Here is a 404,301-nt window from a genome sequence, read left to right on the forward strand (position 1 = left end):
CGGTTCGCCACGGTTTCACAGGCGCCGAAAGGCGTTCCGGCGCTGGAATTGAGTCTCTCCGGGTCGGGTTCGGCCACCGCGAGCCTGCGCCGGTTCGGCACCGACCGGCTGGTGCGGGAAGCGGTCGACGTCGCACGTGCCATTCCGGCCGCCGTCCGCCGGGACACCCGGACCGTCAAGGTCCGTTCCTACGACGACATCTCGCTGGAGTTGGGCGGCGGCCGCGTCGTCGAGTGGGGAAGCGCCGAGAGCGGCGCCGCCAAGGCGCGTACGCTCAGCGCACTCATGAAAGCAGCTTCCGGCGCCCGGCACTTCGACGTAAGCGTTCCCACCGCCCCTGCGTCATCGGCGAGTTGACGCACATCTGCCCAGGCCAGCACCCTGGTTGGGCACGGCTATGCCTGATCACATAGGGTGAAAAGAAAAACGGGAGGTTCGGCGTGTTCGTTGAACGCGCGCCACTTGTCGACTTAGTGTCCTGTTCAGAAGACTCCAGGGAACAGACACACTGGTAACCCTAAACTTCAACGTTAGGGTTCGGGTCGGCGCTACGGACCGTCCCAATCGGCATCTGCCGTCCCGCGCGAACACCGCACGTGGACGGCAACGTAATTCGAGGCGAGAGGCCTTCGACGTGGCAGCACCGCAGAACTACCTCGCAGTCATCAAGGTCATCGGTGTCGGCGGCGGTGGTGTCAATGCCATCAACCGGATGATCGAGGTCGGTCTCAAGGGCGTCGAGTTCATCGCCATCAACACCGACGCGCAGGCGCTGTTGATGAGCGACGCCGACGTCAAGCTCGACGTCGGCCGTGAACTCACCCGGGGACTCGGCGCCGGCGCCAACCCGGCCGTCGGCCGCAAGGCCGCCGAGGACCACCGTGAGGAGATCGAGGAGGTCCTCAAGGGGGCCGACATGGTCTTCGTGACGGCCGGCGAGGGCGGCGGCACCGGCACCGGCGGCGCGCCCGTCGTGGCCAACATCGCGCGCTCGCTGGGCGCCCTCACCATCGGCGTGGTCACCCGCCCCTTCACCTTCGAGGGCCGGCGCCGCGCCAACCAGGCCGAGGACGGCATCGCCGAACTCCGCGAAGAGGTCGACACCCTCATCGTCATCCCGAACGACCGGCTGCTGTCCATCTCGGACCGCCAGGTCTCGGTGCTCGACGCGTTCAAGTCGGCCGACCAGGTCCTGCTCTCCGGTGTCCAGGGCATCACCGACCTCATCACCACCCCCGGCCTGATCAACCTCGACTTCGCCGACGTCAAGTCGGTCATGTCCGAGGCCGGTTCGGCCCTCATGGGCATCGGCTCGGCCCGCGGCGACGACCGCGCGGTGGCCGCCGCCGAGATGGCGATCTCCTCGCCGCTCCTGGAGGCCTCCATCGACGGCGCCCGGGGCGTGCTGCTCTCCATCTCCGGCGGCTCCGACCTCGGCCTGTTCGAGATCAACGAGGCCGCCCAGCTGGTCAGCGAGGCCGCCCACCCCGAGGCCAACATCATCTTCGGTGCGGTCATCGACGACGCCCTCGGCGACGAGGTCCGCGTCACCGTCATCGCGGCCGGCTTCGACGGGGGCCAGCCCCCGGCCCGCCGGGACAACGTCCTCGGCTCGTCCTCGGCCTCCGCCCGCCGCGAGGAGCCCGCTCCGGCCCGGCGGGAGCCCGAGCGCCCCTCCTTCGGCTCGCTCGGCAGCGTGACCCCGAAGGAGGAGCCGGAGCCGGCGCCCGAGCCGGTCGCCGACATCCCGGTCGCCCCGCCGGTCCCGCCGTCCCGTTCCTACACGGACAGCGCGGCCGAGGAACTGGACGTACCGGACTTCCTCAAGTGATCCTTACGACGTGATAGGACAGCGCGACACCGTGAGCGGCGCGCACTTCGCCTTCACCGACAGGTGGGGCGGGGTGAGCGCCGCTCCGTACGAGGAGCTCAACCTGGGCGGGGCGGTCGGCGACGACCCCGACGTGGTACGGACCAACCGGGAACTCGCCGCCAAGTCGCTCGGCCTGGACCCCGGCCGGGTGGTCTGGATGAACCAGGTCCACGGCAACGACGTGGCCGAGGTCGAAGGCCCGTGGACCACCCGGCTCACGCCCGAGGTGGACGGGCTGGTGACCGCGGCCCGGGGGCTCGCCCTCGCCGTCCTCACCGCCGACTGCGTGCCGGTCCTGCTGGCCGACCCGGTGGCCGGGGTGGTCGCCGCCGCCCACGCCGGACGGCCGGGCATGGTGAAGGGGATCGTGCCCGCCGCGATCGACGCCATGCAGTCGCTCGGCGCCGACCCGGCCCGGATCGTCGCCCGCACCGGACCCGCCGTCTGCGGACGGTGCTACGAGGTGCCGGAGGCGATGCGTGCCGAGGTGGCCGCCGTGGAGCCGACGGCGCACGCGGAGACCAGCTGGGGTACTCCCGCGGTCGACGTGAGCGCCGGAGTGCACGCGCAGCTCGCGCGCGCCGGGGTGCTCGACCGGGCGCAGTCGCCGGTGTGCACGCTGGAGTCGGGCGATCACTTCTCGTACCGCCGGGACCGCACCACCGGGCGGCTCGCCGGCTATGTGTGGCTGGACTGATGGGACATGACGGACCGTAACGCCGAACTCGCTGTAAACCTGGCGAAAGTGGAGGAGCGTATCGCGGCCGCCTGTGCGGCGGCGGGGCGCAAGCGGGAGGAGGTGACGCTGATCGTGGTCACCAAGACCTATCCGGCGAGCGACGTGCGGATCCTCTCGGGGCTCGGGGTGCGCCATGTCGCCGAGAACCGGGACCAGGACGCGGCCCCCAAGGCCGCCGAATGTGCGGATCTTCCCCTTACTTGGCACTTTGTCGGGCAGTTGCAGACCAACAAAGTCCGATCAGTGGTCGCTTATGCGGATCTCGTGCAGTCCGTCGATCGTTCCAAGCTCGTGGACGCCCTGTCCAGGGAAGCGGTGCGGGCCGGGCGCGAGGTCGGCTGCCTCCTCCAGGTCGCACTCGACGCGGGCGCGAGTGAAAGAGGGGAGCGTGGTGGCGTGGCGCCGGGCGGAATCGAAGAGTTGGCCGCCCTCGTCGCCGGATCGCCGGGACTGCGGCTCGACGGCCTCATGACCGTCGCTCCGCTCACCGGGGAGTACGCGGGGCGCCGACGCGCGGCGTTCGAGCGGTTGATGGATTTGTCGACTGACCTGCGCCGAGCCCATCCTGCTGCGAACATGGTCTCCGCAGGGATGAGTGCGGACCTTGAGGAAGCCGTGGCCGCCGGGGCGACACATGTACGCGTCGGCACCGCGGTACTCGGAGTCCGCCCCAGGCTCGGGTAACGTCGCCAAGAAGTCGGACCACAGCAGAAAATATGGTCAATGCCGCCCAAGGTGGGCACAACGACCGTGTGGATCGCGGGACTTGGCAGTCGTCACCGATCCACCACAGAGCGGAGGACTCAGAGCATGGCCGGCGCGATGCGCAAGATGGCGGTCTACCTCGGCCTCGTGGAGGACGATGGGTACGACGGCCGCGGATTCGACCCCGATGACGACTTCGAGCCCGAACTGGACCCGGAGCCCGAGCGGGACCATCGACGGCACGAGCCGTCACACCAGTCCCACGGCGCACACCAGTCCCAAAGGGACGAATCGGTACGAGTGGTGCAACCGTCACCCCCGCGCGAACCGGTGTCGCATTCCGCTTCGCTCCCTGCGGAATCGGGACGCCCGGCGCGCATCGCCCCCGTGGCGTCCATCACACAAGAACGCGCAAGCCTGGAGAAGAACGCACCGGTGATCATGCCCAAGGTCGTGTCGGAACGAGAGCCTTACCGGATCACCACGCTTCACCCCCGGACCTACAACGAGGCCCGTACCATCGGGGAACACTTCCGTGAGGGCACCCCGGTGATCATGAATCTGACTGAGATGGATGACACAGACGCGAAGCGACTTGTCGACTTTGCGGCTGGTTTGGTGTTTGGTCTTCACGGCAGCATCGAGCGGGTGACGCAGAAGGTGTTCCTGTTGTCGCCTGCTAACGTCGATGTCACGGCGGAGGACAAGGCCCGCATCGCAGAGGGCGGGTTCTTCAACCAGAGCTGAGACGCACGACCGGTAGAAGGCACGTAACAGGGGAGAGGGAAAGCACGAACCATGAGCGTGTTCCTGGATGTGATCTACATCGCGCTGATGTGCTTCCTCATCGTGCTCATCTTCCGGTTGGTCATGGACTACGTGTTCCAGTTCGCCCGCTCATGGCAACCCGGCAAGGCGATGGTGGTCGTACTTGAGGCCACCTACACTGTCACCGATCCACCGCTCAAGCTTCTGCGGCGGTTCATCCCGCCGCTGCGTCTCGGGGGCGTGGCGCTCGACCTGTCCTTCTTCGTGCTGATGATCATCGTCTACATCCTGATTGCGATCGTTGGTCGGCTGTGATGAGCGATGTGACCTACCGTCTTGCCGAACGCCGACGACTACGTTGAGGTGAAGAGATGCCGTTGACCCCCGAGGACGTGCGGAACAAGCAGTTCACGACCGTCCGCCTCCGAGAAGGCTATGACGAGGACGAGGTCGATGCCTTCCTCGATGAGGTCGAAGCCGAACTGACGCGCCTGCTCCGCGAGAACGAGGACCTGCGCGCCAAACTGGCCGCGGCCACGCGCGCTGCTGCCCAGAACCAGCAGAACATGCGCAAGCCTCCGGAGCCGCAGGACCAGCAGGGCGGTATGCCTCAGGGTGGTATGCCTCAGCAGGGTGGTATGCCGCAGGGTATGCCGCAGCAGGGTGGTATGCCGCAGGGTATGCCGCAGCAGGGTGGTATGCCGCAGGGTATGCCTCAGCAGGGTGGTATGCCGCAGGGTATGCCGCAGCAGGGCATGCGAGGCCCCGGCGCTCCGGTGCCCGCCGGCATATCGGGCCCGCCGCAGCAGCAGATGGGTGGCCCCATGGGTGGTCCCCCGCAGCTGCCGAGCGGCGCCCCGCAGCTGCCGGCCGGTCCCAGTGGCCAGGGCGGTCCGCAGGGTCCCGGTCCGATGGGCCAGGGCCCGATGGGTCCCGGTCCGATGGGCCAGGGCATGGGGCAGGGCCCCGGTCCGATGGGCCAGGGCATGGGGCAGGGTCCCGGCCCGATGGGTCAGGGCATGGCCCCGATGGGCGGCCAGCCGCCCATGCCGCAGCAGATGGGTGGTCCGATGGGCGGCCCCATGGGCGGTCCGATGGGCGGCCCCGGTCAGGGCCCCGGTGGCGACAGCGCCGCCCGTGTCCTCTCGCTGGCCCAGCAGACCGCCGACCAGGCGATCGCCGAGGCCCGCTCCGAGGCCAACAAGATCGTCGGCGAGGCCCGCAGCCGCGCCGAGGGTCTGGAGCGTGACGCCCGTGCCAAGGCCGACGCGCTGGAGCGGGACGCGCAGGAGAAGCACCGCGTCGCCATGGGCTCCTTGGAGTCCGCGCGCGCCACGCTGGAGCGCAAGGTCGAGGACCTGCGCGGCTTCGAGCGCGAGTACCGCACGCGTCTGAAGTCGTACCTGGAGTCGCAGCTGCGTCAGCTGGAGACCCAGGCCGACGACTCCCTGGCGCCGCCGCGCACCCCGGCCGCGGCCTCCCTCCCGCCGTCCCCGGCGCCTTCCATGGCCCCGGCCGGCGCGAGTGTCCCGTCCTACGGCGGCAACCCGGCGATGGGCGGCGCCCCGTCCCCCGCTGCCCCGTCCTACGGCGGCCAGCAGCAGATGACGCCGGCGATGACCCAGCCGATGGCTCCGGTACGCCCGCAGGGCCCGTCCCCGATGGGCCAGGCGCCGTCCCCGATGCGTGGCTTCCTCATCGACGAGGACGACAACTGACGGCCGCCATGTAGTACGGCGTAGTCGTAGGCAGGCGTTCAAAAGGGCGGGCCCCGGATTCCGATCCGGGGCCCGCCCTTTTTACGCGGGTTGCGCAAGCCACTCCAGGGGGGCGCGGGGCTGTGTCCCTATGCGGCTGCCGCCGCGTGGGCGCACGGCTCGGTGCGCCGACCTGCAGCTGGGAGAAGGGGCTCGCACATCAGGGGCGCGGGGCTGTGTCCCCTATGCGGCTACCGCCGCGTGGGCGCACGGCACCTGCCCCGACCCGTACGTACCGGAAAGGGCCCGATCCCCACCACGGAGACCGGGCCCTTCTCGAACAGCGTCGGCGCTTACGCCTTGCGCAGGCGGAACGTCAGCGACAGCCCTTCGTCGGTGAAGGGATCGCCGTAACCGTCATCCCCCTCGCCTTGAGAGAAGTCGGTTGCCAGAACCTCGTCGGCGATCAAAGGAGCGTGCTCCGCCAGCGCCGCGATCACCGCCGGGTCGGTCGACACCCACCTGAGCGCGATCCGGTCGGCCACGTCCAGCCCGCTGTTCTTGCGCGCCTCCTGGATCAGCCGGATCGCGTCCCGGGCCAGGCCCGCCTGCCGCAGCTCCTCGGTGATCTCCAGGTCCAGCGCGACGGTCGCACCGGAGTCCGACGCCACCGACCAGCCCTCACGAGGCGTCTCCGTGATGATCACCTCGTCCGGCGCCAGCGTGACCGTCTCGCCGTCGACCTCCACGGACGCCGTGCCCTCACGCAGCGCCAGCGACAGTGCCGCCGCGTCCGCCGCGGCCACCGCCTTGGCCACGTCCTGCACCCGCTTGCCGAACCGCTTGCCCAGCGCCCGGAAGTTGGCCTTCGCGGTCGTGTCGACCAGGGAGCCGCCCACCTCGGAGAGGGACGCCAGCGAGGAGACGTTCAGCTCGTCGGTGATCTGCCCGTGCAGCTCCGGGGCGAGCGCGTCGAAGCCCACCGCCGCGACCAGCGCCCGGGACAGCGGCTGCCGCGTCTTGACGCCCGACTCCGCGCGCGTGGCCCGGCCCAGCTCCACGAGCCGTCGTACCAGGACCATCTGCTTCGACAGCTCAGGGTCGATGGCGCCCAGGTCGGCCTCCGGCCAGGCCGCCAGGTGCACCGACTCCGGCGCGCCGGGGGTCACCGGCGCCACCAGGTCCTGCCACACCCGCTCGGTGATGAACGGGGTCAGCGGGGCCATCAGCTTGGTGACCGTCTCCACGACCTCGTGCAGCGTGCGCAGCGCGGCCTTGTCGCCCTGCCAGAAGCGGCGCCGCGAGCGGCGGACGTACCAGTTGGACAGGTCGTCGACGAACGCCGACAGCAGCTTGCCGGCGCGCTGGGTGTCGTACGCCTCCAGCGCCTGCGTCACCTGGTCGGTGAGCGCGTGCAGTTCGGAGAGCAGCCAGCGGTCCAGGACCGGGCGGTCGGCCGGGGCCGGATCGGCCGCGGACGGCGCCCAGTTCGACGTACGGGCGTACAGCGCCTGGAAGGCGACCGTGTTCCAGTACGTCAGCAGCGTCTTGCGGACGACCTCCTGGATGGTGCCGTGGCCCACCCGGCGGGCCGCCCACGGCGAACCCCCGGCCGCCATGAACCAGCGCACCGCGTCCGCCCCGTGCCGGTCCATCAGCGGGATCGGCTCCAGGGTGTTGCCCAGGTGCTTGGACATCTTGCGGCCGTCCTCGGCGAGGATGTGACCGAGGCAGACCACGTTCTCGTACGACGACTTGTCGAAGACCAGCGTGCCGACGGCCATCAGGGTGTAGAACCACCCTCGCGTCTGGTCGATCGCCTCGGAGATGAACTGCGCCGGGTAGCGGCTCTCGAACAGCTCCTTGTTCTTGTGCGGGTAGCCCCACTGCGCGAACGGCATCGAACCCGAGTCGTACCAGGCGTCGATGACCTCCGGCACGCGCGTGGCCGTCAGTCCGCAGCCCTCGGCGGGGCAGGCGAAGGTGACGTCGTCGATGAACGGGCGGTGCGGGTCCAGGTCCGACTGGTCGGTGCCGGTGAGCTCGGTGAGCTCCGCGCGGGAGCCGGCCACGGTGAGGTGGTCGTCCTCGCAGCGCCAGATCGGCAGCGGGGTGCCCCAGTAGCGGTTGCGGGACAGCGCCCAGTCGATGTTGTTGTTCAGCCAGTCGCCGTACCGGCCGTGCTTGACCGTGTCCGGGAACCAGTTGGTGTTCTCGTTCTCCGCGAGGAGGCGGTCCTTGATCGCCGTCGTGCGGATGTACCAGGACGGCTGCGCGTAGTAGAGCAGCGCGGTGTGGCAGCGCCAGCAGTGCGGGTAGCTGTGTTCGTACGGAAGGTGCCTGAAGAGGAGGCCGCGCTGCTTGAGGTCCTCGGTGAGCCGTTCGTCGGCCTTCTTGAAGAAGACGCCGCCGACCAGCGGCACGTCCTCCTCGAAGGTGCCGTCCGGGCGGACCGGGTTCACCACCGGGAGGCCGTAGGCGCGGCAGACCTTGAGGTCGTCCTCACCGAAGGCGGGGGACTGGTGGACCAGACCCGTACCGTCCTCGGTCGTGACGTACTCCGCGTTCACGACGTAATGCGCCGGTTCCGGGCTGTGCCCATTGGTTCCCTCGCTGGCGCTCGGGAACTCCACGAGCTCGAACGGACGTTGATAGGTCCAGCGCTCCATTTCGGCGCCGGTGAAGGACTGGCCCGTGGTCTCCCAGCCTTCGCCGAGCGCCTTGGCGACGAGCGGCTCGGCGACGACGAGCTTCTCCTCACCGTCGGTCGCGACGACGTAGGTGACCTCGGGGTGCGCGGCGACCGCCGTGTTGGACACCAGGGTCCACGGGGTGGTCGTCCACACCAGGAGCGCGGCCTGGCCGGCGAGCGGACCGGAGGTGAGCGGGAAACGGACGTACACGGAGGGGTCGACGACCGTCTCGTAGCCCTGCGCCAGCTCGTGGTCGGACAGGCCGGTGCCGCAGCGCGGGCACCAGGGGGCGACGCGGTGGTCCTGGACCAGCAGACCCTTGTCGAAGATCGTCTTCAGCGACCACCAGACCGACTCGATGTACTCGGGGTCCATCGTGCGGTAGGCGTCGTCCAGGTCGGTCCAGTACCCCATGCGGGTCGTCAGCGCCTCGAAGGCGTCGGTGTGGCGGGTCACCGACTCGCGGCACTTGGCGTTGAACTCGGCGATGCCGTACTTCTCGATGTCCGGCTTGCCGCTGAAGCCCAGCTCCTTCTCGACCGCGAGCTCCACGGGCAGGCCGTGGCAGTCCCAGCCGGCCTTGCGGGCCACGTGGTAGCCGCGCATGGTGCGGAAGCGGGGGAAGACGTCCTTGAAGACGCGCGCCTCGATGTGGTGGGCGCCGGGCATGCCGTTGGCGGTGGGCGGGCCCTCGTAGAACACCCATTCGGGGCGGCCCTCGGACTGCTCCAGGGTCTTGGCGAAGATCTTCTGCTCGCGCCAGAAGTCGAGCACGGCGTGCTCGAGGGCGGGCAGGTCGACCTGTGCGGGCACCTGGCGGTACGTCGGCGCTGTCATCTGCGAGCTTCCTCCAACGGACTTGCTGCCTTCCGTCGGAGGGACGAGAGCCTTGCCTTGCGTACGCCGTGTGCGGCGCGCTCCCGCGGTACCACCCTCCTTGGCCCCCCGGTCGCCGTACGCGCCGGTGAGCCCCCTCATTGGGGTCGCGAAGCCGGTTCTACTCGCCCCCGCCTGACGGCTGAGGCTTTCCTCCGGCGGCTCCGGGGTGATCTTCACGTCGCGCTCGCCCCCGGGCTTCCACCGTCCCCGGGTCGCTCTGGGCTGCGTACGCCGCTACTCGTCCCCATCCACGCTTCTCGCTCCGCCCAGTGTACGGCGCCGCGCGGACAGCGGCCGCCCCGTTTTCCCGGTGCCGGTCCCGGCGCCGGCGGCGCCCGGCGGACGTCCGGCCGGGATGACCCGAATGGCGAGGTACGTGTGTTCGCATCCTGGGATGTCCGGCTCGGCGGATTACCGCGCGGGGAGCTGGGCACAACGCATGCATACCTGCTGCGTGGGGGGTCCGGGGCAGGCGGATCGGGCGGCGTGCCCCGTTGCCGCGGGACTCGAGTCGATTTATCGTCCCAGCACGATTCGCGTGCAAGATCACAATATGTGAAGGGGCCGCGGCCATGGTGGCGAAGAATCCCGCTGGGGGCGGCGGAAAACAGAGCACGCGCGCGACAGAGGCGGCTCCTTCCAAGAGAACGCCGGGTGAGAAGGGTTCCGTCGAGAACTCCGCCGTGAAGAAGGCACCGGTGGGCAGGACGGGCGTGAAGAAGGCCGCCGCGAAGAAGGCCGACGGGGTGAAGGCGGCCGGGAAGGCGGCCGCGGTGGTGAAGGACACCGCGGAACAGCCGGAGAAGAGCGCGTCCAGGGCCGCGGCGACGAAGACCGCGGCGGAGAAGGGCACGGCCAAGAAGAGCACGGCCAAGAAAGCGGGCGCGGCGCGGGCCGCGAAGCAGACGGGAGCCACGACGGTGGTTGCGAAGAAGACTCCTGGCACGGCCGCGGCGGCGGAGAGCGCCGTCCCCAAGGCGCGGGTCGCCACGGCGGCTCCGGGCGAACTCGCGGTACGTCCCGGCGAGGACCCGTGGACGCCGCAGGAGGTCGAGGAGGCGCGCACCGAGCTGACGACCGAGGCGACACGGCTGCGGGCCGAGATCGAGGCGTCCGACAGCGCCCTGGCCGGGCTGATGCGGGACTCCGGCGACGGCGCCGGTGACGACCAGGCCGACACCGGCACCAAGAACATCACCCGCGAGCACGAACTGGCACTGGCCGCCAACGCGCGCGAGATGCTCGAACAGACCGAGCGGGCCCTGCAGAAGCTGGACGCGGGCACCTACGGACTCTGCGAGAACTGCGGGAACCCCATCGGGAAGGCCAGGATGCAGGCCTTCCCGAGGGCCACCCTGTGCGTGGAATGCAAGCAGAAGCAGGAACGCCGCTACTGAGCATCGGGGTCCCCTGGGGCGTGCCGTAGTCTCGTCCCGAGGCAGGCACCTAGGTTGAGGGACTCACGTGGCAGAGGCGGAACGCATCATCGGTACGCCGGGTACCCCGGGCGACGACGGCGAGCGGACGGCGGAGCCCGGCGCGTCGGACGCGTCCGGTGCGGATCAGCAGTCCACCGCCGACCGGCGGCCCGGCCGCGCGCGCCGCATCGCCGTGCTGTTCGCGGTCGCCGCCTTCGCGTACGCCCTCGACCTGGTCAGCAAGATGATCGTGGTCGCGAAGCTGGAGCACCACGCGCCGATCGAGGTCGTCGGCGACTGGCTGGAGTTCCACGCGATCCGCAACCCGGGCGCGGCCTTCGGCTTCGGCGGTGCCTTCACGATCATCTTCACGGTGATCGCGGCGGCCGTGATCGTCGTGATCTTCCGGCTGGCACGCAAGCTGTACAGCTTCCCCTGGGCCGTCGCCCTCGGCCTGCTGCTCGGCGGCGCGCTCGGCAACCTCACCGACCGGATCTTCCGCTCGCCGGGGATCTTTGAGGGCCAGGTCGTCGACTTCATCGCGCCCAAGGGCTTCGCGGTGTTCAACCTGGCCGACTCGGCGATCGTCTGCGGCGGCATCCTGATCGTGCTGCTCTCCTTCCGCGGCCTGGACCCGGACGGGACCGTCCACAAGGACTGACCGGGGTCCACCAGGACTGCCGGGGTCCGCAGGGCCTGCAGGGGCTTGCGTACGGGGCTGTCGGCGCGGTCCGGCATACTCGACGGGTGAGCACGATTCCCGAGATCCGTACCCTGCCCGTGCCCGACGGCCTGGAGGGCGAGCGCGTCGACGCCGCCATCTCCCGCATGTTCGGCTTCTCCCGCACCAAGGCGGCCGAGCTTGCCGCGGCGGGCAAGGTCCAGGTGGACGGCTCGGTGGTCGGCAAGTCCGAGCGGGTGCACGGCGGGGCCTGGCTGGAGGTCGAGATGCCGGGCGCGCCCGCGCCCGTGCAGATCGTCGCGGAGCCCGTCGAGGGCATGGAGATCGTGCACGACGACGATGACGTGGTCGTGATCGTCAAGCCGGTCGGCGTCGCCGCGCACCCCAGCCCCGGCTGGACCGGCCCGACCGTGATCGGCGGTCTCGCCGCCGCCGGCTACCGGATCTCCACCTCCGGTGCCGCGGAGCGCCAGGGCATCGTGCACCGCCTCGACGTCGGCACCTCGGGCCTGATGGTGGTCGCCAAGTCGGAGCGGGCGTACACGTCGCTGAAGCGCCAGTTCAAGGAGCGCACGGTCGACAAGCGCTACCACACGCTCGTGCAGGGCCACCCCGACCCGACCAGCGGCACCATCGACGCCCCCATCGGCCGCCACCCCCAGCACGACTACAAGTGGGCGGTCACGGCTGACGGCAAGCCCTCCGTGACCCATTACGACCTCATCGAGGCGTTCCGCGCGGCCTCCCTGCTCGACGTGAAGCTGGAGACCGGCCGCACCCACCAGATCCGCGTCCACATGGCCGCCCACCGCCACCCCTGCGTCGGCGACCTGACCTACGGCGCCGACCCGACGCTCGCCAAGCGGCTGCGCCTCACCCGCCAGTGGCTGCACGCGGTCCGGCTCGGTTTCGAGCACCCCGGGGACGGCGAGTGGGTCGAGTTCGCGAGCGAGTACCCGGCCGACCTGGAGAAGGCGCTCGACCAGGTCCGCGAGGAGACGTACGGATGAGCACGCGCGCGTACGCGGTGCGGGTCGCCGAGGACCCCGCCGACCTGGAGGCGTGCTTCGCGGTGCGCAAGCAGGTCTTCGTGGTCGAGCAGGGCGTCCCCGAGGACCTGGAGTACGACGCGTACGACCCCGTGGCCGTGCATGTCCTGGCGATCCGCGAGGACGGCGTACCGCTCGGCACCGGCCGCCTGCTGTACGGCGAGCAGGCCGCGGCGAAGACCGACGGCGACCTGTCCCTCGGCTCGCTGGGCCGGCTCGCGGTCTCCCAGGAGGCCCGCGGCCTCGGCATCGGCGTCGCCCTGGTCCGCGCCATCGAGGAGGCCGCACGCGCGCGTGGCCTGGCCGCCGTGGACCTGCACGCGCAGACCCACGCGCTGGGCTTCTACGAGCGGCTGGGCTACGAGCCGTACGGCCCGGAGTACGAGGAGGCGGGCATCCCGCACCGGGGGATGCGGCGCGCGCTCTGACCGGGGTCGCATGGCACGCTTGAGGCCTGCTGTGTGATCGTCGACTCCCGGAGCGCTGGCCGTGGATCAGTTGGCCCTGTTGTTCGTGCTGCTGCTCGGGGCCCTGGTGAGCGTTCCGGTGGGGGACCGGTTCGGGCTGCCGGCGCCCGTGCTGATGACACTGTTCGGGATCGTCCTCGCGGTCGCCGACTTCGTGCCGAACGTGAACATCCCGCCCGAGCTGATCCTGCCCGGCCTGCTGCCGCCGCTGCTCTACGCCGCCGTACGCCGGACCTCCTGGCGGCAGTTCGCGGCCAACAAGCGGCCGATCTTCCTGCTCGCGGTGGCCCTGGTCTTCGTCACGACGGTGTGCGTGGCCGTCGTCGCCAACGCGATCGTGCCCGGACTGTCGATCGCCGCCGCGGTCGCGCTGGGCGCGCTGGTCGCCCCGCCCGACCCGGTCGCGGCGACCGCCGTCGCCGGACAGCTCGGGCTGCCGCGCCGGCTGGTGTCGATCCTGGAGGGCGAGGGCCTCTTCAACGACGTCACGGCCATCGTTCTCTACCACGTGGCCATCGCCGCCGTGGTCAGCGGCACGTTCTCGCCGTGGCGGGCCGGGCTGGACTTCCTGCTGTCCGCCGTGGTCGCGGTCGTCGTGGGGCTGGTGCTCGGCTGGGGCGCGAACAAGCTGATGGACATCCTCGGCGACGCGACCCTGCAGATCGGCCTGACCCTGATCGTCCCGTACGCCTCCTACGTCATCGCCGAGGAACTGCACGGCTCCGGGGTGCTCGCCGTGCTCACCACCGCGCTGTTCATCGCCGAGTACGCCACCGACGCCGACGACGTGATGACCCGGCTCGCCGGCTACACCTTCTGGGACATCGTCGACACGCTCGTCACCGGCGTCGCCTTCGGGCTGATCGGCCTGGAGCTGCACAACGCGATCCGCACGGCGTCCGGCCGCTGGGGCGAACTGCTCGGCTGGGCGGCCGCGATCGTGGGCGTGGTGGTCGTGGTACGGCTGGTGTGGCTGCTGCCCGCCACCTGGCTGACCAAGCGGCTGCACGCCCGGCGGGACTACGACGAGGAGATCCCGACCAGCTGGCGGGAGACCATCGTGATGTGGTGGTCCGGGATGCGCGGGGTGGCGTCGGTGGCGCTGGCCCTGGCCATCCCCCTGAGGACGGACGACGGGTCGGCGTTCCCGGACCGGGACGAGATCGTCTTCATCGCCTTCGGCGTGATCATGGCCACGCTGGTGCTCCAGGGGCTGACCCTGCCGTGGCTCGTGAAGCGGCTGGGGGTACGGGCCGACACCGACCGCGAGAAGGAGATCGAGAAGGAGCTGGCGGTACGGGCGGCGAAGGCGGCACGGCGGCGCCTGAAGGAGATCGAGCAGGTCGAGGAGTTGCCGGAGGACGTGACGGAGCAGATGCTGCGGCGGGCCTTCGAGATCGGGTTCCGGATCAGTCCCGACGTGGTGGAGGACGAGCGGCGGGAGGGCCACGAGAAGCGGATGCGGCGGCTGAAGCGGTTGCGGCGGATCCAGCAGGAGATGCTCAGCGCGGCGCGGCACGAGGTGCTGGCGGCGCGGAGCGAGCCGGGGGCGGATCCGGAGATCGTGGACCGGGTGCTGCGGCATCTGGACGTCCGTAGCCTTCGCTGATTCTGCCCACCCGCGCGCCGCCCGATCGGTTGCTCGAAGGGCGGGCGTCTCCCGTGGGGGCTGAGCACCGTCGGCGGCCGGTGGGTGCGTGTAGCGGCGGTCATACAAACATGTGGCGGCTGTGGACAGTCGCAGGCGCCGTGGGCAGCTCGCTCGTAGTCTCGGATCATGGCTCGGAACATTGTGATCAGTGGTGGAGGGACCGGGATCGGGCTCGCGGCGGCGCGGGTGTTCGCCGGGGACGGGGATCGGGTGCTGCTGCTCGGGCGGCGCAGAGAGGTGCTGGAGAAGGCGGGGGTGCCGGGGGCGGAGGTGTACGCCGCCGATCTGGCCGAACCGGAGCAGGTGCGCGGAGTCGCGCGGTTCGTCGCCGAGGAGTTCGGGACCGTCGATGTCCTCGTCCACAGCGCCGGAGGGAACGCGGCACGCGCGCCCGGCGCGGACGCCGGTGATCCGCTCGATGCAGCCGCGCGCGTCTGGACCGGCAACTTCCTGCAGAACACGCTGACCTCGGTCCTGCTCACGGAGGCGCTGAAGGACCGGCTCGCCGACCCCGGCGGGCGGGTGCTGTTCATCGGCTCCCTCGCCGCGTTCCGGGGCTCGGGGAGCGGGTCGTACGGCGCCTCCAAGGCCGCCCTGCATCCCTACGCCCACGACCTGGCGCGCCAGTTGGGGCCGCGTGGGGTCACCGTGAACGTCGTGGCGCCGGGGTACATCGAGGACACCGACTTCTTCGGCGGACCGGTGGAGGAGGCGCGGCGGGAGCAGCTCGTCGCCGAGACGTCGACCGGGCGGGCCGGCACCCCCGGCGACGTCGCCGCCACCCTGCACTGGCTGGCCTCCCCGGCCGCCGGGCACATCACCTCGCAGATCATCCAGGTCAACGGCGGCGCCGAGCGCGGCCACTGAGACGAGGCGTCAGCCGCGGCCGGTGCGGGGCGGTTCGTGCAGCCGCCGGTTGGCCGCGGCCGCCGCCCCGTCCTGGGCCCCGTCCTGGGAGGGGATGATCCCGCCGGGTGGCAGGACCGCGTCGGCCGTGTTGACCCGGGGCAGGGCGTACGGGTGCTCCGCGTTCAGCCAGGTGATCATCTGCTCGCGGACGGCCACCCGGACCTTCCAGACGTCGTCGGCGTCCTTGGCGGTGACCAGCGCGCGTACCTGGATGGTGTTCGGTGTGCTGTCGGTGACCACCAGGCCGTGGTCCCGTCCGTCCCAGGCCTGGCACTCCCGCAGGATGTCCCGGAGCTTCTCGCGCATCGGCCCGATCGGCGCCGAGTGGTCGAGGTGCCAGAAGACGGTCCCGGTCATCTGCGGGGTGCCCCGCGACCAGTTCTCGAAGGGTTTGGAGGTGAAGTACGACACCGGCATGGTGATCCGGCGCTCGTCCCAGGTCCGCACCGTCAGAAAGGTCAGGGTGATCTCTTCCACCGTGCCCCACTCGCCGTCGACCACGACCGTGTCACCCAGGCGCACCATGTCGCCGAAGGCGATCTGCAGACCGGCGAACATGTTCGCCAGCGTGGACTGGGCGGCCACACCGGCGACGATGCCGAGGATCCCGGCGGAGGCCAGCAGCGAGGCGCCGGCCGCGCGCATCGCCGGGAAGGTCAGCAGCATCGCGGCCACGGCCATCACGCCGACGATCGCTGTCACCACCCGCATGATCAGCGACACCTGGGTGCGCACCCGGCGGACCCGGGCCGCGTCGTGGTGGGCGCGGGCATAGCGGTCGTAGGTGGACTCCACGACGGCCGCCGTGATCCGCACCACCAGCCAGGCGGTCGACCCGATCAGCACCAGGGTCAGGACCTGGCCGACGGCGACCCGGTGCTCCCGGATCAGCTGGGTCTGGTCGTAGGACCCTCTGAGCAGGGCCGCGCACAGCACCAGCTGGTAGGGGACGCGGCCGCGGCGCAGCAGGCCCCACAGGGGCGTCTCGGTGTGCCGTGCGTCGGCCTTGCGCAGCAGCAGGTCGGTCGCCCAGCCGATCAGCAGGGTGAGGACGACGGCGCCGCCGACCACGATCAGCGGGCGGAGTACGTTCTCCATCTCCATGGAACCGAACGTAACCGGATCCGCGGGGTCCTGAACATGCCGTCCGGTGACAAGGGCGTCACGGTCGTGGCCGGGACCGCCGGTGCGCAGGCTGCGGCGGGCGTTGTCGGTGGTGGCTGGCACCATGGGCGCATGAACATCATGCTCTTTCACTCGACCTATGGCCTCAGGCCCGCGGTGCGCGAGGCCGCCGAGCGGCTGCGTGCCGCCGGGCACGAGGTGTGGACGCCGGACCTGTTCGAGGGCCGCACGTTCGGCACGGTCGAGGAGGGCATGGAGTTCAACGAGTCGATCGGCAAGGACGAGCTGCTGAAGCGGGCCGTGCTGGCGGCGGCGCCGTACTCGGAGCGCGGGCTGGTGTACGCGGGGTTCTCGCTGGGCGCCTCGATCGCACAGACGCTGGCGCTGGGCGACGAGCGGGCGCGGGGCCTGCTGCTTCTGCACGGCACCTCGGACATCGCTCCGAACGCCTCGGTGGACGGGCTGCCGGTGCAGCTGCACGTGGCCGAGCCGGACGCCTTCGAGACGGACGACTGGCTGAGCGCCTGGTATCTGCAGATGGGCCGGGTCGGCGCCGATGTGGAGATCTACCGGTACGCGGGGGCCGGTCACCTCTACACCGACCCCGGTCTGCCGGACTACGACGAGGAGGCCGCCGAGGCCACCTGGCGGGTGGCGCTCGGCTTCCTCGACACGCTGTAGGTGACGGTTACACCGGGTCGTAGGTGCGCTCGACCTTCTGGGTGCCGCTGCGGGTGCGGTACGACCGCTCCCAGGACGAGGTCGCGTCGGCCTTCGTCTTGTCGGAGAGGACGTAGTAGTCCATCTGCGCCCGGGCCGCGGTGATGTCCAGGATGCCGTAGCCGTGCCGGTCGGTGTCGACCCAGTGCACATGGCGGTTGGCCAGCTGGATGACCGGCGCGGCGAGCGCGGAGACGACGCCCGGGGAGACCTTGAGGATGTCGTCCAGGTTGTCGGAGGTCACCGAGGTGACCACGAACTCCGTGGCCGCGGAGGCGGAGAGCGGGTAGGTGCCGGCGTCCACCGGTACGTCGTTGGCCCAGGCCATGTGGATGTCGCCGGTCAGGAACACCGTGTTGCCGATCGCGTTGGAGCGCAGGTGGGCCAGCAGCTCGCGGCGGTCGTCGGTGTAGCCGTCCCACTGGTCGGTGTTGAGGGCGAGGCCGTCCTGCGGCAGCCCGAGCAGCTTGGCGAGCGGCTTGAACAGGTCGGCGGAGAGCGAGCCGATGGCGAACGGCGAGATCATCACCGAGTTGCCGACCAGCCGCCAGGTGGTGTCGGAGGCCTTCAGCCCGGCCTTCAGCCAGTCGAGCTGGGCCCGGCCGGTGATGGTGCGGTCCGGGTCGTCGACCGAGCCGCTGCCCGTGGACACCTGCTGGGAGCGGAAGGAGCGCAGGTCCAGCAGGGAGAGGTCGGCGAGCTTGCCGAAGCGCAGCCGGCGGTAGGTGGTGCCGGCGATGGCCGGACGGACCGGCATCCACTCGAAGTAGGCCTGCTTGGCGGCGGCCTGACGGGCCGTCCAGGTGCCTTCGGTGCCCTCGGTGTGGTTCTCGGCACCGCCGGACCACGAGTCGTTGGCGAACTCGTGGTCGTCCCAGATCGCGACGACCGGCGCCTTGGCGTGCAGGGCCTGCAGGTCGGTGTCGGTCTTGTACTTGCCGTGCCGTATGCGGTAGTCCGCGAGGGTGATGATCTCGTGGGTGGGCGCGTGCTGGCGGACGACGGTGTCGCGGGTGCCGTACTCGCCGGTGCCGTACTCGTAGATGTAGTCGCCCAGGTGCAGCCAGGCGTCCAGGTCGTTTCGGGCGGCCAGGTGACGGTAGGACGCGAAGTAGCCGGCCTCCCAGTTGGCACAGGACACCACGCCGAAGCGCAGGCCCGCGACGGTGGCGTCCGCCGCCGGCGCGGTGCGGGTACGCGCCACCGGGGAGTCCGTGGAGCCGGCCGAGAAGCGGAACCAGTAGTCGGTGGCCGGGGCCAGGCCGCGGATGTCGGCCTTGACGGTGTGGTCGGAGGCGGCGGTCGCGGTCGTGGAGCCGCGGGAGACGACGTTCGTCAGCGCCTTGTCGGTGGCGACGACCCAGCTGACCTCGGTGTCCGGGCCGACACCGGAACCGGGTGTCGCATCGGTGGTCGGCGTCACCCGGGTCCACAGCAGGATGCCGTCGGGCAGCGGGTCGCCGGAGGCGACGCCGTGCAGGAAGGCGGGTGCGTCCGAGGCGGCCCGGGCCGGCAGGGCGGCGGCGAGCGGGGCGGCCAGGACAGCGGTCGCCGCCGCGGCCTTGACGACCGTACGGCGGCGCGGGGAGAGGGAGTTCGCACCCTCGGAGGCCTGAGTTGATCGGTATCGACTGGTCACGTCCGATGAGGTTACTGACCAGTATGGACAAGAGCAGGCGAACAAAGAAAAGTTCGCCTGCTCTTCACGCGGAGGTGGTCCGGTCCCTGTGCACAGGGACCCGGGTCACGCCTTGAGCGCCGCGTCCACGACGGTGTTGAAGGCGTCGACCGTCATCGGCGGGTTGCCGCTGGAGTCGGCCGTCAGCATCTTGCCGTTCATGACGAAGCTCGGGGTGCCCGTCACGCCGTCCTTGTTGGTGTTGAAGAGGTTCGACATGGCCATCGCCCAGGCGTCGTAGGTGCCCTTCTTGACGGCGTCGTCGAACTTCGCGTTGTTCTTCAGTGCGGGGACCGTGTTCGCGACCTCGATGAGGTACGAGTCGTCCTTGAACTTGTCGGTGGTCTCGTCCGGGTGGTACTTCGTCGAGTACAGCGCGGTCTTGTACTCGAGGAACGCCTCGGAGCTGATGTTCAGCGCGGCGCCCATGGCGCTCAGCGCGTTCTTGGAGCCCTCGCCGTTGTCCTTGTCGTCGATGAACGTGCCACCGATGTACTCGATCTTGAACTTGCCGTCGTCGATGTCCTTCTTCACGGTCGAGCCGACGGTCTGCTCGAACTGGGCACAGATCGGGCAGCGCGGGTCCTCGTAGATCTTGAGGGTCTTCTTGGCGCTGTCCTTGCCGATGACGACCGTGGTGCCCTTGGTGCCGGTGGTGTTGGCCGGGGCGACCACCTTGGCGTCCTTGAGGCTGTTCCAGTAGCTGGGCTTGTTGGCCTGGACGACGGCGTAGCCTATGCCGCCCGCCGCGGCCAGCACGGCCACGACCGAGCCGGCCACGATGAGCTGCCGCCTGACCTTGGCGCGCTTGGCCTGCTTCTCGCGCTCGGCGCGCAGCCGCTCCCGGGCCGCGTTCTTGGCAGCTGCGCTGTTCCGCTTGCTCATGTTGGTGATCTCCATAGGGGACGCGCACATGTCGTACGCGGGATACGTGTGGGGGACTCGTCGTACTCGAAGTACTCGAAGTACTCCGAGTACTCGGACGAGGGACGTGCTCGGGTGGGAGGGGCGCTCAGGCGAAGGACGCGGCGAGCGCTCCGGAGCACGGCGGTCCGCGCCGTCCCAGGGAGTGCACGAGGAGCAGGCCGCGGCCGGCGGCCGGGCGGGGCGCCGGGCGCGGCAAGCGCCGTACCGGAGCGGGCCGGACCGTGCCCGCGGCGACCGCCAGCAGCAGCGGGCGGAAGGTGGTGGCGGCGACGGCGCGCAGCAGCTGGGTCAGGGCGCGCTCGCCGCGGCGCAGCCAGGCGGCGGCGAGCAGGCCGACGCAGACGTGGGCGGCGAGCAGCAGCCAGGCGGCGGCCGGGTCGGCGTGCGCGAGGGCCGTGGCGGCGCGGGAGCCGCCGGTCATCCGGGCCAGCGGGGTGCCGACCGTGCCGCCGTGGCACAGCACGTCGAGGCCGACCGCGCGCAGCGGGCCGGCGATGGGGCCGCCCGCCCTGCCGTAACAGGCGTGCTGGCCGGTGGTGAAGACCGTGTCGGCGGCCAGCTCCAGCGGGATCAGCAGGGCCGCGATCCGGCCGAAGCCGCGCTCGCGGCCCGCCAGCGCGTAGGCCGCGACGAACACCCCGGCGGCGACCGCGGCCACCGTCGTGAACGGCAGCGGGGCCCGGGACAGCAGCACGTGCGACGCGGTGCTGAGCGTCACGACGAAGGCCGTGAACAGCGCCGCGCGCACGGCTCTGAGCTGGGTCCCGGATATGTCCATAGCGGTGGAGAGTCTGTCACGTACTCATGTAAGGGACCCCTAAAAAGGCCCTGAGAATCGGCGAAGGTTACAGCCCTGGAATGCGGCCGTTGCGGAAGAGGTCGACGAAGATCTGGTGGTCGGCACGCGCACGTGCGCCGTAGCTGTGTGCGAAGTCGGTGAGCAGGCCCGCGAAGCCGTCCTCGTCGGCGGCGATCGCCGCGTCGATGGCCCGCTCGGTGGAGAACGGCACCAGGGACTCGCCGGACTGGTCGTCGGCCGCCGAGTGCATGGACGCCGTGGCCCGGCCGAGGTCGGCGACGACCGCCGCGATCTCCTCCGGGTCGTCGATGTCGCTCCAGTCCAGGTCCACCGCGTACGGCGACACCTCGGCGACCAGCTGTCCCGCGCCGTCCAGCTCGGTCCAGCCCAGCCACGGGTCTGCATGGGCCTGCAGGGCGCGCTGCGAGATCACCGTGCGGTGGCCCTCGTGCTGGAAGTAGTCCCGGATCGCCGGGTCCGTGACGTGCCGGGAGACGGCCGGGGTCTGGGCCTGCTTGATGTAGATCACCACGTCGTTCTCCAGGGCGTCCGTGGCGCCCTCCAGGAGGATGTTGTACGACGGCAGGCCGGCCGAGCCGATGCCGATCCCGCGGCGGCCCACCACGTCCTTCACGCGGTAGGAGTCCGGACGGGACAGGGACGACTCGGGGAGGGTCTCCAGGTAGCCGTCGAAGGCGGCCAGCACCTTGTAGCGGGTGGCGGCGTCCAGCTCGATGGAGCCGCCGCCGGAGGCGAAGCGGCGCTCCCAGTCACGGATCTCCGTCATCGAGTCCAGCAGCTCGAAACGGGTCAGCGAGCGGGCCGCGCGGAGCGCGCCGAGCAGCGGGCCCTCGGCGGTGTCCAGGGTGAACGGCGGCACCTCGTCGCTCTTCGCGCCCGTCGCCAGCGCGTGGATGCGCTCGCGGTAGGCCTCCGCGTACACCTCGACCAGCTCGGTGATCTGTTCGTCGCTGAACGCCTTCGCGTACCCGATCAGCGCCACGGAGGCGGCGAAGCGCTTCAGGTCCCAGGTGAACGGGCCCACGTAGGCCTCGTCGAAGTCGTTGACGTTGAAGACCAGGCGGCCGTTGGAGTCCATGTACGTGCCGAAGTTCTCCGCGTGCAGGTCGCCGTGGATCCACACGCGCGAGGTGCGCTCGTCCAGGTACGGGCCGGTGTATATCCGCCCGCCGCCGAGACCGGCGTGCTCCGCGTCCAGGTCGTGGTAGAAGAGCGCGGCCGTGCCCCGGTAGAAGGCGAAGGCCGAGGCCGCCATCTTCCGGAACTTCACGCGGAACGCGGCCGGGTCGGCGGCCAGGAGCTCGCCGAAGGCGGTGTCGAAGACGGCGAGGATCTCCTCGCCGCGCTGCTCGCCGTTGAGCTGGGGGACCGGCATCGCTGGGTGCCTCCTGGTACGGGTGGTGCCTGACATGTGGCGCGGATCTCTCCGTCCGGACCAACGTGCGAAGGTCCCCGGGAGTGCCCGCTTTCTCCGCACGAAGGTACGCGGGGGAGCCCGCCGGGTGTCAGTGCCGAGGCATAGGATTTCGCTGTCCCACCAGACTGTCCGCAGCCGGTCGGAAGATCGTCGACGCCTGTTTTCCTTTGGAGGCCGAACCCGTGTCAAAGCCGCCCTTCACGCACCTGCACGTCCACACCCAGTACTCGCTGCTGGACGGTGCCGCGCGGCTCAAGGACATGTTCAACGCCTGCAACGAGATGGGCATGACGCACATCGCCATGTCCGACCACGGCAACCTGCACGGGGCGTACGACTTCTTCCACACCGCGAAGAAGGCCGGGGTCACCCCGATCATCGGGATCGAGGCGTACGTCGCCCCCGAGTCCCGGCGCAACAAGCGCAAGATCCAGTGGGGCCAGCCGCACCAGAAGCGGGACGACGTCTCCGGTTCCGGCGGTTACACCCACAAGACGATGTGGGCCGTGAACAGCACGGGCCTGCACAACCTCTTCCGGCTCTCCTCGGACGCGTACGCCGAGGGCTGGCTGCAGAAGTGGCCGCGGATGGACAAGGAGACGATCTCCCAGTGGTCCGAGGGGATCGTGGCCTCCACCGGCTGCCCCTCCGGCGAGCTCCAGACCCGGCTGCGCCTCGGCCAGTACGACGAGGCACTGAAGGCGGCGGCCGAGTACCAGGACATCTTCGGCAAGGACCGCTACTTCCTGGAGCTGATGGACCACGGCATCGAGATCGAGCACCGGGTCCGCGACGGCCTGCTGGAGATCGGCAAGAAGCTCGGCATCCCGCCGCTGGTGACGAACGACTCGCACTACACGTACGCGCACGAGGCGACCGCGCACGACGCCCTGCTCTGCATCCAGACCGGCAAGAACCTCTCCGACCCGGACCGCTTCAAGTTCGACGGCACCGGCTACTACCTGAAGTCCACGGACGAGATGTACGCCGTCGACTCCTCGGACGCCTGGCAGGAGGGCTGCGCCAACACCCTCCTGGTCGCCGAGATGGTCGACACCACCGGCATGTTCGAGGCCAAGAACCTCATGCCGAAGTTCGACATCCCGGAGGGCTTCACCGAGGTCACCTGGTTCAAGGAGGAGGTCCGCCGGGGCATGGAGCGCCGCTTCCCCGGCGGCATCCCGGACGACCGCCAGAAGCAGGTCGAGTACGAGCTGGACGTCATCATCCAGATGGGGTTCCCGGGCTACTTCCTCGTGGTCGCCGACTTCATCATGTGGGCCAAGAACAACGGCATCGCGGTCGGCCCCGGCCGAGGCTCCGCGGCCGGCTCGATCGTCGCCTACGCCATGGGCATCACCGACCTCGACCCGATCCCGCACGGCCTGATCTTCGAGCGGTTCCTCAACCCCGAGCGCGTCTCCATGCCCGACGTCGACATCGACTTCGACGAGCGTCGGCGCGTCGAGGTGATCAGGTACGTGACCGAGAAGTACGGCGCCGACAAGGTCGCCATGATCGGCACCTACGGCAAGATCAAGGCGAAGAACGCCATCAAGGACTCCGCGCGCGTGCTGGGCTACCCGTACGCGATGGGCGACCGCCTCACCAAGGCGATGCCCGCCGACGTCCTCGGCAAGGGCATCGACCTCGACGGCATCACCAACCCCTCGCACCCGCGGTACAACGAGGCGGGCGAGATCCGGGGGATGTACGAGAACGAGCCGGACGTCAAGAAGGTCATCGACACCGCGAAGGGCGTCGAGGGCCTGGTCCGGCAGATGGGCGTGCACGCCGCCGGCGTGATCATGTCCAGCGAGCCCATCGTCGACCACGCCCCGATCTGGGTGCGGCACACGGACGGCGTGACCATCACGCAGTGGGACTACCCGCAGTGCGAGTCGCTCGGCCTGCTGAAGATGGACTTCCTCGGCCTGCGCAACCTGACGATCATGGACGACGCCGTCAAGATGGTGAAGTCCAACAAGGGCATCGACCTCGACCTGCTGGCCCTGCCGCTCGACGACCCGAAGACCTTCGAACTGCTCCAGCGCGGCGACACCCTGGGCGTCTTCCAGTTCGACGGCGGGCCCATGCGCTCGCTGCTGCGCCTGATGAAGCCCGACAACTTCGAAGACATCTCCGCCGTGTCCGCGCTGTACCGTCCGGGCCCGATGGGCATGGACTCGCACACCAACTACGCGCTGCGCAAGAACAAGCTCCAGGAGATCACCCCGATCCACAAGGAGCTGGAGGAGCCCCTGGAAGAGGTCCTGGCCGTCACCTACGGCCTGATCGTCTACCAGGAGCAGGTGCAGAAGGCCGCCCAGATCATCGCCGGCTACTCGCTCGGCGAGGCCGACATCCTGCGCCGCGTGATGGGCAAGAAGAAGCCCGACGAACTGGCCAAGAACTTCACCATCTTCCAGGCCGGCGCCAAGAAGAACGGCTACAGCGACGAGGCGATCCAGGCCCTGTGGGACGTGCTGGTCCCGTTCGCCGGCTACGCCTTCAACAAGGCGCACTCGGCCGCGTACGGTCTGGTCTCCTACTGGACCGCCTACCTCAAGGCGAACCACCCCGCCGAGTACATGGCCGGTCTGCTCACCTCGGTCAAGGACGACAAGGACAAGTCGGCCGTCTACCTGAACGAGTGCCGGCGCATGGGCATCAAGGTGCTGCCGCCGAACGTCAACGAGTCGGTGCACAACTTCGCCGCGCAGGGCGACGACGTGATCCTCTTCGGCCTCGAAGCCGTCCGCAACGTCGGCACGAACGTGGTGGATTCGATCATCAGGAGCCGCAAGGCCAAGGGCAAGTACGGCTCCTTCCCCGACTACCTCGACAAGGTCGAGGCGGTCGCGTGCAACAAGCGGACCACGGAGTCGCTGATCAAGGCGGGCGCCTTCGACGCCCTGGGACACACCCGCAAGGGCCTCACCGCGCACTTCGACTCGATGATCGACAACGTGGTCGCGGTCAAGCGCAAGGAGGCCGAGGGCCAGTTCGACCTCTTCGGCGGGATGGGCGAGGAGGACAGCAGCGAGCCCGGCTTCGGTCTGGACGTCGAGTTCACCACCGACGAGTGGGACAAGACCTATCTGCTCGCCCAGGAGCGGGAGATGCTCGGCCTGTACGTCTCCGACCACCCGCTCTTCGGCCTGGAGCACGTGCTCTCCGACAAGGCCGACGCGGGCATCGCCCAGCTCACCGGCGGCGAGCACGCGGACGGCGCGGTGGTCACCATCGGCGGCATCATCTCCGGTCTCCAGCGCAAGATGACCAAGCAGGGCAACGCCTGGGCGATCGCCACCGTCGAGGACCTCGCGGGTTCCATTGAGTGCATGTTCTTCCCGGCGAGCTACCAGCTGATCTCGACCCAACTCGTCGAGGACGCGGTGGTGTTCGTCAAGGGCCGCCTCGACAAGCGCGAGGACGTGCCGCGGCTGGTGGGGATGGAGCTGGCGGTCCCGGATCTCTCCAACGCCGGCACCAACGCGCCCGTGATCCTCACCATCCCGGCCACCAGGGTCACTCCGCCCATGGTCAGCCGCCTCGGCGAGATCCTCAGCCACCACAAGGGCGACAGCGAGGTCCGGATCAAGCTCCAGGGCCCGACCAAGACCACCGTGCTGCGCCTGGACCGGCACCGGGTGAAGCCGGACCCGGCGCTGTTCGGCGACCTCAAGGTGCTGCTCGGCCCGTCCTGCCTGGCCGGATAGGCCTCACCCCGTAGGGACGGTCGTACGCGCGCCGAAGGGGCGCACCCGCGACGGGTGCGCCCCTCCTGCGTGCCTGGGCTTCAACAGCCCGGTGGGACCTGGTCGGTCCGCTCAGTTGTGACCGAAGCTCTTCTGCTTCTTCTTCGCAACGTCCGCCGGACTGCCCTGGATGTGCGACACCGGCGAGTCCTGGGACTCCGTCGACGTACGCTGCGGGTGCTCGTGGGACTGCTCGCTCTGCGAGGTGCGGTTCTGGGAGCCACCCTTGCGGTTCTTGTTCTTGGCCATGGTGATCTGCCTCCTGTGGGGGATCTAGGGGCCGAATTCAGATTCACATAGGCTGACAACAGACGCATTTCGGATAATTACCGTGTGTGACAGGGCTTGTCGGAGAGCGAGGTCCCGAAACGCCACGCCGAAGATCGAGTTCGGGCCGTTAACCCCCGCGTGGTCGGGCAGACTCGAAGGAAGCCCCGGAAGCAAACCTCCCGGAAAGAGGGTGAGTCGCGTGGACCGCTGCATCGTCCTGGTGGACGCCGGGTATCTGCTGGGTGCCGCCGCCAGTCTCCTCGCCGGTGAGCCCTCCCGATCCCGGATCACCGTCGACCACGCCGCGCTGATCCAGGCGCTGCGCGACCGCGCGGAGTCCGACACCGAGCGTCCACTGCTGCGCATCTACTGGTTCGACGGCGCCCCCGACCGCGTCCCCCAGCCGGAGCACCGCCGGCTGCGCGTCATGCCCCGGGTGACCGTCCGGCTCGGCGCGCTGACCCGCAGCGACGGGCGCTGGGCGCAGAAGGGCGTGGACGCGGCCATGCACGCCGAGCTGACCGAGCTGGCCAGGAACCGCGCCTGCTCCGACGTCGTCCTGGTGACCGGCGACGGGGACCTGCTGCCGGGCATGATGGCCGCCAAGGAGCACGGGGTCGCCGTCCATCTGTGGGCCGTGCAGGCCGCCGACGGGGACTACAACCAGTCCGAGGACCTGGTCGCCGAGGCCGACGAGCGGCGGGTCCTGGACCGGGCGTGGATCACCCAGGCGGTACGGGCCAAGGAGCTGACCGCGGTCTGTGCGCCGCCGCCGGTGCCGCGGCCGGAGATCGCCGCGATCCTCTCGGCGCCGCTGCCCGAGTCGTCGCTGGCGGCAGCGGCGGAGGCGGTGCCCGAGGGCGCCGACCGGGCGCCCGCGGCGAGCGTGGCGGAGAACGGGGCGCCGGAGCGGATGCCGACGCCGAAGGGGGTGCCGACGCCCAAGGATCTCGCCGCGCTGCGGGCGCCGGGCGCCCAGCCGGTCCAGCATCCGGCGACGACGGCGACGCTGCGGTGGTCCTCGGACAAGGGGTGGGTGGACCGGCCGGGGGGTGCGGCGGAGTCGGCGGAGGCGGCCTCCATGCCGACGCTGGCGCAGCTGACCACCGCGGAGCAGCGGTGGGCCGACCGGGAGGAGGACATCACGACCGTCGGCGGGGATCCCTACGAGGTCGGGCAGGTGTTCGCCAAGCGGTGGATGTCGCGGCTCGGGGACCAGAGCCATCTGCACAAGCTGTCGGGGATGTATCCGCGGATTCCGCACCGGATCGACGGCGAGCTGCTGCGGTACGCGGCGCGGTTCGGGTTGCTGGCGCACAAGGACGACCAGATCGACGAGCACGACCGCTACGCCATTCGGGCGGGGTTCTGGAGGGAGTTCGATGTGCCGGCGGGGGCCGGGGAGCATGCGTCGGCGGAGTGAGTGAGAGGGCTGCGGGTCTGATTTCGGGTGCGGGGCGGTGGGGGCTGGTCGCGCAGTTCCCCGCGCCCCTTACGGGGCGCTGCACCTTGCGGGGTCGCAAGCTGAGGCGCCCCAAAGGCGAGTAAACGGGGGCGACCCCGTAGTCTCGTCCCTTGTGAGTACGGGCGTGGGTCGGGCACTTCGGCAGCAGAGTGACGTCGTGTGTGCCGTGCGTGGGCTGACGAAGACCTACGCCGCGGTCAGAGGGCGGCGTGGCGCCCCCGCCGTGCCCGAGGTGCGGGCCACCGACGGGGTGGAGCTCGATGTCCGGCGCGGGGAGATCTTCGGGCTGCTCGGGCCGAACGGGGCCGGCAAGTCGACGCTCGTACGGCAGCTGACCGGGTTGCTGCGGCCCGACGCGGGCTCCGTGGAGATCCTCGGGCACGACATCGTGCGGCACCCGGAGCGGGCCGCGCGGATCCTCGCCTACCTCGGGCAGGAGTCCAGCGCCCTCGACGAGCTGACCGTGTCCCTCGCCGCCGAGACCACCGGGCGGCTGCGCGGACTGGACGTACGGCAGGCCCGGAGCGAGCGCGACGCCGTGCTGGAGGAACTGGGCCTGACGCCCATCGCCGGGCGGGCGCTCAAGAAGCTCTCCGGAGGACAGCGGCGGCTGGCCTGTTTCGCCGCCGCGCTGGTCGGGGAGCGGCCCTTGCTGGTGCTCGACGAGCCGACGACCGGGATGGACCCCGTGGCCCGGCGGGCCGTGTGGGCCGCCGTGGACCGGCGGCGGGCCGAGCAGGGGGCCACCGTGGTGCTGGTCACCCACAACGTCATCGAGGCCGAGACGGTCCTCGACCGGGTCGCCGTCCTCGACCAGGGACGGGTCATCGCCTGCGACACCCCCGCCGGGCTCAAGGAACGCGTCGCCGGCGAGGTGCGGGTCGAGCTGGTGTGGCGGGAGCGGGCGCCGCTGGACGTGCCCGAGGTGGCCGTCCTGCGGGAGCGTGCCGTCGAGTCCGGCCGGCGCTGGACGCTGCGGCTCGCGCCCGAGGAGGCACGCGCCGTCGTCGCCACGGTGACCGGCGGGGCCGCCTTCGCCGCCCTCGACGACTTCACCCTCGCCACGCCCAGCCTGGAGGACGTATACCTGGCGCTGGGCGGCGCCGCACGGCAGGGGCTGGTGAAGGCGTGAGGACGAACGCGAGGGTGAACAGGACGGCGGCCATGCGCGTACGGAAAGGCGCGGCAGCGGTACGGGCCGCAGGTGCCGCACGGAAGGGGAGCAGCGCGACGTGAGTGTCGTACCCGCTGAGGTTCTGCCGGGCGGTGCCCTGGCCGTGGAGGAGACGGCGCCGGGTGCCCCGGTGGCCGAGCTGGGCCCGCGGGCGCGGCTGTGGCCGTCGCTGATGGCCGTCTACCGTGCGCAGCTGTCCCGGGCCCGGGTGGCGCGGATCCCGCTGCTGTTCGTCGCGACGTTCCAGTCCGTCGGCATCATGATCATGATGCGCGGGGTGGTGGACTCGCGGAGCGAGGCCCAGTCCGTGGTGGCGGGCTCCGCGGTGGTCGTGGTGGCCTACGTGGCGCTGAACCTGCTCGCGCAGTACTTCGGGCAGCTGCGGGCGAGCGGCGGCCTCGACCACTACGCCACGCTGCCCGTGCCGCCGGCCTCGGTGGTGCTCGGGGCGGCCGCGGCGTACGCCTCGTTCACCGTGCCGGGGACGCTGGTGACCGCCGTCTTCGGATGCGTGCTGTTCGGGCTGCCGCTCGCGAACCTGTGGATCCTCGTCGCCGTGATCCCGCTCGCCGGGGCCGCGCTGGCGGGGCTGGGCGCGGCCTGCGGGCTGCTTGCGCCCCGGCCCGAGATCGCCACGCTGCTCGGGCAGCTGGGCATGTCCGCCGCGCTGCTGCTCGGGGTGCTGCCGCCCGACCGGATGCCGGGGATCATCCAGTTCGCACGTGACCTGCTGCCTTCGACGTACGGCGTCGAGGCCTTCGCCCGGACCTTCGGGGCGCGGCCCGACTGGGCTGTCGTCCTCGCTGACCTGGGTGTGTGTGCCGGGGTGGGGGTCGTCTCGCTGGCCGTCGCCACCTGGGCGTACCGCAGGGCTGCCGTCCGGTGACGCACCCCACAGGCCGACCTGGCACGATGGCATCGTGACCGCACCGCTGACGCCGCCGCCTCCGCCGCACGACCAGTCCTCGCACCAGGCCTGGCAGGCGCCGCCGCCTGCCGGGGAGGCGGCGGGGGAGTACGGACAGTACGGACAGGACGGTCCCGGGATGAAGACCGAACTGCGGGAAGGTGCCGTGATCGCCGTCGCGGTGGCGGTGAGCGGTGTGCTGCTCGGGCTGCTGTGGCTGTGGCTGGCGCCGCACGTACCGCTGGTGGGGGACCAGTCCGGCAAGAGCTGGGCGGTCTACCTCAAGGACAGCGAGGGGGAGCAGGCGGCGGGAGTGGACGGAACGTTCACGCTGCTGGCGCTGGCTCTCGGGGTCGTGAGCGCGGTCGTGGTGTTCCTGTGGCGGCGGCGTGGGGGTGTGCCGCTGATCGTGGGGCTGGGGGTCGGGGGGCTGCTCGCGTCTTTCCTGGCCTGGCGGCTGGGGATGTGGCTGGGGCCGGAGCAGGACGTGATCGCTCACGCGAAGGCCGTGGGGAAGGGGGTGACGTTCTCGGCGCCGCTGAAGCTCGGGGCGAAGGGGGCGTTGCTGGCGTGGTCGTTGTCGGCGTTGGTGGTGCATCTGGGGTTGACGGCGCTGTTCGGTCCGCGGGACCCGGAGCCGCCGTACGAGGACGGCCCGTACGCCGCTCCGCCGGCGTAGTCTCCTTCGCCCCCGCCGCCCCTACCCGTCCCATCCTCCAGGGGGAGACCCCCCTTTGACCGCCCGCTCCAGGGGCTGCCGCCCCCGCACCCCCGCATCGGCCTGAACGGCCTCGTCCTCGAACGCCGGACGGGCTGGAGGGGGGCGGGTCGGTTCTCGTCCTCAGACGTCGGACGGGCTGGAGGGTGGGGGCACGGGGAGTCGTGCCCGCGCCCCGCGTACTGCTATGCCGGACGGCGACCGTGGTTCGAGCGGGCCCTCTTCAGGCGCCACTTCCTTTTCCGTGTCTTCTTCGACATGTCTTCCGTACTTAACCGAGCACGGAGACTTCGTCGAGGGGTCACGCACGTCCGATGGGGGCCAGGGTCGCGTTCGTGAGGGTGGCGAGGGTGGTCGGGGCCAGTTCGACCTCGAGGCCGCGACGGCCTGCCGAGACGCAGATCGTGGGGTGGGAGGAGGCCGAGACGTCCAGGACCGTGGGGAGTTTCCTGCGCTGGCCGAGCGGGGAGATGCCGCCGCGGACGTAGCCCGTCGTGCGCTCGGCGAGGGCCGGGTCCGCCATCGCCGCGCGCTTGCCGCCGACCGCCGTCGCCAGGGCCTTGAGGTCCAGGCTGCCGGCCACCGGGACGACGGCGACCGTGAGTGCGCCGTCCACGTCCGCGACCAGGGTCTTGAAGACACGGTCGGGGGACACGCCCATCGCCTCCGCCGCCTCCTCGCCGTAGGACGGGTGGGCGGGGTCGTGGTCGTAGGAGTGGACCGTGAAGTCCGCCCCCGCGGTGGTGAGGGCCACCGTGGCCGGGGTGCCGCCCCCGGACTGCTGTTGCTTCTTCGGCTTCTTCGGCATGTCAGGAAATCCCCGGCTCAGTTCAGACTCGTCGGCGCCCGCGTCAGCTCCGCCGCGGGCAGTGACGGCAGGTTACGGATGATCGCGGTCTCGGAGCGAAGGAGTTTCAGCTCGTCGCGGAGGCGGGAGGCGGTGTCGGGGGCCTGCAGCAGGCGCTGCTTGGTGGGGGTGTCGTGCATCATCGCCGCCGCGACCAGGTAGGAGACGACCGACGGTTCGTCGGGGAGGTCCACGCCGGACGACAGCGAGCGCTCACGCGCGCCCGCCAGACGCTTCTGGTACTGGCGGAAGGCCCGCAGGACCCCCTCGGCCAGCGCGCCCGCCTCGTCGCCCTGCTCCTCGGGCAGCTCCTCCAGCTCCGCCGTCAGGAACGGGCCCGACGTGTCGACGGAGAGCAGCCGCACCCGGCTCGTACCCGTGGCCAGCACCTCGAACGTGCCGTTCGCCCGCTCCCGGATCGTCGCCGCGTCCGCCACACAGCCCACCCGGTGGAAGGACTTGAGCGGGTCGGGTCCGAAGCCGGCCGCCGGGCCCTTCTCGGGCTGGGCCGTCGGGTCCGGCATGCCCGGCGCGGTCGCCGCCACTTCGTGGCCGTCGCGGATCGCCACGACGGCGAAGCGGCGCGGTTCCTCCTCGGGCGTCTTCAGCAGGTCGCGCATCATGGCGCGATAGCGCTCCTCGAAGACGTTCAGAGGAAGCACCAGCCCCGGGAACAGCACCGAGTTCAGCGGGAAGAGAGGGAGACGGACGGTGGTCACGGCGCCACAGCCTAGTGGTCATCGGCGGTGGCATGTCCGCCGTGCTCGGTCCGTGGGCGTCCCGCGGCCCTCGCCGAGGGGGTCGGGTCGGCCTCGGGAGGCGGTTCCGTACCGGCCAGCAGGTGGGCGCGCAGGCGCAGAAAATGGCCCAGCGGGTCGTCGGAGAGGCGGTCCCAGGGGAAGGACGTGACGTACGGGCCGATCAGGTGCAGCTGGGTGCGGGCCGCCTCCCAGCGTTCCAGGCGGACCAGCAGGTACATCAGCTGGTTGCGGACCTCGGCCGGCCAGGGGTCGGCCGCCGGGAACCGCGCGGAGAGGGCGATCGCCCGGTCGGCCGCCGCGTCCAGGCGGGCGCGCGGCACCTCGGGGCCGCAGCCGTCGGTGAGGTAGGTGAAGGCCGCGCGGGCCGGCAGGGCCTGGACCAGCGAGTCCGGCGGGGCGTCCTGCGCGGCCAGGTCGGCGAAGTCGAAGCACTCGTGGTGCGAGCCGTGCCAGTACGTGGCCAGATAGCGCAGCGCCGCCACATGGCAGCCGGAGTGGTGCGGGGCGCGGCGCACGGCCGCCTCCCACAGCTCCTCGAAGTACTTGTGGCCGGCGTTCGTCCCGCGGGCGTGGTCGAGCGCGATCCGCCACGGCACCGGGTCCCGGTCGTCGCCGCGCGCGGCCGCCGTGATCAGCGGGCTGAGCGGGCGCAGGAGCTCCGCGCGGGCGGGGGAGTCCCAGGCGTGGTCGACCGCGAGCTGGGCCTGGACCGGCAGCAGGTCCGGGTCCTGCGGGGCGGTCACGGCCCACTGGTCGAGCCACTCGGTGCGGGAGCGGGCGAAGAGGGCGAGCCGGCGCACGTACCGGTCGCGTTCCTCCCACTCGGCCGCGTCCCTGGTGCCGGCCAGCAGTTTCGCGGCGGGTCCGTACTCGCCCCGGCCGGCCGCGACCAGCGCGGGGGCGAGACGTTCGTCGGGCGCGTCGAGGAACACCTCGTCGTCGGACGTGAGCGGTCCGGCAGCGAGACGCGGAGCGGTGGGGGCCCTCCGTGCGGAACGGAAGAGCGCGCGCAGCGAAGCCATGGTGTCGACCATTGAAAGTCCGCAGGTCGGGGCAGCGCCAGACGGTGTGGCCAACTCCATGAAAGTTGTACGGCGGCTGGTCAAGGACGCGTAAAAGGTGACTGTTGCTCATCTGTTCGGTACCTGTCAGAGGCGGTGCCCGAGCAACAGCCTCGTCACCCCCGCCGCAGCAGCCTCGTCGCCCCCGCCGCCACCGTCGTCGCCAGGATCCAGCCCAGCATGATCATCACCGCCGCCGCCCACTGCCAGCCGCCGGTGAGCCGCCACTGGCCGACCTGGCCCAGGTCGATCACCGGCAGCAGCAGGTCCAGGACGAACAGGGCCGGGTCCCAGGCCGGGTGGCCGCCGGAGTTCATCGGCGGATGCGGGGCGTGCGCGAACGCGAGCGTGCCCGCCGCCCACAGCACCGCCATCCACACCGCCGCCCGGCCCGGCCGGTAGCCGTAGGCCACCGTCAGGTCCTGCGCGAACCCCCAGAGCTTGGCGGCCGGCGGCAGCGTCTCGCGCCGCCGCCGCTGCTTGGCGAGCAGCACCTCGCGCGCGTCCTCGTCCTCGCCGGCGGCCCGCAGCACGGTCGCGAGCCGCTCGTACGGCTCCGGGTTGTACTCGGCGGTCGCCGCCGCCACCCAGTCCAGCCGCCGGGTCAGCGGGAACGGGCCCTGCGGGACCAGGTTCTCGTAGACGAACCCGCCCATGTGCAGCCGCCCCGGGCCCGGCCAGCTGGTCGCCCGGTCGACCAGGTTGGTGGTCCGGGCACCCGACAGCAGCACCGCTCCGCGCTGCGGCTCCTCCCCGAGGAACCGCAGCTCCGGCGCCTGCACCCGGCGCAGCGACAGCTCCTGGTCGTCCGTGAAGCCCAGCCGCGCCCGCTCCAGGTCCACCGCGTCCCCGAACCGCCCGTCGTCCAGCCGGATCCCGCCCTGGCACTCGAACCGCTGGATCCGCGTCCCGCGCGCCGGGGTCGTCCCGCTCTGCCAGGGGCCGCCGACCCCGGCCGGGGTCAGGTACAGGGTCCGGCCGACGGTCAGCTGGGGCGCGTTCAGCGCGAACCGCCCGTCGGGGTTGCGCAGCCGCGCCCCGCGCAGGCTCAGCGAGACGCCCACCTTGGCGCTGCGCAGGCTCAGCTCCCCGTGCGACTCCAGGAGCTCCGCCTGCAGGTCCTGGCCGACGGTCATGCCGTCCGCCGCGATCGACCGCCCGCTGCGGTCCCGGTACACCACCGCCTGGTTCAGCAGCAGGTCGGTGCCGATGTGCGCGTCGGTCAGCCGGACCCCGCCGAGGAAACGGCAGCGTGGCAGGTGCAGGTCACCCTCCGTGTGCACCCGGGCGGCCTCCAGGCGCGGCGCCGCGCAGTCGACCAGCCGTACGGTCGTGAAATGCGCCTCCGGCAGCAGGATCTCGTCGTCGAACCGGCAGCCGCGCAGCTCCACGTACGGCGTGACCGTGCCGCCCGCCAGGTCCAGGGGGCCGGTGATCCGCACGCCGGCCAGCTTCAGCGAGGCCACCCGGCCCGCCAGCGGCGGCGGCCCGTCGAGCAGCAGCCAGCAGACGATCCGGGCCCGCACGGTCCGCTCGGGCCCCCACGGCTGGCCGCCGTGCGGATCGTCCACGTGCATGTCGCCGCTGCTCAGGTCGTACACACTGCCGTTGCGGAACGCCTGCCACATACCGGCCTCGGCCGCGGTCAGATCGTCCGGCAGGTCCCCGTCCCGGACGCCGTCCCCCTCGGTCACGGCTGTTCCTTCTTCCTCGGGCTGCTCGTGGGTCATGTTTCGGTACAACCGGTGATGCCCGCTGTGTGAGACCTCGAACACCGTAGGTGAAGGCGATCTTCCGGGTTCCGGCCAGGCTATGTACCGGCTGTTGCGCCACGTTCTGTATCAGCCATTGATACGCGCGGACGGGCCCCGAGTGCCGTCTGAGAGAATTGAGCCTGTGATCTCCCGAATCGATCTGCGCGGCGACGCCCTCCCCGAGGGACCCGCCCTGCGCGACCTGCTGCCCCGAGCCGACTTCGACGTCTCGGCCGCCCTGGAGAAGGTGCGTCCGATCTGCGAGGCCGTGCATCATCGGGGCGACGCGGCGCTGATCGACTTCGCGGAGAAGTTCGACGGGGTGCGGCTGGAGCAGGTGCGGGTGCCCGCCGAGGCGCTCGACAAGGCCCTGGTGGAGCTCGACCCGGCCGTGCGCGCGGCCCTGGAGGAGTCCATCCGGCGCGCCCGCCTCGTGCACCGCGCGCAGCGCCGTACGACCCACACGACCCAGGTCGTGCCGGGCGGCTCGGTGACCGAGAAGTGGGTGCCGGTGGAGCGCGTCGGGCTGTACGCGCCCGGTGGCCGGTCGGTCTACCCGTCCTCCGTGATCATGAACGCGGTGCCCGCGCAGGAGGCCGGCGTCGAGTCGATCGCGCTCGCCTCGCCGCCGCAGGCCGAGTTCGACGGCCTGCCGCACCCGACGATCCTCGCCGCCTGCGCCCTGCTCGGCGTCGACGAGGTGTACGCGGCCGGCGGCGCCACTGCCGTCGCGATGTTCGCCTACGGCACCGAGTCCTGCCCGCCCGCCGTCATGGTCACCGGCCCCGGCAACATCTGGGTGGCCGCCGCCAAGCGCTACTTCACCGGCCGGATCGGCATCGACGCCGAGGCGGGCCCGACCGAGATCGCCGTCCTCGCGGACTCGACCGCCGACCCGGTGCACGTGGCCGCCGACCTGATCAGCCAGGCCGAGCACGACCCGCTGGCCGCCGCCGTCCTGGTCACCGACTCGGTCGAGCTCGCGGACGCCGTGGAGAAGGAGCTGGAGCCGCAGGTCGCGGCCACCAAGCACGTCGACGACCGGATCGTCCCCGCCCTGCAGGGCCGGCAGTCCGCGATCGTCCTGGTCGACGGCGTCGAGGAGGGCCTCAGGGTCGTCGACGCGTACGGTGCCGAGCACCTGGAGATCCAGACCGCCGACGCCGCCGCGGTGGCCGACCGGGTCAGGAACGCGGGCGCGGTCTTCATCGGGCCCTGGGCGCCGGTCTCCCTCGGCGACTACGCCGCCGGGTCCAACCACGTGCTGCCCACCGGCGGCTGCGCCTGCCACTCCTCGGGGCTCTCCGTCCAGTCCTTCCTGCGCGGCATCCACATCGTCGACTACACGCGGGACGCGCTGGCCGAGGTCGCGCACCACGTGGTCACGCTGGCGGAGGCGGAGGACCTGCCCGCGCACGGCGCGGCGGTGAAGGCAAGGTTCGGGTGGAAGGTACCGGCGAGCAAGTGAACCTCGGAATCGACGATCTCCCCGTACGGGACGAGCTGCGCGGCAAGTCCCCCTACGGCGCGCCCCAGTTGGACGTCCCGGTACGGCTGAACACCAACGAGAACCCGTACCCGCTGCCCGAGCCGCTGGTCGAGCGGATCACGGAGCGGGTGCGGGAGGCCGCCCGCGACCTGAACCGCTACCCCGACCGGGACGCGGTCCAGCTCCGCACCGAACTCGCCAAGTACCTGACGAAGACCGGCAACCACCCGCTCACCGTCGAGAACGTGTGGGCGGCCAACGGCTCCAACGAGGTCATCCAGCAGCTGCTGCAGACCTTCGGCGGCCCCGGCCGCACGGCGATCGGCTTCGAGCCGTCGTACTCGATGCACTCGCTCATCTCGCGCGGCACCGGCACCCGCTGGATCTCCGGCCCCCGCAACGAGGACTTCACCCTCGACGTCGAGGCGGCCTCGGCGGCCATCGCCGAGCACAGGCCGGACGTCGTCTTCATCACCACCCCCAACAACCCCACCGGCAACGCGGTGCCGGCCGAGACGGTCCTCGCGCTCTACGAGGCCGCCCAGGCCGCCAAGCCCTCGATGGTCGTCGTGGACGAGGCCTACATCGAGTTCAGCCACGGCGCCTCGCTGCTGCCGCTGCTCGAAGGTCGGCCGAATCTCGTCGTCTCCCGGACCATGTCGAAGGCCTTCGGCGCGGCCGGCCTGCGCCTCGGCTATCTCGCCGCGCACCCCGCGGTGGTGGACGCCGTCCAGCTCGTCCGGCTGCCGTACCACCTGTCGGCGATCACCCAGGCGACCGCGCTGGCCGCCCTGGAGCACACCGACACGCTGCTGAAGTACGTCGAGCAGCTGAAGGCCGAGCGGGACCGGCTGGTGAGCGAGTTGCGCGCGGCGGGCCTGGAGGTCACCGAATCCGACGCCAACTTCGTGCAGTTCGGGCGGTTCGCGGACCCGCACGCGGTGTGGCAGCAGATCCTCGACCGGGGGGTCCTCGTCCGCGACAACGGCGTGCCCGGTTTCCTGCGGGTGTCCGCCGGAACCCCCGAAGAGAACGACGCGTTCCTCGACGCGGTCCGTGAAGTCAAGAAGGAGCTGGACGCATGACCCGCGTAGGGCGCGTGGAGCGCACCACCAAGGAGACCTCGGTCCTCGTCGAGATCGACCTCGACGGCACCGGCAAGACCGACATCAAGACCGGCGTCGGCTTCTACGACCACATGCTCGACCAGCTCGGCCGGCACGGCCTGTTCGACCTCACCGTGAAGACCGACGGCGACCTGCACATCGACTCGCACCACACCATCGAGGACACCGCCCTCGCCCTCGGCGCCGCCTTCAAGCAGGCCCTCGGCGACAAGGTGGGCATCTACCGCTTCGGCAACTGCACGGTCCCGCTGGACGAGTCGCTCGCCCAGGTCACGGTCGACCTCTCCGGCCGCCCGTACCTCGTGCACACCGAGCCGGAGAAGATGGCGCCGATGATCGGCGAGTACGACACCACCATGACCCGGCACATCCTGGAGTCCTTCGTGGCCCAGGCGCAGATCGCCCTGCACGTGCACGTGCCCTACGGGCGCAACGCGCACCACATCGTGGAGTGCCAGTTCAAGGCGCTGGCGAGGGCCCTGCGCTACGCCTCCGAGCGCGACCCGCGCGCGGCCGGCATCCTCCCGTCCACGAAGGGCGCGCTGTAAGCGATGAACAGCCTCTCGACCATACTGATCGTCGTCGGCCTCTTCCTGGTCGGCGGAATCATCTCCTTCGTCAAGCAGAAGATGCCCACCAGCCTGATCGTGCTGCTCTCGATCAGCGCCGCCCTGTGCCTGGTGGCGGGCGTCATGAGGCTGGAGGTGTGGAGTTGACCGCACCGTCGAAAAAGGTCGTCGTCTTCGACTACGGCTTCGGCAACGTCCGGTCCGCCGAGCGCGCCCTCGCCCGGACCGGGGCCGACGTCGAGATCACCCGTGACTTCGACAAGGCCATGAACGCGGACGGCCTGCTGGTGCCCGGCGTGGGCGCCTTCGCCGCCTGCATGGAGGGCCTGCGCGGGGCGCGCGGCGACTGGATCATCGACCGCCGGCTGTCCGGCGGGCGGCCGGTGATGGGCATCTGCGTCGGCATGCAGATCCTGTTCGCGCGCGGCATCGAGCACGGCGTGGAGACCGACGGCCTCGACGAGTGGCCCGGCTCCGTCGAGCCGCTCCAGGCCGAGATCGTCCCCCACATGGGCTGGAACACCGTGGCCGCACCGGCCGGCTCCCAGCTGTTCGCCGGCCTGGACGCGGACGCGCGCTTCTACTTCGTGCACTCCTACGCCGTCCACGACTGGTCGCTGGAGACGCACAACGCGGCGCTGCGGGCCCCGCTGGTGACCTGGTCGACGCACGGCAAGCCGTTCGTGGCCGCCGTGGAGAACGGCGCCCTGTGGGCCACCCAGTTCCACCCCGAGAAGTCCGGCGACGCCGGCGCCCAGCTCCTCACCAACTGGATCGGAACACTGTGAGCACGCTCGAACTCCTCCCCGCCGTCGACGTCCGCGACGGCCAGGCCGTCCGCCTCGTGCACGGCGAGTCCGGGACCGAGACCTCCTACGGCTCCCCCCTGGAGGCCGCGCTCGCCTGGCAGCGGTCGGGCGCCGAGTGGCTGCACCTGGTCGACCTGGACGCGGCGTTCGGCACCGGCGACAACCGCGCGCTGGTCGCCGAGGTCACCAAGGCGATGGACATCAAGGTCGAGCTGTCCGGCGGCATCCGCGACGACGCCACCCTCGCCGCGGCCCTCGCCACCGGCTGCACCCGGGTGAACCTGGGCACGGCCGCCCTGGAGACCCCGGAGTGGGTCGCCAAGGTCATCGCCGAGCACGGCGACCAGATCGCGGTCGGCCTGGACGTGCGCGGCACGACCCTCAGGGGCCGCGGCTGGACCCGCGACGGCGGCGACCTCTACGAGACGCTCGCCCGCCTCGACAAGGAGGGCTGCGCCCGCTACGTCGTCACCGACATCGCCAAGGACGGCACTCTGCAGGGCCCGAACCTGGAGCTCCTGAAGAACGTGTGCGCCGCGACGGACCGGCCGGTCGTGGCCTCCGGCGGCGTGTCGTCGCTGGACGACCTCCGTGCGCTGGCCGGCCTGGTACCCCTCGGTGTCGAGGGCGCCATCGTCGGGAAGGCGCTGTACGCCAAGGCGTTCACCTTGGAAGAAGCACTGGAGGCAGTGTCACCATGACGTCCGATGCCGTACGGCGCGTGCAGAGCGGAAGTCCCTGGGAGGAGACCTTCGGTTTCGCCCGCGCCGTCGCGGCGGGCGACCGTGTGGTGGTGGGCGGTACGACGTCCTTCAAGGGCACCGTGCTGTACGGGGAGGGCGACCCGTACGAGCAGGCCAGGGTGGCCTTCGGAACCGCTCTGGAGGCGATCGCCGAGTTCGGGCTCGGACCGGAGTCGGTGATCCGCACCCGCCTGTTCCTCGCGCACGCGCGCGACATGGACGCGGTGGGACGCGCCCACAAGGAGGTCTTCGACCAGGTGCGCCCGGTGACCACGTTCGTCGTGGTGACCGGCTTCGTCGACCCGCGCATCCTGGTGGAAGCAGAGCTAGAGGCATACAGAGGAGCCGTGGAGTCATGACCCTGGCGGTCCGAGTCATCCCCTGCCTGGACGTGGACAACGGCCGGGTCGTCAAGGGCGTCAACTTCCAGAACCTGCGCGACGCGGGCGACCCGGTCGAGATGGCCAAGGTGTACGACGCGGAGGGCGCCGACGAGCTGACCTTCCTGGACATCACCGCGTCCTCCGGCAACCGGGAGACCACCTACGACGTGGTGCGCCGCACCGCCGAGCAGGTGTTCATCCCCCTGACGGTCGGCGGCGGCGTCCGCACCGCCGAGGACGTCGACAAGCTGCTGCGCGCCGGCGCCGACAAGGTGGGCGTCAACACGGCGGCCATCGCCCGCCCGGACCTGATCCGCGAGATCGCGGAACGCTTCGGCCGCCAGGTCCTGGTCCTGTCGGTCGACGCCCGCCGCACGGAGTCGGGATCCTTCGAGGTCACCACGCACGGCGGCCGCCGCGGCACCGGCATCGACGCGGTCGAGTGGGCGCACCGGGCCGCCGAGCTGGGCGCCGGCGAGATCCTGCTCAACTCGATGGACGCGGACGGGACGAAGGACGGCTACGACCTGGAGATGATCGCGGCGGTGCGCAAGCACGTGACCGTGCCGGTCATCGCCTCCGGCGGCGCCGGCGCCCTCGCCCACTTCCCCCCGGCCGTCGGCGCGGGCGCCGACGCGGTCCTCGCGGCCTCCGTCTTCCACTTCGGCGACCTCAGGATCGGCCAGGTCAAGCAGACGCTCCGCGAGGCGGGACACCCGGTGCGGTGACGCCGCGCTGAGCCCGGCCCCGGCGACCTGGAGACAGGCGGCCGGGGCTTCTTGCTGTCCCGGGCCCTTCTCTTCGGCAGACGCGAATCTCTTCGGCAGATGCGAAAGAGAAGTTGCGCAAAATATATTGCGCAATTTTTCTTTCGCATCTAGCGTCGGTGGCATGACGGAGAAGGAGCGGGACCACCGGATCACCGATGTGGGCACCCTCAAGGCGCTCGCCCACCCGCTGCGCATGAAGCTCTACCGAGGCCTGTGCGTGGCCGACAAGGCGACGGCCTCGCAGCTCGCCGACCAGGTCGACGAGGCGGTCTCACTGGTCAGCTACCACCTGCGCAAGCTCGCCGAGCACGGTCTGATCGAGGAGGCCGAGCCACAGCGCGCGGACGGCCGGGAGCGCTGGTGGCAGCCCGCGTCGGACGGCATCAGCATCCGGGACCGGGACTTCCGTGACGCACCCGAGAAGGCCGCCGCCCACCTCGCCGCCACCCGGCTCTTCCACGAGCAGCGTGCCGACATGTACCGCCGCTACCTCGACGAGCGCGCCACCTGGAGCGCCGAGTGGAACGCCGCCGCGCCCGACAGCGAGTCCCTGCTCCGCCTGACCGCTGCCGAACTGGGCGAACTCCGCGAGGAACTGCTCGCGCTGGCCAGGAAGTACGACGCGAAAGGCCGGTCCGCCGAGGCCGACGGCGACACCGAAGGGCGCGAGCACGTGGCGCTGTACACGTACGGCTTCCCGTTCCGCATCTGAGAAGGGTTCACCTCCGTGACCGCCACCCTCACCGCCCACGCCTCCGCGACCGCCGCCCCGCGCCCCGCCCACCGCGACCCCAACGTCCTGCGCTGGCTCGGCGCCTACACCTCCTCCATGGTCGGCGACAGCGTCTACTACATCGCCCTCTCCTGGGCCGCCGTCCAGGGCGGCTCGCCCGCGCAGGCCGGCGCCGTGATGTCCGTGAGCGCGCTGCCCAGGGCCGTGCTCATGCTGTTCGGCGGGGTGATAGCCGACCGGCTGGGCCCCCGCCGGGTCGTCATCGGCAGCGACGCGGTGCGCTGCGCGGCCGTCCTCGCCGTGGCCGCGCTGCTCTTCCTGACCAGCCCCGGCCTGTGGCCGCTCGCCGCGCTCGCCCTGGTCTTCGGCATCGTCGACGCCGTGTTCATGCCCGCCGTGGGCGCCCTCCCCGCGCGCGTGACCAGCCGCGACCAGCTCGCGCGGGTGCAGGGCATGCGCGGTCTCGCCATCCGTTTCGCGAGCATCCTCGGCGCCCCGCTCGGCGGCCTCTGCGTGGCCGTCGGCGGCGCGGCGGCCGCCTTCGGCCTCGCCGGGCTGCTCATCGCCGTGTCGGTCCCCCTGCTGACGTCCCTGCGGGTCCGGGAACTCCCGGCCGACGACCGCGCCGCCGCCCCCACCCCCTGGCAGGACCTGCGGGCCGGGCTCGCCCACATCCGCCGGCACCGCGTCCTGGCCCCGCTGATGCTGGCCATCGCCCTCGGCGACCTGGGCTTCGTCAGCCCCCTCAACGTCGGACTGACCCTGCTCGCCGACCGGCGCGGCTGGGGTGCGGCCGGGGTGGGCTGGGTGCTCGCGGGGTTCGGCGTCGGCGCCGGCGCCGTCTCCCTGCTGCTGACCGTGCGGGGGCGGCTGCCGCGCGCGGGTCTGGTCGCCGGTGTCTCGATCCTCGCCGGGTCCGTCGCGATCGGTGCCCTCGCGTTCGTACCGGGCCTCGTCGGCGCCGTCGGCGTCGCGCTGCTGATCGGCCTGCTCGCCGGGCTCAGCGGCGCCATGTGCGGGGCGCTGCTGCAGACCCACGCCGACCCCGCGTACCTGGGCCGGGTCACCGCCGTCTCCGGCCTGATCAGCCTGGGCCTGACCCCGCTCAGCATGCCGTTCACGGCCACCGCGATCGGTGTCTTCGGACTCGGCCCGGTCTACGTCGCCAGCGCCACCGTCTGCGCGCTCGGCGGGGTCGTCGCCCTCGCCGTGCCCGCGCTGCGCCGCGCCGAACTGCCCCGCTGAGGCCGCTCAGCCCTTCGGCTGGGTCAGCTGGATCAGGTTGCCGACCGTGTCGTCCAGGACGGCGGCGACCACCGGGCCCTGGTCCTGCGGCTCGTGCGGGAAGCGGACGCCCAGGGCGCACAGGCGGTCGTACTCCGAGCGGATGTCGTCCACGGAGAAGACGATGGCCGGCAGGCCCGCCTCGTACACGGCCCTGCGGTACGGGTCCGCGACGGGGCCCTGGCCGGGCTCCAGCAGGAGCTGGAGGTCGGGCTGGGCGCCCTGCGGGGCGCCGACCGTGACGAACAGGGTGCCGCCGCCCAGGTCAAGGCGGGTGCGGGTCTCGAAACCGAGGACGTCCGTGTAGAACGCGTGCGCCTTCGGCACGTCGTCCACGTACACACTGGTCATCGCGACCCTGATCACCGGGAGCCCCTCAGATGCCCAGGGATCTGGACTCGCGCAGCTTGGCGATCGCGTTCTCGTCGCCCGCCACCTCGACCTTCGCCGTGCTCTGCCGGCCGAACGCGAACATCAGCAGCTCGGAGGGCTCGCCGGTCACCGTCACCACCGGGGCGCCGCGATGGGCGACCGCCGTCTGGCCGTCCGGGCGGCGCAGCACCAGGCCCGTCGGCACGCCCCGGCCCAGCAGCCGGGCGGTGCGCTCCAGGCGGGACCACAGGGCGTCCTGGAAGACCGGGTCCAGCTCCCGCGACGACCAGTCCGGCTGGGCCCGCCGGACGTCCTCGGTGTGCACGTAGAACTCGACCGTGTTGGCCGCCTCGTCCACCTGCTTGAGCTGGAACGGCGAGAACCGCGGCGGACCGGTGCGGATCAGCTGGATCAGCTCCTCGTAGGGCTTCGCCGCGAACTCGGCCGTCACCTTCTCGAGCCGCGGCGCCAGCTGCTTGATCATCGTGCCCCCGGCCGCGTCCGGCCGGCGCTCCCGCACCACCACGTGCGCGGCCAGATCACGGGTCACCCAGCCCTCGCAGAGGGTCGGCGCCTCGGGACCGGCGGTCTCCAAGAGGTCGGCGAGCAGAAGCCGTTCACGCTTGGCGAAGGTCGACATACCGCCAGCCTAAGGCCACACCCACCGTCCGGACAGTGGACACGGACCGTGACTGTCGGTGCCGCGCGGCACAATGGCACCCATGACCAGTACGACCGGAACGACGGGTACGCCCCCGTCCAGTGGCCTCGCCCCGGAGATCGCCGCCCGTCTCAAGCGCAGCGCCGACGGACTCCTCCCCGCCATCGCCCAGCAGTACGACACCGGTGAGGTGCTGATGCTCGGCTGGATGGACGACGAGGCGCTGCACCGGACCCTCACCACCGGCCGCTGCACCTACTGGTCGCGCAGCCGCCGGGAGTACTGGGTCAAGGGCGACACCTCCGGCCACTTCCAGTGGGTCAAGTCGGTCGCCCTCGACTGCGACGCCGACACCGTGCTGGTCAAGGTCGACCAGGTGGGCGCCGCCTGCCACACCGGCGACCGCACCTGCTTCGACGCCGACGTGCTCCTGAAGGACGCCGAGCACGGCCACGAAGGCGTCGAGCACGGCCACGAAGGCGCCGATTCCGGCGTACCCGCCTCGGATCAGTAAGGTCTGCCGCCATGGACCTCGAGACCTTCCGCAAGCTCGCGACCGACCGGCGCGTCATCCCGGTCACCCGCAAGCTCCTCGCCGACGGCGACACCCCGGTCGCGCTCTACCGCAAGCTCGCCGCCGAGCGCCCCGGCACCTTCCTGCTGGAGTCCGCCGAGAACGGCCGCTCATGGTCCCGGTACTCCTTCGTGGGCGTCCGCTCCGCCGCCACCCTCACCGCCCGCGACGGCCAGGCCCACTGGCTCGGCACCCCGCCCGTCGGCGTACCGGTCGACGGCGACCCGCTGGCCGCCCTGCGCGCCACCATCGAGGCCCTGCACACCCCGCACGACCAGGAGCTGCCCCCCTTCACCGGCGGCATGGTCGGCTACCTCGGCTACGACATCGTGCGCCGCCTGGAAAAGATCGGCCCGGGGGAGCGCGACGACCTCCGGCTTCCCGAGCTGACCATGCTCCTCACCAGCGACCTCGCCGTCATGGACCACTGGGAGGGCTCGGTCCTGCTGATCGCCAACGCGATCAACCACAACGACCTGGACACGGGCGTCGACGAGGCCCACGCGGACGCCGTGGCCCGCCTGGACGCCATGGAGGCCGACCTCTCCCGCCCGGTCGCCCAGCCGCCCGCCGTGCTGCCGCCCTCCGAGCTCCCCGAGTACACCGCCCTGTGGGGCGGCCCCGACTTCCAGGTCGCCGTCGAGGACATCAAGGAGCGCATCCGCGCGGGCGAGGCCTTCCAGGTCGTCCCCTCCCAGCGCTTCGAGACCCCGTGCACGGCGAGCGCGCTGGACGTCTACCGCGTCCTGAGGGCCACCAACCCGTCGCCGTACATGTACCTCTTCCGCTTCGACGGCTTCGACGTCGTGGGATCCAGTCCGGAGGCGCTCGTCAAGGTCGAGGACGGGCAGGCCATGGTGCACCCCATCGCCGGCACCCGGCCGCGCGGGGCCACCCCGCAGGAGGACCAGGCCCTCGCCGACGAGCTGATGGCCGACCCCAAGGAGCGCGCCGAGCACCTGATGCTCGTCGACCTCGGGCGCAACGACCTCGGGCGGGTCTGCGAGCCCGGCTCCGTCGAGGTCGTCGACTTCATGTCCGTCGAGCGGTACTCGCACGTCATGCACATCGTCTCCACGGTCACCGGAAAGGTCGCCGCGGGCCGCACCGCCTTCGACGTCCTCACCGCCTGCTTCCCGGCCGGCACCCTCTCCGGCGCCCCCAAGCCCCGGGCGATGCAGATCATCGACGAACTGGAGCCGTCGAGGCGGGGGTTGTACGGCGGCTGCGTCGGCTACCTCGACTTCGCCGGCGACTCCGACACGGCCATCGCCATCCGCACCGCCCTGCTGCGCGACGGCACGGCCTACGTCCAGGCCGGCGCCGGCATCGTCGCCGACTCCAATCCGGTCGCCGAGGACCAGGAGTGCCGCAACAAGGCGGCGGCGGTCCTGCGAGCGGTGCACACGGCCAACAGACTCGGCAAGTAGGCGCACGGACCGGGCAAGTGGGGTGCTTCTCACCCGACCCCGGGTGACCGTTCGCCCGGGGTTCAAGCGATAGTGGAGTACGTGACTGCTGTTCCTCACCCCCGTTCCGAAGCCGGCGAACCCACCGGGTCCGGCCGCCGCAGCCTCGCCGTCGCGCTGCTGTTCGGCGCGCTGGGCGCGGCCGTGGCCCTGCTGTCCAGCCGGCAGCGCTGGGCGGAAGGCACCGCCACGGTGGCCGGTGGCGACTTCCCGCTGACCGCCAGGGGCAGCGACGTCACGGGCGTCCCCGCGGCCCTCGCCATAGTGGGCCTCGCCGCGCTCGTCGCCGTCTTCGCCGTCCGCAAGGCCGGCCGTTTCCTGGTCTCCGGGCTGCTCGCGCTCTCCGGCGCCGGCATCGCCGCCGCGGCCCTGCTGGGCGCCTCCGACGGCTCCGCGCTCGACGAGAAGGCCGCCGAGGCCAGTGGCGACACGTCCGCCACGGTCGACGCCCTCAGCCACACCGGCTGGCCGTACGTCGCCGCGGCCGGCGGCGTGCTCATCCTGGTCGCCGGGCTGCTGGCGCTGCGCTACGGCCGGCTGTGGCCCGCCATGTCCGGCCGCTACGAACGCGGCACGGGGGCGGAGCGGCCGCGCCGGGCGCCGAAGCCGGTGGATCCCGACCGGCCCGAGGACATCTGGAAGGCGCTGGACCGGGGGGAGGACCCCACCGGAGCGTGACGCTTCGCCGGGGGCGCCGAAGAGGGGGGCGGTACGTGGTCGGTCGTCTGCGGCGCCGTCGTGGTTGCTCGCGCAGTTCCCCGCGCCCCTTACGGGCGCTGGAAGCTCGGGGCGATCAACAGTGATGTGGCGTATCAGACGCGTGTGATGGGCCACCCCCCGCCCCATGCACCCCGGTGCGTGCGGGACAATCGGGAGTGAGCGTCCGGAAGGACACGTACGAGCAACGAGGAGCAAGTCATGGCGGGCAACAGCCACGGTCACACCCCGGCCGCCTGGACCGGCGTCACCATCGCCTTCATCGGTTTCTGCGTCGCGGGCGCCTTCATGGTGATGGCACAGCCGCTGGGTTTCTGGGCCGGAATGGTGATCGTGGTCCTCGGTGGTGTGGTGGGCGGCATCATGCGCGCCATGGGCCTCGGCATGCCGAAGCAGGCCGCCCTGGTGACCTCCTCCCACAGCGCCCCGGTCGCCGCCCCCGAGCCGGTCGGCGCCGAGAGCTGACCGCCCGCGCTTCCCGAGGGGCGCCCCGGACCAGGTCCGGGGCGCCCCTCGCGCGCGTGTGCCGACCGTGACGGGGCACAATGCGAGGCGTGAACGCCGACAGCCGCAGCGCAGCCGTACCACCGGTGACGGCCTCCCTCCGGGGCCGGCTGACCGTGCCCGTCTCCGTGCTCGGCGCCGTCGTGGGGGCCTTCGCCTACGTCGGCACCGTCGACCCCAACCAGCCCGGCCACTACCCGGTCTGCCCGCTCTACCGGCTCACCGGCCTGTACTGCCCCGGCTGCGGGGGTCTGCGCAGCGCGCACGCGTTCGTCCACGGCGACCTCCTGGGCGCGCTGCGGGACAACGCGGCGGGCGTGATCGCCTATCTGGCCTTCGCCGTGGTGTGGACCGTCTGGGTGGTGCGCGCGGCACGCGGCCGACCTGCCCGGATCGAACTCAGGCCGGTGGCGATGTGGAGCCTCGGCGCGTTGCTGCTGGTCTTCACCGTTGTCCGGAACCTGCCCTTCGGTGGCTGGTTGCATCCTTGATCAACTGGCGAACGTCCAGGTAGTGGGACAGGGCGTCAACCGGATGCGAGGCCTGTGCCGTCCTGCGGATACCATCGATATGACCATGGGTTTTGACCCGACTGGAAGAACCGTCCGGAACCGGAAGGGGACCGCTCGCGTGAGTGTGCTCGACGAGATCATCGACGGAGTCCGTGCCGACCTCGCGGAGCGGCAGGCGCGCGTCAGCCTCGACGAGCTCAAGGAGCGCGCGGCGAAGGCACGGGCCGCCAAGGACGGCGTGGCCGCGCTGCGCGGTGAGGGCGTCAAGGTCATCTGCGAGGTCAAGCGCTCCAGCCCGTCCAAGGGCGCGCTGGCCGCGATCGCCGACCCGGCCGGGCTCGCCGCGGACTACGAGGCGGGCGGCGCGGCCGTCATCTCGGTCCTGACCGAGCAGCGCCGCTTCGGCGGCTCGCTGGCCGACCTGGAGGCGGTCCGGGCCCGGGTGGACATCCCGGTGCTGCGCAAGGACTTCATCGTCACGTCGTACCAGTTGTGGGAGGCCCGTGCGTACGGTGCCGACCTCGCGCTGCTGATCGTCGCCGCCCTCGACCAGCCGGCCCTTGAGTCGCTGATCGAGCGCGCCGAGTCCATCGGCCTCACCCCGCTCGTCGAGGTCCACGACGAGGACGAGGTCGAGCGCGCGGTCGACGCGGGCGCCAAGGTGATCGGCGTCAACGCGCGCAACCTGAAGACCCTGGAGGTCGACCGCTCCACCTTCGAGCGGGTCGCCCCGGAGATCCCCGACCACATCGTCAAGGTCGCCGAGTCCGGCGTCCGCGGCCCGCACGACCTGATCGCGTACGCCAACGCGGGCGCCGACGCGGTCCTGGTCGGCGAGTCCCTGGTGACGGGCCGTGACCCCAAGTCGGCGGTGGCCGACCTGGTGGCGGCGGGCGAACACCCCGCACTCCGCCACGGCAGGCCCTGATCACCCGGTAGGCTGATCCCGATGACTCTCACGGTGACGACAGCAGTGGACCGGTACGCCCGCCTGGCGCGCGGCTGCCGTCCCCGCGGTTGCCGCGCCCCGGCCCGCCGAATCCACGGCCGCCGCGTGCGTTACGTCATCGGCGACGAACCGGGACAGGTGAACGGCCGTCGATGGCAGCGCCCCGTTAGGGGCGCGGGGCTGTATCTGATTTTGCGACTCCGTCGCGCGAGCGCGAGCAACCACTGACGGCCCGCAGCCGACAGACAACCCCGACGTCCCACGGCGAATAGTGTCTTTTCACACGCACTCACCGTGAGGTTCTGGCATGCCCAGCGATTTCTTCTTCCCTGACCCCACCGGTCAGGTGCCCAGCGCCGAGGGCTACTTCGGCGCCTTCGGCGGCAAGTTCATCCCGGAGGCCCTCGTCGCCGCCGTGGACGAGGTCGCCGTCGAGTACGACAAGGCCAAGCACGACCCCGAGTTCGCCCGTGAACTCGACGACCTGCTCCTCAACTACACGGGCCGCCCGTCGGCGCTCACCGAGGTCCCCCGCTTCGCGGAACACGCGGGCGGCGCCCGGATGTTCCTCAAGCGCGAGGACCTGAACCACACCGGCTCGCACAAGATCAACAACGTGCTCGGCCAGGCCCTGCTCACCAAGCGCATGGGCAAGACCCGCGTGATCGCGGAGACCGGCGCCGGCCAGCACGGCGTGGCGACGGCCACCGCCTGCGCGCTGTTCGGCCTCGACTGCACCATCTACATGGGCGAGATCGACACCCGGCGCCAGGCCCTCAACGTGGCCCGGATGCGCATCCTCGGCGCCGAGGTCATCGCCGTGAAGTCCGGCAGCCGCACGCTCAAGGACGCCATCAACGAGGCGTTCCGCGACTGGGTGGCCAACGTCGACCACACCCACTACCTGTTCGGCACGGTCGCGGGACCGCACCCCTTCCCGGCGATGGTCCGCGACTTCCACCGCGTCATCGGCGTCGAGGCCCGCCGCCAGATCCTGGAGCGGGCCGGCCGGCTCCCCGACGCCGCGATCGCCTGCGTCGGCGGCGGCTCCAACGCCATCGGCCTCTTCCACGCCTTCATCCCCGACGAGGACGTCCGCCTGATCGGCTGCGAGCCCGCGGGGCACGGCATCGAGACCGGCGAGCACGCGGCCACCCTCACCGCCGGCGAGCCCGGCATCCTGCACGGCTCCCGGTCGTACGTCCTCCAGGACGACGAGGGCCAGATCACCGAGCCGTACTCGATCTCCGCCGGTCTGGACTACCCCGGCATCGGCCCGGAGCACTCCTACCTCAAGGACTCCGGCCGCGGCGAGTACCGCGCGGTCACCGACGACGCGGCCATGCAGGCCCTGCGCCTGCTCTCCCGCACCGAGGGCATCATCCCGGCCATCGAGAGCGCCCACGCCCTCGCGGGCGCTCTGGAGGTCGGCAGGGAACTCGGCGAGGACGGGCTGATCGTCGTCAACCTGTCGGGCCGCGGCGACAAGGACATGGACACCGCCGCGCGCTACTTCGGGCTGTACGACACCGACGCCGAGGTGGCTGCCGACGCCACCGCCACCGCCGAGATCGAGGGGGACGCCAAGTGAGCGGGGCTGCACTGAACAGCAAGAAGGGCCAGCTGCTGTCCGACACCCTCGAGGGTGCCAAGGCCGAGGGCCGCGCCGCGCTCATCGCCTACCTCCCGGCCGGGTTCCCGACCGTGGACGCCGGCATCGAGGCGATCAAGGCCGTGCTCGACGGCGGCGCGGACGTCGTCGAGGTCGGACTGCCGCACAGCGACCCGGTCCTCGACGGCCCGGTCATCCAGACCGCCGACGACATCGCCCTGCGCGGCGGCGTGCGGATCGCGGACGTCATGCGCACGGTCAAGGAGGCCTACGAGGCCACCGGCAGCCCGATCCTCGTCATGACGTACTGGAACCCCATCGACCGCTACGGCGTGGAGCGCTTCACCGCGGAGCTCGCCGAGGCGGGCGGCGCGGGCTGCATCCTGCCGGACCTGCCGGTGCAGGAGTCGGCGCTCTGGAGGGAGCACGCCGAGAAGCACGGCCTCGCGACGGTCTTCGTGGTGGCGCCCAGCAGCAAGGACGAGCGGCTCGCGCAGATCACCGCGGCGGGCAGCGGCTTCGTCTACGCGGCCTCGCTGATGGGTGTCACCGGTACACGTGAATCGGTCGGGGCACAGGCCCAGGACCTGGTCGAACGCACCCGGGCCACCGGCACCGACCTGCCCGTCTGCGTCGGCCTCGGCGTCTCGAACGCGGCCCAGGCCGCCGAGGTCGCCGGCTTCGCCGACGGCGTGATCGTCGGTTCGGCCTTCGTGAAGCGGATGCTGGACGCGCCGGACCACGCGGCCGGCGTGGCGGCCGTCCGTGAACTCGCCGGGGACCTGGCGAAGGGCGTGCGCGGACAGGCGTAGCCCCGCAGCGGGCAAGCCTTCCGGGGTACCGCCGGACACAACAGAACATTCGGTCACTCGAACGGGTGGACCTGGGACCGGGGAGGCGCGCTGCGCCTCCCTGGTTCGTTCTGGGGGTGTGAGCGAGAAGAATCGTGACGGAAAGCGGATGGCCCGTGAGCGGCTGGCGGCCGAGCGCGAGAAGCAGCGGGCCGCGGACAAGCGGCGGCGCACGCTGATCGTGGGCGCGAGCGTCGTCTGCGTCCTGGGCCTGGCGGCGGTGATCGGCGTGGTCGCCGCGAACGCGGGCAAGGACAAGGGCAGCGCGAGCTCGGGCCCGGTCGTGGCGCCCTCCGGCGCGCAGGGCAAGGACAGCCTCGCGATCCCGGTCGGCAAGGACGACGCCAAGGCGACGCTCACCGTCTGGGAGGACTTCCGCTGCCCGGCCTGCCAGGCCTTCGAGACGGCGTACCGCCCGACGCTCCACGAGCTGGTCGACGCCGGCAAGCTCAGGATCGACTACCACCTGGTCACGCTGATCGACGGCAACCTCGGCGGCAGCGGTTCCCGGAACGCGGCCAACGCGGCGGCCTGCGCCCAGGACGCCGGGAAGTTCCGCGACTTCCACGACGTGCTGTACGAGAACCAGCCGAAGGAGACCGACGACGCGTTCGCCGGCAACGACAAGCTGATCGAGCTGGCCGGCAAGGTCGAAGGGCTGAACACGCCGGCGTTCCAGAAGTGCGTCAAGGACGGCACGCACAACTCCTGGGTCGTGAAATCCAACCAGGCCTTCCAGGCGGGCAAGTTCAACGGCACCCCGACCGTCCTGCTCGGCGGCAAGAACATCTACGAGGACCAGACCATGACCCCGGACAAGCTGAAGCAGCTGGTCGAGGACGCGAACAAGCAGTAGGCGGGGGTAAGCGATTCTCACGTCCCCGTTATGGAGCCGTAGCCGGGCTGGTTGCCGTCGGCCCGGTCCGGCACGGTAGCGTCGACCCTGCCATGGAAGAACTTGCCTACATTCCCAGCCCGTCGCGCGGAGTGATCCACCTCGGACCCATCCCGCTGCGCGGCTACGCGTTCTGCATCATCATCGGTGTCTTCGTAGCCGTCTGGCTCGGCAACAAGCGCTGGATCGCCCGGGGCGGGCGGGCCGGCACCGTGGCCGACATCGCGGTCTGGGCCGTACCGTTCGGCCTTGTCGGCGGGCGCCTCTACCACGTGATCACGGACTACGAGCTGTACTTCAGCTCGGGCCGCGACTGGGTCGACGCGTTCAAGGTCTGGCAGGGTGGCCTCGGCATCTGGGGCGCGATCGCGCTCGGTGCGGTGGGCGCGTGGATCGGCTGCCGGCGCCGGGGCATCCCGCTGCCCGCCTATGCCGACGCCATCGCCCCCGGCATCGCCTTCGCCCAGGCGATCGGCCGCTGGGGCAACTGGTTCAACCAGGAGCTGTACGGCCGTGAGACCCACGTTCCGTGGGCCCTGCACATCACCTCCTCCGAGGGCGGCCGGATCCCGGGCTACTACCACCCGACCTTCCTCTACGAGTCGCTGTGGTGCATCGGCGTCGGCTTCCTGGTCATCTGGGCCGACCGCCGCTTCAAGCTCGGCCACGGCCGCGCCTTCGCCCTGTACGTCGCCGCGTACTGCGTGGGCCGCGGCTGGATCGAGTACATGCGCGTCGACGACGCCCACCACATCCTCGGTCTGCGGCTCAACGACTGGACCGCGATGATCGTGTTCCTGCTCGCGGTGCTGTACATGGTGCTCTCCGCGAAGAAGCGGCCGGGCCGGGAGACGGTGGTCGAGCCGGGCGGCTCCGACGGTGAGGGTGTCTCCGACGGTGCGGCCGACGGTGCCGGTGAGACCGACGAGGCGAGTGAGATCGCTGAGGCGGGTGAGATCGCTGAGGCGAAGGACGCCGAGGCCTCTGGCGACGAGGCCGAGGCCGAGGATGACGCCGCCGACGAAGTGAAGGACGAGGCCGGGTCGGGAAGCAAGAAGAGCTGAGCTGCTGACCTGCTGCTGTACGACGAAGAGGGCGCCCGGGATCGAACCGGGCGCCCTCTTCGTGTGCGGGCCAGGGGGTTGCGGCGGGTTCGGCACCGCCGGACAGCGCCGTGGAGGTACTCGCCGCTGCGGCAGAACGGAGTCGTCGGCGGGTGGAGCAGGTCAGCGGCGGTTCGTGAGGGACAGGGTTCTGCGGGCCGCGGCCACCACCGCCGCGTCGATGAAGCTGCCGTCGGGGAGGGCCTGGGCGCCCTGTTCCGTGGTGGCTGCCTTGACGACCGTCTCCGCCTGTTCCAGTTCGGCCTCCGTGGGGAGGTAGGCCCGCTCGATGATCGGGAGCTGGCGGGGGTGGATCGCGGCGCGGCCCAGGAAGCCCAGGGCGCGGCCGTGGGCGCAGGAGGCGGCGAGGCCGTTGAGGTCGCGGGTGTCGGGGTGGACCGACTGGGGCGGCGGGGCGAGGCCCGCCGCCCGTGCGGCGACCACGATCCGGGACCGGGACCAGTCGAGGCCGATGTCGTCCCGTACGCCCAGGTCGGCCCGTAGGTCCGCCTCGCCCAGGGAGATGCCCCGCAGGGCCGGGTGGGCGGCGGCGATCGCGTAGGCGTGTTCGATGCCGAGGGCCGATTCGAGCAGGGCGTAGAGGGGGAGGGCGGCGGTCCGGGCCGCGAGCCGGCGGATGTCCTCCGGGCCGGCGACCTTCGGGACGCGGAGTCCGGCCAGGCCGGGGAGCGAGAGGAGGGCCTTGACGTCGGTCCGGGCCCACGGCGTGTCCAGGGCGTTGATCCGGACGTGGACCGGGACCGGCTGGGGGTGGGCGAGGAGGTCGGCGGTGGCGTCGCGGGCGTAGTCCTTGCGGTCGGGGGCGACCGCGTCCTCCAGGTCGATCACCACCACGTCCGTTCCGGAGGCCAGCGCCTTGGCGACCACGTGCGGTCGGTCGCCGGGGACGTACAGCCAGGTCAGCGGGAACGGCAGGCCGGTCATACGGCGCCCTCCGCGCGCAGGTCCCGCACCTGGGCCGGGGTCAGGCCCAGCTCGGCCAGGACCTCCTCCGTGTCGGCGCCGTGCGGGCGGCCGGTCCAGCGGATCGCGCCGGGGGTGGCGGAGAGCCGGAAGAGAACGTTCTGCATGCGCAGCGGGCCCAGCTCGGGGTCGGGGACGGTGGTGATCGTGTTCAGCGCCTGGTACTGCGGGTCCTCCATCACGTCCCGTACGTCCTGGACGGGCGCCACCGCCGCCTCCGCCTTCTCGAACTCGGCCAGCACCTCGGCACGGGAGCGGGTGGCGACCCAGTTGCCGACGGCCGCGTCGAGGACGTCTGCGTGCGCGGCCCGGCCGGCACCGGTCGCGAACCACGGTTCGTCGATCAGCTCCGGGCGCCCGACCAGCCGCAGCACGCGTTCCGCGATCGACTGGGCCGAGGTGGACACCGCGACCCAGCTGCCGTCCGCCGTGCGGTAGGTGTTGCGCGGGGCGTTGTTGGCGGACCGGTTGCCGGTGCGTGCCTGGACGTAGCCGAGCTGGTCGTACCAGGTGGGCTGGGGGCCGAGGACGGCCAGGATCGGCTCGATGATCGCCATGTCGACGACCTGGCCCTCGCCGGTGCGGTCCCGGGCCGCGAGCGCGGTCATCACGGCGTACGCGGTGGCCAGCGCCGCGATGGAGTCGGCGAGCCCGAACGGGGGCAGCGTCGGCGGGGCGTCCGGCTCGCCGGTGATCGCCGCGAAGCCGCTCATCGCCTCGGCGAGGGTGCCGAAGCCGGGCCGGTGGGCGTAGGGGCCGAACTGGCCGAAGGCGGTGACCCGGGTCAGGACCAGCCGCGGGTTGGCGGCGGACAGCTCCTCCCACCCCAGGTCCCACTTCTCCAGGGTGCCGGGGCGGAAGTTCTCGATGATCACGTCGGCGGTGGCGGCGAGCCGGAGGAGGGTGGCCCGGCCGCCGGGCCTGGACAGGTCGAGGGTGAGGGTGCGCTTGTTGCGGCCGAGCAGCTTCCACCACAGGCCGACGCCGTGTTTGGCCGGGCCGTGGCCCCGGGAGGGGTCGGGTTTGGCGGGGTGCTCGACCTTGATGACCTCGGCGCCGAAGTCACCGAGCAGGGTGGCGGCGAGAGGACCGGCGAAGAGGGTGGCGAGATCGAGGACGCGCAGACCGGTGAGGGGCGGGAGCGGGGGCCCGGGGTGCGCCGCCGGGCCGTTGGGTGCCGTGGGCGTCGTGGCTGCTGTGGCTGCTGTGGGTGTCGTGGGTGTCGTACTCATGCGGTGTACTGGGCCTCGATCTCCGGGCGGTACGGCATCGACTCCGTCGCTCCCTCCCGTTGTACGGAGATCGCCGCCGCGGCGGCGGCCCAGGACAGGGCCTCGCGGATCGGTTTCTCCTCGGCCAGGGCGACCGCCAGGGCGCCGACGAAGGTGTCGCCGGCACCCGTCGAGTCGACGGCGGACACCCGGGGCGCGGGGACGACGAGCGGCGCCGCGTCGCGGGTGAGGTAGAGGCTGCCGGCCGCGCCGAGCGTGACGACGACCTGCGGTACCCGGTCGAGGAGCGCGGCCGCCGCGTCGCGCGGGTCGAAGCGGTCGGTGAGGGTGGCCGCCTCCCGCTCGTTCGGCACCAGCAGGTCGATGCTGTCGAGGAGTTCGGAGGGGAGCGGGCGGGCGGGGGACGGGGTGAGGATGGTCCGGACGCCGTGCCGGCGGGCGGCCTGGGCCCCCGCCACCACCGCCGCGAGGGGGATCTCCAGCTGGAGCAGGAGCGTGTCGGCGGAGGCGATGACGCCCTCGTCGCCGGGGGCGAGATGGTCGACGGTGCCGTTCGCGCCGGGCACCACGACGATCGCGTTGCCGCCCTCGTCGTCCACGACGATGTGCGCGGTGCCGGAGGGGCCCTCGATCGTGCGCAGCGAGTCCGTGTCCACGCCGGAGTGTTCGAGGGTCTCGCGCAGCCGGGCGCCGTAGGCGTCGTGGCCGACCGCGCCGATCATCGAGACGGTGGCGCCGGCGCGGGCGGCGGCGATCGCCTGGTTGGCGCCCTTGCCGCCGGGGATCGTACGGAACGCCCGTCCCGTCACGGTCTCTCCGAGCTGCGGGGCTCTCTCGGCGTACGCGACGAGGTCCATGTTCGTGCTGCCTAGTACGGCGATGTGGGTCATGAGCGGGTCGCCTCCAGGTGGGTGAGGTGGGCGAGGGTGTCGAAGCCGGTGCCGTCGAAGCCGGCGACGGAGGTGGCGAGTCGGTTCTTGAGCGGGGTCGTCCAGCGGTCGGGGAGCGCGTCGGGGTCCCCCGCGAGCAGACCGGCGACCGAGCCGGCGGTCGCTCCGTTGGAATCGGTGTCCCAACCGCCGCTCACCGCGCGGCAGACGGAGCCGGTGAAGTCGCCGTCGGCGTGGGTGAGGGCGGCGGCGATCAGGGCGGTGTTGGGAATGGCGTGCACCCAGTGGTGGGTGGGGGAGTGGGTGGCGTGGAGTTCGTCCACGACGGTGTCGAAGTCGTCGTGGCACTCGGCGAGCCGGATCGCGTGGTCGACGGCGTGGGCCAGCCGGGAGTGGGGCGGGACGACGGACCGGCCGGCGCGCAGGCAGGAGTGGACGTCGTGGGTGCCGGTGACGGCGGTGGCGATGACGGCCGCCGTGAACATCGCCGCGTAGACGCCGTTGGCCGTGTGGGTGAGGGTGGCGTCGCGGTGGGCCTGTTCGGCCGCGGCGGCCGGGTCGCCGGGGTTGGTCCAGCCGTGCACGTCGGCGCGGATGAGGGCGCCGATCCACTCGCGGAAGGGGTTGCGGTGGCGGGCGGTGTGCGGGGGCTCGATCCCGGTGAGGAGGTTGCGGTAGGCGACGCGTTCGGCGGTGAAGGTGCGGCCGGCGGGGAGTTCGTCGAGCCAGAGGGCGGCGACGTCGGTGGTGGTGAAGTCCCTGGTGCGGCGCTGGAGCAGGAGGAGGTTGAGGAGGGGGTAGTTGAGGTCGTCGTCCTCGGGCATGCCGTCGATGTTCTCGGCGAGGGAGGTGGGGGCCGAGCGGCGGTTCCAGGGGTGCGCGGAGAGGAGGTCGGCGGGGACGCCGCGGGCGGTGAAGTAGTGGTTCAGGGGCCAGTTGCCGGTGGCGCGGGCGAGTTCGCGGATGGCGTGCAGGGGGAGCTTCTCGACGGGTTTGCCGAGCAGACAGCCGACGGCTCGGCCCAGCCAGGCGGCGTGGTAGGTGCGGGGGTGTGGGGGCCGGGGGGTGGGGACGCTCACCGGCGCTGGCAGGGTGCCGCTGCGCCCACCCGTGCCGCCCCAGCGGCACGACTGCCCGCAGCTATGTTTTTCAGGGGCGCGGGGAACTGCGCGATCGGCCCCCACCGGGCCGCAGCCGCACGACGGTCCGCACGGACCTCCCCGGTGGGCGCTCGGCCACTGCGGGCACAGTGCCTTGATGGCGGCCAGATCCGTCGGCTCGTTCAACCTGCTCGGCAGGTCCGCGAGTTCGTCGAGCAGGTCCTCCGCCAGTTGACGCAGATAACGGGAGGCCCGTCCCTCCGACGCGCCCGCCCGGTCCGGCGCGTCCGCGCCCCCCGCCGCCCGCCAGCGCGCAGCGATCGCCGACGGCTCCCGGCCGTCCTGCCGGGCCTGGCGCAGCTCATGGCCCAGCAGATCCTCCGGCTGGACCCAGGTCAGGCGGAGCAACTCGGGCCTCCGAGGCGGGCGAAGGACTCCTCGTGGACGCGGCGGCGTTCCAGGTCGAGGGCGAAGACCTCGCGGGTCACGGCGGCCAGGACCCGGGGCGGTTCCCAGAGGTCGAGGCGGCTGGCCTCCGCGACCCGCTTCGACCAGTCCTCCGGAACCGGTGAGCCCAGCGCGCCGGCGATCGCGCCCGCCATCGTCGCGATGGAGTCGCAGTCCCGGCCGTAGTTGACGGAACCGAGCACGGCCTGCCGGTAGTCGCCGTCGGCCACCAGCAACATGCCCAGGGCGACGGGGAGTTCCTCGATGGCGTGCAGACGGGAGGGTCGGCGGGCGCCGAGCGAGGGGGACCGGTAGTCGGGGCCCACCGTGTCGTAGGGGGCGACCGCGTCGCGGAGCGGGACGAGCGCCGACTCGAAGTCGCAGTGGCGTGCCGCCGTTTCACAGACGCGTTCGATCGCCTCGCGGGTGCCGTCCTTCGCCAGGGACAGGCAGACGCCGACCACGGAGTCCGGTGTCGCGCCGGGCGCCGTCGCCGCCGCCACCGCCGCCGCGAAGACGCCCGCGGCCTCCCTGCCGTACGACGACTGGTGGGCGCCCGCCACGTCCAGCGCCTCGGCGTACGCGGCCCGCGGATGCGCCGCGTTGACCAGGCCGACCGGGGCCATGTACATCGCCGCACCGCAGTTGACGATGTTGCCGACGCCGGCTTCCCGGGGGTCGGCATGGCCGTAGTGGAGGCGGGTCGCCAGCCACTTCTCCGCGAGGAAGATCCGGTGGAGGGGGATGGTCTCCGCCTCCAGTTCCGGGATCCAGCGGGGGTTGGTCATCAGGTCGGGGACCAGGTGGTCGGCGATCGCGTACGCGTCGAGGTGGTCGCGGACCCGGTCGTACACCCGTACCAGCGCATGGGTCATCAAGGTGTCGTCGGTGACGTGCCCGTCGCCCTTGTGGTACGGCGCGATGGGGCGGGCGGTGCGCCAGTCGTCGCCGTTCCAGGGGCCGACGACGCCGTGCACGCGGCCGCCGTGGCGTTCGAGGATCTGGCCGGGGGAGTAGCCCTCGACCGGACCGCCGAGGGCGTCGCCGACGGCGGCCCCGACCAGTGCTCCGGTGATCCGGTCGTCGAGCGAAGCTCCGGCGCTTTCTTCTCCTTTGGGCGTCATGCACCGAATCATCCACCTGGACGGGCCGGTTGTGTGGCTTCCAGGAGTTCGGCGAGTTCCACGAGGTCCGTGCCGGTGAGCCGGGGGAGGGCACAGCCGGAGAGGGTGCGGCAGGCGTCCCGCCAGGACGGCGGGATCGCATCGGCGCCGCCGAGGGCACCGGTGAGCGCGCCGGCGAGGGCGGGGGCCGAGTCGGCGACCCGGGAGAGGCAGGCGGCGGCGGGTACGGCCTCGGCGATCCGGCCGCGCGCGGCGGTGGCGAGGGCGAGGGCGACCGGGACGGTCTCGGCGGCGGCGATGCCGTAGCTGTAGACGTGGTCGACGATTTGGTGTTCGAGGAGCGGGATGAGGGCGAACGCCGTGTCCGCGGCACCGGTGAGGGTCAGGGCGTGGCGGGCGTTGCGGCCGATCTCGGTGGACTCGGGGAGTTCGGTGAGGGCCGCGGCCACGCAGGTCTCGACCTCGGCGCCGACGAGGGCGAGCGCGAGGGCCGCGGCCATGGCACGGGCGCCGTGCACGCCGTCGCCGTCCTGGGTGTAGCGAGCGTCGAACTCGGCGAGGTCGGCGGCGCGTTGGGGGTCGCCGGGATGGGCGACGGCGAGGGCGCAGGCGCGGACGCAGGCGGCGTCGTCGAAGTAGTGCGGGTTGTCGTGGCCGGTGGCGGGCGGGCGGAGGCCGGCGGCGAGGTTGCCGAGACCGGCGCGGACGGAGATGCGGGCGCGCAGGGGGAGTACGGCCGACTCGACCTCCGGGGCGCGGTCGGCCGCGGCGGCGACCTCGGAGGCGACCGCGGTCCAGGTGAGGTCGATGGCGGCGCGGGTACGGAGCTCACGGCTGAGGTCGCCGAGGGCGGTGTCGTCGCCGGCGCGCAGGACGGCTTCCGCGGCGAAGGCCGCCCACTCGGCGTCGTCGGAGGGGCCGAGGCGGAGGGGCTCGGGGGGTTGGTTGAGGGCGATGGGGACGGGGAGGGTGGTGGTCGCGTTCTGTTCCGCGAAGGTGTCGAGTTCGCGGGTGAGGCGGCGGGTCCATTCCGGCATGCGGGAGGCGCGGTGCCGCGCGGAAGGCCAGCCGGCGGCGTCGCCCGCGGCGAGGCCGAGGAGGAGCCCCTCGATACGACGCCGGTTCACCGGACCCCCTCGCCGCAGCTCACGCCCAGGGGGCTCCGCCCCCTGGACCCCCGAGACCTCGCCCACCCACCACCCGACTCGGTTGGCAGAAAGGCTGGTGTGGAGGGGTGTGGCTCGGTGGGGAGGGGGGCTGGTGTGGAGGGGTGTGGCTCGGTGGGGAGGGGGGCTGGTGTGGAGGGGTGTGGCTCGGTGGGTGGGAAGGGTGGTGCAGAGCGTTGCGACTCGGACGGGATCAGGACGGGTGGCTCGGTCGCTGGATCGGCCGGCGTCCATGCGTGTGCCTCGGCCGGTAGAGGTGTCCGTGGCGACGGCCGCGGCTCGGTCCGTGTCGAAGCCGGCCCTGTCAGCAGTTCCGCCACCTCCAGCACATGCTGTCCCGCCATCGACGGCAGGCAGCTGCCTCGGGCCGGGCCGATCGCCGCCCCCCACTCCGGCGGGATCGACGCCTCGCCCCGCGTCGCGCCCGCCAGCGCGCCGGCCACCGCCGCAGTCGTGTCCGCGTCCCGGCCCATGTTGACCGCCGTCAGCACCGCGTCCCGGAAGTCGCCGTCCGCCGCCGCGTACGCGCCGAAGGCCAGGGCCACCGCCTCCGGGGCGAGGTCGGTCCAGGGGTAGCCGCCGATGACCACCGCGGAGCGGACCGCCCGTTCGCCGCGGTGGGCCACCGACACCGCGCGGCGCAGGGAGCGGGCCGTCCAGGAGTCGTCGGGGACCACGGCGAGCGCGGCCGCGACCACCGCCGTCGGCGGGGCCCCGGCCATCGCCGCCGCGACCCCCGCCGCCACCGCCTGGCCGCCGTAGATGCCCTCGCCCTCGTGGCTCACGGAGCCGTCGACGGCGACGAGCCGGGCCGCCTCGGCGGGGCGGCCCGCCGCGAAGACGCCGAAGGGGGCCGCCCGCATGGCCAGGCCGTCGCTCCAGGCGTGCCGGTGCTGGGCGGAGATGGGGGCGGCGAGGCCCCGGCGGAGGTTCTCCAGGGTGCCGCGTTCGCTGAAGCCCGCGCCCTTGAAGGGGCCCTCGGCGCGGTCGGCGATCCACTCGTGCCAGGCCGCCTCGACATGGGCCGGGGTGAGGGCCGAGCCGTGCCGGGCGAGGAGGAGACCGGAGAAGATCGCGTACTCGGTGTCGTCGGTGCCGGCGGGGTGGTCGGTCACGTAACCCGTGATGCGGCCCCAGCGGGCGCGGATCTCGGAGGGCTTCATGTTCTCCGCCGGCGCCCCGAGCGCGTCGCCCACGGCCAGGCCCAGCAGCGCGCCCCGGGCCCGGTCGCGCAGGTCGGGGGCGGGCTCCCCGGGAGCGGGGACCGGCGGGGTGCAGACGATCGATGACATGGGCGGGCCTCTCCGGGAGGGGCTTCGCGCGGGGGCGCGGAACCGTTTGCGGATGTGTCCCACCAACGGCGGTTGACCGCAGCCTGAAGGGCCTTCACATCACCCGGTCGACATCTGTGCAGGGTGTCGCACGTGTGAGCGGAAGAGGGTAAAGCTGCAGGTTAGCCCAGCCTTTCCTTGCTGGCGGCGAGGAATGCCCCGGCGTACTGTCGGCGTTGTCGAAAGATAGAACTTGTCCAAAGTTAGCTTTGCCTCAGCTTATCCGGGGCGCGCTGCGAGACCTTTTGGGGGACCCCTCATGGCCGTGATCGAGACCCAGGCGACCCTGCACGAAGCCCACCGTGACAACCACACCCACCGGGATGTGAACGGGGGCTGGCTGCGGCCCGCCGTCTTCGGGGCCATGGACGGGCTGGTCTCCAACCTCGCCCTGATGACCGGTGTGGCGGGCGGGGCCGTCGGCCACCAGACCATCGTCATCACCGGGCTCGCCGGGCTGGCCGCCGGCGCCTTCTCGATGGCCGCCGGCGAGTACACCTCCGTCGCCTCGCAGCGCGAGCTCGTCGAGGCCGAGCTGGACGTGGAGCGCGGGGAGCTGCGCAGGCACCCGCAGGACGAGGAGGCCGAGCTGGCCGCGCTGTACGAGGCGCGGGGTGTCGAGCCGGAGCTGGCCCGGGAGGTCGCCCGGCAGCTGTCCGCCGACCCCGAGCAGGCGCTGGAGATACACGCCCGCGAGGAGCTCGGGATCGACCCCGGCGATCTGCCCTCGCCGCTGGTCGCCGCCGTCTCGTCCTTCGGCTCGTTCGCGCTGGGCGCGCTGCTGCCCGTGCTGCCGTTCCTGCTCGGCGCGACCGCGCTCTGGCCCGCCCTGCTGCTGGCCCTCGCCGGACTGTTCGGGTGCGGTGCCGTGGTGGCCAAGGTGACCGCGCGGAGCTGGTGGTTCAGCGGTCTGCGGCAGCTCGCGCTGGGCGGCGCGGCGGCCGGTGTGACGTACGCCCTGGGCACCCTGATCGGGTCGGCCGTAGGATAAGGCGACTGGTAGCTATGCGTTGGGCCGCATAAGTACCCGTTACTCGCTGGTTTCGAATGCTTAACCACTGGGCATGAGCCGTAAGCGCCGCAGGCAATGAGGCCTGCCATGCACCTGTGGGGTGGCGCGACGCTCACCCCCGCCCCTGCGGACCGATGGACACGGATCTGTCCGGATCGGTCCCCCACCACCTTCACCGCTTGAGCGGTACCTCGCCGTAAACCCCTACGGCGTCCGCATGTTGGAACGGTGTATCCAGTTCCCGAGAATCGCTCCATCATGTAACCTGCGTGAAATTTCGCAACAAAAACGCAGAGGGCCAGCGTCGTCCCTCGGCACCTGCTATACGCCACTGACGACGACGGGAGAGCCGATGCGTACGCCGCGCCAGCCGTCCCAGCACTCCACGAACGGCCGAAACTGGTCGTTCATGGATGCTCGCCCTGCTGCGCAGGGTATGTACGACCCCCGCAACGAGCGCGACGCCTGTGGCGTCGGCTTCGTGGCCACCCTCACCGGCGAGGCGAGCCATGCGCTGGTCGAGCAGGCACTCACGGTTCTGCGCAACCTGGAGCACCGCGGCGCGACCGGCTCCGAGCCCGACTCCGGTGACGGCGCGGGCCTGCTCTCCCAGGTGCCCGACGCCTTCTTCCGTGAGGTGGCCGGATTCGAGCTGCCGACCGCCGGTTCCTACGCCGTCGGCATCGCCTTCCTCCCGGAGGACGGCACCCAGGACGCCGTCTCGCGGATCGAGACGATCGCGGACGAGGAGGGCCTCACCGTCCTCGGCTGGCGCGAGGTTCCGGTCGCCCCGCAGCTGCTCGGCGCCACCGCCCGCTCCACCATGCCGGTCTTCCGGCAGATCTTCGTCACCGACGGCGCCAGCGAGGGCATCGCGCTGGACCGCAAGGCGTTCGTGCTGCGCAAGCGCGCCGAGCGCGAGGTCGACGTCTACTTCCCGTCGCTGTCCGCGCGGACCATCGTCTACAAGGGCATGCTGACCACCGGCCAGCTGGAGCCCTTCTTCCCGGACCTGTCCGACCGCCGCTTCGCATCCGCGATCGCGCTCGTGCACTCCCGGTTCTCCACGAACACCTTCCCGTCGTGGCCCCTCGCGCACCCCTACCGCTTCGTCGCCCACAACGGTGAGATCAACACCGTCAAGGGCAACCGGAACTGGATGGTCGCCCGCGAGTCCCAGCTGGTCTCCGACCTGTTCGGGCCGCAGGAGAAGCTGGACCGCGTCTTCCCGATCTGTACGCCCGACGCCTCCGACTCGGCGTCCTTCGACGAGGTGCTGGAGCTCCTGCACCTGGGCGGGCGTTCGCTGCCGCACTCCGTGCTGATGATGATCCCGGAGGCGTGGGAGAACCACGACTCGATGGACCCGGCCCGCCGCGCCTTCTACGGCTTCCACTCCACGATGATGGAGCCCTGGGACGGCCCCGCCTGCGTCACCTTCACCGACGGCTCCCAGGTCGGCGCCGTTCTCGACCGCAACGGTCTGCGCCCCGGCCGCTACTGGGTCACCGACGAGGGCCTGGTCGTCCTCGGCTCAGAGGTCGGCGTCCTCGACATCGACCCCGCCAAGGTGGTCCGCAAGGGCCGGCTGCAGCCCGGCAGGATGTTCCTCGTCGACACCGTCGAGCACCGCATCATCGAGGACGACGAGATCAAGGCCGGCCTCGCCGCCGCGCAGCCCTACGCGGAGTGGCTGGAGGCCGGCGAGATCGAGCTGGGCGACCTGCCCGAGCGCGAGCACATCGTGCACACCCACGCCTCGGTCACCCGCCGCCAGCAGACCTTCGGCTACACCGAGGAAGAGCTGCGCGTCATCCTCGCGCCGATGGCCAAGGCCGCCGCCGAGCCGATCGGCTCCATGGGCACCGACTCGCCCATCGCCGCGCTGAGCGAGCGCCCGCGCCTGCTCTTCGACTACTTCACCCAGCTCTTCGCGCAGGTCACCAACCCGCCGCTGGACGCGATCCGCGAAGAGCTCGTCACGTCGTTGCGCAGCTCCCTCGGTCCCTCGGGCAACCTGCTCGACCCGACGGCCGCCTCCTGCCGCTCGGTCGTGCTGCCCTTCCCGGTGATCGACAACGACGAGCTGGCCAAGCTCATCCACATCAACGCCGACGGCGACATGCCCGGCTTCAAGGCCGCGACCCTGTCCGGCCTGTACCGGGTCTCCGGCGGCGGCGACTCCCTGGCCGCGCGGATCGAGGAGATCTGCGCCGAGGCCGACGCGGCCATCGAGAACGGCGCCCGCCTGATCGTCCTGTCGGACCGGCACTCGGACGCCGAGCACGCGCCGATCCCGTCGCTGCTGCTCACCGCGGCCGTCCACCACCACCTCATCCGCACCAAGCAGCGCACCCACGTGGGCCTGCTGGTCGAGGCCGGTGACGTCCGCGAGGTCCACCACGTCGCGCTGCTGATCGGCTTCGGCGCCGCCGCCGTCAACCCGTACCTGGCGATGGAGTCCGTCGAGGACCTGACCCGCGCGGGCACCTTCCTGCCGGGCATGGAGTCCGAGCAGGCCATCCGCAACCTGATCTACGCCCTCGGCAAGGGCGTCCTCAAGGTCATGTCCAAGATGGGCATCTCGACCGTCGCCTCCTACCGCGGCGCCCAGGTCTTCGAGGCCGTCGGTCTCGAAGCCGGCTTCGTCGACAAGTACTTCAACGGCACCGCCTCCAAGATCGGCGGCGTCGGCATCGACGTCATCGCCAAGGAGGTCGCCGCCCGCCACGCCAAGGCCTACCCGGCCTCCGGCATCGCCCCGGCGCACCGCGCCCTCGACATAGGCGGCGAGTACCAGTGGCGCCGCGAGGGCGAGCCGCACCTGTTCGACCCGGAGACGGTCTTCCGCCTCCAGCACTCGACCCGCGCGAACCGCTACGACATCTTCAAGAAGTACACGGACCGCGTGAACGAGCAGTCCGAGCGGCTGATGACGCTGCGCGGCCTCTTCGGCTTCAAGACGGGCCTTGAGGGGCGCGAGCCGATCTCCGTCGACGAGGTCGAGCCGGTCTCCGAGATCGTCAAGCGGTTCTCGACCGGTGCCATGTCCTACGGCTCCATCTCGCGCGAGGCCCACGAGACCCTCGCCATCGCCATGAACCAGCTGGGCGGCAAGTCCAACACCGGTGAGGGCGGCGAGGACCCGGACCGCCTGTACGACCCGGCGCGGCGCAGCGCCATCAAGCAGGTCGCCTCCGGCCGCTTCGGCGTGACCTCGGAGTACCTGGTCAACGCGGACGACATCCAGATCAAGATGGCCCAGGGCGCCAAGCCCGGCGAGGGCGGCCAGCTGCCCGGCCACAAGGTCTACCCGTGGGTCGCGAAGACCCGGCACTCCACCCCGGGTGTCGGCCTGATCTCCCCGCCGCCGCACCACGACATCTACTCCATCGAGGACCTGGCCCAGCTGATCCACGACCTGAAGAACGCGAACCCGCAGGCGCGGATTCACGTCAAGCTGGTCTCCGAGGTCGGCGTCGGCACGGTCGCGGCCGGTGTGTCCAAGGCCCACGCGGACGTCGTGCTCATCTCCGGCCACGACGGCGGTACGGGCGCCTCCCCGCTGACCTCGCTGAAGCACGCGGGCGGCCCCTGGGAGCTCGGCCTCGCCGAGACCCAGCAGACCCTGCTGCTCAACGGCCTGCGCGACCGCATCGTCGTGCAGACCGACGGCCAGCTGAAGACCGGCCGTGACGTCGTCATCGCCGCGTTGCTCGGCGCCGAGGAGTTCGGTTTCGCGACCGCGCCGCTCGTCGTCTCCGGCTGCATCATGATGCGCGTCTGCCACCTCGACACCTGCCCGGTCGGCGTCGCCACCCAGAACCCGGTGCTGCGCGACCGCTTCAACGGCAAGGCCGAGTACGTGGTGAACTTCTTCAAGTTCATCGCCGAGGAGGTCCGCGAGATCCTCGCCGAGCTGGGCTTCCGCTCCATCGAGGAGGCCGTCGGCCACGCGGAGACGCTCGACGTCACCCGCGCCGTCAACCACTGGAAGGCGCAGGGCCTGGACCTGGCCCCGCTCTTCCACGTGCCCGAACTGCCCGAGGGCGCGGCGCTGCACCAGACGGTCGCGCAGGACCACGGCCTGGAGAAGGCCCTGGACAACGAGCTGATCAAGCTCGCCTCGGACGCCCTGGCTGCCTCCAGCGCCACCGACGCCCAGCCGGTGCGCGCCCAGATCAAGGTCCGCAACATCAACCGCACGGTCGGCACCATGCTCGGCCACGAGGTGACGAAGAAGTTCGGCGGCGCGGGCCTGCCCGACGACACCATCGACATCACCTTCACCGGCTCGGCCGGCCAGTCCTTCGGCGCCTTCCTGCCGCGCGGTGTCACCCTCCGCCTGGAGGGCGACGCCAACGACTACGTCGGCAAGGGCCTCTCCGGCGGCCGTGTCATCGTCCGTCCGGACCGCGCGGCCGACCACCTCGCCGAGTACTCCACCATCGCGGGCAACACCATCGCCTACGGCGCGACCGGTGGCGAACTGTTCCTGCGCGGTCGTACGGGTGAACGATTCTGCGTCCGTAACTCCGGTGCACTGGTGGTCTCGGAGGGCGTGGGCGACCACGGCTGCGAGTACATGACCGGCGGCCAGGCGGTGGTCCTCGGCGAGACGGGCCGCAACTTCGCGGCCGGCATGTCCGGTGGCGTCGCGTACGTGATCGACCTGAACGTCGACAACGTCAACGTGGGCAACGTCAGCGCCGTCGAGGCCCTCGACGACAGTGACCGGCAGTGGCTGTACGACGTCGTGCGCCGCCATGCCGAGGAGACCGGCTCCACGGTCGCCGAGAAGCTGCTCGCCGACTGGGACGCGGCCGCGCAGCGCTTCAGCAAGATCATTCCTGGCACTTACAAGGCAGTGCTCGCCGCCAAGGACGCCGCCGAGCGAGCCGGTCTCTCCGAGACCGAGACCCACGAGAAGATGATGGAGGCGGCGATCAATGGCTGACCCGAAGGGCTTCCTGAACCACGGCCGTGAGGTCGCCAAGACCCGTCCCGTCACCGAGCGCGTCAAGGACTGGAACGAGGTCTACGTCCGGGGTTCGCTGCTGCCGATCATCAGCAAGCAGGCCAGCCGGTGCATGGACTGCGGCATCCCGTTCTGCCACAACGGCTGTCCGCTCGGGAACCTGATCCCCGAGTGGAACGACTTCGCCTACCGCGAGGACTGGACGGCCGCCTCCGAGCGGCTGCACGCGACCAACAACTTCCCGGAGTTCACCGGTCGCCTCTGCCCGGCCCCCTGCGAGTCGGCGTGCGTGCTCGGCATCAACCAGCCTGCCGTCACCATCAAGAACGTCGAGGTCTCCATCATCGACAAGGCGTGGGAGGTCGGGACCGTCGCGCCGCAGGCCCCCGAGCGCCTGTCCGGCAAGACCGTCGCCGTCATCGGCTCGGGCCCCGCGGGCCTGGCCGCCGCCCAGCAGCTGACCCGGGCCGGCCACACCGTCGCCGTCTACGAGCGCGCCGACCGCGTCGGCGGCCTGCTCCGCTACGGCATCCCCGAGTTCAAGATGGAGAAGCGGCACATCAACCGCCGCATCGAGCAGATGCGCGCGGAGGGCACCCGCTTCCGTACCGGCATCGAGATCGGCGTCGACCTCAAGGCGACCGACCTGAAGAAGCGGTACGACGCGGTCGTCATCGCCGCCGGTGCGACGACCGCCCGTGACCTCCCGGTCCCCGGCCGCGAGCTCAAGGGCGTCTACCAGGCGATGGAGTACCTGCCCCTGGCCAACAAGGTCCAGGAGGGCGACTACGTCGTGTCCCCCATCTCGGCCGAGGGCAAGCACGTGGTCGTGATCGGCGGCGGCGACACCGGCGCGGACTGCGTCGGCACCGCCCACCGCCAGGGCGCGGCCTCCGTCACACAGCTGGAGATCATGCCCCGTCCGGGCGAGGACCGCGCGCCGAACCAGCCGTGGCCGACCTTCCCGATGCTCTACAAGGTCACCTCGGCGCACGAGGAGGGCGGCGAGCGGGTCTACTCCGTCTCCACCACCCACTTCGAGGGCGACGAGGACGGCAACGTCCAGTGGCTGCACCTCACCGAGGTGGAGTTCGTCGAGGGCAGGCTGACCCCGAAGCCGGGCACCGAGCGGAAGATCCCGGCCCAGCTGGTCACCCTGGCCATGGGCTTCACCGGCACCGACCGGGTCAACGGCGTGGTCGAGCAGTTCGGTCTCGAACTCGACGAGCGCGGCAACGTCGCTCGCGACGCCGACTTCCAGACCAACGTCCCCGGCGTCTTCGTCGCCGGTGACGCGGGCCGCGGCCAGTCCCTGATCGTCTGGGCGATCGCCGAGGGCCGCTCGGCCGCCAAGGGCGTCGACCGCTTCCTCACCGGAGCGAGCGACCTCCCGGCCCCGATCCGCCCGACGGACCGCTCGCTGATGGTCTGACCCACCCCGAAGAACGTCCCGTACAAAGGCGTACGGAACACCAAGACGGCGCCTGCCCGCCAGTCCCCGACCGGACGACAGGGCAGGCGCCGCCGCCTTTTTCCGATCAAGTAACCTCGGCCTCCTGAACCACGGGTGAGGGGGAACAGGACATGGCCGCGATCAGTCTCAGCAAGGTGGAGCAGACCGCGCCCGCGCTGGTCGACTCGTACAAGTCGGCCGGTATCTCCCTCACCAAGCACGGCCTCGACGACCTCCGTGCCGCTGTCTACCTGGTCGTCGACTACTCCGGCTCGATGAAGCCGTACTACGCCGACGGCAGCGTGCAGGCCCTCGCCGACCGGGTTCTCGGCCTCTCCGCACACCTGGACGACGACGGCCGCGTCCCCGTCGTCTTCTTCAGTACCGACATCGACGCGGTCACCGACATCAAGTTGGCCGAACACACGGGCCGGATCGAGAAGATCGCGGCCGGGCTCGGGCACATGGGCAAGACCAGTTACCACCTGGCAATGGACGCCGTGATCGACCACTACCTGGACAGCGGGTCCACCGCGCCCGCCCTGGTCGTCTTCCAGACCGACGGCGGCCCGATCAACAAGCTCGCCGCGGAACGCTACCTGTGCAAGGCGGCCAGGCTGCCGCTGTTCTGGCAGTTCGTCGGCTTCGGCGACCCGCACAGCAAGCAGTTCGACTTCCTGCGCAAGCTCGACGAACTCGCGGTGCCGGGCAAGCGGGCGGTGGACAACGCGGGCTTCTTCCACGCCGGTTCGGACCCGGGGAAGGTGCCGGACGGCGAGCTGTACGACCGTCTCGTCGGCGAGTTCCCGCAGTGGCTGGCGGCGGCGCGGGCGGCGGGGATCGTCGGGGCGGGCTGACTTTACGTCGCACCGTTGGCTGTCGGGGGCCTGTCATGCCACCCTGAGGGGTGATCCGGCGGGGAGGCGACGCGACGTATGGACGACGCGGCACGAACGGTGAACGGTCAGGCACGGGTGGGGAGTTCGGCACAGCGAGCGGAGCCGCCCGGCAAGGGTGAGAAGCTCGCGGACTGGGCCGACGGCCGACTGGGGATCTACGGCCTGGCCAAGGCGAACATGCGCAAGGTGTTCCCGGACCACTGGTCCTTCATGCTGGGCGAGATCTGCCTCTACAGCTTCCTCATCCTGATCCTCACGGGCATCTACCTCACCCTGTTCTTCGAGCCCAGCGGCGCCGAGGTCGTCTACCACGGCACCTACCAGCCGTTGAACGGCATCATCATGACCAAGGCGTACGAGTCGACGCTGCACATCAGCTTCGACGTGCGCGGCGGCCTGCTGATCCGGCAGATCCACCACTGGGCGGCGCTGGTCTTCGTGGCCGGCATGCTCGTCCACATGATGCGGGTGTTCTTCACCGGCGCCTTCCGCAAGCCCCGCGAGGTCAACTGGCTGTTCGGCTGGCTCCTGCTGTTCCTCGCCATCCTCACCGGCCTGACCGGCTACTCGCTCCCCGACGACCTGCTCTCCGGCACCGGCGTCCGGTTCGCCGACGGTGCGATCCTGTCGATCCCGATCGTCGGGTCGTACCTCTCGATGTTCCTGTTCGGCGGGGAGTTCCCGGGCCACGACATCATCTCGCGGTTCTTCCCGATCCACGTGCTCCTGCTGCCCGGGATCATGCTGGGCCTGGTCGTCGCCCACCTGATCCTGGTCTTTTACCACAAGCACACCCAGTACCCGGCGCCCGGACGCGACCAGAAGAGCGTGGTCGGCATGCCCTTCCTGCCGGTCTACATGGCCAAGGCCGGCGGTTTCTTCTTCCTCGTCTTCGGCGTCCTCGCGATCATCGGCGGCATCGCCACCATCAACCCGGTGTGGGCCTTCGGTCCCTACCGCCCCGACCTGGTGACGACCGGTGCCCAGCCCGACTGGTACCTCGGCTTCTCCGAGGGCCTGATCCGCGTGATGCCCGGCTGGGAGATCAACGCCTGGGGCCACACCCTGGAGCTGGGCGTCCTCATCCCCTTCTCGGCCTTCCCGCTCTTCCTCCTGGCCATCGGGATCTACCCGTTCATCGAGGCATGGATCACCGGCGACAAACGCGAGCACCACATCCTCGACCGCCCGCGCAACGTCCCCGTCCGCACCGCCCTCGGCGTGGCCTGGCTCAGCGAGTACTTCGTGCTGCTGATCGGCGGCGGCAACGACGTCGTGGCCACCCATCTCCATCTCTCCATCAACTCCATCACCTGGTTCGTCCGGATCTCCGTCCTCGTCGTCCCCGTCCTCGCCTTCATCGCCACCAAACGGATCTGCCTCGGCCTGCAGCGCCGGGACCGCGACAAGGTCCTGCACGGCAGGGAGACCGGCCTGATCAAACTGCTCCCGCACGGCGAGTACGTCGAGGTCCACGAACCCCTCAGCCAGGCCCACCTGTTCACCCTCACCCAGCACGAACAGAACCCGCCCTACGAACTGGGCCCGCTGGAGGACGCCAACGGCGTACGGCGCAAGGTCACCGTCGCCCAGCGGGTACGGGCGAGCCTGGCGAAGGGGATGTTCGGCCCCGACACCCACATCCCGAAGCCGACGAAGGAGGAGTACCGGGAGCTCACGAGCGGGGATCACCACTGAACGCCGCGAGCTGAAGCGCCCCTTCAGGGGCGCGGGGAACTGCGCGACCAGCCCCCACCGGTCCGCACCCTAAGGACGACCGAGAACCACCCTCCGACACTCCTCCGGAGCTCCCCAAGCACCCCGCAGCGCACGTGCCTTGGTCACCCACAACGACAGGTCGTACTCCGCCGCATAGCCGATCGCCCCATGCAGTTGCAGCGCGGCCCGCGCTGCCGCATACGCCGCCTCGCATGCGCTGAGCTTCGCCGCGGCCACATCCGACGGAGTCATCGTCGCCGCGGCCCCGAACACCAGCGGCCGCGCGAACTCCAGCGCGATCTTCACGTCGGCCAGCCGATGCCGGACCGCCTGGAACGACCCGACGGGCACGCCGAACTGAGTCCGCTGCTTCACGTACGCCACCGTTCTGTCGAGCAGGGCCAGGCCCACCCCCAGCGCCTGCGCTGCCGTGGCCAGCCGGGCCCAGGTCAGCGCCTCGGCCCACGGCGGCTCCGTGCTGAGCAGCTCACCGACGGGAACGAGCGGTGCGAGCCTGCGGGCGGGGTCCAGGGACCGGCGTACCGCCCCGGCGCCGGGGGACAGCCGCAGGCCCTCCGGCGTGGCCGCGAGCCGCACATCGGCCGCGTCCGCGTCCAGCGCGAACCCGTACCCGTGCTGCTCGAGCGCCACCGTCGCCATCGTCTCTCCCGACGCGATCCCCGGCAGGAACCGCTTGGCGAGGCTCTCGCCGTCATCGAGCAGCACGGCCGCCGCCGCCGTCTCCGCCAACGGCCCCGGCACCGCGAACCGTCCCAACTCGACGAATGCGACGGCGAGTTCGACCGGCCGGCGGCCCATCCCGCCGTACTCCTCCGGCACCGCGAGCCCGAACACCCCCGCCCCGCCGATACGACCCCACAAGGCCCGCCCGGCCGCATGCTCGCCGCGGCTCCAGTCCCGTACCACCGCCGGTGTGTCCGCTGCCGTCAGCAGCCCCCGCAGGGCGTCGGCGAAGTCCCGCTGCTCGGTGTCGAGGAGGAAACGCATGTCAGCGGCGTCCCTTCGGCAGGCCGAGCAGCCGCTCGGCGATGATGTCGCGCTGGATCTCGTTGGTGCCCGCGTAGACCGGACCGGCGAGGGAGAAGACATAGCCCTCCGACCACGGCGTGTCCGCCAGTTCGCCCTCGGCGCCCAGCAGATCGAGGGCCGTCTCGTGCAGCGCCAGGTCCAGCTCCGACCAGAACACCTTGTTCAGGCTGGACTCGGGGCCGAGCGACTCGCCGTCCAGGAAGCGGGCCGCGGCCGCGTAGGTGAACAGCTGGTACGCGCGGGCGCCGACGACCGCGTCGGCCACCCGGGACGCGGCGGACTCCGGTTCGCCCCGCGCCTGCCAGAGGTCCCGCAACCGGTCGGCGGCGGCCAGGAACCGCCCTGGTGAGCGCAGGGTCAGCCCCCGTTCGTTGCCCGCCGTGGACATCGCGATCCGCCAGCCCTGGCCCGGCTCGCCGATCACGTCCTCGTCGGGCACGAACACCTCGTCCAGGAACAGCTCCGCGAACGCCGGCTTCCCGTCGAGACGGCCGATCGGGCGCACGGTCACCCCCGGGGCGCGCAGGTCGAACATCAGGTAGGTGAGCCCCTGATGCGGCTTGGGCGGATGCGGTTCGCTGCGGAAGAGGCCGAACGCGCGGTCGGCGAAGGCCGCCCGGGACGACCAGGTCTTCTGGCCGGTCAGCAGCCAGCCGCCGGCCGTCCGCACGGCCCTGGAGGTGAGGGCGGCCAGGTCGGAACCGGCCCCGGGCTCGGACCACGCCTGCGCCCAGACCACCTCCCCGGTGGCCATCGGCGGCAGCACCCGCGCCCGCTGCTCCGGCGTCCCGTGCTCGAACAGGGTCGGCGCGAGCAGCGAGACGCCGTTCTGACCGACCCGGCCCGGCGCGCCCGCCGCCCAGTACTCCTCCTCGAAGACCAGCCAGCGCAGCAGCCCCGCGGCCCGGCCCCCGTACTCCTCGGGCCAGGACACCACCGACCAGCGGTCCGCGGCCAGTTCGGCCTCCCAGGCGCGGTGCGCCGCGAAGCCCTCTGCCGTCTCCAGGGAGGGGAGCGGGCGGGGTGGCACATGCGCCCGGAGCCAGGCGCGGGCCTCGGCGCGGAACTCCTCGTCGGCCGGGCTGTGGGTCAGGTCCACGGTCGCCGTCACCGTCCTTCCCTAACAAGTGTTTGGTAGGTTAGCGTGGGTCCATGACAGGCGTCGAGAGTCCGGAGTACGTGCCCGGGCACGGGCTGCTCGCGGGGCGCACCGCGGTCATCACGGCCGCGGCCGGGGCGGGGATCGGCGGGGCGACCGCGCGCCGCTTCCTGGAGGAGGGCGCCCGCGTGCTGATCAGCGACGCGCACGCGCGGCGGCTGAAGGAGTACGAGGCCGACCTGGCCGGCGAGCATCCGGGCGCCGTGACCGCCTTCCCGTGCGACGTGACCGACGAGGCCCAGGTGCAGGGGCTCTTCGACACCGCCGTGCGGGCCCACGGACGGCTGGACATCGTCGTCAACAACGCCGGTCTCGGCGGGACCTCGGCGCTCGTGGACATGGGCGACGAACAGTGGTCGCGGGTCCTCGACGTCACCCTCAACGGCACCTTCCGGTGCGTGCGCGCCGCCCTGCGGCTCTTCCGCGAGGGCGGACACGGCGGGGTGATCGTCAACAACTCCTCCGTCGTCGGCTGGCGGGCCCAGGCCGGGCAGGCCCACTACGCCGCCGCCAAGGCCGGGGTGATGGCCCTGACCCGGTGCGCGGCGATCGAGGCCGCCGAGTACGGGGTGCGGGTCAACGCGGTGGCACCGAGCCTCGCCATGCACCCGCACCTGGTGAAGGTCACGTCGGCCGAGCTGCTGGCGGAGCTCACCGCCCGCGAGGCCTTCGGGCGGTACGCCGAGCCGTGGGAGGTGGCCAACGCCATCGTCTTCCTGGTGTCCGGCTACTCCTCCTACCTCACCGGAGAGGTCCTCTCCGTCAGCAGCCAGCATCCGTAGGACGAGAATGTGCCCGTGCCGACCAAGAAGAAGCCCCAGGTGACCGCCGCGCCCGCCCGGCGGCGCGAACTCCTCGAAACCGCCGCCGAGGTCTTCGCCGAACAGGGCTACAACGCCACCACCGTGCGCAAGATCGCGGACCACGCGGGCATGCTCGCGGGCAGCCTCTACTACCACTTCGACTCCAAGGAGTCGATGCTGGAGGAGATCCTGCGGACCTTCCTCGACGAGCTCTGGGACGGCTACGACACCGTCCTGGACGCCGGACTCGGTCCCCGCGAGACCCTCGAAGCCCTGGTCACCGAGTCCTTCCGGGAGATCGACCGGCACCGTGCCGCCGTCGCCATCTACCAGAAGGAGAGCAAGCAGCTGGTCGCGCAGGAGCGGTTCGGCTTCCTCGCCGAGTCGCAGCGCAGGTTCGAGAAGGCGTGGCTGTCCACGCTGGAGCGCGGGGTCGCCGCGCGCGTCTTCCGCGCCGACCTCGACGTCCGCCTCACCTACCGGTTCGTGCGGGACACGGTGTGGGTCGCCGCCTCCTGGTACCGGCCCGGCGGGCAGCACAGCCCGGAGGAGATCGCCCGGCAGTACCTGTCGATGGTGCTGGACGGGATCGCCGTCCGCGAGTAGCTCACCCATTCGTTGAAAGCCCCTTTCTGCCGAGGGAGTTGCTGACATGGCCGAGGCCTACATCGTCGAAGCGGTGCGCACGCCGGTCGGGCGGCGCAAGGGCGGTCTGAGCGGGGTCCACCCGGCCGACCTGGGCGCCCATGTGCTGACCGCCCTGATGCAGCGGTCGGGCGTGGACCCGGCCGCCGTCGAGGACGTCGTCTTCGGCTGCCTCGACGCGGTGGGGCCGCAGGCCGGTGACATCGCCCGGACCTGCTGGCTGGCCGCCGGGCTGCCCGAGGAGGTGCCGGGTGTCACCGTCGACCGCCAGTGCGGCTCCTCGCAGCAGGCCGTGCACTTCGCCGCCCAGGCCGTCCTCTCCGGCACCCAGGACCTGGTGGTCGCCGGCGGCGTCCAGAACATGTCCCAGATCCCCATCGCCTTCGCCTCCCGCCAGGCCGCCGAGCCGCTCGGCCTGACCGACGGCCCCTTCCTGGGCAGCACCGGCTGGCGGGCCCGGTATGGCACCCGGCCCGTCAACCAGTTCGCCGGCGCCGAGATGATCGCCGCCAAGTGGGGCATCAGCCGCCAGGACCAGGAGGAGTTCGCCCTGCGCTCCCACCGGCGGGCCCTCAGCGCCATCGACGAGGGCCGCTTCGAACGGGAGACGGTCGCCTACGGCCCGGTCGCGGTGGACGAGGGGCCGCGCCGGGACACCTCCCTGGAGAAGATGGCCGCCCTCAAGCCGGTCCTCGACGGCGGCACCATCACCGCCGCCTGCTCCTCCCAGGTCTCCGACGGCGCCGCCGCCATGCTCCTCGCCTCCGAACGGGCGGTCCGCGAACACGGGCTGCGCCCCCGCGCCCGCGTCCACCACCTCTCCGTCCGCGGCGAGGACCCCATCCGGATGCTCTCCGCCCCGATCCCGGCCACCGCCCACGCCCTGAAGAAGACCGGCCTCACCATCGACGCCGTCGACCTGGTCGAGATCAATGAGGCCTTCGCCCCGGTCGTCCTCGCCTGGCTCAAGGAGACCGGCGCCGACCCCGCCAGGATCAACGTCAACGGCGGCGCGATAGCCCTCGGCCACCCCCTCGGCGCGACCGGCGTCAAACTGATGACGACCCTCCTGCACGAACTGGAACGCACCGACGGCCGGTACGGCCTCCAGACCATGTGCGAGGGCGGTGGGCAGGCGAACGTGACGATCATCGAGCGGCTGTGAGGCCTCACTTCAGGGCCATGAGCCGGTCCCGGGTCTCCTCCGCCTCCGCCATGATCCGGTCCACCAGTTCGGCGCACGACGGCAGGTCGTCGATCACCCCGGCGACCTGCCCGGACGCCATCACCCCCAGGTCCGTACGGCCGTCCACCATCGCCGATCTGAGGAGCATCGGCGTGTTCGCGGCCAGCAGGACCTGACTCCAGGACAGTTCCTTGCCGTGCCGCAGGGCCAGGCCGTCCCGGACCAGCTGCCGCCAGGTGAGCCCGGACAGCTTCCGGAACCCCGCCGCGCGCCGGATCGCGTGCAGCAGACTCCGGGCCCGGCCCGAACGCTCCAGCGCGGCCACCAGATCGGTCCGCAGCATCCGGTGCGGCAGACCGTCCACCGCCCTGGTCACCGTGACGTCCCTGACCGTCGCCGCCAGGTACCTCGCCTTCACCGCGTCCGGCACCGTCGAGTCCGAGGTGAGCAGGAACCGCGTGCCCATCGCGACCCCCGCCGCCCCGTACGCCAGCGCCGCCACCAGCCCCCGGCCGTCGAAGAACCCCCCGGCGGCCACCACCGGTATCCGCACCGCGTCCACCACCTGCGGCAGCAGCACGCTGGTCGCCACCTCGCCGGTGTGCCCGCCGCCCTCGCCGCCCTGCACGATCACCGCGTCCGCGCCCCACGCCGCCACCTTCTCGGCGTGCCGCCGCGCCCCGACGGACGGGATCACCACCACACCCGCCTCCTTGAGCTCGGCGATCAGCTCGGGGGAGGGGGCGAGCGCGAAGGACGCCACCCGCACACCCCCGTCGATGATCAGCCGGACCCGGTCGCCGGCGTCGGCCGCGTCCGCCCGCAGGTTCACCCCGAAGGGGGCGTCCGTACGGCACCGCACCTCGGCTATCGCGGCCCGCAGCCGGTCCAGGGTCATGGTCGCGGACGCCAGGATGCCGAGGGCTCCCGCGTTGGCCGTGGCCGAGACCAGGCGGGGGCCCGCCACCCAGCCCATCCCCGTCTGCACGATCGGATGCCGGACCCCGACCAGCCGGGTCAGTGCGGTGTCCATCACCCGGCGACCTCCTTCGTCCGCGCGCCGGCCGGATCGAGCACCTCGCGGATCAGCCGCAGCTCCACCGCGCTCGGTTCGCGGGTGTACGGCACCTCCTCCGGGACGGCGAGCTCGAAGTCCGTCGCCTCCCGCACCTGGTCGACGCTCACCCCCGGATGCAGTGCGGCCAGCCGCATCGAGCGGTCGGGGGTCTCGAAGTCGAGGACACCGAGGTCGGTGACGACCCGGGGGATGCGGTGGAAGCGTTCCGTGCCCGGGTGCCGGGCCACCCGGTCGTACCCCACCCCGCACACCATGTCGACCTTCGCCACGAACACCCGCCGGGAGTGCTTCGGGACCCAGTAACTCGTCGGGTTGTTCAGGGTGTTGAGAGTCGCTCCGCGCACCCCCAGCAGCTGGCGGCGGGGCCGGGACCAGTCGCCGATGCAGGAGATGTTCTGGTTGCCGTAGCGGTCGAGCTGGCTCGCGCCCATCATCACGTGCCGCCGCCCGCCGGCCACCAGGGCGAGGTGCTGCCGGTAGGGCAGCCAGCCCTCGGGCGTCCCGTCCGGGCGGACCAGCAGGGCCTCCCCGTCGGTGAGCAGCAGGTCCGGTGCGAAGGTCAGCCGGGCCAGGCGTGCGCCCAGGGAGGGGATCAGGCCCATCGGGCTCGCCAGGATCTCGCCCGAGCCGCGCCAGGCCTCGGCGCAGGCGACCACGCAGTACTCGGAGCGCAGTACGTCCCTGGGCAGTACGTCCCCGCGCGGTGTGTCCGTCACCTCTGCCCCTCCTGCCAGTTCCGCACCGCCGACCGGTACGCCTGCTCGTCCCCGGCCAGGAACCGCCCGGAGAAATCCGCCCACGGCGTCGCCGCGTACAGCCGCTGGAACTCCTCGTCCCGCCCGTAGTCGGGCGCGCAGGACGTGAAGTGGGCCCCGCCCGGCGCCTCCACCACCCCTGTCACGTTCAGCCGTTTGACGAGCAGCGACTGCGGGGCCGCCTCCTTCGTCAGCTCGGCCGTGTCCACGATCCGTTCGCAGGAGACGTAGGCCGCGTCCGCCGCCTCGCAGAACAGGTCGTCGAAGTACGGGTCCGGGCCCAGGTACTGCCCGTTGCCCAGCCGGTCGGCACGGTTGACGTGGACCAGCGCCGCGTCCAGGTGCAGGGCGGGCATCGCCACGAACGTCTCCCCGTCGTCGTACGGCGAAGTGACCGTCCGAAGGCCGGGGTTGACCCGCATGACGTCCGAGCCGATCCCGGCCCGGACCGGCAGGAAGGGCAGGCGGTTCGCCGCCGCGTGCAGGCCCCACATGAACATGCCCTCGTCGACCTCCATCAGCTCGAACGCCCCGCGCTCGCGTGCCGCGCGGTAGTGCGGTTCGAGCGGGACGGAGTCGAGGGTGACGAAGGTCGTCACCAGTTTGCGCACCCGGCCGGCCGCGCACAGCATCCCGACGTCCGGACCGCCGTACGAGACCAGGGTGAGATCGTCGATACCGCTCCGGAGCACTGCTCTGACCAGGGACATCGGCTTGCGCCGGGAACCCCAGCCGCCGATGCCGAGGGTCATGCCGCTGGTCAGCCGGGCGACGGCCTCGTCGGCGGTCATCGTCTTGTCAGTCACTGCCGGCACCCTCCTTCCCGAAGGTGTCACGGACCCGGTCGGCCACCCCGCTGAGGGCGGCCTCGAAGGTGAAGCCCTGTTCGAAGCGGTAACTCCGCCGCACGTCGACGGGGTCGATGCCGTTGATGGCGGCCTTGGCGAGGCGCAGCAGCCGGCCGTCCTTGGCGGCTATCTCCCGCGCCAGCTCCAGTGCCGCGGAGCCGAGCTCCTCGCGGGGCACCACCCGCCACACCGAGCCGTGCGCGTGCAGCTCGGCGGCGGTCGCCGTGCGCGAGGTGTAGTACAGCGTCCGCATCAGATGCGGCGGGACCAGACGGGCCAGATGGGTGGCCGCGCCCAGGGCGCCACGGTCCAGCTCCGGCAGCCCGAAGGCGGCGTCCTCGCTCGCCACGATCGCGTCCGCGTTGCCCACCAGGCCTATCCCGCCGCCCAGACAGAAACCGTGTACCGCGGCCACCACCGGGGTCTCGCACTCGTACACCGCCGCGAAGGCCTCCGCACAGCCCCGGTTGGCGCCGAGCAGCGCCTCGTGCCCGTCCGCCTGTATCTCCTTGATGTCCACGCCCGCGTTGAAGCCCCGGCCTCGCGCGGTCAGCACGACGCACCGGGTCCCGGGGTCGCGGCCCGCCGCGCGCACCGCGTCCGCCAGGGCGAACCAGCCGTGCACCGGCAGTGCGTTCACCGGCGGGTGGTCGACCGTGACGAGCGCGATTCCCTTTTCCGGACACGAGGTGGAGACACCCATGGACGCATCAGCTACCTTCGCACTCAGCTACCTTTCCACCAAACATTTGTTAGGTGTGAGACTTCGAAGCTAGCAGTCGGCGCTGACAAGCGGGAGGCCCTGTGGACAACTCGCCGAGCGGCAGGACCGTGGTCGTCACCGGCGGTACCAGGGGGGTGGGCGCCGGGATCGCACGGGCCTTCGCCGAGGCCGGGGCCCATGTCGTGGCCTGTGCCCGTCGACCGCCCGAACACCACCTCGAAGGCGTCGAGTTCACCCCTCTCGACCTGCGAGACCCACTCGCCGTACGCGCCTTCTTCGACGCCCTGCCCCGCCTCGACGTGCTCGTCAACAACGCGGGCGGCACCCCCTACCGGCGGCTCGCCGACGCGGACCCCGAGCGGCACGCCCGGGTGATCGAGCTGAACCTCGTCACCCCGCTGACCGCCTCCCTCGCCGCGTACGAGCAGCTCCGGCGGGCCCGGGGAGCGGTGGTGATGATCGGCAGTGTCAGCGGCCGCCGCCCCTCCCCGGGCTCCGCCGCCTACGGCGCGGCCAAGGCGGGTCTGGAGAGCCTCGCCCGGTCCATGGCGGTGGAGTGGGCGCCGGAGGTGCGCGTCAACACCCTCGTGGTCGGCATGGTCCGCACCGAGCTGGCCCATCTCCACTACGGCGGCCCGGCAGGCGTCGACGCCGTCTCCCGGACCGTCCCGCTCGGCCGCCTCGCCGCCCCGTCCGACGTCGGCGCCGCCGCCGTCTTCCTCGCCTCCGACGCGGCCGCCTACATCAGCGGGGCGAGTCTGCTCGTGCACGGGGGCGGGGAGCGGCCGCCCTTCCTGGACGCGGCGACTGCCGGCGACCCGTTCGACAAGCCGTCCGAGATGCCGTCCGACAAGGCATCCGACAAGGAGGACTGAGATGAGCGGAATCTGCGCGGGCCGGGTCGTGGTCGTCACCGGCGCCGGGCGCGGGCTCGGCCGGGCCCACGCGCTGGCCTTCGCCGCCGAGGGCGCCCGGGTCGTCGTCAACGACCTCGGCGTCGGCCTCGACGGCGTGCCGGGTGCGGGTGGCCCGGACGGCCCGGACGGTCCCGCCAGTCCCGCCCAGGCCGTCGTGGCCGAGATCCGGGCGGCCGGCGGCGAGGCGGTGGCGCACGGCGGCGACATCGCGACGGACGCCGGTGCCGCGTCCCTGGTGGCGGCGGCCCTGGACGCGTACGGCCGGCTGGACACCCTCGTCAACAACGCCGGATTCCTGCGCGACCGCATGCTGGTCAACCTCGCCGAGGACGACTGGGACGCGGTCATGCGGGTCCATCTGAAGGGCCACTTCCTGCCGCTGCGGCACGCGGCCGCGCACTGGCGGGCCGAGACCAAGGCGGGCCGTCCCCCGGTCGCCCGCATCGTCAACACCAGCAGCGGCGCGGGCCTGCTGGGCTCGGTCGGGCAGGGCAACTACAGCGCGGCCAAGGCCGGCATCATCGGTCTCACCCTGGTCGCGGCGGCCGAACTCGCCCGCTACGGCGTCCAGGTCAACGCCATCGCCCCGGCCGCCCGCACCCGGATGACGGAGCGCGCCTTCGCCGGGACCATGGCCGTCCCCGACGCCGGCTTCGACGCCATGGCCCCCGAGAACGTCTCCCCGCTCGTCGTCTGGCTCGGCTCCGCCGCGAGCGCCGGCGTCACCGGGCGGGTGTTCGAGACGGAGGGCGGCAGGATCGCCGTCATGGAGGGGTGGCGGCCCGGTCCGACCGCCGACAAGGGCGCCCGGTGGACCCCGGCGGAGGCGGGGGAGACGGCACTGAAACTGCTGGCCGAGGCGACGGCTCCGGGGGCGGTGTACGGGGCGTGAGGCCGGGGGCAGGGGGAGGGCAGGGGCCAGGCCAGGGGCAGGGGCCGGGGTCTAGGTGTCGCACTCCAGTACCGTCCGGCACAGCGAGCACCGGGCCCGGACCCGGCCCCGTACCGGCACCCTGATCCGCTGGTGGCAGGTCGGGCACGGGAACGAGACCCGCAGCCGGCCCCCGCCGTCGGGGGTGAAGGCGTAGGGGGCGCCGGGCTGCGGGCGCGGCGTGGTGGGGGCGTGGCGGCGGTCGCGGGCGTAGCGGCGGCGGCCCGCCCAGCCGGCCGCGCTGAGCGGCGGCTGTTCCTCGTCCTGGCGGGCCCGGGTCATGCCCTTCTGGTACGCCGTGTAGGCCTGCGGGCTGGTGAACCACACCGAGGGGTCCTCGTGGAAGACGAGGGAGCGCTTGGCCAGCACGTAGCCGAACTCCTCCGGGGTGAGGTAGCCGAGCTTCTGGGACGCCTCGCCGTGCTCCCGGTAGGCGTCCAGGAGCAGCCAGCCGGCCCCCAGGTAGGTGGTCGCCGTGTCCGTCAGGATCTCGTTCTCCCGGATGCTCGGGAAGGACAGGTCCAGGCGGTGCAGGTACACGTGCATCACCTCGTGGGCGAGGGCCGCGCCGATGTCCCTGCGGTGGGTGCGGAAGCGGTCGTTCAGCTCGACGAAGTACTCGGGGCCCGCGGTCAGTTCGACGTTCGCCGCGTGCGTCATGTCCTTGAAGCCGACGATCATGCGGGCGTCGGGGAGGTGGAAGTGCCGGACGATCTCGCGGGCGACGCGCTGCGAGCCGAGGTGGAGGTCGTCGGTGTCGCAGAATGCGACGTCGGCGGGGAGGACGCTGGTGGCGAAGGTCTGGACGGTGTCGTACGACAGGCGCCGGTACAACGCCGTGATGGCGGCCCGCACGGTGTCCAGGTGCGGGTAGCCGTGTTCCACCGGGCCGCCGTTCGCCACGTCCCTTACCCCCACAGACGCCGCTGGAGCTGTCTTTCACAGTATGCGGGGGATGGGGAGAATCGGGGGGCGGAAGGTTGTTCGATGTCTGCGGGGCGGTGGGGGCTGATCGCGCAGTTCCTCCCCCAGCCTTCGGCCGGGGGTACCCCCAGCGCCCCTGAAGGGGCGCGTCAAACGGGGCGCATTCTTGCAACGCCTCCGTTCGTGCCCTGGAGCTCCAGGATCCAGACCTCGTTCTCGCCCTCCTGCAGGACCGGGCCCGGGACGTACAGCGACTCCTGTGGGCCCGTCGACCAGTACCGGCCCAGGTTGAAGCCGTTGATCCAGACGAAGCCCCGGGTCCAGCCGGGGAGTTCCAGACGGGCGTCGCCGGCCCCCTGAACCGTCACCGTGCCCTGGTACAGGCCCGTCGCGCCCTCCTCCGGAAGCGGGCCGAAAGGCACCGCGTCCACGCCCCCCTCGAACGCGTCCAGATCGAGCCCCCTCGCGCGTACCCCGTGCAGGAACTGGCGCTCGTGCAGGATGCCCCCGGTGATGCCCTTCGGCTCGCCGGAGCGGGGGCCGTAGTTGACGCGGCCCAGGGACTCCACCCAGAGCTCCACGCGCGCGGGGCCGGCGAGCGGCTTCTTGAGCTGGGGTTCCTCCTCGGTGAGGACCCCGGCCCGCTCGCCGTCGACGTAGACGACCGCGAGGTCGCGCAGGCCCCGCGCGGTGAGCGGGTACGGTCGGCGCGGGCCCGGTACGTCCACCTCGTAGCGGACCAGGCCCCGGGCGATGTCCAGCTCCTCGAAGGTGGGCGGGACCGGGTGGACCCGTTCGGGGGTGCCGAGCGCCTCCAGGACGGTGGGCAGCGGTGCCCAGGCGGTCAGCTCCACGTCCGTCGTCGACGCCAACGAGTCGGGTGCCGGGGGCGGTTCGGGCAGCGGGTCGGCGTTGTACGCGGCGAGGACCTCGCGGAAGCGCCAGAACTTCTCCGTGGGACGGCCGTACTCGTCGATCGGCGCGTCGTAGTCGTACGACGTCACGTCCGCCTCCAGCGGGCCCTCGTGCAGCTCGCCGCCGGGGCGGTTGGCGCCCGCCCAGCCGGCGAAGTTGGTGCCGCCGTGCGCCATGTACACGTTGACCGACGCCTCGCACTCCAGGATCTCCCGCAGCGCCGCCGCCGCGTCCCCGGCGTCCCGGACGACGTGCTCGCCGCCCCAGTGGTCGAACCAGCCGCACCAGAACTCCATGCACATCAGCGGGCCGTGCGGCTGGTGGCGGCGCAGGGTCTCGAAGGCCTCGCGCGCGTGCGAGCCGAAGTTGACCGTCGCGAGCAGCCCGGGGACCGAGCCGCCGGTGAGCATGTGGTCCTCGGGACCGTCCGAGGTGACCAGCGGCACCGTGACACCCTCGGTCCTGAGCAGGCCGGTGAGGTGGTCCAGGTAGGCGGCGTCGGAGCCGTAGCTGCCGTACTCGTTCTCGACCTGGACCATGATCACCGGGCCGCCCCGGTCCAGCTGCCGGGAGGTGACCTCGGGCAGCAGTCGGCGGAACCAGCGGTCCACGTACCCGAGGAAACGCTCGTCACGCGTGCGTGCCCGCGCGCCCAGCTCGCCCGTCACCCAGTGCGGCAGGCCGCCGTTCTCCCACTCCGCGCAGATGTACGGCCCCGGCCGCACGATCGCCCACAGGCCGGCCTCCCGGGCCGCGTCCAGGAACCGGCCGAGGGCCCCGACGTCCCGGAAGGCGCCGGGGTGCGGCTCGTGCAGGTTCCACGGGACGTACGTCTCCACGCAGTTCAGCCCCATGGCGCGCAGCATCGCCAGCCTGTGGCCCCACTGGTCCTCGTGCACCCGGAAGTAGTGCAGCGCGCCGGACAGCAGCCGCACCGGCCGCCCGTCCAGCAGGAAATCCGTTTCGCCCACCGTGAAGTCGCTCATACGCTCACCTTGGCCTGCTGGCGTGCGCCGACACCATGGACAAAGATCGGCAGCACTTGGACGGAAGAGACGCACGGAAGGGGCGCGCAGTGCCCGGAGGAGCGCCGATCTTCCGCACCTGGATGCGGTTCTTCACACCCGGCGCCGTCCACCACCGCCTCGGCCTGGTCTGTCTCGGTGTCGGCCTCCAGTACGGCGCGGTGCCCGCCGTCGGCCCGCGCGTGCTCGACGGGCACGTCGCCGTGGTGATCAGCTCGGGCCGGGGCTGGTACCGGACGCCCGACGGGCGCCGCACCAGCGTCACGGCCCCCGCGCTGGTGTGGCTCACGCCCGGCGTCCCGCACCACTACGGACCCGATCCGGACAGCGGCTGGGACGAGGCCTTCGTGACCTTCACCGGCCCCGACACCGCGACCTACACGGAACTCGGCTACATCGAGCCCGAGCGGCCCGTGGTGCCGCTGGCGGACGCCTCCGGCCCCCGGGACGTCATCGCCCGCATCGCCCGGGCCGCCCGCCACGGCAACCCCCTCCTGGAGGTCGAGACCGGCGCCGCCGTGCACGAGCTCCTCGTCGCCCTGCGTCGCGCGCGTGCCGACCTCGCTCCCGACGGCGACCCGGTGCTGCACGCGCTCGCCCGGGACGCCTGCACCGGGATGACCGTCGCCGACCACGCGGCCCGGCACGGCATGACCCCGGCCGAGCTGCGCACCGCGGTCCGCCGGGTCGCCGGGTGCAGCCCCAAGGACTATCTGATCGGCATCCGGCTCGGCCGCGCCCAGGAACTCCTCGCCACCACCGAACTGTCCGTCGCCGCCGTCGCCCGCCGCGTCGGCTACGACGATCCGGCCTACTTCTCGCGCCTGTTCACCCGCCGGGTCGGCGCCGCCCCCGTGCGCTTCCGGGCCCAGCAGAGCCGCGCGGTGCCCGACGACTGGAACGAGGGACTCCAGGAGGACGGCGAACCGGGTCCGCCGGTGGCCGAACCCGTCGACGGCCCTTAGGGATCGACAGGCAGCCCCCTTAGGGTTGACGCCCATGACCACCAGCAACACCGCCACCGGTTACGTCGACCCCGCCGTCCGCGAGGAGCTCGGCCGGCTGCGCGACAGCATCGACAACATCGACGCGGCCGTCGTCCACATGCTCGCCGAACGCTTCAAGGCCACCCAGCAGGTCGGGCGCCTGAAGGCGGTCCACCGGCTGCCCCCGGCCGACCCGGCCCGCGAGGCCCGGCAGATCGCCCGGCTGCGCGCCCTCGCCGAGAACGCCAAGCTCGACCCCGCCTTCGCCGAGAAGTTCCTGAACTTCATCATCGCCGAGGTGATCAGGCACCACGAGTCCATCGCCGAGGACGCCGTCAACAGCCGGCAGACGGACGGGCACTGACCCGGGCAACCCGCCGTACGCCTCGAAGAGCCTCCGGCACCGCCGGGCGACCCCCGTGCGGTGACGAGGCGCTCGAACCGGTGCTCCAGGCGCAGAGCGGCGCCCGCCAGGTCCGGCCCGGGTCCGCCTCGTGCGACCCCACGACCCCGGGACGGACATAAGCCGCATACCGCTCCCGCCCCTGTGCGATGTCAGTGTCATCGGGCAGCATGGCCCGCATGTCCGTACTGACTCGCGACGAAGCGCAGAGCCGCGCCGAGCTCCTCGACGTCCACCGCTACACGATCGACCTCGACCTGACCACCGGGGACGAGACCTTCGACTCCCGCACCGTGATCAGGTTCACGGCCCGATCCGACGGCGACACGTTCGTCGAGATGAAGCCCGTCGAACTGCGCGCCGTCACCCTCGACGGACAGCCCCTCGACCCCGGGACACTGGACCAGGACCGGCTGCCCCTGAAGAACCTCACCGCGGGCGAGCACGAGCTGCGCGTCGAGGCCACCATGCGCTACTCGCGCACCGGCGAGGGCATGCACCGCTTCACGGACCCCTCGGACGACGCGACGTACGTCTACACCCAGCTCTTCATGGACGACGTGCAGCGCGTCTTCGCCGCCTTCGACCAGCCCGACCTGAAGGCCGTCTTCGAGCTGTCCGTGACCGCCCCCGAGGGCTGGACGGTGCTCGCCAACGGCGTCACCGAGCACCTCGGCGAGGGCCGCTGGCGGGCCGCCGCCACCCCGCTGATCTCCACCTACCTGGTCGCCGTCGCCGCCGGACCCTGGCACTCCGTGCGCACCGAGCACCGCGGACTGCCCTTCGGCATCCACTGCCGCCGCTCCCTCGCACCCCACCTCGACGCCGACGCCGAGGAGATCCTCGACATCACGCGCGCGTGCTACGACCGCTACCACGAGAAGTTCGAGGAGCCCTACCCCTTCGACTCCTACGACCAGGCGTTCGTCCCCGAGTTCAACGCCGGCGCCATGGAGAACCCGGGGCTGGTCACCTTCCGCGACGAGTTCGTCTACCGCTCCGCCGTCACCGACACCGAGCGGCAGACCCGCGCCATGGTCATCGCCCACGAGATGGCCCACATGTGGTTCGGCGACCTCGTCACCCTCAGGTGGTGGGACGACATCTGGCTGAACGAGTCGTTCGCCGAGTACATGGGCTACCAGACCCTCACCGAGGCCACCCGCTTCACCGACACCTGGGTCGACTTCGGGGTGGCCCGCAAGGCCTGGGGCTACGACGCCGACCAGCGCCCCTCCACCCACCCAGTGGCCCCGGAGGCCGTCGACGACACCGCCGCCGCCCTGCTCAACTTCGACGGCATCTCCTACGCCAAGGGCGCCTCCGCGCTGCGCCAGCTGGTCGCCTGGATGGGCGAGAAGGACTTCCTGGCCGGCATCAACATCCACTTCCAGCGGCACCGGTTCGGCAACGCCACCCTCGCGGACTTCATCGACTCCCTCGCCTCCGCCACCGAACGCGACGTGCACGCCTGGGCCGACACCTGGCTGCGCACCACCGGCGTCGACACCCTCACCCCGGTCCTGGCCACCGCCGCCGACGGCACCCGCACCCTCACCGTCGAGCGCACCGGCAGCCGCCCGCACCGCATCTGCGTCGGCGTCTACGACCAGGACCTCGCCGACGAGGGCCGGCTCACCCTGCGCGAGCGCATCGACCTCGACATCCCGCAGACCGCCCCCCAGGCCCTGGGCAAGCGCCCCGCCCTGCTCGTGCTCAACGAGGGCGACCTGACCTACGCCAAGGTCCGCTTCGACGCCGGGTCCGCCGAGACCGTCCGGGCCCACCTGTCGGGCCTGCCCGACCCGCTGACCCGCGCGGTGGTGTGGAACGCCCTGCGGGACGCCGTCCGCGACGGGGAACTCCCGCCCGCCGCCTACCTGGAGGCCGCCCGCGCCCACCTCCCGCACGAGACCGACCTCGCCCTCGTCCAGGGCGTGCTGGGCTTCATCGCTGCCCACGTCGTCGACCGCTACCTCGGGCCCGAGGACCGCGCGGCCGCCCTCGCCACCGTCTCCGCCCTGTGCCGCGACCTCATCCGGCGCACCGAGGACGGCGACAACCCCGGGCTGCGCCTGATCGCCGTACGGCACTTCATCGCCGCCGCCGCCCATCCCGACACCATCGCCGCCTGGCTCGCCGAGGGCACCGTGCCCGGCGGCCCGGAGCTCGATCCCGAGCTGCGCTGGCGCGTCCTGGGCCGGCTCGCCGTCCTCGGCGCCGTCGACGAGGACCGGATCGCCGCCGAGCTGGCCCGCGACCCCAGCGCCAGCGGCCAGGAGGGCGCCGCCCGCTGCCGGGCCGCGCTGCCCGACCCCGAGGCCAAGCGCACCGCCTGGGAGGCGATGTTCAGCGGCGACGAGCTGTCCAACTACCTGTTCACGGCCACCGCCGAGGGCTTCTGGCATCCCGAACAGGCCGACCTGGTCCGCGACTACGTGCCGCGCTACTACCGGGACGCCGTCGCCGTCGCCGCCCGGCGCGGTCCCCGCATCGCCACGGTCACCGGTCGGCAGGCCTTCCCCGGCCACGCCGTCGACGCCGAGAACCTCGCCCTGGGCCGGGCCTGCCTGGACGAGGCCGAGCCGGTCACGGCCCTGCGCCGCCGCCTGATCGACGAACTGGACGACCTGGAAAGGGCGTTGCGAGTCCGCGAGGCATAGGGCCGCCGCGGACGCAGGACGACGCGGGCGCGGCTGGTTCCCGGCGACGAATGCGGGGGCCGGCCGCCGGCCGTGCCCTCGTCGCATGCCTTGGCACGCCTCGTCGCCGACGGACAGCCCGTGCGCGAGCCTGTGGGGCCCGTGCGGGAACCTGTGCGGGAACCCGTGCGCTCGCTCGTCCGCGCCCCGGAGACGGCCGGGCCGGCCCGGAGGGTTCGCCCGTGCCCGACCGGCCCCGTCAGCCCGCGGCCGGTCGCAGCTCGGCCCGGCGCAGCCCGCCCTCCCACGGCCCCGCGCGCCGGTTGCCCACCTCGGCCGTCCTGGGCGTCTGGGCGCCCAGCGTGAAGCCCAGGTGCTCCAGGAAGCACTCCCCGGAGCGCCAGCCCGGCGGCACCGACGCCGTCACCAGGGACACCCCCTCGGCATGCGCGAGCAGCGACTCGGCCAGCGCCCGCCCGAGGCCCCGGCCGCGTGCCCAGGGCGCCAGCAGGAACAGCCCCACCGCGACCGCGCCGGGCACCGGATGGTTCCGTACCGCGTCCACCAGGCCCGAGACGACCCCGTCCCGCTCCAGCACCAGCAGCACCTTGTCGTCGGGGTCGGCGCCCTCGGGCAGCCCGTAGAACAGGCTCTGCACGTCGCCCGGCCCGGACGGCAGCCCGGTCGCCGCCACGAACCAGTCCTCGCAGGCCTCGAAGAGGTCCAGCAGCGGCACCTCGTCCGCGGGCCGCGGCTCCCGCACCAGCACCCGCTCACCGGGCACGTCGATCATCCACGCGTCAACCACGCGACCGACGTTAACCCCGGTCAGCCACGGTCTCAACGCCCTTTCACCGCTTGCTCCGAAGCGCCCGGGGCGCACCGCCTCCGCACCGCCCCGACAGGTTTTCCCCGTACGGCAGTACCCACTTTCGGGTTCCGATCGTTGAGCTTTGGGGACGCGCAGACCCAATCCCGTACAAGCTGGAACTCCCCCTGCGGACAACCCCCTTCGAACACCCCTTTTCGGCCAGCGCCCCGAGGAGAGCCCATGAGCACGCCGCCTCTCGCATCCGGACCCCAGGGCCCCGACGCCCTGCGGCCCCTGCTGGACACCGTGCTCGACGCGCTGCGCGAGGGCGGCCGGGCGCGCGGCGGGCCGCTGCCCGCGGGCGGCCCGGAGACGGTGGCCGAGCGGATCGCGGACGCCGTGGGGGACGTACTCCCCGACGACGGCGACCCCGACGCCCTGCGCACCCTGGTGACCGCCCTCGCCGAGGGCGCCGCCGACCCCGCCGACCCGCTGTGCGCGGCGCATCTGCACTGCCCGCCGCTGGCCGTCGCCACCGCCGCCGACCTCGCCGCGAGCGCCCTCAACCCCTCCCTGGACTCCTGGGACCAGGCCCCGGCCGCCTCCGCCCTGGAAGCCCTGGTCACCCGCACCCTCGCGCACACCATCGGCCTCTCCGACGCGGTGGTCACCACCGGCGGCACCGAGTCCAACCAGCTGGCCCTGCTGCTGGCCCGGGAGGCCTCCGGCGGCGGCATCCGGCTGGTCTGCGGGGCCAACGCCCACCACTCGCTGCCCCGCGCCGCCTGGCTGCTCGGCCTGCCCGACCCCGTCGTGGTCCCCGCCCCGAACGGCACCCTCGACCCGGCCGCCCTCCACGACGCCCTCACCCGCCTGCCCCGGCCGCTGCTGGTCGCCGCCACCGCCGGCACCACCGACGCCGGGCTCGTCGACCCCCTCCCCGAGATCGCCGGGCTCTGCGCCGCCCACGGCGCCCGGCTGCACGTCGACGCCGCCTACGGGGGCGGCCTCGCCTTCAGCGACCGGCACCGGGACAAGCTCGCCGGCCTGGAGCGCGCCCACAGCGTCACCCTCGACCTGCACAAACTCGGCTGGCAGCCGGTCGCCGCCGGACTCCTCGCCGTCGCCCGCCCGGCCGAGCTCGGCGTGCTCCACCAGCACGCCGACTACCTCAACGCCGACGACGACACCGAGGCCGGCTACCCCGACCTGCTCGGCCGCTCCCTGCGCACCACCCGGCGCCCCGACGTCCTCAAGATCGCGGTCACCCTCAAGACCCTGGGCCGCACCGGACTCGGCGCGCTGGTCGACCAGGTGTGCGCACGGGCGCGGGAGTTCGCCGCCCTGGTCCGCGAGCATCCCGGCTTCGAGCTCTACGACCGGCCCAACATCAGCACGGTGCTGTTCCGCCCCACCGGAGCCACCGACGACGACGTCGCCGCCGTACGGCGCAGGCTGCTGCACGACGGCCGGGCGGTACTCGGCCGGGCCCGGCTCGACGGCCGGCTCTGGCTCAAGGCCACCCTCCTCAACCCCCACACGCGGCCGGACGAACTGGCCCTCCTCCTGAAACTCGTGGAAGGAACCACCCCCAGATGACCAACCCCCCACACCACGAGCCCGAAGCACCCCGCGACCTGGTCGGCATCGGCATCGGACCGTTCAACCTGTCCCTCGCCGCGCTCGCCCACCCGCTCGCCGAACTCGACGCCGTCTTCTACGAGCAGCGTCCGGGCTTCGACTGGCACCCGGGGCTGCTGATCGACGGCGCCACCATCCAGGTCCCGTTCCTCGCCGACCTGGTGACCCTCGCCGACCCCGCCAGCCCCTGGTCGTTCCTCAACTACCTCAAGGCGCGCGAGCGGCTCTTCCCCTTCTACTTCGCCGAGCGCTTCCACATCCAGCGCGCCGAGTACGACGCGTACTGCCGCTGGGTCGCCGAGAGCCTGCCCGGACTGCGCTTCTCCCACCAGGTCGACGCCGTCCGCTGGAACTCCGAACGCGACCTCTTCGAGGTCGACTTCACCCGGCTCGACGCGGAGGGCGAGGCCGAGTCCCTCGGCCGCACGTACACGAAGAACGTCGTGCTCGGGGTCGGGACCGTCCCGTACGTGCCCGATCCGCTCAAGCCCCTCGTGGAGTCCCCGATCGTCCCGGTCGTCCACGCGGCCGACTACCTCGACCACCGCGAGGCCTTCCTCGCCGCCGAGCACGTCACCGTCGTGGGCTCCGGGCAGTCCGGCGCCGAGGTCTTCCTCGACCTGCTGCGCCACCGGCCCGCCGGCCGCGAGAAGCTGCACTGGATCGGGCGGGGCGAGGCGTTCGCGCCCATGGAGTACTCCAAGCTCGGCCTGGAGCACTTCACCCCCGACTACACCCGCTTCTTCCACGCTCTCGCCGAGCCCGTCCGGGACCGGGTCGTCTCCGCCCAGTGGCAGCTGCACCGGGGCATCGACACCGACACCATCGCCGCCATCCACGACGAGCTGTACCGCCGTACGCTGCACGGCGGCTGGCCCGAGGCCGTCCTGACCCCCGGCGTCCAGGTCCGCACCGCCGGACGCGTCGCCACCACCAAGGTCGAGCTCCACCTCGAACACGTCCAGCAGGGCACCCGCTCCCGGCTCACCACCGACGCCGTCGTCCTGGCCACCGGCTACCGCGAACGGCCCCTCGGCCGCCTGCTCGCCGGACTCGACCCCTATCTGCGCCGGGACAGCGGCGAACGCCCGCGCGTGGACGAGCGGTTCCGGCTCGTCCTCGACCCGTCGGTGACCGGGGCGGCGTACGTCCAGAACGCCGAGCTCCACACCCATGGCGTCGGCACCCCGGACCTGGGCCTGGCCGCCTGGCGCAGCGCCAGCATCCTCAACACCCTGACCGGCAAGGACCCCTACCCGCTGCCCGCCCGCACCGCCTTCACCAGCTTCGGCCTGGAGCGGCCGGAGGAGCGGGTCCCGGCGCAGCAGCAGCCGAGGCAGCTCACCCCGCTCGTCGACTGAGCGCTTCGCCGACCGAGCGCTTCATCGACCGAACCCAGGGCGCCGGTCCCCGGCCCGGCGCCCTCCGGGACCGCTCAGAACACCGGCGTCCCTTCGCGGGTCAGCTCCCAGTCCGCCGACGCGAAGTCCTTCGGGTCCAGGACACCCTTGGCGGTCACCCACTCCGCGATCCGGGTGCGGATCTCCGTCGACTCCGACCACAGCTCCTTGGCCGAGGCGACGTACGGGAACGCGCCACCGCCGTTGGCGCGGTAGTTGTTCACCGCGAGGACGAACTGCTGCGAGTCGTCGAGGGCGGCGCCGTTGTAGGTCAGGTTCCTGATCCGCGCCCCGGCCGCCTGCGCGATGTCGATCTCGTACCGGAGGCCGGAGACGTAGTCGTAGTTGTAGTCCGGACGGTTGTTGGCGTTCGTCAGCTTCTCCACGTCGACGGTCGCGTCGGCGGCCGTCCGGACGAAGTACTCCGCCGAGTACTCCAGGTACGCCCGGATCTGCGCGCCCGTCATCAGCTTGGCGACCAGCGTGTTGTCGTACACGTAGAGGCTGGACAGGTCCCGGATGGTCACCTTGCCGGCCGGGATCTCGGAGGTCCGCGAGAACGGCGAGGCCTGTGCGATCACCGGCAGCGCGGCGTACTCCGTGCCGGCCAGGGCCGCCTTGACCACGTCCTCCTGGACCTTGGTGATCAGGTCGATGATCGGGGCGTCCTTGTAGCGGGCCTCGACCGTGGTCAGGGTCTCGGTCGCGGAGCCGACGACCTGGTTGACGTACGCGACGACCTTGGCGTGCTCGTCGGAGAGCAGCCTGGTGATCTTCGGGTCGTCGGCGACCGTGTTGGAGTTCAGCAGCGAGGCCGCGACCGACTCCACCTCCCAGCTGCCCTTGGCGAACACCAGCTCGATGTCGAAGAGGGTGAGGCGCTCGGCGTAGCAGAGCGGTTCGGAGAGGACGACGGTCTTTCCGGTGGCCTCGTTGACGACCTTCAGCTCCGGGATCTCCACGTGCGCGTGGCCGACCAGGATCGCGTCGATGCCCGGCACCTGCCGGGCGACGTTCGCGGCCGCGTTCTCGACGTACGGCACCTGGTCGCCGTAGGAGGAGGTGCCCGACGAGCCGGAGTGGGCCGAGACCACGACCACGTCGGCGCCCATCGCCTTCAGCTTCGGCACCCACTTCGCGGCCTGCTCCTCCAGGCCCGGGAAGGCCAGCTTGCCCTGGACGTAGGCCTTGTCCCAGATCGCGATGCCCGGGTTGGTCAGGCCGAGGACGGCGACCTTGACCGGCGGGGCGCCCGGGACGTGGAACTTCTTGATGAAGTAGGGCGGGAAGGCCGGCTTCAGGGTCTTCGCGTCGACCGCGTTGGCGCCGAGCAGGGGGAAGCGCAGCTGGTCCTCGAACTTGCGCAGGGTCTCGATGCCGTAGTTGAACTCGTGATTGCCGAGCGCCGCCGCGTCGTACCCGATCGCGTTCATGGCCTGGGCCATCGGGTGCACCGGGCCGCCCTTGGCGGTGATCGGGTCGACCTTGGCGTAGTAGTACGTCAGCGGGGTGCCCTGGATGGTGTCACCGGCGTCGAGGAGCAGGGTGTTGCACCGGCCCTTCGCGGCACGCACCTGGTTCACCAGGGTCGAGATGCGCGCCAGGCCCATCGCGTTGCCGGCCTTGTCGGAGTACTCCGCGTCCTTGAAGTAGTCCCAGTTGAAGACGTGCCCGTGCAGGTCGGTGGTGCCCATGACGGTGAGGGAGTACCGCTTGGGCTGCTTGGCGCGGGTCGCGGCAGCCGGTGCGGCCTGTGCCGGGGCCGCCGCCGCGCCGGCGATCGCCACTCCCGCTCCGGTGGCGGCGGACTTCTCCAGGAACTTCCGGCGGTTCAAGGGCATGTCTTGATCTCCTCGGGATTCGGTCAACGACGCGCGTAGATTCTGTCCTGGGCATGACTGACGGCAACAGGTCCGGGAGGTTTCGATCTGGTGACCCGCACGGTGAACTCCGGGGCGCACAAGCGGGGATGGCGTGACAGAGTGGGACGTATGACCTCACCCTCGTCCTCGCCCGGGGAGCGCCGGCCGGCCGGCACGCCCGACGCCCCGCTCCTCGTCGTGCACGGCGAGGCCGAGCTGGAGGTCGAGCCCGAACTGGCCCGGATCGCCGTCATGGTCAGCGCCCGGGGCCGGGACCGCCGTTCGACGCTGGACGACCTGACCCGCCGCAACGCCGCCGCCCTCGATCTGATCAAGTCGTACGGTGACGCGGTGGCCCGGTTGTCGACCGGGGTCTTCTCCGTCGCCCCCGAACTCGCCGAGCGCGGCCGGGGCGAGCGCGTCCGCAGCTACCAGGGGCGGGTCCAGCTCACCGCGGAGTTCACCGACTTCACCGTCCTCGGCGAACTCGTCACCCGGCTCGCGGACTTGGAGCTGACCCGGGTCGACGGCCCCTGGTGGTCGCTGCGCCCGGACTCGTCCGTGCACGGCGAGGCCCGGCGGCGCGCGGTCGCCGACGCGGTGCAGCGCGCCCGCGAGTACGCGAGCGCCCTCGGCACCTCCCTCGCCGCCCTGGTCGAGCTCGCCGACACCGGCACCGAGGGGGAGGAGCCGTACCGGGCGAAGTTCGACCGCGGGATCCGCCGGATGGCGGCCGCCGCCGACTTCGCGGAGGCCGCCGAACCCCTCGATCTGGAGCCTCCGCGACTGCGTGTCACCGCTCGGGTCGGTGCGCAATTCACGATGGCGCCGCCGCGGCTGTGACTCGCCGCGGCTGTGACTCTGGGAAAACGCGTTCGGAATATCGAATGGCGACAGTGATCACGCTGTATTCAACAAGTGCGAGATGCTCATAGGAGCGGAGTGCCGCACAATTCAACACTTGTCAATATGCCTTCACGCAAAGGTTGTTGGGTCGTCATGTGCGACCAATTCTCTACCCGCCGGTAAGGCCTAGGCTCGAAGCATGCGCCGAGCAAAGATCGTTTGTACTCTGGGGCCCGCCACCGACTCGTACGACCAGATCAAGGCCCTGGTCGAGGCCGGAATGGACGTCGCCCGACTCAACCTCAGCCACGGCACCCACGCCGAGCACGAGGAGCGTTACCAGCGTGTCCGCAAGGCCTCCGACGAGTCCGGCCGCAGCATCGGGATCCTCGCCGACCTTCAAGGCCCGAAGATCCGGCTCGGCCGCTTCACCGAAGGCCCCGTACTCCTCGAACGCGGTGACGCCTTCGTCATCACGGTGGAGGAGGGCGCCGAGGGCGACCGGCACCAGTGCGGTACGACGTACACGGGCCTGGCCGGTGACGTCACTCCCGGTGAGCGCGTCCTCGTCGACGACGGCAAGGTCTGCCTGGAGGTCACCCACGTCGACGGCCCCCGCGTGCACACCACGGTGGTCGAGGGCGGCATGGTCTCCGACCACAAGGGCCTCAACCTCCCCGGGGTCGCCGTCTCCGTCCCGGCCCTGTCCGACAAGGACGAGGCCGACCTGCGGTGGGCGCTGCGCACCGGCGTCGACGTGATCGCCCTGTCCTTCGTGCGCAGCGGCCGGGACATCGAGGACGTCCACCGCATCATGGCCGAGGAGGGCCGCCGCCTTCCCGTGATCGCCAAGGTCGAGAAGCCGCAGGCCGTCGAGAACATCGACGGGATCGTGGCCGCCTTCGACGGCATCATGGTCGCCCGCGGCGACCTGGGCGTGGAGATGCCGCTGGAGCAGGTGCCGATCGTCCAGAAGCGCGCGATCAAGCTCGCCAAGCGCAACGCCAAGCCGGTCATCGTCGCCACCCAGATGCTCGACTCGATGATCGAGAACTCCCGCCCCACCCGCGCCGAGGCCTCCGACGTCGCCAACGCGGTCATCGACGGCACGGACGCGGTGATGCTCTCCGGCGAGACCAGCGTCGGCAAGTACCCGATCGAGACCGTCCGCACCATGGCGAAGATCGTCGAGGCGGCCGAGGAGGACATCCTCGCCAAGGGCCTCCCGCCGCTGACCGAGAGCAACAAGCCCCGCACCCAGGGCGGCGCGGTGGCCCGGGCCGCCGCCGAGATGGGCGACTTCCTGAACGCGAAGTTCCTCGTCGCGTTCACCGAGTCGGGAGACACGGTCCGTCGGCTCTCCCGCTACCGCTCGCCGATCCCGCTGCTGGCCTTCACCCCGGAACCGGCCACCCGCTCCCAGCTCAACCTCACCTGGGGCGTCGAGACCCTCCTCGGCCCGCACGTCGACTCGACGGACAAGATGGTCGACCAGGTGGACGAGCTGCTGCTGAAGTACGGCCGCTGCCAGAAGGGCGACATCGTGGTCATCACGGCGGGTTCCCCGCCCGGTGTCTCCGGCTCCACCAACATGGTCCGGGTCCACCACATCGGTGAGGACGACAGCCCCAAGTGACGCGCGAAGGGCCCCTCCGTCCGGCGGAGAGGCCCTTCGGCCACGCAATGATCGCGACCTTGGAATCCAAGGAAAAGTGCCCCGGGTCGGACTCGAACCGACACTGTACGGGTTTTGAATCCGTTGCCTGCTGCCAATTGGGCTACCGGGGCTCGAAGAATCAAAGGTGATCCCCGACCCTCCGCGCGTCCACCATACCGTAGCTAGGTAGGCTCTTGTCAGCAGTACCCCTGCCCTGAACGAGGAGCCCCCGTGACCGCCGCCGAGTCGCCCCAGCCAGTCGACGCACCCGACGACAAGTCGCACGTGCCTCCGATGACGACCCGTGTCGTCATCGCCGAGGACGAGGCCCTGATCCGGCTCGACCTGAAAGAGATGCTGGAGGAGGAGGGGTACACGGTCGTCGGTGAGGCCGGTGACGGCGAGCAGGCCGTCGAGCTGGCCCGCGAGCACCGCCCCGACCTGGTCATCCTCGACGTCAAGATGCCCAAGCTGGACGGCATCTCGGCGGCCGAGAAGATCGCCGAGGAGTCCATCGCCCCGGTGCTGATGCTCACCGCCTTCTCGCAGCGCGACCTCGTCGAGCGGGCCCGGGACGCGGGCGCGATGGCGTACCTGGTCAAGCCGTTCAGCAAGAGCGACGTCGTCCCGGCGATCGAGATGGCCGTCTCCCGCTTCACCGAGCTGAAGCAGCTGGAGCAGGAGGTCGCCGACCTCACCCTGCGCCTGGAGACCCGCAAGCTGGTCGACCGCGCGAAGTCCATCCTCCAGACCGAGTACGGCCTGACCGAGCCGGCCGCGTTCCGCTGGATCCAGAAGACGTCGATGGACCGCCGCATGTCGATGCAGCAGGTCGCCGAGGCCGTCATCGCGGACAGCGACGAGAAGAAGTCCAGCAAGGGCTGACCCGCACAGACATACACGACAAGGCCCGTGCTTCGGAGAAGGAAGCACGGGCCTTTGTGATGTCGGCGCCCCGTGGGGGCGCGGGGAACTGCGCGACCGGCCCCCACCGGCCCCCACCGGCCCCCACCGGCCCGCAGCGACCCGACGACCTAGTCCTCGCCCAAATAGGCCTTACGAACCGACTCATCGGTCAGCAGATCCTGCCCGCTGCCCGACAGCACGATGTTGCCGACCTCCATCACATGCCCCTGGTCGGCCAGCGACAGCGCCGCCTGCGCGTTCTGCTCGACGAGCAGAATCGTTGTTCCCTGCGACTTCAGCTCCACGATCGTCGCCATGATCTTCTGCATCATGATCGGCGACAGACCCATGGACGGCTCGTCCAGCATCAGCAGCTTCGGCTGGGACATCAGCGCGCGCCCCATCGCCAGCATCTGCTGCTCACCGCCCGAGAGGGTGCCCGCGGCCTGCTTGCGCCGCTCGCCCAGGATCGGGAAGAGGTCGTAGGCCCGCTGGATGTCCCTCTCGATGCCCGCCTTGTCCTTGCGGAGGAAGGCACCGAGCTGCAGGTTCTCGGCGATGGTCAGGCGCGGGAAGATGTGCCGGCCCTCGGGGGAGTGGGCGAGCCCGAGCGCGACGATCTTGTGCGCCGGCACCCCGCTGAGCGGCTTGCCGTCGAACACGACCCTGCCCGAGGCCGGCTTGAGCAGCCCCGACAGGGTACGCAGGGTCGTGGTCTTGCCGGCGCCGTTGGTGCCGATGAGGGTCACGACCTGACCGGCCTCGACGCTGAACGAGATGCCCTTGACGGCCTCGATCTTGCCGTAGGCGACCCTGAGGTCCTCGACCTCCAGCAGTGCGGTCACTGGGCCTCTCCCTTGGTGGTGCTGTCCGCCTCGACACTGTCCGCGGCCTCCGCGGCCTCGACCTCGGCGGCCTCCGCCTGACCGGGGTCGCCCTCGAAGGGCTCGCCCAGATACGCGGCGACGACGCGCTCGTCCGCCTGGACGACGTCGGAGGTGCCCTCGACGAGCTTCTCGCCCTGGACGAGGACGGCGACCCGGTCGCACAGGTTGAAGATGAAGCGCATGTCGTGCTCGATGACGAGGACGGCGATGCCCTTGTCCCGGATGGCGAAGACCAGTTCCTCGGTGGCGCGGGTCTCCTGCGGGTTCATGCCGGCCGTCGGCTCGTCGAGCAGCAGCAGGCCCGGCTCGCTGGCCAGCGCCCGCGCGATCTCCAGCTTGCGCTGCTCGCCGTAGGGCAGGTTGCGCGCGAGGTGGTCCCGCTTGGCGGCGAGGCCGATGAACTCCAGGAGCTCCATGGCCTTCGCCTCGGACTCCTTCTCGGCCTTGCGGAAGCCGGGACCGCGCAGCAGCGCGGACCACAGGCCCTCCTTGGTCCGCGTGTGGCGGCCCACGAGGACGTTCTCCAGGACGGTCATGTTGGCGAAGAGCCGGATGTTCTGGAACGTCCGCGCGATGCCCGCCTGCGTCACCAGGTGCGGCTTGGGCGGCAGCACCTTGCCCTGGTACGAGACCGTGCCCTCGGTGGGGACGTACAGACCGGTGAGGCAGTTGAAGAAGGTGGTCTTGCCGGCACCGTTCGGGCCGATCAGACCGACGATCTCGCCGCTGTTGACCGTGAAGTCGACGGAGCGGACGGCGGTCAGACCACCGAAGCGCATCGTGACGTCACGGGCTTCGAGTACAGGTGTCGTCATGGTTCCTACGCCCCTGCCTTGGTGACGGCCGGATCGTCGCTCAGCGTCTCCTGCGCGGGTACGTCGAGCTGGCCGGTCTCGTGGAACTCCAGCTGGCGGCGGCGGTTGGCGATGATGCCCTCCGGCCGGAACCGCATCAGCACGATCAGCGCGATACCGAAGGCGAACAGCTCGTAGTTCTGGAGGAACTGGAGCTTCTCCGGGACCAGGTAGAGCACGCTCGCGCCGAGCAGCGGGCCGCTGACGGTGCCCATGCCGCCGAGGACGACGGCGGCCAGCAGGAAGGCCGAGTTGGGCGGGGCGGCGCCGGCGAACTGGTACGGCTGCGGGTTCACGCTGTAGTTGACGTGTGCCATCACCGTGCCGGCGAGGCCCGCGAGGGAGGCGCCGAGGGCGAAGGCGATCAGCTTGACGCGGAAGCCGTTGATGCCCATGGCGGTCGCGGCGGTCTCGTCCTCGCGGATGGCGATCCAGGAGCGGCCGATACGGGAGTCGGCGGCGCGGGTGAAGACGAGCACGACGATCGCCGTGACGATGAGCATCAGGAACAGGTAGTTGGCGAACCGGCCCAGGTTCTGCCCGAGGATGGTGTGCGACTCGCCCAGGTTGAACCCGAAGATGCTCAGGTCCGGGATCTGGGTGATGCCGTTGGGGCCGCGGGTGATGTTCGGTCCGGAGTCGCCGTCGAGGTTGTTGACGGTGATGCGGAAGATCTCACCGAAGCCGAGCGTCACGATGGCCAGGTAGTCGCCGCGCAGTCGCAGGGTCGGCGCGCCGATCAGCACACCGAAGATCAGCGAGGCGGCCATGCCGGTGAGGGCGGCGGCCCAGAACGGGAACTGCACTCCGGAGAACCGGGAGTACTCCGAGCCGGAGACCAGAGCGGCCGCGTAGGCGCCGACACCGAGGAACGCGACGTAACCGAGGTCGAGCAGACCGGTGAGGCCGACCACGATGTTCAGGCCGAGGGCGACGGTGGCGAAGATCAGGATGTTCACGCCGACGTTGGCGTTGTGGTCGTCGCTCTGGGTGAAGGGGAAGATCACGGCGGCGACGAAGGCGAGCGCCGAAGCGAACCCCTTGTGGTGCGCCGCGGTGGTCGCGAAGCGGTCGACGAGGCCGGTGTGCATGAGGCCCCAGGCGGCGAAGACGAGCAGCAGCAGATAGCCGATGAAGGTCTCGCTCGCGTCGTTGTCGATGCCGATGCCGTAGGTGAAGGACACCAGGGCGAGCGCGACGCCGACCGTGATGATGATGCGCTCGCCGAGCGGCGTCGTCTTGGCCGGAGCGGGCTGCTGAGGCTTGGTCAGGTAGCCGCGGAAGCCGGTGCCGGGGGCCGGGTGGGGCAGCGCGAGGGCGCCGACGACGGGCAGCGCGGAGGCCGCCATCGCCACGTAGGCGCCCGGGTCCAGGTTGACCAGGCCGTTGAGGTCGACGGCGATGGCGATGCCGGTGAACCAGCAGACGGCGAACGCCGACAGCGCCGTCAGGAAGACCGGGGAGGTGGCGCCCGCCGGGTTCAGCCAGCGCAACCCCTTGACGTCCCACAGGGTGAGCCCGAACAGCAGGGTCAGGGCGCCGCCCACGAGGGCGAGGATCTGCAGGCCGGCCGGGTAGCCGTAGACGGTCAGGTCGCCGGGGAACTCGGACGTCCAGGTCCAGCTCATGAACGTGCTGGCGATGGTGCCCACGGCGCCCACGACGACGAGCAGCCGGGCGACGGACAGCGGCAGCGGGACGGGCCCGTGCTCCGCCGCGGCCGGGGAGTTGGTGGTGTCGGTCATGCTGCTCACGCCCTGTCCGCGACGCGTTCGCCGAGCAGACCCTGTGGTCTGAAGAGGAGTACGAGGATCAGCAGGACGAAGGCCCACACGGAGGCCCAGCCGCCACCGCCGAGCTGCTGCATGCCGGGGACGTTGGCGATGTAGGCGGTGGCCATGGCCTCGGCGATACCGAGGACGAGGCCGCCGAGCATGGCGCCGTAGATGTTGCCGATGCCGCCGAGGACGGCCGCGGTGAACGCCTTCAGACCGGCGATGAAGCCCATGTCGTAGGAGACGGAACCGTACTTGAGGCCGTACGAGACACCGGCCACGGCCGCGAAGAAGCCGCCGATCGCGAAGGCGATGACGATGATGCGGTTGGTGTCGATGCCCATCAGCTGGGCGGTGTCCGGGTCCTGGGCGGTGGCCTGCATGGCGCGGCCGGTGCGGGAGAGCCGGACGAACAGGGCGAGGATCGCCATGCACAGCGGGGCGGCGATGATCAGGAAGATGTCACCGCTCTGCACCGTCACGGAGCCGATGTGCAGGGGGCCGAACGGCAGCTGCGGGAAGACCCGGGCGGTCTTCGCGTCGCCGTCGACGTGGTACCAGTTGAAGACCGCCTGCTGCAGCGCGAGGGACAGGCCGATCGCGGTGATCAGCGGGGCGAGGCGTGGTGCGCCGCGCAGCGGTCGGTAGGCGAAGCGTTCGGCGCCGACGGCGATGAGTACGGCGACCAGCGCGCCACCGATGAGCATCGCCGGCAGGGCTACCCACATGGATATGCCGTCCGGCAGGAGAAGGTAGACCGTGAGGGCGCCGAAGCCTCCGGTCATGAAGATCTCGCCATGGGCGAAGTTGATGAGCTGGACGATGCCGTACACCATCGTGTAGCCGATGGCGATCAGACCGTACATCGAGCCGAGGAACAGCCCGTTGGCCAGCTGCTGCGGCAGGGTGTTCACCGCGTGGCCTCCATGTGGTGGGGAGAGTCAGGGGGGCGGTAGAAGGCGGGCCGCGCGGTGACGGTTGGTCTGCGCCGCGCGGCCCTGGTGGTGCGAGAGGTTATGGCTGGTTACTTCGGGGTGGCCACGCCGCTCTGGACGGACTTCCACTCACCGCTGACGACCTTGTAGACGGTCAGCTGCTTGTTCGTGGTGTCGCCGTACTGGTCGAACGCGATCTTGCCGGAGATGCCCTCGAAGGAGGTGCTCTGGACGGCGCTGACGATCTGGGAGCGGGCGTCGGTGGGGATCTTGCCGTCCTTCACGACGGTGCCGACGGCCTTGATGATCGCGGTGGTGGCGTCGTAGGAGTACGAGCCGTAGGTGCCGTAGTCGCCGGGGTACTTCTTGGCCTTGTAGGTGTCCACGAAGTCCTTGGCGGCGGGCAGGGTGTCGACCGGGACGCCGATCGAGGTCACCAGGTCGCCCTCGGAGGCCGTGCCGGCCGTCTTGATGTAGGTCGGGGTGAACATGCCGTCGCCGCCGAACAGCGGGATCTTGGCACCGGCGGCCTTGAGCTGCTTGGTCAGCACCTCGGACTCGTCGTACTGGCCGCCGTAGTAGAGGATGTCGGCGCCCGAGTTCTTGATCTTCGTGACCAGGGTCGAGAAGTCACGGTCACCGGTGTTGACGTGGTCGGTGCCGATGACCTTGCCGCCCTGCTTGGCGAACTGCTCCGAGAAGATCTTCGACAGACCCGCGCCGTAGGTCTGCTTGTCGTCGACGACGAAGGCCTTCTTCTTCTTGGCGACGTTGTAGGCGTAGTCCGCCGCGTACGCGCCCTGGAGGGCGTCGGTGGTCGCGGTGCGGAAGTACGTCTTGAACGGGCGGGACGGGCTGGTCTGCCAGTTCTTGCCCATCGTCAGCTCGGGGTTGGTGTTGGACGGCGAGATCTCCACCAGGTTGGCGGTGGCGAAGACCTGCTGCATCTGCGTGGCCACACCGGAGTTGAGCGGGCCGACGACGCCGAGCACGCTGGTGTCGGAGACGAGCTGGGTGGCGTTCTGCTGGCCGGTGGCCGGAACCGCCTTGTCGTCCAGCGCCTTGATCTTGAAGGTGACGCCCGGGACGGTCTTGTTCTTGTTGGCGTCGTCGACGGCGATCTGGGCGCCGTACTGGATGCCGAGACCCGTGGCGGAGTTCGCGCCGGTCAGCGGGGCGTCGACGCCGATCGTGACCGTCACGTTGCCGCTGTCGCTGCTCTTGCTGTTGTCGTCGCGGGAGCCGCAGGCAGTGAGGGTCAGGGCTCCGGTGGTCAGAACGGAGGTAAGAATCACCAGAGAACGCTGTCGCACAATCGATCCTTTCCGTGGGCAGTGCGCCCCCTTGCAGGGAACGACGAGTGCCGCGCCGGTACCGAACTCCCCATGGAGCGGTGACTGGCCGTGACTCTAAGCGCGGGCGAGGAACGTGGAGGAGGGCTTGACCAAGGCTGTGACGCTCTTGTTATGACACGAGGTAATGCAGAGCGGTACAGCGTGGGGGGAAAGCAGGAATTGAGCCCGATTCGCCCCGTCCGCATTCTGAGAACCTGCAGGACCCGGCATGATCCGTTCAGGCGTCTCAGCGGTTTTGGGCATGACGCTCGACCGTTGCTGTGGGCGACTTTCGAGGTGGGCGGGGAGTGCGACGCCCCCTGGGAACTGGGGTGAAACAGCGAATGCGGATTACATGCGTATTACGTAGAGTTACACCGGGGAAAGAAAGTCAAGCCTTCGGAACTTCTTCGCATTTCCCGGCGGGGTGCGCCGGGGTGGTGCGGGGCGCGCTGCGCGCCGCTCTCTTACCCGGGCGCTGACCTCGGCTCGCGGTGCCGAGGCCGTTCGCTCCGCCGGGGTGCTCCTCAGGCGCCGGAGCCCTGCTGGACGTGGACCTCGTCTCCCGGGCGCACGTCACGCAGCAGACAGGTCAGCCGGGCGCTGCACACCCGCCGGCCCTCCTCGTCGCTGATCACGATCTCGTACGTCGCCGTCGAACGCCCCCGGTGGACGGGCGTGGCCACGCCCGTGACCAGGCCGGAGCGGGCCCCGCGGTGATGCGTGCAGTTCAGGTCGACACCCACCGCGATCTTCGAACTGCCGCCGTGCAGCATCGAACCGACCGAGCCCAGGGTCTCCGCCAGCACCGCGCTGGCACCGCCGTGCAACAGCCCGTACGGCTGGGTGTTGCCCTCCACCGGCATGGTGCCGACGACCCGCTCCGCGGAGGCCTCCACGATCTGGACGCCCATGCGGTTGCCGAGGTGGCCCGCCGAGAACAGGGCCCGCAGGTCGACGCCGAGCGCGGCGTACTCGTCGATGACCTCCTGCGGGAACTTCACGTGCTGCTGCTCGCCCATGGGCCGGCTCCGTTCGTCATGCGGCTGTCTCTCCGACTGAGCAAACGCTCAGTCGGCCGCCGATTCTTCCAGACGACCTGAGCGGGCGCTCAGACGGCGGTCCTCGGGTGCGGCACACCTGCCTCCAGACGGATCACCACGGACTTGCTGGCCGGGGTGTTGCTGGTGTCCGCGGTCGCGTCGAGCGGCACCAGCACATTGGTCTCCGGGTAGTACGCGGCCGCACAGCCCCGGGCGGTCGGGTAGTGCACCACCCGGAAGCCCGGCGCCCGGCGCTCCACACCGTCCTTCCACTCGCCGACCAGGTCCACGTACGCCCCGTCGGCGACGCCCAGCAGCCGGGCGTCCTCCGGGTTCACCAGGACCACCCGGCGCCCGTTCCTGATGCCCCGGTAGCGGTCGTCCAGGCCGTAGATCGTGGTGTTGTACTGGTCGTGCGAGCGCAGTGTCTGCAACAGCAGCCGGCCCTCGGGCAGTTCGGGGTACTCCACCGGGGCCGCCGTGAAGTTCGCCTTGCCGGTGGCCGTCGGGAACCGGCGCTCGTCGCGCGGGGCGTGCGGGAGCGCGAAGCCGCCCGGGTGCGCCACACGCGCGTTGAAGTCCTCGAAGCCAGGTATCACGCGCGCTATGCGGTCCCGGATCGTCGCGTAGTCCTTCTCGAACTCCTCCCACGGCGTACGGCTGTTCTCGCCGAGCACCCGGCGGGCCAGGCGGCACACGATGGCCGGCTCCGACAGCAGGCGCGGGCTCGCGGGCTCCAGGCGGCCGCGTGAGGCGTGCACCATGCCCATGGAGTCCTCGACGGTCACGAACTGCTCGCCACCGCCCTGGAGATCGCGCTCGGTCCGGCCGAGCGTCGGCAGGATCAGCGCACGCGCGCCCGTGACCACGTGCGAGCGGTTGAGCTTCGTCGACACGTGCACGGTCAGCCGCGCACGCCGCATCGCCGCCTCGGTGACCTCCGTGTCGGGGGTGGCCCCGACGAAGTTGCCGCCCATCGCGAAGAAGACCTTCGCCTCGCCGTCGCGCAGCGCCTCGATGGCCCGGACCACGTCGAAGCCGTGCTCGCGCGGGGGCGCGAAGCCGAACTCCCGCTCCAGGGCGTCCAGGAAGGCGGGAGCGGGCCGCTCGAAGATGCCCATCGTGCGGTCGCCCTGCACGTTCGAGTGGCCGCGCACCGGGCAGACGCCGGCACCGGCGCGGCCGATGTTGCCGCGCAGCAGCAGGAAGTTGACGACCTCCCGGATGGTCGGCACCGAGTGCTTGTGCTGGGTGAGCCCCATCGCCCAGCAGACGATGGTGCGCTCCGAGGCGAGCACCATGCCGAGGGCCTGCTCGATCTCCTCGCGCGTGAGTCCGGTGGCAGTGAGCGTCTCGTGCCAGTCGGCGGCCCGGGCGGCCTCGGCGAACTCCTCGAATCCGTGGGTGTGTTCGCGCACGAACTCCTCGTCGACCGCGCCGCCGGTCTCCAGGACGAGCTTGTTGAGGAGCCGGAACAGGGCCTGGTCGCCGCCGATGCGGATCTGCAGGAACAGGTCGGTCAGCGCGGCGCCCTTGAGCATGCCCTGGGGGGTCTGCGGGTTCTTGAACCGCTCCAGGCCGGCCTCCGGGAGCGGGTTGACGCTGATGATCTTCGCACCGTTGGCCTTGGCCTTCTCCAGGGCGGAGAGCATCCGGGGGTGGTTGGTCCCCGGGTTCTGCCCGGCGACGATGATCAGGTCCGCCTTGTACAGGTCCTCCAGGTGGACGCTGCCCTTGCCGATGCCGATCGTCTCGGTCAGCGCCGAGCCCGAGGACTCGTGGCACATGTTGGAGCAGTCCGGCAGGTTGTTCGTGCCCAGCTCGCGTGCGAACAGCTGGTACAGGAACGCGGCCTCGTTGCTGGTCCGCCCCGAGGTGTAGAAGACCGCCTCGTCGGGGGAGGAGAGAGCCGCGATCTCCTCGCCGATGATGTCGAAGGCGCGCTCCCAGTCGACCGGCTCGTAGTGCTCGGCGCCCTCGGCGAGATACATGGGGTGGGTGAGCCGCCCCTGCTGCCCCAGCCAGTAACCGCTGCGGTGGTGCAGGTCGGCCACGGAGTGCTCCGCGAAGAACTCGGGCGCCACCCGGCGCAGGGTGGCCTCCTCGGCCACCGCCTTGGCGCCGTTCTCGCAGAACTCGGCCGCGTGCCGGTGATCGGGCTCCGGCCAGGCGCAGCCGGGGCAGTCGAAGCCGTCCTTCTGGTTGACGCGCAGCAGCGTCAGCGCGGTGCGCTTCACGCCCATCTGCTGCTGCGCGATGCGCAGGGTGTGCCCGATGGCGGGCAGCCCCGCGGCCGCGTGCTTCGGCTCCGCGACCTGCGGCGCGTCCTGGACCGGATCCTCCTTGGGCGGCTTCGTCGCCATCGCACGTTCTCCCTACTACACCGGCACCACTGCCCTGGACACCCGATAGTCGCACGTGCCACCGACAGCGATCGAGCACGGTCTGCGGAGCGGAACGCAAGCAATGTCTGCTGCCGACTTCTGGGCCGCGCCCTGTCGGCTTCTCGGTCGCGCCCTGTCGGCCGTGACTTCTCGGTCGCGACTTCTCGGTTGTGACTTCTTGGCGGCGACGCTGATCGGCCGCGACGCTGATCAGCCGCGACGGCGCCGTCCGGCGGTGCCGGGCCCGCCGCAACCCGAACCGTCGGCCCTCACTGTCAGTGCGGCGTGGCAGGATCGGGGGCGTGGCAGAGACAGCAGCGAAGCAGACCGACAAGACCCCCGGCGGCCCCCGTCCCCGGCTGATGCTCATGGACGGGCACTCGCTGGCGTACCGCGCGTTCTTCGCGCTGCCCGCGGAGAACTTCACGACCGCGACGGGCCAGCCGACGAACGCGATCTACGGCTTCGCGTCGATGCTGGCCAACACCCTGCGTGACGAGGCACCCACGCACTTCGCAGTGGCGTTCGACGTCTCGCGCAAGACCTGGCGCTCCGAGGAGTTCCCCGAGTACAAGGCGAACCGCTCCAAGACGCCGGACGAGTTCAAGGGCCAGGTCGAGCTGATCGGCGAGCTGCTCGACGCCATGCACGCGCAGCGCTTCGCCGTCGAGGGCTTCGAGGCCGACGACATCATTGCCACCCTCGCCACCCAGGCCGAGGCCGAGGGCTTCGAGGTCCTGATCGTCACCGGCGACCGCGACTCCTTCCAATTGGTCACCGAGCACACCACGGTCCTCTACCCGACGAAGGGCGTCTCCGAGCTGACCCGCTTCACCCCGGAGAAGGTTTTCGAGAAGTACGGCTTGACGCCCGCCCAGTACCCCGACTTCGCGGCCCTGCGCGGTGACCCGTCCGACAACCTGCCCGGCATCCCCAAGGTCGGCGAGAAGACCGCCGCGAAGTGGATCAACGAGTTCGGTTCCTTCGCCGAGCTGGTCGAGCGCGTCGACGAGGTGAAGGGCGTGGCCGGCCAGAACCTCCGCGACCACCTGGAGTCCGTCAAGCTGAACCGTCGGCTCACCGAGCTGGAGCGGGCCGTGGAGCTGCCGAAGACGGTCGCCGACCTGGAGCGCGCGCCGTACGACCGCAAGAACGTCGCGATGATCCTGGACACCCTGGAGATCCGCAACCCGTCACTGCGCGAGCGGCTCTATGCCGTCGACCCCGGCGCCGAGGAGGCCGAGTCCACACCGGTCGCCGAAGCGGGCGTGGAGGTCGACGCCACCGTCCTGGGCACCGGCGAGCTGGCCGGCTGGCTCGCCGGGCACGGCACCGGTCCGCTGGGCATCGTCACCGTCGACACCTGGGCGCTCGGCACCGGCTCGGTCGCCGAGGTCGCCCTCGCCACGGCCGACGGCCCGGCCGCCTGGTTCGACCCCGCCGAGCTGGACGAGGCCGACGAGAACGCGTGGGCGGCCTGGCTGGCCGACGCCGCGCGGCCCAAGGTCTTCCACAACGCCAAGGGCGCCATGCGGGTCTTCGCCGAGCACGGCTGGACCATCGAGGGCGTCGCCATGGACACCGCGCTCGCCGCCTACCTGGTCAAGCCCGGCCGCCGCTCCTTCGACCTGGACGCGCTGTCCCTGGAGTACCTGCACCGCGAGCTGGCCCCCGCCGCCGCGGCCGACGGCCAGCTCGCGTTCGGCGCGGAGGACGGCGCCGAGGCCGAGGCGCTGATGATCCAGGCCCGCGCGATCCTCGACCTCGGCGAGGCCTTCGGGGAGCGGCTCCAGGAGGTCGGCGCGGCGGATCTCCTCCGTGACATGGAACTGCCCACGTCGGTCCTGCTGGCCCGCATGGAGCGGCACGGCATCGCCGCCGACCGCGCGCATCTGGAAGCGATGGAGCAGATGTTCGCGGGCGCGGTGCAGCAGGCCGTGAAGGAGGCGCACGCGGCGGCCGGCCACGAGTTCAACCTGGGCTCGCCCAAGCAGCTCCAGGAGGTCCTCTTCGGTGAGCTGGCGCTGCCCAGGACGAAGAAGACCAAGACCGGTTACACCACCGACGCCGACGCGCTCGCCTGGCTCGCCGGCCAGACCGAGAACGAACTGCCGGTGATCATGCTCCGGCACCGCGAGCAGGCCAAGCTGAGGGTCACGGTCGAGGGCCTCATCAAGACCGTCGCCGCCGACGACCGCATCCACACCACCTTCAACCAGACCGTCGCCGCGACCGGCCGCCTCTCCTCCACCGACCCCAACCTCCAGAACATCCCGGTCCGCACCGACGAGGGCCGGGCGATCCGCCGGGGCTTCGTCGTGGGCGAGGGCTTCGAGTCGCTCATGACCGCGGACTACAGCCAGATCGAGCTGCGCGTGATGGCCCACCTCTCCGAGGACGAGGGCCTGATCGAGGCGTTCAGCTCCGGGGAGGACCTGCACAACACGGTCGCCTCCCAGGTGTTCGACGTCGACCGCTCGGCCGTCGACGCGGAGATGCGCCGCAAGATCAAGGCGATGTCGTACGGCCTCGCGTACGGTCTGTCGGCGTTCGGCCTCTCCCAGCAGCTGAACATCGACGCGGGCGAGGCCCGGGCCCTGATGGACACGTACTTCGAGCGCTTCGGCGGGGTCCGCGACTACCTGCGCCGGGTCGTCGACGAGGCGCGTGCCACCGGCTACACGGCCACGCTCTTCGGCCGCCGCCGCTACCTCCCCGACCTCAACAGCGACAACCGCCAGCGCCGGGAGGCGGCCGAGCGGATGGCGCTCAACGCGCCCATCCAGGGCACGGCGGCGGACATCGTCAAGATCGCCATGCTGAGGGTGGACGGCGCGCTGCGCGAGTCGGAGCTGAAGTCCCGGATGCTCCTCCAGGTCCACGACGAAATCGTCCTGGAGGTCGCCCCCGGCGAGCGGGACCGGGTAGAAGCGCTCCTGCGCGACCAGATGTCCGACGCGGTCCACCTCAGGGCGCCCCTGGACGTGTCGGTGGGCGTGGGCCCGGACTGGGAGTCGGCCGCCCACTGACGCCTCCGGCGAGCACCGAGAGAGGGCGCCGCTCTGGCCCCCCTCTCCGCCGCGCCCTTGTTTCTCCGCCGCGACGGTGCTCAGCCACGATGGTGGCTTCCGGCGGTGCCGAACCCACGGGACGCGCCCGGTTCGGCACCGCCGGGAAGCGCCGCTGTGGCTGCTCGCTGTTGCGGCGGAGAAAAGAGGAGGGCAGCGGAGCGAAGAGGGGCAGAGCAAAGCGAGGCGAAGGGGAGCACAGCAAAGCGAGGCGAGGGGGGCCAAAGCAAAAAAAGGCGGGGCTGCCTCATCACTCGCGTGGACCCCGTCAGAACGCCCCGGCCCCCGCCACCGGCAAGGATGCGGCCATGGGTATACGCATGGTTCACCGCCGGACGCCCCAGAGCAGGCCTCCGGCCAAGGCCCGTTCCGCCTCCGCTCAGGTCACGGCGTCCCCGTCGGCCCCGGCCCAGGCGGTCGGCGCCAGCTCCGCCAGCATCCCCGCCGACCTTGCGGTCTCCGTGCGCCGGTCGGCCACCCGCCTCCGACGCCGGCTGCGCGCCCGCCCCGACCTGCGCCAGTGGCTCGACCTCGCCCGCAGCTACCTCGCGCTGCTCCTCACCGCGCTCCCCGGCCCCCGCCGCCCCCGCACCATGACCGTGTTCGTGGCGAGCCTCACCGAACGGCCGACGGGCTCCGCCGCACGCCGCCGGCCACCGGAGCCGGACGCCACACCCTGACCGCCACGGCGTACCCCAGCACCCCGAGCAACAGCCCCGCGCCGGTTCCGAAGAGCACCGTGGGGAGCAGCTCCCAGGGTTTGGCCGTAGCCCCCCAGTACTCCCACCACCGCAGCGCCCGCTGCACCGCCGCGAGCAGGGCGCAGCCGGTGATTCCGGCGCCGGCCCACCACCGGTCCCGTACCGACAGCAGCGGCACCCCCACCGGCTCCGCCGCCGGCGCCCGCCGTACCGCGCGGACCGTCCACACGGCGAGCACGACCGCGCCGACCGCCGAACTGCCGTACTGGAGCAGGGTGTACAGCGGCATGCCCGCGACGTTCCGCCCGATCGCCGGGATCAGCCGCGTCCCCCAGCGGTCGTGGTGAGTGAACGCGTCCCAGACGACGTGCGTGAGCCCGCCGAGCACGGCGGAGACGTACCACCACGCGGCCACCGGGAACCCCGCACGCGCGCGTGGCGCCCCGCAGCGCAGCAGCGCGGCCACCCGCCCCTGCCGGGCGCGGGGCGCGAGGGCCACGAGGGGTTCCCGGACCAGCAGCCACAGCGCCACCAGCGCCCAGGAGAACAGCACGTCGACGGTGAGGACACCGGCGAAGGAGTGCGTGACCGAGCCGAACTCCATCGCGTCCGGCACCGCGCTCGCCGCGTAGTAGGTGAGGTCGGGTGCGAAGGACCCCGCGACCAGCACCGCCGGTACCAGCCGTCCGCGCCCGGTCCCGTCGCCGCGCACGGCGGGCAGCACGGCGGCGGCATGGCTGAGAGTGAACGGCACCGGGGCCTCCTGGAAGAGTCGTCGGCCGGAGCGCCGAACAAGTGATCGCGTACAGCAAGTATCCGCGACACGACCATCGTTCAACGGGGAATGGCCAACTGGTGAAAATCGGGCACCGCCGGGTGTCCGTGGAAAGGAAGTTGTCGTAGGGTCGCCTGGGTCGCCGCCCCGGCGTGCACGGCCGGATGCGCTACCTCACCACGCGAAAGAGGTAACAGGGGGCAACCACAGCACCGGGTCGACCGTCACACCAGAGGCGAGCGGACAGACGGAGACGGGCGCTCAGAAGGCGTCCATGGGAGGGGTTCACCTTATGGCGGCGCAATTCGGCAAGCGGCTGCGCAAGGGAGCGGCGACGACCGCCGCGGCCGCGTTGGCGGTGGCGGCACTGTCCGCTTCCCAGGCTCCGGGCGCCACCACCGGGGACACGGGCAGACAGGCCAACGCCGGCGCCAGCACCTCCGCACCCGACGGAGCCGGGGCCGCCGACGGCGCCACCGGCAACTCGCCGTACTACACGGACCTGCCGCCGCTCAACAGCCCGAAGCCCAGCGCGAGCCCCACGGCCTCCTCGTCGAGCATCGGCACCGCCGTCTCCCGGGGCGCGGCCGAGGCCGGCATACCCGCCACCGTCCTCGACGCCTACAAGAAGGCCGAGGCGGAGCTGCGCAGTTCCAAGCCCGGCTGCAACCTGCCGTGGCAGCTGCTCGCGGCCATCGGCAAGGTCGAGTCCGGCCAGGCCCGCGGCGGCGACGTCGACGCCGAGGGCAACACCCTGCACCGGATCCTCGGCCCGCAGCTCGACGGCAACGGCTTCGCGCTCATCGCGGACACCGACGGCGGCAAGTACGACGGCAACAGCCAGTACGACCAGGCCGTCGGCCCCATGCAGTTCATCCCCTCGACCTGGGCGTGGGCGGGCCGCGACGGCAACGGCGACGGCGTCAAGGACCCGAACAACGTCTACGACGCGGCGCTCGCCGCCGGCCACTACCTGTGCCGCTACGGCTGGGACCTGTCCGTCCAGGCCGACATGAACAGCGCGATCCTCAGCTACAACAACTCGCAGGACTACCTCAACCTGGTCCTGTCCTGGTACGAGTTCTACCGCAAGGGCACCCACTCGGTCCCGGACGGCACGGGAACCCTGCCCTCGCACCGCAGCGACGGCTCGACCGGCTCCGGCTCCGGTTCCGACGGCTCCACGACGAAGCCGACCAAGACCACGCCGAGTCCCGACGCACCCACGCCGAGCACCCCGAGCACGTCACCCACCGTGCCGTCCACGGCGACCGACACCGTGGACCACCTGGAGGACGCGGGCACCGCCACACTCACGGCGATGGCCGGCGACGCGTTCGGCAAGCAGATCAGCACGCGCGCGGAGACCGTCGCCGGCCGGGTCGTCGCCAAGGTCCGGGTCCGCTTCACCATCGTCGGGGACACGGACGCGACCTTCGCCGGCGGCGAGAGCGTCGCCACGGTCGTCACCGACAGCAAGGGCGTCGCCGTCGCCCCGGCGCTCCAGGCGGGCGAGAAGACCGGCGACTTCACGGTCCACGCGAGCGTGGTCGGCCGCACCGTCAAGGGCGTCGACTACGACGCGACCGTCACCGCGCGCGCCGCCGACACCCTCGCCCTCGCCAACACCACCTCGCTGACCTGCACCCCGGGCGGCGAGTTCGCCGACCAGGTACAGGCGAAGGCCACCTACCAGGGCGCCGTCGCCGACAAGGTCGCCGCCACCGCCACGCTCGTCAAGTCGGCCGACGACACGAGCACGAACGACAAGGGCCCGTACTTCAAGGACGCGGACGGCAACGCCGTGCGCACCCTCACGGACCTCCGGACGGACGCGAACGGCCTGCTCACGCTGCCCAAGCTGTACGCGGACGACAGCACCGGCACGTTCCTGCTCCGTATCACCACCACCGGCGGCGCCACGCTCACCGTCGAGCTGACGGTCGCCGCGGCGGACAGCTCGCCGAGCCCGTCGCCGACCGCTTCCGAGAGCGCGTCCGCGTCGCCCTCCGCCTCCCCGAGCGCTTCCGCGACCTCCTGATCCACCGTCGTACGACACCCAGGGCGCCCTCCCGCCGACGCGGGACGGCGCCCTCGTCGTCGTACGACCTGTTCTCATCTCACCTTCCCGTTGCTACGGTGCCCGGACCTGACGAGCCATCAGGAAGCCGTCGGCCGTAGGGAGGTCCCGCATGCGTGCCCTGATCGCCGCCGCGACCGGTCTCGCCCTCGCGTTCGCCCTGGTCGCGACCATCAGTGCCTTCGGGTCGCCGGACGGGAAGACGTCCCCGAAACCGCTGCTCACGACGGTGCCCTCACACCCGTAACCGCCGCCCCGGGAGGCCGAGATGCGCCGCAAGGCCAGTCTGGTCCTGCTCGCCTTCGCCGTGTTCTTCGCGACGCTGTCCCCGCTGCTGCGCTGGTACGCCTTCCCGCGGCTCGCCAAGATCCCGGCGAACCAGTACCAGGACATGGTCCTGGTGGCGAAGAACGCCACGCTCCTCGACTACGGCACCATGAAGGCGAAGAAGGTCCCCCAGGTCACCATCGTGCAGACCCTCAAGGGCGACGTGGCGGCCGCGAAGAAGATCGAGAAGACGGCGGGCCGGGACGTCGTCGTCTGGGACGGCCTGTCCTACGTCCAGGGACCCGACGGCAAGATGGTCTCCGAGATCCCCGAGCGCTACATCTTCGACGCGCACAGCCAGGAGCCCGTGCACGCCACCGGCGAGATGGTTGACGGCGACCCCGTGGCACGGGACGGCATCGAGTTCAAGTTCCCGTTCCTGACCGAGAAACGGGACTACGAGTACTTCGACGCGCAGACCCGCACCACCAACCCCATCCACTACAAGGGGACGCAGACCTTCCGGGGCGTCAAGGTCTACTACTTCGAGCAGACCATCCCCTGGACCAAGGTCCCCATGCCCAAGAAGCTGCCGGTGCAGGGCATCACCGCCGAGTCCGTCGCCAAGACCGGCACCACCCGCTGGTACACCACCGTCCGCAAGTTCTGGGTCGAGCCGGCCACCGGGGCGCCCGTCTACGGCGAGGAGATCCACAAGGAGGAGCTGCGCGGCGGCACCCTGCTGGGCGGCCGCGCCAAGGTGACGGCCTTCGCCGGCGACGTGAAGATGCGCGAGGACTACATCGAGCACACGGTCGCCCTGGTCAAGCACAACCGCACCCTCGTCCTGATGCTGACCTCCTACCTCCCCTGGGGCTTCCTGTCCCTCGGCCTCGCGCTGCTCGCCCTCTCCCTCTACCTGGAGGCCCGCAGCCGCCGCCCCGCCGACCCGGCACCGGTCGACACCTCGGTCCCGGAACCGGTCAGCGCCTGAGCCGCGCGTTGGTGTGCCGGGTGGGCTCGGCGGTGGCGGGATCCTCGGGCCAGGGATGCTTCGGATACCGCCCGCGCAGCTCGGCCCGTACGCCCTTGTACCCGTCCCTCCAGAAGGAGGCGAGGTCGGCGGTGACCGCGGCGGGCCGCCCGGCGGGGGACAGCAGATGCACGAGCACCGGCACCCCGGCCACGGCGGGCGACTCCTGCAGGCCGAACATCTCCTGCAGCTTCACGGCGAGCACGGGCTGTTCGGGATTGGCGTAGTCGACCCGGATCCGGGACCCACTCGGTACGGCGATCCGCTCCGGCGCCAGCTCGTCCAGCCGCCCGGCCTCCCCGCCCGCCCACGGCAGCAGCCGCCGCAGCGCCTCCCCGGCGTCGATCCGCCCGAGGTCGGCCTGCCGCCGGGCCCGGCCGAACTCCGGCTCCAGCCATTCGTCCACGCGCGCGTGCAGCGCGTCGTCGGACACGTCCGGCCAGGGCTCACCGAGACGCAGCCGGAGAAAGGCGAGCCGCTGCCGCAGTACGGCGGCGTCGGGCGTCCACCGCAGCAGGCCGAGCCCTTCGCGCCGCAGCCCGTCGAGCAGCGCGGCGCGCACCAGGATCGGGTCGGCGTCCCGCAACGGCCGCACCGTGAGCTCGATCGCCCCCAGCCGCTCCACCCGCCGCGCTACGACGTCCCCGTCGGCCCAGCGGACTTCTTGCTGCTCCGCGTACAGCGACGCGGCCGCCGACCTGGCCGTGTCCTCGTCCACCGCCGCCGCGAGCCGCACCCGCGCGTGCCCGCTGCCGACCGGACGGTCCGCCACGGCCACGGCGATCCACGGCGCACCGCGCAGCGGACTGCCCTCACCGAGCTCGGCCCGGGTGCCGGAGGCCATCAGGTACGACCCTCCGTCGGCCCTGGCGACCCGCTCGGGGAAGGCGAGAGCGGCGACGCGCCCCACGATGCGGTCGTCCACGCCGGACCCCGACGTCGAGGCCGACGCGCCCTCGCCGTCCGCCCTGAGCCGCCGCACCTCCGCGAGCCAGCGCCCGGCATAGGCGTCACCGCCCCGCCGGGCGGCACGCAGCGCGGCCGCCAGATCGTCCCCGTACTCCCGCGGAGCCTCCTCGCTCAGCAGCGCCACCACCTCGGCACCTCCGCCCGGGGTGTCCAGCAGCGCCCGTCCCAGCCGCGGATGCACCCCCAGCCGGGCCAGCCGCAGCCCCCGCTCCGTCGCCCGTCCGGCGGAGTCGACCGCACCGATCGCCGTCAGCACCTCCCGCGCCGCCGTCATCGCCCCGGCCGGCGGCGGGTCCAGCAGCGCCAGTCCCGAGGCCCCCGGATCGCCCCAGCATGCCGCCTGGAGGGCGAACGCGGTCAGGTCGGCCACTCTGATCTCCGGGGCCGGAAAGGCCGTCAGGCGGGCGTCCTCGGCCTCGGACCAGCAGCGGTACACCGCCCCCGGCGCCTCCCGCCCGGCCCGCCCCGCCCGCTGCCGCCCGGCCGCGCGGGACGCCCGTACCGTCGCCAGCGCGCTCAGCCCGCGCGCGTGGTCCACCCGCGGCTCCCGGGCGAGCCCCGCGTCGACGACCACCCGTACGCCGGGGACGGTGAGCGAGGACTCGGCGACCGCCGTCGCCAGCACCACCCGGCGCCGGGCCCCGGGCGCCAGCACCGCGTCCTGGACGGCGGCCGGTGCCCTGCCGTGCACCTGGAGCACCTCCACGTCCCCCAGGTCGCCCAGCCGGCCCGCCACGCGCGCGATCTCGCCCACGCCGGGCAGGAAGCACAGCACGTCACCGTCCCGCTCGGCCAGGGCCCGCCGCACCACCGACCCCACATGCGCCAGCAGCGCCGGGTCGACGCGCATCCCGTGCGGCGGCCGTACCGGACGTGCCGGCGGCGTCCACACCGTCTCCACGGGGTACGCGACACCGGCCGCCTCGATCACCGGCGCCCCGCCCAGCAGCCGCGCCCAGCCCTGCGCGTCCGTCGTCGCCGACGCGGCCACCAGGCGCAGCTCAGGCCGCAGGGTCTCCCGCACGTCCCAGAGGAAGGCCGCCACCGTGTCGGCGTCCAGATGGCGCTCGTGGCACTCGTCGAGGACCACGACGTCCACGCCGGACAGCTCCTGGTCGCGTTGCAGACGCTGCAACAGCACACCGGTCGTGACGACCTCCACGCGCGCGTGCCGGCCCACGACCCGCTCGCCGCGCACGGTGTAGCCGACGCTCCGCCCGACCTGCTCGCCGAGCAGCCAGGCCATCCGGCGGGCCGCCGCGCGGGCGGCGATCCGGCGCGGCTCGGCCACCACGACCCGCCGCGCGGGCCCCTCGCCCAGCAGCCCGGCCAGCGCCAGTGGCACCAGCGTCGTCTTGCCGGTGCCGGGCGGTGCCACGAGGACGGCGGTGCCGTGCCCCTCCAGGGCGTCGCGCAGACCGGGCAGGGCCTGCCGCACGGGCAGCGCGTCCAGGGCGTCGTAACGGATCACGTACCCAGTGTCGTACGCCCCCGTAAGCACCCCGCACGCGCGCGTTTCGCTCAGGCGCTCAGGCCTGCTCGCAAGACGCTCAGTCTCGCTCGCACACGAAGATCGCCGTCCCGGGGATGAGATTGCCCCGCAGCGGGGACCAGCCGCCCCACTCGGACGTGTTCCAGGCCGGCCACTCCGGCTCCACCAGGTCGACGAGCCGGAAACCCGAGGCGGCGATGTCCCGGACCCGGTCGCCGAGCGTCCGGTGGTGCTCCACGTACACCGCGTGTCCGTCCTCGTCCTGCTCGACGTACGGCGTCCGGTCGAAGTAGGAGGCGGAGACCGAGAGCCCTTCGGGGCCGGGCTCGTCGGGGAACGCCCAGCGGATCGGGTGCGTCACCGAGAAGACGAACCGCCCGCCCGGCCGCAGCACCCGCCGCACCTCGCGCAGCACCAGCCGCGGATCGGCGACGAAGGGCAGCGCGCCGTACGCCGAGCACACCAGGTCGAAGGAGGCGTCCGCGAAGGGGAGCGCGCCCGCGTCCGCGCAGACCAGGGGAAACGATCCGCCGATGCGCAGCGCGTGCTGGAGCTGGCGGTGCGAGAGGTCCAGGGCGACCGGGCGGGCTCCCTGGGCGGCCAGCCAGCGCGAGCACTGGGCCGCGCCGGCGCCGATCTCCAGGACGTCCTTGGCCTTCAGCTCCTCCGCCGGGCCGAGCAGCTCCGCCTCCACCTCGTCGAGGCCCTCGGGGCCCCACACGAAACGGTCGTCGCCGAGGAACGTGCCGTGCTCGACCTGGTACTCGTCGGCGTTGCGGTCCCACCAGCCCCGGTTGGCCCGGCTGCTCTCCGCGATCCCGGCGGCACGCCGGGTGGCTTCCGGTTCGGCCTCGGCGCCGGTGGTCGCACCGGCCTCCGCGAGGTCGAACGAATCGGGCTCTTGGATGATCGGCTCCCTCGTCGTACTCTTCCGTGCAACCCGTCAGCGGGTGTGTCACGGAGGGGGTCCCTCAGGAGTGCGTGGCCTGGTGGGACGTTTCTTGTGCCGGGTATGCGGCGATCCGCCCCGGGTGTGCGCCTTCGCGCATTGACCCTGCCCGGCTGCCCCCGTATGCTACAAGTTGCGCTGCGGGCCTGCGCACCTCAGACGTAGCAGGCTGCGCTCGCATCTGTTGTATGTCCCCTCGGTTGTCGAGGCGTCACCGGTGTTTCGGGTGGCGCTTCCCAGGCTGTCCGGCTTCTTCAGAGCGAAACAGGCTCCCGGCGTAAGCAGTACCTACGACTTCAATGTCCGTACCGGAGCCCTTTCTCACATGACGAGCAGCACCGAGACCACCGCCACCACCCCGCAGGTTGCGGTCAACGACATCGGTAACGAGGAAGCCTTCCTCGCCGCGATCGACGAGACGATCAAGTACTTCAACGACGGCGACATCGTCGACGGCGTCATCGTGAAGGTCGACCGGGACGAGGTCCTGCTCGACATCGGTTACAAGACCGAAGGTGTCATCCCGAGCCGCGAGCTCTCGATCAAGCACGACGTCGACCCCAACGAGGTCGTCGCCGTCGGTGACGAGATCGAGGCCCTCGTCCTCCAGAAGGAGGACAAGGAAGGCCGCCTGATCCTCTCGAAGAAGCGCGCGCAGTACGAGCGTGCCTGGGGCACCATCGAGAAGATCAAGGAAGAGGACGGCATCGTCACCGGTACCGTCATCGAGGTCGTCAAGGGTGGTCTCATCCTCGACATCGGCCTCCGCGGCTTCCTCCCGGCCTCCCTGGTCGAGATGCGCCGCGTCCGCGACCTCCAGCCCTACGTGGGCAAGGAGCTCGAGGCCAAGATCATCGAGCTGGACAAGAACCGCAACAACGTGGTCCTGTCCCGCCGTGCCTGGCTGGAGCAGACCCAGTCCGAGGTCCGCCAGACGTTCCTCACGACCCTCCAGAAGGGTCAGGTCCGCTCCGGTGTGGTCTCCTCGATCGTCAACTTCGGTGCCTTCGTGGACCTGGGTGGCGTCGACGGTCTGGTCCACGTCTCCGAGCTGTCCTGGAAGCACATCGACCACCCGTCCGAGGTTGTCGAGGTCGGCCAGGAGGTCACCGTCGAGGTCCTCGACGTCGACATGGACCGCGAGCGTGTCTCCCTGTCGCTGAAGGCGACCCAGGAAGACCCGTGGCAGCAGTTCGCCCGGACCCACCAGATCGGTCAGGTCGTCCCGGGTAAGGTCACCAAGCTGGTTCCGTTCGGTGCGTTCGTCCGCGTGGACGAGGGCATCGAGGGTCTGGTCCACATCTCCGAGCTGGCCGAGCGCCACGTGGAGATCCCGGAGCAGGTCGTCCAGGTCAACGACGAGATCTTCGTCAAGGTCATCGACATCGACCTCGAGCGCCGCCGCATCAGCCTCTCGCTGAAGCAGGCCAACGAGTCCTTCGGTGCCGACCCGGCCTCGGTCGAGTTCGACCCGACCCTGTACGGCATGGCCGCGTCCTACGACGACCAGGGCAACTACATCTACCCCGAGGGCTTCGACCCCGAGACCAACGACTGGCTCGAGGGCTACGAGACCCAGCGGGAGGCGTGGGAGCACCAGTACGCCGAGGCGCAGCAGCGCTTCGAGCAGCACCAGCAGCAGGTCATCAAGAGCCGCGAGGCCGACGCCGCTGCCGCTGCCGAGGGTGGCGACGCCGCGGGTGCGGCTCCGGCCGCGGGCGGCGGTTCGTACTCCTCCGAGGGCGCCGACACCTCCGGTGCGCTGGCCTCGGACGAGGCGCTGGCCGCGCTTCGCGAGAAGCTCGCGGGTGGCCAGAGCTGAACGCTGGCCACTGGGCTTAGCCGATAACTGAGGGGCCGCACCTTTCGAGGTGCGGCCCCTTCGTGTTGCCCGCATGTCCGGTTGCCCGGTTGTTTGTCGGCCGGCGGCCCGGTGGGGGCTGGTCGCGCAGTTCCCCGCGCCCCTGGGGTAGTTGGTGTGGCCGCCTGCCGCACTCCTGAGGGAGTTGGCGTGCCGTCCGCCGCACTCCTGGGGAAGTTGGCGCAGCCGCCCGTCGCACTCCTGGGGGTGTCGGTGTGGCCGACTGGCGTGCCCCTGGGGGGAGTTGGCGTGGTCGGCCGCCGAAACGTGTGGGATACACGAATAGCCGCCGGGCCGTAACGCGGCGCTGGGACGCTTCCCCGGTCTTCGTTCAAGATCGGAAGGGGAGTCGCGTCATGACACAGCCTCACTACGGGTCGGGGACGAGTCGGCGGTCGTTTCTGAGAAACGTCGGTCTCACCGGCGGCGCCGGCGCCATGTTCGCCACCATGGGAGCCCTCGGGCTCGCCCCCACCGCCCAGGCCGCCCAGCGTGAACAGCCCTTCCGGGCGCTCAGCGCGAGCGACTTCACCCTCACCGGGCGCGCCGCGGCCAAGGTCGTCGTACTAGGCGGCGGCATCGCCGGCCTCGCGACCGCCTACGAACTGGGCAAGGCCGGCTACGACTGTACGATCCTGGAGGCCAGGGACCGCACCGGCGGACGCAACTTCACCGTGCGCGGCGGCGACTCCACCACCGACCTCTACGGCAACACGCAGACCGCACGGTTCGCCGACGGCCACTACATGAACGCGGGACCGGCACGGATCCCGCAGTGGATGATCACCCTCGACTACTGCCGTGAACTCGGCGTTCCCATCCAGGTGTTCACGAACGTCAACGCCGACGCCTACATCTACAACGAGTCCGCCGGCATGACGAAGCCGGAGCGGTACCGCACCGCCAAGGCCGACGTATACGGCTATGTCTCGGAGCTGCTCGCCAAAGCGACCGACAAGGGTGCGCTGGACAAGGAGTTGACGGCCACCGACCAGGAGCGGCTCGTCGAGTTCCTCAAGGACTGGGGCGAACTCGGCGACACGCTGACGTACGAGGGCGGTGAGCGGCGCGGATACACGACCGTACCGGCCGCCGCGGGCACCCCCGGTGTGCTCCTCGGCGACGTCCCGACCGCCTCCGCGGTGCTCGCGAGCGGTGTCGGACGCTACTTCTCCTTCGAGTTCGGCTTCGACCAGGCGATGCTGATGTTCCAGCCGGTCGGCGGCATGGACCAGATACCGAAGGCGCTCACCCGGGCGATCGGTGCCGGGCGCATCCGTACCGGAGCCGCCGTCTCCAAGATCACCGACACCGGGCACGGCGTCACCGTGACGTACACCCAGGGCGGCCGTACCAAGGTCGTGGAGGCCGACTACTGCGTGGCCGCCATGCCGCCCAACATCCTCGCCAAGGTGCCGCACAACCTCGGCTCCGGGGTGCAGACCGCCCTGGAGGCCGTCACACCGTCGTCCGCAGCCAAGATCGGCCTCGAGTACCGCTCCCGCTGGTGGGAACTGGACCACAACATCTACGGCGGCATCACCGAGACCGACCAGGACGTCACCCACATCTGGCACCCCTCGTACGGCTTCCACGGCGAACGGGGCGTCCTCATCGGCTACTACAACTACGACGACGACGCCGACTCCTACGCCAGGCTCACCCCGGCCCAGCGCGAACGGCGCGCGGTCGCCGCCGGCGTGAAGATCTACGGCGACAAGTACCGCACCGAACTGGCCTCCTCCTTCTCCCACCACTGGCGCCAGACACCCCACCTGGAGGCCGCCTGGCACGACACCCCCGGCGGCCCCGACGACGCGCGCTACAAGCCCCTGAACGACCCCAGCGGCCGGGTCTGGTTCGCCGGCGACTGGCTCAGCTACACGGACGCCTGGCAGCACGGCGCGTTCAGCTCGGCGCGCAAGTCGGTGACGGCGCTCCACGCGCGCGTGATGGCGGCCTGACCCCGGCACGCGCGTGTGCCCGCGTCCGGTGCGGACGCACGCACGCGCGCGTGCACCCTCTCCCGGCATGAGAAGGCGGTGAGAGGCGCCTGTTCGGGGCACCGGCGGGAATGCCTGTGGGAAGTGCCGCGTTGACCCGTACGAACACGAGGAGGAGCGGTCACAGTGCTTGATCCGCAGGGTTTGTACGCATGGGAGCCGAAGGGGCTGGCAGTCGTCGACATGGCGCTGGCCCAGGAGTCGGCAGGTCTTGTCATGCTCTACCACTTCGACGGATACATCGACGCGGGTGAGACCGGCGACCAGATCGTCGACCGGCTCCTCGACTCGCTGCCCCACCAGGTCGTCGCCCGCTTCGACCACGACCGGCTCGTGGACTACCGGGCGCGCCGCCCGCTGCTGACCTTCAAGCGGGACCGCTGGACCGAGTACGAGGAGCCCAGCATCGAGGTCCGGCTGGTCCAGGACGCCACCGGCGCGCCGTTCCTGCTGCTGTCAGGCCCCGAGCCGGACGTCGAGTGGGAGCGCTTCGCCGCGGCCGTCCGGCAGATCGTGGAGCGGCTGGGCGTCCGCCTGTCCGTGAACTTCCACGGCATCCCCATGGGCGTCCCGCACACCCGCCCCGTGGGCCTCACCCCGCACGGCAACCGCACCGACCTCGTCCCCGGCCACCGCAGCCCCTTCGACGAGGCCCAGGTGCCCGGCAGCGCCGAGTCCCTGCTCGAGTTCCGCCTCATGGAGTCCGGCCACGACGTCCTGGGCGTCGCCGCGCACGTGCCGCACTACATCGCCCGCTCGCCCTACCCGGACGCCGCCCTGACCGTCCTGGAGGCTGTCACGGGTGCCACCGGCCTGGTGCTCCCCGGTATCGCGCACGCCCTGCGCACGGACGCGCACCGCACGCAGACGGAGATCGACAGCCAGATCCAGGAGGGCGACGAGGAGCTCACCGCGCTGGTGCAGGGACTCGAGCACCAGTACGACGCGGCCGCGGGCGCCGAGACCCGGGGCAACATGCTTGCCGAGCCGGTGGAGATCCCCTCGGCGGACGAGATCGGCCTCGAGTTCGAGCGCTTCCTCGCGGAGCGCGAGGGCGACAACTGAGGCTCCCGCGCGCGACCCGCACCGGCCGGGCGACCTCACGGGCAGGGCGATCCGCGCCGACTGGGCGATCCGCATCGGCCGGGCGGTGAGCCTCGTGCGGGCGGCGAGCCTTCGCCGGGCAGCGAGCCTTTGCCTGGCGGGTTGCATGCGTGCGGGCCCCGTCACAGCCGGTGTCGGTGGCAGGGCCTAAGCTTCGGGGCATGCTGAAAGTTGGCCTCACCGGCGGGATCGGCGCCGGCAAGAGCGAGGTGTCCCGGCTGCTCGTCGGGCACGGCGCGGTGCTGATCGACGCGGACCGCATCGCGCGTGAGGTCGTCGCGCCCGGGACCCCCGGTCTGGCGGCGGTGACCGAGGCCTTCGGATCGGAGGTGCTGGCCGCCGACGGCAGCCTGGACCGGCCGAAGCTGGGCTCCATCGTCTTCGCCGACCCCGAGAAGCTCGCCGTACTGAACTCGATCGTGCACCCCCTGGTCGGATCCCGCTCCCGCGAACTGGAGAGCTCGGCCGCCGGCGACGCCGTCGTGGTCCACGACGTCCCGCTCCTCGCGGAGAACGGCCTCGCGCCGCTCTACGACGTCGTGGTCGTCGTGGACGCCGCCACCGAGACCCAGCTGGACCGGCTGACACGGCTGCGGGGGATGACGGAGGAGGACGCCCGCGCGCGCATGGCCGCGCAGGCGACGCGCGAGAAGCGCCTGGAGATCGCGGACATCGTGATCGACAACGACGTCCCCCTGGACGCCCTTCAGCGGCGCGTCGGGGAGGTCTGGGCCGACCTCGTGCGCCGGGCGCAGTCATCCGGTTCGAACGAGCGGAAAGCGTCTTCGAAATAGCGGACACCCGTCCGGGCGTTGAACCGCTCGAGTGAGGGAAGGACTTTGCCGTGCCCGAGACCAGCGGTTCGACCGGACGTACTCCGGAGACGCATGTCATCGACTTCCGTGCCGCCGAGCAACTGCTCAACGCACGGGACCCGCGGGGTGCGGTGAAACTGCTCGACGGAGTGATCGCCGCACACCCCGAGAACACCGCCGCCCGGCTGCTGCGCGCGCGTGCCTTCTTCGCCGCCGCCCAACTGCGCCCCGCCGAGCTGGAGTTCACCATCGTCCTGGAGCGCGAACCGGACAACGCGTTCGCCCACTTCGCGCTCGCCCGCACCTACGAGCGCCAGGGCCGTACCGACCTCGCGATACGCCACTTCCGGCTGGCGGCCGCCCTGGACCCGAACCCGGAGTACCTGAAGGCGGCCCGCTTCGACAGCGGTGCGTGAGCCGGCGGCGCGTGAACCGGCGGTGCGTGACCGGATGCTCCTTCGCGGATGCGTGGCCGGACGCTGCCTCACGGATGACGGTGCTGCGGCGGGCGCCGGAACGGCGGCGGGCGGGTGTCCGCGGGCCGGTACGGCGGCACGTCGCGGCCCGGCTGATAGTGCGGGCCCTGCCGGATGTGCCTGAGGATCATGGTCATGTCCACGGTGGCCACCAGCCACAGCACCCCGCAGGCCGCCGCCCAGCCGGGACGCCCGACCAGCGCGAACGCCGCCGTGCCGAAGATCGACCAGGCCAGTCCCCACATGCTCAGCCACAACCGCGCCCGCAGCGCACTGCGGGCGGTCGCCGGTTCACTGCCTGTACGCATCCCGGATCACCGTTCCTGTCTGCAACGTACTCCTCGACCGGACGTTCACCAAGGGGGACCCAGCCGTGCTGCCGGACGCCGATGACCTGCCCGACCTGCTCCTCGACCTCGCCGTGCCGCACGAGGACATCAACGATCTGGTGGCGCTGCGGCGGACCGTGACCGCCGACCCAGGGCTCCGGCGGCTGCTGGAAGAGGGCGCCGAGGACGTGACCGGTGTGGTGCGGGAGGTGGACGACCCGGCCGGGCTCGTCGACCGGGCCGCCCAGGCTCCGGCGACGCTGGGCGAGTACTTCCTCGTGTACGTCTTCCTCGCGGCGGTGCCGCACGCCCGCGCGGTGCACCGGGCACGCGGCATTCCCGACGACGTCTCCCGCCACACACTCGCCGACCTGGGCCGCGGCATGGCACTGCATCGCAGACGATTCGGCGCCGGAGGGCTGGGAGCGCGCCAGGCGCACTGGCTCACCCGCCACTTCTGCGGCCGCCTCTACCAGCTGGGACGCCTGCAGTACGAGCGGACGCGGCTCGGTGACCGCACGGCGCAGGCGATCAAGGCGGCCGGAACCGACGTGACCGGCGGCGAGCCCTCCCTGGACCTGCACATCCCCGACTTCCTCGGGCCGCTCACCCCCGTCGCCTGCGACCGTTCCGTGGACCGTGCCCGGGAGTTCTTCGCCCGGCACTTCCCCGAGGAACCCCACGCGGTCGCGACCTGCCATTCCTGGCTGCTCGATCCGCAGCTGCGCCGGCTCCTCCCGGCGGGCTCCAACATCGTCCGCTTCCAGGAGCGGTTCCGGCCCGGGTGGGTGGATCAGGAGCCGGCCGACACCACACCGGTCGCCTTCGTCTTCGGCGACCCGGACCTGCCGGTACGGGACCTGCCCCGGCGGACGTCGGTGGAGCGGGCGGTCGGCGACCATCTGCGGGCGGGCGGCCACTGGTACGTCGGTCACGGATGGTTCCCGTGGGACCAGTGAGGTCGTCAACTGCGCCCGGCGGCAGAAAAGTTCCCGCTGGACCTTCGAACTGCTCGAACGAGTGAACCGTCCCGGTGCGGGAACGGCGGCGGGGCGACGGGCCGTTGTTCGGGCATGACGGTTGAAATGCGTGAGGGGCACGAGGGAACGGGACCCGGAGCGATCACCCCGGACGGCTGCGCGGTCGAGCTCTACGCGCGCCTGGTCGCCGGGGACGAGCCGGACATCATCGAGGCGGCGGTCCCGGCCGGCGCCCACATTCTGGAGCTGGGCTGCGGTGTGGGGCGCATGACGCACCCGCTCCTGGAGCGGGGCTTCACGGTCACGGCGGTGGACGAGTCGGCGGAGATGCTGGAGCGCGTCCGCGGGGCGCGCACGATACGCAGCACCATCGAAGGGCTCGACCTGGGCGAGAAGTTCGACGTGGTGATGCTCGCGTCGTTCCTGGTGAACACCGGGGATGCGGAGGAGCGTCGGGACATGCTGCGCACCTGCGCGGCGCACGTGGCGGACGGCGGCAGCGTGCTCATCCAGCGGGAGGGCGCGGACTACCACACGAAGGTGCCGAGGGAGAGGGTCGACCCCGGTGGCTACACCGTCCGGATCGTGTCGGCCGAGCCGGTCGGGGACGGGGTGAACTCGGTGCTCGCGGAGTACGAGTTCCCGGACGCCACCTGGACCCAGACCTTCCTGGCCCGGCCGCTCACCGAGGAACAGTTCGAGCAGGCGCTCGCGGAGGCGGGACTGGAGGTGGCCGAGTATCTGACCAAGGACGGGATATGGGTGAGGGCGGTACCCACGGCTTAGCGAGGCCTTGCCGAGCCCGTCCCACCCGAGCCCGTCCCACCCGAACCCGTCCCACCCGTACCCGTGCCGCCCCCGCCGAAGCCGCGCAGTCGTTCCAGTTCGCGGCGGTCGCGCTTGGTGGGGCGGCCGGTGCCGCGGTCGCGGATGCCGATGGGGGAGAAGGCCTCGCGGGGCGGGGGCGGCGGGGAGTTGTCGATGTAGCACACGGCGGCCACCGGGGCGCCGACCCGTTTGCGGATCAGCCGTTTCACGATGACGACCCGCTCCCATCCCTCGTTGCGCACCCGGACCTCGTCGCCGACGCGCACGGAGTGGGAGGGCTTGACCCGCTCGCCGTTCACCTGGACGTGCCCGCCCTTGCAGGCGGTGGCTCCCATGGAGCGGGTCTTGATCAGGCGGACGGCCCAGATCCAGCTGTCGATCCGCACGTTCTCGCCGGGAGCCGGCCCCGCGGCCTCGGCGGCGGCGACGGCCGCGGCGATCGCGGCGGGGTCGGGAGCCGGGGTGGCGGGGGCCTCGGTTCCCTCGGCGGGCCCGGCTGAGGCGGGTGCCCCGGACCCTCCGCCCGCGAGCTCCCTGCCGTCGTCCGCATCCTCAGAAGCCATGCCCCGACCATAGCCCCCCGAGCCGACCCCCGACGGAACCGTTTGACCGACGCCCACAACCGCGCGCCCCGCCTCCGCGGACCGGCCCTACCGTTGAAACGTGACCCGCACCCCGCGCGCCGAGCTCGCCCACCTCGACCAGCGCGTCAGTGTCTGCCGTGCCTGCCCCCGCCTGGTCGCGTGGCGGGAGGACGTGGCACGTACCAAGCGCGCGGCGTTCGCCGACTGGACGTACTGGGGGCGGCCGGTTCCCGGCTTCGGGCCCGCCGACGCCCGGCTGTTGATCATCGGCCTCGCCCCGGCCGCGCACGGCGGCAACCGCACCGGCCGGATGTTCACCGGCGACCGTTCCGGCGACGTGCTGTACCAGGCGCTGTACGACGTCGGGCTCGCCTCGCAGCCGACGTCGGTGAGCGCCGACGACGGCCTGGAGCTGTACGGCGTGCGTGTCACCGCGCCCGTGCACTGCGCCCCGCCCGCCAACAAGCCGACCCCCGAGGAGCGCGACACCTGCCGCTCCTGGCTGGTCGAGGAGCTGACGCTGCTGCGGCCGACGCTGCGGGCCGCCGTCGTGCTCGGAGCCTTCGGCTGGCAGGCCGCGCTGCCGGCCTTCGCGGCGGCGGGCTGGACCGTGCCCCGGCCCCGCCCGGCGTTCGCCCACGGCACCCGGGTCGGTCTCGGCGGCCTGGAGCTCTTCGGCTGCTTCCATGTCAGCCAGCGGAACACCTTCACGGGCCGCCTCACCCCCGAGATGCTCCGCGACGTGCTGCGGACGGCGGCGGAGGCAGCCGGACTGGGGTGAGGGGCGGGGCTCAGACGATCCGGGCCGCCGCCACCGGGCGGTCGTCCACCGTGTGGGTGCCGGTGGACGCGGAGGAGTTGACGCTCCAGCGGTACCGGGAGAACTCGCCGGTGGCGTCGGAGGCGTAGAACATCATGTGGCCGATGCCGACGCCCTGGAAGTTCTCGCCGTCCACGTCGCTGACCATGCGCGTGTCCGGGTAGCGCGGGTAGTTGCTGAGGCCGTGGACGCCGTGCGGGTCGGAGGTGCAGTCGACGATCTCGACGGCGTACTGGGTCTCGCCGGCGAAGTCGGCGACCCCGCTGAAGACGCCCTTGACCTCGCGGACCATGACGATGTGCCCGGTGTTCTCCGCGTCCTGCCCGTTGTAGTCGACGGCGATCAGGTCGCCCGGCAGCAGCTCGGTGACCTTGCGGATACGGCGGAAGCGCGGGCCGGCGGTGCCGTTGCGGAACGCCGAGCAGTAGTCGGCGGCCTCCGGGCCCTTCTCCTGGAAGTACTGGAGGAAGTAGGCGTCGGTGGCCCAGCCGTAGGTGTGCCTGAGCAGCGCCGTGACGAAGGACGAGCAGCGGGCCCGGGCCACCCAGCTGGCGAGGTCGTCCGGGCGGCCCCAGGCCACGGTCGCCGAAGTGTCCATCAGATAGACGTTGTTGGCGCGTGCCGTCCGCCCGCTGACCAGGGCGATCTCGTCGGCGTCGAGGGCACGGCCGTAGGCGCGGACGTCGTCGACCGCGCCCTTGAAGCGGTTCACGTAACCGCCGTCCCAGCGGGCCCGGCCGATGCTGAAGCCCTGGGGCGAGGCCCACGACAGGGTGGTGTCGGCACTGCCCTCCAGGACGCCGTTGACGTGGAGCCGGACGCGGGTGCCGTCCCAGACGCCTGCCAGATGGGTCCAGACGCCCGTCTTCGTGACCGGCGTGGCCGCGAGCGCCGAGGCCTTGGTGCTCTGGTCCTCGCTGCGCACCTTGAACGCCCAGGTCCCGGCCGCGTCGTCGTACTGCAGCAGGAAGCGGCTGGCGCTGTCGCCGTCCTGGCTCACGGCCGTGTACATGGTGGTGAGCGCGGCGTCGCCGGCCAGCCTGACCCAGGCCGTGACCGTGAACGGGGCCGTGGTGTCCAGGACGGACGCGGTGGCGGCGTAGGCCCCGGAGGTGCCGTCGAAGCTCAGTTCGCCGCCCGCCCGCAGACTGGTCCAGCTCGCTCCCGGGCCCGGGGCGACCGGGTGCCCGAGGCCGGAGCGGTCGGCGCCGGAGCCGACCAGCGGCCAGTGCCCGGCGAGCCCCGTCGGCAGATACCCGGCCGCCAGCAGCCGCTGGTACCGCACCAGCTGCTCGGCCTCGGCCAGATGCGGCGCGGCGACCGGGGTGAACGGTGTGTCCAGCGGCTCGTCGGCGGCGGCGGTTCCCGCACCCACCGCCATGCCGGCCACCGCGCCCATCCCCACCAGCGCGGCTCCGCCCAGCAGCCCCCGTCTGCTCACCATGGTCATGTCCTGCTTCCTGTGGGAACCGGTCGGGCGGCTAGGTGCCGGTGTCCTCGCCGAACAGGTGCCGCACCGTCGACCGGTAGTTGGCCTGGACGTGGCCGAGCGCGCGGGCGCGGGCGCGGTCCGGGTCGCCGGAGGCGATCGCGTCGTACAACTCGCGGTGTTCGGTGAGGAGCTGGGGCCACTCCTCGTTCCGCCGGGTGAGCCAGCGCAGCCTGCCGTCGACCGGTTCCATCACCGAGATGAGCAGGCTGTTTCCGGCCAGGGCCAGGATCCGGTCGTGGAAACGGGTGTTGATGTCGGTGATGGTCTCGGCGTCGCCCGCCTCGGTTGCCGTGGCCGCCCGGTCGAGCAGCTCCCGCAGCTCGGCCAGTGCCTCCGGGGTCGCCCGCGCCGCCGCCAGCCCGGCCGCGTACACCTCCAACGCCTCGCGCAGCTCGAAGAGTTCCTTGACGTCGGTCGGGGTCAGCCGGCGGACGACCGTACGGCGGGCCGACTCGAAGAGGACGAAACCCTCGGCGACCAGGGCCCGGATCGCCTCCCGGACCGGCACCCGGGAGACCCCGAACCGCTCGGCTAGCTCCCGTTCCACCAGCCGGTCACCGGGGCCGAGGCGCCCCGCGATGATGTCCTGCCGCAGGGTCGCGAGGACGCGCTCGCGCACCGCGCCCAGGGGTTCGATCTTCGTGGTGGGGGAGCCCATGAGGTCATTTTCGCCGACCCGGGGGGCTTTTACGGAGCCGTAACGGGACGGACATCGGTCGGAACGCTTGACGGGAGCACCATGACCGCAGTTTGGTATACCAAAAGCTGGTACACCGGTTGGTTCCCTGGAGGCCCCGTGTCCCTCGCCGACCGCGCCGAAGCCACCGGCGCAACCGTGTTCGTCCCCGACCCCCGGCTCACCAACGAAGACCTCGCCCCCGCCGAGCAGCGGAACTGGAAGGTCTTCGACCTCTTCGCCATGTGGATGTCCGACGTCCACAACCTCGGCAACTACACCTTCGCCGCCGGCCTGCTGGTCCTCGGCATGAACGTCTGGCAGGTCTTCACCTCCCTGCTCGCCGGCTTCGTGCTCATCTACATCGGCATGAACTGGATGGGCCGGATCGGCCAGCGCCACGGCGTGCCGTTCCCGGTGGTCAGCCGGATCAGCTTCGGCGTCTGGGGCGCCAACATCCCGGCGCTGATCAGGGCCGTGATCGCCATCATGTGGTACGGCATCCAGACCTATCTGGCGTCCGTCGCCGTCAACGTGATGCTGCTGGCCGCCTGGCCGGGCCTGAAATCCCTGACGGAGAGCTCCTTTCTCGGGCTGGACACGCTCGGCTGGATCTCCTTCGTGTCGCTCTGGCTGATCCAGGCGGCGATCATCAGCCGGGGCATGGAGACGATCCGCAGGTTCCAGGACTTCTGCGGCCCGGCGATCTGGCTGGTGATGATCGCCCTCGCGGTCTGGATCCTGGCCAAGGCCCACTGGACCATCTCGCTCACCTCCACCCCGCACCCGGTCTCCACCGGCGAGCAGTGGCGGCAGTGGTTCGGCGCGATCGGCCTGATCCTCGCCACCTACGGCACCCTGATGCTCAACTTCTGCGACTTCTCGCGCTTCGCGCCCGACTACCGCACCGTCCGCCGCGGCAACTTCTGGGGCCTGCCGATCAACTCCACGGCCTTCGTGGTCGTCTCCGTGATCGTCACGGCCGGTTCCCTGGAGGTCTTCGGCGAGGCCATCACCGACCCGGCCGAACTGGTCGCCAAGGTCGGCAACACCTGGGTCCTGGTCGTGGCGGCGCTGACCTTCGCCGTCGCCACCATGGGCGTCAACATCGTCGCCAACTTCGTCTCACCGGCGTACGACCTGGCCAACGTCTGGCCACAGAAGATCAGCTTCCGGGTCGGCGGCATGATCAGCACCGTCGCCGCGCTGGTCGTCACCCCCTGGAACCTCTTCTCCAACCCCACCGTCGTCAACTACTTCCTCGGCGGCCTCGGCGCGTTCCTGGGCCCGCTGTTCGGCGTGATCATGGTCGACTACTACTGGGTCAAGCGCGGCCGGGTGGACGTCCGGGAACTCTTCGACGCGACCCCCGGCTCCCCGTACCACTACCGCAAGGGCGTCAACCCCAAGGCCCTGTGGGCGTTCCTGCCCTCGGCGGCGGTCGCGGCCGTGCTCGCGCTGGTGAAGACGTTCAGCGACGTGGCGCCGTACTCCTGGTTCATCGGTACGGCGCTGGGCGCGGGCCTCTACCTGACGCTGTGCCGCCGTGACCGCGCTCCCGCCCCCGCCCCCGTCGCCGTGGCCGAGGAGGTCTGAAGGACGTGCGGATCGTCGTCACCAACTGCAACACCACGCAGGAGATGACCGAGGAGATCGTACGAGGTGCCCGGGCCGCAGCAGGCCCGGGCACCGCCGTGACCGGGCTGACCCCGGCCTGGGGACCCGAGTCGGCGGAGGGCTGGCTCGACAGCTACCTGTCGGCTGCGGCGGTCCTGGACGCGCTGCGGACGTACGCCGGTCCGCCGTACGACGCGGTGGTCATGGCCGGTTTCGGCGAGCACGGGCGCGAGGGCGTGCGGGAGCTGGTGGACGTACCCGTCGTCGACATCACCGAGGCGGCGGCCCACCTGGCCTGTCTGCTGGGCCGCCGCTACGGCGTCGTCACCACCCTGGACCGGTCGCGCGGGCAGATCGAGGACAGCCTGGAGACCGCCGGAGTGGCTCGCAATTGCGTCGCCGTCACCGGCACCGGACTCGGCGTCCTCGACCTCGCCGGTGACCCCGGACGCACGGAGGCCGCGTTCCTCGCGGCGGCCGAGCGGGCCCGGGACGCCGGCGCCGAGGTCCTGGTCCTCGGCTGCGCCGGGATGACGGGGCTGCAGCGGGTGGTGGGGGAGAAGCTCGGGGTTCCGGTGGTCGACGGCGTCGGCGCGGCGGTGAAGCTGGCCGAATCGCTGGTGACGCTGGGACTCACGACCAGCCGGGCGGGAAGCTACCGGAAGCCGCTGGCGAAGCGACGGGCGTGGGGGCCGCACCGGGCCGGCCCTGAGGGTCCGGCTGTTGAGGGTCGGTCGTAACGGGTCGGCCGTAGCGGGAGGGCCGAGTCAGGGCCGCCACACGTACCGCACATCCGGCTCCCGCTCCTCGTTCCCGCTCCCGTCCGAGTACTCGACGGCGACGAAGCCGTGCCGCTCGTAGAAGCGGTGGGCGGACTTGTTGACCTGGAAGGTCCAGAGCGTGAGCCCCTGCGAAGAGCGCTCCTTGGCCAGGGCGACGAACCGGTCGCCGACGCCGCGGCCCCGCCACTCGGGGGCCAGATACAGCTGGGACAGCAGATCCCCCGCGAGGACCATCATCCCGACGACCCGGCCGCCGCCCTCCGCGACCCACGTCTCCCGCTCCGGCACCACGACGTCCCGGATGTACGCACGCACCTCGTCGTCCGAGCGCGGTCGGACGACGGTGGGCAGGGCGGCGCCGAACGACCGCAGCCAGACGTCGGCGACCTCGGCGGCGTCCGGCCCACCGGCTCGGCGCAGGACGACCCCGGCGTTCATCCCTGCGCCCCCTCGGGCACGACGGCCGTGGCCGTGATCTCCACCAGCTGCCCGGTGTAGCCCAGACAGGCCACGCCGATGAGCGTCGACGCGTGCGGCCCGGCGCTGAGCCCGGAGGCCTCGACGACCTCCCAGACGCTGGACAGCACCGCGGGCTCACTGCTCACGACGTACACGTCGGTCGCCAGCACATGCTCCAAGTCACTGCCGACCGAGCGGAGTTGCTCCCGCAGGTTCGCGATCACCCGCTCGGCCTGCCGCGGCGGATCCCCCTCCCCGACGAGCCTCCCCTCGTCGTCCAGCGGAACGGAACCGGCGAGGAACGCGAGCTTCGTACCGGCCTCGACGACGGAGACATGGGAGTACCCGGGCGGCGGAAAGAGAGCCGGGGTGGTGACGCGCTGGATCACTGGGGCTCCTGGAGTGAACGACGGGCGACCCACCGATCATCCGCGCTCGCGCGGGGCGGGCGCACCTGAATTTCCGGCCGCGGGGCGGGGCGCCGGCTGACGGTTCGGCCGCCCGTGCCGGACGAGCGTGCCGTGGGCGCCGGTCCGGCTCGGTTTCCTTTCTTTTTCGATCGACTCCTGTCCTTTCGGATCCATTTCTGGCCTGAATTGCTCTCTTTCGTTACGAAGAATTCCCACGCACTCTGTGACCAGGGACGATGGGCGCTTCGGTGGGCTGGGGGAGCCGCGATGGTGAAGCCGATCTACGTACCGGTCCTGCCCGCACGGCCGCGAGGCTGGAAGGCCTACGAGGCACTGCACCCTCGATTACAGCGACGGATCGCCCCCCTGTGGACGGTCGTCCCCTACACCGGCCCGGAGCGGCCCCGCGCAGAGCGCGTCGTCCTGGACCCGGATGACGACCCGACGGTCGTGGAGGGCCGGTTCACCTCGGATGTGGACGGACTCCTCAGAGCGGTGGGCGGAAGGCCGGGATGGGTCGACGCGGCCCATGTCGAAGGCCGTGTCCGGGGGGCCGCGACCGGCCTGTGGCGGCTCGCGACCAGGAGCGGCCTTCGGCTTGTCACCGGCCCGGAGCGGGACCGTACGCTGCAGCGCTACAGCGCCGATCTCGCGTTCCTGAGCGGCCGGGGGCTCGGCATACGGTTGCTGGTCGACGAGCCACCGGACGAGCGGTGCTCGGCGGAGTTGCAGAGCATGGTCTCCCGCCTCTGTCTGGTGCCCTCCCGGACCGACCTCATCCTCGACATGGGTGCGGTCATGGACGGCGACGAGACGGTCAAGGACGCCATCGCGGCGCTTGACCTGCTGGGCACGCTGTTGCCCTGGCGGATGGTGGTACTGACCTCCGGAGCGTTCCCGCGCTTTCACGAGGAGCGCGGCAGGCTTTCCGCATACGAGGTGCGACGCCATGACCTCGACCTCGACCGAGCCGTTCGCAGAGCCAGGCCCGGCTTGCCCGGAAGCGTGGTGTACGGCGACTACTCCGTGGAACACGTCTCCGCCGCCAACATCCCGCCCGGCGACGACCCGTACGGCCCGCCATGGGGTCTGTTGCGCTACACCACGCATGACAGTTACCTCATTGCGCGGGCGCCCATGCGAGGCCGCGAGCACGTCGAGCGGGTCCGTGCGACGGCCCGATGGATCACGGAGGCGGGGGGATTCCGCGGGGCGGAGTACGGCGACGGCGAACGCTGGCTGCACGAGTGCGCCGCGGGCGAAGGAGCCAAAGGGTCGGGCAATCCCGAGACGTGGATCAGAGTGGGGCACCTGCAGCACATGGCCTTTGCCGTGAACCAGCTGTCCCAGGGCGGGTGACCGGGACCGGTTTGCCCGCTCCCGATGCAAGAAGTGACACGACCTGGTGGACGGTCTCCCGGTTCTCGTCCGGGCGTCGCACTTCCGGACTTCCTTGTCGACGGCGGAGGCAGCTCGGATGCTTGACGAGACCGTGCGGCTGATCACCACCGAGAGTCTCGGGCAATCGGTGCGCAGCGCTCAGTTCAGGAAGGACGATTCCGCCGGGCTGGTGGTCCTCAGCGAGCGACGTGAGTCGGCCGGAGCAGCGGACAGCCCGATACGTACCGATAGCGCCGGGTGGATCGTCGGCCAGGGAGATCCACGGACCGCAGGAGACCCGAAGCCGAACCGCTGGATGGCGAACTTGCGCTCACTGAGGCCGAGTTCACGCCGAAGGCCGGCTTGCGGGGCGGCGATGACGTCCTCGGCGGATTGCGGGCGGAATCCGGGGAGTTGCGCGGAGCGGTCGCCGAGGACGAGCTGCTATTCGGCTGCGGGTGATGTGTCCGCCCGTATCCGCCCGCCCGAAATAATGGTTGGGAATAGGCCAGTTGCCGCTGCTACCGTCCTTCACGTGGCGAAACTCAATCAGATCATCGCGGTCGAGAAGGGCATCAAGTCCAAGGCGCATCAGGACCTGACGTCGGCTCATCACGGGTTGCAGAAGCCCGCGTTGCTGGCCGGTATCTCGCGGACGTATCAGCCGAAGGACGAGGAGGGCGAGCAACTGCCGCCCGAGTCCACGCGGGTTCAGGTCAAGGCCGAGGACGTGCTGCGGGAGACCTCGGCCACGCTGACCCGACTCTTCGACGTGACCGCCACCAAGGACTGGGCGAACTGCGAGGCCAGGGCTGATGTGAAGGTGGACGGGCGGGTGCTGGTCACCGACGTGCCCGTGGCCTACCTGCTGTTCCTGGAGAAGCAGCTCGTCGATCTCAATACCTTTGTGCGGAAGCTGCCCGTGCTCGACGCCTCCGAGTCGTGGGTGCAGGATCCCTCCACCGACGCCTGGAAGACCGAGCCGGTGCGGACCCTGCGCACCAAGAAGGTGCCCCGCAACCACGTGAAGGCCGAGGCCACCGAGAAGCACCCGGCCCAGGTCGAGGTGTATTACGAGGACATTCCGGTGGGCTACTGGACCACCGTGAAGTTCTCGGGTGCCCTGCCCGCACGGCGCGTCAACGAACTCCTCGACCGGGTCGAGAAGTTGCAGCAGGCCGTCAAGTTCGCCCGCGAGGAGGCGAACGGCGCCGACGTCGTCGACCAGCGTGTCGGGGACGCCGTGTTCGGCTATCTCTTCGGATAGCCCTTACAGACCCCCCGGCCCCTGCGGCCGGGGTGCGCGAGGAGCGCAAAGCTGAAGCTGAGCCTTGTCGTGAAGAGCGGTCGTACCCACAGTGCACATCGGGCGGGCCGCGTTGAATCTCAGACTCTCGCTCCAGACTCAGCATTCGCCGCCGATCGCCGGATCGACCGGGCCCGGGCCCCAGTACGTCGAAATGCAGGTTCAAGTCCTGCCCGCGCAGCTCGATGCGTGGTGGTCCAAAGGAAGGACGCGGCGACCTTACGACTGACCCGGGTTCTCAAGTGTGCCGGCGTGTGACGATGGGCGGCATTCCGGGGCCCGGGGGCAGGCTACGCCCCCGGGCCCGCTCGCGCGTTCCGCCCCGAGCCGGGTTCGAATCGGCTTCGAACCGGGTCCGTACGGAATTGCGTTCATAAAGAACGCGGCTCTCCGGGGCACTTGTCACACCCGCGAAATGCGAACGCACCTTTTCGTACGGGAACGCGATCTACCGTGGACACCGAAGCCAACGCCCGGCCACCGTCGCCCGAAGGCACACCCCGCCCTCGTCCGGACAGGAGCCCCGTGTCCCGTCGTATCGCCCTGCCGCCCTGGCTCGCCCACGCCCTGCGCGCCCAGCGCGGGCCCGTGTCCTGGAGCGCGGTGACGCGAGGGGCGCTGGCCGCCGGGCCGTTGCTGCTAACCGCCGTCCTGCTCCACCGCACCTCCCTCGGCGTCGTCGCCGCCATCGCCGCCATGCTCGCCGGGATCAACGACCGGCCGGGCAGCCGCCGGTCCGCCGTACGGCGCCTCGGGGTGCCCGCGGCGGCCGGTGCGCTCGGACTGCTCGTCGGGACGTACGGCGGGGAGCACCTCACCGCCGTACCCCTGACCCTGCTGCTCACCGGACTCGGCCTGGTCGCCGGCGGCATGAGCGCCGTCGGGACCGTCGCCTCCGGGGCCGGGACGCAGTTGCTGGTCGCCGCCGCCATCGGCGCCGGGATGCCGGTCGCCGAGGCGGGCTGGCAGCGGGCCCTCGCCTTCCTCGCGGGCGCCGGGTGGCTGGTCGTGCTGCGGCTCGCCCTGCCCACCCCCGGCGCGCTCGCCGGTGACTTCCGCTTCGACGGGGAGCGGGACGCCGTCGCCGCCGTGTACGACGCCGTCGCCGACCTGCTCGACGCGGTGGGCGGCGAAGCGGCCGGCCCCCGGCGCGCCGCCCTCACCGCCGCGCTCGACCACGCCCAGGACGCGCTCACCGGTCCCCGGCTGCGGCGGCACGCCAGCTCCGCCGCCGAACGCCGGCTGCACGCCCAGTACGCCGCGGCCCTGCCCCTCGCCGAGGCGGCCACCGCGCTCGCCTGGGCCGGGGAGCCGATATCCGCGCGGGCGGCCGAGGGACCCCGGCGGCTCGCCCTCGCCGTCCGGGCGAACGGCGGCACCGGACCGCTGCCCGCACCCTCGCGGTCCGCGCCCGCGCTGCGTGCCCTCGACGACGCCCTGCTGCGCGCCGCGGAGACCTTCGACCGGGCCGGGGGCGGCGCGCAGCGGCCACCGGCCCGGCGCCGCCCCGCCCTCGACCTCGTACGGGCCGCTCTCGGCAGCGGCGGGCGGGAGTACGGGCTGCGGGTCGCCCTCTGCTTCGGGGCCAGCGCCGCCATCGCCCAGGCACTGCACCACGCCCGCTGGTACGGCGAGCACCAGCACTGGTACTGGCTGCCCGCCACCGCCGTCTTCCTCGTCAAGCCCGACCTCGGGCCGCTCGCCTCCCGGGTGCTGTGCCGGGCCGCGGGAACCGTGCTCGGCGCCCTCGTCTTCGCGGGCCTCGCCGCCGTGCTGCCCCGGCCCGAAGGGCTCATCGTGCTGGTGGCCGTCTGCGGGGCGGTCATCCCGGTGTCCACCCGGCACTTCGGCGCCCAGACCGCCGTCGTCACCGTCCTCGTGCTCGCCCTGGTCATGGTCGGCGGCGAACCGCAGGCCTCCGTCAGCCGCATCGGCGAGACCCTGCTGGCCTGCGCGATCGTGCTGATCGTCGGCCATCTGCCGATGGCAGGGAAGCGGGGCGGCGGGGTACGGGCCCGCCTCGGGTCGGCCGGGCGGGCCGCGCACGCCTATCTCGACCACGTGCTGAGCGGGTCCGGCGACCGCGGCGAACGCTGGGCCCTGCGCCGCGAGGCATACCGCACCCTCGCCGAGGCCCGCACCGCGATCGCCCTCGCCGCCGCCGAACTCCCCGCCCTCGCCCGGCACACCGAGGGCACGGACGCCGTGGCCGCCGTACTCGAACGGCTCGTGGACACCACCACGGCGTGCGCCGTGCACCTCGACGAGACGGGGCGGCTCACCGCTCGCCACACCCGGCAACTCGAAGATCTCGCAGCCGAGTTGGAGCGGGACGGGCAGCGGCTCGGGCTCGTGGTGCCGCAGATGCCGGTCGCCGCGTAGACAGTTGCCCAGCTGGTCGGCACCCGGGATGTGGGCGGCGTCCAGTGTGTGGCTGGCGTCCAGGGTGTGGCCTGGCGTCCGGGGTGTGGGCGGCGCCCGGTCTCAGTCCGTGAACCGTGCCCACACCGGTGCGTGGTCCGAGCCCGCGACCCCGCGCCGTTTCCCCGGATCCTCGCCCACCGACGGCAGGTCCGGCGGTGCGGTGGTGCCCGGCAGGCCCGTGCCCGCCTCCGCCAGGCGGTGCACCAGCCGGTGGCTGAGGAGGATGTGGTCGATGAGTTCGTGCCGCCCGGAGTTGACGCGGGAGTAGCGCTGCTCCGCCGGTATGCGCGGGGCGGTGTCCCACAGTCGTACGGCGTCGCCCTTGTCGGCGTGGTCGTAGCCGGTGGTGCCGAGTTCGGAGCCGGGCGGGCCGAGGAGGATCTGGGTGGTGGCCGCCTGCACCTCGTCGTTGAGGTCGCCGAGGACCGCGACGTCGCGGGACTTGCCCTGTCCGGCGAGCAGTTCGTCCGCCAGTGCCCGCAGCGCCGTCGCCTCGGCGGCGCGCCGGTAGAGGGCGTACGCCCCGTAGCGTGCCCGTTCGCCCTCGTCGTGCGGGTAGAAACGGTCGCCGGGGTAGGTCAGCAGCTTGGACTTGAGGTGGGCCACCGCCACCGTGAGCGGTCCGGCCGGAGTTTGGACCGTGACCGCCAGGAAGCCGCGTCCGGACCCGGTGGCGGTCCCGCCCGAGTCGTCCGTCTGCACCGGGCGTAGTCCGGCCGGGAACGCGGCCGTGTCCGCGGCCACCGTCAGCTCGCCACGGGCCAGGAAGCCGACCCGGATGCCCCGGCCGTCGGGGTGCGAGGAGAGGGTGAACCGCCAGCTCGGGCCGAGCAGTTCGGCCAGGTCCGCCAGGGCGTCGGGGTCGCCGACCTCCTGGACGCCGAGCAGGCTCGGGTCGAGCGCGCCGATCGCGGAGGCGAGGGCGGCGAGCTTCGCCTCGTAGGCGGACTTGTCCTTGGGGCCGTAGGGGCTGCCGGGCCGGTAGAGGTTTTCGAGGTTCCAGGTGCCCAGGAGCATGCCGGGCTCCTTCCAGGAGGTGGTGCGGCCAGCGTGCTCGTCCGGGCCGCGCGGCGACAGAGCCGGGACCGGATGCGCGGTTCGGCTCACCCGGCCCGAGGACCGCGCCGTACGTCGGGGCGATGAGCTCCGCTCGCGCCGGCCGTGGCTCGCTGAAAGACGCCGTGGCTCGCCGGAAAAGCGCCGTGGCCCGCGGGGGAAGCGCCGTGGCTCGCCGGGGAAGCGCCGTGGCTCGCCGGAAAAAACTCCGGCCGCACCGATGAGTTCTCCGCCCTCCCGCGGTCACCACCCGGAACCGATCGCTGTAGAGGAGGGCCCATGTCGCTTCCGGAGATCGTCTCGCGTGAGCGGTGGCGTGCCGCGCGTGCGGAGTTACTGCTCAAGGAGGAGGCGCTCACGCGGGCGCGGGACGCCCTGAGTGCCGAGCGGCGCCGGCTGCCCATGGTCGAGGTGGACCCGGAGTACGTCTTCGAAGGGGGCGACGGCAAGGCGACCCTGCTGGACCTCTTCGACGGGCGCCCCCAACTGGTCGTCCACCACTACATGTTCGCCCCGGAGTGGGAGGCCGGCTGCCCGGGCTGCGCCGCCTTCCTGGACCAGGTCGGCCACCTCGCCCATCTGCGGGCGCGCGGCACCGCGTTCGCGGTGGTCTCCCGGGCGCCGTTCACCAGGATCCTGCCGTTCAAGGCGCGGATGGGCTGGACGCTGCCCTGGTACTCCTCGTACCACAGCGACTCCGGCCACGACTTCGACTTCAACCGCGACTTCGAGGCGACCATCGTCGTGGACGACGAACCGGTCGAACGGCCCGGCATCAGCTGCTTCCTGCGGGAGCACGACCGGGTCTTCCACACCTATTCGGTGTACGACCGCGGCCTCGACGGACTCGGCCCGACCACCTCCCTGCTCGATCTGACGGCTCTCGGCCGGGTGCCGGAGGGCAGTGACGGCGTCCGCTATCACGACGAGTACGAAGACTGACACAGTCGGTCACGAAAGTGGCCGAAAGTCAACGGACCCTCACCGTCCGCGCCGACGGCGTGTCGACTATGTCTCAGTAGCGTCACCGGGCGAGCCATTCATGTTCTCCAGAGCGTTAACTCCTACAGGTAAGACGCATTTCTGGAGGTGCAGGATGGTGAACGGGCGAACCGTGCTCGAACGCTTTCCCGCAGGCGGACCGCGAGGATCATGGCCTGCGGAGGAGTTCGCGCGGGCGCGGCGGCTGGAAGGGCTGCCCGCCGAGGTCGTGATGGATCTGGCCACGGACACGTTCCTGGTCATCGTGCGCGGCACCGGCGGCGTCGAGGGCTAGTCGGGGTCTGGTCAAGGATCAACCGGCCTTGCGGACCGGCAGCTTCGCCGTGAACTGGTCCGCCTGGAGCGCGTACAGCTCCGCGTAGACACCACCGCTCGCCAGGAGTTCGTCGGGGGTGCCCGACTCCACCACCCGGCCCTGGTCGAGGACGTGCACCAGATCCGCGTGCCGGACCGACGCCAACCGATGAGTGATCAGTACGACCGTCTGCCCGTTGCCCGCCAGCGCGCGGATCTTCTCGAAGACCTCCAGCTCGGCCCGGGCGTCCAGGGCGGCCGTCGGCTCGTCCACGATCAGGATGTGACCGCGCCGGTAGGCGGCCCGCGCGATGCCCAGCCGCTGCCACTGGCCGCCGGACAGCTCGTGCCCGCCGCTGAAGTTGCGGGCCAGCAGGGTGTCCAGGCCGCGCGGCAGATCGTCGACCACCTCCTCCGCGCCCGCCTCCGCGACCGACTCGGCCAGCCGTTCGTCGGTGAGCGGCGCCGACGAGCGGCCGACCGCCACGTTGACCTTGGCGGTGAACGGCCAGCGTTTGAAGTCCTGGGCGACCATGGCGATGCGCTCGGCGAGCCGGTGCCGGTCGGCCCGCGCCGCGTCGACGCCGTCCCACAGGATGCGCCCGCGGTCCGGCTGGTACAGCCCGGCCAGCAGCTTGACCAGGGTGGTCTTGCCGGAGCCGTTCTCGCCGACCAGGGCGACGATCCGGCCGAGGGGGAGGGTGAGCGTGACGTCGTCCAGGGCTGGACGGGTGGCATCCTCCGGGTGATCACTCGGATAGGTGAAGGTGACGTTCTCGAACCGGATCTCCCGCGGGTCGTCGGGGAGCGGGTCGCCGCCGACCGGGATCGCGCGGTCCGCCGCCTCGACGTACAGCCGTTCCAGGTCGCCGACGAACAGCGCCTCCTCGTGCAGCGTGTTGATCTCCAGCACGAGGGTGTTGAGGCTCGCCGAGCCGGAACGGATCGCGATCACCGCCGTACCGGCCACCGACAGGGCCATCGCGCCGCTCAGCAGCAGCCCGCCCAGGGTCGCGTAGGTGGCGACGGTCGCGAGGCCGGTCCAGGTGGCCGCGATCAGGCCGGTACGGGCCGCGAGCCGGGCCAGCCGGGCCTGTTCCGCCTCGGCCGTCTCCGACATCGCCCGGTAGTGCCGCAGCAGGAACGGGCCGACCCCGTGCACCCGGATCTCCGGCGCCGCCTCCGGCTCGGTGAGCAGGCCGCTGATCAGGTGGCCGGCGCGGGCGTGCTGCACCCAGGTGTGGAACGACTCGTAGCGGCGCCGGGCGTTGGTCAGGGCGCCCCAGGCGCTCGGGATCGTCATCGTGATCAGCAGCGGGAGCAGGGCCGGATGCAGCACGGTCAGTACACCGGCCGCGGTGACCAGCGAGATCATCGCGTTCACCACGCGTGTGCCGTACATGATCATGCGGCGGGCCGAGGAGGCGCCGTACTGGGCCGTGTCCAGCAGCTTGTGGAAGTCGTGGTCCTCGATCGCGGCCAGCTCGACGGCCGCGGCCCGCTCCAGGTACATCTCGGTCGCCACCCGCTCGACCTTGGGTTCGAGACGGCCGGTGGCGTACGTGGACGCCGCGCGCAGCAGGGCGGCGACGAACATGACGACGGCCATGATCACCAGGGCGGGGGCGGCGCTGCGCAGCCGTTCCTCGATGGTGCCGGTGCCGATCAGCCGGCCCAGCACGCTGTTCACGGCGAGCAGGCTCACCGCCTGGGCCACTCCGACGCCCACCTGCGAGGCCAGCACGATCCGCGCGGCCCGGGCGTCCGCCTGCCGGGCCAGCCGCAGACTGGACGCGAGCATGCCGGGCAGCCGGGTCATCATGGCGCGGAAGCCCAGCTCCAGGAAGGCGTTCCCGTGCTGGCTCCAGCCCATGTCGTAGCGGAGCGGTCCCCCGAACAGCAGCTGCTCCGACTCCGACACCTCGGGCGCCGCCGTGTCCCGCCTCTTCCTCACCGCGATCCTCCCCGGGGCCGTTGCGGTGGCCGTGGCCGTGGCCGTGGACGAACGGCCACTATCGCGGGCGGAGCCGTCACCGGGCAGGGCGCGCGACGAGGCTCGTGGGGTGCGGGGGCGTGCGCGGGCGAGTGCGCGGGGGTGCGGACCGAGGCGGCCCCGGGGGATTCACGGCGCGAGAACGATTGCGGCGCGAACACGTCTTCGGTCACAGCGTGACTGCGGCCAGAGTATGACTGCGGCTCGAGAACGACTTCGGCCTGAGAACGACTGCGGCCCGAGAACGAGTCCGGTGTGATCAGCCGGCCTGAACTTCCTCGGCCGCACCCGCCTCTCGGCCGAAGCCGCGCAGCGTCACGCGCTCAGGGGCCGGGACCACTCCGGTGTCGTCCCCGTCACCCGGCACAGGGCGAGGTACAGCGGAATCGGCGGGGTGTACGGCACCGTGCCCTCGGGGCGGTGGATCAGGCGGGCCGTACGGGGGAGCGGGGCGCCCGGGCTGTAGTCGGCCGGGGCGGGCCAGGTGAGGGCGTCGTCCGAGTCCGACGGGACGATCCACCACCAGTGTGTGCCATCGGCGTACACGCACCCCACCCGCGGCATCCGCGGTACCACCAGCGGCCCGAGCCGCGCCGGCACGGCCACGGCGTCGCAGCCCAGCGGCGCCGTCATGCCCTCGGGTACCGGGAACGACCCGGCGGCGACGCCCGCGAGGGACGACCGCCGGTCGCGCTTCAGGCGGACCAGGGTGTCGAGGCCCAGCGACTGGCCCGGGCCGGGTGCGCCGGTCATGGCTGCCTCCGCCGGGGAACCGGCCCCAGTACCGGTCCCGGCAATCCGGACTGCCCCTCCGCGCCGGAGCCCGGCGACGGCGGCTGCACCGGAGTGTGCGCGGGCCCGTGGGGCGAGCCGTGCGACGGCTCCGGAGCGGGGCGAGCACCCCAGCCCAGGTCGTTGCGCGGCTCGGCGGTGTCCCGGGCGGCGTCGGTCTGGCGCGACAGCTCCGCCCAGACCAGCAGCCCGGGCCCGTGCTCCTGAGCCCCCCAGGCCTGACACAGCGCGTCGACGAGGAGCAACCCCCTCCCGTGCTCCTCCTCAGGGCGCTGCGGGGACGGGTGGGGCTCGTCGGGCGAACAGCCTTCGTCGTGCACGGCGATGCGCACCGTGTCGTCGTGGTCGTGCAACTCGCACACGACGCGACTGCTCGCGGTGTGCACGATCGCGTTGGTGACCAGCTCGGATATGACGAGGGCGGCGGTGTCGCAGGTGTCCGCGCAGACCGACCAGCCGGTCAGCCGGGCGCGCACCAGGCGTCTCGCCTGGGCGGGGGAACCCGGATGAGCGGCCAGCTCGAACCGGAACCGGCGCTCGACAGTGCCCTTACCCGGGTCGGCTGCCTCCTCCACGCTCGAAGGAGTTCGCACGGGAGGACCCCCATCAGCACCGAGACCGAGACGGTCTGCGGCGGCGTCTGTTCCTAAGGGCGCGGGCGGAATCACGCTTGCCACTATCTCCCCGCCGCGAACACTTGGCAAGTGTCACTCTGAAAAATGCAGAGTGCTGTGTGACGCGGTGAAGGGCCGTGGCACACTGCTCGCAACAGCATGTCGAGCGGCGCCAGTTGGGATCAGTGAGGATCCGGCGGACCGATCCGGCCAATGCGACTGATGTGACCAAGCGGGACTGTTCCGGCTGTTTGGTCACATCGGCCTTATCGGCTATTTCGGTCATTCCGTCAGATCTTCGAATGAGTCTTCGAATGGCGCCGCTGGGCTGTCAGCATGCCGGGTGACACCTGTATGTGCGTGACGGTGTATGTGCAAGGCCGTGCATGTGGGTGGCCGTGCGGTGTGCGGCTGTGCTTGTGCGTGGCGGTGCATGTGTGTGGCGGCCAGGACGCCGGCGAGCCCGATGGGCGGGCCCGGCCAGGGAACTTGGTGGAGGTGGAGCGTGAGCGAGCCGCGGTCCGCGCCGACTGTGGGCCAGGTGGTCCTCGGCCGGCGCCTCCTCGACCTGCGCGAACGCGCGGGCCTCAAGCGCGAGGAGGCCGCCCGCGTGCTCCGCGTGGCGCCCGCCACCGTCCGCCGCATGGAGATGGCCGAGGTCGCCCTCAAGATCCCGTACCTCCAACTGCTCCTGAAGGCCTACGGGGTGACCGACGGCGAGGCCGACCTCTTCGTCCGGCTCGCCGAGGACGCCAACAAGCCCGGCTGGTGGCAGCGGTTCCACGACATCCTGCCGAGCTGGTTCTCCATGTACGTCAGCCTGGAGGGCGCGGCGAGCCTGATCCGCTCCTACGAACCGCACTTCGTGCCCGGCCTGATGCAGACCGAGGACTACGCGCGCGGGGTGCTGAAGTCGGGCGCCGTCGGCCAGACGGAGCCCGAGGAGATCGAGCGCCATGTCGCCCTGCGCATGGAGCGCCAGCAACTGCTCACCCGTACCGATGCCCCCCGCTTCTGGGCGGTGATGGACGAGACCGCCCTGCGCCGCCCCGTCGGCGGTCCGGAGGTGATGCGCGCGCAGATCGACCGACTGCTCGAGGTCACGAAGCTGCCCAATGTGACGCTCCAGGTCGCCCCGTTCTCCAGCGGGCCGCACCCGGGGACGTACGGGCCCTTCGTGCTGTTCCGATTTGCCATGCCCGAACTGCCGGACATGGTCTACAGCGAGTACCTGACCGGCGCCGTCTACCTGGACGCGCGCACCGAGGTGGCGACCCACCTCGAGGTCATGGACCGCATGGCGGCGCAGGCCGCTACGGCACAACGCACGAAGGAGATCCTCCGGGATCTCCGCAAGGAGCTGTGAATGGATCGAATAAAGCCCCAGTCCGGGCCGCGGAACCGCACCGAGCGGATCTACAACGGCATGCCTGCCCGGGAACTGGGCAGCGAGGGCTGGCACAAGCCGTGGAGCGGCGGCAACGGGGGCAACTGCCTGGAGGCGATGAAGCTGGCCGACGGCCGGATCGCGGTCCGTCAGTCGACCGATCCGGACGGGCCGGCGCTGATCTACACCACGGACGAGATGACGGCCTTCATCGAGGGCGCCAAGGCGGGGGAGGCCGACTTCCTGCTCTCCTGAACTTGTTCAACTTCTTTGTAATGGTGCTGAATTGATCATCAACCGCGTCAGACGCTTACGGAGCGCCTCATGACCGGCAGGACCACACCGTGGACGACGCCGCACAGTGCGGGCGGCGTCACAGCCAGGACCACATCCGCCGGGGCGCGTCCACCAGCCGGCTGACGGCCACCACCGGGAACGGTGGCTGCCGCAGCCGGCCCCGGCCGAGGCTCAGTCCGTAGTAGATCTGCTCGATCGACGGCGGTCCGGCCGCGAGATTGCGCCGGACCGCCGTCCCCGGCGACTGCTCCCCGCTCTGCACGAGATACGCGGCCGCCATCGTCCCCGTCCGTCCGACCCCGGCACCGCAGTGCACGAACACCCGCCCCGGCGCGTCGGCGACCACCTCCAGGAACCGCCGTACCTGCGCGGGCCGCGGCGTCTGCCCGTCGCGCACGGGCAGACGTACGACGGCCAGGCCGGCCTTCCCGGGCGCGGCCGACCGGTCCGCGCCCAGGTCCTCCGCGCGCAGGTCGACCACCGTCGTGAACCTCCGGGCGGCCAGCGCCCGGTAGCCCGCAGGCGAGGGCGCCGAGCCCCGCCACAACCGCTCCTCCGCGTCCACGGGCTGGAAGTGCCGGATGCCCTGCACGGCCCGGGCCCCCGCGGGCGGCGGCGTCTCCTGGCGCGCCCAGAAGGAGAGGGCCAGCACACCCAGCGTGCCGGCACCCCACAGGGCGACGTAACCGAGGACGGCGACGAGGACCATCGTCAGCACGCGGCGGGGCAGGGCGCGTCCGGGCGAGTGAGGGAGGGCGCGTCGGAACGAGCGGGGGAGCACGAAGGCCATGGGCGACCCGGGGGACTCGGGGGATTCGAGGGATTCGGGGACGGGGGCGCTTCGGCATCGTAACCCGGGGCTCGGGCGGGCGAGTTGTCCGTGTTCACGTCCGTGGGTGGGGCATGGTCCACGTCGGCGGGTCAGTCGTCGTCGGCATCCGCGTCCCCGATACCGACGACCGTGAGGTGGGCGCGGTCGAGGGCGGCGTCCTCCAGGCAGCCGCGCAGCCGCATACGGTCGTGCTCGGTGAGCGCGGGCCGTACGACCCCGGCGAACATGCCGCCTCCCAGGTCGCCGAGTGCCGCGTGCCGCAAGGGCACGGAGGTGGAGTCCCGGCACCGCTCCCACACCTGCTCGGCGGCCAGCGCCCGCCGCTCGCGCGTCATGCCGGCGCCGCGCGTGTCGACCTGGACGAGGACGGAGGTCGCCTCGTTGTCGTTCTCGTGCTGCTCGCGTGTCTGGGTGAGATCGGCGAGACCGACGACCAGCCCGCCGAGCAGGGCGGCGCCGACGACCGCGCCGACGGCCAGGCGAACGGTGCGGCCCCGGGCGGCCGGGGGGAGCGCCGGGAGGTCCTCCAGATCTTCCGCGTCACCTTCCGTGTCCCGGCCCGTGCTGTCGGGCCCGGGCCCGGGCGCGGCGAGGACGGCCAGTCGTCCCGCGAGCCGCCGTTCGGCGGGCCGTGCTGTCACGGAGGCGATCCGCTGCACCAGCCAGGCGAGCCCCGACAGCAGGACGCCGGTCACCATGAGGACGGGCACGAAGACATGCGTCCGGTCCGCGGTGTCCTCCAGCCAGCGGAATCGGGCGGAGGAGCTGTGCGCGGGCGCGGCCTCCCGCAACCGTGCCAGCACCTCCTCCTGCCGTACCGCCGACTCCCGCTGCCGCAGCTCGCCGTCCCGCAGCCGCTCCTCGATCCGGGTCAGCCGCCCCAGCAGCACGATGCCGAGCAGCATCACCTCCACGACCAGCAGCAGCACGCCGCACAGGATGGCCCGCTGCCACTGCCACCGGTACAGGTAGACGACCGTGTACGTCCCCGCCCCCGCCGCGGCCAGCCCGCCGAACACATAGGCGATCCTCCGCATCACTCGCCTCCCGCCCGTACGTCGCCACCGGTCCCGTCGACGGCGATCCGCGACCCGGGCGGGAACCGCCGTACCGCGTCCGCCGCACCGACCACGGCCGGTACCCCGAACTCTCGTGCCAGCACGGCGAGATGCGACAGCGCGCTGCCGGTCTGCGCGACCACCCCGGTCAGCCCGGGCAGCAGTGGGGCGAGCGCGGGATCGAGGGTCCGTACGACGAGCACGGCGTCGGCCGGCCGGGGCCCGGACCCGTCCCAGACCGTCCCGACCGCGCGCCCACCCGACACGCCACGCGCGGCACCGCTTCCGGCACGCTCGGCGGCCACCTCCCCGCCCGCCAGCCGGAAGGCGTCCGGAAGAGGCGGCGATTCGGGCTCCGGCACACGCGCGTGGACATCGGCGGGAAGCGCGGCGCCCTCGAGTACGGCGACCAGTTCCGGCCACCGCAGCAGCCCGGCCCGCTCCACGCCCAGCCCCACCCGCCGGGCCGCCTCCCGCACCAGCCGGACCTGCAACTCCTGAACCCACCGGACCCGGAGCCGCAGCGCTTCACGAGGCGGGAGGGCGGGGGGCGCGGCTTGTGGGGGCGGTTGGTCCGTGGGGACGGCGGCCCCTGCGGGTGGTTCCGGCCCTGCGGGTGGTTCGGGCTCTGCGGGTGGTTCAGACCCGGCGCCCTCGGGCGGGAGCGTCCGCCGGGCCGGCAGACCCGGTCCTGGGCCCCGCAGCAGACCCGGCGCGGTGAGCGCCAGGACCACCGGGGCCGCCACGGCCGCCCTCCCGTCCGGGACACCCCCGGCCCGGGTCTCCGCGAGGGCCGCCAGGGCCGCGCCCGCCGCGGTACGGCTCCTGGCGGGCTCGGGCAGGAGGGCGCCCGCGAGCGCCTCCTGCGCGTGCAGCGGGACCAGGGCCGCGCGCGTCCAGCGCAGCTCCGCGACGAGACCGGAGGCAGGCAGCCGCACCGGGGCCGGGACCTCGGCCAGATGCCGGTCGACGTCGGCCACGAGGTCCGTGGCCAGGCCGGGCAGCGCCGCGGACAGCCGGCCCAGCCGCCAGGCCGCCGCGAGCCTGCGCGCCCCGGGCACCGGGTTCAGCAGGGCGAGCCACCGATGGGCGGGCGGGGCCGCCCCCAGCAGCCGCAGGTCGGCGGCGGCACGTCCGCCGACGGTCGTCACCACCGGCACCCGGCGCAGCAGCCGGCGCGGCGCACTGCCCCCGATGTCCAGCGCGGCGGCGAGCCCACGGGCCATGGGCGTCACCCACAGGTCCGCCTCCAGCGGCAGGAGCTGCCCCGGCAGGGTCTCCGCGACCGGTCCGGGCCCGAGCAGCCGCGCCCCGCGCGCCGGCCGGGCCGCCATCGCCGTGATCGGACGGCTCTGGAACAGCCACAGCCGCCCGTCCCCGTCGAACCCGAACTCGATGTCCTGCGGCCCCCCGAACACCCGCCGCGCCCGTTGCGCGAGCCGCGCCAGCCGCAGCAGCTCACCGCGGGTGAGCACCACACCGGTGTCACGGGTGTCCCCGAAGTCACCGGTTTCATGGGTGCCACCGAAGTCACGGGTGTCACCGGCCTCCGCCGGCTCGGTCCGCAGCAGCCGCCCGTGCCTGCTCAACCAGTAACTGCTCCCGGCCTGTTCACCGCCGACCAGCCGGTCCGGCCCGCCACGCACCGCGCTCACCAGCATCCGGTCGGTGCGTCCCGCAACGGGATCCGCGCCGAACATCACCCCGCCGACGCGGGCGGTCAGCATCGGCTGGACCAGCACCGCCATGGGCGCGACGGTTCCGTCGGGGCGGCGCGCCGAGTCGAGCACGGCCCGTACCGCCGTACCGAAGTCCGCCCAGCCGCGCACGTCGAGAACGGACGCGAACTGCCCCGCCAGCGACGAGGAACCGGTGTCCTCCTGGGGCGACGAGGACCGTACGACCAGCGGCCGGGCACCGCCCTCGGAGAGCTCCTGCCAGGCCGGCCACAGGGCGGCGGGGTCGCCGTGCGCGCCGTCCGGGACGACGAATCCGGGGAGCACGGGCAGCCCGGCACCCGCGGCCCGGGCGAGGTTGGCGGCCTTGGAACCGGCACGCAGGGGAAGTGCGGCGAGCGGCTGGTCCAGCGGAACGGCGACGGGGCCCTGCGCCTCGACCAGCCCATGACGTTCGTCGAGCGTCGTCATCAACACCCTCCAGGACCGGCCGTCAACAGGGGGGACGCGCGGGGGTGGCCCTGCGCCTGACGACGGAACGAAGGATGGGGGCGTTCACGATCGCCGCCCTCCGGGCCGACCGCGACACGTCTCCTGCGCCCATAATCCCACCGCCGTTGGACTCCACGCCGTCCGCAGTCCACTTTCCGGCGACGGCGAAGGGATTTCGTGAGCCGGAAGGAGAAGGCCCCGACCGACTCGTCCCCCGGCAGTACGCCGCGTCTCCTCCCCAGGACCGAGAACCCCCGGCCCCGCCGACGGCCCCGGCCCCGCCGACGGCCCCGGTCCCGCCGACGGCGCCTACACCGTCATCGGCCGGTCGTACGGCGTTATCGGCGACGGCAGTTGCGAACTCCCGGTCAGATAGTGGTCGACGGCCGCCGCCACCGCCCGCCCCTCCGCGATCGCCCACACGATCAGCGACTGCCCGCGCGCCGCGTCCCCGGCCGCGAACACGCCGCGCACGTTCGTGGCGAAGCCCGCGTCACGGGCGACGGTGCCGCGCGCCACCATCGCCACCCCCAGCTGGTCGATGAGTCCGTCCTCCCGGTCGGGCCCGGAGAAACCGAGCGCGAGCAGTACCAGGTCGGCAGGGAGCGTCCGCCCGGTCCCCGGCACCGGCAGCCGCGCCTCGTCCACCTCCACCAGATGGAGCGACCGCACGTGCCCGCTCTCGTCGCCGGTGAAGCGGAGCGTCGACGCCGCGAACAGCCGCGCGTCCGCGTCCGCGAAAGGCGCCGTCTCCAGGTCCCGCGCCTCCTCGTGCGCCGCCGACAGCCGGTAGAGCTTCGGATACGTCGGCCACGGCTCGAGGTCCTCGTCCCGCTCGGCGCCCGGCTGTGCGTAGATGTCCAGCTGGGTCACCGACGCGGCCCGCTCCCGCAGCGCGGTCCCCAGACAGTCCGCCCCCGTGTCACCCCCGCCCACGATCACCACATGCTTCCCGGTCGCCGACATCGGCGACTCGGTCAGATCCCCCTCGCACACCCGGTTGGCCAGCGGCAGATACTCCATCGCCTGGTGTATCCCGTCCAACTCCCGGCCCGGCACCGAAAGTTCCCGCCATGCCGTCGCCCCGGTCGCGATCACCACGGCGTCGTACCGGGCCCGCAGGTCCGCCGCCCGCACGTCCCGCCCGACCGTCACCGACGTACGGAACTTCGTCCCCTCGGCCCGCATCTGACCCAGCCGCCGATCCAGGTGGTGCTTCTCCATCTTGAACTCGGGGATGCCGTACCGCATCAGCCCGCCGAGCCGGTCGTCCTTCTCGTACACGGCGACCGTGTGACCGGCCCGGGTCAGCTGCTGCGCCGCCGCGAGGCCGGTCGGCCCCGACCCGATCACCGCGACGGTCCGCCCGGAGAGCCGCTCCGGCGGCCGCGGTGACGCGAACCCCTCCGCCCAGGCACGGTCCGCGATGGCGCACTCGACGTTCTTGATGGTGACGGCGGGCTGGTTGATCGCGAGCACACACCCCGCCTCGCACGGTGCCGGGCACAACCGTCCCGTGAACTCGGGGAAGTTGTTCGTGGCGTGCAGCCGGTCGCTCGCCCGCCGCCAGTCCTCCCGCGACACGAGGTCGTTCCACTCGGGGATCAGGTTCCCCAGCGGACACGCGTCGTGACAGAACGGCACCCCGCAGTCCATGCAGCGGTCCGCCTGCTTGCTGATGATCGGCAGCAGCGCCCCGGGGACGTACACCTCGTCCCAGTCCCGGACCCGCTCCTCGACGGGCCGCCGCGGCCACTCCTCGCGCGGCGTGGTCATGAACCCCTTGGGATCGGCCATGGTCGTCTTCCTCGCGTGCGGTTGCCCCAGGCCGTGCGTCATCGGGCGGCACTCTTTCGGCCACGATACGTCCGCTCGGTGACGCTCGCAGAGTGGCTGACAGCGCTTTCTGGCGGGGCTTCCTCAGCTGGAAGCCAGCCGGGGGTCAGCCCGCTCCCACGTCTCCCTCAGGACAGCGCCAGCACGTAGACGAGCGCCGCCGCGGCCGACACGACGGTGCGCACGTGGTTCCAGAGCGTCCACTCGCGTATGTACACGGGCCAGTAGGAGACGGCCTCCGGGGTGCCCGGCTCCAGCTTGGCCAGCGCCTCGTTCCGGGGCACGTTGGCGATCGCGGTCAGCCCGAACGAACCGAACAGATACAGCCCGCTGCCCAGCAGCAGCTCCGTCTTCCCGCTGTCCGGCCACACCACGAACGTCACCACCGCGATCATCGCGCACACCACCGCCGACCCCGCGAACACCAGCATGAACACCGGGGTCAGGGCCGCCCGGTTGATCGCGTTCATCGCGGCGACCCCCTGCGCCGGCGGCAGCGAGGCCAGCCCCCGCATCACGAAGGCCGAGAACCCGCAGAACACCCCCGCCACCAGGCCGGTACCCAGCACCCCCAGCAGGACCAGTACGTAATACGGCCCGTCGATCACGACCACCACATCCACTCTCGCCCCTGGACACCTTCGCCATTCGGGTCCATGCCCACGGACCACCCCTCCCCATGACTGTGAACCCCGTACACATACACCTCCGACCAGGAATCACCCCCACGCCCGCCTCCGTCCCGACCCTGCCTCCGTGCAGCCCCCGCCTCCGTCCCGAACCGTTCCGACTCCCGCCGCCCACTCCTCGCCCGCCGTCACCCGGTCAAGCGGATCTCCACCCCGGCCTCCCAGTCCCGAAGCACCGCCTCCACCGTCCGCGCGATCCGCCGCCGCGCCTCGTACCGCGGCACCCCGCTCATCAGCAGCTGGTCGTACGGCGTGTCCACGTGCCGTACCCCCGCCACCACCGCCGAGACCACCGCCCCCTCCGACAGCGCCCGCCCGGCCGCGGTCCGCCCGACCCGCCCGCTGCCCCGCGCCGACGCATGCGCCGCGATCGCCCGGGCCCGGTCCACCGGGCAGCCCGGAAACAGCCGCAGGATCTCCGTCGCGAACGCCTCCGTGAACCGCACGTCCTCGGCCGCCCGCCGCTTCGCGTCCCGTGCCCGGCGCCGCCGCCGTGCCTCGGCGTCGGCCAGGCACCGCGCCTCGGCCCGGGCCAGCGCCGCCTCCTCGACGAGGACGCCCTGCCGCTCGTACCGGCTCTTGCGCCGGTTGAACCGGACCACCACCGCCGACAGCGTGCTCTCCTCCCGCGACCGCCGGGTCAGTGCCGTATCGCCCCGCGGCAGGAACACCAGATGCCCGAGATCGGCACACTCCAGGCACCGCGGCACCCCGTCCTCCACCACCAGCAGCGACAGCGGCCCCCGGCTGCACGCCGCGCACCGCTTGTGCCGCAGCGGCTGCACGACCAGAAGTCCACCGTGGTGAGGGGGAGTTGCGAGGCGTGTCATATGCGGTACTTTCCCCTTCCCGAGGGCTGATCTCACGTCGTCCACGCCCCCTTGTGCGCCGTCCGGCGTCTTCTGCCCGCCCTGCTCGCGGCCCGGCAGGCGTCACCGACGGCTCACCGCCCACCGCCGCTGCTGCCCGGCCCCGGGGCCGGCCCCGCCTACCCGAACGGCCGACCCGGCATCATGATCCTGTGCGACTCGAAGCGATCACCTGGGACCGGCTCGCCGAGCGCCTCGCCGAGCGGCTGGTCGAACTGAAGCCCGCCGACGGGGGCGCCTGGCCACGCGTCGCCTTCGACGGCGCCCCGGCCGCCCGGCCCGGCGACCTCGCGGAGCGCGTCGGTGAGGCGCTGCGCGTACGGGGCCGGCCGTCGCTCGTCGTGGGCACCGAGGGCTTCCTGCGCCCGGCCTCGCTGCGCCTGGAGTACGGACGCGGCGACGCGGAGTCGTACTACGGCGGCTGGTTCGACACCAACGCCCTGTGGCGCGAGGTCTTCGGCCCCCTCGACCCCGGCGGGACCGGCCGCGTCCTGCCCGACCTGTGGGACCCGGCCACCGACCGCGCCACCCGCAGCCCCTACGTCCAACTCCCGCCCGGCGGCCTCCTGCTGCTGCACGGACCGCTTCTACTGCGGCACTGGTTCCCGTTCGACCTGACCGTCCACCTCCTCCTGACGCCCGGCGCCCTGCGCCGCCGTACCCCCAAGACCGACCACTGGACGCTCCCCGCCTTCGAGCGCTACGAGGCCGAGACCGACCCCGCCGGCACGGCCGACGTCCTGGTCCGTGCCGACGACCCGCGGCATCCGGCATGGAGCGGCTGAGCGGCCGGCTTCCGGGGATGGTCCTGCACACCACTTTTATATGCGCGTGCATCTAAGTAGTCTGGCCGCATGACGACCTCCTCGACCGCTCCCGTCACCTTCGACGACCCGCTCCGGGCCCTCCTCGACGCCAGGAACTTCGCCAGCGTCGCCACCCTCGGCCCCGACGGTGCCCCGCACAACTCGGTGGTCTGGATCAAACGCGAGGGCGACACCGTGCTCTTCTCCTCCACCGGCGGCCGCCAGAAGGTGCGCAACCTCCGCCGTGACCCCCGCATCAGCCTCACGGTCTTCGACCTGGCCAACCCCTACCACTCGGCCGAGATCCGAGGCACCGCCGAGATCCTCCCGGACGAGGACAAGAGGCTCCCGCACGAGCTCTCCCGCAAGTACCTCGGCATCGACCCGCCCGCGGAGAGGGACGACGAGACCCGCCTGATCATCAGGGTCGTGCCGCGCAGGGTCGTCGCCTTCTCCGCCTGAGGTGCCGCTCGCCGGCCACCGGCTCAGAGCCAGCCGTTGCGCCTGAAGCCCCGGTACAGCACCAGACACGCCACGGATATGACGCCGATGACCAGCGGATAGCCGAACCGCCAGTGCAGCTCCGGCATGTGATCGAAGTTCATGCCGTACACACCGCACACCATCGTCGGCACGGCGATCACCGCCGCCCAGGCCGTGATCTTCCGCATGTCCTCGTTCTGCGCGACCGTCACCTGCGCCAGATGCGCCTGGAGAATGGAGTTGAGCAACTCGTCGAAGGCCGCGATCTGTTCCTTCGCCCGCATCAGATGGTCGAGCACATCCCGGAAGTAGGCCTGTATCTCCGGGTCGATCACCCGTATCGGCCGGGTGGTCAGCTCCTCCATCGGCCTGCCGAGCGGCACCACCGCCCGCTTCAGTTCGAGGAGTTCACGCTTCATCTGGTAGATACGGCCCGGGTCGGCCCGCGCGCCGTTCTCCGCGAAGACGTCCGCCTCGACCTGGTCGATGTCGCCCTGCACCGAGTCCGTGACGCTCAGGTAGTCGTCGACCACATGGTCCGCGATCGCGTGCAGCACCGCCGACGGGCCCTTGGCGAGCTGCCTCGGTGCGGCCTCCAGCTCCTCGCGCAGCGGCCCCAGCGAACCGTGCCGGCCGTGCCGTACCGTGATCACGAAGTCCTCGCCGACGAACACCATGATCTCGCCGGTGTCGACCACCTCGCTGGTCGCCGTCAGCTTCTCGTGCTCGACGTAGCAGACCGTCTTGAACACCGCGAACAGCGTCTCGCCGTACCGCTCCACCTTCGGACGCTGATGGGCCTCGACCGCGTCCTCGACGGCGAGCGGGTGCAGGTCGAGCAGTTCGGCGATGCCCGCGAACTCGGTGTCCGTCGGTTCGTGCAGCCCCAGCCAGACGAACCCCTCCCCCTTCTTGCGCACCCGTTCCACGGCGGAGAACAGATCGCGGCACTCCGGGACCCGCATCCCGTCCTCGTACGTCACGCAGTTGACCACCGAGGAGCCCAGCGGGGACCGTGCGTGATGGTTCAGGTCGACGCGGGGCAGCCGCCGGGCCAGTCGCGCCACCCTGCGCAGGCCGCCGGCCCTGCCCAGCCCCGTGACCTTCCGCAGATTCCCTGCCATCGTCATCCGGATCTCCTTGCGTGGATCCACTCGTGCAGCGCTTCCCGCCCTGCCCGGCAAGTCTGCCAGCCCGGTGTGAGACACGGGTAAGCCTGTGGGAACGGCGAGTTCCGGTTGGTTCCCGCCTGTGGACAACTACGGACAACCGAGTTCCCCGTGCCCCTCGGCGTTCCCCGCGCCTGTCGGTGTTCCCTGTGCCCGTCGACGTTCCCCTCGCCCGTCCGTCGTCGGCAAGGCCGCCGCAGGGGAGCGTCGGCCGCCGTGGACAAGCCGGGCAACTGGGATCATCGCTTCATGACACAGGCCGACGGATATCTCCTCGACAACCGCCAGAGCGAGGCCGTGCAGCGCTTCGACGCCTTCGCGAGCCTCTTCGACCCGGCCACCTTCCGCCACCTCGAGGCATTCGGTCTCGGAGCGGGCTGGCGCTGCTGGGAGGTTGGGGCCGGCGGCACCTCCGTGGTGTCGTGGCTGGCCGGGAAGGTCGGGCCGACCGGCCGGGTCGTCGCCACGGACATCGACACCTCGCTGCTCGCCGCTGCCGCCCACGCACCGGTCGAGGTCCGCACCCACGACGTCGGCGCCGAGGAACCGCCGGGGGAGGGCTTCGACCTGGTGCACGCCCGGCTCGTCCTGGTCCATGTGCCGGACCGGGAACGGGCGTTGCGCTCCATGATCAAGGCCCTGCGTCCCGGCGGACATCTCCTGGTCGAGGACGCCGACCCCGCCCTCCAGCCCCTGACCTGCCCCTACGAACACGGCCCCGAGCAGCAGCTCGCCAACCGCCTGCGCCAGGGCTTCCGCAAGCTCCTCGCCGAACGCGGCGCCGACCTGTCGTACGGCCGCAAGCTTCCCCGGCTGCTCCGCGAGGCCGGGCTGCACCAGGTGGAGGCCGACGCCTACTTCCCCGTCGCCTCGCCCGCCTGCACCGCGCTGGAGACCGCCACCGTCCGGCAGATCCGCGACCGGCTCGTCACGGCGGGCCTGGCCACCGACGCGGAAATCGACCGGCACCTGGCCAACGTGGCGACGGGCGGCATGGACCTCGCCACCGCCCCGATGATCTCGGCGTGGGGCCGCAAGGCGTAGGCCGGCAAGGTGTGGGCCGGCAAGGCGTAGGCCCTCCGATGCCTCGCGGGTGCCGTGGTCAGTCCCGGGCAGGCGGTCGCGCGCCGACGCGTTCCACCGCCCGTGCGCCCGCCCGGCAGCCCCGCGCCGCCGCCTCCCGAGCATCCGCGCCGGCGACCAGCGCGGCGAGGAACGCTCCGGTGAAGGCGTCACCGGCGCCCGTGGTGTCCCGGGGCGTCGTCGGCGCGGCCGGGATCCGTGCGAGGACGCTGCCCGACCGGGCCACCAGCGCGCCCTCCGCCCCCGCCTTGGCCACCACCAGCGGCACCTGGCGGCTCAGCTTGGCCGCGGCGTCCGCCGGATCGGGCAGCCCCGTCAGCAGACAGGCCTCGTCCCGGCTCGGCAGCAGGACATCCACCCCCTCGACGAGCCTCAGAAAGCGGTCCACGCCCAGCGCCACGAGAAACCCGGCCGACGCCGGGTCCAGGCTCACCGGCACGCCACGCGCGCGTGCCGCCGCCAGCGCCACCGCCGCCAGCGCCCGGCTCGGTTCGGAGAACAGCAGATAGCCGGAGAGGTGCAGCCGGGCCACCCCGTCGAGCAGCGTGTCCGACCAGTCGGCGGGCTCCAGCCGCAGGGACGCCCCGCTGTCGGTGAGGAAGGTGCGCTCGGCGGAGGCACCGTTGTCGACCAGGCAGATCACCGTTCCCGTCGGGGCCTCGGGATCCACCACGAGCCGGGGCCGCACCCCTGCGGCGACCAGCTCCCGCTCGTGCCACCGGGCCGCGTCCGCGCCCACCCGGCCCAGCAGCCGTACGTCCGCGCAGCCCGTGTGGGCGGCCCAGCAGGCGACGTTGGCCCCCGCTCCGCCGGGCAGGGTCCGGACCACGGCGCCCGTGTCGGTGCCGGCCGCGAGCGGCCCCCGGTACCGCGCGACGACATCGGTGACGACGTCCCCGACGACCAGCAGCGCCCCGCCCCCGCCGGCCGCCCCGTCCCCGCCGGCCGCCGTGTGCGGCGCTCTACCTCCGTCCGGTGCCCCGTCCCCGTCCGGCGCCCGGTTCCCGCGCGGCTTCGCCTCCCGGCCGGACGTCGCCTCCCCGCCCGCTGCCGCGGCAACGCCCGGCCGTGCCTCCCGCTTGGTCGTCACCCCCGGGCCCATGCCGAGGCGATTTGCGCCGCCAGCCGGACATTGCCGCGCACGGCCGCCAGGTTGGCCTCCAGCGAGGCGCCGTCCGTGTGCCGGACCAGGTAGCCGAGGAGGAACGGCGTGACCGCCTGACCGGCGATCCCTTCCGCCTCGCACGCCTGCAGCGCGTCGGCGAGCACGCGCGCGTGCAGCGCGGGGTCGAGCTGCTCCGCCTCCGGGACGGGGTTGGCGACGATCAGCGCCGTGTCCGCCGCGGCGAGCGCGTCCTGTGCCCGCATGACGTCCGCGACCTGCTCCGGGGTCTCAAGCGTCCAGTCCACCGGGTGCCCGGAGTCGGACAGGTAGAAGCCGGGGAAGCGGCCGGTACCGTATCCGGCGACGGCCACGCCCAGGGTCTCCAGGCGCTGGAGGGTGGCCGGCACGTCCAGGATCGACTTCACGCCCGCGCACACCACCGTGATCCGGGTGCGCGCCAGCAGGCCGAGGTCGGCGGACTCGTCCTGGGTCGCCGTCCACTCGCGGTGCACCCCGCCGAGACCGCCCGTCGCGAACACCCTGAGGCCGGCCAGCGCCGCCAGCTGCGCCGTCGCCGACACGGTGGTCGCCCCGCTCGCCCCCGCCGCCACGGCGAGCGGCAGGTCGCGGTGGCCCAGCTTGCGGATCCCCTCCTCGTTGGCGACCCGCTCCAGCTGCTCCTTGTCCAGGCCGACACAGGGCCGCCCGTCCAGCACGGCGATGGTCGCGGGTACCGCGCCCGTCCGCCGTACCGTGTCCTCCAGCTCCAGCGCCACCTGGAGGTTGCGCGGGCGCGGCAGCCCGTGCGCGATGATCGTGGACTCCAGGGCGACCACCGCACGACCCGCGTCGAGGGCCTCCCTGACCTCTTCAGACACCACCAGCACCACGCCTGCCTCCTGTCCGTCGGTCTTCCCTCATCTCTGGCGGGGGTCGCACCCGGCTAAACGCTTGCGGCCTGTGGGGGACGCCACCAGCCTGGGCGGCATGACGAATCACCCGGTACGTCTGGACCATGTCGTCCTCTGGGTCGCCGATCCGGCCGTCGCGGCCGGCTTCTACGAGCGGATGCTCGGCCTGGAGCCCCTGCGGGTCACCGAGTTCACCGCGGGAGAGGTGCCCTTCCCCTCCGTGCGTGTCAACGACGAGACCATCATCGACCTCGCGCCGCTCACCCTCGCCGAGCGCATGCCCGCACTCCCCGGTGCCGCCGACAGCGCGGGCCACCCCGTGAACCACGTCTGTCTGTCCCTGCCGTCCGACGCCTTCGACGCGCTGCGCGTCCGCCTCGCCGAGCACGCCGTCCCCATGACCGACATCGGACACGACTCCTTCGGTGCCCGGGGCAAGGCCCCGCGCAACTTCTACTTCCGGGATCCCGACGGCAACGTCGTCGAGGCACGGCACTACGGCTGACCGCATCGCCGGGGCACCGCCCGACCGGGCTCGGGGAGCGTCCGTCCCGAGCCCGGTCGGGGAGCGTGCCTCAGAAGAGCGGTTCGGGCAGCACGCCCTCCAGGGCGAGCAGCTTCCGCTTGGTCTCCAGACCGCCCCCGAACCCGCCGATGCCGCCGTCGCTCTCCACCACCCGGTGACACGGCACGACGACCGGCAGCGGATTGGCGCCCATCGCCGCGCCCACCGCCTGCGCCCCACCGGGCTGCCCGACCCGCCCCGCCAGATCGCCGTACCCGACCACCGTGCCGTACGGGACACCGGCGGCCAGTTCGCGCAGCACCTGCCGGTTGAAGCCGGAGATCAGCGACCAGTCCAGGGGCAGGTCGAAGTCCTGCCGCCGGCCCGCGAGGTACGCCCGCAGCTGGGATATCGCCTCGGCCAGCACCGGGTCCGCGGGATCCTCGACCGGCTCGGTGCCCAGCCGGGCCGCCAGCCGCTCCACCGTCCGCTCCCGCACCGCGTCGGTGGCGTGGAACACCACGTTGACCAGGCCGTTGCCGGTCGCCGCGAGCAGCAGCGGACCGATGTCGGTGCCCACGACGGCCCACACCACCCGCTGCCCGTACTGCCCTTCGCTGTCCATGCGCCCCACCGTACGGCCCGCCACTGACAACGCCCGCCGCCCGGTCGTGCTCAGCTCGCCCGCAGCGCGGCCCGCACCACGTCGGGTCTGTTGGTGATGATGCCGTCCACGCCGTAGCCGACGGCCTTCCAGGTGGTGACCGCGTCGTTCACCGTCCAGGTGAAGACGCGCAGCCGTCTGCCGTGCGGCCCGTCGACCGAGTGCACGGTGTTCACGTAGCCGGCGGAGATCGAGTCCACCGAGGGGTTGATCAGGTCGGCGAAGCCCGTGTACCGGTGCAGGGACGCCACGGACGGTGTGCCGAGGTAGCCGGTCGTCACGTCGGGCCGGAGATCGTGCACGACGCGCAGGCTGTCCGCACTGAAGCTCTGCACCACGAGCCGGCCCAGGTGCCGGCGGTCCAGCCAGCCCTCGTCGCCCAGCAGCTTGAGGATCTCCTGCTCGATGCCGGGGTACAGCTCCGGGTTCTTGATCTCCAGTAGCAATTTCTCGTGATTGCGCTCGATCCGGCGCATGTATTGCGCCAGCGTCGGCACACGCGTGCCCGTGTACGAACGGGAGAACCAGCTGCCCGCGTCCAGCCGGGCGATCTCGGCCGCGGTGAAGTCCTTCACCTTCCAGGGCGCCCGGCCGGGAAACACCTGTTCGACATCGGTGGTGCGCTGGAGACTGTCGTCGTGGATGACGACGAGACGGCCGTCCTTGGTGCGCTGGACGTCGTTCTCGACCCAGGTGAAGCCCAGGGCGGCGGCCTTGTCGACGGCGGCCAGCGTGTTCTCCGGGGCGTAGGCGGAGGCGCCCCGGTGCGCGAGCACCGTGGGCTCGGCGGCGTCGCCGGCCCGGGCGGCTGGGACGGGGCTCAAGAGGGCGGCCGCTCCCAGCAGCGCGGTGGCCGTGGCGGCGACTGCGCGCGCGTGCATGCGTACTCCTCGCGTCGAGTGACTACGTACAGCACAAGAGTGACAGCAGTGAGTCAACGGCGGCCGGGTACGGGATGGCCACAGATTGAATGGAGTTTCCCAAGCCCGCTCACTGTTGCCGCACAACTGCGGCAAGGGCGTGTTTCTTTGCCGGAAAATCGTTCGACCATTCCGGCGCGGGTCATACTCTCTGCGTCAACCCTGACCGCTCGGGCGGTCCTGGGACGGGGGCGCATTGCACATATTCCGGGACGCAAAGGGTGAAGGGCAGCCGCGCATGCAGGGCACGGTCGACGGATTCAGCTATGGGGTCGTCACCCCGCTGGTGGCCTATCTGATGGCCTGCCTCGGTGGCGCCCTCGGGCTGCGCTGCACGACCCGGGCGATGCTCGTGGCCCACTCCTGGCGGCCCGCCTGGCTCGCCCTGGGCGCGGCGGCGATCGGCTCCGGCATATGGACCATGCACTTCGTCGCCATGATGGGGTTCAGCGTCAAGGAGACGCCGATCCACTACGACAAGCCCCTCACCTACGCGAGCCTCGGCCTCGCCATCGTCATGGTGAGCGTCGGGATCTTCATAGTCGGCTACCGCGGCGCCACCGGAACCGCGCTCTTCACGGGCGGCACCATCACCGGTCTGGGCATCGCCTCGATGCACTACCTCGGCATGGCCGGCCTGCGCCTCAACGGAACGCTGGAGTACAACACGTTCACGGTGGCCGCGTCGGTCGTGATAGGGGTCGTGGCCGCCACGTCGGCCCTGTGGGCGGCCGGGCAGGTCCGCGGCTTCCTGTGGAGCGTCGGCGCGAGCCTCGTCATGGGGCTCGCCGTCAGCGGCATGCACTACACCGGCATGGCCGCCCTCACCGTCCACCTCCACAGCGCCGGCGTGCCGTCCCCGGGCGACTCGCCCGCCTCCCTGCTGGCCCCCATGCTGATCGGCCCGCTGGCCTTCCTCTGCCTCGCCGCGGTCGTGGTGATCTTCGACCCGCTGATGGTCACGGGCAAGCCCGACCGGCTCCGCGTGGAGCACAAGCCGGGCGTCCCGGCCGGCGAGGTCAGCCATCACCCGAGTCGCCGCCCGCAGCTCCGCGTCGGCCGCCAGCAGAGCCACCACAGCTCGCGCACCCCGCAGAACCGCTGATCAGAACCGGTTGTCAGTGCGGGGTCGTACGGTGGAGTCCATGCGGCCCGTTTCCCACATCGAACGCACGGTGGCGCCCTTCGAGGTCGTCAGCCCGTACCAGCCCAGCGGCGACCAGCCGGCGGCCATCGCCGAGCTGGCCAAGCGCATCGAGGCCGGTGAGAAGGACGTCGTCCTGCTCGGCGCGACCGGCACCGGCAAGTCCGCCACCACCGCGTGGATGATCGAGAAGCTCCAGCGCCCCACCCTGGTGATGGCGCCGAACAAGACGCTGGCAGCCCAGCTGGCCAACGAGTTCCGCGAGCTCCTCCCGAACAACGCGGTCGAGTACTTCGTCTCGTACTACGACTACTACCAGCCCGAGGCGTACGTACCGCAGTCGGACACCTACATCGAGAAGGACTCCTCGATCAACGAGGAGGTCGAGCGGCTGCGCCACTCCGCCACCAACTCGCTGCTCACCCGCCGCGACGTGATCGTGGTCGCCTCGGTGTCCTGCATCTACGGCCTCGGCACCCCGCAGGAGTACGTCGACCGGATGGTCCCGCTGCGCGTCGGCGACGAGATCGACCGCGACGACCTGCTGCGCCGCTTCGTGGACATCCAGTACACGCGCAACGACATGGCGTTCACCCGCGGCACCTTCCGCGTCCGCGGCGACACCATCGAGATCTTCCCGGTCTACGAGGAACTCGCCGTCCGCATCGAGATGTTCGGCGACGAGATCGAGGCGCTGTCCACGCTGCACCCGCTCACCGGCGAGATCATCAGCGACGACCAGCACCTGTACGTCTTCCCGGCCTCCCACTACGTCGCGGGCCCCGAGCGCATGGAGCGGGCCGTCAACGACATCGAGAAGGAACTGGGGGAGCGCCTCGCGGAACTGGAGAAGCAGGGCAAGCTCCTGGAGGCCCAGCGGCTGCGCATGCGCACCACGTACGACCTCGAGATGCTCCGCCAGATCGGCACCTGCTCCGGCGTGGAGAACTACTCGATGCACTTCGACGGCCGCCTGCCCGGCTCCCCGCCGAACACCCTGCTCGACTACTTCCCGGACGACTTCCTCCTCGTCATCGACGAGTCGCATGTCACCGTGCCGCAGATCGGCGCCATGTACGAGGGCGACGCCTCCCGCAAGCGCACCCTCGTGGACCACGGCTTCCGGCTGCCCTCCGCCCTGGACAACCGCCCCCTGAAGTGGGAGGAGTTCCAGGAGCGGATCGGACAGGCGGTGTACCTGTCGGCGACCCCCGGCACCTACGAGCTCTCGCGCGGTGACGGCGTCGTCGAGCAGATCATCCGCCCCACCGGCCTCGTCGACCCGGAGGTCGTCGTCAAGCCCACCGAGGGCCAGATCGACGACCTGGTGCACGAGATCCGCAAGCGCACCGAGAAGGACGAGCGCGTCCTGGTCACCACTCTCACCAAGAAGATGGCCGAGGACCTCACCGACTACTTCCTGGAACTTGGCATCCAGGTGCGCTATCTGCACAGCGACGTCGACACCCTGCGCCGCGTCGAACTGCTGCGCGAGCTGCGCTCCGGCGAGTACGACGTCCTGGTCGGCATCAACCTCCTCCGGGAGGGCCTCGACCTGCCCGAGGTGTCCCTGGTGGCGATCCTCGACGCCGACAAGGAGGGCTTCCTGCGCTCGGGCACCTCGCTGATCCAGACCATCGGCCGCGCGGCGCGCAATGTCTCCGGCGAGGTCCACATGTACGCCGACAAGATCACCCCGGCGATGGAGAAGGCCATCGACGAGACCAACCGGCGCCGGGAGAAGCAGGTCGCCTACAACACGGCCAACGGCATCGACCCGCAGCCGCTGCGCAAGAAGATCAACGACATCGTCGCCCAGATCGCCCGCGAAGAGGTCGACACCGAACAGCTGCTCGGCTCGGGCTACCGCAAGCTGAAGGACGGCAAGGGCGCCAAGGCCCCGGTGCCCTCCCTGGGTGACAAGGCGGCCAAGGGAGCGAAGGCCGGCAAGGCCGCCAGGGGCAAGGCCAAGGAAGCGGTGCCCACCGACCGTCCGGCGGCCGAACTCGCCGAGCAGATCGAGGAGATGACGGACCGTATGCGTGCCGCCGCCGCGGATCTGCAGTTCGAGATCGCGGCCCGGCTGCGCGACGAGGTCTCCGAGATGAAGAAGGAACTGCGCCAGATGAGGGAGGCGGGTCTGGCCTGACCCCTGGGCCGTCACCGGACCCCGGCAAGAGCGCGAAGTGTTGCAAGACCGACACAAACCGCGGGCCGGGGTTCGGCACTGTCAGTGGCGCTGCATAGGGTTTCGGGCAACCGCGCACTTCGCGGCAACCGGGGACATCCGACGAGGGGAAGCAGCCGTGACCGTCAACATGACCAAGGGTCAGGCCATCAGCCTGGAGAAGAAGGACGGCGGCTCCCTGAGCGCGGTCCGCATGGGTCTTGGTTGGAAGGCGGCACCTCGGCGCGGACTGTTCGGTTCGCGCACCCGTGAGATCGACCTGGACGCCTCGGCGGTGCTCTTCGCCGACAAGCAGCCCGTCGACGTCGTGTTCTTCCGGCACCTGGTGAGCGACGACGGCTCGGTCCGTCACACGGGCGACAACCTCGTCGGCGGCGCGGGCCAGGGCGGCGACGACGAGGCCATCCTCGTCGACCTCGCACGCGTCCCGGTCCACGTCGACCAGATCATCTTCACCGTCAACTCCTTCACCGGCCAGACCTTCCAGGAGGTGCAGAACGCCTTCTGCCGGCTGGTCGACGAGAGCAACGGCCAGGAACTCGCCCGCTACACCCTCGACGGTGGCGGCGAGTACACCGCCCAGATCATGGCGAAGGTGCACCGGTCGGGATCCGGTTGGACGATGACGGCCCTGGGCGTCCCGGCCAGGGGCCGCACCTTCCAGGACCTGGTGCCGGCGATCCTGCCGATCCTCTAGCGGCGATCCGGCGGCACCCGAGGACACGACACACAGGGGGACATGGGCAATGGCGGCCGAGCTGGTGCGCGGGCAGAACCATCCGCTCTCGCGGAACCGGATAGAGATCCGGATCTCGGCCGACGCGCCGGTCGTGGCCGGGGCCACGCTCGCCGACGAGAGCGGCCGGGTACGGGGTGCCGACGGGGTGGCCCATCCGGGCGCACCCACGCTGCCCGGGATCGAGGTCTCCCGGCAAGCGGCCGCCGAACACCGGCTCGCCGTCGACCTCGACGCCATGCCCGAGACCGTGCACCGGGTCAGCGTCCTGATCGCCCTGCCCGCCGCGCCCGGCGGTCCGCTCCGCTTCGGAGCCCTCGCCGCACCGCGTGCCGCGGTCACCGGCCTCGACGGCACCGAGGTCGCCGGCTACACCCTCGTCGGCCTGGACGCCGAGTCGGCGGTCGTCGCGCTGGAGCTCTACCGTCGCCAGGCCGCCTGGAAGATCCGTGCGGTGGGCCAGGGCTACGCGGGCGGCCTCGCGTCGCTCCTCACCGACCAGGGCCTGCCCCAGGCCGCCGAACTCGCCCGCGGCATCGAGGAAGCGGTGGCGCGCGGCCTGGCCCGCTCGATCCCGGCGCACGCCGCGGACACCGACCGCTCCCGTCGAACGGCCGCCCCCGTCACCGGCCCGGACCCGCAGGGCACCACCTCCGTCGCCGGATCTCCCCACGTCGTCCAGGCGTCCGGCGGACCGGGCGGGCTTCCGGGCTCCGTCGGTTCGGGCGTCCCAGCCGCGGCCGTGCCCACCGGCGGCCCCGTCGACTACACGCATCCGAGGCGCCGCCAGGCGTCCGGGCCCACGGCCCCCGAGGCCCCCGCCCCGGCGGACGGGCCCGCGCCGCCCGTCGCGGGTGACGCGGTCGGCTGGTCCATGGACGAGCGGCTGTACAACCAGGTCTGGGGCATGTTCGAGGACCTGGCCCGCTCCATCGCCGCCTGTCGCAGCGCGCTCGACTTCGCCGAGTCGCGCATGGAGAAGGAGCTCGACCAGCTCCTCGCCGACCCGCGCAGCCGAATGGGCTCGGCGGGCGACGCCGCACGCGAGGCGGCCCAGGCCCGGCAGGCCCAGCTGGCCGACCAGGCCCGGGCGGCTCTCGACCGGGACCTCGCCCAGCTGACCGCAGAGTCCGAGGTCGTCGAGCCCGCGCTGCCACCGGCGTACGCCCGCTGGGACAACCCGGTCTGGCACGGCTACCGGGTGCCGGCAGAGCCGCCGATGGCCGTCCGGCTGGGCGACCTCCACCTCCCGGAGAGCGACCCGCTGCGCATCCCGATGCTGGTCCGGCTGCCCCTGGAGCGGGGCCTGTGGATCGACAGCGGTGTACCCGACGCCTCCCCGTACGAAGAGGCGGGTGAGCTGCGGCACCTCGCCCTGCAGGCCGCGGTGGCGCTTGCGGCCCGGCTGCTCGCCGTCCATCCGGCGGGGGAGTTCGGCGTGCAGGTGATCGATCCGGCCGGTGCCGGCGCGTCCGTGCTCGCCCCGCTCACGGGGGCCGGTGCGCTGGACGCCCCGCCCGCGACGGGTGCCGCCGGTGTGGCGGGCACACTGGGGCGGCTCACCGAGCGCGTCGACCTGGTGCAGATGGCGATGCGCGGCGGTGCCTCCGACGCGCTGCCGCCCGGTCTGGACACCTCACGGCAGCTGCTGATCGTGAACGACTTCCCGCACGGCTTCGACGACCGGGCCGTCAACCAGCTGCGCTGTCTCGCGGACGAAGGCCCGGACGTCGGCGTCCATCTCCTCCTGGTCGCCGATCGTGAGGACGCCGCCGCCTACGGCCCGTTGCTCGATCCGCTCTGGCGTTCACTGATGCGACTCACCCCGGTACCGAACGATCACCTGGCCGACCCGTGGGTGGGACATGCCTGGACCTACGAGCCCTGCCTCGTACCGCCTGGCAGCCAAGTGCTCCAGCAGGTGCTCACCCAGGTCGCGGCAGCTCGTACCAAGCGTATGTAAAGTCCTCTGACCAGGCGACTTGGCCTTTATTTTGCCAAGCGCTTTACCTTTCCTTGGCGATTGGGGTAGTGTTTTCCGTACGGAGGGGAGTACTCCCTGTCTGCTGCGGCGTACCCGTCAATACGGATCCGGTCGGATCCCGGGGCGTCGGCCCGTCCCGGGTGGAAGAGACCTCCGGTAGCGCAACGCGGAATCTTTGCCGTTCACTATCCGGAGGAAACAGTGGATGTATCCGTGACCCTTTGGGTCCTCACCATCCTGGGGCTGGCCGCCCTGATCGGGGTCGACTTCTTCATCGGCCGCAAACCGCATGACGTGTCCGTCAAGGAAGCGGGAATCTGGACCGTCGTCTGGATCGCCCTGGCCGGACTCTTCGGCCTCGGCCTGCTCGTCTTCGGCGGCGGCCAGCCCGCCGGCGAGTTCTTCGCGGGCTTCATCACCGAGAAGTCGCTGAGCGTCGACAACCTCTTCGTCTTCGTCCTGATCATGGCGAAGTTCGCCGTGCCCTCGCAGTACCAGCAGCGGGTGCTGCTCGTCGGCGTCCTCATAGCCCTGGTGCTGCGGGCCGTCTTCATCGCCGCGGGCGCCGCGATCCTCGCCAGCTTCTCGTGGGTCTTCTATCTCTTCGGCGCCTTCCTGATCTGGACCGCCTGGAAGCTGATCCAGGAGGCCCGGACCGACGCGGAGGATGAGGAGTTCGAGGAGAACAAGCTGCTCAAGGCCGCAGAGCGCAAGTTCGGCGTGGCCGACCGCTACCACGGCACCAAGCTCTGGATCCAGCAGAACGGCAAGCGGGTCATGACCCCGATGCTGGTCGTGATGCTCGCGATCGGTACGACCGACGTCCTGTTCGCGCTGGACTCCATCCCCGCGATCTTCGGCCTGACGCAGGACCCGTACATCGTCTTCACGGCCAACGCCTTCGCGCTGATGGGCCTGCGGCAGCTGTACTTCCTCATCGGCGGACTGCTGAAGAAGCTGGTCCACCTGTCCTACGGCTTGTCGATCATCCTCGGCTTCATCGGCGTGAAGCTGGTGCTGCACGCGCTGCACGAGTCCGGCGTCCATGTCCCCGAGATCAGCATCCCGGTCTCGCTCGGCGTGATCTGCGCGGTCCTGGTCGTCACCACGATCACCAGCCTGAGGGCCTCCAGGAAGCAGGCGGCGGCCGAGGCGGCGCAGGCGCGGAGCGAAGGCGCTCCGAAGGACAGCATCGACGTCTGACCACGTCGGACGTAGGAACAACCACCCGCGCAGTGGTGCGAAGCGCATTGCCGACCCACTGCTGAGGCTGCTTCGTTGGGTGGCGGAACGTCCCCGGTCCGGGGGCGCCGCCGCCCGGTGGAGGCAACCGTGACATTCGTCCAGATCATCGACTTCGAGACCGACCGCATCGACGAGATGAAGGCCCTCGCCGACGAGATGGGCAGCCGGCTCGCCGGCCGCGAGAACAGCCCCACGCGCCGCCTGATCCTCAAGGACCGGAGCCGGCCCGGCCACTACCTCGGCGTGATCGAGTTCAACTCCTTCGAGGAGGCCATGGATAACAGCAACGACCCCGAGACGAGCAAGTTCGCCGAGCAGATGGCCGCCCTGTGTACCCGGCCGCCGTCCTTCACCGACTGCGACGTCGTGGACCTGACCGACTTCACGTAACCGCCCGCACGGCCGTACCCGTTCGACCACGACCCGGGGGTCGCGCCGCGCCGACGGCCGACCCCCGGAGCCGGAAAGGACCGGAATGCGAAGCCTGTACGCCTCTGCCACCATCGCTGCATGATCACTCGGCTCAGGTCGCTCACCACCCAGTGGACGCTCCTCGTGCCGGTGCTCGCGGTCGTCCTGCTCCTGTTCACCTGGGGCCGCAGTCTGCCCGGCGCGGTCGTCGCGCTGGTGACCGTGGTCCTCGCCGGATCGGTCCTCGCCGCCGTCCACCATGCCGAGGTGGTGGCCCACCGGGTCGGCGAACCCTTCGGCTCGCTGGTCCTCGCCATCGCCGTCACGATCATCGAGGTCGCCCTGATCGTCACCCTCATGGCCGACGGCGGCGCCAAGAGCTCCACCCTGGCCCGGGACACCGTCTTCGCCGCCGTGATGATCACCTGCAACGGCATCGTCGGCCTCTGTCTCCTCGTCGCCTCGCTCCGCCACGGCACCGCGGTCTTCAACCCCGAGGGCACCGGCGCCGCGCTGGCGACCGTGGCCACCCTGGCCACGCTCAGCCTGGTGCTGCCGACCTTCACCACCAGCAGACCGGGCCCGGAGTTCTCCGGCGTCCAGCTGACCTTCGCGGCTCTGTCGTCGCTGATCCTGTACGGCCTGTTCGTGGCCACCCAGACCGTGCGGCACCGCGACTACTTCCTGCCGATCACCCGGCAGGGCGAGGTGATCACCGCCGAGGACCACGCCGCGGCCCCGTCCGCGCGCGCCGCCTGGACCAGCCTCGGCCTGCTCGGGCTCGCTCTCGTCGGGGTCGTCGGACTGGCCAAGGGAGTGTCGCCGGCGATCGAGTCGGGCGTCGCGGCGGCCGGCCTGCACCAGGCCGTCGTCGGTGTGGTCATCGCCCTGCTCGTGCTGCTCCCCGAGACCATCGCCGCCCTGCGCTCGGCCCGCCGCGACCGGGTGCAGACCAGCCTCAACCTGGCGCTCGGTTCGGCCATGGCGAGCATCGGCCTGACCATCCCCGCCGTGGCCCTCGCCTCCATCTGGCTCTCCGGCCCCCTCGTCCTCGGCCTGAGCGCCACCCACATGCTGCTGCTCGCGCTGACCGTGGTGGTCAGCTCCCTGACCGTGGTGCCGGGCAGGGCCACACCGCTGCAGGGCGGCGTCCACCTGGTGCTGTTCGCCGCCTACCTGGAACTGGCGATCAACCCGTAGCCGGTCGGCACGCCCTCACCCGGCGACCGGCTCGACCGACGCCACCGGCACCGGACGCGTCTCCGGCAGCAGCGCGAAGCACCCCAGGCTCAGCAGGGCGATCGCCGTCAGATACGCCCCCACGGCCCACGGCACGCGCCCGCCGTGCTGCGCCAGCGCCGTCGCCACGATCGGCGTCAGCGCGCCCCCGAGGACCCCGCCGAGGTTGTAGCCGACGGCGGCACCGGTGCAGCGCACCCGGGGCTCGTAGAGCTCGGGGAGGTAGGCGGCGATCACCGCGAACATGGTGATGAAGGCGACCAGGGCACCGGTGAACCCGAGGAACATCAGCAGCGGCTCACCGGTGGCGAGCAGCGCGACCATCGGGAACATCCACAACGCCGCGGCCGCGCATCCCGCCAGGCACAGCGGCTTCCGCCCGAAGCGGTCGCCCAGCAGGGCCATCACGGGCGTGAGCGACCCCTTCACCACGACGGCGGCCATGACACAGGTCAGCATGACGGTACGGCTCACCCCGAGCCGCTCCGTCCCGTACGCCAGCGACCAGGTCGTCACCGCGTAGAACACCGCGTACCCGATCGCGAGCGCCCCCGCCGTCAGCAGCACCAGCCGCCAGTGGTCCCGGACGACCTCGGCGAACGGCATGCGCGCGGGATCGTCGATCTCCAGGAACTGCGGACTCTCGGCGAGCGACGAGCGCAGCCACAGCCCGCCCAGCGCCAGCGCCCCGGCCGCCCAGAACGGCACCCGCCATCCCCACTGGGCGAACTGGGCGTCCGTCAGGGACGCCGACAGGGCCAGCATCACGCCGTTGGCGAGGAGGAAGCCGACGGCGGGGCCGATCTGCGGAAAGCTCGACCACAGGGCGCGCCGACCGGCGGGCGCGTGCTCCGCGGTCAGCAGCACCGCACCACCCCACTCCCCGCCGACCCCCAGCCCCTGCAGAAAGCGCAGCACCAGCAGCAGTACGGGAGCGGCCATGCCGATCGAGCCGTACGTCGGCACGCATCCGACGGCGACCGTCGAGGCACCGGTCAGCAGCAGGGACGCGACCAGGACCGGCCGCCGGCCGCGCCGGTCCCCGAGGTGCCCGAACAGCACCGAGCCCAGCGGCCGGGCCACGAACCCCACACCGAACGTCCCGAACGCCGCGAGCGTCCCCGCGAGCGGTGAGAACGTCGGGAAGAACAGCGGCCCCAGGACGAGCGCCGCTGCCGTCCCGTAGGCGAAGAAGTCGTAGAACTCGATCGCGGTCCCGGCGAGCGAGGCGGCCGCCAGCCGTGGCATCGAGGGGGCCCTTACGGTGCGTGCATCGTGCATGCTCCGTCAACTACCCGGGGTGATCATGGGTTACGGGGGCGCACGGTGGTGAGACGCCCCGCACGGGAGCCGCCGCGTACCGTGATACACCGGACCGAGCAGCGGTCCTTCCCGGGCCGTTCGCCTTTCCCATGAATGTCCCACGGATGTCCCACGGACCGGAGGAATCGTGCCCCGCACCCTGGCCAACGCCCCGATCATGATCCTCAACGGGCCCAACCTGAACCTGCTCGGGCAGCGCCAGCCCGAGATCTACGGCTCCGACACACTCGCCGACGTCGAGGCCCTGTGCGTCAAGGCGGCGGCCGCGCACGGTGGCACCGTGGACTTCCGGCAGTCCAACCACGAGGGCGAACTGGTCGACTGGATCCACGAGGCACGCCTCGGCCACTGCGGGATCGTCATCAACCCGGGCGCCTACTCGCACACCTCGGTCGCCATCCTGGATGCTCTCAACACCTGTGACGGCATGCCGGTGTTGGAGGTCCACATCTCCAACATCCACAAGCGCGAGTCGTTCCGGCACCACTCCTACGTCTCCCTGCGCGCCGACGGAGTGATCGCCGGATGCGGCGTGCAGGGCTATGTGTTCGGCGTGGAGCGGGTGGCGGCGCTGGTCGGCGCCGCGACCACGGACGCGTAGCGCCTCAGAGCCGTCCGGCCTCCACGATCCGCCGCAGGAAGCGCCGGGTGCGCTCCTGCTGCGGGTCGCCGAACACCTGCTCGGCCGTGCCGCGTTCGAGTACCACGCCGCCGTCGAGGAAGCAGATCTGGTCGGCGACGTCCCGGGCGAAGCCCATCTCGTGCGTCGCCAGCACCATGGTCATCCCCTCGCCCTTCAGATCACGGACGACGGTGAGCACCTCGCCCACCAGTTCCGGGTCCAGGGCGGCGGTGATCTCGTCGAGCAGCAGCAGCCGGGGCCGCACGGCCAGGGCGCGCACGATCGCCACCCGCTGCTGCTGACCGCCGCTCAGCCGGTCGGGGTAGGCGCCTGCCTTGTCGCCCAGCCCGAGGCGCTCAAGGAGCTCCCTGGCCCGCTCCTCGGCCTCCGCGCGGGCGACGCCGTGCACCCGCCGCGGCGCCAGGGTGATGTTGTCCAGCACGGTCATGTGCGGGAAGAGGTTGTACGCCTGGAACACCACGCCGATACGGCGGCGCACCGCATCCTGGTCGGCGCGCGGGTCGGTGATCTCCTCGCCGTCCAGCCAGATCGCGCCGTCGTCGATCTCCTCCAGGAGGTTGGCGCAACGCAGCAACGTCGACTTGCCGGACCCGGAGGCGCCGATCAGAGCCGTCACCGTGTGCGGGGCGACCTCCAGGTCGACGTCCCGCAGGACGACCGAGTCCCCGAACGCCTTGCGGACGGACTCCATGCGCAGGACGGGCGCGTCGCTCATATGGATCCTCCCTGGGCGCGCTGCCGGTCCATGCGGGCCGTCACCCAGTCCGTGAAGCGGGTCATCGGGATGGTCAGCGCCACGAAGACCAGCCCGGCGACGATGTACGGCGTGTAGTTGAGACTGCGGCCGACGATGATGTCCGCCGCCCGTACGGCGTCGATCGCGCCGCCGATCGACACCAGACCGGTGTCCTTCTGGAGCGACACCAGGTCGTTCAGCAGCGGCGGCACCTGACGCCGTACCGCCTGGGGGAGTACGACGTGGCGGAGCGCCTGCCGGTTGGTGAGGCCGAGCGAGCGGGCCGCCGCGCGCTGCGAGGGGTGGACGGACTCGATGCCGGCGCGGAACACCTCGGCGACGTACGCGGAGTACGTCAGCGTCAGCGCCGTACCGCCCAGCAGCACCGGATCGACCGTGACACCCTGCAGCCGCAGGGCCGGGACGCCCAGGACCACGATCATCAGGTTGATGATCAGCGGCAGCCCGCGGAAGAAGTCGGTGTACGCGGCCGCCAGCGCCCGCAGCGGGAAGAACACCGGTCCGCGCAGTGTGCGTGCGATGGCGATGAGCATGCCGAGGACCAGGACGGCGGCACCGCAGACGACCAGGAGCCGGACGTTCAGCCACAGCCCTTCGAGGACCTTCGGCAACGCCTCGCGCGCGTACTGCCCGTTGAAGAACGTCTCCTTGGTGCGCGGCCAGCCGGGTGCGCTGACGACGACCAGGTAGAGCACGGCCGCCGTGACCAGCGTCGAGAGCGCGGCGATCGCGGTGGCGCGGCGGGCGCGGGAACGCCGGTAGTGCTCCCGCTCCAGCCGCCGCGTGGAGGGCGTGTAGCCGTCGTCCGGAGCGCCCTGCTGGGCGCCGGCCGGCATGTCGCCCTTGTCGTCCGCGTCCTCCTGGCCGGACTCGTCCTTCGTGACGGTCACTTCAGCACCGGGGCGTCGACGGCGTCGGAGAGCCACTGCTTCTCCAGCTTCGCCAGCGTGCCGTCCTTGCGCAGCGCGTCGACCGCGCCGGTCACGCACGAGGTGAGGTCGCTGCCCTTGTCGAGGACCAGGCCGAACTGCTCGGGCGTGCCGCCCTGGTTCTCGAACTGGCCCACGGTCTTCGCGTCCGTCACCTCGGCCGCGGTGATGTAGAAGGCGGTCGGCAGGTCGGTGACGATCGCGTCCACCTGGCCGTTCTTCAGTGCCGACTTGGCCTGGTCGTTCTTGGCGTACACGGCGGGCTCCTGCGACGGCTTCACCACGTCGGTGATGTAGTCGAGGCTCGTCGTGCCGACCTGCGCGCCCAGCTTGAGCCCCTTGAGACCGGCGATGCTCGTCGCCTTCGCGGCCTTGCTGCCCTTGAGCGCGATGACGGCCTGGCGCACGTCGTAGTAGCCGGACGAGAAGTCCACGGCCTTCTTGCGCTCGGTGCTGATGGACACCTGGTTGATGTCGAAGTCGAAGGTCTTCACCCCGGGCGCGAACGCCTTGTTGAAGGGCACGCTCTGCCAGACGACCGCGCTCTTGTCGTACCCCAGCTGCTTCGCCACGGCGTAGGCGACGGCCGACTCGAAGCCCTCGCCGTTGGCCGGCTTGTCGTCCTTGAACCAAGGCTCGTACGCCGGTTCGTCCGTCGCGATCGTCAGCTTGCCGGTGGTCTTGGTGGCCAGTCCGCCCTTGGCGCAGGTGGCTCCGGCCGACGAGGAGGACGCGTCGGACGCCTTGTCCTCCGGCTGCGGAGCACAGCCGACGGCGGTGGCGAGCAGGGCTATGGTGGCGGCGGCGGCAGCGCGACGCAGTGCGCTCGGGGCAGGGTGCATGGCGGGAGAGTGACAGCGAACGCCGCGTTTGTCCAGGTCAAGAGGGTATTTGTCCGCATGCTGGGAACGGGTGTTGCGGTCTTGTGAACGTTGCGCGTGGGGGAGCGGACACGCCGGGGCCGCCGGTCGAGGGCGGGGAATGATGACCGGCGGCCCGTACCGCGCAGGAGCCGTCATCCTGTGCGGGGCTGCCACCAGTTGACTGCGCGCCAGCGCGCGCGGGGAGCGTGCGCTGGCGCCCGGCGCGTGCGAATCGTTCACACGGGGCGCGCGTGAAGGCACGCGCGCCCGCATTCACCACCCGCGCGCGTGCCACTCCGGCAGGTGCGGGCGCTCCGTGCCCAGCGTGGTGTCGTTGCCGTGTCCCGGGTACACCCAGGTCTCGTCCGGCAGGACGTCGAAGATCCTCGTCTCGACGTCGTGGATCAGGCTGGCGAAGGCCTTCGGGTCCTTGCGCGTGTTGCCGACACCGCCGGGGAAGAGGCAGTCCCCGGTGAAGACGTGCGGGTGGCCGTGCGGGTCGTCGTAGACCAGGGCGATGGAGCCCGGGGTGTGGCCGACCAGATGGCGGGCGGTCAGTTCGACCCGGCCGACTCGGATCACGTCGCCGTCACCGACCAGGACGTCGGTGGTGACCGGGATGCCCGGGGCGTCCTCCCGGCCCGCGTAGGTCCGCGCGCCGGTGGCGGCGACGACCTCGGCCAGCGCCTGCCAGTGGTCGCCGTGCTGGTGCGTGGTGACGACGGACGCGATGCCGTCGTCACCGATCATGCCGAGGAGTGTCTCCGCGTCGTTGGCCGCGTCGATCAGCAGTTGCTCGTCGGTGGCGCGGCAGCGCAGCAGATAGGCGTTGTTGTCCATCGGCCCGACCGCGATCTTGGTGATCATCAGGTCCTTGAGCTCGTGCACGTCCGCCGGTCCGCCGACCGTCACCTCTCCGCTGTACGTCATGGTCGTCAGCCTATAGCGGGGAGCGGGCGCCGATGTGCCGCGCGCTGCACGCGCGTTACAGGGGCGGAAGCGGGGGCAGGGCCCCGCCCTTCACGACCAGGGCCGAGCCGTCGCGGCGGCCGGCGAGCCAGCCCAGCAGGTCGGCGGCGGACCCCTCGACGGCGATCGGGTCCCCGGCCGCGCCGCCGCCCGTCGCCCAGACCCGGCCGCTGTCGCTGCGCAGACCGGTCGACGGGACCTTTGGGTGCCCGCCGAAGCGGTCCGTGAGAAAGTCGATCTCCCGCTCGGTGAACTCCTGAGGCAGGTCCTCCAGCTCGTACCCGATCCCGAGGTCGACATGATGCAGCTCGACCTCGGCCCAGCGGCGGAACGGCACCCGGGCCGCGCTGTCGGTGACCCCGTTGCGCAGCTCCACCGTGCGCGTCCAGTCCGCGGGCTCGGCCGCCCGGGCCCGGAATCCGGCGTGGCTGCCGCGCAGGTCGTCGAGCTGTACGCCGAGCGTGCGCGGCGCGTCCCGCTCGATGTCGGCGTCCCGTGCCTCGGCGGAGACGTACATGGGACGGCCGTCCAGGACGTTGGCGAGCGCGTCCGCGTTGCGGGCGAGGTGGGCGAGGACATGGCCGACCGTCCAGCCCGGCAGCCGTGACGGGCGCGCGCCCGCCGCGTTGTCCAGTGCGGCGACTGCGGTGAGGAGCCGTTCGGTCGCTTCGTGTACAGACGCCAGGTCATGAGCGTGATCAATCATGGGGCTGACAGTAGCCCCGCCACTCCTTCGGGTGAAGGTTTCGCACGGGCTCCGTAAATCGAATGCGCGTGCTATATCGTCGGTGGCGGCGTCGGGCATGCTGGATGGTCCGGGATTGTTGATGCATCCAGGAATCCGAACCGGCGTTGTCAGTGGCTCCCCCTAGTCTGAAGAAGCACGGGGCCCTGCCCCTGTCACTTCTCTCAAGAAAGGTGCGGACCGGCTGTGGCCGACCGTCTCATCGTCCGTGGCGCGCGCGAGCACAACCTCAAGAATGTCTCGCTCGACCTGCCTCGTGACTCGCTCATCGTCTTCACGGGCCTGTCCGGGTCGGGCAAGTCCTCCCTGGCCTTCGACACGATCTTCGCCGAGGGCCAGCGTCGCTACGTGGAGTCGCTCTCCTCGTACGCCCGCCAGTTCCTCGGGCAGATGGACAAGCCGGACGTGGACTTCATCGAGGGCCTGTCCCCGGCGGTGTCCATCGACCAGAAGTCGACCTCGCGCAACCCGCGCTCGACGGTCGGCACCATCACCGAGGTCTACGACTACCTGCGGCTGCTCTTCGCGCGCATCGGCAAGCCGCACTGCCCCGAGTGCGGCCGCCCGATCTCGCGCCAGTCGCCGCAGGCCATCGTGGACAAGGTCCTGGAGCTGCCGGAGGGCAGCCGCTTCCAGGTGCTCTCCCCGCTGGTGCGCGAGCGCAAGGGCGAGTTCGTCGACCTCTTCGCCGACCTCCAGACCAAGGGCTACTCCCGCGCGCGCGTGGACGGCGAGACCATCCAGCTCTCCGACCCGCCGACCCTGAAGAAGCAGGAGAAGCACACCATCGAGGTGGTCATCGACCGCCTCACGGTGAAGGACACCGCGAAGCGCCGCCTCACCGACTCCGTGGAGACCGCGCTCGGCCTGGCCGGCGGCATGGTCGTGCTCGACTTCGTCGACCTCCCCGAGGACGACCCCGAGCGCGAGCGCATGTACTCGGAGCACCTGTACTGCCCGTACGACGACCTGTCCTTCGAGGAGCTGGAGCCCCGTTCCTTCTCCTTCAACTCGCCCTTCGGCGCCTGCCCCGAGTGCACCGGCATCGGCACCCGCATGGAGGTCGACCCGGAGCTGATCGTCCCGGACGAGGACAAGTCGCTCGACGAGGGCGCCATCCACCCCTGGTCGCACGGCCACACCAAGGACTACTTCGGCCGCCTGATCGGCGCCCTCGCGGACGCGCTGGGCTTCCGCACCGACATCCCCTTCGCCGGGCTGCCGCAGCGCGCCAGGAAGGCCCTGCTCTACGGCCACAAGACCCAGATCGAGGTCCGCTACCGCAACCGGTACGGCCGCGAGCGCGTGTACACCACGCCCTTCGAGGGCGCCGTGCCGTTCGTCAAGCGCCGGCACAGCGAGGCCGAGAGCGACGCCAGCCGCGAGCGCTTCGAGGGCTACATGCGCGAGGTGCCCTGCCCGACCTGCCAGGGCACACGCCTCAAGCCGATCGTCCTCGCGGTCACGATCATGGACAAGTCGATCGCCGAGGTCTCGGCGATGTCGATCAGCGACTGCGCGGACTTCCTGGGCGAGCTCAAGCTCAACGCTCGCGACAAGAAGATCGCCGAGCGCGTGCTCAAGGAGGTCAACGAGCGGCTGAAGTTCCTGGTCGACGTCGGCCTGGACTACCTCTCGCTGAACCGCGCGGCCGGCACCCTCTCCGGCGGCGAGGCCCAGCGCATCCGCCTGGCCACCCAGATCGGCTCCGGTCTCGTCGGCGTCCTGTACGTCCTCGACGAGCCGTCGATCGGCCTGCACCAGCGCGACAACCACCGGCTGATCGAGACCCTCGTCCGGCTGCGCGACATGGGCAACACGCTCATCGTCGTCGAGCACGACGAGGACACCATCAAGGTCGCCGACTGGGTCGTCGACATCGGCCCCGGCGCCGGCGAGCACGGCGGCAAGGTCGTGCACAGCGGCTCCCTCAAGGAACTGCTCGTCAACGAGGAGTCGCAGACCGGTCAGTACCTGTCCGGCCGGAAGTCGATCCCGCTGCCCGGCATCCGCCGCCCGCAGGACCCGTCCCGCCGGCTCACCGTGCACGGCGCCCGGGAGAACAACCTCCAGGACATCGACGTGTCCTTCCCGCTGGGCGTGTTCACGGCCGTCACGGGCGTGTCCGGCTCCGGCAAGTCGACGCTGGTCAACGACATCCTGTACACGCACCTGGCCCGCGAGCTGAACGGCGCGCGGAACGTCCCCGGCCGGCACACGCGCGTGGACGGCGACGACCTCGTCGACAAGGTCGTGCACGTCGACCAGTCGCCCATCGGCCGCACCCCGCGCTCGAACCCGGCGACGTACACCGGCGTCTTCGACCACATCCGCAAGCTGTTCGCCGAGACCACCGAGGCGAAGGTCCGCGGCTACCTGCCGGGCCGCTTCTCCTTCAACGTCAAGGGCGGCCGCTGCGAGAACTGCGCGGGCGACGGCACCATCAAGATCGAGATGAACTTCCTCCCGGACGTCTACGTCCCGTGCGAGGTCTGCCACGGCGCCCGGTACAACCGGGAGACCCTGGAGGTCCACTACAAGGGCAAGTCCATCTCCGAGGTCCTGAACATGCCGATCGAGGAGGCCACGGGCTTCTTCGAGGCCGTCCCGTCGATCGCCCGCCACCTGAACACGCTCAAGGACGTCGGCCTCGGCTACGTCCGTCTCGGCCAGTCCGCCACCACCCTGTCCGGCGGTGAGGCGCAGCGCGTGAAGCTCGCCAGCGAACTGCAGAAGCGCTCCACCGGGCGCACGGTCTACGTCCTCGACGAGCCGACCACCGGTCTCCACTTCGAGGACATCAGCAAGCTGCTGAAGGTCCTCGGGGGCCTCGTCGACAAGGGCAACACGGTCATCGTCATCGAGCACAACCTCGACGTGATCAAGACCGCCGACTGGGTCGTCGACATGGGCCCGGAGGGCGGCGCCGGCGGCGGACTCGTCGTCGCGGAGGGCACGCCCGAGGAGGTGGCCGGCGTCCCGGCGAGCCACACCGGCAAGTTCCTGCGCGAGATCCTCGGCGCCGACCGCATCAGCGACGCCAGCTCGGTCAAGGCCCCGCGCAGGACGGCGGCGAAGAAGGCGGCCCCCGTGAAGAAGACGGTTGCGGCGAAGTCGACCGCGAGGAAGACGACGACCGTCACGGCCGCCGACGGCACGGCCACGGAGAAAGCGGCCGGAGCGACCAAGAAGGCCACGCCCGCGAAGAAGACGACGCGGGCCCGCAAGGCCTGAGGCTCTCGGGCGGCCGGTTCGGACAAATCCAGAAAAGTACGGTGCCCCGTGGGAACTTCCCGCGGGGCACCGCTCGTTCCATCATCAGCCGCCCGATTCCCGCGGCCACGACGGACCTTGACTCCTCAATAGTGAGATCAGAGAGACAGCTCTCCGAGTTCGGAGGCGTACGGCGGCTCCGCACCCGCCCGCGAACACGTGATCGCCGCAGCCCGCGCCGCGAATCGCAGCAGCCTCGTCCAGCCGTCCGCGCCCAGCCCCAGGAGCGCCTCGGTGGTGAGCGCGTCCTGAGCGGCCAGACCGTGCAGCAGAGCCGCGTTCACCGTGTCACCGGCGCCGATCGTGTCCACGACGGCGACCTCCTCACCCGGGACGGCGTACACGGTGCCGTCACGGGTGAAGGCGCTGAGACCGTCACCGCCGTGGGTGATCACCACGGCCGAGGGGCCCGCCGCCAGCCATTCGTGCGGAGTGCCGCCCAGCCACAGCGCGTCCTCCTCCGAGAGCTTGAGGAGAGTCACCGAGGGCAGCCAGCTCTTGAAACGCGCCCGGTAGGCGTCCGGATCCGTGATCAGACCCGCCCGGATGTTCGGGTCGAGTGCGGTGAACAGGCCCTGCCCGGCCGCGTCGCGCATCAGCTCCTCGTAGGCGCTCGCCCCCGGCTCCAGGACGAGCGAGAGCGTGCCGAAGGACACGGCGCGGGTCGTGGCGGGCAGGCCGGCGGGGGCGGTGAACAAGCGGTCGGCGGTGCCCTCGACGTAGAAGGAGTACGAGGCGGAGCCCCTCGGGTCGATCGTCGCGGCCGCGAGGGTGGTCGGTTCCGGTCCGCGCCCCACGAGAGAGACGTCCACACCCGCCCGTCGCAGCCCGTCCAGCAGGGCCTCGCCGAAGGCGTCGTGGGAAGCGCGGGAGCAGAACGCGGTGGGGGAGCCGAGCCGGCCGAGGGCCACGGCCGTGTTGTACGGGCCGCCGCCGAGCGCCGGCTGCAGGGCTGCCAGGGCACCCGTGCCCTGCGGTACCAGATCGATCAGTGCTTCACCGGCGACGACGATCACGAGAGAGATCCTTTCTGAGGGTGCACGGGGTGCATGGCGTGCACGGGGTTCTCGGGGCGACTGGGCCGCTCGGACCGTGCGACCCGGCTGGCTGTCGGCGTCTCCCCGTCCCCCTCCCGGCACCCGCACGACGTCCGGTGCACGAAGGTGCAGGGGAGCCGTACCGTCCGGGCGGGCCGGTCGGGTGCGGCCAGCCGTTCGAGGAGCACCCGGACCGCCTCGGCGCCGAGCTCCCTGCTGGGCTGGGCGATGGCGGTGAGCCGGGGCGAGAAGAGGTCGGCCCAGGCGAAGTCGTCGAAACAGCACAGGGCGATGTCGTCCGGTACGGAGAGGCCCTGCGCGCGCAGGGTGCGCAGGGCACCGATGGTCATCGCGTTGTTGGCGGTGACGAGCGCCGTGGGCGGGTCGGCGAGTGACAGCAGGGCGGCGGTGGCCTGCTCGGCACCCGCGGATTCCGAGTTGCCGGGGATGACCAGGTCCTCGTCGAAGGCAGACCCGGCCGAGGCCAGCCCCTGCCGGTAGCCGATGACCCGCTCGCCGGTGGTGCTCAGCCCGGGCAGCCCCGCGACCAGGCCGATCCGGCGGTGCCCGAGACCCGCGAGGTGGGTGACGAGCCGGGCCATGGGCTCGGTGTTCTCGGCACAGACCTGGTCGAAGGGCGGGGCGGTGTCCGCGCGGCCGTCGATGACCCGGTCGAGGAGGACGGTCGGTACGGCATGACGGCCGAGGTAGCCGAGGAGCGCGCGCGGGTCGGCGGAAGGGGCGACGATCAGGCCGTCGACGCGGCGTTCGTGGAGGAGCTGGACGACCTTGCGTTCGTGCTCGGGGTCGTCGTGCGGGTCGGCGATGAGCAGGCTGTAGCCGTGCTCCAGGGCCGCGGCCTCGACGCCCTGGAGGATCTCCGTGAAGTAGGGGTTGCTGATCGCCGACACCGCGAGCCCGATGGAGCGGGTGCGGCTGGTCACCAGGGAGCGGGCGAGGGTGTTGGGCGTGTAACCCAGCCGTTCGACGGCGTCGAGCACGGCCTGGCGGGTGTGGGGCAGCACCGGGCGGGTCTCGTTCAGCACATGGGAGACGGTCGCCACGGAGACACCGGCGCTCCGGGCGACGTCGGCCATGGTGGGCATGGGGGCTCCCCTCGTCGCTTCCCGCCCTGGGCAAGGGCTCCCTGGTCCCCGCGCGGACTGCCGGTTCCGCTCTGGCTGCCGTGGGGCCTTCGGTCGGGAAGCTACCCCATGCGGCATGGCTGCGTAAACGCTTACGTAAGCGTTTACGTCCTGTCCGGTGAGCCGCCGACCCCCTCGCCCGGTACCCCACCCCACCGCGAAGCGGGACGATCCGCCCAGGTAGTGTCGTCCCGCACCGTCCTGATCCACCAGGCCACCAGGAGTCCCCTGTGACCGCCCGCCCGTCCGCGAGCCGCCGTACCGTCCTGCGCGGAGCGGCCGTCACATCGGTCGCCGGACTGGGCGCGGCCGCCTGCAAGGCGCCCGGTGCTGGGGCCACGGCCGAGGCCACGCCGACCGCGCCGGTCGACCTCGGGGCCGAGAGCGAGGTCGCCAAGGGGGGCGCCCGGCTCTACCGGGAGCACAACGTGGTCGTCAGCCGGTCCGCCGACGGCGGGCTGAAGGCGTACAGCACCATCTGCACGCACGCGGGGTGCCCGATCAACAAGCTCCAGGGCACGACCCTGGTCTGCCCCTGCCACGGCAGCGAGTTCGACGCCGTGACCGGGAAAGTGGTGCGGTCGCCGGCCACCGAGCCGTTGAACGAACTGCCGGTGAAGGCGTCGAACGGTCGGATCGTGGCGGGCCCCGGCGCCTGATCCGGGAGGGGGCGGGCTCAGCGCAGGTTCATTCCCAGTCCCAGCCGATCCCCAGGAGGCCCGGCCGTACCCGGGGCTCGACCAGGTGGACGGAGCGGTGCAGCCCGCTCAGCGGCAGGGTCTGCCGGCCGCTGCGCGGGGCCGCCGCCGAGTGCTGGGCGAACCGGTGGCAGCGGGTCGGCAGCGCGTCGGCGGCGAAGCGCACCTGGAGGGTGTACTGGCCGCCGGGAAAGCCGAAACTGCGGACGTACTCGCGTGAGACACCGGCCGTGCCGTCCTCGACGGCGTAGCGGAAGAGGAAGGTGTCGCCGGAGCGCAGCCGGGTGCCGAAGAGGAGTTCGGCGACGAGGAGGCCGGTCTCCTGGTCCGAACGGACGCGTCCCGCGCGGCAGTTCTCCAGCGCGTGCACGGTCATGTGCTGCGGGGCGCAGCCGGGGTCGCCGTGGTGGACGGCCACGAAGCGGTCGATGCCGTCCCGGTGGGCGCGCACGATGTGCTGGGACTCCCGTGCGGCCAGTTCACGGTGGGCGCCGATCCGCACCCGCTCGTGGTGTCCCAGGGTGTGCAGGCCGCCGTCGAGGGACCAGCCGAGCTCGGCCTGCAGTCCGTCCAGGACGTCACAGGCCTCGATCAGCGAGCGGTACGAGCGGGTGGCGGGGCGGCGCACCGCCGGATCCTGGTCGGTCTCGGCGAGCAGCCGGATCAGGGACTCGTCCGGGAGCTGGAGGATCTCCTCCAGTGCGCGGACGGCCCGCAGCGACTCCGGGCGCTGCGGGCGGCGGGCGCCCTGCTGCCAGTAGCTCAGGCTGGTGACGCCCACTTTTACGCCGTAGCGCGACAGATGGTGTTGCACGCGCTGGAGCGGCAGCCCACGGGCGGCGATCGCGGCGCGCAGGGCCACGTGGAAGGGGCCGCCGCGCAGGGCCGAGTCCAGTTCCGCGGTGGCGACGTCCGCGTGCTGTATGCCGTGCCGCATGCAGGGGGCCTCTCTGTTGGGGGGTGCAACGGCTGGTCAGGCCGTTGACGCGGTTCGGGGCCACCCCGTCGGCGCCGGGGCGGCCGCACCTGGGCACGCCGCGTCCGCAGGCCGTCGCTCACGGCCCCGAGTTCCCCCGCATTGAAGCGTGTTGACCAATCCCCGACAACACCTTCGGCTAGCCGGGAGAGCTCACCTGGCCGAGGCGCGCCCCCGTGACCGGCGGGATCGTGCGGGTGCGGCCGTGCCGCCGTCGGCCAGGAGGCCGGAGATCGTTCGTGGCGGAGGTGCCGATTTCGGGAGGAAGCCGCGCAAGATCCGGCGCGAGGGGCTCAGCGGCTCCGTACCGGCCGCGAACGCGTCCCGCGAGCGTGGGGTCCCGGAGTGACTCGCGATGCCACCGAGGTGTCCGATTCCGCGATCCGCTTTCCCGGCAGGCGGCAGGCGGCGAGCAGCTGCCACCGGCCCACTGGGAATGCGACCCCCTGGGAATACGACCCCTCCGTCCCGTCGGCTCCGTCTCCGGGGTGCCTGCCGTCCCGTCCGTCCCGGGGACGGTTGTCCACAGGCTCGTCGCGGTGTCGGTGCTCGCCAGTAGGGTGTGAGACATGGCCGACCCCTCCAGCTACCGCCCCAAGCCGGGACAGATCCCGGACTCTCCCGGGGTGTACAGGTTCCGTGACGAGCACCGCCGGGTGATCTACGTCGGGAAGGCGAAGAGCCTGCGCCAGCGCCTGGCGAACTACTTCCAGGACCTGGCGGGCATGCACCCCCGCACCCGGACGATGGTCACCACCGCGGCGTCCGTGGAGTGGACCGTGGTGTCCACGGAGGTCGAGGCGCTCCAGCTGGAGTACTCCTGGATCAAGGAGTACGACCCCCGGTTCAACGTGAAGTACCGCGACGACAAGAGCTACCCGTACCTCGCGGTGACGATGAACGAGGAGTTCCCGCGGGTCCAGGTGATGCGCGGTCACAAGAAGAAGGGCGTGCGCTACTTCGGGCCGTACGGCCACGCGTGGGCGATCCGGGACACCGTCGACCTGCTGCTGCGCGTGTTCCCGGTGCGCACCTGCTCGGCCGGGGTGTTCAAGAACGCCGCCCGCACCGGCCGCCCCTGTCTGCTCGGCTACATCGGCAAGTGCTCGGCCCCCTGCGTCGGCCGGGTCGAGCCGGAGGAGCACCGCGAACTGGCCGAGGAGTTCTGCGACTTCATGGCGGGCCGCACCGGCACCTACCTCCGCCGTCTGGAGAAGCAGATGACGGAGGCCGCCGAGGAGATGGAGTACGAGCGGGCCGCCCGGCTGCGCGACGACATCGAGGCCCTGAAGAAGGCCATGGAGAAGAGCGCGGTCGTGCTCGCCGACGCGACCGACGCCGACCTCATCGCCGTCGCGGAGGACGAGCTGGAGGCGGCCGTCCAGATCTTCCACGTGCGCGGCGGACGCGTGCGCGGCCAGCGCGGCTGGGTGACGGACAAGGTGGAGGACGTCACCACGAGTGCTCTCGTCGAGCACGCCCTCCAGCAGCTCTACGGCGAGGAGACCGGGGACGCCGTCCCCAAGGAGGTGCTGGTCCCGGCGCTGCCCGAGCCGGTCGAGCCGGTCCAGGAGTGGCTCACCGGCCGCCGCGGGGCCAATGTCTCGCTGCGTATCCCGCAGCGAGGCGACAAGAAGGCCCTGATGGAGACCGTGCAGCGCAACGCGCAGCAGTCGCTCGCCCTGCACAAGACCAAGCGGGCCTCCGACCTCACCACCCGCTCGCGCGCGCTGGAGGAGATCGCCGACGCCCTGGACCTGGACAGCGCCCCGCTGCGCATCGAGTGCTACGACATCTCGCACCTGCAGGGCGACGACGTGGTGGCCTCCATGGTCGTCTTCGAGGACGGCCTGCAGCGCAAGAGCGAGTACCGCCGCTTCCAGATCAAGGGCTTCGCCGGCCAGGACGACGTGCGCTCGATGCACGAGGTGATCACCCGCCGCTTCCGCCGCTACCTCGCGGAGAAGGAGCGGACCGGCGAGTGGCTGGAGGACGGCGCCGAGGAGACCCTCGCGGACCCGGGCACCCCCACCCCCACCCCCACTCCCACCCCCTCCGAAACCGGAACGGAAACCGGAACCGACCCCGACGCCGGCTCCCTCAACGGTTTCAAGGACGAGGACGGCCGCCCCAAGAAGTTCGCCTACCCGCCCCAGCTCGTGGTCGTCGACGGCGGCCGGCCGCAGGTCGCCGCCGCCAAGCGGGCGCTCGACGAGCTCGGTATCGACGACATCGCCGTCTGCGGCCTCGCCAAGCGCCTCGAAGAGGTCTGGCTGCCCGAGGACGACGATCCCGTGGTCCTGCCCCGCACCAGCGAGGGCCTCTACCTCCTCCAGCGGGTCCGTGACGAGGCGCACCGCTTCGCCATCACCTACCAGCGCACCAGGCGGGCCAAGCGCTTCCGCGCCGGCCCCCTGGACGACGTACCGGGCCTCGGTGAAACCCGTAAACAGGCGTTGATCAAGCATTTCGGCTCGGTGAAGAAGCTGCGGTCCGCCACAATCGAGCAGATCCAGGAAGTGCCCGGGATAGGCCGCAAGACGGCCGAGATCATCGCCGTGGCCCTCGCCCAGGCGGCCCCGGCCGCACCCGCCGTGAACACGGCGACCGGAGAGATCATGGATGACAGGGAAGACGAGGCGCCCGAGACGACGGCGGACGCCTCGGGGGAGCCCGTACCCGCGGGCGCCCCGGACGATCGACGGGGCCAGGAGAGATGACCGAGCGCGACGCACAACCCACAGCACAGCGAGATCCGGCGTTCAGCGAAACGCAGGGCGAGCCTCAGGGAACGCACAACGAGGCCCGCCAGGATCAGCCGCAGGAAGCGGAAGCGACAGCGGCAGCGGTTCAGGAAAACGGAGCAGAAGTGAGTACGGACGTCACCCCCGCCGGGGTGCCCGAGGCGGCCATCCCCGAGCTGGTGATCATCTCCGGCATGTCGGGAGCCGGCCGTTCGACGGCGGCGAAGTGTCTGGAGGACCTCGGCTGGTTCGTGGTGGACAACCTCCCGCCGGCCCTCATCCCCACCATGGTCGAGCTGGGCGCCCGCTCCCAGGGCAACGTGGCGCGGATCGCGGTCGTGGTCGACGTGCGCGGCAGGCGCTTCTTCGACAACCTGCGCGAGTCCCTCGCCGACCTCGACAGCCGGGCCGTCACGCGCCGGATCGTCTTCCTGGAGTCCTCCGACGACGCCCTGGTCCGCCGCTTCGAGTCGGTGCGCCGCCCGCACCCGCTGCAGGGCGACGGCCGGATCGTCGACGGCATCGCGGCGGAGCGGGAGCTGCTGCGCGAGCTGCGCGGCGACGCCGACCTGGTGATCGACACCTCCAGCCTCAACGTGCACGAGCTGCGCGCCAAGATGGACGCCCAGTTCGCCGGCGACGAGGAGCCCGAGCTGCGGGCGACGGTGATGTCGTTCGGCTTCAAGTACGGCCTGCCGGTCGACGCCGACCTGGTCGCCGACATGAGGTTCCTGCCCAACCCGCACTGGGTGCCGGAGCTGCGCCCGTACACCGGCCTCAACGAGGAGGTGTCGGCGTACGTCTTCAACCAGCCGGGCGCCAAGGAGTTCCTCGACCGGTACGCCGAGCTGCTGCGGCTGATCGCGACCGGGTACCGGCGTGAGGGCAAGCGCTATGTGACGATCGCCATCGGCTGCACGGGCGGCAAGCACCGCTCGGTCGCCGTGTCCGAGAAGCTCGCCGCCCGCCTGGCCGCCGAGGGAGTGGAGACCGTAGTCGTGCACCGGGACATGGGGCGCGAGTGACCGAGCGCACTCCACGGCTGAGCAGGCTGCGCCGGATGGTGCCCGAGTCCCGCACGGGCCGTCCCGTCGAGGCCCGCGGCGCCCGGCCGCGGCGCCGCGGTGCCCAGCCCAAGGTGGTCGCCCTGGGCGGCGGCATGGGACTGTCCGCCTCGCTCGCGGCCCTGCGCCGGATCACCGGCGACCTCACCGCCGTCGTCACCGTGGCCGACGACGGCGGGTCCAGCGGGCGTCTCCGTGACGAGCTGGGCGTCCTTCCCCCGGGTGATCTGCGCAAGGCCCTCGCCGCCCTGTGCGGTGACGACGACTGGGGCCAGACCTGGGCCCGGGTCATCCAGCACCGCTTCCAGTCCAAGGGCGACCTGCACGAGCACGCGGTCGGCAATCTGCTGATCGTCGCCCTGTGGGAGCAGCTCGGCGACCACGTACAGGCCCTGGACCTGGTCGGCAGGCTGCTCGGCGCGCACGGCCGCGTGCTGCCGATGTCCGCCGTGCCGCTGGAGCTGCAGGCCCTGGTCAAGGGGCACGACCCGGAGCGGCCCGAGGAGGTGGACATCGTCCGGGGCCAGGCCACCGTGGCGCTCACGCCCGGTGAGGTGCAGTCCGTGCACCTGGTGCCGCACGACCCGCCGGCCGTGCCGGAGGCGGTCGAGGCCGTGCTGGACGCGGACTGGGTGGTGCTAGGCCCGGGGTCCTGGTTCTCGTCGGTGATCCCGCACCTGCTCGTCCCCGATCTGCTCGACGCGCTCACCGAGACCAAGGCCCGTAAGGTCCTGTCCCTGAACCTGGCACCGCAGCCGGGAGAAACCGAGGGCTTCTCCCCGCAGCGTCATTTGGAGGTTTTGGGGCGACACGCCCCTAAACTCGCCCTGGACGTGGTGCTGGCCGACGAGGCCGCCGTGCCCGACCGTGACTCGCTCACCGAGGCCGCCAAGCGGCTGGGAGCCGCGGTCGAGCTGAGCCCCGTGGCCCGGACCGACGGTTCACCCCGGCACGACCCGGAGCTGTTGGCCGCCGCGTACGACCGTATTTTTCGGATGCATGGAAGGATCGGCCCATGGCGATGACGGCAGCGGTGAAGGACGAGATCTCCCGGCTACCCGTCACCCGGACCTGCTGCCGGAAGGCTGAGGTCTCCGCCATTCTGCGGTTCGCGGGCGGCCTCCACCTGGTGAGCGGGCGCATCGTGATCGAGGCGGAGCTGGACACCGCGATGGCGGCCCGGCGCCTCAAGCGGGACATCCTGGAGATCTTCGGCCACAGCTCCGAGCTGATCGTGATGGCACCCGGCGGGCTGCGCCGCGGTTCCCGGTACGTCGTGCGGGTGGTGGCGGGCGGCGACCAGCTGGCCCGCCAGACCGGCCTGGTGGACGGCCGGGGCCGGCCCATCCGGGGCCTGCCCCCGCAGGTCGTCTCCGGGGCCACCTGTGACGCCGAGGCGGCCTGGCGCGGCGCCTTCCTGGCGCACGGCTCGCTGACCGAGCCCGGCCGCTCCTCCTCCCTGGAGGTGACCTGCCCGGGCCCGGAGGCCGCGCTCGCGCTGGTCGGCGCCGCCCGCAGGCTGTCCATCGCCGCGAAGGCCCGTGAGGTGCGCGGGGTGGACCGGGTGGTCGTCCGTGACGGTGACGCGATCGGCGCGCTGCTGACCCGCCTCGGCGCGCACGAGTCGGTGCTGGCCTGGGAGGAGCGCCGGATGCGCCGCGAGGTCCGCGCCACCGCGAACCGCCTCGCCAACTTCGACGACGCCAACCTGCGCCGCTCCGCCCGCGCGGCCGTGGCCGCCGGGGCCAGGGTCCAGCGCGCCCTGGAGATCCTCGCCGACGAGGTGCCCGAGCACCTCGCGGCGGCCGGCCGGCTGCGCATGGAGCACAAGCAGGCCTCCCTGGAGGAGCTGGGCGCGCTCGCCGACCCGCCGCTCACCAAGGACGCCGTCGCCGGCCGGATCCGCCGTCTGCTCGCGATGGCCGACAAGCGTGCGTCCGATCTGGGCATCCCGGGCACCGAGGCCAACCTCTCCGAGGAGCTGGCCGACAACCTCGCAGGCTGAGCCACCGTCAACTCACTGGTGCCGGCGGCCGCGACGGTCGTCGGCACCGCCATTTGCGTGTTTTTTAAGCCACCGTCAGCTGTCCGTGAGTCGCCCTTGACTGGATCATGAAGTGTCATGAGCCTGGCATGAGTTCGCCGCTGTGGCGGACCACTGCTAGGGGGGTACATGAGACACAGGGCGAGATCGATCCTCGCTGTCGGCGCGCTCCTGATCGGCGGAGCCGCACTCGCACCCATGGCGCAGGCGCAGACCGGCAGTTCGGGGAAGCCGGACCCCGACGAGGTCAAGGTCTTCCACGCCGCCGTCACCAAGAAGCAGATTCCCCTCCTGCTCGAAGCCGGGCAGGACGGCCACGAGCTCGGCGACCAGGTCACCGGATCCGGGAAGACCGAAGTCGAGCTGTACCTCACCGACCAGCAGGCGAAGAAGCTGGAGAAGCAGGGTGTCGGCCTCACCGAGCACACGGTGTCGGCGAAGGCCGAGGCGCGGGTCGAGGGCGCCTCGCAGGGCGTGTTCCGCCCGTACAGCGGCAGCGGCGGGCTCGAATCGGAGATCCTCGCGACGGCGCAGGCCAACCCCGGTCTCACCAAGGTCGAGTCCATCGGCAAGACGGTCGACGGGCAGGACATCCTCGCGCTCAAACTGACCAAGGGCGCGAAGAAGTCGAAGGACGGCTCCAAGCCCTCCGTGCTGTACCTGTCCAACCAGCACGCACGCGAGTGGATCACGCCGGAGATGACCCGCCGGCTGATGCACTACTACCTGGACAACTACGGCACCGACAAGCGCGTCAAGAAGATCGTCGACTCGACCGAACTGTGGTTCGTGCTGTCCGCCAACCCGGACGGCTACGACTACACCTTCCAGAACTCCGACACCCGCCTGTGGCGCAAGAACCTGCGGGACGTCAACGGCGACGGTGTCATCAGTACGGGTGACGGCGTCGACCTCAACCGCAACTTCGGCTACAAGTGGGGCTACGACGACGAGGGCTCGTCCCCCAACCCCACCAGCGAGACCTACCGCGGCGCGAGCCCCGAGTCCGAGCCCGAGACCAAGGCGCTGGACTCCTTCGAGAAGCGGATCGGGTTCACGTACGGCATCAACTACCACTCCGCCGCCGAACTCCTCCTCTACGGCGTCGGCTGGCAGGTGGCCACCCCGACCCCGGACGACGTCCTCTACAAGGCGCTCGCCGGCACCCCCGACAACCCGGCGATCCCCGGCTACCACTCGCAGGTCTCCTCGGAGCTGTACACGACCAACGGCGAGGCGGACGGCCACGCGTCGAACGTCAACGGCATGGCGATGTTCACCCCCGAGATGTCGACCTGCCAGACGGCCTCGGACATCGACCCGAACGACGCCTGGAACGCCGCCGACTGCCAGTCGGTCTTCAACTTCCCGGACGACGAGAAGCTGATCCAGGACGAGTTCGTGAAGAACATCCCCTTCGCGCTCTCCGTCGCCGAGACCGCCGCCCACCCCGACCAGCCGAGCTCCTCGGTCGGCCTGAGCGCCGCCGACTTCACCCCGGCGACGTTCTCCACGTCGTACTCGCGCGGCGCCGACCAGGAGGTCTCCGTCGTCGTCCGCAAGTCGGTCCGCGACAAGGAGCTCAAGTACCGCGTCAACGGCGGCCGCACGCGGGACAGGGCGCTCAAGGCCTGGAAGGGCGGCGAGACCTACGGCGGCGACGACAACCTCTACTTCGACGAGTACCGGGCCAAGGTGAGGGACGGCGACCCGGGCGACAAGGTCGAGGTGTGGTTCACCGGTGAGACGAAGAGCGGCAAGAAGGTCTCCAGCCCGCACTTCACGTACACCGTCGTCGAGCGGGCCAAGGCGGACACCCTGGTGGTCGCCGAGGAGGGCGCCAAGGCCACCCAGGCGCAGACCTACGTCGACGCGCTGAAGGCGGCCGGGCACAAGGCGGTCGTCTGGGACGTCGCCACCCAGGGCGCGCCCGACGCGCTCGGCGTGCTCAAGCACTTCAAGACCGTCGTCCACTACTCGGGGACGAGCGGCCCCGGCAACGACACCCAGCTCCAGCTGCGCGGCTACCTCAACGAGGGCGGCAAGCTGGTCGAGGCGGGCGAGCTCGCCGGCGGCAGCGTGAACCTCGGCGACGGCACCCCGTCGAACGACTTCAGCCAGTACTACCTGGGCGCCTACTCCCGCACGTCGACGCCCGGGGCCACCGGCTTCACCGGCTCCGGCACCCTGGACGGCTTCAGCGGCGCCCTGAGCGGCACGTCCGCCAACCCGCTCGACAAGGCCGGGACGTACGCCGTCACTTCCGACGAGCTCTCGCCGGACACCTACCCCCAGTTCGCCAGCGCGGGCGCGGGCCAGTTCGCCGGGACCGTCAACCCGTACGGGCCGTACTCGGGGTCGTACATGGCCGCGGCCGTCCACACCGACGACGCCTACAAGCGCCTCACCCGCACCGTCGACCTCACCGGTGCCACCGCGTCCCAGCAGCCGACCCTCAGCGCCAAGCTGCTGTGGGACACCGAACCCGGCTACGACCACGCGGTCGTCGAGGCGCACGTCGTCGGCAGCGACGACTGGACGACCCTGCCCGAGAAGGGCGGCGCCACCAGCAGCACCGTACCGAGCGAGTGCGGGGCCGGCTTCCTGATCGCCGAGCACCCGTGGCTCAAGCACTACCTGACCATCGCGGACAACCAGTGCACGGCGAGCGGCACCAGCGGCACCTGGAACAGCTTCACCGGCAGCTCGGCGGGCTGGCAGTCCGTGAACTTCGACCTGAGCGCGTACGCCGGGAAGTCCGTCGAGATCTCCATCGGCTACATCACCGACCCGAGCACCGGCGGGCACGGCGTCCTCGTCGACGACGCCTCGCTCGTGGTCGGCGGCACGGCCACCGAGACCGAGGGCTTCGAGACCTCCCTCGGCGCCTGGAGCGTCACCGGACCGCCCGCGGGCAGCCCGGCCGTGCTCAAGGACTGGGAGCGGACCGGGGCGCTGTTCAAGACCTACGGAGCCGTCACCACCGACCGCACCGTGCTGCTCGGTTTCGGCCTGGAACAGGTCAGTTCCGCGGCCGATCGTGCCGCTCTGGTGAAGAAGGCGTTGACAGCACTCGACAACTGATGCCGACGGCACTCGACATGTGAGCCGACCCGCTCACGAACGAGTGAAAGCACGGTAAAAACGGGTCGGCATTTCACGGCAAAACGGTGTGATGCCACCCTCGATCCGAGGTGGTCCGTACCCCTACTGGCGGGTACGGGCCGCCTCGCCGTGTATGGGGCATCTGGATGTCACCGCGGGAGCCTCAGGGAGGTAGGGTCATGGGTGGTCGGGGACATCCCAAATACAGCTCGCCGGCACCGCATGGCCGGCGTACCAACGAGGAGATCGGTTCGTGACGATCCGCGTAGGCATCAACGGCTTCGGTCGTATCGGTCGCAACTACTTCCGCGCGCTGCTGGAGCAGGGCGCTGACATCGAGATCGTGGCTGTCAACGACCTGGGTGACACCGCGACCACCGCACACCTGCTGAAGTACGACACGATCCTGGGCCGCCTCAAGGCCGAGGTGACGCACACCGCCGACACGATCACCGTCGACGGCCACACCATCAAGGTGCTGTCCGAGCGCAACCCCGCCGACATCCCGTGGGGCGAGCTGGGCGTCGACATCGTCATCGAGTCGACCGGCATCTTCACCAAGAAGGCCGACGCCGCCAAGCACATCGCCGGCGGCGCCAAGAAGGTCCTCATCTCGGCTCCGGCCAAGGACGAGGACATCACCATCGTGATGGGCGTCAACCAGGACAAGTACGACGCGGCCAACCACCACGTCATCTCCAACGCCTCCTGCACCACCAACTGCGTGGCGCCGATGGCCAAGGTGCTCGACGAGAACTTCGGCATCGTCAAGGGCCTGATGACGACGGTCCACGCGTACACCAACGACCAGCGCATCCTGGACTTCCCGCACTCGGACCTGCGCCGCGCCCGGGCCGCCGCCGAGAACATCATCCCGACCACCACCGGTGCCGCCAAGGCCACCGCGCTGGTCCTCCCGCAGCTCAAGGGCAAGCTGGACGGCATCGCCATGCGCGTCCCGGTCCCGACCGGCTCCGCCACCGACCTGGTCGTGACGCTCCAGCGCGAGGTCACCAAGGACGAGGTCAACGCCGCGTTCAAGAAGGCCGCCGACGACGGCGACCTGAAGGGCTACCTGGCGTACACCGAGGACCCGATCGTCTCCTCGGACATCGTCGGCGACCCGGCCTCCTGCACCTTCGACTCCTCCCTGACCATGGTCCAGGAGGGCAACACGGTGAAGATCCTCGGCTGGTACGACAACGAGTGGGGCTACTCGAACCGCCTCGTCGACCTCACGGTCTTCGTCGGCAACCAGCTCTGATCGGCAGAACAGGCACCACGATGCGGTAGCAGGGCTCGGGCAGCGCACGGTCGCGCCGCCCGGGCCCTGACGCGCGTAAGGATCGACCCGACGACATACGGTTCGATCAGTCCTCGTACGATCAAGAGCCCTCCTGTAGGAGTCCCCAACCATGAAGACGATCGACGAACTCCTCGCCGAAGGGGTCGACGGCAAGCGGGTCTTCGTCCGCGCCGACCTCAACGTGCCGATGGCCGACGGTCTCATCACCGACGACGGCCGCATCCGCGCCGTCCTGCCCACCGTCAAGGCCCTGGCCGACGCGGGCGCCAAGGTGGTCGTCGCCTCGCACCTGGGCCGCCCCAAGGGCGCCCCGGACCTGAAGTTCTCCCTGCTCCAGGCCGCCGAGCGGCTCGGTGAACTGCTCGGCGCCCCGGTCGCGTTCGCCCAGGACACCGTCGGCCCCGCCGCCCACGACGCGGTGAACGGCCTGGAGCCCGGCCAGGTCGCGGTCATCGAGAACCTGCGCTTCAACGCCGGTGAGACGTCCAAGGACGACACCGAGCGCGGCGAGTTCGCCGACCAGCTGGCCGCCCTCGCGGACGTCTACGTCGGCGACGGCTTCGGCGCCGTGCACCGGGGGCACGCCTCGGTCTACGACCTCCCGGCCCGGCTGCCGCACTACGCCGGCTACCTGATCGCCACCGAGGTCGGCGTCCTCAGGAAGCTCACCGAGGACGTCCAGCGTCCCTACGTGGTGGTGCTCGGCGGCGCCAAGGTCTCCGACAAGCTCGCCGTCATCGACGAACTGCTCGGCAAGGCCGACCGCATCCTCGTCGGCGGCGGCATGGTCTACACCTTCCTCAAGGCCAAGGGCTACGAGGTCGGCAGCTCCCTCCTCCAGGAGGACCAGCTCGACACCGTCACCGAGTACCTGGAGCGCGCCGAGAAGACGGGTGTCGAGATCGTCCTGCCGGTCGACACCCTGGTCTCCGCCGCGTTCCCGGACCTGTCGTCCAAGGCTCCGTCCCACCCCGCCACGGTCGCCGCGGACGCCATGCCGGCCGGGCAGATGGGCCTGGACATCGGTCCGGAGACCAGCAAGCTGTACGCCTCGAAGCTCGCCGACGCCGCCACCGTCTTCTGGAACGGCCCCATGGGCGTCTTCGAGCACCCCGACTACGCCGCGGGCACCCGGGCGGTCGCCCAGGCCCTCGTCGAGTCCAAGGGCTTCACCGTCGTCGGCGGCGGGGACTCCGCAGCCGCCGTGCGCATCCTCGGCTTCGACGAGGACGCGTTCGGACACATCTCGACCGGTGGCGGCGCCTCCCTCGAATACCTCGAGGGCAAGACGCTCCCCGGCCTCGCCGCACTGGAGGACTGACCCCGTATGACCACTCGCACGCCGATCATGGCGGGCAACTGGAAGATGAACCTCAACCACCTCGAGGCCATCGCGCACGTCCAGAAGCTCGCCTTCGCCCTGGCCGACAAGGACTACGAGGCCGTCGAGGTCGCCGTCCTGCCGCCCTTCACCGACCTGCGTTCCGTGCAGACCCTGGTCGACGGCGACAAGCTCAAGATCAGGTACGGCGCCCAGGACATCTCCGCGCACGACTCCGGCGCCTACACCGGCGAGATCTCCGGACCCATGCTGGCCAAGCTGAAGTGCACGTACGTGGTCATCGGCCACTCCGAGCGCCGCCAGTACCACGCCGAGACCGACGAGATCGTGAACGCCAAGGTCAAGGCCGCCTACAAGCACGGTCTGACCCCGATCCTGTGCGTCGGCGAGGAGCTGGACGTCCGCGAGGCGGGCAACCACGTCTCCCACACCCTCGCCCAGGTCGAGGGCGGTCTCAAGGACCTCCCGGCCGAGCAGGCCGAGTCCGTCGTGATCGCCTACGAGCCCGTGTGGGCCATCGGCACCGGCAAGGTCTGCGGTGCCGGGGACGCCCAGGAGGTCTGCGCGGCGATCCGCGCCAAGCTCGCCGAGCTGTACAGCCAGGAGCTGGCCGACCAGGTCCGCATCCAGTACGGCGGCTCCGTCAAGGCCGGCAACGTGGCCGAGATCATGGCGCAGGCCGACATCGACGGCGCCCTGGTCGGCGGTGCCTCGCTGGACGCGGACGAATTCGTCAAGATCGTGCGCTTCCGCGATCAGTGATCGGGGCGAGCGAGTAGGCCCCGGGGACGATCCGTCGTACCCTTGCGGGGACAAGACGGCCTGCCGCCTTGTCCCCGTCGTTCATCCGAATCCGAGAGAGTTGGTCCAGCCGTGGTTTTGGGGTTCTCGATCGCCCTGATCGTCTTCAGCCTGCTGCTGATGCTGCTGGTGCTGATGCACAAGGGCAAGGGCGGCGGCCTCTCCGACATGTTCGGTGGCGGCATGCAGTCCTCCGTCGGCGGCTCCTCGGTCGCCGAGCGGAACCTGGACCGGATCACCCTGGTCATCGGTCTGCTGTGGTTCGCGTGCATCGTGGTCCTCGGCCTGCTGATGAAGACGAACAGCTGATCCGTGACTCGCACACACGCACAATCTGTACGTAAGGCCCCATGTTCGGTACGCGCACCTGAGCGCGGCCTATCATGGGGCTTGCGTCTAGGTGCGGGGGCGGTAACTCCCACCACTGGACGCGCGTTGGGCCTTACGTAGACTGAGGCGCTCGCAACGAAGCGACACGCCGACTCGCTTCGCGGCACCATCACGCAGGGAGTTACGACCGTGGCAAGTGGCAACGCGATCCGAGGTAGCCGGGTCGGGGCGGGGCCGATGGGCGAGGCCGAGCGCGGCGAGTCCGCGCCGCGTCTGCGCATCTCCTTCTGGTGCTCCAACGGGCACGAGACGCAGCCGAGCTTCGCCAGCGACGCGCAGGTGCCCGAGACCTGGGACTGCCCGCGCTGTGGCTTCCCGGCCGGTCAGGACCGGGACAACCCGCCGGACCCGCCGCGCACCGAGCCGTACAAGACGCACCTCGCGTACGTACGGGAGCGGCGCAGCGACGCGGACGGCGAGGCGATCCTCGCCGAGGCGCTCGCCAAACTGCGGGGCGAGATCTAGGAGTTGAGGCCGGCCGGGTGCCCATGGGGCGCCTGGCCGGAGCTGTCTCCGCGGCCGGGACCGGGTGCGCGTCCGGCCCGCTGTCAGTGGTGCCCTCTACGGTTTGTGCATCAGCGAATCGTGAGGGGGCGGCGGTGACGGTGGGCGAGGGGGCACCCGCGTGGCGCGGGGGATTCGGGCGGCTGTGGACGGCCGCCGTCGTCTCCCGGTTCGGGGACGCGTTACGGGCGTCCGCGCTGCCCCTGCTGGCCGCGCGTCTGACCGACGACCCGCTCGCCATCGCCTCGGTGACCGCCTGCGGCTACGTGCCCTGGCTGCTGTTCGGGCTGCTCGGCGGTGCCGTCGCGGACCGGGTGGACCAGCGGCGCGCGATGTGGGCGGTGGACACCGTACGAGGGCTGCTCGTCGCCGCCTTCGCACTCGCCGTGGCGCTCGGTCACGCCTCGATCCCGCTGCTGCTCCTGCTCGCCTTCGCGCTCACCACCCTGCAGACGCTCTTCGACAACGCCTCCACGGCCCTGCTGCCCTCCCTGGTGGACCGGCACGCCCTGGGCGGGGCCAACGCCCGGCTGATGACCGGCCAGCAGATCGCCGGCGGCCTGCTCGGCGCCCCGCTCGTGCCGCTGCTGCTGGCGGCCGGCGCGTTCATGCCCTTCGCGGCCGACGCGGGCACCTACCTGGCGGCCGCCGCCCTGGTCGCCTCCCTCCGGACCCGGCCGCCGGAGCGGGCGCCACGCCCGGCCGGCAGCACCCTGCGCACGGAGATCGCCGAGGGCCTGCGCGCCCTGTGGCAGGACCGCGCCCTGCGGGCGGTCTGCGTGGCCACCCTGCTCTGCAACATCGGCATGGGCGCCCTGATCGCCACCCTCGTCCTGCACGTGACACGCTGGCTGCACGCCGGTACCGCGGGTTACGCGGCCGCCATGACCGCGTACTCGGCCGGCAGCATCACCGGCGGCTTCCTCGCCCAGCGCATCGCCCGCCGCACCGGCCGGGTGCGCGCCCTGCTGCTCGCCGGCACGGTGCAGACGTCGGCCCTGCTGCTCATGGGCACCGTCCGGCACCTCGGCGCCCTCGTCGCGGGCATGCTCCTGCTCGGCGCGATGAACATGGTGTGGAACGTCAACCAGGTCACGCTGATGCAGCAACGCGCGCCCGAGTCGATGACCGGCCGGATCGCCGCCGCCTTCCGCACCTCCTCCACGTCCGGCGCGCCGCTCGGCGCCCTCCTCGGCGGAGCCGTCGCGGGAGCCTACGGCCTGAACGGCCCCGCGCTGCTGGCCGCCGTCCTCTTCGGCCTGGCCGTCACCTCGTTGATACCGGTGCGCCGGCCGGACGTACCTGTTGTTGCGCCGCGGGACAGCGCGACAGCAGGCCGCGTCCCACGCTGATCAACTAGGTTGGAACCGGCAGCGGGGCAGGGACGCAGCAGGACAGGTGCAAGGAAGAAGGCTGAAGTCGGAATGAACGCAGACGGCCGTACCAGGCTCAACCAGACGCCCGAGTGGACCGCGCTCGCCAAGCACCGGGAGGCGCTCGCCGGCACCCGGCTGCGGGACCTGTTCGCCGCCGACCCGGGACGCGGCACGGGCTACACCCTTCAGGTCGGCGACCTCCACATCGACTACTCGAAGCACCTGGTCAACGACGAGACGCTGCGGCTGCTGCGGGAGCTGGCCGCCGCCACCGACGTCTTCGGCCTGCGGGACGCCATGTTCCGCGGCGAGAAGATCAACGTCACCGAGAACCGCGCGGTGCTGCACACGGCCCTGCGCGCCCCGCGCGACGCGGTGATCGAGGTCGACGGCGAGAACGTGGTGCCGCAGGTGCACGCGGTCCTCGACAAGATGAGCGCCTTCGCCGACCGGGTCCGCTCCGGCGCCTGGACCGGGCACACCGGCAAGCGCATCCGGAACGTCGTCAACGTCGGCATCGGCGGCTCCGACCTCGGTCCGGCGATGGCCTACGAGGTGCTGCGCAGCTTCACCGACCGCGACCTCACGGTCCGCTTCGTCTCCAACGTCGACGGCGCCGACCTGCACGAGGCCACCCGCGACCTGGACGCGGCGGAGACCCTCTTCATCATCGCCTCCAAGACGTTCACCACCATCGAGACGATCACCAACGCGACCTCTGCCCGCAACTGGCTCCTCACCGAGCTGAAGGCCGGTCCGGAAGCGGTCGCCAAGCACTTCGTGGCCCTCTCCACGAACTCCGAGAAGGTGTCGGACTTCGGCATCGACACGGCCAACATGTTCGAGTTCTGGGACTGGGTAGGCGGCCGCTACTCCTACGACTCGGCCATCGGCCTCTCCCTGGTGATCGCCATCGGCCCGGACCGCTTCCGCGAGATGCTCGACGGCTTCCACCTGGTCGACGAGCACTTCCGCACCGCCCCCGCCGAGTCCAACGTCCCCCTTCTGCTGGGCCTCCTGGGCATCTGGTACGGCAACTTCCACGACGCCCAGTCGCACGCGGTGCTGCCCTACAGCCACTACCTCTCCAAGTTCACCGCCTACCTCCAGCAGCTGGACATGGAGTCCAACGGCAAGTACGTGGCGCGCGACGGCAAGGAGGTCGACTGGCAGACCGGCCCGGTCGTCTGGGGCACGCCGGGCACCAACGGCCAGCACGCCTACTACCAGTTGATCCACCAGGGCACCAAGCTGATCCCGGCGGACTTCATCGGCTTCGCCGAGCCCGTCGCCGAGCTGAGCGGTGAACTCAAGGCGCAGCACGACCTGCTGATGGCGAACTTCTTCGCCCAGACGCAGGCGCTGGCCTTCGGCAAGACCGCCGACGAGGTCCGCGCGGAGGGCGTCCCCGAGGAGCAGGTCCCGCACCGCACCTTCAAGGGCAACCACCCGACGACGACCATCCTGGCGAAGGAACTCACCCCGTCGGTCCTGGGCCAGCTGGTGGCCTTGTACGAGCACAAGGTCTTCACCCAGGGCGCCGTCTGGAACATCGACTCCTTCGACCAGTGGGGCGTGGAGCTGGGCAAGGTCCTCGCCAAGCGCATCGAGCCCGCGCTGACCGAGGGCGCCGAGGTACCCGGCCTGGACGCGTCGACGACGGCGCTGGTGGCCAAGTACCGGGAGCTGCACGGGCGTTAGGCCGGGCATGAAAGAGCCCGTACGGCCGGGAAGGCCGTACGGGCTCTTCTTCTCAGTACTTCGTCACGGCGAAGCCGGCGGATACAGCGACCGTGGCAGCTGGGAGGCTGCCGTCGCGTCCAGGAGCCACAGGGTCCGCTGGCGGCCCTGGGCGCCCGCTGCCGGGGCCTGGATCTCGCCCGCGCCCGAGAGGGCGATGGCGACGGCCTCGGCCTTGTCCTCGCCCGCCGCCAGCAGCCAGACCTCGCGGGCCGCGCGGATGGCGGGAAGGGTGAGGGAGACCCGGGTCGGCGGCGGCTTGGGGGCGCCGTGGACGCCGACCACCGTGCGTTCCGTCTCCCGGACCGCGGGCAGCTCCGGGAAGAGCGAGGCCACGTGGGTGTCCGGGCCGACGCCCAGCATCAGGACGTCGAAGGTGGGCACCGAGCCGTGGTTCTCGGGGCCGGCCGCGCGGGCCAGCTCCGCCGCGTAGGCCTCGGCCGCCGCGTCCACGTCCGTGTCCCAGGGGCCGTCCGACGCGGGCATGGCGTGCACGCGCTTCGGGTCCACCGGGACCTGGTCGAGCAGGGCGTCACGGGCCTGGGTGACATTGCGCTCCGGATCGCCCTCGGGCAGGAAGCGCTCGTCGCCCCACCAGAGGTCGAGCCGGCTCCAGTCGATGGCGTCCCGGGCCGGGGCCGCCGCCAGGGCCGCCAGCAGGCCGTTGCCGTTGCGGCCGCCGGTGAGGACCACGGACGCCTCGCCCCGGGAGGCCTGGGCGTCCACGATCTTCGTGATCAGGCGGGCCGCGGCGGCCTGCGCCATCAGCTCCTTGTCGCGGTGCACGACCAGCTGGGGGGTGCTCATGTCGCCTTCGCCCTCTTCTTCAGCGGCGCCCGTTCCTGGGACGCCGCTTCTGTCGTGGGAGCCTCGGCAGCGGCGCCGGAGGCTGCTGCGTGGGTGACCTGTTCTCCTTTGGGTGACGGGTCCGTCGTAGCGGCGGCCGGTGCCGGGGCGGCCAATACCGGTTCCATAGCGGGGGCCGGAGTCGCGGAGGCGTTCAGGCGGTCCACGCCGAACCGCAGCGCCGACGCGTAGGTGTCGTCCGGGTCGAGCCGGCGCAGCTCCTCCGCGATCAGCTCGGCCGTGTCGCGGCGCTTCAGCGCCACCGCACGGTCCGGCTGGCCGTCGATGGACAGGGTGGCGAGGGAGCCGTCCGCACGGTCGAGCGCGATCGCGCCCTCGCTGGTGGCCAGGCGGACGGCCGTCAGACCGGGACCGGCCGACAGGGAGCGCTTGACGGGGACGTCCAGCCGGTCCGCGAGCCACATCGCCAGCAGCTCGCAGCTCGGGTTGAACTCCTCGCCCTCCACCTCGACCGCCTTGACCTCGCAGACCACCTGGTCCAGGGCCGCCGCCAGCATCGAGCGCCAGGGCGTGATCCGGGTCCAGGACAGGTCCGTGTCGCCGGGGGTGTAGGCGTCCGCGCGGGCGGACAGCTCCCGTACCGGCTGCTCGGAGGAGTAGGTGTCGGTGACCCGGCGCTGGGCGAGGGCGCCCAGCGGGTCCTGCGCCGGGTCGAGCGGGGCGTTCACCGGCCACCAGACGACGACCGGCGCGTCCGGCAGCAGCAGCGGCAGGACGACCGAGTCGGCGTGGTCGGCGACCTCGCCGTACAGGCGGAGGATCACCGTCTCGCCGGAGCCCGCGTCCGCGCCCACCCGGACCTCGGCGTCCAGGCGGGACGCCGTACGGTCGCGGGGGGAGCGGGAGACGCGCTTGATGACGACGAGGGTGCGCGAGGGGTGCTCGTGGGAGGCGTCGCCGCCGGCCTTCAGGGCGTCGTACGCGTTCTCCTCGTCGGTGACGATGACGAGGGTCAGCACCATGCCCACGGCGGGCGTGCCGATGGCCCGGCGGCCCTGCACCAGCGCCTTGTTGACCTTGCCGGCCGTGGTGTCCGTGAGGTCTATCTTCATGGGCGGCGCCAGCTCCGTCCGTCTCGTGCCAGCATCTCGTCGGCCTCGGCGGGGCCCCAGGTGCCGGACTTGTACTGGGCGGGCCTGCCGTGCTTGTCCCAGTGCTCCTCGATCGGGTCGAGGATCTTCCAGGACAGCTCGACCTCCTCCGTGCGCGGGAAGAGGTTGGAGTCGCCGAGCAGCACGTCGAGGATCAGCCGCTCGTACGCCTCGGGCGAGGACTCGGTGAACGACTCGCCGTAGGCGAAGTCCATCGAGACGTCCCGGATCTCCATCGAGGTGCCCGGCACCTTGGAGCCGAAGCGGACCGTGATGCCCTCGTCGGGCTGGACGCGGATGACGATCGCGTTCTGGCCCAGTTCCTCCGTCGCCGTGTGGTCGAAGGGGGAGTGCGGGGCCCGCTGGAAGACCACCGCGATCTCGGTGACGCGGCGGCCCAGCCGCTTGCCGGTGCGCAGGTAGAAGGGGACGCCCGCCCAGCGGCGGTTGTCGATCTCCAGCTTCACCGCGGCGTAGGTGTCGGTCTTCGACCTGGTGTCGATGCCGTCCTCTTCGAGGTAGCCGATGACCTTCTCGCCGCCCTGCCAGCCGGCCGCGTACTGGCCGCGCACGGTCGAGGTGCCCAGGTCCTTCGGCAGCCGTACCGCGCCGAGCACCTTCTCCTTCTCCGCCGCGAGCGCGTCCGCGTCGAAGGAGGCGGGCTCCTCCATGGCGGTGAGGGCCATGAGCTGGAGCAGGTGGTTCTGGATGACGTCACGGGCCGAGCCGATGCCGTCGTAGTAGCCGGCCCGGCCGCCGATGCCGATGTCCTCCGCCATGGTGATCTGCACGTGGTCCACGAAGGACCGGTTCCAGATCGGCTCGTACATGGTGTTGGCGAACCGCAGCGCCAGGATGTTCTGGACGGTCTCCTTGCCGAGGTAGTGGTCGATCCGGAACACCTGGTCCGGTTCGAACACCTCGTGCACGACCTTGTTGAGCTCCTCGGCCGACTTCAGGTCGTGGCCGAAGGGCTTCTCGATGACCGCGCGCCGCCAGGAGCCGCCGGACTGGTCGGCCAGCCCGTGCTTCTTCAGCTGCTGGATGACCACCGGGAAGGAGCGCGGCGGGACGGACAGGTAGAAGGCGAAGTTGCCGCCCGTGCCCTGCGCCTTGTCCAGCTCCTCGATGGTGGAGCGCAGCCGCTCGAACGCGTCGTCGTCGTCGAAGGTGCCCTGGACGAAGCGCATCCCCTGGATGAGCTGCTGCCAGACCTCCTCGCGGAACGGCGTGCGCGCGTGGTCCTTGACGGCGTCGTGGACCTCGGCGGCGAAGTCCTCGTGGGCCCACTCACGGCGGGCGAAGCCGACCAGGGAGAAGCCCGGCGGCAGCAGACCCCGGTTGGCGAGGTCGTAGACGGCGGGCATGAGCTTCTTACGGGAGAGGTCGCCCGTGACGCCGAAGATGACCAGCCCCGACGGCCCCGCAATACGCGGGAGCCGTCGGTCTGCGGGGTCACGGAGCGGGTTCGCTCCGGTACCGGAAAGGGGTGACAGAGTTCAGCCCTCCGAGGGGGCCAGGCGCTCCAGCTCCGCCTGGGTCGACTTGAGCAGGTCGTTCCAGGACGCCTCGAACTTCTCGACGCCCTCGTCCTCGAGTACCTGGACCACGTCGTCGTACGAGATCCCGAGCGCCTCGACGGCGTCCAGGTCGGCGCGGGCCTGCTCGTACGTGCCGGTGATCGTGTCGCCGGTGATGCCGCCGTGGTCCTCGACCGCGACGAGAGTGGCCTCCGGCATGGTGTTCACCGTGTTCGGCGCGACCAGGTCGTCGACGTACAGGGTGTCCTTGTACGCCGGGTCCTTCACGCCGGTGGAGGCCCACAGCGGGCGCTGCTTGCGGGCGCCCGCGTTCTCCAGGGCGCTCCAGCGAGCGGTGGAGAAGACCTCTTCGTACGCCTGGTAGGCGAGCCGGGCGTTGGCGACGGCGGACTTGCCGCGCAGCGCCTTGGCCTCGTCGGTGCCCAGGTCGTTCAGGCGCTTGTCGATCTCGCTGTCCACGCGGGACACGAAGAACGACGCCACCGAACGGATGAGCGACAGGTCGAGGCCGCGCTCCTTGGCCTTCTCCAGACCGGCCAGGTAGGCGTCCATGACCGCGCGGTAGCGCTCCAGCGAGAAGATCAGCGTGACGTTGACGCTGATGCCGAGGCCGATGACCTCGGTGATCGCCGGCAGGCCCGCCCTGGTGGCCGGGATCTTGATCAGGGTGTTGGGGCGGTCCACCAGCCAGGCCAGCTGCTTGGCCTCGGCGATGGTCGCCGTGGTGTGGTGCGCCAGGCGCGGGTCGACCTCGATCGACACGCGGCCGTCCTGGCCGTCGGTCGCGTCGAACACCGGGCGCAGGATGTCGGCGGCGTCACGGACGTCCGCCGTGGTGATCATGCGGATGGCCTCTTCGACGGTGACCTTCCGGGCGGCGAGGTCCGAGACCTGCTGCTGGTAGCCGTCGCCCGAAGAGATCGCCTTCTGGAAGATCGTCGGGTTGGTGGTGACGCCCACGACGTGCTGCTGGTCGATCAGCTCGGCGAGGTTGCCGGACGTGATCCGCTTGCGCGACAGGTCGTCCAGCCAGATCGCGACGCCTTCGTCGGAGAGGCGCTTGAGTGCGTCTGTCATGGAATTACATCTCCTACGTGTCGTATATAGCGTCAGCGCTGGGCGGCGGCGATGGATTCCCGGGCCTTGGCGGCCACATTCTCGGCAGTGAAGCCGAACTCCTGGAAGAGCACCTTGCCGTCGGCGGAAGCACCGAAGTGCTCCAGGGAAACGATGCGGCCCGCGTCCCCGACGTACTTGTGCCAGGTGAGGCCGATACCCGCCTCGACCGACACCCGCGCCTTCACCGAGGACGGCAGCACACTCTCGCGGTACTCGGGCGACTGCTCCTCGAACCACTCCACGCACGGCATGGACACGACGCGCGTGGGCACGCCGTCGGCCTCCAGCTGCTCGCGCGCCTCGACGGCCACGTGCACCTCGGAGCCGGTGGCGACGAGGATGACCTCGGGGGTGCCGTTCGACGCCTCGAAGAGGACGTACCCGCCCTTGACCGTGTCCTCGTTGGACTCGTACACCGGCACACCCTGGCGGGTCAGCGCCAGACCGTGCGGGGCACCCTTGCCGAAGACCTTGGTGTAGCGCCGGAGGATCTCGCGCCAGGCGATCGCGGTCTCGTTGGCGTCGGCCGGGCGGACCACGTTCAGGCCCGGGATGGCGCGCAGCGAGGCGAGGTGCTCGACCGGCTGGTGGGTGGGGCCGTCCTCGCCGAGACCGATGGAGTCGTGGGTCCACACGTACGTCACCGGCAGGTGCATCAGCGCCGACAGCCGCACGGAGTTGCGCATGTAGTCGGAGAAGACGAGGAACGTACCGCCGTAGACACGGGTGTTGCCGTGCAGGGTGATGCCGTTCATCTCCGCGGCCATGGAGTGCTCGCGGATACCGAAGTGGATGGTGCGGCCGTAGGGGTTCGCACCCGGCAGCGGGTTGTCCGCCGGCAGGAACGAGCTGTTCTTGTCGATGGTCGTGTTGTTCGACCCGGCCAGGTCGGCGGAGCCGCCCCACAGCTCGGGGATGACGGCGCCGAGGGCCTGCAGGACCTTGCCGGAGGCGGCACGGGTGGCGACGCCCTTGCCGGGCTCGAAGACCGGGATCTTCTCCTCCCAGCCCTTGGGCAGCTCGCCCGCGGCGATGCGGTCGAACTCGGCGGCCCGCTCGGCGTTGTTGTCACGCCACAGCTGGAAGGACTTCTCCCACTCGGCCTTGGCGGCCGCGCCGCGCTCGCCGGCCTGCCGGGTGTGGGCGATGACCTCCTCGGCGACGTCGAAGTTCTTCTCCGGGTCGAAGCCGAGGACGCGCTTGGTGGCCGCGACCTCGTCCGCGCCGAGCGCCGAGCCGTGCGCGGCCTCGGTGTTCTGCGCGTTCGGGGCGGGCCAGGCGATGATCGAGCGCATCGCGATGAAGGACGGCTTGTCCGTCACCTTCTTCGCGGCCTCGATCGCGTTGTAGATGGCGTGCGGGTCCAGGTCGCCGTCCGGCTGCGGGGCGATGCGCTGGACGTGCCAGCCGTACGCCTCGAACCGCTTGACGGTGTCCTCGGAGACGGCCGTCTCGGTGTCGCCCTCGATCGAGATGTGGTTGTCGTCCCACAGCAGGACCAGGTTGCCGAGCTTCTGGTGGCCGGCCATCGAGGACGCCTCGGCGGAGATGCCCTCCTGGAGGCAGCCGTCACCGGCGATGCAGTAGACGAAGTGGTCGAAGGGGGACTCGCCCTGCGGCGCGTCCGGGTCGAAGAGACCGCGCTCGTAGCGGGCGGCCATGGCCATGCCGACGGCGTTGGCGACACCCTGGCCCAGCGGGCCGGTGGTGGTCTCGACGCCCTTGGTGTGGCCGTACTCCGGGTGGCCGGGGGTCTTCGAGCCCCAGGTGCGGAAGGCTTCGAGGTCTTCCAGCTCCAGGCCGAAACCGGCCAGGTACAGCTGCGTGTAGAGGGTCAGCGACGAGTGACCGGCGGACAGCACGAAGCGGTCGCGGCCCACCCAGTCGGGGTCGGACGGGTCGTGCCGCATCACCTTCTGGAAGAGGGTGTACGCGGCCGGCGCCAGGCTCATCGCCGTACCCGGATGGCCGTTGCCGACCTTCTGTACGGCGTCGGCGGCCAGGACACGGGCGGTGTCGACGGCCCGCTGGTCCAACTCGGTCCAGTCGAGGTCTGTGGTGGTCGGCTTGGTGCTCACCCTGAGTCAGGGCTCCTCTCCACATGTTCGGTTACCGGTCCTCGGGCACACGCCCGTACCGGCTGCCGGTGCACTGGGTGCCCACCGGCCGTTGTCGAGCCTACCCCCGTAAGGACGTGCATTTTTTCGAGTGTTTCCAGACTGCCGGGACTCTCGGGGATCCGCCTCCCGACTGGCCGAGAAGGCATTCGGCACATGAATACGGAACCGCTCATCTGACTGCTCAACCGAGCCCCCGTCCCCCTCTTCCGAGACGCCCCCCAACACGACCCCACCCCCGCGAAGGTCGGGGTATGGGCAACGTCTAAAGTGGCGTGGTACGCGCGAGCCTTTACCGTGAGTTCACACGGCGGGGCTCGCTGGGAGTCTCTGTCAGGGGTGTGCGTGACGGCCGTCGAATCCCGTCCAGCGGGGGTACTCGGTGCGAGCGAGAGCCCGAGTCACCGGCCGTTCGGGGCCCGTGTCCAAGCTTTCGTGGCGCTGACCAAGCCGCGGATCATCGAGCTGCTGCTCATCACCACCGTTCCGGTGATGTTCCTGGCGCAGCAGGGCGTGCCCGACCTGACCCTGGTGCTGCTCACCTGCCTCGGCGGCTACCTCTCGGCGGGCGGCGCCAACGCGCTGAACATGTACATCGACCGGGACATCGACGCGCTGATGGACCGCACCTCGCAGCGTCCGCTGGTGACCGGCATGGTCAGCCCGCGTGAGTGCCTCGCCTTCGGTATCACCCTGGCGGTCGTCTCCACACTGCTGTTCGGTTTCACCGTCAACTGGCTGAGTGCCTGGCTGTCACTCGGAGCGCTGCTCTTCTACGTCGTCGTCTACACGATGATCCTCAAACGCCGTACCTCGCAGAACATCGTGTGGGGCGGCATCGCCGGTTGTCTGCCGGTGCTGATCGGCTGGTCGGCCGTCACGGACTCCATGTCGTGGGCGCCGGTCATCCTCTTCCTCGTCATGTTCTTCTGGACGCCGCCGCACTACTGGCCGCTCTCCATGAAGGTGAAGGACGACTACGCGCGCGTGGGCGTGCCGATGCTGCCGGTCGTCGCCTCCAACAAGGTGGTGGCCAAGCAGATCGTCATCTACAGCTGGGTGATGGTCGGCGTCTCCCTGCTCCTCACCCCCCTCGGTTACACCGGCTGGTTCTACACGCTGGTCGCCCTGGTGGCGGGCGGCTGGTGGCTGTGGGAGGCGCACGGGCTGCAGAACCGTGCGAAGGCGGAGGTGACGGGCGGGAAGCTCAAGGAGATGCGGCTGTTCCACTGGTCGATCACCTATGTGTCGCTGTTGTTCGTGGCCGTGGCCGTCGACCCCTTCCTGCGCTGACCGCACGGGCCCACATCACACCGTCCTGCCCTCGCCAGTGGATCTACTCGTGAGTAGCATCCTGTCCATGGCAGACACGCAGCAGGTTGACACGCAGAAGGCCGGCCAGAAGGCCGAGCGCAAGGTGGCGCGCCTTGCAAAGGAGATCAGCGCCTTCGCCAAGGCCCATGGCGGCGCCGAGGGCCAGGTGGCCTACATCGGCGAACGCGGCGCCCGCATCGTCCTCGTCGGCGAGGACGGCGGCTGGGGCGACCTGGTGGCCCCGACGTACGAGATCGCCGAGCAGGCGGTGCAGAAGGCGGGCATCACCGTCCACGAGTCCTTCGACGGCGAGTTCGCGGCGAAGGTGACGACGGGGCCGTACGAGTGGAAGCGCATGGCGGGCATTCAAATCGGCGGTTGAACAGCGCGCCCCAAAGGGGCGCGGGGAACTGCGCGATCAACCACCGACGACCTGCGGTCGCCACACAACCGGTACTCCCGAGCTGAACCGCGACCTCCATCCCCGTTCACCCGTTAAGACGGACATGCAGCCGTCCACACGGGAGCCCGGATGATCGAGACGCCGAACCTCGTGGACCAGTACTGCCACGGAGTGCTCCGCACCGAGCTGGGCCTGGGCACCTTCGAGGCCCAGCTCGCCCGCACCGAAGGCCCCCCGGCCGCCGGCACCACCCTCTTCGACACCCAGACCGGTTTCGCGGTACGGCGCTGGTGCCCCCCGCTCCTCGGCCTGGAACCCCACTGCGCACCGGCCCGCTACCTGGCCCGGCGCCGCGAACTCGGCGTCCTGGAGGCCGGCCGCCGTCTCCTGCGCGGCAGCGGCATCACCACCTACCTCGTCGACACCGGCCTCCCCGGCGACCTCACGGGCCCCACCGAGATGGCCTCGACCGGCGACGCGGAGGCCCGCGAGATCGTCCGCCTGGAACTGCTCGCGGAGCAGGTCGCCGACACCTCCGGCACCGTCGAGTCCTTCCTCGCCAACCTCGCCGAGTCGGTGCACGGCGCGGCGGCGAACGCGGTCGCCTTCACCTCCGTCGCCGGTCTCCGCCACGGCCTGGCCCTGGCCCCCGAACCCCCCGGCCCCGGTGAGGTGAGAGGCGCGGCCGGCCGCTGGCTGGCGGCCCGCCCGGTCGGCGGCGAGCTGACCGACCCGGTCCTGCTGCGGCACCTGCTCTGGATCGCCGTGGCCTCCGGCCTCCCGCTCCAGCTGCACGCGGGCCTCGGCGAGCCCGGCGCCCGGATCGACCGCACCGACCCGGTCCTGCTCACCGACTTCGTCCGCGCGACCGCGGGCCTCGGCACGGACCTGGTCCTCCTGCACGGCTACCCGTACCACCGCCACGCCGCCCATCTCGCCGGCGTCTTCCCGCACGTCTACGCCGACTCGGGCGCGGCCCTGGTCCGCACCGGCGCCCGCGCCGCCACGATCCTCGCCGAGATCCTGGAACTGGCCCCCTTCGGCAAGATCCTCTTCTCCAGCGGTGCCCACGGCCTGCCCGAGCTGCACGTGGTCGGCGCCCGCCTCTTCCGCGAGTCCCTCGCGCGGGTACTGGGCACCTGGGTCGCCGAGGACGCGTGGTCCCTCGGCGACGCACAACGCGTGGCCAGGCTGATCGCGGCGGGAAACGCGAAACGGGTGTACGGGCTGGAGTGAGCTGTACAGACTGAGCGCGTGGACACCGAGACGTTACTGAGCCGCTTCGTCCGTGAGCTGTCGGCGCTGGACCCCGTCGCCGTGTGGGCGCACGGCTCGCTCGCCGCGGGCGACGACTACCAGGAGGGCCGCAGCGACCTGGACCTGATCGTGGTGCTGCCCGGCCCGGTGACCCCGGCCGTCGTATGGAAGGTCGCCGTCGTGCACGCCCGGCTGCGCACGCTGCCGCTCGCCACCGTCCTGCACTGCACCTATCTGACCCCGGCGACCGCGGCCGACCCGGCCCGGTCCCATCTGACCTGGGCGTACGGGCAGCTGTTCAAACGGCCGGTCGGTCTGGTGACCCGGCGTGAGCTGCACGCCTTCGGACGGGTGCTGTACGGCCAGGAGCCCGCGGGGCTGCTGCCACCGGTGACGGACCGGGAACTCGGCGACTTCGTCGTCCGCGACCAGCGGGACTACTGGCGGCCCGTCGTCGACAAGGCCCCGCTGTGGATCCGGGACGTCTGGGTCGACCTGGGCATGATCACCTTCGCCCGCGCCACCGTCACCGTCCGCGAGGGCCGGCTGATCTCCAAACGCGAGGCGCTGGACCTGCTGCCCGGCCTGGGCGCCCCCGCCGAGGTCGTCGAGGACATCCGGAGCCGCCGCTACGCCGACCCCGCCCCGCCCACCGAGGAGTGGACGGCGCGCCGGGCCCGGCTGACCCGTGACTACCTGGGCCCGGCGATCGACGCGCTCACGGCGTCGTACGCCTGAACGGGAACGTCGGCCGTCACCTCTGCACGTTCCCGCAGCGAGAACAGGACCCGCAGCACGCCGATCCACACCAGGCAGGAGCCGAACATGTGCAGGCCGACCAGGACCGTGGGCAGGTGCGTGAAGTACTGGACGTACCCGATCACGCCCTGACCGAGCAGGATCAGGAACAGGTCGCGGACGCGGTCCCGCGGTCCCTGGGGCGCGTCGACGCCCTTGAGGAAGAACCACAGGGCGAAGGTCAGCGACACCACGATCCAGGCGAAGACCGCGTGCAGCTCGGCGACGCCCGACCAGCTGACGTCGATGCGCTCGACGTCGCCGGAGTCGCCCGGGTGCGGTCCCGCGCCGGTCACCACCGTGCCCGCGGCGATGAGCACCAGCGTCACGGCCACCAGGGCCCACACCAGCTGCCGCACGGCCGTGCCGACCAGCGGACGCGGCTCGCCGTCGCCCTCCCGGGTGCGCTGCCACATCAGGGCGGCGACCGTGATGAGGGCCGTCGCCAGCAGGAAGTGCGCGGCGACGGTGTAGGGGTTGAGGCCGACGAGCACCACGACGCCGCCGAGGACCGCGTTGCTCATCACGATCCAGAACTGCGCCCAGCCCAGCCGGGTCAGACCGCGCCGGTACGGCTTCTGGGACCGTGCGGCGATGATCGCCCAGCCGACCGCGGCGCACAGCACGTAGGTCAGCATGCGGTTCGTGAACTCGATGGCGCTGTGATAGCTCAGCGCGGTCGTCGGGGTCAGCGAGCCGTCGGTGCACTCGGGCCAGGTCGGGCAGCCGAGCCCGGAGCCGGTGAGCCGCACCGCACCGCCGGTGACCACGATCACCACCGACATCACGAGCGCGGCGAGCGCCGCCCGCCGGACCGTCCGGGGATCCGGCGTCCAGCGGTCGGCGATGAAGGCGAGCGGGTTGCGCAGCGCCGCTACGAGGTCGGTGGGGGTCAGCTTTGGCACGGGCACCATGGTAGGGGGCCGCTTGTGCATGCGTTCACGAGGGTCGGGGATCGGGATCCGGGTGTCACAGCGACCGGCGGATGAGGTCCGCCTCCAGCCGGAGCCGGCCGGCTTCCTCGTGGTCACCCCGGTCCGAGGCGCAGTCGGACAGGTGCTCGCACACGGCCATCAGCGCCGGGTGGTCGTCACCGAGGGCCGCCCGGAAGATCCCGTTCGCCTCCCGCAGCACACGCTCCGCCGCGGCGCCGTCGCCCAGGGCGCGCAGCACGGGACCGAGCCTGGTCAGCGACTTGGCGCGGTAGTAGTGGCGCTCGCCGTAGAGCCGCAGATAGATCTCCTCGGCCTGCTCCAGGATCCTCCTCGCGTCGGCCGACCGTCCCTGCGCGAGACGTAAGGAGCCGAGTTTGTTGAGGCAGGCCGCGTACTTGTGCTCCTCCGCCTCGCTGCGTTTGCGGTGCAGCTCCACCACCGGACCGAGGAGCCGGTCGGCCCGGTCCAGTTCGGTGCGGGCCCGGCGGCGGAGGTCGCGACGGCGGAGGAGACGAAGGCTCCGGCGCGCCTCCTCCCGGTGGCTCTCGCTGCGCCGGCGCAGTACGTCCGACAGGAACTTCGCGATCTGGGCCGTCTCGAAGTCCTCCGGCCCCCGATGGGCGCCGAACACCTTCAGGGCCTCGGTCAGCAGGGCCTCCGCGTCTTCGAGCTGCCCCTTGTCCTGGGCGACGATGCCCAGATCGCGCTGCAGCATGGCGCGGAACACCGTGTAGTCGGGGGGCTCCTGGACGCCTCGGCTGGGTATGCGTCGCTCCGCCCGCTCGTAGTGGGCGGCGGCCTGGGTGAGGTGCCCCGCGTTCCGGTGGATCAGGCCGATCTCCTGCTCGGCGACGGCCCAGTCGAGGCTCTCCTCGCGCCACGCCTGCCCCTCGTAGATCTCGACCGCGGTCTGGACCGCCTCCAGCGCCTCCGAGAAGCGGTTGCGTTCGCGCATGATGCCTCCCAACTGCCGCTGGCAGCTGGCCCGTAACCGGAGAAACGCCTCCTCCGCGTGGCCGTCGCAGAGTTGGAGAGCGAGGCGGCACTCCCGCTCGGCGTCGTCCAGACTGGCCAGCAGATAGTGCTGACGGGCCACGGCGTACCGCGCCGCGGCGCGGCCGAGGCCGTCGCCGTTCCCGATCTCGCGCAGCTCGGCCTCCCGTTCGAAGAAGTCCAGGGAGCGCACCCAGTCGCAGCGGTGTTCCTGATACGCGCCGACGCGGTGCAGGAGCCGGGCCAGGGCCTCCGGATCCTGGGACGCGCCGAGCCCGCCGCCGGTGTCGTCGCCCCAGGCGAGTCTGTCGATGACGGCCTCCACGTGCGGCATCATCCGCTCGCACAGCGGCCTGGACGCCAGCAGGTCCGGAGTCATGGGGAAGCAGGCCTCCACCAGCCGGACCGCGGCCTGGGACCACTCCAGGCGCTCGGCGAGACTCAGTCCCTCGTGGATCAGGGTCTGGACGCGGGGATGCATGCCGTAGGCGGCGGACCCGTCGCGCCAGTCGCCGCTGCGTGTCAGCAGGGAGTGGTCGACCAGCAGCAGGACCTCGCGGTTGAAGGTGACCGGGTCGGCCATCACCGCCCGCAGGCGGACCGGCAGCACCGACCGGTACTGCATCAGAGTGATCTTCTGGACGTCCTCCGAGGCGAGGAACGTGCACAGCCGCAGGAGATCCACCGCGGCGGGCGAGGTCTCCGAGATACGTGCGATGGCGAGCCGGAAGGTGTCCTCGACCGAAGCTCCTCCGGGCAGGTCCCGCAGGTACTCGGTCACGGTCGTCTCGGCCTGGACGATGTAGGCCGCCGCCTGTTCGAGGGCCAGTGGCAGCCAGCCGAGCTGGCGGCCTAGCCGGGTGCAGGCCTCTTCCGCGGCCTCCGTGGGCTTCACACCGAGGCGCCGCACCAGGAACTCGATGCCCTCGCTCTCGGGGAAGACCCGGAGTTGTATGGGGCTCGCGCACAGGCCGTCCCACCCCTGGTTCTGCTGGGTGGTGATCAGCACCTCGCCGTCGCCCTCCGACGGCAGCAGGCGGCGCAGCTCGTCCTCGTAGGCGGGCCACCCGTCGTACACGAGCAGCCAGTTGCGCTGCTCGCGCAGCCAGCGCCACAGGTTCATGAGGACGACGTTCTTGCTCGCCTGGTCGTGGATGCCCACGTACTGGGCGAACTCCAGCAGCTCCGTCTGCAGCGCGTCGGAGCCGGAGGCGTTGAGCCACCACGTCAGGGAGTGCCGGGTCAGCTGGGTGCGGGCGTAGGCCACGGCGAGTTCGGACTTGCCCGCGCCGGTCGCCCCGTACAGCACACAGACGCGGGGCACGGGCCGCTCGTCCCGGCGGCGTCCGCGCTCCGGGCCGCGCAGCACACGCACGATGCGCTGGGTCTCGGCGGCGCGGCCCGTGAAGTACATGCTGAGAACCGGCAGGTTGTGCGGTGGGCCCTGGAGCGTGCTCGCCTGGGCGTCCGGGGTGGAATCCGCGGCGGACCTGCGGGCGACCTGGGTGGCGATGCCGCCGGCCAGCCCCGCGACCAGCCCCGCACCCGCGGACAGCCACCACAGCAGAGCGCTTCCGGAGTCGGCGGCCTTCACGGCCACCGCGATGAACGCGGTGGTTCCGGTTCCCGCACCGGCAGCGGCATTGACCACCCAACCGCGCATGTGATTCCCCCGAATCCGCGCCGCTGCCACGGGTTTCCACCCGCGTTCAGGGCGAATATTGTCGAATCTTCATTTTTCCCTACTTCTTCGTTGCGCAACCTGACGGGCAACCGATTCGTTGAACCCTGAGGGCGAGTTCGTGCCCGGCGGGCCCTGCCGGTGGAATACGATCCCCGCGCGCGGAAGTCTGTTCTGCCGTTCACCGGGGTGCGGCCCGAGCACGGTGGCAAGGGTGCCCGGAGGCGGCAATGTGGCAGGAGTCGGATCGACAGACCCCGAAGGCGTTGGACATCGCCTTCGTCCACTGGGCGTTCCCGCCGACGGTCGGCGGTGTGGAGTCGTACCTCTGGAACTGCTCCAGGCTGCTCGCCAGAACGGGGCACCGGGTGACGGTGTTCACGGGGACGTCGGAGGTCCGCAGGCCCCGTGAGAGCGGGATCGAGGTGCTGCAGCACCCGGGGCTCGATCTGTCCCGGGCCTCCGGGGACGCTGCCGAGCGGCGCGAACTGCGCAAGTGGTTCCACCGTGAACTGGCGGACAGGCGGACCCGGTTGGTCCACGGTCACAACCTTCACCACTTCTCGGCCGCGCCGGCGCAGGCGCTGCTCGACCTCAGAGCCGGCCTCGACCTGGTGCTGCTGCACACGTATCACAGCATCTGGAGCGATCCCGGGAGCGTGGCCCTGGCCGGGGCCTGCGGTGAGTTCGACGCGCACTTCGCGGTCTCCGGGTTTCTCCTCGATGCCTGTGCGGACGTGCTCGGGGTGACTGACGCGGAGCTCATGTATCTGGGTATCGACGCGGAGTCCTTCCTGCGTGTTCCGGAACTCTCCGACCCGGCGCCCGGCGAGGAAGCGCTCGTCCTTCTGCCTGCCCGTCTCATTCCTGACAAGGGAGCGGTGACGGCGGTGCAGGCCATGCAGCGGGTCCTGCGCGAGGACCTGCCGGTGCGCCCGCGCCTTGTTCTCATGGATACGCCGAATTCTGTCGATTTCCACGGCGAAAAGGTCGGCTTCAGGGATGAGGTGACGCGGCTCGCCAAGGATTTGAACATCGCGGATCGCGTGACCTTCGACCGGGCGGCTGTGGACGGAATGCACGAGCTGTACCGGCGCGCCCGCGTCGTGGTGTGTCCGTCGATGTTCGCCGAGCCCATGGGCCTGGCGGCGCTGGAGGCGATGTGTTCGGCGCGTCCCGTGATCGCCTCCGACGTGGGCGGCCTTGCCGAGGGAGTGGGCCGGGACGGCTCGACGGGGTTCCTGGTGCCGCCGGGCGACGCGGAGGCCCTCGCCGGTCGCATCGTCGAGCTGCTCCGTTCGCCGGCCGTCGCGCGGAGCGTCGGCAACGCGGCGAGGAAGCGGGTGATGGCGGAGTTCGACCTGGAGAGTCGTTGCCTGCCCCCTTTGCTGTCGGCCTACGAGAAGTGTTCGCGCCTTCCGCTCCGTCCGCCGCTCCGCCGGCCGTGACACGGGGCCGAGGAGTCGGCGGTATCAGGGTGTGGAGGGGCCTGCCGAGTGCTTCCACCCCTCGGGAAGCCCCTCGACCGAGATGCCGTCCGCCGGGAGACCCGTACGGACGGTGATGCTCCGCCCGGCCAGGCGAATGCCCTCGACCCCGCGGATCAGCGACGCGGCTCGGGAGAGTTCCTGGGCCATGGGGGTGACATGGAGGACGCGTTCCGTGGCGTTCGGCCGGAGCCCCAGCAGGGCGCCGAGCAGGGCGACCCCCGACGCGGCGGACCAGCCCTGCGGACGGCAGGCGGCGGGATAGGCGAGCGGAGCGGGAGCTCCCGGTGTGCGGCTGTCGCCGCCGTACAGTTCCGGCATCCGGTACCCGAAGTGGCTCGCCGCGTCGAGCAGGCCCGTCGTCAGGGCGTACGCCTCCTCGTGGCGGCCCGCCGCGGACAGGCCCTGGATCGCGATCGCGGTGTCGTGCGTCCAGACCGAACCGTTGTGGTAGCTCAGCGGGTTGAAGCCGGGCAGCGCCGAGGAGCGGCTGCGCAGCCCCCAGCCGGAGTTCAGTTCGGGCGACGCGAGCCAAGCCGCCACGTCCCGGCAGCCGTCGGCGTCCAGGATGCCGGTGGACAGCAACTGGCCCATGTTGGACGCGGGTCCGCTGACCGGCTCCAGGCCCCGGCCGATGGCGATCGCCACGTACCTCGGGGCCGGACCGTGCCGCGCGGACAGCCAGAAGGCGTCGGCGAAGCTCTTGCGCAGCGCGTCCGCCCAGGTACGCAGCCGCACGGCCGAGTCGTGACGGCCACGCGCAGCGAGCAGCTCGGCCAGCCCCGTCGCCGCCTGGTAGGCGTACCCCTGCACCTCGCACAGCGCCAGCGGCGGCTCGATCCGGCGGCCGGTCGCGTCCCGGACGGCGTCCTCGCTGTCCTTCCACGACTGGTGGCGCAGGCCGCCCGCCCGGGGGTAGTAGCGCAGGAACCCGTCCTCGTCCCCGGCACAGGTCTCCAGCACCCATTCCATGGCGCGCTCGGCGTACGGCAGCAGCGCGTCCACCTCGTCCCCCGGCAGCCCCCAGTGCCAGGCGTCCACCAGGAGCGACACGAACAACGGGGTCGCGTCCACCGAGCCGTAGTAGCGGGAGGGAAGGCGCAGGCCGTGACCGTGTTCGGCGTCGGCCGGGCGCAGTTCGTGGAGAATGCGGCCGGGTGCCTCCTCGCGGAACACGTCGTGGGCCGTCCCCTGGCGGCGGGCGAGGGCCCACAGGGTGCCGCGGGCCAGATCCGTGCCCAGGGGCAGCATCATGCGCGCCGACCAGATCGAGTCGCGGCCGAACAACGTCAGGTACCAGGGACATCCCGCCGCGATGAACTGGTCCTCGGCGCCGCCCGCCGTTCGCGTGCCGCGTTCCGGATCGGCCAGCCGCAGAGCCCCCAGGTCGTCGAGGCCCTGGCGCACCAGCGCCACCAGCCGGGGGTCGCCCGCCACCCGGGGTGCGGCCCAGGGCGCAGCCGCGGATCGCGGGGCGCCGGGGTGACCGGGCGGAGTGGGGACCGCGCCTCCGGTCACGCTGACCCGGGTGTGCCAGTCCTCGCCCGGCCGCAGCACGATCCGGGGCCAGGCGAAGGTGCCGCCCTCCGGTCCGTCCGTGACCTCGGGCGCTTCCGCCTCGCCCGCGGCACGGACTTCGGTGAGGCCCGCCGGGGCCTGCCAGCGCAGCCCGCCGCCGTCCTCGGAGGCGCTGCACGCCACGGTGGGTGCCGGACGGCCCCGCTTGACGTCGGCGATGTCCGCGAGGTCGGTCGCCAGCGCCAGTTCGAGGCGGAGGGAGCGGGTGACCGTACCGACGTTTCGCAGCTGGATGAACTCGCCCCGGCCCGCGACCCGCACCCGCTCGACGATGAGCGTGGGATCGTCGGTCGGGTCGCCCTGATAGCGGTGGACCGAGGTGAAGCGCACCCGGTCGGGGCCCAGTGGCTGTACGCCGATCGGCTCGGGCTCGCGTCCGTCGATCAGCAGACAGACCGTGTGCAGCAGCCTCCGGTCGTGACCGTAGAAGCCCTCGGCCCGGAGGCCGCGCAGTTGTCCGTCCCGCGGCGATGCCACGAAGGCCGGGGCCGCGACGCACATCACGACGTCGTGCAGCAACGGTTGCAGAGCGCTGGGGAGTTCCGCCGACTCGTACACGGAGCGTCTTTTCCCGCTGGGCGCGAACGTCACTCACGTGGCCCAGCGACGGCTTTCACTCCGCGACCGTCGGTCTGTCACTCCCAGCGGAAGAACCTCCCGGCCGCCCCCAGCCCCACCACTGCCCACACCGCCAGAATCCCCAGGTCTCCCCACGGCATCCCGGCCCCGTGCTGCAGCACGTCCCGCAGGCCGTCCGACAGGGCGGAGATCGGGAGGAGGCCGAGGACGGACTGGGCTCCGCCGAACTTGTCCAGCGGGACGATGACCCCGCCGCCCACGAGCAGCAGCAGGAACACCAGGTTGGCGGCCGCCAGGGTCGCCTCCGCCTTCAGTGTGCCCGCCATGAGGAGGCCGAGGCCGGAGAAGGCGGCCGTGCCGAGGACCAGGAGGAGGAGCACGGCGAAGGGGTTGCCGTGCGGGGACCAGCCGAGGGCGAAGGCGATCACCGTCAGGAGGATCACCTGGAGGACCTCGGTGACCAGGACCGACGCGGTCTTGGCCGTCATCAGGGCCCAGCGGGGGAGCGGGGAGGAGGCGAGGCGCTTCAGGACCCCGTAGCGGCGCTCGAAGCCGGTCGCGATGGCCTGGCCGGTGAAGGCCGTGGACATGACGGCGAGGGCGAGGATGCCCGGGGTCAGGAAGTCGACCGCCTTGCCGGAGCCCGTGTCGACGACGTCCACCGAGCTGAAGAGCACGAGGAGGAGGGTGGGGATCACCACCGTCAGGAGCAGCTGCTCGCCGTTGCGGAGCAGCATCCTCGTCTCCAGGGCCGCCTGCGCTGCGATCATGCGGGGGAGCGGGGCCGCACCCGGCCTGGGGGTGAAGGTGCCGGTGCCGGTGTCGGTCGCGGTGGTCATGAGCGCAGCTCCTTGCCGGTCAGCTCCAGACTGTGCCGTCCCGGGGGATAACCCCCGGACCCCCAGCCGATCCATGTACGGGCCGGAATCATGAGCGCAGCTCCTTGCCGGTCAGCTCCAGGAAGACGTCCTCCAGCGTGTGCCGCTCCACCGAGATGCGGTCGGGCATCACGCCGTGCTGGGCGCACCACGAGGTCACCGTGGCCAGCAGTTGCGGGTTGACTTTGCCGACGACCCGGTAGGAGCCCGGGGTCAGCTCGGCGGCCGTGGAGTCGGCCGGCAGCGCCTTGAGGAGCGAGTTGACGTCGAGGCCGGGGCGGCCGGTGAAGCGCAGGGTGTTCTCGGCGCCGCCCTTGCACAGTTCCTCCGGGGAGCCCTTGGCGATCACCCGGCCGGCGTCGACGATGGCGACGTCGTCGGCGAGCTGCTCGGCCTCCTCCATGTAGTGCGTGGTGAGGATGACCGAGACGCCGTCGGTGCGCAGGTCCCGGACGAGGTCCCAGGTGGCGTGGCGGGCCTGGGGGTCGAGGCCCGCCGTCGGTTCGTCGAGGAAGACCAGTTCCGGGCGTCCGACCACGGCCATGGCGAGCGCGAGGCGCTGCTGCTGGCCGCCGGAGAGACGGCGGTACGACGTCCGGCCGCAGCTGCCGAGGCCCAGCCGCTCCATCAGCGCGTCCACGTCCAGCGGATGCGCGTGCAGCTTCGCCACATGCCGCAGCATCTCGTCGGCGCGGGCGCCCGAGTAGACGCCCCCGGACTGGAGCATCACGCCGACTCTGGGGCGCAGCTCGGCGGACTGCCGTACGGGATCGAGGCCCAGGACGCGCACCGTGCCGGAATCCGGCCTGCGGTACCCCTCGCAGGTCTCGATCGTGGTCGTCTTGCCCGCCCCGTTGGGGCCGAGGACGGCGGTCACGCCCGCCTCGGCGACCAGATCGAGGCCGTTCACGGCGGTCTTGGTGCCGTACCGCTTCACCAGGTCCCGCACCTGGACCACGGACTCACTTCGCATGGTGACAGAGTCTAAGGACGGTCGGCGTCACCCGGACGGCCGGGTACTAGATCTCCTCCTCACGGGGTCGGTGTACGGCCAGCCACCGCTCGGCGTAGGCCACCGCCTCCGCCACCGGGAAGAGCCGGGCATCGGCCGCGCCGACCGGGCCGCGGACGACCACCGGGCGGTCGCGTTCGAAGTCGTAGCCCAGCTCGTCGAAGCGGTCGGAGGTGATGGCCACCTCGGTGACCTCCTCCCAGCCGCCGCCGGGTGCGGGGCGGCCGACCCGGGCGCGCGGGGAGGGGATCCGGTACTCGGCGAGATGGAAGCTGGTGCAGGTGGCGTAGCCGGTGCCGAGCATGAGCACGCGCGCGTGCAGCTTCTCAAGGCGGGCCAGCGGGCTGCGCTCGCCGAGCCGGCAGTCGGGGGCGTGGCCGTCGAGGAGCTCCGCCGCGCGGGGGCCGACGGCCGCGAAGGAGGTCTGCGGGTGGGCGCTGCGCAGGGCACCGGGCCAGGTCCGCACGGTCTCCGGGATCACGCCGACCCCGCGGGTGGGGGTGGTCCGGGGGTCGTACGGCGGCATGGTGGCCCGGATCGTCTCCCACCACTCCTTCGGCACCGGCGGGTGCTGCCAGACCGCGGGGTCCGAGAGGTCGCCGGTCTGGGTGGGGACCACCAGGGTGCCGTCCGGGCCGAGGGCGTCGAGGAGGGCCTGGACGACGGCCACGGCGCCGCCGTTCACCCAGCCGAGGGAGCTGAGCGAGGTATGCGCGAGGAGGGTCTCGCCGGTCTTGACACCCAGCAGGTGAAGCTGGTGCGCGAGGGTGCCCCGGGTGACAAGAGGGCCGGTGGGGGGTGGTGTGGGCATGGTTTTGGAGTGTTCCGGAGGGGGGCGTGGAGCGCCACCCAATTGGCCGAGGGATGATCGATCAAAGATCGTTTCCGCAGGTCAGAACGGGTAGCAGGTTAGGCATACCTAAGTGATGCAGGGCACCGCCCCCTCGCCCGGACGCCGCTTGCCTGGCTCTGAGGAATTACGCAACAATGGCGTTGTGAAAAACGTCGGCGAGGCTCGGGAGACCCCCACGGGGACCCCGCAGGAGGAGCTAGCGACCGGTGAGCGCTCGACGCGCAACCGGGTCGCGCGGTCGATCCTGGACCACGGCCCGTCGACCGTCACCGAGCTGGCCGGACGCCTGGGCCTGACCCCGGCGGCCGTACGCCGGCATCTGGACGCGCTGGTCGCCGACGACGTCGTGGAGGCGCGCGAGCAGCGGGTGTACGGCGCGCGGACGCGCGGCCGGCCTGCCAAGGTCTTCGTCCTCACCGACTGCGGCCGGGACGCCTTCGACCAGTCGTACGACAAGCTCGCCGCCGACGCGCTGCGCTGGATCGCCGAGCAGGGGGGCGGCCAGGAGGCGGTCGTCGCCTTCGCGCGGGCCCGGATCGCCGCCCAGGCGGGCGTCTACCGCAAGGCGATCGAGGGCGTGGATCCCGATGAGCGGACCGAAGCGCTGGCCAAGGCCCTGAGCCTGGACGGGTACGCTGCAACGGCGCGCACCGCACCGGTCGGCGAGCAGCTGTGCCAGCACCACTGCCCGGTCGCCCACGTCGCGGAGCAGTTCCCCCAGCTGTGCGAGGCGGAGACGGAGATCTTCGCCGAGCTGCTCGGAACGCACGTCCAGCGACTGGCGACCATCGCGCACGGCGACGGCGTCTGCACGACGTTCATCCCCAAGACATCCACTGACACTGACGCATCTGCAAGCACGGCCGGGAGGAACCCCGCATGACTCTCCCCACGGAGACTGCCCACCCTGAGCTCGAAGGCCTGGGCAAGTACGAATACGGCTGGGCCGACTCCGACGAGGCCGGCGCCTCTGCGAAGCGTGGTCTGAACGAGGACGTGGTCCGGGACATCTCGGCGAAGAAGTCCGAGCCGGAGTGGATGACCAAGCTCCGCCTCAAGGGCCTGCGCCTCTTCGAGAAGAAGCCCATGCCGAACTGGGGCTCGGACCTGTCGGGCATCGACTTCGACAACATCAAGTACTTCGTGCGCTCCACGGAGAAGCAGGCGGAGTCCTGGGAGGACCTGCCCGAGGACATCAAGAACACCTACGACAAGCTGGGCATCCCGGAGGCCGAGAAGCAGCGCCTGGTCGCCGGTGTCGCCGCCCAGTACGAGTCGGAGGTCGTCTACCACCAGATCCGCGAGGACCTGGAGGAGCAGGGCGTCATCTTCCTGGACACCGACACCGCGCTGAAGGAGCACCCGGAGCTCTTCAAGGAGTACTTCGGCACCGTCATCCCGGTCGGCGACAACAAGTTCGCCTCGCTGAACAGCGCGGTGTGGTCGGGCGGCTCCTTCATCTACGTGCCGAAGGGCGTTCAGGTCGAGATCCCGCTCCAGGCCTACTTCCGTATCAACACGGAGAACATGGGCCAGTTCGAGCGGACCCTGATCATCGTCGACGAGGGCGCCTACGTGCACTACGTCGAGGGTTGTACGGCCCCGATCTACAAGTCGGACTCGCTGCACTCCGCGGTCGTCGAGATCATCGTCAAGAAGAACGCGCGCTGCCGCTACACGACCATCCAGAACTGGTCGAACAACGTCTACAACCTGGTCACCAAGCGTGCCGTCGCCTACGAGGGCGCCACCATGGAGTGGATCGACGGCAACATCGGCTCCAAGGTGACGATGAAGTACCCGGCCGTCTACCTGATGGGCGAGCACGCCAAGGGCGAGACCCTCTCCATCGCCTTCGCGGGCGAGGGCCAGCACCAGGACGCCGGCTCCAAGATGGTCCACATGGCGCCGAACACGTCGTCCAACATCGTCTCGAAGTCCGTCGCGCGCGGCGGTGGCCGTACCTCCTACCGCGGCCTGGTCGAGATCGGCGAGGGCGCCGCCGGATCCAAGTCGAACGTGCTGTGCGACGCGCTGCTCGTCGACACGATCTCCCGTTCCGACACGTACCCCTACGTGGACGTCCGCGAGGACGACGTGTCCATGGGCCACGAGGCGACCGTCTCCAAGGTCTCCGAGGACCAGCTCTTCTACCTGATGAGCCGCGGTCTGACCGAGTTCGAGGCGATGGCCATGATCGTGCGCGGCTTCGTCGAGCCGATCGCGAAGGAACTGCCCATGGAGTACGCCCTCGAACTCAACCGGCTGATCGAGCTCCAGATGGAAGGCGCGGTCGGCTAAGCCACCGCCGTCACCGTCAAGCCACTCACGTAAGAAAGCGAGCAGACCGACAGCCATGGCTGAGGCTCAGAACACCCCGGTGGGCTCCACCACCGCCGGCGCCATCGCGGTGGCCGCCGAGTCGACCGTCGCCACGCGCATGAGCGCGCCCCCCTCCTTCGACGTCGCGGACTTCCCGGTCCCGCACGGTCGCGAGGAGGAGTGGCGGTTCACCCCGCTGGAGCGCCTGCGCGGGCTGCACGACGGCACGGCGGTCGCGTCCGGCGACGGCCTGAAGGTCGCGGTGGAGGCCCCCGAGGGCGTCACCGTCGAGCTGGTCGGCCGCGACGACGCCCGGCTCGGCCGGGCCGGCGCCCCGGTGGACCGGGTCGCCGCCCAGGCGTACTCCGCCTTCGAGCAGGCCGGCGTGGTCACCGTCCCCAAGGAGACGGTGCTCACCGAGCCGATCCGGATCAGTGTGCACGGCCAGGGCGGGGTCTCCTACGGCCACCAGGTCATCGAGCTGGGCGCCTTCGCCGAGGCCGTCGTCGTCATCGACCACACCGGTGACATCGTCACCGCCGCCAACGTCGAGTACGTCCTCGGCGACGGCGCCAAGCTGACCGTCGTCTCCGTCCAGGACTGGGACGACAAGGCCGTCCACGTGGCCCAGCACAACGCCCTGGTCGGCCGGGACGCGAGCTTCAAGTCCGTGGTCGTCACCTTCGGCGGCGACGTCGTACGCCTGCACCCGCGCGTCGCCTACGCCGGCACCGGCGGCGAGGCCGAGCTGTACGGCCTGTACTTCACCGACGCCGGGCAGCACCAGGAGCACCGCCTCCTGGTCGACCACAACACCCCGCACTGCAAGTCCAACGTCGCCTACAAGGGCGCGCTCCAGGGCGACGACGCGCACGCGGTGTGGATCGGCGACGTCCTCATCGAGGCCAAGGCCGAGGGCACCGACACCTACGAGATGAACCGCAACCTGGTCCTCACGGACGGCGCGCGGGTCGACTCGGTGCCGAACCTGGAGATCGAGACCGGCGAGATCGTCGGCGCCGGCCACGCCTCCGCCACCGGCCGCTTCGACGACGAGCAGCTCTTCTACCTGATGGCCCGCGGCATCCCGCAGCACGAGGCCCGCCGCCTCGTCGTGCGCGGCTTCTTCGCCGAACTGGTCCAGCAGATCGGTGTCGCCGACATCGAGGAGCGCCTGCTCGCCAAGATCGAGGAGGAGCTGGAGGCCTCGGTCGCATGACGTCCACTGCGTTCGTACGCGCCTGCGGGCTGAGCGAGCTGGAGGAGGACACCCCGAAGCGGGTGGAACTCGACGGCACGCCGGTCTCGGTCGTCCGCACCGAGGGAGAGGTGTTCGCCATCTACGACATCTGCTCCCACGCCAACGTCTCGCTGTCCGAGGGCGAGGTGGAGGACTGCCAGATCGAGTGCTGGCTGCACGGCTCCAGCTTCGACCTGCGCACCGGCAAGCCGTCCGGCCTCCCGGCCACGCGCCCCGTCCCCGTTTACCCCGTAAAGATCGAAGGGGACGACGTGCTCGTCTCCCTCACCCAGGAGTCCTGAGGCACCCATGGCAACGCTTGAAATCCGAGACCTGCACGTCACCGTCGAGGCCGACAACGCCACGAAGGAGATCCTCAAGGGCGTCGACCTCACCGTGAAGCAGGGCGAGACGCACGCCATCATGGGCCCCAACGGCTCCGGCAAGTCCACCCTCGCCTACTCGCTCGCGGGTCACCCCAAGTACACGATCACCGGCGGCACCGTCACCCTCGACGGCGAGGACGTCCTGGAGATGTCCGTCGACGAGCGCGCCCGTGCGGGCCTGTTCCTGGCGATGCAGTACCCGGTCGAGGTCCCCGGTGTCTCGGTCTCCAACTTCCTGCGCACCTCCGCCACCGCGATCCGCGGCGAGGCCCCCAAGCTGCGCACCTGGGTGAAGGAGGTCAAGGAGACCATGGAGCGCCTCTCCATGGACCAGTCCTTCGCCGAGCGCAACGTGAACGAGGGCTTCTCCGGCGGTGAGAAGAAGCGCCACGAGATCCTCCAGCTCGAACTGCTCAAGCCGAAGATCGCGATCCTCGACGAGACCGACTCCGGCCTCGACGTCGACGCCCTGCGCATCGTCTCCGAGGGCGTCAACCGGGTCCGCGAGACCGGCGAGGTCGGCACCCTGCTGATCACCCACTACACGCGCATCCTGCGCTACATCAAGCCCGACTTCGTCCACGTCTTCTCGGGCGGCCGCATCGTCGAGTCCGGCGGCGCCGAGCTCGCCGACAAGCTGGAGGACGAGGGCTACGAGGCATACACGAAGGGTGGCGTATCAGCGTGACGCAGCTGCCGGGCCTCCTCGACACCGAGGCGATCCGCAAGGACTTCCCCGTCCTGGACCGGCTGGTCCACGACGGCAAGAAGCTCGTGTACCTGGACAACGCGGCGACCAGCCAGAAGCCGCGCCAGGTACTGGACGTCCTCAGCGAGTACTACGAGCGCCACAACGCCAACGTCCACCGCGGTGTGCATGTGCTCGCCGAGGAGGCCACGGCGATGTACGAGGGCGCGCGCGACAAGGTCGCGGAGTTCATCAACGCACCCAGCCGCGACGAGGTGATCTTCACCAAGAACGCCTCCGAGTCGCTGAACCTCGTGGCCAACATGCTCGGCTGGGCCGACGAGCCCTACCGGGTGGACCACGAGACCGAGATCGTCATCACGGAGATGGAGCACCACTCCAACATCGTGCCGTGGCAGCTGCTCGCGCAGCGCACCGGCGCGAAGCTGAAGTGGTTCGGGCTCACCGACGACGGCCGCCTCGACCTGTCCAACATCGACGAGGTCATCACCGAGAAGACGAAGATCGTCTCCTTCGTGCTGGTGTCGAACATCCTGGGCACGGTCAACCCGGTCGAGGCGATAGTGCGCCGCGCCCAGGAGGTCGGCGCCCTCGTCTGCATCGACGCCTCCCAGGCCGCTCCGCACATGCCGCTGGACGTCCAGGCCCTGCAGGCCGACTTCGTGGCCTTCACCGGCCACAAGATGTGCGGCCCGACCGGCATCGGCGTCCTCTGGGGCCGCCAGGAGCTCCTGGAGGACCTGCCGCCGTTCCTCGGCGGCGGCGAGATGATCGAGACCGTGTCGATGCACTCGTCGACGTACGCCCCGGCGCCCCACAAGTTCGAGGCGGGCACCCCGCCGATCGCGCAGGCGGTCGGCCTCGGCGCGGCGATCGACTACCTGAACGCCATCGGCATGGACAGGATCCTCGCCCATGAGCACGCGCTGACCGAGTACGCGGTCCAGCGGCTCCAGCAGGTCCCGGACCTGAGGATCATCGGCCCCACCACGGCCGAGGACCGGGGCGCCGCGATCTCCTTCACCCTCGGGGACATCCACCCGCACGACGTGGGCCAGGTCCTCGACGAGCAGGGCATCGCGGTACGTGTCGGTCATCACTGCGCGCGGCCCGTCTGCCTCCGCTACGGAATTCCTGCGACCACGCGAGCGTCGTTCTATCTGTACTCCACGCCGGCCGAGATCGACGCTCTGGTCGAGGGCCTGGAGCACGTACGGAACTTCTTCGGCTGAAGGGCGTGAGTTGAAACCGTGCTGTGTCATCCCGGGGGACAACCCCCGGACCCCCGGCCGACAGGCCATGTGACGGACGTTGGGATGCGAGGTCGGTCGTCGTGAAGTTGGATTCGATGTACCAGGAAGTCATCCTGGACCACTACAAGCACCCGCACGGGCGTGGTCTGAGGGATGGCGACGCCGAGGTGCACCATGTGAACCCGACGTGCGGCGACGAGATCACCCTCCGCGTGAAGTACGACGGCACGACCATCGAGGACGTCTCGTACGAGGGCCAGGGCTGCTCCATCAGCCAGGCCTCGGCCTCCGTGCTGAACGATCTCCTCGTCGGCAAGGACCTGGCCGACGCGCAGAAGATCCAGGAGACCTTCCTGGAGCTGATGCAGTCCAAGGGCCGGCTGGAGCCCGACGACGCGATGGAGGAGGTCCTGGAGGACGCGGTCGCGTTCGCCGGGGTCTCCAAGTACCCGGCCCGGGTCAAGTGCGCCCTCCTGAGCTGGATGGCGTGGAAGGACGCGACGGCCCAGGTACTGGGTGGCGCCGACGCCGAAAGGAAGACGGCATGAGCGAGACCGTTGAGATGAAGCCGGCCTCGGAGGAAGAACTCCGCGAGGCGCTGTACGACGTCGTCGACCCCGAGCTGGGCATCGACGTCGTCAACCTCGGTCTGATCTACGGCATCCACATCGACGACGCGAACATCGCGACGATCGACATGACCCTGACGTCGGCGGCCTGCCCGCTGACCGATGTCATCGAGGACCAGGCCAAGTCCGCCACGGACGGCATCGTCAACGAGCTGCGCATCAACTGGGTCTGGATGCCCCCGTGGGGCCCCGACAAGATCACGGACGACGGCCGTGAGCAGCTGCGGGCGCTGGGGTTCAACGTCTGACACCGCGCATCGGGCTCGACGTCCGACACCGCGTACGTGAAAGCGGCGGCACCTGGAGGGTGCCGCCGCTTTCACGTTTGTGTACGTGCGCTCAGGCCAGCGGGTCCACGAACCGGAACGCGGAGTCCGCGCGGTACAGGTCGCTGTTCTGGTAGGCGACCAGTTTCAGCTGGAAGTTCTGGTGGCGCAGGTAGCGGCCCGGGTAGTTCACCGACTCCAGCATGACCGCGCCCGAGTAGGACGAGGCCCGGGCGCAGAAGGTGGCGTCCTGCTTGAAGAGGGACGAGCCGTCGTTGGCGTCGGCGCGCAGCAGGAAGTTGCGGTGCCGCAGGTACTTCCCGTCGGACGTCCGGAACGAGTAACAGGAGCTGTTCGCCAGGCCCTTGACCACGGTGAACGTCGAGTCCTCGCGGGACTCCGAGCCGCGCGGCGCGTCCAGCTTCACGAAGCCGTCGCTCACATGCCAGTAGCGGTCCGGGTAGTTGACCGAGCGGACCGACTTCTGGGCGGTGCTGGGCTGTTGTGTCGAGCCGCCCGAGCCGCCCGAGCCGCCCGAACTTCCCTTGGAAGGCGTGGACTTGGACGGCTTCGCGCTGGACGGCGAGCTTTTCGGACCGGCGCCGGACGCGGTGTCCGTCGCCGTGCCGGACGCGGACGCGGTCGGCGAGGTCGCCGACATCCCCGACGTGCCCTTGGGCGGGGCGGCCGTGTCCGACGCCGACGGCGAGGCGAAGGAGAGCAGACCGGGACCGCTGTCGGTGTGGGCGGACGCCGTGGGGTCGGCCGATGACGTCTTGTCAGGAGCCTTGTGGCTGACGGCAATTGCGGTGACACAGGCGACGACGGTGGCGATGGCCAGCGTGCCCGCCAGCCAGAGTCTTCGGGTTCCAGGGGCCCGGGAGGTGTCGGGGGCCCAGCCGTTCTCCCAGGAGGGATGCGGCGGGGGTTGGGGGGTTATTTCTGGCATGCGCATTTCCTCCAGCGGCGCCAAGGCAGCGGCAGCCGGGGGTGTGAAGGTGAGGTGGGTGAACTGTGAAGCAATGATGGATCACAGAGGTGCACACACTAGTGGAGTCGCGGGGCCGTGGGGAGCCGTTTCAGCTAGCGGTTTCTATGAGAATTAAACATCTTCGTGTGGCGCACGGGGGTGTGAACGCCGTTCCTGGTGTCCTCCGGATGCCGCACAGCCCGCCCGCTGTTATGTACAGCCGTACACATCGTTGCGTACACTCGTACACATGGGATATCTGACGCTCGCCGGCGCCATAGCCGCCGAGGTCGCCGCCACGACGGCGATGAAGTACGCGGACGGCTTCAGCAGACTCTGGCCGACGCTTCTGACGGCAGTGGGATACGTGGTGTCGTTCCTGCTCCTGGCCCAGACCCTGAAGACCCTGTCGATCGGCACGGCGTACGCGATCTGGTCCGGGGTGGGCACCGCGACCATCGCCGTGCTGGGCCTGCTGCTGTTCGGGGAGGCGCTGACCCTGGTCAAGGTGGCCGGGATCCTGCTGATCGTCGGCGGAGTGGTGGTCCTGAACCTGGGCGGCGCGCACTGATGCCCCGCCGTTACGACCCCGAGCGCCGGCAGCGGATCATCGAGGCGGCGATCCGGGTGGTGGGCGAGAAGGGCCTGGCCGGGCTGAGCCACCGCTCGGTCGCCACCGAGGCGGACGTGCCGCTCGGCTCCACGACGTACCACTTCAAGACCCTCGACGAGCTGATGGTCGCCGCGCTGCGCCAGGCGAGCGAGGGCTTCGCCAAGGCGGTCGCCGGCTACGGAGGCCTGGACGACCCCTCGGCGGACCTCGCCACCGCCCTCGCCGGGATCCTCGGCGACTGGCTGAGCGGTGACCGCACCGCCGTGGAGCTGGAGTACGAGCTCTACCTCGCCGCCCTGCGCCGCCCTGCCCTGCGCCCCGTCGCCGCCGAATGGGCCGACGACCTCGCCGAACGGCTGGCACGGCGCACCGACCCGGTCACGGCGCGGGCGCTGGTCGCGCTGATGGACGGCATCTGCCTCCAGGTGCTGCTGACGGGGACGCCGTACGACGAGGGGTACGCGCGGGAGGTCCTGGGGCGCGTGATTCCCTGAGCGGAACGCCGTGACTCCCCGATCGGAACGCGTCCGTCGCCTCCCTCCCCACCGACCCGGCCGGAACACCGTGAACCCTTCGGCGGGCATCGGGGAACAGGGGGGTGACACGCACGCACCGACCAACCAGGGGGAGCCCTCGTGAGCGGACCGCCGCCGGCCACGGCACAGGCGGGGGACGACGCGGAGATCGTCGCCCAGTCACTGGAACAACCAGAGCTCTTCGCCCGGCTCTACGACCGCTACGCGCCCGACATCCACCGGTACGCGGCCCGCAGGCTCGGCGACACCATCGCCGACGACATCACCGCGGACACCTTCCTCGTCGCCTTCCGGATCCGCTCCCGCTACGACCTCGCACGCCCCAACGCGCGCCCCTGGCTGTACGGCATCGCGGGCAACCTGATCGGCAAGCAGCGCCGGGCCGAGGTGCGGGCCCTCAAGGCGCTGGCCCGCACCGGGCACGACCCGGTCGCCGCGTCCTGGAGCGAGTCCTGGGTCGAGGACACCGACAGCCGGATCGACGCCCAGGGCCCGCTCGCCGGCGCCCTCGCCGCACTGACGGCGGGCGACCGGCACGTCCTGCTGCTCGTCGCCTGGGCCGACCTCACCTACCAGGAGGTCGCGGAGGCGCTGGACATCCCCGTCGGCACGGTCCGCTCCCGGCTCAACCGGGCCCGGCGCAAGGTGCGTACGGCGCTCGGCGCCGATCCGGCATTCGTGGGCGACACCGCGGAGGTGGTATAGCGATGGACGAGATGACCGAGGTGCGCGCGCTGCGTGCACACACGCCGGTGCCGGACCGGGCACGGCTGGCGGCGGGGCGTGCCCGGCTCACCGACGCGGTACGGGCCGGGGAACAGCGCCGGGCCCGGTGGCAGCGGCGGGATTTCGTGATCGTCGCGGTCGTGGCCGCGGTGACCGCCGTGGCCGTCACCGCGGCCCTGCTGGTCGGCGGGACCGGCAAGGGACGCAAGGTGCAGCCCGCGACGCCGGACATCGACCTGAAGGGGTTGAGTGCGCACGACTTCCTGGAACGGGCTGCCGACGCGCTGGACAAGCAGCCGGCGGGCACCGAGCCCACCGGGAAGCAGTGGATCTACACGACCACGGCGAGGGATCCGGATGACGCGGAACCCTTGTCCGAGAACTGGAACCGTTACGACGGCGCACAGTGGGCCAAGCACCCGGCGGTCGGCGATCCCGGAATCACGATCGGCCGGGGACGTGCCAGCAGCCTGGGGCCGACCGACTACGACTCGCCGCGTGAGATGTACCGATTCATGGCCGCACTGCCGGCCGACGGCGAGGGGACGCTGCGGGCGCTCCGTGAGAGGAACGCCGTCGAGGACACCGAAGTGGGCCCGGGAGCCAAGGCGTGGAACGACTACGCCGAGATCAGCGCCCTCCTCCAGGCCGACCTCGTGCCGCCCGCGGGGCTGGCCTCGCTGTACCGCGCCCTGGCGCTCCTGTCCGACCAGAGGATCACCGGCCACCTGGTCGACACGGTCACCGGCCGCAAGGTCGTCGCCCTGACCCACGACGTCGCCGGCGTCGGCATCGACCTGCGCCCGCGCAAGGCCGACGGCAAGGCCAGGATGGCCAAACAGACGCTGATCGACCCGCGGACCTACCACGTCGTGGGCTGGTGCACGGTCGTGGACGGCAAGGTCGCCGACGCAGACGAACGGGTCACGACCGCGGTGGTGGACAAGGCCGGCGAGCGCTCCTGACCCACCCTCCGGACCCGGGCGGCCCGCACCACAGGGGAGTGCGGGCCGCCCGGCGTATCTTCGGGGCCCGCCCCCTGAGACGCCCCGCACGCTGGTTGGCCTCCCCGGCCCCCGGCCGGTTAGGTTGCCCTCATGACCGACACGACTGCTCCTCGTCCCACCGGTGCCGCCGCGGCTGGCCTCGCCACGATCGCCGCTGACGGCACCGTTCTCGACACCTGGTTCCCCGCTCCCGAACTCATCGCCGAGCCCGGCCCGTCCGGCACCGAGCGGCTGTCCGCGGAGAAGGCCGTGGAACTGCTCGGCGAGGGCGCCGCGAAGGCGCTCGGGCCGGCCGCCCGCCGCGGTGTCGAGGTGGTCGCGGTCCGTACGGTCATCTCCTCCCTCGACGACAAGCCGCTCGACACGCACGACGCCTACCTGCGTCTGCACCTGCTCTCGCACCGCCTGGTGAAGCCGCACGGCCAGAGCCTGGACGGCATCTTCGGCCTGCTCGCCAACGTCGCCTGGACCTCCCTCGGCCCGGTCGCCGTCGACGACATCGAGAAGGTCCGGCTGAACGCCCGCGCCGAGGGCCTGCACCTGCAGGTGACCTCGATCGACAAGTTCCCGCGGATGACGGACTACGTCGCCCCGAAGGGCGTGCGCATCGCCGACGCCGACCGGGTCCGCCTCGGCGCGCACCTCTCCGAGGGCACCACCGTCATGCACGAGGGCTTCGTCAACTTCAACGCCGGCACGCTCGGCACGTCGATGGTCGAGGGCCGCATCTCGGCCGGTGTCGTGGTCGGCGACGGCTCGGACATCGGTGGCGGCGCCTCCACCATGGGCACGCTCTCCGGTGGCGGCAACGTGATCATCTCCATCGGCGAGCGCTGCCTGATCGGCGCCGAGGCGGGCGTCGGCATCGCGCTCGGCGACGAGTGCGTGGTCGAGGCCGGCCTGTACGTCACCGCGGGCACCCGCGTCACCATGCCCGACGGCCAGATCGTCAAGGCCCGCGAGCTGAACGGCGCCTCCAACATCCTCTTCCGCCGCAACTCGGTCACCGGCGCCGTCGAGGCCCGCCCGAACAACGCGGTGTGGGGCGGGCTGAACGAGATCCTGCACAGCCACAACTGACGGCCGACGGCCGCGACCTGCGGCCGCCTGATCGACCGTCGCTTCGTCGCTTCGTCGCTTCGTCGCTCCGACGTGCCTGCCGAGCCGTCGGCAGCTGCCGACGTCGGTCACCGCTGAGCGCCCTTCCCCGGCCCGAGGACGGCCGGGGGAGGGCGCTCATGCGCTTCCTCGGCGGTGGCCTGCCGGGGCTCCGGCTGCTTGAGGAGGTGGCGTGACGGTCCTCCTCACGGGAGGGGCGTGAGGGCCGGTGCCGCGTGCTGACGGATGCCGGACCTCGTTGCTGTACGGCAACGGCTGCCGGCGGTCACGCCCTTCCCACGATCTGCGGGATCAGCGTCACGCAACGCCCCACCCGTGCGGTCAGACGACTGGCGGCCCCGCCTCGATCCGGCGCAGCACTGGAGGCAGGCGGTCCAGGTCGGGGCCCGTTTGGACCTGCCGCTCGTCCCACCAGGTGGCCCCGGCGTCGTAGAGCGGACCGATCACGTCCCTGGCCTTCGCCGGGTCCGGGGGCGTGGCGCCACCGAGCACGAACTCGAAGGGACGCTCGGTCCCGGCCGTGCGGTGCTTGCGTACATAGGTGACCAGTTCCCGTACCTCCCCCACGTCGGGCACATGCCCGTGCCGGGCCGTCTCGAAGAGCGGCACCGCGCCGTCCCACCGCGCTGCCCGCCGCATGGGCGCACGACGCGGCCAGAACCCGCCGATCCACACCGGCGGACCGGGCCGCTGCACGGTGGCGGGCAGCAGCGCCACGCCCCGGACTTCGTAGTGCCGACCGTGGTGGTCCACCGGCTCGCCGGACCAGAAGCGCGCCAGCAACTCCAGCCCCTCGTCCAGCCGCTCCGCGAGGAGACGTGGCTCGGCAGTGTCGCCGAAGCTGCGGTATTCGTCCTCGATCGGACCGCCCAGGCCTGCGGCGAAGGTCACCCGGCCGCCGCTGAGGAGGTCCAGGGTGGCCACCTGGCGGGCGAGTTGCTGCGGACGGTACCGGGGGACCGGCGTCAGCAGGGTGCCCAGCCGGATCCGTGAGGTGGCCAGTGCGGCCGCGGTCAGCAGCATCCAGGGGTCTCCGAAGGGACGCCCCTGGTGATGCCGGTGCAGTACGTGGTCCCAGACGAAGAGCCCGTCCCAGCCGGCCTGTTCGGCGGCAGCCGCAACGGTCGCGACGTTACGGGGGTCGGCGAAGTCACCGAAGTTCGGGATGTTGACGGAGAAGCGCATCACCGCAGGATGCGCGGCCGGTCATGAAGCGGCAACCGGATTCGGACACCGGCGGCTTCACGGCAGGCTGCGGACCACACGCGATTCATCGGGATCCCCGAAGCACAGCCGGCCCGACAGGAGCGACCCGTCGGACTTGGGCTCCCGAGCGGCCACCGCCCGGGGAATGACGTGGGCTCCGGCAGCGATCACGGGAGCCGCCGACGTCGGTGACGTGACGTTGAGAGAGGGTCGGGCAAGCGCACATGTCATGGCCTGCTCGTGATCGCGCTCACCGACGACCGCGGCCGACTGGTGTGGATCTCTGCGGTGCGACCCGGACGCACGTCGGAGATCACTGCCTGCCGCCACGACAAGCTCACCGCCAAGCTGCGGGCGGCCGGGCTCGGCGCCCTCGCCGACCTGGGGTTCGTCGGCCTCGATGACAGCGTTCCGGACGCCGACCCGGCGGTGATCACCGGATACAAGGCCGCACGCTGACCGATGTTCTTGTCGGTGGACTGCCGCCCCGGACTGGCCGAGCTTCCCGACGCCTACGCCGTACCGGCGAGGGTGCCGGCGATGAGGGTCGCCACCATCTCCTGCAGAGAGGAGGTGAAGTCCATGCGTAGCGCGGCCAGGGACGGGTCCGCGTCGTAGGCGGCGAGCACGCCGGGGGAGGGCCGGGCGTGGGTCCAGACGGCGCCGGCCACCATGTAGACCTGTGCGCTGAGCTGCTCCGCCCTGTCGCCCAGTTCGGGCAGGTACTGTCGCGCCAGATCGGCCAGCGCGACGACATTGCCGATGGCCGCTTTCTTGTACCGGGCGGCGACCTCCGCGGACACGTTGTGCTCCAGGACACCGGCCTGCGCGCTGAGCAGGTCGCACAGCACCCGGTGCTCCGCAAGGGAGCGGGCGAACACGGCCGCGAACGCGTGGCCACGCCGGCCCACCGGGTGGTCGGGGTCGATTCCGGCGGCGAGCCGGTCGGGCAGTTCGGCCGTCCACTGTTTCCACGCGCTGTCCAGCAGCTCCAGCAGGATGGCCTCGCGCGATTCGAAGTAGCGCAGCACGTTGGATTTGGCCAGGCCGACGCGCCGGCTCAGCTCGTTGAGGCTGACCTCGGCGACCGGCATCTCGTCGAGCATCGCGGCCGTGGTGTCCAGGATCGCCTGCCGGCGGATCTCCCGCTGCTCATCGCTGCGAGCACGTTGAAAGGTTGTCATCACCCCATCCTACAGACCATCGGTCTGTTGACATTAGACCGGCGGTCTCTTATGTTTTCTCTCAAGAGACCGCCGGTCCGTTAGGGGCCGGGGTGGGACGTGCGTCAGCGATTCCAAGAGGAGATACACATCATGAGCAGCATCAAGAGTGACAAGAAGGTTGCAGTCATCACCGGCGGTGCGACGGGTATCGGCAAGGAGACCGCGCGGCTGCTGGTCGCGGACGGCGTGCATGTCGTCCTGAGCGGGCGGCGTGCGGACGTGGGTGCGCGAGCCGTCGAGGAGCTGACCAAGGACGGCGGCAGTGCCTCGTTCGTGGTGGCGGACATGGACTCGCCGGAGAGCATCAAGGCCCTGTTCGACTCGGTCCTGGCCGACTACGGCCGCCTGGACCACGCGGTCAACAACGCCGGTCTGGCCCACGAGACCGCCGCGATCGCCGACGCCGACCCGGTGAAGTTCCAGGAGATGCTGTCCACGAACGTGATGGGCCTGTTCCTGTGCCTGCAGCGCGAGATCCAGGAGATGCTCGCCGGCGGCCACGGGGGCACCATCGTCAACCTGGCCTCCATCGCCGGCCTCAACGGCATCCCGTGGAGCGGCCCGTACGCGGCCACCAAGCACGCGGTCGTCGGCCTGACCAAGACCGCGGGCCTGGAGTACTCCTCCCAGGGCGTTCGCGTGAACGCGGTCGCCCCCGGCGCGATCAAGACCGACATCATCGCCAACGCCATCACGCTCGGTCAGTACGACGAGGACACCATCACCGCGATGCACCCGATCGGCCGCATGGGCCTGCCCCGGGAGATCGCCGCGGGCATCCACTGGCTCCTGTCCGACGAGTCCTCCTTCGTCGCCGGCACGGTCCTCAACATCGACGGTGGCTTCCAGGCGAAGTAGCCCCCACGCATGCGCCACCCGCATGCCGGCCACCCCAACCGCGGGACAAGGCAAGGCCCGTCGCGGACACCCGCCGCGACGGGCCCGACCGGCGCCTACCAGTACACGATGGCCCATGCGCAGGCCCTTGCCGAACCTGAGGTCGTACGGTGGCGTATGAGCAAGTGTGTGTCCGCTCACCACTCATTGGCCGACGATGACGCCTCCTGACCGCTCAGCTTGGGCAACTTGGCTGATTCAGGGGCGGGGACCTTGCCGACCTGCGACGAAGCGGTGCCGGGACCTGATGGCGGCGGACTGCGCTTCTCGGTGTTCCTCCTGGTTCCCCGCAGTATCAGGCACGGTCCTGGCACGACACGTAACCCTGTGGCCGAAGTGCGGCGCCCCGTCTGATGATTGGTCTCATGGACCGTTTACGGCTCGGCGACCCTCGACGTGTTTCTGGGTGTGCCGACGCGCCGAGTGGACGAGCGTCGGCCTCTGCGCTGGTACCCGCTCCGTCGTGGCCCTCGGAACCTTCCGCAGCGCGCTGGTGATCTGCGTCCGCCTGCAGCGGTGCGATCACGGTGGGGTGGGGCGGCGGACCGTGGGCGTGCGCCGTCGTTGATGTCAGCTATGGACGTCGGACAGGCCGAAGCACGATCTTCACCGCGCGGTAGTCGTACCCGTCCTGCTTGAAGCCCGGGGCTTCCCATGTGAGGTCGACCTGCTGTCCGGGCGACAGCGTGTGGAAGCCGGTCGCCTGGATCTCGGCGTAGTGGCCGAAGCAGCCGCCGGGGGTCTCGGGGGAGTCGAGAACGCCCCAGCCTTCCTCGTCGTACCACTCGCGGACAGTCGCAGTCACCATGGACGGAACCCTACGGCTTCTCTGCGCCGACGCGCCGGGCACGTCGGCTCCGGGGCGGATGCACTCAAGACTCAGTCAGTGTCAGTCAGTGACGGACGGTGTCGCGCTGATCGTGGATGGTGACTTCTGTGTCGGGTTGCAATTGCAGTTACTCAGCGCGGCCGCCCCGCTAACGCCCGCGCCCCGCCCAACGGGCCCCCGGATGCCCAGGACGGGCGAGGGAGAGGATGCGACGCTGGAGTGAGGGGCCCGCGAGTGGAGGGCCGAGTGCGGCTCATTCGGTCCGGGGCCCTCTCCTTCGGCCTGGCCGGCGACCATGTCCCGGTGCGGCTCGATGGATGCGACGCAGAATCGTGCGGTCGGTCCGTGAGCCCGCCGGCCCGGACACCACTCACAGAGCGTCGCCAGGCGGCCTTACCGCGTGGATCCGGGCCACCGGGACCAGGACCAGGACCGCGCGAACAACCCGGAAGGCAGGTGTGTCCCATGCGGACGTCGACCCGTATCGCCGGTACCCTCACCGCCCTGACCCTCACCCTCGGTGGTGCGGTCCTCGCCGCTCCCGCGGTCCGGGCGGACATCCCCGCCTGCACAAAGATGGCCGAACTGGCCGGTGCCGCCGCTTCCGACTCCGTCACCGCGGCCTGTAGCCGTGGCGTGGTCGGAGACCTGCAGAGTTGTGTCACCGGGCTGACCGGGGCCGGAGTGGCGGGCGGAGCCGCGACCGGTGCCTGCCGTGCAGCGGCCCACGAACCGCGTTAGAGGACCGTGCGGGGCAGCCGATCGCCCGGAACCGGGCGGAGGCACCGGTTGGAAGCGGGTGCGGCCCCTCTCCTCCGCCTCACCCTCCCGGCCCGGCGCCCAGCCTCGCCTCGCGTGCCTCATGCGGAGCTCCCATGCTGAGAAAGAGGGCGCCGTCGTCCTGGGACTTGTCCTTCCCGAAGGCCGAACGAAGGCGCCTGAGAGGAGGAGGAAGTCATGCGCATGCGAAGAATCCTGGGCCTCGCCCTGGCCGCGGCAACCCTTGCCGGCGTAAGCGTCGTCGGAGCTGTCAGCGCCGCAGCCGCCTCGTCTCCGAACATCTCCAGAGACGACTGCACGGCCGCCGGCGGACAGATCGTTGCACGCGCCTATGCCGGCTACGCCTGCGCGCTGCCTGACGGGACCACGCAGGCGATCACCTGACCGGTCGGCGCACGGCTGCACTCGGCAGGTCGGCAGGTCCTGAACAGGCGCAGAAGAACGCGCCGCTGTCCGCATTGCGGTGGCCCTCTGCCGATGGCCTGACTCATCCCCACCGTGGAAGAGGGCCGGCAGGCTGCCCCGCTCCAACCCGTCCGAGTCAAGGCCGGCCCCGCCGGCATCGCCGACCGGCACGCGGCCTTGGGCCCTCTCCGGAGATCTACGGGACGAGGCCGTAACCGCAGGACAACCGCAGGACAACCGTACGAAAACCGCACGACAACGGCACGACCGAGGAGCCGACCGGCAGGGTGAACCCGCCGGTCGGCTCCGCCGTGCTCCGCGACGACCCCGGGGACGACTCCGTCGTTCGGCCCATCAAGGGCACCGGCTGCAACGCCGAAAGGGACCAGGCGGAGTCGCCCCTCCCTCGCGTTCCGGTAATCCTCCGCGCCCCAGGCCGCCTTGATGACGGCGGTCCCGTACCCCGGCCGACAGGCCAGGCCCGGAGGAGATCCCGCATGCGCGTCTTCCTGCCCCTGACCGCCGTCACCACCGCCGCGCTCCTGCTCGTCACGGTCACCGGCGCGACTCCCGCCGCAGCGGACCGGAACCGCGACGGCACCCCCCTGGTCAAGGTGTCCCACGGCGACCCGTACGCGAAGTGCACCATCGGAGCGAGGTCCCCCGACAGCGTCGTCTACCCGGCCACCGAGGTCGAGCCGTACCTGTCCGTCGATCCGCGCGACCCCAGGCGCGTGGTCACCGTGTTCCAGCAGGACCGCTGGAACGACGGCGGCGCCCGTGGCCTGGTGGCCGGCTGGAGCACGGACGGCCACACCTTCCACCAGAGCACGCTGCCGTTCAGCCTGTGCGCCCGCGGCGGCGCGGACTACGAACGGGCCACCGACCCCTGGGTGAGCACCGGACCGGACGGCACCGTCTACGCGAGCGGGGAGGGCGTCGACTTCACGAAGAGCACGCGCACCGCCCTCCTGGCCGTCACGTCCCGCGACGGCGGCCGCACTTGGCGGAACCTCACCACCACGCACGTCGACGAGCAGCCGTTCTTCAACGACAAGCCCTCACTCACCGCCGACCCGGTCCGCAAGGGCACCGCCTACCAGGTCTGGAACCGCCTCGACAACGACCCACCCGGCCCCAGCTCCCTCGACGGCCCCGGCTACATCTCCCTCACCCGCGACGGCGGCCGCACCTGGAGCAAGGCCCGGCAGTTCGTCCGCACCAGCACCGTGCCCAACACCCAGACCATCGGCCATCAGATCGTCGTCGACCGGCGCACCGGCACCCTGTACGACTTCTACGACCGGATCTCCTACTCCGACGACCTGAGCACCGTCGTCGAAGCCCGCTACGAGGTGGTCACCTCGACCGACGCCGGGAAGACCTGGCGCGCCCCGGTCACCGTGGCCCGGGACACCTCCGTGCCGGAGGTGGACCCGAACGACCCCGCCAAGCTGCTGCGCGCCGGGTCCACGCTGCCGAGCCCGGCCGTCGACCCGAAGACCGGCACGCTGTACATGGCCTACGAGGGTTCGGACTTCTCCGGTGGAAAGTTCGACTCCGTCCAGCTCGTGCGGTCCACCGACGGCGGACGCACCTGGGGGACCCCGGGGCTGATCAGCCCCAAGGGCGTGCCGGCCTTCTCACCGTCGATCGCGGTCGCCGAACGGGGCACGGTCGCGCTCACCTACTACGACCTGCGCTTCCTCAAGCCCGGCAACACCACCACCCTGCCCACCGCCTACCAACTGGCCACGCTGCAGGACGGAAACCCGAGGCTCCGGACCGAGCGACGGATCTCGCGGATCTTCGACTGGCTGCAGGCGCCGTTCGCCGGGGGCTACTTCCTCGGCGACTACCAAGGCCTGGTGGCAGACGGCAAGGAGGGAGAACGGGCGGTGCTCACCGAGACCAACTCCGGCGCACCACAGAACCGTACGGACGTGTACACCGGCAGTCTCAGTCTCCGCACCCGCTGACACACCCGCCGACACACCCGCTGACCGACGCGGACTCTCCCGGCCACGCTTGCCCGGGAGCGCCCCGCGGCGCGTGGCTGCGGGGCGCCTTGTGGGGTTCAGTCGACCGTCTCCCCGTCGTACGTACCGCCCTTGCAGAGGTTTCCCGGCTCATTGATCGCGGGTATTCCGCCGCCCTGCTTGCACTGCGAAGGGGTGACGGAGGACGGGGCACCCTGTGCGGTGGCGGTGGCGGCGCCTGTGAGGCCGAGTCCGGTGAGGGCCGCCGTGGCGATGGCGGCGGCGAGGATTCGTCGAATGCGCATGTGGTTCCCCTTTCACGCATTGCCTCGGTTGGGGCACTAGTCAGCTTGATCTTCACCCATGTGGGTGGCGCGTCATGTTGCGCCATTCGGGTGAAATCGGTGTCGGGAGCGGGGTCGGCGAGGCGCCCCGTCGGACAGGCCCCAAAAGCCGTGTTGACCTGCGGTAACGCACCCTTGGCGGTGGAGGGCGGCCGGATGCCGACGGGCGCTACCTTCGCTTAAGTTTCAAGTTTTGCCGTCACCGGTGCTGGCCCTGAACTCCGCGAGCGCGGTGAAGTCGGCCTCCCGCAGCCCGATCCGGGGGTTGACGTGATGCAGCAGGGCCGGGCCGGGATGGTGGGCGTGGACGTACAGGGTGTCCGCCGGGCTCTGTTCGTCGTCCACCCAGGCGAACGGGCGCCCCTCCGCGTACGCCACGATCGCCTCGGTCTTCCAGTGGACCCCGTCGGGCCGCTCCGCCAGCAGGCCCCGGCCGAAGTCGACGTACGGCAGCTCGGGGAGCCCCACGACGGGTGCGATCCAGCGGTTGGCCTCGGCCATCCAGGTGGTCGCCCAGCACAACTCGTAACCGAGGGCGAGCAGCGCCGGGCCGTGGGACGGGTTCAGCCACACCCGCAGCGGGCGCCCAGGGCGGACGGTCGCCCGGATCGTCGTGTATCCCGCGGGGCGTCGCTCGGGCTGGGCGGCGTACGGGTTGAGGGGGCCGTCGACGTCCAGGAACAGCAGGGGGCGGCTCACGGGGCCAACGTACGGCAGCGGGCGCGCCGGGCACGCGTGAATATTCTCGCGCCGGACAGGCATAGTGGCGCCGCTCCGCACGCGTCACCACGGACACAGGGTCCGGACACCGGGCGGGCCCGGGGGAAGAGAAGGTGACGATGGATGCGGAACTGCAGGAGAGCTTCCGGGAGTTCGTGGACAGCCGGTCGTCTGCGCTGCTGAGGACCGCCGTGCTGCTGACCGGCGGCGACCGGCACACGGCCGAGGACCTGTTGCAGAACGCCCTGATCAAGGCGGCCGGCCGCTGGCAGCGCATCGACGAGCCCGAGGCCTACGTACGGCAGGTCCTCTACCGGCAGCAGATCAGCCGCTGGCGGCTGAAGTGGCGCCGGCGCGAACTCAGCGTCGCCGAACCCCCGGAGAGCCCACCGGCACTCGACACCGCGTCCGCCGCCGAGCTGCGGCTCGTGCTGCGCGCGGCCCTGTCCCGGCTCACCGCCCGCCAGCGCACCGTCCTGGTCCTGCGCTACTTCGAGGACCTGCCGGAGGCCGACGTGGCCCGGCTGCTCGGCTGCTCCGTCGGCACCGTACGGTCCACCACCCACCGCTCCCTGGCCCGGCTGCGCACCCTCGCACCCGAACTGGCCGCCCTCGCCCCGGACGCCGGCCGAGACCAGCCGCCGTCCCGTGACTACTCGCCCGCGGAGGTGCGGCCGTGAACGTCGAGGAACTCATGCGAGACGCGCTGCGTGAACAGGCGGCCGAACAGCCGCCGCTGCGGGCCGGGTTCGCCGACCAGGTACTGGCGGTCCGCCGGCGTCGCCGGGCCCGCCGGTTCGCCTCCGTCGCCGTGGCCACGGCGGCCGTGGTCGCCGTCGCGGTGGGCGTGCCGCTGCTCGACGGCGGCAAGCAGGACGTACGGCCCGCCGGAGTCCTCGACCCCGGTGAGACCCGCGCCCACCCCGACCAGTCGCCGCCCCGCGAGCTGATCCAGGCGGGCGACGCCACCATGGCCGCCTACTACATCATCGGCCGCGACCACCAGACGGCCCACCAGGCGCACGCCACCCGCGCCTACTGGCTGCTGAACCCGCGCACCGGCCGCTACGAGAAGGACACCCGCTGGTCGTACGTCGCCGTCGCGCCCGGCCTGAGGACCGCCGCCGTACTGGAGCGGCACCTCCCCACCCCGCGGATCGGCCTCCTCGACCTCACCACCGGCAAGGTGGCCCGCTGGATCCGGGTCGAGCACGGCGTCGGCGGGGTCGAGTTCTCCCACGACGGCCGTGAACTGGTCGCCACGACCTACTCCGCCGACCCCGACGTGCTGTTCAAGCCCGAGGGCCAGAACGGCTGGTCCCAGGCCAACACCTCCCCGCGCACCGGCTTCTACGTCTTCGACGTCGCTTCCGGGAAGGGGTCCTGGAGCAAGGTCGCCGTCGGGACGGACAGCGGGGGACCCATGGACGTCAACGCCCGCCAGGACTTCGCCTTCAGCCGCTCCGGCCGGTACATCTGGACGGGGCTCACCTCCGATCCCGGGTTGCAGTTCTACGACCGTCGGGGTTACGAGGTTCCCACGCCGGCCGACGAGCGCGAGCGGGACTGGTTCGTCGAGGCGGGGCCGTCGCCCGACGGCAAGCGGGTCGCCGGCGACTTCGCGGGCGCGTCGATGAAGTCCTCCTCCTGGGTCTTCGACGTCGCCACCGGCAAGAGGACCGAGGTGCACGGGCAGCAGCTCCTCGCCTGGGCCGACAACAGCTCCCTCATCGCCTGGGACGTGGACGGTGACGGCGGCAGCGAGTTCCACAACCGCCTGGTCCTGGTCACCGTCGGCAGCGACAAGACCGTTCCGCTCAGCGGCTTCCGCAAGGGCGACGACAGTGCCGCCGGCCGCTGGACACCGGTCTTCGCCGAGCGGCGCTGATCAGCCCGCCGCAAGCTCCTCGAACACCGCCTCCTCGTACACCGCCCGCAGTCCGTCGGCTGCCTCCCGGCCGGCGGGCCGCAGCGGTGCCCGCACCGGACCCGCCGGCAGCCCGAGCGCGGTGAGCAGCGCCTTCGACGTGACCGTGCCCGGCAGGCCCGCCGCCATCATCGCCTCGATCAGTGCGGTGGCCCGCAACTGGAGTCCGGTCGCGCGGGCGGTGTCGCCCGCGTCGAACGCGTCCAGGATCGCGGCGATCCGGGCGGGGACGACGTTGGCCACCGTGCTCACACAGCCGGCCGCGCCCACCGCGTACAGGGCGAGGATGTGCTCGTCGCAGCCCGCGTAGTACGCCAGGTCCGTGCGCGCCAGCACCTTCTGGGCGCCGAGGAAGTCGTAGGAGCAGTCCTTCACGGCCACGATCCGGGGGTGGGCGGCGAGCCGGACCAGCGTCTCCGGCTCGATCCGGGTGCCGGTGCGGCCCGGGATGTCGTACAGCATCACCGGCAGCCCGCTCGCCTCGGCCACCTCCAGGAAGTGCGCCTCCAGCGCGTCCTGCGGCGGCCTGCTGTAGTACGGCGACACCACCAGCACCCCGTCCGCGCCCGCCTTCTCCGCCGCCAGCGCCAGCTCGACGGTGTGCAGGGTGTCCGCGGTGCCCACGCCGGCCACGAGGGGCACCCGCTCGCCCACCGCCTCCCGGACGGCCGTGATCAGCTCCGCCTTCTCGGCGTCCGACGTGGTGGGCGACTCGCCGGTGGTGCCGTTCAGCACCAGGCCGTCACAGCCCTCCGCCACCAGATGCACGGCCAGCCGCCGCGCGCCGTCGAGGTCGAGCGCGCCCGTGTCGGTGAAGGGGGTGACCATCGCGCAGAGCGTGCGGCCGAAGGGGCGGGGCGAGCGGGCGGTGTCGCGTGGGTTCGTCATGGGGGTAGTCTCGGCCGCACGACAGCTTAGCTCTACTTAATTCTTCTATCCGGTACGTCTTAGCATTGCTAAGTTATCGGTCTCCTGGGGGCCGGATGGAGGTCGGACGGAGGTCGGAGGCCCTGTGTCCAACTCGGCCACTCATGGGTCACTATGGGCCGGACGGTCACCGACGGCAGGTCATGGGTCATGGGAGGCGCCATGAAGCTGGGCAAGGCACTGGCCACCGGGGTCGCTGAGGAGCGGCCGCTCGTCCACGACGAGGTACCCGAACTCTCCGAACTCCCCGAACTCTCTGAAGAGACCCGCGAGATCCACGAACCCCGGGTCGCGGGCGAGTCCGTGTCCGCGTCCGGAGAGGCCCCGGCCGCCCGATGAGGCTGCGGCTCCCGGCGGAACGGCCGACGGAGCCGCCGACCGGCTACAAGATCGCCCACCCGATGCTGTCCCAGGACGGCGCGCGGGCCGGGTTCACCGGTGTGTCGCTGGGCGGCGCGCTGCCGTACGGAGTGCTGGACGACGCGTCCTGCGTCTACGGCCGACGGCACCGCCCGCCCGCGCGGCTGTGCGACTGCGGCTTCCACTGCGTGCACGAACGCGAGGTCGCCGAAGCTCTGCTGTGCATCGCCGAGCACCGGGCGGCCGTGCTGCTCGAAGTCTCCGTCCTCGGCGCCTACATCCGTTTCGAGCGCGGGTTCCGCTATGCCCGGCAGCGGGTGCGGACCGCCACCGTCGGGCCGTGCGCCTGCGGTGCGGCGGCCGTCGCGCTCGCCGACGCGGGCTGGGGCAGGCCTGGTTGGCGTGCCCTCGCGGCCGCCTGCGCGGGCTGCGTACGCGCGCGTGCGTCGGTCTCGCTCGCCGGGTTCGCCCGGCTGGCGGGGCAGGGGCTGCGGGTGGTCGCCGGAGGCGCGGCGGGCAGTGGCGGCGACGGGTCGCCGGTGGCGGGCGAGGGCTTCGGGGTGCCCGAACTGGTCGCGGAGGCGGCCCTGTTGCAGGCCCGCCTCGACTGGTTCCAGAGCCAGCTGGCCCGGCTCGGCGAACGGGGGGAGCAGGGCTGAGAGCGGGCGCCGACGACACTCCACCGAAAACTCCACCTGTATGGACAAAAAAAGTTTTCGGTGAGACGGTGGGGTCATGCTGGACGTCACCGTGATCGAGGACCCCGAGGCAGCGGCCGTGTCGCTGGACCCCATACGGGCCAGGCTGCTCGCCGAGCTGGCCGGCGCGCCCGCGTCGGCCGCGATGCTGGCCGGCCGGGTCGGGCTGCCCCGGCAGAAGGTGAACTACCACCTGAAGGCGCTGGAGCGGCACGGCCTGGTCGAGCTGGCCGGCGAGCGGCGCAAGGGCAATGTCACCGAGCGGCTGATGCGGGCGACCGCCGCGTCGTACGTCATCTCGCCGGCGGCCCTGCCCGCCGTACAGCCGGATCCGGACCGTTTCCGCGACCAGCTCTCCGCACGCTGGCTGCTCGCGCTCGGCGCGCGCCTGGTGCGCGATGTCGGCATGCTGATCAGCGGGGCGGCCAAGGCCCGCAAGCGGCTGGCGACGTACGCGCTGGACGGCGAGGTCCGCTTCGCCTCCGCCGCCGACCGCGCGGCCTTCGTGCAGGAGCTGACGGCGGGCGTGAGCGCGCTCATCCGCAAGTACGACACACCCGACGCGGAGTCCGGCCGGGACCACCGGATCGTGGTCGCCGTCCATCCGACGGTCAAGGACGAGGACGAGCCGCGGCACGCCGCCGCAGGCGAGACCCGCTCCGCGGCAGAGGGTGCAACCCGTCCTGCCGCAGAGGGCGAGACCCGTCCCGCGGCAGACGGTGAATCCCGTCGCGCGGCAGAAGGCGAGAGCCGTCCGGCAGTCAAGGACGGGCCTAGGTCCCCGGCCGAGGACCGTCCCGCACTCGGAAGCTGAGCAGGAGTCCCCATGTCCAAGGAATTCGAGATCGTCCGTGAGTTCGAGGTCGACGCCACGCCCGGAGAGGTGTGGGAGGCGATCACCCACGGCACCGGCGGCTATCTGTGGCCGATGCAGCCGCCCGAGCCCCGGGTGGGCGGTACGGCGGCCTTCGGCTCCACCGTCACCGCCTACGACCCGCCGCACCACCTGGTCGTCCGCAGCGAGGACGTCGACTTCCCCACCCAGAGCGCCAACCAGCTGGAGCACGTCATCGAGGAGCGCGACGGCGGCCGCCGCGCCTGGGTGCGCTACGTGCACAGCGGGATCTTCACCGACGACTGGGACAACCAGTACGACGGTGCGAGCCGGCACACCGACTTCTACCTGCACACCCTGCGCGAGTACCTCACCCACTTCGCGCCCCGCCCGGTGGGCTTCGCCCAGCTGAACGGGCCGGAGGCGTCGCAGGCGCCGGACGCCTTCGCCGCCGTGGGCCGCGCCCTCGGCCTGCCGGACGACCTGGCCGAGGGCGCGAAGGTGAGCGTCCGGGGGCCCGGCGGGCGGGCCCTGGACGCGGTGGTCGACTACCGCGACCCGTACTTCGTCGGACTGCGCACCGACGACGCCCTCGTCCGGTTCTTCGGGCGCAACCACTGGGGCGCCCCGGTCGGCATCAGCATCCACGACTTCGCGCCGGACGCCGACGCCGAGGCGAACGAGGCCGCCTGGCAGGACTGGCTGAACGGGGTGTTCAGCCGGTCCTGAGCCACGGCCGACCGCTTACAGCCGACCGCTTACGGGCGGAAGCGCAGCACCTGCGGGTCGTGGTCGCTGATCTGGTCGTGGAACTCCGAGTTGATGTGCACGCTGTCGTACGCGAAGTCGCCCTTGCTGCGGATCTGCTTGCTGATCAGGATCTGGTCCAGGACCTGCTCGTTGCCCTGGTAGTCGTAGGTGTAGCGCTCCTTCGTCGGCAGCGACTGGATCGCCGACCAGAGCGCGCCGCCCTTCTCCAGGATCTTGGTGGTGCCGGAGAAGTCGAAGTCGTTCATGTCGCCGAGCGCGATGACCTCGGCGTCCTTCTGGACGGCGAGGATGTTCTTGACGAACGCGTTGACCAGCGTCGCCTGCGCGTGGCGCTGGGTCTCCGAGCTGCGCACCACCGGCTGGTACTGCGAGGTCAGCCCCTGGTCGCCGCCCTTGGAGTTGAGGTGGTTGGCGATCACGAAGACCGTCTTGCCCTGGAAGACGAACTCGCCGGCGAGCGGCTTGCGGCTGGTCGTCCAGGCGGAGTTCGAGGGGTCGACACGGCCGGGGGAGGCGGTCAGCTGGGCCTTGCCGTTCACCTTGGTGACGGCCACCGCGGTGGTGGAGTCGCCGCCCGCGCGGTCGACGAAGGAGACCCGCTCCGGGTTGAACAGGAAGACCTGGCGGATGTTGCCGCCGGGCTCGCCGCCGTCCTGGTCGTTGACCGGGTTGATGGAACGCCACTGGTACTTCGGGCCGCCGGCCGCCACGATCGCGTCGATCAGCTTGTTGACCGTCACGTCGGCGGCGACCGTGCCGTCGTCCGTCGCGCCGTTGTTGTCCTGGATCTCCTCCAGGGACACGATGTCGGGCGACTGGAGGTTGTTGACGATCGCGGCGGCGTGCGCGGCGAAGGTGCCGTCCGAGGGGTCGAGGTTCTCGACGTTGTAGGTCGCCACCGCCAGCTCGCCGTGCGACTGCTTCTTCGTCGTCTCGCGCTGCAGGCCGCCGCTCTTCAGGGTGCCCAGCGAGCTCGCGACGAGGGTGTAGCCGCCGTACTGGTTGTAGTCCATCGGGCCGGTCGTGGCGCCGGTCAGCGTGTCGCCGACGTTCGCCACCGGGAAGTCGGCGGTCGAACCGAGGGACTGGATCTGCAGGCGGCCGGTGTTCTGGTCGCGGTAGGAGCGGTAGAGCGAGCCGCCGCGGTTGGTGCGGTTCTCGTGCGGCTTCACCGTGACCCACAGCTCGGCGTACGGGTCGGTCGCGGTGACCACGCGGGCGTCCTTGACCTGGACGTTCATGCCCTCCAGGGACTCGTAGTAGTCCAGGGCGTACTTCTTCGGCTGCAGGGTCAGGCCGTTGACCGAGTTGCTCGCGGCCGTGTCACCCGTGGGGGTGTAGGCGCTCGGCACCGACTTCTTGTCGATCACGACCGGCGCCGGGACCGCGTTGCCGGTGGAGACGGCGGTGACCGTCGGCTTGGTGATCTCGGTCAGCGACTGGTTGCCGGTGGAGGCGCCGCCCGGGACGTACTCGGAGACCGTGCCGGTGACCGTGACGGAGTCGCCGACCGCGACCTTCGGGGTGGAGCTGGTGAAGACGAAGACGCCCTCGCTGGTGGCCGGGTTGCTGTCCGGCGTCGGATCCTGGAGCCAGAAGCCTCTGGAGGAGCCGTAGGTGCGCGTGGCGGTGACGATGCCGGGGACGTCCGTCACCTTCTGGCCGGCGTACGGCGAGGTGCGCGTGGTGCCCTGGATGTCGTGGATACGCAGCCCGTCGGCCTGGGCGGGCGAGGTGAGGGCGACGGTGGACGCCGCGCTGCAGACGGCGGCGACGGTGAGCGCGGCGAGACGCGCGGAAGACCTGCTCGGCAAGGGAATCCCTCCGGGGACATACGGAAGCGCCGGGACGAGGGCGGTTTATGGAGCGTTCATGACACGTTCATGTACGCCATGTGTCGTGGATATGACACGCGTAGATACCGAGTGAACAGTTGTCCCCCCGTTTTCTACGCGCGTCAATCTCCTGCCTGATCAAGGCAGTTGTCAAGGTTTCAGCCATGTACGGGGTCCGGCGGGGAGATGAACCGGGCGGCATGGGTGGAAATCCGTCTAGGCTGAGCGGCTGAGCCGTACGGCGTCCAGGTGGTCGTACGGCCGTCGATACGGTGTCCATGTCGCCGTACGACCGTTGAGGCGTCCGAGGAGAACCAGCCGATGTCTGACAGCGCCCCCCTGCCGCCGGTGCGGTTGCTTTCCGAAGCGGAGCTGGCGCACGCCGCGCTGTCCACGCCGTTGCTCACCCGGGCCGCCCGGCTCGCCCGCTGGGCCGGCCCCGACACCCGTGTGGACGCGGGCGGCGAACTGGTCGAGGAGCAGCTCCCGGTCGCCGCCGAGGCGCTCGGACTCACCGGGGACGACGCCGCCGGCTACGCCGGTGAGGCCTGGCGGGTCGCCGTGGACGCCGGACTCGTCGAGATCGCCGACGAGGAGGCCGGCACGGTGGTGGCGGGGGAGGAGCTGGCACTGCTCACCGGAGGCTCGCCGCACGACGTCCTCGCGGTGTGGCAGGCCGCGCTGGAGACCGTGATCGCCGACGCGAGCGTGCCCGACCTGGACGGAATTGTCGATGCGCTCGACGAGGGCGGCGAGGTCGATTTCTCGTCACTCGGCTGGGACCCCGAGGGGGAGGCGGACTTCCTCGACGGCGTCCTCGGCAACCTGTACCTGCTGACCGTGAGTGAGGGCGGTCCCGGCGAGGCGCCGGTGCCGCTGCCCGCGCTCGCCGCGTCGATGATCGTGCCCAGCGACATGGGGGAGCCGACCAACGACGTCCTCGAACAGGTCTCCGACGCGATGATGCGGCTCGACGGCCAGTTCCGGCTGCTGGAGCCGGTCGGGCTCGTCGAGTACCAGCCGGTCGACGAGGCGCTGATGGCCGACGCGGAGGAGGAGCCGGCGGCGGGGCCGGTCGACGAGGCCGACGTCTCCCGCTACGGCATGGTGCGGCTGACCCCGCTCGGCGCGTACGGGCTGCGGGCGCGGCTGCTGGAGGCGGGCTTCGTGGCGCCGGCGGTCGGGGAGCTCGCCGACAAGGGCGCGGACGCGCTGCTCGACGGGACGGCGACGTTTCCGCAGGGGGCCGCGCAGGCCGAGACCGAGCAGTGGCTGGCCCGCCGGGAGTCCCTCGCCGCGGCCCGCGAGCTGCTGGCCGCCGCGCGCGGTGCGGACGCGGGTGCCCCGCTGCGGCGGCTGCGCTGCCAGCAGGCGCTGTCGCTGCTCGGCGCCGAGGCCGAGCCCGCCCTCCGCGAGGTCCTCGACGACCCCGAGCTGGGCGGCCTGGCGAGGGTCTGGCTGGCCGAACGCGGCGCCGCCGACGTGCCGGCGCCCTCCCAGGACATGATCTTCTGGCTGACCATCGACACGGTGGCTGCGCAGCTGGCCGCGGAAGGGAACTCCGAGGAGCTGCAGGCGCTGGTGGAGGGCTTGGCCCAGCAACACAGCGGCTTCTTCGCCGAGGCGTGGCGGGTCGGCCACCCGGACACGGTCGACGTCCTCGAGGCGATGGGCCGCCTCCACCCCGACAAGAAGGTGGCCAAGGAGGCCCGCAAGGCGGCGTTCAAGGCACGGTCGCAGCACGGGGGGTAGGGGCCGAAGGGGTGGGGGTGCGCGGAGGTTGGGCGCCGCCGGATACGTTGAGTGGGGCGGGCGCCGTCGCGGCGGGAAGCGGGGAAGCGACGGGGCTCTCTGTTCTGCGGGCGCGTCGGTGAGGTGAGCTGAGGCGTGCGGGCGGTTGGGCGCCGCCGGGCACCGCCGCGTGGGCTGAGCGCCGTTGCGGCGGAAGGAAGTTCCGGCGGCGGTGAAGAGATCGAACGGTCGAGAAGGGCCGTGCGGCGGCGAGAAGGCCGGGCGGTGGAGGGCGGCCGGGCGGCGGGGAGTGGGAGTGGTCTGCGGGGAACCCCAATCCGTGGGGAGTGGCAGTGGTCGGCGGGAAGCGCCAGCCCGCGAGGACGGGTAGCGGTCGGCGGGGAACCCCCACCCCGCAGGCGGGGGAAATGTTGACCTGTGAGGTCTGTTTCTTGGGTGGGGCTTTTGGTTGTTGTGGGGTGGTGATTACGGATTCATGGAACAGACGACCGTGAAGTCGCCCTGTGTTCAACCGGCGTTCAGGGGTGGGCGGGAGCGTGTGCGCCGAGTTGAGGTCCGCCACCCTCCACGGCACTCCGACCGTCACAGGAGACACCATGTCGCTCACCCGCAGGGACTTCACAAGGAAATCCGCGATCACCGGTGCCGGTGTCGCGCTGGCCGGCAGCGTCGGCGCGCTCGCCACCGCCCCCAACGCCCTCGCCGTCACCGAGACCGAGGCGGCCGACGCGACCGAGGCGGCGCACGGGCACGGGCACGGCGGTGTCGGCTACGGGCCGCTGCTCCCCGACCCGGACGGCATCCTCGCGCTCCCCGCCGGCTTCAAGTACCGCGTCATCACCTACAGCGGCAAGACCAAGCTGGAGTCGGGCGAGTTCACCCCCTCCAACCACGACGGCACCTCCACCTTCGACGGTCCGCGCGGCGCCACCCTCCTCGTCAACAACCACGAGCTGGCCGGCCCCCGCGCCAACTGGCCGTACCCGGTTCCGCTCACCGAGGGCCTCGTCTACGACCCGGCCGCCGCCGGAGGCTGCACCGTCGTCGAGGTCCGCCCCGGCGGGCACGTCGCCGAGTGGGTCGGCATCGCCGGCACCGCCACCAACTGCGCGGGCGGCAACACCCCGTGGGGCACCTGGCTGACCTGCGAGGAGACCGAGGACAAGACCGGCACCAACGGCTTCACCAAGGACCACGGCTACGTCTTCGAGGTCGACCCCGAGGACCGCCGGGCGAACAAGAACCCCAAGCCCGTCAAGGCGCTGGGCCGTTACGCCCACGAGGCCGTCGTCGTCGACCCCAAGCGCGGCCACCTCTACCTGACCGAGGACGCCTCCAACCCCAACGGCCTGCTCTACCGCTGGACCCCGCCCGAGCACTTCCACCACGGCCGCGGCAGGCTGCGCACCCTCGCCGACGACGCCGGCACGCTCCAGGCGTTCAAGTGCTTCGACTCCGGCGGCCAGTTCGTCGACGACCTCTCCCGCGCCACGAAGATCGGCACGGTCTACGGCGTCGACTGGGTGGACGTCCCGGACCGCGACGCCAGGACCACCTCCGTCCGCAAGCAGTTCAGCACCGGGCAGGTCACCCGCGCCCGCAAGCTGGAGGGCATGTGGTGGGGCGACGGCGGTGTGTACATCGTCTCCTCGTACGCCCGCGCGGAGAGCCCCGTCCAGCACGACGGCTCGGTCTGGTTCTACGACCCCAAGCGCCGCACCCTCACGCTCAAGGTCCGCATCGGCGTCAACCCGGACCCGTCCGTGGAGGGCAACTTCGACGGCCCGGACAACATCACCGTCTCCCCGTACGGCGGTCTCGTCATCGCCGAGGACGGCGAGGGTCTCCAGCACCTGTTCGGCGCCACCGACAGCGGCCGTACCTATCCCATCGCCCGCAACGAACTCAACGCCGGCACCGAAGAGGAGCCCGAGTACAGCGAGTTCACCGGCGTCACCTTCTCGCCCGACGGCCGGACCCTGTACGCCAACATCCAGACCCCGGGCATCATGCTCGCGATCACGGGGCCCTGGAAGCGTCAGCAGCGCTGAAGCTATCCCTTCACTCGAACGAATGACCCTGACTCGATTTGCTGAGCGCATCCTCGTCTCGGAATAGCGTTTGTGTCTCGCGCTGGTTGTCGGCCGAGGCGAGGGTGGTTTTGGACAGCAAGGTACAGGGAGGCGTGGCCGAGGGTTCTCGGGTCTGGCTTCCCGATGGCTCGGCGCGAGCAATCGAGGAGGTAGTCGCACGGCGCCTCCCCGTGCTTTCCTTCAGTAAGGAGTGGGACACCAGGCCCGTCCGGTACGGCGCGAACCAGGGGCTGCGGGATCATTCTGTTGGCGAGACAGTTCCAGTATTTCCCAGCGTGTGGTCCGGCGGCACAGTACGCGAAGTGCGCCGTATCGGCTTCACCTCCGGCAGAGTGATCGAATCCGCACTTGATCAGCGGTGGATGACGCAAAGGCGGACTGGGCGACAGGCGTGGGAATGGAAAACAACGGAAATTCTGATGCCGGGTGATCGAGTACCGCTCTCATTGGCTGCTGCTTACTTTGGGACCGAGGGGCGGGCTCGCGAAGGACATTTCGTCGGCGCCATGCTCGGCGACGGGGGTATGACGTCCTGCACCCCTGAATTCCATGGTGATCCACTGGATGGCGCCGTGCAGTTCATGCGTGAGTTCGCGGCAGAAAACGAGTGCGGCGTACGGGAGATCCCACAGGGAACGATCGTGCGTCTTCGCTTCCCGTTCAGGCGGGGCCATCGCAATCCGCTTACGGACCGCCTTCGTCGCTTCGGTGTGTGGGGCCAGCGGTGCGACGAAAAACAACTTCCTGACCTACGGCTGAGTCGCGACTTCTGGGTTGGCTGTCTTTCGGGACTGATTGACACCGACGGTTGTGTTCGTCAGCGAGTGAATCCGAAGGGTACTCTGCATGGCTCCGTCGAGTTCGCCACCGTATCGCCTGTACTGGCGAGGCAAGTGTCCGATGCACTCATGCGGTTTGGGATCGTCAACAGAGTTCGCGTTAATCAGCGGCAGCAGAAGCGGGGCCACACGGTCAACGGCTACGTAGTCGCGAGTCGGCGGCCGATCCACATTGTGGAGGTTTCGCGGGCCATTGCGATCGTCCGTCTTGCGGGGATGCTGGATCTTCGTATCGGGTACAAGGCAAGCAGGTTGAAGGAACTGGTGAACGCTGTCGGGCACGTTTCTCCAGCAAGCAGCGAAATGCACGGATATGACGAATCGGTGGCCCTGGACCGGGTGAAGAACGTCTCCTCGGCCGGTGCCCGACCTGTGTACGGCGTCACGGTGGGTTCTTCTGGCCTGTTCTTGGTGGACGGCCTTGTTCTAGGTGCTGGCTGAACGCCCTTCCGGAAGCACTACTACGGAAGGGCGTTCAGTGGCGTTTCACCTTGATGCTATGTGTGGGCGATTGGTTACTTCCGGACGCCAATCCACTTGAGGATCGCCTTGGAAAGGGCCTTGCGGCAGCAGAACGCGGCTGCGATCAGCATGACGATGAGGTATGCCACGTACCCCGAGGCTTTGACGTGAACTTCGAGCACGAGTGCCATCCAGATGTGTTGAAGGAGGCCCTCATGTCTGAGATCAGGAGGAGCTTGCGAAGCTCTGCGCACCAGGCATGGAGGTGAAGATCAAACCGCGAACAAGAAGTAGGCGTGACTGGACGATAGCAGACATCGCGCCACCAGCTCCTCCGGCTGGTTTGCGGTCGAGGTGATGGCTCCCCCACTGACCCTTGCCTGTGCAGAAACTGACATCTAACATTTCAGTTATGCAAGCCCTACGACCCGTCCCCCGCACCCTGCTCCGCGACCGCGCCTACGCCGCGATCCGGGACGCCATCGTGGCCGGGGAGATCGAACCCGGCGCGGTGGTGCGTGACGCCGAACTCGCGGAGCGGCTCGGGCTGTCCCGGGCGCCCGTACGGGAGGCGTTCGCGCGCCTCGTCGACGAGGGGCTCCTGGAGAGCAAGCCGCAGAGCTACACCCGGGTCACCCCGGTCGTGGCGGCCGAGGTGCGGGACGCGGCGGCCGTGGTCGGCGCCATGCACGAGCTGGTCACCCGGGCCGCCGTACCCCGGCTGCGGGACGCGGACCTGGACGAGATGCGCGTGTCCAACGTCCGCTTCGCCGCCGCCGTGCAGGCGGGCGACGTCGACGAGGCTCTGCGCGCCGACGACGAACTGCACGACGTCCTGGTCCGGGTGGCCGGCAACCGCGCGGCCGCCGCCACCGTCGCCCGCTACACCCCGCTCATCCGCCGCCTGGAGCGCCGCCGCTTCGGCGAGGGCGGCTCCTGCCGCTCGCCCGGGCTGCACGAACGGCTCATCGAGGCGTGCGCGGCCGGCGACCCGGAGGCGGCGGTCCAGGTCACCGCCGACATCTGGCGCACCCTGTCCGACCTGGCCGACGCCGACACCACCGACTGACCACGCCACCAGGAGGCAGCCCATGTCCCTCTCCGCCTACGACCGTTACCCCCTCCTCTTCGGCCCGTCGCCCGTGCACCCCCTGGAGCGCCTCACCGCCCACCTCGGCGGCGCCGCGCTGTGGGCCAAGCGGGAGGACTGCAACTCCGGGATCGCGTACGGCGGGAACAAGACGCGCAAGCTGGAGTACCTGGTCGCGGACGCGCTCGCCAAGGGCTGCGACACCCTCGTCTCCATCGGCGGGGTGCAGTCCAACCACACCCGCCAGGTCGCCGCGGTGGCCGCCCGCGCCGGACTCAAGTGCGTGCTGGTGCAGGAGAGCTGGGTGGAGTGGCCGGACTCCGTGTACGACAAGGTCGGCAACATTCTCATCAGCAGGCTCGCGGGAGCCGACGTACGTCTCGTGCGCGCCGGGTTCGGGATCGGGTTCAAGGAGAGCTGGGAACTGGCGCTGCGCGAGGTCGAGGAGTCGGGCGGCAAGCCGTACGCCATCCCGGCCGGCGCCTCCGACCACCCGCTCGGCGGCCTCGGCTTCGCCAACTGGGCGTACGAAGTCGCCGAGCAAGAGCGGCAGTTGGGGGTCTTCTTCGACACGGTCGTGGTCTGCTCGGTGACCGGGTCGACGCAGGCCGGCATGGTCGCCGGGTTCGGCGCCCTGCAGGAGGCGGGCGGCCGCGAGCGCCGGGTCATCGGCATAGACGCCTCGGCCAAGCCCGCCGAGACCCGCGAACAGGTCGCCCGGATCGCCCGGCGCACCGGCGAACTCATCGGGGTCAAGGGCGAGTTGACCGTGGAGCTGGACGACCGCTACCACGCGGGGATCTACGGCATCCCGGACGACACCACCCTGGCGGCGATGCGCCTCGCCGCCCGCACCGAGGGCATGGTCACCGACCCGGTGTACGAGGGCAAGTCGATGGCGGGGATGGTGGACCTGGTGGAGCGGGGCGAGATCGGCGCGGATTCGACAGTGCTCTACGCCCACCTGGGCGGACAGCCGGCACTGAACGCGTACAGCGCTCTGTTCTAGGCGGTCTGACGATCGTCCTGCCGGTGCGCGCCGGTTGTCGGCCGCGGCGCCGTCGTGGCCGGTCGCGCAGTTCCCCGCGCCCCTGAAGGGGCGCTGCGCGTGACGCCCCTGAAAGGGGCGCGGGGCTGTAGCTGATTTGCGGCTGCCGCCGCGTGGGCGCGACCAGCCCCCACGCACCCGCAGCCGACAGCGATCGCCTAGGCCCCCTGTCGCCGCGGACCCGTGATCACGAACGCCGCCACCAGCAGCGCGGCCGCCGCGACCACCGCGCCGATGCCGAAGGCACGCGCCGCGCCATGGGTGAGGATCCCCGCCGGCGTGCCGGTCGCGTGCCTGGTCGCCGTGCCGTACACCGTGACCAGGACGGCGAGTCCGACGGTGCCGCCGAGCCACTGCAGCGTCTGCAGCAGCCCGGACGCGGCACCTGCCTCCCGGGGCTCGATACGGGCGAGGATCGTCGCGTTGAGCGGCATGAAGCTCAGGCCGACGCCCACGCCGAGCAGCAGCAGCGGACCGAGCAGCCCGGCGGCGTAGCCGTCGCCGGGCCGCAGCCGCCACAGCCAGCCGCCGGCGGCGATCAGCAGGGTGATGCCGGTCAGCAGTACCGGCTTGGTGCCGAAGCGGGCCAGCAGCTTCGGCAGCAGCCGCACCATCGTGAACATGGCCAGGGTCGTGGGCAGGAACGCTAACCCGGCGCGCAACGGGCTGTACTCCAGGACCTGCTGGCAGATCAGGGTGAGGAAGTAGAAGGCGCCGAACATGCCCGCGGGCAGCAGCATGAGGGTGAGATAGCCGCCCGCCCGGTCCCGGTCGCCGAACAGCCGCAGCGGCATGATCGGCTGACCGGCCCGGGACTCGATCAGCGTGAAGCCGAGGAGCAGTGCGACGGCGCAACCGAAGCCGAGCAGGGACCGGGCGTCGGTCCAGCCCTCCTCCGACACCCGGATGAACGCGTAGACCAGCGAGGTCATCCCGGCCGTCCCGGTCAGCGCGCCCGCGAGGTCGAAGCGGCCCGCGTGCCGCGGGGCCTCGGCGACGAACCGGGGCAGGGCCACGAACAGGGCGATGCCGATGGGCACGTTGATGAGCAGGGCCCAGCGCCAGGACGCCCACGACGTGAGCATGCCGCCCAGGACCAGGCCGGCGGAGCCGCCGAGGCCGGCCACGGACGAGTAGACGCTCAGCGCGTGGTGCCGGCGCGGGCCCTCGGGGAAGTTGGTGGTGATCAGGGCCAGGGTGCTGGGGGCGATCAGCGCGGCGCCGACGCCCTGCAGCGCGCGTGCCGCGAGCAGCCAGCCGCCCTCCGCGGCGACCCCGCCGAGCAGCGAGGACAGTGCGAACAGCAGCGCCCCGGCGCCGAGCGTACGACGGCGGCCCGCGATGTCGCCGACCCGCCCGCCGAGCAGCAGCAGGCCGCCGAAGGCGAGGGTGTAGGCGTTGAGCACCCAGGACAGACCGGTCCGGCTGAACCCCAGGCCCTGCTGGATGTCGGGCAGCGCGACGTTGACGACCGTGGAGTCGACGCCGACCATCATGTAGGCGGTGACGATGACGAGGAGGGCGGAGCCGAGCTTCGCGGGGTGCGGGGAGTCCGGCGGGGTGCCGGCGTCGGTGGACGGGGCGGACGGGCTGGACGGGGCGGACATGAGGTTCTCCCGGTCTGTGCGTCCCCGCGGCGGGCATGGTGAAGTACGGGCAGACGGACTGCCCGTGGAGCGCGCGACGGTAAGCGGGGACTGTCTCCGTTTAGTCTTCGATAAGATACGGAGAGAGTCCCCGGTTCGCAAGGAGTAACTGGATGACGCAGGTCAGGCCCATGCGCGCGGACGCTCGCCGCAACTACGAGCGACTGCTGGAGGTCGCCGTCGAGGCCTTCGCCGAGCAGGGGGAGAACGCGTCCCTCGACGACATCGCCAAACGGGCGGGCGTCGGCTCCGGCACGCTCTACCGGCACTTCCCGACCCGGCAGGCGCTGCTGGAGGCCGCCTTCGTGGACCGGCTGGAGGGGCTGGCGGCGAAGGCCGACGAGATCGGCGCGGAGCTTCCGCCGGGCGCGGCGCTGACCGAGTGGCTGCACGAACTGTGCGTCGCCACCATCCAGGTGCGCGGCCTGAAGGCCCTGCTGGGTTCCGCGGTCACGGACGGCAGTTCGGCCACGGTCGCGGCCTGCGGTGAGACGGTCCGCGGCGCGGCGACCCGCCTCGTCGACGCGGCGAAGGCGGAGGGCACCCTGCGCCCCGACATCGAGCCGATCGAGATCCTGCGCCTGGCGCACGGACTGGCCACAGCCTCGGAACTGGCCGACGGGCAGGGCAAGGAGATCCGGCGCTATCTGTCACTGCTCACGGAGGGGCTGCGGCCGTAGCGCCCACGGCCGCACACCCGTCACCGGACTCGGGTCAGAGCGCCTCCGCCCCCGGCTTCACCATGTTCCGTACCGTCCGGGCCTTCACGAACGAGCCCATCGCCGTCATGTCCCACTCGCCGGAGAACTGGCGGATCAGCTTCGCCATCATCACGCCCGTCTGCGCCTCGGCGCTCGTCAGGTCGAAGCGGGCCAGTTCCTCGCCGCTCGCGGCGTCCAGGAGGCGGCAGTAGGCCTTGGCGACCTCGGTGAACTTCTGGCCGGAGAACGAGTTCACCGTGAAGACCAGGCCGGTGACCTCCGGGGGGATCCGGCCGAGGTCGACCACGATCACCTCGTCGTCGCCACCGCCCTCGCCGGTGAGGTTGTCGCCGGAGTGCTTGATCGCGCCGTTCAGGATGGACAGCTTGCCGAAGTAGCAGCTGTCGACGTGGTTGCGCTGCGGGCCGTACGCGATGACCGAGGCGTCCAGGTCGATGTCCTTGCCGCGGAACGCCGGCTCCCAGCCGAGACCCATCTTGACCTGCGAGAGCAGCGGCCGGCCGCCCTTGACCAGGGACACGGTCTGGTTCTTCTGGAGGCTGACCCGGCCCTTGTCGAGGTTGATCTTCCCGGTGCCGGGGGCGGGCGGCGCGGGCGCGGCCGGCGGAGCCGCGGGGGGTGCGGGCTGGGCGACCGGGGCCGTCGGCTGGGCGACCGGGGCGGCCGGCCGGGCCACCGGGGCCGCCGGAGCGGGGGCCGGTTCCTCCACCGACACGCCGAAGTCCGTCGCGATACCGGCCAGTCCGTTCGCGTACCCCTGGCCGACCGCGCGGGCCTTCCACGCGCCGCCCCGCAGATAGATCTCCACGACCACCAGGGCCGTCTCCGGGCCCAGCTGCGGCGGGGTGAAGGTGGCCAGCACCGAGCCGTCGTCCGCGTTGCGGATCGTCGCCGTCGGCTCGATGCCCTGGAAGGTCTGGCCCGCGGCGTCGGGGCTCGCGGTGACGACGATCTTCTCGATCCCGGGCGGTACGGCGGCCGTGTCGACGATGATCGCGTCCGGGGACGTACCGCCGCCGGAGCGGTACGTCACACCCGGCCCGTTCGGCTGGTTGTAGAAGATGAAGTCGTCGTCGGAGCGCACCTTGCCGTCGCCCGTGAGCAGCAGGCCCGACACGTCGAGCCGCACCGGGGCGGCGACGTCCACCGCCACCCGGGGGGCGGGGAGAGGGATGTTCGAGCCAGGGGTCATAGCTGTCATGCCGGGTGAACGAACGACCTCTCTTTACCGTTCCCTTAAACTTCTACGGCACCACCACGATCTTCCGTCCCACGCCCGCCGCGAACTGCTCCAGCGCCTGCGGATAGCTGTCCAGCGGGAGGCGGTCGCTGATGAAGACGTCCGGGTCCAGGACACCGTTCGCGAACAGCTCGGCCGCCCGCTCGTAGCTGTGCAGCACGGCCATGGAGCCGGTGATGGTGATCTCCTGGTTGTAGATGCGGTACGGGTCGATCGTTACCCGGGTCGCGTAGTCGGCGACGCCGAACTGGAGGAACGTGCCCGCCTTGGCGACCCGCTCCAGGCCGTCCTGGATCGCCGCCGCGTTGCCGGTCGCGTCGATCACCACGTCCCAGCCCCGCGGACGGTCCAGCTCGTCCGCGTTCGCGGCGGAGCCGGAGACCCCGAGCCGCCGCGCGGTCTCCAGGCGGGCCGGGTTCAGGTCGACCACGTCCACGCTCGCCGCGCCGGTCCGCTTCGCCAGCTCCAGCATCATCAGGCCCATGGTCCCGGAGCCGTAGACGAGCACGTGCGCGCCGAGGCGGGACTGGAGGATGTCGTAGCCGCGTACCGCGCAGGACAGGGGCTCGATCAGGGCCGCGTCCTGGGTGCGGACGTGCTCGGGGAGCTTCACGCAGTTGGCCACCGGGGCGAGCGCGTACTGCGCGGCGCCGCCCGGCACGGTCACGCCGATCGCGGCCCACCGCTCGCAGAGGTTGTTGTGGCCGCTGCGGCACTGCCGGCACTCGTGGCAGTACAGCGACGGGTCGACCGCGACCCGGTCGCCGATCGCCACCTCGGTCACCTGGGAGCCGACGCCGACCACCTCGCCGGCGAACTCGTGGCCCGGCACGATCGGCAGCTTGGGGGCGAACTCGCCCTGGAGGATGTGCAGGTCCGTGCCGCACAGGCCGCAGGCGGCCACCTCCACGACGACCTCGCGGGGGCCCGGTGTCGGGTCGGGGACCTCGGTGACGACGGCACGGCCCACGGACTCGATGACGGCGGCCTTCATTTGACGGCTCCCAAGGACAGGCCCTGGACCAGTTTGTCCTGGGCGGTGAACCCCGCGGCGAGCACCGGCAGGGAGACGACGAGCGACGCGGCGCACACCTTCGCCAGGAACAGGCCCTGGCTGGTGATGAAGCCGGTCAGGAAGACGGGGGCGGTCTCGGCGACCACGCCCGTCAGCACGCGCGCGAAGAGCAGTTCGTTCCAGCTGAAGATGAAGCAGATCAGCGCGGTGGCGGCGACGCCGGGCAGGGAGATGGGGGCGACCACGCGCGCGAGGATCGTCGGCAGCCGGGCCCCGTCCACCCGCGCGGCCTCGATGACCTCGACCGGGACCTCGGCGAGGAAGGACTGCATCATCCACACCGCGATCGGCAGGTTCATGGAGGTGTACAGGATGACCAGGAGCCAGATGTTGTCGAGCATCCCGGCGTTCTTCGCGAAGAGGTAGATCGGCAGCAGGCCCGCCACGGCCGGCAGCATTTTCGTGGAGAGGAAGAAGAACAGCACGTCCGTCCACTTCCGCACCCGGCGGATCGACAGCGCGTAGGCCGCCGGGAAGGCCAGCAGGAGGACGAAGAGCGTCGAGACCACCGACGCCATCGCCGAGTTGATCAGCGCGGGCCACGGGCTCGCCCCGCCGCCGACGCCGAAGAACTCGCGGTAGCTGTCCAGGGTGAGGCCGGCGGTGAAGGACGGCGGGTTGGTCGCCGCGTCCGCCTCGGAGTGGAAGGACGTCAGCGCCATCCAGGCGATGGGCAGGAAGAACACGATCCCGGTCAGCCACGCGACCAGCCCGAGTCCGTTACGCCGTACGACGTTCAGGGCGGTGCTCATGCGCGGGACACCTCCTCGCGGAACAGCGACGACACCACACGCAGGGCGAAGGTCGCGATGATGATCGAGCCGATGACCACCACGACGCCCGCGGCCGAGGCGAGGCCGTTCTCGTGCGCCTGGTAGAAGCTCTGGTAGACGGTGTAGGGGAGGTTGGCGGTGCCCAGGCCGCCGGAGGTGATCGTGAAGACCGCGTCGAAGTTCTGCACGATGTAGATCGAGCCCAGCAGCCCGCCGAGTTCCAGGTACCGGCGCAGATGCGGGAGGGTCAGGTAGCGGAAGATCTGCCAGTCGCTCGCCCCGTCCACCCGGGCCGCCTCCAGCTGCTGCTGGTCCCGGCTCTGCAGCCCGGCCAGCAGGATCAGCATCATGAACGGCGTCCACTGCCACACCAGGGCGGCCTCGACCGCGATCAGCGGGTTGTCCGAGATCCAGTCCGGCTGGGGCCCGCCGACGTAGTGCAGCAGGCCGTTGAGCAGGCCGTACTCGGGGTTGTAGAGGACGTGCTTCCAGAGCAGCGCCGCCGCGACCGGGACGATCAGGAACGGGGCGATCATCAGCGTGCGGACCACGCCCCGGCCGCGGAACTTCCGGTTGAGCAGCAGCGCCACCACCAGTCCCAGGACCAGGCTGACCAGCACCACCGTGACCGTCAGCAGGACCGTGGTCCACACCGAGTGGCGCAGGTCCGGGTCGGTCAGGACCTGGCGGTAGTTGTCGATGCCGGTGAAGTGGCGGTCCTTCGGATAGAGCGCGTTCCAGTCGAAGAACGAGATCACCACGGTCGCCACGAACGGCAGCTGGGTCACCACGATCATGAAGACCAGGGCGGGCAGCAGCGGGGCCCGGGTGGCCCAGGCCCGCAGACGGTCGGACGGGGGCCGGGGCGCCGGCCGCGCGGTGGCGGCGGCGACCCGGGGGGAGGCGGTGGCGGTCATGATCCCTCGTACTTCTTGCCGACGGCCTCGGCGAGCTTCTGTGCCTTCTTCAGCGCGTCGTCCACGGACTGCTGGCCGGCCACGGCGGAGCTGATCTCCTGGGAGACCTTGGTGCCCAGGTCGGTGAACTCGGGGATGTCGACGAACTGGATGCCGGGCGCGGGCCGCGGCTGCACACCCGGGTCGTTCGGCTTGGCACTGGCGATGGCGTCCCGGGTGACGTCCGCGAAGGCGGCCGCCTCCTTGCGGTACTGCGGGATGTCGTACGTCGAGGTGCGCTTGCCGGCCGGCACGTTGGCCCAGCCCGCCTTCTCGCCCACCAGGTTCTCGTAGCCCTTGCTGGACGCCCACGAGATGAACTTCCAGGCGTCGTCGGGGTTCTTGGACGCCTTCTGGATGCCCCACGCCCAGGTGTAGAGCCAGCCGGAGCTGTCGGTCTTGTCGACCGGCGCCGGGACGTAGCCCATCTTGCCCTTCACCGGGGAGCCGGTGGCCTCCAGCGAACCCGCGCCCGAGGTGGCGTCGTACCACATCGCCGTCTTGCCCTGGGTCGTGTCGTTCAGGCACTCGGCGAAGCCGGACTGGGCGGCGCCGGCCTCGCCGTGCTTGCGGACCAGGTCGACGTAGAACTGCGTGGCCTTCTTGAACTCGGGGGCGTCCAGCTGGGCCTTCCAGTCCTTGTCGAACCAGGTGCCGCCCATGGTGTTGACGACCGTGGTCAGCGGCGCCAGCATCTCGCCCCAGCCGGGCAGCCCGCGCAGGCAGATGCCCTTCATGCCGGGCTCCGCGCCGTCCACCTCGGCGGCCAGGTCGGCCACCTGCTGCCAGGTGGGGTGGGCCGGCATGGTCAGGCCCTTCTTCTGGAAGACGTCCTTGCGGTACATCAGGAAGGACGACTCGCCGTAGAAGGGCTCGCCGTAGAGCTTGCCGTCGGCCGCGGTGAGGGCCTGCTGCATCGGCTTGAGGATGTCCTGCTGGTCGAAGGCGGTGTCCTTCTTGACGTACGAGTCCATCGGCTCCAGCCAGTTGTTCTTGGCGTAGATCGGGATCTCGTAGTTGGAGAGGGTGGCGACGTCGTACTGGCCGGCCTGGTTGGCGAAGTCCTGGCTGATCTTGTCGCGGACGTCGTTCTCGGGCAGCACGGTGAAGTTCACCTTGATCCCGGTGTCCTTGGTGAAGTTGGCCGCGGTGAGCTTCTGCAGTTCGACCATCTGCGGGTTGTTCACCATCAGGACGTTGATGGAGTGGGCGGAGGAACCACCGCCGGCGCCGGCGCCCGAGCAGCCGGCGAGCAGCGAGGTGGTCAGCGTTCCTGCGGCGGCCACCGCGAACAGGGTGCGGGGCGTTCGTCGGCTCTGGGTTCGCATGGGGTGCTCCTGGAGAAACTGATGGGGAGATCTGGGGAACTTATGCGGATATAACGGATCCACGCGGGCGTGGAGTGCTGCGGCTCGGGGACTGTTCGTGGTGGCTGTTCTCGGTGGCTGTTCTCGGGGGGTCAGACGCGGAGGACCTGGGGACCCTGGAGCGTGTAGCGGTGGGCCTCGGAGGCGGGCAGCAGGGTGCTGGTGACGATGGTCTCCAGCTCGCCGATCTCCGCGAACCGGCAGAAGCTGACCGCCCCGAACTTGGTGTGCACGCCGGCGAACACGGTGCGGCGCGCGGCCCGGATCGCCTGCGCCTTCACCTCGCTGACCGCCGGGTCGGGGGTGGTCAGGCCGTGCTCGCGGGAGATGCCGTTGGCGCCGATGTAGGCGAGGTCGACGACGAAGCCGGCGAGCATCTTCGTCGTCCAGTGGTCGACGGTGGCGAGGGTGCCGGAGCGGACCCGGCCGCCGAGCAGCAGGACGGAGACGTTCTCGGCCTCCGCGAGCGCGCCGGCCACCGGCAGGGACGCGGTGACCACGGTCAGCGGCCGGTCCCCGGGCAGCGCCTCGGCGATGAGCTGGGGGGTGAAGCCCTCGTCGACGAAGACGGTCTCGGCGTCGCCGAGCAGCTCGGCGGCGGCGGACGCGATCCGGCGCTTCTCCGGGACATGGCTGGTCGACCGGAACGCGAGCGTGGTCTCGAAACCGGCGCTCTCCACCGGGTAGGCGCCGCCGTGGGTGCGCCGCACCAGCCCGTGGTCCTCCAGGGCGCGCAGATCGCGCCGGATGGTCTCCTTGGCCACGCCCATTTCGGCGGCGAGCTCGGTGACGTCCACGGAACCGGTGGTCCGGGCGGCCCGCACGATCTCGCGCTGGCGCTCTTCCGCCGTCCTGGTGGTCATACCGTCACCCACTTCCCTGTGGAGCTGCCCGTTCGGGCCATGGGGGAAGTTGTACCTCCGGCGCACGGCCCTGACCAGGCCTGTTGCCAACCCGATGCTGCCCGTGTACGCCCGATTGTGCTCGGGCGTGCCCGTCTCGGACCTGGGGCGCTGCTGTGGGTGACGTGAGATCGGGCATGATCCGTGCCCGAATGCGAAGCGGACGGGCCCGTTCGGTGCCCGTCCGCTGTCGTGAGGGGTGGTTTTCAGTACGGCCAGATCGGCGGGTCGTCGACGAAACGGCCGCCGAGGTGGGTGTGGGCCGGCTTCTCCGGGTCCAGCTCGCCGTGCTCGGCGATCAGCTTCCCGGCGAACTGTTCGGAGTCGTCCTGCGGCTCGTAGCCGAGCGCCCGCGCGGTGCTGAGGTCCCACCACAGCCTGGTGTTGGCGGAGGAGCCGTAGACGACGGTGTGGCCGACCTCCTCGGCGGTCAGGGCCGCGTGGAAGAGGCGGGCGCCGTCCGCGGGGCTCATCCACACCGAGAGCATCCGCACGTCGGCCGGCTCCGCGAAGCAGGAGCCGATGCGGACGGAGACCGTCTCCAGGCCGTGCTTGTCCCAGTACAGCTGGGCGAGGTCCTCGCCGAACGCCTTGGACAGGCCGTAGAAGGTGTCCGGGCGGTGCGGGGTGCCGACCGGGATCAGCACTCCTGAATCAAGAGGTGTGCCCGCGCGGGGCGCCGGGGTGAAGCCGACGGCGTGGTTGGAGGAGGCGAACACGATCCGCGGCACACCCGCCTCGCGGGCGGCCTCGTACAGGTTGTAGGTGCCCTCGATGTTCGAGCGGAGGATCTTCTCGAAGGGCGCCTCCAGGGAGATCCCCGCGAGGTGCAGGACCGCGTCCACGCCCCGGACCGCCTCGCGCAGCGCCGCCGTGTCGCCGAGATCGGCGGTGATCGCGTCCGGTTCGCCGTCGACCGGCCGCACGTCGAACAGGCGCAGCTCGTAGCCGTACTCCGGGAGCAGTGACCGCATCAGGGTGCCGAGTCCGCCGGCGGCACCGGTGAGCAGTAGCGTGCGGGGAGTGGGCATCCACGGTCTCCTTGGATCAGTGCTGGTCGCGTCCGTGTATGACATTCACATTCATGGACACGCTAGGGAGGTGCGACGTGCCGAGTCAAGTGTGCCGTGGAGTGCGGGAATCCGCTCGACTGTTGGTCGTTTGTCGCCTTGACCCGCCCGGAGGCGGCCTCGTAACGTGGTCACGTTCATGAATATAGACGCCGATCAGAAACATGCATCGCCAGGGAGCGCCCGTGACGCCAGCCCCTCTCGCCGCCCGGCTTCGTGACCCGCGCGGGCCGCTCTTCTTCCCGGTCACCGCCTACGGGCCCGACGGCTCCCTCGACCTCGACACCTACCGTGAGCACGTCCGCCGGGGCGTCGAGGCCGGCGCCGCCGCCGTCTTCGCCTGCTGCGGCACGGGGGAGTTCCACGCGCTGCTGCCCGAGGAGTTCGAGGCCTGCGTCCGCGCGGCCGTGGCGGCGGCCGACGGGCGGGTACCGGTGGTGGCCGGCGCCGGCTACGGCACCGCGCTCGCCGTACGCTACGCGCGTCTCGCCGAGGCCGCGGGCGCCGACGGCCTCCTCGCCATGCCGCCCTACCTGGTGGTCGCCGGCCAGGAGGGCCTGCTGCGGCACTACCGGGAGGTGGCGGCGGCCACCGCTCTCCCCGTGATCGTCTACCAGCGCGACAACGCCGTGTTCACCCCGCCCACCGTCGTCGAACTCGCCCGCACCGAGGGCATCATCGGCTTCAAGGACGGCCTCGGCGACCTGGACCTCATGCAGCGCATCGTCAGCGCCGTCCGCACCGAGGTCCCCGGCGGCTTCCTCTACTTCAACGGCCTGCCGACCGCCGAACAGACCCAGCTCGCCTACCGGGCCATCGGCATCGACCTCTACTCCTCCGCCGTCTTCTGCTTCGTCCCGGAGCTCGCCCTCGCCTTCCACGCCGCCCTGCGCGACGGGGACCGGGCGACGGCCGAGCGCCTGCTGGACGGCTTCTACCGCCCGTTCGTCGAACTCCGCGCCCAGGGCCGGGGATACGCCGTCTCGCTCGTCAAGGCCGGGGTACGGCTGCGCGGCCTGGAGGTCGGCGAGGTCCGTCCCCCGCTGCACGAGCCGGCCGAGGAGCACGTGAAGCAGCTCGCCCAGCTGATCGAGCGCGGGTACGCGCTGCTGGAGGAGGACGCGTGAACACGACCGGAGGAGGACGTGTGAGCGCGACCGCAGGAGGGCGGCCGCGCGCGTCCGCGGAAGGCCGGCTGAAGGCGTCGGCGTTCGTCTACCCCTGGGACGTGACCGGGGACCCGGAGGCCGCGGACCGCATCGCCGCGCTCGGCGTCCACCAGGCCACCCTGGCCTCCGCCTACCACTCCACCCGCGCGCTGACCCCCCGCCACCCCCGCCACCGCATCGTCACCGCCGAACACGCGGCCGTCTACTACCCGCCCGACCACCGCTGGACCGGCCGGGAGCTGCGCCCCTACCCGGCCGGTGACTGGGCCCCCGGCGACGCCTACGGCGCGGCGGCCGAAGCCCTGCGCGGCGCCGGCCTCGACGTGCACACCTGGGTGATCCTCGCCCACAACTCCCGCTTGGGCGCCGAGCATCCGGACACCTCGGTCGTCAACGCCTACGGCGACCGCTACCCCTGGGCCCCCTGCATCGCCCACCCCGCCACGCGCGCGTACCTGGCCGACCTCGCCGCCGAGGCCGCCGTACGCCCCGGCGTGGCCGGCACCGAACTGGAGTCCCTCGGCTGGTACGGCCTCCAGCACCTGCACGCCCACGACAAGACGGCCGGGGTCGGCCTGGGGGATGCCGGCCAGTACCTGATGGCGCTCTGCTTCTGCCCCACCTGCCGCACCGGGTACGGCGAACAGGGCCTGGCCGCCGACGAGCTGGCCGCCGCCGTACGGGAGGCTCTGGAGCCGCTCTGGCGGGGCGCCGCCGACGACGCCGGCTGGCCGACGGTGGAGAAGCTGCTCGGCGAGCCGGTGGCGGCGGCCACGCGCGCGTGGCGCGACGGACAGGCCCGCACGCTCCAGGAGACGGCCGTGGCCGCGGTGCGGGCGGCGGCCCCCGAAGGCTTCCAGGTGCTGCTGCACGCCGACCCGGTGACGTACCACTGCGGAGCCAACGTGGGCGTGGACCCGGCCTGGATCCTGTCCGTCGCGGACGGCGTCGTGGTCCCCTGCACGGGCGGAACGGCCCTGCTGGCGCCCTTCGCCGAGCACGCGCGGGACGACACCGTCCTGGCCGCCAACTTCACGGTGGTCTCCGGGATGGGCGGCAGCCCCGGGACCCTCGCCGCCGACGCGGAGCGTGCCCGTGACCGGGGCGCGACCGAACTGCGGCTGTATCACGCCGGGTTGGCGTCCGACGGTGACCTGGCGGCGGTCCGGGAGGCGTTGCGCTGAGCCAGTGACCCGGCGGTCGCCAGCAGCGCGCCGCCGAAGAGCAGCAACAGCAGCCGGTGGTCGACGAGTTCGACCAGGGCGGCCCCGACGGCCAGTCCGACCACGTTCGGTGTGAACATCAGCGTGTCGGCCGTCGCGGTCGCCCGCCCCAGCGCGGCGGCCGGGATCTCGCGTTGTACGGCGGTGTAGGCGGCGATCAGGACACAGGGCAGGCCGAGGCCGCCGGCGAGGCTGCACGCGAGCAGTGCCATGTCACATTCCACCACCCGCCCGGCCACCGCCACCCCCGTCAGCGCGATCCCCCACGCCGCGAACCCCCGCTCCCCGAGCCGTCGCAGCGCGGGCCCCGCCACCAGCCCGACACCGACCGAGCCGACGCCCTGGACGGCGTACGTCACCCCCGTGTAGGCGGGGGAGTGGCCGAGGGCGGCCACGACCGCGTAGTTCAGGCTGCTGCCGAGCGAGGCGAGGCACATCGTGGCGCCGCCGGCCCGGACCAGCGGCCGCAGGGCGGGGTGCCCCCAGAGCAGCCGGACCCCCTCGGCGGTCTGCCGCCGCCAGCCGCCGCGCGCCCGTCCGGGCCGCTCCTCCCGCACCCGGAGCAGTGCGCACAGCCCTGCCGCCAGCACGAAGGTGCAGGCGTCCAGCAGCGCCACGCTCGGCCCGCCGTACGCCGTGTACAGCGCGGCGCCGGTCAGCGGGGCGACCAGCTTCATGCCCTCGCGGGCGGTCATCCGCAGCCCGTTGAAGTCGCCGAGGAGGGCGGGGTCGACGGCGGCGACGACGAGGGCGGATTCGGCCGCGTCCTCGACCACGCCCGCGGCGCCGTAGAGGACGAGGACGGTGAAGAGCAGCCAGACCGAGGCGGGGGAGTCGACGGCCACCAGGGGCAGCAGCAGGCCGGCGAGACCGAGGTTGACGCAGATCAGGAGGGGTTTACGGCGGACACGGTCGGCGAGGGTGCCGAGGGCGGGGCCGAGGAGGGTCGGGGCCCAGAGGGCGGCGGTGCAGAGGGCGGCGAGTCCGTCGGAACCGGTGAGGTCCTTGACCCAGACGCCGGACACGAGCCAGAGCGCGGAGGTGCCGAAGCCGGAGACCACGACGCCGGTGAGGTACAGGGCCGCGTTGCGGTCGCGGAGCAGGCGCGTCACGGCCCATGAGGTGGGTGTCATGCCTGGTCATCGTGGGGCTAAGGCGGGGGTGCCCGGATCGGGAGGATGCCTTAGCCCGAGCGCCGCCCCGGGGAGGGCGCTGTGGTGCTTCCTGGGCGGGGTGTCGGTAGGGCGGATCGATGAGTTTCGCAAGGCGGTCCGGTCTACCCCCTGAAGCGGACGGCGACCGAGCCGGTGCCCAGGGAGGCAGCACGATGACTGGTACGACCATGATCGACCTCGGCCCGCAGGCGAGGATCGTGGCGGAACTCGCGGAGCGGGTGGCGGACGGGCAGCTCGCGGAGTCGACGCCGTGTCCGGACTACGCGGTCCGCCACCTCCTGGGCCATGTGGCGGGCCTGTCCGTGGCCTTCCGGGACGCGGCCCACAAGAAGCTGGGGACCACCACCGACCACCGCCCCGACGCGTCGCTGCCGGTGCTCGGAGCGGAGTGGCGGCAGGAGCTGCCCAAGGCGCTCGACGCACTGGCAGAGGCCTGGCGGGACCCGTCCGCGTGGGACGGCATGACGCGTGCCGGCGGGGTCGACCTGCCCGGCGGGGTGGCGGGCGCGGTGGCCGCCGACGAACTGGTCGTCCACGGCTGGGACCTGGCCCGGGCCACCGGCCAGGACTACCTCCCGGACCCGGTGGCGCTGGAGGTGGCGTACGGCTTCCTGCGGATGGCGGCGGCCGGCGACCGCGGCCCGTTCGGCCCCCTCGTGCCGGTGCCGGCGGGCGCGCCGCTGCTGGACCGTGCGGTGGGCCTGAGCGGCCGGAACCCGGGATGGAAGCCGTGATGGGCAGGCCGGGAGGGTCCGTGCGCGGCAGGCCGGAAGGGGGCCGGCGGTGAGAGGCCGACCCGCAGGGGGCAGGCCGTGAAAGAGCGCGAACCGTGAGCGGGCGGGGACCCGGATCCGTACTCTCCTCGCCATGCCCTTGAGCCTCACCGTCCTCGGCACCGCCGCTCCCCACCCGCGGCCCGGCCGCCCGTGCTCCGGTTACCTGGTGCGCGGCGGGGGCGCCGAGGTGTGGGTGGACGCGGGGACGGGGACGTTCGCGGAACTGCAGCGGCACACGGACCCGGCGCGGCTCACGGCGATCTGGATCTCGCATCTGCACGCGGATCACAGTGCGGATCTGCTGGCCGCCGCGTACGCCTACGCCTTCGGCGGACTGACACCGGCCGCGCCGATCCCGGTCTACGCGCCGCAGGAGTGCGCGCAGCGGCTGGCGGGCTTCTTCGGCCGGCCGGATCTGGGCTTTCTGAGCGGGGTGTTCGACTTCCGGCCGCTGTACGACGGCCACGCCGTCCAGCACTGGAACCTGCGGCTCGCCACCCGGGCGGTGGCTCACGGCACGGAGGCCTACGGGCTGCGCGCCGAGTGCCAGGGGAGCGTGCTCGCGTACTCCGGAGACAGCGGACCGTGCGCCGCCCTGGCCGAGCTGGCCGTCCGGGCGGACGTCTTCCTGTGCGAGGCCGACCTCGACAGGCATCGCGGAGACGAACGGGTTCATCTGACCCCGGAGGACGCGGGACGGATCGCCCGGGACGCGGGGGCGCGGGAGCTGCTCATCACCCATGTGGGGCCGGCCCTGACCCGGGAGATGGCGGCCACCCGGGCGGGAGTCGTGTCGGAACGGCCCACCAGCGTGGCGCGGGAGGGGGAGTCGAGGGGTTTCTGACCCGGCGGCGCCCACCCGCGGTCCCGCGTCGGCCGGTCGGCCGGCGAGCGGGTCCGCCGCACAACCTCGCCGAGCCCGGGATCCGGCCCTTCCCTCAACTGCCTTCTCTGTCAGAAGCATTGACGAAACACAGCCGTCCTCCTACCTTCATCCGCGTCGCACTTCATACGTCATATATGAGACGCGATACGTGAGATCAGATACGTCAGATCAGGTCCCGCACCTGATAGGTGACCCCGAGAGGCGCGCATGACCTCTGTGCCCATGCCGATTCCGTCCCGTACGCAGTTCGTGCTGGACGCGATCAAACACCGCATCCTGACCGGGCAGCTGACGCCGGGACAGGCCCTGGTGGAGACCGAGCTCGCCGCGCAGTTCGGGGTGTCCAAGACCCCCGTGCGGGAGGCGCTCAAGACCCTCGCCGGGACCGGGCTGGTCGTGATGAGCCAGTACAAGGGCGTCACGGTGCGCATGGTGGACGCGGACATGGCGCGCGAGGTCTACGACGTACGGCTGCTCCTGGAACCCGAGGCCCTCCGGCGGGCCGTACGGCTCGGCGCCTCCCTCGACGCCGCGCGCGACGCCCTCACCCGCGCCGACGACGCCGGCGACACCGCCGAACGCTCCCTCGCCAACCGCGACTTCCACCGCGCCCTCTACCTTCCGTGCGGCAACCCGCTCCTCGGCCGGATGCTCGACGAGGTCCGCGACCAGGCCGCCCTCGTCTCCGCCGTCGCCTGGGCCGCCTCCCCCTCCTGGGAGCAGGAGGCCGGTGAGCACCGCGAGATCCTGCGGCTGGCGCTCGCGGGCGACGCCGACGGTGCCGCCCGCACCCTGCACGCCCACATCGCGTCCTTCGTCGACCGGGCCTTCCCCCGGGCGGCCGAGCAGGAAGGCCAGGAATGAGCAGCGTGGCGTTCGAGACCCAACGGGCGGCCCTGGCCGACGTGGTGGCCATCCCGGTGACCCCCTTCGCCGCGGACGGCAGCGTCGACCAGGACGCCCACCGGGCCCTGCTGCGCCGGCTCCTCGACGGCGGCGTCCGCACCCTGACCCCCAACGGCAACACCGGCGAGTTCTACGCCCTCGCCCCCGAGGAGCGGCGGCTCGTCACCGAGTCGACCCTCGACGAGGTCCGGGACGCGGCCGTCGTTCTCGTCGGTGTCGGGCACGACATCCCCACCGCCGTCGCCTCCGCCCGGCACGCCCGCGAGCACGGCGCACACATGGTGATGGTCCATCAGCCCGTCCACCCGTACGTCTCGCAGGCCGGCTGGGTCGACTACCACCGGGCGATCGCCGCGTCCGTCCCCGACCTCGGCGTCGTCCCGTACATCCGCAACGCCCAGCTCCCCGGCGCCCGCCTCGCCGAACTCGCCGACGCCTGCCCCAACGTGATCGGCGTCAAGTACGCCGTCCCGGACGCCGCCAAGTTCGCCGCCTTCGCCCGGGACGCGGGGCTCGACCGCTTCGTCTGGGTCGCGGGGCTCGCCGAACCGTACGCGCCCTCCTACTTCTCGGCCGGTGCCACCGGCTTCACCTCCGGCCTCGTGAACGTCTCCCCGGCCGTTTCGCTGCATATGATCGAAGCGCTTCGATCGGGCGACTACCCGGCCGCCATGAAGGTCTGGGAACAGATCCGCCGCTTCGAGGAGCTCCGCGCCGCGAACGGCTCCGCCGACAACGTCACCGTAGTCAAGGAGGCGCTCGCCTCCCTCGGCCTCTGCCGCCGCGACGTCCGCCCGCCCAGCAGGCAGCTGCCCGAGGAAGAGCGCGCCGAGGTCGCCGCCATAGCCGCCGGATGGTCGATATGAACGCACCCGACCCGACCCCGCCCCGCAGGAAGCCCGAAGAACTGCGCAGCCACCAGTGGTACGGCACCGACGGGCTCCGCTCCTTCAGCCACCGCGCCCGCACCCGCCAGCTCGGCTACCTCCCCGAGGAGCACCTCGGCAAGCCGGTCATCGCGGTCCTCAACACCTGGTCGGACATCAATCCCTGTCATGTGCACCTCCGTGACCGGGCGCAGGCGGTGAAGCGGGGCGTCTGGCAGGCGGGCGGATTCCCGCTGGAGTTCCCGGTCTCCACCCTCTCGGAGACCTTCCAGAAGCCGACCCCCATGCTCTATCGCAACCTCCTCTCGATGGAGACGGAGGAACTCCTGCGGTCGTACCCGGTCGACGGGGCCGTGTTGATGGGCGGCTGCGACAAGTCCACCCCGGCCCTCCTCATGGGCGCGGCCTCCGTCGACCTGCCCACCGTCTTCGTGCCCGCGGGGCCCATGCTCCCCGGTCACTGGCGGGGCGAGGTGCTGGGCTCCGGCACCGACATGTGGAAGTACTGGGACGACCGACGCGCCGGTCTCATCGGCGACTGCGAGATGGCGGAGCTGGAGAGCGGGCTCGCCCGCTCGCCCGGTCACTGCATGACCATGGGGACCGCCTCCACCCTCACCGCCGCCGCCGAGGCGCTCGGCGTGACCGTCCCGGGCGCGTCCAGCATCCCGGCCGTCGACTCGGGGCACGACCGGATGGCCGCCAGGTCCGGGATGCGGATCGTCGAACTCGTCCACCGGGACCTGCGGCTCTCCCGGCTCCTCACCCCCGAGGCCTTCGAGGACGCCGTCACCACCGTCCTCGGGCTCGGCGGCTCCACCAACGCCGTCATCCACCTCATCGCCATGGCCGGCCGCGCCGGGGTGCGGCTCACCCTCGACGACTTCGACCGCATCGCCCGCACCGTGCCCGTCCTCGCCAACGTCCGCCCCGGCGGCCGGAGACACCTCATGGAGGACTTCCACTTCGCGGGCGGCCTGCCCGGCTTCCTCTCCCGCATCCCCGACCTGCTCCACCTGGACCGGCCGACGGTGTCCCACGACACCTACCGCGAGCAGCTCGCCGGCGCCCGGGTGCACGACGACGACGTCATCCGGCCCCGTGACAACCCGGTCGCGAGCGAAGGCGGGGTCGCCGTGCTGCGCGGCAACCTCTGCCCGGACGGCGCGGTCATCAAGCACATCGCCGCCGAGCCCCGCCTGCTCAAGCACACCGGTCCCGCCGTCGTCTTCGACGACTACCGGACCATGCAGCGCACCATCGACGACCCGTCCCTCGGGATCACCGCCGACAGCGTGCTCGTCCTGCGCAACGCCGGGCCCAGGGGCGGCCCCGGCATGCCCGAGTACGGCATGCTGCCCCTCCCCGACCACCTCCTCAAACAGGGTGTGCGGGACATGGTGCGGATCTCCGACGCCCGGATGAGCGGCACGAGTTACGGCGCCTGCGTGCTGCACATCGCACCCGAGTCGTACGTCGGCGGACCCCTCGCACTCGTCCGCACCGGGGACTCCGTCACCCTCGACGTCGAGGCGCGCACCCTCCGGCTCGACGTGGACGACGAGGAGCTGGCGCGGCGCCGGGCGGAGTGGACGCCGCCGCCCGCCCGGTACGAGCGCGGATACGGCGCGCTCTACGACGCACAGATCACCCAGGCCGACACCGGCTGCGACTTCGAGTTCCTGGCCCGGCCGGGAGAAGTCCCGGACCCGTACGCGGGCTGACCGCCCGGCTTCCTTCGACGATCGTCGAAGCGCTTCAACCACGCCCATCGAGCAAGCGCTTCCTGCACCCGCTGTAACTGGCTCACTGCGAACGGAGAACAGGTCATGGCCCAAGCCGCAGCCGTGGCGAAACCGCCCGCGCCACCCCGGCGGCGCCGTGCCTCGGCGACGCCGCGCAGGCTGCCGTACCTGCTGATCGCCCCGGCGGCCCTGCTGATGCTGGGCTTCATCGCCTACCCGGTGCTCAGCGTCTTCTACTACAGCCTGCAGAACTACAACCCGACCAAGCCCTGGCGGAACGGCTTCGCGGGCTTCGGCAACTTCACGCAGGCCTTCGCGCACGACCCGCAGTTCTGGGACACGCTGACCTTCAGCGCCAAGTGGGTCGTCGCGGAGGTCGGACTGCAGCTGCTGTTCGGACTCGCGCTCGCGCTGATCGTCAACCAGACCTTCGCGGGGCGGGCGTTGGGGCGGGCACTGGTCTTCTCGCCGTGGGCGGTCTCCGGCGTGCTGACCTCCGCGATCTGGGTGCTGCTCTACAACTCCCAGACGGGCGTCACGCGTTACCTCGCGGACGCGGGGATCGGGTCGTACGGCACCAGCTGGCTGTCGGACACCTCGACCGTTTTCCCGGCGGCCGTCGTCGCCGACCTCTGGCGGGGCGTGCCGTTCTTCGCGATCCTCATCCTCGCCGACCTCCAGTCCGTGTCCAAGGACCTGTACGAGGCGGCGGAGGTCGACGGGGCGAGCCGCCTCAAGCAGTTCTGGCACATCACCCTGCCGCACCTCAAGGACGCCATCGTCCTGTCCACGCTGCTGCGCGCGGTGTGGGAGTTCAACAACGTCGACCTGCTCTACACCCTGACCGGAGGCGGCCCGGCCGGGGAGACGACGACCCTTCCCCTCTACATCGCCAACACCAGCGTCGACGCCCACAACTTCGGCTACGCGTCCGCACTGACCACGGTGGCCTTCGTGATCCTGCTCTTCTTCTCCGTCGTCTACCTGCGGCTGAGCAAGTTCGGGGGCGAGGCCAAGTGATCACCGAGATCGCCCCCGCGGCCGAGCCCGCCGTGTCCGAGCCCGCCCGGCCCGGGAAGAAGCGCCGCGCCTGGGACGAGGCCCCCCGCTGGCAGATCTACCTCCCCCTCGGGATCTACCTCCTCTTCACCCTGATCCCCTTCTACTGGATCCTGCTCTTCGCCCTCCGCCCGGCCGGCTCCACCTCCCTCGTCCCCTGGCCGGCCACCTTCGACCACTTCCGGAAGGTGTGGACCGAGCGCAGCTTCGGCACCTACTTCACCAACAGCGTCTACGTCGGCGTCTCGACCCTGCTGCTGACCACGGTCGTCGCGCTGGCCGGCGGCTACGCCCTGGCCCGCTTCGACTTCCGGCTCAAGCGCGGCTTCATGCTCGCCCTGCTCTGCTCCCAGTTCGTGCCGGGCGCGCTGCTCCTGGTTCCGCTCTTCCAGATCTTCGCCAGGCTCCAGATGATCAACTCCCTGGGCAGTGTGATCGTCGCCGAGACGGTCTTCCAGCTCCCGCTGTCGATGATCCTGATCAGCGGCTTCATCCGGAACGTGCCGTACTCCCTGGAGGAGGCCGCCTGGGTCGATGGCTGCAACCGGCTCACCGCCTTCCGGATCGTCGTCCTGCCGCTGCTGCGGCCCGGGCTGATCGCGGTCGGCTCCTTCGCCTTCGTGCACGCCTGGAACCACTTCCTGTTCGCCCTGATGTTCCTCTCCGACCAGAGCAAGCAGACCATCCCCGTCGGCCTCAACACCCTGATGAGCTCCGACAGCGTGGACCTGGGCGCGCTGGCCGCGGGCGGGATCATCGCCGCCGTACCCGTCGTGATCGTCTTCGCCTTCATCCAGAAGTGGCTGATCACCGGCTTCGGCGCGGGGGCGGTGAAGGGATGAGACACCTCACGGGCGGCCCGCGGCAAACGCTTACCCTGCACGCAAAGATCGACGACGCAGGGAGGACCCCATGACCATCGACCTCGTCCTGGCGGGCGCGCGCGGCCACGGCCGCTGGCACCTGGAGAACATCCGCCGGCTCCAGGAGCAGGGCGTCGTACGGCTCGCCGGGATCTGCGAGCTGACCCCGCTGGGCGCGGACGAGCTGCCGGAGGGGCTCGGGCAGCCCGCCCAGTCCGCCGACTTCGGCGCCCTGCTCGACGCCACCGGCGCACGGATCGCGGTGATCTGCACGCCGATCCCCACCCACACCGACCTGGCCCTGACGGCCGCCGAGCGGGGCGTGCACGTGCTCCTGGAGAAGCCGCCGGCGCCGTCGTACGCCGAGTTCCGGCGGATGGCCGACGGGGTCGCCAAGGCCGGTGTGGCCTGCCAGATCGGCTTCCAGTCGCTGGGCTCGCACGCCGTGCCCGCGATCCGGCGGCTGATCGCGGAGGGTGCCATCGGCGAGGTGGTGGGCGTGGGCGGCGCGGGGGCCTGGGCCCGCGCGGAGTCCTACTACCGGCGGGCGCCCTGGGCCGGCAAGCGGCGGCTGAACGGCGTCGACGTCGTCGACGGGGTCCTCACCAACCCCCTCGCGCACGCCGTCGCCACCGGCCTCGCCCTGCTCGGCACCGACCGCGCCGAGGACGTCACCGGCATCGAGACCGAGCTGCTGCGTGCCAACGACATCGAGTCCGACGACACCTCCTGCGTCCGCGTCACCACCCCGCGCGGCCCGGTCACGGTCGCCGCCACGCTCTGCGCCGAGGAGCCGGGCGACCCGTACGTCCTGGTGCACGGCACCGGCGGCCGGATCACCCACTGGTACAAGCAGGACCGGGTGCTGGTGCAGCGGGCGGGCCACGGCCCGGAGGAGATCGAGTACGGCAGCACGGACCTGCTGGAGAACCTCGCCGACCATCTCACCACCGGCGCCGCCCTGCTGGTGGTGCCGGACGCGACCGGCGCCTTCATGAAGGTCGTCGAGGCGATCCGGCTGGCCGGCGACCCGGCCGCGCTGCCCGCCGACGCCTGGCACTACCTGCCCGGGGCGGAGCGCCGGGTGGTGACCGGCATCGACGCACTGGTCACGGCCAGCGCCGACAGCCTCTCCCTCTACTCCGAACTCGACGCCCCCTGGGCACCCCCGAACGAGGTGCACGGCTGACGGACGGCCTGCCGCCGCGGACGCCGTCTCCTCACCGCTCCACAGCTCCCTTTCTCCGTTGGATCCCGACGAAGCGACCCGTAGAAGAGACAGAAGAGAGCCGACCAATGAAGAGCAGCATCCGCAGAAGCAGGCGCGCGGCCGTCGCCGTCGCCCTGGGTTCCGTACTCGCGCTGACCGCCACCGCCTGCGGTGACGACGGCAGCGGCAGCGCGGGGGACAAGGGCGGCGAGGGCTCCGGGAAGGGCACGATCACCTTCTGGGACAACAACGGCGGTGTCCGCACCGACGTCTGGAAGGAGATCATCGCCGACTTCGAGAAGGCCAACCCCGACATCAAGGTCAAGTACGTGGGCGTGCCGGCCGCCAGTGTCCAGTCCAAGTACGACACCGCCATCCAGGGCGGCGGGCTGCCCGACGTCGGCGGGGTCGGCACCGCGATGCTCGCGGAGATCGCCGCGCAGGGGGCGCTGGAGCCCCTGGACAGCCGGCTCGCGAAGAGCTCGCTGAACGGCAAGCTCAACGAGAAGTTCCTGGAGAGCGTGAAGTCCGCGGGCGGGGACGGAAAGACGTACTCCGTGCCGACCTCCGCGAACAACGGCACGCTCTGGTACCGGACCGATCTGTTCAGCGCGGCGAAGCTGGACCCGCCGACCACCTGGACGAAGTTCTACGAGGCCGCCGCCAAACTCACCGACCAGGGGAAGAACAGGTTCGGGTACACCATCCGGGGCGGCGAGGGATCCATCGCCCAGGCGCTGGACGCCATGTACGGACAGAGCGGGATCACCTCCTTCTGGAACGGTGACAGAACCACCGTCAACGACCCGGAGAACGTCGCCGCCCTGGAGAAGTACGTCGGGCTGTACAAGAAGGACACCCCGTCCGCCGACGTCAACAACGACTTCACCAAGATGGTCGCGCAGTGGGACTCCGGCACGATCGGGATGCTGAGCCACAACCTCGGTTCCTACGCCGACCACGAGAAGGCGCTGAGCGGGAAGTTCAAGGGGATCCCGAATCCGACGCTGGACGACGGCACCCGGGTGCAGGTCTCCAACCCCGTGGACGGGCTCGCCCTTTTCAAGTCCGGCAAGAACAAGGCCGCCGCCTGGAAGTTCGTCGAGTTCGCCGCCTCGCACGAGGCCAACAGCAAGTGGAACGAGTCGGCGGGGCAGGTGCCGGCGAACAACGAGGCCGCGCAGGATGCGTGGGTCCAGGCGTCGGAGCCGACGGCTCTGGCCGCCGAGGCCTTGAACGGGGCGTCGACCAAGATCGTGCAGCTTCCTTACTACCTGCCGGACTGGAACACCGTTTCCAAGGCCGACAACGAGCCGAACTTCCAGAAGGTGCTGCTCGGCAAGATGACGGCGAAGGAGTTCCTGGACACGTTGGCCGACCAGCTCGACAAGGCGCAGGCCGACTGGAAGGCCCATCACTGAGAGTTCGGGTGGGTTCGGTTGTGGGGAGCTGCGGGTTCGTCGTGGCTGGTCGCGCAGTTCCCCGCGCCCCCAAGTAGGAAACCTCATCCCCTGTTTGAAAGGCGACCCGCGTGTCCCTTACGCGCAGGCAGGTAACTTCTGTGGCCCTCGCCGCCGTTCCTCTCGGCGGCCGTTCTCCGGCCAGAGATCGGCGAACGCTCTACATCGCCGGTGATTCCACCGCCGCCCAGAAATACGCCGACGCGGCTCCGGAGACCGGGTGGGGAATGGCGCTTCCCTTCTTTCTCCGGAAGGAAATTCCCGTCTCCAACCAAGCGGTCAACGGCCGTAGTTCCAAGAGCTTCGTCGACGAGGGGCGGCTTGACGCCATCCTCGCCGCCATCCGGCCGCACGATCTGCTGGTCGTCCAGTTCGCGCACAACGACGAGAAGAGCGACGACCCCACCCGGTACACCGAGCCCTGGACCACCTACCAGGACTACCTGCGGCTGTACATCGAAGGCGCCCGTGCGCACGGTGCCCGGCCGGTGCTCGCCACGCCCGTCGAGCGCCGGCGGTTCGACGCCGACGGCAATGCCGTGCCGACGCACGGGGAGTACCCGGCGGCGATGCGCGCGCTCGCCGCGCGGGAGGGCGTCGCGCTGCTCGACATCGAGGCGCTGTCGCTCGCGCTGTGGCAGTCGCTCGGGGTCGAGGCGACCAAGACGTACTTCAACTGGACGGACACCGAGCAGGACAACACGCACTTCAACCCGCCGGGGGCCATCGCCGTGGCCCGCCTCGTGGCGCAGGAGCTGCTGCGTACCCGGGTGCTGGCCCGGCACGACGTCATCCGGCTGCACAAGGACATCCCCACGTCCTGGATCACCTGGCCACCCGCAAGCTGAGGAGACCCGCACAGTGCGCATACAGAGATGTCATGGACGCGTCATGATGACGATTGTCGGCTGCACGGCTCTCGTGCTGGCCGTGACCGGAACCGCCCAGGCCGCCGGAGTCAACCGGGTCGCGCTGGACCGGCAGGTGCTGGCCGCGAACGACGGCTGGGGCGCGGCCACCACCGGGACCACGGGCGGCTCCGCCGCCGACGCCGCGCACGTCTACACCGTCACCACCTGGGACGAGTTCAAGGCCGCGCTCGCGGACGGCGGCAGCGCGCCGAAGATCGTCAGAGTCGAGGGGACGATCGACGCGGACGGGCCGAGCTGTGACTCGTTCGCCGTGCCCGGCTACGACTTCGACGCCTACCTCGCGAAGTACTCACCCGAGGCCTGGGGGCACTCCACCAACCTCGACAGCGAGCCCGACGACAGTCCGGAGGGGCTGCGCCGGGCCTCCCAGGCCGCCCAGGACGCCTACATCAAGGCGTACGTCCCGGCCAACACCACCATCGTCGGCATCGGCAAGGACGCCGGTTTCAAGGGTGCCAGCCTGCAGATCAAGGCCGTCGACAACGTCATCGTCCGCAACCTGGGCTTCGAGAGTCCCCTCGACTGCTTCCCGCAGTGGGACCCGACCGACACCGCCGACGGCAACTGGAACTCCGAGTACGACAGCGCGGTGATCTACGGGTCCACCCACGTGTGGATGGATCACAACACGTTCACCGACGGCGACCACCCGGACAGCACCCTGCCGTACTACTTCGGGCGGATCTACGAACAGCACGACGGCGAACTGGACATCGTCAAGGGCGCCGACTACGTCACCGCCTCCTGGAACGTCTTCGCGGACCACGACAAGACGATCCTGATCGGCAACAGCGACAGCGCGTCCACCGCGGCCGTCGACCGGGGGCACCTCAAGGTCACCTTCCACCACAACCTGTTCAGCAACCTGGTGGAGCGGGCGCCGCGGGTGCGGTTCGGGCAGGTCGACTCCTACAACAACCACTTCGTCGCCGAGGACGGCTACGGCTACAGCTACGGCATCGGGATCGAGTCCCAACTCGTCGCCGAGCACAACGCGTTCACCCTGCCCGACAGCGTCAGGGCCGGTTCGGTCCTGAAGAAGTGGAACGAGTCGACGCTCACCGCCGACGACAACTACGTCAACGGTGAGCCGACGGACCTGATCGCCGTCCACAACGCGCAGATCCCGGCGGAGACCCTCACCGCGGGCTCGACCTGGACCCCGACCCTGCGGACGAAGGTCGACCCGGCGCCGGCGGTGCCGCGCATCGTCGACTGCGGCGCGGGCGCAGGCCACCTGCGCTGACACGCGCTCGACGCGGCCGGGGCGTGCGACGCGGTCCGCCCCGGCCTCACCCCCCACGGCAAGGAGTACCGCCACCCCCTTCCCTCTTCAAGGAGCACCCGCATGTCCTCGCCCCACCTCCCCCTGTCCAGACGGGGTGTCCTGCTCGCGGGCGCCGGGGCGGGCGCCGCGCTCGCCCTGGCCGCCCTGCCCGCACACGCCACCGCCCGCCCCTTCGGGCGGTACGGCTCCCCGGAGCGCCGCCGCACTCCGCGGACCCTGTACGTCGACCCGTACGGCCGCGGCGACCTCACCACCGTCCAGGCCGCCGTGACCGCCGCCACCGGCAGCGGCTGGACGCTGGTCCTCGCCCCGGGCGTCTACCGGGAGACGGTCGCCGTCGACACCACCCGCACCGAGGCCACCTGGATCGGCGCCACCGAGAACCCGCGGGACGTCGTCATCGTGTACGACAACGCGGCCGGCACCCCCAAGCCCGGCGGCGGGATCTATGGCACCACCGGCTCCGCCACCACCACCGTGCAGGCCGACGGCTTCACCGCCCGCTGGATCACCTTCGCCAACGACTGGCTGCGCGCCGACCACCCCGACATCACCGGCACCCAGGCCGTCGCCCTCAAGGTGCAGGGCGACCGCAGCGCCTTCCACCACTGCCGGTTCCTCGGCCACCAGGACACCCTGTACGCCGACTCGACGGGCCTCGGCGTCTTCGCCCGGCAGTACTTCGCGCACTGCTACGTCGAGGGCGACGTGGACTTCGTCTTCGGGCGGGCCACGGCGGTGTACGAGGGATGCCACTTCCGCACCCTGGACCGGACCGACCTGGCGGCCGCCCCCTACGGGTTCGTGCTCGCCCCGTCCACGGCGAACGCCAACCCGTACGGGTACCTGGTGAGCCGGAGCCGGATCAGCAGCGCAGCCCCGGACGCCGCCTACAAACTGGCCCGCCCCTGGGTACCCAGCTCCGACATCACGGCCCGCCCCTCGCTCGTCGTGCGCGACTCCTGGCTCGGCCCGGGCATCGACGCCGTCGCCCCCTACACCAACATGTCGGACGCCTTTCCCTGGGAGTCCATGCGGTTCGCCGAGTACCGCGACACCGGGCCCGGCGCGGCGATCACCGTCCCCGGGAACCGGCCCCAACTCACCCCGGAACAGGCGGAGTCCGCGACCCGGGAGGCCTGCCTCGGTGACTGGACTCCCTGGAAGGAGTGCTGACGTGCCGACCCGACGCGCCCTTCTCGCCGCCGGAGCGGCCGCGGTGGCCGTGGGCTCCGCCTCGGCCCTCACCCGGGACCGCCGGGTCCTGCACGTCCGGCCCGGTGACTCCGTCCAGGCGGCCGTGGACGCGGTGCCGGGGCGGGGGTGGACGATCGTCGTGCATCCCGGAACGTACCGCGAGACCGTCGACGTGCCTGCCGACAAGGAGGAGTTGACCCTGCGGGGCGCGAGCCGTGATCCCCGTGCCGCGGTCGTCGTCTACGACAACGCCAACGGGACGCAGCGACCGGACGGTTCGGGGACCTACGGCACGGCCGGCTCGGCCACCTTCACCTCGGCGGCCGCCGGGCTCCGGGTGCGCGACCTCACCTTCGCCAACGACTGGCTGCGCGCCGACCACCCGGACATCACCGGCACCCAGGCCGTCGCCGCCTACCTGACCGGGGACCGCACCCACGTCGAGAACGTCCGGCTCCTCGCCCACCAGGACACCCTGTTCGCCGACACCACCGCACTCGGCTCCTTCGACCGGCAGTTCTTCCGCGGGTGCTACATCGAGGGCGACGTCGACTTCGTCTTCGGGCGGGCCACCGCGGTGTACGCGCACTGCCACTTCCGGACCCTGCAACGGGACGTGACCTTCACCCCCAAGGGCATGGTGTTCGCCCCCTCGACCGCCCGTGCCGACCCGCACGGGTTCCTCGCCGTCCGCTGCCGGTTCACCTCCGGCGCGGAGGACGGGGCGTACAAACTGGCGCGACCCTGGGTGCCGTCGTACGAGACCACCGCCTGGCCCTCGCTGGTCGTGCGGGACAGCCTCATCGGCCCCGGGATCGACCCCGTCGCGCCCTACACGAACATGCGGGACGCCTACCCCTGGCAGTCCATGCGGTTCGCCGAGTTCCGCAACTCCGGGCCGGGCTCGGTGATCACCGTCCCCGGGAACCGGCCCCAGCTCACCGATGCCGAGGCCGCGTCGCACACCCCCGCGACCTACCTCGGCGACTGGAGACCGCAACAGACCAGTTCCCTCTGATCGACGAAAGGACCCGCACGTCATGCGTCGAATCAGCACCCTCACCGCGCTCGCGGTGACCACGGCATCGCTCGGACTCGCCGTGATCGCCACCCCGGCCCACGCGGCCACCGTCGTGGTCAGCAACTCCACCGACCTGTCCAACGCCATCCTCAACGCCACCGCCGGCACTGTCATCCAGGTCCGCGGCGGCACCTACTACCCGACCGCCACCCTCCAGTCCACGGCCAACGGCACCTCCGCCGCGCCGGTCACGCTCACCGCGTACGGCTCGGAGACGGTCAAGATCGACGGCTCCTCGCTGCCCGCCGGCTCCTGGATCTTCAAGCTGACCGCGGACTACTGGAACGTCTCGAACATCACCTTCCAGAACTCCCCGGACAGCGCGGTGGTCTGCCAGTCCTGCACCGGCACCAACTGGAACAACATCAAGACCATCAACGGCGGCGACTCCGGCTTCACGCTCACCGGGGACGGGACGGTCAACAACACCGTCAAGAACATCGACACCTACGGCAACTACGACGCCGCCACCCACGGGGAGAACGCCGACGGGATCGCCGTCAAGTTCGGCTCCGGGACCGGGAACCTGATCACCGGGGCACGGACCTACAACAACGCGGACGACGGGATCGACTTCTGGTCCTTCTCCTCGCCGGTCACCGTCGAGCACACCTGGTCCTTCGGCAACGGCGTCAACCGCTGGGGCGACTCCGCGTTCGCCGGTGACGGCAACGGCTACAAGCTGGGCGGCGACGGCGAGGTGGTCGCGCACGTCGTCAACAACTCGGCCGCCTGGGGCAACGCGGGCAACGGGTTCACCGAGAACTCCAACACCGGCGCGCTCGTCATCAACCGCACCACCGCCTACGCCAACGGCAACTGGGGCTACTACTTCGCCACCAGCGCGGCCCGGCTCGGCAAGAACCTGGCGGTGAGCAACGGCAGCGGGACGGTCAGCAAGGGCTCGTCGGTGGTGTCCGCCGGCAACAACTGGGACAGCGGCATCAGCACCCCCGCCTTCAAGTCGACGGACGCCTCGACGACGTACAACTCCCGCCAGTCGGACGGCTCGTTGCCGGCCACCACTTTCCTCACGACGGGGAGCACGACCATCGGGGCCACCATGAACTGAACCGGAGAACCGGAAGGAGTCCCTCCAGGGCGCTTGACCCGTTTTTTGCCCGCCGATGAGATATCGATCAGGCAACGGGTCTCGCGCCCACCCGGGTGACGCGCGTAGAACTCCTGTCATGCATAAGTCACTTCGTCTCGCCGCGATCGCCACCGTGTGCGCGGTCGCCGGCGGTGCCCTCTACGGCGCCGGTGCCGCCACGGCCGGCCAGTCGACCGCGAACTCCACCCACGAGCCGTACAACATCGGGCTCCTGGTGAAGGACATCGACACCTACTACGGCACCGCCGCCGACGCCAACGGCGTCTACCAGGCCTCGCCGACCAGCCCCTACGCCAAGGACCTGGCGCGCATCGACGCGGACGCCAAGCGCTACATCGACCGGGCCGCGCGCAAGGCGCACCGCCACGGCAAGAAGGCCGCGGTCGTCTTCGACATCGACGACACGCTGCTGCTCAGCCTCGACTACGAGAAGCGCTACAACTACACGTACAACTCGACCACCTGGGCCGACTATGTCAACAAGGCCGATCGGCCGGGCGTGTTCGGCAGCGCCGAGCTGGTCCAGTACGCGAAGAGCGAAGGCGTCGAGGTCTTCTACAACTCCGGGCTCAGCGAGGCGCAGCGCACCGCCGCCGTCGAGAACCTGAAGAAGATCGGCGCCGACGTCAACCTCGACGCGGCCCACATGTTCCTCAAGGACAAGGCCAACCCGCCGTCCTACCTGAGCTCCTGCGCCACCGCGGGCACCTGGAACTGCACGACCGTGCAGTACAAGTCCGGCACCCGCAAGCACATCGAGGACGACCTCGGGTACGACATCGTCGCCAACTTCGGCGACCAGTACTCGGACCTGGACGGCGGCTACGCGAACCGCACGTACAAGCTGCCGAACCCGACGTACTTCGTGTCGTAGCCGGAAAGGCGGCAACCCTTTCCGGCCGCCGCGGCGACTGGGAGACAGAAACGGGCCGGGGCGGCCCCTCCGGCCCGTTTCGCTCCCCTCGTCGAACACGTCCTGCACGTCAAGTACGTCAAGGACGCCAAGGAAAGGAACGGCCAGTGCGCTTCAGCACCGGACGCCACCGCAGGACGCGTACCCTCTCGATCGCCGCGGCGGTGGCCGTCGCCGCGGGGGCGGGCGGCGTCTACCTCGGCCTGTCGAACGGCGGTGCCCAGGCCGCCACCAGCACGGTCACCGTCTCCACCACGGCGCAACTGCAGTCGGCCGTCGCGAACGCCACCGCCGGCACCGTCATCCAGGTGCGCGCGGGCACCTACTACCCGACCGCCACCCTGAAGTCGACGGTCAGCGGTACGAGTTCGAACCGCATCACCCTCAAGGCCTACAGCGGCGAGAAGGTGCGGATCGACGGCTCCAAGCTGCCCGCCGGCCAGTGGCTCACCGGGATCTACGGCAGCTACTGGACCGTCCAGGACCTCACCTTCCAGAACTCCCCGGCCCAGGGCTTCGTCGTCACCTCGTCCACGGGCGGGATCTTCAAGAACCTCGTCACCGCGGACAACGGGGACTCCGGGTTCACGCTGCGCGGCGACAACACCGTGAACAACCTCGTCCAGAACCTGGACAGTTACGGCAACTACGACAAGGCCGGGCACGGGCAGAACGCCGACGGCATCGCCATCAAGTTCGGCTCGGGCACGGGCAACAAGGTGACCGGCGCGCGTCTGTACAACAACTCGGACGACGGCCTTGACCTGTGGCAGTTCTCGTCGCCCGTCAGGATCGAGCACAGCTGGGCCTTCGGCAACGGCAGGAACCGGTGGAACGACTCCGCGTTCGAGGGCAACGGCAACGGGTTCAAGCTGGGCGGCGGGGGCGTCGCCGTCGCGCACGTCGTCAACGACAACGCGGCCTGGGACAACACCCTCAACGGGTTCACCGAGAACTCCAACACCGGGGCGATCGTCCTGAACCGCAACACGGCCTACGCCAACGCCCAGGCCGGGTTCTTCTTCGAGACGGGCAAGGCCCGGCTGGCGCGGAACCTCGCGGTGGGCGACAAGGGCGGGGCGGACAAGCTGGGGTCCAGGGCGGTGTCCGCGGCGAACAGCTGGGACGGTGGGGTGAGTACGCCGGGGTTCAAGTCGACGGACGCGACGACGGCGTACGGGGCGCGGCAGGCGAGTGGGGCGTTGCCGGTGACGGTGTTTCTGACCACCGGGTCGACGACGATCGGATCCACCATGGACTGACGGATGCGTCGCGGGGTGCGCGGCCGTGGGGGCTGGTCGCGCAGTTCCCCGCGCCCCTTCGGGGCGCTTCTCAGGAGTCGCCGTCGGCTGTCGTGTGGGTCGCGAAATTCCCCGTCACCGCGTACTGCTTGCCGGCTGCCGTGCCGGTGATCGTGTAGGTGTCGTTCTTCGCGTCGCGGCCGCCCTGTTTGTGGTTGTACTGGCCTGCGAACACCCACTCGCCGGCGGCGACCTTGCTGCCCGGCTTGAGGGTCCATGTGTAGACGAGGAAGCCGTTCTGCTCGGTGACCGACTGGGTGAAGTCGGTCTCCGGCAGGGAGCGCCAGGCGCCGGCGTCGGTCACTCCGCCCGTCTGGGCCACCTTCAGCTGCACCGTGAGTGCCGTCAGCTGACCGGAGGTCTTCAGGGTCACGTTGGACTGCGCCCAGAAGTCGTTGCTGTGCGGGTCCACCGAGCCGTCCGACCAGAGCGGGCCGTCCGTCTCGCCCTCGGCGACGGGTGCCGCGGGGGTGACGGAGGCCTTCGGGGTCGCCGAGGGCGTCGAACCCGCCTCGGGGGAGGAGGCCTTCGAGGGGGCGCCGGAAGCCGGCGGGGCGGCCGTGCGGGACGGCGGGCGGCTGGTCGCGTCGGGGGACGACAGGGGCGTCGGCGACACCGCGACCGTCTTCTCGGTGGGCGTGTCCTTCACGGCCGAGGCGACCGCGTAGCCGCCGACCCCGAGGACCGCGGCGACCGCGGCCGTGGCGCTGACCACCCGGACCCAGCCGAACAGGGGCGGAAGGGTGGCGCGATGGTTCGGGCGGCCCTGCGCGGCCATGCCCCGCTCGACCCGGGCCAGGATGCGGGCGCGGTCGGGTTCGTGCGCCTCGGCCGCCTCGTGCAGCCGGGCGCGCAGCTCGTCGTGCACGTCCTGCTGCCTCATCGGTTCCTTCCTCCGCTCTGGCCGGTGCGCGGCGCCATCGCCGCGTGCACCCTCTGCGGAACACCCTGGGAGCCGCCGAGCAGCCGCTGCAGCTCCGCCATGCCCTTCGACGTCTGGCTCTTAACGGTACCCACCGAGATCCCCAGGGCGAGCGCGGTGTCCTTCTCCGACAGGTCGAACGCGTGCCGGAGCACCACACACGCCCGCTTGCGGAACGGCAGCCGGCGCAACGCCCCCTGCACGTCGACCACTCCGGCGACGTCCGGGTTCTCGGTGGTCTCCTCGCGGTGCGACCAGAACAGGGCGATCCGGCGCCGCTCGCGCACGGCACTGCGGATGCGGGTGCGGGCCAGGTTGGCGACGACACCCCGGGCGTAGGCGACGGGGTGGTCGGCGGCCCGGACCCGGTCCCAGCGGTGCCACAGCGCCAGCAGGGCGTCGGCGGCCAGATCGTCGGCGGCGTCCGCCTCACCGGTCAGCAGGTGGGCGAGACGGGCGAGTTCGGCGTAGTGGCGTTCGAAGAAGGCATGGAACTCCACGGAGGCGGCGTCGTCGACGACTGAGCCCACGGGTGACCTCTTCTGTCAGGGATTCTGTGTCATGTAGATGACATGCGGTGGCTTGTGAGTATCCGGAGGAACGTTCCGGCGAGATCCGGAGCGTAGCAGTGATCATTTCGTGTGCGTCGTACGGGGGTTCGATGTGTCCGGTGCGAAGGGTCGGACGCGGTGTGGTCCACCGAACCACACCGAGCCTGATTCCGTAGCACGGGAAAAACCTGAAACAGGTTCGGCGCGGGAACAATCCAGCCAGCATCCGCACACGCACGCTCAGGGGACGAGGAGTACGACCATGTCCGAGACGCAGAAGGCGGCCCGGCCGCAGGGGGCCGCGCCACCTGCCGGGAACGGCGTCGACCGGTTCTTCAAGATCTCCGCACGGGGATCCACGTTCGGCCGTGAGATACGCGGCGGCTTCGCCACGTTCTTCACCATGGCCTACATCCTTGTCCTGAACCCCATCATCCTCGGCAGCGTCAAGGACAAGTTCGGCCACACCCTCGACACCGGCCAACTCGTCACCGCCACCGCGCTGGTGGCCTGCGTGATGACGATCATCATGGGGGTCGGCGGCAACCTGCCGCTGGCCATCGCCGCCGGACTCGGCCTGAACGCCGTCGTGGCCTTCCAGCTGGCGCCGCTGATGAGCTGGTCCGACGCGATGGGTCTGGTCGTCCTCGAAGGCCTGCTGATCTGTGTGCTCGTGCTGACCGGCCTGCGCGAGGCGATCATGAACGCCATCCCGCAGCAGCTGAAGCAGGCGATCGGCGTCGGTATCGGCCTGTTCATCGCGTTCATCGGCTTCGTGGACGCCGGCTTCGTCAGCCGCATCCCGGATGCCGCGCAGACCACCGTGCCGGTGCAACTGGGTGCCGTCGGCCGGCTCACCGGCTGGCCCGTGCTCGTCTTCTGTGTTGGCGTGCTCCTGACCATCGCGCTGGTCGCGCGCAAGGTGAAGGGCGCGATCCTGATCAGCATCGTCACGATGACCGTCGTGGCGATCGTCATCGACTCCGTCGCCGACATCAAGAGCTGGGGCCTGACCACGCCGAAGATCCCCGACAAGATCGTGGGCACGCCCGACTTCGGGCTCGTCGGCCACTTCAGCCTGTTCGGCGGCTTCGGCAAGGCCGGTGTGCTGACGGCCGTACTGCTGGTCTTCACCCTGATCCTGTCCGACTTCTTCGACGCCATGGGCACGATCGTCGGCATCAGCGCGGAGGCCGGGCTGCTCGACGAGCAGGGGCAGGTGCCGGCCATCGGGCGGGTGCTGTTCATCGACGGCGCGGCGGCGGTGGCCGGCGGCCTCGGCTCGGCCTCCTCCAACACGGCGTACATCGAGTCGGCGGCGGGCGTGGGGGAGGGTGCGCGCACCGGGTTCGCCAACCTGATCACCGGCGGTCTGTTCGGTCTCGCGCTGTTCCTCACGCCGCTGCTGACCATCGTCCCGCTCCAGGCGGCGGCGCCCGCGCTGATCGCCGTGGGCTTCCTGATGATGACCCACGTCAAGCACATCGACTGGGACAGGTACGAGATCGCCATCCCGGCGTTCCTGACGATCGGCGTGATGCCGTTCACCTACTCCATCACGGACGGCATCGGCGCCGGGTTCCTGGCGTACGTCCTGATCAAGGCGGTGCTGGGGAAGGCGAAGGAGGTCAACTGGCTGTTGTGGGCCGTCTCGGCGCTGTTCCTGGTGTACTTCGCGATCGATCCGGTGGAGCAGGTGCTCGGCGTGAAGTGACACCGTGAGTGAAGCGCCCCGTAAGGGGCGCGGGGCGGTAGCCGATATGCGGCTACCGCCCCGCGGGCGCGACCAGCCACGACGAAACCCGCGGCCGATCGCGCAGAGAACCGCTCAACTCTTCAGAGCCGCCTGCATCATCGCCTTCGCCACCGGCGCCGCCAGCCCGTTGCCGCTCACTTCCGACCGGGCCGCGTCCGACTGCTCGACCAGGACCGCCACCGCGACCTCCTTGCCCGTGCTGTCGGACTTGCCGTAGGACGTGAACCAGGCGTACGGCGTCTTGCTGTTGTTCTCGCCGTGCTGGGCCGTGCCCGTCTTGCCGCCCACCGTCACGCCGTCGATCAGCGCGTTCGTGCCCGTGCCGTCCTTGACGACCGTCTCCATCGCGGACTGCAACTGCTCGGCGGTCGAGGAGCTGACGATCTGCTCGCTGCCCGCCTCGTCGTCGTAGTCCTTCAGCACGTCGCCGCCGCTGTCGGTGATCTGCGAGACCATATGCGGCGAGACCAGCTTGCCGCCGTTGGCTATGGCGGCCGACACCATGGCCATCTGGAGCGGGGTCGCCGTGACGTCGAACTGGCCGATGCCGGAGAGGCCGGTCTGGGCCTTGTCCATGTTCGACGGGTACACGCTGGCGTAGGCCCGCACCGGCACGTCCAGCTTGTCGTCGTTGAAGCCGAACTTCTCGGCCATCGCCCTGACCTTGTCCTGACCCAGGTCGACGGCCATCTTCCCGAAGACGTTGTTGCAGGAGTAGCGCAGGGCCGTGCGGATCGTGGCGTCCTCGCAGGGCGCCGAGGTGTTCTCGTTCCTCAGCGGGGTCGTCGTGCCGGGCAGGGTGTACGGGTCCGGGCTGTCGGTCTTCGTGTCGACGTTCGCGTAGAGGCCGTCCTCCAGGGCGGCCGCCGCGACCACCAGCTTGAACGTCGAGCCCGGCGGCAGCGGCTGGCGCAGCGCCCGGTTGGTGAGCGGCTTGTCGCTGTCGGAGGTCAGCTTCTTCCAGGCCGAGCCGGCGGTGTTGGCGTCGGTGAGCGAGGAGGGGTCGTACGACGGGGTCGACACGACCGCCAGGATCTTGCCGGTCTTCGGGTCGAGCGCGACCGCCGCGCCCTTCTTGTCGCCGAGCGCCTTGTAGGCCGCCTTCTGGACGGCCGGGTCGATCGTCGTGATCACGTTGCCCGGCTCGGCGCGCTCGCCGGTGACCGTGTCCATGACCGTCTTGAGGCGGCTGTCGGTGCCGTTGAGCAGGTCCTGGTAGATGCCCTCCAGCTGGGTCGGGGCATAGCTCTGCGAGGCGTAGCCCGTCACCGCCGCGTACAGCTCGCCGTCCGTGTACGTGCGCTTGTACTTGAGGTCGCTGCTCCCCGACGTCCTGGCCGAGCCGGTGATCGACTCACCGGCCACGATGATGTTCCCGAGCGGCTGTGAGTACGTCTCGATGACGTTGCGCCGGTTGTCCGTGTCGTCCGCGAGGGCCTGGCCGTCGTAGAACTGCACCCATGTCGCCCTGACCAGCAGAGTGAGCACGAGCAGCAGCGCGAAGACGGACGCCCGCCTGATCGTCTTGTTCATCCCGCCCAGACAGACGAGCGAAGACGGGGTGTCCGTTCCCTCCGGCCGGATTTCTCATCGTCCGCTCATGCGAGCGCCGCAGGCTCAGAGCCGGCGCGTCGCCAGCGTCAGGCGGTCCCGGGCGTCGAACAGGGCGTCCTTGATCATCTGTTCGTGGGCGGGGGTGAGGCGGGCCACCGGCACCGAGCAGCTGATCGCGTCGCGGGCCGGGGTGCGGTACGGGATGGCCACGCCGAAGCAGCGCAGCCCGAGCGTGTTCTCCTCGCGGTCGATCGCGAAGCCCTGCTCGCGGATCTGGTGGAGCTCCTCGATGAGCTTCTCGCGGTCCGTGAGGGTGTGCTCGGTGAGCGCGGGGAGCGTCTCCGGCAGCAGTTTGCGGACCTGCTCGTCGGTGTGGGTGGCGAGCAGCGCCTTGCCGAGCGAGGTGGAGTGCGCGGGCAGCCGGCGGCCGACCCGGGTGAAGGGGCGCAGGTAGTGCTGGGACTGGCGGGTGGCCAGGTAGACCACGTTGGTGCCGTCGAGGCGCGCGAGGTGGATGGTCTCCGTGGTGTCGTCGGAGAGCCGGTCCAGGGTCGGGCGGGCCGCCGCGACCACCTCGTCGCCGTCGATGTACGACGTGCCGACCAGCAGCGCCCGCACCCCGATGCCGTACCGGGTGCCGGTCGCGTCCGTCTCCACCCAGCCGAGCTCCACCAGCGTGCGCAGCAGCATGTAGAGGCTGGACTTGGGATATCCGACGGCCTCCTGGACGGCCGCGAGGGAGTGCATACCGGGCCGGCCGGCGAAGTACTCCAGCAACTCCACGGTCCGTACCGCGGACTTGACCTGTGCCCCGCCGCCTGTCTCGCCTGCCGACATCGCCCTTGACCCCTTCGTTGGACGAGAAACCGAGGTTATAGTCTCCAACAGTGTATTCATCATCAGAGACAGCGTTCAGTATATCGAACATCCCTGGTGAATGACCCGGATATGACCCGGATATCGCGGCAGGACGCAACCATGGAGGGACCCGCGGTGGCAGCAGCACCAGTCTGGAGTGTCGACCCGCGCACCGGGAAGCAGCGTGAACAGGTTGCGGTGGAGGCCACAGCCGAGGAGGTCGACGCCGTCGTCACGGCCGCGCACGCCGCCCGCGGCTCCCTCGCCGACCGCACGGTCCGCGCCGCCTTCCTGCGCTCCGCCGCCGCCGGACTCGACGCGGCCAAGGAGCAGCTGGTCGAGGCCGCCGACGCGGAGACCGCGCTCGGCCCCGTCCGGCTGACCGGGGAACTCGCCCGTACCGTCTACCAGCTGCGGGCCTTCGCCGGCATCGTCGACGAGGGCGCCTTCCTCGACGTCATCATCAACCACCCCGACGCCTCGGCCACCCCGCCGATCCCGGACCTGCGCCGCTACAAGGTCCCGCTGGGTGTCGTCGCCGTCTACTCGGCCTCCAACTTCCCCTTCGCGTTCTCCGTCGCCGGCGGCGACACCGCGAGCGCGCTGGCCGCCGGCAACCCGGTCGTCGTCAAGGCCCACCCCGACCACCCGGCCCTGTCCGAGCTGGTCGCCAAGGTACTGCGGCGGGCCGCGGCCGAGCACGGCATCCCGGAGGCCGTCGTCGGTCTCGTGCACGGCTTCCAGGCCGGCATCGAGCTGATCGGGCACCCGCTGGTCGCCGCGGCCGGCTTCACCGGTTCCATCCGGGGCGGGCGCGCGCTCTTCGACGCGGCCGCCGCGCGTCCGGTGCCGATCCCCTTCCACGGCGAGCTGGGCTCCCTGAACCCGGTCCTCGTCACGGAGGCCGCGGCCACCGAGCGCGCCGAGGAGATCGGCACCGGGCTCGCCGGGTCGATGACGCTGGGCGTCGGGCAGTTCTGCGTGAAGCCGGGCCTGGTGCTGGTGCCGGCCGGCGCCGCCGGTGACGGCCTGGTCAAGTCCCTCACGGACGCGGTCAGCAACACCGACGCGGGCGTGCTGCTCGACCACCGGATGCGGGACAACTTCGTCGCCGGGGTCGCCGAGCGCGCCGGACTCCCCGACGTGGAGACCCCGGTGACGCCCGGGGCGGGCGGCGAGCACACCGTGAGCGCCGGGTTCCTGACGGTGCCGGCGGCCAGCCTGGCCGAGGAGGGGGCCCATGACCTGCTCCTCGAGGAGTGCTTCGGGCCGGTGACCGTGGTGGTCCGCTACGAGGACCGGGGCGAGGCGACGGCGGTGCTGTCGCGGCTGCCGGGGAACCTCACGGCGACGGTGCACGTCTCCGACGGGGAGGCCGCGGGGGAGGGGCTGGGGGCGGAGATCCTCGCGGAGCTGACGCCGCTGGCCGGGCGCGTGCTGGTGAATGGCTGGCCGACGGGGGTCGCCGTGGCACCGGCCCAGCATCACGGTGGGCCGTACCCCGCCACCACCTCCACGTCGACCTCCGTGGGCGGTACGGCCATCGAGCGGTGGCTGCGGCCGGTGGCGTATCAGGGGGCGCCTGCCGCACTGCTGCCGGCGGAGCTGCGGGACGAGAACCCGCTGGGGCTTCCCCGGCGGTTCAACGGGGTTCTGGAGCGGTAGCGCCGTTGGGCGTGGGGTGCGTCGCGGGGTGCCGGTTCGTCGTGGTTGCTCGCGCAGTTCCCCGCGCCCCTACGGGGGCGCGTCGACCCGTGCGTTCGTCGAGAAGTTCTCCTGACACAATCCGACCATGGACGTCGAACTTCCCGAACTTCCTTTCTCTCTCCGTACCTACGGGCCCGACGGGCACTGGTTCTACGAGGACGGGGTGCTCACCGGGTGGGCCGGGGCCCGGCAGGACCGGTTCGTGTCGCCCACCGGCGAGGCGCTGGATCCCGCCTCGGACGCGCCCCGGCTGCTCGGGGCGCCCGAAGGGGACTTCCAGCTGATCGCCCGGGTCACCGTCGGGTTCGGTGCCGCCTTCGACGCCGGTGTGCTGTACGTCCATGTCGGCGACCGGGCCTGGGCCAAGCTCTGCCTGGAGAACTCCCCGGACGTGCCCACCGTCTGCACCGTGGTCACCCGGGGGCACTCCGACGACTCCAACGCCTTCACGGTGGAGGGCAGTTCGGTCTGGCTGCGGATCAGCCGGACCGGGCGGGCGCTCGCCTTCCACGCCTCCCGGGACGGCAAGAAGTGGGTCTTCGTGCGGCTGTTCACCCTGGGCGGCGAGAAGGAGACGGAGGACGCCCTGGTCGGCTTCATGACCCAGTCGCCGATGGGGGAGGGGTGTGTGGTGACGTACGACCACATCGAGTTCAGGCCCGACTGGCCGGCCGACCTGCGCGACGGAAGCTGAGGAAGAGCGGAAACGGAACCGGCACGGACGCGGGCACGTCCTCCGTTGCGTGATCAGTGACCGTGAGAAGAGTGTCCGCGTGATCCGTACGGCGCTGTCCGCCGAGGCGGAGACGATCGCCGCGCTGCACCACCGGGCCCGGTCGACGTACTACCCGGACGGCCTCCCGGAGGACGGCTTCGACTGGACCGCCGCCTGGCGCGGCGCGGTCGAGCGGCCCGACGGGCAGGTGCTGTGCGTGGTGGAAGGCGGCCGGATCATCGGGGTCGCCTCCTTCCGGACCCCGGAGGGCGCCGCGGCCGAAACGGTCAAGCTGTTCCAGTTCCATGTCGACCCCGACCGCTGGCGGGCCGGTGTCGGCACCGCCCTGCACGCCGCCTGTCTGGAGCAGTGGCGCGCCGACCACCGGCGGACCGCCGTGCTGGACGTGCACGTCGACAACCGGCGGGCCCAGGCCTTCTACGCCCGCCACGGCTGGGTGCCGGACCCGGAGAACCCGCCGGCCGAAGGTGATCACCACGTGTTCCTGCGGTACGCGGTGGGCGGGGAATGACGCGGGCTGTTTGAAGGTTCAGGTAGTTGAAGACCTCTTATGACTACCTGGAGAGCCGACAACATGCGCGTCGAGATCTGGTCCGATATCGCTTGCCCCTGGTGCTATGTCGGAAAGGCGCGTTTCGAGAAGGCGCTCGCCGCCTTCCCACACCGCGACGACGTCGAGGTCGTGCACCGCTCCTTCGAACTGGACCCCGGCCGTGCCAAGGGCGACGTCCAGCCCGTGCTCACCATGCTCACCAGGAAGTACGGCATGAGCGAGGCGCAGGCCCAGGCCGGCGAGGACAACCTGGGCGCGCAGGCCGCCGCCGAGGGTCTTGAGTACCGCACCCGGGGCCGTGACCACGGCAACACCTTCGACCTGCACCGGCTGCTGCACCTCGCCAAGGAGCAGGGCCGTCAGGACGAGCTGGTCCAGATCCTGTACCGGGCGAACTTCGCCGAGGAGCGCTCCGTCTTCAGCGAGGGCGAGGAGCGGCTCGTGGAGCTGGCCGTGGAGGCCGGGCTGGACGCGGCGGCCGTGCGCGAGGTGCTCGCCGACCCGTCCCGCTACGCCGACGAGGTCCGCGCCGACGAGCGCGAGGCCGCCGAGCTCGGTGCGAACGGGGTGCCGTTCTTCGTCCTCGACCGGAAGTACGGGGTCTCGGGGGCCCAGCCCGCCGAGGTGTTCACGCAGGCGCTCAGCCAGGCCTGGGGAGCGCGCTCCCCGCTGAAGCTCATCGACGAGGGCGGCGCGGAGGCCTGCGGGCCGGACGGGTGCGCGGTGCCGCAGCACTGATATAGCGGCTGGGCATGAGCCGGGCGGCAGCCGGGCAGCCGATGGGAAAGGCCAGGTCAGGGCCGTCGTATAAGCGTTGCTTGGCGGATCCACGTAGAAATCCGCAATGGACGGGGGGTTCCCCGGGCCGCAGAGTGGACGCATGGAGACCACGGAGACGTTCGAGAGCCTCGTCCGCGCCGAGTTCACCCCGAAGAGCACCTACCTGAACACCGCCAGCAACGGCCTGCTGCCCGCCCGTACCGTGGCCGCCCTGCACGAGGCGGCGCTGCTGCGGGCCGAGGGGCGGCCCCTGACCTCGCTGTACGAGGACGTCGAGGCCTGCCGGGCCGCCTACGCCCGGCTCGCCGGCGTCCCGGCCACCCGGGTCGCGGCGGGCGCCTCGGTCGCCGCGCACTCCGGCGTGATCGCCGCCTCGCTGCCGGCCGGCGCCGAAGTCCTCACCGCCGAGGACGACTTCACCTCCGTACTGAACCCCTTCCACGTCCGCGGCGACCTCAAGGTCCGCGCGGTCCCGCTGGAGCGCGTCGCCGAGTCCGTCCGCCCGGGCACCGCCCTCGTCGCGGTCAGCGCGGCCCAGTCGGCGGACGGCCGGATCGCCGACCTGCCCGCACTGCGCGAGGCCGCCCACGCGCACGGGGCCCGTACCTACGTCGACTTCTCCCAGGCCGCCGGCTGGCTGCCGATGGACGCCGACGCGTACGACTTCACCGCGTCCGTCTCCTTCAAGTGGCTGCTCGGCCCGCACGGCGCGGCCTTCCTCGTGGTCCCCGAGGACTTCGGCGGCCTGACCCCGGTCCTCGCGGGCTGGGTCGCGGGCGAGGAGCCGTGGGACAGCTGCTACGGCCCGGTCGCCGAACTCGCCCACTCCGCACGGCGGTTCGACCTCACCCACGCCCTGTTCACGTTCGCCGGGCTGCGCCGCTCGCTCGACCTGATCGAGGAACTCGGCGTGGCCGCCGTGCACGCCCACGACGTGGGCCTCGCCGACCGGTTCCGCGCCGGGCTCGCGGCCCTCGGGCACGAGCCGGTGCCCGCCCCCGGCTCGGCGATCGTCTCGGTCCCCGGGCTCGGCGGCCGCCAGCCCGAACTGAGCCTGGTCGGCATCGAGGTCTCCAACCGCGCGGGCAACCTGCGCGCGGCCTTCCACCTCTTCAACACGCCCGCCGACGTGGACCGTCTGCTGGACGCCCTCGCGGACTGACCGAACGGGTCGGGGCGGGTCCGGGCGGGTCCGGGCGGGTCCGGGCGGCGCCTCAGGTCCGCGCCGCGCTGCGGGACCGCAGGTCGGAGTCGCCTGAACGGGTCATGTTCGTCCGGACCGGCCCGCTGCCTCGGGTCCGTCACGGGAGGTCTCACTAACCTGCGGATCCTGAGACGATCAACGGGAACTGGAGACCGGCATGTCCAAGATCATCCTGTTCGGCGCCACCGGCACCATCGGATCCCGCGTTCTGGACGAGGCACTGCGTCGGGGGCACGCGGTCACAGCGGTGGTACGCGACCCGGCGAAGCTCACCCGGGACGACCCCGACCTGACCGTGGTCACCGGTGACGTTCTGGACCCCGCAGCCGTCGCCGGGGTGGCCGCGGGACAGGACGTCGTCATCAGCGCGGTCGGCGGAGGCGACGGGCCCGGCCACGTCGCCACCATCAGGCCCAGCGCCGAAGCCCTGGTCGCCGGCATCCGCACCCTGGAGGGCGACGGACCCCGGCTCCTCCTGGTCGGCGGCGCGGGTTCCCTGCGCCTGCCGGACGGCAGGCAGGTCTGGGACGCGGAGGGCCTGCCGGAGCCCCTGCTCCAGATCATGCACGCCCACGGCGACGCCCTGGACTTCTGCCGCACCGTCAGCGACGTGCGGTGGACCAGCCTCAGCCCCGCCGCGACGATCGAGCCGGGGGAGCGGACCGGCGCCTACCGCACCGCCACGGAGGATCTGATCGTCGCCCAGGACGGCAGCAGCCGTATCTCCGCCGAGGACTACGCGGTCGCCCTGCTCGACGAGATCGAACGCCCCCGGCACATCGGCGAACGCTTCACCGTCGGCTACTGAGCCCTGAGCCCTGAGCCCTGAGCCCTGAGCCCCGAGCCCTGGCTCGTCGTCAGCCGGAGCAGATCACGGTGACGAAACCCGCTCGCTCCGCACAGCGGGCCAGGCTGCGGCCGATCGTGGCGTGACGCACCACTTCGGAGGTGGTGTAGCGCGTGAACGCGCGGCTCGTGCCGAGGTCCTCCGCGTCGACCACGAGGGTGTCCCAGTCCGGCTCGGCCAGACCGATCCGGGCCCCTCGCCGGGTGGCCAGGCGCAGTTGTTCCAGCACCACGGCCGGATCGGTGACGTGCCTGAGGACACGGTCGATCTTGGCCCGGTCCACCGTGCCGCGCCCGCCGACGCGTTCTGCCAGCGTGGGCAGGTCCGTGCCCGGACCGCATCCCACGTCGAGCACGGTCTGGCCCGGCTGGACATCCAGCAGGTCCAACAACTCCTGCTTGTAGCCGCGACCGGCGGCACTGGCCGCGGCCCGCAGCATGTACGCGGCCTGGTCGGGCGCGGGTGCACCGAGAGTCGTCGACATGCGGGAAGTGAAACACGGCCCGTGCTCCGCCGGGGCAGAACGGGTGCGGGCTCACCGCACGGGGGTGAAGTCCCGCGCCCCGACGAACTCCGGTCGCCGCACCGGTGCCGCGAACGGCTCCACCGCCGTGTTCTCCACGCTGTTGAACACGATGAAGACGTTGCTGCGCGCGAAGGGGGTGATGTTCTCGCTGGAGCCGTGCATGCAGTTGCAGTCGAACCAGGTCGCCGACCCCGGCCGGCCGGTGAACAGCCTGATGCCGTACTCGCCCGCCATGGCGGTGAGCGCCTGGTCGGACGGCGTGCCCGCGTCCTGCATCTGCAGCGACTTCTTGTAGTTGTCCTCGGGCGTGGCACCGGCGCAGCCGAGGAACGTCCGGTGCGAGCCAGGCATGATCATCAGGCCGCCGTTGGTGTCGTGGTTCTCCGTCAGGGCGATGGAGACGGACACCGTGCGCATGTTCGGCAGGCCGTCCTCGGCGTGCCAGGTCTCGAAGTCGGAGTGCCAGTAGAAGCCGCCCGCCCCGAACCCGGGCTTGACGTTGATCCGGGACTGGTGGACGTACACGTCCGAGCCGAGGATCTGCCGGGCCCGGCCGACCACCCGCTCGTCGCGCACCAGGTCCGCGAACACCTCGCTGATCCGGTGCACTTCGAAGACGGACCGGATCTCCCTGGACTTCGGCTCCACGACGGAGCGTTCGTCGGCCCGGACCACCGGGTCGGCGAGCAGCCGCTCCAGCTCCCGCCGGTACACGGCTGCTTCGTCGTCGCCGAGGAGTTGCTCGACGGCGAGGAAGCCGTCGCGGTCGAACGCCTCCAGCCGGTCCGCGGCGATCGGCCCGGGCGCGCCGGGCGCCGACCAGACGACGGGGTCCTTACGGGGTACGGCGACCTCGACGGGGCCACGGCTCGGGTACCGATCGGTGGTCGTGGTCGTGGGCGTGGCCGCAGTCGTGGTTGCAGTCGTGGGCGTGGGCATGAGTCAGTCCTCCTCCGTCAGCAGGGGGTAGACGCCGTTCTCGTCGTGGTCCTCCCGGCCGGTGACCGGCGGGTTGAACACGCAGATGCAGCGGAAGTCCTCCTTGACGCGCAGCGTGTGCCGCTCGTGCCCGTCGAGGAGGTACATCGTCCCGGGCGTGATCCGGTACGACCTCCCGGTCTCGTGGTCGGTCAGCTCGGCCTCGCCCTCGACGCAGACCACGGCCTCGACGTGGTTGGCGTACCACATCGACGTCTCCGTGCCCGCGTACAGGACCGTCTCGTGCAGCGAGAAGCCGACCTGCTCCTTCGCGAGGACGATGCGTCTGCTCTCCCAGGTCCCGGACGCGGACCTCACGTGCCGGTCGGTGCCTTCGATTTCCTTGAACGAACGGACGATCACGGTTCTGCGATGCCTCCTCGTGCGTCAGACGGTTTCGCGGACGGCCCGGGCGAGGACGCTCAGCCCCTCGTCCAGCTCGTCCGGGGTGACGGTCAGGGCGGGCAGCAGCTTGACGACCTCGCTCTGCGGCCCCGACGTCTCGATGAGCAGCCCGAGTTCGAAGGCGCGGGCGGCGATCCGACCGGCCCGCTCCTTCTCGTGGAACTCCAGGCCCCACACCAGGCCCCGCCCGCGGTACTCCTTCACGTCGGCGAGGTTCTCCTCGACGATCGCGACGAGCCCCTGCTCGACCTGCTCACCCTTGGCCCGGGTCTGCTTCTCCATCGCCGGGCCGTCGGCCCAGTAGGTCTCCAGGGCGGCCGTCGCGGTGACGAAGGCGGGGTTGTTGCCGCGGAAGGTGCCGTTGTGCTCGCCCGGCTCCCACACGTCCAGCTCGGGCCGGAACAGGCACAGCGACATGGGCAGCCCGTACCCGCTGATGGACTTGGACACCGTGACGATGTCGGGGACGATCCCCGCCTCCTCGAAGGAGAAGAAGGCACCGGTCCGTCCGCAGCCCATCTGGATGTCGTCGACGATCAGCAGCATGTCCTGCCGTTCGCACAACTCCTTGAGGGCGCGCAGCCATTCGGGCCGGGCGACGTTGATGCCGCCCTCGCCCTGCACGGTCTCCACGATCACCGCGGCCGGCTTGTCGAGCCCCGACCCCTGGTCCTCCAACAGCCGCTCGAACCACAGGAAGTCCGGCACGGTCCCGTCGAAGTAGTTGTCGAACGGCATCGGCGTCCCGTGCACCAGCGGGATCCCGGCCCCGGCCCGCTTGAAGGCGTTGCCGGTGACCGCGAGGGACCCGAGGGACATCCCGTGGAAGGCGTTGGTGAACGACACGATCGCCTCGCGCCCCTTCACCTTCCGGGCGAGCTTGAGGGCCGACTCGACGGCGTTGGTCCCCGTCGGCCCCGGGAACATGACCTTGTACGGCAGCTCGCGCGGCCGCAGCACCAGGTCCTGGAAGGTCTGCAGGAACGACCGCTTGGCCACCGTCGACATGTCGAGGCCGTGGGTGACGCCGTCCCGTTCCAGGTAGTCCAGCAACGCCCGTTTCAGTACGGGGTTGTTGTGGCCGTAGTTGAGCGATCCGGCGCCGGCGAAGAAGTCGAGGTACGCGTGGCCGTCCTCGTCGTGCATGCGGCTGCTCCGGGCCCGGTCGAACACGGTCGGCCAGCCGCGGCAGTAGCTGCGGACCTCGGACTCCAGGGTCTCGAAGACGCTGAGGTCGGGCGGGGTGCTGGTCACGGGGGCTCCTCAGTGCGATGTGGGGGTCAAGGGGCCGATGCGGTACAGGACTTCGGGGTCGTGCGGACCGTCGGGGAACTCGCCGGCCTCGAACAGCACCGAGCGCTCGACGGTGGCGCCGTGCCGGGCGGCGTACGAGGTGAACAGGCGCTCGGAGGCGGTGTTGCCGGGCGTGACGGTGGTCTCGACGGCGGTGAGCGGCCGGTCGGCGGCCACCTGGGCCGTGAGCCCGTCCAGCAGCCGGGCCGCGATGCCGCGGCCGCGCTGTGCGGCGGCCACGGCCACCTGCCAGACGAGCAGCGTGTCCGGCCGGTCCGGCCGGGTGTACCCGGTCACGAACCCGACGGGCTCGCCGTCCGCGCCGCGCGCCACCGCCGAGGTGCCGGCGAAGTCCCGGCACCACAGCAGATAGCTGTAGGAGGAGTTCAGATCGAGGCTTCCGGAATCCCTGGCCATACGCCAGAGCGCCGGGCCGTCGGTCACCAGCGGGCGGTCGACGATCAGGTCTGCTTGTGGGGCAGTCATGCGGACTGAATTTAGCGAGGCAAATGCAAAAATGCACGGCCGATGGAATCGATGATTCCGCCGGCCGTGAATGTATGTGCCGATATGTACCACCGCAAAGCGGGCAAAAGCCCTGGCGTGTGGAGTGTGTCACAGGGTTGAAGTCCGGATGAAATTCCCCCTGTTTAGCTCTGTAAAAAGCGGGCAGAAGAACTCGGGAAAGCCGTCGATCGAAAGGGAATTCAAAACTACTTTGAATTCGGGTGCTGCCAGGCGGATTCCACCGCCTGCCGGGCCGCCTCCGGGTCCACCGTCAGCCCTCGTGCGGCGAGTCCCGCGCCGAGCGCCGCCAGGCTCGACCGGACGGCGTCGGCCGTCGCGTCCACCCCGTAGTGGTTGACCCGGACCATCTCCTTGGCCAGCGCGCCCCCGCCCGCGGCCAACGGCAGGCCGCCGTCGCCCGCCAGGGCCTCGGCGACCAGTTCGGACGCCACCACGCCCGGCGGCACCCGCAGCGTGGTGGCCACCGGTGCCGCGTCGGACTCCGCGTACACGTACGGCTCCAGGCCGCCGCCCAGGGCCACCGCGCCCGCCCGGGTGGCCAGCGCGGCCGTGCGGTGCCGGGCCGTCACGGTGTCCAGGCCGTCCGCCTCGATCCGCTCCAGGCACGCCTCCAGCGCCAGCATCTCCAGCTGCGCCGGCGCGTGCAGCAGCGCCTTGCGGCCGCCCTCGACCCAGCGCTCCTTCCAGTCCAGCAGGGAGAGGTAGGAGCGGCGCGGGGCCTGCGGGTTCGCCGTCATCCGGGCCCATGCCCGCGCGCTCACCGAGATCGCCGAGACGCCCGCCGGGCCGCCCATCGCCTTCTGGGCGCCGATCACGCACAGGTCCACGCCCCACGCGTCCGGCAGCACCGGCTCCGCCCCGACCGAGGCGACCGCGTCCAGGTAGAACAGGGCGCCGTGGGCCCGTACCACCTCGCCGATCTCCGCGACCGGGTTGGTGTTGCCGGTCGCCGCCTCCGCGTGCACCAGGGAGACGAAGTCGATCTCCGGGTGCGCGGCGAACGCCTCCCGGATCTGCCCGGCCGTCACCGCCGTGTGGAACGGCACCGCGAGGTCGATCACGGTCGCGCCGCAGTCCCGCAGCCAGTCCCCGAACGTCTGCCCGTACGGACCGGTGATCACGTTCAGCGCGGTGGTGCCGGGCCCGGCCGTCGCCCTGATCGCGCCCTCCAGCGGCAGCAGCGCCTCGCCCTGCGTGATCACGACGTCCTGCCGGGTGTCCAGCAACCGGGCCACCCGGTCCTCGATCGCGGCGAAGCGGGCGGCGGTCAGCGGGGGCAGATCGAGGAAGGGGTGGGTCACGGCGGTGCTCTCCTCAGTCACGGACAGGTGGATCAGGACGAGCGTAACCGGCACCCGTCCACGCCCCCGTCCACACCTGTGACCGGCGACTTCTTAGGCCGGACGGCTCCATCGCCATGGGTTTGGTTTGAGGAACCCAAACATCTCCTTATAATCGGAACCCGCAGAATCGGAATCCAAAGCTCCCTCACAGCTTCGCGGGAGCCCCCACAGACTCACGGGAGGTCTCGTGACCACGCTCCTCGGGCGCCGCCGGGCTCGCGCCCTGGCCGCCGTCACCGCCGCGGCCGGGCTGGCCCTCGTGGCCGGCTGCACGTCGAGCGGCAACGGCTCCAGCGCCTCCAGGACGGCCGCCGGCGGGGTCGTTCTCGTCAAGGCCGGGCAGCTCACCACCTGCACCCACCTGCCGTACCCGCCGTTCCAGTCGGAGATCGACGGCAAGGTGCAGGGCTTCGACGTGTCGATGATCGACCTGGTTGCCAAGAACCTCGGTGTGAAGCAGCAGATCCTCGACACGCCGTTCGAGAACTTCAAGACCGGCGCCTTCCTGAACTCCGGCGAGTGCGACCTGGCCGCGGCCGGCATGACCATCACCGCCGAGCGCAAGAAGAACGTCGACTTCTCCGACCCCTACTTCGACGCCACCCAGGCCCTCCTCGTCGACAAGAACAGCGGCATCACCTCGCTCGCCGACGCCAAGGCCAAGAAGGTCCAGCTGGGCGCCCAGGCACAGACCACCGGCGAGGACTACGTCAGGAAGCAGGGCTTCGACCCGGTCTCCTTCGAGTCCTCCGACGCCGTCCTCAACGGCCTGCGCACCGGCCAGGTCAAGGCCGTCGTCATCGACTACCCGGTGGTCCAGGGCTGGCTCAAGGACAAGGCCAACGCGAACGCCTTCCAGGTCGCCGGCAACATCAACACCGGTGAGCAGTACGGCTTCACGGTGAAGAAGGGCAACACCAAGCTCCTCGCCGCCGTCGACAAGGCGATCGCCGACGCCAAGGCCGACGGCACGTACAAGAAGCTGTACGAGAAGTGGATCGGCCCCTACGACGCCTCGGCCGCGTCCCCCGCCGCCTCATGACCGCAGGCACGGACACCGGACTCCAGCCGCGCAGGAAGGGCCTGTCCCGGCGGCAGAAGCGCCGGCTGTCGCGCGGAGCCCAGTACGTCGTCTTCGTCGCCGCCGTGGTCGCGTTCGCGGCCGGCGCCGACTGGGGACGGCTGCAGAACCAGTTCGCCCAGTGGGACATCGCCAGGCAGATGTTCCCGGACGTCATCACGCTGGCGCTGAAGAACACCGTGCTCTACACGCTGTCCGGCTTCGTCGTCGGACTGGCCCTCGGCATGGTGATCGCGCTGATGCGGCTGTCGTCGGTCGGCCCGTACCGCTGGCTGGCCGGCGTCTACATCGAGATCTTCCGCGGCCTGCCCGCCCTGCTGATCTTCATCTTCATCGGCGTCGCCGTCCCGCTCGCCTTCCCCGGCACCGAGATCGTCGGCGGCACCTACGGCAAGGTGGCCCTCGCGCTCGGCCTGGTGGCCGCCGCCTACATGGCGGAGACGATCCGCGCGGGCATCCAGGCGGTCCCCAAGGGTCAGATGGAAGCGGCCCGTTCCCTGGGCTTCTCCCCGGCGCGCGCGATGATCTCGATCATCATCCCCCAGGCGTTCCGCATCATCCTCCCGCCGCTGACCAACGAACTCGTCCTCCTCTTCAAGGACTCCTCCCTGGTCCTCTTCCTCGGCGTCACCCTGGAAGAACGCGAACTGTCCAAGTACGGCCGGGACCTGGCCAGTACGACCGCCAACTCCACGCCGATCCTCGTCGCCGGCCTGTGCTACCTGCTGGTCACGATCCCGCTCGGCTTCGTCGTCCGCCGCATGGAGGCGAAGGCCCAGGAGGCCGTCCGATGAGCCGACCCGAGATCGAGGTGAAGGACCTCCACAAGTCCTTCGGCGACAACGAGGTGCTGCGCGGCATCGACCTGGAGATCGGCCAGGGCCAGGTCGTCTGCGTGATCGGCCCGTCCGGCTCCGGCAAGTCCACGTTGCTCCGGTGCGTCAACCTCCTCGAAGAACCCACCAAGGGCCAGGTGTTCGTCGGCGGCACCGAGTTGACGGACCCGGACGTCGACATCGACGCCGTGCGCCGCCGTATCGGCATGGTCTTCCAGCAGTTCAACCTGTTCCCGCACCTCACGGTGACCGAGAACCTCACGCTGCCGCAGCGCCGGGTGCTCCGGCGGGACAAGGCGACGGCAGCGAAGACGGCCGCGGAGAACCTGGCCCGCGTCGGCCTCTCGGAGAAGGCGGACGCCTACCCCGCCTCCCTCTCCGGCGGCCAGCAGCAGCGGGTGGCGATCGCCCGCGCGCTGTCCATGGGCCCCGAGGTGATGCTCTTCGACGAGCCGACGTCGGCCCTCGACCCGGAACTGGTCGGGGACGTCCTCGCGGTGATGCGGGTGCTGGCGCAGGAGGGCATGACCATGATGGTGGTCACCCACGAGATGACCTTCGCCCGCGAGGTCGCCGACCGGGTGGTCTTCATGGACGGCGGGGCGATCGTCGAGGACGGCACCCCGGACCAGGTCATCGGCAACCCGCAGAACGAGCGCACCCGCCATTTCCTGTCCCGGCTGCTGGATCCGGCGATGGCGGACGTGGAGGAGGACGGAACCCCTTAGGCCGCGCGCGCCCGCTGGGGCGCGCCCCGAAGGGGCGCGGGGCTGTATTCGATATGCGGCTGCCGCCGCGTGGGCGCGACCAGCCACGACGCACCGGCACCCGACGAACTATCGTGCCTCCCATGACCGATCAAGCGGTGCTGCACGTAAAGGGACGGATCCTTGTCGGCCCCGACGACGTCCGCGACGAGCTGTGGGTCCTCGGCGGACGGATCTCCTACGACCGCCCCTTCGGCCCCCAGGACGTCCGCACCGTCGAGGGCTGGGCCCTCCCCGGTCTCGTCGACGCCCACTGCCACGTCGGCCTCGGCCCGCACGGCCCGGTCGACGCGGCGACGGCGGAGAAGCAGGCCCTCACCGACCGCGAGGCCGGCACCCTCCTCATCCGGGACGCCGGCTCGCCCTCCGACACCCGCTGGGTCGACGACCGCGACGACCTCCCGAAGATCATCCGGGCCGGCCGGCACATCGCCCGCACCCGCCGCTACATAAGGAACTTCGCCCACGAGATCGAGCCCGCGGACCTGGTCGCGTACGTCGCCCAGGAGGCCCGGCGCGGCGACGGCTGGGTCAAGCTGGTCGGCGACTGGATCGACCGCGACCTCGGCGACCTGGCGCCGAGCTGGCCGCGGGACGCCGTCGAGGCGGCCATCGCCGAGGCCCACCGGCTGGGCGCCCGGGTCACCGCCCACTGCTTCGCCGAGAGCTCGCTCCGGGACCTGGTCGAGTCCGGCATCGACTGCATCGAGCACGCGACGGGACTGACGGAGGACCTGATCCCCCTCTTCGCCTCCCGCGGTGTCGCGATCGTCCCGACCCTCGTCAACATCGCCACCTTCCCGCAGCTCGCGGCGGGCGGCGACACCAGGTTCCCGCGCTGGTCGGCCCATATGCGCCGGCTCCACGAACGCCGCTACGACACCGTCCGGGGCGCCTACGACGCCGGCATCCCGGTCTACGTCGGCACCGACGCCGGCGGCTCCCTCGCCCACGGCCTGGTCGCGGGCGAGGTCGCCGAACTGGTCACCGCCGGGATCCCGCCCCTCGACGCGCTCGCGGCGACCAGCTGGGCGGCCCGCGCCTGGCTCGGCAGGCCCGGCCTGGAGGAGGGCGCACCGGCCGACCTGGTGGTGTACGAGAGCGACCCGCGCGCCGACGTACGCGTCCTCGCGTCCCCCCGCCGGGTGGTGCTGAACGGGCAGGTCGTCGAGTAAAGGAACGCCTGTGCCTGCCGACTCGAATGCGTGCACGGAAAGTCCACTATGGAGTGAAGTAACGCAGGATTGCCGCCCGTTCACCCACAGTGCGTAATTCTTGGCGGGTCCCGAGCAAGTTTCCTCTGGGGGTCCCACCACCTTGAACAGCGACACATTCCGTATGCCCGCACGCCGTCTCGCGACCTTCGCGACGGCCACGGCCCTGGCCGCCGGTCCCGCGGTCCTGGCCGGCGCGGGCACCGCACACGCGACCGCCGACCACGGTCGTGCGAGCGCGGTCGTCCTGCGCACCGGGCTCGACGTCTCCCTCGTCAACAAGACCGTGAACGTCCCGCTCGCGGTCTCCCTGAACGAGGTCCAGGCACCGCAGAGCTCCGACCGGACCGCGCTCACCGCCACGCTCGACGGAGTGGACGGCGGCAAGCCGTTCCACGTCCTCGGCGCGGACGTCGCCGCGGCGAAGGCGACGGTCTCCGACGGCCGCGCCGAGGCCTCCGTCCACCTCGCCCACGTCCGGCTGCACCTGCCGGGCCTGCCCCTGCTGTCCCTGATCGAACTCGACACGGTCACGTCCAAGGCCGTCTGCGAGACCGGCAAGCAGCCGGAGGCCGACGCCAATGTGGTCGGCGCCGTCACCGTGTTCGGCAAGCGCGTGACGCTGAGCGCGGGCGGCCCCACCGACGTCAGGGTCCCCGGCGTCGGCGAGGTCCGCCTCGACCTGTCCAAGCGCGAGACGACGTCGACCTCGGCGGTGGCCAGCGCCCTCGAACTCAAGGTCTCCGTCAACCCGCTGAAGCTCAACGTGGCCGAGGTGGAAGGAACGCTGACCCTGGCGAGGACGACCTGCGAGATGCCGCCGGACCCGGCAGCCGCATCGGACCCCGCAGCCGCCTCGGCCGATCCGGCCGATCCGGCCGACCCGGTGTCCGACGTGAAGGTCCAGGGCGCCCCGGCGAAGGAGACGAAGCTGGCGGAGACGGGCGGCAGTTCGGTGACGCCGTACGTGGCGGGGGGTGCGCTCGTACTCGTGGTTGCCGGGGGAGGGGCATTTCTTCTGACGCGCCGCAGGAGTTCTTGAGAAAGCCCGCTGAAGGCGCCCCTTCAGGGGCGCGGGGCGGTAGTCGATTTGCGGCTACCGCCGCGCGGGCGCGACCAGCCACAACGCACCCGCACTTGCCCACGGTCCGCAGTTCCCCCCTCCGATCCCCTCAGGCTCGTATCAACATCAACGCCTGATCCAGCGCCTGCAGGAACCGGTTCACCGTCACCCGGTCCCGCACCGCGATCCGCACCCAGTCCTCGTCCAGCCCCGGAAACGTGTCCCCCCGCCGCACGGCGTACCCCAGCACCCGCAGCTGCCGGCGCACCGCCGCCGCCTCCGCCATCCGGACGAGCACGAACGGCCCCTCCGCCGGCCCCGCGACCCGCACCCCCTCCGGCGCGAACTCCTCCAGCCCCGCCACCAGATGGGCCCGGTCGGCGGCGACGCGGTGCGCCGCATGCGCCGCCTCCGCCAGCGCGCGCGGCGCCACGCACGCCTCGGCCGCCGCCAGGGCCGGCGTGGACACCGGCCACAACGGCTGCGCCCGCTCCAGCTCGGCGATGATCTCCGGCGCGGCCAGCACGTACCCGATCCGCAGCCCGGCCAGCCCCCACGTCTTCGTGAGGCTGCGCAGCACCACCAGACCCGGAACGTCGGTCCGCCCGGCCAGCGCCTCCCGCTCGCCCGGCACCGCGTCCATGAACGCCTCGTCGACCACCAGCGTCCGCCCGGGACGCGCGAGCCCGGCGATCGCCTCCGCCGGATGCAGCACCGACGTCGGGTTGGTCGGATTGCCGATCACCACCAGGTCGGCGTCCTCGGGGACGGCCGCCGGATCCAGCCGGAACCCGTCCGCCTCCCGCAGCAGCACCCGGTCCACGGTGTGCCCGGCGTCCCGCAGCGCCGCCTCCGGCTCGGTGAACTGCGGGTGCACCACCACCGGCTGACGCACCTTCAGCGCCCGCGCCAGCAGGACGAACGCCTCCGCGGCGCCCGCCGTCAGCAGCACCCGCTCCACCGGCAGCCCGTGCCGCTCCGCGACCGCCGCCCGCGCCGCCCGCCCGTCCGGGTAGGCCGCGAGCCCGCCCAGCGACTCGGCGATCCGCTCCCGCAGCCAGACCGGGGGAGTGTCGGTGCGCACGTTGACCGCGAGGTCGACGAGCGCCGGACCGCCGTCCCTGACCTCGGCGTCCCCGTGGTGGCGCAGATCGTGCCCGCCTCCGAAGCCTCCGGAGCTTCCGGTCCCCTCGGGGCCGCCGGAGCCTCTGTCGCCTCCGGGGCCGCCGGAGCCTCTGTCGCCTCCGGGGCCGCCGGAACCGTCCTCAGTGCGCATGCGCGTGTCCGCCATGGTGGTGGTGTCCGTGTCCGTGGTGGTCGTGTCCGTCGTCGTCCGGGTGGAAGTGCGGCTGCTGCGGCAGCCCGACCTTGTCCTCGAAGCCGGGCAGCGCGATCCGGTAGACGCACGAGTCGCAGTTCATCCGCAGATCACCCTCGACCGCCTCCCGGTACCGCTCCATCACCAGGTCGAGCAGTTCCGGCTCGGGCCCTACGACGTCCGCCGAACGTACCTCGATCTCCGGGTGCGCGGCCGCCCAGCCCTCGGTCTGCTGCCGCACCCGGTCCGGCAGGATCCCGGTGAAGAGAAAGTACGGCAGGACGACGATCCGGCGCGCCCCCAGTTTCAGACACCGGTCGAGCCCGCTCGGCACGTCCGGCGCCGCCAGCGACACGAACGCCGTCTCCACGCCGGCGTACCCGCGTCCCTCCCAGAGCAGCCGGGCCGCCTTGTGCACCTCGGCGTTGGCGTCGGGGTCCGTCGAACCGCGGCCCACCAGCAGCACGGTCACGTCCGCCCGGTCCAGCGCGGCCCGCGAGGAACCGCCCAGCGCCTCGTCCAGGCGCCGTTCGAGGACCGACAGCAGGGCGGGGTGCGGCCCGAGCGGACGGCCGTAGGTGTACGAGATCCCCGGGTGCCGCTCCTTCTCCCGGGCCAGTGCGGCCGGGATGTCGCCCTTGGCGTGCCCGGCGGAGACCAGCATCAGCGGCACGGCGGCGAAACGCCGTACCCCCTGCTCCACCAGCTCGGCGACGGCATCGCCGAGCGGCGGCGGGGACAGCTCGATGAAACCGCCCGCGACGGGCAGTTCGGGGTGGCGGCGCCCCAGCTCCCGTACGAAGTCGCGGAACGCCTCGGCCCCGGCTTCGTCCCGGGTTCCGTGGCCGGCGATGAGCAGGGCGGGCGGGGTGGTCACAGCATCTCCTCGGAAGTGGGGTGGTACAGCAGGGCGTTGAGCGCGGCGGCGGCGACCGCCGAGCCGCCCTTCTCGGACACGTTGCTGACGGCGGGCAGACCGCTCTCGCGCAACGCGGCCTTGGACTCGACGGCGCCGACGAAGCCGACGGGCAGACCGATGACGAGCACGGGGGAGGCGTCCAGGGTCAGCAACTCCTCCAGGGCGGTGGGCGCGTTGCCGATCACCCACAGGGCGCCGGGCCCGACCTGCTCGTAGGCGAGCCGGATCGCGTGTGCCGAACGGGTCAGGCCCGGCCCGGACTCGGCGTCCTTCAGCCGGCACACGGTCTCCCGGCGGGTGATCCCGGCGCCGACCATCTCGACGTCCACGACGACCGGCGCCCCGGCGTGCAGCGCCGCATGGGCCTTCACCAGGTCGCCCTCGTCGGTGACCAGGTCGGCCGCGTACTCCAGGTCGGCCGCGGAGTGGACGACCCGCTCCACCACGGCCCGGGTGAGCGGTGGGAAGTGCGAGGTGTCCAGGCGGGCGCGCAGCCGCCGGTAGGACTCCTGCTCGATGGGATGGACGATCCGGTTCACCTGGCCTCCTCCGGAGCGCTCTCCTGCCAGCGGTAGCCGCGCGGGGTGACCATGCGCCCGGCGATGTTCCGGGTCGCCGTGTTCCCCACGGTCACGACGGTCATCATGTCCACCCAGGCCGGGTCCAGCGCGCCCAGGGTGGTCAGCCGGCTCGACTCGTCGGCGCGCGAGGCGTTGCGTACGACACCGACGGGTGTCGTCGGCTCGCGGTGCCCGGCGAGGATCGAGAGCGCCTTGGGCAGCTGCCAGTCGCGGCCCCGGGAACGCGGGTTGTAGAACGTCACGACGATGTCCGCCTCGGCCGCCGCGCGCACCCGGCGCTCGATGACCTCCCACGGCGTGTGCAGGTCGGACAGGCTGATCGAGACATGGTCGTGGCCCAGCGGCGCGCCCAGGATCGCCCCGGCCGCGAGCGCCGCGGTGACCCCCGGCACGCCGATCACGTCGATGTCGTCGGAGGCCTCGGCGAGCGCGGGGGAGGCCATCGCGTACACGCCGGCGTCCCCGCTGCCGATCAGCGCGACGGCATGCCCGGCACGCGCCTCGGCGACCGCGGTACGCGCCCGCTCCTCCTCGGCGCCGAGCCCCGACTCCAGGATCCGGGTGCCGGGCCGCAGCAGGTCACGGATCTGGTCGACGTACTGGTCGAGGCCGACGAGCACGGACGCGCGGCGGAGTTCGGCCAGGGCACGCGGGGTGAGCAGGTCCCGGGCGCCCGGGCCGAGCCCGACGACCGCGAGCCGCCCGCGCGCGGGACGCCGTACGACGGCACAGGTAGCCATCGCGGGCCGGCCGTCCGCCCGCTCCGACTTCCGCTTGGGGACGAGGAGTTCGCCGCCCCGCACCAGTGCGGCGGCCTCGGCGACGGACGGGGTGCCGACGGCGGCGAGGGGAGCGTCCGAGGGGTTGGGGACCCGGACCCCGGCCAGCTCCTCGGCGGAGTACGTCACCAGCGGGACCCCGAGCCGCGCGGCCGCCGCGACGATCCCGGGCTCCTCGGCCTTGGCGTCGACGGTGGCGAGTTCGGCGATGCTGCGAGGCGACAGCCCCGCCTCCCGCAGGACGGTGTCGACGAGCGTGAGCACCTCCTCGACGGGGGCGCCCCTGGAAGCACCGACGCCGACGACCAGGGACGGCGGTCGCAACAGCACCTCGTTCTCGGCGGGTTCGACCGCGCGGTCGGTCAGCCGGACGGAGTGGGCGCCCTCCTCCGCCAGCGGCAGCGGGGGCAGTGGCCATCCCAACTCGGCGCGCAGGGCCACCGGTTCGCCGTCCAGCAGGGCCCGCGACACGGCCGCCACCGAGCCCTCGACCGGGAGGCCGAGGGCGTCGAGCCCGAGCAGCCCGACCGAGTCGGTGGCGGTGGTCACCACCGGCTGCGCGGCCAGCAACTCACCGACTTCCCCGGCGAGTTCGTTCGCACCGCCGCCGTGCCCGCCGACCAGCGACACGGCGAACCGCCCGCCCTCGTCGACGCACACCACACCCGGGTCGGTCGCCTTCTCGCCCAGCAGCGGGGCGATCAGCCGTACCACCGCACCCGTGGCCAGGAAACACACCAGCTGCTCGCACTCCGCGAACGCGGACCGTACGGCGTCCTTGACGGGGCCGTCGTACACGCGCGTGCGGTCCGGCCACGCCGCGGCCAGCCGGTCGCGCGCCGCCGCCCCCGCCGCGGTGGCGGAAATCAGGCCGATCACAGAGCAACTCCTTCTTCGGATCCTTCTTCGGGTCCGTGGTCGGAAACGGGGATCCTGGACCCCCACAGCAGAAACACGGGATTGGTCGCCGCCAGCCGGGTCACCTCGCCCGGCAGCGGCGCGAGACGGGAGGACTGCAGCAGCACCCCGTCGCAGGAGAACCCGGCACCGGTGAGCGCCGCCCGCGCCGCCGGCACCCGGTCCAGGGCGGCCATCGCGACCACCACCGTCCGCCGGGCGCGGGCCGCGCAGGCGGTGACGACGGCGGGGAGCTCGGCCCCGCCCCCGCCGATGAACACGGCGTCGGGATCGGGGAGTCCGGCCAGGGCGCCAGGTGCTATGTCACACACCACATCCACATACACCCCGTGCGCCCGCGCGTTGGCGGCGATCCGCTCCACCCCGTCCGCCGCCTTCTCCACGGCGACGGCGGCGGCGCCCAGGCGCGCGCACTCCACGGCCACCGACCCGGACCCCGCGCCGACGTCCCAGACCAGGTCGCCCAGCCGGGGCCCGAGCCGGGCCAGGGCCAGCGCCCGCACCTCGAACTTGGTGATCATGGAGTCCCGGTGCGCGAACTCGTCCTCGCCGAGGGCCCATCCGGGGGGCTCCGCCCGGCCGCCCGCCACCGTCCGCACGGCACCGAGCGCCCGCGACTCGTCCAGGCAGAGGACGACACTCACGTCCGTACCCCAGTCGCGCGCGGCGGCCTCGGCCGGGGTGACCCGCTCCACCCGCTCCCGCTCCGGATCACCGAGCGCGCTCGCCACGACGAGCAGCCGGTCCGCGGGCACCGCCGACCCCAGCTCCGCCGGACCTGCCCCCGGCCCGGTCAGCACCGCCACCTTCGGATGCGCCCGGCACACGTTGACCGCCGTCCGCGGCTCCCGCCCGTGCGCGCTGACGACCACCGCGTCGTCCCAGGGCAGCCCGACCCGCGCGAAGGCGGCGGCGACGGACGACACCCCGGCCCGCACGTCCAGCCGGTCCGCGCCGAACCGCTCCGCCAGTACTCGCACGATGCCGAAGAACCCGGGATCCCCCGAGGCCAGCACGGTCACGGGCAGGTCCTTGCCGACGTGCTCCTCGATGGTGTCGAGGGCGGGCGCCAGCGGCCCGAGGACGATCCGCTCGACCCCCTCGGGCAGCCGCACGGCGTCCAGGTGCCGGCGCCCGCCGACGACCAGCCGGGCGCCGGCCAGGACGCCGGGCGGCAGCGGCGCGCCCGTCCCCGTGCCGACCACCGTGATCATGTACCGGCCCCCCGCTCGCGCAGCGCCCGCCGGGCCTCGGGGTCGGCCTTGCGGAAGCCGTGGAAGTGGCCGGGGTGGTAGAGGTGCGAGCGGGTGCCGTGGGCGGCCAGGGCCGGGCCGACCAGGAAGAGGGTGTGCTTCCAGAGCCTGTGCTCCTTGACCGTCTCCTCCAGGGTCTCGATCGTGCACCGCACGACCAGCTCCTCCGGCCAGGTCGCCTGATAGGCGACGACGACCGGGGTGGAGGTCGGGTAGCCGCCCTCCAGCAGCTCGCGCACCAGCTGCCCGCTGCGCGCGGCGGAGAGGAAGATCGCCATGGTGGTCCCGTGCCGGGCGAACTCCCGCACCTCCTCCCCGGGCGGCATCGGCGTCTTGCCGCCGCCGAGCCGGGTGAGGACGACGGACTGCGCGACCTCGGGAATGGTCAGCTCGCGCTGCGCGAGCGCGGCCACGGCGGAGAAGGAGGACACGCCCGGCACGATCTCGACCTCGATGCCGATCCCGGTACACCGGTCGACCTGCTCCTGCGTACCGCCCCAGAGCGCCGGGTCCCCGGAGTGGATCCGGGCGACCCGCAGCCCCTCCGCCCGCGCCCGCTCGTACACGGCGACGACGTCCTCGAGGGACATCGTCGCGGAGTCAAGGACCTCCGCGTCCTCGCGGGCGTGCTGGAGGACCTCCGCCTGCACCAGGCTCGCGGCCCAGATCACGACGTCGGCCTCGGCGATCGCCCGCGCGGCCCGGAACGTCAGCAGATCGGCGGCGCCGGGGCCGGCACCGACGAAGGTCACCTTGCCGGCGGGAGCGCCGGCTGCGGCTGCGGCATCGGCCATGGAAATTCGGTCCTCTCTGGACAAAGGGTGTTACGGGCGCTGCTGGATGTGCGCTGAGGCGGTTCGATCGGATAGCAAGGGCACATGGCGGTCTTCGTCGCGCTCGGCGCGTTCCTGATGACGCTGGCCGGCGGCTGGACGGCACAGCGTGTGACCGACCGTCGCCACCTGGTCCTGGGCCTGGCCGGCGGTCTGATGCTCGGGGTGGTCGGTCTCGACCTGCTGCCGGAGGCGCTGCGCGCAGCCGGCCGCGAGGTCTTCGGCGTACCGGCCGCCCTGATCCTCTTCGTGGCCGGATTCCTGCTGGCCCATCTGGTGGAACGCACCCTGGCCCTCCGCCAGGCCGCGCACGGCGCCGACGAGCACGGTCACCGGGCACCCGAGGTGGGCCTGACGGCGGCCGGCGCGATGGTCGGCCACAGCGCGATGGACGGCGTGGCGATCGGCGCGGCCTTCCAGGTGGGCGGCGGCATGGGCGCGGCGGTGGCCGTCGCGGTCATCGCCCACGACTTCGCGGACGGCTTCAACACGTTCACGATCACGAGCCTGTACGGCAACGCGCGCCGCCGGGCGATAGCGATGCTCGTCGCCGACGCCTGCGCACCGGTCCTCGGCGCGCTCTCCACGGTCTTCTTCACCATCCCGGAAGCCCTGCTCGGCGGCTATCTCGGCCTCTTCGGCGGCGTCCTGCTCTACCTGGCCGCCGCCGAGATCCTGCCCGAGGCGCACCACGAGCACCCGGCCCGCTCGACGCTGCTGTGCACGGTCGCCGGCGCGGCCTTCATCTGGCTGGTGGTGGGCATCTCCAGCTGACGCGGGCCCGCTCACAGCTTCCCGCCTCTGCCGCCGTCCCGGCGCGGGGGCGCGATGAGCGTGGAGAGGTACGGCAGCGGGGAGCCGTCCAGCTCGGCGGCGGGCCGGACGGACTCCTCCGCCAGCCCCAGCGCCGACCCCCACACGGCATCCTCGATCCGCCCGGTCTCCCGCAGTGCTGCCAGGACTTCCCCGGCCTGCCGCCCGAACTTGTACGCCACGACCGTCCCCGGCCCGCCCAGCGCGTCCTTGAGCACCTCGGCGCCCGCCGTCACCGGGACCAGCGTCAGCGGCTCGGTCCCCTCGGTGAGCACGGCCCCGGAGCGGGCGGCCAGGTCCTGCATGGCGGTGATCCCGGGCACGGTCTCCACCACCACGTCCGGCACCAGCCCGGCGATGGTCTGCGCGAGATACGTGAACGTCGAATAGATATTCGGATCCCCGATGGTGGCAAAGGCGACGGCCCCGTGCTCCCGGAGCAACTCGGCCACTCTGGCCCCCGCCGCGTCCCAGGCGGCCTCCCGCCGCCCCCGGTCACTGCGCTCGTTCAGCGCGAAGACGACCCGTACGACCTTCTCCGCGCCGACGTAGTGCAGCACGGTGGCCTCGGCCCGCCCCCGCTCCCCGCTGTCCATGACAGGCACCACGACGACATCGGCCGCGCGCAGAGCATTGACCCCCTTCACGGTCACCAGCTCCGGGTCACCGGGCCCCACACCGACTCCGATCAACCTGCTGCTGCTCATGACGTCCGGCACCTCTCCACGAACCTTCGGGCCACACCGGGCTCGGACGCCCAGTGCGTGTGCAGATAACTGGCGTGCACACCCCGCTGTACAAAACCTTCGACACGCGGCCGGGGCGTACGCACACCCCACGCGGCAGCCGTCCCCGCCGCCGGCTCCACCACGGTCCGGTGGAACTCGTGCCCGCGCATCCGCGTCCCGGCGACGGCCAGCACACTGTCACTCACGGCAACGGCATCCCGGTACCCCAAGGTGAGCCGCTCCGACATCCGCGCGGTCAGGTCGAGCACCCCGCACATGGGCAGCCCGTCCAGCTCCCGGCCCAGATACAGCAGCCCGGCACACTCGGCGGCGACGGGAGCACCGCGCTCCGCGAGGGCGGCGACGTCCTTCCGCAGCGCCTCGTTGGCCGCCAACTCACCCCCGTACACCTCGGGAAACCCACCCCCGATGACCAACCCGCGCGTCCCGTCAGGCAGTTGCTCATCCCGAAGCGGATCGAACACGACAACTTCGGCCCCGGCAGCGGCAAGCAACTCGGCATGCTCGGCGTAGGAGAAGGTGAACGCGGCCCCACCGGCAACAGCGACACGCACCCTCTCCAGCCCGACCGACACCCCCTCCACTCCGGCCTGCACCTCCTCCAGCCCGGCCCGCACCCCCTCCAGCCCGTCCGGCGTTTGAGGACGAGGCCCTTCGGGCCGATGCGGGGGTCCGGGGGCGGCAGCCCCTGGTGATGGGACGGGTAGGGGCGGCGGGGGCGAGGAAGCCAGCGCCTCAGCCGCATCCCACGCCGCCGCCCCCGGCACCGCCCCGGCCCCCCGCGCCAGCCCCATCAGCGCCTCCAGATCACACCCGGAGGAAACCTGCGCGGCCATCGCCGCCACCGCGGCAACCGCCTCCCCCCGCCGCTCCGCCACCGGCACCAACCCCAGATGCCGCGACGGCGTATCCACCTGAGCCACCCGCCGCAGCACCCCGAACACCGGCACCCCGGCAGCCTCCAGCGCCTCCCGCAGCAACTCCTCGTGCCGGTCCGACCCCACCTTGTTGAGGATCACGCCCCCGACCCGCACCTCCGGATCCCACGACGCGAACCCGTGCACCAGCGCCGCCACCGACCGCGACTGCGACGACGCGTCCACGACCAGCACCACCGGCGCCCGCAACAGCTTCGCGACATGAGCGGTTGACGCCAGCTCCCCCTCCCCCGCGGCCCCGTCGTACAGCCCCATCACGCCCTCGACGACGGCCAGGTCGCAGCCCCGTGCACCGTGCGCGAACAGCGGACCGACCAGTTCCGGCCCGCACAGGTACGCGTCGAGGTTCCGCCCCACCCGCCCGGTAGCGAGCGCGTGGTACCCGGGGTCGATGTAGTCCGGCCCGACCTTGTGCGGGGACACGGCGAGCCCCCGCGCGGCGAACGCGGCCATCAGCCCCGTGGCGACGGTGGTCTTGCCGCTGCCGGACGACGGCGCGGCGACGACCAGCCGGGGCACGGACGAGGACATCACCACTCGATGCCCCTCTGCCCCTTCTGCCCCGCGTCCATCGGGTGCTTGACCTTGGACATGTCGGTGACGAGGTCGGCGAACTCGACGAGCTTCTCGGGCGCGTTCCGCCCGGTGATCACGACATGCTGGGTCCCGGGCCGGTTCCGCAGCACGTCGACGACCTCGTCCGTGTCGACCCACCCCCAGTGCATCGGGTACGCGAACTCGTCCAGCACGTACAGCCGGTACGTCTCGGCGGCGAGGTCCCGTTTGACCTGCTCCCAGCCCTCCCTGGCCTTCTCCTCGTTGTCCATCTGTGCGTCACGCTGGACCCAGGACCAGCCCTCGCCCATCTTGTGCCAGTCGACGGAGCCGCCCTCGCCGGAGGCGCCCAGCACCCGCAGCGCGTTCTCCTCGCCGACCTTCCACTTCGCCGACTTGACGAACTGGAACACCCCGATGGGCCACCCCTGGTTCCAGGCCCGCAGTGCGAGCCCGAACGCGGCGGTGGACTTGCCCTTCCCGATGCCCGTGTGCACCACGACGAGCGGCCGGTTGCGCCGCTGCCGGGTCGTCAGACCGTCGTCGGGCACGACACTCGGCTGTCCCTGCGGCATTACGCGGCCCTCCTCGAACGACCCTGAACGTTCTGAACGTCCCTCACCAGCCCGGCGATCGAGTCCGCGCGCAGTTCGTCGAGCGTCACCGCCGTACCGCACAGCTCACCCGCCAGCTGTCCGGCGAGCCCCAGCCGCACCGGCCCCGACTCGCAGTCCACGACCACGGAGGCGACCCCCTCGGCCGCGAACAGCCGGGCCGCCCGCCCGGCGAGCGCGACGGGCTCGGGGCCGCCGGTGGCCCGCCCGTCCGTCACGACCACGACCAGCGCCCGCCGCGCCGGATCCCGCAACCGCTCCACCCGCAGCACGTCATGGGCCTTGAGCAGTCCGGCCGCGAGCGGCGTACGCCCACCGGTCGGCAGCGACTCCAGCCGAGCCGCCGCCGCGTCCACCGACGAGGTCGGCGGCAGCGCCAGATCGGCCGTCGACCCCCGGAAGGTCACCAGCCCCACCTTGTCCCGCCGCTGGTACGCGTCGAGCAGCAGCGACAGCACGGCCCCCTTCACGGCACTCATCCGCTGCCGGGCCGCCATCGACCCGGACGCGTCGACCACGAACATCACGAGGTTTCCCTCGCGCCCCTCCCGGGTCGCCTGCCGCAGATCGTCCCGCCGGACCACGAGCCCCGGCCCGGACCGCCCGCGCGCCCGCTGATGCGGGGCGGCGGCCTGCACGGTCGCGGCCAGGTGCAGCTTGGTCAGGGCACCCCGCGGCCGGCGCGCACCCGTCGTACGGCCGTGCTCGGTCCGCGCCCGGGACCGCCGCCCGGCGGCACCCTCCCCGATGCCCGGCACGCTCAGCGCCTTGGTGCGAAAGGGCTCGGACGCCCGCGCCGGAGCCTGCTCGCCCGAAGCACCGCCGGAGGTCTGCGGTTCACCGTCGTCCCCCGCCTCGGGCCGGGCACCCGCGTCCCCGCCTTCCGGGCCGCCGTCGTCGGGTGCCGGCTGCCCGCCGCCCCCACCGGGACCGTCAGGATCGGGATCATCGTCCCCGGAGAACTCCTCCAGGGTCTGGTCCAGCTTGTCCTCGTCGAGTCCCGGCGCGTCGAAGGGATTGCGGCGCCTGCGGTGCGGCAGCGCGAGCAGCGCCGCCTGGCGCACGTCCTCCGCCAGCACCTCGGTCCGCCCCGCCCACGCGGCCAGCGCCGTCGCCGTCCGCGCCATCACGATGTCGGCGCGCATCCCGTCGACCTCGAACGCCGCGCAGGTCGCCGCGATCTGCCGCAGCGCCCCGTCGCCCAGCCGCACCGACGGCAGCAACTCCCGTGCCGCCACGATCCGTTGCCGGACTGCGGCCTCCTCGTCGGCCCAACGCGCCGCGAAACCGGCCGGGTCGTCGTCGTAGGCGAGCCGCCGCCGGACGACCTCCACCCGCTGGTCGGGTTCGCGGGAGGCGGCCACCTCCACCGTCAGGCCGAACCGGTCGAGCAACTGCGGTCGCAGTTCGCCCTCTTCGGGGTTCATGGTGCCGACGAGCAGGAACTTCGCGGCGTGCCGCACCGAGACACCCTCGCGCTCCACGTACGACGCGCCCATCGCGGCCGCGTCCAGCAGCAGGTCGACCAGGTGGTCGTGGAGGAGGTTGACCTCGTCGACGTACAGGATGCCCCGGTGAGCGTCGGCCAGCAGGCCCGGCTCGAAGGCCTTCACGCCCTCCGCCAGGGCACGTTCGATGTCCAGCGCGCCCACGAGCCGGTCCTCGGAGGCACCGACCGGCAGTTCGACCATCCGGGACGGGCGGGACTCGAAGGCGCCGGGCGGGTTGTGCGGGCCGTCCGGGCAGGCCGGGTCCGGGGCGGCCGGGTCGCAGGAGAAACGGCAGCCGGCGACGACGTCCACGGCCGGCAGCAGCGCCGAAAGGGCGCGTACCGCCGTGGACTTGGCGGTGCCCTTCTCGCCGCGCACCAGCACCCCGCCGACCGCCGGCGAGACGGCGTTCAGCAGCAGCGCGAGCCGCAGGTCGTCCTGGCCGACGACGGCCGTGAACGGGAACGGGGTACTCACTGGTCGTCGCCCTCCGAGTTGCCTTCCAGGTCGCCTTCGAGCTCCAGGTAGGTGGCGCGCAGCCGCTCCAGGGTGTCCGCGTCCGGCTCGGCCCACAGGCCCCGGTCGGCGGCCTCCAGGAGCCGTTCGGTGATCCCGCGCAGCGCCCACGGGTTGGACTTCTTCATGAAGTCCCGGTTCTCCGCGTCGAAGACGTACTCCGCGCTGAGCTTCTCGTACATCCAGTCGTCCACGACTCCGGCGGTGGCGTCGTAGCCGAAGAGGTAGTCGACGGTCGCCGCCATCTCGAAGGCGCCCTTGTAGCCGTGCCGGCGCATGGCCGCCATCCAGCGGGGGTTCACCACCCGGGCCCGGAAGACGCGGTGCGTCTCCTCGCCGAGGGTCCGGGTCCTCACCTGGTCGGGGGTGGCCGAATCACCCACGTACGCCTCGGGGTTGGTGCCGGTCAGGTGGCGCACCATGGCGACCATGCCGCCGTGGTACTGGAAGTAGTCGTCGGCGTCCACGAGGTCGTGCTCGCGGGTGTCCACGTTCTTCGCGGCGACGGCGATCCGCCGGAACGCCGTCTCCATGTCCCCGCGCGCCGCCCGCCCGTCGAGCCCGCGCCCGTAGGCGTAACCGCCCCACACCGCGTACACCTCGGCCAGGTCGGCGTCGGAGCGCCAGTTGCGGGCGTCGATCAGCGGCAGCAGCCCGGCGCCGTAGGCCCCCGGCTTGGACCCGAAGATCCGGGCCGTCGCGCGCCGCCGGTCACCGTGCCCGGCGGTGTCCTCGTCGGCGTGGGCCCGCACGTAGTTGGACTCCGCCGGCTCGTCCAGCTCTGCGACCGTGCGCACCGCATCGTCGATCAGCCCGACCACGTGCGGGAACGCGTCCCGGAAGAAGCCGGAGATCCGGACCGTGACGTCGATGCGCGGCCGGCCCAGCTCGCCGAGCGGGATCACCTCGAAGCCGGTCACCCGCCGGGACGCCTCGTCCCAGACCGGGCGGCAGCCAAGCAGCGCCAGGATCTCGGCGATGTCGTCGCCCTGGGTGCGCATCGCGGAGGTGCCCCACACCGTCAGGCCGACGGACTTCGGGTACTCGCCGGTGTCGCTCAGATACCGCTGCACGAGCGAGTCCGCCAGCGACTGGCCGACCTCCCAACTAAGGCGGGAGGGAATGGCCTTGGGGTCGACCGAGTAGAAGTTCCGGCCGGTCGGCAGGACGTTGACCAGGCCGCGCGTCGGCGACCCGGACGGACCCGCCGGAACGTAACCGCCGTCCAGGGCCTTGAGGATGTGCCCGATCTCGTCCGTGGTCCGGGCGAGGCGCGGTACGACCTCGTCGCACGCGAACTCCACCACCGCTACGGCGTCCGGGAGTTCGGTGCCGAGGACCTCGCGCACCAGCGTGCGGCTCTCGGCGGCGGCCCAGTCCCGCTGCTCCATGCCCTCCGCGACCCGGCGGCACAGCTGCTCCAGCAGGTCGATCGCGTCGGCCGCGGTACGCGCCGGGCCCTCCACGAGATCCGTCAGCTCGACCGGCACCTTCACCGGCGTGCCCGGCTCGGCCAGCAACTCCTTCTCCACCAGCCCGAAATGGGCCGCGAGGCAGGCCCTGAGCCCCGGCAGCGCGTTGGCCTGCCCGCCCCAGACCTGGGACGCGCGCAGCACGGCCAGCACCAGGTTCACCCGCGGCTCGCCGACCGGCCCGCCGCCGAGAATGTGCAGGCCGTCGCGGATCTGCACGTCCTTGATCTCGCACAGGTAGCCGTCGATGTGCATGACGAACGAGTCGAAGTCGTCGTCCTCCGGCTGCTCGTCCACATGCAGGTCGTGGTGGAGCTCGGCCGCCTTCACCAGCGTCCAGATCTGGGCGCGGACGGCCGGCGCCTTCGTCGGGTCCAGGTCCGACACCAGCGCGTACTCGTCGAGCAGCTGCTCCAGCTTGGCCAGATCGCCGTAGGTGTCGGCACGGGCCATCGGCGGCACCAGGTGGTCGACCACGGTGGCGTGCCCGCGCCGCTTGGCCTGGGTGCCCTCACCGGGGTCGTTGACGATGAACGGGTAGATCAGCGGCAGTTCGCCGAGGACCGCGTCCGGCGCACAGCCGGCGCTCAGCCCGAGCCCCTTGCCGGGCAGCCACTCCATCGTGCCGTGCTTGCCCATGTGCACGATCGCGTCGGCGCCGAAACTGTTCTCCAGCCACCGGTAGGCGGCCATGTAGTGGTGCGACGGCGGCATGTCCGGGTCGTGGTAGATGGCGATCGGGTTCTCGCCGAAACCACGCGGCGGCTGGATCATCACCACGACGTTCCCGAACCGGAGGGAGGCCAGCACGATGTCGTCGCCGTCGACGTACAGCGAGCCCGGCGGCTCGCCCCACGCCTCGGTCATCGCGTCCCGGAGCTCCGGGGCGAGCTTCTCGAACCAGGCCCGGTAGTCGGCGAGCGGCACCCGCGCGGGCGCGGCGGCCAGCTGCTCCTCGGTGAGCCATTCGACGTCGTGGCCACCGGCGTTGATGAGCCGGTGGATCAACTCGTCGCCGTTGTCCGGGTGTCCTTCGACCACGTACCCGGCGTCCCGCAGCGCGTCCAGCACGCCCACCGCCGACGCGGGGGTGTCGAGCCCCACCGCGTTGCCGACCCGGGAGTGCTTGGTCGGGTATGCGGTGAAGACCAGCGCGACCTTCTTCTCCGCGTTCGGCTTGTGCCGCAGCCGCGCGTGCCGTACGGCGATCCCGGCGACGCGTCCGGCCCGCTCGGGGTCGGCGACGTACACCGGGACGTCGTCGGGTCCCTGTTCCTTGAAGGAGAACGGGACCGTGATCAGCCGTCCGTCGAACTCCGGGATCGCGACCTGCATCGCCGCGTCCATGGGGGAGAGGGCGGCGTCGGAGTCGTCCCAGGCCTGCCGGGAGGAGGTCAGGCAGAGGCCCTGCAGCACCGGTACGTCGAGGTCGGCGAGCGCCCCGATGTCCCAGGCCTCCTCGTCGCCGCCGGCCGAGGCCTGCGAGGCGTGCGTGCCGCCGGCCGCCAGGACGGTCGTGACCAGCGTGTCGGCCCCGGCGAGGAGCTCGTACAGCCCGGGGTCCGCGCCGCGCAGCGAACCGCAGTACACCGGAAGGGCGTTGGCGCCGCGCGCCTCGACCGCGTCGCACAGGGTGTCCACGAAGCCCGTGTTGCCGCTCAGTTCATGGGCCCGGTAGAAGAGCACCCCGACGGTCGGCCGGCCGCTCTCCCGGGTACGGGAGCCGTGGACGCCGTACTCGGGCATCTTCTGCGGCTCGACGAACCCCTCACCGGTCAGCAGCACGGTGTCGGAGAGGAACCGGGCCAGCTCGGTGAGGTTGCCGGGGCCGCCCTCGACGAGGTACCTGAGGGCCTCGGCGACCACGCCCGCCGGCACCGACGACTCGGCCATCAGCTCGGCGTCCGGCACCGTCTCGCCGCCGAGCAGCACGGTCGGGATGCCGGCGGCCTTCAGCGCGGCGAGCCCGTCCTCCCAGGCCCGCCTGCCGCCGAGCAGCCGTACGACGGCGATGTCCGCGCCCGCGAGGAGCGCGGGCAGCTCCTCGGTGACGTCGACGCGCGTCGGATTGCCGATCCGGTAGTCGGCACCGGAGGCGGCCCGGGCCGCCAGCAGATCGGTGTCGGCGGTCGACAACAACAACACAGTGCTCATGCGGGCGCTCCCGGTGGAATGAAAGGCAGTCCTTGCGGCGCGCCCGACTCGATGAGCCGCCAGAGCGCGTCCGTGTCCGCGTGCTGTTCGATCAGGTCGCCGAGCCGGTCGAGCTGCTCCTCGCGCAGCGCGGCGAACGAGGTGTCGGGGGCCGGCACGAACCGGCGGCCCGCGGCGGCCGCCACCTCGCGCAGGAAGGCCCGCCGGAAACCGTCCGACTCCAGGGAGCCGTGCCAGTGCGTGCCCCAGGTCTGCCCGACCCGGCAGCCGTCGAAGAAGGGCTCCCCGCCGGTCACCTCACCGACCCCGTGATGGATCTCGTACCCCTCGACCCGCTCGCCGAGGGCCTCCCCGACGGGCCGGGTGAGGGTCTTCTCCCGGGCGAACCGGACGCGCACGGGCAGTACCCCGAGCCCGTCGACGGCCCCCTTGCGGCTCTCGACCTCGTCCTCGATGTGCTCGCCGAGGATCTGGAAGCCACCGCAGATGCCGAGCACGGGCCGCTGTTCGGCGGCCCGGCGCCGCAGCGCGTCCGCGAGCCCCCGCTCGTGCAGCCACTCCAGGGCCCGGACCGTCCCCCGGGTCCCCGGGATCACGACCAGGTCGGCGTCGGCCAGCTCCTCCGGCCGGTCCACGAACCGCACCACGACGCCGGGTTCGGCGGCCAGCGCGTCCACGTCCGTGAAGTTGGACATCAGCGGGATCGCACAGACGGCGACCCGGAGCACGTCCGCCCCGACGGGCGGGGCCGTGTTCGACTCCCGGACGGTCCCGCGCAGGGACACCCGCAGTCCGTCCTCCTCGTCGATCCCGAGCCCGTGCCGGAAGGGGAGGACGCCGTAGGTGTGCCGCCCGGTGAGCCCGTGCAGCATGTCCAGGCCCGGCTCCAGCAGGGACACGTCCCCCCGGAACTTGTTGACGAGGAACCCGGCGACGAGGGCCTGGTCCTCCGGCGACAACAGCGCCACGGTCCCGAAGAAGGAGGCGAACACGCCCCCGCGGTCGATGTCCCCGACCACGAGCACGGGCAGCCCGGCGTTCCGGGCGATCCCCATGTTCACGATGTCGGTCCGGCGCAGGTTGATCTCCGCCGGACTGCCCGCCCCCTCACAGATCACCGCGTCATACGTGCCCCGCAACTCGGCGAGACAGTCGAGCACGGTCCCGAGCAGCCGCTGCTGCCGTCCACCGTGGTACCCGCGTGCGCTGAGCTCACCGACCGGCTTGCCGAGCAGCACGACCTGACTGCTCTGTTCGCCACCGGGCTTGAGCAGCACGGGGTTCATGAGCGCGGTCGGCTCCACCCGGCAGGCCTGCGCCTGCATGGCCTGCGCCCGCCCGATCTCGGCACCTTCGCGCGTGACAAAGGAGTTGAGGGACATGTTCTGCGCCTTGAACGGCGCGACCTTCACCCCCTGCCGCACCAGCCACCGGCAGATACCGGCGGTGACGACGCTCTTCCCGGCGTCGGAGGTGGTACCGGCGACGAGGAGGCCTCCGTTGTTCATGAGGAACCCCCGGGCCGCTGCACGGCCGACCGCGACCGCTGAGCATGGTCGACCCGCGACCGCTGTGCCTGGTCGACCCGCGACCGCTGTGGCCGGTCGATCCGCCCCCGCAGCAAGGCAGTCGCCGCACTCACCCCCAACGCCAGCCACCCCACCCGTCGTGAGAGCCGCACGGCCCGCTCGATGTCCCCGGTCTCCACGCTCCGCCCCTCCCCGTTCAGCACCGGCCGGTGCTCGACCCGCCCGCCATACGACAACGTCCCCCCGAGCCGCACCCCCAACGCCCCGGCGAACGAAGCCTCCACGGGCCCGGCGTTGGGACTCGGATGCTTCACCGCATCGGCCCGCCAGGCCCGTACCGCTCCGGTGGTGTCACTTCCGGCCACGGCGGCCAGCACGGCGGTGAGCCGCGCCCCCGGCCAGCCCGCCACGTCGTCCAGCCGCGCCGAAGCCCATCCGTACCTCCGGTACCGGGCCGACCTGTGCCCGACCATGGCGTCCAGGGTGTTGACGGCCCGGAACCCCACCAGCCCGGGCACGCCCCCCACCGCCCCCCACACCAGCGCCCCGACGACCGCGTCGCTCGTGTTCTCGGCGACGGACTCCACGACCGCCCGCGCGATCCCGTCGGCGTCCAGGGCCTGCGGATCCCGTCCGCACAGATGCGGCAGCCGGGCACGGGCCGCCTCGACGTCCCCCGCCTCCAGGGCACGCCCGATGACGCGGGCCTCGCGGGCGAGCGAAGTGCCCCCGACGACGGCCCAGGTGGCGGCCGCGGTCAGCGCGACGGACGCGGCGGTGGACGGTCGTACGACCCGCTGGGCCACGGCGCCCAGCGCCACGGCGCCGCCGGCGCACACGGCGGTGTGCAGCGCGCCCCACCCGCGGTGGTCCCGCCACAGCACCCGCTCCACGGCCCCGGCCGCCCGCCCGAACACGGCGACCGGATGCCCCCGGCGCGGGTCGCCGAGCAGCAGGTCACCGAGAAGGCCGGCGGCGGCGCCGTACGCGAAGACGCGATCGGCACCCATCGGCTCAGCCGGCCGCTGGGTCGGGGACGGGCCGGTTACTGAACCTCGGTCGGCAGCCGCGCATGGCGATATGTCCTCACTCAGGGTGTCCGCGCCCTGGTTCGACGAGACCGGCGGTGGGAGTTCCTGGCTCCCGGGGATTGCTACCCCGGTGACAGTGGCGGGACCGCGCCGGATTCACACCGGCTTCCTCCCTTGCCGCCGTACTTGGCTCGGGCAGTCCACCACGCGTCCGAACGGCAGTCAACTTGCCGTTGACCTGCGGAGCTGCGGTGTGCTGAGGTCCACACCGCTGATGTGTCGTCAGGCGGCCGAATAGGCGGTTTCTGGGCTCTTTCCCGGCCAGGAACCTGGGAACACTTGAGGGGAACGGGCGTGCGTGTACGCGCCGACCGGCGGTCTCGGACCGTCGGCTGGATGACGGTGTCCATGACCGTGTGGTTGCCAGTGGAGCTGGAGGAGGTGGGCGTGGTCGGCAGGGAGCTGTCGGGGCGGGCGTGGCGCAGAAGCAGCCATTCGAGCGGCCAGAACGAGTGCGTGGAAGTGGCCCCGGGGAGTGACCGCGTGCGGGTCCGCGACTCGAAGTGGCGTCAAGACGCTGTGCTCGTCTTTCGTCACGCGGCGTGGTGTGGTTTTCTGGCGGAGCTTGTGGACCCGCAGACGCGCGGCGGCTGAGTCACCGCGCGGGGGGACGGGAGGTACACGCATGGGAGACCGAGCCAAGGAATCTGCCGCTGCCCGGCTGGGTGATCGCGGTGTCCGCGGGGCGTGGCCGGCAACGGCCCTTCCGCTGGCGCTCTACTGCTCGGTGACGGGAATCCTCGCCGTCGGCGTGGGCGCGCTGGCGGCACTGCTGGTGCCGGATGGCGCGGCCCGCGGCCTGGTGTGGCTGGTGGTGACGGTCCTGGTGGCCGTGGGCGCCGGTCTGTGGTGGGGGCTGACCCCCGTCAGTGACCGGCTCCAGGTTCTGAACCGCCTTCTGGCGGCCGGTCAGACGCGGCAGCGGCACCGCTGACGGGAGCGGCCGGGGCATCGGCGGAACGCCTGCTCAGCGTCCTGCCGAGCCCCGCACCCAGTGCCGTGAGGATCGCCGCGCTGACCGCGCCGACGACCGCCGTGCCCAGGGGCGTCAGGGAGCCGAGCGGGACGCTGGGTGCGACCCGCGCGGCCACTGTGATGCTGAGCAGCAGGACGCTGCCGCACGCCGTGCCGAGCAGGAGCCGGGCCGACAGCAGCCGGATCTCTCCGGCCACTCTGGCGTTCTCCACCTGGATGAGCGCCTCCGCCCACTCCTGCCGTTGCATGGCGTAGGCCTTCAGGGCGGTGTCGTCGAGATGGTGCGCGCCGCTGTCCGAGGCGGCGGCCGGCGGATCACCGGACGCACCCGCCCCGGTCGACCCGCGCAACCGCTCCCACCAGGCCCGTATTCCGAAGACGGCCATCGGCCCTCCCCCGTCTCACGCCGGGCCGTAGTAGCCCGGATTCAGCCGTTGTCCAGACTCTCCCTGACCGTGTCGAGCAGCTCGATCATCCGGTCACCTTCGTACGCGATGGCGCTGATCTCTTCGAAGCACTCCTGGTAGCGGGCCGAGAGGTCCAGGTCGTCGCGGCTGGACAGACCGCCCGCGGGACCCTCCAGGTAGAGCAGATCGTCGTCGTCCTTGAATCCCAACAGGATGAAAGCCGTGCTGACACTGAAATGCGCGCCGGCGGAGAACGGCAACACCCGGACGGTCGTCCGGGGGTGGTCCGCCAGCGTTTTGATGTGGTCCAGCTGCCGTCGCATCACCGCGGGACCGCCGACCTCCCGTCGCAGTGCCGCTTCGTCCAGTACGACGTCCACCTCGGGGCCGTGGTCGCCGTCGAAGAACCGCTCCTGACGGGTGATGCGCAGATCCACCTGCGCCCCCACATCTGCTTGCTGCGCGGTGGCGGACTGCAGTGCTGTGGCGTAGTCCGCGGTCTGGAACAGACCGGGCAGGATGACGGGGTTGTACATGCGGATTGTGTCCGCCGCCCCCTCGTAGCCCAGGTACAGCGCGTATGCGGGGGAGACCACCTGGCTGTACTGAGCCCACCACGACAGCCCTTTTGAGCCACGGGCGGCCTCCTCCAGTTCCGCCACCAGGTCCGGCTCCGCGACCTCGTACAACTGGAGCAGCGCCCGGAGGTCGGTGACGCCGAGGCTGACTGTTCCCGCCTCGATCCGGATGAGTTTGGACAGTGACCATTCCAGACGTTTCACGGCGTCCCGCTGCGTCAGTCCGGCTTGCTCCCGGGCTTTGCGCAGCTCGATTCGCAGCCTGCGGCGATTCAGGCTCGGATCGATGTCTCTGGCCATGGTGCTCCCTGCCACATGTCGTCGCTGACTTGTCGGGCCGCCACCGTCGAACTGTAACTACCCATTAGAGTAGGTTAGTTCGACCGTCGCGGCCAGCGCTGGTCAGTATGACATGTGTCTTTTCAGGTGAGGTCGCAATGCGAGCCCGAATGCGGATAAAACCCCCGAAAGTGCCGCACTCGTACACGGAGGAGTGGTAGGAAAGTGGTTCGTGTGATGCGGCGAAGGTGGTGGGATCTCCGGCCACGGTCCGTATTCAGCGAAAAATTTCCACACGAATCCTGTGACTCCGGGCGTAGTGGGCGTCATGCGTCCCTGCTGCCACTCGTGTGGTCGATCGCGGCGGGTTGACGCCCGCCGACGACCCCGCGGGTACCGGTACTGCACTGCGCCGCGGTTCCGTCGGCATTGACCGACGGAACCGCGGCGCGGGCGGTAGGGCTTTTGGGTGGTGGGACCTCAGGCCTTCGCCACGATCAGGTGGATGCCCCAGGCCACGGCGGCCGTGCAGCCGGCGAAGCAGAGGTAGGCGGCGGTCACGGCCAGGGTCGCGGAGTTGCCCTGGGCGGTGGCGCGTTCGCGGGCGGAGAGGCCCTTGATGCCGAGGGTGAAGAGGGCCACCAGGCCCACCGTGGCCACGAGGCTGACGCCGAAGACGGAGCCGATGGCTGCCCAGTCGATGTTCATGTCGCTTCTTCCTCGGGGGTCAGACGGTGGCGGCCGGGTCGGTCGCGGGAGCGGCCGGGGCGGGGGAAGGGGAGGGGATCGTGGCGGTCAGGTCCTCCGCGACCGTGCCCGCGGGGGGCGGGGTCACGGCGGCGATCGCCGTGGTCACCACGCCGGCCGGCTCCGTGGCGCCGGTGTCGTTGACGTTGACGCTGTCCACGACCTCGCGGCGGGAGAGCTTCCAGATCGTGGCGCTGGCGGCCACGAGGAAGACGGCGACGACCGCCGTGCCCCAGTCGCCGAGGTCCGTCACGGACTCGGCGAGGGCGCCGACCAGCGCGGCGGCCGGGAGCGTGAGCACCCAGGCGACCATCATGCGGGTCGCGGTGGACCAGCGGACCGTGCCGCCCTTGCGGCCGAGACCCGCGCCCATCACCGAACCGGAGACGACGTGCGTGGTGGAGAGGGAGAAGCCGAGGTGCGAGGAGGCCAGGATCGCGGTGGCCGCGCTGGTCTGGGCGGCGAAGCCCTGCTGCGGCTGAAGGTCGGTCAGGCCCTTGCCCATGGTGCGGATGATCCGCCAGCCGCCGATGTAGGTGCCGAGCGCGATCGCGAGGCCGGCGGAGAGGATGACCCAGGTGGGAGGGTTGGAGCCGGGGGCGATGGAGCCGCCCGCGATCAGCGCGAGGGTGATGATGCCCATCGTCTTCTGCGCGTCGTTGGTGCCGTGCGCGAGCGAGACCAGTCCGGCGGAGGCGATCTGGCCGGCGCGGAAGCCCTTGCGGGTGGCGTTGTCGTCGGCGTTCTTGCCGATCGCGTAGGACAGGCGGGTGGCGAGCGTCGCCGCGAGGCCCGCGACCAGGGGGGCGGCGACCGCCGGGAGCAGGACCTTGGTGACGAGCACGTCGCCGTGGACCGCGCCGAAGCCGGCGGACGCGACGGTGGCGCCGACCAGACCGCCCATGAGGGCGTGCGAGGAACTGGAGGGCAGGCCCACCAGCCAGGTCACGAGGTTCCAGAGGATGGCGCCGACGAGCGCGGCGAAGATGACCTCGGGACGAATGCCGTTCTCGTCGACGAGACCCTTGGAGATCGTGTTGGCGACCTCCACCGAGAGGAAGGCGCCCACCAGGTTGAGCGCGGCGGACATGGTCACTGCGATCTTGGGCTTGAGCGCGCCGGTCGAGATGGTCGTGGCCATCGCGTTGGCGGTGTCGTGGAAACCGTTCGTGAAATCAAACGCGAGTGCGGTGACCACCACAATCGCGAGGATCAGCGAGAAGTTTTCCATTTACCCAGGCAATCTTTCGAGGTCATTGGCTGTTGGACCGTAGGCAACCTGGATGAACGGAAGGTGAACTGAGGCAGTCTTGGCGGTGTATGGAACCGAGTTGAGGGTGCCCGGGAGCCGGGCGGACCGGGGCCGCCGTCCCGTTGCCGGTCCGGCGGCCCAGTCCCCGCTTGGCTAGAGGCCCATGGCGAACGACTTCAGCCGGCCCGCCGACCCGTTGAAGAGATTCTGGTCACCCGGCAGGCTGCCGCTGTTGTCGTACTGCCAGAAGGTCCAGGACGACCATCCGGCCGGCAGTGTCCCGGCGTCCGCCGAGCCGTGGCGGGCGATCCACAGCGGGTGGTCGGCGAAGGCGCTGCTGCCGCCGGTGCAGAGGTTCCACCAGTTGGTGGTCGTGTAGATCACCGGCCGCCGGCCGGTCTCCCGCTGCAGCTCGTCGCTGAAGGACCTGATCCACCTGACCATCCTGGAGTGGCTCAGCCCGTAGCACCTGTGCTTCCTGTCGTACGGGTTGTACTCGACGTCGAGCGCGGGCGGCAGGGTCCAGCCGTCCGCCGTCCAGGTGCCGCCGTGGCTCACGAAGTACGCGGCCTGCTGGGCGCCCGACGACTTGTCCGGCAGGGCGAAGTGGTACGCGCCGCGCACGATCCCCGCCTTGCGTGAACCGTTGTACTGCTGGCCGAAGTACGGGTTGCGGTAGGTGGTGGACTCGGTCGCCTTGATGTAGACGAACCTGGCGCCTTTCGCCTTGGCGCTCGGCCAGTCGACGCTCTTCTGGTGCGAGGAGACGTCGTGTCCCTTCGGCAGGCTCGCCGCGGACGCCGGTGTCCCGGCGAGCGCGGCCGCGGGCCCCGCGAGGGCGAGCGCCGCCATGGACGCCGCCAGGACGCGGACGCGGTGGCGGGACGGCGGAATGCGGTCACGGGCCATGTTTCCCCCCGGAATGGCAACGTGTACGGAAAATCGTCCAGAGATTATTGGAAGATCGGCGTATCCTCGGCGATCTTCGGCCAAGCCGGGAAATGGAACGCTTTGGGATGATTTGCGCTCTACTGGATTCGGGACGTCCGGTCTAAAGTGCCCTGCCGTGCGGGGCGGTTGGGGCGCCGCCTGACAGGATCGGGCCATGGCTGAGCAGCAGCGGGACGAGCGTGACGGACGGGGTGGACGGGCCGGCGCACAGCGTGTGTCGGAGCCGCGAAGGCGGGATGTACGCGCGGAGGAGGCGATTGCCTGGCGCGAACTCGTCGCAACGGCCCGCCGCACGGTGTCCGACGGGCTGGTCGTCGGCACCTCCGGCAACGTCTCGGTCCGCGTCGGCGACACCGTGCTGGTCACACCGTCGGGCGTGCCGTACGACAGCCTCGGCCCGGACGACGTGACGGGCGTGGACCTCGCCGGCCGCCAGGTCCTCGGCACCCTGGTCCCGACCAGCGAACTGCCGATGCATCTCGCGATCTACGGCAGCACCGGCGCCGGAGCGGTCGTCCACACCCACGCCGTCCACGCCACCGCCGTCTCGACGCTCGTCCCCGAGCTGCCGGCGATCCACTACATGTCCGCGGCCCTCGGCGGCGCCGTCCGGGTTGCCCCGTATGCGACGTACGGCACCGACGAGTTGGCCGAGAACATGCTCCGCGCCCTGACCGACCGCTCCGGCTGCCTCCTCCAGAACCACGGCACGATCACCCACGGCACCACCCTCACCCAGGCCTACGACCGCACCGCCCAGCTGGAGTGGATGTGCCGCCTGTGGCTCACGGCGTCCTCGGTGCCCGGCCTGACCCCGAGCCTGCTGTCCCCGGAACAGATCACGGAGGTCGGCGAGCGGCTGCGGGGGTACGGGCAGCGACGGCACTGAGCCCGCCCGGACCGCCCTCGACCCTTCGCCGCCCTTCTCCGCCCTTCGCCGTCCTTCTTCGCCGCGACGGCCCCTTCCGCTCCACTGGCCGCCGTCGGTGTCCGACCCGACACTGGACAGGTGCGCCCAGTCAAAGTCACGGCCGCTGCCGTCGGTGCCGTCCTAGCCGCCGGTGCGGCCGGCGTGGCCGCGGGGCGGTACGCGAGTGACGCCGCGCTGAAGGCACCGCCCGGCCGGCCCCTGCCCACCGAACCCCGGCTCACCGTGCACGGCACCGCGGCCGGCCGCATCACCCTCACCCGTGACCTCGCCTCGCTGCGCCCCGGCACCTACGGCCTGGCCGGCGACGGCTCGCACGCGGTCGTCGGAGCCGTCCTGGCGGCCGCCGCGGACACCGCCGACACCGTCGTACGGCGGCTGGAGCGGGTGACCCACGGCACCTTCGAGACCGGCGACAGGGCCTGGCTCACCGCCAACATCCACATCGGCAACCCGGGCACCGCCCTCGGCCTGGAGTACGCCGACGTCGACCTGCCCGGCGAACTCGGCCCGCTGCCCGCCTGGTTCGTGCCCGGCCACCGGGACACCTGGGTGATCGCGGTGCACGGCCTCGGCACCACCCGCGAGCACCCCATGAACGTCATGGCGTTCCTGCACGCCCGGCGCCTGCCGGTCCTCGCCCTCGCCTACCGCGGCGACCTCGGCGCCCCACGCTCCCCGGACGGCCTGAACCACCTCGGCGAGAGCGAGTGGCGCGACCTGGACGCGGCGATCCGCTACGCCGTCCGCTACGGCGCCCGCCGGGTCGTCCTGCACGGCTGGTCCACCGGCGCCACCATGGCGCTGCGCGCCGCCGCCCACTCGGCACTGCGCGAACGCGTCTCCGGCCTCGTCCTGGACTCCCCGGTGCTCAGCTGGGAGGCCACCCTGCGCGCCCTCGCCCAGGCCCGGCACACCCCCGAGCCCCTGCTGCCGCTCGCGGTGCGCGCCGCCCAGGGCCGTGTCGGCCTGCACGCCGACCACGTCGGCGACCCCGTCGACCCGGAACACCTCACCGTGCCCACCCTGATCGTGCACGGCCCGGACGACACGGTGGCCCCCTGGGTGTACTCCCGCCGGCTCGCTGAGCGGCGCCCCGACCGGGTGGCCCTGCACACCGTCCCGGACGCCCCGCACGGCGCGATGTGGAACGCCGACCCGGAGGAGTACGAGGAACGACTGCGCCGGTTCCTCACGCCGCTGATGTGATCCGCCCCGCCGCTGATGCCATGTGCCCCCGATGCCATGTGCCCCCGATGCCATGCGCCCCGGCGCGTGCGCTCCCTGATGAACGCCCCTTCGTCCGGTGGCGCCCCCGATGTGATTCTTCCCGCACCCGCCGGTCCTTCCCCTCGGCGTCCCCGGCCCCTGTCCGTCCCAAGCCGGAAACCCTGATTCCGGCCGGTTCCGAAGGTTCCGTTTAAGGCCGTACCACTGGCCTGAACATGTCTCCTCGCCTCCCCTCGCACCCCGTGCGTTGGCCAGCCCCGTCGCCCGCCGTGACATTCCGTTTGGGTTTTCGGACCGTCAACCGGAAGACTGCACCCGTGACGTCCCGTATCCCGCGCGACTCAAGGCTTCGACTCGTCCGAACGCGACCCCTGGCCGCCGCCCCCCGAGCGATGAACCAGCGGCCCGCGCGCCGCCCCGCACCCCGCCCGCCCGAGGGCACCCCGGCCCCCGCCGAGCTGGCCAGAATGGCACGGTTCGGCCTCGCCGGCGCGGCCCGCGTCGCCCACTGGGCCGACGCCGCCCTCGGGCCCGGCAGCGACGGCGCCACCGCCGACGGCAAGGCCACCCTCTCCGACGCGTCCGCCGAACGCGCGTCCGAGGACCTGGGCCTGACCGCCGCTCAGGTCCGCGCCGACTGGGACACCGCCCGCCTCGCCGGTCTGGTCGAGGTGCACGGCGACAGCGCACGCCCCGGCTGGCGCCTGCGCGCCTGGGACCGCGACGACAGCGCCGTGCTGCGCGGCTGGGTCGCCCTCTTCGACGCCTGGTCGCTCGCGCACCCGGAGCCCGCGGAGTTCGAGGCCGCCGCCGTCGCCGAGGTCGTCTCGGCCATGCCCCAGGTGCTCTCCTTCCTCCAGCTGTCCGCCGGTCCCGTCCCGGTCGAGCAGCTCCTGGACCTGCTGGGGCAGCGGGTCACCGAACTGCGCACCGAGCGCTGCGAGGTCCCCTACGACCCGGAGACCGGCACCGCGGGGCCGCTCGCCGCCGTGCGCTCCGCCGACGCCGACCCGGCGGACCACGCCCCGGCCGAGGACCCGGCCCCCGCCGACGAGGCCGAGCTCGCCCCGCTCCTCGACTGGTCCCTGCACGCCCTCGCCTCCGTCGGCGCGCTGACCTACGGCGACGACCAGGCCACCCTCACCCCGCTGGGCAGCTGGGCGGTCTGGGTCAAGCTGGAGCAGATCTGCGTCGCCGCGCAGAGCCCCGCCGGGAACATCGAGGTCGCCGCCGAGGAGATGCTGCGCGGCTGCGCCCAGCTCCGGCCCAACGCGGCCCGCGCCGAGTACCGCGCCTGGCTCGCCGCCCGCCCCGTCGGCGGCGCCGTCACCGAACTCGTGGACGCCGCCCGCGGCGAGGACGCCCTGCTGCGCGGCCTCGCCTTCGAGGCGCTGCGCGTCGTCGGCGCCCCTGCCGAACCGGACGTCCGCGCGGTCGTCGACGAGCCGACCCTGCGGCCGTACGCCCTGCTGTGGCTGGCCGAGCACGACGGGGTCGACCCCGAGGACGCCCACGAGGTGCTCACCAGGGAAGAGGCGACCTGGCTCTGGGTGGACACGGCCGCCGCGGTCGCCGACCACGGTGAGGCGCCGCTGCTGGTCCGCCACCTCGAGTCGGCACTGCAGCCCACCGTCCCCGTGCTGCTCGACGAGGTGCGCGCGGTCGGCCACCCGCGCACCGTGCAGGTCCTGGTCGCGCTGGCCGCCGCCCACCCCGACCCGGCGCTGGCCAAGGCCGTCCGCAGAGCCGCCTTCCAGGTGCACACCGGCGGCTGAAGGCAGGGGCGGATCAGGCCCCTATCTCCGGGGCGTACGTGCCGAAACTCCAGACATTGCCCTCGACGTCCCGGGCCATGTAGTCCCGCGAACCGTAGTCCTGCTCGGTCGGGGGCATCAGGATCTCGGCGCCGTGGTCCACGGCGCGCTGGTGGTGTGCGTCGACGTCGTCCACGACGATGTACACCCCGGTCGGGCCCGCACCCTCCATCGCCGCGTCGAACCGGCCGCCGCGGCCCTTGGAGCCCAGCATGATCGCGCCGTTGCCCTGCACCAGCTCGGCGTGGAGGACCATGCCGTCCTCGCCCTCGTACACCGACAGTTCGGTGAAGCCGAAGGCCTCCGTCAGCTGCTTGATCGCCGCCTTCGCGTCCGTGTACAGCAGCGACGGATAGATGCTCGGCCGCCCGCCACTCGTGCCCGCCATCCCGATCACTCCCTTGTGTGTCGGCCCCCGAAAGCCGTCGTTCCGGCCTGGTCCCCAGTCTGGCACCCGGCACTGACAACGCCCCCGGCCCGTACCGTCGTTGCAGGTCAACGGCTCATCGGAAGGTGTTGCAGCGCGCCATGTCCCCGCTCCGGTACCCCTGGTAGAACCACTGCTGCCGCTGCTGCGCCGACCCGTGCGTCCACGTCTCCGGTGTCACCCGCCCCTGGAACCGCTCCTGGATCCGGTCGTCGCCCACGGCCGCCGCCGCGTCCAGCCCGTCCTCGATGTCCGCGGTCGTCAGACTCGTGATCAGCGGCCGGCCGGTCGACTTGTCGTTCGTGGTCGTCGCGTGGTGCGCCCACACCCCGGCGTAACAGTCGGCCTGCAGCTCCGTCCGCACCGAATTGCTGCTCGCGCCGGTCAGGTTGTCCTGGGACCTGCTCAACGTGCCCATCAGGTGCTGCACATGGTGCCCGTACTCGTGCGCCACGACGTACGCCTGGGCGAACGGCCCGCCGCCAGCCCCGAACCTGGTCCGCAGCTCGTCGAAGAAGCCGAAGTCCAGATAGACCTTCCGGTCGCCCGGGCAGTAGAACGGCCCCACCGCCGCGGTCGCCGTCCCGCACGCGGTGCCGACCCGCCCGCTGAAGAAGACCGTGGGGGAGGCCGTGTAGGTGCCGTGGCGGCGGCGGAACTCCTGCGTCCAGAAGTCCTGCACGCTGTTGACCACCGCCACGATCCGGCAGTCCTCCTTGGCATTCGCGTCCTGTCCGGTACGGCAGGTCTGCTGCACCTGCGCCAGCGAGGAGGAGGCGGGCGCGGGCGAGCTGTCCCCGGAGGAGAGCCCCAGCTGATCCGGGCCGACACCGAGGAAGAGGGCGAGAAGCAGTGCGATCAGGCCGACCAGGCCGCCGCCGACGGTCGCCTTTCCGCCCGGGATCCGGCTGCCCCGCACATCCTGCACCTCGGAGGTGTCCAGGTTCGCGTCGTCGTCGAACTGCATGGGGCACCGCCTTCTGCTCGCACCGTCCCCCACCACCACCTTGCGCCATCCGCGCCGCCACTTCGCGTCGATGACCGGACGAACGCCCGAACGGGCGACGTCCCGCCCCGACCCCGCGTCACGCCCGCCCGCCCCTCGCACGCGTGGCTACGCTCTGCGACTGACTCATGGCACAGGGGCGCCCGGCCGGGCGCCGAGGGGGGAAGGGGTGGCGGTTCTGCACCACGGGAGGACCGAGCCACCCGACACCGAGGCATGCCCGGAGCGGTCTGCGACCGCCCACTCGAAGCAGCCTCGCCCCGAGCAGCCCCGGACCACCGTCCCGGAGCAGTCCTCGGCGGCCCACCCGCAAGGGCCGCAGACCGCCCTCCCGCAGCGGCCGCAGACGGCCCTTCCGCAGCGGCCGCAGACCGCCCTCCCGGGAGCGCCCCCGGCCCGCGGCCCCCTCAAGCCCCGCAAGCGCCTCCTCGCCCCTGCCCTCGCCCTGCTCGTCGTGGCCGTGCTCGTGGCCGTCGCCCACCAGATCCGCCCCGCCCCCTACGGCGACCGCCTCACCCCGGGCCCGCCCGCGCACACCGCACGCGCGCGCGGGGACGGCGTCGAGGCCTACGACGGGCGGTCCCTGCGCTGGCGCTACGCGCGCGTGGGCCGCCGCCCGCTCAGCGTGCTGCCCACGCACGGGCACGCGTTCACCGTCTGGGACGACGGGCTCGTCACCGACACCGACGGCCGCTCCGTGCGCTGGCACCGCGCCCTGCCCGCGGCGGCCGGCTGGCTGCGCACCAGGGGCGGCGCCGGCGTCCTGCGCCCCCTGGACCGCGGCATCCTCGCGATCGTCACCCCGGCCCGGATCACCGCGTACCGCACCGCCGACGGCGACCTGCGCTGGGTGCTGCCCGCCCGCGCGGGCTGTGCGTTCCGTCCCGAACGTGCCGTACGTCACGGCCGTGCCCTGCTCGTCGCCCAGCCCTGCGCGCACGGCGCCTGGACCGCGCAACTCGTCGCCGTGGACGACCTGGGGGGAATCGCTCCGCACCGCACGCCACTGGGCAACGACCGGCCCGGCACGGGCGGCCCCGAACACCCGCGCACCGAAAAAGCGCTTGCGCCGCCCCGTTAGACTTGGCCCATGGCCATTCTCCTCGCGCATTAGACGGCGGGAACGTCCTCAGCCGCCCACCCGTCACTATCCGTACGCTCTGGAGTCTGTCCGTGATCTCCGCCTCCGGTATCGAGCTGCGCGCCGGTGCCCGCATCCTCATCGAGAACGCCACCTTCCGCGTCGCCAAGGGCGACCGCATCGGCCTGGTCGGCCGCAACGGCGCAGGCAAGACCACCCTCACCAAGGTCCTGGCCGGCGACGGCATCCCCGCCGCGGGCACCGTCACCCGCTCCGGCGAGGTCGGCTACCTCCCGCAGGACCCCCGCACCGGCGACCTCGACGTGCTCGCCCGCGACCGCGTCCTGTCCGCGCGCGGCCTGGACGTCCTGATCCGCAAGATGCGCGAGAACGAGCAGCGCATCGCCAACGGCCAGGGCGCCACCCGCGAGAAGGCGCTCAAGCAGTACGAGCGCCAGGAGACCGAGTTCCTCACCAAGGGCGGGTACTCCGCCGAGGCCGAGGCCGCCACCATCGCCGCCGCGCTCAACCTGCCCGACCGGGTGCTCGGCCAGCCCCTGCACACGCTCTCCGGCGGTCAGCGCCGCCGGATCGAGCTGGCCCGGATTCTGTTCTCCGACGCGGACACCCTCCTGCTCGACGAGCCGACCAACCACCTGGACGCGGACTCGATCGTCTGGCTGCGCGACTACCTGAAGACCTACCGCGGCGGCTTCATCGTGATCTCCCACGACGTCGACCTGGTCGAGACGGTCGTCAACAAGGTCTTCTACCTGGACGCCAACCGCTCCCAGATCGACGTCTACAACATGGGCTGGAAGCTCTACCAGCAGCAGCGCGAGGCCGACGAGAAGCGCCGCAAGCGGGAGCGCGCCAACGCCGAGAAGAAGGCCGCCGCACTGCACTCGCAGGCCGACAAGATGCGCGCCAAGGCCACCAAGACGGTCGCCGCCCAGAACATGGCCCGGCGCGCCGACAAGCTGCTGGCCGGCCTGGACGCCGTCCGCGTCTCCGACAAGGTCGCCAAGCTCCGCTTCCCGGAGCCCGCGCCCTGCGGCAAGACCCCGCTGACCGCCGAGGGCCTGTCGAAGTCGTACGGCTCGCTGGAGATCTTCACCGACGTCGACCTTGCCATCGACAAGGGGTCGAGGGTCGTCATCCTCGGGCTCAACGGCGCCGGCAAGACCACCCTGCTGCGCCTCCTCGGCGGCGTCGAGCAGCCCGACACCGGCGAGGTCGTCGAAGGCCACGGCCTCAAGCTCGGCTACTACGCCCAGGAGCACGAGACCCTGGACCCGGAGCGCACGGTCCTGGAGAACATGCGCTCGTCGGCGCCCGACATGGACCTCGTCGAGGTCCGCAAGGTGCTGGGTTCGTTCCTGTTCTCCGGCGACGACGTCGACAAGCCGGCCGGGGTCCTCTCCGGCGGCGAGAAGACCCGCCTCGCCCTCGCGACCCTGGTCGTCTCCTCCGCGAACGTCCTGCTCCTGGACGAGCCGACCAACAACCTCGACCCCGCCAGCCGCGAGGAGATCCTCGGCGCCCTGCGCACCTACAAGGGCGCGGTCGTCCTCGTCACCCACGACGAGGGCGCCGTGGAGGCGCTCCAGCCCGAGCGGATCATCCTGCTTCCCGACGGCGTCGAGGACCTGTGGGGCGCCGACTACGCGGACCTGGTCGCCCTCGCCTGAGACCCGGTGAGGCCCGGTGGGATCCGGTGAGATCCGAAGATCCGATCGCGTCGCCCTCGTTTGATCGAATGCCTGATCCACTGGCTATGGATCATTCGGCCTATCGGTGATCCACCATCTGCGTGAGATCTCCTCGTATCGAGGTGTGTCCTACATCGATTTTGCGGCCGATCCCTTTGTCGACAAGGGATCGGCCGCTTTCCGCTTCTGACCTGGCACTTCGCGGATGAACCCGTTCGGCCCTGCGGACGGCCCTCGGCGGAATCCTGGATTCCGCATGTGGGGATGAACTCCTGTCGTCACAACGATGTCTCACGGACCTTGCCGAATGGGTGGCCATCGCGCCCCGGAGGGGTGATCATGAGGGGACCAGAGCGCACTTCCCATGAGGAGGCACGGGTGGCCGAGACTCTGAAGAAGGGCAGCCGGGTGACCGGCGCCGCGCGCGACAAGCTCGCGGCAGACCTGAAGAAGAAGTACGACTCCGGTGCGAGCATTCGGGCACTGGCCGAGGAAACCGGCCGCTCGTATGGCTTCGTCCACCGGATGCTGAGCGAGTCGGGTGTCACGCTGCGTGGGCGTGGCGGGGCGACGCGGGGCAAGAAAGCCGCGTCCTGACCCCGGGCGGCCCATCGGCTTCGATGGTGGCCACCCGGTCGGTCGGGTGATCGGCCGGGTGGTTACTGTGCAGTCACTTAGCATGCCGTAAGGCAATGCGTGATGACCGCACACATCGGAGGCGCCCCATGGCTTCGCCCGACCAGGACCTCGCTCCTGTTCTCGACAAGGACGGCGTACGGCTCACCGTCGACGACGCGCTCGCCACGGTGACGCTGACCAACCCGGCCAAGCGCAACGCCCAGAGCCCCGCTCTGTGGCGGGCGTTGGCCGAGGCCGGGCGGTCGCTGCCGGGGTCGGTCCGGGTCGTCGTGCTGCGCGGTGAGGGCCAGTCCTTCTCCGCGGGCCTCGACCGGCAGATGTTCTCGCCGGAGGGGATCCCGGGCGAGCCGACCTTCATCGAGCTCGCGCGCCGTGACGACGCCGAACTCGACGCGGCCATCGCGGGATTCCAGGAGGCGTTCACCTGGTGGCGGGAGAGCGACATCGTGTCGATCGCCGCCGTGCAGGGACACGCCATCGGGGCCGGCTTCCAGCTGGCCCTCGCGTGTGACCTGCGCGTCGTCGCGGACGACGTGCAGTTCGCCATGCGCGAGACCAGCCTCGGACTGGTGCCGGACCTGACCGGCACGCATCCGCTGGTCTCCCTCGTCGGCTACGCCCGCGCGCTGGAGATCTGCGCGACCGGACGGTACGTCCAGGCCGCGGAGGCGGTATCTTCCGGGCTGGCCAGCGTTGCCGTGCCGGTGGGTGAACTCGACGCGGCGGTCCAGGACCTCGCGGGCGCGCTGTTGGCTGCGCCGCGGGACGCCGTGGTGGAGACCAAGGCGTTGCTGCGGGGTGCGAGCGGCCGTACCTACGACGAGCAGCGGGCCGCGGAGCGGCAGGCGCAGGCCCGGCGGCTGCGGGACCTTGCCGGGGTGGGCGAGTAGTTCACTGCGGGCCGGTGGGGGCCGATCGCGCAGTTCCTCGCGCCCCTTACGGGGCGCTGCAGCCGATGCCCGTCACCAATACAGCCTCCGCGCGCCCCTGACGGGGCGCGCTTCAGGCGACATCTGTCACCAATACAGCCACCGTCGGCCGATCCTCCAGCGCCTCGCCGACCGCCGCGCGGACCCGGCGGGCCACCTCGACGGCCCGCGGGCCGTCGGTCAGCGCCACCTCCACCCGCACATGCCGACGCGGCAGCGCGGCCTGGAAATGGACCTCGCGGCTCAGCGCCCCCGTCACCCGTGCCACCCCCGGCACCGCCAGCGCCGCCGCCGTCACCAGGGCCCCGTCGGCATCCGTCCCTTCCCGGACCGACGGCGGCCGGGGCACACGTACCGCCTCCGGCGCCCCCGGCTCCTCCTCCAGCAGGTCGGTCACCCGCAGGTCCACCTCGGTCACCGCCAGCCCCAGCCGTACCGTGGCCGCGGCCAGCGCCCGCCGCAGCCGGGACGCCGTGGCCGGCAGGGGTTCGGCGGCCGTCGCCGCGAAGTCCGCCGAAAGACGCAGCGGCCCCGGCGGCACCGCACCGGGCGGTGACGGTACGACGGGCTCCGCCACGTCCGCCGGATCCGCCAGGGCGATCCGCACCGCGCCCAGCCGCACCCCCGGCACCTCGGCCGCCGCCCGCCGCAGCACCGCGTCCGCCACCGCCTCCGTGAGCCACGCCCCGTCCCGCGGCCCGCCCAGCGGAAGCAGCCTGCCGAAGCCCAGGGGGTGCCGTACCGTCTCTGTCCGTCGGTCCGCCGTCATTGCTCCAGCCTGCCGCATCTCCGGGGCACGACAGGACATCCGCACGTACCGTGGTCGCAGGACGACGACGGGAAGGGACGCACGGCGATGACCGAGATGGCGGCGGAGCCCGAGAAGGACCCGACGGTACAGACCCGGAAGACCGTCCGGCGCGGCGGCGGCGACCCGGCGACCCGGGGGCGGACGACGATCGCCGACGGAGTCGTGGAGAAGATCGCCGGACTGGCGGCCCGGGACGTGGTCGGCGTGCACGCGATGGGCAGCGGCCTCGCCCGCACCTTCGGCGTCGTGCGCGACCGGGTGCCCGGCGGCTCCAAGTCCGTGAGCCGGGGCGTGAAGGCCGAGGTCGGCGAGGTACAGACCGCGCTCGACCTGGAGATCGTCGTGGACTACGGGGTGTCGATCGCCGACGTGGCCCGCGCGGTGCGGGAGAACGTGATCGCCGCCGTGGAGCGGATGACCGGCCTGGAAGTGGTCGAGGTCAACATCGCGGTGAGTGATGTGAAGCTTCCGGAGGAAGGGGAAGAGGAGCCGGAGTCCCGGCTCCAGTGACCACCGACCGGGACCGCTGACTGGAACTGCCGACCGGAACTGCCGACCGGGACTGCCGACCGTGCCGGTGACCGGGACCGGTGACCGGGATCTTTGAGGGGAGCGCACCATGAGTATGGCCGTTGTCGGCATGATCGCCGGCATGGCGCTGGGCTTCGCCGGGTACTTCGGCGGGTTCGGCGCCTTTCTGCTGGTGGCGGCGCTCGGGGCCATCGGGTTCGTCGTCGGCCGGTTCGCGGAGGGGGACCTCGAACTCGGCGACTTCTTCCGCACCCGCGGCGACCGGCGTGACCGTCGGCGATGACCTTCGCGAGCGGTGAGACGCACGGCGCCCCGAAGGTCGTGGCGCCCGGTGAACGCGGCGCCGTCCGGATCGCCGACCGGGTCGTGGCGAAGATCGCCGCGCAGGCGGCCCGCGAGGCGCTCGGCCCCCTGCCGAAGGACGCCGTGCCCCCGCACGCCACCGTGGTCACGCACCACGACACGGCCCGCGTCCGGGTCCACCTCGAACTGGACTACCCGTCCGACATCGGCGCCCGCTGCGCGGCGGTGCGTCGGCATGTGGTCGAGCGGGTAGGCGCGTTGGTGGACATGGAGGTGCCGGAGGTCGCCGTCCACGTGGAACGGCTGCACCCGGCCCGGACCCAGGGGAGGGCGTGATGAACACCGAGCAGGCACCGGTCGTCGAGAAGCCGCCGCCACCACCGGCCGCACCCCCGGCCGGCCAGGAGCGCCGCTTCTGGTCCCCGCGCCGGGTCCCCGCGGCCCTGGTCGCGGTGCTCGTCCTGGTGACCGCGGGCGCCTTCCTGTACGACATCGCGGCCGTACGGGCCCACCACCCCGCCATGCACTGGCGCCGCGAACTGGCCCGCCAACTGGCCCGGCAGCCCCTCGACGACACCTGGGTCCTGGTGGGCGCGGGCATCGCCGCCGCCCTCGGCCTGTGGCTGCTGGTCCTGGCCGTCACGCCCGGGCTGCGGGACCTGCTGCCCATGCGCCGCACCCACCCCGACGTGCGCGCCGGGCTGCGCCGTGACGCGGCCGCCCTGCTGCTGCGCGACCGGGCCATGGAGATCTCGGGCGTGCGCCGGGTGCGGGTACGGCTGCGCCGCTCCCGCGCCCACGTCCTCGCCGTCTCCCACTTCCGCGAACTCGACGAGGTGCGGGGTGACCTGGAGGCGGCCCTGACCGACGCGATCCGCGCGATGGGGCTGGCCCGCCCACCCGCCCTGACCCTCCACGTGATCCGCCCCGGCCGGAAGGGGTGACGCCGTGCTCGGCACCGTCAACCGCGTACTGATCGCCCTCGCGGGTCTTCTGCTCCTCGCCCTCGGCGGCTCGGTCCTGGCCGTCGGCCTCGGCGCCCCGCCCCCCTCCTGGTGGATCCACACCGGCCGCCACGACGTCCTGCTCAGCACGGCCGAGCGCACCCGCTGGCGCGACGCGGGCTGGTGGTGGCCGACGGTCCTGGCCGCACTGGCCGTCCTGGTCCTGCTCGCCCTCTGGTGGCTGACCGCGCAACTGCGCCGACGCCGCCTGACCGAGGTCCGGGTGGACACGGGAGACGGCGAGAGCGCGCTGCTGCGCGGCAGGGCCCTGGAGACGGTCCTGGCCACGGACGCGGCCCACCAGCACGGCGTGTCCCACGCCCAGGCGGTCCTGAAGGGCACGCGCACGGCACCGGAGGTACGGGTATGGCTCCAACTGGAGCCGGACGTGGCCCCGGAGGAGGCTCTGGACACCCTGACGGCCCAGGCCCTGACACATGCCAGGGACTCGGCGGCACTGAAGAAGCTCCCCGCAGAGGTCCGACTGACGTCGGTGAAGCACCGTGCGGAGAGGGTGAGTTGATAACGCCGACCAGGGCCGCGCCCCTGTCTTCAGGGGTGCGGGGCTGTATCAATGTGCGGCTGCCGCCGCGTGGGCGCGACAAGCCCCCACCCACCCGCGCCCGTAGAACCGACCGTCAGAACCCGTGCCTCATCCCCCCGTCCACAGGCACCATGATCCCCGTCAGATAAGACGCGGCCGGAGACATCACAAACGCCGCCACCCGCCCGAACTCCTCCGCCGTCCCGTACCGCCGCAGCGGAATCCGCGACTCGTGCTCGGCCCTGGTCGCCTCCGGGTCGGCGGACATGGCGTCCAGCTCCCGCACCCGGTCCGTGTCGATCCGCGACGGCAGCAACCCCACCACCCGGACCCCGCGCGGCCCCAGCTCGTCCGCCAGCGACTTGGCGAACCCGGCGAGTCCCGGCCGCAGCCCGTTGGAGATCGTCAGTCCGGGAATCGGCTCGTACACCGACGCGGACAGCACGAACCCGATGACACCGCCGTCCTCCAACTCGGCCGCGGCCGCGCGGGCGAGCCGTACGGCCCCCAGGAACACGGACTCGAACGCGCTCTGCCACTGCTCGTCCGTGTTGTCCGCGACGAACCCGGCCGCGGGCCCGCCCACGCTCACGAGGATGCCGTCGAACCCCCCGAAACGCTCACGCGCGAGGGCGATCAGCCGCTCCGGCGCCGCCGGATCCGCGTTGTCGACGGCCGCGCCCACGGCGTTCGGCCCCAGCTCGGCCGCCACCTCGGCGGCCCGCTTCTCGTCCCGTCCGGTCACCACGACCTTCGCCCCGTCCGCGACCAGCTCGCGCGCGGCCGCGTGGCCCAGCCCGCGGGTGGCTCCGGTGACGACGTACACCCGGTCCTTCAGTCCAAGATCCATGGCTCCTATCCTGCCTTCTCGCCGTCGAAGAGCGTGAGGGCGGTGTTCACCAGCCCGATGTGACTGAACGCCTGCGGGAAGTTGCCCAGCTGTCGTCCGGTCTCCGGGTCGTACTCCTCGGACAGCAGCCCCACGTCGTTGACGAGGCCCACCAGCCGTTCGAACAGTTGCCTCGCCTCGTCGGTGCGGCCCGTCATGTGCAGGGCGTCGGCGAGCCAGAACGAGCAGGCCAGGAAGGCGCCCTCGCCGCCCGGCATCCCGTCGACGCCGATCGCGTCGGTGTCGTAGCGGCGCAGGAACCCGTTCTGACCCAGGTCGTCGCGGATCGCGTCCACCGTGCCGATCACCCGGGGGTCGTCCGGGGGCAGGAAGCCGACGCGCGGGATCAGCAGCAGGGAGGCGTCGAGTTCGCGGGAGCCGTAGTACTGCGTGAAGGTGTTGCGCTGCGTGTCGAACCCCTTGTCGCACACCTCCTGGTGCACCTCGTCGCGGAGCGCGCGCCAGCCCTGCAGATTGCCCTTGAGCTCCGCGTGGTCTTCCAGGGTCCGCACGGCGCGGTCCGCGGCCACCCACACCAGCACCTTGGAGTGCACGAAGTGCCGGCGGCCGCCGCGGACCTCCCACAGGCCCTCGTCCGGCTGCCGCCAGGCCTTCTCCAGGAACTTCATCAGCGCGCACTGGATGGCCCACATGTGCGGCTTGGTGGGCAGCCCGGCGGTGCGGGCCAGCGACAGCGAGTCCATGACCTCGCCGTACACGTCCAGCTGGAGCTGGTCGACGGCGCCGTTGCCGACGCGTACCGGGCTGGAGCCGGCGAAGCCGGGCAGCCAGGGCAGTTCGAACTCGGGCAGCCGGCGTTCGCCCGCGAGGCCGTACATGATCTGCAGGTCCGCCGGGTCGCCGGCGACCGCCCGGACCAGCCAGTCGCGCCAGCGTTCGGCCTCCTTGTGGTAGCCGGCGGCGAGCAGGGCGCCGAGGGTGAGGGTGGAGTCGCGCAGCCAGCAGAAGCGGTAGTCCCAGTTGCGCACCCCGCCCAGCTCCTCGGGGAGCGAGCTGGTGGCCGCGGCGACGATGCCGCCGGTCGGCGCGTAGCTGAGCGCCTTGAGGGTGATCAGGGAGCGTACGACCGTGTCCCGGTGGGGGCCGGCGTAGGTGCAGCGGGCGGTCCAGCGCCGCCAGTCGGTGACGCTGGCGCGCAGCGCCTCGTACGGGTCCACGAGCGGCGGGCGCGGCTCGTGCGAGGGGTGCCAGGTCAGCACGAACGCGACCCGCTCGCCCTCGGCGACGGTGAACTCCGAGTGGGTGCCGAAGTCCTCGCCCCAGGTGCGCACGGACGGATCGCTGCGCAGCCATACCGAATCCGGTCCGGCCACGGCGACCCGGTGCCCGCCGGAGCGTCGCATCCACGGGATGACCGAGCCGTAGTCGAAGCGGAGCCGGAGCGTGCTGTGCACGGTGACGCGGCCGCTGACGCCCTCGACGATGCGTACGACGTCGGGCGCGCGGTCGCGCTGGGGCATCAGGTCGGTGACGCGGACCGTGCCCCCGTCGGTCTCCCACTCGGTGTCCAGGACCAGGGTGTCGGGCCGGTAGCCGCGCCGGGTACAGGTTGTGGCGCCCTGCGGGGCGATCCGCCAGTGGCCGTGGTCCTCGTCGCCCAGGAGCCTGGCGAAACAGGCCGCCGAGTCGAAGCGGGGCAGGCACAGCCAGTCGATGGAGCCGTCCCGGCCGACCAGAGCCGCCGTCTGCTCGTCGCCGATGAGCGCGTAGTCCTCGATGCGTCGGTCCACGGGACCCGGTTTCCCGTCCGGTCGGGGCGCGAACCAGGGGGTGGGCCGGGGGAGTGACGCGGCACGGCGCTCAGACGGCGGCCGGTTCCGCTTCCTCGGCCGTCTCCTGCTCCGCCGTCGCCTCCGCACGCGTGCGTGCCTCACGGCGGACCAGCACGAAGAAGCCGTAGGGGACGCCCGCGGCGAACAGCCACCACTGGATCATGTACGCGTAGTTCAGCGGGGCGTCTTCCTTGCCCGGATCGGAGATCTGTTCCGGGGTGTCGCCCTTGGGCTGCGGCGCCGTCTGCTCGATGTAGCCGCCGAGGACCTGCTTGCCGAGCCGGCGCGACTGCTCCTCGCTGTTGATCAGCATGATCTGCCGGTCCGGCAGGCCCTTGAGGTCCTTGATGCCGCTGGCCGCGGTGGTCTCGTCGGGCATCAGCCGGCCCTGGATGGTGACCTTGCCGGCCGGCGGCGCGGGGATCTTCGGGAAGGCGGTCTGGCTCGGGCCGTCCGACGGGATCCAGCCCCGGTTGACCAGCAGCACCTTGCCGTCGGTCAGCACGAAGGGGGTGAGGACGTGGTAGCCGACCTCGTCGTCGGAGTTGGTACGGCGGCGGACGACGACCTCGTCGGCGGTGTCGAAGGTGCCGGTCGCGGAGACGGTGTGGTACCGCTCCTTGCGGGTCACGGCGTGCCCCGGCTCGGTCACCTGCTCGACCGGCACCGGCTTGGCGCCGAGCGCCTCGGCGACCAGCTGGTTGCGGGCGCTGCGCTCCTCGTACCGGTGCTTCTGCCAGAACCCCAGGCGGATCATCGTGGGGATGAGAAGCAGCGAGATGAGGGTGAGGATCACCCACTGCCGGGTCAACAGGAAGCGGTACACCCCACGACCGTACAACTCGGTCGTGGGGCGCGAACGGGCGGGTACCGGGTCACACGCGGTCGACGATGCCCGCCTTCCCCGCCTCGCGGGCGCAGTGGGCGCCGCAGTACCACTGGTTCTCGGCCTCGACGCCCTGCCCGATGATCGAGACCTTGCAGTGCTCGCAGAGCGGGGCCATGCGGTGGATCGCGCAGGAGAAGCAGTCGAAGACATGGACCGCGCCCTGGGCGTGCACCTCGAAGGTCATTCCGTAGTCATTGCCGCAGACTTCACATTTCGCCATGCGCCACAGGGTGGGCGGTCGCCCGCGCGGGGGCGAGCGGGCGCCGGGCGAGTCGTACGGCAATCACCCGTCCGTACGGCCCGTGCGGACGGGTGTACGGCCCGCCGCCGCGCTTACTTCTCCGCGGTCGCGCTCACTTCTCCGTCGCCGGCGCCACGTCCCGCAGCAGCTGCCCGAAGGCCGCCTCGTCGACGACCGGCGTCCCGAACTGACGGGCCTTGAGGACCTTCGACGTGCCCGAGTCGGGGTCGTTGGTGACGAGCAGGCTCGTGAGCCGGGAGATGCTCGTGGAGACGTGCAGACCGGCCTCGGCGGCCCGGTCCTCCAGCAGCTCCCGGTCGATCGAGGTGTCCCCGGAGAAGGCCACCCGCATGCCCTGCATCAGCGGCTTGCCGTCCTCGTACCGCCCCGGGTTCGGGTGGGGGCACGCCGGCCGCCTGCGGGACGGCCGCCAGCTGGTCGGCCGGTAGCCGCCGCCGTGGCCGCCGCTCGCCTGCTGGCCGATCCGGGGCGTGTCCGACCACTCCGTCAGCGGCCGGCACTCCAGCAGCGGCAGCCGTACGTTGCCCGCCGCCGCGGCCCGCAGACTGGGCCGGAACGCCTCCGCGAGCACCCGCGCGTCGTCCAGCGCGTGGTGCGCCCGCCGCTGTACGACACCGAAGTGCGCGGCCAGGGTCTCCAGTTTGTGGTTGGGCAGCGGCAGACCCAGCTCCTTGGAGAGCGCGATCGTGCACAGCCGCTGCCGCACCGGGGCCTCGGCCTTCGCCCGCGCGTACTCCCGCGCGATCATCTGCCAGTCGAAGACCGCGTTGTGCGCGACCAGCACCCGGCCGTCCAGCCGGGCCGAGAACTCCTCGGCGATGTCGCCGAAGAGCGGCGCGCCTTCGAGTACCTCGCTCGTCAGGCCGTGGATCCACACGGGACCCGGATCGCGCTCCGGGTTGACCAGCGTGTACCAGTGGTCCTCGACCTCGCCGCGCTCGTCCAGCCGGTAGACGGCCGCGCTGATTATCCGGTCGTCCCGGGCCAGTCCGGTGGTCTCCACGTCGACGACGGCGTACCCCTTGGGGTACGCGGCCGGCCACGGGGTGCCGGGGGACACTGCGGTCGTACGGTCTTCGAGCATGGTCATTGAGGATACGGGCCCGGACCGACAGCCCTGTCCGTCAGGTCGCCTGCCGCAGCCGCCCGTTCGAATGTCCTGATTCCCCGTCCGCCGCAACCGCCCGCCCTGATTGCCCTTCGCGTGGCTATGGACCTTTTCGTCGCCCGGTGCAAGCGTGCACCCCGCCCGGCGCGCAGACGCGGCGACTCCTCGACGACTCCGCGCCGACGCGACGCAGCCGGTGGTCGACGGAAGGGCGGTACGGCGGATGGCACGCGTACGGTACGGCGCTCGGACCGATGCGGAGATCGCGGCCGGGCGCACCGCGAAGCTCCCGGACGTCTGGTCCACCGGGGTGGTGGCCGTCTGGGAGACCGACCCGGACGCGGTCGCGGCCGTCCTGCCGCCGCCGCTGAAGCCGGCCGGCCGGCCCCTGGCCCGCGTCAACATCAGCAAGGTCGAACTGCCCGGATACCCGCTCGGCGCGGGCTCGTTCGCGGTCGCCGCCGCGCACGGCACGGTCGAGGGCTGGTACCCGCTGGTCATGCCGATGACGCACGAGCGTGCCCTCACCGGCGGCCGCGAGGTCTTCGGCGAGCCCAAGAAGCTGGGCGAGGTCACCGTCGAGCGCGAGGGTTCCGCCGTCCGCGCGGCCCTCGCCCGGCACGGCGTCGTCTTCGTCGAGGTGCGCGGCACGGTCGACGGCCCGCTGCCGCTGCCCGAGCCCGCCCCGAAGACCGACTTCTACTTCAAGTTCCTGCCCGCTGTGGACGGTTCGGGCTTCGACGGCGACCCGCTGCTGGTGCACTGCGTCCGCGCGGAGAGGGTCCGCCGGCTGGAGCGCGTCACCGGGGAGGTGATCCTCCGCGAGTCGGCGTACGACCCGGTCGCCGACCTGCCGGTGCTGCGCCTGCTGGACCTCACCCTGAGCGAGAAGACCAGCGACCAGCGCGGCCGGGTCGTCGAACGGGTGGACGCCCAGGCCTTGTTGCCGTACGTCCACCAGCGCTACGACGACCCGCGCCAGATCCACGACGCGCCCCCGGAGGACAGCGGCGAAGGGAGCGGGGCCTGATGGAACTGCGCGAAGGACAGGTCGCCGTCGTCACCGGCGCGGCGAGCGGGATCGGGCTCGCGATGGCCCGGCGGTTCGCCGCCGAGGGGCTGAAGGTCGTCCTCGCCGACGTGGAGCCGGCCGCCCTGGAGAAGGCCGCCGACGGGCTGCGCGCGGAGGGCGCCGACGTGCACGCGCGCGTGGTCGACGTCGGCGTGCGCGAACAGGTCATGGAACTGGCCGAGTCGGCCTACGACACCTTCGGCGCGGTGCACGTCCTGTGCAACAACGCCGGGGTCGGCTCCGGCGCCGAGGGCCGGATGTGGGAGCACGAACCGAACGACTGGACATGGGCGTTCGAGGTCAATGTGTGGGGCGTCTTCCACGGCGTGCAGGCTTTCCTGCCGAGGATGATCAAGTCGGGTCAACCCGGTCATGTGGTCAATACATCCTCCGGTGACGGCGGTATCGCGCCGCTGCCGACGGCTTCCGTGTACGCGGTCACGAAAGCGGCCGTCGTCACGCTCACCGAGTCCCTGTACGCGCATCTCAGGGCGGAGCACGCGCGCGTGGGCGCCTCGGTGCTCTTCCCGGGGCCGCACATGCTGCGCACGGGCCTGTGGGAGTCGCACCGCAACCGCCCCGACCGCTATGCCAAGGAGCGGCCGCGCAGGACGCCGTACCGCAGCCTCGACCAGTGGGAGGCGGCGATGCGCGCGGCGGGCAAGGAGGTCGCCTTCACGCCCGTCGAGGAGGTCGCCGACTTCGTCGTGGCGGGCATCCGCGCGGACCGCTTCTGGCTGCTGCCGCCCAGCGAGCACAGCGACGCCCAGATCAGGGCGCGGGCCCGCTCGATGCTGGACCGGACGAACCCGTCGTACCTCGAAAGCTTCATCCTGGACTGAACAGGGGGCAGTGGTGACCGCGTACGACGACCCATACCTGATCATCTCCTCCGACTGCCACGCCGGGCTGCCCACCGAGGAGTACCGGCCCTATCTGGACGCCCGGTTCCACCGGGACTTCGACGAGTTCCTCGCCGGGCGCGACCGCCGCCGGGAGGAGATGACCCGGCTCGGCATCCGCAACGAGGCGTTCGCGGCCAAGTGGTTCCAGGACAACGAGGAGGGGCTGCGCGGCGGCTGGGACAGCGCGCAGCGCCTGAAGGAGCTGGACGGCGACGGGGTGGCCGCCGAGGTGGTCTTCCCGGACGCCGACGCGGTCGACAGCCGGACCGCGGCACCCTTCGGGGTGGGCCTCGGCCTGTCCGGCGACCAGGACCCGGAGCTGGGCATGGCGGGGGCGCAGGCCCACAACCGCTGGCTGGCCGACTTCGTCTCCGAGAACCCCGAACGGCACTGCGGGGTGGCCCTGCTGCCGGTCACGGCCCCGACGGACCGCGTCGTCGCCGAGGTGTACCGCGCGAAGGAGTCCGGTCTCGGCGCCCTGATGATCCCGTCCATGTGGGTCGACAAGGAGCCCTACCACGACCGCCGTTACGACCCCGTCTGGGCGGCCGCCGCCGACTGCGGGATGCCGGTCCTCACCCACTCCGGCGCGGCGCCGCGCCACGAGTACGGCGACCATCTCGGCATCTACGTCAGCGAGGTGACGTGGTGGCCGGCCCGCCCGCTGTGGTTCCTGCTCTGGTCCGGCGTCTTCGAACGCCATCCCGGACTGCGCTTCGGCGTCGCCGAGTCGGGCTGCTGGTGGCTGCCGAACCTGCTGTGGTTCATGGACCGCCTCTACCTCGGCGCGCACGGCGGCAAGAAACTCTCCCCGTTCGAGGAGCTGCAACGCCCGCCGCACGAGTACCTGGACCGCCAGGTGTTCGTCTGCGCCACCAACACCAAGCGCCGGGAACTCGCCCAGCGCTACGAGATCGGCGTCGACAACATCCTCTGGGGCAGCGACTTCCCGCACCCCGAGGGCACCTGGCCCGACACGCGCGCGTGGCTGCGCAGTACCTTCCACGACATCCCGGTGGCCGAGACCCGCCGGATGCTGGGCCTCGCGGCGGCCGAGGTCTTCGGCTTCGACGTGGACCGCCTGACCCCGCTGGCCCACCGCATCGGCCCCACCCCCGCCGACCTCGGCCAGCAGGCCGACCAGGCGGCCGTGGAGGCCTCCTGGGCCCGCTCGCGCGAGGTGGGCCGGCACTGGCTGACGGACAACGACTTCCCTGTGCTGGGAGCGGATCGATGAACGAACAGGACCGCTACACGGTGATCTCGGCCGACTGCCACGCGGGGGCGGACCTCCTCGACTACCGCCCCTACCTGGAGAAGCGCCACCACGACGACTTCGACGTGTGGGCGGCGACGTACGTCAACCCGTACGAGGACCTGCTCGCCGACTCGGCGGACCGGAACTGGAACTCCGCGCGGCGGCTCGCGGAGCTGGAGGAGGACGGGATCGTCGCGGAGGTGATCTTCCCGAACACCATCCCGCCGTTCTTCCCGTCGGGCTCGCTCATGGCCCCCGCGCCGACGGCGGCGGAGTCCGAGCTGCGCTGGGCGGGCCTGCGCGCCCACAACCGCTGGCTGGCCGACTTCTGCGCCGCCGCACCCGGCCGCAGGGCGGGCGTCTTCCAGATCCTCCTCAACGACGTCGAGGAGGCCGTGAAGGAGATCCGGTGGGCGGCCGGGGCGGGCCTGAAAGGCGGCCTGATGCTCCCCGGCACCCCGCCCGGCTCGGGCCTGCCCGAACTGCACGCGCGCGTGTACGACCCGATCTGGGCCGTCTGCGCGGAACTCGGCGTGCCCGTCAACCACCACGCGGGCTCCGCGTCTCCGCCGCTCGGCGACGAACCCGCCGCCCGCGCGGTCTTCATGGTCGAGACGACCTGGTTCTCGCACCGCGCGCTGTGGCACCTGGTCTTCGGCGGTGCCTTCCGCCGCCACCCGGAGCTGAGACTGGTCCTGACCGAACAGGGTTCCGGCTGGATCCCCGGGGTGCTGGCCATGCTGGACTACTACCACGGCCGCATGCTGGCGGCGGCCACGAAGGCGACGACCGCCGAGTCGAAGTTCGGAGTCGGCCTGGCGGAGGCGATGGGCGAACCGCCGTCCTCGGTCTGGCACGAGAACTGCTTCGTCGGCGCCAGCTTCATGCGCCCGCACGAAGTACCGCTGCGCGACCGCATCGGCGTGGACAAGATCATGTGGGGCAGCGACTACCCGCACGACGAGGGGACCTACCCGTACACCAGGGAGGGCCTGCGCTTCGCCTTCGCCGGCGTCCCGCGCGACGAGCTCGCCGCGATGCTCGGCGGCAACGCGGCCCGCGTGTACGGCTTCGACCTGGACCTCCTGGACCCGATCGCGGCGAAGGTGGGCCCCGCGGTCGCGGAGATCGCCGAGCCGCTGCCGGAGCCGCCGGCGGACGCGACGAGCCCGGTGTTCGCACGCGGGGCCTCGGTACGGGTCTGGTGACGTGGGCACGGGGCCGGTGAAGTCAGTACGGGTCCGGTGAAGTCAGTACGGCGTGTACCGGCCCCGGGGTGCGATCCTCCCTGCTGTGACCGAACCAACGCACGACAACGAGGCCCACGGGGGAGCCCTCGGCTCCCGGCTGAACTGGCTGCGGGCGGCCGTACTGGGCGCGAACGACGGCATCGTGTCGACGGCGGGCATCGTCGTCGGCGTCGCGGGTGCCACCGCCGACCGGGGCGCCCTGCTGACGGCGGGCCTGGCGGGGCTGCTCGCCGGGTCGATGTCGATGGCGGCGGGGGAGTACGTGTCGGTCTCCACCCAGCGCGACTCGGAACTGGCCGCGCTGGCACAGGAGAAACAGGAGCTGAAGGAGCAGCCCGAGGCCGAGCTGGAGGAGCTGACCGAGCTGCTGGAGCGGCGCGGCCTGTCGCGGGACGTGGCTCGTGAGGCGGCCGTCCAGCTGACGGAACGGGACGCGCTGAAGGCCCACGCGAGCGTCGAGCTGGGCATCGACCCGGACGAGCTGACCAACCCCTGGAACGCGGCCCTCGCCAGCTTCCTGGCGTTCACGGTGGGGGCGCTGCTGCCGCTGCTCGCGATGGTCCTGCCGCCGGCCGGCTGGCGGCTTCCGGTGACGGTGGGCTCGGTGCTGGCGGCGCTGGTCCTGACCGGCTGGGCCAGCGCACGCCTGGGAGCGGCCGCGGTGGGGCCCGCGATGCTGCGCAACGTCCTGGGCGGGGCGCTGGCCATGGGGGTCACCTATGCGGCGGGGACCCTGCTGGGGGCGGCCGGGGTCTAGCTCATTGGCGGAGATCGCCAACAGGCAAGCGCGTACCGCCGCCAATACTTGTGGGTAACAACGTCTAGCCGCGGCCGACCGGCGGTTCTACGGTGCCCCCATGCCGAACCTGCCCGATGTCGTGCTGTGGTCGATACCCGCCTTCGTGCTGCTCACCGTGATCGAGGTGATCAGTTACCGCATCCATCCCGACGACGATGCCGCCGGGTACCAGGCCAAGGACGCGGCCACGAGCATCGGCATGGGGCTCGGGTCGCTCGTCTTCGACTTCGTGTGGAAGATCCCGATCGTCGCGATCTACACGGCGGTGTACGAACTGACCCCGCTGCGCGTTCCCGTCCTGTGGTGGACGGTCCCGCTGATGCTGCTCGCGCAGGACTTCTTCTACTACTGGTCGCACCGCGGCCACCACGTCATCCGCATCCTGTGGGCCTGCCACGTCGTGCACCACTCCAGCAAGAAGTTCAACCTCTCCACCGCGCTGCGCCAGCCCTGGACCTCGCTGACCGTCTGGCCGTTCTACGTCCCGCTCGTGGCCGTGGGGGTGCACCCGGCCGCGCTGGCCTTCTGCTCCTCCGCCAACCTCGTCTACCAGTTCTGGATCCACACCGAACGCATCGACAAGATGCCCCGCTGGTTCGAGTTCGTCTTCAACACGCCGTCCCACCACCGGGTGCACCACGCCTCCCAGGGCGGCTACCTGGACCGCAACTTCGGCGGGATCCTGATCGTCTGGGACCGGCTGTTCGGGTCCTGGGTGCCGGAGACCGAGCGGCCCGTGTACGGGTTGACCAAGAACATCAACACGTTCAACCCCGTCAAGGTGGCCACCCACGAGTACGCCGCCATCGCCAAGGACATCAGGGCAGCGCGCAGCTGGCGGGAGCGGGCCGGGCGGGTGTTCCGGGGACCGGGCTGGGCGCCGGCGCCCGCCGTGGAGCAGGCCGAGGAGTCCGTGGCCGCGTGAGAGCGTCCCGGGAGCTGCTCGCCGCCTTCGCCCTCGCCGTCGTCCTCGACCTCGCCTGCCTGGCCGTCGGCTTCCGCACCGGGCATGCCGTCGCCAAGGTGCTCCTGATGCCCCTGCTGGCCGCGTCCGCCGCCCGCGCGGGTGCCCCGCGGCTCCTCGTCGCCGCTCTGCTGTGCGGCTGGGGCGGCGACGTCCTGCTCCTCTCCGACGCCGACCCCGCCTTCATGGCGGGCATGGCGTCCTTCGCCGCCGGCCACGTCTGCTACCTCGTCCTCTTCCGCCGCCAGGGCCCGCCACACGCGCGTGCCCGACTCCTCGCCCCCGCCTACGCGGCCGCCCTCGTCACCCTGGTCGTCCTGCTGTGGCCGGACCTGCCCGCCGGCCTGCGCGTCCCGGTGGCCGGCTACAGCACCCTGCTCACCGCCATGGCGTACACCGCCGCCACCCGCCTCGGGCCTCTCGCCGGGCTCGGCGGCGCGCTCTTCATGCTCTCCGACACGCTGATCGCGACCGGCGTCGCCGACTGGCCGCAGCTGCCGCGCCCCGACCTCTGGATCATGCTCACCTACGCGGTGGCACAGTTCCTGCTGGTCCGGGGCACCCTCGACGCGCGGTCCGTATCGGCCACGGCGTACCGTGAAGTGCGCTCGACCACCCCCTGAGCGCATCCACGACACTGCACGAGAAGGACCCTCGCCATGCGTGCCACCACCATCCATGCCCCGTTCGACATGCGCGTGGAGGACGTGCCCGAGCCCGTGGTGCAGCTGCCCACCGACGCCGTCGTACGGGTGCTGCGCGCCTGCATCTGCGGCAGCGACCTGTGGGCGTACCGGGGCGAGTCGGCCCGGCAGCCGGGGCAGCGCATCGGGCACGAGTTCCTCGGCGTGGTCGAGGAGACCGGCTCCGAGGTGGGCACCGTGCGGCGCGGCGACCTCGTGGTCGCCCCCTTCATGTGGTCCGACGGCGTCTGCGACTACTGCCGTGAGGGCCTGACCACGTCCTGCGAGCACGGCGGCTTCTGGGGCGCCGTGGGGTACGACGGCGGCCAGGGCGAGGCCGTGCGCGTCCCGTTCGCCGACGGCACCCTGGTCCGGCTGCCCAAGGACGCGGCCTCCGACGACCACCTGCTGTCCGCCCTGCTCACCCTCTCCGACGTGCTCGGCACCGGCCACCACGCGGCCCTCGGCGCGGGCGCCCGGCCCGGTGCCACGGTCGCCGTCGTCGGCGACGGCGCGGTCGGCCTGTGCGCCGTGCTGGCTGCCAAGCGGCTGGGCGCCGAGCGGATCATCGCGCTGGGCCGGCACGAGGTCCGCACCGACATCGCGCGCCGCTTCGGCGCCACCGACGTCGTCGCCGAACGCGGGGAAGCGGCCGTGGCGGCCGTACGCGAACTCACCCGGGGCCAGGGCGCGCACTCCGTCGTCGAGGCCGTCGGCACCGAGCAGTCCATGCGGACGGCCGTCGAGATCACCCGCGACGGCGGCGCGATCGGCTTCGTCGGCGTCCCGCACGGCAGCGGTACCGGCCTGGACCTCGGCGTCATGTTCGACCGGAACATCGCCCTGCGCGGCGGCGTCGCCCCCGTCCGCGCCTACATCCCCGACCTGCTGCCCGACGTCCTGGACGGCACGATCGACCCGTCGCCGGTCTTCGACCTGACCGTCGGCATCGAGGGCGTGCCCGACGGCTACAAGGCGATGGACGAGCGCACCGCCCTGAAGGTGCTCGTCACCAACGGCTGAATCAACGCCCCGATCAACACTTGATCGAGCCGATCATCGATCAAGTCCGCCTGATCGGCAACGGCAGCATCGATCAAGTCCACCTGATCGGCAGCGGCAGCGCCGTCAGCACCCCCGACACCGCGACCACCACCCCCAGCACGGCCACCTCGGCCCGCGCGGGCACGTACGCGGTCAGCGGGTCGGTCGCCCGGCGCAGCCGGAACCGCGCCCACAGCGCGAGCACGGCGACGGCGGCGACGAGGATCACCTTGGCCAGCAGGGTGCGCCCGTACGCCGTCGTCGTCAGCTGGTCCAGGACCGTGCCCGTGGGCATCCGCCGCAGCGAACTCCACACGCCCGTCGCGACGATGGCCGCGAGCAGTACGGCCGCCACGCGCGCGTAGAGCCCGAGCAGCGCCGCCCCGGCCGCCCGGCCGCGCCACCGGCGCAGCATGCGCAGCGCGTGCAGCAGACCGCCCACCCACAGCGTCGCGCACGTCAGATGCACCAGGGTCAGCGCGGAGCCGAGCAACGGGCTGTGCTCGGGCGCGGGATGGGCGCGCAGCGCCTCGGCGACGGCCACCGCCGCCAGCGGCCACACCTGGGCCGCCGGGCGGCGCGAGCGGGCGCACAGACCGGCCAGCAGAAAGGCGTTGACCTCGATCAGCGCCAACTTGCCGTCACGCGACTGGTACAGGCCGCCCACGTCGACGTCGGCGACCGAGCGCGGCACCAGGTTGCCCGTCGACACGACCGACGCGAGCCCCAGGGCGGCGACGAAACCGGCGACGGCCGCGAACACCGCCCAACTGGACGGCCGTTCGGGCGGCGCGTCCGGCAGCCGGCGGACCAGCCGGTCCACGAACAGCTCGCCCGACGGCACGCACAGGGCGGCGAACAGCACCCCGCGCAGCAGGGCGATGCCGCCCACCCCGGGCGCCGCGGCCTCCCCGGTGTCCCGCAGCGCCATGGACGGCCCGAGCAGCGGCACCAGCGCGGCCACCGCCACCAGGACCAGGACGGCGACGGCCCGCCAGGTCCCCGGGCGTCTCGCGGGGCGGCTCGCGGCCACCTCGGCGGTCGGTCGTGTCAACGGCCCCCCTGATCTCCACCAGTCATCACAGAAGCGGGCAAGTACAGGAAAACAGCTGGCGGAACGGCATACCACCTATTCGTCCGTTTCCGGCCGTCCGGCGCGTACTTCATACCCAGCGGGCCGGAACCGATCCCCAGGGCACCGGAGGCCGGGCCCAGTCGGCCGGTCCGCCCGCGAAGGACACCGGCGGCCGCGCGTACCGCAGCCGCCCCAGTGCGCTGTCCGTCTCCGCGAGCCAGGCGTCCGGCCCGTCGTACGGCTCACCGGTCCCGGAACCCGGCTCCAGCTCCTCCGTCAGCCACCGCGCGGTCCGCGCCAGAGCCAGCCGTACGAACCTGCTGCCGCCGTCGTAGGACTGCTCGGTCAGCGCCCGCAGCACGCCGGCCGCCAGCAGATAGCCGGTGCCGTGGTCCAGTGCCTGCGCGGGCAGCGCGCCCGGCCGGTCCGCCGAGCCCTCGATCTCCGCGATGCCCGTGGCGACCTGGACCAGGCTGTCGAAGCCGCGCCGTCCGCCCCACGGCCCGTACGCGCCCCACGCCGACACCTGGGCCACGACCAGCCCGGGCCGCCGTTCGGCGAGCGCCTCGGGGGAGAGCCCCAACCGGTCCAGGGCGCCCGGCCGGTAGCCGGTGACCACGACGTCCGCCGCGGCCAGCAGCTCCTCGAAGGCAGCCCGGTCCGTCGTCAGGTCGAGCGTCGCCGAGCGCTTCCCGAAGCCCGTGTCGGCGTGCTGGTCGGGGAGTTCGGGCAGCCATGGCGCGTCCAGCCGCAGGACGTCGGCGCCCAGCAGTCCGAGGGTGCGGGTGGCGACCGGACCGGCCAGGACCCGGGTCAGGTCCAGGACGCGCAGGCCGGTGGCGGGCAGCAGGGGAGCGGCACCGGCGTCGAGCGGCGGGAGCACGCGCGCGTGCGCCGCGTCCGGGCGGCCCCGCTCGACCAGGGGCCGCGCGGCCACCTCGGCGGCCTGCTCGTGCCCGGCCCACTCCTCGGGCGAGCGCAGCGCCACGGCGAGCCCGCCGGTGGCGTAGACCGCGTTCTCCACGTCCCGGGCGGGCCGCTCGGCGATCCGCGCCGCCACGTCCTCCACCGAGGCGCCCTCCGCCAGCCCCAGCGCGTCCAGCAGCCGGGCCCTGTGGTGCGGGTAGTTGGCGTGGGTGCGCACCCAGCCGTCAGCGGTGCGCCAGAACCGGGACAGCGGGGCGAACTGCACGGGCGCCCGCCCGTCGACCAGCAGGTGCCGCTCGCTGGTGAAGGCCGTCGCCACGGCCCCGTCGTCCATCCGGACCCCGGGCACCTCCGCGGCCCCGGCCCGCCGTGCTCCCAGCTCGGCGGCGGCCAGTGCGCACACACCGACGCAGGCGCGGGCGAGCCGGTGTACCGGAAGGTGTGCCGGAAGCGTGCCCGCGCGCGTCACGGTCGTGACCCGCGCGGGCAGCGACGGATCGCCGCCCAGCGCGGACCACGCGTACTTGATTCCAGTCATGACTGCACTATGCATGATTGACTGGATCAATATATGTACCTACCTGGTCACCGCCGCCAGTGCGTCGGCGGTGCCCCAGCCGTAGAAGCCGTTGCGGTTCCTGGAGCCCTCGCACACCGCGTCGATCTTGCCGTCGCCGTTGATGTCGTACGGGTCGGTGCACGGCGTCGCGGTCGCCTCGGCGTACAGCAGGGCCTTCACCAGGGCGGCGGAGGCGTGCGGATGGGTTGACTTGATCAATGCGGCGACACCGACGACATGGGGGGTCGCCATCGACGTGCCCGCCATGTAGCCCCACCTGCCGCCCGGCAGCGGGCCCAGGATCAGGCCGCTGGTGGCCGGGGGCGCCGGCGTCTGGTAGGCCGTCGCGTCGCCGCCGGGCGCGGCGATGTCGATGACTCCGAGGCCGTAGTTGGAGAACGACGACTTGAGGCCCTTCGCGCCGGTCGCCGCGACCGTGACGACGCCCGGCAGCTGGGTCGGTATGTCGAAGCACGTGTGCGGGTCGATCACCCGGTCGCTGGGGGTGGCGTCGTTCGGCGAGACCGGGTCGGTGATGGAGTGGGAGGCCAGGTCGTAGCTCTCGTTGCCGGCCGCCGCGACGTTGACCGTGCCCTTGCGCTCCGCGAACTGCGAGGCCCGGGTGATGGCGTCGACGAGCGCCTTCTGGTCCGGGTCGTCGGTGCAGTTGAAGTACCAGGGGTCGGTGTAATAGCTGTTGTTGGTGACGTCGATGTGGTGCTCGGCCGCCCACACGAAGCCGCAGACCACGGCCTCCGTGTAGAAGTACCCGGCGGTGGTGGCGACCTTGATGCCGGCCACCTTGACGCCCGGTGCCACACCGGTGATGCCGATCCCGTTCTTGGCGCCCGCGATCTCGCCCGCCACGTGCGTCCCGTGCGGGCTCTCCGCCGCGGTGGGCCGCCAGGCGCCGTACGTCGTGTCCGGCTTGCCCGTGACGCAGTTGGTGGACTGCGAGGCGGAGAAGTTGGGGGCGATGTCCGGGTGGGTGTCGTCGACGCCGGTGTCGATGACGGCGACGGTGACCTTCGAGCTGCCCAGGGTCTTCTCGTGCGCCTTGTCCGCCTTGATGGCCGGCAGGTCCCACTGCAACGGCTCCAGCGGGTCCTGCCCGTCGGTCGCCTGCGCGTCCGCCGCCGAGACCTGCTCGGAGCTCAGCACCTCGGGCGTGCCGACGTCGGTGGTCGACTGGGCGGGCAGCGGCGCGTTGCGGGTGTTCCCGGCGGAGTCCACGCCGGGCACCTTGCGGATGATCTTGGCGAAGTCGGCGTTCGACGAGTGGACGACGATCACACCGATCTCGTCGTACGCGATCACCACCGAGCCGCCGGCCCGCTCGATCGCCTTCTGGACCCGCGCGGAAGTGCCGTGTCCGGGGCGGACGTTGACGACATAGCTGAGGGATGTCGTGCCGTCGGTGGCGGCCGCGGACGCAGCCGCGCCGGTGTCGGCGGCGGACGCCGAGACGTTGGGCAGGAAGGCGAGGGCCGTGGCCATGGCCATACCGAGCGGGAGGGCGAGGACGCGACGGTAGCGCGGCTTGGGCGCGGTCATCTGAGGTCTCCAGTTCGTTCGCGGAACGGGCATGCCGTGCGGGAAGTCCTGCTCTGCGGTGACTACTTGACGGCGCGCAGCGCGTCGACGACACCGGAGCCGTAGAAGCCGTTGACGTGCTTGCCGCCCACGCAGGTGGCGTCGACGACGCCGTCGCCGTCCCCGTCGTACGGGCCGGACGGGCAGCCCGGGTTGTCCGCCTCGGCCTTGAGGAGGGCCTGCAGCTGGGCCGGAGTGGCGTGCGGGTGGGTCGACTTCAGCAGCGCGGCCACGGCGGCCACGTGCGGGGACGCCATCGAGGTGCCCTGAAGGAAGCCGTACTGGTCGTTCGGCAGGGTGGACAGGATGCGGCCGTTCTTCGACGGCGTGTCCGGGATCTGGTACTTGTCGCCGCCCGGGCCCGCCACGTCGATGACGCCCTGGCCGTAGCTGGAGTAGTACGACTTCGTGTCGTTGACGCCGACCGCGCTCACGGTGACCACACCGGGCAGTTGGGTCGGCACGTCGAAGCACTCGTGCGGGTCGACCGTCCGGGTGGTGGCGGTCGAGTCGTCCGGGCTGGAGTCGTCCGTGAGGGCGTGCGAGTCGAGGTCGTCGTTCGAGTTGCCCGCCGAGGCCACATTGAGCGTGCCCTTGCGCTGGGCGTACAGCTGAGCCCTGTTGACCGCGTCAACGATGGCGCGTTGATCGGGGTCGTCCATGCAGTTGTACAGCCATGGGTCAACGTAGTAGCTGTTGTTGGTGATCTCGATGCCGTGGTCGGCGGCGAAGACGAAGGCGCAGACGACGCTCTCCGGGTAGAACAGCTGCGTCGAGTCGGGCTGGGCCACGGTGATGCTCGCGACCTTCACGCCCGGTGCCACGCCGGCCACGCCGATCCCGTTGCGGGCCGCGGCTATCTCACCGGCGACATGGGTGCCGTGGTAGTGGTCGGCGTCCACCGGCCGCCAGGCGCCGTACGTCGTGTCCGCCTTGCCGCTCACGCAGTTGGCGGACTGCGAGGCGGAGAAGTTGGGGGCGATGTCCGGGTGGGTGTCGTCGACGCCGGTGTCGATGATGCCGACCGTCACCGAGCGGCTCCCCGGGTTGATCGCGGCGGCCTTGTCGGCGCCGATGGCCCGCAGGTCCCACTGGTCGGCCTCGAGAGGCTCCTGGCCCGCCGTCGCCCGCTGCTCGGCCTTCGCGGCCGCCGCCTTCGACAGGACCTGCACGGCGCCCTCGTCCGTGGTTCCCGCCGCGCTCAGCGGAGCCGTCCGGGTGGCGCCCGCCGACTGCACCCCGCGCACCGCGCGCATGGCCGCGCCGAAGTCCGGGTTCGCCGAGTGCGCGACGATCACGCCGATCCTGTCGTACGTCGCGATGACCGTGCCGCCGTTGCGGACGACCGCCCGCTGCACCGAGTCGATCGTGCGATGGTCCGTCCTGGTGTTGACGACATAGGCCAGGTTCGGCCCGTCCGTCACCGACGCCGCCCGGGCGGTCAGCGGGACCGCGGAAGCCGCCGCCGGCACGAGGCCGAGCGAGGCGGTCAGCGACAGGACGACCGGGACGGCGAGCGCCAGCCCGCGTCTGGAACGCAGATGAGCCATGGGGTCTCCACATCATCCGGAACATCGGCCGAGAACACCGGCCGAAAACGGGACCGCCCAAGACGCGAGTGGCGCTTGGGCAGGTACATGACGGGTGGTGCACGGCCGAAGCTATCTCCCGCAGTCACCGGCCAGCAATGACCGGAGGTGACTTGCGCCGACGACTTCCGAAAGAACCCGGGCGAGTTGAACCTGTCCACGCGTGGCGCCGTGACCTCGGGGAGGGAGCCGCAGCAGGATCGAGGCCCCCCGTCGGATTCACTCACCGGAGTCAATGTGTCACTCCAGGTGAGTGATCCACATGTCTGTGAGGTCAGAATCCGCATGTCCGTATCGCGAGGAGACTCCGTGGCCACCGAGACACCACCGCCCTCGAACACACAGACCCGGCTCCCCTCCGGCGAGGAGTTCGCCGAGGTGCAGCAGAGTCCGGAGTTCGCCGAACTGCGGCACTCCTACCGCTCCTTCGCCTTCCCGCTGACCGTCGCCTTCATCGCCTGGTACCTGCTGTACGTCCTGCTCTCCAGCTACGCGGACGGCTTCATGGGCACCAAGGTCGTCGGCAACATCAACGTGGCCCTGGTCCTCGGCCTCGCCCAGTTCCTCACCACGTTCCTCATCGCCTGGTGGTACGCCCGGCACGCCGCCGCCAAGCTCGACCCCAAGGCCGAGGCCATCAAGTCCCGGATGGAGGGCGGCGCATGAGCCCCGCGATCACACTGGCGGCCGACAGCTCCGCGATCACGCTGGCGGCCGGTGAGGCAAGCGAGCACCGGACCCTGATCATCACCCTGTTCGCGGTGTTCGTCGCCGCGACCCTCGTCATCACCGTATGGGCGGGCCGCCAGACCAAGGACGCCGCCGACTTCTACGCGGGCGGCCGCCAGTTCACCGGCTTCCAGAACGGCCTCGCCGTCTCCGGCGACTATATGTCCGCCGCGTCCTTCCTGGGCATCGCCGGCGCCATCGCCCTCTTCGGCTACGACGGCTTCCTGTACTCCATCGGCTTCCTGGTCGCCTGGCTGGTCGCCCTGCTCCTGGTCGCCGAGCCGCTGCGCAACTCCGGCCGCTACACCATGGGCGACGTGCTGGCCTACCGCATGCGCCAGCGCCCCGTCCGGACCGCCGCTGGCACCTCGACCATCGTCGTCTCGATCTTCTACCTGCTGGCCCAGATGGCGGGAGCGGGCGTCCTCGTCTCCCTCCTCCTCGGCATCACCAGCGACGGCGGCAAGATCGGCATCGTCGCCCTGGTCGGCGTCCTGATGATCGTCTACGTCACCATCGGCGGCATGAAGGGCACCACCTGGGTCCAGATGGTCAAGGCCGTGCTGCTCATCGCGGGTGCCCTGCTGTTGACCCTCATGGTCCTGGCCAAGTTCAACTTCAACGTCTCCGACCTGCTCGGCAAGGCCGCCGACAACAGCGGCAAGGGCGCCGCCTTCCTGGAGCCCGGCCTGAAGTACGGCGCCACCGGCACCAGCAAGCTGGACTTCCTCTCCCTCGGCATCGCCCTGGTCCTCGGCACCGCCGGCCTGCCGCACATCCTGATCCGCTTCTACACCGTGCCCACCGCCAAGGCGGCCCGGAAGTCGGTCCTCTGGGCGATCGGCCTGATCGGCACCTTCTACCTGATGACCCTCGCCCTCGGCTTCGGCGCGGCCGCGCTGATCAAACCGGACGAGATCATCGCGTCCAACAAGTCCGGCAACACCGCGGCCCCCCTCCTCGCCCTCCACCTCGGCGGCGTCGACTCCAACTGGGGCGCGATCCTGCTGGCCACCATCTCGGCGGTGGCCTTCGCGACCATCCTCGCGGTGGTCGCGGGCCTCACCCTGGCGTCCTCGTCGTCCTTCGCGCACGACATCTACGCCAACGTCATCAAGAAGGGCCAGGCCACCGAGAAGCAGGAGATCAACGCGGCACGGTACGCCACGGTCGGCATCGGCGCCGTCTCCATCCTGCTCGGCGCCCTCGCCCGCGACCTGAACGTCGCCGGCCTGGTCGCCCTCGCCTTCGCGGTCGCCGCCTCCGCCAACCTGCCGACCATCCTCTACAGCCTCTTCTGGAAGCGGTTCACCACCGCCGGAGCCCTCTGGTCGATCTACGGCGGCCTGGTCACCGCGGTCGGCCTGGTGCTGTTCTCGCCGGTGGTCTCCGGCAAGGAGACGTCGATGTTCCCGAGCGTCGACTTCCACTGGTTCCCGCTGGAGAACCCGGGCATCATCTCGATCCCGGTCGGTTTCCTCCTCGGCGTCGTGGGCACCCTGCTGTCCAAGGAGGCACCGGACACCCAGAAGTACGCGGAGCTGGAGGTGCGGTCCCTGACAGGTACCGGAGCACACTGAGCTTCGTACGACTGGCCGCGTCGACGGGATCGTAGAGTCCTACGACGCGGCCGCGTCGTACCTCGTGGCATCGGGCCCCTCGCGATGTCGGTGGTGTCACGTAGGCTCGCAGGTGACGGGAATGAACTGGTCCGGACGCGGGAGGGGGCCCACGTGCTCATCGACACCTATGGCCGGGTGGCCACCGATCTGAGGGTCTCGCTGACCGACCGGTGCAATCTGCGCTGTACGTACTGCATGCCCGAGGAGGGGCTGCAGTGGCTGGCCAAGCCCGACCTGCTCACGGACGACGAGATCGTCCGGCTGATCGACGTCGCCGTCCGTCTGCTGGGCGTCGAGGAGGTCCGCTTCACCGGCGGCGAGCCGCTGCTCCGTCCCGGCCTGGTCGGCATCGTGGAGCGGGTGGCGGCCCTGGCCCCCCGTCCCCGGATGTCCCTGACGACCAACGGCATCGGCCTGCGCCGCACCGCGACGGCCCTGAAGGCGGCCGGCCTGGACCGGGTCAACGTCTCCCTGGACACCCTCCGCCCGGACGTCTTCAAGACCCTCACCCGCCGTGACCGCCACCAGGACGTCCTGGACGGCCTCCGGGCCGCCCACGACGCCGGCCTCACCCCGGTCAAGGTCAACACGGTCCTGATGCCGGGACTGAACGAGGACGAGGCCCCCGACCTGCTCGCCTGGGCGGTGACCCACGGCTACGAACTGCGCTTCATCGAGCAGATGCCCCTGGACGCCCAGCACGGCTGGAAGCGCGACAGCATGGTGACGGCCGGGGACATCCTCGCCTCGCTGCGCACCCGCTTCGACCTCACCCCCGAGGGCGCGGACGACCGCGGTTCGGCCCCGGCGGAGCGCTGGCTGGTCGACGGCGGCCCGCACCGCGTCGGCGTCATCGCCTCCGTCACCCGCCCGTTCTGCGCGGCCTGCGACCGCACCCGCCTCACGGCCGACGGCCAGATACGGACCTGCCTGTTCGCGCGGGAGGAGACGGACCTGCGCGGCGCGCTCCGCTCGGGCGCGCCGGACGAGGAGATCGCCCGCACGTGGCGGCTGGCGATGTGGGGGAAGAAGGCAGGGGCGGGACTGGACGATCCGGCGTTCGTGCAGCCTGACCGCCCGATGTCCGCGATCGGCGGCTAGCCCCGCCTACTCGGCCCGCCCGGGCGACTCCGACTCCCACTCCCGCAACAGCACCACGTCCTTCAGGAACCCCCGCACCCCGAGGAACTGCGAGAGATGCTCCCGGTGCTCCTCACAGGCGAGCCAGGTCTTGCGCCGCTCCGGCGTGTGGATCTTCGGGTTGTTCCACGCCAGCACCCACACGGCGGCGGCGCGACAGCCCTTCGCTGAGCAAATAACGTCACTCACTGCTTCGTCTCGCACTGCTTCGTCTCGCAAAAAAAGCCCCGCAAACAAGGCGACGCCGAGCAGCCACGGGGGGAGCTGCCCGGCGTCGGTCCGTCGCTCCGACGGGGGATGCGGAGCGCGTACGCAGTATGTCACGGGTCACCCTTGGCCCGGCACTGGAACAGCACGACAGATCTGAGCATTTCTTGAGCTTCGCGCCGGGTCGCCGCCTGTCCGCGACAGGTCCCGATCGTCAGACCGACTCCGGACGCTCGCCCCTCACCGCCCCCGCCGCCGGGTCCGCCACCACGTCCTCCGGGACGGATTCCGCATGCGGCGCCTCCGCCCGCGGCGGCGCGATCATCAGCCGGGTCGGCGCGACCCCGAAGGTCGACGGAAGCGACGGCGGCCGTTCCCGTCCGGCGTTGGCGATCACGACGGCGACATAGGGGAGCAGCGCCCCGAGCACCAAAGCCACGACGGCCACGTACCGTTCGACGTTCCACAACGTCACCGCGAGGATCACCGACATGGTCCGCACGGTCATCGAGATGATGTACCGCCGCTGCCGACCGCGTACGTCCTCCGCCAGGCCGGTGCGGGCTCCGGTGATCCGGAACACCTGGACGTTGCCGTCGCCGCGCTGCTTCCGCATCACATTCCACCATCCGCCCGCATCGGACTCTCCCCGACCCCTGCCCGGCCCGCACCCGCTCGGGTATCCGGGCCAGGACGCTTCCCACGTTACGCCGCGCCTGCGCCGCCTTCGAGACCGGGTCGCCCTCCCGCCTGCGTGAACGCCCTGCGCCGTAGCGCGTACGGCCCTACCGACATGCGCCGTACGGCGTACGGACCCAGACTTGGCGTAATGCTCACGTCGAGCCGTACGAGGAGGCAGTCATGGGCTGGTTGTGGGCGATCATCGTGGGTTTCGTGCTGGGTCTGATCGCGAAGGCGGTCATCCCGGGCAAGCAGCACAGTCCACTCTGGCTGACGACCATCTTCGGCATCCTGGGCGCCATCGCCGGCAACGCGATCGCCCGCGCGGTGGGCGTGGCGGAGACACGGGGCATCGACTGGACCCGCCACCTGTTCCAGCTGGTGGCGGCGATCATCATCGTCTTCCTGGGCGACATGGCGTACACGGCGACGGTGGGGAAGCGGAAACAGCACGCCCCGTAAGGGGCGCGGGGCTGTGTCAATTTGCGGCTCCGCCGCGTGGGCGCGACCAGCCACGACGAACCGGCACTCCGCAACGCACCCCGTACTCCTACGGCGCCTACGAACCGACGACCTCCACGGCCGCCAGGTTCTTCTTCCCCCGCCGCAGCACCAGCCACCGCCCGTGCAACAGCTCCGCAGGATCCGGTACCGCGTCCTCGGCGGTCACCTTCACGTTGTTCACGTAGGCCCCGCCCTCCTTCACGGTCCGCCGCGCGGCGGACTTGCTGGCCACCAGCCCGACCTCGGCGAACAGGTCGACCACCGGACCCAGCTCGGCGACCCGGACATGCGGCACCTCGGACAGCGCGGCGGCCAGCGTCCGGTCGTCCAGCTCCGACAGCTCGCCCTGCCCGAAGAGGGCACGGGAGGCGGCCATCACGGCAGCCGTCTGGTCGGCGCCGTGCACCAGCGTCGTCAGCTCCTCGGCCAGCGCGCGCTGGGCCGCCCGCGCCTGCGGACGCTCCTCGGTCTGCTTCTCCAGCTCCTCGATCTCCTCGTGGGACCTGAAGCTGAAGATCCGCAGGAACTTGGAGACGTCCCGGTCGTCCGCGTTCAGCCAGAACTGGTAGAAGGCGTACGGCGTGGTCATCTCCGGGTCGAGCCAGACCGTGCCGGACTCCGTCTTGCCGAACTTGGTGCCGTCGGCCTTGGTGATCAGCGGCGTGCCCAGTGCGTGCACCACGGCGTCGGGCTCGACCTTGTGGATCAGGTCGGTGCCCGAGGTGAGGTTGCCCCACTGGTCGCTGCCGCCGGTCTGCAACGTGCAGCCGTACCGCCGGTACAGCTGCAGGAAGTCCATGCCCTGCAGGATCTGGTAGCTGAACTCCGTGTAGCTGATGCCCTCCTGGGACTCCAGGCGCCGGGCCACGGCCTCCTTCGCGATCATCTTGTTCACGCGGAAGTGCTTGCCGATGTCCCGCAGGAACTCGATGGCCGACAGGCCCTGCGTCCAGTCCAGGTTGTTGACCATGACCGCCGCGTTCGGACCCTCGAAGTCCAGCAGCGGAGCGATCTGGGCGCGCAGCCGCTCCACCCACTGGGCGACGACCTCGGGGTCGTTGAGCGTGCGCTCGGAGTTCGGCTTCGGGTCACCGATCAGGCCGGTGGCACCCCCGACCAGGCCCAGCGGGCGGTGGCCCGCCTGCTGGATCCGGCGCATCGTGAGGATCTGCACGAGGTTGCCGAGGTGCAGGCTGGGCGCGGTCGGGTCGAAGCCGCAATAGAACGTGACGGGACCGTCCGCGAACGCCTTGCGCAATGCGTCCTCGTCCGTGGAGAGGGCGATGAGCCCCCGCCACTTCAGTTCGTCGACGATGTCCGTCACGGTTCTCGTATCTCCTTGAACGATCTTCGGCAGATCTCTGGATGATCTTCGGGCAGTCGTGCGACCACCGGCTACGAGGTTATACGCCCTGACTGACAGAGCTCATATTGAAGTCGGGCACGCGCAGCGCGGGCATCGCAGCCCTAGTGAACCAGTCGCTCCACTCCCTCGGCAGCGTCTTTTCCGTGCGCCCGGCCTCGGTCGCCCGCCCCAGCAGGTCCACCGGCGACTCGTTGAACCGGAAGTTGTTCACCTGCCCGGTGACCTGGCCGTTCTCCACCAGGTAGACGCCGTCCCGGGTCAGGCCCGTGAGCAGCAGCGTCGCCGGGTCGACCTCGCGGATGTACCAGAGGCAGGTCAGCAGCAGCCCGCGCTCGGTGGCGGCGACCATGTCCTCCAGGGAGCGGTCCTGGCCGCCGTCGAGGATCAGGTTGCCGCCCGCCGGGGCGACCGGCAGCCCGGTGAGGCCCGCGCTGTGCCGGGTGGTCGTCAGGTTCTTCAGCTCACCGCGCGCGACCCACTCGGTAGGGGAGACGGGCAGCCCGTTGTCGAAGACCGACTGGTCCCCGCCGGAGGAGTGCGCGAGGACGAAGGGCGCGGACTCCAGACCCGGCTCGTTCGGGTCGCTGCGCAGCGTCAGCGGCAGGTCGGTCAGCTTCTCGCCGACCCGGGTGCCGCCGCCCGGCTTGGAGAACACGGTCCGTCCTTCGGCCGCGTCCCGGCCCGACGCCGACCACAGCTGGTAGATCAGCAGGTCGGCGACGGCGGTCGGCGGAAGCAGCGTCTCGTACCGGCCGGCCGGGAGGTCCACGCGCCGCTCGGCCCAGCCCAGCCGTACGGCGAGCTCGGCGTCGAGCGCGCCGGGGTCGACGTCCTTGAAGTCCCGCGTGGACCGCCCGGCCCAGGCGGAGCGCGTACGGTCCGGCGACTTGGCGTTCAGCTCCAGCGTGCCGGTGGGCTGGTCGTGCCGCAGCCGCAGCCCGGTCGAGGTGCCCACGTACGTCGACACCAGCTCGTGGTTGGCGAAGCCGTACAGCTCACGGCCGCCGGCACGCGCGCGTGCGAAGGCCTCGCCGAGCGCCGGGGCGAAGTCGGAGAACACGGCGGAGGAGGTCTCGGCGGGCGCGTCCGCGAAGTCCGGGGCCTCCGGTACGCCGGTGACCAGCGGCTGGGCGTCCTCGGCGGGCCCGGCCCCGCGCGCGGCGGCCTCGGCGGCCCGCACCAGCGGCTCCAGGTCGTCCGCGGTCACGGCCGACCGGGACACCACGCCCGAGGCGGTGCCCTCCTTGCCGTCGACCGTCGCGATGACGGTGAGCGAGCGGCCGCGCGTGACGCCGTTGGTGGTGAGCGCGTTGCCGGCCCAGCGCAGGTTGGCGGTGGAGTGCTCGTCGGCGATGACCACACAGCCGTCGGCCCGCGACAGTTCCAGCGCACGCTCGACGATCTCGTGCGGCTTGTTGCTACGGGCGCTCATCGACCGGCCTCCTGCGTGGTGTTGAGGATGTGCTTTCCCGGGGGGCAACCCCCGGACCCCCGGCCGAGTCCTGCACTGACGCTCATCGACCGGCCTCCTGCGTGGTGTTGAGGATGTTGACGCCCTTGAAGAGGGCCGACGGGCAGCCGTGCGACACCGCGGCGACCTGTCCCGGCTGGGCCTTGCCGCAGTTGAAGGCGCCGCCGAGGACGTAGGTCTGGGGGCCGCCGACGGCCGCCATGGAGCCCCAGAAGTCGGTGGTCGTCGCCTGGTAGGCGACATCGCGCAGCTGCCCGGTGATCCGGCCGTTCTCGATCCTGAAGAACCGCTGGCCGGTGAACTGGAAGTTGTAGCGCTGCATGTCGATGGACCAGGAGCGGTCGCCGACCACGTAGATCCCGCGGTCGACCCCGCCGATCAGGTCCTCCGTCGCCAGCCCGGCCGGGTCCGGCTGCAGGGACACGTTGGCCATGCGCTGCACGGGGACGTGCCCGGGGGAGTCGGCGTACGCGCACCCGTTGGAGCGGTCGAAGCCGGTCAGCTTCGCGATCCTGCGGTCCAGCTGGTAGCCGACGAGCGTGCCGTCCTTCACCAGGTCCCAGGACTGGCCCGCGACACCCTCGTCGTCGTAGCCGATGGTCGCGAGGCCGTGCTCGGCGGTGCGGTCACCGGTGACGTTCATCAGCTCGGAGCCGTACTTCAACTTGCCGAGCTGGTCGAAGGTGGCGAAGGAGGTGCCGGCGTAGGCGGCCTCGTAGCCGAGCGCACGGTCCAGTTCGGTGGCGTGGCCGATGGACTCGTGGATGGTCAGCCACAGGTTGGAGGGGTCGACCACCAGGTCGTACAGGCCCGCCTCGACGCTCGGCGCCCGCATCTTCTCGGCCAGCAGCTCCGGGATCTGCTCCAGCTCGGTGTCCCAGTCCCAGCCGGTGCCGGTGAGGTACTCCCAGCCGCGGCCGACCGGCGGTGCGATGGTCCGCATCGAGTCGAACTCGCCGCTGGACTCGTCGACCGACACCGCCGTCAGCTGCGGATGCAGCCGCACCCGCTGCTGGGTCGTCACGGTCCCGGCCGTGTCCGCGTAGAACTTGTTCTCGTGCACGGTGAGCAGCGAGGCGTCGACATGGCTGACGCCGTTCGCCGCCAGCAGCCGCGCGCTCCACTCCGCGAGCAGCGCCGCCTTCTCCTCGTCCGGCACGGAGAACGGATCGATCTCGTACGACGAGACCCACGTCTTCTCCGCGTGCACCGGCTCGTCGGCCAGCTGCACCCGCTCGTCGGACCCCGCGGCCTTGATCACCTGCGCCGAGAGCTTCGCCATCGCCACCGCCTGCGAGGCGACCTTGGCGGCCGCGTCGAGGCTCAGGTCCACCCCCGACGCGAAGCCCCACGTGCCGCCGTGCACGACCCGGACCGCGTACCCGAGGTCGGTGGTGTCCGACGATCCGGCGGGCTTGGCGTCCCTCAGCCGCCAGGACGCGCTGCGCACCCGCTCGAACCGGAAGTCCGCATGCTCGGCCCCGAGCGCACGCGCGCGTGCCAGCGCGGCGTCGGCCAGAGCCCGTAGGGGCAACGCGAGAAAGGTTGGATCGATTCCGTAGGCCACAGGAGGCTCTCCCCTATTGACGTTTCATTGCGAGGCCGGACAAGCCGCAGTCAAGCACGTACGCGGCGGATCGTGCGGCGTCCACAGCCTGCGTACCGGCGGTGAAGACCCCGTTACGGAATTCGTCGGGCAAGTGCCAGGATGTGAACACCGAGTGGCATGATGACGCCATGCTGGGGTGGGGGACAGATTTTCGCACGTGGCTCGCGACGCTCGAAGAGCCGGACATCCGCAGCCTGTTGACGCGCCATCACTGTCTGCGTCACCAGTCCTGGGGCCGTCGTCATGACGGCGGCAGCCGCGCACCGGTCACGCGACGTGATGTGAACGCCTTCCGGGTCTGGGTCGCCAGGGTGAGACAGCCGCAGCTTCAGTCTGCGGCCTCTTGCGGGTTGACCTGGGCACGCCGGGCGCTCGTCGAGGAACACGGCTGCGCCGCGGACCTGCTCGAGGAACCGACCCTTGAGCAACTCGAGGCTGCGCTTTGGGTCTTGGAGGCGCCGCTCGCACGCTGCGCGCTGTACGGAATGTTGTCCCCCGATATGAGGAAGACGCCGATGGCCCCCGTGGTCGTGGGCCATACGGACAGATTGCGGAAGGCAGCCGACCAGCAGCCCCCGTCGAACCCCGCTGAGATTCTCGGGAGAGTCGTGCCAGCAGCAGGACAGCCAGCACCGGAAGCTTCGGTCGGCGAGTCGTCGCACTCCGCAGACGAGCAGCCTGCCCGAGACGAGAACGCGGTTCCGGTTCCGGCCCCCCGCGTGGGCCGGGACCTGGCGCTCGACGGTGTACTGGCCGAACTGACGGGTTCCGGACGGCAGCTGTCCGCCTCGCTGCGCAGCGTCGCCGACGTGGTGGAGTCGGGCCGTCGCCCCGGGGCGACGCGTGATCTGACGGAGGCGATGACGGCCTGGGTCGGCCTGCGTGACCGTGCCGCCGACCTGTGCGCCGACTCAGGCGTCGACTGGTCGCACGAATCGGACTACGCATGGCTGACCGCCGAGCGCGCGCGGCTGCGGAAGTCCCGTGACGAACTCGCCGCCCTGCGGGCGAGAGCTGAGTCCTACAACACCTTGATCGACGCCACCATGGATCCGGACGAGGGAGCGACCCTCACCATGTTGCGTGATCGCCTGCGGGCACAGATCGCCGAACTGGAGAGCACGCTCGGGGGCGGTACGGCATCGGGCGCGACCGTTTCCGGTGACGGCCCCGACGACGATACGCGCGAGACGCTGGCGGCCCGGCCGACCGGGGACCCGCGCACCGACGGCGGCAAGGACCCGGCCCGCGACCGTGCCCCGGAGCCCGGCCGGGTGGAGACCGCGGCCGCAACCCTGGAGGAGGAGGTGTCCGCGACTCCGGTGGAGTCCGCCCCCGATACCGGGACGACGGTCGTGCCGACTTTCCGGGACGCCGTCGAATCCGGGACCGAGCCGGTCGAGCCAGCGCCACGGACAGCACGACTCGCCGCTTCCGCAGAGGCTGACGAACCGGAGACCTCCACCGCGCACCCGGCCCTTGGCGGCGAGGGAGTGCCGGAGCGGTACGAAGATCTCGGCCAGGCACCTCCGGCCGTGGATGCTTCCTCCGAGGAGCCGGCCGTCGTGGACAGCGCGTACGAGGCGTCCGCCGGGAGCGAGGACACGGCCTCCGAGGTCCTGGCGGAGGCTCTCCCGGACGACGCCTCCCAGCCGGAGACGATGGCAGAGCAGGAGCCGTGGCCGCCGTCGGTCGCGGACGCGGACTGGGACGTGCGGGCGCCGTGGGAGACAGGGAAGGAACCGCCGGTCACCCTCCTGGTGAGGTCGGGGCGCCTGGCCGAGGCCTACTGGATGACCGAGGCATCCGCCGAGCCTGACATCCGCGCCCGGGCGCTCGCGTTCGCCGCAGCGGCCTTCGACTGCGTCACCGAGTCGGAGGCCACGGCAGTACAGATCACGCACGACATCGACCAGGTACTGCTCTCCCGGGACCGCGACGCATACCTCGTGGCCTTCACCGCGGCGCTGCGCGCGGGCCTCACCGCCTGCTGGCCGCATGCGCTCGTCAGCGACTTCTCGCCGCCGGCCGGGCTGGCCGAGCCCTGGCAGGAACTACTCACCGCACTCGTGGCCGCAGTGCGGAACGGCCGGTCCTTCGACCCCGGCGCGCAGCAATCGGACGACAGTCCGCAGGATCACGACCTGCGGGAAGAACTCGGTACACAGGCACGGCAGCTGCTCGAGAGCCTTTCCTGGCGTAAGACGAAGTACCAGCGTGCCACCCGGGTACTGCAGGATCTGGTCGGACCGAGCGGGGAACTCGGCCTGGCGTTGGGCGACATCATCCGATGGGTCGAGGGCGGTCCGCTGCCCGCAACCTCGTTCCGGGACCGGGCCGAGGAGCTGCGCAGTGCCGTTGACGTCGATCGGCTGATCGAGCAGACGGACAGCCGGTTCCGCACCCCTAAACAGGCGAAGGAACCCATTACCGCGGGTGCCCTTCGCCAGCTGCACACGGCCTGCCGGTCGGTCGCGGACGTCCTGACCAAGGCGGACGCGGTGGCGGCCAGTCTGCTGCGCCCGGCCGGACCCTCCCAGTCGGGCATTCCCGAACTGGCGTCCGTACGGCGCGGGCTTCGGGACGTGCCACCGCCGCCCGGCGTGGGCGGCGCGGCTCTGGACCTGCTGCACCGCTGGCTCGACGGCAAAGCGGGCCGCCCGGGCGGCGAGAACCGGCCGGCGAGGGAGGAGGGAAGTCCTCGCCCCACCACCGACTGCCTGCTCACGTTGCCCGACCTGCCACGCGACAGCGTTGACATGCCCGATCTGCATGATCCGCGTACCGCCCGCCGTATGGCGGCGCTCATGGCACCCGCGGACGTCGAACACGCGCTAAGGCGATACCTCAGCCGGGGTGACCTGCACCTGGCGCGAGCGCTCGTGGACGCCACACGACAGGACGCCGTCGGTCACGGCACGGCGGACACCGAATGGGTGGAGGGCGCGGAACGGCGCGTCCAGCAGGCACAGGAGAACTGGCGGGAGAGCGTACGCCGGCGCCACGCGGAGGCGGCAGGTCTGCTCGCCCAGATGCGGACGCTGAACCTGCTGGCGCCCGATCAGGAGCGCGAGTTCACCGGGCGGCTGCAGGAGTTCGCGGACGGAGAGTCGTCCGGCCGCTACCGGCATGCCGTGGGCCGGCTCGAAGCGCTGCAGCAGGAGCTGTCGCAGCTGGTGGAGAGGTCCACCCGCCGTCAGCGCCAGGAACTGGAGCAGTTGCGCCTTGCGTCGGGTGCACGGCTCACCTCCTCCGACTACGAGCGGATCGCCAAGCTCATCACCGAAGGCGACACGGTGACCGCAGAGGAGTTCCTCGCTCTGGCACGCGGCGGCAAGCAGCTGCCCGAGCGGCCCGAGGACGACGGTGCGGAACTCGGCACGTTTCTCGCCGGGCTGACGGGCCCGGGGGTGCCTCTGCCCGGCGGCGACGGGGTCGACGCCGATTGGTGGGCGGCCCACTACGGGTCCGGCGCCCAGCTCACGGAGGCGGCCGATCTCGGACTGCGGTCCTGGAAGGCGTTGTGCACCCGGCACGGGCGCAACAGCGAATGGCAGCAGCACCTGCCGAGGGTGTTGCGGCTGCTTGGCCTGGAGCCCAGCGGCCAGCCCGTCCTGGAGACCCGTACCCAGGGGGTGCGCCGGTTCGAGGTACGGGCGAGGGTCGCCGAGCGCCCTGGATACGTCGCCGCGCTCGGTTCCCAGGCGACCTCGTACACGGTCCAGTTGATCTGGGAGGAGCAACGGGCGAACGGCCCCCTTGCCCATCTGGAGGACGCCGATGTCGACGCCAACATCGTGCTCTACCTGCACCCGCTGGGAGTCGAGGGGCGGCGCCGGCTGGCGGACTCGGCCCGTGGCAGGGCACAGCAGGCGCTGGTGGTGGACCCCGCAGTCGTGGGCTGGATGGCCGCCGCCGCACCGGGTAGCTTCCGTGCGCTTCAACGGGTCACGCTGCCTTGGGCGGCGTACAACCCGTACACCCCGTTTGTCGCGGGACTGGTCCCGCCGGAGGTCTTCTACGGACGGGACGAGGAAATGCGGGAGGTCATGGACCCGAGCGGAGGCCTCTTCCTCTACGGCGGCCGGCAGTTGGGCAAGTCCGCGTTGCTCCGGCGGGTGGCCCGGATCTTTCCGCGGGGCTCCGACAACTACGTGGCCGTGTATCTCGACCTGCTGAAGGCGGAGATCGGCCAGGCCGAGGCGCCCGACAAGATCTGGAGCCTGCTCGCGGACGAGCTCAAGCGCCGGGGCGTGTTCGGGAACAAGAACAAGGTGTCCGAGCAGGCCGGTGCGGAGGTGGTCGCGCGGCGGCTCGGTGAGTGGCTGGACGCGGACGAGTCACGGCGACTGCTCGTACTCGCGGACGAGGCGGACGCCTTCCTGACCGCTGATTCGCGACGCACGTTCCGTACGGGCGGTGAGTCCACATTCCCCAACGTGAAGCGATTCCAGCAGCTCATGGAGCACTCGGAGCGACGATTCAAAATTGTTTTCGCCGGTCTTCACCAGGTTCAGCGTTTCGGTGCCCTGTCCAACGTCTCGACCGCGCACGGAGGCCCCGACGTACTCGTCGGCCCGCTGAAGCCACAGGCCGCCCTTCGGCTTGTCACCGAACCCATGGCCGCGCTCGGCTATGTGTTCGAGCGGCCGGAGCTGGTCTGGCGGATCCTCGCCATCACCAACTACCAGGCCAACCTGGTGCAGATCTTCTGCAGTGAACTGGTACGAACGCTGCATTCACGCCCCTACGCGGCGACGGTCCGGGCAACGGCCATCTCGGAGACCGACGTCCAGGAGGTCGCGGCCTCGGAGACCCTCCGCCGCAGGATCGCCGAAAGACTGCGTTTCACGATCAACCTGGAGGACCGCTATCGGGTCCTGGCCCTCCTCATCGCGCTGGAGAGCCTGAAGGACGGCTACCGTGGCGACTACAGCGCCAAGGAACTGCTCGACCTTGCCCGGGACGCCTGGCCGGAGGGGTTCGAGGAGTGCGGGGTGCAGCAGGCTGAGATCTATCTCAATGAGATGGCGGGACTCGGGCTGCTGATCCGTCTGGGCAATCAGGCGCGGTTCGCCGTAAGAAGCCCCAACGTAGTCAACATGCTCGGCACCCAGGAGGAACTGGAAACCGAGTTGCACGAGACAGAGTTCGGTCTCCCCTACGACTACAACCCGCGTGCCGCACGGCGCATCCTCGGCCGGGACCGGAACAGCGGTGTCCAGCGCTACAGCCCACTGACCGAAGGGCAACTCCACGAGACCGCCCAGCCGGGTGTGTCCGTGGTGTCCACCACGGACCTGCACCGGCCCGAACTGGTCCTTCAGGCCGTGTCCGCGTTCGCCGAAGGGCGCGGGGTGAAGGTCCTGCGAGCACAGCGCGGTGAGGACCTCGCCACACTCCTGGCCGCGGCCCGTCCCCGTACGGCGTACGTCGTTCTGGCCGACCTGCGGGGTGCGGGGGCCGATGCGCTGGGAGAGGAACTGCGACTCTGCGTGGATCATGTCGGACCCGCGGCCGACAAACATGTGTCACAGAACGAAGGCCGCAAGAACAAGCAGAGCCGGTCGGTTCTGGTCTTGGCCGACGCCGAGGTCGTCGGCTCGTTGCGGGGCACCGACGCGGGCCGGCGGTTGCGTGTGCGGATCCTGCAACCGCGGCGCTGGACCGCTGACTCCCTGCGCGCCTGGCCCGAGTGCCCCTTCGACTCGCGCGAGGAGCGCCGCCGGCTCACGGACGCCACCTCCGGCTGGTCCCACCTGACGGAGGTCGCCGTCGCGGACGTCTCGCTCAACGGGGCGACGCTCGACGATGCCCTTGACCACATTCGCGCCGGCACCCTCAAGCCGGCGAATGTGGACACTCACCTCGGGAAGTCCGGCCTGAGCGGCAGGGATCTCTCCCTGCTCGCCCAGTGGACCGAGTACGTCGAGGAGGGACAGGGCGTGCCTGTCGATGACGTCGAGGCCGCCACCGGCCTCACCCCCGAGGAGACCCGGGACTGGTTGGTTCGTCTCAACGATCTGAACGTCGTCGACGAGACAGACGGGGGAGTGGCACTGGATCCCGTGACCTTCCGGGCGGTGCGCGCACGAGCCGTGAAGACCGCGTGACAGCGGTCTGGCCCGATCCGGTGCTGAGCGGCCTGCCCGGCGTGAAGGCACAGCTCGACGAGATCGCCGACCAGCTGGCGGTGGGTCTGCACTGCCTTTGGCTGCTGCCCGACCAGCTGGTCGACACGGGACAGGCAGAGGACCTGTACCGGGCTGCGCTCAACAGCACGCCTGATCGCCTTGACGTGGCACCGCCTGCCGTTTCGGCGGTGCCCGCACCACGCCGTCCGGGCTCCGGCGGAACAGACGAGCTGACCGCGTACGACGCTGGCCAGTGGGAAGAGACGGACGGAGACGACTGGGGCGATCTGCCCGAGATCGACTTCGACGACGGGTTCGATATCGGCTGGTCTGCCGAGCGCCCGGCACGCAGCGTGCGTCAGGCCCTCCATGAGCAGGCCGTACCGGGACTCTTGGAACGGCTGGCCAAAGACCTCGCCGTGGATCCCGGTGAGGTCGTCGCACGGCTGACGGACCCGGCTCGCCGCTGGCGACCGGTGATAGGCCTGCGGGCCTGGGCAGAACCGGACGACCACGGGCAGGCCATCCTGGGCGTGCCAGGCGGGGGCAACAGCCGGGGCGGAGCCGTCCAGCGGCTCTTTCACGCGCTGTCCGCCGCGACCAAGGAGGCGGGCCTGCCGCCCCAGGTACGTCCGCGACTGCTCGTCGTGGCTCGGCTGAGGGACATTCCCGGAACGCTCGTCGAAGAACTGGAGCGAGACATCGCAACCACGGCCGTGCGCTGGTGGTGGGGCACGATCGGGCGCCTGGACACAGCGACGATGGTGGCGTCCACCCGAACGCGGGGCACCGAAGTCCATGTCGCACAGCGCATCCGGGCCGTCGTCCGTGACGAGGTCGTCGCCGAGATCGCCGGATTCGACCTGGCGCTCGCCCAGCGATTGGCTGTGGCGTGGGACGGCCGGGTCGGCGCACTCGGCTCCGCTCTGCGGTCCTGTCTCGACGCCGAGCAGATCGGCCGGGCCGACGCCTGCCCCGATACGACGTTCGAGGCCGGCATCCGGAGCCGCCCCGGCTCACGGCTGCGCCCGGCCTGGTCCGAAGGGCTGGTGCAGTCGTGGGAGGGCATGCTGCGTCGGCATCCGGCGGTCTGGTATGCCGACGGCGGCGTGGACGGGCCGTCCGAACTCGACCTCCTGGTGGGTCAGGCTCAGCAGCGCGCGGTGTTCCCGTGGATCGAGGACGCCCGTCATCGGCTGGCTCTCGTGGGCGTCCGTCATGCGGCCCGCCCCCTGGCCGCCCTGGTCGAGACCTACGCCCAGCGACCGCCTGCCGACTTCCGCGCGCACCCCGAGAAAGCCTTCGTGCAATTGGAGGTCGGCGCTCTGCTCTCCGCCTGTCACGAGGGCGGCCTGGTCCTTCCGAGCGAGGAATTGCGGCTGCTCAAGGTGCTGGTGAAGGCCAGAAACATCCTCGCGCACAGGGGCGCGCTCCGTGACGTCACACTGCACGCGCTGTGCGAGGAGCTCGGGCTGGCGCATCGGCGCTGGGCAAAACTGTAGGGACCCGACAGCGACACTCCCGAGCCACTGTCGGTGCCCGCTTGCTCGCGGCGATGGCCGGACCGATAGGTTTTCGATGAAGCCGCCTGTCGTGTCAGCTGTTCGGGCGGGTGGTCAGACCGAACGAAAGGGTGATCCGTTGAGCCGCTCGGTTCTCGTCACTGGAGGCAACCGGGGCATCGGCCTCGCCATCGCCCGTGCTTTCGCCGACAACGGCGACAAGGTTGCCGTCACGTACCGCTCCGGTGAGCCGCCGGCCGACCTCAAGGAACTGGGCGTCCTGGCCGTCAAGTGCGACATCACCGACTCCGAGCAGGTGGAGCAGGCCTACAAGGAGATCGAGGACGCGCACGGCCCGGTCGAGGTCCTGATCGCCAACGCCGGCATCACCAAGGACACGCTCCTGATGCGGATGTCCGAGGAGGACTTCACCTCGGTCCTCGACACCAACCTCACCGGCACCTTCCGGGTCGTCAAGCGCGCGAACCGCGGCATGCTGCGTGCCAAGAAGGGCCGCGTCGTTCTCATCTCCTCGGTCGTCGGCCTCTACGGTGGTCCCGGCCAGGCCAACTACGCCGCCTCCAAGGCGGCCCTGGTCGGCTTCGCGCGGTCCCTCGCCCGGGAGCTGGGCTCGCGCAACATCACCTTCAACGTCGTCGCGCCCGGCTTCGTCGACACCGACATGACCAAGGTGCTCACCGACGAGCAGCGCGCCACCATCGTGTCGCAGGTGCCGCTCGGCCGGTACGCGGAGCCCGAGGAGGTCGCCGCGACGGTGCGGTTCCTCGCCTCGGACGACGCCTCGTACATCACTGGAGCCGTCATCCCCGTTGACGGCGGACTGGGAATGGGTCACTGATCACCATGAGTGGAATCCTCGAGGGCAAGCGCATCCTGATCACGGGTGTGCTGATGGAGTCCTCCATCGCCTTCCACGCGGCCAAGCTGGCCCAGGAGCAGGGTGCCGAGATCATCCTCACCGCGTTCCCGCGGCCCACGCTGACCGAGCGCATCGCCAAGAAGCTGCCGAAGCCCACCAAGGTCATCGAGCTCGACGTGACGAACGACGAGCACCTCGGCCGCCTTGCCGACCTCGTCGGCGAGGAGCTCGGCGGCCTCGACGGCGTCGTCCACTCCATCGGCTTCGCCCCGCAGGACGCGCTCGGCGGCAACTTCCTGAACACGCCGTTCGAGTCCGTTGCCACCGCCATGCACGTCTCGGCGTACTCCCTGAAGTCGCTGACCATGGCCTGCCTGCCGCTGATGCAGAACGGCGGCTCGGTCGTCGGCCTCACCTTCGACGCCCAGTACGCCTGGCCGCAGTACGACTGGATGGGCCCGGCCAAGGCCGCCCTGGAGGCCACCAGCCGCTACCTCGCGCGTGACCTGGGCAAGCAGAACATCCGCTGCAACCTCATCTCCGCCGGCCCGATCGGCTCCATGGCCGCCAAGTCCATCCCGGGCTTCAGCGACCTGGCCGCCGTCTGGGACCACCGCTCCCCGCTGGAGTGGGACCTCAAGGACCCGGAGCCGGCCGGCAAGGGCATCGTCGCCCTGCTGAGCGACTGGTTCCCGAAGACCACCGGCGAGATCATCCACGTGGACGGCGGTCTGCACGCCATCGGCGCCTGACCCGCACGGACCCCCGAGGCCCGCATCCCGTGAGGGTGCGGGCCTCACCCGTTCGGCCCACCGGCCGGGCCGTCGCCGCTCGGGCGGCGCACCCTGGATTACGCGTGGAGCGATCGTTCACCGCGCGACGTCCCTCCCCAGCCCGGCCGAGGAGGTCCCCTTGTGCGCCTGTCCCGCAGCCTGGCTCCGGTGACCCTGGCCCTCGCCCTGGTGCTGTCGCTGCCCTGCGACGCGGAGTCCCACACGCGCGTGCCGAGCGGGCACGAACCCGCCCCGGAGCTGTTCGGTGCGTCGTGTCGGACCACCGTCCGCGGCTCCCATGTGGTGGCCTACTGCCACAACCCCTATGTCGACACCGACCGGGTCCGGCTGCACATCGAGTGCGCCCAGTGGTGGGACATCGACACCGACGGCTCCCCGGTCGACACCGGCCCGGCGCTGACCGTACGGCTCTCCGGCCGCTGCTGGAAGGAGGTCCGCGCGGTGTGGATCAGCCACCAGAAGGTGAGCTGAACCGGTCCGGACGGCACAGGAACGGGTAGCTCGCCGCCTCCTTCGCCGCCGCGTCCGCGTCGCCCGCGCGGATCGCCTCCACCAGCCGGGCGTGGTCCATGTACGACTGCGGCGTCAGCTCGGCGCCGACGTCCGCGCGCAGCCAGTCCCGCAGCACCTCGCCCAGGTCGGCGTACATCGCCGTCAGTACGTCGTTGTGCGAGGCGGCCACCACGGCCAGGTGCAGGGTCGCGTCCGCCGTCACGAAGGCCTCCGCGTCCCCCGACCGCCAGGCCTGCTCGCGGCGTGCCAGGAGGGCGTCGAGCTGCCTGAGGTCCTTCTCGGTGCGGCGGGCCGCGGCCAGCCGGGCGGCCGACGACTCCAGGGTGGAGCGCAGCTCGGCGATGTGCCGGGGATCGGCCTCGGCGAACCGGCGGTGCATCACGCCGGCCAGCTCACTGGTCGCCGCGACATACGTCCCCGAGCCCTGGCGGATGTCCAGCAGGCCGTTGTGCGCCAGCGCCCGGACGGCCTCCCGGACGGTGTTCCGGGCCACCCCGAGCTGCTCGACCAGCTCCGGCTCGGTGGGGATGCGTGAGCCGACCGGCCACTCGCCCGAGGTGATCTGGTTCCGCAGCTCGGCGATGACCTGCTCGGACAGCGCCGAGCGGCGCGGATGGCTCAGAGGCATGACACACCTTCGCACGCGAGGACCCGGCGGGAACGATCGGGCCTGCCCGGGGATGGACAACCAATCATCCCATGATTCTATGATGGGCCTCATGGCAGGCAAGGAAACCGAGAGCGCGGCGTCTACGACAGCACGGACGACAGCACGGACGGCAGTAGGGACGACTGCAGGGACGACTGCAGAGACGACTGCGCGGTCGACGGCACTCGAAGGGAGCCCCGCGACCGCCACGCGCGCGTGGACGACACGGCTGGTCGTCATCGGCATCGTGCTGTCCGCGGTCAACCTCCGGCCCGCCATCACCAGCCTCGGCGCCCTCCTGGAGGAGGTCCGGGACGGCCTCGGCATGAGCGGCAGCGTGGCCGGGCTGCTCACCTCCGTGCCCCCGCTCTGCTTCGCCGTCTTCGGCGTCACGGCTCCCCGTCTCGCCCGCCGCTTCGGCCCGGTGGCCGTGGTCTGCGCCGGCATGGTGGCCGTCACGGCCGGCCTGCTGATACGCCCGTACGCCGGGAACACGGCCGGGTTCCTGGCCGGCAGCGCGCTCGCGCTCATGGGCATCGCGGTCAGCAACGTGCTGATGCCGGTCATCGTCAAGCGCTGGTTCCCCGACCGGGTCGGCTCCATGACCGGCCTGTACTCGATGGCCCTCGCCGCCGGCACCTCGGTGGCGGCCGCGGTGACCGTGCCCATGACCGACGCGCTGGGCGGCGGCTGGCAGGCCGGGCTGGCCGTGTGGGGCGGGCTCGCGGCGGCCGCGGTGCTGCCGTGGGTTCCGCTGGTACGGGACCGGGGAACGGCACCGGCTCCCGAGGCAGGGGCAGGGGCAGGGGCAGAGGCCCCGGCCCGCGCGCGTGCGGAGCGGCAGCCGCCCGCCCTGCGGATCACCCGCAGCCGTACCGCCTGGGCGCTCGCCGTGTTCTTCGGGCTGCAGGCCACCGCCGCCTACATCACGATGGGCTGGATGGCGCAGATCTTCCGGGACGCGGGCGTCTCCGCGAGCACGGCGGGGCTGCTGCTGGCCGTCACCATGGCGATGGGCGTACCGCTGGCCTTCGTCATCCCGCGCGTGGCCACCCGGCTGCCGCACCAGGGCCCGATCGTGATCGCGCTCGGCGTCTGCGGCCTCGCCGGATACGTCGGCCTGTATCTCGCGCCCGCCGGCGGCGCCTGGGCCTGGGCCGTGCTGCTCGGCATCTCGAACTGCGCCTTCCCGCTGGCCCTCACCATGGTCGGGATGCGGGCCAGGACCGGCTCGGGCGTCGCCCAGCTCTCCGCGTTCGCCCAGAGCACCGGATACCTGATCTCCATCCCCGGCCCGCTGCTGGTGGGCGTGCTCTACCAGCACGGCGGCGGCTGGGGTCTGCCGATCGCCCTCATGATCGGCCTGATGATCCCGCAGATGGCCGTCGGCGTCCTCGCGGGCCGCGACCGCACGGTGGAGGACGAGGCGGCCGGGGCCGGGTGACGCGGAGCCGGCCGGGGCCATCTGACGTAGGGTGGGTCGGGGCCGCGTGACGTAGGGCGGGCCGGGAGCGCGTGACGTAGGGCGGGCCGGGAGCGCGTGACGTAGAGCCGGCCGGGACCGCCTCGTCGCACCGCCCCGGCGGCCTGCGCCGTCCCCTCCCGGCGGCCTGCGCCGTCCTCGCGGCGGCCCGTGCCGGCCCCCGCCGAGCCGTGTCGCGGCCCCCGCCCGGTCCGTCCCCTTCCGGGGGTGCCAGACTGGCCCCATGCCAGTGCTCGACCCGAACCCCCAGAACGGTCAGAAGAAGATGCTGATCGTCTTCGGCTCGTTCTTCGCCATCTTCATCGTCATCGCCGTCATCGCGACCCTCGCGTCCCCCTGACCACGCCGGCCACGCCCCCGCGGCCGATGGTGGGGCTAGCCCCACCGTCCCCTAGGGGGTGAGGGTCAGGGTCAAGTGGGTGGATCACCGGATGGGTTGGAGACCGCGGATTCCGTAGTTTCGAGGTGTGGCCGCGAGGACGGCCGACGGACCTCGGAGACCAGCGGAGGCGATCATGCCGGCCCTAACGCACACCCGGCCCCACCCGGCGACCCCGGGCAGCGTCGACATCCGGCTCCCCTGGTGGGCGCTCGCCCTTCCCGCGCTCGCCTTCGTCGCCCTGCTGATGCTCATACTGAACCCGGCGGACGCCCACGCGGCCACCGGCGACCCCGCCGTCACCCACCTCGTCGAGCGCGTACAGCAGCTCGTCACCCGCTAGCCGCCGTACCTCGGCGCCGGCCGCCGGGCAGGGCGAAGTCGCATGTCAACTCCCTGCGCCCGATGGCCTGTTTCATGCGAAGCTGGGTGCCATGAGCGTCGCAGAACCCCGCAGGATTGTCCTCTTCCGCCATGCGAAAGCCGACTGGCCACAGGTGACCGACCACGAGCGACCGCTCGCTGACCGGGGTCGAATGGACGCCGCCGTCGCCGGACGCAAGCTGGCGGACAGCGGCATCACCTTCGACCTGGCCCTGTGCTCCACCTCCCTGCGTACCCGGGAGACCTGGAAGCTCGCCGTCCATGAGCTCGCGCACCGGCCGAAAACCATCTATGAGGAGCGGGTGTACGAGGCCTCGCCGGGCGAGCTGATCGCCGTGCTCAACGAGGTGCCCGACGACGTACAGAACGTGATCCTCATCGGTCACAACCCCGGCGTGCACGGGGTGACCGAGATCCTCGCCGGCACCGCCGAGGCCGACGCCCGCGAGCGGATGAACCGCCGGGGCTTTCCCGCCGCCGCCTTCGCCGTCGTGACGCACGAGGGCTCCTGGAAGGCTCTGGAGCCCGGCGCGGCCACACTCGCGGACTACTGGGCACCCTCCGAATGAGACCACCGCACCACTGACGTGGCACGCCGAGGGCCCGGCACCGTGGAGAACGGTGCCGGGCCCTCGCGTCCCGATCGGCGCGTCCCGATCGGCGCGTCCGTGCGGGGTGTCCGGATCGTCGGCCGGACGGTTCAGCTCCCGGCTCAGCCCTCGTCGTGGGTGTCCGCCGCCTCGACCTCTTCGCGGGTGACGCCCAGCAGATACAGGACCGTGTCGAGGAACGGGAAGTTCACCGCGGTGTGCGCGGCCTCGCGGACCACCGGTTTCGCGTTGAAGGCGACACCGAGACCGGCCGCGTTCAGCATGTCCAGGTCGTTGGCCCCGTCACCGATGGCCACCGTCTGTACCAGCGGCACGCCCGCCTCGGCGGCGAACCGGCGCAGCAGCCGCGCCTTGCCCGCCCGGTCCACGATCTCGCCGGTCACCCGGCCGGTCAGCTTCCCGTCGACGATCTCCAGCGTGTTGGCCTGGGCGAAGTCCAGCCCGAGCCGCTCCTTCAGATCGTCGGTGACCTGGGTGAAGCCGCCCGAGACGACGCCGACTTGGTAGCCGAGCCGCTTCAGCGTACGGATCAGGGTCCGCGCGCCCGGCGTCAGCCGCACCTCGGCGCGCACCTTCTGCACGACCGACTCGTCCAGCCCCTTCAGCAGCGCCACACGCGCGTGCAGCGACTGCTCGAAGTCCAGCTCGCCGCGCATCGCGGCCGCCGTGACCTCGGCGACCTGCTCCTCGCAGCCGGCGTGCGCGGCGAAGAGCTCGATCACCTCGTCCTGGATGAGCGTCGAGTCCACGTCCATGACGACCAGCCGCTGGGCCCGCCGGTGCAGACCCGCCGCCACGACCGCGATGTCCACGCCGAGCTCGGCCGCGTCGGAGGCCAGGGCGGTGCGCAGCGGCTCGGTCTCCACGCCGGACACCGCGAACTCGACCGCTGTCACCGGGTACTTGGCGAGCCGGAAGATACGGTCGATGTTGCCGCCGGTCTTGGCGATCCGGGCGGCGATGGCGGCCGTCGACTCGGCGGTCAGGGGGTGGCCGAGGACGGTGACCAGGGAACGGCCGAGACCGCGCGGCCGGTTGTCGCCGCGGCCGGAGATGATCTCCGCCTGCATCTTCACCGACTCGGCCCAGCTGTGCACGGTCGCCCGGAGATCGCCCTCCAGCCCCGCCGGGGGCTGGGTCACGAGCGCGCACAGCACCAGGCGGCCTCGTGTGACGACCTGCTCGATGTCGACCACGTCGACCATGTAGGCGGCAAGAGTGTCGAAGAGGCCGGCCGTGATGCCCGGCCTGTCCTTGCCGAAAATCTTGACGAGGAGAGTGGGGACCTCGGAGGTCTGCGGATCGCTCATGGTGTAACCACGGTAACCGGCACCCAGTGCCTGCGGCGCAGGTGGTCCGCCTGACGGACACGGAACAATAGGTGTCGGGCCGGTGTCGGACGCTTGGCTTCCGGACAACGGGCGAACGTGCGTGCGATGTCCATGGCCTGCCCGGGCAGGCCGGGCAGGGGAGACACCCGGCCGCGCCCTCACGCATTGGTTCGGCACCGGGACACGCGCACGCCGGACGTCACGATCCGTGCGGCCGCCGCTCCCGGCTCCCGGCCGCCGCTCCCGCTTCCACTCCCGGCTCCCGCTCCCGCGCCCGGTCTCAGCGCCGGGGTCGCCCGGGCGGAGGGGGCGGGGGAGGAGGCGGTGGCGGCGGTGGCGGCGGTGGCGGCCCGGCGCTCGGGCCGCCCTGGGGCCCGTCGGGCCGCCGCGCGCCCGGCCTGGGCCGCGAGGAGCGGGGCGGCGGGTCGACCGGCCGGGCCATGGTGGGCGCGCCGTACACGTCGCCCGAGCCGGGCGGCGGTGCGTCGGAGCGGTCCCCGCCGCCACCCGGCCGGCTCTCCTCCGGTGCCCGTCGTGCGTCGGCGCGCCGGCCGTCGTCCGCCGGGGGCGGTGCGTCCGGCGGACGACGGCCCCGGACGGCGGGACCGCTCGGCGGCGCCGCCCGCCGCGCTCCACCGGACCAGGCTCCCCGGCCGCCCCCTGACCCCCTTGACTCCCCTGAGTCCCGCAGCTCCTCCGGCACCCGGAGATACGGGTTCGTGTTCGGATTCGGCGGACGGTACGGGGTTCCCGGCGCATAGGGTCCCGCCCCGCTCCCGACCCGTTCGGGAGCGTTGCCGGCCCCCGGACGGGCAGGCCCGGCGCCCGCCCCGCCGTGCCCCGCGTCACCCAGTGCCAGCGGGGCCGCACGCGACCCGGCCGCGCCGGTCACCCATGCCAACAGAGCCCCCGAGGCCCCCGCCGCCGCGCCCCAGACCGCGCCGAGCAGCAACGCCATGCCCAGCTGCCCGTGCAGTTGGATCCCCGCCCCGAACGCGTCGAAGCCCAGCACCGACAGCGAGGCGTCCACCGACACGTCCGCCAGCCAGGCCAGCAGCGGCAGTGTGAGCGCGGTGGCGATACCCAGCCGCACCGCGCACCGTCCGGCGAACCCGAGCGCGCCGGAACGCGAGCCCGGCCCACCTGCGCCCCCAGCCCCGGCCGGGCCGCTCGGCCGCCCGGCGGGAGTCCGCCCCACCGAAGTCCGCCCCACCGGCGTCCGGACCGCCGTGAACACCCCGGCCAGCAGCATCAGCAGCGCCGCCGCCACCCCCAGCAGCCACACCCGTCCGTCCAGGTCGGCCAGGTGGCCCAGGGTCACCGACCGGTCGGACTTCGAGTTCAGGAGTTCGTCCAGGGGGTGCGGCAGGAACATGGTCAGGACGCCCGTGGCCCGGCCGTCGAAGGGGACGAAGAGGCCGATCGGGATGCCCAGCCAGACTCCGTTCGGGGCACCGAGCAGCGCCGCGCCCATGATCCGGGCCGGGTGCGGGTCGCCGATCGCCGCGAAGGCAGCCGCCGCCCAGCCGGCCGCCACGGCCACCAGGAGCACCGTCACCAGCGCCGAGGCCGCCGGCCGTACCACCCGGTGCACCGCCTCCCAGCCGCGCGGCAGCGGAGTCCGGCGGGAGGCCAGCAGGGCGATCAGCAGGATGCCCACCGCCCAGCCGAGGCCGCCGAGCAGGGTCGCCGCCGTGTCCACGCTGAAGCCGACCGCCGCGTTCGCGTTCACGAGGTCGCCGAGGCGGTCCGGCAGCAGCCCGCCGATGTCACCGATGCCGGGGATCTTCAGCCCGCCGCCGCTCCCTCCCCCCGGCAGCTTGTCCAGGCCGAGCGCACCGCCGTCGATCGTCACGACGGAGTGCCCCGCCCAGGCCAGTCCGCCCAGTGTCGCCACGAACAGCACGACCACCGAGCCCGCGCGGGCCAGGAGTTCGGCCGGGGCGATCACAACTCCCGCCGTGCGCAGGGACCGTAAGAAGAACCATGACAGGAGCAGCGCACCGACCAGGCTCACGCCCAATGGCGTGATCTGGATGGCCGTCGCGGCCTCCGCTCCCTTCAGGCCGAAAGCGGACAGATCTCCGTCCGGGGTGACCGAACCACCCGCCCCGAGCGCCACAACGGCCGCGGTCATGGGGCCCAGTGAGCCCGCCGCGTCGGCCCGCAGCAGATGCAGACCCAGCGCCGCCGTACCCGCCATACCGATCAACGCCCAGCTCACGGTGGCGATCGCGGACAGCAGGATGTCGGCCCACGGCAGCCGTACGCCGTGCCCCGCGCGCTCGACTCCCGTACCAGACGCATCAGCACTCATGGCAGACCCCCCGATCCGCAGGCGCACCGGACCACTCCGTCGCGCTTGTCCCCCTCGCGTGGATTACCACTCTCCGGGCCGGTTTCAACCCCGTCAACGGAAAGAGTTGAAGCGCTCGTCCGAGGCCTCCACAAGGCCCGGCTTTCGGTCAGAGGGCCGAGCCTGAAATAGTTCCCGACGATGTTCGACATCCCTAGACTCCCTGTGATGGGGGTAACTCGGGGGACTACTCATGGGGCTTGGAGTGCCGGAACTCGTACTCGAATCAGACGGACGCACCTGGACGCTCGATCCGTCCAGGTCATACACCCTCGGACGCGATCCGCAGGGGGACATCGTGTTCGACGACGCCAGGGTCTCCTGGCGACACGCCACGATCAGCTTCGACGGCCGCAGTTGGGCCATCGAGGACCACGGCAGTACCAACGGCACCTTCGTGCAGAGCCAGCGGGTCCAGCGGTCGGAGATCGGCCCGGGCTCGGCCGTTCATCTCGGCAACGCCAACGACGGACCGCGCCTGAGCCTGTCGGGCGCCGCGGCCGCCGTCGCCCAGCCGCAGCCCCGGCAGCAGCCGCTCGCGGCGCAGGGCGCGGGCGGTGCGGGCTGGTCCCAGCAGGCGGCTCCGCAGCAGTCGGCCGCACAGCCGCAGGCTCCGCAACAGGGCTGGCAGCAGGCCCCGCCGGCGATCCCGCAGCAGCAGGGCGTCCCGGCCATGGCCGCCGGCGGTGGCGCGGGGGCGCCGCCGGTCTACGGCGACCGCAGCCCGACCACGTTCCACCAGTTCTCCATCGGCCGCGTGATGCGCATCGGCCGTGCCCTGGACAACGAGCTGGTCGTCTCCGACCTGCAGGTCTCGCGGCACCACGCCGAGTTCCACTCCGCGCCCGGCGGCCGCATGGAGATCCGCGACCTCGGCTCGCACAACGGCACGTACGTCAACGGCATGCCGATCGCCAAGGGCGGCAGCGCGCTGCTCGACGCGGACGACATCGTGGGCGTCGGCCACTCCACCTTCCGGATCGTCGGCGACCGGCTCGAGGAGTTCGTCGACACCGGTGAGGTCTCCTTCTCCGCGCGCCATCTGACCGTCACGGTCGACGGCGGCAAGCAGATCCTCAAGGACGTCTCCTTCGGCGTCCCGGAGAAGTCGGTGATCGCGGTCATCGGCCCGTCGGGATCCGGCAAGTCGACCCTGCTCAAGGCGCTCACCGGCTACCGCCCCGCCGACGAGGGCGAGGTGCTGTACGACAACCGCAACCTGTACAAGCAGTTCGCCGAGCTGCGCCAGCGCATCGGTCTGGTCCCGCAGGACGACATCCTGCACAAGGAGCTGACCGTCAAGAAGGCCCTCAAGTACGCGGCCAAACTGCGTTTCCCCGCCGACACCACGACGGAGGAGCGCGAGGCCCGCATAGACGAGGTGCTGCGCGAGCTGAAGCTCGACATCCACAAGGAGAAGAAGGTCACCTCCCTCTCCGGCGGCCAGCGCAAGCGCGTGTCGGTGGCCCTGGAACTGCTCACCAAGCCGTCGCTGATCTTCCTCGACGAGCCCACCTCGGGCCTCGACCCGGGCATGGACCGCGATGTCATGCAGCTGCTGCGCGGCCTCGCCGACGACGGCCGCACGGTCCTCGTCGTGACCCACTCGGTGGCCGAGCTGGCGCTGTGCGACAAGCTCCTGGTGATGGCCCCGGGCGGCGCGGTCGCCTACTTCGGGCCGCCGGAGGAGGCGCTGAACTTCTTCGGCTACGACACCTGGGCCGATGTCTTCTCCGCCTTCGAGAACTACCGCGACTACGACTGGGCGGGCCGCTGGAAGGGCTCGCAGCACTACCAGATGTACGCCGCGGACATCGACGCCGTTGCCCCACAGGCCGTACAGATGCCTGCGATGCAGGCGATGAAACCGCCCAAGCCGCAGGGCTGGCTGTCGCAGTTCAGCACGCTCGTGCGTCGGTACGCGTCGGTGATCGCCTCCGACAAGGGCTTCCTGATCCTGACGGTGGTGCTGCCGCTCGTCCTCGGCTCGGTGAGCCTGCTCATCGACGCCGGCAAGGACCTGCTGGTCAACACGGAGATCAATCCGGCGACGAAGCAGCCCGTCCCGAACGGCACGGCCACCACGGTCCTGCTGATCCTGGCGGTCGGTGCCTGCTTCGCCGGTGCCGCGAACTCCGTCCGTGAGCTGATCAAGGAACGGGTCATCTACGAGCGGGAGCGCGCGACCGGCCTCTCCCGCTCCGCGTACCTGATGTCCAAGGTCTTCGTGCTCGGCATCGTCACGGTCCTGCAGGGCCTGCTGGTCGGCGTCATCGGCTTCGCCAGCCGGAAGATCCCGGCGGAGGGCGTGGTCTTCGGCCACCTCACGCTGCTGGAGCTCTGCCTGCCGGTCATGGCGCTGGGCTTCACCTCGATGATGTTCGGCCTGGTCATGTCCGCCCTGGTGAAGACCTCCGAGAAGACCATGCCGCTGCTGGTCATGTTCGCGATCATCCAGGTCGTCTTCACCGGCTGCCTGTTCGCCCTGAACGGCACGGTCGGCGTCAACCAGTTCTCGTACCTGATGCCGTCGCGCTGGGCCGTCGCCGCCGCGGGCGCCACCCTGGACTTCAACGGGATCGCGCCGCCGGGCAAGGGCAAGCCCGACGACCCGCTGTGGGCGCACACGGCCGGCGCCTGGACCCTGGACATGGTCGCCCTGCTCGCCCTCGGCGTGGTCTGCGCCTTCCTCGTGGCCCGCTTCCTGCGCCGTCACGAGCCCGAGGTCATGCGGAAGTAGCACGCCGGTGCCCATAGGACGCCCGAAGGGCGGCACCCCGCAGTGGGGTGCCGCCCTTCGGCATGTGCGTGAAGAGGTCCGCGCAGGCCTCAGTACGCGCTGTTGACGTTGTCCATCGAGCCGTACCGGTGGGCGGCGTAGTTGCAGGCGGCCGTGATGTTGGCGACCGGGTCGTAGATGTTCCACGAGGTGCCGGCCACGTGGTAAGTGGCGAAAGTCGGCGGGATGACCTGGAGCAGACCCTTGGAGGGGATGCCGTTGATGGCGTTGATGTCCCAGTTGTTGATGGCGTTGGGGTTGCCGGAGGACTCCCGCATGATGTTGCGGTACAGGCCGTTGTAGGAGCCCGGGATGCCCTTGGAGTGCATGATGTCCAGGGACTGGCGGATCCAGCCGTCGAGGTTGTTGCTGTATGTCTTCGCGGCGACCTGCTGGATCTGCGGGCGCTGCGCGGACCGGCTGGCGGCCTGCTGGGCGGCGCGCTTGGCGGCGGCCTTCTTGACGGCGGCGACGTGCTTCACGTGGGCCGCGTGGACGTGCTTCACGTGGGCGGTGTGCGCCTTCTTCACGTGGGAGACGTGGGCCGCGTGGACCTTCTTCAGGTGAGCCACGTGGAGCTGGTGGGCGGAGGCCTTCGTCTTGGCGGCGATGGCCTCGACCTTGACGTTCTGGAGGGCCAGCTGGTCGGTGACCTTGCCCGTGACGTTCTGGATCTGCGCGGTGCCGTGGGCCGCCTCGGCGGCGGTCGCGGGGGCACCGGACGTGATCGTCTCGGCGCTGCTCGGCACGGCCGAGACGGCGAGGGCGGCGGCGCCGAGCGTGGCGACACCGGCGAGCGCGATCTTGTGGCGCTTGGTCAGGGTCGGACTGTGGGTGTGCTTGGGCATGGCAGGACCTCTTCGAATAGCGCGGAGGTCGCTCGTTGTCCGCGGGGGAGACCGGCTCCTCCTGCACGAACACCGCGGGGGGAACCCGCGGTGCTGAGCGACGGCAGCCATTCTTAGCGGCCGCAAAATGCTGTGGCAAAGGTGTGACGTACGATCCCCGGTAGTGGAGCCCGGATGGGCAAAACGGGACAGACTGGAACGTCTGCCCCGTTCAAGAGGGGACCCTTTATCTCCTATGTCCGTTCGTACGTGATGTGCACCCTATGTGCGGCCTCACATGGGCTGCACATGAATCTCACCCGGAGTTGCTGTCGCAATGCTCTGCGTGAGTGCACTCCTCCGGGAGGATGAGGTGCACGTCCCCGAACTCGTGCCACAGGTAGAGCCCGCGCAGCGCCTCCTCGTAGCTGCGGTCGACCGCGGCCCGCCCCGCGACCGCCTCCAGCATCAGCAGATGCGAGGCCTCCGGCTCGTGCAGCCCGGTCAGCAGCCCGTCCACCACCCGCACCCCGCGCTCGGGCGTCACCACGAGCTCCGTCCACCCCTCGGCCGCCCGCACCACCCCGTCGGGCCCGGCGGCCGACTCCACGGCCCGCACGGCGGTCGTCCCCACGGCGACCACCCTGCCGTCACCTGCTCGCACGTTGTTGATGAGCCGAGCCGACGCCTCCGGCACGGCGAAACGCTCCGCGTACGGCGGCTCGTGCGCCTCCGCCGAGGACACCCCCGTGTGCAGGGTGACCGGCGCGAACTGCACCCCCCGGCTCACCAGCTCCGCCACCAGCCGCGCGGTGAAGGGCCGCGCCGCACTCGGCATCTCCGCACTGCCCGCCCCGTCCGCCGGCGGCAGCGCGAACACCGTCTGGTAGACGGACAACGGCTGGTCCCGCTCCGTATAGGAGTAACGAATGGGCCGCCCGTGCTCCCGCAGCAGTCCCCGTACGTCCGCCGACACCCTCGCCCACCACAGCCGCTCGCCCCGCGCACTCTGCGGCTCCTCCAGGACCAGCCGTACGCCCCCGGGCAGCCACACCTCACTCCCCGCACGCGTGCCCGCACGCGCGCGTGTGGTCCCGTTCCCGTCCGGCTCCCGCAGCTCGACCGCCCACCGCCCGTCGTCCCCGCGCGTGGAGAAGTGCACCACCACGCGCGCGTGCCCGGCCCGCCCGTCCACGGCGGCCGCCAGGGTGGGAGAGGTGTTCACCACCAGGAGGTCCCCGGCCCGCAGCAGGCACGGCAGCTCGGCGAAGGCGTGATGCGACGCCGCCGTCCCGCGCGACACCAGCAGCCGTACGGCGTCCCGCTCGAGACCCGGCCCGCGCTGCTCGGCCGGCACCCGCGCGGACAGCTCCTCCGGCACCCTCACCACGGTCGTCATCGCCCCTCCACCAGGGCCGGAGCGCCGTACCGCCCACTGGCCGGCCGCTCGTCGAGGAGCCGAAGGAACGCCGGGACGACGGACTCGGGTGCCGGCCGCGGATCCTCGTCGTCCGGTACGGCCGCCGCGTACAGGTCGGTCGCCATGTCCCCGGGATCCACCGCCCACACCCGCAGCCCCGGCTCCTCCACACCGAGCACCGCCGCCAGCTGGTCCAGGGCCGCCTTCGAGGCGCCGTAACCACCCCAGGTCTCGTACGCCTCGGCGCCCGCGTCCGAGCTGATCATGACCACCGCACCCGCCGCCGACTCCCGCAGCAGCGGCAGCGCCTCCTGGACCAGGCCCAGCGCCGCCACCACGTTCACCTCCAGCGCCCGGCGCAGCCCCTCCAGCGGCAGCTCGCCCAGGCGCAGCAGCGGCTCGGCACCCAGCGCGCTGGCATTGCTCACCACCAGGTCCACCCCGCCCAGCTCCCATGCCGAGGCCACCAGACCGGCCCGGTGCCCGGCGTCCGTCACATCGCCGGGCAGCGCCGTCACCCGCGTCCCGTGCCCCGCGACCGCCTCCGCCGCCTCCTTCAGGACCGCCGCGCTCCTGGCGTCCAGCACCAGATCCCAGCCGCGTGCGGCCAGCGCCTCGGCCAGCGCCCGCCCCAGCCCCTTCGAGGCCCCCGTGATGATCGCTACCGGCATGACAACCGTCCCCTCGGCTCCGTCCGCCTGCCCCGGCGGTGCCCCCCAACGTAGGAAGGGGACCGCCCCGGCCGCCTCGGACGCGGGCCGCAACCGGGTGGGTCCCTTCGGACTACGCCCCTGGTCCGGGTCCCGCGCCCTAGGTCCGCGGGCCTACGGCCACCGGCCCGGGCCCTGCGCCGTCGGCCCGATCCGTGGTGTCGGACCCCGCCGGTACCGTGAGGGCATGAGCCAAGGTCCCCGGTCCGGCCTCGCGGCGGTGAGTTCCGCGCTGCTGGCCATGAGCAGGCATCTGGAGGTGCGCGACGTCCTCAAGACGATCGTCGCCTCCGCCCGAGAGCTGCTCGACGCGCAGTACGCCGCGCTCGGCGTCCCCGACGACCACGGCGGCTTCGCCCAGTTCGTCGTCGACGGCGTCACCGACGCCCAGTGGAAGGCCATCGGCCCGCTCCCGCGCCAGCACGGCATCCTCGCCGCGATGCTGCGCGAGGCGAAGATCGAGCGGCTGGCCGACGTCCGCACGGACCCCCGCTTCGAGGGCTGGCCCTCGGCCCACCCCGACATGTCCGACTTCCTGGGCCTGCCGATCCGGGACGGCGACGAGGTGATCGGCGCGCTGTTCCTCGCGAACAAGAACTGCAGCAAACCTCAGGGCGGTTGCGGCTTCACCGCCGAGGACGAGGAACTCCTCTCCATCCTCGCCCAGCACGCGGCCATCGCCCTCACCAACGCCCGCCTCTACGAGCGCAGCCGCGAGCTGACCATCGCCGAGGAACGCTCCCGGCTCGCCCACGAGCTGCACGACGCGGTCAGCCAGAAGCTGTTCTCCCTGCGCCTGACTGCCCAGGCCGCCGCCGCCCTGGTCGACCGCGATCCCTCCCGTGCCAAGGGCGAGTTGCACCAGGTGGCCGCGCTCGCCGCCGAGGCCATCGACGAACTGCGCGCCGCCGTCGTGGAGCTGCGCCCCGCCGCCCTCGACGAGGACGGTCTCGTCGCCACCCTGCGCACCCAGGTCCAGGTCCTCGACCGCGCCCACACCGCGCGCGTGACCTTCGCCGCCGGCGGCCTCCGGGCCCTGCCCGCCGCCCAGGAGGAGGCCCTGCTCCGGGTCGCGCAGGAAGCACTGCACAACGCCCTGCGGCACTCCGGGGCCGAGCACGTCGACGTGACCGTGAACCGGCGCGGCGGCGGCGCCGTCCTGCGGGTCACCGACGACGGCGGCGGCTTCGACCCGCACCTCACCCGCAGTGCCGGACGCCACCTCGGCCTGGTCTCCATGCGGGACCGGGCGAGCGGCGTCGGCGGCACGCTGACCGTGGAATCGGCGCCCGGCAAGGGCACCACGATCGAGATGGAGGTCCCCGGTGGCTGACGCGATCCGGGTGCTGCTGGTCGACGACCACCAGGTCGTCCGCCGCGGTCTGCGCACCTTCCTGGAGGTCCAGGACGACATCGAGGTGGTCGGCGAGGCCGCCGACGGCGCCGAGGGGGTCGAGCGTGCCCAGGAGCTGAGCCCCGACGTCGTCCTCATGGACGTCAAGATGCCCGGCCTGGACGGCGTGGCGGCGCTGCGCAGGCTCCGCGAACTCGACAACCCCGCGCGCGTGCTGATCGTCACCAGCTTCACCGAACAGCGCACGGTCGTCCCGGCCCTGCGCGCGGGCGCCGCCGGGTACGTCTACAAGGACGTCGATCCCGACGCGCTCGCCGCCGCCATCCGTTCGGTGCACGCCGGGCACGTCCTGCTCCAGCCCGAGGTGGCCGGTGCCCTGCTCTCCCAGGAGGAGGCCAACACCGGTCAGGGCAGGGGCGGTTCGCTCACCGAGCGGGAGCGCGAGGTGCTCGGGCTGATCGCCGACGGCCGTTCCAACCGCGAGATAGCGCGCGCCCTGGTGCTGTCCGAGAAGACCGTCAAGACCCACGTCTCGAACATCCTGATGAAACTCGACCTCGCCGACCGCACCCAGGCCGCCCTGTGGGCCGTTCGCCATGGCGTGACCGGCTGAAACGCCCTCCGCAACGCTTCACGGACGGCAACCCGGAGGGTCGCCTTCCGGGCTGAGATTCATACCGTCGTGGGAATGTCACCCGGACGGCGCATCCTCGCCCGGCCGCCACCGTTCTTCAGTGCGTGCTGCGGCGACCGCCGTGGCGATCGCCAAGGAGGGCTCAAGAAGTGAAGAACCTGAAGAAGGCAGCGGCCGTGACGATGGTGGCCGGCGGGATCGTGGCCGCCGGTGCGGGCATGGCCTCCGCCCACACCGGCGGTGCCGGTGCGGCCGGCGCGGCCCACGGTTCTCCGGGCGTCGTCTCGGGCAACGTCATCCAGGCCCCGGTGGACGTCCCGGTCAACGTCGTCGGCAACAGCATCAACGTCGTCGGCGTGCTGAACCCCGCCTTCGGCAACCTCGGCCTCAACCACTGAGACCGCGCCGCACGGCGGCATCGACCTCCGGCCTTCCGGGCGCCCCCGGAAGGCCGGTCGGCTTGTCCGCGGCCGGGCAGCACCCCGTAAGGGGCGCGGGGCCGTATCCGATATGCGGCTACCGCCGCGTGGGCGCGACCGGCCACGACGCTGCCGCAGACGACGAACGGCACCGCGCTGCACCTCGCGCGCCCCGAGCGAAGCGCTCAGCGTCCCCGCTCGCGCTCCTCCACCATCGAGTTGTACGCCGCGACCTGTGCCCGCCGGGCCGTCCGCTCCACCGGTCGCAGCGCCAGCGACCGCCCCGCCATCTCCGACGCGCTCACCGCCCCGCCGTGCCCGTTGTCGTACGCCAGCGAGACCAGCAGCCCCACCCGCTGCGCCAGCTCCAGCACCCGCACCGCCCGCGGCGGATACCCCGGCGCCAGTACCTCCCGCCCCCGCTCGGCCCGCGCCCGGTACGCGTCGATCGCCGCCTCCGCCACCGGCCCCGAACCCGCGACGTCCAGCTTCGACAGCATCTCGGTGGCGTCCCGCAGCGCCTCCGCCAGCTCCCGCTCCGCCTCACCGAGCGACGGCACGTCGGCCGGCGGCGCCTCCCGTACCGGCAGCACGTGCCAGACCACCTCGACATGCACGTCACCGGCGGGCCCGGCCTCGGACACCTCCGGCACCAGACCGAACGCGGCGCCGTGACAGATCACCGCCTCCTCGGCCTCCAGCGCCCGCGCGTTGAACTCCGGCGGGCCGCTCAGTCCCAGCGGATGCCCGGGCGCCGGCAGCGCCACCCGCAGCCCGGTCGTCCCCAGCGTCCGCAGCCGCCCCAGCGCCAGCGTGAGCCCCACCGGCGCGGACTCACCCGGCAGCCCTTCCACCCGGTGCACCGCGTCCTCGCCGACGATGGCGAGCACGGCGTCATCCGGAGAGACAAGTCCGGCCAAAAGGGCATTTCCCCAAGCGGCGAGGCGTCCTGAACGCGGTTCCGAGAGCATGCCCCCACCCTAAGGACCGGACCGATGGAATGGAGCGCCGCACTCGTGGCGTAGATTTCGTAGGGGCTGCGCCCACCGGCGCCGCCGCCCGAGCCACAGGCGTACGCGACAGCCGAGACCGGCCACACTGCAAGGGGAGACAACGCGCTCATGAGCGATGTTCTGGAGCTTCAGGACGTATCTGTGGTCCGCGAGGGCCGGGCTCTGGTGGACCAGGTCTCCTGGTCGGTGAAGGAGGGCGAGCGCTGGGTCATCCTCGGCCCCAACGGCGCCGGCAAGACCACCCTCCTCAACGTCGCGTCCAGCTACCTCTTCCCCAGCAAGGGCACCGCCACCATCCTCGGCGACACCCTCGGCAAGGTCGACGTCTTCGACCTGCGCCCGCGCATCGGCATGGCCGGCGTCGCCATGGCCGAGAAGCTCCCCAAGCGCCAGACCGTTCTGGAGACCGTGCTCACCGCCGCCTACGGCATGACCGCCCACTGGCAGGAGGAGTACGACGAGGTCGACGAGCAGCGCGCCCGCGCCTTCCTGGACCGCCTCGGCATGACCGAGTACGTGGACCGGAAGTTCGGCACCCTCTCCGAGGGCGAGCGCAAGCGCACCCTGATCGCCCGCGCCCTGATGACCGACCCCGAGCTCCTCCTCCTCGACGAACCCGCCGCCGGTCTCGACCTCGGCGGCCGCGAGGACCTGGTCCGCCGCCTCGGCCGGCTCGCCCGCGACCCGATCGCCCCCTCCATGATCATGGTCACCCACCATGTCGAGGAGATCGCCCCCGGCTTCACCCACGTCCTGATGATCCGCCAGGGCAAGGTCCTCACCGCCGGCCCGCTGGAGCTCGAACTCACCTCCCGCAACCTCTCCCTCTGCTTCGGCCTCCCGCTCGTCGTCGAGCAGCTCGGCGACCGCTGGACCGCCCACGGACTGCCCCTGTCCTGACGGGACCTGACGGACCCTGACCCGGCAAAGCACTCTGTCGGGGTCGGCACCCCCGGCTCTACCATGACTATGTGAACAGCATCGACGCATGGGTGTGGTGGCTCGTCGTCGCGGCGGCGCTCGGTATTCCGCTCGTGATGACCGCGATGCCGGAGTTCGGCATGTTCGCGGTCGGCGCCGTGGCCGCCGCCGGTACCGCCGGACTCGGCGCGGGCGTCGTGCTCCAGGTGCTCGTCTTCGTCGTCGTCTCGGCCGCACTGATCGCCGTCGTACGGCCCATCGCGAACCGGCATGCCGCCCAGCGCCCCCAACTCGCCACCGGCGTCGATGCGTTGAAGGGCAAACAGGCCGTCGTACTCGAACGCGTCGACGGCGGCGCGGACGGCCGGATCAAGCTCGCCGGCGAGATCTGGTCGGCGCGCTCCCTGCACCCGGACCGTGCCTACGAAGTGGGCCAGGAAGTGGACGTCGTGGAGATCGAGGGGGCCACCGCGATCGTCATCTGACCTCGTAAGACTCAACTGAACAGAAGAGTCCCCGAGTTGCGCGTGCGTCTGTCAGACTCATCCAGCAAGATCTTCAACAACCATAAGATCTGCCGAAGCGCCGAGGCGGAGAAGGGTACGGGGAGCGACGATGGAACCGGTCATCATCGTCCTGATCATTCTGGTGGTGTTGGTCTTCATCGCCTTGGTCAGGACGATCCAAGTCATCCCACAGGCGAGCGCCGCCATCGTCGAGCGCTTCGGCCGCTACACGCGGACACTGAACGCGGGCCTCAACATCGTGGTCCCGTTCATCGACACCATCCGCAACCGCATCGACCTGCGTGAACAGGTCGTACCGTTCCCGCCCCAGCCGGTGATCACCCAGGACAACCTGGTCGTGAACATCGACACCGTCATCTACTACCAGGTGACGGACGCCCGCGCGGCCACCTACGAGGTCGCCAGCTACATCCAGGCCATCGAGCAGCTGACCGTCACCACCCTCCGCAACATCATCGGCGGCATGGACCTGGAACGCACCCTGACCTCCCGCGAGGAGATCAACGCGGCCCTGCGCGGCGTCCTCGACGAGGCCACCGGCAAGTGGGGCATCCGCGTCAACCGCGTCGAACTCAAGGCGATCGAACCGCCCACCTCCATCCAGGACTCGATGGAGAAGCAGATGCGCGCCGACCGTGACAAGCGCGCCGCGATCCTCACCGCGGAAGGCACCCGCCAGGCCGCGATCCTCACCGCCGAGGGCGAGAAGCAGTCCCAGATCCTGCGCGCCGAGGGCGAGGCCAAGGCCGCGGCCCTGCGCGCCGAGGGCGAGGCCCAGGCGGTCCGCACGGTCTTCGAGGCGATCCACGCCGGCGACCCGGACCAGAAGCTGCTCTCCTACCAGTACCTCCAGATGCTCCCGAAGATCGCCGAGGGCGACGCCAACAAGCTCTGGATCGTCCCCAGCGAAATCGGCGACGCCCTCAAGGGCCTCTCCGGCGCGATGGGCAACTTCGGCAACCTGGGCGGCGGTTCGAACGGCGGCGGCAACGTCCCGTCCCAGGAGCGCCGCGAAAAGCCGAACATCGACTGACGGTTCTGAAAAACAAAGGTTCCCCGCACCCCGGTAAGGGGCGCGGGGAACTGCGCGACAAGCCACAACGCGGCCGCAGCCGCACGACGGGACCGGCCAGGCACACGACTAGGCGGCGACATCTCCCGCCAGCCACTCAGGAAGCGCCGCCAAATCCTCGGCCCCCATGGCCAGCAGCATCGCATCCTGCGGCGAAGGCTCGAACGGCTTCCGAAGCAACGGCATCTCCGCCTGCTCCGGCGTCCGGTCCGCCTTCCGGTGATTGTCCTCCGCGCACGAGGCCACCGTGTTCAGCCAAGAGTCCTGACCGCCCTGGGCCCGAGGCACCACGTGGTCGACGGTCGTCGCCCGACGCCCGCAGTACGCGCACCGGTGCCGGTCCCTGACCAGCACCCCCCGCCTCGACCAGGGCGCCTGTCTCCGAAAGGGCACCCGTACATACCTGCAGAGCCTGATCACCCGAGGCGCAGGTATGTCCACCTCGGCACCGCGCATGCGCAGCTCGGGGTGGGCCTGCTCGACGACGGCCTTGTCCTGGAGCACCAGAACAACGGCGCGGTTCAACGTCACCGTAGACAGCGGCTCGAAGCTCGCGTTCAGCACCAGCGTGTCACGCATCCAGCCCACCTCCCATGTGCACCGTGCCCACCCCCGGCGGGCTTGGATCAACTCTGGACGGGCGCGCCGAGATGGACAACGCAATAAAAACTGCCCGCCCCTGATCACTTCCATGACCAGAGGCGGGCAAACGTTCAATGAACGCTCAGCTGATTTCGCGCGCGGCGTCAGCCCTGCTCGGGGTTCTCGTACTCCCCGATGAGCTGCGCCCGCGCGATCGCGTGGAACCGCAGGTTGAACCCGACGACGGCGGGCGACACGTCGGCGTCCGGACCGAGCTTCTCCTGGTCCACCGCGTACACCGTGAAGACGTACCGGTGCGGCCCGTCCCCGGGCGGCGGCGCGGCACCGCCGAAGTCCTTCGACCCGTAGTCGTTGCGCACGTGGACCGCACCCTCGGGCAGGCCCTCGAACTTGCCGCTGCCCGCGCCGGCCGGCAGCTCGGTCACCGAGGCCGGGATGTCGAACAGGACCCAGTGCCAGAACCCGCTGCCCGTCGGGGCGTCCGGGTCGTAGCAGGTCACGGCGAAGCTCTTGGTCCCGTCCGGGAAACCCTCCCACCGCAGCTGCGGCGAGACGTTCCCCTTCGCGTAGACCTGAGCGTCCTTGAGCGTCGCCCCTTCCACGATGTCCTCGCTCGTCACCGTGAACGACGGGACGGGCGGATGGAAGTCATGGGGGAGAGGCCGCCGCTTGAGCTCGGTCACCTCGGTACCTCCTGATCGGTACTGATCGATTACGGAACCCGTCACGGAATCCGCGGTTCCCGAGCCTAGAACCAGTTGCGCTTGCTGCCGACCTCGGACAGCCACTGGTTGAGATACGCCGCCCAGTCGGTCCCGTGGAAGTCGTGCAGACCCACCTGGAACGAACGGAACGTGTCACTGCCCTCGCTGAACAGCCCCGGCTTCTTGTCCATTTCGAGGATGACGTCCATGGCGTGCGCGTCCGCCACGAAGCTCAGCTCGACCTGGTTCAGCCCCCGGTACTGAGTCGGCGGGTGGAACTCGACCTCCTGGTAGAACGGCAGCGTCTGCCGCGTCCCCCGGATGTGCCCCTTCTCCAGGTCCGCGTGCTTGAAACGGAAGCCCAGCTGGATGAAGGCGTCCAGGATCGCCTTCTGCGCCGGCAGCGGATGCACGTTGATCGGGTCCAGATCCCCGGAGTCGACGGCACGCGCGATGTCCAGCTCGGTGGTCACCCCGATGTTCATCCCCCGCAGCGCCTGCCCGTCGATCATCGTGACGGGCGTCTCCCACGGAATCTCCAGCCCGAACGGCACCGCGTGCACGGCCCCGGCCTGAAGCTCGAAGGCACCGCCGAGCCGCACCTTGCCGAAGCCGATGTTCTGCTTGTACTCCTCGTCGCCGCTCTCCACCTCGACCCGTGCCTGGAGACCCACGGACAGCCCCTGGATCTCCTGGTTCACCGAGCCGCCCTGGATCCGCACCTCGCCCTGGACGACACCGCCCGGTACGACGTTGACCTCGGTGAGCACCGTCTCGACGGACGCCCCGCCGGCCCCCAGGCTCGCGAGCAGCTTCTTGAACCCCATGACTCTCCCTCTACTGCCTCTACTACGTACGGACCCTTGATCCCTACAAACGCGATCCGGTCCCGACCGGTTCCGGCCCACACCCTGGCAAGCAGACCAATCCTTGACCAGCCCTTGGCGTCCCCGGCCTGGACTAGGCTCGGACGCCATGATCGCGCCCCCGGACCGTACGCCACTCCCCAGGACCTTCTTCGACCGCCCTGTACTGGAGGTCGCCCCCGACCTCCTCGGCCGCACCCTCCTCCGCACCACCCCGGACGGCCCGATCGCGGTGCGCCTCACAGAGGTGGAGGCGTACGACGGCCCGAACGACCCCGGCTCGCACGCCTATCGCGGTCACACCCCCCGCAACGACGTGATGTTCGGTCCGCCCGGACATGTGTACGTCTACTTCACCTACGGCATGTGGTTCTGCATGAACCTCGTCTGTGGCCCCGAGGGCACCGCCAGCGCGGTCCTGCTCCGCGCCGGCGAGATCATCGAGGGCGCCGAGCTCGCGCGCAAACGTCGACTTTCGGCCCGATATGACAGAGAACTGGCCAAAGGGCCCGCCCGCCTGGCCACCGCCCTGGGCGTCGACCGGGCCCTGGACGGTACGGACGCGTGTGCCGTCGGCGAGACACCGCTGCGGATACTGACCGGCACGCCCGCACCCTCCGACCAGGTACGCAACGGTCCACGCACCGGGGTCGCCGGCGAGGGCGGCGACGGCGACGCCCATCCCTGGCGCTACTGGGTCGCCAACGACCCCACGGTCAGCCCCTATCGGGCCCACGTACCCAGGCGCCGCTCAAGTTGACGCGTCCCTGGAAGGTGCGTAATGTAGCCCGAGCCGCTGAACCGGGTACGGCAATCGCCAGCAGTCGGAAGCGGCCACCCACTACCTACGACTTCCCCTGGCAGGGTCCATTTCGGCATGCCTGCATGCCCGAATTCGAACTCGTGGGACTCGATTATGAGTCCCGGCGGGAATCGGCTAACGTAGTGAATGTCGAAAGGCCGACGGGCGGAAGCCGGAAAGCCTCAAGACAATCCCGCCGACCGGGAATCGGACGCCGAAAGGGTCTGATAGAGTCGGAAACACCGAAGGGAAGCCCGGAGGAAAGCCCGAGAGGGTGAGTACAAAGGAAGCGACCGTTCCTTGAGAACTCAACAGCGTGCCAAAAGTCAACGCCAGATATGTTGATACCCCGTCTCCGGCCGTTATGGCTGGGGCGTGGTTCCTTTGAAACAAACACAGCGAGGACGCTGTGTGCGAGGGGATTATTCCTCCTCTCGCACCGCTCTCGTGGTGTTGCACCGGCTGTATTAATTTACTGGCCGAGTAAACATTCACGGAGAGTTTGATCCTGGCTCAGGACGAACGCTGGCGGCGTGCTTAACACATGCAAGTCGAACGATGAACCACTTCGGTGGGGATT

366 protein-coding genes, 1 tRNA gene, 1 rRNA gene, 2 pseudogenes and 1 riboswitch (1 of these 371 running past the window's edge) are annotated in these 404,301 nt (G+C 71.3%); of the genes and pseudogenes, 215 read left to right on the forward strand and 155 right to left on the reverse strand.

The features are described 5' to 3' along the window. The 7 genes from ABZ887_RS06580 to ABZ887_RS06610 form a co-directional block, all read left to right on the forward strand. Positions 1-357, forward strand: partial view of an FtsQ-type POTRA domain-containing protein gene (locus ABZ887_RS06580; protein ID WP_361284588.1) — the 3' portion only. It extends 438 nt beyond the left edge of the window; only the last 357 of its 795 coding nucleotides appear in the window; the start codon falls outside the window, past its left edge; the stop codon is at positions 355-357. Positions 358-634: 277 nt separating this feature from the next. After that, a complete protein-coding gene (gene ftsZ, locus ABZ887_RS06585) occupies positions 635-1,831 on the forward strand; it encodes a cell division protein FtsZ (protein WP_089101080.1) in 1,197 nt (398 codons plus the stop codon). A gap of 10 nt (positions 1,832-1,841) precedes the next feature. Further along, positions 1,842-2,570: a peptidoglycan editing factor PgeF gene (gene pgeF / locus ABZ887_RS06590; protein ID WP_361283597.1), complete on the forward strand. Its 729-nt coding sequence runs from the start codon at positions 1,842-1,844 to the stop codon at positions 2,568-2,570. A gap of 6 nt (positions 2,571-2,576) precedes the next feature. Next, positions 2,577-3,296 (forward strand): YggS family pyridoxal phosphate-dependent enzyme, encoded by a 720-nt coding sequence (locus tag ABZ887_RS06595; protein ID WP_361283600.1) that lies wholly within the window; start codon positions 2,577-2,579, stop codon positions 3,294-3,296. A 126-nt stretch (positions 3,297-3,422) separates the two neighbouring features. Next, on the forward strand, positions 3,423-4,064 hold the full coding sequence (gene sepF / locus ABZ887_RS06600) for a cell division protein SepF (protein WP_361283603.1): 642 nt from the start codon (positions 3,423-3,425) through the stop codon (positions 4,062-4,064). A gap of 51 nt (positions 4,065-4,115) precedes the next feature. Further along, complete coding sequence (locus ABZ887_RS06605; RefSeq protein WP_046729537.1) at positions 4,116-4,400, forward strand: YggT family protein; 285 nt, start codon at positions 4,116-4,118, stop codon at positions 4,398-4,400. Positions 4,401-4,456: 56 nt separating this feature from the next. Next, entirely contained in the window at positions 4,457-5,803 is a 1,347-nt protein-coding gene (locus ABZ887_RS06610; protein WP_361283606.1) for a DivIVA domain-containing protein, read from the forward strand. A 332-nt stretch (positions 5,804-6,135) separates the two neighbouring features. Here the strand turns inward: ABZ887_RS06610 and ileS are convergent, their stop codons facing one another. Further along, positions 6,136-9,312 carry an isoleucine--tRNA ligase gene (gene ileS, locus ABZ887_RS06615; RefSeq protein ID WP_361283609.1) on the reverse strand — a complete coding sequence of 1,059 codons (3,177 nt, stop codon included), beginning with the start codon at positions 9,310-9,312 and terminating at the stop codon, positions 6,136-6,138. A gap of 536 nt (positions 9,313-9,848) precedes the next feature. Here ileS and ABZ887_RS06620 point away from each other — a divergent pair. From ABZ887_RS06620 to ABZ887_RS06645, 6 genes are all read left to right on the forward strand, one after another. Further along, the gene (locus ABZ887_RS06620; RefSeq protein WP_361283612.1) at positions 9,849-10,751 is read left to right on the forward strand and encodes a TraR/DksA family transcriptional regulator; all 903 of its coding nucleotides are present in this window, start codon (positions 9,849-9,851) and stop codon (positions 10,749-10,751) included. A 67-nt stretch (positions 10,752-10,818) separates the two neighbouring features. Next, positions 10,819-11,433: a signal peptidase II gene (lspA, locus tag ABZ887_RS06625; protein WP_361283615.1), complete on the forward strand. Its 615-nt coding sequence runs from the start codon at positions 10,819-10,821 to the stop codon at positions 11,431-11,433. An 86-nt stretch (positions 11,434-11,519) separates the two neighbouring features. Continuing rightward, on the forward strand, positions 11,520-12,464 hold the full coding sequence (locus ABZ887_RS06630) for an RluA family pseudouridine synthase (protein WP_361283618.1): 945 nt from the start codon (positions 11,520-11,522) through the stop codon (positions 12,462-12,464). Further along, a complete protein-coding gene (locus tag ABZ887_RS06635) occupies positions 12,461-12,931 on the forward strand; it encodes a GNAT family N-acetyltransferase (protein ID WP_361283621.1) in 471 nt (156 codons plus the stop codon). The genes ABZ887_RS06630 and ABZ887_RS06635 overlap by 4 nt, the downstream gene beginning before the upstream one ends. Positions 12,932-12,992: 61 nt before the next feature. Continuing rightward, positions 12,993-14,579: a Na+/H+ antiporter gene (locus tag ABZ887_RS06640; protein ID WP_361283624.1), complete on the forward strand. Its 1,587-nt coding sequence runs from the start codon at positions 12,993-12,995 to the stop codon at positions 14,577-14,579. A gap of 168 nt (positions 14,580-14,747) precedes the next feature. Then, the gene (locus ABZ887_RS06645) at positions 14,748-15,488 is read left to right on the forward strand and encodes an SDR family oxidoreductase (protein WP_361283627.1); all 741 of its coding nucleotides are present in this window, start codon (positions 14,748-14,750) and stop codon (positions 15,486-15,488) included. 9 nt (positions 15,489-15,497) lie between these two features. On the opposite strand, the gene ABZ887_RS06650 is transcribed toward ABZ887_RS06645, so the two are convergent. After that, positions 15,498-16,628 carry a mechanosensitive ion channel domain-containing protein gene (locus ABZ887_RS06650; RefSeq protein ID WP_361284591.1) on the reverse strand — a complete coding sequence of 377 codons (1,131 nt, stop codon included), beginning with the start codon at positions 16,626-16,628 and terminating at the stop codon, positions 15,498-15,500. A 138-nt stretch (positions 16,629-16,766) separates the two neighbouring features. On the opposite strand from ABZ887_RS06650, the gene ABZ887_RS06655 reads away from it, so the two are divergent. Beyond that, the gene (locus ABZ887_RS06655; protein ID WP_361283630.1) at positions 16,767-17,336 is read left to right on the forward strand and encodes a dienelactone hydrolase family protein; all 570 of its coding nucleotides are present in this window, start codon (positions 16,767-16,769) and stop codon (positions 17,334-17,336) included. A 7-nt stretch (positions 17,337-17,343) separates the two neighbouring features. Here ABZ887_RS06655 and ABZ887_RS06660 read toward each other — a convergent pair whose 3' ends face one another. The 4 genes from ABZ887_RS06660 to ABZ887_RS06675 all read right to left on the reverse strand — a co-directional run bounded on the left by ABZ887_RS06660 (position 17,344) and on the right by ABZ887_RS06675 (position 22,175). Continuing rightward, on the reverse strand, positions 17,344-19,014 hold the full coding sequence (locus ABZ887_RS06660; protein WP_361283633.1) for an alkaline phosphatase D family protein: 1,671 nt from the start codon (positions 19,012-19,014) through the stop codon (positions 17,344-17,346). Positions 19,015-19,119: 105 nt separating this feature from the next. Further along, positions 19,120-19,938, reverse strand: coding sequence for a thioredoxin domain-containing protein (locus tag ABZ887_RS06665; protein WP_361283636.1), 819 nt, complete (start codon positions 19,936-19,938; stop codon positions 19,120-19,122). A gap of 127 nt (positions 19,939-20,065) precedes the next feature. Continuing rightward, complete coding sequence (locus ABZ887_RS06670; RefSeq protein ID WP_361283639.1) at positions 20,066-20,758, reverse strand: hypothetical protein; 693 nt, start codon at positions 20,756-20,758, stop codon at positions 20,066-20,068. Positions 20,759-20,825: 67 nt separating this feature from the next. Beyond that, positions 20,826-22,175 (reverse strand): DUF2252 domain-containing protein, encoded by a 1,350-nt coding sequence (locus ABZ887_RS06675; protein ID WP_361283642.1) that lies wholly within the window; start codon positions 22,173-22,175, stop codon positions 20,826-20,828. 224 nt (positions 22,176-22,399) lie between these two features. Between ABZ887_RS06675 and dnaE the strand changes: the two genes are divergently transcribed. Then, positions 22,400-25,939 carry a DNA polymerase III subunit alpha gene (gene dnaE / locus ABZ887_RS06680; protein WP_361283645.1) on the forward strand — a complete coding sequence of 1,180 codons (3,540 nt, stop codon included), beginning with the start codon at positions 22,400-22,402 and terminating at the stop codon, positions 25,937-25,939. Between the two features lie 111 nt (positions 25,940-26,050). On the opposite strand, the gene ABZ887_RS06685 is transcribed toward dnaE, so the two are convergent. Next, positions 26,051-26,227, reverse strand: coding sequence for a hypothetical protein (locus ABZ887_RS06685; protein WP_361283648.1), 177 nt, complete (start codon positions 26,225-26,227; stop codon positions 26,051-26,053). Positions 26,228-26,447: 220 nt separating this feature from the next. On the opposite strand from ABZ887_RS06685, the gene ABZ887_RS06690 reads away from it, so the two are divergent. The 4 genes from ABZ887_RS06690 to ABZ887_RS06705 all read left to right on the forward strand — a co-directional run bounded on the left by ABZ887_RS06690 (position 26,448) and on the right by ABZ887_RS06705 (position 30,473). Next, positions 26,448-27,671 carry an NYN domain-containing protein gene (locus tag ABZ887_RS06690; protein WP_361283651.1) on the forward strand — a complete coding sequence of 408 codons (1,224 nt, stop codon included), beginning with the start codon at positions 26,448-26,450 and terminating at the stop codon, positions 27,669-27,671. A 199-nt stretch (positions 27,672-27,870) separates the two neighbouring features. After that, complete coding sequence (locus ABZ887_RS06695; RefSeq protein WP_361283654.1) at positions 27,871-28,845, forward strand: ABC transporter ATP-binding protein; 975 nt, start codon at positions 27,871-27,873, stop codon at positions 28,843-28,845. A 100-nt stretch (positions 28,846-28,945) separates the two neighbouring features. Continuing rightward, positions 28,946-29,773 carry an ABC transporter permease gene (locus ABZ887_RS06700; protein WP_361283657.1) on the forward strand — a complete coding sequence of 276 codons (828 nt, stop codon included), beginning with the start codon at positions 28,946-28,948 and terminating at the stop codon, positions 29,771-29,773. Positions 29,774-29,807: 34 nt separating this feature from the next. Next, positions 29,808-30,473 (forward strand): AAA family ATPase, encoded by a 666-nt coding sequence (locus ABZ887_RS06705; protein WP_361283660.1) that lies wholly within the window; start codon positions 29,808-29,810, stop codon positions 30,471-30,473. A 340-nt stretch (positions 30,474-30,813) separates the two neighbouring features. Here ABZ887_RS06705 and ybaK read toward each other — a convergent pair whose 3' ends face one another. The 4 genes from ybaK to ABZ887_RS06725 form a co-directional block, all read right to left on the reverse strand. Beyond that, on the reverse strand, positions 30,814-31,320 hold the full coding sequence (gene ybaK / locus ABZ887_RS06710; RefSeq protein ID WP_361283663.1) for a Cys-tRNA(Pro) deacylase: 507 nt from the start codon (positions 31,318-31,320) through the stop codon (positions 30,814-30,816). Positions 31,321-31,337: 17 nt separating this feature from the next. After that, the gene (locus ABZ887_RS06715) at positions 31,338-32,078 is read right to left on the reverse strand and encodes an LON peptidase substrate-binding domain-containing protein (protein WP_361283666.1); all 741 of its coding nucleotides are present in this window, start codon (positions 32,076-32,078) and stop codon (positions 31,338-31,340) included. 11 nt (positions 32,079-32,089) lie between these two features. Beyond that, positions 32,090-33,154, reverse strand: a complete 1,065-nt coding sequence (locus ABZ887_RS06720) for a hypothetical protein (RefSeq protein WP_361283669.1) — start codon at positions 33,152-33,154, stop codon at positions 32,090-32,092. Positions 33,155-33,297: 143 nt separating this feature from the next. Then, complete coding sequence (locus tag ABZ887_RS06725; protein ID WP_361283672.1) at positions 33,298-34,875, reverse strand: oxidoreductase; 1,578 nt, start codon at positions 34,873-34,875, stop codon at positions 33,298-33,300. 202 nt (positions 34,876-35,077) lie between these two features. Here ABZ887_RS06725 and hisD point away from each other — a divergent pair, with 202 nt between their 5' ends. From hisD to ABZ887_RS06775, 10 genes are all read left to right on the forward strand, one after another. Then, positions 35,078-36,403, forward strand: a complete 1,326-nt coding sequence (hisD, locus tag ABZ887_RS06730) for a histidinol dehydrogenase (RefSeq protein WP_361283675.1) — start codon at positions 35,078-35,080, stop codon at positions 36,401-36,403. Continuing rightward, positions 36,400-37,509 (forward strand): histidinol-phosphate transaminase, encoded by a 1,110-nt coding sequence (locus tag ABZ887_RS06735; RefSeq protein ID WP_361283678.1) that lies wholly within the window; start codon positions 36,400-36,402, stop codon positions 37,507-37,509. The genes hisD and ABZ887_RS06735 overlap by 4 nt, the downstream gene beginning before the upstream one ends. After that, entirely contained in the window at positions 37,506-38,099 is a 594-nt protein-coding gene (gene hisB / locus ABZ887_RS06740) for an imidazoleglycerol-phosphate dehydratase HisB (protein WP_133028294.1), read from the forward strand. Before ABZ887_RS06735 ends, hisB begins: the two co-directional genes overlap by 4 nt. Positions 38,100-38,102: 3 nt before the next feature. Next, positions 38,103-38,267 carry a hypothetical protein gene (locus tag ABZ887_RS06745; RefSeq protein ID WP_361283681.1) on the forward strand — a complete coding sequence of 55 codons (165 nt, stop codon included), beginning with the start codon at positions 38,103-38,105 and terminating at the stop codon, positions 38,265-38,267. Further along, positions 38,264-38,908 (forward strand): imidazole glycerol phosphate synthase subunit HisH, encoded by a 645-nt coding sequence (gene hisH / locus ABZ887_RS06750; RefSeq protein WP_361283684.1) that lies wholly within the window; start codon positions 38,264-38,266, stop codon positions 38,906-38,908. The genes ABZ887_RS06745 and hisH overlap by 4 nt, the downstream gene beginning before the upstream one ends. Continuing rightward, entirely contained in the window at positions 38,905-39,630 is a 726-nt protein-coding gene (gene priA / locus ABZ887_RS06755; RefSeq protein ID WP_361283688.1) for a bifunctional 1-(5-phosphoribosyl)-5-((5-phosphoribosylamino)methylideneamino)imidazole-4-carboxamide isomerase/phosphoribosylanthranilate isomerase PriA, read from the forward strand. Before hisH ends, priA begins: the two co-directional genes overlap by 4 nt. Next, positions 39,627-40,031, forward strand: coding sequence for a RidA family protein (locus tag ABZ887_RS06760; RefSeq protein ID WP_361283691.1), 405 nt, complete (start codon positions 39,627-39,629; stop codon positions 40,029-40,031). The genes priA and ABZ887_RS06760 overlap by 4 nt, the downstream gene beginning before the upstream one ends. Beyond that, a complete protein-coding gene (hisF, locus tag ABZ887_RS06765; RefSeq protein WP_361283694.1) occupies positions 40,028-40,783 on the forward strand; it encodes an imidazole glycerol phosphate synthase subunit HisF in 756 nt (251 codons plus the stop codon). Before ABZ887_RS06760 ends, hisF begins: the two co-directional genes overlap by 4 nt. A 163-nt stretch (positions 40,784-40,946) precedes the next feature. Next, positions 40,947-41,537, forward strand: a complete 591-nt coding sequence (locus ABZ887_RS06770) for a helix-turn-helix domain-containing protein (RefSeq protein WP_361283697.1) — start codon at positions 40,947-40,949, stop codon at positions 41,535-41,537. Positions 41,538-41,552: 15 nt separating this feature from the next. Further along, the gene (locus ABZ887_RS06775; RefSeq protein WP_361283700.1) at positions 41,553-42,803 is read left to right on the forward strand and encodes an MFS transporter; all 1,251 of its coding nucleotides are present in this window, start codon (positions 41,553-41,555) and stop codon (positions 42,801-42,803) included. A 6-nt stretch (positions 42,804-42,809) separates the two neighbouring features. Here the strand turns inward: ABZ887_RS06775 and ABZ887_RS06780 are convergent, their stop codons facing one another. Both ABZ887_RS06780 and ABZ887_RS06785 read right to left on the reverse strand, forming a co-directional pair. Next, entirely contained in the window at positions 42,810-43,208 is a 399-nt protein-coding gene (locus ABZ887_RS06780; protein WP_361283704.1) for a VOC family protein, read from the reverse strand. A gap of 10 nt (positions 43,209-43,218) precedes the next feature. Then, complete coding sequence (locus tag ABZ887_RS06785) at positions 43,219-43,854, reverse strand: TIGR03085 family metal-binding protein (RefSeq protein ID WP_361283707.1); 636 nt, start codon at positions 43,852-43,854, stop codon at positions 43,219-43,221. Positions 43,855-43,927: 73 nt separating this feature from the next. Here ABZ887_RS06785 and hisI point away from each other — a divergent pair, with 73 nt between their 5' ends. The 10 genes from hisI to lgt all read left to right on the forward strand — a co-directional run bounded on the left by hisI (position 43,928) and on the right by lgt (position 53,022). Then, positions 43,928-44,389, forward strand: a complete 462-nt coding sequence (gene hisI / locus ABZ887_RS06790; RefSeq protein WP_361284594.1) for a phosphoribosyl-AMP cyclohydrolase — start codon at positions 43,928-43,930, stop codon at positions 44,387-44,389. Positions 44,390-44,400: 11 nt separating this feature from the next. Next, positions 44,401-45,879 carry an anthranilate synthase component I gene (locus ABZ887_RS06795; protein ID WP_361283710.1) on the forward strand — a complete coding sequence of 493 codons (1,479 nt, stop codon included), beginning with the start codon at positions 44,401-44,403 and terminating at the stop codon, positions 45,877-45,879. Between the two features lie 72 nt (positions 45,880-45,951). Beyond that, the gene (locus ABZ887_RS06800; protein ID WP_361283713.1) at positions 45,952-46,596 is read left to right on the forward strand and encodes a TIGR02234 family membrane protein; all 645 of its coding nucleotides are present in this window, start codon (positions 45,952-45,954) and stop codon (positions 46,594-46,596) included. A gap of 240 nt (positions 46,597-46,836) precedes the next feature. Then, positions 46,837-47,100: an HGxxPAAW family protein gene (locus tag ABZ887_RS06805; protein WP_361283716.1), complete on the forward strand. Its 264-nt coding sequence runs from the start codon at positions 46,837-46,839 to the stop codon at positions 47,098-47,100. A gap of 80 nt (positions 47,101-47,180) precedes the next feature. Continuing rightward, positions 47,181-47,630, forward strand: a complete 450-nt coding sequence (locus tag ABZ887_RS06810; protein WP_361283719.1) for a DUF2752 domain-containing protein — start codon at positions 47,181-47,183, stop codon at positions 47,628-47,630. A 139-nt stretch (positions 47,631-47,769) separates the two neighbouring features. Further along, positions 47,770-48,579, forward strand: a complete 810-nt coding sequence (trpC, locus tag ABZ887_RS06815; protein WP_361283722.1) for an indole-3-glycerol phosphate synthase TrpC — start codon at positions 47,770-47,772, stop codon at positions 48,577-48,579. Positions 48,580-48,907: 328 nt separating this feature from the next. After that, entirely contained in the window at positions 48,908-50,191 is a 1,284-nt protein-coding gene (gene trpB, locus ABZ887_RS06820; protein WP_361283725.1) for a tryptophan synthase subunit beta, read from the forward strand. Next, on the forward strand, positions 50,188-51,024 hold the full coding sequence (trpA, locus tag ABZ887_RS06825) for a tryptophan synthase subunit alpha (protein ID WP_361283727.1): 837 nt from the start codon (positions 50,188-50,190) through the stop codon (positions 51,022-51,024). The genes trpB and trpA overlap by 4 nt, the downstream gene beginning before the upstream one ends. Before the next feature lie 118 nt (positions 51,025-51,142). Then, complete coding sequence (locus tag ABZ887_RS06830) at positions 51,143-51,919, forward strand: thioredoxin domain-containing protein (RefSeq protein ID WP_361283730.1); 777 nt, start codon at positions 51,143-51,145, stop codon at positions 51,917-51,919. Between the two features lie 92 nt (positions 51,920-52,011). Further along, complete coding sequence (gene lgt, locus ABZ887_RS06835; protein ID WP_361283733.1) at positions 52,012-53,022, forward strand: prolipoprotein diacylglyceryl transferase; 1,011 nt, start codon at positions 52,012-52,014, stop codon at positions 53,020-53,022. A 162-nt stretch (positions 53,023-53,184) separates the two neighbouring features. Here the strand turns inward: lgt and ABZ887_RS06840 are convergent, their stop codons facing one another. The 7 genes and pseudogenes from ABZ887_RS06840 to ABZ887_RS06870 form a co-directional block, all read right to left on the reverse strand. After that, the gene (locus ABZ887_RS06840) at positions 53,185-54,006 is read right to left on the reverse strand and encodes a CoA ester lyase (protein WP_361283736.1); all 822 of its coding nucleotides are present in this window, start codon (positions 54,004-54,006) and stop codon (positions 53,185-53,187) included. Continuing rightward, positions 54,003-55,277 carry a CoA transferase gene (locus ABZ887_RS06845; protein ID WP_361283739.1) on the reverse strand — a complete coding sequence of 425 codons (1,275 nt, stop codon included), beginning with the start codon at positions 55,275-55,277 and terminating at the stop codon, positions 54,003-54,005. Before ABZ887_RS06845 ends, ABZ887_RS06840 begins: the two co-directional genes overlap by 4 nt. After that, positions 55,274-56,167, reverse strand: a complete 894-nt coding sequence (gene rbsK, locus ABZ887_RS06850) for a ribokinase (RefSeq protein WP_361283742.1) — start codon at positions 56,165-56,167, stop codon at positions 55,274-55,276. Before rbsK ends, ABZ887_RS06845 begins: the two co-directional genes overlap by 4 nt. After that, positions 56,164-57,675 (reverse strand): ADP-ribosylglycohydrolase family protein, encoded by a 1,512-nt coding sequence (locus ABZ887_RS06855; RefSeq protein ID WP_361283745.1) that lies wholly within the window; start codon positions 57,673-57,675, stop codon positions 56,164-56,166. The genes rbsK and ABZ887_RS06855 overlap by 4 nt, the downstream gene beginning before the upstream one ends. Further along, a complete protein-coding gene (locus ABZ887_RS06860) occupies positions 57,663-58,838 on the reverse strand; it encodes an ADP-ribosylglycohydrolase family protein (RefSeq protein ID WP_361283748.1) in 1,176 nt (391 codons plus the stop codon). The genes ABZ887_RS06855 and ABZ887_RS06860 overlap by 13 nt, the downstream gene beginning before the upstream one ends. A gap of 8 nt (positions 58,839-58,846) precedes the next feature. Then, positions 58,847-59,983 carry an ADP-ribosylglycohydrolase family protein gene (locus ABZ887_RS06865; protein WP_361284597.1) on the reverse strand — a complete coding sequence of 379 codons (1,137 nt, stop codon included), beginning with the start codon at positions 59,981-59,983 and terminating at the stop codon, positions 58,847-58,849. Between the two features lie 326 nt (positions 59,984-60,309). Next, positions 60,310-61,296, reverse strand: a pseudogene (locus tag ABZ887_RS06870) (ADP-ribosylglycohydrolase family protein); the annotation flags it as partial. A gap of 298 nt (positions 61,297-61,594) precedes the next feature. On the opposite strand from ABZ887_RS06870, the gene ABZ887_RS06875 reads away from it, so the two are divergent. From ABZ887_RS06875 to ABZ887_RS06895, 5 genes are all read left to right on the forward strand, one after another. Next, positions 61,595-62,326 carry a VIT1/CCC1 transporter family protein gene (locus ABZ887_RS06875; protein WP_361283751.1) on the forward strand — a complete coding sequence of 244 codons (732 nt, stop codon included), beginning with the start codon at positions 61,595-61,597 and terminating at the stop codon, positions 62,324-62,326. Positions 62,327-62,756: 430 nt separating this feature from the next. Further along, the gene (gltB, locus tag ABZ887_RS06880; RefSeq protein WP_361283754.1) at positions 62,757-67,304 is read left to right on the forward strand and encodes a glutamate synthase large subunit; all 4,548 of its coding nucleotides are present in this window, start codon (positions 62,757-62,759) and stop codon (positions 67,302-67,304) included. Next, positions 67,297-68,757 carry a glutamate synthase subunit beta gene (locus ABZ887_RS06885; RefSeq protein WP_361283757.1) on the forward strand — a complete coding sequence of 487 codons (1,461 nt, stop codon included), beginning with the start codon at positions 67,297-67,299 and terminating at the stop codon, positions 68,755-68,757. The genes gltB and ABZ887_RS06885 overlap by 8 nt, the downstream gene beginning before the upstream one ends. A 152-nt stretch (positions 68,758-68,909) precedes the next feature. Then, complete coding sequence (locus ABZ887_RS06890) at positions 68,910-69,635, forward strand: VWA domain-containing protein (RefSeq protein ID WP_361283760.1); 726 nt, start codon at positions 68,910-68,912, stop codon at positions 69,633-69,635. Between the two features lie 78 nt (positions 69,636-69,713). Further along, a complete protein-coding gene (locus tag ABZ887_RS06895; protein ID WP_361283763.1) occupies positions 69,714-71,375 on the forward strand; it encodes a cytochrome bc complex cytochrome b subunit in 1,662 nt (553 codons plus the stop codon). Positions 71,376-71,444: 69 nt separating this feature from the next. On the opposite strand, the gene ABZ887_RS06900 is transcribed toward ABZ887_RS06895, so the two are convergent. Together ABZ887_RS06900 and ABZ887_RS06905 are read right to left on the reverse strand one after the other, a co-directional pair. Continuing rightward, positions 71,445-72,404, reverse strand: coding sequence for an acyl-CoA dehydrogenase family protein (locus tag ABZ887_RS06900; RefSeq protein WP_361283766.1), 960 nt, complete (start codon positions 72,402-72,404; stop codon positions 71,445-71,447). A 1-nt stretch (position 72,405) separates the two neighbouring features. After that, on the reverse strand, positions 72,406-73,545 hold the full coding sequence (locus ABZ887_RS06905; RefSeq protein ID WP_361284600.1) for an acyl-CoA dehydrogenase family protein: 1,140 nt from the start codon (positions 73,543-73,545) through the stop codon (positions 72,406-72,408). A gap of 53 nt (positions 73,546-73,598) precedes the next feature. On the opposite strand from ABZ887_RS06905, the gene ABZ887_RS06910 reads away from it, so the two are divergent. From ABZ887_RS06910 to ABZ887_RS06920, 3 genes are read left to right on the forward strand one after another with little or no spacing between them, the layout of a single operon-like run. After that, positions 73,599-74,387: an SDR family oxidoreductase gene (locus ABZ887_RS06910; protein WP_361283769.1), complete on the forward strand. Its 789-nt coding sequence runs from the start codon at positions 73,599-73,601 to the stop codon at positions 74,385-74,387. Between the two features lie 15 nt (positions 74,388-74,402). Continuing rightward, entirely contained in the window at positions 74,403-75,014 is a 612-nt protein-coding gene (locus tag ABZ887_RS06915) for a TetR/AcrR family transcriptional regulator (RefSeq protein ID WP_361283772.1), read from the forward strand. Between the two features lie 46 nt (positions 75,015-75,060). Next, positions 75,061-76,218, forward strand: a complete 1,158-nt coding sequence (locus ABZ887_RS06920) for an acetyl-CoA C-acetyltransferase (protein ID WP_361283775.1) — start codon at positions 75,061-75,063, stop codon at positions 76,216-76,218. Positions 76,219-76,222: 4 nt separating this feature from the next. On the opposite strand, the gene ABZ887_RS06925 is transcribed toward ABZ887_RS06920, so the two are convergent. Genes ABZ887_RS06925 through ABZ887_RS06940 form a run of 4 tightly spaced genes read right to left on the reverse strand, consistent with a single transcriptional unit; the run spans position 76,223 to position 79,623 of the window. Then, positions 76,223-77,272, reverse strand: coding sequence for a nitronate monooxygenase (locus tag ABZ887_RS06925; RefSeq protein WP_361283778.1), 1,050 nt, complete (start codon positions 77,270-77,272; stop codon positions 76,223-76,225). Continuing rightward, the gene (locus tag ABZ887_RS06930; protein WP_361283781.1) at positions 77,272-78,033 is read right to left on the reverse strand and encodes a CoA-transferase; all 762 of its coding nucleotides are present in this window, start codon (positions 78,031-78,033) and stop codon (positions 77,272-77,274) included. The genes ABZ887_RS06925 and ABZ887_RS06930 overlap by 1 nt, the downstream gene beginning before the upstream one ends. Further along, positions 78,030-78,878, reverse strand: coding sequence for a CoA-transferase (locus tag ABZ887_RS06935; protein ID WP_361283784.1), 849 nt, complete (start codon positions 78,876-78,878; stop codon positions 78,030-78,032). The genes ABZ887_RS06930 and ABZ887_RS06935 overlap by 4 nt, the downstream gene beginning before the upstream one ends. Continuing rightward, complete coding sequence (locus ABZ887_RS06940; protein WP_361283787.1) at positions 78,871-79,623, reverse strand: enoyl-CoA hydratase family protein; 753 nt, start codon at positions 79,621-79,623, stop codon at positions 78,871-78,873. The genes ABZ887_RS06935 and ABZ887_RS06940 overlap by 8 nt, the downstream gene beginning before the upstream one ends. Before the next feature lie 101 nt (positions 79,624-79,724). On the opposite strand from ABZ887_RS06940, the gene ABZ887_RS06945 reads away from it, so the two are divergent. Both ABZ887_RS06945 and ABZ887_RS06950 read left to right on the forward strand, forming a co-directional pair. Next, a complete protein-coding gene (locus ABZ887_RS06945) occupies positions 79,725-80,519 on the forward strand; it encodes an SDR family oxidoreductase (RefSeq protein WP_361283790.1) in 795 nt (264 codons plus the stop codon). A gap of 1 nt (position 80,520) precedes the next feature. Next, positions 80,521-81,453 (forward strand): SDR family oxidoreductase, encoded by a 933-nt coding sequence (locus ABZ887_RS06950; RefSeq protein WP_361283793.1) that lies wholly within the window; start codon positions 80,521-80,523, stop codon positions 81,451-81,453. Between the two features lie 51 nt (positions 81,454-81,504). Here ABZ887_RS06950 and ABZ887_RS06955 read toward each other — a convergent pair whose 3' ends face one another. After that, positions 81,505-82,395, reverse strand: a complete 891-nt coding sequence (locus ABZ887_RS06955) for a hypothetical protein (RefSeq protein ID WP_361283796.1) — start codon at positions 82,393-82,395, stop codon at positions 81,505-81,507. 170 nt (positions 82,396-82,565) lie between these two features. After that, positions 82,566-84,317, reverse strand: a complete 1,752-nt coding sequence (locus tag ABZ887_RS06960) for a beta-galactosidase family protein (protein ID WP_361283799.1) — start codon at positions 84,315-84,317, stop codon at positions 82,566-82,568. A 107-nt stretch (positions 84,318-84,424) separates the two neighbouring features. Between ABZ887_RS06960 and ABZ887_RS06965 the strand changes: the two genes are divergently transcribed. The 3 genes from ABZ887_RS06965 to pepN all read left to right on the forward strand — a co-directional run bounded on the left by ABZ887_RS06965 (position 84,425) and on the right by pepN (position 88,408). Further along, positions 84,425-85,321 (forward strand): AraC family transcriptional regulator, encoded by an 897-nt coding sequence (locus tag ABZ887_RS06965; RefSeq protein WP_361284603.1) that lies wholly within the window; start codon positions 84,425-84,427, stop codon positions 85,319-85,321. A 34-nt stretch (positions 85,322-85,355) separates the two neighbouring features. After that, on the forward strand, positions 85,356-85,706 hold the full coding sequence (locus ABZ887_RS06970; protein WP_361283802.1) for a chorismate mutase: 351 nt from the start codon (positions 85,356-85,358) through the stop codon (positions 85,704-85,706). Between the two features lie 218 nt (positions 85,707-85,924). Continuing rightward, the gene (gene pepN / locus ABZ887_RS06975; protein ID WP_361283805.1) at positions 85,925-88,408 is read left to right on the forward strand and encodes an aminopeptidase N; all 2,484 of its coding nucleotides are present in this window, start codon (positions 85,925-85,927) and stop codon (positions 88,406-88,408) included. Positions 88,409-88,646: 238 nt separating this feature from the next. On the opposite strand, the gene ABZ887_RS06980 is transcribed toward pepN, so the two are convergent. Then, positions 88,647-89,195 carry a GNAT family N-acetyltransferase gene (locus tag ABZ887_RS06980; RefSeq protein ID WP_361283808.1) on the reverse strand — a complete coding sequence of 183 codons (549 nt, stop codon included), beginning with the start codon at positions 89,193-89,195 and terminating at the stop codon, positions 88,647-88,649. 243 nt (positions 89,196-89,438) lie between these two features. Here ABZ887_RS06980 and ABZ887_RS06985 point away from each other — a divergent pair, with 243 nt between their 5' ends. Together ABZ887_RS06985 and ABZ887_RS06990 are read left to right on the forward strand one after the other, a co-directional pair. Continuing rightward, a complete protein-coding gene (locus ABZ887_RS06985; protein ID WP_361283811.1) occupies positions 89,439-90,797 on the forward strand; it encodes an aminotransferase class V-fold PLP-dependent enzyme in 1,359 nt (452 codons plus the stop codon). Further along, positions 90,794-92,200 carry a SidA/IucD/PvdA family monooxygenase gene (locus ABZ887_RS06990; protein ID WP_361283814.1) on the forward strand — a complete coding sequence of 469 codons (1,407 nt, stop codon included), beginning with the start codon at positions 90,794-90,796 and terminating at the stop codon, positions 92,198-92,200. The genes ABZ887_RS06985 and ABZ887_RS06990 overlap by 4 nt, the downstream gene beginning before the upstream one ends. Before the next feature lie 74 nt (positions 92,201-92,274). On the opposite strand, the gene ABZ887_RS06995 is transcribed toward ABZ887_RS06990, so the two are convergent. Beyond that, on the reverse strand, positions 92,275-94,080 hold the full coding sequence (locus tag ABZ887_RS06995) for a 5'-nucleotidase C-terminal domain-containing protein (protein ID WP_361283817.1): 1,806 nt from the start codon (positions 94,078-94,080) through the stop codon (positions 92,275-92,277). Between the two features lie 150 nt (positions 94,081-94,230). Here ABZ887_RS06995 and ABZ887_RS07000 point away from each other — a divergent pair, with 150 nt between their 5' ends. Together ABZ887_RS07000 and pyk are read left to right on the forward strand one after the other, a co-directional pair. After that, positions 94,231-94,944 carry an SIMPL domain-containing protein gene (locus ABZ887_RS07000; protein ID WP_361283820.1) on the forward strand — a complete coding sequence of 238 codons (714 nt, stop codon included), beginning with the start codon at positions 94,231-94,233 and terminating at the stop codon, positions 94,942-94,944. 202 nt (positions 94,945-95,146) lie between these two features. Further along, on the forward strand, positions 95,147-96,583 hold the full coding sequence (gene pyk, locus ABZ887_RS07005; protein ID WP_361283823.1) for a pyruvate kinase: 1,437 nt from the start codon (positions 95,147-95,149) through the stop codon (positions 96,581-96,583). A gap of 77 nt (positions 96,584-96,660) precedes the next feature. On the opposite strand, the gene ABZ887_RS07010 is transcribed toward pyk, so the two are convergent. Continuing rightward, positions 96,661-96,735: transfer RNA gene (locus ABZ887_RS07010), tRNA-Leu, on the reverse strand. A gap of 100 nt (positions 96,736-96,835) precedes the next feature. Here ABZ887_RS07010 and ABZ887_RS07015 point away from each other — a divergent pair. Beyond that, positions 96,836-97,489, forward strand: a complete 654-nt coding sequence (locus ABZ887_RS07015) for a response regulator (RefSeq protein ID WP_361283826.1) — start codon at positions 96,836-96,838, stop codon at positions 97,487-97,489. Between the two features lie 149 nt (positions 97,490-97,638). Here the strand turns inward: ABZ887_RS07015 and ABZ887_RS07020 are convergent, their stop codons facing one another. The 7 genes from ABZ887_RS07020 to ABZ887_RS07050 all read right to left on the reverse strand — a co-directional run bounded on the left by ABZ887_RS07020 (position 97,639) and on the right by ABZ887_RS07050 (position 106,701). Further along, a complete protein-coding gene (locus ABZ887_RS07020) occupies positions 97,639-98,355 on the reverse strand; it encodes an ABC transporter ATP-binding protein (RefSeq protein WP_361283829.1) in 717 nt (238 codons plus the stop codon). Beyond that, positions 98,352-99,212 carry an ABC transporter ATP-binding protein gene (locus tag ABZ887_RS07025; RefSeq protein ID WP_361283832.1) on the reverse strand — a complete coding sequence of 287 codons (861 nt, stop codon included), beginning with the start codon at positions 99,210-99,212 and terminating at the stop codon, positions 98,352-98,354. Before ABZ887_RS07025 ends, ABZ887_RS07020 begins: the two co-directional genes overlap by 4 nt. 5 nt (positions 99,213-99,217) lie before the next feature. Beyond that, a complete protein-coding gene (locus ABZ887_RS07030) occupies positions 99,218-100,996 on the reverse strand; it encodes a branched-chain amino acid ABC transporter permease (RefSeq protein ID WP_361284606.1) in 1,779 nt (592 codons plus the stop codon). Between the two features lie 5 nt (positions 100,997-101,001). After that, positions 101,002-101,940, reverse strand: a complete 939-nt coding sequence (locus ABZ887_RS07035) for a branched-chain amino acid ABC transporter permease (RefSeq protein ID WP_361283835.1) — start codon at positions 101,938-101,940, stop codon at positions 101,002-101,004. A 110-nt stretch (positions 101,941-102,050) separates the two neighbouring features. After that, the gene (locus tag ABZ887_RS07040; RefSeq protein ID WP_361284609.1) at positions 102,051-103,259 is read right to left on the reverse strand and encodes a branched-chain amino acid ABC transporter substrate-binding protein; all 1,209 of its coding nucleotides are present in this window, start codon (positions 103,257-103,259) and stop codon (positions 102,051-102,053) included. A gap of 563 nt (positions 103,260-103,822) precedes the next feature. Beyond that, positions 103,823-104,317, reverse strand: a complete 495-nt coding sequence (locus ABZ887_RS07045) for a hotdog fold thioesterase (protein WP_361283838.1) — start codon at positions 104,315-104,317, stop codon at positions 103,823-103,825. Positions 104,318-104,406: 89 nt separating this feature from the next. Continuing rightward, positions 104,407-106,701 (reverse strand): FdhF/YdeP family oxidoreductase, encoded by a 2,295-nt coding sequence (locus ABZ887_RS07050; protein ID WP_361283841.1) that lies wholly within the window; start codon positions 106,699-106,701, stop codon positions 104,407-104,409. A 323-nt stretch (positions 106,702-107,024) separates the two neighbouring features. Between ABZ887_RS07050 and polA the strand changes: the two genes are divergently transcribed. Further along, positions 107,025-109,751 (forward strand): DNA polymerase I, encoded by a 2,727-nt coding sequence (polA, locus tag ABZ887_RS07055; RefSeq protein WP_361283844.1) that lies wholly within the window; start codon positions 107,025-107,027, stop codon positions 109,749-109,751. A gap of 347 nt (positions 109,752-110,098) precedes the next feature. Then, complete coding sequence (locus tag ABZ887_RS07060) at positions 110,099-110,470, forward strand: hypothetical protein (protein WP_361283847.1); 372 nt, start codon at positions 110,099-110,101, stop codon at positions 110,468-110,470. Here the strand turns inward: ABZ887_RS07060 and ABZ887_RS07065 are convergent. Beyond that, positions 110,406-111,245, reverse strand: a complete 840-nt coding sequence (locus ABZ887_RS07065) for a DUF4184 family protein (protein ID WP_361283850.1) — start codon at positions 111,243-111,245, stop codon at positions 110,406-110,408. The genes ABZ887_RS07060 and ABZ887_RS07065 overlap by 65 nt on opposite strands. 313 nt (positions 111,246-111,558) lie before the next feature. Between ABZ887_RS07065 and ABZ887_RS07070 the strand changes: the two genes are divergently transcribed. The 3 genes from ABZ887_RS07070 to ABZ887_RS07080 all read left to right on the forward strand — a co-directional run bounded on the left by ABZ887_RS07070 (position 111,559) and on the right by ABZ887_RS07080 (position 114,607). Then, positions 111,559-113,307 (forward strand): lytic transglycosylase domain-containing protein, encoded by a 1,749-nt coding sequence (locus ABZ887_RS07070; protein ID WP_361283853.1) that lies wholly within the window; start codon positions 111,559-111,561, stop codon positions 113,305-113,307. A 151-nt stretch (positions 113,308-113,458) separates the two neighbouring features. Then, positions 113,459-113,593, forward strand: a complete 135-nt coding sequence (locus tag ABZ887_RS07075) for an SPW_0924 family protein (protein WP_361283856.1) — start codon at positions 113,459-113,461, stop codon at positions 113,591-113,593. A 21-nt stretch (positions 113,594-113,614) separates the two neighbouring features. Then, positions 113,615-114,607: a DUF3068 domain-containing protein gene (locus ABZ887_RS07080; protein WP_361283859.1), complete on the forward strand. Its 993-nt coding sequence runs from the start codon at positions 113,615-113,617 to the stop codon at positions 114,605-114,607. On the opposite strand, the gene hrpB is transcribed toward ABZ887_RS07080, so the two are convergent. Both hrpB and ABZ887_RS07090 read right to left on the reverse strand, forming a co-directional pair. Next, on the reverse strand, positions 114,597-117,086 hold the full coding sequence (hrpB, locus tag ABZ887_RS07085) for an ATP-dependent helicase HrpB (protein WP_361283862.1): 2,490 nt from the start codon (positions 117,084-117,086) through the stop codon (positions 114,597-114,599). The two genes, ABZ887_RS07080 and hrpB, sit on opposite strands and share 11 nt — an antisense overlap. A 79-nt stretch (positions 117,087-117,165) precedes the next feature. Next, entirely contained in the window at positions 117,166-118,014 is an 849-nt protein-coding gene (locus ABZ887_RS07090) for a class I SAM-dependent methyltransferase (RefSeq protein ID WP_361284612.1), read from the reverse strand. Positions 118,015-118,381: 367 nt separating this feature from the next. Between ABZ887_RS07090 and rpsA the strand changes: the two genes are divergently transcribed. The 5 genes from rpsA to ABZ887_RS07115 all read left to right on the forward strand — a co-directional run bounded on the left by rpsA (position 118,382) and on the right by ABZ887_RS07115 (position 124,255). Further along, positions 118,382-119,878, forward strand: coding sequence for a 30S ribosomal protein S1 (gene rpsA / locus ABZ887_RS07095; RefSeq protein ID WP_351705100.1), 1,497 nt, complete (start codon positions 118,382-118,384; stop codon positions 119,876-119,878). Positions 119,879-120,354: 476 nt separating this feature from the next. Next, positions 120,355-121,881, forward strand: a complete 1,527-nt coding sequence (locus ABZ887_RS07100) for a flavin monoamine oxidase family protein (protein WP_361284615.1) — start codon at positions 120,355-120,357, stop codon at positions 121,879-121,881. A gap of 165 nt (positions 121,882-122,046) precedes the next feature. After that, positions 122,047-122,985 (forward strand): PAC2 family protein, encoded by a 939-nt coding sequence (locus ABZ887_RS07105; RefSeq protein ID WP_361283865.1) that lies wholly within the window; start codon positions 122,047-122,049, stop codon positions 122,983-122,985. 200 nt (positions 122,986-123,185) lie between these two features. After that, entirely contained in the window at positions 123,186-123,818 is a 633-nt protein-coding gene (gene coaE, locus ABZ887_RS07110) for a dephospho-CoA kinase (protein ID WP_361283868.1), read from the forward strand. A gap of 50 nt (positions 123,819-123,868) precedes the next feature. Further along, entirely contained in the window at positions 123,869-124,255 is a 387-nt protein-coding gene (locus tag ABZ887_RS07115; protein ID WP_217544382.1) for a tetratricopeptide repeat protein, read from the forward strand. A gap of 68 nt (positions 124,256-124,323) precedes the next feature. Here ABZ887_RS07115 and ABZ887_RS07120 read toward each other — a convergent pair whose 3' ends face one another. Next, a complete protein-coding gene (locus tag ABZ887_RS07120; RefSeq protein ID WP_361283872.1) occupies positions 124,324-124,623 on the reverse strand; it encodes a DUF6343 family protein in 300 nt (99 codons plus the stop codon). Positions 124,624-124,688: 65 nt separating this feature from the next. On the opposite strand from ABZ887_RS07120, the gene ABZ887_RS07125 reads away from it, so the two are divergent. Then, positions 124,689-125,603: an acyltransferase domain-containing protein gene (locus ABZ887_RS07125; RefSeq protein ID WP_361283875.1), complete on the forward strand. Its 915-nt coding sequence runs from the start codon at positions 124,689-124,691 to the stop codon at positions 125,601-125,603. 126 nt (positions 125,604-125,729) lie between these two features. Next, the gene (locus ABZ887_RS07130; protein WP_361283878.1) at positions 125,730-126,410 is read left to right on the forward strand and encodes a class I SAM-dependent methyltransferase; all 681 of its coding nucleotides are present in this window, start codon (positions 125,730-125,732) and stop codon (positions 126,408-126,410) included. Here the strand turns inward: ABZ887_RS07130 and ABZ887_RS07135 are convergent. Beyond that, a complete protein-coding gene (locus ABZ887_RS07135) occupies positions 126,407-127,015 on the reverse strand; it encodes an RNA-binding S4 domain-containing protein (RefSeq protein WP_361283881.1) in 609 nt (202 codons plus the stop codon). The two genes, ABZ887_RS07130 and ABZ887_RS07135, sit on opposite strands and share 4 nt — an antisense overlap. Before the next feature lie 100 nt (positions 127,016-127,115). Here ABZ887_RS07135 and ABZ887_RS07140 point away from each other — a divergent pair, with 100 nt between their 5' ends. Next, positions 127,116-127,817: a uracil-DNA glycosylase gene (locus ABZ887_RS07140; RefSeq protein WP_361283884.1), complete on the forward strand. Its 702-nt coding sequence runs from the start codon at positions 127,116-127,118 to the stop codon at positions 127,815-127,817. A 10-nt stretch (positions 127,818-127,827) separates the two neighbouring features. Here the strand turns inward: ABZ887_RS07140 and ABZ887_RS07145 are convergent, their stop codons facing one another. Both ABZ887_RS07145 and ABZ887_RS07150 read right to left on the reverse strand, forming a co-directional pair. Continuing rightward, positions 127,828-129,306, reverse strand: a complete 1,479-nt coding sequence (locus ABZ887_RS07145; RefSeq protein WP_361283888.1) for a LamG domain-containing protein — start codon at positions 129,304-129,306, stop codon at positions 127,828-127,830. A gap of 31 nt (positions 129,307-129,337) precedes the next feature. Further along, positions 129,338-130,006, reverse strand: coding sequence for a GntR family transcriptional regulator (locus tag ABZ887_RS07150; protein WP_361283891.1), 669 nt, complete (start codon positions 130,004-130,006; stop codon positions 129,338-129,340). 138 nt (positions 130,007-130,144) lie between these two features. On the opposite strand from ABZ887_RS07150, the gene ABZ887_RS07155 reads away from it, so the two are divergent. Both ABZ887_RS07155 and ABZ887_RS07160 read left to right on the forward strand, forming a co-directional pair. Further along, on the forward strand, positions 130,145-131,620 hold the full coding sequence (locus tag ABZ887_RS07155) for an NCS1 family nucleobase:cation symporter-1 (protein ID WP_361283894.1): 1,476 nt from the start codon (positions 130,145-130,147) through the stop codon (positions 131,618-131,620). A gap of 5 nt (positions 131,621-131,625) precedes the next feature. After that, complete coding sequence (locus ABZ887_RS07160; RefSeq protein ID WP_361283897.1) at positions 131,626-132,381, forward strand: aspartate/glutamate racemase family protein; 756 nt, start codon at positions 131,626-131,628, stop codon at positions 132,379-132,381. 27 nt (positions 132,382-132,408) lie between these two features. Here ABZ887_RS07160 and ABZ887_RS07165 read toward each other — a convergent pair whose 3' ends face one another. Then, positions 132,409-132,861 (reverse strand): GNAT family N-acetyltransferase, encoded by a 453-nt coding sequence (locus ABZ887_RS07165; RefSeq protein ID WP_361283900.1) that lies wholly within the window; start codon positions 132,859-132,861, stop codon positions 132,409-132,411. Next, positions 132,858-133,271 carry a RidA family protein gene (locus ABZ887_RS07170; RefSeq protein ID WP_361283903.1) on the reverse strand — a complete coding sequence of 138 codons (414 nt, stop codon included), beginning with the start codon at positions 133,269-133,271 and terminating at the stop codon, positions 132,858-132,860. The genes ABZ887_RS07165 and ABZ887_RS07170 overlap by 4 nt, the downstream gene beginning before the upstream one ends. Positions 133,272-133,559: 288 nt before the next feature. On the opposite strand from ABZ887_RS07170, the gene ABZ887_RS07175 reads away from it, so the two are divergent. The 3 genes from ABZ887_RS07175 (at position 133,560) to ABZ887_RS07185 (ending at position 138,360) form a co-directional block, all read left to right on the forward strand. Beyond that, positions 133,560-134,651 carry a hypothetical protein gene (locus tag ABZ887_RS07175; RefSeq protein WP_361283906.1) on the forward strand — a complete coding sequence of 364 codons (1,092 nt, stop codon included), beginning with the start codon at positions 133,560-133,562 and terminating at the stop codon, positions 134,649-134,651. Positions 134,652-135,207: 556 nt separating this feature from the next. After that, positions 135,208-135,939 (forward strand): hypothetical protein, encoded by a 732-nt coding sequence (locus ABZ887_RS07180; protein ID WP_089100973.1) that lies wholly within the window; start codon positions 135,208-135,210, stop codon positions 135,937-135,939. Between the two features lie 564 nt (positions 135,940-136,503). Further along, the gene (locus ABZ887_RS07185; protein WP_361283910.1) at positions 136,504-138,360 is read left to right on the forward strand and encodes an FUSC family protein; all 1,857 of its coding nucleotides are present in this window, start codon (positions 136,504-136,506) and stop codon (positions 138,358-138,360) included. Positions 138,361-138,462: 102 nt separating this feature from the next. On the opposite strand, the gene ABZ887_RS07190 is transcribed toward ABZ887_RS07185, so the two are convergent. Beyond that, the gene (locus ABZ887_RS07190; protein ID WP_361283913.1) at positions 138,463-139,419 is read right to left on the reverse strand and encodes an endonuclease/exonuclease/phosphatase family protein; all 957 of its coding nucleotides are present in this window, start codon (positions 139,417-139,419) and stop codon (positions 138,463-138,465) included. A 318-nt stretch (positions 139,420-139,737) separates the two neighbouring features. Between ABZ887_RS07190 and ABZ887_RS07195 the strand changes: the two genes are divergently transcribed. Further along, positions 139,738-140,400, forward strand: coding sequence for a DUF899 domain-containing protein (locus tag ABZ887_RS07195; protein ID WP_361283916.1), 663 nt, complete (start codon positions 139,738-139,740; stop codon positions 140,398-140,400). 154 nt (positions 140,401-140,554) lie between these two features. Continuing rightward, positions 140,555-140,734: a hypothetical protein gene (locus tag ABZ887_RS07200; protein WP_361283919.1), complete on the forward strand. Its 180-nt coding sequence runs from the start codon at positions 140,555-140,557 to the stop codon at positions 140,732-140,734. An 18-nt stretch (positions 140,735-140,752) separates the two neighbouring features. Here the strand turns inward: ABZ887_RS07200 and ABZ887_RS07205 are convergent, their stop codons facing one another. The 3 genes from ABZ887_RS07205 to ABZ887_RS07215 all read right to left on the reverse strand — a co-directional run bounded on the left by ABZ887_RS07205 (position 140,753) and on the right by ABZ887_RS07215 (position 144,216). Next, entirely contained in the window at positions 140,753-142,627 is a 1,875-nt protein-coding gene (locus tag ABZ887_RS07205) for an ABC transporter ATP-binding protein (protein ID WP_361284618.1), read from the reverse strand. A 435-nt stretch (positions 142,628-143,062) separates the two neighbouring features. After that, positions 143,063-143,500: a hypothetical protein gene (locus ABZ887_RS07210; protein WP_361283922.1), complete on the reverse strand. Its 438-nt coding sequence runs from the start codon at positions 143,498-143,500 to the stop codon at positions 143,063-143,065. Beyond that, the gene (locus ABZ887_RS07215) at positions 143,497-144,216 is read right to left on the reverse strand and encodes an ATP-binding protein (RefSeq protein ID WP_361283925.1); all 720 of its coding nucleotides are present in this window, start codon (positions 144,214-144,216) and stop codon (positions 143,497-143,499) included. Before ABZ887_RS07215 ends, ABZ887_RS07210 begins: the two co-directional genes overlap by 4 nt. Positions 144,217-144,658: 442 nt before the next feature. Here ABZ887_RS07215 and ABZ887_RS07220 point away from each other — a divergent pair, with 442 nt between their 5' ends. Further along, positions 144,659-145,519 carry a helix-turn-helix transcriptional regulator gene (locus tag ABZ887_RS07220; protein WP_361283928.1) on the forward strand — a complete coding sequence of 287 codons (861 nt, stop codon included), beginning with the start codon at positions 144,659-144,661 and terminating at the stop codon, positions 145,517-145,519. Next, a complete protein-coding gene (locus ABZ887_RS07225) occupies positions 145,520-145,795 on the forward strand; it encodes a DUF397 domain-containing protein (RefSeq protein WP_089100964.1) in 276 nt (91 codons plus the stop codon). 118 nt (positions 145,796-145,913) lie between these two features. Here the strand turns inward: ABZ887_RS07225 and ABZ887_RS07230 are convergent, their stop codons facing one another. From ABZ887_RS07230 to ABZ887_RS07255, 6 genes are all read right to left on the reverse strand, one after another. Continuing rightward, the gene (locus ABZ887_RS07230) at positions 145,914-146,546 is read right to left on the reverse strand and encodes a dual specificity protein phosphatase family protein (protein WP_361284621.1); all 633 of its coding nucleotides are present in this window, start codon (positions 146,544-146,546) and stop codon (positions 145,914-145,916) included. Between the two features lie 212 nt (positions 146,547-146,758). Further along, positions 146,759-147,706, reverse strand: a complete 948-nt coding sequence (locus ABZ887_RS07235) for a hypothetical protein (RefSeq protein WP_361283931.1) — start codon at positions 147,704-147,706, stop codon at positions 146,759-146,761. Then, positions 147,706-149,874, reverse strand: coding sequence for a PEP/pyruvate-binding domain-containing protein (locus tag ABZ887_RS07240; RefSeq protein WP_361283934.1), 2,169 nt, complete (start codon positions 149,872-149,874; stop codon positions 147,706-147,708). The genes ABZ887_RS07235 and ABZ887_RS07240 overlap by 1 nt, the downstream gene beginning before the upstream one ends. A 330-nt stretch (positions 149,875-150,204) precedes the next feature. Further along, positions 150,205-151,692 carry a glutamate synthase subunit beta gene (locus tag ABZ887_RS07245; RefSeq protein WP_361283937.1) on the reverse strand — a complete coding sequence of 496 codons (1,488 nt, stop codon included), beginning with the start codon at positions 151,690-151,692 and terminating at the stop codon, positions 150,205-150,207. 167 nt (positions 151,693-151,859) lie between these two features. Next, a complete protein-coding gene (locus ABZ887_RS07250) occupies positions 151,860-152,339 on the reverse strand; it encodes an anthrone oxygenase family protein (protein ID WP_361284624.1) in 480 nt (159 codons plus the stop codon). A 209-nt stretch (positions 152,340-152,548) separates the two neighbouring features. After that, positions 152,549-153,250, reverse strand: a complete 702-nt coding sequence (locus ABZ887_RS07255) for a DUF2293 domain-containing protein (protein ID WP_361283940.1) — start codon at positions 153,248-153,250, stop codon at positions 152,549-152,551. A 191-nt stretch (positions 153,251-153,441) separates the two neighbouring features. On the opposite strand from ABZ887_RS07255, the gene ABZ887_RS07260 reads away from it, so the two are divergent. Together ABZ887_RS07260 and ABZ887_RS07265 are read left to right on the forward strand one after the other, a co-directional pair. Beyond that, a complete protein-coding gene (locus ABZ887_RS07260; protein WP_361283943.1) occupies positions 153,442-154,074 on the forward strand; it encodes a uridine kinase in 633 nt (210 codons plus the stop codon). Positions 154,075-154,143: 69 nt separating this feature from the next. Continuing rightward, positions 154,144-154,557, forward strand: coding sequence for a PPOX class F420-dependent oxidoreductase (locus ABZ887_RS07265; RefSeq protein ID WP_361283946.1), 414 nt, complete (start codon positions 154,144-154,146; stop codon positions 154,555-154,557). A 23-nt stretch (positions 154,558-154,580) separates the two neighbouring features. On the opposite strand, the gene ABZ887_RS07270 is transcribed toward ABZ887_RS07265, so the two are convergent. Beyond that, positions 154,581-155,708 (reverse strand): magnesium and cobalt transport protein CorA, encoded by a 1,128-nt coding sequence (locus tag ABZ887_RS07270; RefSeq protein ID WP_361283949.1) that lies wholly within the window; start codon positions 155,706-155,708, stop codon positions 154,581-154,583. 288 nt (positions 155,709-155,996) lie between these two features. Here ABZ887_RS07270 and ABZ887_RS07275 point away from each other — a divergent pair, with 288 nt between their 5' ends. Then, positions 155,997-156,791, forward strand: coding sequence for a methyltransferase domain-containing protein (locus tag ABZ887_RS07275; protein WP_361283952.1), 795 nt, complete (start codon positions 155,997-155,999; stop codon positions 156,789-156,791). Positions 156,792-156,849: 58 nt separating this feature from the next. Here ABZ887_RS07275 and ABZ887_RS07280 read toward each other — a convergent pair whose 3' ends face one another. Together ABZ887_RS07280 and ABZ887_RS07285 are read right to left on the reverse strand one after the other, a co-directional pair. Further along, positions 156,850-157,740: a PfkB family carbohydrate kinase gene (locus tag ABZ887_RS07280; RefSeq protein WP_361284627.1), complete on the reverse strand. Its 891-nt coding sequence runs from the start codon at positions 157,738-157,740 to the stop codon at positions 156,850-156,852. A gap of 176 nt (positions 157,741-157,916) precedes the next feature. Beyond that, positions 157,917-158,825: a pseudouridine-5'-phosphate glycosidase gene (locus ABZ887_RS07285; protein ID WP_361283955.1), complete on the reverse strand. Its 909-nt coding sequence runs from the start codon at positions 158,823-158,825 to the stop codon at positions 157,917-157,919. A 97-nt stretch (positions 158,826-158,922) separates the two neighbouring features. Here ABZ887_RS07285 and ABZ887_RS07290 point away from each other — a divergent pair, with 97 nt between their 5' ends. Continuing rightward, positions 158,923-159,351 (forward strand): VOC family protein, encoded by a 429-nt coding sequence (locus tag ABZ887_RS07290; protein WP_361283958.1) that lies wholly within the window; start codon positions 158,923-158,925, stop codon positions 159,349-159,351. 70 nt (positions 159,352-159,421) lie between these two features. Here the strand turns inward: ABZ887_RS07290 and ABZ887_RS07295 are convergent, their stop codons facing one another. Together ABZ887_RS07295 and ABZ887_RS07300 are read right to left on the reverse strand one after the other, a co-directional pair. After that, positions 159,422-159,976 (reverse strand): methylated-DNA--[protein]-cysteine S-methyltransferase, encoded by a 555-nt coding sequence (locus ABZ887_RS07295; RefSeq protein ID WP_361283961.1) that lies wholly within the window; start codon positions 159,974-159,976, stop codon positions 159,422-159,424. Positions 159,977-160,026: 50 nt separating this feature from the next. Continuing rightward, positions 160,027-160,896, reverse strand: coding sequence for a glycerophosphodiester phosphodiesterase family protein (locus ABZ887_RS07300; protein WP_361283964.1), 870 nt, complete (start codon positions 160,894-160,896; stop codon positions 160,027-160,029). A 277-nt stretch (positions 160,897-161,173) separates the two neighbouring features. Here ABZ887_RS07300 and ABZ887_RS07305 point away from each other — a divergent pair, with 277 nt between their 5' ends. The 7 genes from ABZ887_RS07305 (at position 161,174) to ABZ887_RS07335 (ending at position 169,843) form a co-directional block, all read left to right on the forward strand. Beyond that, entirely contained in the window at positions 161,174-162,040 is an 867-nt protein-coding gene (locus ABZ887_RS07305; protein ID WP_361283967.1) for an MHYT domain-containing protein, read from the forward strand. A 40-nt stretch (positions 162,041-162,080) separates the two neighbouring features. After that, positions 162,081-164,228 (forward strand): excinuclease ABC subunit UvrB, encoded by a 2,148-nt coding sequence (gene uvrB, locus ABZ887_RS07310; protein WP_361283970.1) that lies wholly within the window; start codon positions 162,081-162,083, stop codon positions 164,226-164,228. Between the two features lie 157 nt (positions 164,229-164,385). Then, on the forward strand, positions 164,386-164,964 hold the full coding sequence (locus ABZ887_RS07315) for a TerD family protein (RefSeq protein WP_361283973.1): 579 nt from the start codon (positions 164,386-164,388) through the stop codon (positions 164,962-164,964). 49 nt (positions 164,965-165,013) lie between these two features. Beyond that, the gene (locus ABZ887_RS07320) at positions 165,014-166,966 is read left to right on the forward strand and encodes a TerD family protein (RefSeq protein ID WP_361283976.1); all 1,953 of its coding nucleotides are present in this window, start codon (positions 165,014-165,016) and stop codon (positions 166,964-166,966) included. 222 nt (positions 166,967-167,188) lie between these two features. Then, entirely contained in the window at positions 167,189-168,190 is a 1,002-nt protein-coding gene (locus ABZ887_RS07325; RefSeq protein ID WP_361283979.1) for a TerC family protein, read from the forward strand. A gap of 129 nt (positions 168,191-168,319) precedes the next feature. Further along, a complete protein-coding gene (locus ABZ887_RS07330; protein WP_361283982.1) occupies positions 168,320-168,622 on the forward strand; it encodes a hypothetical protein in 303 nt (100 codons plus the stop codon). Between the two features lie 120 nt (positions 168,623-168,742). Beyond that, positions 168,743-169,843 carry an ionic transporter y4hA gene (locus tag ABZ887_RS07335; RefSeq protein WP_361283985.1) on the forward strand — a complete coding sequence of 367 codons (1,101 nt, stop codon included), beginning with the start codon at positions 168,743-168,745 and terminating at the stop codon, positions 169,841-169,843. 15 nt (positions 169,844-169,858) lie between these two features. Here the strand turns inward: ABZ887_RS07335 and ABZ887_RS07340 are convergent, their stop codons facing one another. Next, entirely contained in the window at positions 169,859-171,130 is a 1,272-nt protein-coding gene (locus ABZ887_RS07340; protein WP_361283988.1) for an MFS transporter, read from the reverse strand. A gap of 202 nt (positions 171,131-171,332) precedes the next feature. On the opposite strand from ABZ887_RS07340, the gene aroQ reads away from it, so the two are divergent. Beyond that, positions 171,333-171,806: a type II 3-dehydroquinate dehydratase gene (gene aroQ / locus ABZ887_RS07345; RefSeq protein ID WP_361283991.1), complete on the forward strand. Its 474-nt coding sequence runs from the start codon at positions 171,333-171,335 to the stop codon at positions 171,804-171,806. Positions 171,807-171,810: 4 nt separating this feature from the next. Here aroQ and ABZ887_RS07350 read toward each other — a convergent pair whose 3' ends face one another. From ABZ887_RS07350 to ABZ887_RS07370, 5 genes are all read right to left on the reverse strand, one after another. Then, entirely contained in the window at positions 171,811-172,563 is a 753-nt protein-coding gene (locus tag ABZ887_RS07350; protein WP_361283994.1) for an amino acid ABC transporter ATP-binding protein, read from the reverse strand. Continuing rightward, positions 172,560-173,495 (reverse strand): amino acid ABC transporter permease, encoded by a 936-nt coding sequence (locus tag ABZ887_RS07355; protein ID WP_361283997.1) that lies wholly within the window; start codon positions 173,493-173,495, stop codon positions 172,560-172,562. Before ABZ887_RS07355 ends, ABZ887_RS07350 begins: the two co-directional genes overlap by 4 nt. Continuing rightward, positions 173,492-174,376, reverse strand: a complete 885-nt coding sequence (locus ABZ887_RS07360; protein ID WP_361284000.1) for an ABC transporter substrate-binding protein — start codon at positions 174,374-174,376, stop codon at positions 173,492-173,494. The genes ABZ887_RS07355 and ABZ887_RS07360 overlap by 4 nt, the downstream gene beginning before the upstream one ends. A gap of 294 nt (positions 174,377-174,670) precedes the next feature. Next, positions 174,671-175,327: an MBL fold metallo-hydrolase gene (locus ABZ887_RS07365; RefSeq protein ID WP_089100942.1), complete on the reverse strand. Its 657-nt coding sequence runs from the start codon at positions 175,325-175,327 to the stop codon at positions 174,671-174,673. 55 nt (positions 175,328-175,382) lie between these two features. After that, positions 175,383-176,072 (reverse strand): maleylpyruvate isomerase family mycothiol-dependent enzyme, encoded by a 690-nt coding sequence (locus tag ABZ887_RS07370; protein WP_361284004.1) that lies wholly within the window; start codon positions 176,070-176,072, stop codon positions 175,383-175,385. A gap of 225 nt (positions 176,073-176,297) precedes the next feature. On the opposite strand from ABZ887_RS07370, the gene uvrA reads away from it, so the two are divergent. Beyond that, positions 176,298-179,345 carry an excinuclease ABC subunit UvrA gene (gene uvrA / locus ABZ887_RS07375; RefSeq protein WP_361284007.1) on the forward strand — a complete coding sequence of 1,016 codons (3,048 nt, stop codon included), beginning with the start codon at positions 176,298-176,300 and terminating at the stop codon, positions 179,343-179,345. 137 nt (positions 179,346-179,482) lie between these two features. On the opposite strand, the gene ABZ887_RS07380 is transcribed toward uvrA, so the two are convergent. Together ABZ887_RS07380 and ABZ887_RS07385 are read right to left on the reverse strand one after the other, a co-directional pair. Then, the gene (locus ABZ887_RS07380) at positions 179,483-180,400 is read right to left on the reverse strand and encodes a carbohydrate kinase (protein ID WP_361284010.1); all 918 of its coding nucleotides are present in this window, start codon (positions 180,398-180,400) and stop codon (positions 179,483-179,485) included. Further along, positions 180,397-181,527 carry a LacI family DNA-binding transcriptional regulator gene (locus tag ABZ887_RS07385; RefSeq protein WP_361284013.1) on the reverse strand — a complete coding sequence of 377 codons (1,131 nt, stop codon included), beginning with the start codon at positions 181,525-181,527 and terminating at the stop codon, positions 180,397-180,399. Before ABZ887_RS07385 ends, ABZ887_RS07380 begins: the two co-directional genes overlap by 4 nt. 269 nt (positions 181,528-181,796) lie before the next feature. Between ABZ887_RS07385 and ABZ887_RS07390 the strand changes: the two genes are divergently transcribed. Then, the gene (locus ABZ887_RS07390; protein ID WP_361284016.1) at positions 181,797-182,225 is read left to right on the forward strand and encodes a Rieske 2Fe-2S domain-containing protein; all 429 of its coding nucleotides are present in this window, start codon (positions 181,797-181,799) and stop codon (positions 182,223-182,225) included. 28 nt (positions 182,226-182,253) lie between these two features. Here the strand turns inward: ABZ887_RS07390 and ABZ887_RS07395 are convergent, their stop codons facing one another. Continuing rightward, a complete protein-coding gene (locus ABZ887_RS07395) occupies positions 182,254-183,201 on the reverse strand; it encodes a hypothetical protein (RefSeq protein ID WP_361284019.1) in 948 nt (315 codons plus the stop codon). A 608-nt stretch (positions 183,202-183,809) separates the two neighbouring features. On the opposite strand from ABZ887_RS07395, the gene uvrC reads away from it, so the two are divergent. The 12 genes from uvrC (at position 183,810) to pgi (ending at position 199,617) form a co-directional block, all read left to right on the forward strand. Further along, positions 183,810-185,960, forward strand: coding sequence for an excinuclease ABC subunit UvrC (gene uvrC / locus ABZ887_RS07400; protein WP_361284022.1), 2,151 nt, complete (start codon positions 183,810-183,812; stop codon positions 185,958-185,960). Further along, positions 185,957-187,009 (forward strand): RNase adapter RapZ, encoded by a 1,053-nt coding sequence (rapZ, locus tag ABZ887_RS07405; RefSeq protein ID WP_361284025.1) that lies wholly within the window; start codon positions 185,957-185,959, stop codon positions 187,007-187,009. The genes uvrC and rapZ overlap by 4 nt, the downstream gene beginning before the upstream one ends. Next, the gene (yvcK, locus tag ABZ887_RS07410) at positions 187,006-188,073 is read left to right on the forward strand and encodes a uridine diphosphate-N-acetylglucosamine-binding protein YvcK (RefSeq protein WP_361284028.1); all 1,068 of its coding nucleotides are present in this window, start codon (positions 187,006-187,008) and stop codon (positions 188,071-188,073) included. The genes rapZ and yvcK overlap by 4 nt, the downstream gene beginning before the upstream one ends. Beyond that, a complete protein-coding gene (whiA, locus tag ABZ887_RS07415; protein ID WP_089100932.1) occupies positions 188,064-189,053 on the forward strand; it encodes a DNA-binding protein WhiA in 990 nt (329 codons plus the stop codon). Before yvcK ends, whiA begins: the two co-directional genes overlap by 10 nt. A gap of 168 nt (positions 189,054-189,221) precedes the next feature. Continuing rightward, positions 189,222-192,176, forward strand: coding sequence for a M14 family zinc carboxypeptidase (locus ABZ887_RS07420; RefSeq protein WP_361284031.1), 2,955 nt, complete (start codon positions 189,222-189,224; stop codon positions 192,174-192,176). A gap of 274 nt (positions 192,177-192,450) precedes the next feature. Continuing rightward, complete coding sequence (gene gap, locus ABZ887_RS07425; protein WP_189260903.1) at positions 192,451-193,461, forward strand: type I glyceraldehyde-3-phosphate dehydrogenase; 1,011 nt, start codon at positions 192,451-192,453, stop codon at positions 193,459-193,461. Between the two features lie 151 nt (positions 193,462-193,612). Continuing rightward, a complete protein-coding gene (locus ABZ887_RS07430; RefSeq protein ID WP_361284035.1) occupies positions 193,613-194,824 on the forward strand; it encodes a phosphoglycerate kinase in 1,212 nt (403 codons plus the stop codon). Between the two features lie 6 nt (positions 194,825-194,830). Then, positions 194,831-195,607, forward strand: coding sequence for a triose-phosphate isomerase (tpiA, locus tag ABZ887_RS07435; RefSeq protein ID WP_361284038.1), 777 nt, complete (start codon positions 194,831-194,833; stop codon positions 195,605-195,607). A 111-nt stretch (positions 195,608-195,718) separates the two neighbouring features. Then, positions 195,719-195,955, forward strand: coding sequence for a preprotein translocase subunit SecG (gene secG, locus ABZ887_RS07440; RefSeq protein WP_361284041.1), 237 nt, complete (start codon positions 195,719-195,721; stop codon positions 195,953-195,955). 210 nt (positions 195,956-196,165) lie between these two features. Further along, positions 196,166-196,501, forward strand: coding sequence for an RNA polymerase-binding protein RbpA (locus ABZ887_RS07445; RefSeq protein ID WP_003976875.1), 336 nt, complete (start codon positions 196,166-196,168; stop codon positions 196,499-196,501). Between the two features lie 140 nt (positions 196,502-196,641). Further along, positions 196,642-197,892, forward strand: a complete 1,251-nt coding sequence (locus tag ABZ887_RS07450) for an MFS transporter (protein ID WP_361284630.1) — start codon at positions 196,642-196,644, stop codon at positions 197,890-197,892. 72 nt (positions 197,893-197,964) lie between these two features. Then, complete coding sequence (gene pgi / locus ABZ887_RS07455) at positions 197,965-199,617, forward strand: glucose-6-phosphate isomerase (protein ID WP_361284044.1); 1,653 nt, start codon at positions 197,965-197,967, stop codon at positions 199,615-199,617. Between the two features lie 63 nt (positions 199,618-199,680). Here pgi and pgl read toward each other — a convergent pair whose 3' ends face one another. The 5 genes from pgl to tkt are packed head-to-tail and all read right to left on the reverse strand — an operon-like array spanning position 199,681 to position 206,352. Next, positions 199,681-200,463 (reverse strand): 6-phosphogluconolactonase, encoded by a 783-nt coding sequence (gene pgl / locus ABZ887_RS07460; RefSeq protein WP_361284047.1) that lies wholly within the window; start codon positions 200,461-200,463, stop codon positions 199,681-199,683. Beyond that, entirely contained in the window at positions 200,460-201,575 is a 1,116-nt protein-coding gene (opcA, locus tag ABZ887_RS07465) for a glucose-6-phosphate dehydrogenase assembly protein OpcA (RefSeq protein ID WP_361284050.1), read from the reverse strand. Before opcA ends, pgl begins: the two co-directional genes overlap by 4 nt. Then, on the reverse strand, positions 201,572-203,110 hold the full coding sequence (gene zwf / locus ABZ887_RS07470; protein WP_361284633.1) for a glucose-6-phosphate dehydrogenase: 1,539 nt from the start codon (positions 203,108-203,110) through the stop codon (positions 201,572-201,574). The genes opcA and zwf overlap by 4 nt, the downstream gene beginning before the upstream one ends. A 3-nt stretch (positions 203,111-203,113) precedes the next feature. Beyond that, complete coding sequence (gene tal / locus ABZ887_RS07475) at positions 203,114-204,232, reverse strand: transaldolase (RefSeq protein WP_361284053.1); 1,119 nt, start codon at positions 204,230-204,232, stop codon at positions 203,114-203,116. 32 nt (positions 204,233-204,264) lie between these two features. Next, positions 204,265-206,352, reverse strand: a complete 2,088-nt coding sequence (gene tkt, locus ABZ887_RS07480) for a transketolase (RefSeq protein WP_361284056.1) — start codon at positions 206,350-206,352, stop codon at positions 204,265-204,267. A gap of 378 nt (positions 206,353-206,730) precedes the next feature. On the opposite strand from tkt, the gene ABZ887_RS07485 reads away from it, so the two are divergent. From ABZ887_RS07485 to ABZ887_RS07500, 4 genes are all read left to right on the forward strand, one after another. Beyond that, complete coding sequence (locus tag ABZ887_RS07485; protein WP_361284059.1) at positions 206,731-207,684, forward strand: heme o synthase; 954 nt, start codon at positions 206,731-206,733, stop codon at positions 207,682-207,684. A 67-nt stretch (positions 207,685-207,751) separates the two neighbouring features. Beyond that, positions 207,752-208,087, forward strand: coding sequence for a hypothetical protein (locus ABZ887_RS07490; protein ID WP_361284062.1), 336 nt, complete (start codon positions 207,752-207,754; stop codon positions 208,085-208,087). A gap of 150 nt (positions 208,088-208,237) precedes the next feature. Further along, positions 208,238-209,344, forward strand: a complete 1,107-nt coding sequence (locus ABZ887_RS07495; RefSeq protein ID WP_361284064.1) for an amidohydrolase family protein — start codon at positions 208,238-208,240, stop codon at positions 209,342-209,344. Positions 209,345-209,362: 18 nt separating this feature from the next. Further along, entirely contained in the window at positions 209,363-210,103 is a 741-nt protein-coding gene (locus tag ABZ887_RS07500) for a nucleotidyltransferase domain-containing protein (protein WP_361284066.1), read from the forward strand. On the opposite strand, the gene ABZ887_RS07505 is transcribed toward ABZ887_RS07500, so the two are convergent. Together ABZ887_RS07505 and ABZ887_RS07510 are read right to left on the reverse strand one after the other, a co-directional pair. Further along, positions 210,058-211,077, reverse strand: coding sequence for a COX15/CtaA family protein (locus ABZ887_RS07505; RefSeq protein ID WP_361284069.1), 1,020 nt, complete (start codon positions 211,075-211,077; stop codon positions 210,058-210,060). The two genes, ABZ887_RS07500 and ABZ887_RS07505, sit on opposite strands and share 46 nt — an antisense overlap. Before the next feature lie 55 nt (positions 211,078-211,132). Continuing rightward, positions 211,133-213,754, reverse strand: a complete 2,622-nt coding sequence (locus ABZ887_RS07510) for a tetratricopeptide repeat protein (protein WP_361284072.1) — start codon at positions 213,752-213,754, stop codon at positions 211,133-211,135. Between the two features lie 332 nt (positions 213,755-214,086). On the opposite strand from ABZ887_RS07510, the gene ABZ887_RS07515 reads away from it, so the two are divergent. Next, a complete protein-coding gene (locus ABZ887_RS07515; RefSeq protein ID WP_361284075.1) occupies positions 214,087-215,220 on the forward strand; it encodes a glycosyltransferase family 4 protein in 1,134 nt (377 codons plus the stop codon). Between the two features lie 24 nt (positions 215,221-215,244). Here ABZ887_RS07515 and ABZ887_RS07520 read toward each other — a convergent pair whose 3' ends face one another. The 4 genes from ABZ887_RS07520 to ABZ887_RS07535 form a co-directional block, all read right to left on the reverse strand. Continuing rightward, the gene (locus ABZ887_RS07520) at positions 215,245-217,395 is read right to left on the reverse strand and encodes a glycogen debranching N-terminal domain-containing protein (protein ID WP_361284078.1); all 2,151 of its coding nucleotides are present in this window, start codon (positions 217,393-217,395) and stop codon (positions 215,245-215,247) included. Between the two features lie 77 nt (positions 217,396-217,472). Further along, positions 217,473-218,255 (reverse strand): ABC transporter permease, encoded by a 783-nt coding sequence (locus tag ABZ887_RS07525; protein ID WP_361284081.1) that lies wholly within the window; start codon positions 218,253-218,255, stop codon positions 217,473-217,475. 88 nt (positions 218,256-218,343) lie between these two features. After that, a complete protein-coding gene (locus ABZ887_RS07530; protein WP_361284084.1) occupies positions 218,344-219,267 on the reverse strand; it encodes an ABC transporter ATP-binding protein in 924 nt (307 codons plus the stop codon). A 46-nt stretch (positions 219,268-219,313) separates the two neighbouring features. After that, positions 219,314-220,117, reverse strand: a complete 804-nt coding sequence (locus ABZ887_RS07535) for an AAC(3) family N-acetyltransferase (protein WP_361284087.1) — start codon at positions 220,115-220,117, stop codon at positions 219,314-219,316. A 184-nt stretch (positions 220,118-220,301) separates the two neighbouring features. Between ABZ887_RS07535 and ABZ887_RS07540 the strand changes: the two genes are divergently transcribed. The 8 genes from ABZ887_RS07540 to ABZ887_RS07575 all read left to right on the forward strand — a co-directional run bounded on the left by ABZ887_RS07540 (position 220,302) and on the right by ABZ887_RS07575 (position 226,946). Beyond that, a complete protein-coding gene (locus tag ABZ887_RS07540; RefSeq protein WP_361284090.1) occupies positions 220,302-221,042 on the forward strand; it encodes a metalloregulator ArsR/SmtB family transcription factor in 741 nt (246 codons plus the stop codon). Further along, positions 221,039-222,460, forward strand: coding sequence for a Fe-S cluster assembly protein SufB (gene sufB, locus ABZ887_RS07545; protein WP_361284093.1), 1,422 nt, complete (start codon positions 221,039-221,041; stop codon positions 222,458-222,460). The genes ABZ887_RS07540 and sufB overlap by 4 nt, the downstream gene beginning before the upstream one ends. Before the next feature lie 55 nt (positions 222,461-222,515). Beyond that, positions 222,516-223,700 carry a Fe-S cluster assembly protein SufD gene (gene sufD, locus ABZ887_RS07550; protein WP_361284096.1) on the forward strand — a complete coding sequence of 395 codons (1,185 nt, stop codon included), beginning with the start codon at positions 222,516-222,518 and terminating at the stop codon, positions 223,698-223,700. After that, positions 223,697-224,023, forward strand: coding sequence for a non-heme iron oxygenase ferredoxin subunit (locus tag ABZ887_RS07555; protein WP_089100905.1), 327 nt, complete (start codon positions 223,697-223,699; stop codon positions 224,021-224,023). The genes sufD and ABZ887_RS07555 overlap by 4 nt, the downstream gene beginning before the upstream one ends. Before the next feature lie 7 nt (positions 224,024-224,030). Further along, complete coding sequence (gene sufC / locus ABZ887_RS07560) at positions 224,031-224,795, forward strand: Fe-S cluster assembly ATPase SufC (RefSeq protein ID WP_361284100.1); 765 nt, start codon at positions 224,031-224,033, stop codon at positions 224,793-224,795. Then, positions 224,792-226,048 (forward strand): cysteine desulfurase, encoded by a 1,257-nt coding sequence (locus tag ABZ887_RS07565; protein WP_361284103.1) that lies wholly within the window; start codon positions 224,792-224,794, stop codon positions 226,046-226,048. Before sufC ends, ABZ887_RS07565 begins: the two co-directional genes overlap by 4 nt. Before the next feature lie 101 nt (positions 226,049-226,149). After that, positions 226,150-226,617 carry a Fe-S cluster assembly sulfur transfer protein SufU gene (sufU, locus tag ABZ887_RS07570; RefSeq protein WP_361284106.1) on the forward strand — a complete coding sequence of 156 codons (468 nt, stop codon included), beginning with the start codon at positions 226,150-226,152 and terminating at the stop codon, positions 226,615-226,617. Continuing rightward, positions 226,614-226,946: a metal-sulfur cluster assembly factor gene (locus ABZ887_RS07575; RefSeq protein ID WP_351485771.1), complete on the forward strand. Its 333-nt coding sequence runs from the start codon at positions 226,614-226,616 to the stop codon at positions 226,944-226,946. Before sufU ends, ABZ887_RS07575 begins: the two co-directional genes overlap by 4 nt. Before the next feature lie 91 nt (positions 226,947-227,037). On the opposite strand, the gene ABZ887_RS07580 is transcribed toward ABZ887_RS07575, so the two are convergent. Next, positions 227,038-227,913 carry an AbfB domain-containing protein gene (locus tag ABZ887_RS07580; RefSeq protein WP_361284109.1) on the reverse strand — a complete coding sequence of 292 codons (876 nt, stop codon included), beginning with the start codon at positions 227,911-227,913 and terminating at the stop codon, positions 227,038-227,040. A gap of 271 nt (positions 227,914-228,184) precedes the next feature. On the opposite strand from ABZ887_RS07580, the gene ABZ887_RS07585 reads away from it, so the two are divergent. The 5 genes from ABZ887_RS07585 (at position 228,185) to dapD (ending at position 231,896) form a co-directional block, all read left to right on the forward strand. After that, positions 228,185-228,505 carry a multidrug efflux SMR transporter gene (locus ABZ887_RS07585; protein WP_361284112.1) on the forward strand — a complete coding sequence of 107 codons (321 nt, stop codon included), beginning with the start codon at positions 228,185-228,187 and terminating at the stop codon, positions 228,503-228,505. Then, the gene (locus ABZ887_RS07590; protein ID WP_361284115.1) at positions 228,505-229,041 is read left to right on the forward strand and encodes a TetR family transcriptional regulator; all 537 of its coding nucleotides are present in this window, start codon (positions 228,505-228,507) and stop codon (positions 229,039-229,041) included. Before ABZ887_RS07585 ends, ABZ887_RS07590 begins: the two co-directional genes overlap by 1 nt. Before the next feature lie 141 nt (positions 229,042-229,182). Beyond that, positions 229,183-229,788 (forward strand): sigma-70 family RNA polymerase sigma factor, encoded by a 606-nt coding sequence (locus ABZ887_RS07595; RefSeq protein ID WP_361284118.1) that lies wholly within the window; start codon positions 229,183-229,185, stop codon positions 229,786-229,788. Between the two features lie 2 nt (positions 229,789-229,790). Further along, positions 229,791-230,774 (forward strand): CU044_5270 family protein, encoded by a 984-nt coding sequence (locus ABZ887_RS07600; protein WP_361284121.1) that lies wholly within the window; start codon positions 229,791-229,793, stop codon positions 230,772-230,774. Between the two features lie 132 nt (positions 230,775-230,906). Further along, positions 230,907-231,896 (forward strand): 2,3,4,5-tetrahydropyridine-2,6-dicarboxylate N-succinyltransferase, encoded by a 990-nt coding sequence (gene dapD, locus ABZ887_RS07605; protein ID WP_361284124.1) that lies wholly within the window; start codon positions 230,907-230,909, stop codon positions 231,894-231,896. Positions 231,897-232,256: 360 nt separating this feature from the next. Here dapD and ABZ887_RS07610 read toward each other — a convergent pair whose 3' ends face one another. Then, entirely contained in the window at positions 232,257-233,120 is an 864-nt protein-coding gene (locus tag ABZ887_RS07610; RefSeq protein ID WP_361284127.1) for an LLM class flavin-dependent oxidoreductase, read from the reverse strand. A 231-nt stretch (positions 233,121-233,351) separates the two neighbouring features. On the opposite strand from ABZ887_RS07610, the pseudogene ABZ887_RS07615 reads away from it, so the two are divergent. Continuing rightward, positions 233,352-233,597 (forward strand): annotated as a pseudogene (locus ABZ887_RS07615) (transposase family protein); the annotation flags it as partial. A gap of 56 nt (positions 233,598-233,653) precedes the next feature. On the opposite strand, the gene ABZ887_RS07620 reads toward ABZ887_RS07615, so the two are convergent. Then, entirely contained in the window at positions 233,654-234,325 is a 672-nt protein-coding gene (locus ABZ887_RS07620; protein ID WP_361284130.1) for a TetR family transcriptional regulator, read from the reverse strand. Positions 234,326-234,457: 132 nt separating this feature from the next. Here ABZ887_RS07620 and ABZ887_RS07625 point away from each other — a divergent pair, with 132 nt between their 5' ends. Then, positions 234,458-235,225, forward strand: a complete 768-nt coding sequence (locus tag ABZ887_RS07625; RefSeq protein WP_361284133.1) for a glucose 1-dehydrogenase — start codon at positions 234,458-234,460, stop codon at positions 235,223-235,225. A 613-nt stretch (positions 235,226-235,838) separates the two neighbouring features. On the opposite strand, the gene ABZ887_RS07630 is transcribed toward ABZ887_RS07625, so the two are convergent. Then, positions 235,839-236,072, reverse strand: a complete 234-nt coding sequence (locus ABZ887_RS07630; RefSeq protein WP_361284136.1) for a cold shock domain-containing protein — start codon at positions 236,070-236,072, stop codon at positions 235,839-235,841. 486 nt (positions 236,073-236,558) lie between these two features. On the opposite strand from ABZ887_RS07630, the gene ABZ887_RS07635 reads away from it, so the two are divergent. The 3 genes from ABZ887_RS07635 (at position 236,559) to ABZ887_RS07645 (ending at position 239,257) form a co-directional block, all read left to right on the forward strand. After that, complete coding sequence (locus ABZ887_RS07635; RefSeq protein ID WP_361284139.1) at positions 236,559-236,834, forward strand: hypothetical protein; 276 nt, start codon at positions 236,559-236,561, stop codon at positions 236,832-236,834. A gap of 216 nt (positions 236,835-237,050) precedes the next feature. Beyond that, positions 237,051-237,257, forward strand: coding sequence for a hypothetical protein (locus tag ABZ887_RS07640; protein ID WP_361284142.1), 207 nt, complete (start codon positions 237,051-237,053; stop codon positions 237,255-237,257). 518 nt (positions 237,258-237,775) lie between these two features. Next, positions 237,776-239,257 carry a sialidase family protein gene (locus ABZ887_RS07645; RefSeq protein WP_361284145.1) on the forward strand — a complete coding sequence of 494 codons (1,482 nt, stop codon included), beginning with the start codon at positions 237,776-237,778 and terminating at the stop codon, positions 239,255-239,257. Between the two features lie 98 nt (positions 239,258-239,355). Here the strand turns inward: ABZ887_RS07645 and ABZ887_RS07650 are convergent, their stop codons facing one another. Beyond that, a complete protein-coding gene (locus ABZ887_RS07650) occupies positions 239,356-239,562 on the reverse strand; it encodes a hypothetical protein (protein ID WP_361284148.1) in 207 nt (68 codons plus the stop codon). A 225-nt stretch (positions 239,563-239,787) separates the two neighbouring features. After that, on the reverse strand, positions 239,788-240,300 hold the full coding sequence (locus tag ABZ887_RS07655; RefSeq protein WP_361284151.1) for a hypothetical protein: 513 nt from the start codon (positions 240,298-240,300) through the stop codon (positions 239,788-239,790). Between the two features lie 140 nt (positions 240,301-240,440). On the opposite strand from ABZ887_RS07655, the gene ABZ887_RS07660 reads away from it, so the two are divergent. Together ABZ887_RS07660 and ABZ887_RS07665 are read left to right on the forward strand one after the other, a co-directional pair. Beyond that, the gene (locus tag ABZ887_RS07660; protein WP_361284636.1) at positions 240,441-241,001 is read left to right on the forward strand and encodes a SigE family RNA polymerase sigma factor; all 561 of its coding nucleotides are present in this window, start codon (positions 240,441-240,443) and stop codon (positions 240,999-241,001) included. Then, complete coding sequence (locus ABZ887_RS07665) at positions 240,998-242,209, forward strand: WD40 repeat domain-containing protein (RefSeq protein ID WP_361284154.1); 1,212 nt, start codon at positions 240,998-241,000, stop codon at positions 242,207-242,209. The genes ABZ887_RS07660 and ABZ887_RS07665 overlap by 4 nt, the downstream gene beginning before the upstream one ends. Here the strand turns inward: ABZ887_RS07665 and dapA are convergent, their stop codons facing one another. Next, positions 242,210-243,136: a 4-hydroxy-tetrahydrodipicolinate synthase gene (dapA, locus tag ABZ887_RS07670; protein WP_361284157.1), complete on the reverse strand. Its 927-nt coding sequence runs from the start codon at positions 243,134-243,136 to the stop codon at positions 242,210-242,212. A gap of 201 nt (positions 243,137-243,337) precedes the next feature. Between dapA and ABZ887_RS07675 the strand changes: the two genes are divergently transcribed. The 4 genes from ABZ887_RS07675 to ABZ887_RS07690 all read left to right on the forward strand — a co-directional run bounded on the left by ABZ887_RS07675 (position 243,338) and on the right by ABZ887_RS07690 (position 245,797). Beyond that, the gene (locus tag ABZ887_RS07675) at positions 243,338-243,514 is read left to right on the forward strand and encodes a hypothetical protein (RefSeq protein WP_361284160.1); all 177 of its coding nucleotides are present in this window, start codon (positions 243,338-243,340) and stop codon (positions 243,512-243,514) included. Next, on the forward strand, positions 243,511-244,194 hold the full coding sequence (locus ABZ887_RS07680; protein ID WP_361284163.1) for a hypothetical protein: 684 nt from the start codon (positions 243,511-243,513) through the stop codon (positions 244,192-244,194). Before ABZ887_RS07675 ends, ABZ887_RS07680 begins: the two co-directional genes overlap by 4 nt. 76 nt (positions 244,195-244,270) lie before the next feature. Beyond that, on the forward strand, positions 244,271-245,047 hold the full coding sequence (locus tag ABZ887_RS07685; protein ID WP_361284166.1) for a helix-turn-helix domain-containing protein: 777 nt from the start codon (positions 244,271-244,273) through the stop codon (positions 245,045-245,047). A 12-nt stretch (positions 245,048-245,059) separates the two neighbouring features. Further along, positions 245,060-245,797 carry an SRPBCC domain-containing protein gene (locus ABZ887_RS07690; RefSeq protein WP_361284169.1) on the forward strand — a complete coding sequence of 246 codons (738 nt, stop codon included), beginning with the start codon at positions 245,060-245,062 and terminating at the stop codon, positions 245,795-245,797. Between the two features lie 29 nt (positions 245,798-245,826). Here ABZ887_RS07690 and ABZ887_RS07695 read toward each other — a convergent pair whose 3' ends face one another. Next, positions 245,827-247,653, reverse strand: coding sequence for an endonuclease/exonuclease/phosphatase family protein (locus ABZ887_RS07695; protein ID WP_361284172.1), 1,827 nt, complete (start codon positions 247,651-247,653; stop codon positions 245,827-245,829). 342 nt (positions 247,654-247,995) lie between these two features. Here ABZ887_RS07695 and ABZ887_RS07700 point away from each other — a divergent pair, with 342 nt between their 5' ends. The 3 genes from ABZ887_RS07700 (at position 247,996) to ABZ887_RS07710 (ending at position 252,799) form a co-directional block, all read left to right on the forward strand. After that, positions 247,996-249,426: a hypothetical protein gene (locus tag ABZ887_RS07700; protein WP_361284175.1), complete on the forward strand. Its 1,431-nt coding sequence runs from the start codon at positions 247,996-247,998 to the stop codon at positions 249,424-249,426. A 596-nt stretch (positions 249,427-250,022) separates the two neighbouring features. Then, entirely contained in the window at positions 250,023-251,477 is a 1,455-nt protein-coding gene (locus ABZ887_RS07705) for an alkaline phosphatase PhoX (protein ID WP_361284178.1), read from the forward strand. A 344-nt stretch (positions 251,478-251,821) separates the two neighbouring features. Beyond that, the gene (locus tag ABZ887_RS07710) at positions 251,822-252,799 is read left to right on the forward strand and encodes an LAGLIDADG family homing endonuclease (protein WP_361284181.1); all 978 of its coding nucleotides are present in this window, start codon (positions 251,822-251,824) and stop codon (positions 252,797-252,799) included. A 74-nt stretch (positions 252,800-252,873) separates the two neighbouring features. Here ABZ887_RS07710 and ABZ887_RS07715 read toward each other — a convergent pair whose 3' ends face one another. After that, positions 252,874-253,011: a hypothetical protein gene (locus ABZ887_RS07715; protein WP_361284184.1), complete on the reverse strand. Its 138-nt coding sequence runs from the start codon at positions 253,009-253,011 to the stop codon at positions 252,874-252,876. A gap of 221 nt (positions 253,012-253,232) precedes the next feature. Between ABZ887_RS07715 and ABZ887_RS07720 the strand changes: the two genes are divergently transcribed. Both ABZ887_RS07720 and ABZ887_RS07725 read left to right on the forward strand, forming a co-directional pair. After that, positions 253,233-253,889, forward strand: coding sequence for a GntR family transcriptional regulator (locus ABZ887_RS07720; RefSeq protein ID WP_361284187.1), 657 nt, complete (start codon positions 253,233-253,235; stop codon positions 253,887-253,889). Between the two features lie 22 nt (positions 253,890-253,911). Next, positions 253,912-254,919, forward strand: coding sequence for a 1-aminocyclopropane-1-carboxylate deaminase (locus ABZ887_RS07725; RefSeq protein ID WP_361284190.1), 1,008 nt, complete (start codon positions 253,912-253,914; stop codon positions 254,917-254,919). Between the two features lie 197 nt (positions 254,920-255,116). Here ABZ887_RS07725 and ABZ887_RS07730 read toward each other — a convergent pair whose 3' ends face one another. Continuing rightward, a complete protein-coding gene (locus tag ABZ887_RS07730; RefSeq protein WP_361284193.1) occupies positions 255,117-256,565 on the reverse strand; it encodes an MFS transporter in 1,449 nt (482 codons plus the stop codon). A 152-nt stretch (positions 256,566-256,717) separates the two neighbouring features. Between ABZ887_RS07730 and ABZ887_RS07735 the strand changes: the two genes are divergently transcribed. Further along, entirely contained in the window at positions 256,718-257,284 is a 567-nt protein-coding gene (locus ABZ887_RS07735) for a helix-turn-helix domain-containing protein (protein WP_361284196.1), read from the forward strand. A 34-nt stretch (positions 257,285-257,318) separates the two neighbouring features. Here ABZ887_RS07735 and ABZ887_RS07740 read toward each other — a convergent pair whose 3' ends face one another. The 7 genes from ABZ887_RS07740 to ABZ887_RS07770 form a co-directional block, all read right to left on the reverse strand. Further along, positions 257,319-258,518, reverse strand: coding sequence for a TerD family protein (locus ABZ887_RS07740; protein WP_361284199.1), 1,200 nt, complete (start codon positions 258,516-258,518; stop codon positions 257,319-257,321). 52 nt (positions 258,519-258,570) lie between these two features. Continuing rightward, complete coding sequence (locus ABZ887_RS07745) at positions 258,571-259,560, reverse strand: zinc-dependent alcohol dehydrogenase family protein (protein ID WP_361284202.1); 990 nt, start codon at positions 259,558-259,560, stop codon at positions 258,571-258,573. Continuing rightward, entirely contained in the window at positions 259,557-260,393 is an 837-nt protein-coding gene (locus tag ABZ887_RS07750; protein WP_361284205.1) for a carbohydrate ABC transporter permease, read from the reverse strand. Before ABZ887_RS07750 ends, ABZ887_RS07745 begins: the two co-directional genes overlap by 4 nt. After that, the gene (locus tag ABZ887_RS07755) at positions 260,390-261,331 is read right to left on the reverse strand and encodes a sugar ABC transporter permease (RefSeq protein ID WP_351705429.1); all 942 of its coding nucleotides are present in this window, start codon (positions 261,329-261,331) and stop codon (positions 260,390-260,392) included. Before ABZ887_RS07755 ends, ABZ887_RS07750 begins: the two co-directional genes overlap by 4 nt. Then, a complete protein-coding gene (locus ABZ887_RS07760; protein WP_361284209.1) occupies positions 261,328-262,698 on the reverse strand; it encodes a sugar ABC transporter substrate-binding protein in 1,371 nt (456 codons plus the stop codon). Before ABZ887_RS07760 ends, ABZ887_RS07755 begins: the two co-directional genes overlap by 4 nt. Positions 262,699-262,829: 131 nt before the next feature. Continuing rightward, positions 262,830-263,600 carry a DeoR/GlpR family DNA-binding transcription regulator gene (locus ABZ887_RS07765; RefSeq protein ID WP_361284212.1) on the reverse strand — a complete coding sequence of 257 codons (771 nt, stop codon included), beginning with the start codon at positions 263,598-263,600 and terminating at the stop codon, positions 262,830-262,832. Between the two features lie 245 nt (positions 263,601-263,845). Next, complete coding sequence (locus tag ABZ887_RS07770) at positions 263,846-264,670, reverse strand: NAD(P)-dependent oxidoreductase (RefSeq protein ID WP_361284215.1); 825 nt, start codon at positions 264,668-264,670, stop codon at positions 263,846-263,848. 224 nt (positions 264,671-264,894) lie between these two features. Here ABZ887_RS07770 and ABZ887_RS07775 point away from each other — a divergent pair, with 224 nt between their 5' ends. Continuing rightward, entirely contained in the window at positions 264,895-265,836 is a 942-nt protein-coding gene (locus ABZ887_RS07775) for a 5-dehydro-4-deoxyglucarate dehydratase (RefSeq protein ID WP_361284218.1), read from the forward strand. A gap of 68 nt (positions 265,837-265,904) precedes the next feature. After that, positions 265,905-267,062 (forward strand): hypothetical protein, encoded by a 1,158-nt coding sequence (locus tag ABZ887_RS07780; protein WP_361284639.1) that lies wholly within the window; start codon positions 265,905-265,907, stop codon positions 267,060-267,062. Here the strand turns inward: ABZ887_RS07780 and ABZ887_RS07785 are convergent. Further along, positions 267,005-268,234 carry an MFS transporter gene (locus ABZ887_RS07785; protein WP_361284221.1) on the reverse strand — a complete coding sequence of 410 codons (1,230 nt, stop codon included), beginning with the start codon at positions 268,232-268,234 and terminating at the stop codon, positions 267,005-267,007. The two genes, ABZ887_RS07780 and ABZ887_RS07785, sit on opposite strands and share 58 nt — an antisense overlap. A gap of 194 nt (positions 268,235-268,428) precedes the next feature. Here ABZ887_RS07785 and ABZ887_RS07790 point away from each other — a divergent pair, with 194 nt between their 5' ends. The 16 genes from ABZ887_RS07790 to ABZ887_RS07865 all read left to right on the forward strand — a co-directional run bounded on the left by ABZ887_RS07790 (position 268,429) and on the right by ABZ887_RS07865 (position 285,855). Next, complete coding sequence (locus tag ABZ887_RS07790) at positions 268,429-269,010, forward strand: TIGR03086 family metal-binding protein (RefSeq protein ID WP_361284224.1); 582 nt, start codon at positions 268,429-268,431, stop codon at positions 269,008-269,010. Between the two features lie 133 nt (positions 269,011-269,143). Continuing rightward, the gene (locus tag ABZ887_RS07795; protein ID WP_361284227.1) at positions 269,144-269,896 is read left to right on the forward strand and encodes an MBL fold metallo-hydrolase; all 753 of its coding nucleotides are present in this window, start codon (positions 269,144-269,146) and stop codon (positions 269,894-269,896) included. A 249-nt stretch (positions 269,897-270,145) separates the two neighbouring features. Then, positions 270,146-270,802: a GntR family transcriptional regulator gene (locus ABZ887_RS07800; protein ID WP_361284230.1), complete on the forward strand. Its 657-nt coding sequence runs from the start codon at positions 270,146-270,148 to the stop codon at positions 270,800-270,802. Further along, complete coding sequence (locus tag ABZ887_RS07805; RefSeq protein ID WP_361284233.1) at positions 270,799-271,710, forward strand: dihydrodipicolinate synthase family protein; 912 nt, start codon at positions 270,799-270,801, stop codon at positions 271,708-271,710. Before ABZ887_RS07800 ends, ABZ887_RS07805 begins: the two co-directional genes overlap by 4 nt. Next, complete coding sequence (gene araD, locus ABZ887_RS07810; RefSeq protein WP_361284236.1) at positions 271,707-273,455, forward strand: L-arabinonate dehydratase; 1,749 nt, start codon at positions 271,707-271,709, stop codon at positions 273,453-273,455. The genes ABZ887_RS07805 and araD overlap by 4 nt, the downstream gene beginning before the upstream one ends. 105 nt (positions 273,456-273,560) lie before the next feature. Continuing rightward, the gene (locus tag ABZ887_RS07815) at positions 273,561-274,496 is read left to right on the forward strand and encodes a sugar ABC transporter permease (RefSeq protein ID WP_361284239.1); all 936 of its coding nucleotides are present in this window, start codon (positions 273,561-273,563) and stop codon (positions 274,494-274,496) included. After that, positions 274,493-275,377 (forward strand): carbohydrate ABC transporter permease, encoded by an 885-nt coding sequence (locus ABZ887_RS07820; RefSeq protein ID WP_361284242.1) that lies wholly within the window; start codon positions 274,493-274,495, stop codon positions 275,375-275,377. The genes ABZ887_RS07815 and ABZ887_RS07820 overlap by 4 nt, the downstream gene beginning before the upstream one ends. Positions 275,378-275,447: 70 nt before the next feature. Next, positions 275,448-276,587 carry a Gfo/Idh/MocA family oxidoreductase gene (locus ABZ887_RS07825; RefSeq protein WP_361284245.1) on the forward strand — a complete coding sequence of 380 codons (1,140 nt, stop codon included), beginning with the start codon at positions 275,448-275,450 and terminating at the stop codon, positions 276,585-276,587. A gap of 107 nt (positions 276,588-276,694) precedes the next feature. Further along, positions 276,695-278,029 carry a sugar ABC transporter substrate-binding protein gene (locus tag ABZ887_RS07830; protein WP_361284248.1) on the forward strand — a complete coding sequence of 445 codons (1,335 nt, stop codon included), beginning with the start codon at positions 276,695-276,697 and terminating at the stop codon, positions 278,027-278,029. 110 nt (positions 278,030-278,139) lie between these two features. Then, positions 278,140-278,916, forward strand: a complete 777-nt coding sequence (locus tag ABZ887_RS07835) for a rhamnogalacturonan acetylesterase (protein ID WP_361284251.1) — start codon at positions 278,140-278,142, stop codon at positions 278,914-278,916. A gap of 43 nt (positions 278,917-278,959) precedes the next feature. Then, positions 278,960-280,246, forward strand: a complete 1,287-nt coding sequence (locus ABZ887_RS07840; protein WP_361284254.1) for a pectate lyase — start codon at positions 278,960-278,962, stop codon at positions 280,244-280,246. A 102-nt stretch (positions 280,247-280,348) separates the two neighbouring features. Further along, a complete protein-coding gene (locus ABZ887_RS07845; RefSeq protein WP_361284256.1) occupies positions 280,349-281,464 on the forward strand; it encodes a pectinesterase family protein in 1,116 nt (371 codons plus the stop codon). A 49-nt stretch (positions 281,465-281,513) separates the two neighbouring features. Beyond that, entirely contained in the window at positions 281,514-282,503 is a 990-nt protein-coding gene (locus ABZ887_RS07850; protein ID WP_361284642.1) for a pectinesterase family protein, read from the forward strand. A gap of 22 nt (positions 282,504-282,525) precedes the next feature. Beyond that, positions 282,526-283,638, forward strand: a complete 1,113-nt coding sequence (locus tag ABZ887_RS07855; protein WP_361284259.1) for a pectate lyase — start codon at positions 282,526-282,528, stop codon at positions 283,636-283,638. A gap of 118 nt (positions 283,639-283,756) precedes the next feature. Continuing rightward, positions 283,757-284,554, forward strand: a complete 798-nt coding sequence (locus ABZ887_RS07860) for an HAD family acid phosphatase (protein ID WP_361284262.1) — start codon at positions 283,757-283,759, stop codon at positions 284,552-284,554. Positions 284,555-284,700: 146 nt separating this feature from the next. Next, positions 284,701-285,855 carry a right-handed parallel beta-helix repeat-containing protein gene (locus ABZ887_RS07865; protein ID WP_361284264.1) on the forward strand — a complete coding sequence of 385 codons (1,155 nt, stop codon included), beginning with the start codon at positions 284,701-284,703 and terminating at the stop codon, positions 285,853-285,855. 70 nt (positions 285,856-285,925) lie between these two features. Here ABZ887_RS07865 and ABZ887_RS07870 read toward each other — a convergent pair whose 3' ends face one another. Both ABZ887_RS07870 and ABZ887_RS07875 read right to left on the reverse strand, forming a co-directional pair. Then, a complete protein-coding gene (locus tag ABZ887_RS07870) occupies positions 285,926-286,777 on the reverse strand; it encodes a hypothetical protein (RefSeq protein WP_361284267.1) in 852 nt (283 codons plus the stop codon). Continuing rightward, positions 286,774-287,346, reverse strand: a complete 573-nt coding sequence (locus ABZ887_RS07875; RefSeq protein WP_361284269.1) for a SigE family RNA polymerase sigma factor — start codon at positions 287,344-287,346, stop codon at positions 286,774-286,776. Before ABZ887_RS07875 ends, ABZ887_RS07870 begins: the two co-directional genes overlap by 4 nt. A gap of 283 nt (positions 287,347-287,629) precedes the next feature. On the opposite strand from ABZ887_RS07875, the gene ABZ887_RS07880 reads away from it, so the two are divergent. Then, a complete protein-coding gene (locus tag ABZ887_RS07880) occupies positions 287,630-289,081 on the forward strand; it encodes an NCS2 family permease (RefSeq protein WP_361284272.1) in 1,452 nt (483 codons plus the stop codon). Between the two features lie 114 nt (positions 289,082-289,195). Here ABZ887_RS07880 and ABZ887_RS07885 read toward each other — a convergent pair whose 3' ends face one another. Both ABZ887_RS07885 and ABZ887_RS07890 read right to left on the reverse strand, forming a co-directional pair. Next, positions 289,196-290,656, reverse strand: a complete 1,461-nt coding sequence (locus ABZ887_RS07885) for a penicillin-binding transpeptidase domain-containing protein (protein WP_361284275.1) — start codon at positions 290,654-290,656, stop codon at positions 289,196-289,198. Between the two features lie 84 nt (positions 290,657-290,740). Then, entirely contained in the window at positions 290,741-291,514 is a 774-nt protein-coding gene (locus ABZ887_RS07890) for an IclR family transcriptional regulator (RefSeq protein WP_351694752.1), read from the reverse strand. Between the two features lie 156 nt (positions 291,515-291,670). Here ABZ887_RS07890 and ABZ887_RS07895 point away from each other — a divergent pair, with 156 nt between their 5' ends. From ABZ887_RS07895 to ABZ887_RS07920, 6 genes are all read left to right on the forward strand, one after another. Next, complete coding sequence (locus ABZ887_RS07895) at positions 291,671-293,200, forward strand: aldehyde dehydrogenase (NADP(+)) (RefSeq protein ID WP_361284278.1); 1,530 nt, start codon at positions 291,671-291,673, stop codon at positions 293,198-293,200. 127 nt (positions 293,201-293,327) lie between these two features. Next, on the forward strand, positions 293,328-293,936 hold the full coding sequence (locus ABZ887_RS07900) for a DUF1349 domain-containing protein (RefSeq protein ID WP_361284281.1): 609 nt from the start codon (positions 293,328-293,330) through the stop codon (positions 293,934-293,936). Positions 293,937-294,015: 79 nt separating this feature from the next. Beyond that, complete coding sequence (locus ABZ887_RS07905; RefSeq protein WP_361284284.1) at positions 294,016-294,489, forward strand: GNAT family N-acetyltransferase; 474 nt, start codon at positions 294,016-294,018, stop codon at positions 294,487-294,489. A gap of 63 nt (positions 294,490-294,552) precedes the next feature. Then, on the forward strand, positions 294,553-295,269 hold the full coding sequence (locus ABZ887_RS07910; RefSeq protein ID WP_361284644.1) for a DsbA family oxidoreductase: 717 nt from the start codon (positions 294,553-294,555) through the stop codon (positions 295,267-295,269). Positions 295,270-295,411: 142 nt separating this feature from the next. Then, on the forward strand, positions 295,412-296,473 hold the full coding sequence (locus tag ABZ887_RS07915; RefSeq protein ID WP_361284286.1) for an aminotransferase class V-fold PLP-dependent enzyme: 1,062 nt from the start codon (positions 295,412-295,414) through the stop codon (positions 296,471-296,473). A 199-nt stretch (positions 296,474-296,672) separates the two neighbouring features. Next, entirely contained in the window at positions 296,673-297,323 is a 651-nt protein-coding gene (locus tag ABZ887_RS07920; RefSeq protein WP_361284289.1) for an NAD(P)H-binding protein, read from the forward strand. Positions 297,324-297,372: 49 nt separating this feature from the next. On the opposite strand, the gene ABZ887_RS07925 is transcribed toward ABZ887_RS07920, so the two are convergent. From ABZ887_RS07925 to ABZ887_RS07950, 6 genes are all read right to left on the reverse strand, one after another. After that, entirely contained in the window at positions 297,373-297,846 is a 474-nt protein-coding gene (locus ABZ887_RS07925) for a hypothetical protein (RefSeq protein ID WP_361284292.1), read from the reverse strand. A 51-nt stretch (positions 297,847-297,897) separates the two neighbouring features. After that, positions 297,898-298,827, reverse strand: a complete 930-nt coding sequence (thpD, locus tag ABZ887_RS07930) for an ectoine hydroxylase (protein ID WP_361284294.1) — start codon at positions 298,825-298,827, stop codon at positions 297,898-297,900. A gap of 3 nt (positions 298,828-298,830) precedes the next feature. After that, positions 298,831-299,229: an ectoine synthase gene (locus ABZ887_RS07935; protein ID WP_361284297.1), complete on the reverse strand. Its 399-nt coding sequence runs from the start codon at positions 299,227-299,229 to the stop codon at positions 298,831-298,833. A gap of 24 nt (positions 299,230-299,253) precedes the next feature. Next, the gene (gene ectB, locus ABZ887_RS07940; protein ID WP_361284300.1) at positions 299,254-300,525 is read right to left on the reverse strand and encodes a diaminobutyrate--2-oxoglutarate transaminase; all 1,272 of its coding nucleotides are present in this window, start codon (positions 300,523-300,525) and stop codon (positions 299,254-299,256) included. 9 nt (positions 300,526-300,534) lie between these two features. Then, complete coding sequence (gene ectA, locus ABZ887_RS07945) at positions 300,535-301,050, reverse strand: diaminobutyrate acetyltransferase (protein ID WP_361284303.1); 516 nt, start codon at positions 301,048-301,050, stop codon at positions 300,535-300,537. Positions 301,051-301,277: 227 nt separating this feature from the next. Further along, positions 301,278-302,393 carry an aminotransferase class V-fold PLP-dependent enzyme gene (locus ABZ887_RS07950; protein WP_361284647.1) on the reverse strand — a complete coding sequence of 372 codons (1,116 nt, stop codon included), beginning with the start codon at positions 302,391-302,393 and terminating at the stop codon, positions 301,278-301,280. Positions 302,394-302,622: 229 nt separating this feature from the next. Here ABZ887_RS07950 and ABZ887_RS07955 point away from each other — a divergent pair, with 229 nt between their 5' ends. The 5 genes from ABZ887_RS07955 (at position 302,623) to ABZ887_RS07975 (ending at position 307,375) form a co-directional block, all read left to right on the forward strand. Beyond that, the gene (locus ABZ887_RS07955) at positions 302,623-303,477 is read left to right on the forward strand and encodes an ABC transporter substrate-binding protein (RefSeq protein WP_361284306.1); all 855 of its coding nucleotides are present in this window, start codon (positions 302,623-302,625) and stop codon (positions 303,475-303,477) included. Further along, a complete protein-coding gene (locus ABZ887_RS07960; RefSeq protein WP_361284309.1) occupies positions 303,474-304,310 on the forward strand; it encodes an amino acid ABC transporter permease in 837 nt (278 codons plus the stop codon). Before ABZ887_RS07955 ends, ABZ887_RS07960 begins: the two co-directional genes overlap by 4 nt. Continuing rightward, positions 304,307-305,080 (forward strand): amino acid ABC transporter ATP-binding protein, encoded by a 774-nt coding sequence (locus tag ABZ887_RS07965; protein ID WP_361284312.1) that lies wholly within the window; start codon positions 304,307-304,309, stop codon positions 305,078-305,080. The genes ABZ887_RS07960 and ABZ887_RS07965 overlap by 4 nt, the downstream gene beginning before the upstream one ends. A 122-nt stretch (positions 305,081-305,202) precedes the next feature. Next, on the forward strand, positions 305,203-306,294 hold the full coding sequence (locus ABZ887_RS07970) for an amidohydrolase family protein (protein WP_361284315.1): 1,092 nt from the start codon (positions 305,203-305,205) through the stop codon (positions 306,292-306,294). Positions 306,295-306,436: 142 nt separating this feature from the next. Next, positions 306,437-307,375 (forward strand): SCO1860 family LAETG-anchored protein, encoded by a 939-nt coding sequence (locus ABZ887_RS07975; protein ID WP_361284318.1) that lies wholly within the window; start codon positions 306,437-306,439, stop codon positions 307,373-307,375. 130 nt (positions 307,376-307,505) lie between these two features. On the opposite strand, the gene cobC is transcribed toward ABZ887_RS07975, so the two are convergent. The 6 genes from cobC to cobM are packed head-to-tail and all read right to left on the reverse strand — an operon-like array spanning position 307,506 to position 313,958. Then, the gene (cobC, locus tag ABZ887_RS07980) at positions 307,506-308,672 is read right to left on the reverse strand and encodes an Rv2231c family pyridoxal phosphate-dependent protein CobC (protein ID WP_361284321.1); all 1,167 of its coding nucleotides are present in this window, start codon (positions 308,670-308,672) and stop codon (positions 307,506-307,508) included. Next, complete coding sequence (locus ABZ887_RS07985) at positions 308,662-309,591, reverse strand: sirohydrochlorin chelatase (protein ID WP_361284324.1); 930 nt, start codon at positions 309,589-309,591, stop codon at positions 308,662-308,664. Before ABZ887_RS07985 ends, cobC begins: the two co-directional genes overlap by 11 nt. Next, positions 309,588-310,172 carry a precorrin-8X methylmutase gene (locus ABZ887_RS07990; protein WP_361284327.1) on the reverse strand — a complete coding sequence of 195 codons (585 nt, stop codon included), beginning with the start codon at positions 310,170-310,172 and terminating at the stop codon, positions 309,588-309,590. The genes ABZ887_RS07985 and ABZ887_RS07990 overlap by 4 nt, the downstream gene beginning before the upstream one ends. Continuing rightward, positions 310,169-311,872, reverse strand: coding sequence for a precorrin-3B C(17)-methyltransferase (gene cobJ / locus ABZ887_RS07995; protein WP_361284330.1), 1,704 nt, complete (start codon positions 311,870-311,872; stop codon positions 310,169-310,171). The genes ABZ887_RS07990 and cobJ overlap by 4 nt, the downstream gene beginning before the upstream one ends. Continuing rightward, positions 311,869-313,125 carry a precorrin-6y C5,15-methyltransferase (decarboxylating) subunit CbiE gene (cbiE, locus tag ABZ887_RS08000; protein ID WP_361284333.1) on the reverse strand — a complete coding sequence of 419 codons (1,257 nt, stop codon included), beginning with the start codon at positions 313,123-313,125 and terminating at the stop codon, positions 311,869-311,871. The genes cobJ and cbiE overlap by 4 nt, the downstream gene beginning before the upstream one ends. Further along, positions 313,122-313,958 carry a precorrin-4 C(11)-methyltransferase gene (gene cobM / locus ABZ887_RS08005; protein WP_361284336.1) on the reverse strand — a complete coding sequence of 279 codons (837 nt, stop codon included), beginning with the start codon at positions 313,956-313,958 and terminating at the stop codon, positions 313,122-313,124. Before cobM ends, cbiE begins: the two co-directional genes overlap by 4 nt. An 84-nt stretch (positions 313,959-314,042) precedes the next feature. On the opposite strand from cobM, the gene ABZ887_RS08010 reads away from it, so the two are divergent. Continuing rightward, complete coding sequence (locus ABZ887_RS08010) at positions 314,043-314,771, forward strand: ZIP family metal transporter (protein WP_361284339.1); 729 nt, start codon at positions 314,043-314,045, stop codon at positions 314,769-314,771. 11 nt (positions 314,772-314,782) lie between these two features. Here ABZ887_RS08010 and cobI read toward each other — a convergent pair whose 3' ends face one another. The 7 genes from cobI to ABZ887_RS08045 are packed head-to-tail and all read right to left on the reverse strand — an operon-like array spanning position 314,783 to position 325,837. Further along, positions 314,783-315,529, reverse strand: a complete 747-nt coding sequence (gene cobI / locus ABZ887_RS08015; RefSeq protein WP_361284342.1) for a precorrin-2 C(20)-methyltransferase — start codon at positions 315,527-315,529, stop codon at positions 314,783-314,785. Next, positions 315,514-317,028, reverse strand: a complete 1,515-nt coding sequence (locus tag ABZ887_RS08020) for a cobyrinate a,c-diamide synthase (protein ID WP_361284345.1) — start codon at positions 317,026-317,028, stop codon at positions 315,514-315,516. Before ABZ887_RS08020 ends, cobI begins: the two co-directional genes overlap by 16 nt. Further along, complete coding sequence (gene cobO / locus ABZ887_RS08025) at positions 317,028-317,627, reverse strand: cob(I)yrinic acid a,c-diamide adenosyltransferase (RefSeq protein WP_361284349.1); 600 nt, start codon at positions 317,625-317,627, stop codon at positions 317,028-317,030. Before cobO ends, ABZ887_RS08020 begins: the two co-directional genes overlap by 1 nt. Then, positions 317,627-319,633: a putative cobaltochelatase gene (locus ABZ887_RS08030; RefSeq protein ID WP_361284352.1), complete on the reverse strand. Its 2,007-nt coding sequence runs from the start codon at positions 319,631-319,633 to the stop codon at positions 317,627-317,629. Before ABZ887_RS08030 ends, cobO begins: the two co-directional genes overlap by 1 nt. Beyond that, positions 319,630-323,298: a cobaltochelatase subunit CobN gene (gene cobN / locus ABZ887_RS08035; protein WP_361284355.1), complete on the reverse strand. Its 3,669-nt coding sequence runs from the start codon at positions 323,296-323,298 to the stop codon at positions 319,630-319,632. Before cobN ends, ABZ887_RS08030 begins: the two co-directional genes overlap by 4 nt. Continuing rightward, the gene (locus ABZ887_RS08040) at positions 323,295-324,806 is read right to left on the reverse strand and encodes a cobyric acid synthase (protein WP_361284358.1); all 1,512 of its coding nucleotides are present in this window, start codon (positions 324,804-324,806) and stop codon (positions 323,295-323,297) included. Before ABZ887_RS08040 ends, cobN begins: the two co-directional genes overlap by 4 nt. Continuing rightward, positions 324,803-325,837 (reverse strand): cobalamin biosynthesis protein, encoded by a 1,035-nt coding sequence (locus ABZ887_RS08045; protein WP_361284361.1) that lies wholly within the window; start codon positions 325,835-325,837, stop codon positions 324,803-324,805. Before ABZ887_RS08045 ends, ABZ887_RS08040 begins: the two co-directional genes overlap by 4 nt. A gap of 100 nt (positions 325,838-325,937) precedes the next feature. Further along, a riboswitch (cobalamin riboswitch) is annotated at positions 325,938-326,078 on the reverse strand. A gap of 176 nt (positions 326,079-326,254) precedes the next feature. Between ABZ887_RS08045 and ABZ887_RS08050 the strand changes: the two genes are divergently transcribed. Together ABZ887_RS08050 and ABZ887_RS08055 are read left to right on the forward strand one after the other, a co-directional pair. Beyond that, complete coding sequence (locus ABZ887_RS08050; RefSeq protein WP_361284364.1) at positions 326,255-326,512, forward strand: DUF397 domain-containing protein; 258 nt, start codon at positions 326,255-326,257, stop codon at positions 326,510-326,512. Positions 326,513-326,543: 31 nt separating this feature from the next. Continuing rightward, a complete protein-coding gene (locus ABZ887_RS08055; protein ID WP_361284367.1) occupies positions 326,544-326,852 on the forward strand; it encodes a hypothetical protein in 309 nt (102 codons plus the stop codon). Here ABZ887_RS08055 and ABZ887_RS08060 read toward each other — a convergent pair. From ABZ887_RS08060 to ABZ887_RS08080, 5 genes are all read right to left on the reverse strand, one after another. Then, on the reverse strand, positions 326,785-327,279 hold the full coding sequence (locus ABZ887_RS08060; RefSeq protein WP_361284370.1) for a hypothetical protein: 495 nt from the start codon (positions 327,277-327,279) through the stop codon (positions 326,785-326,787). The genes ABZ887_RS08055 and ABZ887_RS08060 overlap by 68 nt on opposite strands. A 41-nt stretch (positions 327,280-327,320) precedes the next feature. Then, positions 327,321-328,178 carry a helix-turn-helix transcriptional regulator gene (locus tag ABZ887_RS08065; protein WP_361284373.1) on the reverse strand — a complete coding sequence of 286 codons (858 nt, stop codon included), beginning with the start codon at positions 328,176-328,178 and terminating at the stop codon, positions 327,321-327,323. 459 nt (positions 328,179-328,637) lie between these two features. Continuing rightward, positions 328,638-328,865, reverse strand: a complete 228-nt coding sequence (locus ABZ887_RS08070; RefSeq protein WP_361284376.1) for a hypothetical protein — start codon at positions 328,863-328,865, stop codon at positions 328,638-328,640. 19 nt (positions 328,866-328,884) lie between these two features. After that, positions 328,885-330,135 carry an inorganic phosphate transporter gene (locus ABZ887_RS08075; RefSeq protein ID WP_361284379.1) on the reverse strand — a complete coding sequence of 417 codons (1,251 nt, stop codon included), beginning with the start codon at positions 330,133-330,135 and terminating at the stop codon, positions 328,885-328,887. A gap of 174 nt (positions 330,136-330,309) precedes the next feature. Beyond that, positions 330,310-331,065: a lysozyme gene (locus ABZ887_RS08080; RefSeq protein WP_361284382.1), complete on the reverse strand. Its 756-nt coding sequence runs from the start codon at positions 331,063-331,065 to the stop codon at positions 330,310-330,312. Between the two features lie 196 nt (positions 331,066-331,261). Between ABZ887_RS08080 and ABZ887_RS08085 the strand changes: the two genes are divergently transcribed. The 3 genes from ABZ887_RS08085 to ABZ887_RS08095 all read left to right on the forward strand — a co-directional run bounded on the left by ABZ887_RS08085 (position 331,262) and on the right by ABZ887_RS08095 (position 335,040). Continuing rightward, positions 331,262-331,996 (forward strand): class II aldolase/adducin family protein, encoded by a 735-nt coding sequence (locus ABZ887_RS08085; protein WP_361284385.1) that lies wholly within the window; start codon positions 331,262-331,264, stop codon positions 331,994-331,996. Between the two features lie 120 nt (positions 331,997-332,116). After that, positions 332,117-333,244 carry an alpha/beta fold hydrolase gene (locus ABZ887_RS08090; RefSeq protein WP_361284388.1) on the forward strand — a complete coding sequence of 376 codons (1,128 nt, stop codon included), beginning with the start codon at positions 332,117-332,119 and terminating at the stop codon, positions 333,242-333,244. Positions 333,245-333,657: 413 nt separating this feature from the next. Further along, complete coding sequence (locus ABZ887_RS08095) at positions 333,658-335,040, forward strand: hypothetical protein (RefSeq protein ID WP_361284391.1); 1,383 nt, start codon at positions 333,658-333,660, stop codon at positions 335,038-335,040. 13 nt (positions 335,041-335,053) lie between these two features. Here the strand turns inward: ABZ887_RS08095 and ABZ887_RS08100 are convergent, their stop codons facing one another. Next, a complete protein-coding gene (locus tag ABZ887_RS08100; RefSeq protein ID WP_361284394.1) occupies positions 335,054-335,467 on the reverse strand; it encodes a VOC family protein in 414 nt (137 codons plus the stop codon). 115 nt (positions 335,468-335,582) lie between these two features. After that, a complete protein-coding gene (locus ABZ887_RS08105) occupies positions 335,583-336,473 on the reverse strand; it encodes a neutral zinc metallopeptidase (protein ID WP_361284397.1) in 891 nt (296 codons plus the stop codon). Positions 336,474-336,681: 208 nt separating this feature from the next. Between ABZ887_RS08105 and ABZ887_RS08110 the strand changes: the two genes are divergently transcribed. From ABZ887_RS08110 to ABZ887_RS08125, 4 genes are all read left to right on the forward strand, one after another. Then, positions 336,682-337,593 carry a hypothetical protein gene (locus tag ABZ887_RS08110; RefSeq protein ID WP_361284400.1) on the forward strand — a complete coding sequence of 304 codons (912 nt, stop codon included), beginning with the start codon at positions 336,682-336,684 and terminating at the stop codon, positions 337,591-337,593. A 92-nt stretch (positions 337,594-337,685) separates the two neighbouring features. Then, entirely contained in the window at positions 337,686-339,284 is a 1,599-nt protein-coding gene (locus ABZ887_RS08115; RefSeq protein ID WP_361284403.1) for an ABC-F family ATP-binding cassette domain-containing protein, read from the forward strand. 399 nt (positions 339,285-339,683) lie between these two features. Beyond that, complete coding sequence (locus tag ABZ887_RS08120) at positions 339,684-339,902, forward strand: helix-turn-helix domain-containing protein (RefSeq protein ID WP_046727957.1); 219 nt, start codon at positions 339,684-339,686, stop codon at positions 339,900-339,902. Positions 339,903-340,030: 128 nt separating this feature from the next. Further along, positions 340,031-340,834, forward strand: coding sequence for an enoyl-CoA hydratase/isomerase family protein (locus ABZ887_RS08125; protein WP_361284407.1), 804 nt, complete (start codon positions 340,031-340,033; stop codon positions 340,832-340,834). Positions 340,835-340,946: 112 nt separating this feature from the next. Here the strand turns inward: ABZ887_RS08125 and ABZ887_RS08130 are convergent, their stop codons facing one another. After that, positions 340,947-341,642, reverse strand: a complete 696-nt coding sequence (locus ABZ887_RS08130; RefSeq protein ID WP_361284410.1) for a nucleopolyhedrovirus P10 family protein — start codon at positions 341,640-341,642, stop codon at positions 340,947-340,949. An 87-nt stretch (positions 341,643-341,729) separates the two neighbouring features. Between ABZ887_RS08130 and ABZ887_RS08135 the strand changes: the two genes are divergently transcribed. The 5 genes from ABZ887_RS08135 to amaP all read left to right on the forward strand — a co-directional run bounded on the left by ABZ887_RS08135 (position 341,730) and on the right by amaP (position 344,045). Continuing rightward, positions 341,730-342,194, forward strand: a complete 465-nt coding sequence (locus ABZ887_RS08135) for an Asp23/Gls24 family envelope stress response protein (RefSeq protein ID WP_361284413.1) — start codon at positions 341,730-341,732, stop codon at positions 342,192-342,194. A 109-nt stretch (positions 342,195-342,303) separates the two neighbouring features. Then, positions 342,304-342,498 (forward strand): hypothetical protein, encoded by a 195-nt coding sequence (locus tag ABZ887_RS08140; RefSeq protein ID WP_361284416.1) that lies wholly within the window; start codon positions 342,304-342,306, stop codon positions 342,496-342,498. Further along, positions 342,495-342,854, forward strand: coding sequence for a hypothetical protein (locus ABZ887_RS08145; protein ID WP_361284419.1), 360 nt, complete (start codon positions 342,495-342,497; stop codon positions 342,852-342,854). Before ABZ887_RS08140 ends, ABZ887_RS08145 begins: the two co-directional genes overlap by 4 nt. Then, on the forward strand, positions 342,854-343,462 hold the full coding sequence (locus tag ABZ887_RS08150; protein ID WP_361284423.1) for a DUF6286 domain-containing protein: 609 nt from the start codon (positions 342,854-342,856) through the stop codon (positions 343,460-343,462). The genes ABZ887_RS08145 and ABZ887_RS08150 overlap by 1 nt, the downstream gene beginning before the upstream one ends. A 4-nt stretch (positions 343,463-343,466) precedes the next feature. Further along, a complete protein-coding gene (gene amaP / locus ABZ887_RS08155) occupies positions 343,467-344,045 on the forward strand; it encodes an alkaline shock response membrane anchor protein AmaP (RefSeq protein ID WP_361284426.1) in 579 nt (192 codons plus the stop codon). Positions 344,046-344,160: 115 nt separating this feature from the next. On the opposite strand, the gene ABZ887_RS08160 is transcribed toward amaP, so the two are convergent. From ABZ887_RS08160 to ABZ887_RS08180, 5 genes are all read right to left on the reverse strand, one after another. Then, positions 344,161-344,916: an SDR family oxidoreductase gene (locus ABZ887_RS08160; protein WP_361284429.1), complete on the reverse strand. Its 756-nt coding sequence runs from the start codon at positions 344,914-344,916 to the stop codon at positions 344,161-344,163. A gap of 5 nt (positions 344,917-344,921) precedes the next feature. After that, positions 344,922-346,706, reverse strand: coding sequence for a glycoside hydrolase family 15 protein (locus tag ABZ887_RS08165; RefSeq protein WP_361284432.1), 1,785 nt, complete (start codon positions 346,704-346,706; stop codon positions 344,922-344,924). 70 nt (positions 346,707-346,776) lie between these two features. Further along, a complete protein-coding gene (locus ABZ887_RS08170; RefSeq protein ID WP_361284435.1) occupies positions 346,777-347,574 on the reverse strand; it encodes an SURF1 family protein in 798 nt (265 codons plus the stop codon). Between the two features lie 49 nt (positions 347,575-347,623). Further along, positions 347,624-347,857, reverse strand: coding sequence for a hypothetical protein (locus tag ABZ887_RS08175; RefSeq protein WP_361284438.1), 234 nt, complete (start codon positions 347,855-347,857; stop codon positions 347,624-347,626). Between the two features lie 133 nt (positions 347,858-347,990). Then, positions 347,991-348,983, reverse strand: a complete 993-nt coding sequence (locus tag ABZ887_RS08180; protein WP_361284649.1) for a DEDDh family exonuclease — start codon at positions 348,981-348,983, stop codon at positions 347,991-347,993. A gap of 247 nt (positions 348,984-349,230) precedes the next feature. Between ABZ887_RS08180 and ABZ887_RS08185 the strand changes: the two genes are divergently transcribed. The 8 genes from ABZ887_RS08185 to ABZ887_RS08220 all read left to right on the forward strand — a co-directional run bounded on the left by ABZ887_RS08185 (position 349,231) and on the right by ABZ887_RS08220 (position 356,961). Beyond that, positions 349,231-350,037: an acetoacetate decarboxylase family protein gene (locus tag ABZ887_RS08185; protein ID WP_361284441.1), complete on the forward strand. Its 807-nt coding sequence runs from the start codon at positions 349,231-349,233 to the stop codon at positions 350,035-350,037. Further along, the gene (locus tag ABZ887_RS08190) at positions 350,037-350,921 is read left to right on the forward strand and encodes an SDR family NAD(P)-dependent oxidoreductase (RefSeq protein WP_361284444.1); all 885 of its coding nucleotides are present in this window, start codon (positions 350,037-350,039) and stop codon (positions 350,919-350,921) included. Before ABZ887_RS08185 ends, ABZ887_RS08190 begins: the two co-directional genes overlap by 1 nt. A gap of 13 nt (positions 350,922-350,934) precedes the next feature. Next, positions 350,935-352,221: an amidohydrolase family protein gene (locus tag ABZ887_RS08195; RefSeq protein WP_361284447.1), complete on the forward strand. Its 1,287-nt coding sequence runs from the start codon at positions 350,935-350,937 to the stop codon at positions 352,219-352,221. Continuing rightward, the gene (locus ABZ887_RS08200; protein ID WP_361284450.1) at positions 352,218-353,450 is read left to right on the forward strand and encodes an amidohydrolase family protein; all 1,233 of its coding nucleotides are present in this window, start codon (positions 352,218-352,220) and stop codon (positions 353,448-353,450) included. Before ABZ887_RS08195 ends, ABZ887_RS08200 begins: the two co-directional genes overlap by 4 nt. A gap of 85 nt (positions 353,451-353,535) precedes the next feature. Next, a complete protein-coding gene (locus ABZ887_RS08205; protein ID WP_361284453.1) occupies positions 353,536-354,249 on the forward strand; it encodes a VIT family protein in 714 nt (237 codons plus the stop codon). Between the two features lie 100 nt (positions 354,250-354,349). Beyond that, positions 354,350-355,216, forward strand: coding sequence for a sterol desaturase family protein (locus ABZ887_RS08210; RefSeq protein ID WP_361284456.1), 867 nt, complete (start codon positions 354,350-354,352; stop codon positions 355,214-355,216). After that, positions 355,213-355,878 (forward strand): lysoplasmalogenase, encoded by a 666-nt coding sequence (locus ABZ887_RS08215; RefSeq protein ID WP_361284459.1) that lies wholly within the window; start codon positions 355,213-355,215, stop codon positions 355,876-355,878. Before ABZ887_RS08210 ends, ABZ887_RS08215 begins: the two co-directional genes overlap by 4 nt. Before the next feature lie 36 nt (positions 355,879-355,914). After that, positions 355,915-356,961 carry a zinc-dependent alcohol dehydrogenase family protein gene (locus tag ABZ887_RS08220; protein ID WP_361284462.1) on the forward strand — a complete coding sequence of 349 codons (1,047 nt, stop codon included), beginning with the start codon at positions 355,915-355,917 and terminating at the stop codon, positions 356,959-356,961. A 73-nt stretch (positions 356,962-357,034) separates the two neighbouring features. Here the strand turns inward: ABZ887_RS08220 and ABZ887_RS08225 are convergent, their stop codons facing one another. From ABZ887_RS08225 to ABZ887_RS08240, 4 genes are all read right to left on the reverse strand, one after another. Continuing rightward, entirely contained in the window at positions 357,035-358,036 is a 1,002-nt protein-coding gene (locus ABZ887_RS08225) for a CopD family protein (RefSeq protein WP_361284465.1), read from the reverse strand. A gap of 109 nt (positions 358,037-358,145) precedes the next feature. Continuing rightward, the gene (locus ABZ887_RS08230) at positions 358,146-359,522 is read right to left on the reverse strand and encodes a CoA transferase (RefSeq protein WP_361284468.1); all 1,377 of its coding nucleotides are present in this window, start codon (positions 359,520-359,522) and stop codon (positions 358,146-358,148) included. Between the two features lie 39 nt (positions 359,523-359,561). After that, positions 359,562-361,097, reverse strand: a complete 1,536-nt coding sequence (locus ABZ887_RS08235) for a S8 family serine peptidase (protein WP_361284471.1) — start codon at positions 361,095-361,097, stop codon at positions 359,562-359,564. A gap of 62 nt (positions 361,098-361,159) precedes the next feature. Beyond that, on the reverse strand, positions 361,160-362,686 hold the full coding sequence (locus ABZ887_RS08240; protein ID WP_361284474.1) for a S8 family serine peptidase: 1,527 nt from the start codon (positions 362,684-362,686) through the stop codon (positions 361,160-361,162). Positions 362,687-363,034: 348 nt separating this feature from the next. Here ABZ887_RS08240 and ABZ887_RS08245 point away from each other — a divergent pair, with 348 nt between their 5' ends. The 3 genes from ABZ887_RS08245 to moaA all read left to right on the forward strand — a co-directional run bounded on the left by ABZ887_RS08245 (position 363,035) and on the right by moaA (position 366,177). Then, positions 363,035-363,391, forward strand: a complete 357-nt coding sequence (locus tag ABZ887_RS08245) for a DUF485 domain-containing protein (RefSeq protein WP_361284477.1) — start codon at positions 363,035-363,037, stop codon at positions 363,389-363,391. Further along, positions 363,388-365,034, forward strand: coding sequence for a cation acetate symporter (locus tag ABZ887_RS08250; RefSeq protein ID WP_361284480.1), 1,647 nt, complete (start codon positions 363,388-363,390; stop codon positions 365,032-365,034). The genes ABZ887_RS08245 and ABZ887_RS08250 overlap by 4 nt, the downstream gene beginning before the upstream one ends. A gap of 153 nt (positions 365,035-365,187) precedes the next feature. Next, positions 365,188-366,177: a GTP 3',8-cyclase MoaA gene (gene moaA / locus ABZ887_RS08255; RefSeq protein ID WP_361284483.1), complete on the forward strand. Its 990-nt coding sequence runs from the start codon at positions 365,188-365,190 to the stop codon at positions 366,175-366,177. A 6-nt stretch (positions 366,178-366,183) separates the two neighbouring features. On the opposite strand, the gene ABZ887_RS08260 is transcribed toward moaA, so the two are convergent. Further along, positions 366,184-366,435, reverse strand: coding sequence for a hypothetical protein (locus ABZ887_RS08260; protein ID WP_361284652.1), 252 nt, complete (start codon positions 366,433-366,435; stop codon positions 366,184-366,186). Between the two features lie 202 nt (positions 366,436-366,637). Next, the gene (locus ABZ887_RS08265) at positions 366,638-367,039 is read right to left on the reverse strand and encodes a DUF3099 domain-containing protein (RefSeq protein ID WP_361284486.1); all 402 of its coding nucleotides are present in this window, start codon (positions 367,037-367,039) and stop codon (positions 366,638-366,640) included. A gap of 245 nt (positions 367,040-367,284) precedes the next feature. On the opposite strand from ABZ887_RS08265, the gene ABZ887_RS08270 reads away from it, so the two are divergent. After that, positions 367,285-367,566 (forward strand): GlsB/YeaQ/YmgE family stress response membrane protein, encoded by a 282-nt coding sequence (locus ABZ887_RS08270; protein ID WP_361284489.1) that lies wholly within the window; start codon positions 367,285-367,287, stop codon positions 367,564-367,566. Between the two features lie 97 nt (positions 367,567-367,663). Here the strand turns inward: ABZ887_RS08270 and tyrS are convergent, their stop codons facing one another. The 3 genes from tyrS to ABZ887_RS08285 all read right to left on the reverse strand — a co-directional run bounded on the left by tyrS (position 367,664) and on the right by ABZ887_RS08285 (position 372,012). Then, entirely contained in the window at positions 367,664-368,932 is a 1,269-nt protein-coding gene (gene tyrS, locus ABZ887_RS08275; protein ID WP_361284492.1) for a tyrosine--tRNA ligase, read from the reverse strand. Positions 368,933-369,011: 79 nt separating this feature from the next. Further along, positions 369,012-370,406: a metallopeptidase TldD-related protein gene (locus ABZ887_RS08280; RefSeq protein ID WP_361284495.1), complete on the reverse strand. Its 1,395-nt coding sequence runs from the start codon at positions 370,404-370,406 to the stop codon at positions 369,012-369,014. A gap of 82 nt (positions 370,407-370,488) precedes the next feature. Beyond that, positions 370,489-372,012 carry a TldD/PmbA family protein gene (locus ABZ887_RS08285; protein ID WP_361284498.1) on the reverse strand — a complete coding sequence of 508 codons (1,524 nt, stop codon included), beginning with the start codon at positions 372,010-372,012 and terminating at the stop codon, positions 370,489-370,491. Between the two features lie 761 nt (positions 372,013-372,773). Here ABZ887_RS08285 and ABZ887_RS08290 point away from each other — a divergent pair. The 5 genes from ABZ887_RS08290 (at position 372,774) to ABZ887_RS08310 (ending at position 381,835) form a co-directional block, all read left to right on the forward strand. Next, on the forward strand, positions 372,774-378,167 hold the full coding sequence (locus ABZ887_RS08290) for a hypothetical protein (protein WP_361284501.1): 5,394 nt from the start codon (positions 372,774-372,776) through the stop codon (positions 378,165-378,167). Beyond that, positions 378,164-379,690 (forward strand): hypothetical protein, encoded by a 1,527-nt coding sequence (locus ABZ887_RS08295; RefSeq protein ID WP_361284504.1) that lies wholly within the window; start codon positions 378,164-378,166, stop codon positions 379,688-379,690. The genes ABZ887_RS08290 and ABZ887_RS08295 overlap by 4 nt, the downstream gene beginning before the upstream one ends. 139 nt (positions 379,691-379,829) lie before the next feature. Next, on the forward strand, positions 379,830-380,549 hold the full coding sequence (gene fabG, locus ABZ887_RS08300; RefSeq protein ID WP_361284507.1) for a 3-oxoacyl-[acyl-carrier-protein] reductase: 720 nt from the start codon (positions 379,830-379,832) through the stop codon (positions 380,547-380,549). Between the two features lie 5 nt (positions 380,550-380,554). Continuing rightward, positions 380,555-381,322, forward strand: a complete 768-nt coding sequence (fabI, locus tag ABZ887_RS08305; RefSeq protein ID WP_361284510.1) for an enoyl-ACP reductase FabI — start codon at positions 380,555-380,557, stop codon at positions 381,320-381,322. 162 nt (positions 381,323-381,484) lie between these two features. After that, on the forward strand, positions 381,485-381,835 hold the full coding sequence (locus ABZ887_RS08310) for a hypothetical protein (RefSeq protein ID WP_361284513.1): 351 nt from the start codon (positions 381,485-381,487) through the stop codon (positions 381,833-381,835). Here the strand turns inward: ABZ887_RS08310 and ABZ887_RS08315 are convergent. Then, complete coding sequence (locus ABZ887_RS08315) at positions 381,813-382,505, reverse strand: FCD domain-containing protein (protein WP_361284516.1); 693 nt, start codon at positions 382,503-382,505, stop codon at positions 381,813-381,815. The two genes, ABZ887_RS08310 and ABZ887_RS08315, sit on opposite strands and share 23 nt — an antisense overlap. Positions 382,506-382,584: 79 nt before the next feature. Here ABZ887_RS08315 and ABZ887_RS08320 point away from each other — a divergent pair, with 79 nt between their 5' ends. From ABZ887_RS08320 to ABZ887_RS08335, 4 genes are all read left to right on the forward strand, one after another. Beyond that, the gene (locus ABZ887_RS08320) at positions 382,585-383,970 is read left to right on the forward strand and encodes a CynX/NimT family MFS transporter (RefSeq protein ID WP_361284519.1); all 1,386 of its coding nucleotides are present in this window, start codon (positions 382,585-382,587) and stop codon (positions 383,968-383,970) included. A 262-nt stretch (positions 383,971-384,232) separates the two neighbouring features. Continuing rightward, on the forward strand, positions 384,233-384,349 hold the full coding sequence (locus ABZ887_RS08325) for an SGM_5486 family transporter-associated protein (protein WP_089107830.1): 117 nt from the start codon (positions 384,233-384,235) through the stop codon (positions 384,347-384,349). Between the two features lie 175 nt (positions 384,350-384,524). Then, positions 384,525-384,731, forward strand: coding sequence for a hypothetical protein (locus tag ABZ887_RS08330; RefSeq protein ID WP_361284523.1), 207 nt, complete (start codon positions 384,525-384,527; stop codon positions 384,729-384,731). A gap of 91 nt (positions 384,732-384,822) precedes the next feature. Beyond that, on the forward strand, positions 384,823-385,341 hold the full coding sequence (locus tag ABZ887_RS08335; protein ID WP_361284526.1) for a histidine phosphatase family protein: 519 nt from the start codon (positions 384,823-384,825) through the stop codon (positions 385,339-385,341). Positions 385,342-385,484: 143 nt separating this feature from the next. Here the strand turns inward: ABZ887_RS08335 and serB are convergent, their stop codons facing one another. Both serB and ABZ887_RS08345 read right to left on the reverse strand, forming a co-directional pair. After that, a complete protein-coding gene (serB, locus tag ABZ887_RS08340) occupies positions 385,485-386,693 on the reverse strand; it encodes a phosphoserine phosphatase SerB (protein ID WP_361284529.1) in 1,209 nt (402 codons plus the stop codon). A 301-nt stretch (positions 386,694-386,994) separates the two neighbouring features. Then, a complete protein-coding gene (locus tag ABZ887_RS08345) occupies positions 386,995-389,031 on the reverse strand; it encodes a streptophobe family protein (RefSeq protein WP_361284532.1) in 2,037 nt (678 codons plus the stop codon). A gap of 232 nt (positions 389,032-389,263) precedes the next feature. Between ABZ887_RS08345 and ABZ887_RS08350 the strand changes: the two genes are divergently transcribed. After that, complete coding sequence (locus ABZ887_RS08350) at positions 389,264-391,810, forward strand: FHA domain-containing protein (RefSeq protein ID WP_361284535.1); 2,547 nt, start codon at positions 389,264-389,266, stop codon at positions 391,808-391,810. 89 nt (positions 391,811-391,899) lie between these two features. Here the strand turns inward: ABZ887_RS08350 and ABZ887_RS08355 are convergent, their stop codons facing one another. From ABZ887_RS08355 to ABZ887_RS08365, 3 genes are all read right to left on the reverse strand, one after another. Further along, entirely contained in the window at positions 391,900-392,697 is a 798-nt protein-coding gene (locus ABZ887_RS08355) for a transglycosylase SLT domain-containing protein (RefSeq protein WP_361284538.1), read from the reverse strand. Positions 392,698-392,992: 295 nt separating this feature from the next. Beyond that, the gene (locus ABZ887_RS08360) at positions 392,993-394,075 is read right to left on the reverse strand and encodes an S-adenosylmethionine:tRNA ribosyltransferase-isomerase (RefSeq protein ID WP_361284541.1); all 1,083 of its coding nucleotides are present in this window, start codon (positions 394,073-394,075) and stop codon (positions 392,993-392,995) included. Continuing rightward, the gene (locus ABZ887_RS08365; RefSeq protein ID WP_361284544.1) at positions 394,072-394,767 is read right to left on the reverse strand and encodes an SDR family oxidoreductase; all 696 of its coding nucleotides are present in this window, start codon (positions 394,765-394,767) and stop codon (positions 394,072-394,074) included. Before ABZ887_RS08365 ends, ABZ887_RS08360 begins: the two co-directional genes overlap by 4 nt. 226 nt (positions 394,768-394,993) lie before the next feature. On the opposite strand from ABZ887_RS08365, the gene ABZ887_RS08370 reads away from it, so the two are divergent. The 3 genes from ABZ887_RS08370 to ABZ887_RS08380 all read left to right on the forward strand — a co-directional run bounded on the left by ABZ887_RS08370 (position 394,994) and on the right by ABZ887_RS08380 (position 397,192). Continuing rightward, positions 394,994-396,139 carry a GAF domain-containing sensor histidine kinase gene (locus ABZ887_RS08370; protein ID WP_361284547.1) on the forward strand — a complete coding sequence of 382 codons (1,146 nt, stop codon included), beginning with the start codon at positions 394,994-394,996 and terminating at the stop codon, positions 396,137-396,139. Then, entirely contained in the window at positions 396,132-396,773 is a 642-nt protein-coding gene (locus ABZ887_RS08375) for a response regulator transcription factor (protein WP_361284550.1), read from the forward strand. The genes ABZ887_RS08370 and ABZ887_RS08375 overlap by 8 nt, the downstream gene beginning before the upstream one ends. 170 nt (positions 396,774-396,943) lie before the next feature. Then, positions 396,944-397,192, forward strand: a complete 249-nt coding sequence (locus tag ABZ887_RS08380; RefSeq protein WP_089107841.1) for a chaplin — start codon at positions 396,944-396,946, stop codon at positions 397,190-397,192. Between the two features lie 206 nt (positions 397,193-397,398). Here ABZ887_RS08380 and ABZ887_RS08385 read toward each other — a convergent pair whose 3' ends face one another. Beyond that, complete coding sequence (locus tag ABZ887_RS08385; RefSeq protein ID WP_361284554.1) at positions 397,399-398,184, reverse strand: hypothetical protein; 786 nt, start codon at positions 398,182-398,184, stop codon at positions 397,399-397,401. A gap of 150 nt (positions 398,185-398,334) precedes the next feature. Between ABZ887_RS08385 and ABZ887_RS08390 the strand changes: the two genes are divergently transcribed. The 3 genes from ABZ887_RS08390 to ABZ887_RS08400 all read left to right on the forward strand — a co-directional run bounded on the left by ABZ887_RS08390 (position 398,335) and on the right by ABZ887_RS08400 (position 400,707). Then, complete coding sequence (locus ABZ887_RS08390) at positions 398,335-399,126, forward strand: ABC transporter ATP-binding protein (protein WP_181805866.1); 792 nt, start codon at positions 398,335-398,337, stop codon at positions 399,124-399,126. Between the two features lie 71 nt (positions 399,127-399,197). Then, a complete protein-coding gene (locus ABZ887_RS08395; RefSeq protein ID WP_361284558.1) occupies positions 399,198-399,632 on the forward strand; it encodes an NfeD family protein in 435 nt (144 codons plus the stop codon). A gap of 130 nt (positions 399,633-399,762) precedes the next feature. After that, complete coding sequence (locus ABZ887_RS08400) at positions 399,763-400,707, forward strand: SPFH domain-containing protein (protein ID WP_361284561.1); 945 nt, start codon at positions 399,763-399,765, stop codon at positions 400,705-400,707. Between the two features lie 108 nt (positions 400,708-400,815). Here the strand turns inward: ABZ887_RS08400 and ABZ887_RS08405 are convergent, their stop codons facing one another. The 3 genes from ABZ887_RS08405 to ABZ887_RS08415 form a co-directional block, all read right to left on the reverse strand. Beyond that, positions 400,816-401,325: an HNH endonuclease gene (locus ABZ887_RS08405; protein WP_361284564.1), complete on the reverse strand. Its 510-nt coding sequence runs from the start codon at positions 401,323-401,325 to the stop codon at positions 400,816-400,818. Between the two features lie 167 nt (positions 401,326-401,492). After that, the gene (locus tag ABZ887_RS08410; protein WP_361284567.1) at positions 401,493-402,032 is read right to left on the reverse strand and encodes a YbhB/YbcL family Raf kinase inhibitor-like protein; all 540 of its coding nucleotides are present in this window, start codon (positions 402,030-402,032) and stop codon (positions 401,493-401,495) included. A 65-nt stretch (positions 402,033-402,097) separates the two neighbouring features. Then, positions 402,098-402,880 (reverse strand): sporulation protein, encoded by a 783-nt coding sequence (locus tag ABZ887_RS08415; protein ID WP_361284570.1) that lies wholly within the window; start codon positions 402,878-402,880, stop codon positions 402,098-402,100. 148 nt (positions 402,881-403,028) lie between these two features. Between ABZ887_RS08415 and ABZ887_RS08420 the strand changes: the two genes are divergently transcribed. After that, positions 403,029-403,679 (forward strand): DNA-3-methyladenine glycosylase, encoded by a 651-nt coding sequence (locus ABZ887_RS08420; protein WP_361284573.1) that lies wholly within the window; start codon positions 403,029-403,031, stop codon positions 403,677-403,679. 532 nt (positions 403,680-404,211) lie between these two features. Further along, positions 404,212-404,301, forward strand: a 16S ribosomal RNA gene (locus ABZ887_RS08425); the annotation flags it as partial.

The sequence above is a fragment of the Streptomyces sp. NPDC047061 genome (genome assembly GCF_040643955.1).
Lineage (GTDB): Bacteria > Actinomycetota > Actinomycetes > Streptomycetales > Streptomycetaceae > Streptomyces.

Excerpts from the sequence above, each read along its gene's own strand:
- ABZ887_RS06595 (WP_361283600.1), top strand. The coding sequence starts at position 2,577 with ATGACGGACCGTAACGCCGAACTCGCTGTAAACCTGGCGAAAGTGGAG.
- sepF (WP_361283603.1), top strand. The coding sequence starts at position 3,423 with ATGGCCGGCGCGATGCGCAAGATGGCGGTCTACCTCGGCCTCGTGGAG.
- ABZ887_RS06605 (WP_046729537.1), top strand. The coding sequence starts at position 4,116 with ATGAGCGTGTTCCTGGATGTGATCTACATCGCGCTGATGTGCTTCCTC.
- ABZ887_RS06610 (WP_361283606.1), top strand. The coding sequence starts at position 4,457 with ATGCCGTTGACCCCCGAGGACGTGCGGAACAAGCAGTTCACGACCGTC.
- ileS (WP_361283609.1), bottom strand. The coding sequence starts at position 9,312 with ATGACAGCGCCGACGTACCGCCAGGTGCCCGCACAGGTCGACCTGCCC.
- ABZ887_RS06635 (WP_361283621.1), top strand. The coding sequence starts at position 12,461 with ATGAGCACGCGCGCGTACGCGGTGCGGGTCGCCGAGGACCCCGCCGAC.
- ABZ887_RS06645 (WP_361283627.1), top strand. The coding sequence starts at position 14,748 with ATGGCTCGGAACATTGTGATCAGTGGTGGAGGGACCGGGATCGGGCTC.
- ABZ887_RS06650 (WP_361284591.1), bottom strand. The coding sequence starts at position 16,628 with ATGGAGAACGTACTCCGCCCGCTGATCGTGGTCGGCGGCGCCGTCGTC.
- ABZ887_RS06655 (WP_361283630.1), top strand. The coding sequence starts at position 16,767 with ATGAACATCATGCTCTTTCACTCGACCTATGGCCTCAGGCCCGCGGTG.
- ABZ887_RS06665 (WP_361283636.1), bottom strand. The coding sequence starts at position 19,938 with ATGAGCAAGCGGAACAGCGCAGCTGCCAAGAACGCGGCCCGGGAGCGG.
- ABZ887_RS06670 (WP_361283639.1), bottom strand. The coding sequence starts at position 20,758 with ATGGACATATCCGGGACCCAGCTCAGAGCCGTGCGCGCGGCGCTGTTC.
- ABZ887_RS06675 (WP_361283642.1), bottom strand. The coding sequence starts at position 22,175 with ATGCCGGTCCCCCAGCTCAACGGCGAGCAGCGCGGCGAGGAGATCCTC.
- ABZ887_RS06685 (WP_361283648.1), bottom strand. The coding sequence starts at position 26,227 with ATGGCCAAGAACAAGAACCGCAAGGGTGGCTCCCAGAACCGCACCTCG.
- ybaK (WP_361283663.1), bottom strand. The coding sequence starts at position 31,320 with ATGCCGAAGAAGCCGAAGAAGCAACAGCAGTCCGGGGGCGGCACCCCG.
- ABZ887_RS06720 (WP_361283669.1), bottom strand. The coding sequence starts at position 33,154 with ATGGTCGACACCATGGCTTCGCTGCGCGCGCTCTTCCGTTCCGCACGG.
- hisB (WP_133028294.1), top strand. The coding sequence starts at position 37,506 with ATGACCCGCGTAGGGCGCGTGGAGCGCACCACCAAGGAGACCTCGGTC.
- ABZ887_RS06745 (WP_361283681.1), top strand. The coding sequence starts at position 38,103 with ATGAACAGCCTCTCGACCATACTGATCGTCGTCGGCCTCTTCCTGGTC.
- ABZ887_RS06760 (WP_361283691.1), top strand. The coding sequence starts at position 39,627 with ATGACGTCCGATGCCGTACGGCGCGTGCAGAGCGGAAGTCCCTGGGAG.
- hisF (WP_361283694.1), top strand. The coding sequence starts at position 40,028 with ATGACCCTGGCGGTCCGAGTCATCCCCTGCCTGGACGTGGACAACGGC.
- ABZ887_RS06770 (WP_361283697.1), top strand. The coding sequence starts at position 40,947 with ATGACGGAGAAGGAGCGGGACCACCGGATCACCGATGTGGGCACCCTC.
- ABZ887_RS06785 (WP_361283707.1), bottom strand. The coding sequence starts at position 43,854 with ATGTCGACCTTCGCCAAGCGTGAACGGCTTCTGCTCGCCGACCTCTTG.
- hisI (WP_361284594.1), top strand. The coding sequence starts at position 43,928 with ATGGCACCCATGACCAGTACGACCGGAACGACGGGTACGCCCCCGTCC.
- ABZ887_RS06795 (WP_361283710.1), top strand. The coding sequence starts at position 44,401 with ATGGACCTCGAGACCTTCCGCAAGCTCGCGACCGACCGGCGCGTCATC.
- ABZ887_RS06805 (WP_361283716.1), top strand. The coding sequence starts at position 46,837 with ATGGCGGGCAACAGCCACGGTCACACCCCGGCCGCCTGGACCGGCGTC.
- ABZ887_RS06810 (WP_361283719.1), top strand. The coding sequence starts at position 47,181 with ATGCGAGGCGTGAACGCCGACAGCCGCAGCGCAGCCGTACCACCGGTG.
- trpB (WP_361283725.1), top strand. The coding sequence starts at position 48,908 with ATGCCCAGCGATTTCTTCTTCCCTGACCCCACCGGTCAGGTGCCCAGC.
- lgt (WP_361283733.1), top strand. The coding sequence starts at position 52,012 with ATGGAAGAACTTGCCTACATTCCCAGCCCGTCGCGCGGAGTGATCCAC.
- ABZ887_RS06840 (WP_361283736.1), bottom strand. The coding sequence starts at position 54,006 with ATGACCGGCCTGCCGTTCCCGCTGACCTGGCTGTACGTCCCCGGCGAC.
- ABZ887_RS06845 (WP_361283739.1), bottom strand. The coding sequence starts at position 55,277 with ATGAGTACGACACCCACGACACCCACAGCAGCCACAGCAGCCACGACG.
- rbsK (WP_361283742.1), bottom strand. The coding sequence starts at position 56,167 with ATGACCCACATCGCCGTACTAGGCAGCACGAACATGGACCTCGTCGCG.
- ABZ887_RS06860 (WP_361283748.1), bottom strand. The coding sequence starts at position 58,838 with ATGACGCCCAAAGGAGAAGAAAGCGCCGGAGCTTCGCTCGACGACCGG.
- ABZ887_RS06875 (WP_361283751.1), top strand. The coding sequence starts at position 61,595 with ATGGCCGTGATCGAGACCCAGGCGACCCTGCACGAAGCCCACCGTGAC.
- gltB (WP_361283754.1), top strand. The coding sequence starts at position 62,757 with ATGGATGCTCGCCCTGCTGCGCAGGGTATGTACGACCCCCGCAACGAG.
- ABZ887_RS06885 (WP_361283757.1), top strand. The coding sequence starts at position 67,297 with ATGGCTGACCCGAAGGGCTTCCTGAACCACGGCCGTGAGGTCGCCAAG.
- ABZ887_RS06890 (WP_361283760.1), top strand. The coding sequence starts at position 68,910 with ATGGCCGCGATCAGTCTCAGCAAGGTGGAGCAGACCGCGCCCGCGCTG.
- ABZ887_RS06895 (WP_361283763.1), top strand. The coding sequence starts at position 69,714 with ATGGACGACGCGGCACGAACGGTGAACGGTCAGGCACGGGTGGGGAGT.
- ABZ887_RS06900 (WP_361283766.1), bottom strand. The coding sequence starts at position 72,404 with ATGCGTTTCCTCCTCGACACCGAGCAGCGGGACTTCGCCGACGCCCTG.
- ABZ887_RS06910 (WP_361283769.1), top strand. The coding sequence starts at position 73,599 with ATGACAGGCGTCGAGAGTCCGGAGTACGTGCCCGGGCACGGGCTGCTC.
- ABZ887_RS06920 (WP_361283775.1), top strand. The coding sequence starts at position 75,061 with ATGGCCGAGGCCTACATCGTCGAAGCGGTGCGCACGCCGGTCGGGCGG.
- ABZ887_RS06925 (WP_361283778.1), bottom strand. The coding sequence starts at position 77,272 with ATGGACACCGCACTGACCCGGCTGGTCGGGGTCCGGCATCCGATCGTG.
- ABZ887_RS06940 (WP_361283787.1), bottom strand. The coding sequence starts at position 79,623 with ATGGGTGTCTCCACCTCGTGTCCGGAAAAGGGAATCGCGCTCGTCACG.
- ABZ887_RS06950 (WP_361283793.1), top strand. The coding sequence starts at position 80,521 with ATGAGCGGAATCTGCGCGGGCCGGGTCGTGGTCGTCACCGGCGCCGGG.
- ABZ887_RS06960 (WP_361283799.1), bottom strand. The coding sequence starts at position 84,317 with ATGAGCGACTTCACGGTGGGCGAAACGGATTTCCTGCTGGACGGGCGG.
- ABZ887_RS06970 (WP_361283802.1), top strand. The coding sequence starts at position 85,356 with ATGACCACCAGCAACACCGCCACCGGTTACGTCGACCCCGCCGTCCGC.
- pepN (WP_361283805.1), top strand. The coding sequence starts at position 85,925 with ATGTCCGTACTGACTCGCGACGAAGCGCAGAGCCGCGCCGAGCTCCTC.
- ABZ887_RS06985 (WP_361283811.1), top strand. The coding sequence starts at position 89,439 with ATGAGCACGCCGCCTCTCGCATCCGGACCCCAGGGCCCCGACGCCCTG.
- ABZ887_RS06990 (WP_361283814.1), top strand. The coding sequence starts at position 90,794 with ATGACCAACCCCCCACACCACGAGCCCGAAGCACCCCGCGACCTGGTC.
- ABZ887_RS06995 (WP_361283817.1), bottom strand. The coding sequence starts at position 94,080 with ATGCCCTTGAACCGCCGGAAGTTCCTGGAGAAGTCCGCCGCCACCGGA.
- ABZ887_RS07000 (WP_361283820.1), top strand. The coding sequence starts at position 94,231 with ATGACCTCACCCTCGTCCTCGCCCGGGGAGCGCCGGCCGGCCGGCACG.
- pyk (WP_361283823.1), top strand. The coding sequence starts at position 95,147 with ATGCGCCGAGCAAAGATCGTTTGTACTCTGGGGCCCGCCACCGACTCG.
- ABZ887_RS07025 (WP_361283832.1), bottom strand. The coding sequence starts at position 99,212 with ATGACGACACCTGTACTCGAAGCCCGTGACGTCACGATGCGCTTCGGT.
- ABZ887_RS07030 (WP_361284606.1), bottom strand. The coding sequence starts at position 100,996 with ATGACCGACACCACCAACTCCCCGGCCGCGGCGGAGCACGGGCCCGTC.
- ABZ887_RS07045 (WP_361283838.1), bottom strand. The coding sequence starts at position 104,317 with ATGGGCGAGCAGCAGCACGTGAAGTTCCCGCAGGAGGTCATCGACGAG.
- ABZ887_RS07050 (WP_361283841.1), bottom strand. The coding sequence starts at position 106,701 with ATGGCGACGAAGCCGCCCAAGGAGGATCCGGTCCAGGACGCGCCGCAG.
- ABZ887_RS07060 (WP_361283847.1), top strand. The coding sequence starts at position 110,099 with ATGGGTATACGCATGGTTCACCGCCGGACGCCCCAGAGCAGGCCTCCG.
- ABZ887_RS07070 (WP_361283853.1), top strand. The coding sequence starts at position 111,559 with ATGGCGGCGCAATTCGGCAAGCGGCTGCGCAAGGGAGCGGCGACGACC.
- ABZ887_RS07075 (WP_361283856.1), top strand. The coding sequence starts at position 113,459 with ATGCGTGCCCTGATCGCCGCCGCGACCGGTCTCGCCCTCGCGTTCGCC.
- ABZ887_RS07080 (WP_361283859.1), top strand. The coding sequence starts at position 113,615 with ATGCGCCGCAAGGCCAGTCTGGTCCTGCTCGCCTTCGCCGTGTTCTTC.
- rpsA (WP_351705100.1), top strand. The coding sequence starts at position 118,382 with ATGACGAGCAGCACCGAGACCACCGCCACCACCCCGCAGGTTGCGGTC.
- ABZ887_RS07100 (WP_361284615.1), top strand. The coding sequence starts at position 120,355 with ATGTTCGCCACCATGGGAGCCCTCGGGCTCGCCCCCACCGCCCAGGCC.
- coaE (WP_361283868.1), top strand. The coding sequence starts at position 123,186 with ATGCTGAAAGTTGGCCTCACCGGCGGGATCGGCGCCGGCAAGAGCGAG.
- ABZ887_RS07120 (WP_361283872.1), bottom strand. The coding sequence starts at position 124,623 with ATGCGTACAGGCAGTGAACCGGCGACCGCCCGCAGTGCGCTGCGGGCG.
- ABZ887_RS07130 (WP_361283878.1), top strand. The coding sequence starts at position 125,730 with ATGCGTGAGGGGCACGAGGGAACGGGACCCGGAGCGATCACCCCGGAC.
- ABZ887_RS07135 (WP_361283881.1), bottom strand. The coding sequence starts at position 127,015 with ATGGCTTCTGAGGATGCGGACGACGGCAGGGAGCTCGCGGGCGGAGGG.
- ABZ887_RS07145 (WP_361283888.1), bottom strand. The coding sequence starts at position 129,306 with ATGACCATGGTGAGCAGACGGGGGCTGCTGGGCGGAGCCGCGCTGGTG.
- ABZ887_RS07150 (WP_361283891.1), bottom strand. The coding sequence starts at position 130,006 with ATGGGCTCCCCCACCACGAAGATCGAACCCCTGGGCGCGGTGCGCGAG.
- ABZ887_RS07165 (WP_361283900.1), bottom strand. The coding sequence starts at position 132,861 with ATGAACGCCGGGGTCGTCCTGCGCCGAGCCGGTGGGCCGGACGCCGCC.
- ABZ887_RS07175 (WP_361283906.1), top strand. The coding sequence starts at position 133,560 with ATGGTGAAGCCGATCTACGTACCGGTCCTGCCCGCACGGCCGCGAGGC.
- ABZ887_RS07190 (WP_361283913.1), bottom strand. The coding sequence starts at position 139,419 with ATGCTCCTGGGCACCTGGAACCTCGAAAACCTCTACCGGCCCGGCAGC.
- ABZ887_RS07195 (WP_361283916.1), top strand. The coding sequence starts at position 139,738 with ATGTCGCTTCCGGAGATCGTCTCGCGTGAGCGGTGGCGTGCCGCGCGT.
- ABZ887_RS07200 (WP_361283919.1), top strand. The coding sequence starts at position 140,555 with ATGGTGAACGGGCGAACCGTGCTCGAACGCTTTCCCGCAGGCGGACCG.
- ABZ887_RS07205 (WP_361284618.1), bottom strand. The coding sequence starts at position 142,627 with ATGGGCTGGAGCCAGCACGGGAACGCCTTCCTGGAGCTGGGCTTCCGC.
- ABZ887_RS07210 (WP_361283922.1), bottom strand. The coding sequence starts at position 143,500 with ATGACCGGCGCACCCGGCCCGGGCCAGTCGCTGGGCCTCGACACCCTG.
- ABZ887_RS07225 (WP_089100964.1), top strand. The coding sequence starts at position 145,520 with ATGGATCGAATAAAGCCCCAGTCCGGGCCGCGGAACCGCACCGAGCGG.
- ABZ887_RS07230 (WP_361284621.1), bottom strand. The coding sequence starts at position 146,546 with ATGGTCCTCGTCGCCGTCCTCGGTTACGTCGCCCTGTGGGGTGCCGGC.
- ABZ887_RS07235 (WP_361283931.1), bottom strand. The coding sequence starts at position 147,706 with ATGCGGAGGATCGCCTATGTGTTCGGCGGGCTGGCCGCGGCGGGGGCG.
- ABZ887_RS07240 (WP_361283934.1), bottom strand. The coding sequence starts at position 149,874 with ATGACGACGCTCGACGAACGTCATGGGCTGGTCGAGGCGCAGGGCCCC.
- ABZ887_RS07245 (WP_361283937.1), bottom strand. The coding sequence starts at position 151,692 with ATGGCCGATCCCAAGGGGTTCATGACCACGCCGCGCGAGGAGTGGCCG.
- ABZ887_RS07255 (WP_361283940.1), bottom strand. The coding sequence starts at position 153,250 with ATGACACGCCTCGCAACTCCCCCTCACCACGGTGGACTTCTGGTCGTG.
- ABZ887_RS07265 (WP_361283946.1), top strand. The coding sequence starts at position 154,144 with ATGACGACCTCCTCGACCGCTCCCGTCACCTTCGACGACCCGCTCCGG.
- ABZ887_RS07270 (WP_361283949.1), bottom strand. The coding sequence starts at position 155,708 with ATGACGATGGCAGGGAATCTGCGGAAGGTCACGGGGCTGGGCAGGGCC.
- ABZ887_RS07275 (WP_361283952.1), top strand. The coding sequence starts at position 155,997 with ATGACACAGGCCGACGGATATCTCCTCGACAACCGCCAGAGCGAGGCC.
- ABZ887_RS07290 (WP_361283958.1), top strand. The coding sequence starts at position 158,923 with ATGACGAATCACCCGGTACGTCTGGACCATGTCGTCCTCTGGGTCGCC.
- ABZ887_RS07295 (WP_361283961.1), bottom strand. The coding sequence starts at position 159,976 with ATGGACAGCGAAGGGCAGTACGGGCAGCGGGTGGTGTGGGCCGTCGTG.
- ABZ887_RS07300 (WP_361283964.1), bottom strand. The coding sequence starts at position 160,896 with ATGCACGCGCGCGCAGTCGCCGCCACGGCCACCGCGCTGCTGGGAGCG.
- ABZ887_RS07305 (WP_361283967.1), top strand. The coding sequence starts at position 161,174 with ATGCAGGGCACGGTCGACGGATTCAGCTATGGGGTCGTCACCCCGCTG.
- uvrB (WP_361283970.1), top strand. The coding sequence starts at position 162,081 with ATGCGGCCCGTTTCCCACATCGAACGCACGGTGGCGCCCTTCGAGGTC.
- ABZ887_RS07320 (WP_361283976.1), top strand. The coding sequence starts at position 165,014 with ATGGCGGCCGAGCTGGTGCGCGGGCAGAACCATCCGCTCTCGCGGAAC.
- ABZ887_RS07335 (WP_361283985.1), top strand. The coding sequence starts at position 168,743 with ATGATCACTCGGCTCAGGTCGCTCACCACCCAGTGGACGCTCCTCGTG.
- ABZ887_RS07340 (WP_361283988.1), bottom strand. The coding sequence starts at position 171,130 with ATGCCACGGCTGGCGGCCGCCTCGCTCGCCGGGACCGCGATCGAGTTC.
- ABZ887_RS07350 (WP_361283994.1), bottom strand. The coding sequence starts at position 172,563 with ATGAGCGACGCGCCCGTCCTGCGCATGGAGTCCGTCCGCAAGGCGTTC.
- ABZ887_RS07360 (WP_361284000.1), bottom strand. The coding sequence starts at position 174,376 with ATGCACCCTGCCCCGAGCGCACTGCGTCGCGCTGCCGCCGCCGCCACC.
- ABZ887_RS07365 (WP_089100942.1), bottom strand. The coding sequence starts at position 175,327 with ATGACGTACAGCGGAGAGGTGACGGTCGGCGGACCGGCGGACGTGCAC.
- ABZ887_RS07370 (WP_361284004.1), bottom strand. The coding sequence starts at position 176,072 with ATGATTGATCACGCTCATGACCTGGCGTCTGTACACGAAGCGACCGAA.
- ABZ887_RS07385 (WP_361284013.1), bottom strand. The coding sequence starts at position 181,527 with ATGCCCACCATGGCCGACGTCGCCCGGAGCGCCGGTGTCTCCGTGGCG.
- ABZ887_RS07395 (WP_361284019.1), bottom strand. The coding sequence starts at position 183,201 with ATGCGGCACGGCATACAGCACGCGGACGTCGCCACCGCGGAACTGGAC.
- uvrC (WP_361284022.1), top strand. The coding sequence starts at position 183,810 with ATGGCCGACCCCTCCAGCTACCGCCCCAAGCCGGGACAGATCCCGGAC.
- rapZ (WP_361284025.1), top strand. The coding sequence starts at position 185,957 with ATGACCGAGCGCGACGCACAACCCACAGCACAGCGAGATCCGGCGTTC.
- whiA (WP_089100932.1), top strand. The coding sequence starts at position 188,064 with ATGGCGATGACGGCAGCGGTGAAGGACGAGATCTCCCGGCTACCCGTC.
- ABZ887_RS07420 (WP_361284031.1), top strand. The coding sequence starts at position 189,222 with ATGAGACACAGGGCGAGATCGATCCTCGCTGTCGGCGCGCTCCTGATC.
- ABZ887_RS07430 (WP_361284035.1), top strand. The coding sequence starts at position 193,613 with ATGAAGACGATCGACGAACTCCTCGCCGAAGGGGTCGACGGCAAGCGG.
- tpiA (WP_361284038.1), top strand. The coding sequence starts at position 194,831 with ATGACCACTCGCACGCCGATCATGGCGGGCAACTGGAAGATGAACCTC.
- pgi (WP_361284044.1), top strand. The coding sequence starts at position 197,965 with ATGAACGCAGACGGCCGTACCAGGCTCAACCAGACGCCCGAGTGGACC.
- pgl (WP_361284047.1), bottom strand. The coding sequence starts at position 200,463 with ATGAGCACCCCCCAGCTGGTCGTGCACCGCGACAAGGAGCTGATGGCG.
- opcA (WP_361284050.1), bottom strand. The coding sequence starts at position 201,575 with ATGAAGATAGACCTCACGGACACCACGGCCGGCAAGGTCAACAAGGCG.
- tal (WP_361284053.1), bottom strand. The coding sequence starts at position 204,232 with ATGACAGACGCACTCAAGCGCCTCTCCGACGAAGGCGTCGCGATCTGG.
- ABZ887_RS07490 (WP_361284062.1), top strand. The coding sequence starts at position 207,752 with ATGGCAGACACGCAGCAGGTTGACACGCAGAAGGCCGGCCAGAAGGCC.
- ABZ887_RS07495 (WP_361284064.1), top strand. The coding sequence starts at position 208,238 with ATGATCGAGACGCCGAACCTCGTGGACCAGTACTGCCACGGAGTGCTC.
- ABZ887_RS07505 (WP_361284069.1), bottom strand. The coding sequence starts at position 211,077 with ATGGTGCCCGTGCCAAAGCTGACCCCCACCGACCTCGTAGCGGCGCTG.
- ABZ887_RS07510 (WP_361284072.1), bottom strand. The coding sequence starts at position 213,754 with ATGCGCGGTTGGGTGGTCAATGCCGCTGCCGGTGCGGGAACCGGAACC.
- ABZ887_RS07525 (WP_361284081.1), bottom strand. The coding sequence starts at position 218,255 with ATGACCACCGCGACCGACACCGGCACCGGCACCTTCACCCCCAGGCCG.
- ABZ887_RS07530 (WP_361284084.1), bottom strand. The coding sequence starts at position 219,267 with ATGCGAAGTGAGTCCGTGGTCCAGGTGCGGGACCTGGTGAAGCGGTAC.
- ABZ887_RS07535 (WP_361284087.1), bottom strand. The coding sequence starts at position 220,117 with ATGCCCACACCACCCCCCACCGGCCCTCTTGTCACCCGGGGCACCCTC.
- sufB (WP_361284093.1), top strand. The coding sequence starts at position 221,039 with ATGACTCTCCCCACGGAGACTGCCCACCCTGAGCTCGAAGGCCTGGGC.
- sufD (WP_361284096.1), top strand. The coding sequence starts at position 222,516 with ATGGCTGAGGCTCAGAACACCCCGGTGGGCTCCACCACCGCCGGCGCC.
- ABZ887_RS07555 (WP_089100905.1), top strand. The coding sequence starts at position 223,697 with ATGACGTCCACTGCGTTCGTACGCGCCTGCGGGCTGAGCGAGCTGGAG.
- sufC (WP_361284100.1), top strand. The coding sequence starts at position 224,031 with ATGGCAACGCTTGAAATCCGAGACCTGCACGTCACCGTCGAGGCCGAC.
- ABZ887_RS07575 (WP_351485771.1), top strand. The coding sequence starts at position 226,614 with ATGAGCGAGACCGTTGAGATGAAGCCGGCCTCGGAGGAAGAACTCCGC.
- ABZ887_RS07580 (WP_361284109.1), bottom strand. The coding sequence starts at position 227,913 with ATGCCAGAAATAACCCCCCAACCCCCGCCGCATCCCTCCTGGGAGAAC.
- ABZ887_RS07585 (WP_361284112.1), top strand. The coding sequence starts at position 228,185 with ATGGGATATCTGACGCTCGCCGGCGCCATAGCCGCCGAGGTCGCCGCC.
- ABZ887_RS07590 (WP_361284115.1), top strand. The coding sequence starts at position 228,505 with ATGCCCCGCCGTTACGACCCCGAGCGCCGGCAGCGGATCATCGAGGCG.
- ABZ887_RS07600 (WP_361284121.1), top strand. The coding sequence starts at position 229,791 with ATGGACGAGATGACCGAGGTGCGCGCGCTGCGTGCACACACGCCGGTG.
- dapD (WP_361284124.1), top strand. The coding sequence starts at position 230,907 with ATGACCGACACGACTGCTCCTCGTCCCACCGGTGCCGCCGCGGCTGGC.
- ABZ887_RS07610 (WP_361284127.1), bottom strand. The coding sequence starts at position 233,120 with ATGCGCTTCTCCGTCAACATCCCGAACTTCGGTGACTTCGCCGACCCC.
- ABZ887_RS07620 (WP_361284130.1), bottom strand. The coding sequence starts at position 234,325 with ATGACAACCTTTCAACGTGCTCGCAGCGATGAGCAGCGGGAGATCCGC.
- ABZ887_RS07625 (WP_361284133.1), top strand. The coding sequence starts at position 234,458 with ATGAGCAGCATCAAGAGTGACAAGAAGGTTGCAGTCATCACCGGCGGT.
- ABZ887_RS07630 (WP_361284136.1), bottom strand. The coding sequence starts at position 236,072 with ATGGTGACTGCGACTGTCCGCGAGTGGTACGACGAGGAAGGCTGGGGC.
- ABZ887_RS07635 (WP_361284139.1), top strand. The coding sequence starts at position 236,559 with ATGCGGACGTCGACCCGTATCGCCGGTACCCTCACCGCCCTGACCCTC.
- ABZ887_RS07640 (WP_361284142.1), top strand. The coding sequence starts at position 237,051 with ATGCGCATGCGAAGAATCCTGGGCCTCGCCCTGGCCGCGGCAACCCTT.
- ABZ887_RS07645 (WP_361284145.1), top strand. The coding sequence starts at position 237,776 with ATGCGCGTCTTCCTGCCCCTGACCGCCGTCACCACCGCCGCGCTCCTG.
- ABZ887_RS07650 (WP_361284148.1), bottom strand. The coding sequence starts at position 239,562 with ATGCGCATTCGACGAATCCTCGCCGCCGCCATCGCCACGGCGGCCCTC.
- ABZ887_RS07660 (WP_361284636.1), top strand. The coding sequence starts at position 240,441 with ATGGATGCGGAACTGCAGGAGAGCTTCCGGGAGTTCGTGGACAGCCGG.
- dapA (WP_361284157.1), bottom strand. The coding sequence starts at position 243,136 with ATGACGAACCCACGCGACACCGCCCGCTCGCCCCGCCCCTTCGGCCGC.
- ABZ887_RS07675 (WP_361284160.1), top strand. The coding sequence starts at position 243,338 with ATGAAGCTGGGCAAGGCACTGGCCACCGGGGTCGCTGAGGAGCGGCCG.
- ABZ887_RS07680 (WP_361284163.1), top strand. The coding sequence starts at position 243,511 with ATGAGGCTGCGGCTCCCGGCGGAACGGCCGACGGAGCCGCCGACCGGC.
- ABZ887_RS07685 (WP_361284166.1), top strand. The coding sequence starts at position 244,271 with ATGCTGGACGTCACCGTGATCGAGGACCCCGAGGCAGCGGCCGTGTCG.
- ABZ887_RS07690 (WP_361284169.1), top strand. The coding sequence starts at position 245,060 with ATGTCCAAGGAATTCGAGATCGTCCGTGAGTTCGAGGTCGACGCCACG.
- ABZ887_RS07700 (WP_361284175.1), top strand. The coding sequence starts at position 247,996 with ATGTCTGACAGCGCCCCCCTGCCGCCGGTGCGGTTGCTTTCCGAAGCG.
- ABZ887_RS07705 (WP_361284178.1), top strand. The coding sequence starts at position 250,023 with ATGTCGCTCACCCGCAGGGACTTCACAAGGAAATCCGCGATCACCGGT.
- ABZ887_RS07715 (WP_361284184.1), bottom strand. The coding sequence starts at position 253,011 with ATGGCACTCGTGCTCGAAGTTCACGTCAAAGCCTCGGGGTACGTGGCA.
- ABZ887_RS07720 (WP_361284187.1), top strand. The coding sequence starts at position 253,233 with ATGCAAGCCCTACGACCCGTCCCCCGCACCCTGCTCCGCGACCGCGCC.
- ABZ887_RS07725 (WP_361284190.1), top strand. The coding sequence starts at position 253,912 with ATGTCCCTCTCCGCCTACGACCGTTACCCCCTCCTCTTCGGCCCGTCG.
- ABZ887_RS07730 (WP_361284193.1), bottom strand. The coding sequence starts at position 256,565 with ATGTCCGCCCCGTCCAGCCCGTCCGCCCCGTCCACCGACGCCGGCACC.
- ABZ887_RS07735 (WP_361284196.1), top strand. The coding sequence starts at position 256,718 with ATGACGCAGGTCAGGCCCATGCGCGCGGACGCTCGCCGCAACTACGAG.
- ABZ887_RS07740 (WP_361284199.1), bottom strand. The coding sequence starts at position 258,518 with ATGACCCCTGGCTCGAACATCCCTCTCCCCGCCCCCCGGGTGGCGGTG.
- ABZ887_RS07745 (WP_361284202.1), bottom strand. The coding sequence starts at position 259,560 with ATGAAGGCCGCCGTCATCGAGTCCGTGGGCCGTGCCGTCGTCACCGAG.
- ABZ887_RS07750 (WP_361284205.1), bottom strand. The coding sequence starts at position 260,393 with ATGAGCACCGCCCTGAACGTCGTACGGCGTAACGGACTCGGGCTGGTC.
- ABZ887_RS07755 (WP_351705429.1), bottom strand. The coding sequence starts at position 261,331 with ATGACCGCCACCGCCTCCCCCCGGGTCGCCGCCGCCACCGCGCGGCCG.
- ABZ887_RS07760 (WP_361284209.1), bottom strand. The coding sequence starts at position 262,698 with ATGCGAACCCAGAGCCGACGAACGCCCCGCACCCTGTTCGCGGTGGCC.
- ABZ887_RS07765 (WP_361284212.1), bottom strand. The coding sequence starts at position 263,600 with ATGACCACCAGGACGGCGGAAGAGCGCCAGCGCGAGATCGTGCGGGCC.
- ABZ887_RS07770 (WP_361284215.1), bottom strand. The coding sequence starts at position 264,670 with ATGCCCACTCCCCGCACGCTACTGCTCACCGGTGCCGCCGGCGGACTC.
- ABZ887_RS07785 (WP_361284221.1), bottom strand. The coding sequence starts at position 268,234 with ATGACACCCACCTCATGGGCCGTGACGCGCCTGCTCCGCGACCGCAAC.
- ABZ887_RS07790 (WP_361284224.1), top strand. The coding sequence starts at position 268,429 with ATGACTGGTACGACCATGATCGACCTCGGCCCGCAGGCGAGGATCGTG.
- ABZ887_RS07795 (WP_361284227.1), top strand. The coding sequence starts at position 269,144 with ATGCCCTTGAGCCTCACCGTCCTCGGCACCGCCGCTCCCCACCCGCGG.
- ABZ887_RS07800 (WP_361284230.1), top strand. The coding sequence starts at position 270,146 with ATGACCTCTGTGCCCATGCCGATTCCGTCCCGTACGCAGTTCGTGCTG.
- ABZ887_RS07805 (WP_361284233.1), top strand. The coding sequence starts at position 270,799 with ATGAGCAGCGTGGCGTTCGAGACCCAACGGGCGGCCCTGGCCGACGTG.
- araD (WP_361284236.1), top strand. The coding sequence starts at position 271,707 with ATGAACGCACCCGACCCGACCCCGCCCCGCAGGAAGCCCGAAGAACTG.
- ABZ887_RS07815 (WP_361284239.1), top strand. The coding sequence starts at position 273,561 with ATGGCCCAAGCCGCAGCCGTGGCGAAACCGCCCGCGCCACCCCGGCGG.
- ABZ887_RS07825 (WP_361284245.1), top strand. The coding sequence starts at position 275,448 with ATGACCATCGACCTCGTCCTGGCGGGCGCGCGCGGCCACGGCCGCTGG.
- ABZ887_RS07830 (WP_361284248.1), top strand. The coding sequence starts at position 276,695 with ATGAAGAGCAGCATCCGCAGAAGCAGGCGCGCGGCCGTCGCCGTCGCC.
- ABZ887_RS07840 (WP_361284254.1), top strand. The coding sequence starts at position 278,960 with ATGATGACGATTGTCGGCTGCACGGCTCTCGTGCTGGCCGTGACCGGA.
- ABZ887_RS07845 (WP_361284256.1), top strand. The coding sequence starts at position 280,349 with ATGTCCTCGCCCCACCTCCCCCTGTCCAGACGGGGTGTCCTGCTCGCG.
- ABZ887_RS07855 (WP_361284259.1), top strand. The coding sequence starts at position 282,526 with ATGCGTCGAATCAGCACCCTCACCGCGCTCGCGGTGACCACGGCATCG.
- ABZ887_RS07860 (WP_361284262.1), top strand. The coding sequence starts at position 283,757 with ATGCATAAGTCACTTCGTCTCGCCGCGATCGCCACCGTGTGCGCGGTC.
- ABZ887_RS07870 (WP_361284267.1), bottom strand. The coding sequence starts at position 286,777 with ATGAGGCAGCAGGACGTGCACGACGAGCTGCGCGCCCGGCTGCACGAG.
- ABZ887_RS07880 (WP_361284272.1), top strand. The coding sequence starts at position 287,630 with ATGTCCGAGACGCAGAAGGCGGCCCGGCCGCAGGGGGCCGCGCCACCT.
- ABZ887_RS07885 (WP_361284275.1), bottom strand. The coding sequence starts at position 290,656 with ATGAACAAGACGATCAGGCGGGCGTCCGTCTTCGCGCTGCTGCTCGTG.
- ABZ887_RS07890 (WP_351694752.1), bottom strand. The coding sequence starts at position 291,514 with ATGTCGGCAGGCGAGACAGGCGGCGGGGCACAGGTCAAGTCCGCGGTA.
- ABZ887_RS07900 (WP_361284281.1), top strand. The coding sequence starts at position 293,328 with ATGGACGTCGAACTTCCCGAACTTCCTTTCTCTCTCCGTACCTACGGG.
- ABZ887_RS07910 (WP_361284644.1), top strand. The coding sequence starts at position 294,553 with ATGCGCGTCGAGATCTGGTCCGATATCGCTTGCCCCTGGTGCTATGTC.
- ABZ887_RS07915 (WP_361284286.1), top strand. The coding sequence starts at position 295,412 with ATGGAGACCACGGAGACGTTCGAGAGCCTCGTCCGCGCCGAGTTCACC.
- ABZ887_RS07920 (WP_361284289.1), top strand. The coding sequence starts at position 296,673 with ATGTCCAAGATCATCCTGTTCGGCGCCACCGGCACCATCGGATCCCGC.
- ABZ887_RS07925 (WP_361284292.1), bottom strand. The coding sequence starts at position 297,846 with ATGTCGACGACTCTCGGTGCACCCGCGCCCGACCAGGCCGCGTACATG.
- thpD (WP_361284294.1), bottom strand. The coding sequence starts at position 298,827 with ATGCCCACGCCCACGACTGCAACCACGACTGCGGCCACGCCCACGACC.
- ectA (WP_361284303.1), bottom strand. The coding sequence starts at position 301,050 with ATGACTGCCCCACAAGCAGACCTGATCGTCGACCGCCCGCTGGTGACC.
- ABZ887_RS07960 (WP_361284309.1), top strand. The coding sequence starts at position 303,474 with ATGACCGCAGGCACGGACACCGGACTCCAGCCGCGCAGGAAGGGCCTG.
- ABZ887_RS07965 (WP_361284312.1), top strand. The coding sequence starts at position 304,307 with ATGAGCCGACCCGAGATCGAGGTGAAGGACCTCCACAAGTCCTTCGGC.
- ABZ887_RS07970 (WP_361284315.1), top strand. The coding sequence starts at position 305,203 with ATGACCGATCAAGCGGTGCTGCACGTAAAGGGACGGATCCTTGTCGGC.
- cobC (WP_361284321.1), bottom strand. The coding sequence starts at position 308,672 with ATGCGCACTGAGGACGGTTCCGGCGGCCCCGGAGGCGACAGAGGCTCC.
- cbiE (WP_361284333.1), bottom strand. The coding sequence starts at position 313,125 with ATGATCACGGTGGTCGGCACGGGGACGGGCGCGCCGCTGCCGCCCGGC.
- cobM (WP_361284336.1), bottom strand. The coding sequence starts at position 313,958 with ATGGCCGATGCCGCAGCCGCAGCCGGCGCTCCCGCCGGCAAGGTGACC.
- ABZ887_RS08010 (WP_361284339.1), top strand. The coding sequence starts at position 314,043 with ATGGCGGTCTTCGTCGCGCTCGGCGCGTTCCTGATGACGCTGGCCGGC.
- ABZ887_RS08020 (WP_361284345.1), bottom strand. The coding sequence starts at position 317,028 with ATGTCCTCGTCCGTGCCCCGGCTGGTCGTCGCCGCGCCGTCGTCCGGC.
- cobO (WP_361284349.1), bottom strand. The coding sequence starts at position 317,627 with ATGCCGCAGGGACAGCCGAGTGTCGTGCCCGACGACGGTCTGACGACC.
- cobN (WP_361284355.1), bottom strand. The coding sequence starts at position 323,298 with ATGAGCACTGTGTTGTTGTTGTCGACCGCCGACACCGATCTGCTGGCG.
- ABZ887_RS08040 (WP_361284358.1), bottom strand. The coding sequence starts at position 324,806 with ATGAACAACGGAGGCCTCCTCGTCGCCGGTACCACCTCCGACGCCGGG.
- ABZ887_RS08045 (WP_361284361.1), bottom strand. The coding sequence starts at position 325,837 with ATGGGTGCCGATCGCGTCTTCGCGTACGGCGCCGCCGCCGGCCTTCTC.
- ABZ887_RS08050 (WP_361284364.1), top strand. The coding sequence starts at position 326,255 with ATGACGGTGTCCATGACCGTGTGGTTGCCAGTGGAGCTGGAGGAGGTG.
- ABZ887_RS08055 (WP_361284367.1), top strand. The coding sequence starts at position 326,544 with ATGGGAGACCGAGCCAAGGAATCTGCCGCTGCCCGGCTGGGTGATCGC.
- ABZ887_RS08060 (WP_361284370.1), bottom strand. The coding sequence starts at position 327,279 with ATGGCCGTCTTCGGAATACGGGCCTGGTGGGAGCGGTTGCGCGGGTCG.
- ABZ887_RS08065 (WP_361284373.1), bottom strand. The coding sequence starts at position 328,178 with ATGGCCAGAGACATCGATCCGAGCCTGAATCGCCGCAGGCTGCGAATC.
- ABZ887_RS08070 (WP_361284376.1), bottom strand. The coding sequence starts at position 328,865 with ATGAACATCGACTGGGCAGCCATCGGCTCCGTCTTCGGCGTCAGCCTC.
- ABZ887_RS08075 (WP_361284379.1), bottom strand. The coding sequence starts at position 330,135 with ATGGAAAACTTCTCGCTGATCCTCGCGATTGTGGTGGTCACCGCACTC.
- ABZ887_RS08080 (WP_361284382.1), bottom strand. The coding sequence starts at position 331,065 with ATGGCCCGTGACCGCATTCCGCCGTCCCGCCACCGCGTCCGCGTCCTG.
- ABZ887_RS08085 (WP_361284385.1), top strand. The coding sequence starts at position 331,262 with ATGGCTGAGCAGCAGCGGGACGAGCGTGACGGACGGGGTGGACGGGCC.
- ABZ887_RS08095 (WP_361284391.1), top strand. The coding sequence starts at position 333,658 with ATGAACCAGCGGCCCGCGCGCCGCCCCGCACCCCGCCCGCCCGAGGGC.
- ABZ887_RS08100 (WP_361284394.1), bottom strand. The coding sequence starts at position 335,467 with ATGGCGGGCACGAGTGGCGGGCGGCCGAGCATCTATCCGTCGCTGCTG.
- ABZ887_RS08105 (WP_361284397.1), bottom strand. The coding sequence starts at position 336,473 with ATGCAGTTCGACGACGACGCGAACCTGGACACCTCCGAGGTGCAGGAT.
- ABZ887_RS08125 (WP_361284407.1), top strand. The coding sequence starts at position 340,031 with ATGGCTTCGCCCGACCAGGACCTCGCTCCTGTTCTCGACAAGGACGGC.
- ABZ887_RS08130 (WP_361284410.1), bottom strand. The coding sequence starts at position 341,642 with ATGACGGCGGACCGACGGACAGAGACGGTACGGCACCCCCTGGGCTTC.
- ABZ887_RS08135 (WP_361284413.1), top strand. The coding sequence starts at position 341,730 with ATGACCGAGATGGCGGCGGAGCCCGAGAAGGACCCGACGGTACAGACC.
- ABZ887_RS08140 (WP_361284416.1), top strand. The coding sequence starts at position 342,304 with ATGAGTATGGCCGTTGTCGGCATGATCGCCGGCATGGCGCTGGGCTTC.
- ABZ887_RS08145 (WP_361284419.1), top strand. The coding sequence starts at position 342,495 with ATGACCTTCGCGAGCGGTGAGACGCACGGCGCCCCGAAGGTCGTGGCG.
- ABZ887_RS08150 (WP_361284423.1), top strand. The coding sequence starts at position 342,854 with ATGAACACCGAGCAGGCACCGGTCGTCGAGAAGCCGCCGCCACCACCG.
- ABZ887_RS08160 (WP_361284429.1), bottom strand. The coding sequence starts at position 344,916 with ATGGATCTTGGACTGAAGGACCGGGTGTACGTCGTCACCGGAGCCACC.
- ABZ887_RS08175 (WP_361284438.1), bottom strand. The coding sequence starts at position 347,857 with ATGGCGAAATGTGAAGTCTGCGGCAATGACTACGGAATGACCTTCGAG.
- ABZ887_RS08180 (WP_361284649.1), bottom strand. The coding sequence starts at position 348,983 with ATGCTCGAAGACCGTACGACCGCAGTGTCCCCCGGCACCCCGTGGCCG.
- ABZ887_RS08185 (WP_361284441.1), top strand. The coding sequence starts at position 349,231 with ATGGCACGCGTACGGTACGGCGCTCGGACCGATGCGGAGATCGCGGCC.
- ABZ887_RS08190 (WP_361284444.1), top strand. The coding sequence starts at position 350,037 with ATGGAACTGCGCGAAGGACAGGTCGCCGTCGTCACCGGCGCGGCGAGC.
- ABZ887_RS08200 (WP_361284450.1), top strand. The coding sequence starts at position 352,218 with ATGAACGAACAGGACCGCTACACGGTGATCTCGGCCGACTGCCACGCG.
- ABZ887_RS08210 (WP_361284456.1), top strand. The coding sequence starts at position 354,350 with ATGCCGAACCTGCCCGATGTCGTGCTGTGGTCGATACCCGCCTTCGTG.
- ABZ887_RS08220 (WP_361284462.1), top strand. The coding sequence starts at position 355,915 with ATGCGTGCCACCACCATCCATGCCCCGTTCGACATGCGCGTGGAGGAC.
- ABZ887_RS08230 (WP_361284468.1), bottom strand. The coding sequence starts at position 359,522 with ATGACTGGAATCAAGTACGCGTGGTCCGCGCTGGGCGGCGATCCGTCG.
- ABZ887_RS08235 (WP_361284471.1), bottom strand. The coding sequence starts at position 361,097 with ATGACCGCGCCCAAGCCGCGCTACCGTCGCGTCCTCGCCCTCCCGCTC.
- ABZ887_RS08240 (WP_361284474.1), bottom strand. The coding sequence starts at position 362,686 with ATGGCTCATCTGCGTTCCAGACGCGGGCTGGCGCTCGCCGTCCCGGTC.
- ABZ887_RS08250 (WP_361284480.1), top strand. The coding sequence starts at position 363,388 with ATGAGCCCCGCGATCACACTGGCGGCCGACAGCTCCGCGATCACGCTG.
- ABZ887_RS08265 (WP_361284486.1), bottom strand. The coding sequence starts at position 367,039 with ATGCGGAAGCAGCGCGGCGACGGCAACGTCCAGGTGTTCCGGATCACC.
- ABZ887_RS08270 (WP_361284489.1), top strand. The coding sequence starts at position 367,285 with ATGGGCTGGTTGTGGGCGATCATCGTGGGTTTCGTGCTGGGTCTGATC.
- ABZ887_RS08280 (WP_361284495.1), bottom strand. The coding sequence starts at position 370,406 with ATGAGCGCCCGTAGCAACAAGCCGCACGAGATCGTCGAGCGTGCGCTG.
- fabI (WP_361284510.1), top strand. The coding sequence starts at position 380,555 with ATGAGTGGAATCCTCGAGGGCAAGCGCATCCTGATCACGGGTGTGCTG.
- ABZ887_RS08315 (WP_361284516.1), bottom strand. The coding sequence starts at position 382,505 with ATGCCTCTGAGCCATCCGCGCCGCTCGGCGCTGTCCGAGCAGGTCATC.
- ABZ887_RS08320 (WP_361284519.1), top strand. The coding sequence starts at position 382,585 with ATGATGGGCCTCATGGCAGGCAAGGAAACCGAGAGCGCGGCGTCTACG.
- ABZ887_RS08325 (WP_089107830.1), top strand. The coding sequence starts at position 384,233 with ATGCCAGTGCTCGACCCGAACCCCCAGAACGGTCAGAAGAAGATGCTG.
- ABZ887_RS08330 (WP_361284523.1), top strand. The coding sequence starts at position 384,525 with ATGCCGGCCCTAACGCACACCCGGCCCCACCCGGCGACCCCGGGCAGC.
- ABZ887_RS08335 (WP_361284526.1), top strand. The coding sequence starts at position 384,823 with ATGAGCGTCGCAGAACCCCGCAGGATTGTCCTCTTCCGCCATGCGAAA.
- serB (WP_361284529.1), bottom strand. The coding sequence starts at position 386,693 with ATGAGCGATCCGCAGACCTCCGAGGTCCCCACTCTCCTCGTCAAGATT.
- ABZ887_RS08345 (WP_361284532.1), bottom strand. The coding sequence starts at position 389,031 with ATGAGTGCTGATGCGTCTGGTACGGGAGTCGAGCGCGCGGGGCACGGC.
- ABZ887_RS08350 (WP_361284535.1), top strand. The coding sequence starts at position 389,264 with ATGGGGCTTGGAGTGCCGGAACTCGTACTCGAATCAGACGGACGCACC.
- ABZ887_RS08355 (WP_361284538.1), bottom strand. The coding sequence starts at position 392,697 with ATGCCCAAGCACACCCACAGTCCGACCCTGACCAAGCGCCACAAGATC.
- ABZ887_RS08360 (WP_361284541.1), bottom strand. The coding sequence starts at position 394,075 with ATGACGACCGTGGTGAGGGTGCCGGAGGAGCTGTCCGCGCGGGTGCCG.
- ABZ887_RS08365 (WP_361284544.1), bottom strand. The coding sequence starts at position 394,767 with ATGCCGGTAGCGATCATCACGGGGGCCTCGAAGGGGCTGGGGCGGGCG.
- ABZ887_RS08370 (WP_361284547.1), top strand. The coding sequence starts at position 394,994 with ATGAGCCAAGGTCCCCGGTCCGGCCTCGCGGCGGTGAGTTCCGCGCTG.
- ABZ887_RS08385 (WP_361284554.1), bottom strand. The coding sequence starts at position 398,184 with ATGCTCTCGGAACCGCGTTCAGGACGCCTCGCCGCTTGGGGAAATGCC.
- ABZ887_RS08390 (WP_181805866.1), top strand. The coding sequence starts at position 398,335 with ATGAGCGATGTTCTGGAGCTTCAGGACGTATCTGTGGTCCGCGAGGGC.
- ABZ887_RS08400 (WP_361284561.1), top strand. The coding sequence starts at position 399,763 with ATGGAACCGGTCATCATCGTCCTGATCATTCTGGTGGTGTTGGTCTTC.
- ABZ887_RS08405 (WP_361284564.1), bottom strand. The coding sequence starts at position 401,325 with ATGCGTGACACGCTGGTGCTGAACGCGAGCTTCGAGCCGCTGTCTACG.
- ABZ887_RS08415 (WP_361284570.1), bottom strand. The coding sequence starts at position 402,880 with ATGGGGTTCAAGAAGCTGCTCGCGAGCCTGGGGGCCGGCGGGGCGTCC.
- ABZ887_RS08420 (WP_361284573.1), top strand. The coding sequence starts at position 403,029 with ATGATCGCGCCCCCGGACCGTACGCCACTCCCCAGGACCTTCTTCGAC.